Below are 461373 nucleotides of genomic sequence, written 5' to 3' on the forward strand. Positions count from 1 at the left end.
TCCACGTGTAAACAGACCGGAACCGTGTGTACGCGGTAACAGACTTGTATCACATTCAATCGGACGGATTTCATCAAGTTTACGTCCATCTGGACGAACCTTATCATGTGTGATTAGACGTCTTACTTCATCCTTCACGATATCATGTAGGACTTCTTTAACATCTTTCAGAAGCTCCGGTGCTTCTATGTACTTCTCTACGAAATACGCAACCGCTTCATCATTAACGACATCAATCGCTTCCTGACGCGCATGTTTTTCAGCTATTTTAACGGCTTCCACCAGACGAGCCTCAGCAAATGCACGGACCTCAGTATTCACGTCAGCATTCACTGTATGCAGCTTCACAGCCATTTTTTCTTTACCAGCCACTTTAACCAGTTCTTCAATGGTTGCAACGATCTTGCGGATTTCATCATGACCGAACATAATCGCTTCGAGCATCACATCTTCCGTCACTTCGTTCGCTTCTGCTTCAACCATCATGATTGCATCCTTCGTTCCAGCAACCACCACATAAACATCACTGATTGCTTGCTGAGACATATCCGGATTGATCACGAACTCTCCATTAATCCGACCTACAGCAACGCCGCCGATGGGTCCATCAAAAGGCACATCGGAAATACTAAGTGCAGCTGAAGTACCGATCATAGCAGCAATATCTGGTGCGCAGTCCTGATCCACACTCATTACCATGTTCAATACCTGAACATCGTTACGGAATCCTTCAGGGAATAGTGGTCTGATTGGACGGTCTGTCAAACGGCTTGACAGAATCGCTTTCTCACTCGGTCTACCTTCACGTTTAATAAATCCGCCAGGAATTTTACCTACCGCATATAATCTTTCCTCATAGTTAACTGTAAGCGGGAAAAAATCCAGATCCTTAGGTTCTTTTGAAGCCGTAACGGTACATAATACCGAAGTATCCCCGTAACGCACCATAACGGCTGCGTTTGCTTGTTTAGCCAGGCGGCCCGTTTCCAGCACAAGGCGTCTTCCACCCAGCTGCATTTCTACACGTTTTTCCATAAATACCTCCTTGAATAGTAGTAGACCCGCAGTCTAAAATAGCAGGTTCACATATCGATCTAAATGAATTGGAAAGGCTTGTCCCAAAGGAGGCTGCCTATTCTGTATGCATATAAGAAGAAACGGCTGGGCCTTACTGAAAAGTAAAGTCGCCGTTTTTGCGAATAATCTCATCGATCCTAATATTAAGTTTTCCCTAAATTTTCAAAAAGCAACCCAGCTGTCCCGCTGTCGCTCCGAGAAGGACATACGGTATACAACCAGGCTGCTTTAAGAGTAATCTTATGGAAAATTAACGACGCAATCCCAGTCTTTCGATCAGGGCACTGTAACGTCTGATGTCTTTGTTTTTCAAATACGCCAGAAGTTTACGACGTTGTCCAACCATTTTCAACAATCCACGACGGGAGTGATGATCTTTCTTGTGCGTACGCAAGTGGTCAGTCAAATTAACGATGTTCTCCGTTAGGATAGCAACTTGCACCTCAGGGGATCCAGTATCGGATTCGTGAGTTTTGTGCTCGTCGATCAATTGATGTTTACGTTCTTGAGTTAATGCCATCCTGTTCACCTCCTTCAATATAATCGCCACTAGCCTCGTCACCGTCGGTGAGAACGTGCAACCAAGCTAAGGTTATGATGCTGTAAGCCAGCAACGTTACTTAGTATAGCATCTCCATTAACAAAAGTAAACGGCTTGTCCGGGATGACTATAAATTATACTCCAGAATCTTCTTCGCGGTTTCTGCATCCTCGCCAATCTGAGTAATCAATGCTCCAATGGAGTCAAACTTCCGTTCTGGACGAATGTAAGCTACCAATTCTACCTTAAGCTCTTGATCATACAGGTCACCCTCGAAGTCAAAAAGATGAACCTCAAAGCTCGGAGTTAACACACCCTCATGAAAGGTTGGTTTAACACCCACATTCATAACCCCGTACAGAACTTTATCCTTATAAAAGACTCGGACCGCATATACACCTTTGGTCGGAATGACAAAATGATCACTGAGCTTCAAATTGGCAGTTGGAAAACCAATTGTGCGGCCTCTCTTCTCACCATGCCCCACTTCACCACGCAGATGATAGCAACGTCCGAACCAGGAGTTTGCCAGCCCCAGATCTCCATTTTGGAGACTTTTACGAATGCCGGAGCTGCTAACCTTTTCACCTTCAAGCAGAAAAGGAGGAGCAACTTCCACATTCATAACACCTTCACCCAGTTTGCGAAGCATCTCAACATCGCCTTCACCTTGGTAGCCAAAGCGAAAGTCAAAGCCAACAACTGCTGTTACAATATGTAGCGGTAAAAGCATAACAGAGACAAAATTCTGTGGACTAACCCGGGAAAGCTGCTCATTAAATTCAACAACATACAGGATATCGACACCCATGCTGGCAAGAATCTCTTGCTTTTCAAAGGGTGGCGTCAAGTACCCTTCATAATCTCCCTTACCCATAACATCTTTGGGATGAGGATGAAATGTAAGGACTGCAGCCGGCACACCTTGTTTACGGGCTAAGGCTACAGCGGATGTAATGACGCTGGCATGTCCACGATGCAGGCCGTCAAACTGCCCTAGAGCAGCCACTTGAGGTTGTGCCCATTCGGCAGCAGTCTCCGGCGACATCGGATAGGTTAACGTTACGGTTCTCACGCTGTTTCTCACCTACAATTCACTTGGTAAAATTGATTTAAGCTTGTGCAAACACCTTTACTGGGGCAATAGCACCTGTCTCTTCCAGCTCATAAATGCCAAGAAACAATCCCTGAAGATCGTATAGCCGAATTTGACCTGTTGTCTTCACTTCTGGAGCAATGAACCGCGAAGACAAACGTTGCCCTTGCAGTGCTGCCTTCTTCTTCTCATCCATAACGGTATGCTTAGGCAAATGCGAAATTGCCTCATCAGCAGCGATTAAATGATCTTCCAATGTTCCGGCTTCCTTGTGCGCGGCAATATCCTCAAGGGATAAACAATGGCTGGCAGAAATTCCTGCCGACATTGTTCTCTCCAGCTTCACCATTACACCCGGCAGTCCAAGCGCACGACCGATATCTACACAAAGTGTACGAATATACGTGCCTTTGGAGCATAATACCCGGAAAGTGATGTCGGGATGATTACCTTCCCAAGTCATATCCGTCATTTCGATTTCATAAATCTCTACTTCGCGACTTTTCCGTTCAACGGTTTTGCCTTCTCTAGCCAATTCATAAAGACGTTTGCCGTCGACTTTCACCGCAGAGTACATGGGAGGAACCTGAGAAATTACGCCTTTGAAAGAGGCAAGCACTGCAAGAATCTCTTCCTCAGTTACATGAACCTCATCAACAGTTTCCGTAATGGTTCCAGTTAAGTCTTCAGTATCACTGGACATCCCCAGTCTCAGTGTTGCCACATATTCTTTGGGCAGCTCCTGAATATACTCCACAACGCGAGTCGCACGTCCCAGACAAAGCGGCAATACACCAGTCACTTGGGGATCTAGTGTCCCCGTATGACCAATTCGTTTCATGCCGAGAATCCGACGTGCCTTGGCTACAACATCATGTGAAGTGAAGCCTGCCGGTTTATAAACCGCCAGAACACCTTCTAATTCACTCATAAATGACGTCTTACCTCCTCAAGCACCTGAGCTATTGCCTCCTCAAGCGTAGCTTCTATACGCGCACCTGCAGCACGGGTATGACCGCCGCCTCCAAACGTTTGCGCCAATGCAGCCACGTCAACTTTACCGGCAGAACGCAGGCTAACCTTGACCGCATGTTCGTGAATAACTTTAAAAAGAATGCCTACTTCCACGCCCCGAATATTACGAGGGTAGTTTACGATTCCTTCCAAATCTTCATTAGCAGCAGCACATTCGATCATATGCTCGGGTGTAACATATAGCCAGGCAATATCTCCTTCAGGAGATAATTCCAGCGTATTTAAGGCTTTATTTAATATTTTAACCTGTGGCAGCGTCATTTCTTCAAGCAATGTCTCAGCGAGTTCAGGACCGTTAACCCCAAGGGATAATAGCTCAGATACAGCTGCCATTACTTTTGGTGATGTGTTGGTATAACGAAAACCACCGGTATCTGTTAACAGACCCGTATATATAGCTGTGGCGATATCAATATCCCATTCGATCTCGAATGTCTTCAGCAGGTCGAACAAAATTTCCGCTGTCGCAGCTGCATCCGGTTTGATTAAATTAACGAATCCATAACCGTTATTTGTTGGATGGTGATCAATGTTCAGGATAAAAGCCTCATTCGCAAAATAGCGATTTGTCAGCCCTACTCGCTGAAAATCCGCACAATCCACACAGATGACGTTGCTGTATTGACGGGGCGGTTCACTAGAGGCCATATTGATGATTTCATCCGAATGCCATAGGTATTCCATTCGCTTCGGGATCGGTCCTTCATTCAGCATAGTATATTTTTTGCCCAGACATGAGAGAAGCCAGCCCACCGCAAGGGTGGAGCTGACTGCATCTCCGTCCGGCTGAACATGCGACACTACAAGGTAATCGTCGTGTTCCAGCAGAAACTCACGGGTCTGCTGGAGACTTTGTTCATAGCTCTGCATTCGCCGTCTCCTTTTTAAAGGTTGTTCAAAATAGCATAACGCTATTTTGAACCCCACTTTAATCACTTATTTCTAATCGTTCTTATGAAGCTCTCCAAGAAGCTTCTCAATATGACTGCCATAAGCGACAGATTCGTCGAACTTGAAGATCAGCTCCGGTGTATGCCGAAGGCGAATGGCCTTGCCAAGCTCTGAGCGAAGAAAACCATTGGCTTTCTCAATCGCTTTAAGCGAGTCTGACTTCTGCTCTTCATCCCCGAACACGCTTAGGTATACCTTGGCTTGCGATAGATCGTTAGTCACGTCTACGCCAGTTACAGTTACAAAACCGATTCGAGGGTCTTTCAGACCGCTTTGGATAAGTTGACTAAGCTCTTTCTTGATCTGCTCGCCCACTCGTCCTGCTCTAATTTTAGACATCTATATTCACCTCTTCGCTTAGCGCTCTACAGTTTCCATAAGAAACGCTTCGATAATGTCGCCCTCTTGGACGTCATTATAGCGTTCCAAAGTTATGCCACATTCATAACCTTGCGCCACTTCTTTGGCATCATCTTTGAAACGTTTCAAAGTATCAACCTTACCTGTGAACACTACGATTCCGCTACGGATCAAGCGCATTTCAGCATTACGGGTAATTTTACCGGAAGTAACCATACATCCTGCAATGGTTCCCACTTTGCTGATTTTGAACACGCTGCGAACTTCGGCGTGACCGATAACATTCTCTTTATAGATAGGATCGAGCATACCTTTCATGGCACTTTCGATTTCTTCAATTACGTTGTAGATAATGTTGTGCAGACGAACATCTACTTTTTCTTGCTCAGCAGCTGCTTTGGTCTGTGCGTCTGGACGAACGTTAAAGCCGATAACGATAGCATTCGATGCTGCTGCAAGCGTAATATCGGATTCAGTAATCGCACCAGCACCGCTGTGAATGATCTTCACGCGCACGCCTTCCACTTCGATCTTAGCCAAGGATCCTTTAAGCGCCTCGACTGAACCTTGTACGTCAGCTTTGATAATCACGTTAAGGTCTTTGATCTCGCCATCTTTAATGTGCTGGAACAGATCATCCAAAGTTACACGGGTGTTCGTATTCAGCTCAGATTGACGTTGGGAAGTAGAACGTCTATCAGCAATCGCACGCGCTTTACGCTCGTCTTCAAAAGCCATAAACGGATCGCCAGCTTGTGGCACCTCAGTCAAACCAGTAATTTCTACTGGAGTAGATGGTCCAGCTTCTTTGATCTTACGACCTTTATCATTGACCATCGCACGTACACGTCCGAAGCAGTTACCTGCTACAAAGGCATCGCCGACTTTCAACGTACCGTTCTGAACGAGTATACGAGCAACTGGCCCACGGGATTTATCAAGCTCAGCTTCTATAACAGTACCGCGTGCCCGTTTGTCAGGGTTCGCTTTGTACTCATTAACTTCAGCTACGAGCAGGATCATTTCCAGCAGTTCTTCCAAGTTAATACGTTGTTTCGCAGAGAGGTTAACGAAGATGGTATCTCCACCCCACTCTTCAGGAACAAGTTCATAACTTGTAAGCTCTTGCTTCACCTTATCAGGATCTGCACCCGGTTTGTCGATTTTATTAACAGCGACAATAATCGGAAGTCCAGCAGCCTTAGCGTGTGCAATAGCTTCAACGGTCTGAGGCATAACACCGTCATCAGCAGCTACTACGATAATTGTCATATCCGTAACCTGTGCACCACGAGCACGCATAGCAGTAAATGCTTCGTGACCAGGTGTATCAAGGAACGTGATTTTCTTTTGGTTGATTTCGACTTGATAAGCACCGATGTGCTGAGTGATTCCGCCGGCTTCGCCTAGCGTCACATTGGTCGAACGAATAGCATCAAGTAGTGTAGTTTTACCATGGTCAACGTGACCCATAATAGTAACTACTGGAGGACGAGTCTGAAGATCCTCTTCATTGTCATTCTCTTCCACTGTTTCGAAGCTGTCCTCGTCAACAGGAATCTTCACTTCTACTTCTACGCCAAATTCAGCAGCGAGTAGCAAAATGGTGTCGATATCAAGTTCTTGGTTGATGGTAGCCATAACACCCATCGAAATCAGCTTTTTGATTACTTCAGAAGCATCCTTGTGAAGCAATTTCGCTGTTTCACCAACGGTCATGCTGCCACGAACGATGATTTTCTTAGGTGTGTTATCGATCTTCTCGCGGTGTACCATTGGCTGGTTCTTGCCACGGCCATTCTTACCACCACGACCGCGGTAGTTACCACCTTTACCATCATCGAAACGTCTTTGATTATTATTCGGTCTGCCACCAGTTGTGTTCTTTTTAGGACCTCTGTCATCACCGCGTGTGAAACCTCCGCCTGTGCCAGATTGACCTTGTGGACGGCTGTCAGTGCGTGGTGCACTGCTTTGTCCTTGCGGACGGCTGCCACTTGTGTTGCTGCCTTGTGGACGGCTGCCACCAGTGTTGCTGCCTTGTGGGCGGCTACCACCAGTATTGCTGCCTTGCGGACGGCTGCCACCAGTATTGCTACCTTGTGGACGGTTGCCGCCAGTATTACTGCTTTGCGGACGGCTGCCACCGGTATTGCTACCTTGTGGGCGATTGCCGCCAGTAGTGCTGCCTTGCGGGCGGCTGCTGCTAGTACTGCTAGTACTGTTAGTACGTGGAGCACCGCTTTGTTGCGGACGTGCATTCTGCGTTGAACCTGTTTGTGTTCTGCGGGAATCTTGTCCGCTTTGGGGCCTTGGGGACGTCGTCGATTGGTTGTTGTTTTGGTTACTGTTCATACCTACCTGCTTTTCCTGTTGATTTTTGTTGGCATTCTGAGCACTTTGAGGTTCGGCTGTTACCGCACCGGTTGTTACCGGCCGGCTGCTGGTGCCGGTATCCCGCTTGGCTGCAGCGTTTGATTTGATATCCTTAAAGAACTGTTCAACTTTGTTCACGGATCCATTCTCCATGACACTCATATGATTATTCACAGGGACATTCAAACGCTTCAGAATAGTAATAATTTCTTTACTGCTCATGTTTAGTGACTTGGCGTATTCGTACACGCGCAATTTATCTTTGTTCTCTTCTTTAGTCAATAAATCCACCTCCGACAGTATCTCCGAGTTGCTTGGAGATCATTTCCGCGAATCCTTTATCCGTAATGGCCAGTACTACACGCTGGTCTTTACCAATACTTGCACCGAGTTCATCCCGGTGAAATGCGATTACTAGTGGAATATCGTAAGTTCCGCATTTATCACGGAACTTTTTTTGGGTATTATCTGAAGCGTCACCTGCCAGAACGACCAGCTTCGCCTCTGAAGACCGTACAGCTTTGAGTACAGCCTCGTCACCGGTGACTATCTTGCCTGCTCTCATGGCAAGCCCTAAATAAGAAAGCGCCTTACTCATTATCCTCACTATCCTTTGCTGCTAGAAACTGCTCTTCCACGGAAGTAAACTCCCGGGCTAGCTGGGCGTAGATTTCAGGACTCACTTGACATTTCAATGCACGGTCAAGTGCTTTGTTCTTTTGTGCCAGCTGAAAGCATTCAAGCTTGCCGCATATGTAAGCACCACGGCCTGACTTCTTGCCCGTCAGATCAATCAGCACTTCACCTTCAGGCGTTCTTACCACACGAATCAGCTCTTTTTTAGGCATCATCTCTTGGGTAGCAACGCATTTACGCAGCGGCACCTTTTTTTGTTTCATAACAAACGCCTCCCGTCAAGCAGGTTAATTAATCTATGGAGACGGAATCCTGATGCATTTCATCAATAGAAGATTTCGGTCTGCCGTATTCCTGCTCCGCTTGAGTTTCACTCTTGATATCAATCTTCCAGCCGGTAAGTTTAGCGGCAAGACGTGCATTTTGCCCTTTAATACCGATAGCCAGTGACAATTGATAATCAGGAACGATAACTCTCGCCATCTTCTCCGCTTCAAAGACTTGAACTTCAAGAACCTTTGAAGGGCTAAGTGCATTCGCAACATATTCCTGCACCAGATCAGAATAACGGACGATATCGATCTTCTCACCGCGAAGCTCAGTAACGATGGTCTGAACGCGTGTGCCTCTTGGACCTACGCAAGAACCAACGGGATCTACTTCTGGATTGCGGGAATACACAGCAATCTTCGAGCGGAAGCCAGCTTCACGGGCTACAGAACGAATCTCAACTACACCGTCAAATATTTCAGGAACTTCAAGCTCGAACAGACGCTTCAGTAATCCAGGATGACTGCGGGAGAGCATAATCTGCGGACCTTTTGTTGTATTCTCAACTTTTGTGATATAAGCCTTGATGCGTTCGCTTTGTTTGAACTTTTCACCTGGCATCAATTCGCTAAGCGGAAGAACCGCTTCGATTTTGCCAAGATCAATGTAAATGTTCCGCATATCTTGACGTTGAACTAGTCCAGTAACGATATCATCTTCTTTGTCGATAAAAGCATTATAGATAAGTCCACGCTCTGCCTCGCGAATTCGTTGAGTTACAACCTGCTTAGCAGTCTGTGCGGCAATACGTCCAAAATCACGCGGTGTCACTTCAAGCTCAGCGATATCTTCCAGCTGGAAATGCGGGTTAATTTCTCTGGCTGCCGGCAATGAGATTTCAGTCCTTGTATCCAGGACCTCCTCAACAATTAACTTGCGGGCAAACACTTTAATGACACCTGTATTGCGATTCATGTCAACACGCACGTTCTGTGCTGCATTGAAATTACGTTTATAACTAGAGATCAGCGCCGCTTCAATCGCTTCAAACAGCACATCTTTACTGATGCCTCTCTCCCTCTCCAGCTCATTCATTGCTTCAATAAACTCCATACTCATGAATTTCCGGCCCCCCTTTCAAGACGTTAAAAAATAATGGCCAATCTCGCACTTGCGACCTTGGCGTACGGTACTACTACATGTTCTTTTTTGCCCGCGGAGATGAGCAGTTCCTCGTTCTCGAACGAGAGCAAACGACCTTCAAATTCTTTGAGTCCTTGAATCGGCTCATAAACAGTCACATACACGTCCTTACCTACCGCTTTAGCTACATCCGCAGCTTTTTTGAGAGGACGCTCTGCTCCCGGCGAGGAAACCTCAAGGAAATATGCCTCAGGAATAGGATCATTCTCATCTAACTTCTGACTGAAATATTCGCTAATGATCCCGCAGTCATCAATATCAATGCCGCCTTCTTTATCTACGAATATACGCAGAAACCAATTGGAGCCTTCCTTCACGTATTCAACGTCCACCAGTTCGAAACCATTGTCGTCGAGATAGGGCCCGAGCATCTGCTCTACCGTTTGTTTAATTTTAGATTTGGGTGTGCTCAAAAGAAAATTACCTCCACGAACTTGTCTTTTGCTATATACCAAAGATAAAGAGTGGGTTTCCCCACTCTTTACACAACGGACTTATCTCATTATTACCAAAGAAATTATACCATAGGGAAACTGGACTGACAAGTGCTAGCCCTTGACTCCCCCTTTGGAGCACTCTTTTCTAGCCATGAAATAAGTGTTGATAAAGCCTTTAAAATAGGGAAAGTTGATTACTTTCCGGTAAGCCGCGGAAGCAGCCCATGCCGGTCAGCAGCTCTATAACCGTCTTACTTGCCTTTGATTTCTGCTGGAAATCTTCAATTGACAGGAACTCGCCAGCATCTTTCGCAGCAGCTATGTTGATAGCAGCATTCTCACCAATTCCCGCTAAAGCAGAAAACGGAGGAATCAAACTCTTGTCATCAACAATAAACTTATTCGCTTCTGAGCGGTAAAGATCAATGTTTTTGAATGTAAACCCACGTGCCGTCATCTCCAAAGCCATCTCAAGGACAGGCAACATAGCCTTTTCCTTAGGCAAAGCTTGAAATCCTTTTTGCTCAATCTCTACGATCTGACGGCTGATGGCTTCATACCCCTTACAGCACAATTCAATATCAAAATCTGCTGCACGTACAGAGAAATAAGTCGCATAATATTCAATAGGATGATACAGCTTGAAGTAGGCGGTACGTACTGCAGAAATTACGTATGCAGCAGCATGCGCCTTCGGGAACATGTATTGAATCTTTAGACAAGAATCAATATACCATTGTGGGACCTTGCACTTTTTCATTTCCTCGATCCATTCGTCAGACAAACCTTTACCTTTACGAACACTCTCGGTAATTTTAAAGGCCAAGCTCGCATCCATTCCCGCTTTATAAATTAAGAAGAGCATGATGTCATCACGACAACCGATAACGGTCTTAATGTTACAAGTGTTATTCTTTATAAGCTCTTGAGCGTTACCAAGCCAAACACCAGTACCATGAGACAAACCTGATATTTGCAGTAAGTCAGCAAAGCTGGACGGCTTCGACTCAATAAGCATTTGACGTACGAACTTGGTACCCATTTCGGGCACACCATAGGTCGCAACCGGTGATCTGATTTCGTCAGGTCTTACTCCAAGTGCATCTGTAGAGTTAAACATGCTCATTACTTTCGGATCATTCATCGGGATAGAAGTTGGATCAACACCTGTCAAATCCTGAAGCATCCGCATCATCGTCGGATCATCATGACCCAGAATATCAAGCTTCAGCAAATTCGCGTCAAAAGCGTGATAATCAAAGTGTGTGGTCTTCCATTCAGCATTGACATCATCCGCCGGGAATTGTACTGGCGTAATATCTTCTACCTCCATATAGTCTGGAACAACGACTATACCACCCGGATGCTGTCCCGTACTACGTTTAACGCCTGTACAGCCAGCCGCCAGACGGCCAACTTCAGCTCCACGCCAACGTTTCTGGTGAAGTTCTTCGTATTTTTTTGCAAATCCGAAGGCTGTCTTCTCAGCTACGGTACCAATCGTTCCGGCACGGAATACATTTTTCTCACCAAACATTTCTTTGGTAAAGTTATGTGCATTCGGCTGATATTCCCCTGAGAAGTTCAAGTCGATATCGGGGACTTTATCCCCTTTAAATCCAAGGAAGGTCTCGAACGGAATATCCTGGCCTTCACCTTTGAGCTTCTGACCGCAATCCGGGCAGACTTTATCTGGTAAATCGAATCCGCTCCGCACACTACCGTCCAGGAACCATTCATTATGGCGACACTCGGGGTTTAGGCAAATATAATGCGCAGGCAAAGGATTAACTTCTGAAATTCCTAGAAATGTAGCTACTACAGAAGAACCTACGGAACCCCGCGAGCCTACGAGATACCCATCCTGATTTGACTTTTTAACGAGACGTTCAGAAATCAAATAGTTGGCAGAGAACCCGTATTTAATAATCGGTGCAAGCTCTTTCTCCAAACGGGCAATAACTACCTCAGGCAGCTCTTCACCGTAAATGGATTTGGCAGTATTGTAGCAGGTCTCGCGAATTTCTTCGTCCGCCCCGTCAATAATTGGTGTAAATAGCTTATCTGGAAATAGCTCCAGTTCTTCAAAACGCTCCGCCAGCTCAACTGTATTTGTGACAACGACTTCCATCGCTTTTTCAGCACCAAGAAATTCGAATTCAGACAGCATTTCATCTGTTGTGCGGAAGTGTGCATCCGGTTTGCGTTGGTCTTTAAGCGGACTAAAGCCCGTGATCCCATTAATCGTAATATCACGATACAGCTTGTCCCGGGGTTCAAGATAATGTACATTCCCCGTTGCGATAACAGGTTTATTCAACTGTTCGCCTATTTCGCAAACCTTCCGGACTACATCGCGAAGCTCATCAGGGCCTGCTACAAAACCCTTGTCCACCAAGTGCATGTACATGGTCAATGGCTGAATCTCCAGCACATCATAAAAATGAGCAACCTCCATGGCTTCCTCAGTCGTTTTGTTGAGTACTGCTTCAAAAAACTCTCCACGTTCACAACCGGAAATCACGAGCAGTCCATCTCTATGCTCTTCCAGCTTGGATTTCGGAATACAAGGTACACGTTTGAAATATTCCGTATGTGACATGGAAATGAGCTTATAGAGATTTTTTTTCCCTATTTGATTTAGTGCATAAATATTACAGTGGAACGGTCGTGTGTTCGAAAGATCATTACCCACATAATCGTTTAGTCGATCAAGGCGGGTCATGCCCTTCATCTTTTCAGCATCTGCGAGCAATCCTGTTAATATACCGCCGAGTGCTATGGTATCATCAATCGCACGGTGATGGCTTTCCAGAAGAACTTTATATTTATCGGCTAATGTGTTCAGCCTGTGATTCTTCATGCTTGGATATAGTAACCGCGCGAGCTCAAGCGTATCAAGAGATGGATTCGGAAGTACAGGTTCACCTATTTTACGTAACGAGGCCTGAATAAAACCCATATCAAATCTGGCGTTATGAGCTACAAGGATACTATCACCCACAAATTCAACAAACTTACGCAGTACTGGCTCAAGATCAGGAGCATCCTTAACCATTTCATCCGTAATATTGGTCAATTGCTGAATATGATAAGGGATTTTCTCATGCGGATTAACAAAAGTAGAATAACGGTCTACTTCTTTGCCTTCGCACATTTTAATGGCCGCCAGCTCCGTAATATTATTGCGGGTAATCGATAAACCCGTGGTTTCTATATCAAACACTACATAGGTAGCTGTCTTCAAGTCCAAAGGCTGAGCGTTCTCGACAATATTCACAGAGTCATTCACAACATTAGCTTCCACACCATAAATCATTTTTATCTTATGCTTATGAGCTGCATGGTTTGCATCAGGGAAAGCCTGAACGCCGCCATGATCAGAAATAGCAATCGCAGGATGCCCCCACTGGGCAGCTGTTTTGACATAGGTAGTGATCGGAGTGACCGCATCCATCGTACTCATCGTAGTGTGAAGGTGGAATTCCACCCGTTTCTTAGGAGCTGTATCTTTACGCGCAGGCGGTGCCTTAACTTCCGTTAAATCCGAAGGGATCATCACGAGCTCAGGAATCTGCATAAAACGGTCATATTCTACTTTCCCGCGTGCTCTTACCCATTTGCCATTGGCTAGCTGACTCATAACCTTCAGATCATCTTTAGTCTTCGCGAACATCTTCATTTGTAGAGAATCTGTAAAATCGGTCAGACTGAAAGTGAACAAGGTACTGCCATTGCGAAGCTCCTTACGATCCAGACCAAAAATGGTACCCTGAATTGTAATTTTCTTCTCTTCATCTTGAATTTCAAGAATCGGCACGGCCTGTTCCTTAATTTCATACCCCACTTGAAGCTTAATTACTTCATTAGGATCGCTATCATCAGCAGGAGCTTCTGTTTCCACAGCAGTCATCATCTGCTCAACGATCTCGCGTTGTTCTTGCTGAAGCTTTTGCTGAAATTCTTCGAATGCTTCAACATTATTATTTTCGTTCTCCGCCATTAGTAATTTAACCTTTAAGGAGAGACCGAAATACTTATCATAAAATTTAATAATTGCTCCATCGATGCTTTTTTTGCGAGCTAACTCCATCGAAGTGGAATCACTCATCGTTAACATTAAAGTATCCTCTTTAAGCTCCTGTGAGGAGCGGGTCAGCCAGCCGTTTACCGATGGAATCTCCCGATGTACCCACTCCAGAAACAGTCCCCAATATTCCTGGACAAGCTCCGCTCTGCTAACCTTCTCATCATATAGGAACAAAAAGCTTACTTTAGCTATATGCTGTAGCTTCTCCCGCATTCTAAGGCAAAATGTCCGATATACCTGTGCTGGAACCAGACTATCTTTCGCTATAACGATTTGCCAGTCCCGGTTGCCACGACTGATCTCAACACGTTCTATATACCCATCCAAAAAGTAGGGGTCCATGATTGCAGGTGGAATTTCACCCTGCTTCATCAAGAGCTCGAACCTTTTTCTTCTCTCCTGGTTTTGTTCCATGCTTTCCTCCCACCTTTAATAACCCAGTTAAAACTATCCATGATATACAGTGAAAGTACAATATGATAAGAAGAAACGATGTAGTCGACTTTTAAAGACGACAACTGTTTCTCGTAAAAATATAAGAATTTATAGTGAAAACCTATAAATTCTTATATTTTAAAAAGCTTCTGGGTTCAAAAAGCATTGGGTTCTTACGGCCCGCCGACTCCTCTCGCCAGAAGCTAAATTAAAATACTACAAGACTGTTGATCGGTGCCTAAAGATTAATATGCCTTTGCAAAAACCACAGTATGCTTGGCTGGTTGGCCACAGCATATGCAGACTTGCTTAGTCTCCGCTGGATCAAAAGGAATATTGCGGCTACCCGCACCTGTCTCTTCCTTAACTTTGGACTCGCATTCTTCGGAACCACACCATCCCGCTAGAGCAAATCCACGTTTTTCGTCCATCGAAGCTTTCATTTCCTCCAAGGAATCTACAGAATAGAAATGGTCCTCACGGAATTTCAGCGCACGTTCGAACATTTCATTGTGAACCTGTTCAAGCATTGTTTGAACCTCTTCTACGAGGTTTTCCTGTTGAATAACCTTCTTCTCACCAGTGACACGTGAGACGAGAACGCAGACGCCATTCTCCATATCGCGTGGTCCAAGCTCCAAACGTACTGGCACTCCACGCATTTCATATTCATTAAACTTCCAGCCTGGGGTAACATCTGAACGATCATCTACACGTACACGAACGCCAGCATTCTTCAATTCCTTAAACAGCTCGTCCGTCCGCCCAATCACAGCTTCGCGGGTCTTAGGAGGTCCGATAGGAATCATAATAACTTGCGTTGGAGCTACCTTAGGCGGCAGAACAAGACCGCGGTCATCTCCATGTACCATAATCAAGGAGCCAATCAAGCGAGTGGTTGAGCCCCATGAAGTAGTGTGTACATACTCCAAATTATTGTCACGGCTTAAATATTGAATCTCAAAAGCTGTGGCAAACTTGGTGCCAAGGTAATGTGAAGTAGCAGCCTGAACAGCGCGTCCATCCTTCATCATCGCTTCAATAGAATACGTATCTACCGCACCGGCAAAACGCTCGGAAGGTGTCTTTTGTCCGGTAATAACCGGAATGGCAAGATAGGTCTCGACAAAATCACGGTAGTTATCCAGCATCCGCATAGTTTCTTCACGAGCTTCCGCTTCATTCTCATGCGCGGTATGCCCTTCTTGCCAAAGAAACTCAGTAGTGCGGATAAATGGCAATGTACGTTTCTCCCAACGAACCACGTTCGCCCATTGATTGATAAGTACAGGAAGGTCACGATAAGATTGAATCCATTTGGAGTACATGTGGCCGAACATGGTCTCTGAAGTAGGACGAACTGCGAGACGTTCCTCAAGTACGTCACCACCCGCTTCTGTTACCCATGGCAGCTCTGGATTAAAGCCTTCAATGTGATCCTTTTCCTTCTGAAAGAAACTCTCTGGAATGAACACTGGAAAATAAGCGTTTCGATGCCCAGTTTCCTTGAGTCGACGGTTCATTTCCTCCTGAATATGCTCCCATATTTCATAGCCTTCTGGCTTAAATACAATACAGCCACGAACAGGAGAGTAATCCATCAAGTCTCCTTTTTTAATAACATCAATATACCAGCGTGAGAAATCCTCGCTTTGCGGCGTGATTTCCGTAACGAATTGTTTATCTTTTGCCATGTAATGGAATGCCTCCCGAAGAAAATTAGCCGCTGATCAAACGTAAAATATCATTATACGTAACAGCAATCATTAATAAAAATAGCAGTGCAAAACCTACAAAGTGAACCATGCCTTCATGACCCGGATCCACAGGTTTGCCACGCAGTGCCTCTACACCTAGGAATGCCAGACGGCTTCCATCGAGTGCCGGAATCGGCAAGAGGTTAAATATCCCCAGATATAGACTCAAAATAGCGGCCCAGTATGTAAGATACTGAATACCTTGTTGAGCAATTTGACCGGTTACTTCAAACGTACGAACCGGACCTCCAATATCATCCATATTGAATTTATTGATCAATTGTTTAAAGCCCAAAAAGATAGCTTCTGTCGTATCGACCATAGCTTTTCCTGAACCTGTTATCGTCTCGCCAAAACCAGCTTTACGAGTAGGCAGCTCAGGAGTGATGCCTATTTTACCGCCTTCTTGCCCTTCCATACTACGAGGAACTAGCGTAACGTTAAGGGTTTCCTCTCCCCGCTGCAGCGTCCAGTTCATTTCTTTCCCTTTGGACTCCGAGGTCAAGCTAATCATTTTTTGGTAATCAGCACCGATCTTCTCACCATTGATGGAGACAATGATGTCGCCCTTTTGGAGTCCTGCTTCTTGCGCAGGCATTCCTTCGGAGACGTCGCCAATCTTAACAAAAGTAGGATTTTCAACTTGAATACCGACCATTTGCAAATGGATGGCGAAGAGTACAAAGGCTAACAGAAAGTTCATCACAGGACCCGCAACAATAGCCAACGCACGCTGACCCACGGTCTTGCTGCCGAATTGACGATCTTTAGGTGCAATTTGTGTCTGTTGCGTTCCTTTAATCATCATCGCTTGCGGATGAACATCATAAGTAGTAACTTCTCCGTCCACATCTAAGGTAATCTGCAATTTATCCTCGAGATCGGTATTCAACGCCTCACCACGGATAACATTTCTACGGGTGTCTAGTGCATCCAGATAAATGTTTTTAACTTTATTGTCTTGTCCGAGCCTTACCGCAATGGTCTGTCCAGAACCAATCTCGACAATCTCAGGATCTTCACCAGCCATACGGGCATAACCGCCAAAAGGCAGTAAGCGAAGAGTGAACTGAGTCTCATTCCGTTTATAAGAAAACAGTTTCGGACCGAAACCGATAGCAAATTCCCTCACGAGAATACCGGCGCGTTTGGCAAAATAATAGTGACCCCATTCGTGTACAGTCACAAGTACAAAAAACATGAGCACCGTTAAAAAAACGACCTGAACCATTTCCAAACGTATCATCCCCCTTTAGGTGTAAGACCGAAGTATGTCCTCTTAATTTATCATTATTCTCCGATCAGGCACAAGAGAATCAACTGTCCCAACCTATTTTTAGGGCAAAGTAAGTATTTCCAGTCAAGCAATAACACCATCGGTGTCCCTTAAGGAGTCGGTACGCGTTTACGCGAGAAATATAAGGATACTGTATAAAGTGAAACTTATACTTTCTTATATTTCTAAAAGGAGATCTTTCAACGTTCTACAGCGTAGCTGCCAGTTCTCGAACACGTCTATCACAGGATTCAATTTGTTCCAGATTCGGATTATGCTCGTTATTATGACGATCTAGCACTTCTCCGATAATCTCCTCAATACGCAGGAACGAGATCTCATGACTCAAGAATCGAGCAACAGCTATTTCGTTCGCAGCATTAAAAGCCGTAGTCGCTGTTCCACCAGCTTTTCCACAATCTATCGCTAGCTTCAGTGCAGGGTAACGTTCAAAGTCCATTTCACGGAAGGTCAAACGTCCTATCTCTGCTAACGACAAACGCTGTGCCGGAGATTCCCAACGAGCTGGATAAGTAAGTGCATATTGAATCGGGACACGCATATCGGGATTGCCAAGCTGGGCAATAATACTGCTATCACGGAATTCAACATAAGAGTGAATGATGCTCTCCGGGTGCAGCAGCACATTCACTTGTTCATACGGAAGACCGAATAACCAATGCGCTTCAATAACCTCTAGGCCCTTGTTCACCATTGTAGCAGAATCTATCGTTATTTTCGCGCCCATGCTCCAATTCGGATGACGAAGCGCATCTTCTACCGTCACATCCTTAAGCTGATCACGCGTAAAGTCACGGAATGAGCCGCCGGATGCTGTTAAAGTAATATAGGCAATATCTGAGATGTTCTCGCCATTGAGACATTGATAAATAGCTGAATGCTCACTATCAATCGGCAACAGCTTAACTCCCTTACGATTAGCAAGATCAGTGACCAAATGTCCGGCCGTTACTAATGTCTCCTTATTGGCGAGTCCAATATGTTTGCCAGCTTCAATTGCCGCTAGTGTTGATTGAAGCCCTACGCTTCCCATAACAGCCGTTACGACCATTTCGGCATCGCCGCCAGCCGCCACTTCAACAAGCCCTTCATTCCCGCTGTAAAGCTCTATACCAGAAGGTAGGCTGGATCTAATCTCATCTGCCAGCTCTTTCGTTGCCACAGAGACTCTACGCGGGTTAAAACGACGAACTTGCTCCAGTAATAATGTTGTATTTGTTCCGGCCGCCAAGCCATCTACTTCAAAAGAGTCTGGGTGCATTGCGATGACATCTAGAGTCTGAGTGCCGATCGAACCCGTCGAACCTAGAACACTTATTTTTTTCATAGTTATACTCTCTCTCCCTTCGTTTAATAGTAAGGCATAAGCATTACAATATGTACGAATGGAAATACGATAATCCAGCTGTCACATCGATCAAGAATACCGCCATGCCCTGGCAAAAGTGTACCTGAGTCTTTAATGCCATACGCACGTTTATAAGCTGACTGCACAAGATCTCCAAGCTGTCCTAATATCGCACAAGAAAGCCCAATAAGCAATGCTCGTCCTATCGTCAAGTGTTCAGGAGCAAGCAGCGCAAACACGATAGAAATAAGCATCGAGATCAGTACCCCGCCAACAGCACCTTCCACCGTTTTGTTAGGACTGATGGCCGGCCAGAGCTTATTCTTGCCAAAGCTTCTGCCTACAAAATATGCCCCCGCATCACTGCCCCAAATGCAGAACAGGAGCAAAAAAGTCCAGAACAAACCATGTCCGTCATCCGATGCACGAGCCACGGCCATATAAGAGAAGCCCATTCCAATGTATACAATGCCAGTAAACAGCAAGGCTGTTACTCGAATATCTAATTTATTTTTAGTAAAAACGGTGACCAGAAGGAACAATAACAGCAGAATCCAAATCCCTTGCTCCCAGGACAACGGCTCATTAACACCAAGCAAATTCCATGGGATCATGAAGCTTAGAATAGCTGCGTAACCCAGAACAGTAGTACCGGAAAGCGTAGGAATACCTATCATTTTGACAAATTCATAAAAACCTATAAGAGCCATAGCAATAAGCAGAACCTGATACGGCCAGTTTCCCAGTACACATAACCCTAAAAATAATACTCCGGCAACAATTCCGGTAATCAATCGCTGCTTCAAAGGTTCCATCTCCTAACAAGCTACTTCAGTCCACCATAACGGCGTGTTCGTCGTTGATATTCAGCAACGGCCTGATGCAAATGCTCTTTGTCGAACTCAGGCCAGTACACATCAGTAAACCACAGTTCACTATAGGCAACCTGCCATAACATAAAATTGCTAAGCCGAATTTCTCCGCTTGTACGTATCAGCAAATCAGGATCGGGTAAACCAGCAGTTAATAGTCTGTTGTTAATCAACTCTGATGTAATTTCTTCTGGCGACAATATACCAGCTTGGATATCTTTCCCTAAGCTGCGCATACAGCCTTCTATTTCATTGCGTCCACCATAGTTAAGAGCAAAATTTAAGATCAATCCAGTATTCTCTTTTGTTCGAGCTACCGCCTCTTCCATAGCCTTACGGGTATATGAAGGTAAAGCGTCAGCGTCACCCATCATGCGTACTTGAACATTCTTCTCGATTAGCTCATCAAGCTCAATCGCCAGAAACTCCCCAGGCAAACGCATCAAGTAATCGACTTCTTCTTTCGGGCGTATCCAGTTTTCTGTCGAGAACGCATACATCGTTAAGTATTTAATACCTAATTCGTCTGCAGCGATCGTAGCACGTTTGACAGCCTTCATGCCGTTCTGATGACCCATAACGCGCGGTAAGCCGCGCCGTTTAGCCCAGCGTCCATTACCATCCATTATCACAGCCACATGCCGGGGAATGTTATCCGGTGAAATCTCGACTGACTGTTGCCTGTCTTTACGGCTCAGCCACGCTTGAATCCGTTTGATCATTTCCGTTTCCTCCAAGCTCTTATCAGAAAGAGACAAACCCCACCATTAACGGAGGGGCCTTAAGTCTCTTGAATATCATTAAACTTCCATAATCTCTTTTTCTTTGGAAACAAGCACTTTGTCAACTTCGGCTATGAACTTATCCGTTGTTTTTTGAATGTCTTCCTGATGGCCACGGGACTCATCTTCAGAGATACCGTTTTTCTCCATCTTTTTAATATCATCGTTGGCATCACGGCGAATGTTGCGGATCGCTACTTTCGCTTCTTCACCAAATTTCTTAGTCAGCTTAACCAAGTCCGTCCGACGCTCTTCAGTCAGCGGAGGGATAGAAAGACGAATAATGGTGCCGTCATTGGCAGGTGTCAATCCGATATCGGATTTCATGATCGCCCGTTCAATATCAGACATCGATGTTTTGTCCCACGGCTGAATCAACAGTGTCCGGGAATCCGGAGTACTAATGTTGGCCAGCTGATTAATTGGAGTAGGTGCCCCGTAATATTCAACTTGAATACGATCGAGAAGCGATGTTGTTGCACGTCCTGCACGTAATGTCGCCAAGTCACGTTTCAGCGATGAAATCGCTTTTTCCATACGCTCTTCAGCATTTTTTTTGACCGATTGTGGCATTAATCTACACTCCCTTTAACAATCGTTCCGATCTTCTCACCGAGAACGACACGTTTGATATTGCCTTGTTCTGTAATGGCAAATACAATGAGCGGTATATTGTTATCCATGCATAAAGATGAAGCTGTTGAATCCATAACACCGAGGTTTTTGTTCAGAACATCCATATAAGTAAGCTGTTCGAATTTCTCAGCGGTACTATCTTTGAACGGATCAGCAGAATATACTCCATCAACCTTATTTTTCGCCATCAGAATAACTTCTGCTTCGATCTCTGCCGCTCTAAGCGCTGCAGTAGTATCTGTTGAGAAGAATGGGTTACCTGTGCCTGCTGCAAAAATAACAACACGGCCCTTCTCCAAGTGGCGAATCGCACGACGACGAATGTATGGTTCAGCAATTTGCTGCATCGAGATCGAAGTCTGTACTCTTGTTGGCACATCGATTTGCTCCAATGCATCCTGCAGTGCAAGTGAGTTCATTACTGTTGCCAGCATGCCCATATAATCTGCAGTAGCGCGATCTATGCCGCTTGCGCTGCCCGCGATCCCGCGCCAAATGTTCCCCCCGCCACAAACAATCGCAACCTGAACGCCAAGTTCTACAACTTCCTTGATCTGTTCAGCGATGGAAATAATCATGTCGGCATCAATACCATATCCGTTTTGTCCTGCCAAAGACTCTCCACTTACCTTAAGGACTACTCTCTTAAATACCGGCTGTTCCAAATGTATACCCTCACTTTCTGCAAAAGACGGAACACTACGTGTACGTGTTCCGCTCTTCTGATGCTTGCCTTTATTCAATTCTTCACATTTATGATGAAACTATTATTGATTAACTTGTGCCATAACTTCTTCAACAAAGTTATCCACTTTCTTTTCCAAACCTTCGCCAAGTTCAAAACGAGCAAAACGACGGATCGAGATGTTTTCTCCGATGGTGCTGATTTTTTCATTCAACAATTGGGAGATTGTTTTGTCAGGGTCTTTAACGAAAGTTTGCTCAAGCAAGCAATATTCTTCGTAATATTTACCAATACGTCCTTCAACCATTTTTTCAATGATTTTCTCAGGCTTACCTTCGTTCAAAGCTTGAGCTTTCAGGATTTCTTTTTCTTTCTCAACATCTTCTTGTGGAACTTCTTCACGACGAACATAACGCGGGTTTGCTGCAGCGATTTGCATAGCGATATCGCGAGCAAATTCCTTGAAGGAATCTGTTTTACCAACAAAGTCAGTTTCGCAGTTGATTTCTACAAGTACACCAATACGGCCGCCAGCGTGGATGTAAGATTCTACAACGCCTTCAGTAGCAATACGTCCTGCTTTGTTCGCTGCTGCGGACAGACCTTTTTCACGAAGCAATTCTGCTGCTTTAGTGATATCGTTATTAGCTTCTTCAAGCGCTTTTTTACAATCAAGCATACCAGCGCCTGTTCTTTCACGAAGTTCTTTTACTGCTTTTGCATCAACTGCCATTGTTTATTCCCTCCAGGTAATTGTCGTTTTCTTACATTATTCAAGGCCTTTATCCTAAAAAAAGGGCAGTGAGAGGTTATCCACCTGCCAACCACCCTTTTCATTTAAGTTCTTGTATGTGTTAGTCGCTACTTAAGCAGTAGTTGTGTCTTCGCCTTGGTGAGCTTCAACAACAGCGTCTGCCATTTTACCAGTCAACAATTTAACAGCGCGGATAGCGTCGTCGTTACCTGGAATTACGTAGTCGATTTCGTCTGGATCACAGTTAGTATCAACGATAGCTACGATTGGAATACCCAATTTGCGAGCTTCTGCAACTGCAATACGCTCTTTACGCGGATCAATGATGAACAGCGCGCTTGGAAGACCTTTCATGTTCTTGATACCGCCCAAGAATTTTTCAAGACGATCTTTCTCTTTGCGAAGAAGGATAACTTCTTTCTTAGGTAGCACTTCAAAAGTACCGTCTTCTTCCCAAGATTCCAATTTCTTCAAGCGATCAATACGCTTTTGGATAGTTTGGAAGTTAGTAAGAGTTCCGCCCAACCAACGTTGGTTAATGAAGAACATACCGGAACGTTCTGCTTCTTCTTTTACGGAATCTTGAGCTTGTTTCTTTGTTCCTACGAATAGGATTGTGCCGTTGTCACCAGCGACGCTTTTTACAAAGTTGTAAGCTTCCTCTACCTTTTTGACTGTTTTTTGCAAGTCAATAATGTAAATTCCGTTTCTTTCAGTGAAGATATAACGATCCATCTTTGGGTTCCAACGACGAGTCTGGTGACCGAAGTGTACCCCAGCTTCTAGAAGCTGTTTCATGGAGATTACTGCCATCTTCACACACCTCCTAAGTTTGGTTTATTGTGTGTCTCCTCCGCCATGCGTCATCTTTCAGCAAGACTTTCTTCAGAAGAAAGCACCCCTTGTCGAAATCAACCGGCGTGTGTTTTAACACCGTCAATTACTATACCATATTATCTCAGTGTATGCAACGATCACTTTAAAGTTATTAATTTCTCTATTATCGAGTCAATACTTTCTCCCTTATTAAAGCTATAAGAACCGGATTGAATTTTGGTATTAATCTTACGTTTGTTTGCAGCCTCTAGAAAAGTAGACTTATCTTTAATGACACCAGCCTTCGCTAAAATATCTGTTGTTGCGGTCAATGTGCTGCCAGATGGAATTCGAACAGAAACACTAGCATTTGCTGTGACTTTAGGCGTTACAGGAGCTACAGCGGTTGGAGCGGCACTGGCCTTTGGAGTGACCTTTGGTTGCTCAACCTTCCCGTCAGTAGGCGTAGATGGCTTGTTCGGGGCAATGGCTTTATCAGAGCTCTCAGGCGTTGTAGGTGACACTGCCGGCGTGGGGGAGGCTGCAGCAGCCGGCGCAGAGGGGCTGACGTTCTCCTTGCTTTCTGCTGTCGGCCCCCCGGTCTCTGTGACTTCCTCTTTATTATCATTCTCAGTTTCCCCTGAGGAAGGTACTGCAGCTTCATCGATGACTTTCATATTCAGTTTCTCCGCACCCTGTAGAACTTGTTCTTTGGTAAGTGGAGCCGCTCCACCGGAGATCATTAATTGAAGTAATAAAGCGCCAGTAATTAGTCCTGTGCCTAGCCCGAACAAGAATGAACGGTTCTTAATCATACCGATTCCTCCTGTTTGGCAAGTTGCAGAATCAGTTGCACTTCCCCTCGCTGAAGTCCAGCTGTCTTGGCAATGGAATCTATCGATTTGCCCTGCTCATGCAGTTCAAACAATCTTGGGTAACGTAATTTTATCGAACTAATAGGTTTCGCTTTCACATCTGGCGACACTGAACTCATCTCTGCTGGGAGAGACGGATCTTCGTTTACACCAACTTTAACCTTCGAACCTTGTTCAACCGACACTGCAAGTTCTTTCAAACTCTTTTCTTCCTCGGCCACTCGTGCTTCTAGCTTTAAAGAGCTGTTCTGCAACTCTACCACTTGACTCTGTAATTCATTAACCTGTCCCTGCAGTACATTATGATTAGTTTGCGATTGTTGTTTAATACTACTAACTAATTGTACCAGTTCCTCATTCTCGCGCTCTATGTCTGCCATATATAGCTCAAGCGCAGCCTCTGTATCTTTGAGGCTTTGCTGATTAGCTTTTCCTTCCTTTACACGTGCGGGAAGTAAAAGGGCATAAAGAATAGCGGCGACACCTACTAGCACAATATAAACCCATGGTTGCAAGTGCCTTATCTCCTTTTACATATCAGATGTAGATTCATGTAGATTCTTATTAAAGACTTAGATCAATGCGTTGGCCTTTGTAAGGATGCTCAGCATCACGGGTTGCAGGCGGGTTCGAATGTTTATCTGACGAAGAATTGCCACCTGAATGCTGATTGCCTTTTCCACCGCCATCCCGTAAAGCTGATTCAGAAGACTCATCCACTTCAGTGCTCCGCATGGCCAATTCCTGACTTTGTTTTACATTTTGCCCAGCCAATTGATGTTGGTCGATAGCAGGACGTTGCTGAGATTCATTCTGAAGCTTGCCCGCCTCCGTGGTGCGAGGCAAAGCAATTTGCAGTTCCACCGGTTTTAGGCTCATCTTAACCCTTCTCTCACAAGTAATGGCCGGCCGCAAATGCTGCCCGCCCGATTAATTGTACGGCGTTAAAGATATATCCCCATCACTGTAAATAAACACAACCCGCTCCGTAGCATCCTTAACAAATCGGGTATATCTGCCGATCATGATCTTTGAACCGCCATAAATGGTTTTGATAACCTCAACTCTCGCTCTACCTGTATCTTCTAACATTCTTTCTATCTCTAGCACTCGTTCTTTAATTCTTTTTTCTTCACGTTGATGGGATTGTTTAGTAGCATTTAATTTGACGCGAAGCGCCACTTTATCCGCAGGGAGCTGACCGTTAGTAGCCAATTGATTTAATAGATACAAAGCTTTAGAGGTTTTATCCTCGTTCTCCAGCAGCTGCCGCAGCTCTTGACGAAGTTCGTTAATCTCATTTCTAAGCTCTGGAACCACGCCTACCTCAATCACAGTCGCAGTGGACATGGTGTTACCTATAGTTCTTGCTACAACTCTTTCTCCAGACTGAACGATTCCACCCACAATTAAACCTTTAGAGCCGTTACAGATAACATCTCTACCAGCACGTATATTGGAGTGCATAATACTCTGAGAGACAATTACATCTTCCCCAGCGGTTACGTTTCCATCTTGAATGAAAGAAACCTTCACACTTTTTCCAGCGGTAACTTGGCCTTTGTTATATCCGATAATTCCACCAGTAATTTCAATGGAGCCGCCAGAGATTAACTCTGCACCTTCAACGCCGCCTACAACCCGAATATCACCGGCAGACTTCACCGTAAAGCCTGAAAGGACATTCCCACGTATGACGACTGTACCTACAAAATCAATATTTCCAGTGCCGTAATCGACATCACCATTCACTTCATATACAGGAAACACATTGATTTTCCCGTTATCAGTTAACGTGACCAGTCCATCAATCGCTGCGTACATCGAAGTGCCATCGTTATCAATGAGTACATTTTTCCCGATTTTAAAATGAGCTTCCTTTCCAGCCTTGAAAGCAAGCTCATCACCAGTTACAGTCATCCCTAACTTTCCAGGCTGGGCAGGGATAATTTTAGCTATTAACTTTCCTTTAAGCACATTACGAAGCCGGACCAAGTCCTTGTAGTCGACCTTACCATCCGCTTTCTCAAGCGGTTTGCGGTCCTCTTCCAGATCAACTGTAAGCATAACTCGTCCATCTGTGCCATGCACAGCAGGATAACCTGCAGCAATCGGAACTTTACTCCAAAAAAACTCCTCAGGATGACTACTAATACGTTCGACAACATCACTCTTGATACCGTAGCGAATATTGTGACTGTGCAGGAAGGCTTCCAGTTCTGTAGATGAGCAGGAAAAATTCTCATCCTTTTTGGAGAACTGCAAATACGCGATTCCTTTGTCCTCCGAAAAAGTTATACTCAAGTACTGATTCAAAGCATATTGACCGATCAAATTTTGCTCCCCCTTGTCACCGCTAACGGTTAATCGTTCTGCATAAGGAGATCACGGTTCTTCTCGAGCGTTCCCCTCAGCCGCAAAATAGCTTTGGAATGCAACTGCGAAATTCTTGAAGGAGATAACGACATGACCTCAGCAATCTCACTTAAAGATAAATCTTCATAATATAAAAGGGACACAACGGTCCTTTCTTTCACCGTTAATTTCTCAATACCTTTGGTGAGCGCTTCGCGCAAGTAGAATTCATTTACCTTGCTATCCGGATTCTTAGCTTTATCGTCCACCAGTATGGACATTCGGGTCTCTGATTCCTCTTCACGAATCGGGTCTTCCAGTGAACAAAGTGACATCACAGCCACATCCTGCAACATATTTTGAAATTCCAGTTCACTAATATTAAGGTATTGGCTCATTTCCTCGTCACTAACTGACCTTAAGTGCTTCTGCTCCAGCTGCTGATAAGCGTCCTCAATTTTTTTAGCTTTTTCCCTAACGGATCTAGGTACCCAATCACTTTGGCGTAATGAATCTAATATCGCACCACGCACACGCCAGGACGCATAGGTCTGAAACTGCAATCCTCGTTTGTAGTCGAATTTCTCAATCGCATCAATTAGTCCCATAACCCCATTACTGGCTAAATCATCTTTGGATACATTTTTGGGTAATCCCACAGCCAAACGACTGGATACATAATCAACAATATGGAGATAACTCTCTATCAGCTTCTTTTTGGCATCAGGGTCTCTGTGTTCTTTCCACTGTTCCCATAGCTCGTCAGTTTCCAATTGAGAAGCTTTACGCTCGTTCAATAGCTTTCACCCTTCCCAAAGTTTAGTCAGCGAGCATTCGCGGCGAAATGTACCTTCCAATAAGATCACCGATTCCGCCTCAGCCCTCACTTATTCTTCTTTCAGGTGACGAACGGCCTTGGCCAATTCTTCAGGATCCTTCATCGAAACTAGCTTAGGAGGTGTAAGAGGCTTAAATCCCTCGCTATTTTCGTTTCCTTGTCCTGGCTTCGGTTTTAGTAGATTGATTAATTCTTCATCCTCATTAGGCGTGCTGATATCCAGCTTCGCCCCAAGTTCTTCACCACCAGTATCCACTTCATCCGGAGGCGATGTTTGAATCATAATAAAACCCAATACCCATCTTACGAGGAAAGCAAGCAGAAACCAGATGATAAATGCAATTAGGCTTCTTAATAAACTAGTACCCAATACATTGTTACTGTAGGTTACAAAAAAGGTAAATATGAAACCTACCAAACCCGACACCAAGTTTATCAAAATGTTTCCAATCATATTCATAATTATAGTTCCTTAGCGCCTTTTTGCACACTGCGAATAAACAATATACCAGTGTTGCAGGCTATTTCTATCGTACGGCCATAATTGCCGCCTGTGTCTTCTGCGATTAACGGAATTTTTAAATTTTCAAGTGCTAGTTTACAAGATTCAACATTACGAGGCCCGATCCTCATGGTGTCGCTCCCCCCGGCAAAGGCAAACATTTGTGAACCTCCGGCCATCTTGGCTACGATCCGGCTCCGAACCGCCCCAAGCTCTAGCAGACGGGATAAGAGCTCCGGCACTGCAGTATCTGCAAACTTAGCGATGTTTAACTGCCCTTCCCTAGCAATCTCAGATGATGGGAGCATTACATGCGCCATCCCTGCAAGCTTTTTTCCAGGGTCAAACAATGTTAATCCCACGCAGGAGCCAAGACCTGTGGTACGAATTAAACTGTCTTGGCTACCCACGTTAAGATCCGCCATCCCTACTTTAATAATGCTTTGTTCTTCAATCATTTTCAAAAGGAACTCCTAGCGATTTGAAGATTTTCGGGAATGATTCCGGATCGGGAATAAGGAAAAATTGCCCTTCAATTTCGTTTTTCCCTTCGAAGAAGGTAGTGTCGATCAACAATGCATCGTCCCCCATCTGCCCGAATTGCAGCAGACCGTAGCTAAGGATAGCGCCAGCCATGTCCATAGCAAGGGCCGGCACCGTTGGATACATAGAAAGTGCGGTGAAATCTGCTAGAGAAGAAAGATACGATCCTGCCAAAATATTGCCAATTTCGCTTAGTGCAGAGAGCTCCATTTCTCCAAGCTCTTCATTACTCGATAGCTCAATGCCCGCAATACGACTAAGCAAGTTCATAGCCGCTTCTGGTGACAGAATGAAAAACAGGTTACCTGGAGCTTCACCCTCCACACGTAGAAACACCGCATATACAAGTTCTTCGGCTCCGCCAACTTTATCTGTTATTTCTTCAAAGTTAAGGAGCTGTACCTTAGGAACAGCCATATCTATCGGCTTATTCAAGAGCTGTGATAATGCGGTGGCTGCATTTCCAGCTCCAATGTTCCCAACTTCCTTAAGCACATCCATTTTGAAATCCTTATAGTGCTTAAATAGTTCCACAGGTTAGCCCTCTAGGCTTTCTAATTGAACGATTTCGCTTTTGTTAAGCACTTCTGACAAGTTAAGCATAATCAGTAAGCGCTCGTCTCCAATCTTGGCCACCCCATCCAAATACTTTGCCTTGATGCCGCCAACAACATCAGGAGGTGTATCAATAGAATCTCTGTTCAAATCTATAACATCATTTGCAGAGTCTACAATGAAGCCTACTTCCATTTCATTAACAGACACGATGATGATTCTTGTCTGATCGGTGTGTTCAGCCTCTTCGATGCCGAAACGGCCCCGTAGATCAATTACAGGAATAACAACCCCACGTAAATTAATTACACCTTTGATAAATGAATAGGTCTTAGGTACACGAGTAATGGGCATCATGCGCTCAATAGTTTGTACCTTTTCAACTTCAATTCCATATTCCTCTACGCCTAATTTAAACACTATCACTTTAATATCTTCAGCCATGGAATGAACCTCCCTGTTCTATCCTAGTTATTTAATAAAAGCGTTCGGATCAATAATAAGTGCTACTTGACCATCACCAAGAATGGTTGCGCCAGATATTCCTTGTACATCAGGCAAATATTTACCCAGATTCTTAATCACAACCTCGTTCTGGCCAATAAAATCCTGTACTGCTAAGGCAACTAATCTTTCTCCCTTGCGCACCACTACGATTTCTGTTTCTTCTTCGGTACTCTCATCATAATCTGGTACTGAAAAGAGACGACTTAGCGAAACCAGAGGAATATGCGAATCACGGAATTCTACCATTTTATTGCCATGGATTGTACGGATCTGAGATTGCTTCACGATTCCGGTTTCCACTATAGAGGTCAAAGGAATGGCATACTTCTCGGAACCTAATCGGATAAGCATTGCAGCAATGATTGATAGAGTTAAAGGCAGCTGCACTGAGAAATTTGTTCCTTTACCTGGAGCAGAATAAATCGTTACATTGCCGCCTAAAGAAGAAATCTTAGATTTCACTACATCCAGCCCTACCCCGCGGCCTGAAACATCAGAAATGACCTCTGCTGTACTGAAGCCTGGGGCAAATAACAACTGAAAAGCTTCATCGTCCGACATACTGGCTGCCTGCTCTTGTGTTATAACACCCTTCTTCACAGCAGATTTCAGAACCTTCTCCGGATAAATCCCTGTTCCATCTTCTTCGATCTCAATGAAGACGTGATTACCACTGTGGAAAGCCCGCAAATAGACCGTTCCGGTCTCAGGCTTACCAGCAGCAACACGATCCGCAATGGATTCGATACCATGGTCAACTGCATTACGCAATAAATGCACCAGCGGATCCCCGATTTCGTCAATGACCGTTCGGTCTAGCTCAGTTTCTGCTCCTGTGATGATAAGATCTACTTTTTTGTCTAGTGACTTGGCTAGATCACGAATCATACGTGGGAATCGGTTAAATACTGTATCTACTGGAACCATCCGCAGCTTCATTACAATATTCTGGAGATCTCCGCTTACCCGGCCCATATGCTCAACCGTTTCTGTAAGATCACCATTTTGAACCTCAGAAGCCAGCTGTTCCAATCGGACACGGTCGATAAGAAGTTCACTGAATAAATTCATCAACACGTCCAAACGTTCAATATCTACACGAATGGTACGTGATGGTGCCCCACCTGTTTTGTGAGCTGCCGGTTTGTTCCCTTCTTCTTTGGTTGGCAGGGGTTTAGCGGCAGAAGCCGCAGGTGTAGCTGCTGGAGCCTCAGTAGTCGTGGCAGCCACTTCAGAGGCTGCTGCTGTTTCTTGACCCAGCTGTTGCAGAGAGTCTTGATCCAATGCTACTGCCGATACCTTATCAATCTCAGACAGATTTAGTATCATAGCCTGAATTTGATCAGCACTTTTTTGAGTTATGTAATAGAGAGAGAAGCTTTGATCAAATTTCTCTTGTTCAATATCCTGAACGGATGGGAAGGATTTAACCACTTCACCTGAACGCTCCAAAAGATCAAACACCATATATGCACGTACTGCCTTAAGCTGACAATCCTTGCGAATGGTTACGTCCACATATAATACTTGATGTCCTTCTTGAATCGACTGTTCTAGAACAGAAAATTGAAACTCATCTAAATGAATCGGGGTTTCAACCGCTTGTGCAGCAGGTCCTGAGACAGAAGCTGCCTCACCACCCGCAACAGGAATCTCTCCCCGGACTATAGCCTGTAAGGAGGAGACGATAGACGAAACATCCGCTTTACCCTCGCCTCCTCCCGTAATATCCTCAACCATAGACTCCAAGGCATCCAAACTTTTGAACAACGTATCAAAAATGAAATCCTGCATGCGCAGTTTGTTGTTGCGTACCAAATCAAGAACATTTTCCATTTGGTGTGTGAGTGAAGCCAAATCTTCAAAGCCCATAGTTGCTGCCATACCTTTTAAGGTATGCGCAGAGCGGAATATTACCTGTACAATACTAATGTCCTCAGGATTCGCTTCCAGCCCCATCATGCTCTCGTTCAATGACTGCAGATGATCGTTCGACTCATCAATAAACATGGATAAATATTGGTTCATGTCCATCAGTGAGCACCTCCCCTTTGAGTTCGCTTTTCTGTTATTTAACAGCTTGCACCAGCCTTGGAGCAATTTCTTGCAAAGGCAGTACGTGCTGGACGCACTGTAATTCCACCGCAGATCGCGGCATTCCATATACGACACAAGTTTCTTCGCTTTCAGCAAAGGTTGAGTTTACCCCAGAGTCGTATAAGGATTTCATCATTCTTGCCCCATCACTACCCATCCCTGTCATTAGTAACAAATGACGTTCTAACGATGTGAGCGGCAGCAATGATTCAAATAAAACATCCACAGAAGGTCGATGGCCATTACGTGCCTCCTCCTTTGTGAGTACAACCGCATATTGCCCTCTAGAGGATGGGACAACTTGTAAATGATAGCCTCCAGGTGCTATATAAGCAGTTCCTTTTTGCAATATCATCCCCTGCTCAGCTTCAATCACTTCTAGCGGGCTGAAGGTATTCAGTCGCTGGGCTAGTGATTTGGTAAAGTTAGGCGGCATATGCTGCACAATAACAATAGGCGCTGGAAAATCCGCAGGAATCTTCTCCAGAAATACCTTTAGAGCACGTGGTCCACCTGTAGAGCACCCCACGGCAACCAACTTTTGCAGATCATTACTCCCATACTTCCGGACCTGAGGATTTGCAGAAGCGTCAGAAGACACTTCCACTTTAGGTTTAGGCAACGGTTTTGGTGGGGTAGCGTTATTCTCTACTCTTGACCTTGCATTACTCTTTTCTGATAAAGGTGGTGGAGTAGAGATTAATGGTTTTGCTGCTCTTTTAGGAACAGTATGATCTAACGGCTGCTTCACCCGCGGTTTTTTGGTCACTTCATTTTTGAGTGAAGCTTTAGGTTCTACCTTGGGTTTGCCGGGCATCACTCTCGGTACAGTTGGCGGTGCGACTTCTACTGGCGGTATGTCTGGCAACTTAAATGCAGAAGCACGTGCTTCGCGCTGCTCCCGGGCCATCATAGCCTCTTTCATTTGTTCCCTTAAGGATTCTCCCACTCCCATGATATCCTGAGAGTTGGTAATCGAAGGTTTACGAATAAAGTCAAAAGCGCCCCATTCCAGTGCAAGAATGGTTTCCTTCATGCCCTCTTCATTGATCCCTGACAGCATAATCACTGGCAGAGGGTCTGAGGCCATTATTATTTTCAGCGCTTCCAGGCCGTTCATTTCTGGCATTTCTACATCCATAGTAACCAGATCTGGACGAAGCTCATTGATTTTTTCGATAGCCTCACGACCGTTTTTTGCTGTTGCCGTCACCTGAAAGTCAGCGTCATTTTCAATTAAATCGGAAATGATCTTGCGCATAAATGCCGAATCATCAACAACCAATACTTTATATGGCTTCATATCATTTCCACCTCTGTCCCAAATTCAGAACAACTATTTACTTCGCTTTAACCATTTATGGATAAAGCCTTTAATCCCTTGGACTTTTGTGGTCTTTTTAGAATCAATGGTCAAATAACTTAGGGCAAGCCGATGTATATCCTTTGCAGCAATACAGTTTGGAAAAGCCAATGTGAAAGGCGTTTGCCTTTTGACAGCCTGCACTACATGGGCATCTGAGCTTATATGACCAAGATAAGAAATATCTAATTGCAAAAAACGACTGGCGGCCATTCGGATCTTGTCGCTTGTCGCTATGGCTTCCCTTTCATCACCTGCCTGGTTCACAATCAATTTAAAGGAAGTCTCAGGATAGGAACGATTCACAACCTTCATTAATGCGTATGCATCTGTGATAGCTGTTGGTTCTGGTGTAGTAACGACTAAGCAATCGTCGGCAGAAGTTATAAACTTCATCGTTTCCTTAGATAATCCAGCACCTGTATCGAATAAAATATAATCCATGCTGTCCGCGATAAGTGCTATCTGATTTGTGAAATAATCAAGATCAGACTCTGAAAGAGTAAATAGCTCATCCATTCCAGAGCCACCAGCTATAAAAGGGAGCGAATTCGGACCGTATTGAATAATCTGCTCGATATCCGCTTCTCTTTTTAACAAATGATAAAGATTATATCTCGCCGATACGCCCATCAACACATCTATATTAGCCATGCCGATATCTGCATCGAACAGTAAAACCCGTTTGCCCATAGCCTTTAAAGTTAGAGCGAAGTTAAGTGTAAAATTCGACTTACCAACGCCCCCTTTACCACTACACACCGTAATGATCCTGGCGGATGATCCCCCTCTTACAGCTACTTTAGAATCCTGACTGGATACAAGCTGTCTTAAGGATTGTGCCTGATCCATCATGTTTCACCTGTTCCAAGAAGCAACTCACTAAGCTGTCCTTTGGTAGCCATAAGCAGATCATCAGGTACATTTTGACCATCAGTCATATAAGACAAGGTAAGTGGGAAGTCATTCAGGACATTAAAGAGCGGGCCGTAACTCCCCGTCTCATCCAGCTTTGTGAAAATAACCTTATCCAGTCTATATCTGCCGAAATGCTCTGCAATAAGTTTCATATCACGGCTTTTGGAGGTCAGGCTAAGCACAAGATAGGTTTCACTTCTCAATTCCTTCGCAAGCAAGCTTTGCAGTTCTGCTACTAGCATATCATTGCGATAATTTCGGCCAGCTGTATCCATTAATACTAGATCACAACTCTCCAAGCGAAAGAGTGCTCTTTGCAAATCTCCTGGCGATTGGACAACCTCCAGTGGAACATTGAGGATAGCAGCATAGGTTCGCAACTGTTCAACAGCTGAGATTCTATACGTATCGGAGGTGATAAAACCTACCTTGCGTCCGTGCTTAAATAGCTGTTCTGCCGCAAGCTTAGCTATGGTTGTGGTCTTTCCAACTCCAGTGGGTCCGGCAATATATACAATTTGAGTATCCCGGGCAATTCCATCAGCAATTCGTCCCGTCAGGAAACCATCAATCTGTTCTTTAAGAGATCCCATAAATTTCTCTGGTCCCCAAGTACGCCCTTCATCTACCCAACGTTCCGAGATGTTACTGATCCATTCCTCAACAAGCACAGCATCCATTTCTTGCTCTAATAAAAGATCCCGTAGCTCCTGCAGACTGTCTGGCAGTTCTCTTCCACCTGAGGATTGTCTGGCAATTCGCTCCATCCAGAGCTTCATATCTCTAATCTCACGTAGAACATCATTTTCGAGAGCAGTGGCAACCTCTGGCGATTGTTCTAATCCTAATGATTCATACAACGCTGATACAGAAGGTGCATCATCCAGATTTAATTCAGGAAGTTTTTGCTCAGGTACTGGCTCCGGATGCCTGGCTATCGATTCTTGTACATTGATAGCTTCCGATAAGGCTGCGGCAATCTCAGCAAACGTCCGTGACTCTTCTGGCTTTTCTAATGAAACAGAAGGTACGGAAGGTATAGAAGATGTAGTTGAAGCAGATGACGCTTTTTGATAAGCCTGTGGTACTGCACTCCGTGGAATGTTAATCGCTGGCGCAGCCGGCTTTTTTGGAACATTATTCTTCTCTGCCTTTTCTACTGCTGCTACAACTTCTATTTTTTTCTTCTTAAATAACCCTAAAAATCCGCCGATTTTGATTTCCTTTGTACTTAAAATGACGGCCTCGCTCCCAAGCTCGTTGCGAATGGAAAGCATGGCGTCAGGCATCGAATCGACCACGTAACGCTTCACTCTCATAAATTCACCACTCCGACGCTTTGTATTTCAATGTTAGGCTCTAGCTCGCTATAAGACAGTACAGGAATGTCCTGCATCGTTCGTTCAATCACCTGCCGCAAATACATACGAATGGTTGGTGATGTGAGCACTATTGGCTGTTGCCCTGTCTGCAGCAATCGATTGATCTGTTCACTTAACCGCTGATAGATCGTTTGTGTCGAAGTTGGATCAAGGGCCAAATAACTTCCCTGTTCAGATTGCTGCACACTCTCGGAAATTTTCTTTTCAAGATTAGGTCCAACTGTGATGACTTTCAGTGTCTCTCCTACTTGTGAGAATTGCTGAGTAATCTGTCTGGATAAGGACTGACGAACATATTCAGTGAGAATATCCGGATCCTTGGTGTATGTCCCATAATCCGCCAATGTCTCAAAAATCGTAACCAAATCTCTGATCGATATCTTTTCACGAAGCAGCTTAGCAAGAACCTTCTGCACATCCCCAATCGCCAATACGGAAGGAATAAGATCGTCGACGAGCACTGGATAATTATCCCTAAGGTTGTCCACCAGCATCTTAGTTTCTTGTCTTCCTATCAGCTCATGTCCATGACGTTTGATTAACTCCGTCAGATGTGTTGCGACAACAGATGGAGGGTCTACTACAGTATAGCCGGACAATTCAGCCCGCTCTTTAACCGATTCATCAATCCATAATGCTGGAAGCCCAAAGGATGGTTCGATGGTCTCAATACCGTTTATAGATTCATCATCATATCCTGGACTCATTGCAAGGTAATGATTAAGTAATAATTCACCACCGCCGACTGTATTTCCTTTAATTTTTATGACATATTCATTCGGTTTTAGTTGAATATTGTCGCGAATGCGAATAACAGGTACTACAAGACCCATTTCTAGGGCACATTGCCGTCGAATCATGATGATACGATCTAACAGATCGCCTCCCTGACCTGTATCCGCCAAAGGAATAAGACCATAACCAAACTCGAATTCAATGGGATCAACTGACAGCAAATTAATGACACTTTCCGGACTTCGTACCTCTTCAATCTGCTTCTCTTCAACAAGTTGCTCTTCGGCAATCTGTTTCTTATTTAAATTTTGTCCCATACGGTAGGCTGCAAAAGCCAGCAATCCGGCCAATGGGAGCGTTGTAATCATATGTATGGGTGTAAAGAGTCCAAGAAAAGCTACCGTAACTGCGACAATATACAACAATTTCGGATAGGACAATAACTGTCCTGTCAGCTCTTCTGCAAGATTACCTTCCGAAGAAGCTCTAGTAACAATCAGGCCGGCTGCTGTCGAAATCAGCAAAGCTGGAATTTGACTGACGAGACCGTCCCCGATGGTCAATACAGAATAAGTGGATAACGCAGTAGCAAAGTCCATCCCGTGAACCATCATACCGATGATAAATCCACCGATGAGATTGATCAGCAAGATGATAATACTCGCAATCGCGTCTCCTTTAACGAATTTACTCGCACCGTCCATGGCTCCGAAAAAATCCGCTTCGCGTTCTACGTTACGACGACGCTCACGTGCCTGGGTTTCGTTAATCATGCCTGCGTTAAGATCGGCATCAATACTCATTTGCTTACCGGGCATCGCATCCAAGGTAAATCTAGCGCCTACCTCAGCTACGCGCTCTGAACCTTTGGTGATAACAATAAACTGAACTACTACCAAGATCAGAAACACGATAAATCCAACAGCAATTTGTCCGCCAGCGATCCAGCTACCGAAAGTAGATACCACTGAACCGGCATCTCCATAAGTCAGGATCAGTTTTGTAGTCGAGATGTTAAGTGACAGACGAAACAGTGTGGTTACTAGGAGCAATGAAGGGAAAATTGAAAATTCGAGTGCATTTTTCGTATTCATAGCAACCAGAATGATAATTAATGCGATTGAGATGTTAATAACAAGCAAAACGTCCAATAGCCAGGACGGGATAGGCAGAATCATCATAAGCACGATCCCGATGATGCCTAGCAAAACTGTTAAATCTTTAGCTTTCAATGTCCTAACCCCCCCGCCTTATCTCCTCTTACCTTTAAGCTTATATACATATGCCAGCACTTCAGCCACAGCCTGGAACAGATCATTTGGAACGACATCTCCAATCTCTGCCCTTTGGAATAATGCCCGTGCCAGCGGTTTGTTTTCCATAGTCACGACGCCGTGCTCTTTAGCCAGCTCCCGGATGCGAAGTGCTACATAATCCTGCCCTTTTGCTATAATCTGCGGCGCTTCCATCTTGGTACCGTCATATTTAAGCGCAACAGCAAAGTGCGTAGGATTCGTAATGATTACATCCGCATTTGGAACTTCCTGCATCATACGCTGCATGGCCATTCTACGTTGGCGTTCCCTGATCTTACCTTTGATTAGAGGGTCACCCTCCATTTTTTTGTATTCATCCTTGATATCCTGCTTGGACATTTTCAGGCTCTTTTCATGCTCGTACTTCTGATACATGTAGTCCAGAAAAGCCATAGCCAATAGGGCAGCCCCGATTTTCAAACCAAGACTCATCGTCAGCTTGGCCGCAAATTTAAAAATCCCCTCCGCACTGATATGCGACAGGGATGCAAAGTTCTTCTTTTCTCCCCATAAAGTGCTATATACCAGATAAGCGATAATTAGAAGCTTAAATATGGATTTCAGGAACTCGACAAACGAACGCATGGAGAAAATATTTTTGAACCCTTTTATCGGATTAAGCTTGCTGAATTTAGGGGTGATCCCCTCTCCAGTGGTCATAAAGCCCACCTGCGCCAGATTGCTTACCAGCGCCATAACAAAAACTATTCCAAGTAATGGAGCTAGCAAAATCAGTATTTGTAGTCCATATTGATTAAATAGCAGCGTTATATTCTCAGGAGTAACCTCCAGTGTCATTTGATTCTGAAATACATCCATATATAGCTTCATGAAGCGTTCTTTCATAAAACCACCAAACATCATCAAGCTAACTACTGCTGATAACAATACAACTGCACCGGATAGCTCAGCACTTTTGGCTACTTGACCCTTTTTACGAGCATCTTGCCGTTTCTTCGGGGTTGCTTTTTCCGTCTTTTCACCGGCGAATTGTTGAAGATCCAGTCTATACCGCTTCGTCTTAGGCATAATACGCTCCCCTTACGGTCACCTACGGACTCTTCCCCATGAGATTCAATAAATTCTCCATGGATTCGAACATGATATCGAAGAGATTCTGAAACAGCACAGCCAGACCAGGCATCAGCACTAAAAGCAGTGCAAGACCTATAATGATTTTGAGCGGAACCCCAATAACAAATACATTATATTGCGGAGCCGTTCTCGCCAAGAAAGCAAGGCCAACATCAGTCAGAAACAGCGCAGTTACTAAAGGAGCCGACATTTGAAAAGCGAGTACAAAGGACTGAGCAAATGTTCGAACCAGAAACTCTGACAAACTACCGTCAATCATGCCTAGAAATAAATCATTATTCATAGGAACCCATTTATAACTGTACACAATAGCATCTAGCAGATGGTGATGACCATTCATGCTTAGAAACATTAGCAGGGCTATCATATATTTGAAATTACCAAGAATTGGTGCAGACGTTCCAGTCATAGGATCGATAACATTAGCAATACCGAAGCCAATCTGAATATCAATAAATGAACCTGCTGTCTGAATCGCCATAAACATCAAATATCCAACGAAACCTAGCAATAATCCTATTAATACCTCTCTGGCAATCAGCAAAATATAACTGAAATCCTGCGGGATCGTAAGCCCTGTTCCGTTAGCACTAAAGACAACCAATGCTACAAAAAAAGAAATGCCAATCTTAAAGGTTGTCGGGACCCCTTGTGAAGAAAATACAGGAACGACAACAAAAAAAGCGGTTATTCGACAAAAAATAAGCAAAAAGACGGGTAAACTTTGCAGTATGGTCTCCATGTTCATTGATTAACCAATATACATATAGAGATTACCCAAAATTTGGCTTGTAAAGTCAATCAGCTTCGTGACGATCCACGGACCAAATAGCAATAAAGCCAGTAGCACTGCGACGATTTTGGGAACAAACGCTAGCGTCTGTTCCTGAATCTGTGTCGTAGCCTGAAAAATACTGATTATTAGTCCTACCACCAGACCAAGAATCAGCATGGGTGCGCTGACTTCCAGCACTAAATATACGGCTTGGCTTGCTAGCCCGATTATAAACTCCGTACTCATCCCTCATGCCTCCTCTTTAGGTCAGGTGTTAAAACTAAGAAGTAATGATTTAATGACTAAGTACCAGCCGTCTACCAGTACAAAGAGCATTATTTTAAAAGGTAATGAAATCATAACCGGGGGAAGCATCATCATCCCCATGGCCATTAGCGTGCTCGCCACAACAATATCAATAATCAGGAATGGTATGAAAATTAAGAAGCCCATTGTAAAAGCTTTTTTCAATTCACCAATTGCGAAAGCTGGCACCATCACCGTCAGTGGAATATCACTGTATGTAGCCGGTTTAGTAGATCCGGTATAACCGGTGTATTTCATAAATAACAGAAGATCTTTGGTGTTCGTCTGTTTAAACATAAATTCTTTCATCGGATCAGCAGCTTTATCAAAAGCCTCGGTCTGGGTGATTGTCCCCTTCATATACGGCTGCAACGCGTTTTCATTCACTGTGGCCAGCGTTGGTGACATAATGAACAGGGTCAGAAACAGAGCAAGCCCTACCAGCACCTGGTTCGGAGGCATATTCTGAGTACCCAGCGAGGTTCTCACAAAACCTAATACGATTACAATTCTAGTAAAGCTAGTCATAAGAACCAGAAACGCCGGAGCAATACTCAGAACCGTAACAAGAAGAAGAATTGATATGGAACTGGTACCACTGCTTGAACCTTCATTACCGACCTGAATATTAACATTAGGTATAGGATCAGCATGTATCGGCGTCATCATAACCACACTGATAATACCGAACAGCAGAATAGCAAGAATTAGCTTCTTTTTCATATATTCCTCGACTCATCCTTAGTAACATCATCCCGAAGCAGCTCTTCCATTTTCTCTTTACGCTCTGGTGCAGAACGAAGCTTGGATTGCAAAGTCTCGTAAAAAGATGATGTTTCACTAAGTTCAATTTCCTGAGATGGAACCTCCCCACGCAGCTTTACCTTAACCTTGGCAATAAGCGGTGCGAGGAAATTATTCTGGTTAGAGGACTGATCCTCAAATGCCGCAATGATCAATGCTACCTCATCCGGATCGGTGACTTTATCCAAAATGGATATATTCTCACCAATCCCGATTAAGTAAAGACTGCTTCCCAGTTCGATAACCTGCATCGACTTATTAGGTCCAAGCCCAATTGCACCAAGCGTTCTTATGGAACGGTTGCTCATAAAGGTCTGATTACGTCGTCCAAGAAAACGAATTAGTACCACTATAAGTACAATGATTATCGCCAGGACAATAATAACTTTAAACAAATTCAGCAGGGTGTTACTGCTTCCGAACGCTTCGGAATATAACATGACTTTATCCTACGCGCCCAACGTTTTGTTAATAGCTTCGATAACCCGGTCAGCTTGGAAAGGCTTCACAATAAAGTCTTTAGCTCCTGCTTGGATTGCATCGATAACCATAGCCTGCTGGCCCATGGCTGAACACATAATAACCTTTGCAGCCGGATCTACTTTTTTGATTTCTTTCAGGGCGGCGATTCCGTCCATCTCAGGCATAGTAATATCCATCGTGATGAGGTCCGGACGCAGTTCCTTGAATTTTTCTATCGCTTGAGAACCGTCCTGAGCTTCGCCCACTACTTCAAATCCGTTTTTCGACAAAATGTCACGGATCATCATTCTCATAAATGCTGCATCGTCCACGATTAGAATTCGGTTAGCCATTTTTACAAAATCCTCCCTAAGTATGCTTATTGTAATTTCTGAATTCGGTCCCACTGGCTGACGATATCCGTAACGCGTACGCCAAAGTTTTCGTCGATAACAACGACTTCACCTTTGGCAATAAGCTTGTTGTTAACCAAAATATCTACAGGCTCACCTGCGAGCTTGTCCAGCTCAATAATTGAGCCTTGTGACATTTCTAAAATATCTTTGATCTGCTTCTGGGTCCTTCCTAATTCTACGGTTACTCTAAGCGGTATGTCCATCAATAAATTTAAATTATTTTCATCAATATGACCAAAGGCCCCACCATTCAGATTTGCAAATTGCACAGGCTGTACATTTACATTGCGATTTGCCTCAGAATTAAGCGGTGGTGTCTGTCCATATGGCATCCCTTGCGGTGGCATACCGTATGGTGGCATCCCAGGCATTCCGTATGCTGGCATACCCGCTGGAGGATAATAATACCCGCCTTCTGGCATCCCTGGATACGGTGGCATACCCTGCGGTGGATATGGTGGTTGCGTTCCTCCTGCGGGCTGTGAGGGCGCCTGTTGCACCGGAGGTGCTGGAGGTGGTGTCTCAGCAGAATTAGTCACGGCAGGTGTTTCAGCCATTGTGACCGCTGCCTCCTCCTCTGCAGGACTAACATCACCAAGAAGCATGGATACCATATCTTTTGCGAACTGAACAGGCAAGAGCTGCATAATAGTAGAATCTATCAAATCACCAATTTTAAGCCGGAACGAAATACGAATTAGGGTCTCATCGTCTGGCAGACTGCCTACTCCTTCTCCGCTGGACATATTTAAAATGTCTATACCCGGAGGTGAGATATTAACAAACCGATTAAAAATCGTAGACATCGATGTAGCAGAAGAACCCATCATTTGATTCATAGCTTCTTGCACAGCGCTAATATGAATTTCATTCAACTCTTCATCCTTAGGTTCGCCAGCACCGCCAAGCATCAGATCGGCAATAACCTGCGCATCCCTAATCTTAATAACAAGTGAGTTAATCCCTTGAAACCCATCCACATATTGAACGTGAACAGCTACATGCGGTTTAGGAAAAGCGATTTCAAACTCCCCGCGTGTAATGATCGAAACTTGAGGGGTTGTAATATCTACTTTTTTCCCTAGTAAAGTGGAAAGTGCTGTTGCTGCACTGCCAAACGTTATATTACCAATTTCGCCCAAAGCATCCTGTTCAAACGGTGTTAGATAGTCATCTACCGTTTTCTCCGTAGGAGCTAATGAGCCCTCCGCAGATTGTCTCAGAAGGGCGTCGATTTCTTCTTGGGATAAATAATCTTTACTCGTCAAATTCTTCAACTCCTTCATTGACAATTTCGTCTATTTGCACGGCTACCCGATCTTTAACCATTCCGGGACTTCCGATGAACTTAAGCTTCTCCCCTACCTTAATCGACAGTCCAGAATCTACGTTTCTGTTGAGAGAAATCACGTCACCGACGCTAAGCCCTAGGAATTCAGATATGGATAAGCTCGATTCTCCAAGTTCAGCAACAATCGGCAGCTTCGCTTTATGAACTCTAGCTCTAATGGCCAGAAGCTCATCTTCATCCCGCGTCTTCTTCTCTGTCACAAACCATTGGTGAACAGAAAGTCTGGACATGATAGGCTCTAGAACGACATGCGGTATACAAAGATTGATCATGCCTGTTGTGTCTCCAATTTTGGTACTTAGAGAGATTAATGCAATGGTCTCATTGGGCGATACAATCTGCATGAACTGCGGGTTCGTCTCAAGAGCTTCCATCCGCGGATGAATATCCAGCACCGTTTTCCAAGCCTCCTGCAGACTCTCAAAACATCTACTAAAGATGCGCTCCATAATTGTTGTTTCGATCTCAGTAAGAGCATTAATCTTAGAAGGTGCAGTTCCAAAGCCTCCAAGCAACCTGTCCAGCATAGCAAAAGCAATGTTAGGATGAACTTCCATTACCATGCGGCCCTCTAAAGGTTCTGCTTCAAAAATGTTCAATATCGTCATTTTCGGTATGGAGCGAATAAATTCATCATAAGGGAGCTGCTCTACTTGAACGACATTAATCTGAACGAAGGTGCGCAATTGGGCTGAAAAATACGTTGTAAGATAACGGGCGAAATTGTCATGTATCCGTGTAAGACTGCGGATATGATCTTTGGAAAAGCGGACAGCCCGTTTAAAGTCATAAGAGCGGATTTTCTTCTGAGTTTCTTCCTTTTTAAGTTCATCGGCGTCCATCTCACCTGAAGAAAGTGCAGCAAGTAGAGCATCAATTTCGTTTTGTGATAGTACATCAACCAATTCAATCACCCCCCCATCAAAGAATTATCAGGAATAAAGCTACACAGAAGCCAAAAGGAATTTGGTGATTTCGATCTGAGTAATTTGGCCCTCAGTCAATGTCTTATTGATCAGATTAATAAGCTTACTGCTAAGCTGATCTTTTCCATTCGCTCCATTAAGGTCCTCAGGTTTGGTATCTGCAAGCGTCTTGATAATTATTGGTTTGATTTTGATCTCTTTTATTTTTTCGAATTCTTCCTTTGATTTCGCAGAACTCAGTTGGAAGGCGAAATCTACTTGAAGGATAAAATCGGGATCAGCAAGATTTGTTTTGATATCAATGATCTCTGCCGTCAATTCGACGATTTCATCTGCAGTTAAATGTTTTGTCTCCACATTTTGAACAGCAGCACTTACCTCGTTCGTATCTTTCGGAAAGATCCTGTCCATTAGTAAAAATGCGGCGACCACTATCAGAGTAATCGCTAGTAATATCGTGATGAGCCACGGCATCATCTTTTTCATGTTAGCTCCTCCATTGACTGGATTTTAATGGTGGCAGCATATGTGCCTATGTCCCTGTTATAATCCCGGATCTTCGTAATAACCTCATCGGCTTTTTCGAGAACGATCAGTCTTTTTCCGGTTACGAGCGTAATATATGTATCCGGGCTTTCTTCTACCATTTCGACCAGTAGGGCATTGATCCACATCGGTGTTCCATTTAATCTTGTTACCGATATCATAACAGGCCTCCTAACAAAATAGGGGGAGGAGTAACTCCCCCACGACTCCGCATGAACCATTTAAGAAAATATAGAATTTATTGATTAAATTAACGCTTCAGGTTTACTACTTCCTGCAGCACTTCATCAGAAGTTGTGATGATACGGGAATTCGCCTGGAATCCACGCTGTGATACGATCATTTCTGTAAATTCATTGGTAAGATCCACATTGGACATTTCCAGCTGTCCAGAGATGATTGCCCCGGTGCCATCTTCTGTATTGTTCGCTGTAGTCGGAACTAGTTCGCCTTCTGCATTCGCATTAAGTGTCATACGATACAGATTGCCTCCGATTTTCTCCAGACCAGATGGGTTAGTAACCTTGGCTACACCAATCTTCACCCCAGCTCCAGTCGTTCCATCTTCCATGGTCTGAACAATTGTTCCATCATTAGAGATAGAAAACGCCGTTACATCGTCACCTAATTGAATGATCCCACCGTCGGAATCTAAAACATGAAGTCCGTCAGCGGTAACCAGATTACGCGCAGCGTCAATGTGGAAATCTCCGGCGCGGGTCAAAAATGCAGTATCTTGATCCTCAGTAAGCTTAACCAGGAAAAAACCATCTCCATCGATACGTAAATCTGTTGGGTTGTTGGTGGTTTGAGCACTACCAGCCAAATGTAGGGTATCTATAGAAGCAATACTAACACCTAGTCCAACTTGTTTCGCATTTACCCCACCTTGACCATCCTCACCCGGTGCAGTAACACCAGAAACGGTTTGGCTCATAATATCCTTGAACATAACACGTCCGGATTTAAACCCGATAGTGTTTACGTTAGCAATATTATTACCGATTACATCAAGCTTAGTTTGAAAGCCTCTCATTCCTGAAACCCCTGAATACATTGATCTTAACATGTTTAATGTCCTCCCAGATTATAGAGTCCTAATAACTTTCCAAGTGAATTGGGACCGCGTCAGTCGGTCAGCGGCCGCCTCGGCTTTCCGTTAGGACCAGCCTATTATGAAATCACTATTGCACTATCGATTTGTGTAAATACATTATCTTTGATCGAGTTACCATCCATAGCAGTAACTACTGTGCGATTAGGAACGCTAACGATAAACGCCAAATCCTTCATTAATATCAAGGATTCTTTACTTCCCTTAGCAGCAGCTTTGTCCACAGCAGATGAAATTTGATCCAACTGACCGCTTCCAAGCTCTATCCCTCTTTGTTCTAGGCGCTTAGCAGCATGATTGCTGAATTTTAATAGTTTCTGTTGCAGTAAACTCTCAAAAGAAGCTTCCCCCGCCACAGACTGCTTAGGCAGCGAAGATCGTTGTAACGTTGTAGAATGCAGGGACGCAGGATACAGTTGGCCTATAGTTAGCCTGTCACTCATATGCTCGCCCCGCTTCCTCCGCTATTCTCCGGAGTATTACTATCTGTACCAGAACCGCTTTCTGGTGTTGCTGCGGCATTCTGAATTTGTGTAATATCGGTTAAAGCAATTCTGTCTTTTCCCACAACCGCATATTGAATACCATTGCTAACAACGATAGATTCAACATTACCTGTCTTAGGCAGCTTTGTGGCGGTGTCTGTCCAAGTAATATCTTTACCAATCAACCCGGATACAGATCCAAGGGACTGATTCATAGCATTAAGCTGAGTAGAGATATTCATCAATTGCTCCACGGATGTAAACTGGGCCATTTGCGCAATAAATTCTTTATCTTCCATCGGTTGCATCGGATCTTGATTTTGCAGCTGAGTAATCAAAATCTTCAAAAACTGATCCTTACCTAAAGTAGAATTACCCGTTGTCCGTGCACTAGAGTCGGGAGTTGTATAATTCCACTGATCTTTAGTAGAGACCGGAACTGTTGTCGCCATAACCACTCACCTCTCTTTCCTTTGTTATTAAAGTTAAGCCTTAGCAGAAAAAGATCCACCTTGGGACTGATCTTCTTGTCCCGCATTTGAAACCCAGTCCTTCCATTCACCATTCAGCTCTGCGGCTAGAACAGCATCACTGGCTTCCTCTCTGCTTTCTTTGGAACGTCTACCCTGCTGTCCACTTCCGGAATTAGGTTGGCGTCCTTCCTGCCCCCATTGCGAATTGAGTGGGGTATTATTTTGCGTAACTTCCAGCTTCTCCACTTGAAGACCTTGAGATTGCAATGCAGCGCGAAGCTGGTTCATTTGTTGTTCCAGCATATCTTTAGCGCCGGTATGTTCAGTCATGAACTGGGCAACTAAATGACCATTTTGCATGGTGATCTTAACATCAACTTGTCCGAGATTTTCTGGAAAAAGGGATATAGTCGCTTCAGCGATCCCACCTTTTTGCACAATCTCTAATTTGCCTGTAATGAAACCTGTCATTTCTTGAGCAAATTGCTGAACCGGAACAGGCGCTGCTGGCACTTCAGCCTTCAGCGGTGCTGTAATTCCTCCGCGCAGAGATAACTGCCCCGCAGTAACAACCTCATGATCCCCTTCGTTAGCTGTAATTCCTAGCGGGGAATCTTGAGCAGATTCTGTTGTCTTCGTTTCCCCGGTTACGCCTGTCTTGATTAACGGTGTGTTCGCAGTCTCTGCTTCAGCTTCTTGCACAGTTCCTGATGTCACAGGCGAGCTTACAACCGTATCATTTTTCACTACAACAGCTTCTCCGGAACGACTGCTCACATTCTGAATTGTTTTATCCGTTTGGTTATTTTTGCTTTCAGTAATAACGGGCTGTTGTAAGGAAGAATCAGAATTAATACTCACATTGCTGGTCTTTCCCTTCCCCTTATTAGTGTTAGAGGAGGACTCTTCTAAAAGCGCTGTGAAATTATTCAATAAACTGATTCCCTTAGTTGCAACTTCCTCATTGCCACTTACTGCAGCTTCTTGAATCATAGAAACTAAACTTTGCAAGTCATCTTGAACTGCAAATCTTAATGTATCAGCATTCTGTGCCAATGGTGACAAGCTTCCAGCCACTTCTGCTTCCGTTGTAGTAGTACCATTCTCTGCAGCATGGCTTCCAGATAGAAGTGCAGATACCTGAAGAATCCAAGCTTGCAAGGCTACCAACAGAGCTGGATCACTACTGATACTTTCATCCAGCTTCTCAACATCAGCAGCAAGTTTTTCAAGGAGCTCACCCTTCTGAGTGTCTTGCCCTGCTTGCTCTTCTCCAGTCGGCTGCACTTCCTTTAACAGGCCTTGCAGCAAAGAAGCTAGATTTCCCAATAGGGGTTCAGCTGGAGTCGACGGGGTGTTGGTATTGCCTCCCATGGTTTGTACCAGGGTTTGAGCAAATGGTGCAGCCGTCGTTGTTGTGCCCGTTGTAGTCGATGAACTCCCGTTTACTGCAGTTGCGTTTGCACTGACAAGCGATTGAACGACTAAACTCATTTATTTTTCACCTCCTTTCCCTATCTATTTAGCACCCATCAGACGATTAACAATTTTCGCAGTTTGCGCGCTATCATTTTTAGTCATTTCTCCCAAAATAGATGAACGAACACTATCACTTACGGTATTCATAATCGTCACGACCTTATCAGGGCTAATCTTGTACATTTCTCCTAGTAACGATGCTGCATTAGCAGGAGTCATTGAGCTGAAGGTCTGATTCAACTTTTCCTTATCCAAATTCTTACTGGTTGTTGCTGTTGCTGTTGTGCCGACATCTTTCTTCAATCTAGATTGAAGGGCTGCGATCGCCATGTCACTCGAAGATGTGGTTTCTTTTAACTTAATCGTTACATCTGCAGCCTTTTGCGGATCCATTTTTTCCAAAATCGCAGTTTTACTCGCTTTATTCATGACACTGAAGATCTGTACCATTTCTTCTGTAGTTAAATTCTCCATGATCGGTGCAGCCTTCGAAGCTTTCATGCCCGCATACAGCTTAGCCAAATCAGAAACCTGTTTCTGATAAGGATCTTCAGTTTCTTCTGTGCTTGCCTCTGCGGTTTCAGCTTCCTTCTTCATACCCTCAATCTGTGACTCTAGCGCCTGAACCTTGGTATCCTGGGCTGTTTTTTCATCTGTAACCTTCTTCAGGTTTTCTTCCTGCTGGGCGAGCTGAGCTTTAAGCTCCTTAATCGTTGTCGCTGAGCTCACTTCCTGCTTTTTGCTTTCTTCCTTCGGTTTAGAAGGATCTGCAGGCGGATCAGGAACCCATTTTTCCAGGATAGGAATTTTATTCGCAACTTCAAGCACATTATTACGAATGTCCATATTAAAAAGCGTCAACAGTACTCCAAGCAGTACTAGCGTGAAGATAATCGGTATCATTAAGAATAAGAACCGCTCAAATTTCCCCGCTGACCCTTCATTTTCAAGTTCCATATCATTATCAATATTAGCCACTAGCGGAAACCTCCCGGGTTAGAGGGATTTCATCGCGAAGCGGACGGTTGCCATCTCATCCAGTTCGTTTTGTTCCCGTAAAATCATACTTTGCTGAAACAGTGTCTCAGCCTTGTCTTTTGCCTTCAACCATACTTTTTCATCTAAAACCTTAGTGCTTAACTGATCTTGTTTCTTCTGGACTTCTTGATGTGCACGGCTAATGTCCGTATGCTTACGGGCAATGCATTTATCCAGATATTCCACATACTCCTGCATTTCACAAATCTTAATCATAGGTGTCTTTTGCTCTGCGGCATTTTGTAAGGATAGCATGATAGCACTCCGCTGAAAGATGAGTTCATCCAGGCTTCTTTCCTGTGCCTGCAATTCTCCAAGCGCGCTTGAGAGCATCCATTCTGCCTGTGTCTTCTCATTGCCCTTCAAGTCAACGACTTTTTGAAAAGTATAATGAAACCTCATAATACCGAATCAACTCCTTGAGAACTGTGAAATTAAAGACTGTTGAACTTCAGCCAGCGTAACTTTTTCATTCACCTTTTGTTTGGTGAAATCCCATATACTGTCGATAAATTCCATCGACTCGTCAATTTGAGCATTAGAGCCTCTTTGATAAGCTCCAATATTAATCAAATCCTCTGAATCCTTATAAACGGCCATAAGGCGTTTCACATTCTCCGCTGCTGCAATCTGTTCTTCTGGAGCAATGTCCTTCATTACTCGACTTATGCTGGAAAGAACATCTATTGCTGGAAAGTGTCCTTTGTTGGCAATATTTCGATTGAGTACGATATGTCCGTCAAGTATCCCTCGGACTGCATCTGCGATTGGCTCGTTCATGTCATCACCATCAACCAGTACCGTGTAAAAGGCTGTTATAGAGCCTGTAGGACCTGTACCGGCACGTTCCAGCAGTTTGGGTAAGCTGGCAAACACCGAAGGTGTATATCCCCGCATGGCTGGCGGTTCTCCAACTGCAAGTCCAACTTCACGTTGGGCCATGGCATAACGGGTGACCGAATCCATCATCAGCATTACATTAAGGCCACGATCGCGGAAATACTCGGCAATCGTTGTAGCGATAAGCGCACCTTTTATGCGAATCAATGCAGGTTGGTCTGAGGTAGCAACAATTACTACGGATCGCTGCAATCCCTCTGGTCCCAAATCCCGTTCAATGAAATCCAATACTTCTCTGCCACGCTCACCAATCAGAGCAATAACATTTACGTCAGCCGATGTATTCCGGGCAATCATCCCCATCAAAGTACTCTTGCCGACCCCCGAGCCAGCAAAAATACCGACCCGCTGTCCCTTGCCAATCGTTAGCAAACCGTCAATCGCTCTCACACCAATACTGATGGGTTCCTGCACCCGCGGTCTATTAAGTGGATTGGAAGGAATATTAAAGGTAGAGCTATGTGGCATTCGTGCTGGAATGAGAGAGCCATCAAGCGGCTGCCCCAGACCATCCAGTACTTTTCCTAACAATTCAGAACCTACTTGCACGCTAAGCGGCTTACCAGTGCCCACTACATCACAACCAGGTCCAATCGCCTGCAGTTCACCAAGTGGCATCAATAGTACCTTGTTATCACGGAAACCAACGACCTCAGCTTGCAGCGGTTTGTTTCCTTTAGAAGGGTAGATGTAGCATACATCACCTATACTTGCGTCAGGACCTTCCGATTCAACCATTAGACCGATTACCTGCGTCACTTTCCCATTGATCCTCACCGGATCGAGATTACGAAGTTGCTCCTTATAACGGTTGCTATTAAGCATCGTCTTCCCCATTTCTCTGCTCATCGGTGTCCAGCGCAATTCTTACCAGCTCTTTCTTGATCTCTGCGAGCTGAGTGTCGATTCGAGCATCAATGCTGCCAAAGGAAGAGCGGATAACACATCCTTGGTCTTTTACCGTTGAGTCGGGCAAGATTTGCAGTTCAGCCTGTGAATCAACAGCTAGTGATAATTCTTCCCGAGCAGCATTCACAAAAGCGAACTGCGCTGGGGATACACAAAGTGAGATCAAACCTTGTTCTCGCTTACGAGCCAGATTTTTGCGAATTAAGTCCATTGCGAATTGTGGTTCTACCGTTAACTGCTTGTCCACAATTTTCTCTGCAATATCACAGCTTAACTCTACTAAAAAAGGCTCCGCTTCCTGAATAATCACTTCTCTTGCTTTATACGCCTCAGTCAAAACAGCACGCGCTTCTTCCATCATCTCTGCGATCTTATGCTTCATCTCTTCCTCAGCCTGAGAAACACCTTCCTCATAACCTTGCTGATGAGCTTCAGCTTTGATAGCTTCGATCAGATGTTCATCCTGCTCACGCCGTTGTTTCCACCACTCTTCAGCCTCCGCTTTCGAGGACTCTACAATCTGTTCCGCTTCAAGAGATGCATTCCGAACCTGCTCTTCAGCAAAATCCTGAGCGTCCTTAAGCATTTGCTTACGCGTCTCTTCTGCCTCTTCACGTGCGGGATCATGATAGTCAGTCTCGCTTAAAGTCTCCTCGGGAACGGGCTCCTCAGTTAGGCCCGCATATTGCCGGGCCTGTTCCAGTCTCTTAAAGACATCAACCGGAACATACTGGGAGTGTTTGATCAGCTTAGACAATGATGTCATCTCCTCCGCCACGAGCGATGATAATTTCACCAGACTCTTCGAGTCTGCGGATCGTGCCTACAATACGAGTCTGTGCTTCTTCAACATCACGCAGCCGCACAGGACCCATGTATTCCATTTCTTCTCGGAACGTTTCTGCCATACGCTTGGACATATTTCTGAAAATAACATCCCGTACTTCTTCGCTGGCAACCTTGAGTGCAAGCTGTAAATCCGCATTATCGATATCACGAACAATGCGCTGTATTGAACGATTGTCCACATTAACAATATCTTCGAATACGAACATCCGTTTTTTGATCTCTTCGGCAAGCTCTGGATCTTGAATTTCGAGAGAATCCAGAATCGTACGTTCTGTCCCCCGGTCAACCCCATTCAAGATTTGTACAATTGATTCGATACCACCAGCATTTGTATAATCCTGGGTTACTGTAGCGGAAAGTTTCTGCTCCAGCACACGTTCAATTTGCGTAATTACCTCTGGAGAGGTACTGTCCATCACAGCAATTCTTCTCGCCACCTCTGCCTGCTTCTCTTGAGGAAGTGAGGAAAGGATTGCAGCAGCTTGTTCAAATTGCAGATAAGACAATACAAGTGCAATAGTCTGTACATTTTCATTCTGGATAAAGTTGAGAATCTGATTAGGATCCGCTTTTCGTGCAAAATCGAAAGGTCTTACTTGCAATGTTGCAGTCAGACGATTAATGACCTCCATTGCTTTTGTTGACCCAAGCGCTTTCTCCAGAATTTCTTTAGCGTAGTTAATACCGCCTTGTGATATATATTCCTGGGCGAGGCATATCTGATGGAATTCAGACATGATCGACTCTTTTTCACCGCTGTCCACTTTGCGAACATTAGCAATTTCAAGAGTCAGCTGTTCAATCTCCTCGTCTCTTAAATGTTTGAAAATTTGCGCCGATACCTCGGGCCCTAGTGTGATAAGCAGGATCGCAGCTTTTTGACGGCCACTAAGTCCCTGCTGGCTAGCCTTTGCCATTAGTTCACCTCTGTTCGTCTGCAAGCCATGTACGCAGCAGATTTACGAATTCGTCTGGCTTCTTCTTGGCCAAACTTTCCAATTGCTTACGAACTTGACTTTCATTCGTCACGCTCTCCAAGTTAATAGAAGGAAATTCAGTAGGAACCTGCAATGGAATGTCTTCATCTTCCTCTTCCACAGTCTGTTTACGACTCCGGTAGATTAGATATCCTCCACCTGCTCCAACCAGCAATGCTGCTGCTCCGATAGCCCATATCATCCAAGAAGCGAGACCACCTTTAACGGTGTTGGCATCGGTGCCACCAAATTGTTGCGAGTAGACCGAAACCTTTTTGGTCAAATCAGCGTCTGTATATGTAGTACCTGAATCTGCAAGAGAAGCGCGAACAATATTCACCAAAATATTTTGAATTGCAGCTGATGTTGCATCATCTAAACTTTTTTCTCCTGAAGGTGGTTCAACTGCAACATTTATGGTTAAGTCTTTAACAGTATACGGACTAGCAATAACATCTTTAGTAATTCGGTTAACTTCGAAGTTCCTCGTTTCCGAAGATTCCTCCGAGGTAGAAGTATCCGCACCCGCATTAGAAGGATAGCCCGTAACATCTTGAGAACCAGTGCCAGCCACTCCGCCAGTCGTGTTACCTTGACCCGAATACGAATTACTAATTATTTGTGAACTGATCTCAATCCCCTTCATGTTCTCTGTATCCACAGGGGTAACAAGATCTTCCTTCCGGTTTTCCTTGTCAAAGTTCAACTTTGAGAACACAAGAACATCCACTTTATCAGGACCGGTAAGAGTGCTAAGGAATTGTTTCACATTTTTCTTTACTTCTTCTTCGAATTTTTTCTGAAGAGCGAAGTTTTCTTCAACTTGGTTTGTGACACCAGCCTGTCCACCTTTAGCTGTTGGCATTAATTCAATTTCATTATTTGCAATAGTAATGTTGTCAATTGGTAAATTAGGCACAGCAGTTTTCACAAGATTGAAATACCCGTCAATATTGTCTTGGGTAGGTCTAAATCCTGGATCAAATGAAAGCACAACGGATGCAGACGCCTGCTCCTGATCAGCCTGTGAGGCAAAAACTGTCTCTTTAGGCAAATTAATCAGCACTTTTGCATCTTTAATCCCTTGCATACGTCTCATTAACTGTTCAACTTCACCGTTTAATGCATTATTGTATTTCACGTTAAACTCGCTATCTGTTGTACCTATCATTGACGAATTTTCGTCAAAGACTTTATATCCGATAGAGCCACCTTGAACAATCCCCTGAGAACCGATATCCACCTTGACCCGAGCTGCTTCTGTACTTGGTACAGAAATACTCTTTCCATCTTGACTTAATCGGTATGAAACACCTGCTGAATCTAAGGCTTTCATTACTCCAGCCGAATCCGTACTGTCCAAATCTTGAAATGCTACTTCATATTCTGTTTTTGAAAGCTGCATGGTCATAACTACGATTATTATTAGAATGATAAACAATGTTGAAAAGAATAAAATCTTCTGTTTACCACTAAATCTGTTCCAATACAAGAGAACCTTCTCCCGATATTGGGCAAATCTTTCATTCACAGTGTCACCCCATCCGAAACTAAGCTAGGATTTATTATATTTGAGTTCTCATAATTTCTTGATAGGCTTCAATCACTTTGTTCCGGACTTGTGTAGTCAACTGTAAACTCAGTAGAGCCTGTTGGGAAGAAATCATCACTTCGTCAATGTTCACTTCTCCCAATACAAATTTATTACTCATATCCTTAGCTTGTTGTTCCTGATCAGCCACTTTATTGAGCGCATCCTCAAGATAAGAGCCAAAGCTCTCCATCGAATTAGCAGGAGTGGATGAAACTTCGGAAGATGTCGGTTTCATTGCAAGCTGCTGTACAGCCTGAACCCCATTAGATATATTCTGTATCAACTGTTTCCCCCCCTTAAGTTAATTAACATTCATTTATCTACCAATTTCGAGTGCCTTGCTTACCATAGCTTTGGATGCATTAAGCATCGTAACATTGGCATCATAAGAGCGAGATGCAGATAACATATCAACCATTTCTTTGGTAATGTCTACGTTTGGCATATAGACATATCCTTCAGCATCCGCATCGGGATGGCTTGGATTGTACACCGGCTTCAATGGTGAAGAGTCTTCTATGATCGACTGCACCTTAACCCCTTCATTGCTATTATTCATTTTCGAATTTAGTATATTCGAGAATTTATTACTTTCGTTCGTTTCCAAAACAACCAACTTACGTCGGTAAGGAACAGCCTTGCCATCCACCACGGATGCTCTTGTAGTTTCAGCATTGGCTACGTTGGAAGAAATTACATCCATCCGCAACCGTTGAGCCGTTAATGCAGATGCGCTGATCCCAAAACTACTTCCAAAGTTCATACTCTCTTATCCTCCTTGAATTACGGCTCGCATCATCGAAATCTGACTGTTAATCTGTTCAACATAAGAACTATACCTAAGCTGATTCTCTGCGCTTAACGCCATTTCGCGATCTACATCCACATTGTTGTCGTTATTGTTCATAGAGGTAGTTTCATCAGTATTTTCAACAGCAGCGGGAACAATTGTGTTGCTGCCAAATTGATAATGCCGGGTATCCGAAACTTTCGCTCTAAGTGTAGATTGGATTCCACTTTCCTGTTGTTGCAGGATACTTTCGAATGAAACATCAGAACGTTTGAAATTGGGCGTATCTTGATTAGCCACATTATTTGCTAGAGCATTTTGTCGTTTATAGGCAGCATCAATGCCTCCCTGCAATCGTTGAAAACTGACACTATTCAGCAATCCCAAGACAATTCCTCCTTTCAAAGCTATCATAATGAAAAGAATTCCACAACTTCCATCAAAAAACCTGCTTGCTTTCGACAAATAAAGAAAAAAATACTCTAAATTTACGGTATTCCGTCGAACGCTGTCGCAATGAATAACACTTAGCATTTTCACATACATTGATTTTCATTTAATTTGTATATTATTACAATAAGAAATAAGCCCTATCTTTTTAGAAAAGACAGGGCTTTTAGCACTTTATTACTATTTATTTACATTTTCAACTCATTTTTTTCTTTTTAATTGCATGTTTTGACATAATTTTACGTTTTCACGACACCAATTTGTAATTTATCTAATCCGTTATGCCCAAATTCAAAATACATAGATTTTTTGTTTTTTTGTCGCTTTAAAGAATATACTGACTTAAATCACGATCCTGAGCTATACTTGCCAATTTCTCGCGCACATACTCCGGGGTAATAACCATTTTTTCTAAAGTCAGCTCAGGTGCTTCAAAAGAAAGATCCTCTAACAGCTTCTCCAAAATAGTATGAAGACGCCGGGCACCTATGTTCTCCATATTTTGATTCACTGAAGCCGCTATTTTGGCGATCTCATGTATAGCATCCTTCTGGAATTCCACTTCTAAATTTTCTGTTTTAAGCAGATTCACATATTGTTTAGTTAAAGCATTCTCTGGTTCCGTCAAAATAGAAACGAAATCCTCTAACGTTAGACTACTCAGCTCTACGCGAATCGGAAAACGACCTTGAAGTTCTGGAATCAAATCTGAAGGCTTAGCAATATGGAAAGCTCCGGCAGCCATAAAGAGTACATAGTCTGTCTTCACAGGACCGTATTTCGTCATAATGGTCGAGCCTTCTACAATCGGCAAAATATCCCGTTGCACGCCTTCACGCGACACATCCGGTCCAGACCCTTTTCCTTGACTCGCTACTTTATCGATTTCATCGATAAAAATAATGCCTGATTGTTCAGCCCGAGTCACGGATTCCTGGATCACATCATCCATATCAATCAGCTTGGCCGCCTCATCCTGAATGAGTACCTTGCGCGCTTCGCGAATAGGAAGCTTACGTTTCTTCGTCCGCTTAGGCAGCAAACTGCCGAACATCTCTTGCATATTCATACCCATCTGGTCATTTCCTTGACCTGCAAACATATCCATCATAGTTGGCGCTGTATCCTCAACATCAATTTCAATGATGTCATCTTCCAGCTGACCAGCTAACAGCTTAAATCTAACCCCACGGCGGCGTTCACTTAGGCTTCCATCCTGCTCAGCGTCTTCTTTAGAGTCCTCTTGGGCAGAATTCCCTCCAAAAATCATCTCGAAAGGATTCTTTTGTGATTTATTTTTGGAAGACGAAGGGACCAATATAGAAACAATCCGCTCATTAGCCAGTTCTTCCGCACGATCCTTAACCTTCTCCGTACGCTCAAGCTTCACCATACGAATAGAAGTCTCTACCAGATCACGAACCATAGATTCCACATCTCGACCTACATAACCGACTTCAGTAAATTTAGTGGCCTCCACTTTGATGAACGGTGCATTAACAAGCTTTGCTAGACGCCGGGCGATTTCTGTCTTTCCCACACCTGTAGGTCCGATCATCAAAATGTTCTTAGGAACAACTTCATCACGCAGTTCCTCTGCTAGCAGACTGCGCCGATACCGGTTACGAAGCGCAACGGCTACCGATTTCTTGGCTTGCTTCTGACCTACGATATATTTATCCAATTCGGCTACAATTTGACGGGGTGTAAGCGATTGATTCACCATCGTGAATTCCTCCTTGTCTCTATGGCACTGAGTCTATAATTGTTCAACAATAATGTTGGAATTAGTGTACACACAAATTTCAGATGCTACCTGAAGCGATTCTCTAGCAATATCCGCAGCGGAGAGATTGGGTGCATGACGTTTGAGTGCTCGACCTGAAGCCAGCGCAAAATTACCACCGGAACCAATCGCAAGAACGTCATCATCCGGTTCGATAATTTCACCATTTCCGGAGATCAGGAGCATTCCTTCCTTATCCATAACAATCATCAAAGCTTCAAGCTTCCGAAGAATACGATCTTGACGCCAATCCTTCGCTAATTCAACTGCAGCCCGCTGCAGGTTCCCATGATGCTCCTCCAGCTTGCCCTCGAATTTTTCGAATAGGGTAATAGCATCCGCAACGGATCCCGCAAAGCCTGCTATTACTTGTCCTCTGTACAGGCGACGGACTTTTCTGGCCGTCGTCTTCATAATAACACTCTCTCCGAATGTAACCTGTCCATCACCTGCTATAGCTGCCTGTCCGTTATGTCTTACAGCACAAATTGTAGTCGCATGAAAGCTGGGTACCATGATTGTAAGTTACCTCCTTAAGATGGGCTTTGTTCGCTATCGACAACCTCCGGCTCCGAATAAGCGAGTCCTGTACGGTTGGCATACTCGGCAAGACTGTCCAGAGCGCGATGAGCTAACATTTCATTCTTTTCCTTCTTATTGCGGATCTTCTTCTCTACCTTCGGCAACAGACCGAAATTGGCATTCATAGGCTGAAAATGCTCTGGATCGGCAGAAGTAATATAAGCTGGCATGCTGCCTAGAACAGTATCCTGCGGGAAGATCAGTCCTTCCTGACCGAGTGCTGCCCGTGCAGCATTAATACCAGCTATGAGCCCGGAAGCAGCTGATTCCACATAACCTTCTACACCTGTCATCTGTCCAGCAAAAAAGAGTCTTTCCTTGCCTTTCATCTGATAGGTAGGGTGCAGAAGCTTAGGAGAATTAATAAATGTATTTCTGTGCATTACACCATAACGAACATATTCAGCATTCTCAAGACCTGGGATCAGCGAGAATACACGCTTTTGCTCGCCCCATTTCAAATGGGTCTGAAAACCAACAAGATTGTAAAGTGTGCCGGCAGCGTTATCCTGACGGAGTTGCACAACCGCGTAAGGAAGTTTACCTGTATGCGGATTGATAAGTCCTACTGGCTTCATTGGGCCAAATAACGCTGTTTGCTTGCCGCGTTTCATCATGATTTCGATAGGCATACAGCCCTCAAAGTATATTTCTTTCTCAAAATCCTTGAGTGCTGCTGTCTCAGCAGAAATCAACGCATCATAAAACACGTCGAACTCCTCTTCTGTCATCGGACAGTTCAGATAAGCCGCTTCACCTTTATCATAACGGGAAGCCAAATACACCTTGTTCATATCAATGGTGTCTTTCTCAACAATCGGTGCTGCTGCATCATAGAAGTAGAAATACTCTTCACCCAGCAGCCCTTTTATTTCAGCAGATAATGCCGGTGAAGTTAGTGGGCCCGTTGCAATAACAACAATCCCTTCCTCCGGTATATGCGTAAGTTCTTCATTTATGACTTCAACGAGCGGATGATTATGCAAAGTATGGGTGATCTCACCTGAGAATCCGTCACGATCTACGGCAAGTGCTCCTCCTGCGGGTACCGCGTGTCGGTCAGCAGCACCTAATACAAGAGAGTTCAAACGCCGCATTTCTTCCTTCAATACACCTACAGCATTTCCTAATCCATTCGCACGCAAGGAGTTGCTGCATACCAGTTCAGCAAATTGATTCGTGTGATGGGCTGGTGTCTTTACTACGGGTCTCATCTCATATAATCTTACCGGTACTCCTAGTGATGCTATTTGCCAAGCGGCTTCGCTTCCTGCGAGACCCGCTCCAATTACTGTTACTTTTGCTGTATCTGACACTGTCTTTTTTCCTCCCATAGAGACTATTAATCTGCTAATTCTTCTTCGTTGTCTAGAACCGCCTCTGTATGATCACAAGATGTACATTGTAGCTTGGTTCCTTGCTTATTACGTTTCTCAATCATCCAAGATCCACATGATGGACATGGTTTTATAGAAGGTCTATCCCATGAAACGAAATCACAACCAGGGTACTGGTCGCAGCCATAGAAAACTCGCCCTTTTTTGCTGCGTCGCTCCACAACCTTACCTTCATGACATTTAGGGCAAGTTACGCCAATATCCTTGATAATCGGTTTCGTGTTTCGGCAATCCGGAAAGCCAGAGCATGCTAGGAATTTCCCAAAGCGACCCAGCTTATACACGAGAGGTTTGCCGCATTTCTCACAGATCTCATCAGAGACTTCATCTTCAATCTCAATTTCTTTCATCTCTTCTTCCGCGAATACCAAACGCTTCTCAAACGATTCGTAAAACTCTGCAAGAACCTTTACCCAGTCTTCTGAGCCCTCTTCCACATGGTCAAGATCCCCTTCCATGTTCGCGGTGAATTCAACGTTTAGGATTTCCGGGAAAAATTGCTCCATCTGCTCTATAACAAGCTCGCCAAGTTCGGTTGGCATGAATTTTTTCTCTTCAATAGCCACATAACCACGCTTCTGGATGGTTTCCAGCGTTGGGGCATATGTACTTGGACGACCTATACCCAGCTCCTCAAGCGTCTTTACAAGTCTTGCTTCCGTATATCGTGGAGGCGGTTGTGTAAAGTGTTGCTTAGGCTCGATCTCCTGCTTATTTAAAGCATCTCCCGCTTGAAGCGGCGGCAAATACTTGTCTTCATCTGTAGTTCCGTCATCGTTGCCTTCTACGTAAACCTTCATGAACCCGGGGAATGAAACCTTCGAACCAACAGCTCTGAATGTAGCAGTACCTGCAGCAATATCGACCGAAAGCGTATCCAGCAGGGCAGAAGACATCTGACTTGATACGAACCGCTCCCACACTAGCTTGTAGAGACGGAATTGATCACGGCTCAAGAACTCTTTGACCATTTCAGGTTCGCGTAATGCCGAAGTAGGACGAATCGCTTCATGCGCTTCCTGTGCTCCAGCTGCCTTTTTAGAATACTGCCGTGGGGATTCTGGCAAGAACTTCTCACCATACTTAGCTGTTATAAGCTCTTTAGCTTCATCCTGAGCGGTGACAGAGAGACGCGTGGAGTCAGTACGCATATAAGTGATCAAACCTACGGTACCTTCTTTACCGAGTTCCACACCTTCGTATAGCTGCTGTGCAACAGACATTGTCTTAGCGGCACGGAATCCAAGCTTACGGGCTGCTTCCTGTTGTAGGGAGCTGGTGGTAAAAGGAGCCGAAGGATGACGTTGTCTTTCCTTCTCCTTCACATCACTCACCTTAAAAGATGCGTTCTTAATGGCTTCAAGAACTTCCTGAACATCACTTTTCTGGTTCAGTTCTTTTTTCACACCATTCAGCTTATGAAACTTAGCTTCAAAGACGGAATCCCGGATTCCAAGCTTCGCTGTTATGCTCCAATATTCGGTGGGTACAAAAGCGGAGATTTCATTCTCACGATCCATAATGATCTTCACGGCAACGGATTGTACACGTCCAGCAGATAAACCTTTTTTGACTTTCTTCCATAATAGAGGGCTAATCTTGTACCCTACCAGTCGATCCAGAATACGTCTAGCCTGCTGTGCATTCACGAGATCCATATTAATCTTACGCGGTGTCTTAAAAGCATCTTTTACCGCTTGTTTGGTGATCTCATTAAAAACAACTCTGCATTCTTGTGTATTATCTAAATCCAGCGCATGCGCCAAATGCCAAGCAATTGCTTCCCCTTCGCGGTCGGGGTCAGCTGCGAGATAAACTTTTTTAACTTTTTTACTAGCGTCTTTCAATTCCTTCAATATAGATCCCTTACCGCGGATAGTAATATATTTGGGACTGAAATCATTCTCCACCTCAACACCAATTTGACTCTTCGGTAGATCTCTAATATGTCCCATTGATGCCTTTACAATATATTTACTACCTAGATATTTGCCAATTGTCTTCGCTTTTGCAGGCGACTCGACAATAACTAATGCATCTGCCATAGACTCTTCCTCCTCGTTAACACTCGCACCTCTATATTAAATTACCTTATAAATAGCTCCTGGTAATTGTGTTACCGCTTTTTTTATGATTAAAGATAACAGAACTGAATGCAAATGTCCAAAATCCCATCCTGTTCTTACAAGCAGATCGTCCAATATAAAAGGGCCTTGATGCAGTATATGGTATAGGTGAGACTCCTCATTTGTCAATTTCTTTTCAATCATAAAGTCGTCTGCTGTCTGTTCGGTAGTGCTATTATTCCCTGTTTTTATTACGTTTGTCGGCAAATAAGAAGTATATTCTTCTATAATATCTAATCCACTGGTTACCAGCTTTGCCCCCTGCTTGATAAGCTCTAACGCCCCTCTGCTCTTAGGTGATGTAATAGGTCCGGGAACTGCGAAGACATCCCTCCCAGCTTCCAAGGCAGCATCGGCTGTAATAAGTGATCCACTGCGACTGTCAGCCTCCACGACCACTGTCCCCCGTGATAAACCTGCTATGATCCGATTACGCTGTGGAAATAATCCAGGATGACTTTTAGTTCCAAGAGGATACTCTGTAATGACAAGCCCATCCTGAGAGATACGCCGCTCCAGTTCAATATTCTCAGTTGGATAGACTTTGTCCAACCCTGTTGCCACTACCGCTATGGTCCCTCCACCGCTTCTTAGCGCCGCTTCATGACAAATGCTATCGATCCCCCTCGCAAGTCCGCTAACCACCGTTAGACCTGCTGCACTAAGCTCCTCCGCGAGAATCTCCCCTACCTTTCGTCCATAAGCTGTTGGCACACGAGTGCCAACCATCGCCACACTAGGGGTTGATAACAGTTCCAAACGCCCTCGATAATAAAGGATCCACGGTGGCTGTGCCGTCTCCTTCAACAAAACAGGATAAGCCGCATCAAACACAGTTACCATCTTCACTGCACATTCTTCCATTAATAAGCGCCTTTTGGCGATCCATTCTAATGTATATATGGAAGCAAGATAATTCGACAGCTTTCCGTTCAATCCGATCGTTTCCCAATCTTTTGCACTACAGGAAAATGCTCGTTCTGACATTAAACCGGCTCTGCGAATCTTGTCGATACTCTTCCAGCCAATCCCCTCCACTTCATTAAAACCAAACAGCAGATCTTTTTCTTCCATATAAGCTTACTCTCCTTTAATGGAAGGGTTAGCCTTCCCTATTTTGTAACATGAATTAGAGGAATGCAATATTTTCTTGTAATTCAATATTTTTCTATGTTAAAAAACAAAAAAAGCAACCTTTTATCCCTTGGATAGGAACAAAAGGTTGCTTACCTCTGAAATAATTATACACGAAAGAAGCCCACTCGCGTAGAGTGAATTCCTTCAAGTAAATAAAATAATTAATGCGTTGTAAAAGCGCTAAGAATACCGCGTTCTTCAAGCACACTTACTAGCGTTGAGCCCATTTCGGCAGGTGTAGGAGCAACCTTGATTCCGCACGATTCAAGTACGGCAATTTTCTCACTCGCTGTGCCTTTGCCTCCGGAAATAATAGCACCCGCATGCCCCATACGTTTGCCAGGAGGTGCAGTAGCGCCGCCAATAAACCCTACTACCGGCTTAGTCATATGCTCACGAATCCACTCTGCTGCTTCTTCCTCTGCGGTTCCGCCAATTTCACCAATCATGATGACTGCCTTTGTACCCGGATCCTCATTAAAAAGCTTCAGAATATCAATAAACTCTGAGCCTTTAACAGGGTCTCCGCCAATACCTACAGCTGAAGATTGCCCGATTCCACGCGTGGTCAGCTGATGAACAGCCTCATAGGTTAGAGTTCCGCTGCGCGAGACAACACCTACGTACCCCGGCATATGAATATAACCCGGCATAATTCCTATTTTGCACTCACCAGGAGTGATAACTCCCGGACAGTTGGGTCCGATCAATACAGTAGAGCGCCCCTCCATATAACGGGACACTTTTACCATATCAAGCACTGGAATCCCTTCGGTAATACAGATCACCAAATCGAGTTCTGCGTCCACGGCTTCCATTATGGAGTCTGCTGCAAATGCTGGCGGTACATAGATTACACTAGCGGTTGCGCCTGTAGCCGCCTTAGCAGCTACAACAGTATCGAATACCGGAAGGCTAACCTCACTGCCATTTTCAAGCGTGATGTTGACAGATGTTCCACCTTTACCCGGTGTTACCCCTCCAACCATCTGTGTTCCATAATCCAGCGCACCTTTAGTATGGAACAAACCCGTTGATCCTGTAATTCCCTGCGTGATAACTTTCGTATTTTTATCTACAAGAATGCTCATGCCTTAAGTCACATCCCTACTTATATTGTCAAATACGATAACTGGCTTTCTAAATCAGGCCATTATTGCACAAGAGACACAATCTTACGGGCACCGTCCGCCATAGAATCAGCAGCAACAATATTAAGTCCCGATCCGGCCAAAATCTGCTTGCCCAATCCAACATTTGTTCCCTCAAGACGCACAACCAGCGGTTTGGTCAAACCCAGTTGACTAGCCGCTTCTACAACACCGTTAGCGATAACATCACAGCGCATAATACCACCGAAAATGTTAACAAAAATTCCGTTCACCTTTTCATCGGATAAAATGATTTTAAAGGCTTCTGTTACTTTCTCGGTCGTTGCACCGCCCCCTACATCCAGGAAGTTGGCGGGTTCGCCCCCATAATACTTAATAATATCCATAGTCGCCATCGCGAGACCTGCACCGTTTACCATGCACCCAATATTGCCATCAAGTGCAATGTAACTAAGGTCATACTTCGAGGCTTCGATTTCCTTTAAATCCTCTTCATCCAAATCCCGCAGCTCTAGAATATCCTTATGACGGAACAAGGCGTTGGAATCAAAATTCAGTTTGGCATCCAGTGCCATCACATTCCCATCCGCAGTCACTACCAATGGGTTAATTTCGGCAATAGAGCAATCTTTATCCACGAAAGCTAAATATAGCGCTTGCATGAATTTCACAGTTTTGCCTACCAGCTCATTAGGAATAGAGATACTGTAAGCCAGCTTACGCGCCTGGAAAGTCTGCAAACCCACTGCCGGATCAATGATCTCTTTAAAAATTTTCTCCGGATGTGTTGCAGCTACTTCTTCAATCTCAGTACCGCCTTCTTCAGAAGCCATCATGACCACTCGGCCAGTACCTCTGTCAACTACGACACCAATGTAATACTCCTTAACAATTTGACAACCCTCTTCAATGAGCAGTCTTTTTACTACCTTACCCTCCGGTCCAGTCTGGTGAGTTACTAGAGTCTTGCCCAGAATCTCAGTTGCGTAACTACGCACCTCATCGATATTCTTAGCAACCTTTACTCCTCCAGCTTTACCGCGTCCACCTGCGTGAATCTGAGCTTTAACTACAACAACCGGTGTGCTCAGTGACTCTGCGGCTTCTACCGCTTCCTCCACTGTATAAGCTACTTTTCCATTCGGTACGGCTACACCGTACTTCTTAAGCACTTCTTTTCCCTGATACTCGTGGATATTCATAGCGGTAGCCTCCTAAAGTAGCGTGGTGACTAAACAGGCAGCCTGTTGTCATCTCGCTTTCCGTTTTGATTGCCGCGGGGTTAGGGATAGGCTGATGTTATACATGCAGCACTATTCCGGAACCAGCAGAAACTGATCTACCACTCGTAAAAAGAATGGCATTGTTTCTGCAAGAGACATTGTGTAAATCTATAAGACTAAGCTTATATTTACCTATATGCCATACAAAGGAACCCAGAATAGTGTAACATGTTTTTAAAACGCTTACCTTAAATATATTCATGATTTGTACACATTTTTTCGCTTGATTTCATGCCGGAATGCGAACGATCGCATTGACTCCTTACTACGCTTACTTTTTACTATCTTGGATATTAGCTTCGTGAACACGATTCAGTAAGTCTTTAAACTGATCAAGTAGCTCTATGGATTCATTATTTGTCAGTGTCGTTTCTTCCATCATTTTGCCGGGAATACACACGGCATCACTTTGGAGTGCCCAGCCTTGTTTCGTTAGTGAGATTAATACCTTTCGCTCATCCTGCATCGAGCGTTCACGTATAATTAGGCCTGCAGCTTGCAAGCGTTTCAATAGCGGAGTCAGCGTGCCTGAATCCAAAAATAACGCCTCACCAATCTCTTTCACTGTACATTGCTGCCGTTCCCATAACACAAGCATTACTAAGTATTGGGAGTAAGTTAAACCGATCTTATCCAAATACGGTTGGTACAGCTTTGTAATCTCACGCGAGCAAGCATAAATGGTAAAACAGAGCTGATTCTCGATCAGCAGCTCTGGGGTTGTAGTCATTTTCTGCATATCTTCTTCACTCATTTTCATATTTATTCACCCGCCTTATCTCTTTATTTTATCATAATTCCCTCATATATCATAATAATAGCAAAAAATTAATTTGACTTTTATATTAATTGTGATAAATTAGATTGTACACAAACTAATTTATGAATAGGAGAGATTTATTATGATGACAATTCAACAAAAGATGTATGAAACCACAGTTAAAGCCGTTGGGGGAAGAAACGGTTATATAGAATCAGAAAGCCCTAAACTCAACCTTACGATCAGTACACCACGTGAAATGGGGGGTGCCGGAGGTGAAGGCACTAATCCTGAACAATTATTCGCAGCTGGTTACTCCGCTTGTTTTGACAGTGCTCTGAACATGGTTGCTCGTCTTGGAAAAGTGAAGATTGAAGGCAGTGAAGTTACGGCTACTGTAAGCTTTGGTAAAGTTGAAGATGGCGGATTCGGCATTGCGGTTAAGCTTGACGTGCTGGTTAAAGGCGTTGACAGAGAAACCGCAGCATCTTTGGTAGAAGCTGCCCATGGCGCATGTCCTTACTCCCGTGCCACTCGTGGCAATATCGAAGTAGAACTGAATGTACTGTAAGAAATTATAGAGAAAAATGTATGTGAAATTTGCTAAACGATCTAACCTTCGTTTGAATACGTGGCATTTCACATTCGAAGTCGCTAACGGACACAGTTGATCTTAAACGCAACTTAATCCCATATTTGGGATGTTATCGGACCTCATAGCAGCTATTGGAAGGAAAACCACCCAATATAACCTTCTTCCGAAGGAATAGCGTCTCCAGCGTCCGAATCTACGCTCCAAGGGCTAAAAACTTGCAAACAACGTCCTCTAGGTCCGTTCCATAAGCATCAGAGCATAATAATGGTTCGGCGGTGCTCGTCACTACCGGTCCATAGTATAGAGCAGCGATTCTCATTAACGGGAATCGCTGCTCTTTTATCTTTATTCCTCCGCTAATACCTGTCGATCCAGATTACGGTATTGCACAGCTTCCGCGAGATGTGCAGAAGAAATATCCTGTGCACCCTCCAGATCAGCTATGGTACGGGATAGCTTAATAATCCGATCATGCGCTCGCATGCTTAGACCTAAATTCTCCAAAATATCATACAGCATTTGAGCACTCTCTCGGTTTAGGCTTGCATATTTCCGAAGGGAAGCACCGGAAAGTTCACTGTTCCATGAAATCGCCAGTCGTTTGTAACGTTTAGCTTGGATGGCCTGAGCAGCCAACACCTCCGCACGCATATCTGCTGACGATAAAACATGCCCCTGCCGATTCCATTCCTTCGGGCGGGGAACATCAACCTGTAAGTCGATCCGATCCAATAATGGACCGGATATTTTGGCTCGATATTGGGCAATCCTTGATGGACTACAGGTACAATTTTGCTGGGAGATACCGCTTCCAAAAAAGCCGCAGCTGCACGGATTCATCGATGCAGCGAGCATGAATTTGGCAGGAAAAGTAAAGGAAGCCCGGGCACGACTTATAGTAACCACCCCATCTTCGAGTGGCTGTCGCAGCACTTCAAGCACATTCCGGGAGAATTCAGGCAATTCATCCAGAAACAGAATACCTCGATGCGCAAGACTTACCTCACCTGGCTTGGGAATACCGCCCCCTCCAATTAATCCGGCAGAAGATATCGTGTGGTGTGGAGAACGAAATGGACGACTTCGCAGCAAACCGTTGTGTGCATCCTTCAAATTTCCAGCCGCACTAAAAATTTTGGTTACCTCAAGTGCCTCACTGTCCGACAATTGTGGAAGGATACTGGGAAGGCGTTTGATCAGCATCGTTTTGCCTGTGCCAGGTGGGCCGATGAGCATAATATTATGCATCCCTGCAGCCGCGATAGTTAGTGCTCTTTTCACATGTTGCTGTCCAAGCACATCACTGTAATCATCCATTATTTCATTCGCTTCGGAAGAAGCAGCCTCAGAATCAGAATATTTAGGGTTATATTTGAGATGCTCTACAGAAAGAACAAGCACCGGAGGTTGTTCTTTTGCCCCCGTCCCCATACTCACGGATACAGGAAAAGGAAGTGGTGATCCTTCAGATTCTACTAGAGGAACTAGCTTATCTATAATCGGACCAAAGCTAGCCACAGATTCAGCAGCATTCGCTAACGCTTGCAAATGGTCGATGGTATAAACATTCATGCCACTGATTAAAGCGGCTTCTGCCGCATTGCCTTGCGGGAGCAGAACGGCTTTAAACCCGCTTTTACGCGCTGCTTCAACCATCGGCAGCACACCCGAAACCGGACGCAGACTGCCGTCGAGCGCAAGCTCTCCAATCAAAAGCATCTCTTGAGCTGAAGGCATAATCAACTGGCCACTAGTTATCAGTATCCCTAAAGCAATCGCTAGATCAAAAGCGGAACCTTCTTTACGCAGGTCAGCTGGAGCAAGATTGATCGTAATACGCTGCTGTGGATAGCGGTAACCGCAATTTTTAACGGCAGCCCTAACTCGTTCAACAGCCTCGCGAATCGCTGAATCTGGTAAGCCAATGATATTCGTCTGCGGCAGTCCATTTGCAAGATCGATTTCCACACCGATCATTACCCCTTCAATCCCATACAGACACGCGCTAAACATTTTCCCATACATAATAAAAACACCTCATCTCCTGAATTACACCCTAATTTGGGGTGTCATAGCTTCAAGAAAAAAGGTGCTTCCTTATTTTCCAAATATATATATTAGCTGTTAAGTACATTATAGAAGTTGTGTCCTAACGCAATCTGTGAGCAATTTATCTTTAGAATAAGAAATTCAAGTTTTACATAAAAGCGAAAGCACATCTCTAAAGACCTACATCAATCCCCTTCTTTAACTACGACCGAGTCCCTAATCTGCTCAAAAGTCAACGGTTTATAGTTCCAATGCTCTACACAAATGTTAAAATGATTGTTTCCCTCATATTTTTGCCCATGAATATGGCCGTGCACATTTACGTAAGGCATATGTTTATTCATGTACATAGGCTCATGTGAGAGGAAAAAGAAATCCTTATAAATCAAAGGATATTCACTAACCTCATCAAAACCTGCCTCAAGCCACCAACTTCGGCTGCGGCCGCGATCATGATTGCCAAGGATCAGGATTTTGTATCCATGCAGTCTGGCCACAATCGCACGAGTTGCCTCCTTATTCAGAAAAGAAAAGTCTCCCAAATGAAATACTTTGTCGTCCGGATTCACTACCGAATTCCAACTTTCAATCATAACTTCATTCATTTGCTCTACATCGTTGAAGGGTCTGGATTCAAAATCAATGATCAACTTATGCCCAAAATGATGATCTGATGTGAAAAAAACCTTAGCCATGTGCACCCTCCTTTTGTTCCTATTCTAATGACAGTATGTATGAAAAAAGCTCCGACTACCCATAAACCCTAGGAAATTCGGAGCCCCGAGGACTTTTCCGCCTAATTTCTCACGAAATTATACGTATCATTCTATGTCATGAGGCGATGACGGAATACCTCTTTATTGTTAATGTTACTTTTCCCAGTCGCGCCGCTTACTCGAACGTTTATTAACATCACTCTGAATCAGTTCAGCTAAAGGAGGCGCCTCCTCATTGTCAATGAGCCAGCCACGCATCTCCTTGATCGCTTCCACCTGTCCATTGCCTTTGTCACGCCATGTAAGCAGTTCAATAACTCTAATTACAAGCGCTAAGAGACTGCTATTGCTGTTTTGCGACTTTTCAGCCCGGATTTTTTGAAATAACGCTTCATTTTCCCAATCTATTAATATTTCCTCCGCTATAGTGGGCCGCATTACCGTGAAGGTCTTATTGCAATTATCGCAACAGACGACAGATATTGGCTCTGCTTTAAATTTCACTTCAATCTTCTGCTGGCAATATTGGCATGTAAAACTAACCTGCATTTCAGAAGGTTTATTCTTCACTAGACAGCCCTCCTCATGATGACATTAAAAAGTTACTCCTAATGTTTACCCATTTCTTTTGAGAAATGACCCACAGTGCGGAAGGTATGTAAAGACTTTTTTATCAGAACAGCAGCAAATTCATAAAGAATCGCATGAGGAAATAGAGTTACTCTTAAAACGCCTCGCGAATATGACTAAGTGAAGCTAGGCTAAGATCGTCATTTAACAAGACGCTAATTACATCAAAAGAAACCCGCCGTTCCTCATAACCCTTCATATGCAAATAAACCTGTGTTGTACTCCGAACCTGGTTTATTTTGCGAGCATTCACCGATTCTTCTGGAGTTCCCTGAAGCAGCTCTCCACTGCGGCTACGAACTTCGACAACAACAATACAGTCTTCACGCTCCGCAATGATATCAAGCTCTCCAGTACGACAACGCCAATTCCGTTCCAATATCATATACCCGCTAGAAGATAGGTACTGCACAGCTCCGTTCTCTGCAGCAGCTCCTTTCTCTTTGCGGTTATAGTATTTTCTTGCATATGGCTCTTTCATTCTTGTCCCCGTTCACCAGCGGAACGATCGCTCTGATACACAAAGCTGAGGATTTCCGCCACCAGCTGATAGAGCTCAGACGGAATCTGTTGGTCCAGATCAAGCTTTGAAAGCACCTCCACGAGGGCTGCATCTTCCTGAACAGCAACCCCGCTCTCCTTAGCCTTTTGCAGAATAAGGTCTGCTATCGCGCCTTGTCCCTTGGCTACTACGACAGGAGCCTCGTTTTGTCCGGGACTATATTTGAGAGCGACCGCTTTTTTGAGCCCTTGTGAAATTGGCTGTACAGGCTCATTCATATACGGTAATCCACTCCTTTGTAAGCCTCAGGAACATAATCAACAAACTTATTAGTATTGGAGCCAGCAAGCTCTTTAGGCAAATTCAATTCTGGCAAGGGTTCGGTTCTTAAACCTGATAATTGATAACCGATGGATTCTACCGCAGTTTTTATATCTTCACGCCGCGTCTCCAGCAGCTCAAGCACCCACGGATGATCATTATGAAGCTTAAGACTAACGATTCGATCTACAACCTGCACATCTACCAATGTCTGCCCTAGCTGCTTCATGTCCAAATCGAACCACAATCGACAGTTAGCTGCATCCAACTCCCCTTTGCGGCCCCGCCTGGACTGGATATGAACCGATGCAGTTTCCTGCCCATCTGGACCTTGCAGCGGCAAGAACAATGTAACCTGCGCGAAGGGAGCAGTCCGATCTGTATTCAGCAGCAGCTGTTGGCCTGTCAGCTGCTGCACTAGCCCGCTCGCGGCATCTTTTACCGCGGGCGGCACCTCGCTGCTGCTCATAAGCTGCAGCAGCACGCCCTTCAACGTGTCCGCAGCTTGCTCCCCGCCGACACTGCCTAGCGCGGCTGCAGCTGTCCCCGCTGCCGCTCGCGCCGTCTCCGCGGCCGGCAAAGCGCCGCCGCGCACGGCCTGCTGCTCGTGCTCCGCACCGAGCAGCTTCAACACCCGCCCCACCCACGACTCCGCATCCGCGGGTGGGGCGGTGTCTGGCTGCACCGGCGAAGCCGCAGCAGCCGTGGTCTCCCCGCGCGGCGCTGCCGGCGCGGGGGCAGGTTCTTGTCCCGCCGCCTCAGCGGGCGGGACGTTCGCGAGCTGCGGCATGCTGCCGCGCAACTCGGTGAGCACGCCCTGCAGCTTCGCGAGCAGGGCAGCCCCGCTAGGCGCAGCAGCTTGGCTTGCTGCACCAGCTTGGCTTCCCGCAGCAGCTTGGCTATCTGCACCAGCTGATCCAGTGGCGCTTGTATTCGCGCCACTGATACTACCCTGCGCTCTATCTTTATTTAGACTCATTTCATTGCCATGAGTTTCGCTCTGATTAGAACTATTTTGATTGCTTACAATTCCGTCCCCTTGCGTGTTAGCAGCACTACTCTGAGTTCCTGAAGCAAGCGTAGAAGTTATTTTCCCAGTCAAAGGTTCACCAGTATTTCCACTCTTCGAGAGCTGAACTACCTCACCAGCCTCTTCGGGGACCACTGGCTTGGCAGTTACAATACCGGTTTCATTCTCAGGAGTTTCAGCTGTACTTGCAGCTGCACTTCCTGATATTTCTGATTTCACTAAATTCAAAGGAATTATTGGTTCATCAGAAATAACTCCGGCTCCCGTTGCCCCTCCTGTTGCAGCAGCACTTCCGCTTGTAGTAGTAACACCAGCACTACCTTCAGCAGGTTTACTTACAGGTTGTCCAGTTCCTTTAATCGATACCTGGTCCATTTCCGCATCAGCATCACCTGCTGATACCACTTCCCCGTTAATCACAGCGCCCGTACCTGTCGTTACAGGAGCATTCAGCTTTCCGGTCGGGGTACCCATTCCAGGTTTAGCTTCGGCTGTTGTTGTTTCTTCACCGGCGACTTGACCTGCCCAAATCGTAATCTGTTCTTCGAGCGCTGACAAAAGCTGATGAAGCTGCGGACCAAAAACCGCCTGCTGCAATCCTTTCACACTTTCAGGGGTAACCGGCAAGCCCCGCTTTACAGAAATGACAGCTGCATCAAGCCATTCTGAGGTCGGCACGCCCGCAGGTTTCGCACTCATTACAGCATCCAGAATCGCCGCTGTCTCTTTGGTAAGCGGAATACCACCCGACTGCATCGCCAACACAATTTCCCGACCCGCTTTGGAGTCAGTAAGCCCAAGCGATTCCAATGCCTCGCCCATGTTTTGCGGGGTGGCTAATACCGTTTCGCCGAGGGAGACCGGCTTCAATACGGGCAATCCGCCTTCTCCGGGTGCTCCAACCTGTAAGTTCAGGGTCTCTCCTGGCAGTAGTGGTGTTTCCAACTCCGCACGAACAGGTGTACCTTGAATCTGCACAACGGCTTCTTTTCCCGAATCCGATACAGACAATACAACACCACGTACAACCTGCCCTTCCTTCAATTCCAAAGACTTGGCTGCTCCCGGTTTATTATCCCCGAGCAATCCACGGATCAATGTTCCGATATTCATACCGTTTCTCCTCCCTCCATTTACTCTCTTCTTACTATATCGGTATTAATCCGACTTTTTTGAGCGGTGAATTTATCCAAGCTTAAACGCCTTTGGCGTCTTTTATATTCTGATATTTCTAAAAAAGGGTTTGCTGTTCAGCAAGAATCTTCCCAATAAAGCTGCGCCGATGCATAGGTGTCGGACCTAACGCCGTAATTTGTTCCCTGTGAAGCTTGGTCGCATAACCTTTATGTATCGCAATCCCATAATCAGGGTATAATTCCTCCCACACCCCTTCACACAGTCTATCTCTTGTTACTTTAGCTATAATCGAAGCTGCCGCAATAGACTGGCTGTTAGCATCCCCTTTTATGATCGCCTGCTGCGGCAACGGAAGATCAACTTTTTCAGCATCGATTAACATATAGTCCGGAGTATGACTAAGACCTTCTACCGCTTTTTTCATCGCCAGACGAGAAGCCTGTTTAATATTAATTTCATCAATCATGTGGGAATCCACATAACCTACACCAATAGCTATCGCCTGCTCCATAATAATCTCGAATAAGGCATCTCTTTTTTTCGCTGTAAGCTTTTTAGAGTCGTTGACGCCATCAATAATAAGCCCTTCCGGCAAAATCACCGCTGCTGCAACAACATCCCCAAACAAACAACCTCTGCCTACTTCATCTACGCCGGCTATACGGCGATAAGACTGTTCCCAGCCCTCTTTTTCATAACTCAACATATCTATCGTACTCACGAATCTGTCACCGCCAATTATAAATTATTCTATAAACTACATAAGTCAGCTTACCATAGTAAAGCCCACATGGTCATGTACAAATAACCACTCCAATTTGATCCAAATCGGCAAAAAAAAAGAGCCCCCGAAAATTTCCGGATGGCTCTTCCATACCCATTCATTTAAACGCCTTTAAGGTGTTTCCAGCGTAAAACGACCAAGCTTACCTGCCCGCAGCTCATGCAGCAAAGCACGTGAAGCTTTTTCCAGATCAACACGTCCACCGCTAATCAGACAACCGCGTTTGCGGCCCACGGCTTCCATAACTGCAACGATCTCATCAGGGTTCTCAAGATCCTCAGGAAGCTTCTCAATACCAAAGCGTTCTTGAAATCTGGAACCATAATCCTTGACCAAATACTTCACTGCATAAAAAGCAATGTCCTCAATGTTCAGGATTTCTTCTTTGATCGCACCCGTCACGGCCAAGCGGTAACCCACGTCTTGATCCTCAAACTTCGGCCATAAGATACCAGGAGTATCCAGAAGCTCCAGATTACCTCCTGTTTTAATCCACTGCTGGCCCTTAGTAACCCCCGGGCGATCACCCGTAGCAGCGATACTCTTACCAGCCATTCGATTAATCAGCGTTGATTTACCGACGTTAGGAATACCGACGATCAATGCGCGCATAGCTCGTGGGTTCATTCCCCTTGCGATCTGCCGATCAATCTTTTCCTTCAACAGCAGCTTGACCTGCTCCGGAATCTCCTTAACGCCTGTTCCAGTAGATGCGTCCACAGGATGGGCAACATGCCCTTGTTCCTTAAAGTACGCCAGCCACTTCCGAGTAATATCCGGATCCGCCAGATCCGCTTTGTTCAAAATAATTAATCTCGGCTTGTCCCGCAAAATATCGTCAATCATCGGATTGCGGCTGGAAAGCGGCAGACGGGAATCGAGCAACTCTATAACAACATCAATCAGCTTCAGCTTATCCTCGATTTGCCGCCTAGCCTTCGTCATATGACCAGGAAACCAATGAATGGCCATTGCCGTCACCTCCTTTGACTTCTGTCAACTTAATGGTTAATCAGTGTAATATCTTTTATCGGCCAGAAGATTAAATCTGCACGACCCACAATATCACCCAGCGGCACATAGCCAATCATCCGGCTGTCTGTACTATCCGAGCGATTATCCCCCATAACGAAAATATGTCCTTCTGGTACAGTACCATCCGTGAATTTTTCATTTGGGAAATCTTTATTATTATACAGAGCGTTGTTACTATGCGCAGCATCAATAGCGCCTTGGATGTAAGTCTCGTTAACAACCTCACCGTTAACTGTAACTACATCTCCTTCTACTTTCACAGTATCTCCAGCCACACCAATTACACGTTTAATAAAATCTCTGCCTTCAGATGGCACGTGGAATACAATAACCTCACCCCGCTGCGGAGATCTTATATCGTATAAAATTTCATTAACGATAACACGTTCTCCCGTATGGAAATTAGGCTGCATGGAAGGTCCATCTACAATAAAAGGCTTGAATAAAAGCCAGCGAATCAGTATAACCAGAACTAAAGCAATCGCAATGGCCTTGACCCATTCCAGCACTTCATTTTTCTGTTTACGTGGGTTCTGCTCGCTTGATTCCAAAGATTCGCTTTGTTCCTGCTGCATAGTTCACCGTCCTCTCTTAATACTACTCTTACTATACAACACAAAAAAACTCCTGCCAAAAACCCCTCCACAGATACTCCTTCAGGAGGCCTTTTCGGAGAAGCTTATCCCCAAGCGTATATGTCACACGCATTGTATACCAAGCTAAAACGCCCTCAGCGTCCTTTTAAGGACGGTATGCGTTTATGCGAGAAATATAAGAATAATGTATAACGTAAAACTTATGCTTTTCTTATATTTTCAAAAAAAAATAAAGCGAAAGGGGCTTGAACTCAAGCCCCTCTCCTCTGTCACTATTCTAGCGACGAATTTCTTTAATTCTCGCTGCTTTACCACGTAGTTCACGAAGGTAATAAAGCTTAGCACGACGCACTTTACCACGACGAGCCACTTCGATTTTTTCGAGTTTAGGCGAGTTGATTGGGAATGTTCTTTCCACACCAACACCGTAAGAAATTTTACGAACCGTAAAAGTCTCACTGATTCCACCGCCACGACGTTTGATTACAACGCCTTCGAACAACTGGATACGCTCACGAGTTCCCTCGATAACTTTTACATGCACCTTCAAAGTGTCACCCGGACGAAAACTAGGGATATCTTTACGAAGTTGCTCTTGCGTAATAGCTTGTAGGATATTCATTAAGGACTTCCTCCTTCCGTACAGGTGTTCTTGCCTCTTCCGGAGAGATCTGAGCTCTCCCTCATTATCCGCAGCGGACCACCGTATTCCACACAACAGAGTTAATAATATCATAAAGGACGGGCTAATACAACTTATTTTTCTATTTTATAACGGTAACATATCTCTTTTTTTTGCCTTAGACTGGCAGTCTTTACACAAGCCGACCACGGTTCCATTGTCTTGAGCATAGAAGATCAACTTCCCATTCTTCTTCTTGCAAGAAGAGCAAGGTTGCTCCCCTGGACTCTGTTTGGCTTTGCGATGACTATCCATTGAGATCACATTACTGCTAGTCGTGCGCAAAGGATCGCTTGAGCTGCTTGTTTTCTTTTTCTGAACGATATAATACCCAACACCCAGCGCTAGCAAGACAAGCAAAATAACTACATATTTCATCTGGCTCCCTCCGCTCTTCATGATTTACTTGAGGTAAGAAAATAAAAAGACCGCCCTGTGATGCAAGTAAGGCAACGGTCTATATCGTATTCGCAAACTAGCCTTAGCACATCTCACTATAAAAAGCGCTTTTCAGTAGCTGCTGAAGATTATATATGAGAGCATCTTCGCTCTTTTTATATGTACTCTTACCCATTTTAATGTGAGCGTAAGATCTATATTTCATTTTAGCACAATTGAAATTTGAAGTGTAGTGAACACTTTTTAAATACCTAGTCTTTGGTCCAGTATATTAACCCGCCTACAGCCGTTTTTACAATAAATCCCCATAGGCTATACTTACAGAAGTACGTACATAACGTAGCACTTAGGGAAGAACACATATACCCAAAAATAAGGAGGATTTTATTCAATGAAAAAGAGTAATACAACTAGCGTAATGGCAGCTGTAGCCGTCTTGTCCGTCGTACTTCTGGCAGGATGCACAGAGTTACCGGGTAGGCAATCCGCTAATAATGAACTAGGAAAGAATATTACTGAAGATGTGCAGCAAAATATTGGTGAGGCTGTGAAGCAAGAGCTGGGTAAAGCCGCTGCAAGCGTGGAGCAGGCCGTTCAGGATACAGCTACCAAGGTGGTCGACGAAGTTAAAGCAAACAGCATTAGCAAAGAACTATCCTTATCTAAAGAGATCGGCTCTGCTTCAGTGCTTAGCATGAACAATGCAGTGGGAGAAATAGAGGTTAAATCAACTACGGGTGATCAAATTAATGTGAGTGCGACAATCTTAGCCCATAACGGCTCCGCTCATAAAGCTGACCGCCAGAAAATCTTGGATGACGCTGAGATTTCAATAGACGTTAGTGGCGATACTCTGAAGGTATCTACAAATTCCAAATCAAATCCGAAGAAGGATTTATGGACTTGGGCTCAAGACAAATACGGTTATTCAGATTTTAGCATTAACTATACCATTGAGATCCCCACCCGTATGGATGAATATCAAATCACCAATAATGTCGGGCAAATTCGTCTCCGCAATCTGGACGGAAATTACCGCGTCGTCAGCAACGTTGGAGCTATTGATATCGAAGGAGCTAACATCACCGGTAAGTCCACTCTAGAGTCTAATACAGGAAGCATACGCATGGATATAGCCGGAATGAAGAGTGATAGCCGTCTTAAAGCGACAACAAATGTAGGTAGCCTCAATGCTGTTCTAGCCGATGGCGTGAAATGTAGCTTGGTGGCTAAAAGTGATCTAGGCCAGATCACCGGGGTTGAGGGTGGCAAACGTGATGTTAACGGAGGAGGTCCTTTGTTGTCCTTAAGCTCTGATATAGGTGCAATTACAGTAGAGTAACCAACCACTAAAAACAGACCGTCCGGATTAGCGGACGGTCTGTTTTTGCATCATCATATCAGATTAATGCAATAGCCAACAGTGTGAACAAGCTGAGAGTTAAAATATTGTCAGCAGCATAAGGGTAACCAAAAAATGCAGAAGTCTGCACAGGTCCATTGGATCCTGTTCTTAAGTAAACATTATATCTGTCCACATCTGTAATCACACCTTCATGCTGTCTGCCATCAGTAGTCAGGATACGTACCCTTCTATTCTTACAACGTAAGCAATTATAATAAGCCTCCACTAGTGTACTCCTCCTCATTCGTAATGATATACTCTATGGTGAGGAGTACAGGTCGGTAACGGCTAAGTTACATAGGTCATTTGTTTGGATCGATATTTACTTTCCGTTCTCTGCATTTTTTGTATTCCCAAAGGTTATATATAAGGAAAGACATATTCTCGGCTTGTTATCCGTACCATCCTATCCATTCAAGGAGGCCAATCGAATGAATGTAGCACGTAAACAGTTTATTAAGGAAGGCGTACTGCGTATTACCATCTTTATTATTTTATCATCGCTTACCTATACCGTTCGCAACTATGCATGGGCAGTTACTGTTCTCGTATGTTTTGCGCTTTACGCTCTACTTACAGGAGTATATCGCCTCTTTCGCAAAGAGTAGAATGCGCCTCCACGAATTTTTATAGTTAACCAAACGCCCCCTTTCCAAAGAGTTTTTAATTCTCCTTGAAGAGTGGGCGTTTACATTCTGATCAGAATCACAGGGTTTGACCTCTTAGTAGAGCACAATAAAACCATTAGATGTAGTGAACTTTCGTTCGCTATACTCTAATGGTTTTATTGGACTTGCTTATTCATACTTAATTATTAATCTTATATGTTCAAGCTTTAAAGGGCGAATGGGAATTACGATTTGCGATTTGTATAATAATCGATAATATCATTCACGGTGCGGAGCGGCTCCGCATCTTTGTGGATCGTGTCCACGCTAGGCTTGAATTCTTCACGCGTCTTCGTAGTCACTTCAGTTCATTCCTTTCAATAGTTAAGCTTGCTGCATCGTAAGCTGCATATAGTATTACGCCACCTCTATCTATTACCCCAAATAGAAGAGTTCAACGCACCTATGCTCATTTGTTTTGGAAATTACGCAAAAAAAATACGAGATTATAGCCCTTCTTATACTTAAGTAAACATAACAAAAACGCCTCCTTAACGTAAGATACGTTAAAAAGACGTAAAATATGCCTGTTTTATTAAAATTTTACTCCGGCTTGATTTCATTTTTCAGACGTTCCAGTGTTTTCTTGTCTTTCAATGTTAGTTCTGCACTTTCGAGCAAATCAGGTCTACGTTCAAGTGTACGCTGTAACGCTTGCTCTCTCCGCCATACTTCGATGTTGGCGTGATGGCCACTCAGCAACATATCTGGTACCTTCCAGCCGCGAAATTCAGCGGGTCGAGTGTAGTGAGGATATTCCAACAGCCCTGTACTGAACGAATCGGTGATCGCAGAGGTTTCGTTTCCAAGCGCCCCTGGCTGTAGCCGAACTACTGAATCAATAACCGTCAGTGCTGGTAGTTCTCCACCCGTTAACACGTAATCGCCAATCGACAGTTCATCTGTAACCAGATGCTCCCGTATCCGCTCATCGTAGCCCTCATAATGACCACATATAAAGATTAGATGCTGCTCTTGTGCCAGTTCCTCAGCAATCTTCTGATTATAGGTCTTTCCTTGTGGGCACATAAGAATGATGCGCGGCTTCACAGAGGAAGGCGACGGGACTGCAGATTCAGAACCATTCTCCAAAGGACTAGCCTCGATCCCCAATACATGTTCTACCGCTGCAAAGATCGGGTCAGGCTTTAGTACCATACCCCCGCCCCCGCCATACGGTGTATCATCCACACTGTTGTGCTTATTTCCTGAGAAATCACGAAAGTTCACAGCATTCAAAGATACAATCCCTTTTTCGCGTGCCTTACCAAGAATACTTGTGCTAAATACGCCTTCGCACATCTCCGGAAAGAGCGTTAGCACATCAATTCTGATCATGGCAATAGTCCTTCCATTAAGTGAACCGTAATTCGTTTGGCCTCAATGTCCACGTTCAGCACTACATCGTTAATTACAGGGATAAGGATGTCTTGACCTTTAGCAGGCTTAACAACCCACACGTCATTTGCACCTGGCTGTAAAATTTCCGTAATTGTGCCAAGCGGTTCACTTCCAGCATCATCCGTATAAACTTCACAGCCAACGATTTGGTGGAAGTAATATTCGTTCTCTGGCAGTTCAACCAGATCATTACTTGGCACCTTAAGCAAACTTCCCTTATACTTTTCCACTTCGTTAATATTGGTATATCCTTTAAGCTTAACGATAAACATACCCTTATGCTCTCGAGCGGATTCTACAGTCACTTCAAATTTTGCACTGCCATCCGCAGGGATGACGAACAGCTTCTTATCTTTAGCGAAACGAACCTCAGGAAAATCGGTATGGGATAATACTTTAATCTCCCCGCGAATTCCATGTGTATTCACAAGCCGGCCTACGGTTAATTCTTCCGTCATATAACCCTCTCCTCTACAAGCTTCATCTATATATTTGAACAAAAAGGAGCCGGGATATACTATCCCTAGCCCCTCATTGTACGCATTATTTAAGATAAAATATCTACAGTTACGCGTTTATCGCTCTTGACTGCTGCAGATGTGACTACTGTACGGAGCGCCTTGGCGATCCTGCCTTGCTTGCCGATGACCTTTCCTACATCATCTGGATGTACGGACAGCTCATAGACAATCAAATGCTCTTTCTCCACAGCCCGTACCGTCACATCTTCTGGATGATCCACTAAAGCCTTAGCAATTACTCCAACTAATTCTTCCATAGAGGACCCTCGCAATCAGTCATTATTTCTGTTGCTTAAGCTCATGAAACTTCTTCATCACGCCTGCTTTGGAAAGCAAGTTGCGGACGGTATCAGATGCTTGCGCACCTGTTTGAAGCCATTTAAGAGCTTTTTCCTCATCGATCTTAACTACTGCCGGTTGTTCAATCGGATTATAATAACCGATTTCCTCGATAAAACGACCGTCACGAGGGGACCGGGAATCGGAAACCACTACACGATAGAAAGGCGCTTTATGCGCTCCCATTCTTTTTAGACGAATACGTACTGCCACGAAAAATCACCTCCTTATAATAGTTTCCAACATTAGTTGGTCAGACATTCAAGATCATTTAAAAGGGAATTTCAGCCCTTTTCCACCACCAAGACCTTTAAGCTGCTTCATGGCATTTTTCTTGGAGGCTTTGCCGCCTCCGCCCATCATGCCGGAGAATTGCTTCATCATCTTACGCATCTCATCAAATTGTTTGATGAGGCGGTTGACCTCAGCGACTGAGGTTCCGCTGCCGGTTGCAATACGCTTGCGGCGGTTATGGTTAATGATCTCAGGCTGTTGCTTCTCCGCCTTAGTCATAGAATGAACTATGGCTTCAACGCGTCCCATTTGCTTATCGTCGACCTTTAAATCTTTAATGCCCTTGGCTTTGTTCATACCCGGAAGCATATCAAGAATTTGATCGATAGGGCCTAGCTTCTTCACCTGATCCATTTGCTCTAGGAAATCGTCGAACGTAAACTCTGCATTACGCATCTTACGTTCCATTTCTTTAGCCTTGTCAGTATCAATGTTCGCCTGGGCTTTCTCAATCAGCGACAGCATGTCGCCCATACCCAGAATCCGCGAAGCCATACGTTCCGGATGGAACGGCTCCAGCGCGTCGATCTTCTCCCCTAAAGCGGCGAATTTAATCGGGCAACCGGTAACAGCTTTTACTGACAGTGCAGCACCACCACGGCTATCGCCGTCGAGTTTCGTCAATACGACCCCTGTAAGCTCAAGCTGCTTATTAAAGCTCTCGGCTACATTCACGGCGTCTTGACCCGTCATAGCATCTACTACAAGAAGTACTTCATCAGGATTTACAACATTGTGAATCTGCTTGAGTTCTTCCATTAGTTCTTCATCAATATGCAGGCGGCCTGCAGTATCGATAATAACATAATCAAGTCCGTTATCCTTCGCATGTTGTACAGCTTGTCTGGCAATTTCTACCGGACTAGTCTGATCACCAAGTGAGAATACAGGAACCTTAATCTGTTCTCCCAGCACTTGCAGCTGCTTGATAGCAGCAGGCCGGTAAATATCTCCCGCAACCAGGAGCGGACGATGATTGCCCTTCTGTAACAGCTTAGCCAGCTTACCCGAAGTGGTTGTCTTACCAGCCCCTTGTAGACCCGCCATCATAATGACGGTCGGTGGCTTGTTCGACTTGGCCAGCTTCGCTTGGCTTCCGCCCATCAGCTCGGTTAGTTCCTTGTTGACGATGTCGATAATTACCATGCCAGGCGTAAAGCTGTCCATGACTTCCTTGCCGATGGACTTTTCTTTCACCTTAGCCACGAATTCTTTAACTACCTTGAAGTTAACATCGGCTTCCAGAAGGGCTAACCGCACTTCACGCATAGCTTCGTTTACGTCTTCTTCGGATACTTTACCTTTACCGCGTAGCTTGCTGAACACATTCTGCAATCTTCCGGTTAAACCTTCAAACGCCATATGCAGATTTCTCCCTTCATGCTACTCTAACCTCTGCAAGCGATCCACGATCTCCGCGAACCGAAGTTTATATTGCTCAGGCAGCATCCCATTCTCCGGCAGTCTGCGCAGCTCTTCTAAATATTTAGTACGACTCTCATGTTTCACTAATAGTCCAAGTTTTTCTTCATAATTCTCAAGGACTTGCTCAGCCCGCTTAATATGCTCATAAACAGCTTGGCGGCTGATTTCAAATTCAGCGGCAATCTCTCCCAAGGAAAAATCATCGTGAAAATAATATTTAAGAAACGTTTGCTGCTTATCTGTAAGCAGTCGTTCATAGAAGGCAAAAAGCAAATTGATACGATTCGTTTTCTCGAGCCTATTCTCCTGACTCATTAAGGACAACCCCTTCGTCAAGGAAAAACACTTTACACCTTCACAACGTCCCTTATGATACCTAAAAGAAAGAGAGATGTCAAGCACTTTTGCTTGTCATCTCTTTCTTTATTAAAAATCCATATTTCCCGCGATAAATCCGCTTGAAATTATTGGATTGGCAGTACATAAATCAATATGGCGAAGAAATGTGTGACACTGCCCGCAAGAACAAAAACATGCCAGATCGCGTGATGGAACGGAAACCCTCTCCATACATAAAAAACTGTACCTAGAGTATAAAGCACTCCTCCAGCCATCAACAGAATCATGCCACCATCCGCTACCACTGCTGAAAGAGGATTCCAGGCGATAACAATCAGCCAACCCATAGCAATGTAGAACACCGTAGACATGAACAAGAACTTTTTAACAAAAAACGCTTTGAAGAAAACGCCAAATACTGCGATTCCCCATATAACACCAAATAAACTCCAGCCAAGTGTTCCCCGAATAGCTACTAGCAAAAAGGGTGTATACGTGCCTGCGATAAACAGATAAATAGAGGAGTGATCGAAAAATTCGAACAAATCCTTCGCCTTGCCCTCTTTGAGACTATGCACAAGTGTTGAATTGAGATACAGAAGCAGCATTGTCGTTCCATAAATGGAGAAGCTGACTACATGCCATGCCGTTCCTTTCAGACTTGCAAAAACAACAAGCAGTACAAGTGCAGCGACGCTTAATACAGCTCCGATCCCGTGCGTAATCGCATTCGCGACTTCTTCTCTCCGGGTGTAGGTGTGAGTATTTGCCATATCCATATCCTTCCGTCTAAGCTTTCTTTCTATTATACCACGCGGACCTCACTGGATTACAGTTTGTAAATCTCCGTGTATTTCTCCTCCAAATAATCAGCCAGATAATCTGGACTGAGCGGCTCACCTGTTACTTGTTCGATAATTTGCGAAGGGGTCAAGCTTTTTCCGAAACGGTAGATTTTTTCTGTTAACCATTCTTTAATCGGCAAAAGATTTCCCGCAGCAATCCATTCATCGTAGTTCGGCAGCTCCTTGCGGAGTGTATTCAAGATTTGGGCAGCATACATATTTCCCAGAGAGTAGGATGCAAAATATCCGAAGTCTCCACCGGACCAGTGCACGTCCTGCAATACACCAAGCGCATCATTAGGCGGTGTAATGCCTAAATATTCTTGATATTTAGCATTCCATACCTGAGGCAGATCTTTGACAGATAGTCCTTCATTAAAAATAAGCTTTTCGATCTCGTAACGCACAATAATGTGCAGATTGTATGTAAGCTCATCTGCTTCAATTCGGATGAATGAATTTTCCACACTGTTAATAGCTCGGTAGAAATCCTCTACATCTACATTAGCAAGCTGCTCTGGGAAATGCTGCTGCAGATCACCATAATAACGTTGCCAGAACGCACGGCTACGGCCGATCATATTCTCCCATAGTCTCGACTGAGATTCATGAATCCCCATCGAAGCGCCTTGAGCCAGCGGTGTTCCCACTAAATCTTGGCTGATATTTTGTTCGTAAAGCGCATGTCCACCTTCATGCAGTGAGCTGAAGACGGCGCTAGTCACGTTATCAAGTAAATAAGCGGTCGTAATACGAACGTCACCTGGATTCAGCCCTGTAGCAAAAGGATGCACACTCTCATCCAAGCGGCCTGCGTCGAAGTCATAGCCCATTTGCTTCAGAATAAAGTTACCAAACTTTTGTTGCTGCTCTTTAGGGAAAATCTGCTGCAAGAAGCTGGTATCAGGTTTATTAGGTGAAGCAGCGATAGCTTCCACTAACGGAACCAAGCGGCTGCGGAGGCGACTGAACACTTCATCCACCTTTTCTACCGTGAGATCAGGCTCATACATATCTAGTAGCGTATCGTAACGTGTGCCATTTACACCCCAATAATCGATGAACTCTTGTTTCAGAGCTACGATTTTACTCAAATAAGGTTCAAATGTAGCAAAGTCATTGTTCTCCTTAGCTTCTTCCCAGATTGTTTGGGAATGCGCAGACAGGACAGCGTACTCTTCAAATCTTTTGGAAGGAATACTCTTACTGCGCTCATACTCTTTGCGGCAATCGTTGACGATCTTTTGTTGATTAGCTGTAAGCTGGCTCAACACTTCTGGACGGCTGAAAAATGCTGTGAAGTCACCCATCTCCTGTGAAATCTCAAGTCTGAACAATTCTCCACTCAGCATCCCAATCGTACCGGAACGTACTTCTACTCCCTTACGCGGTGCACCTGTGCGCAAATCCCAGTGCATTAATTCTATGGCCTCTGAATATCCACTAATTTTTGCTAATAACTCGCTGAATTGTTCCCATCGTTCCTTTACTTGTTGTTCCATTCTACTCCACCTGCTTTCTCTGTTTTACAGACTCCTCTTGATGATACTTTTTTGAATGAGTATAATCAACTTCAGAGATTACATCTCTAATTTTAAATATTTAATGAGTTACATAAGAAGCAGAACATGCTTCGAACAAAAATCAAGGAGCGTGAACAGGGCTATGATGATTCAAGTTACACCTCTCGCAGAAAGGAAGTTGAAGGAAAGGCTTGGAGATCAGCCAGGATTTTTCAAGCTCTTTTATGATACGGTAGGCTGCGGGTGTGACGGAATTAATGTGTTACTGATTGTTTCAGAAGTGGAGCAAGGCGATTCTAGGATAGAGACGAATTCTCTTCCCTTTATCGTAAGCCGGCAACAGGAAATCTTTTATGAAGACAAGATGCGACTCGATGCAGAGGAACGTTTCTCTTCCTATAAGCTGGTCAGTGATTCTCAGATTTATGGCAACAATATCATGGTAAGAGATATGCGCAACGTAAGTACAATTCAAGGAATTTAAGGGAGGAAGCTAATATGAGCCACGTATCAGAAATTATTAACTTTAATAAAAGTTTTGTAGAGAATAAGGACTATGAAGCTTATTTAACCAGTCGTTATCCTGACAAAAAAATGCTGATCATCACCTGTATGGACACTAGACTCGTTGAATTATTGCCGAAAGCCATGAATTTCAAAAATGGTGATGTCAAAATCATCAAAAATGCTGGTGCGGTTATTTCTCAACCTTTTGGTAGTGTTATGCGTAGTGTAATGGTAGCTCTTTATGAACTAGATGCTGAAGAAGTAATCGTGGTTGGACACTATGAATGCGGTATGGCCTCCCTCAATGCGGACCATATGATCAATTCCATTAAAGAACGTGGAGTATCTGAAGAAGTGCTGTCTACACTGGAGAATTCCGGAATCAAACTTACAAAATGGCTGCGTGGGTTTGACAATGTCGAAGAAGGGGTAATTCAGACTGTGGACCTGATTAAACGTCATCCACTGCTTCCCCCTAATGTACCTATCCATGGCATGATCATCGATCCGGCAACCGGAGCGCTTGAGCTTGTCGCTGATGGGTATAAGTAACGAATGACGACTCTCTAACTGCTGTTTGCGTGGATCCTGGATCCACGCTTTTTTTGTGCATAAAAGTATAAATTATGATAAATAAAATTGAAACCTTGTGGGGCATGTCTGCGTATTACCGACCATACACAAAAATTCATGCTCACAGGAGGGTTTTCGTACTAAATGAAACCAATGAAACGCGTAATGATGATTCTAATGGCCTTCACTCTGTTTTTTGCAGTGGTTGCTCCAGACTTTGCCGATGCACGTCGAGGTGGCGGCGGATTCAAATCCGGCACTCGCAGCTATTCAACAACCCCAAAAAAATCAACAACAACAAATAACATCAAAAAAAGTGACAGCACTAAAAGTTCCACAGCAGGATCTGCTGCAAATACAAAACGTGGCTTCTTCAGCGGCGGCAGCTTAATGAAAGGCATGATGATCGGTGGTTTGGCCGGATTATTATTCGGTGGAATGTTTGGTGGAATGGGAGCTTTTGGTGACTTCCTAGGCTTTGCCGTTAATATGCTAGCTATCTATGTATTGGTTATGCTCGTGATGTCCTTCTTCCGTCGTAGAAAAGAACGTCGCCGCTTAGAAGAACAGGATGGTCGTTACTAATGTCTACAATTGTTCTAAGCATGGATGAGATCATCAATGCCCTCTGTCTGCACATGGCGGAACGAAAGGCTGTTCGCCCAGAGGATGTTCAGGTAGAACTGAGCTGGGAAGAAGATACCGGTTACTCTGCAGAGGTTTGGGTACAGGGCCGCAGTCAATTTCTAGTGGAGTCCAATATGATTGAAGCGATCTTGCGTTACATGCTCAGCGAATATGGTGTTCGCGCCTATCGTGAAGATGTAAGACTGGACCTGGATGAGGAAATCACAGCGATTGTAAATACAGGGAACTAATGATAGTAAAAGGGACAACCCGAGGGGTTGTCCTTTTTTGATATAACGCTATTCATAGAAATATTGCTTTACCGTCCCTACTCCGTCTGCCACTTCAATTTCTACATAAGCTCCATTAATAAAAGTAACCTGCGGCGGGACATGACCACAATCGATATCATAAACGATCGGTACCTTAAGCTCTTCAAATAGTTCAGCATAGATATCCTCGGCAGTATAGTTATCCACAGGCCGATTAGCTGGACTTCTGCCAAACATAATCCCCGAACAATTCTCAAACCACCCTGCCAGCTTCATCTGCACTAAAGATCTGCGTAAATCCGCTGTGTTCAATTCACAATTTTCCAAATACCAAACTATAGGTTCGTCATGAATCATTTCTTGCTGAAAATGCTGGAGCTTTCCATAAGGTGTGCCGATCAAATGCCTAATTACATCTATACAACCACCCAACAGACGTCCTTTCATCGTTACAGCATCTGTAGTTAGAGACTTCCAATAAGTCTCCTCTGTCAAATGAAAAACGCATGGCGAGGGCACATCATGTTGCCATTCCCGCTGATATTTAAGAGATGAATGCTGCACAATGGACCCACCCACTGGTGTCTCTAGAACCGCCTGCCAGAGGGTTGTAGTATCATCCGAATACTCTCCCCGTAAATCAATGAGATTCGCTCCGTGGGCAGTAGCCAACCCGGTTGTCAGCGTGACCGCAAGCAGCAAGACGCTTATATCTGAATATCCCACGATCCATTTGTCCTGCAAAGCATCAAAATCAATAAATTCCAGAGCTTCAATTAACAATTCCCCGCCCCAAGGCGGAATAAGGACATCGATTCCATCATCTTTGATCATCTCATTAAACTCATGACCACGAACATTGGCTGGTGCAGATTTAGCCTTATCTTGCTTCCATGCCGTTTCGCCGATAATGACATTAAATCCTTGCGACTTCAACCGGCTGGAGGCCAGTGTTAGTAGTTCTGCATTTTGAATGCCTACTCCAGATGAAGGTGCTGTAACGCCTATCGTCGCATTCTTTTTCAAAAAAGGGTATCTAATCATATGCCACCTCCCAGAGTTTGTACCCATTATATCCCTAAAGTGATAATGAGAACACCTTCTTCTAACACATACTTTACGCCTACAAAAAAAGGACCTGGCGGGATGCGTCAACGTATGACCGCAAATCCTGCACATGTCCTTCTTCAATTAAACCCAAACACTAGATTAAAGAGATAGCAAGCAGTTCAAACAACACAAGCGGTAAAATCACATTATTATTGTATGGGGGACCTGGATAAGGTCCTGGATATGGGCCAGGTCCCGGGCCCGGATGAGGATGATAAGGCTGATGAGGGTTGTAAAACCCTCGGGGCATTTGCCCATTAGCTGCAACGTTCAGATACAAGTGTTTATTATCTACTCCGGCTATAACGCCTTCATGTACAAAGCCATCTATTGTCTGTACGTTCACCTTATGGTTAAGGTATGGCTTGCAAGATTGATGTAGGGAATCGCGGACACCGTGCAGGTGCCGGATCACAGCAGGATCAGCCTGATAAATCACATTCTGTTGCTGCCCAGTGTTAAATGTCGACATGGATGTTCTGACCTCCGTAAATGGATTTGCTCCATTCTATGCAGAAGCCTAGATTACGGTGCCTATTAAATGGGCTATTCTTAGAATGGCAGAGCGACCTTCTCAACCTTAACATTTACAGAAACTAGAGACAGTCCCATCATATTTTCAACAGCATTTCTTACATTTTGCTGCAGTATATAGCAGACCTCTTGAATCACACATCCGTAATTAACTATGACCTGAAGATCGATGGCAACATCCACTTCTTTTACTTCAACGGACATTCCTTTTTTTACATTTTTACCGCTTAGACGTTTAGCCCAGTTGTCCGAGATACTGCTTCCTGACATGCCGGCAATACCCGGTGTGTCCAGAACCACTTGCCCGACGATCGAAGTCACCACATCATCTGAAATATGAATTAGTCCTTGCTCCGTTCCTTCATTCATAGAAATCCCTCCATAATGTTTTATTAACTTAAGAGATATCAGGACTCTCCTCTACCTCTATCTCTACCCGGCGTTGCTTGACAAACAAATAATAGGCCTTGGTCAAGACGATTTTAACAATCATATACAGCGGAATAATCAGCAATATCGCAATGATCCCGCCTAAATCACCGCCAACTAATACCAGGATAATCGTTGTCAGTGGATGAATATCGAGCTTTTTCCCAAAGATGTAGGGAGCGATTAAATTATCCTGTATCTGCTGCGCTACCAGAACAATGATGATGGACCAGACGGCGATAGACGGCGATTGAATGAATCCGATGATGAAAATAGGGATACTAGACAGTATCGCACCAATAAAAGGCACGAAGTTCATCACAACTGCGATTACAGTCAACAGCAATGCATATTGCAGGCCGATAATAAGGAAACCAATATACATCAGAACGCCTAAGGCTAAATTAACAAGCACCCGGCCCACGATAAAGCCACTAAGCGCACTGTCGATTTCAGTCATCATTGTAGTTCCTTCTTCACGATACTTCTTTGGAAAGAAACTTACAATCTTACGTCCGAATTTCCCACCTTCCTTAAGCATGTAGAATAACATAATCGGAAAGGTGAATAAAATGATCGCGAAATTCGAAACAAAAGAGAACAATCCTGATACGTAATTCGTTAACAGCGTAAACCCTTTATTCAAATAATCCGTCAATGTGGAGGCTGGATTCGCATCAGCAGGGATCAACGCAGACAGAAATTCATTATCTTCTAGTTTCAATAGCTGTTGATTCAAGGAGGCAATGAGATTCGGCATATTATCGACGAAATTAACTAATTGTGTGCGAAGTGAAGGCCAAACGCCGATAATAAAAGCAAACAGAAGCACTAAAATAACTACATATACGATGATAATCGCCAAAGAACGATTCAGCTTATATTTCTCCAAGGTATCGATCAGTGGCCGCAGCAAGTAATAAAAGAAACCCGCCAGCATTAAAGGCACTATAATGACACTGAACAAAGACAGGATCGGTGTGAATAAAAAATCTACGCGTGAGCCTAAAAATACAATGCCTAACACTAAAAGAATCGCTAGACAAACTTTGATGAAATTGTTCAGTTTAGCCATACTTTCTCTCCCGTCTTCTGATTTGGATGTCTTCCAGCTCGTTATTTCGGAATCCGGATGGTGAATACCGTAGGTTCCTTCTTTCGGCGACTGAGATGAAGCGTACCCCCCATTTTCTCTGTATTTTTCATAGCTATCGAGAGACCTAGCCCTGTCCCTCCCGAAGCTGTCCGCGCTTTATCTCCCCGAACAAACGGATCAAACATTGTGGACCACAGCTCTTCTGGAATACCCACTCCAGTATCAGCGATTTCAATCGTGACTTCTTTCTCCAAAGGAATCACCTCCACACGCAAATGTGTACCTGGAGGATTATAGATCAGTGCATTGGAGATCAAATTATGAACCACACTCGAGAGCAGCTCCGCATCAAAGTTCAAGAACACATCCTCTTCGGGAACATTTAGATGCAAAACAAAGTTCTTTTGTTCAATCTCTCCGTAGGTATCTGCAATGATTTCACGAATAAATTCGCCCAGTTCTTGATGTTCCATTCGTAGCAAGAAATCCGGTGAATCTATTTTTAACAGCTCCAGCATGTTCTGAATCAGCTTAGTAACCTGTGAGGATTTATTATAAATATAGCTTAAATATCTTTTTTGGCGTTCTTCATCCTCGCCTCTACCCTCTACAAGCGCCTGGGCAAAGCCTTGTATACTCGTTATCGGCGTCTTCAGATCATGGGACAGATCAACCATCATCCGTTTCTTACTTTCCTCTGCCTGGCGTTTTTCTTTGGTCGTCTTTTCAATTACGTCTGCCATATAATTAAAAGTCTCTCCAATTTGCGAAAATTCCTTCTCTGCATATAAAGCGATTCGAGTATCATAATTCCCCTGAATCATCTGCTTCAATCCAAGCGTGATGATACGCAGTGGTTTCCTGATTCGCCGCGCCACCCAATAGCTGTACACGATAATTAGCAAAAGAATCATTCCCACACCCAAAAAGACGTAGTATGAAAGCGAATGATTAAAGTAGGCCACGAAGGGATCACTATTAATGGTGATGGTGATAGCTTCCCGCGGCAGCTTCAGCAGCAGCCACTCCGATTCGCTCTGAGCATTTAGCGTGGTCAACGAATAAAAGTAAGCTTGATCTTCTCCATTTTCCAAACTTTTTAAAAGCTGGTTACTGGTATATTGGGTTACACCGTCTTTTTTTTCTCCAACAACCTTGGTGACCTTCATGTCTTGATCCAAGACCTCGATCCATCCCCCGCTACGCAGAAGACGTTTGGTTTCTATCCCATGCTCCAGATTATCTCGATAAGCACTAGCTTCCACCTTCAAATCAGGATCAGCGATTTTATTTTTTTCAAAAATATGGGTCACATCAAGATTAATAAACAAATAATATACAATCACGAGAAAAAACAAAATACAGATAAACAACAAAAAATCCAGCGTCAGCGATGATTGTAAAGGTCGTTGATCTCTATTGCTCCATAGGCGCTTCAATTTTGTATCCCAGCCCTCTAATAGTCTTTAAATATACTGGCTTTTTGGAGTCTTCCTCAATTTTTTCCCGGATATTGCTGATATGTACCATGATACTATTATCTTCGTACACATAGAAATCTTCCCACACGGCCTCATATATTTTTTTGCGTGTGAAGACTCGTCCAGGCTGCTTCATCATTAGTTCCAAAATTTTATACTCGGTAGAAGTAAGCACCACAGGTTCACCTGAACGATAAAGCAGACACTGGCTTTGATCCAGCATTAATTCACCTAATACAATCTGTTCAGCTTCTTTTTCCTCAACGACTTGCGCATCGAAATGATGTACACGCCGCAGCAGTGCTCCAACACGGGCTACTATTTCTAATGGATTAAACGGTTTGGAAATATAATCGTCGGCTCCTAGTTCAAGACCCAGAATTTTGTCATGATGTTCGCTTTTGGCGGATAAAAATAACACTGGAAAATGATGCACCTCACGGATCTTTTTCAATAATTGCAGTCCATCCAGACCCGGCATCATAATATCCAGAATTGCCAAATCAACTTTATGGTTCTGTACCTGCGTTAAGGCTTCAGTACCACTGTTTGCTTCCAAAATGTTGTACTCTTTCTCTAAATATAATCTTAGCAATTCCACAATTTCTGCTTCATCATCAGCGATCAATATTGTATACATGATAATCCCCCCATCTAACTATATTCTGTGATTATAAACAGAGCCTAAACACAATCTAAAGAATAGCTAAATTATCACATAGTAATAAAATAAAAATCGCACACGGGAAACCGTCCCATGTACGATCGTAATTTGTCTGGATTGTGAGGATCACTACTTTAAAAAGCTACGCCAATTCCGCCTTCCCCAGCATAGGTTCCCATAACCGGCCCCATGCTAGAGAGCAAGACTTCTTTGAAGGGATGCTTTAGTAAAATGCGTTCTTTAATCTCGAGTGCCAGCTTCTCACAATTACTGTGTACAATAGCGATAACCGCTTTCTCGTAATCATGCTGCTTCTCATCCAAATGCGCTAGCAGACGATTCAGTGCTTTTGGAAGACCCCGGGTCTTCTCCACTACTTCGACAGTGCCTTCTTCGCTGATTTTGAGCAGCAACTTTATATTGAGTACAGACGCTACGGCTCCCGAGAGCCGACTTAGACGTCCGCCTTTCATTACATTCTCCAGAGTGTCCAGCGTAAAATAAGCGTTAACTTCCTCTATCTGCTGAAGTACCTTTTCCTTGAGCTCTTGCAAGCTTGAACAAGTTAAGGACCACTGCGCCGCCAGGCCGACAATCAATGACAGCCCGCCTGAGAAGTTTTTGGAATCTATAACCTCTATTGCATTGGTATGTCCTTCATCCTTATACATTTCCATAGCAATCATAGCTGTCTGATAAGTGCTACTAATATTAGAGGACATACAAATGACCATAATGTCAGTTCCCTCCTCCACTTGCTTGAACTTCTCAAGGAATTCGTTGGGACTTGGACTAGCTGTGGTAGGCAGCTCCTTGGATTCGCGCATTTGAGCATAAAAGCTTTTCGTGTCCGTATCTGCCGGCATTAACTCATGCCCAAAATGAACCGGTAGGTGGATCACGGAAACATTATACTTCTCCATGTAGTCAAGGGGTAGGTCTGAACCGCTGTCTGTTATGATCTTGATTGCCATAATATAAGTACTCTCCTTTCAATATCAGTACTATTATAGCCACCATAAAATGAAATCTCCAGTAACCTTTATAACTTGAAAAATTCTTCGATCTGTGTTATGTCTTTCTTCCTTAACTTATCCTTATATGATATGGTTTATGAATAAGCGTATAGAAATGGAGTGTATGTATGAGTAAGGGTAGAGTATGGAACAGAGGCAAACATGATGGTACAGGACTATCGAGGAAAAAAACTGTAGATCAAGAGGGTGCAGATTCTACTGAAACTGAATCTACAGAACCTTCGAATGAACCTTCCAATTCAAGAATTGATACCGTAAAACCGATGAATCGCACGAATTGGGTGACCAGACCCACCCGAGTCAGCAATAAAGATTCGAAAGACAAACGATAATTCATACATTCTGAGATTTGAGGACCCAGATGACGTTATTGGCAAATTTCCAGCCTTTTGAGCAGAGTTTCGGACTCCAGAGCCGTTATTCCGTAGAATGAGGTTCATATATGGTGTTTTCCGTGCCATTAGTGGCTATGGAGTCCGTTAGCATCCCAAATGCGGAATAAAACTGCGTTTAAGGTCATCTGTGTCCGATAGTTATCTTTGTACATGCAAAAGTAATGAAATCCAGCGAACAACAAAAAGGGTTGTCCCAGTAGCCATTTCATCATTTCATGGCTTATGGAACAACCCTCTTCTATTTTCTACGCCATATATCCTAACTCCGCTTCATCTCTGGAGGGGGCTTCGCCAATTAACTGCTTCAATAGTTTTTTCATCATTACCGAAGCCTTTACTTTGGTATGAAGACACGGAGAAACCTCTATTTCATAGTTCCCTTGTTTGATAGCTTCCTTCAATTCTTCCACAGTTGAGCAGGAGTCTTGCAGACGATTCACAACACTGCCATATTGCAAACACTGATGACTGTCACTGCCAGCAATCACAGGCACACCCAACTTCTCAGCAAAGGGCGTGATCAGGTTCTTATAAGTCTCCACCCCCTGCATGTAAATATCCTTAGCGTTGAAATCAAAAGCGTCTAATCGCTGAAGCAATGCCGGATCCAGTTGATGTAAAGGCGTAGAAGTTCGGAAGGGGTGGGCTCCGATTTTCCAAAGATTATGTTCATCGGCCATATCAAGCAACTGCTTAAACGGTATGAAATTCCCCTCCTGCGTATGCTCATCTAGTAAAGCGCGGACAGCTAGAACATTCTCCTTCAGTCCGATCAACAGGATATGACCTGTCTCCGCGATATCCACTTCCATGCCTGGAAACAGTTTAAGTCCGTTCACATCGTAATAATGCCCGTTATAGGGATAAGTCTGATCCAGCGCATCATACATCGCAAAGAAATTAGAAGTATTAAAATGCTCGGTCAATGCTACAGCCTGTAATCCATTTGCCTTGGCTTCGAACATCATCTCCGCAAAATATTCGGGGGAAAACGTAGATTTCTTAGATAATTTACCATGGGTATGCAGATCAATATTCATCATGTCTAATTCGTCTCCTTTGAGCTTGTAAGTTATGTTAATACACCAGTTCTGGGTAGAGATAACCAATACAGAATATCAAGATGACATAAGCAGTGGATCCGGATAAAAAGTACCAGTCGGACCGCTTCATTTTCAAATAAGATAACTTGATCTTCTTCACTTTCTTATTATTAAGCCCGTAGCTAAATCCCCGAGTCTCAAGTGCTTCAATCGTAGTTCGAGAACGTTTAGCTGTGTTCAACATGAGCGGGTAAAATGCCAGAATGACGATTCGGAAATAATACGTTATTGTTCGCCAATAGAAAATTCCATGTTGAAGCGGTCGTTGCCCTCTCAATCTAAAGGAAAGTAGGATCTGATGGAATTCCTCTAGTAAAGTAGGCAAAATACGATAGCCATAAGATAAGCTGAATGCAAAGGTATCAGGGATTCCTAAAGACAGTAAGCCGTCACTAAGTCGTTCCGGATCAAGACTAGAGAAAACCGTTATACTCGCCAGCGAAATCACCGAAAGCTTAAGCGTCAGTGTCAGCATAGGCAGCAAGGATTCAATCCCCCCACCGAAAAAGAGCGACAATATAAACATCCAGCCAATCTGGCTGATTAAGCCGAGACATAATATAAAAATAATATAGGGGCTGACCCGGGAGAGGACGGTCGTTAAAACCATAAGCACGAACATCCCTAACAGGATTGTCCGGTTATGTACAAACCAAGGCACGATGGCAAAAAAGAGATACCAGAGCAGCAGGGTTCGCGGATCCAGCCTGCCCAGAAAAGTGCTGCTGCTGTTATATGCGGTCCCGAGTAACTCCAATTTGATTTGTTCTACAGATATACGGTCAAGTGCCCGTTTAACGGCTTCCATGGATTGCAGCTACCTCCTTCTTTTCCACTAAACTCACAAACTCTTCTAAGCTACTGCAAATTCTTGGGAGACCGAGCATACGACTTAGCTCCATCAATTGAGTCTGGGCCAGACCCGCACGCCGTAAAAGAAGGCCGTCAGCGAAAATTTCATCCTTCGTCCCATCCGCAATTATCCGCCCTTGATGCATTACAATTATTCTGCTGGCCCATTCAGAGACAAGCTGCATATCATGTGTTGCGATGACGACCGTCTTCACATGATTACGAAGCGTCTCCAGCACATGTACCATTTCTTGTTTGGTCGAAATGTCCAGATTAGCTGTCGGTTCATCAAGCAACATGATAGCAGGCCTAACCGCGGCACCAATCGCCAAGGATACCCGGCGCTGCTGCCCTCCACTTAGCAGTCGGGCATCCCGTTCAGCCAGCTCGCTTAAGCGAAATGCCTTTAGCATCTCATCCACTCTTCCATCCGTATCTGGTAGTTTCCGCGCCTTCAGATAATAAGCAATTTCCTTACGCACAGAATCCTCGATAAACATTTCCTCCGGATTCTGGAATACGTAAGCTACCGTACCGGAGAGACGTTCAGGCGGCAGTCCGTTCACCGTCATATCTTTAACCTTTACGGTTCCAGCTGTAGGTCTGACAATACCAGCAATCAGCTTCATTAATGAAGATTTACCTGCTCCGTTGTTGCCAATAAGAGCAATGGACTCTCCCCGCCCCAGTTCTAGCTGAATTCCATTCAGTACAGGATGCAGCACCTTATGAATCGTACGGTAAGAGAGGTGAACATTCTCCAGCTGAACGATAGAATTTTCTTCTTTTGCAGCTGTGGGGAGCTGCTCTTGCATACGTCCGATTGGAAGTGTCTCCTTGGCAACCTGACGAAGCGTCATGCGGGTACTGCCTTCCTCAGCATTTAAGGGAAGCCGCCTTGTCTTCTGATCATCGGGCTGTAGCAGCCAAGCCGCCCGGGTCACATCCGGTGGGTATATGCCCAGCTCTAGCAATTCTTGTACAGATGACAAAGCTTCACGCACAGGCTTCTGCCAGCGCATTTTACCTTGATCCATCAGGACAACATTTTTGCAATAATCCGCAATAAATTCCGCATGATGCTCAATCACTACAATGGTCTTTCCATGCTCCTCATTCAAACGCTGCAAAATATCATAGATATGACGGGCATGCTGCGGATCCAGCTGGGCTACGGGTTCGTCGATCACCAGAATTTCCGGATCCATAGCTAGTGCTCCGGCCAGAGCGAGCAGATGTTTTTGCCCACCACTTAACTGCCAAATAAATTCGTGCCTCAAGTCACTAAGTCCGGTTAACGCCAGCGCACGCTCTCCCCGTTCCTTGTAATCCGTAAATCCATAATTCAGAGGTGTAAAAGACACATCATCAAGCAACGTCGGCCGTACCAATTGATTCTCGAAATCCTGATAAACATAACCGATACGCTTGGACAGCTCTGCTACACTTTTTCCATCCGCAGATTGGCCGCAAACTGTCACCTCTCCACTGAAATCACCAGTGTAATAATGTGGAATTAAGCCGTTAAAGCATTTGCAGAGAGTAGATTTCCCGGAGCCATTACTGCCGATGATCGCAATAAAATCCCCTTCTCCCAGTCGTAAGTCTACGTCTTGCAGTACTGGTTGTTCAGCTCCCGGATACGTAAAGTTAATTTTGTTCAATTCAAGAATTGTATTACGCATCTGCTTGACCCGCTTCCTGTCTTTTTCGTGCCGAACGCCGAAGCAGTGCAATAATCGCCGTTGCCGCTACAACAGCCGCTACCAACATACTGAGCCAAATCAAGGTCTTTTCATTCGATTCCGCGCCTGCAAGCTCAAAATCACCGAAGTTCCAGCCCGATTCCGATAACAATTCCGAACCCACCGCTACCATCACTAGAAAGGTTCCGGCAATGACCAACTTAGGAGATAGCCATGCTCCTGTTGCATATTTCATATTCCGCTCACGTGGCTTCATGCCGAGCAATGGTTCAATTTTTCCATATAAACGCGGAACCAGATACATAGTAGGAATTAGCGCGAACAAAATACCGGAGAAGAGGACATCATTCAAGAACCCTACTCCCTCAATTACAACGATACTTTCTGCCAGTCCTTTAACAGCCTCTAGCTCTTCTACCCCTACCCATACCTTCACAATATCTATAACGGAGCTAAAAAACTGGTGAATCGCCACGCCGGTAATCGCAGCCACTCCAACCTGTCTACGATTCTTCGGATCAGACACCATGCGGCCTGCGGTATACATCGCCAGTGAGAAGGTAATGAATTTCTCCAGCTCCCCTAAACCTCCAAATTGGCCTAACATCAATTCCCCGAAGATTACCTCACCAACAGCTGCTCCGACCGCCGCATATAAGGGGTGAAACAACATACATAATGTCAAAGGAATGAAGGCGAAATATTCAATGGATAATTCAATCGGGCCCAGTTTGATCCCAGGCACTAGCTCGGTAAACATATTGGACAACCCGTAAAGCGACATCGACAGTACAAAAATCATCATTTTTTGTGACTGAGTCAGTGTGTAACGCGTTTTTATCGTGCTCATGAAATATTTGGCCTCCCAATAAGAATTTATCTTCATTATAAGAAGGCCATGTCATCACAGCTTTTTTCATTTGTTAAATGAGAGTAATATTTTTTTCAATATTTTTAACGTTGTAAAAATATTTACAACATATTCACACGTTATATTCTATCTATCGCATCATCATAGGAGGATTGAGAGATTGTATAAAGATTGGAACCACCGCGCTTTTTCGCCTAATCAACGGATAATTGCCGACTTTATTCAAAAAAATGAGCAACGTGTGGTCTATATGACCGAACAAGAAATGGCAGACGAGCTGCATTTGAGCATCGCCTCCGTTTCACGGTTCTGGAAAGCTGCGGGATACAAACATGCCAAAGATTTTAAAAACCGGCTCCGTTTCCGCTTTGAATCCACACCTTCTGTAAAAATGCGTGATGCCATGCAGCGATCAGACGATACCTCACTCCCTCAACTGCTGCTGGACAATTGTTCACATCATTTGCAAGAAACACGCCGCTATTTAAGCGACGATGTACTAAAGCGTGCAGTAGATGCGATATCTACAGCTCGGATTATTTATGTATACAGCCCTGGCCCTTGCGCCGGATTAGCAGAGCTAATGATCTATCGAATGGCGCGTTTTGGTCTTCAAATGAAAAAAATGGCCCCCAGCGGCCATGAGCTGCTAGAGACCTTAATGCATGCTGACAAACAAGATGTCTTGCTTGTCTTTGGATTTGTGCAAATACTGCCTGAGATTGAAGTCATACTGAACCATGCACGTGAAGCAAATTACCAGGTCATCCTGATCACAGATAGACTTGTCTACCCGCGATCCCAAGATGCAGATATCGTGCTTTATGCGGGGAGAGGTGAGGTTTGGGAGTTCCATTCCATGGTAGGCCCCACTTATATTATTGAGAATTTGATCCTTGGAGTGGGATTAGCGAATAGGGACAGTAGTCTAAGCAAGCTGGATAAATTGCAGCAATTGCGCGCGCAGTATGGGGGGAAGCTCCCACGGAGTTAGGTTGACTGCAAGGATAAGGGGAATTTAATTCATTCCTAAAGCTTCTTTAATTTGTGGGATAGATAAACCGTTTGCTTTCATTTCTTTGATCCAAAGAATGCGCGCGACGGTTTCTTCTCTTTTATATCTGCGTGTTAAATTCTCCTCTGCCTGTTCAAAGGGCAGCATGCCTTCTTCTGTATAATGTTTGAGTGTACTATAACGAGCATTTGTGATTCTTACTAATTCCCCTATCGATACATATTCTGACGCCATAATATTCTCCATGGATCGTTGTCTAGACATTGATAACCAACTCCTTTACAGCGGGCGCTTCGGAATAAGACGCACACCTTGAATTGGCACTTTCATCATTACAAAATGTGGGATCGCATCGTAGAGCAAATTATCAATTTTAAGAGTCGCAATCGATCCTCTCTCCAGCACCTTAACTTCATGTCCATAGGACATTAATCTTGTAATAACTGCGTCTAACCTTTGATTAGAATTATCAAACCAGGACTCTGTTTCTATAAAGACAGCTCGTGATCGCTCTAGGGCAGGGAAGATAAGATTGATACTACTGCCGATAAAGGTCTTCGCAAACTTTGTCTTCAATGCTAAAAAACGTTTGATACCTAACTCAACTCCCTGGCGAATTTGTATAGGAAACAGCGCCTTTGCCCATAAGTTACTTTGGTATAGATCATGTAATTTGATATTCACCTCTTCTAATTCGTTCAGCGAGAAGAAATCATGCATACATCCACATTCACGAAGTAGCCATAGCATACAAATGACCTCATCTGTTACTGGGCCCTCTTCCAAAATCTCTGCCCGCATATTCTCTGTAATGCTCGTGTACGCCTCCATATTACTGCGATAGGCTCTAATTTCAACTTCAGCAGAATCAAAATACATGTCGCTCCCTATCAGGCTTGGTATATCTTCAAGCAAATTCATTGCTTGAAGATAATCTGAAATCGCGGTTTCGAACTTTTTTAATTGATGGTTAGACTTCCTCGAAGCCTTCTTTAACCACCAATTTAGATCACCCTTCACCTCAGCACTATTATGAAGTAAGGATTGTAGAACAGTTTCTCTATAGAGTGTTGAATGAGATTGATCAAGTGCTTCCTTGTGCAAAGTTAACTTGTTCTCAGATTGTGTAAAACATCCCTCTAAGTAAAGCTCCAATATAACCGCTGCTGCCATGCAGCGCAAAGACACTTTCTTGACAGTAGTCATCTGAAGACTTCTCTGTGCATTAAGCGCGATCAATGAAAAACTTGGTGCTAATTTAAGATCCATCATAACCATCCACCCCTATCCATTAATTCGTATTTACAGGATGATATTTATTCCGTATGGTGAGCGTTTAATTTACTCACTACTTACTACTTACTACTTATCACTTACAATACACCATCTTTACAATAATTGTCAATGGTCTGGAATAACGTAAAGAAAGCCCTGCCCTTAATGGTCAAGCCCCGATTTTACAGGCACCAAAAAAAAGACCCTAGGCTATAAGCTGCTTCCGGTAATCAACCAGGGTATCTTAGAAACAGGAGGATCAGTTCTAACGGGAATTTATGCAGCCAATGAAGCAATTGGAGCATCCGGCTGGTCACAAAAAAGAAGTCGCCTTGTAAAGCTAAATAAAGAAGGCTGGCCATGTGAGCCTGCCTTCTTTATTCACTCAGATCAATAAGTAATTTGGTTAACTCTAGATTTTCAACCTTGTCTTCTTTGACGACAAAGGCAAGGGAAGGATGATAGAATCCTTCGTCAAGCTTGGTAACGTTCACCCAATAGTTAACAACACCATCTACTTTCTTTTCGCTGCGGGATGCCTCAGGGATAGCTGCAATGATATCCTTTTCACTGCTTCCGATACCGATATTTTTATCCGTCCTAAGCGAAGAAAGAGAGCTAATCGGTATATCAACTACGCCTCCGACTGGCTTAGTTTCTCACTACGGTAAAACTGATCGTCAAATTATCTTTTTCATATAACCAGCGGATGTTAAGAGGTTCCCCCCACTTCCGTCATCCGTTTCGAATGAATTCCCGCTCCGCTTTTTTCAAATGCTTTAATGAATTTTCGAAAGAATATGGAAACTTAGTCCTAAGTTTAGAGAGTTTTTCAACCTCTCCCATAGCGATAGCTTCCTTAATAGCAGGAACCAACTTCGCTTGAATAATGCCCCAACTTTCTGCCTGAAGAAGTTCGTCTATCAACATATGCGGTTTGGAATGATATTGTTCAATTTTTGTTCTCCTCTTCTCGATTTCTACCCTCTAATAGCTCTATCTTTATTTTTTCAAGACATAGCTTCTCCCTTAGAGTGTATAAGTTCATCCTTATGTTCTAATACTTCTATTATCATAGCAGCCCCCGTTCTGAATCCGAGAGTATAGGCGGAAGCGGATGAGATAGAGTTCTGCATGCCACTCAGATCCAAGGCTTGTTCAATCATAGTAAAGTCTTCTATAGATAACTTTGCTTTTAGGATGTCCATAAACTCTGAGATTAGCTTGGAGTTCTGTATATACTCGGGATCGCGTAAACACAAAAGTTCACTTGGACAGATTTTCCCGTAATATAAATCCTCCAAAAGACTCACCAGTCATCCCTCCCAAATCATCTCTTCAATCATCTTAGCGAATTTATCGCTAAAAATTAATAGCGAATAATTCGCTAAGATATGCTTGCCTTGGAGGTGTTTAGTATGTATCAACGTATCCGAGATTTGCGTGAAGATAAAGATTTAACTCAAACCCAAATGGCAGAGTGTTTGCAATGCAGCCAGAGGATTTATAGTAATTATGAACGCGGTGATGTTGATATTCCCACGGCCATTCTGATTAAGCTAGCAGATTATCATAAGACGAGTACTGACTATTTACTAAACAGAACGAACCAAAAAACTCCTTACTCTAAAAGTTAAATTTAAAGAATGAGTAGATATCGCAGTTTTCAAAGGATTTCATTCTTATGCTGATGAGCATTGTACACAGGAATCCGTGATTTACGCGAAGACAAAGATCTGACACAGCAACAAATAGAGGAGCTTTTACATATTACACAAGCCACCTACTCCCGCTATGAAAATGGAAATTTGGATGTTCCGAGCGCCGTTTTAATCACGCTAGCTAATTTCTATAAAGTAAGCATCGACTATATTTTAGGTCAGACAGATAATTCTAAATGCTATCCCAACAAAAAATAATCCGCAGCACAAACAAGCTCCTGTGATAATCACAGGAGCTGTTCACGTTTAGGCTAAAAATAGCCTGAAATTAGGGGATTCTCTTAGATACGCTCAGGCCAGCAAGGTACGGGCTACCTGATCCACAATGTAATTGATACCTGTCGGTCCGTAGCAGCCGATCCATGTAGCGGCATCTACCGGGTATATATACGGCCGCTCATCGGAATCCAACATCCCTCGGACGCGTTGCTCTGTCGCAGATACCCCCTCCTGCATCATCTCGTTACTAAGTAAAAAATAATGGCTGGCATGCACAGCCGGCAGTCTATCAACTGTAATATGATAAGCCGTGTCGGAAGTGTCTGCGACAAATAGAGGAGCTGGCAGACCAAGATCCCGGTACAGCACGGCACCTGTGCGATGGGAGGCAGTATGCACCCGTACCAGCGACTCACGCGGACGGATCAAGGCCACGCTCTGACCCGCCAGCGCCGTTGCAAGCTGCTCAGACAGCAATGCTGTTCGGCGCAGGTAATCCGCAATAATACGCTCCACCTCTGTCCGCTTGTCCGTCAATTCACCGAACAGGCCCAGAATCGTCTGCCAGCTCTCATTCCGTTGAAACATTAGGGTTGGCGCAATCCGGCTTAACCGTTCATAATGCTGAGCATGCACCTCAGTACAGACAATCAAATCCGGCCGCAGCCGTTCAACAGCTTGCAGGTCCGGGTACTCATAAGTTCCGAGCATTTCCGTTGTCTTAAGCCTTTCCCTGATATATTGGGGGAATTTTAACGCTGCACTACCCGTTCCTACACTCCCTGCCGGAGATATCCCAAGCGCAAGCAAATGGTCTGCATATTGAACGTCGAGTACGGCGATACGCCTCGGAGAAGCGGTGACGCAATATTCGCCTCGCATATGACAAATTACCGGGCCTTGCAGCGACTGGTACGATGAGGCCAGGCGATCCGGCAGCCCAGAATATGCTGAGAGAGCACCGATCCCTGAAGCAGCAGTGCGCCTGTAGATCTGCGGGGGAACTCCGTGATATTTCTTAAATGCCCTGCTAAAGTAATACATGTCGCGATAGCCCGTTTTTTCTGCAATTTCGCCGATGGGAGCATCCGTATGACGCAACATCCGCTCGGCACTCTCCATCCGCAGCTGGATTACATATTCCATCGGTCCTAGTAACTTCTCCTGTTTGAATCGCCGCTGTAACTGTCTTGTACTGCATCCGGCAAGCGCTGCCAGCTCCTTAAGCTCCAGCTCCTGACGATAATGCCCCGCTATATAGGCAGCGACAACATCCACCATATCCGCCTCTGTGCCTTTCTGACCACATTCATACTCCATAATAAGCTCGTAAAGCATTCCTTGCAGTAGCGCATTCGCATGGAAACGCTCCAGCCCTTCGCCCCGGCTCCATTTGGCTTCGATTTGTTCCGCAGTCTGATGCAGTTCAGCCAGGAGCACAGGACGGTGAACAAATGAAGTTCGTAATGGGTGATTGCGCTGCGGAAACAGAACATGGGCAGCCCCCAACATTGGAAAAGCCTTGTATATAATAACAGTATAATGAATGGTTTCTGATCCAGCAGTCAAAGTAAATGCTGATCCCTTGACTGCGTGACAAGCGAAATAGGCCTGGATATGGCAAATTTCGCCATTCATCACAAGCCTACCTTCCCCGCCGCCTGCCAGCAGCAACACATTGGCTGTTAATCCGGTTTCGCTCATAACGCCGCCGGGTGGCAAAGTACCGCTGCGCACATCAAGCATCTTGATCGTTGTATCACTCCATAAACTTGCCTGTTCTTTCAGCGGCATTTCTCTCATCTCCTGACAATAGCATCCTCTGTTAAACGGGCGCACTCGAATAGGATTACATGCTTTAGTGAAAGCGCGTCCGCAACATAAGTGAGTGCGTTGCTGTTGTCATTTTAATTGAGATTCATTCTCATTGTCAATTTTCGGACATTTCCCGCAATATTCCGCCGACATCCTGTAATAAAAACAGCAGGTGATACGTTTCTTTTTTGCAACCGGAGCTAGGTCATTGTTCTCTGTGAACCGGGTAAATGGATTGCGTCTTGCGCCGAACAATTGTCCGGGAGCTATCCGGGTCAGGAAGGCAAAATCTGCTTGTATTCGTTGCCTTTCTTGCCCTAATTCACCTGTTCTAGGAGAATACAGCGGAGCAATACGTACCATAATATTCTCCCAAAGTACTGCCATGGAGACGGGACCAATTGCAGCAAGCGTATGCAGCAGCGGCGCAAGACGTACCGCGAAAATTTCCTCTACGATCTCTTCTCGCCACGCTTCCCTGTCTTCCGGTGCCGCCGTCGCTCGAAGCCCGTTCAGCGCAAGGAAAGGAAAACGCGTATCCCCTTTAAAAGCTGGGGAAGCCGGATGATAGAGGAAGCTGTTCTCCAGCGGGATGGAGACTTCCCGGTTATGAAGGGTCATAGCGGTCAGCATCGGCGCGATCCACAGATAACCGATCCGCTTGGCCAGCATGGAAGCGGCAACCTGCATATCAGGCGCACCGATATAACCCTTAAGCCAGCTTACATACTCGCGGCATGCAGCTTCTTCGTGCAACTGGCTAAGGGCAATTGTCCGAACGTTGCCTTCAGGCGGTTCACCTACCCACAGACGGTATTCCTCCGCCATTTGCTTCCAGGTGACAGACGACAGATAGTTGTCCATTTTAATGCGATCCCAACAGCGCTTCCGCGGTTTGATCTACAATAATGTTGAGGGCAATTGGCCCATAATAAGCGATCCATAGCGTTGAATTCACATTGTATACACGGTTATTTTTAACGGCATCATGAGATTTCCAGACCGGACTGTTCGCCATTGCCTCTGCCTCTTTGGCAAACAATTCATCCGATAACAGGAAATAGTGATCTGCTCCGATATCAGCGATGGTCTCCATCGAAATTTCAACGGAGGTATCATCTTTGATCTCCTGAACGAATGTAGGGATATTCAATCCCAAATCCTCATAAAGAATGCTTCCGGTCCGATGTTCGGGACCGTGTACGCGAATACCTTCCGGTCTTGGGCGAATCAGAGCTACTGTTTCGTCGCCCAGCTTCGCCGACAGCTGCTCCCGCAGTCCGACGATTTTGTCCTCGTAGGCTTGACGCACTACCTTCGCTTCCGCCTGCTTTCCCGTTATCATACCGATGGTAGCCGATGTATCCCGCCAATCTTCATAGAAGTCGAGTACTATTGTGGGCGCTATTTTACTGACGCTGTCATACACCTGCTCCTGAAAGTCGGTCATCAATATAAGATCCGGATTCATCGCTACAATAGCTTCAAGATTGGGCTCATCGCGTGTGCCCAGGACCTTAACATCACCCAATTGTTCACTTAAATATTCTGGAAACTTTGCATCCTTCGCTCCAGCTACAACGCTGCCTGCCGGATGCTCGCCTATCGCTAACAATTGATCGACAAATTTCACATCAAGCGCGGCAATGACCTTCGGCTTCTCAGTCAGCGTATATTCGCCCTTCATATGCGAGATGGTAACCGGGAAGGCTGCAGTCTGAGCCTGTGTCTCAGATGTAGGTGACGGCTCGGCTGAAGCAGATGGCAGTGCGGCAGTGCCCGTATTTGCGCCTCCTCCAGTACCGCAAGCCGTTAGCACAAGTATCAGTGCCATCATCCATATCATTAATAGTCCTGCTTTTTGGGCAGCATCTACCTTTCTACCGGTTGCTTGCCTCTTCTTTGTTCTTTTCATGCTGACTCCCCCTTATGTATGATAATGATTTTCATTATCAGATCAATAAAGCGAGTATAATCTATCTTCATACTCTATTTCCATGTACTTTTGCGACATTGCAGCCGGATTAATGCGACATTGCACACCATAGGAACGACTCAGGAGAATCGCGGCTGGCTACAAAAATTCCACAGAAGCACCTAAATCCCTAATTTTAACAAAAATTTCTTTGCTCCTGTTCTGAAAATAGCCAACACAGTCGATGGTAATCTCGCTCAATTCAAGCTTTTCCTTCTCCAGAAACTGATCATCGAGCAATCTGGCTACTTCAGAAATGGTTCTTCCATTGCACTCCCTGCTTCTTCCCAAAATGAAAGAAGGTATCTTTGTATTACACAAAGATACCTTTTTTCATTAAAAGCTTACGGCTCAATCCCCCACACAAGCTGACCATTCATATACCCGGTGACCTGTTCATTGTTGATGAACTGACTGCTGGATGCCTTGAACGAATAATCATTAACCTGGTTGAAATTGGACCAGTCGGTTTTGGAGAAACGGGTTTGAATTTCTGCGCTCTGACCTGGATTAAGTGTTCCAGCCGAACTCGTGAAACCAATTTCCAAAACATAATCTGCACTGGCAACAGGAGTCGCCAGCTTAACGAAATTGCCGGTTACATTCGCATTTCCGATGCTGGCCCAGTCGATCCAGAAACTCTGATCTTTCTCGCCATCAATCGTATAGTAATACCGGACCTTCACATCACTTAGTTGAATCGCTGAATCACCGGTATTGACTACTTTGATTTTGGGTGAAATCCCGTTGGTGGAGGCACTTGTGTTGCCATTAAAAGCTTGGACCGTCAAATCTCCAGTGGGTACTGGAACACTGCTATCCGCTACGTTCACTGTAAGAACAGCATTATTTCCTCCATTAAAATGAAAGGTTAGGGTATTCTGTCCCAGCGGCAGCGTGGAAAGATAGGATTTTTTCAGAACAACAGCAGCGCTTGATGCCGTATAATCCTGACTCGCTAAAAGTGTGGAATTTCCATTTGTGATACTTGCAAGCTGGTGTCCATTTAAGGTAAGGGCTACGGAAATATCCTGGGCTAGATTCGCCGCTTTATCAAATGCAGCGCTCACGGGCGCAATGGATGCGCTCGGTGTGGAATCGACAATTTTCACTTTTAATACGGGATCTTGTCCTTTATTAAAATCAAAGATGATCGAATGCTCGCCAACCGGCAGTGTCGCCAGAAATGCTTTTTTGAGCAGCAGCGTATTTCCACTCAAGGTATAATCCTGAGTCTCTATTAATGTATTTGCGCCTGCCCGGAGAGCGGTTAACGTATTGCCGTTTGAATTCACGGTGATGGCTTTGTCATTCTGATTGGAGGCATTTTTATCAAATTCGACGTTTGCAGGTGTAATAGACGCACTTGGAATTGGATTGTTAACCTTCAAATCAGGCAGCTCATCGAGCGTGATTACATAATTGCTTTGGTACAGCGTTGTTAAGGTAGCCGGATAATTAAAGGCGGAACTCATGAGATGCTCACCATACCACGGTAAGAAATAGAGCCAGCCCGATTTTTCCTCTGTCAGATTCTGAACGCTTGGAACGGTGTCGTTCTCCGTCATGGCTACCATTTTCGTACCGCCGGTTAAATCAACAAGCTGATAGAAAATCGAGGTAATCGCGTCCTCATTAGGCACACCAGACAAACCGTCATAGCGGTTATAGATCGTGTTGTATTTATCATAGCCTACAATATCCACCTGATCATCGCCGGGATACCATGCGGGAGAAGTGCTGTACACATAGCTGTTGTAGGTCCAGATCAAATTGTGCAGACCGTACGTTTCTGTAAGTTCAGTATAGAGCAGGTCCCACAACTGCTTGTACACCTCCGAGCCTGCCGAAGCCCACCAGAACCATGCACCTTCTCCATTCAATCCACCGTTGCCCTCCGCCTCATGGAAGGGTCTGAAGATAACCGGCACATTGTTATTTTGCAGAATCTGCAGTTGCTCCGCCAAATCCCCAATGGCCAGTTGTACATATTGGTATTCTTTCGTACCTGGAACTACCGCATTGGCTGTATTAAAATTGGTTTCTGTCGGCTTGTAGGTGGCTTTCTTCCAATCTACAAATTCCCCGAGCTGATAGGCGGTGAAATCTCGGGGTACAGTGATATGCCAGCTGTTTGTCGCGATCCCGCCCCGGTTATTCACCCAATCGATCATCCGGGCGGTCGTACCATCCTCCCAGCCGTAAAGCGGATTGTAGTTCATCAGATCAAATCCGCGGATGGCCGGATACTTTCCCGTTAAATTGTGAATCCAATCAAACTCCAGCTCGGAATTGCCGTCATTTCCGCCTCCGTAAATCTCCTGCTGACCAGAGATCATATGATTGCCGTAAACGTCTGTTAAATAATCCATCAGAAGCTGAGTTTCCGGAGTGGCTTGAGTATCGCTGAGGACAGGTTGCACATCCAGGGGATCAAGATCGGCATAATCCACCGTGAAGGTATCAAAATAAGCGAAACCCCAGCCAGCCTTCAGTTGAATAGTGTTGCTGCCTTGATTCAGCTTGTGATAGCCAAAATCGAAATTCGACCATGTGGTCGTATAGGGCAGCATATACGACCCCTTCGTAACGCCGTTAACGGCTAAAGATTGAAGCCTGCCGTCAGCACTGAGCTCCTGCATATAACGTGTGGAGATCGTATACATGCCAGTTTCCGGAACAGTCACTGTGAAGGAAATTGTACCGGAATTCTGCATCCAGACAAATCCGCTTCCAGAGTATCCGGGTTTGGGCTGTCCGTAAATTTGGGTCGTCACTTGAAGATCGGAGGTGAGCTGAGCGTTTTCGCTTTCAATTGTGAAAAGTGCGTTGTCTGCATGAACGGGCGGCGCTGTCATAAATCCAAGTAGCAGAGTAAATGCCAGCATCATTGTGATTGCCTTCTTGAGCAAATTTTTCATTTCCACCTTTCCTCCCTATGTTAAATATGGTAAATAAAAGTTCAATATACCATCTATTGGATGCGCTTTCATAGATAAGATAGCATATATTCCATATTTTGTAAATCTATCAAATCGAGAAAATTTCCACATGCAAAAAAACTCCCACCAATTCCTTTGGCAGAAGCTTCTTACTATTGATTCACCCAAACATCCCATCAATGACAGGTACGTGTGGGTCAATAAGTAGTTATACCCAAAAAAGAAGACAGTTTTGTTGTCGCTCTTCACGATAACAAAACTGTCTTCAGATCAAGATCGATTCACCAGATTATGTGTGTTTTGCAGCCAACGCATGACTTTTCTTGAGCTACTCTGTGGTTACGGCTCCTTCTCCTAGGATATTTTCCCATTGAAGAATAAACTATCCACAATCAACAGAGTTATAAACTTCTAAAAAGGCATTTATAATATGTGCAACAAAAATATCATCTAAATCTTGACTCTTAAAATCTTCAATTTCATCAATAATATCAAATATATGATTAAAGTAAGAATTATGCTCCAACTCAGCCTTATTAGCGAATATTGTATACAATGAAATTTTCTCATCAGTAGTGTCTACTTCTTCAATACTCATCGCCATTTTACGAACACTTATTCTTGTAACCGAATTAAACCTTGCACCTCCTGTTTGACGAAAAAACTCAAATACCTCTGGACCTGCCCCTATCTCTTCACAATCTTCCGGTAGGTTTTTCCCGAAATACTCATCCAACAAGTGTTGATTTTTCATTACGTAAATGTACTCAATAGTTTGTTCACACATATTTCGAATTAACGCGTCTACATATCTTTTGGGATAATCCAGCTTCTTAAATTTTATCACATATTTTATATCTTCAACTAGACATTCAGATACTAGTATAGACAATGTTTCTATGGACACCATTACAGGGTTACTAGCATTGAACATCACGTTCGAAGTACGAATATTTTCAGCAAAAATTTCATACAATTCAGTTAGATATTTGTAGTAACTCATCGGAATTCTCCTTAATAATTTTAAAAACACTATTGAAAAAACGAAATATAATTTACAACTCAAAAGATGGCTCAAAGCCATAATCAGTGCTTAACGAAGTAAACAAAGGTTAAACACAGAAAAATATCTGCTAATCCTATAGTGTTGTAAGTCCTACCAAACAACCCACAAAGAATAGAGCAGATGCAAAACCGTTAAACGTCATCGTAAAAGGAATATCAGCATTCTGAGATTAAGAAATTTGCCAATGTTTGAGAAAAAAACCTTTCTGCATGTGCCTTCTATTCGATTGTTTTGCAAAACGTGTGAAGTCGGATTTAGATGGGCCTACTAATTTGTTAAGCCCAGGCAACACTACAGCTGGCTTTTCGTTTTCATACCGTTGAACTAGCACTGGGGCTGATAAATATGTAGATATACTTACTTACCATGACCTAGAAAATCATCTAGCAAATAACTTCCAGTATTATACTGATGGAATATAGATTCTATTCTTCTTAAAAGATTCATCAAATAAATTCATTGTTTTTCTTCATATCGATATCTTAGAGTAGCATTTAACAAAGATGCATTGATCCACTGTACTTCAACTTAATAATCCCATTCAATTTCATTTAATTGTTCCAAAAATTTTTCTCCTAATTCTAGCTCAACCATTTTAATAAAAAATGCTATGCCGTATAAATGTTCTTTATAATTGGATTTTTGTATATTTATCTTTCTCAAATGACTATTAACGCCATATTTCTTACAATAAAATATTTGTTGTCGAAGATATTTTTTCGTTTCTTTTGGAACTGATATCTTATCATTCACTATTAGGCCAGTGACCTCTTGACGATTATTCGGATATTGTATGCGGGTTTTACTTTCATTTATCTGAAATCCTTCTTCAACGATGATGTCACTAAAAAGATTCAAGTAACCAACAATATATCGTGGGCCTGAGATAGTTAAGTCATCAGCGTACCTACTATAGTCAGCTCCAATTTTATTGCAAAGTTTAATAAAACGAATATCTAGCTTATAGCACACAATGTTAGAGATAAAAGGACTTGTTGGAGCACCTTGTGGTAATACATCACGGAAAGTGCATAACTTTGACAAGATGAATGCTATTTCATTAGTATAACCATAATATTTAAGAAGGCGAAATACAGAATCATATGTAATAGTTGGAAAAAAATCTTTTAAATCCATATTTATTACACATTCTTTTCTCACATGTTTTTTTGCATTATCAACGATAGATTTACCTTTTACAAAGCCAGTTGTAGCTTCTGACACCCTTATATTATATAGAACATTATCGAGTATCCATCTTTGAACGTATTTTAATACCTCAGTTGGAACTGAAATGTTTCTAAATTGACCTAATTTCTTTTTGGGTATTTGAACTTCCTTATAAAAGCCATCAGCCATCATAAACAATTGAAAAAAATATCTCTCTTCTAAACCAAGTAACCGAGAAAGATGTTCTTTATCGAAAATAACAGGTAAAGAGTTTTCAAGTAGTCTATAGCTATAATCATTACACAATTTGATATAATCATCATCATAATTCTCTTGAATTAGCGCTGCTTTTAAACGACTGATATACTCATATTCCTTCATATCATTACCTCATATTTTGGGGATAATAACTCGTTACTTTATTATCTTTAATTGAAAATATCATCGTGATTTCCGATGATGCCTTTTTGTCTTTTTAAAAAGGCATCCATAAATAGCGCACTTTGCTATTTATGGATATCTATTTAGTAACTTTGCTAAATGAACCACGACTCGCAGTTCCGTTTCTAACGAGTTATATCCTCCAATTTTATATTAATAGCCCTTAAACTTTTCGTCAAAGTTTTTAGGAATATAAATATCATTTATCTCTAATTGTTTAGATATTTTTCCATTAACTAACTCTTTTCCATCGTATAAATCAAATATATTGATATCCAAAAATCTTTTTTCAGAAAGTATTTCTATACCTTTCCGCCCTACTTCAATAATCTTTCTTTCATTGACAATCAAGTACTCCTGTTCAATGAGATAATCAATTTTGTCAATAACATAAGTGTAAGTAAGTCCTAGCAACTCAACTAAATCAGCATAAATGTAATCTTCCTTTACTGAGTTCATGTAAAATATGATCAATATATCTCTATAGTCCATTTAACTCACTCTTCTTTACAAGGATCTTGCAATATAATTTGATTTTTTTTGAAGATCTTGTTTTTCAGACAACTTTTTCCTTTTTGAAAAGGGATTATCGTGTCTTGATCTTGGAAATAGCGGTTGCCACCCTATCGATTCATTTTCTTGCCAGAAAGAACTAAGCGTGTTGTTTGGTATATTGTGATAGAAAGACATCAATGCCTCAGACTCTTCATATCCTAAAACATTCCGAGGATTATTATTATTTATTTTCATTTCTAATTCATAAACAATTTTTCTTGAGGTCTCAAGTTCTTCGGCCACAAATAGGTGATTTTCTGAGAAGGCTTTTTTATGTAATTTTGAGTAAACTAAAGACAAATTAATGCCTGTCTCATTCTTGTAATTCTCTATTGTATCAACACCATGGGAGCATGCCTCAAGTACAATCAGAAAAAACTTTTTAGAGAGAAGATCAAACTTGTCTCCATATAGACGTAAGATACTCTTTAGGAATTTCACCATAGAGTTTCCAGTTCCAACCATGTCATCAATAAAAACTATATTATCTATCTGATCAAAAGGAAAGTCTTTATCTTCTAATATCAATGATAATTCCGTTTTAAAGCAATGTTTAGAAAGATTGTTTGAATGTCGGTAACTTCCATGCATATCGAATGAACTTGTTCTGGTCCCATCTCTTTTATATACGGGAAAAAAGAGAGTATTGGAGTACCCATTGGTTTGATATCGATGGAGAACATCTTCATACTGTTCGGATAGGGAAGTATGAAGTTCAACAAAAACCGCATTGACTCTTTTTAAGGTATAGTACTCAAAATTCTTCAATAGATTTAGAAGAATTATCTGTTCTCTTTCCTCCGCTTGATTTATCCAATTGAGAACTTTACCTTCCAAGTCTTTTAAACTGTCATCAATTCCCCACTTTAATTCACAATGTTTAATAACTTCTTTCAGATCAAACTCCATAATTCCCACATCCATTAATAGCAATACTTTCTTCTCAGATTATATCATATACTGTAATAATATATAACTTCTCTTAATAGAGGTTTCTCATATATGCTATCACTCCTACTCACATTACCAACTACAACTTATCTCACATAATTTAAGCAGAATAAATCCCATTCACATATAACGTAGATGGGTTATGACACCGAATACCTTTTACCTTATCTTTCTCACAAGGAGAAACACTCTTAATACTTAGTACATCTATATACGATTCTTAAGCTCTACTGTCACATCTCAATTATTACGAACCATCGCTTTGAACTCAGAAGAAATTTTTGGACAAGTATTAAAATCCATTCGTAAAGAAAAAAAGCTGAATCAGGAAGAACTGGCCTTTCGAAGCAACCTTGATTGGACATACATATCCATGCTAGAACGTGGTATTCATCAGCCTACATTGAATTCATTGCTTGCTATTGCCGCGGCGCTGGATATGAAGGCTGCTAAGTTAGTTCAATTTGTTGAAGAACAACTAAATAAACAAAATCTATACAACATTTTCTGATTCAAACACGGGTTAGTCTACAAATGTAACTCCCTCATTAGTAGACCAATGGGTGTTAGGCTCGCCACCGTAATCACTGCATATGTAAAGGTGCATACATTTATGAGTAATCTTACAATTTATTATTATTAAAAATATTTAAATTCCCAAAATATCCTATTCTCGGTTTTTCTCCCCCCATAGTGCTTTCTAAAATATCAATATACATCTTTTGAATGTTAGAAGGAATTTTCGCCCACTTTTCGGGAGAAATAAAAAAATTTTCAACATTCATAGCAAGTAAATTAGATATTAACATTTGTTGTTCAAATGTTTCAGTATTGACTATTTGTTGCTTTAAAAATTTATATCGATTCTTATCTTTTGTTAAATAACTCATTAAAACAAAAGTCTTATTCTCTTGCGGGATAATTGTAAAGAAAAAAGGAGAGATATAATATTGGGGGTCATTTATTATCCTTCCAAATTTATCTTTATTTACAAAAAACATCGAAGTTGCCGCTATCCCATAATTATGAGGCCAAACTATAATTTCTGTACTAATTCTATCGAATCTCTTGTTATCCAGATTATTATTCATACTATTTTTTAACTGCTCAATAAATGTTAAATGCTTTTTATAGAAATTAACTTTTTGCTCATATTCTTTAGTGTTTTCTCCTTTTTTTTTCTTAATTTCAAGATGCTCCTTCATAAATCCAAATGAACTGTGCCTTTCATAATAGGCTAAAGCAAATGCTCTATAAGCAAATAAATAATTTTGTTCAGTGTCATTTAATTTATAATCGTATTTTTCAATTGGCAAGAATATCTCTTTATCATGATGATTACAGAATCCAGTAAAAATAGAAGCTTTACCTCTTCCAACAGATTCTAAACTAAGTTTTTTCCTCAAACCCAACTTACCGAAATCAATACATAAGACTTCGCCATTGTCTGAAAGTTTATTCAAGTATCTATTATTTTGTATTGAATGTGCTTTTGACGTTATTCCGTTACAGTAATTATCTTTATGTATACAACCCTTAAACATTGTGGAATTTCTTATCCTATTAGCTTCATTGTTAAGCGAAATATTCATTATTTATCAACCACTTTCTTAAAAGAATTCATCCTTACTTTCACATAACGTAATATTTAAAAAGCACATTAAATAACAGAACACAAATAAACACTATGAATTAATTTTATTGTGATATTCAAAATATTTTGACCCTAATCATACCATAAAATGGGGCCCAATTATGAAAACAAACGCTATGATTTCAACAAAAAAACTCCCACCAACATCGGTGAAAGCTTACTAATAATTGATTCACTTGACAGGTACGTGTGGGTCAATAAATAACTATATTCAATAGAAACGGAGATATGTTTGTTGTCACCCTTGGCGATTTCATAAACCTCGTCCGACCAAGGAACCAGTTCACTGGGTTGTGTGCGTGTTGCAGCAGGTACGTCGACTTTTCCTTGGCTAATCTATTGGGTACTTTTGGAGTTGTCATGGGACATCGCCGCTTTTCAGTGGATTTGGGTAAAGTATTGCTTAGGGTTAGTTTACCCAAATTAGTGAGGGAAGGCGTACATAGAGCTACAAAAAAGTAATTTAGCAAGTCTTAATTATAATTTTACTATTTATGAGCCAAAATGAATTTATTATGATAGTTATATAAATTCGGCATAGAATTCAGATAAATCCTCTTCAAACTCTGATACCGTTTGATAACGACTCTTCCTTATATCCATAGCCTTTGTTATTACTTTTTGGCATTTTACTCTGACGTACTTTCTCTTTTTAGGAGGCTTATTACTTAGCAAGTTATATAGTAATGCCCCAAGTGAATAAATATCTGATAAATTTGAAGAATCAGCCAGGCTATTTAATTGTTCAGGATCAGTATAATCTTCATGTCCATAATCACGCTTTGATTTACCAGTGAAAAGTGAAAGAGATTCGGGATCTTTTGCTAATCCGAAATCAGCGATCCTCACATTTAAATTGTTCTCTGTCTGATAAAGCAAAATATTTTTCGGAGCTAAATCTCGATGGAATTTCCCTTTTCCATGTAGATATTTTACTCCTGACATTATTTGTTTGAATATTTCAATCCTTTCTTCCTCTGATGCATCACGGTTGTTTTTCAACCAATCATGCAATGAACATGTAGCTAATGGCATAGTGAACCAGAAAGGTGAACTCTCCATATGAATTGTATCTACATTAACGATATTGTTGTGCTTCAATTCTTTAGTTAGCAATCGAACTTCTCTTTTAAACCGTTGTATGTATTCGTCTCCATCGTTACCATACACCTGTATAAAATAGCTTCTTGGAAAAAGCACTTTACAAGCTAGAAATTCATTTACTTGGGGATCAAATACTTTAAAAACTCGTGAAAATGCTCCTCCACCTATTATTTCCAAAACAATCAACTCAAATTTAAATTTTATACTATCTATCCTTAGTAAGTAATTTTTTATGGTGCTAAGTGTTTGTTTAATTTCCTTTATGGTTATTAGCTTTAAATTTAAAAATTCTCCTCCTTCAAGTTCTTTTTTCAGAGAGTTATATAATACTAAAAATTCTTGAAGCAATGTAGAATCATCAAATAAACTTCCTATTTGTTCCATGAGAGAGTCTTTACATCTTTCTATCTCTTCTAAGCTACTTAATACTAAACTCTCTTTTTTTTCAAAATCTATAAACTTTGATAATTGAATAAATTCTTGGTTTAATTCTTCTATCGATGAAATAGCTATTAAAGAATAATTCAAACTATAGTTGATGTCTGGAAGAAGAATCAAATCCAACTCTTCCAATGTAATAGATGATAAAAGTGCGATTTCATTTTTATATTTAGCTAATACTTTAGGCTGATGCCAAATTTGAATTGATATATAGCGTAATGGAACTGTTTCTCCTTTCTCTTTAAAACTAAAATAATATGAAACACCCAGAATAATTGATTTGAATTTTTCTAATGATGTAAGATCAGCAATAAGTGTGCCTAAATCATCTGTAATAGCTCCATTATCAAGAAAACCAATAATGGTTGATCTTATAGGAGCAGATGAATTAGATAATAACTGGTTCACTAAACTCCTTATCAAATCAAGCTCAAATGTAATATCAGGCTTGTTCTTTGAAAGGAAATCAATTGCTCTGGGGTCAAGATGAACATAAGATGGCAACCACTCGTTACCTTTTCTCGGACGTTGGTTTCTAAAAGTAACTTGTATGATTCCATCCACTAAAAGAATTTCTAAAGCATCGCTTATTTCAGGCCACGTGAATTTTTTCAAAATATTATTACTAAAAGATTTATATTGTTTCTGGCCTTTAGAAAGAATATTCACTATATTTTCCATCAATTTTTTTTTACCATGCGGCTTGTTGAGAGTCTCCTCTATTCCATAAAAAAAACGACCAAATGCCATCATTTTCACAGGAAAAGGATATTCCTTAAAAGTTTTTTCTATTTGTATGCCCGGATGACTTTCATCAATTTTGAAAAAAAGATTCAATTCACTTTTGTCCATCCTTAATTCTCCCTTCTTGATTCGAAAATAGGATTATCAGCAAATTTCTGTCCAGACCTCAGTTTTGAAGTAACAAATGCATGGTTAATCCAGTCAATTGACTTTAAGCTCTCAGATACTTGATGTGTAATAAAATATTGAATATTTGATTTTTGTAGTATAGTGCCGATTTCATTTGCTCGGGCATCATCTACGCGTGAAGTAGGCTCATCCAGAAACATAAGACTATTTTGGGTTCCTTCTTTTTGATTACTAACTGCGGCAAGAAGTAACATAATACTAATTGCTGCTCGTTGACCTGAAGAAAACTCAGGGTCATCATAATCTACTAACTCTTTCCCATCAAACCCTATCTTCATTTGGATTTTCCAGTTCAAATAACTTGGCCCTTCTTGTTGGAACTTCCCTTCGCCTTTTGCACCTAATAATTCAGCCATTGACTTAAACTCATCTATATACTGAGACATTGTTTCTTGAACGTGATTTTTCAAAGCTATCTCTGCTAATGCTAATTGTGTCTCCCACTTTTCGCGATCTTCTTTAGCTAAATCATAAGTTTTAATTAAAGAATCCACTCTCCTTTTTTGTGGTTCAACCATCGCAATAATTCCCGGATCGATTTTATTATTTTTTTCAAAATGTTCTATATCTTCAGTAATAATCTTTACCGTTTTCTCTAATTCTTCAAAATTCCATTCAGTCCCATCATCTCTTAAAAAAATATTTTCTTGAATTATCTCGACATCAATGAAAGATATTGCATGATCATCTAAACCTAAATCTTGCAAATCAATAATCGACTTAATTAAAATATTTTTACAAACTCCAATACTTCCTCTATATCCATTGATTGATCCACTTGCATCAATAATCTCTTTTTTAAGAGCTACATTTTCCGACTCTTTTTGAACGAGTTCTTTTTCTAATTCAGTAATCAAATTTAATATTTTGTCTCTAAGTTCATTTGCATCTTGAAAATTTTTACTGGCTGCTTCTAATTCTATTTTAATTTTAGCAAGATTTTCTTCTATAACTTCATATTCATTTTTCAATTGAGGCAACTTACGTAAAAGCACTTGATCTTCTATCCGCTTGGAATATTCTTTTTTCTGTTGCTCTAGTCTTATTTTTTCATTATGTATAGAAGTTAACTGAGTAGATAAACTCTCGATTTCTTCTTCAATCAACTTTCTATATTTTTCCCTAGCAAAATGTCCACAAACCATTTCTCTAGCTTTTAAAAACAACCCACCATCTTGGTCTTGAAGCAACCCTTTTTGAGTCAGGCTTTTATATCCGTCTTGTGAGAGTTGATGTCCTTCTTCCACACTTTCAACCAAGTAAATATCATTTAAATAATCTAAATATCCGCCAATCTCATCCTCATTTGTTATTTCAATTGCATTTCTTAGAGCAATAAAATTCCCGTGCGGTTTTCGGTTTTTTATTGACTGCTTGCTAGACCGGTGTTTAGAGACACGAGCCCCATATTCACTTTTCTCTTGAATTTTTTTAGCTTGAAGATGGAATTCCTCTGAAGTCACTATTCTGTATCTTTCACGCCCTAAATATGCCTCAATTGCAGAAATCCATTTTTTAAACTCAGGTTTTATTGAAATATTATCTGCTAAAATTAAATAGGGTACTTTTTTATCTTCTAATGCATGTTTAAATTGTGTGACCCATGTAGGAAATGCACTATCACCTTTTTTTAGTGGTTCAAGCTCGTTTACTAATTCCTTTATATTTTTCTCAAGCGTCCTACAATTGAAATTCACACTCTGCAAACTAACTTCAACCACATCAAGCTTGTCTTTTAATAACCCCATATCCTCCCATGCTATACATTCTGTGTGCTTAATTTCAGTAGAAAGTTTTTTGAGAGAATGCTCTAAACTTCCATTCTCGCTTTCTTTAATCCTAACATTTTCATATGCGAAATTTATTATATCTTTTATTTTCAGTTCCTCTTGTTTCTCTTGTAATAGTTTGTTTTGCAGAGATACTATTCTTTCATTTAAATCAACTTTACTAGTCTCTAAATTTTTTAGTTTCAACTCTTCTTCAATCATTAGTTTTTGTTGTCGCTCAAGCTCATTTTTATTATTCCAATACTTTTTTTTCGAAAATAACAATTTCATTTTTTCAAAATTAAGTTTACGAGTTTCATTTTCTTCAAATTTATTCTTTTGACTTTCATATTCATCAAGCGTTTTTTTTGCATTAGATAAGTCCTCAAAACTTTGAAGTTCTAAGTTTTTTACTTCTTTTAATTTTTCTGAAGTAAGATCATGATCTGCCTGTATACTCTTTTGTCCTTTAATATCAAATATAAGTTGAAATAAACGATTAGAATCCATCCCAACAACATTTTGTACATCTTCAGGCTTCATTAACATTAATTTTCTAAACGAATATGTTAATCCTATAGTATCTAATTTTTGTAAATATTCTCCATACTTAACTTTATTCAATAGATACGCTTTAGGATTTTGTCCTAAGTTAGTAATATCATAAAAGGAACCATCGAACATATAATACTCACGTTTACAGTCCCCTGAAGAACGATCTAGTCTAACACAAACAGTAACTACAGGTTCAGTAAATCCTAAAGCTAGAAATGGTCTTCCTTGAACCTCACTATTCCAAAATGAAACTTGAACAACAGACCAATTTGAATTTTTATTTATATAATGGTCCATTGCACGATTATATTCAAATTTGGCATCTCCTAGCGCAATTCGAAGCGCATCCATCAAAGTAGTTTTTCCGCTTCCAGAAGCACCAACAAAAGCATTTACTTTATTATGAAATTGATAAGGAGTAGCAACTGTTCCAATGCGCCCCCAATAAGCTGTATTAAATTCTTTTATCGTTATCAAGGCAGTGCCCCCAATAATTTATTTTATAGTTTTATCTTTATTTTCATTAAATCCGAATAATGTTTCTAAACTAGCCTTGGCTAAATCCGATAATAAATCATCATGTAACATAAACATTGATGGCCCAGCCAAGTAAACATTTTCAGCCCGCTTTTTAATCAAATACCCTTGATTAACTAGTACACTAAGAATATTTTCCATTCTTTGTTTAGAAGTTGGTATTTTGAGCGAACGAGCAAATTTATACCCAAACTTTTCATATATTTCTTCAAATGAGATATCAAGCGTTTGACTTAGATTCACCTGCCCTACTCTTTTTGGGAGAAGCAATTTAGCATACAATATAAGAATTAAAGCTAAATGAGAGCCCTTTAATGATTGGTTTCGTTTCCTGAATTGTGTAAAACTATCATATTCCTGTTTAACTCTTATTACATACCATGGACATTCTGGTCGATCGATAAGATCAAAACCTATCCAAGCAAGTTTATCCTGAACTGTTCTATACAATAAAGAATCGTTTGCCAAACTCGGTAGTTCTTGCTTATCCACCCAACCGTAATATAAACGCGTACAGATTGCTTTAGCTTCATCTTCTATATCAATAATAGTCATTCAAATTTCTCCTCTCTGAACTTAAAGTTTATTTTTAAGTCTAATATCCCCTTCCGTTATATTTCTTATAAATCCTTCATTAATTTCAAGTATGTAATCTTTCAAATTTATATCAAATAAGTCCTCACTGGTGCCACTTAAATCATTTTTCAAAGTAGTTAATAAACCAGTGCGAAATACAGTTTCACCGTAGTTATTTTTTATTACGACATCATGTAATGGAATTACGGAATCCGACATTAATTTAGACATTATTTCTTTATGAAACAAATTACTAGCACCTTCAAAGTTTGTTTCTTCATAACGTCTTTCTACAATCTCAGTTATAGGAGGTGGTGGAGATAGTTCCTGTTTCTCAGATTTGTTCTCTAAGTAGTTCACAGCTTTTCTGTTTAATTCTTCACGGCTTAAGAAACTTGGTTTACGCGGGGAAGAATAGTTCTTTTGAATTAATCCTGCTAACAAATCTAAAGGAGCTTCATGAAGAAATTCTTCTACCTGTTCTGGAGTTAAATATTGTCCAAAAGAACGAGCATTAGCCTGTATATCTTGCTGGATGAATTCGTGTAACTCTTGGCTTAATCTCATTATCTCTGCCAAAAGTCCTCTTACTTCTGTGGTTTGAGTATAATGATACGAGTTCTTATTTATTTTTTTTAATCTATCCTCTATCTTCCCTATAGTTTCATGAAAGTCTTTTCCTTTGATAAGTAAATTTCTCCCTTCCACTGGTGAGCGTTGCTCCAGACAATTAATAAATTCAGTTTTAATTCTTCTCAATGTACCAAAAGCTATTTGTAAGCTTTCTGCGGATGTTTCTTCGTCAACTCCTACAATCTCATCCAAGTCGTTTACTGCTAAAGAAAGAGCAATTTCACGATTAAAGCTGTCTACTTCTCCAACAAATACCGTAAATAAAAACATTAACATATAACGTGTTCTTTCAGGAAATTGATATCTTACTCCATTGCTAATGATCCAACCATATTTAACAATTGTTTTTATGACTTGGTTGCGAGTATCAGTATTCAGATAACCTAATACTTGATCCATTTCTTCTTTAGAGAATATTCCATCTGTTTCTCTAGCTAAAGTCCGCACTGCTGCTAAGCACAATGTTATTTTTTCTTTATCACGAGTTATAAATAGTCGAAATAATTCATGATATTTTTCTATTTCTTTTGCTTTAATAATATCTGTATGAGGTAGATTGTAGTCCTTCTCTGAATTTGAAGTAATTAATTCGTTCATACTAATTCTCCCTACTTAATGGTCTATATGAGTTATATTTGAGAATAATCTTTAAAAGTAATAATTCGACAAGGTTTTCCACTCCCCTGCGAAAAGAACTAAATTTCTCCATATAAAAACCCTCTGATTTTTTCAGAGGGTTAATTGCTTTCTTATATTTGCTTCAATAGATTTCTACCTATAACAAACCGTCAACTCCACCCGATTCCCTTCCCGATCATACACAATCCGCTCCACCAGCTTCTTCAAAGCTCGATTCTTCTCTTCACTCGTCACTGAAGTGCTCCACAACTCCCTAAACTCACCTATCCGCTCATATATCTGCTCCACAGTCGGATAATTACCTTCATCTACTACTACCTTCCGCAAATCCTTCAACTCTTCCTCCAGCTTCTGTATCTGCCTTGACCGGATAGCTTTACGCTCCAAAAAAACTTGCTTCGTTATCATGTCCTCTTCATACGATTCATGCAGCTTGTCCAACGCTCGTTTCTGCTTCTTCAATTCCTGCGCTTTGACCTCGATGATCACTTGAGTATCATTATACCGACTGCCATGCATTTCAATTTCCCGCAAAATGTTTGGATCAACATGGATAATCCGATCATACAGAGCATTGAAAAAATCAGCATCCATTACCTTGCCACGCTGTTCACATTTGCTGCCATCTTTGTACTGGTGATAGCACAATGCACTCCAATGTTGCCCCTGCTTCTTGTTCTCTCCCACCCGGAACCTCATCCGCGAACCGCATTTCTCACAATAAAGCAAGCCTGACAAAGGAAAAATATTACGTCTTGAATTGGGATTCAACATACGATTTTTAAGCAGCCGCTCCATAATCGCTTCATGTTCTTCCGGCGTTTTCATCTTTTCATGTGTTCCCATGACTTTAATCCGCTCTTCTACGGGTACAAGTTCCACCTGACCACGCTTGGAACGGGTTTTGCCATAAGTGATATAACCCAAATGGATCTCGCTTGCTAGCAATCTTTGAACCGTAATATTTGACCATCCCTTGTTCTTTCCATCGGGCTTAATGTTGTATGGCATAGGTATCTTGTTATCCGTCAATCAAATGGCGATATGACCAAGGTTTGTTCCATTCAAATACTTTTCAACAATCGCTCGATAAATCGGACGCTTGGTTTCATCCACCAATACCGACCTTATGTTCTTATCGTAGTAGTAAGGAAACGGTGGCTTTCCGTTTGTTCACATGCCTTTCTTCGCTCCGGCCTCCTTGCCCTGCTTCATTCTTCACTTAATCGTTTTGTATTCTATTCGGGCAAAAATAGACATGAAATCAAAGGATACATCGTCATTGTCTATTTCTAGATCGTATATCTTGTTTGGTGTGATAATGACCGTTTCTGAGTTTAAGAATGTATCTTTAATGAGTGCCCAATCCTTGTTTTCTCCACGCCCTAAACGGTCAATATCCATGACTACTACCCCATCATAGAGCTGGTCTTCAACATGTCGAAGAAACTTCTGCATTTCCTTACGGGACTCGATCTTTTCACCTGAGGCCACTTTTTCATATAGCCTATAAGTCCAATTTCGATTATCGACCAAGGTCAGAAGGGTATCCCTATGCTTCGAGAGAACGTCTTCAAACTCACCATCATCCCGTGATTTTCTTAAATAAACGGCTACGTGTTTAATTGTTTTACTTTCCATAATAGTTTCTACTCCAAACCTGTTAAATTTTTGCTGCCTTTCAAGTAGAATGTTGAGCATTTTTGATGACAAATCATCGAATATGACAACTGTAAAATTTCGGAGGCGTAGTTCATGAAGAAATGTGAATATGTAATCAAGGAAAGTAATCAGCCATCCGACAAAGCGTTGCGGCAATTTCATGAACATGTGGCCCGGATATTGAGCCAAACTGTCCAAGCCGAGGCCGAGATAGACATACCTCTCCCCAAGTGCATCATTCTACGCAAGACAGTCAGAAAAATTAACAAAATAAAAACAAGCCAGAGCACATGACAAATCCATGCTCCGACTTGTTCTATTTCAGGCTATTTTGAATGAATTCCCGTTTCGACTTTTTCAGATACCTTAGCGAATTCTCGAAGGAATACAGGTACATAGAGCAAAGCATCTTCAGCTTTTCGACTGAGCCATCCGCAATCACTTGCATAATGGCCGGGTGCAGAATCTTACTAAACATAATGTTTTATTTTTATAATCTAGGTCTTATAAACCACAGTCCCATTGTACTGTAACATGGTAGAAGATGTAGCGCGATATTTCCATGATTCAACGCAAAAAACTTCTAATCAACACTGAGCCGCAAAAGCTTCTTTGAAAAATTGATTCACCCAAACATCCCATCAATGACAAGTCAAATATCCCATACGGAGGGAAATTCGCTTATTTATTTATTTGTTTGTTTACTTAAATGCCCATAACTTCAAGCGTACCAAGGCTTCTTACAACTTAAAGTTTCGGAGCGGCTTTCCGTACCATACCAAAACATGCCATAAGAGTTTTAATTCTTGAAGTACTTCTTTTTCGGTTCCTCGGTCCCGCCATGCTGAAGGATCATGCTTTAAGTGCATAGCAGCAGATCCAATCATGCTCGCATCAATATAACCGTGATGAGCAATACGCTTAGCCAAGGAAGGCATCGTAGGCCCTCTAAAATCTGAAGGCACTTCGTCTACCCACATCGCGAATCCCATGTGCCAATAGAGTTGGATGGCATACTGTAAACATATTTGCTCCAGGACTTGCCCTGTTGGAGTACCCTTGAATGAAGGATCGGCTACTAAGATTTCCACATCTTCCTTTAGACGGATGTTTCCATGAACTTGCGCTTCAATATAGTGGTTAAGATTACGTTTAGCTTCACCCTTTGAAGGGTCTGTAAACGGCATTGTGAGGTTGACCCGAAGATGGTCGACTAATTTTTGTGATTGAAGATCTTTTTTCCCTAGAGCGGAATCTCTTAAGAAAATCTCCTCTAATAATGCCGCCATCATATCATCAAATTCTGCATATGTCCCTTTCTGTACAGGGTTTTGATGCGAATCCATATAGGTGTATGTACTGCGATAAGAAACCTCAGGGGATAGGAGGAAGTAGCAGGAGCCAAAGCGCGGAGCTGGCCCATCCGAATGACGCATCAAATCAAGAGCGCCATATTTAGGGCGTTCGCTATTCGAAGCACCCTCTTGTTGGTATGCCCCTCCAAATAGTCTTTCCTCCCACAAATCACGTGGACCGCCAGAATAGGCTGATACACTACCACTGGATAACAAGGTCTCAAATTGGCTCTTGTACACACCTTGCTCCAATAGCGCCTCTGCAACACTTTTCTTTACCGGATCTAGTCGATCTGGATGGAAATGTAGAGCAATCTTCGCATGTGACTTTATTTTGACCACAGCATCTTTAAACTCTTCCCGATCCACATTAGACATTTGAAGAATTTCATGGATGGTCTGAACTGCTTCACTTTTTCGAGTTCGCGCGTAATTCGTAACATATTCTAAAGCCGATAATTGTGACTCCGATAGTTCCTCAGTGAACTGAGACTCTCTTTTTTTATTGGCATTTGCATCGCCTTTCCACTCCATTGCTTATTCACTCCTTTCTAGACCCCGTATATAAGAAAAGAGACTTGATTTCTCCTCTCAGTGTATCAAACGCTTCTTCACTTGAAAATTCATATCCTTACCATCGCAGATTCCGATAACTTTACATGGATCTCGAATGATATAAATTCAAGATCGAATGCTGATGACTTCAACATCGTATGCGCGTTATGCGTAATCTTCCTTTTTCGCAGGAGTAATCAACTCGATTTGCTCGTAAGGCGCTGTCAAATAGGGACTCAAAACAAATACCATTCAGTTAACCGTCAGTGTCACAACCACTCAACCATAATTAGAGCGTCTCAGCCAATTTCTGAATCTTTGAGTGGGAAATTAAATATACATTGCCTATAATGTCGATTTTGCTGCCCTTCACACGTACAGCACCATCTTTGTCTGCCGCCACATAAATATCCATTTTATTTGATAAAGGGAAACGCTCCTCAATCATTGCGGTGTTATCATGATCAAAATGAGCTTCAAAAGAAAAGTGATTAAGAGCCATACCTTCACAAACAGTGCATTCATCCACATATTCATCAGACATGTTCATCCCACCAGCACTTGTTCCCATTACAACAGCATTGCTTTTTTTAATCAAATCCGATAATTCATATTCCGTCAAAAGGTGCTTTTGGTCCCGAGCGGTTCCACCACATAAAAAAACGACAGAGGCGTTTTGAATTAATCGCTGGGCATCTTCCTTCTGCGTGCGGTCATCAATGAAATGATATTCATCAAAATAAATGTTAGCCTGATTAAACCATGTCCTTTCAAAAACACTATCAATATTAACTTGTTCATCACTAAAATCAGACGATTCAGCGCTAATCATAACAAGCGATTTTCTGTCTGTTATATCCTCATGCAACACATTGACTAGCTTCTCAGAAAAGCCCTTATCATAAAACCAATCTAAGTAATAGTGAGTTTTCATCCGTAATTACCTCCATATGTAATATCTAAATTTATCCATTATGTTTATCAAAATTCATAGCGCCAGGCAAGTGAAAAATGTCTATAGTAATATAAATTTAGAGGCATAATCAAAGTTTTTTATCTGCGCTAGATCCACATTAAGCTTATCCGGCGAGGAAATGGGCCACGTATTTTTGTTCTGCACCGATTATCTTCACCTCCTTTTATATCATGGACATCGTACCATATAATGAAATTCAATAAATCTTACAAATTAATTAAAACAAAAAAATCCAAGCATCATTAGTTCCTTCGGTGAACAGCAAAAAGACTTACTCGAGGTATCGATCCCTTCAAGTAAGTCTTTATTTCTAAAATTATAAAGATACTAGTCCCTTAAACGAAAACATACTCCCCATCACCAATCGAAATCTTCTTCCCTTTCAGGTCTAACGAATCCGTTTCAAAAACCACCTGCTTGAATTGGTTCTCGTCTCCTTGCACGAAAGCAAATGATCTATCGCCAATCTTAAGGCTGAAGGTATCATCCTCTGACTTCGTAACTGGCAGTCCGAATATCGTTCCCCAATGGTTGGCTGCAGCTTCAGGATCGGAGACATGGAATACAGCACGCACGATTTCGACTTCTCCCGCAGGATGAGGCTTAATGACTCCAGATGATGTTAATCTTTCCACTCGCTCTGTATCCGTTCCGCTCCATTGAATGATGAACGGATAGACCAGTCCCCCAAAGTCACCATCAATGGTCATCATCCGCCACTCTATTAATCTTCCCTCGTTATCTAGACGCTTACCATCGATAATTGGAGATAATGATAAGCCTGCTGCTTTCAGGGAAGCCGCTACTTCTTCAATATCATCCGTCCGGATGACTACTCTACTTAGAACTTCATGTTCTGGTAGAAGTTTTACTGCATCTTTCACCACTAAATTATGTTCAGTTGCCTTTGCCAGCTCAAGATTCTCAATGCCCAGAAACTCGAGATAGGTTAGCCCAAAGTAACTTAAGGCATTATAGGTTCCCCAATCTTTATGAGAGCCTCCCTTAAAAGCAACCAATCCATGAGCTCCAAAGAGCTCAACCGGTTTGGCCAAATCATTGACATAGTGAACTAAATGATCCCATTTCATCGTTGCCATGCTTACTTCACTCCCAGCTCAGTAGTACGTTTTACGGCTGCCAGAACACTTCTTTGCAGACCCGCTGCGAAATCACTATTGTTTAATTCGTACAAGCCATGCATGCCGACACCGCCAGGTGAATTATTAATATCCAGCAGCTGTCGTGGATGCAGCCCTGTCTGTTGCAGCATTGCTACCGAGCCCATCATATTCTCCAGTGCAACCTTCCAGGCTTGCTCACGCGGCAGTCCGGCAAGTACACCTGCATCCACGAGAGATTCAATGAAATAATAGATATAGTTAGGACCCGCCACACCAAATCCAGTGAAAACATCCATTAACGCCTCATCCAGATATTGTACTTTTCCAAAGCCGAGTAGGAAATGCTCCACTTGATCACGAGTAGCATAAGCATTTAACGCTACACCACTATAGCCATATCCTGTATCAGTCAAAGTATTGGGGATAACCCGGATAATGGGCCGTTCAGCTCCAAAATAACCAGCTAACTGATCATTCGTCACACCCGCCACAATCGATACGATTGCGGCAGAAGCTGTAGCGAATTGTTGTACGTTTTGACCAAGGGTAGTTAAATCATCCTGTGGGCGAACTGCCACTACAATCACATCTGCTGTAGACAGGTTATGCTCTTGCGAACTCTTCGTATCTACACCGTATTTCGTATTTAAAAACTGCAGACGCGCTTCATTAATATCCGATACACTAATTTGATTTACAGACAAGGTGTTATTCGCTATACATGCGCGGATGATCGCTTCCGCCATCTGTCCGCCACCAATAAAATGAATCTTTTCTTTGGTCACTCCGTTCACTTCCTTAATTAATTGTTGTCCCAAGCTTCAGGTAGAATGAAACCATCATATTTTTCTAATCCAAGAATATATTCTTCAAACTCTTTGGATTCATAAGCAGCTTTCAAATCTTTAGCCCACTGAGAATTTTCATCCTTTTTATTAACCGATACGATAATTCTGTGTTCCATAGGTGTGTTTTCTATTTTTAAAGCATCCGTAATCTTTCTGTCCGAATTAGCAATATAATTACCATTTACAACGCCATAATCAACATCTTGAAGGGAGACAAGGATTTGAGCGGGGTCCAATATTTTAATATCAATATTATATTTATCCGGTTCCATACTATTAATATTAAAATCCGCTACGCCTGCCCCTTCTTTAATTTTGACCCAACCCAATTCTTCCAGAATACGCAGTGCACGCTCTTGGTTTACCGGATCGTTCGGAACAGCTACGGTTGTACCGTCTTTAACATCGTCTAGCGTGGTATGATTTACAGAATAAAGGCCTTGTGGAGCACCTGGAACATAAGCAATTCCGACCATATCTGCATTGATTTCTTCGTTAATGGCCTCCATATAAGCTGTACTTTGGAATATGCTTGCGTCAATGGAGCCTTCCTTCATTGCTGGATTGACCTGCATGTTTTGCGAGAAGGTTTTAATGTCAACGGAATACCCTTGTTTCTCTAGAATCGGTAGAATCGATTGGCGGAATTGTTCCTCATAGGTTCCGACACCAAATCCAACGGTAAGCTTTTTCTTATCTCCAGAATCCCCCGCCTCTTTATTGCCACAAGCCGTCAACACTGCAAGAACACCTATCATCATCACTAACATTAACTTTTTCATGCTTACTTCCCCTATTCCAATATAGATTTTTTAAATTGTGCCAACGCCTCATCCGTCACATTGAGTGGGATTGCGCAATTTGGAGATAGAATAAACGGCTGGTCTTTCATTAACTTTAATGCATCTTCAGCTTGCTGCTTGATTTGGGCAATATCGTTTACCGCAAACAACCCATGATCGACTCCACCCACTTTAGTAGCTTTGAGATTTGCCTCTAACCCTGGATTCCCCTCGGCTATCGTATCCCAACTGATCCCGTCAATCCGATAATCGTTAAACTTCTCAGGCTGGGCGTAGGCTCCACAAGTATGAAGAATGTTTTTTCCATAGCTCGCTGCTTCTAAAACAATAGAATCATAAGGTCTGGACAGTTCGTCAAACATAGCTTCATCAAATAATCCTGGGTGAGCTGTGCCCGTCACTGCGTAGAACAAACCGTCAGAACCCGCTTGCTGTAACTCTTGTACATAATCGGCTAAGGTTAAGGAAATCGCATGTAGCGCATGATGTGCTGCCGCTCGATGTTCTTTAAACAAGGATTCCAAAGTTACCGGGTGCTCAATACCAAACACCGTTTTAGTAACGTAAGCAGAACGCCCTACAATAAATAGCAATACTGTTAATGGTGAAAATACAGTTTGGATTAGCGGGGTGTCTGGTAACCCTTGACGAATTTTTCTAACCGCATCTAAATGCTCTGCCAAAGGGGCTGACTGGACTGCCTTTTTGACGTCGATATCCCACAGACTAGCCGCTGTTGGAATAGCCGTCGTTTGCTGTCTCGGAAATACGGTCTGATAATCCGTAAAATCGTATTGATTCCCCCAAGCTTCCGCCAGATAAGTCGCTCTTGGATTAATCTTGACCCAATCCCAATCATATTTTTTCGTAAAAGAAATCGTAGTTTCTGCTAAATCATCTGCAGTTTGTTCTTTGTCGATAAAATGGCGCCAACCACTTCCGATTGGACGATCCGCCCGTTCTCCAGATAATAATGCTTTAAAACGATCTTGCTTACTCCATTCACTCATCTGTCGAGTCCCTCCCAGAATATGTAGTAACTAGTAACGGCGAATTTTTCTTGCTAGCGTGTTGCCTAAAGATTGAATACCTTGCACTAAAATAATCAGGATAATCACGGTGGCTACTACGACAACAGTGTCAAAGCGTTGGTATCCATATACGATCGCCAAGTCTCCCACGCCGCCTCCCCCTACCGTTCCAGCCATTGCAGTTGCACCTATCAAACCAATCGTCGCTGTAGTAAGAGACAGGATTAAGGATCCAACCGCCTCTGGCAATAAAAAGTACCAAATGACTTGAAAAGGAGTGGCTCCCATCGCCTCAGCGGCTTCAAGGATTCCCGGATTCACTTCAAGCAGTGAGTTCTCTACCAACCGTCCTATATAAGGTGCGATATAGATAATCAAGGGTACGATCGCTGCGCTTGTCCCAATTGAAGTATGAACAATCAATCGTGTGAAAGGCACAATCGCAACCAGTAAAATAATAAAAGGCAATGAGCGAATGATGTTGATAATTGGATTTAGTACGGCGTAAAGCGCTTTGTTCTCCAAAACCCCACCCGGACGAGTGATGACAAGCAATATCCCAAATGGGATCCCAATCAGGGAACCAACAAACAAGGAGAACCCTACCATTTGAATTGTTTCTATAATCGCCTGCAGAAATTGATCACCTGTTACTGTGGTCGAAAACATTAGATTCTACCTCCTCTACACCGACTCCATTTCTTGTTAAGAAAGATAATGCATTGTTAATCTCTGCTGCCTCACCATCGAATTGAATGATCACTGTTCCCAGTGTTGTTTCTTGAATCTCCGTCGTATTCGCAAATAAAATATTGACCTTTATATCGCAGGAGCGAATCATTTCAAACAGGATAGGCTCAGAGGCACTTGCTCCCACAAAATTAAGCTTGTACAGCTGACTTCCGGGTTCTGTTTTGATAGATTTCCGCACGCTAGAGGTCATGCTATTTTGAATAACCGTCTTCACGAAATTTTGCGTGGTCAGATGTTTTGGACTTCCGAATACATCTAGAACACTTCCTTGCTCAATAATCCGGCCTTCTTCCATGACCGCTACCTTGTTACAAATTTCTTGAATCACGGACATTTCATGTGTAATGATCATCACGGTAATGTTGTATTCAGCATTGATTTTTTTTAATAGCTGTAAGATAGAATGTGTGGTCTGTGGATCTAAGGCAGAGGTCGCTTCGTCACATAAAAGGATAGACGGATTCGAGGCAAGCGCTCTGGCAATCCCGACACGTTGCTTCTGACCACCTGATAGCTCACTCGGGTAACTCCCCGCTTTGTCACTTAATCCAACAAACTCTAGCAGCTCCATTACCCGCTGGCGGATTTCATTTTTATTCTTTTTTAGGAGAACTAGAGGGATCGCCACATTATCAAATACTTTTTTTGATTCTAATAGATTAAAATGTTGAAAAATCATTCCGATATTTTTCTTAGCGGTACGCAACTCTTTATCGTTGTATGTTCCCAAATCACGTCCAGCGACCATAACTTGTCCTTTGGTGGGTCTTTCCAAATAATTGACTAAACGAATTAATGTACTTTTCCCAGCACCGCTATAGCCGATAACCCCGAATATATCGCCTTTCTCGACCTTTAAATCGATTCCTTTAAGAGCATCAATAGTTGTCCCTTTCCGAGTGAACGATTTGTAAACATTCTTTAATTCAATCATTTCCATTCCCCTCAATCATCTTTAGGATTAAGCTTCCTCTTGCAGCTTCACCAGCGCTTGTTCTGCCAATAAAGCGAAGTACTTAGCAGCTGGCAATATCGCAGCTTCATCAACATCGAAACGAGGGTGATGTAAGGGATAGGCTGGACCCGATCCTATATTCACAAAAGCACCCGGTATCTGTTGTAAATAAAAAGAGAAATCTTCTCCACCCATCTGTGGAGGAATATCATGTACTTCATAGCCGAAATCTGAGGCGATCTCTTTGGTAAAGTCCGCCCATTCCCCATGATTTATCGTTGCGGGTGGACCTGGATGCCAGTGTAACTGGGCCTCTGCCCCAGCTCCCGCAGCAATCCCTTCGATAAGACGAGTCATTTGTATTGGAATATTGCGGCGAATCTCTTCATTGTAAGTTCTTACTGTACCTTCTAATTCGACTTTTTCCGGCAATACATTCCATGTGAAGCCTCCATTAATTCGGGTAACACTTAACACTACTGGTTCCGTGGTGCTGTTTTGGCGACTTACGATGGTTTGTAGTGCGGTAATGATCTGAGCTGCAGTTACAATCGTATCCACACCTTTTTCAGGATAAGCAGCATGAGCGCCGACACCTTTTATTGTAATTTCAAACCGGTCAACACCGGCTGTTAAAGCTCCTGTTCTTGTTCCAAAAGCTCCCGTAGGCAAGTCAGGTGAATTATGGAGACCAAATATAGCCGCCACATCCTGGAGTCCTCCCGAGGCTAAGACGCTTTCCGCCCCATGCCCTGTTTCTTCCGCGGGTTGAAACAATACTCTAACCTTTCCAGGTAGTTCATTTTCACGAGCCTTTAATAATAATGCAGCACCTAAAATAGTAGCCGTGTGAAAATCGTGACCACAGGCATGCATCTTTCCTGGGATCTCTGAGGCAAAGGACAATTCAGTTTGTTCCTCTATGGGAAGTGCATCAATATCACAACGAATGGCCACTATGGGTCCGTGACCCTGCCCGATCTCTGCGATGAGTCCGGTTTGTAAAGGCAAGTCAAGGATGTGAATATTGGCTTGGGTCAGCCATTCCCGTAATTTTGTTGTGGTTTTAAACTCTTCATACGCTAATTCAGGCTCACGATGCAGGTTTCTGCGAACCTCTATTAATTGATTAGCTAAAGATTGCTCAACCTCATTTAGTGGTTTCATAGGTGATGTCTCCCCTTTCGTTATGCTTCCAGCTTTTCTTCAATCCCTTTGATGCGATCAAGCGCAGTCGATAGACTGCTTAAAATATGATCTTGCATGGCTTTTTCAGCACCATCTTCATTTTTAGCAGCGATCATTTGTAAAATAAGATCATGTTCTTCATCCGCTTGTGTGTTCCAATCCCCATGCATAGAGACGAATCGACAATAACGAAGCGAATGATCTCTTAATTGATTCAGAACCTTCTCGAAGGTTTTTAGTTCGCTGATTTCTGATAAATAATCATGGAACTCAAATCCATATGTAACAAAATTCTGATTATCACCAAGCTGGAACGAGTGTTTCATTTTTGTAATCATCGTCGTTAAATTCACAATATCTTTCTCTGTGGCATGCTTAGCTGCACTTCTTGCAATATAGCCTTCAAGCATGCTGCGAATAAGAAATATTTCTTCAACCTCTTTAAGGGTTACTGAAGCTACCCGCAGTCTTCCATTTGGCTGTCGAACCAGAAAATCCTCGTTCTCCAGTCTCTGTATCGCCTCTCTAAGAGGTGTGCGGCTGACCCCGAGCAAGGCCGCCAAATTTTCTTCATTTACAGGTTGATTCGGTTCGAACTCGCTATCAATAATTTTTTGTTTTAATTCGTAGTAGGTATTATCCTTTGATAACCTTCGTGATCGTATCGCCATTTCTATACTGCTCCTCATCGATAATCTGTGGGGTCCGAATCCCAATAATATATTTGTATAATTGTATACAATTATTAGTTAAGAATGGATTGGTTAGTTACATTCCCTTCCATACCGTTCAAGCTTTTTTATACTATATTCCAATTATTCCACCTAGTCAAGTAGGAATTAAAAATCAATTTAATCCCCTCTTTTCAACACAAAAAACCCTACAACCCTCAGGGGTTGTAGAGCTATTTTTGGATAAATAAATTTCAGAATTAGAAGGAAATAATCCCCGAGGTATGGAGCAGCACTAGGAACACTAGGATCGGCGCCACATAACGGAGCATAAACAGCCAAACACGGAACCAGCGCGCCTGTAGTCCAGCGGCTTCCGCTGCACCTTTCCAGAAATAACCGGCGAAGATGGTAATCAGCAGACCTCCAAGCGGCAGCATAATGTTAGAGGTGATAAAATCCAGCCCATCAAATAGAGATTTGCCACCAATCGTTAGTTCCGGGAACATCCCCAGTGACATCGCTAAAGGAATACTAAGAAGGAAACAGATCAGCGTCAAAATCCAAACCGAACGTTTCCGGCTCCAATTCCAGCGCTCCATTGTGAAGGATACAGGCACTTCAAGCAGCGATACAGCTGAGGTTAGAGCAGCAATCGCCAGCAAGATAAAGAACAAACCGCCGAAAAGCGCACCAAAAGGCATAGCCGAGAAAGCGGCTGGCAAAGCGATAAAAATCAGCGAAGGCCCCTGATCAGGAGCAATACCAAATGAGAACGTCGTCGGAAAAATAATCAAGCCTGCGATAAACGCGTATAACAAATCTCCTGCACCGATTGCGATTGCAGCGGTACCCAGCGATTGTTTTTTATCAACATAAGATCCGTAAGTCAGGAGAATCCCCATCCCGAGCGATAATGAAAAGAAGGCATGTCCCAATGCAACTAGCGCAGATTCCGCTGTCAACACTGAAAAGTCCGGTTTTAGGAAAAAAGATACCCCTGCGGATGCACCCGGTAAGGTTACTGCGCGAATCATTAACACTACAAGGAGTACGACCATACCAGGAATTAATACTTTGTTAAATTTCTCAATCCCGCCTGATACGCCAAGGATGACTACACCCGCCGTAATCAGAATGGCTATCCCCTGCCAAACGATTGGCATATATCCGGAGACAAACGAATTGAATTCGCCTGCATAATCAGTAGTGCTGAATAGTTGTCCATTAAAAGCAATCATCGAATAGTTCAGCGTCCAGCCAGCAACAATAATATAAAAAGAGAGAATTAGAAACGGCGCAAGTACCTGCAACATTCCAGCTGCAAACCAACTTTTCCCGCCTCCAGCCCGCATAAAAGAGGTCGCCGCGCTACCACGCCCGCTGCGTCCGATAGCCAGTTCTGCCAACAGCACCGGTAACCCTATCAGCACTAAACAGACGATGAAAAGCAGGAAAAAAGCTGCCCCCCCATTTTCTCCTGTAATATAAGGAAACTTCCACATATTCCCTAGCCCAACCGAGCTGCCGATGGCGGCAAAAATAAAGCCCGCGGAAGAGAAGCGTTCCTCCTTCTCCGAGAGAAGATTTTTGTTACCCTTCATTTGATTCATTATAACGCCCCGTTTTCTTTTTTAGACCTCATTATAGCTTAAGTAACAAAGCACGTCATATGGAAATTTTCTGACTATTTTTATAACCACTCGAATTTTCTGTTTGTAAACGCTTATATTATTCATTCGGCCCTTGAATCTCATTATATCCACTAATGTCGTGCCCCATTGCTTCAATGAAACGAATTGTCTATATCCTGACAATATTTTTAACAAAAAAGGCTCCCACTAAGGGAGCCTTTTCTAAACATTATTTGCGGACAGAGAGAATGAACCTCTCAAGCTTAGCTGTATCGGTTATGCTCCGATTACATTCCAGATTATCCAGACATACGTATTGACCCACAGCAGAAATATTATCCGGCGAAACGTTCACATTCTTGGTCTTAACATAAAAGAATGCAAGCTCTTGATGCCGATTGCAGAACATGCAGTACCCCTTTTTGTGCGTTGGTGTGATTCTACCCTCAATACCAATGAACTGTCCTTCGTACGGATAGATAATGAATAATTTATTACTGGCAATATCTATCCAACTCAAATACGTTATGTTGCGATAGTCGATGAGTTGTAGATCAGGTACTTTCAGTTTCTTATTCTTAGGGAATAGCTTCTGAATCTGCTTCAGCGTAATCGTCGGATATGACTCTAGGTATGGTTCTAATTCACTAAGATATCTCTGGAAATCTTCTGCAGTTTCGAAGGTCGATATTTGTTCCAGCATCTGCTTGTGATTCTCCGTAAGAGAAGGAAATGCCTCAATAATGTTCGTAGCAGCACTATATCTTACAGTCTCCAAGACTCTACGATCCGCAACGGTTCGCAGGGTATGCAGAACAAATTTCGTTCGTTTCTTAATTAAGTTATATTGATGGTTTCTAATAAATGGTGTACACATCGCTTTTCAGCCCCTTATTTATATTAAAAGTTCATAAGGTGCAAAGCCCATTTATAGAAACGATAAAATTAAGTTGGGCGATATAGTCCATCCATCGCACCTCACGCAAAGTATCGCCCTATATTAGGCTTTGCGTGAGGAACTTCTAGCTAATGGGCATTTCAACATTAGCACTGTACCACCTCCGAGCATATTTCATGCCAAAAGTATAGCACCGTATTTTAGAAGGCGCAATTCATCTGGGAATGCTTATTTGCATGCCATACCTACAAAAAAAAGGGAGCTACATGGACTAGTCCAGTAACTCCCTCTTTTTTGACTATTCTTTTACAGCGCCGACTACGATCCCTGTCACAAAATAACGTTGCAGGAATGGATAAACTAACAATATCGGTAGCGCACTTATGAAAATCTGTGAAGCCCGTATGGTCCGTTGAGACAAGTTAGCTACGGCTGACGGATCAAGCTTGGACATATCTGCCTGAACGATAATGGTCTGCATAAACGTCGCCAGCGGCAGCTTATCCGAATCTCTGATATAGATTATACCGTCAAAGTAAGAGTTCCAATGGCCCACCATCATGAATAGGGAAACTGTTGCAATGACTGGTAAGGAGACTGGTAAATATATTTTCAAAAAGGTCTTAAAATGTCCTGCTCCATCAATAAAGGCTGCTTCCTCAAGGTCCTTAGGTACACCACGGAAGAAGTTCAGCAGCAAAATGATGTTAAATACGGCTACCAATCCAGGTAAGATAAGTGCCATCAAAGAATTCATCAGCCCGAGCTTTAGAATCAGGATATATCCCGGAATCAGACCCCCACTGAACAACATGGTTACGACAAAATACCAAAGATAGATATTACGCGCCCGGAAAACTCTAGTTTCCTTAGAAAGAGCATAGGCTGCAACCGTATTTACTACCAGTGCAAGTGCTGTTCCTAGTATTGTCCGCTCTACCGACACCCACAGGGATGTAAGAAAATTAGTGTTGTTAAAAGTTTTTGCATAGGCCTCCAAAGTGAAGCCAATTGGCCAAAAGGTGACCAACCCAGCATTGGCTGGGGCGGACGCACTAAGAGATACCATGAGTAAGTGATACAATGGCAGCAAGCAGAGCACCGAAAGGATAGTTAGGAGCACATTATTGAATATGCTAAATATTCGATATGGAAGGGTTTTATGGTACATTTGTTGTCATCCTTTCTAGAAAATTCTGTACCCTGCAAATCTATAGGCAAGTCGGTATGAAATAACGATTAGAATTAAACTAATTGCTGATTTAAAAAGATTAACTGCGGTCGCAAAGCTGAATTGTCCGCTGAGAAGACCTTCTCTATACACAAAGGTATCAATGATATCCCCTTGTTGATAGATCAAAGGACTATATAGGTTAAATACCTGGTCAAAGTTGGCGTTCAATACATTGCCCAGTGCCAAGGTCGCAATTACAATAGCAATTGGAATAAGTGCTGGTATGGTAATATACATCGTTTGCTTCCAGCGACCTGCCCCATCCACTTCAGCAGCTTCATAAAGTGATGGATTAATGCCGGATAGCGCAGCTAGGAAAATGATCGTGTTGAAACCAAATTCTTTCCAAACATCACTGGCTATGATGGTAAATCGGAACCAGTTGCCGTCCCCTAGAAAAAAGATCGGTTTTATGCCGAAAACGGACGAAATAAACTGATTCACAATCCCTGTTTGAGCTAGGATATCGATCAGAATTCCTGAAAGGGTAACCCATGACAAGAAATGCGGTAGATAGACGAGTGTTTGAATCGATCTTTTAAGGCCCATATTCCTTACCTCATTAAGCAACAAGGCGAATATAAAAGGAATAATCAGGTTCAAAACAATTTTGGAGCAAGCAAAAAACAGTGTGTTCCAGGTAATTTGCAGGAAATAATCGTTCTCCCACATGTACCTAAAATGCTTAAGTCCGACCCATTCGGAATCAAAAAATCCTAATGCAGGCTTATAATCCTGAAATGCCATGAGTATTCCTGACATGGGGATATAAGAAAAAATAAAAACCATAATTGCCGCCGGTAATACCATGAAGTGGAGCACCCATGGTTGTTTATAGCCTTTTTTTCTTTTTCTTTTTATACTTGGTTTATTTTCCAGGCCTACCTGCTGTATTGAATTAGCCTCCATAGCTCTCTCCTGTTCCCAAAAAAAATATTTTGTGTGTGATGGGGATCTCTGCTATAAATAGTATCAGGCGTTTCTCAGGTTTGACTATATAACATTGTTAGGCTTGATATGGTTTTATTAGGACATCATCTGGAGGGTACATTTATGAATATTTGGAAGCGCTTTACATCCCTGAGAGAATTAACACAATCCCGGTTTAGTTTGTTTGCCAAAATAAACTGCCTGATCATACTCTTGTTCATCCCCATCATTATCATGTATACCTTTTCAAATAACGTCACATACGATGTTGTAAGCAAAGAGCTGCAGGTGTCCAATACGAAGCAGCTCACTTTTCTGTCCAGTCAAATTGATTCGCGTATTAATCAGATGATGGACTTCACCCTTATCCTTTCTAGAGATCCCAATGTCAGAGCCTTCAACGGATTAAACATTTGGGCGGATCGATATGATCAGATGCAGACCCGGTATGTCATTCAGGAAAAGATGGTGCTTCAATCCGGGGTTGCAGATATTTGGCCTGCCAGATATGCCGTACATTCACAGCAAAATAAAGATGTCCTCTCCAACTACAATCGAGCATTTGGGTATGATGAGGATTACTTAAAAAGAAATATGAGTGGAAAATGGACGTATGGCGATCACAGCTTGGAATCTAAAGACGAGTTAAAATCCTTCTACTGGTTCTATACAGATTCCTTAGCTCAGCCGGGGATGTTGACGGGAAGCAACTTGGTGATTGAGGCCAGCTTCAGTTATGAGAATATTCAGAACATGCTGGATACGTACAAGGAAGGTGGACAAGGTGATCCTTTTCTCTATCATAAAGGGAACTCGCCAATTCTGAATCGCAGTGCGGACAAGCAGCTATCTGAAGAACTCATTCGTTACCTGGATAAACACTCACCTGAGAATACTACCCAGGATGTAGTCAAACTCAATGGCAAGAACTACTTGGTCAGCTCTGTGAAGTCCTCCTATTTGGATTGGAATTTAATAGATGTTGTCCCTCTATATCAAATTCTAAAACCCATTTCGCTCAGTCAGGATTTGTTCTATATCTCGATGATTTTGCTGTTTGTTATGGGAATTTCCGCTTCCATATTACTATACAGAAATGTTCAATATCCTATCAAAAAGCTAATTAAAGGCTTACGGCGCGTGCAGCGTGGAGATTATTCTGTACGTCTTCATAATGAAGGCCGGAACGAGTTTTCGTTTCTATTCCATCGCTTTAATGATATGTCCCATCAAATTCAAGACCTGATAGAGAATGTGTTCAATGAGAAAATCCGTGCCCGCGAAGCTACACTTAAGCAACTGCAGGCGCAAATCAATCCGCATTTTCTCTATAACTGCCTTGGTTATATTATCAATATGGCCCAAATGAAGGATGAGGACGCTGTCGTCTCCATGGCTTATAATTTAAGTGCTTACTACCGTTATACTACCCGAATGGAACGGGAAACTGCGTCACTGGATGAAGAAATCAAGCTGCTCGTCAACTATTTGGATATTCAAAAGCTGCGCAATGCCAGAATTGATTATCATATCGAAATCCCTGAGAACATGTTAAGCCAGTCTGTGCCACGTCTAATGCTACAACCTATTGTGGAAAATTCAGTCATTCACGGAGTGGCAAAATCGTATTCTTCGGGTGAGATCAGCATTAGTGGTGAGATTTCGAACGGCTTCTGCAAGATCTACATTGATGACGACGGACCTGGCTTGAATCCGGAGCAGCTGGAAGCTTTGAATCGTAAAATGCAGGAGCCATTGCAGGAAGAAATGGGCTGCGGGCTCTGGAATACGAATCAGCGGATCATGCACCTGTTCGGTAATCAATCCTGCCTAACCTTTAAACCATCCCCTCTTGGAGGTTTCCGAACAGAGATTATCTGGGAAATCCCTACGGAGGATGAATATTCTAAATTTAAGAATCATCAAGGAGAATAACAACATGCAAATGATTATAGTAGACGATGAAGCACACTGGGTAGATAATCTTGCCATGACTAAACCCTGGCATACGCTAGGCATTGAACAGGTGCATAAAGCGTATTCAGCACGTGAAGCGCTACAAATTATCGATACCAACCCTATTGATATTGTGATCTCGGATATCCAAATGCCCGAAATGACGGGAATTGAATTAATAGAGCGGATAAGAAAACGTGATAAAAAGATCAAATGTATTATTTTATCAGGCCATTCGGAGTTCGATTACGCCAAAAAAGCACTTCAGCATAATGCCGTCGATTACTTGCTTAAGCCACCTACCGATGATGAAATTATCGGTGCAGTCAAAACTGCCATCGAGCAATTGAACACAGAATGGGAACTTATCAGTTCGCTTAAACGAACCCAGTTTACCCTTCGTGAGAATCTGCCGCTTTTACGTGGTCAACTGCTGCTTGATGCCTTGCAAGGTCATCAATTTCAAGCTGGCGAATGGGAACGGAAGCTCGTAACTTATGATTTGCCCTTCCATTCTGGCGATTGCGCTTTGATGCTTGTACGCATGGAAGAAGAATTTAGCCATTATAACAATAATGATCAAACCTTAATTGAATATGCCATCATCAATATGGCTGAAGAGATTATGGGTGAGTTTATGCAGGTCTGGGGCGTTAAAGAGGAACATGGATATCTTGTGTTTCTGCTTCAGCTTAAAGAGAAAGGATCCGACATCGGCAAAGAAACCATCCTAGAAAAGCTTTCTTTACAGCTTCAGTATAAGGTTAAGCAATTTCTGAAAGGTTCCCTGTCCATAGTAATCACCGAGTGGTTCCAGTTTCCCGAGAAGGTGTCGAGCCGTTTCCGTCAGGCCACAGCTTATTTCCGGCAGATCGTGGGAGACGAGCGCGAATTCGTAATGCGGGTCAGCGAATTTGAACCTTCCACTACCCAAGGACCTTTGGATGCCCTTTACACCCCGCCGACACTAATACACCTGCTTGAAAGTGGGCATTGGGATGCTGCGCAAGAGAAACTACTCGCTGTCTGCGCGGAGCTGGATGAGAAATGGTCTGAATCGTGGGAGCATTGCATGGAGGCCGGTTTTTTAATCACTGCATCCTTCACGAATCTCGCACACCGAAATGGGCATACTCTAGCTAACTTAGCGGGAGACGATCTCGGTTGGTTGCAAAGCGGTGAAGCGTTCTCGACCATCGGTAAACTTAGAAAATGGTCCCTGAGCATTCTGAGCAAATTGAAAGAGGGAACGTCTAACGAAATTAAAGACATCAGGTCTGAATATGTGAAAAAGATTCAAGATTTCACAGACAAAAACCTGCATTTAGATGTTTCATTACGGGTTCTGGCTGACCATGTAAACCTCCATCCGACTCATTTATCAAAAATTTATAAGATTGAAACGGGTGAAGGAATAAGCGATTATATCTCGCGCCTGCGCATGGATCGCGCCTGCCATAAGCTGAAGACTACCTCTAAAAAAGTCTATGAAATCAGCATGGAGATTGGCTATATGGACCCTGCTTATTTTATAAAAGTGTTCAAACGACAGTTCGGAGTAACGCCGCAGGAATATCGAGACAATAATAAATAGCATGATAGAGTCCTATCGAAACTAAAAATCTCATATAGATGCCATCCCCGACTAGTTGTTAAAGTTACACTTGTAAAGATCATACACAGTAGGGGGAATTAAAGAATGATCAAGTTCAAAAAAATGTGGTCGTTGTTAACGGTCACAGCACTTATCACACTCACAGCCTGTGGCAGTGGCGGCGGAAATAATGAAAACGCCAAACAAAACAATACCACATCGTCTGAGACTAGTTTATCTGAAGCAGATGCTGCTTTTGAAAAAGGTAAATACGATCCACCCATCGAGTTCAGTTCGGTATTGATGCCGAAGAAATATGTTCAAGGTGATACCAAAGAAAACAATGTTCACGATCGCTGGATGCTGGAAACACTGGGCATGAAGCATAAAGATACTTGGTATCCTGCCAATGACGATCAATACAGACAAAAGCTTCAGCTTGCCATTGCTTCTGGCGAAAAGCTGCCTGACTTCGTTTCTGTACCAACCAATGCAGTATTGACCAATCAACTGATTGATTCCGGTCAGTTCATTGCTATCGATGAGTTGTTCGACAAATATGCTAATAAAATTCTAAAAGATCATGCTGCAGCACACCCAGAACTTTGGTATCCATTCACAAAAGACGGTAAGAAATACAATATGCCGATCCTTGAATATACTGATAATGACGATACTCTTCTCTGGTTACGTGAAGATTGGATGGAAAAGCTGAACCTTCAGGCTCCAAAAACAATCGCCGATCTTGAGAATATCATGGACAAATTTAAGAACGAAAACCCTGACGGTCTAGCACCTAAAGATGTTTTCCCACTTGCGATTTCTTTGAAAAATAATACAAACACCTGGATGGGCCAACTCGACTGGTTATTCGGTGCTTACGGTACGATTGAGGAACAATGGAATAAAGATGCCGACGGCAATCTAGAATACGGTTCCATTAACCCTGGTGCTAAACAAGCCCTTGCTAAGCTTAGTGAGTGGATGGACAAAGGTTATATTCACACAGACTCAGCACTTTGGGATGAAGGTAAATCTGCTGAAAGCTGGACAAAAGGCGCCGCAGGTATTCTACCAGGGGCAAACTGGGTTCCAGACTGGCCGGCTCCCGATCTTATGAAAAATGTACCTGGAGCGAAGATCAAAGCTTATCCGGTTCCAGCAGGTCCAGACGGACTCATCGGTACCAAATGGCAGAACTCTGGGGTAAACGCTAGTATCATGATTAACAAAGATGCTAAGCACCCTGAAGCAATTTTCTTATACTACAACTACTTGCTTGATAACCTAGCTAATCCAGCAGCTGGTAGTGAATTTGAATACGGCTTTGCTAAAGGCTACGATTGGGACATGATTGATGGAAAGCCTACTAGTGATAAAGAGAAGATTAAAGACTTCTCCAATGAGTTTCCTTTCTTAACTGGACCGGCTCGTATTCCTGATCTGTTCATGAAGACATTGGTTAAACTTGCTGATGGTGAAACCCCTGTAACTCCTTATGAAAAACAAATGGCTGAGTTCCGTAAACCGGAAAACTGGGCCGCTGCAAAAGTTGTTATGTCACAAATAGACATTCGTAGACAGAACTATTTCACTGGCGCTGCGACACCAACGATGGTATCCAAATGGAATCTGCTTCGTCAATCCGAAATGGAAACCTTCAACAAAATCATTTACGGTAAGCTACCTGTAGATGCCTTTGACTCCTTTGTTTCCAACTGGAAAGCAAATGGTGGTGATCAAATCACCAAAGAAGTTAACGAATGGTTCAAGTCTGTATCCACCAAATAGACTAAAGTAAATAAAAACAAGCCAGAGCGTGATCCTTTCGCTCAGGCTTGTTTTTTTATGAATTCCTCATTAACTTTCGCTCGCTAGAATCCCTTTCAAATACCCCGTCAACTCTTTTGCCGCTTGTTCATGAGCTAATGCTCCCGGATGACTTCTTGCCCCTATGGTCTCATCCGTCATATTTGGAAGCTGCAATACAGAAACCTGCTTGTCCCCTGTTTTCTTGCTATAAACATCGACCGCCCGGTAGATCGCTGGCATCATCGGGATACCAAGCATCCCATATGCCCATACGAGATGTGCATGTTGATTATTTTTTCTAAGCTTCATCAGAAATTTCTCAGCGGCATCGACAAAAGCTTGTATATCATCCTCATGATAGGTCCCGTCTTCATTTAAGCGTTGTTTATGGCTCTCCCCTGTTACCTCATCTTTCCATTCTGGCGATTGAAAAGCGCCCCCATCATTTGTTCCTAGATTAACTACCACAACATCTGGCTGCCAGGTTTCAAAAGAATGTTCTTGAAAAGCTCCTAAAGCTTCGTTTTTTGCTCCAGTTAGAAGACCACAAACCTGCTCATAACAATCAGGGATATTACCGTGCGGATTATTATCCCAGCTAGTAAGGACTCCCCAGCCACTTTGAGAAATAACTCTATATTCTGCATTTAAAGCATCTGCTGTCATTCTGGTATAGTTGTTGATGGCGCTAAACCACATTGGAATCCAATCTTCTTCAGCCTTGGCACCTATACTTCCTTCTCCGGATGTGATGCTGTCACCTATGAACTCTATCTTGTGGGGTTTGTCCGCAACCGGCAGGAATTTTCCATCCATCTTCACCGCATGTATCTGCAAAGAGCAGCCAGGGTCTCCACTCATTGCCTGCACATCTTTTACAATACGAATATTGTTGACAACACGATCATTCATGCCTCTAAATACACAAATCCAATACCTGCCTGCTACTAACATTTGTCTGCTAACAGGAACGGAATTGATCAGGATGCTAATCCAGGGTTCATAAACATCATAATCTGCTTCTACTTCAAGCCATAGCTCAGAACTTTTAACATTTAATTCGACCGCACTGCCTGTCCAAAATAACGTTAGTGGAGAAAGTGACCCTGTTGTTCTGCCGTGAATTTTCAGATGTTCGATATCAGCTAATGTATGTACCTTTAAGTTTGTATTCTGCTTCATAAAATCCCTCCTAATTTACCGCTAGAATCCTAATCTATACTTCTACTTCACTACTTCTTCAATACTATCTTCTAATCCTTTTCCAAATAGCATATACTCTTCCTCTGGTACAATAGAATTAAATGAGGTCATGAACAAAGGTGGGATTGAGTTGAAAGTTATACCTAACTGTATTACACTTGGCAGAATTATTTTGGCAATAATGCTGTTATTCTTCGAGCCGCTAAGTTCGGCCTTTCTTGCAATTTATATCCTTTGCGGAGTCACCGATCTGATAGATGGTCCAATTGCCCGAAAATCAGGCACAACAAGTCATCTCGGAGCAAAGCTGGATTCTGCTGCCGACACGATACTAATCGGGATCTGCTTATTTACTTTGTATCCGTATCTGGGTCTTACCCTCGAATTCATCCTATGGATCTTCTTGATCGCGGCCATCCGCATAACATCGACAGGGATTGCCCTCCGCAGATTCAAAACTTACGCAAGTATCCATACCTACGGCAATAAACTCACCGGGCTTCTCTTATTTGTAACTCCTATATGGCTTTCCCATAGTAACCCCACCATTTGGACAACCATTGTCTGTATAGTTGCAACCTTATCCGCCGTGGAAGAATTGATCATCCAAATCACATCCACTCAATTACAGCTGGACAGAAAAGGATGGTTTTATAACCCTCCTAATCAGGAATAATGAAAGATACCGTAGTTCCCACCCCAGAAATACTTTGAATCTTCAAGCCTTGTCCATATAATTGTGTTAATCTCCGATCTGTATTAAGGAGCCCAATTCCTTGATCCTTAAGACTTTTTGGTTGCAATAACTTACTGACTTGAGCTTCATCCATTCCAATCCCCGTATCAGCAATGATAAAATGAACAGCCTCCGCATGTGTCTCGATGTGAATACGCAAGGTTCCACCTTTTGCCCGACTTAAGATCCCATGCCGGACGGCGTTCTCGACCAGTGGCTGAATGGTCAGCGGAGGAATTAGAAGCTGTAGATTCGCGTCTACCTCCCATTCAACCTGCAGCCTCTCCTCAAAACGCTGCTGCTGGATATATACATAATTCTCGACCAGCTCCAGCTCTTGCGACAGCGAAACAAGTTTGCCTGCATTTAAGAAGTCAAAGCTGATCCGCAGATAAGTAGTGAATGCATCTGAAAGATCTTTCATTTTGACAGTGTCAAAATCACTCAAGGACATAATCGAATTTAATGTATTAAAGAGAAAATGTGGATGGATCTGCGCTTGTAAATAAGCAGCCTCCATTCTCAAACGATCATTGACTGCTTGCTTCATAGAAGTGAGCGACGAAGCACGATACTTCAATTCCATGGCATCTACTGGCTTGGTTACATAGTCATTAGCGCCAGCCAAGAAACCTGCGTAAACATCCTCCTGCTCACTGCGAGCGGTCAATAGAATAATAGGAAGTTCATACATCGTGAACCGCTCGCGTATCAATCTTGTCAATTCATATCCAGACATGCCCGGCATCATCACATCAGCGATAACCAAATCGAACTGCTCATGATGCAACATATCCAGCGCCTCACGGGCTGAAGTCGTTGTATCAATCCGATAAGCTCCATCTGATAAAATATTTTGCAGAACTTTTAAATTGACCGAATCATCATCAACCGCTAGCACATGTATGATGTCAGCGTCTGTATCGAGCTTCGAGAGTGCCTCTACTTCCTTTGTGTTATAGGCGGCAGCCACCATAGCTGATTTCTCAGCAGTTATCCACGTGTTGAATGGTGACAATGGATCCGAATCTTTTTCTGTATGAAAATCTGGAATAGATGACTGCAGGCTCGCTTTGGCTACAGGTAATTTGAAGCTGAACTTACTTCCCTGACCCGGCTGCGATTGCAGCAATAATTCACTGCCATGCAGTTCGACCAGCTCCTTACAGATGCTAAGTCCCAGCCCAATGCCGCCTTGACCGTAAGCCCCTTGTTCATAGCGCATAAAAACACGCTTTTTCAAAGCTTCATCCATACCTACTCCTGTATCCGTAACATGTATCCATACATCCCCACCCACTTGTTCTGCGGCCAGTTCAACACTTCCCTGTTCGGTGTACTTTAGTGCGTTATGAACTAAATTAATCAGAATCTGCACCAATCGCTCCTCATCAGCATAAACACGAGGCAGATTCTCATCTATAGACATTCGAAGCTCCACCTTCGTCCCACCGGTTAAGAAGCGTAACATATCCAGTACACCTTCAGCCAATGACCTCACTTGCAACGCCTTTATATTCATCACAATCCGCTTATCCTGCAATCGCACAACATCAAGCAAGTCATTCAGCATAAGCGACATCCGGCGACTGACCATAATTAGCAATTCCATGTCACGCTGGCTCTCTTCATCCAGCACATGTTTTTTTCTTGTTAACACACTTTGGGCAATATTCATAATCCCATGCAGTGGAGTGCGCAGCTCATGTGACGTATTGGCTAGAAAACGGTCCTTTAATTTATTGGATTCCGCCAATTGAGCGTTCAGTAACACATTTTGATGGGATTGATGAAAATATCTCCTAAACCAATAGGCGGAAAATGCGGCAAGGGCAGCAATTAAATCTACGGGATAAAACATAAATTGTGAGCTACCGGCATAGTAGACAGCCCCCCACAACATATTATTTAGTACTGCTAACACTGAAAACAATAAAAATAGAGCACCTTCAGCTCGTAAGGATACCATCTTCCAAAAATAATATACCGTCCAACACACTGGAACGTAATACAGGATCATGTAATACCCTTTTCCGATGATATATAACACTGCCTCTTCAGGACCTACAATAATAAATAAAGTAAAAATGAGAACTGACAGGATGTAACTATAAAACGCCTTGCCTTTCCGTCGATTCCCCAATAGTTCCCTTCCCATCAATAAAAGGAATAAACAAAACCCTATATACGAAAGAACCTTTAACCTCAACATCCAGGCAAAATCAACATGAAGAAACCGGAACATCAGTCCATTATGTTCAACCCCAATGGATACAGCCGCAGCGACCATCATTAGAAAAAAAATAATCAGCTCTGTTTTTCGTACATCCATCAGATAGATAATCAATAAATACAACCCATGTAGAAGAAGCATGACTCCTACGACTAGCTGCAAGCCAATGGAATTCCAGTATATAGTGTCTACCTCATGTTGAATGCCAAACTCCACGGACCGAATTATGCCTCCTTTTAGTGGAGACTCATAATTTGACGTCCGAACAAACAGATCCAGATGCTTCTGATCTGTAGGTGTATAACTAATTAAGAATGCTTTCGTCACATAAACATGCTCTTCCTTCTCGTCAGATAACACTCCAAACCGTGAGAGAATTGTTCCATTAATCTCCACTTCAGAAGAAGTATAGATGGATTGGAACCAAAAGCTAAGTGGTTCAGACAAGGGGCGTTCTAGCAGAATCCGCAAATGATAAGTTCCGTATCCATACGCCTTCTTTTGCTCAGCAGAATTGAATACAGAATTCCAGTTACCCGGCACCTGAAGCATTTGGCCTTTTAAAACGCTATCCACATTGGCGGCATTCACCCATTGTTGAGGATAAAACTCCCATTCTCCATCCAATGGAAAGGAGCTTAGTGATTCAAGGTCTACTCCCCGCAAATCGAGCACACCTTGCTCCACAACAGGAGGATTAGACAGATTAAAATGATTGTACCAGCTCCAGCGTATTGCAATCAGCAGGCAGATAAATACTACTATGTACAACATATGACTTAACTTAATTTTATTCTCCGAAGTTCTCATAGACTCCTCATTCGTCAATAGTATTTAATAGTGCTATATCCCTATCTCCAACTTTGAGCAATACAGTATGATTATACTATATTAAGAGGCCTATAGACGTATGTAATCCTATGTTCAGAGGAAAAAAATCAACCATCCCATAGAGCAGATGGTCGATTCTTTTATTGCGATTTATTGATTAGAGCAGATCGCATCGCGGCGAACTTACTAGGCATTACTCCCACATTTGTTTTGAACGTCCGACTGAACAGACTCATCCTTAACGCTCCTTCCAATGTGGGATTCGATGGGGTTAGATTTCCAGTGATGAGAATACTTTATCGAAGCCTGTTTTGGAACGAGAAAATAGTTCAGATGAACTTTGTGATGAAGCTGGCGCTAGCACTTCTTGAGCGATAACGCCCTTGTACCCGATCTTTTTCAAGCTTCCCAAGAATCCGGTAAGATCAATGGATCCTTCCCCTGGATACAATCGATCGGAATCTAGCAATTCCTCTATCGGCAGAGGTTTAGCATCATTAATATGGACATACGCAATTTGATGCGGTTGTAATTTCAGCAGGTCCTCCCTCGTTAATCCATTCGTATGCCAATGATAGGAATCCAGTAACAAACCGATATTTCTCACTTGAATTGAATCCATCCAGTCCAACGTATCTTGCATCGTCCAGATTAGCGGATTTGCCCATTGTGTACGTAAGTGATGAGGACCAACGAACTCTAAGGCTAGTGAAATACCATAGGCGCCTAATATTTCTGCACATAGTCTTAAACGTCTAGTGGCTGCAATCATGAACGGTGCGACCGGAAGATCTGTCGAAGGCAAAATATAGGTACAGCATGTGGTGCAATTTAATGCAGCAGCGGCCTCAGCCATCAGCGTAAGCGATTTCAGACTTTCCCTAAAGCTTTCCTCTGTCGTGCGCCAATCTACCTCTAAACCAAATGATCCTAGCATGATGCCATGACTTTCCAGTAATTGGATGGCCCCATCCTTGCCATACTGCTGTACCAACTCTAATGGATTGACGTCTATGGCCTGAAACCCGAATTGGCTCGCAAGTCTGATATATTCTTCATTAGAAGCAATTTCTCCCAAACCCGCTGTTGTTAATCCTCTTATCATCGTCGTTCTCCCCCTTTATGACCAATCAAACAGTACGCCATTATACTGATCTTTGTTGGTTCTTAATCCCTCATAGGCTTCGCTAGCTTGCTCCGGCTTGATGACATGGCTAATCAAAGGTTCGATGTGCAGCTTCTGTTGTTGCATAAGCTCGAAGACAATGCCAGAATTACGCACCAAGGAATGTTTCACAAACGAATTAGGCTCTGTTGGATAACGCCATTCGTGAGCACCTTTAAATGTAATGCATCCCCGGTTATACAGATGACAGTAATTAAGCACATCCGTAATATCTGTATTGTATTCTCCACGCGGGCTGCCCAAAAAGATGATTTCTCCCTGTGAGCCGATGTATTGAAGACTATCAACTCCAACTTTGGAAACACCGGTTGCCTCAATATGACTGGAAACACCCTTGCCCTTAGTTAACGTCATAATCTGCTCTTTCATCAATCCTTCGCCACTGTCCAGTGTGTAATCCACACCGCATTGACGCGCGGTCCGCAGCCGTTCTTTGGACAAATCCATACCAATTACCGTAGCCCCCTGCAAACGCGCCAATTGAGCTGCAAGATTGCCTACCAATCCAAGACCTGTCACACTCACTTTGTCTCCAAGTTCGATATCCGACACACGTATCGATGTAAAAGCTACCGTAGCCATCCGGGTAAACGGTACCCATTTCAAGTCTAGCGCATCCGGCACTCGAATGAAAACATCCCTAGCTTCAACCACTTGATATTCGCAATGAGTTCCGTAATGAAAAACCACATCGCCCGCTTGAAATTCCTGAACACCTTTACCACATTCTACGATACGACTGACGCTTGCATAACCTGGACACAGCGGGAGTTTTGCCCAATCCTCTTTGCCAGATAACATTGCCATCTCCGTTCCCGGACTAATCAGCGAATAAATCAATTTTACGAGTACCTCATGGTCACCTAAAGCCTTAAGTACAAGCTCCTCTTCAACCGTTTCCACATGGTGTGGGCTCATAAACATTATCTTTCTATTTTTCATCCTCATTACCTCCCATGATCCTCAAACTTTCTATTTAAATGTATGCGTTTTTAGACATCATGTCTTTGACTGCAAAAATGTTTTTTTGTCTAAAAGTAAGATGGGAGGTAGAGTTTAAGTGAGGAGACGACATGTCATTCCTTTCATTTTCGTTCAAAGATCCTTATACTTGCTTGGAGAAGCATTTCAAGGGAGAATGAAAAATATGGACATAAAAAAATTACAATACTTTATCGCAGTAGCAGAGGAACTGCATTTTAACCGTGCAGCTGAGAAGCTAAATATGACGCAGCCTCCCTTAAGCCAGCAAATTCAAGCTCTGGAGAATGAGATTGGTGTGAAACTATTAGAACGGAATAAAAGACAAGTTCGTCTCACGTCAGCGGGGGCGGTATTTCTAGAGGAGGCTAAATCCATTTTATCTCAACTGGAACGCTCTATTAAAACAACACAATTAGTCGATCAAGGAATTATCGGACATTTGAACATTGGATTTATAGATTCTGCAGCTGGTGGAGTATTGGTTGATATGTTAAAAATGTTTCGGGAACGTTATCCACAAGTACAACTCACATTACATGAGATGACGTCTGCTCAGCAGTGGCAGGCTTTACATGAAGGAACGATTCACATTGGATTTGTACGTTATACAGAGTCGGGCAAACATATCGAGCATCGTCCCTTAGTCAATGAATCGCTTATTGCCGTTTTGCCAGAGCAGCATCACCTAGCTCATTTACCGGTGTTATCCATTCGCTCTTTAGCTTTAGAGCCATTTATATCGTTCCCACGTCATTTAGGAGCTCCTTTTCATGACCTCATTATGAGCTTCTGCGCCCAACACGACATGTATCCGAATGTTGTACAGGAAGCCATTCAGATGTACACCATTGTAAACTTGGTAGCTGCTAATCTTGGAGTTTCCATTGTGCCCTCATCAGTTGCTATTTTTCAGCGTGAAGGTGTCGCATTTCGTCCCTTTGAAGAAAGCACACCATCGATTCCCCTTTATGCCGCTTGGAGAACCGATTGCGATCGTGCCTCCTTATCCGCGTTACTAGAGATCATAGGACAAATGAGTTCAGAAGCTATTAATGGTGAATAATATAATATTCAGCCCGTTTTTCTAGGATCACGTTCAACGAGTCCTTCTAGCACCCTATCGATTTCCAACATCACTTCCCTATCCAGACGAACTCCCGCAGCTTTGGCATTTTCTATAACCTGCTCAGGTTTGGATGCCCCAATAATTGCAGATGAAACTTGTGGATTTTGCAACACCCATGCTATAGCCAACTGCGGAAGCGTCAACCCAACTTCGCTGGCGATGGAAGAGAGATTCGAGACCGCCTCAAGCACCTCAGTCCGAAGCCACTGACCCGCCAATTTATTCATAAATGGTGAGCCCGCAGCTGTTGAAGCACGAGAACCCTCTGGCAATGGTTGACCTGGCATATATTTGCCTGAAAGAATCCCTTGAGCAAGCGGCGACCAGACCACCTGTCCAATCCCTTCCCGCTCACAAGCTTGAACTACCTCCGTCTCCATCACGCGCCATAACATCGAATATTGAGGTTGACTAGCCACTAATGGCACCTTTAATTCTCTCGCCAAAGCAGCACCTTCTGCTATCTGATCCGCCGTCCACTCACTTATCCCGACATAGAGAACCTTACCTTGACGTACCAGATCCGAAAAAGCCAAGAAGGTCTCTTCAAGGGATACTGTTGCGTCAAAGCGATGCGCATAATAGATATCAATGTAATCGGTCTGTAATCTGTTCAGTGAAGCATGGCACGCCTCCATAATATGCTTGCGGGACAGACCTCTTGCGTTACGTCCCGTCCCTGTGGGATGGCACACCTTGGTACACAATTCGATATCAGCTCTGTGCACTCCTTTTAATGCTTGGCCCAGCACCATCTCAGCTTTCGTATCGGAATATACATCTGCAGTATCAAATGTTGTGATCCCTACATCCAATGCAGCGCGAACACAAGCATGGGCAGTATCATTGTCCACTTGAGCACCATGTGTAATCCAATTACCATAAGCAATCTCACTTAGATGTAAGCCACTCGTTCCTAATTTACGATAGTTCATTTTATACCCTCCTTTAGATAACAATCTGATTGTAACAAAGAGATATTAATACGAGAAATACTCTTTAAGATGCGATTTAATTCAAAAAAGATATTACTGAGATCCTTAAAGATAATAAAAAACGCCCTTTAGGCGTTTTTTTCGGTACATATTCTGTTTCGAAACTCTAACTTCGCCTATACTCCGGTGAGTATTAACCTCCAAGCCTTGTTACCGCACCACAACTAACAGTACAATAATTCCGAGCCAAAACAGCCAGCTTACTGGGTGACCGAAATTTAATCCCCAGCCGACTCCGAGCCTTTTCTTGACGATTAGGTTTGGATCTTTGCGATTGAAATAAATCATACCTAATCGCCATTTATCATCGTCATGGACAGGTCTGACATTGGAGCTATCGGCAGATCGCTCCAAGCGGCTTTCGCCCTGACCAGCCCAGAACGTTAAGGCCAAGGCGTATAGGATGACAAGGGCTATTATGATTAGGATAATAGGGATAGCGAAACTCATGTTAAGCAGAGATATCATGTTTAGTTGCACGACGGAAAACAGGATAACTATTAAGAAGCTTGCTGTAAGCATAAAATATGACCAAGTACGGCGGTAAGCTGCGTCTTGTCTGATGGAACGGTTAGGATCATTGGGTTGAACCTGCTGCTTTACTCTGCGAATACTCCAATTCTCAAATATGAACAAAAGTGTTATGAACACTTGCATGATCGTAGGCATAAACACAGAACTAAAAGATTTAGCTGCATAGCGGTCTACGTTCCAACTGCTGTTGTAATGGATCGGAATCTGATCAGGAATCAGATCGTAGTTGCGCAGCACAGTTACAATACTAACAACAGTAATTAAAACATGAATGAGGAACCAATTATTAGACAAGCCAATGTTTCTTTTCCGAAATCCAGTGTCCACTGCCATGATCGATGGTTCCAGAGCAATAGGCAGCATAGGTAGTAAACTTTTCATTTTGAAATGATAGCTAATGTTTATGACTAGGGAGATTCCGACCATGGCGAGTGAATAAGTGACAATGATCCAACTTTGTTGCTTGGAATGTTCATCACCGTATATTAGACAGAGGATACAAACAATGAATAGGATGGTATGCAAGGTAGCACTAATCCTAGCATATGACTTCCGCATCTGGCGCAGAGGCTCACTATGGAATTGTACAGGGCTGACGGTGACCCCAAAACTAATCGTCTCTCTTGTTAAATAAGGCATGCTTACCATGAGTACAATGGCAGGTACAAATACAAAGATCATTACTATAACAGGCATTATCGTCATATCATTCGCCTCCTCTTATACATAAGTGTGTATTTAAAAACTCTATAACCCTTATAGCATAGGCGATTCAGCACTATGCCTTTTTGCGTATGATGATCCTATTAACTTAGGATAGGTGATCGACATGAACATAAATTTTATTATAATCGATTTTAGTGACTATAGGGGTGAAATTAACAATTTATCCAGTTTTTTTGCTGCGCAAAGCTACTCATCTGACAACTCAATTATGGCAATTACATCTGTTTGAAATTCTGTGTTGGTAAAGGACTCGCCTCTTATCTGCAATGGTGCGGATTACTGCGTCAGAGTATAAATAAGTCCGTCCATGCAGGAATCATTGGTATGAAAATATTTCCGATTTTTCGCAAAAAGTTCTTGAACGGTTTATCATTCTTCTTTTTAAGCTGCGCCTTCATTTGTGCGCTTTGTGCTTGTAATTGCTCAGCCGAAGTCGCTATTTTCCTAATACTCATTTGACTATATTGAGCAATCTAAATTTTGTATCACTTCTATGATTCCACACGTTCCATTATTGACGAAATTTTTTTTCAACATTAAACTATAAGTTAAGAAATTAAATTTCAAAAAAACCGTTTTTTTCATTTATTAAATTTATCCCAACATTACGGCGCAGGAGGAAATGAAAGATGACGACGACACCAAACATCATCGTAATGAACCATCCAACTAGAGAGCAGCTTGAAAAGATTTACGATATTTTAGATGAATGCTTTTCCGTAGGCCGAGCTTATTTCCAAGAAAGATTAGACCTAGACACCACATATGATCCAGATACAACATGGTTTGCGATGGTTGACGATAAGATTGCATCTAATGTACAAATTTTTCCGTTTCATATTAGAGTCGGTCAAGCGATCTTGAAAACGGGTGCAATGGGGAGTGTCGGTACAGATCTAAATTACCGCGGGCTGGGGCTTGCACACAAAATTCTTCATGCGCAGACCAACTATATGAAAGAAACCGATTATGATATAAGCTTACTTTTGGCTAGTAAGCATGCGTTTTATGAAAAAGCTGGCTGGAGACTTATTCCCGAGACTGCTTTCGCAATTGAAAAACCAGCAAGTTTGGAGCAGCAGCAAAGCAGTGATGAAATCATTCCTTTTGAAGCCTGTTATCTCGATGATATCCGTTTCATCTATGAACAATTTAATAAGAATCGTACCTACACCGTGATCCGAAGTAAAACGTATTGGAATGATTTATTGACCTGGCCGGAATGGAAGAAAGTTGACTGCTTGCTCCTTCGCAGAAATGGGAAAATCGTCGCTTATGGCATCATTGAAAAGAAAGATACTGAACAAGTATTTATTAATGAATTATTGTATTTGAACGAAGCCGAAAACGGTGTTGAAGCTTTGTTTCATGCCTTATGTCAGCTGCGCCAAAATGCAAAGCAAATATTAGCGATGCTCCCAGAGGACCATAAGCTATATTCCTATTACCAACAGCATCAAGCAAATTCAATTCAAATCAATATGGCGATGTGGAAAATGATCAATCTCAGTTCAACTTTCCATAAGCTTCAGCCTGAATTAGAAGATCGCCTAAACCGTAGCAACATAATTGCAGGCCAGGAGCTGCATATTGCACTTCGCAGCAATGAGGACTGTATCTACTTGGATTATAAGCAAAAGCAGCTTTCTGTTTCGGATGCTAGTAATCATACCAATCCCTATACTTCAATAGAAGTAGATGAACGCGAGCTAATGACTTATATCATGTTCGGCTATAATGAAGCAGGCGCAGCAAAGGACAGTACGGAGGACGCTAACATCCTTCAAGCTCTATTTCCGAAACAACAAGCCGTGTTTTATTTGACCGATAAATTTTAAGCCATTTTTGATTCCTACCATTTTAAAATAAGGGTGTGTCGCAAGTCCAACTGCTCGGACTTATGACACACCCTTATTTTTCCATAGCGATAAAAACTAGTCGTTGTTCATTTTTGATCTTCCTAACAGGACAGCACCGTAGGCTGCATCCTTAATCGGCAAAATCAGCTTTGTTTGCGGGTAGCTCTGTGCGAGCTTTCGCTCCAAGGCTTCTTTCACAAAGCGAGACTTTTGCAGCACACTTCCTGCAATCGCAATCGGACTTTCATATAGCTTAAGCCGTTCAATAACAGGCACAACAAGCTCATATAGATTGGCTGCACATTTCTCCGCTAACACTAGTGCATGTGCATCGCCCTTCTCGCATGCGGTCGTCATAATCGGTGCGAGCTGCGCAATATCTTTTTTCGTCGTATTTTTATCATAAACAAAGCCAATAATCTCTTTCACAGTACTTAAGCCAAGCTGATCATATACCATCGCTGGGATGACCGTATCGGTTATTCTTCCGTCCTCCACTTGAACTAATACAGATAATAGATCGCGCCCAATGCTATAACCGCTTCCCTCGTCATCAATCAGATGACCAAAGCCTCCTGTGCGATGCTGCTCTCCTTTTTCATTGACCCCGAAGCAAATCGATCCTGTACCGGCAATGAGAATGATGCCTTGCATCGCATTTTGTGCCCCGTATAATGCAGTTTCTTGATCGCCTGTAATCGTTAATGGCCCGATATAACCGTTATTTCTCACATGCTGCTCCAAAAAATTGATGACCAGCGGATTACTTATTCCTGCCGCACCTATACATATATGAGCAACTTCTTGTAAATTACCGCAGTAGAGCTTCGTTTGACTAAAAATTTCCTCAAAGGAGGCGGCAATAGCATCAGCATCACCACCGTTATAATTAATAGGCCCTACAGTAAAGGTGAATAAAGAGTCTTCCTGGTCATGCGTAATGGTGACAGCTGTTTTCGTGCCACCCCCATCAATTCCAACGATAAATGCCATACCTATGTCCCCTTGTTGTACTTTTTTCAAAGATAAGAATTTATATGTTTCACGCGATATATTATCCTTATATTTCTCGCAGAAACGCTTGCCGTCCTTGAAAGGACGCCGAAGGCGTTTATGCTTGTCTACATCTGTATCGTAATATTGGCGGTGGGTACAACCTCACCATTTAGGATTGGAAGGAGTGATTTGAATGCATCAAGTGTATACTCAAATGCCGCAATTCCGCAGAACTCGCCTTCGATTAACGGTAAATCATACGGGCGACCTAATGTAATGGCCGTTACTTTGCAGCCTGCTGCCAGCAGCTTCTGAACAAGCGCAAGCTGACCTTTGTTTTCACGCGCATTGAACAAGCCGATAACAATATGCTTGTAGCCTTGTACCTTTGGCAGCGCAGCGTTGATTTGCTCCTCGCTCGGGTCAATGTCGATAATCTCATAAGCTGTATTAAAATGCTCCCCTATATATTGCGGAAAGCTAAGAGCTTGATTCAAGCTGCTGGACGCAAGATCGGTGCGGTATGAATAGGAACCCATAAATAACACTTGCTCGTCACCGGTATGAATGGGCTGGAGCTCACCTTTCATGAGGCAGATCGTTTCCGTACGCATTAGCTCATTTGCTCGGCGATGTACATCGCAGCCAACTAGTTCATAATCTAGCTCCTCAATCGTCGCATATTGTGCTTTATAAGCTAAAATTTTTGTAACAGCTGCATCAATCAGCGCTTCATCCAAATCACCGGTGGCTACAGCTTCTTCGATCAAATGAATCGCTTCCTTCACTGTCTCAGGAGTATGACTAATGAATACCAAATCAATACCTGCTTTAACAGCTCCTAACGCTCCTTTTGCCGTACCATAGTATCGTTTGATCGCGTCCATTTCTAAACAATCCGATACAACTAACCCTTTATATCCTAATTTTCCTTTTAATATCTCTGTAATAATGGTATGAGACATAGTTCCGGGCACACCGGATTTTTCAATTTTCGGAAATAAAATATGTGCACTCATAATCGCTTGAGCGCCTTGCTCAATTGCGGCCTTAAACGGCAGCAGCTCAAGCTGCTCTAATTCCTCAAGTGTTTTTTCAATGGTAGGCAAGCCAATATGTGAATCGACATTTGTATCACCATGACCTGGAAAATGCTTAAGTGAGGACATGACGCCTCCATCGAGCAATCCCTTCATCATTTGAATTCCATACTGGGATACTGTTGCAACAGAATCACCATAGGAACGAACATTTATGACTGGATTCAATGCATTATTGTTAACGTCCATAACTGGAGCTAGATTAAAATTAATACCTAATGCTTTCAATTCTCTGGCAGTCATTCTGCCTGCTGCATACGCATTTTCAGGTCGTCCTGAAGAAGCAATTGCCATGGCTCCAGCAACATTGGTCGCGTCTTTAGGCATACGAGTGACTCGACCGCCTTCTTGGTCGATCGTAATAAAGCCCGGGATACCAGTATGTGTCGTGTACCATTGCTGCAGCTCAGTAACAAGCTCGCCTAATTGATATTTATTGTCGATATTATGTGAGAATAAAATAATATTGCCGACTTTATAATGCTCAATAACTTCCTTCAGCTCAGGAGTGATCTCGGTTGAAGGGAAGCCTGTTACGAACATTTGTCCAATCTTTTCGCGCAGGCTCATATGTTCTATTGTTCTCATCAATTATTCACCTTCCTCTAGCGATATAAATGATACTGCTGTGTTATTTCTGCAAATTGCTTGCTTTCCGCTGCAAACTGTTCAAGCAGCTGCTTGGCTTGCATATTGTCCGTACGATACATGTTGTCTCCCCCCAGCAAATCGATAAATGGACGAGAGCCCTCCTTCACAGGAGGCAGGAATGAAAATTGCTCGTACAAATCTCTTATCGTAAATAATAAGGTTACCCCAACTTCTAAAGGCCTCAGCACTTGGAGATCTGTAATGTAAATTTGTACCCCGCCGCATAGCTCGCCACAATGTTTAGATGACGTTGGCTTGAAATGAACTGGACGAAAAAGCACACCCGGGATACCTTTTGCATTCATCTCATCTGCCAATTGCTGCGCTTGAATGAACGGAGCACCAATCATTTCAAAAGGGAACGTTGTTCCACGTCCTTCGGAGCAGTTTGTGCCTTCAAATAAACATGTTCCTGTATATAATAACGCCGTTTCATATCGTGGTATTCCAAGTGAAGGATGAACCCAAGTTAATCCTGTATCCGGGAAGGACATGCTCCGTTCCCAGCCTTCCAAACGAACGACATGCAGCGATGCATTCCAATTCATTTGATCATTTGCCATCGTTGCTACCTCACCTGCTGTTAAGCCGTATCGCACGGCTAGCTCGTAATTTCCAACAAATGATTTGAAGCCGGGCTTCAAGACATTCCCTTCTACCGTTACCCCGTTAAGCGGATTAACACGATCAAGAACAACAAATTCCACACCTGCATTTGCACAATCTTCAAGTGCATACAGCATCGTATAAATAAATGTGTAATAGCGTACACCAACATCTTGAATATCGTATACAATGATGTCTACTTCATTCAGCATTTCTTTTGTTAAACGCTTGGAGTCTTTACGGTACAAGCTATAGACTGGAACATTCGTAAAAGGATCCATGTAAGTGTCTACTACTGCCCCTGCATCCAAATCTCCGCGAACGCCATGCTCAGGTGAAAACATCGCAGCAAGATTAAAATTTTCATGTAAAATAGTAATCGTTGATGCAAAATCCTTCGTAAGACCTGTCGGCGCTGTAATCAATCCTACGCGCTTACCTTCGAACAAATAACGATAATTCGTTATAGAATCAATCCCATTTAACACCATATGAAGCTGCCTCCTAGCTGCTTTTTCGCATAAATGGATAGAACAAGGGAATGTTTCCTGCAATACATAGAAACACTCCCTCTTAGCTAGTTGAATAGTTACCAAAGACTAGACTGCCTAACCTTCACCGTTTCAGCTGGCACCATAAATGCTTCTGCATATGTCTTTCTTGCTTCACAGCCGCGAACAACTGCTAGTGCTTTATAGTAATCCATGTATTTGAAAGATTTGCTATTCGTCACAAACCAATGCTTGCTTAAAGCATCTATCCATAGATCAAATGCCGCTTGATCGAAATCCACATATACGTAAGGGACATAATCAACCGCATCCTCCCAGTTTTCGGAGTAATATAATCTTGCTGCAAAGTGCGCGGGGAGCGCTCGTTCAAAGGATGATAGACTTGCGAAGAAACGGGCATCATTTACGATATGATGCGTTAGCGCATGGTCCTTATGCATACTGTTTTTCCAGTGTGTAATAATAATGTTAGGCTTCACGCGACGAATTACATCACAAACCTCCATACGAATTTCTTGATTGTCAGGCAACTCTCCGTCACAATAATCATCGAATACAATGGCTTCACCACCTAGCATATCCGCAAAAACCTGTGCCTCTTTCACTTTTTGCTGACGATATTCCTTCATATCCTGTCCTGCCGGGACCCCTCGTTCACCCGCAGTTAACGCTAATGTCACAATGCGATCTCCCTTTAAACTATGACTAGCGAGCACACCACCAGAAGCTAGCTCCACATCACCAACATGCGCTCCAATTGCTAATACTGTGAATTTTTCGCTCATCTTTAAAGTTCCCTCCGCAATATAGAAAATTGTTTTTCAATAGTAAAGCCCGCTTTTTGATAGATTCGAAGAGCCGGATTATTATTTCCAGTGAATAGAGAGATATATTGACAGCCCACATTTTGAAAAGCTTCAACCATTCGGAAAAATAATACACTGCCAAGACCATGACCCTCATGCTCTGGGTGCACTCCGATACCGCAAAAAAATGCTCTTCCATCAGGCTGCGAAATAATTGGACCTGCAAAGCCCACAACCTCGTTGCCGTACACAGCTACTACAAGTGGTGCGCCAACCTTCACATAAGTAACAATATCCTTCTTCCACTGCGGATTTTGCAGGGCAGCAAGCGTTGCTTCAAGCCCTGTATGTAAATCAGGGACATAGGACGTAATGTAATAGTCCTTGCTATTTGCATTGGTTTCCTTATCTAAAATATCTTCGGGAACTATAAAGCTTCCGAGTTTTAAATACATGCCGCATTGCGTCGCTCGATCTTCGTAGCCTCTAGCCATTAAAGCTTCATATAATGGCTGATCCTTACTGATGCCCGGGGCATTATTATGCTCATGCTGAGGTGCACTTGGTATACTCCACTTCAGCTTAACAGGGTTGAAAAACAATACATCCGCTTGTCTTTTCCCAAGTTCTTGGAATCTTTTTTCTAAACGCAATAGAAAAGCATCGTAAAGCTCCAGAGAAGCCACATGGGAATCTATAATAACACTCGTAATATAACCGGCCACATCTCCAAGAGGGAGATCAGAGCCGCAGCAGCCAGCTGCAAAACCAACAATCCCTTTTTCGTCACAGCCTACCCATATACAGTCAGCGTCAAAATAAGGATGGTCGATGAATGTATCTTGAAACTCTCGCTCTGTAAATGGCTTATAATCATATTTTGTAGCCTCACGATTCCAAAGCTCTACAACTGCAGAGTGATCTTCAATTGAAAAGGGTCTGATTTGCAACATTTAAGCCTCCTGTGAACGTCCAATATAGGGCCAGGAAATTTTGCCCATTACTACTGGCTGTGAAGCTCCAGTTACTAGCGGGATATTGTTGGGTAAGCGCTCCATCGTGTAATACGCTAGCAGAGCAAAAGCAATTGCTTCCTTAGCATCACTATTACCACCGATATCCTCCTGCGTCAGCACCTGCACGTTATGCGGTGCAAATAAGTGCTGCAAATCACGCAAAAGCGTCTTGTTATAGCTTCCACCGCCGCCAATTAACAATTGCTCAGCCTGGTGCTGCGGTGCAATATACCGTTCATAGCTATCGACGATGCTCCAGGCAGTTAAGTACGTAGCTGTTGTAACAACATCTTCTGCTTTCCAGTGATTAACCTTCATCATTTCAATAATTTGTGCCACGTATTGTTGGCCAAACCGTTCTCTGCCTGTCGATTTTGGTAACGGCATCGTATAATATTTATCCTGCTGCATCCATTTCAATAGCTCATCAATCACTTGACCGCCCGCACCAATTTCGCCATTAACATCCATTGTCATTGGTATAAATAATTGCGATACAAGGCCATCGATAATCATATTTCCAGGACCCGTATCAAAAGCAAATACCTCATCCGGTGAGGCATTTACAGGCAAAACAGTCACATTGCCTATTCCGCCAATATTTTGCATCAGAAGTGTTTTCTCTGGATTGTTAAACAATAAGTATTCGGTAAATGGTACTAACGGAGCTCCTTGTCCACCCATTGCCATGTCAGCAACTCGAAAGTCTGATACGCAAGGAATCCCTGTGCGATTGGCGATAACTGCACCATCCCCAATCTGAACGGTACAATGCAGATTATAGCCGCCCATAACATTCTCTTCCGGAGCATGATAGATTGTTTGACCATGCGATCCTACTGCGAATATTTGCGAAGGCGAAAGGCCGCATTTCCCTATAACGGATAATGTGGCTTGGGCGTATAATTCGCCAAGCCACATATTCATTGCACCAACCTTATCAATCGTAGCGCTAGCGGGATCAAAAAGCTCAAATATGGAGTTTCTAACTTGCACCTCAAAAGGTGTGTTTTCAAAAGCCAGTAATTCAATCTCTACTCCATGCTCTTTTTCGGCTGAAGGGAAAAGCTTAACTACTGCTGCATCAATACCATCTACTGATGTACCTGACATCAAGCCAACTAAGTATGTTGCATCCACTTTTGATTGTTTGTCCATTAACCTTTCACCGCTCCAACTGTTACCCCTTCAAGGAAGTATTTTTGTAAACTGAAGAATAAAATAAACATTGGAACTGCTGAAATGGTTGCCCCCGCCATCATCGGTGCAAAGTAAGTTGTATTCGCAAAGCGAAAGTTTTTCAAGCCGACCTGAATGGTTTGCATATCCATCGTATTCGTTACTAGGAACGGCCAGAAAAAGTCATTCCATGCCGCCATGAACGTTAGGATTGCTAGTACTGCCATAATTGTTTTAGATAGAGGCATAATGATATACCAGAAGATTTTAGGCTGGGAACAACCTTCGATTTTAGCAGATTCAATAATTTCACCTGGAATGGAGGACATGAACTGCTTAACCAAGAAGATATTGTATACCGTTACTATGCTCGGCATAATCAACGCAGTGTACGTATTTTGTAATTCAAAAATATTTACGATCAAAATATATAGTGGAACCTGAGTAACTTGAACAGGAATCATCATAGATCCCAGCAAAATAGCGAACAAAATGTTTTTCCCTTTAAATTTCATTTTTGCAAAAGCATATCCAGCAAGAGTAGCAAAAAATACGTTAGATACCGTGATACACGCTGCCACTATAAAAGAGTTCAATAACCAGTCCCATGTATGTGGGCTAAAGTTAAAAAAGAATTTATAAGATTCAAATGAAATCTTCTTTGGTAGGATAGAATAGCTCATTGCACCAGCTTCTACCGGATCACCGAACGAGGAAATGACCATAAAGTATATCGGGAATATGGTAGCTGCGGCGAATAGGATAAGGAACGTAATGTTTGCACCATTACGTATAAACAGATACCCTTTGCTTCTTAAGCTATTGTTGTACAAACCCATAGTATTCTGCTCCTTTTCCTAGTATTCTACATCTTTACCTATAAACTTGAATTGAAGGAATGAGATAAATCCGATAATCGCTGCTAGAACTAATGATTGTGCCGCTGCCTCACCAAACTCAAAATATGTGAACGCATTGTTAAAGATTAACAAACCTACCATTGTTGTTGCATGGTCTGGTCCACCGCCTGTCATAAGATAAGCGTTTTGGAATACTTGGAAGGAACCGATAACACCCGTAACAAGTAGGAATAGCGTTGTTGGCTTAAGGAAAGGGACAACGATAAACCAAAGCTTTTGCAGGAAAGACGCGCCATCAATTTCAGCTGCTTCATAATAGCTGTTATCAATAGCGAGTAATGCGGCTATATAAATAATAATTGCTGTACCATGACTTGATAACCATGACATTAACACAAGTGAGAACATTGCAGTTGCACTGGAACCAAGCCAGTTTTGATTTTCAATACCTAAAAAACTCACGAGCTTATTGGCAATACCTGATTTTAAAGGATCGAAGATCCACAGCCACACAACAGAAAGCGCTACACCAGATGCTACGGCTGGCAAGTAATATAGTGCTTTAAAGATCGTTTGTGTTTTTTTCTTGAAAGGAATAATCAAAATTGAAATTAAAAATGACAGAAGAATATTAAACGGAACAGTTAATAGCGTATATACTAACGTGTTTTTCAGCGCTTTCCAGAAAAGTTCATCTGAAAACGAGTTAACGAAGTTATCCATGCCGACAAAAGTGGATCCTAATGGACCATATTTTTGTAAGCTGATAATAAAAGCATTGATGACTGGATATGCGGTAAATAAAGAAAACGCAATAAGTGCTACTGCGATAAACGCGTATCCCCAACCTGAGTCACTTTCGAGCTTCAATTTTTTTCTTTTAGTCAACGTTTGATTCATTGGGTCGCACCTCTCTTCTAAAAACAGTACAAGCTCTAGCTAATTTAGAAGGAAAGCTGTACGTTCTAGCTACGCACAGCTTTCACATGTCAGCCTACGACAGACTAGTCAACTACAATACCATCTTTACCGAAAGATTTAATTGCAGCCGCTTTAACTGCATCATACATTTCTTGTGGAGCAATCTCATTTGCAAGTAAGGCTTGTAGTTTAGGAATAATAACTTCTGTTTCAATTTTTAATGCTTCAGCAGCCAGATCAGTAGGAATATCTGTACGAGCCGGAAGCGCTTTTGCCATCATAGCTTTACCTGCAGCAACGTTATCTTCGTTACGAGGGAATTTTTCAAGTACTTCTGCATTACGTGCAGATTCAGTAATTGGTGATAAGAACAGCTCATTACTGTAGTTAGCAGCAATTGAACCAGAAGACAAGAAATTCGTTGCTAGGGCAATATTTTTGATGTGCTCTTCAGATGGAGCTTTTTTACCACGAAGTGCGATATAACCATCAACGATTGAAGTAGGGACATAATCGGCACCGTTGAATGTTGGGACTGGAAGTGAAATATAATCAACTTCAATAGAATCTGCAACAGCTGAACCATCGTTCGCTTTAATCTTCTCATTGTTTAGACGAGCAGAGTTTTCAAATGCAGATAAACCTTTACCTGTGATCATCGTTTGGCCCGTTAGGAACATGTTCCACCGTTTGCCAGCATCGATAGAGCTTAGCTCTTTAGGCATAGAACCATCGTTGATCATTTCGCGAATAGATGTAAGTAGCCCCAAGAAGTTTTTGCTTGTATACGTATATTTAAGATCTTTATCGAAGTAATCTGGTAAACCTGCAGTTTTAGCAAGAATAGCTAGATAGTCTTTAGATGCTACACCAGATGTTGCAAACACGAAACCATAACGAGTAGTTTCACCTTTATCATTTTTCACTACGCCTTTAGAAATTGCATTACGGAACTCTTCATAAGTCCAACCGTTTTGTTGAATGCTTTTCCAATCAATTCCGGCTTCTTCAAGGAATTGTTTGTTACCACCGATAGTGTGGATTTCCATATATGCTGGTAGGCCGTATTGAGCGTCACCTAGTTGGAAATATTTCAATGGAACTTCGTCATAATCGGCCTTGGCTTCATCAGAAAGGGCACCGTTAAGGTCGATTAGTACATTAAGTGCTGCATATTTCGAAATTCCTGAAGCACCGATAAAAGCAATATCTGGAGGAGAACCTGCATTTACTTGAGTATCAAGTTTTTGCGTCATATCTTCCCAGCTCGCTGGTTCGATTTTCAAAGTCAAGTTAGGATGTAGTGTATTAAATTCTTTTTCCATATCAGCAAAACGTGTTTGATAGTTCGCTGATATCGGAGGTAAAAGTGCTGTAATCGTATCCTTTTTAGGCTCAGAACCACCGTTACTAGTTCCTGTATTACCGGAATCTGTAGAAGTTGTAGCGTTATTTCCGTTTCCACCGCAAGCCGATAAGAGTGATACCATCATGATTCCTGACAAAAACAGAGTTAATCCACGTGATCTTTTTTTCATCGAAAACAGCCCCCTCAATTATTAATAGCATCCATCCTGTTATTCCACTTTTCACACCTAAACCAATGATGCGATTGCCTGTTTCAAGCGTCCTCCGTTTGCGTTAAGTACTTGTTCTGCTTCTTTTGCATCTAACCCCGATTTAATCATCATAATTGCCAGCTTACAGTTCATAGATGCTTTTTCAAGTGTTTCTGCGGCGGTTGATGTATCTACACCAGTCGTGTTCATGATGATACGAATCGAGCGATCTACGAGCTTAAAATTACTAGCCTTCAGATCAACCATCAAGTTGTTGTACGTTTTTCCTAACTTGACCATTGTGCATGTTGTCAGCATATTAAGCACCAACTTCTGAGCAGTTCCTGCCTTTAATCGAGTCGAACCGCTAATGACCTCAGGTCCTACAACAGGTGTTATACAAACATCTACAATGGGTTCGAACTTTGAGCCTCTGTTGTTACAAACACCGATAGTAGCTGCTCCAAGTTCCTTTGCTTTCGCTAAAGCTGCAATAACGTAGTTTGCACTACCGCTTGCCGAAATCCCAATTAGTACATCTTTGTTTGTTACACCAATGCTTTCGATTAATGCGATCCCTTCATCCATATCGTCTTCACAGCCTTCAACCGCAGTACGCAAAGCAATATCACCACCAGCGATATAGCCCTGCACCAAGGAAGGATCTGTACCAAAGGTAGGAGGACATTCGGAAGCATCCAGAACACCTAATCTTCCTGATGAGCCAGCTCCTATGTAAAACATTCTTCCACCATTAGACAACCTATGATGTAGAATATCTACCGCCTTTGCAATCTGCGGAATCTCCTCAGTTATAGCTCTGGGGACCAGTGCATCTTGTTGATTCATTAACTGGATCATTTCTTCCGTAGTACATTCATCAATCATTAATGTGTCTGGATTCACAGCCTCTGTTGTCAATCCCGCAAGGTAGTCATTCATAGCCATCCTCCTTCTTCCCAGTCTCAATCTGTCACCTAGTTAACAAAACGTGTTATATTAACTTACAATTATTATGCTCTTATACTAATACAACACCATCGCTTCGTCAATAGATTTTGAAATATAATTTCATAAAGAAATTAAATTCTGATGTTTTATTTCATTTCTTACATACTATGTTATACCACATTTATAAAGCGCTTACAAGATACAATTTAAATTTTTACCAATTGCTTTGATCGCTATGGCTCTAAGGTTAAAGCGATTTAAAAAAATGTATTATTTGCTGATTATCGCTCTAAACGAAACATAAAGTTACATCATCCGCGTTCAACCGGATGATGTTTCGTCTTCGATTCCATTCATTTTCTTCCTCATTATTGTGTGCCAAGCTATTAATTATTGAATTAAACTACTTATTATATTCATTAGATCGACGTATTCATCATGTAGATAATCTAACATGGATTGATATGTAGTACATTTTAGTACACGAATAAGCGAATGGAATACAAAAAAAGGAAAGCATTGATCCATGATCAATGCTTTCCTTCACATTCATTCTATCAGAACCTAATTTCTAAGTTTTTTCTTTAATATATTATGCGTTTTTGTTAAGTAGGTTTTTACTTCTTCATATTCTGCACTTGCGACACCAGCAAATAATATGTCGATGATCGTAAGCATCGCAATACGCGAGCCCATAGCCCCACTGCGGATTGTTATTTCAGGTGTGGATATGCTCAGTACAATATCCGCCCGCTCCGCAAGCTCACTTTTATTGTACTTCGTAATCGCAATACATTTCGCTCTATTCTTTTGGGCAATTTCCAGTGCATCAATAATATCACTAGTTGCTCCAGAGTTAGAAATGAAAATGGCAACATCATCTTTCTCAAGTAAAGTTGCTGCCGTGAGCTGACTATGACCATCTGTATAGGCATGACACATCTTATTAATTCGCGAGAACTTCTGTTCCCCGTCCATACAAACGAGTCCCGAAGCACCTATTCCAAAGAAAACAATTCGCTTACTATGACATAGTAATTCTACAGCTCTTGTAATTTCTTTTCGATCAATAACACTAAGCGTATCCTCAATGGACTTGCAATTATTCAATGAAATATTTGATATAATTGTCGAGAGATCATCACCTGGCTGAATATCTGTATATTGAGCCTTTGAATCCTCATCACGAGAACCCAAAGATGCCGATATACTCACAATAAAATTGCGGTATCCGCTGTAACCCATCGTCTTACAGAAACGAAGGACAGATGCATCGCTTGTCTTACTCGATTGAGCCAATTCCTTAATCGACAAATGAGGGATCTCTTCCGTATTTTCTAAAATGTAATCTCCGACCAATCGTTCAACTGGTGTAAAACTCTCTCGCATATCACGAATTTTAATTAATACGTTGTCATTTAGACTCATAATCTACCTACTCTAGATTTAATTAACACCTTTATTAATATCATAAACAATATAAACAACCTATTTCAATAACAAAATACGTTTCGGCATATCAAAGCTAATATTAATTAATCTATTAAAATCATCCTACTCTTAGGACATCTGGTGACTTTACGTTGATTATAGCGTAATAAAGTTGTAAGGTATAGTCGATAATTATATACTTTCTGATATGGTGAAACAAGGGACCACAAAGGTCCCCGAAGATTCTTTCTATTGTTCTCAGCATACGTAATACGCATGTATTTTTAAATTTCACTGCCGTCTAAATATGACTCAATTTGTCAACTACATCCTGTGATGTAGCACCGTACTTGAACCATTTAATTTGCTAGCAAGCTGCTTTAATGTAGTCAAGAACACCGGCATGGCCGCTACACTTAGTAATAATAGTGCAATGATTAATACGAATGCTACCTGTATAAGTGTCGTTACCCGAAGGAATCAACGCGGCGCAGGTGATCCAACATCCCCTTCAAGCTCGTTATACCGCATCATCAGGAATATGCTGTAATCAACGCCCAGGGCTGCAATCAAGCCATCTAATGGCATTCCAAAAGCTGTCTGCAAGTTCTTCTTCGAGCTCAAGCGAATACAGTAACTCACCTTCTTCCATCATTTTAGCGAACATCTTCAAAGGGCCATATACAGTGCAGATCAATGCCATGGAAGGCAGGGGGCGTAACAAGTTCTCCTCCTTACCGGATTTGACTATATCTAGAATGAATTTTAATAAATGACCGAATATTGCTTTGCTATGTTCGTCTAAGTAATATCCATCTTCATGCAAGTCTTTCTTTTGCGATTTTTTTGCGCAAGAAATAAAGAGTTCTTTATAATGTAATAATGTACATAAAGACGGATTTGGAGGGAAATAAATGGCAAGTCGTAAATGGGTATTAATCATAGACGATGAAGATGATTTAGCGCGTCTGATGAAGGCTGTTTTACATAAAGAAGGTGTTCCAGACGTTGTAACTGCCGGGACCGTTGCAGAGGGTTGGGACAAGTTCCAGGAGTATAATCCTGAGCTTATATTGCTTGATATTATGCTCCCAGATGGAGAAGGATATGACTTATGCAGAAAAATTCGGGAAACATCAAATGCACCCATCTTATTTATGTCTGCAAAAGACGAGGAAATTAATAAGCTGTTAGGACTGGCGATAGGTGGCGATGATTATATTACTAAACCGTTCAGTCCGAAAGAAGTCGCTTATCGGGTAAAGGCACAACTGAGAAGAGCTGGCTTTACAGAAGAAAAAAAAGCTCCGAAAAGCTTACAAGCTGGCCCCTTTGAGCTTAGTGCCAATGAGACAGAATTAAAAAAGAATGGCGAGGTCCTCGTGCTAACCGCCAAAGAAGTCGGTTTAATGAGCTGTTTTATGCATCATCCCAATCAGATTCTAAGCAAAGAAACCTTGTTTGGACAGGCGTGGGGTGAGGACTTTTTTGGTTCCGATAATACAGTGATGGTACATATTCGGCGCTTACGCGAAAAAATTGAGGCCGACCCTTCAAATCCTTCCTTTATTTTGACGGTTAAAGGGTTAGGTTATAAATTAAATACCAAGGAGTGAGACTAGTTGAAATGGAAATTGACACTCCGCTTTTTAAGATCGGTTATGACTATTGTTGTGATCGTTGGTATTGTAAACGCGATTTTGTTCCTTTCCTTATTCGTTATAAAGGTAAATAATAATAACTTTGGCACTGAAGAAGCATCTGCAGAAACCTTTAGCCGGACCTTTTCACAATACGTAGAATTACAGGCCGGCAAACCTGTTGTGAATGAAGAAGGTCTCAAAAAACTACAAGAAATGAGTGCCTGGGTACAATTCTTGAATGACCAAGGGGAGCAAGCAGCTGCCTTTTATACCCCTGAAGAATTGAAAACAGAGTATTCTCCTATTGAAATTGTACAAATGTATAAATATAAAGAATTAGATGCACGCACGACGGTTTTTGTCAGCGAAGCCCAAAATTTCAGTTACTTTTTAGGGATTAATAATCCAAAAATAGGCCGGTACGTAATGACCTATGACTACGCTAAAATTTTCAAAGATGTTAATGTTTTTCTTTTCATTTTTTTAATCGTTGATGTGCTTATTGTAATCCTCATTGGATTTCTATTTGGGAAAAAGTTAACTGCACCCCTTCATACATTAATAGAGGGTATTCAACAGCTCAGGGAACGACGTTTTAAGAAAATGCCTACTCCCAAAGGTGTTTATGAAGATGTTTTTCGTAATATGAATGAACTATCTGAAAAGCTCGATCGACATGAAGAGGAACGTAAACGTCTCGATCAAATGCGTGAGGAATGGATTAGCAATGTTTCACATGACATGAAGACACCACTTGCTTCTATTCAAGGTTATGCAGAATTTATTAACGACAGTGCCACAGATTTAACAGCCCAAGAATTACAGGAATACACGTCAATTATCAAGAGTAAATCGATGTATATGAAAGATCTGTTAGATGACCTCAATTTAACGACACGTTTGCGTAATCACCAGCTATCCCTGCAATTTGAAGAGGTGAATCTCGTTCAGTTTCTACGAGAAATGACGATTGAACTTTTAAATGACCCGACCTTTGGTGAACGGAAGATAGAGTTTGAGGCAAATGTGGTTAAAGCTGTACATAAAGTAGATAAAAAATTACTAAAACGAGCGATCCTTAACTTGATCTACAACGCGCTGGTGCATAACGATGAAAATGTTGTGGTGAAGATTCGAGTGGAAACCATTAGTCCGCATACCCAAATTACAATTTCTGATAATGGCCAGGGTATTCCAGCTAAAGATCTGGAACAGGTTTTCGAACGCTACTATCGGGGTACAAACACAACGAGCAAGCATGGAACTGGGTTAGGAATGGCCATCGCCAGAGATATTATTTGGGCTCATGAGGGGAAACTCGATTTGACGAGCGATGAAAATACCGGTACCACCATTACTATACTTTTATAATACAAATGACTTACCTACTCATTAGCAGAGAAAAGGGCTGTGCTCCATTACCTTTATTGGAGACAGCCCTTCTTCAATTTATTAGTTTTTTATTGCTTTTAGCGGAATATCCTCTACCTTCACTTCATCATATGAGGAGACTTGATCACCTTTTTTTACATACATTTTTAAGTAGGCGCCTTTACGAAGATTTTTTTGTGCATTAAATTCCAGTGGAATTGTATTACCTTTGGCATTTGTAGCTTCTAGTGTATAGGAATAGGAAGTCATCACTGTACCATCACTCAGTTTATATTCATGGGGTTCCCCATCCTCTGTAATTTGTAAATAGTAATTTTCGGCATTCATGCGATTGAAATCAATCTTTGCTAGAGCAAAGACACCTACAACCCCAATAACAAACAAAATACCCATAGTAATTAGAAATTTTTTCATCTCAATCATCCTTCTGTTCTATTATTTAGTGTGATAATACGATTGTATGAAGCTATGGTTAAGAAATAATACAACCCATAAATTATGGTATAAGCAATCATCCAGAGCAACACTGGCTTTGCTAAATCTATCATCAGTAGACTAGAGAATGCTTTTAAAGCCACTACACTATGCAATAACCCTACTATAAGCGGTACAACAAAGATAACGAATACCTGTGACGCAATGGATTTCCGCATTTCTTTTGCACTGACACCCATTTTATGCAGCATATTGTACTGTGCTTTATCTTCTTCTGCCTCAGTTAAAACTTTAAAGTAAATGATACTGCCTGTTGCAGCCAGAAATACGAGTCCAAGGAAACTTCCTATAAAAAGTAGAGAACCCACACTTTCCAAGCTTGTTTGGAAATCTTGAGGCCTGCTTGAAAATAGCGCTTCTTCAGGTAATTGGTTTGCAATTTTTGCAGATAAATCCACAGAGGCATCCTCTACCCCAAGAACACGATAGCGTAGCACTTCCCCATCATTTTGCAACACTTTATACTGGTCATCCGAGACTACCACGGTTATACCTGCTGTACCTACATTCAATACGCTTTGCGTTTTAAAGCTTTGGAATGTGAGAGGATGGCCGTTTCCTGTTGTTATAGTTTTTCCTGTATATATAGGTGAGAACCTTTTGTCATATCCGATATCTAAAATAACCGCGTAGCCGTCCTTTACATCTAATTTTTCTTTATGTTGTAAACTTGCTAATTGGTTGTATGTTTTTTCATCGATAACTGTATATCCTCTTTTATCAGAGCTATCGAATGTTGATGGCGAGTTTAACTCTTTCGTATGAAACGTAATGGATAGTGCTTCAATATTTTTATCGTATTTTGTATCTGATACTACAGCACTCACTTGCTTGTCCATTTCTGCATCTGTGGATTGATACATAAAGGTATTCGGATTAATCGTTTTCGCCGAGTCATTCGTATTGTAATAAAGGCCATAGACCGCTCCACCGGCAGTTACTGTCGTAGCACTCAACACGGCAATCACAGTTAATGTACGTGCGTTCCCACGAATACGATAGAGCAGCTGCGAAATAGTAATGACATGAAGGCCTTTCCAAAGCCACCTTTCATTTTTCTTAATCATTGCTAACACAAAGCCAGTCACACTGTGGAACAATAAAAATGTACCCAAAATAACCGTTGTTAAAATAATTAATACAGTCAAGGGCAATCCAATTTTTTCCCATACCTTAGAAGTGAAAAGGTCCTGCATTGCAAGCCAATAGCCCAAGACAATGAGTAACACTCCAAGAACAGCTACTATCATAGATGGTTTAGGCGCCACTTCTCCCTTTTTGGAAGCATGAAATAAATCAATCAACTTAAATTGATAAATCAAGCGATAGCCTTGAAACGATGTTACTAAGAATATAACTAGAAATACGATAACCGTGTTCATCGCTGCCGCCGCTGAAAATGTAAAGGGTGCTACAACGTCATAACCCATTAAATGAATTAAAATCGTCATAAATCCTTTTGAACATAGGAACCCAAGTACAATTCCTACTACTAAAGAGAATAATCCTAACAATAAATTTTCGAAAAAGAGCATAAAGCCTATTTGACGATTACGTACCCCCAGCAACGCATACAGTGCGACTTCTTTTTTACGTTTTTTCATAAAAAATGAATTGGAATAAGCTATAAATATGAACACGAAAAAGATAAGAATGACTGCCGCTCCACTCATTAGGGAACCCAGTTTTTGGGATGAAGCCGTCTGTTCAGCTATCGTATCACTATATTTTAAGGTCACAAATGTAAAGTAAATGATGATACTAAACACCATCGATGCGATGTATAAAAAATATTGCGAGAAGTTTCTGGCTATATTTTTTCTTGCTAGACTAAATAACGTCATCTACCTCACCCCCAATGGCCGCATGAACATCTAAGATCTCTTGGAAGAAGGCTTTGCGTGTCTGATCACGACGATAGATTTCTGTTGAAAATGAACCATCCTTGATGAAAATGATCCGGCGGCAGAAGCTTGCGGCAAAGGCATCATGGGTCACCATCATAATGGTCGAATTGTTATTTTCATTTAAAGTACTTAAGCTTTCCAATAAATCTGTTGCTGATTTGGAGTCAAGTGCACCTGTTGGTTCATCAGCCAAAATCAGTGCTGGCTCTGTCACGAGCGCTCTAGCCGCAGCGGTTCTTTGCTTTTGACCCCCAGAGATTTGGTAAGGATATTTCCCCAGTAAATCTTCAATCCCAAATACTTTAGAGATCTGAGTCACAAGGTGATTAATTTTCTTCGCTGGAATTTTAGCAATCGCCAGGGGAAGCAATATGTTCTCCTTTACCGTCAAGGAATCGAGTAAATTGTAATCTTGAAAGATGAACCCGAGATGTTCACGCCGGAAGTCTGACAAAGCTGCTTCCTTCAGATCATGAATACTCTTGTTCTTCATATATATCTTTCCTTCTGTTGGAGAATCTATGGTTGCTAACAAATTTAGCAAGGTTGATTTTCCCGCTCCGGAAGGTCCCATAATCCCTACAAACTCACCTTCATGAATGTCAAAAGACACGTTTTCCAACGCTGTGTAAGCAGCACTTAACTTCCCGTACACTTTTTTTACGTTTTCTACTTTTAATAATGGTTCCATTCATTTCACCTCATAATTTGCTGATACTTATACTATAGGCACCGAACCTTACAGCAAATTCATGCCAACCTTACAACAAGCTTAAATCTACAAAAAAAAGATACCCTGTAGCCATTTAAGACTACGGAGTATCCCTTTGCTATTGAATAGCATTCATTTTTTTCTGGTTGTATATAAATCAGAAGCTTCATCAAAGTAAAAGCGGCGTTTTTGTTTGCCAAACACGACTAATATAACATGAACGAACAATACGATCGTTAAAATGAGAGAGGTCAATCCAGCACCTAGCGTTAAGAATATAGATGCCTTATAAAATGGAGAATCCATTGATATTTCCACATTATTCAACGTTTTCGCAATGACTGTTATGAAGTACATCGCGTAAATGGCACCAAAGCGTTTAAATAATCGCTTGTTCGTTTCCACTCGACTTATTTTACTGTCATAGCGATAACGCATTATTTTCGTACCGATTGTCGATCCATTCCAAATCATCGGAATAATAAAAAAGGTTACAGAAAGTGTAATGGTGCTTGCAATAAATTCACTAACCATATTAACGTTGGTCATACTCAACACAACTTTAACTACTAGGTTGCTGATAAATAGATCAATAATAACAGCCAGTAACACAGACATCCCTCTTACTTCATCAAGCGCTAATAATCTTTCCGCTTTCTCCTTAATTTTCTTTTTTGACGGGAATAACGCCAACACAGCTGGAGCAATAAAGAACCCCAGTACACCGCCAGTAGTATTTAACAATAAATCATCCACATCAAAAATACGATAAGGGCAATTATAAATCCCGTAAATGCCGGTTACCTGTGTTATCTCATAAAATAAAGTTAATAAGAACGTGAAGCCTAGAGCTTTCTTCCAATATTTCTTATCATGAAAAAAGTATCGCAGATAAACACCAAAAGGTAATAATAGCAAGAAATTAAAAAACGCTTGATAGAATGAGGGTTGGCTAAATAATAGCCTATAAGTTGCAGGCTGTGATAACACGATGCCACTATTCCCAAAGGTGCCCACTATAAATTGAAATGGCATAAGTGAATAATGTTGTGTACCCGGTTTTTGAAGAGAACAAGTGTTACGTATTTCCGGCAACGGCAACAATACTAAAAATAACGCTGCTAGAAAGTAAAAGATAAACGAAAACGAAATTAACGTGGTAGAAAAGGGAAGGTAATTATATTTTCTATAGGTATAAATGAGCCATGGGATAAAAAAGGCAAATGCTAAAACGACAAAAAAGATCGCTGCCACAAAGATCGGTTGAGTATATGCTGACATTTCTAGTTCACACCCCAAAATGATTTAGTATTCATATTAACCATAAAACTGATTCTAATTCAACTGGAGTTGGAACATTTTATCAAATTTAAGGATCCTGTAATGTTGGCATCAATTTAATGTAAGGTTCGCAACTTATACTGACTCCTAGGCAAATAAAAATATTTTCAAAGGAGCACTATTAATGAATCCCTCCATTTCGCAAAAAGAAAGAATCATTTCACTCGACATCATTCGCGGACTTGCTCTTTTTGGCATTCTGCTTATAAATGTTGGAGCCTTTAAAGTTATTATGGAAGGAGATCCCTTACCAGACTATAGTGGCATTAATGGAATCATCCATAGCTTGATAATCATCTTCGTACAAAAAAAGTTCTTTTCTATTTTTTCATTCCTATTTGGTGTAGGTCTATACATTTTCGCCTCAAGAGCCGAAAGCCGGGGAGATAAACCCAGATGGCGTATGGCTAGACGTTTACTAATCCTTTTGCTGCTGGGAATCATTCATGTATTTATCTTTTGGGGAACCATTCTGCCCGCATATGCCATTATCGGATTGTTTCTGATCCCTTTTTATCACACAACGGTTTCTACACTTAAAAAGTGGCTTATGGGTATGACATCCATTTACATCATTTCCTTAGTGGTAAAAATATTCCTGCCTTCTCAAGGGGCAGTCTCATCTATTCTTGATATTTTTTCTAATGACGCTATACAAATCTTTATTATGTTTTTAGCTGGTTTTTTAACCGCAAAGTCAGGTTGGCTGACACACATACAAGAATTAACAAGACCCATTAGATGGATTCAAATGGTATCATTTCTGTTGTTCATTGGTTTTTCACTATGGATTTGGAACGCTTCTCAAAATGGGAACAGCAATGTAGATTCAGTTACGGGCTTAGGATCTCTCCCAACCACTTTGTTCTACTTAACAACATTATTTCTACTATTAGAAAATAAACAAATGGTGAAATTCCTGAAACCCATATCACGGGTGGGTCAAATGGCGTTTACAAATTATGTAGCACAAAGCATTATAGGGACGGCAATCATTTCAATGATAGGTCTCGAAGTCGTTTCACCAAAAGATATTCTCTACATCGCAGTTCTGATTTATATGATTCAAATCATTTTTAGCACCATTTGGTTCAAGTTTTTTTCCATGGGCCCTTTAGAAAAGGTTTGGCGCTTGATGACCTATGGAACAAAGCCTGCAATAAAACGATAAAAGCTTCGCTTTCCTCGCCTCAATTCAAGTCGGAATTTCTTATCTAAACCCAAAAACCCCTTTTAAAAAGGGGTTTTTGGGTTTAAGCGCTTTAACTTTTAGGCGACAGATCACAACATGAACTTTAAGAATTAGAGAATTAAGTCCAAAGCATCCTGCGAAATCCACACTTTATCTTTAATCATTACTGTCAGCACATTTAGTTTCGTTGTTTTGCCATCCTGAATGGCGATATTTTTATCTATAGGCAGCTTGAGAACTTGGCCTGCTTTTTTCACTACAACCACCGGATTAGTCTTATCGGTCTTATCTAGGGTAATCGTAGCTCCTTTGGCCTTGAATTTATCACTGGATACGTACAGTGTATCCTGAAGCTGCGCCAGATTGAGTCCGGTTACTTCTTGAATATACTTATTCACATCCGTATTCTGGATTACACCGCTGTTCATGAAATCGGTCGGTTTAAAATTAGCCGGATGGTAGGCGAACAATCCAACTTCTTCCGATGTGTGATCATCCGTAGAGAAGGTTACTCCTATTTTATCCCCCAAAATTTTACCGATGACTGGCGAAAGGTTGTCCTGCATTCCCAATCTGACTTGATCCGCTTCTTCTTTGGTTAGATCACTAAGTCCATAATTATCCGCAAGGACCTTTTTGAAATTGCTCTCATTAATACTGCCTTCAATGTAATAACTGGTGTGCTTCGCTTTCTTCAGCACGGAGATTAGGTCTTTGGTAGAATCATAGTTCGTCATATTGAGCCCGCCGGTAGCATGATCCGAAACCGATAAGACTGCTGTATTCCCGTCTTTTTCTGCAAAATCAACAGCGGCTTTGAAGGCTTTATCAAACGCTAAGGTCTCACTCATAATCCCCACTGGATCGTTATCATGACCATACCAGTCAATCTGGCTTGCTTCGACCATCAGAATAAAACCATTCTCGTTCTGTGACAACTTCTCTATCGCTACATTGGTCATTTCGGCAAGGCTCGGTTGCTTTTGCGGGTTCAGGTCAAAATCAGCATCCAGTGCTTCGGGGTTGAATAGTCCCCAGATTTTATTCGTTTTAGAATTCATTAAACCTGCTTTATCCGTTACGTATTCATACCCATTTGATTTCAGGATTTTGGTTAAATCTTCTCCGTCCTTGCGGTTAATGTCTTCTTTGCCGGGTACCAAATACCCGGAACCGCCCCCAAGTAGTACATCTACACCACTATAGACCATCTGTTCTGCAATAGACTGCGCATTGTCACGCGTGTATGCATGACTTAAAAATGTAGCTGGTGTCGCATCCGTTAATTCACAAGTGAATACTGTTCCTGTACTTTTCCCTGCCATTCTCGCTGCATCCATAAGGGTAGGCAGAGGTTTGTTCATGTCCTCTGGTTTAACTGCGCTTACGAAAGGCATCGTTATTCGGTCTGGAAGTATGGATACCGTCTCGCTCTTAACCTTATGGCCTGTGGCATAAGCCGTAGCTCCCGCAGCGGAATCTGTGGTCAGTGAATCCGTGGAATAGGTTCTCACCAGCCCGCTGAAATACTTATCCATCGCAAGCGCCTGACCTCCCTGATACCATCTGGCCAAGTTCACATCGGATAAGCTCATCCCATCCGTAATAAACAGGATTACGTTTTTGACCGATTTGTTGGTAGGAGCATCAGAGTTATTGGCGTAGGATGTTCCATTGCCTGCTGCAAGCAGACTGCAAACCATAACTGTACTGCAAATTGTCCCGATAACCTTTTTGCGCATTTGAATCCTCCTCTAGCAGATTTTGTTAAGTACGTTACTAGTTTAAAGGAGGATTGTTTGCGGGAGCAGCACCTATTCTCTTATTTTATATTAAATTCTATGCATATTTTGTCTTGACCTGTGCTACTGATATTTGTAAAAAAGGGGCGCCCTAGGGGCACCCTTTGCATTATTATTGTCTTATTACGAGGACATCTCGAGGCGCTCTACCCGTGCTTTGAATTTGGGAAATTTCGGAGCTTGTAAGGATACGGTCTACCAATATCAACGAAGATGTGACATTGTTAAAGTTAAAATTATTCAAGTTCGCTACGTTTTGGCTGCCACGGAATACACGGAACGATCCCTGAAAGTTAATTCGCGAAAATAGTACAAGCGTTACTTGAGAGCTCTGCACAACATTTCTGAGACGGAAACTCGAGAGAACGTTGTTAAACCGAAACGCTCCAAGATCACGAACCGCAACTCCTCCACGTCTGAATCGAATCCGGCGATTGGTAAAATTAGTACCCGACCAAAGAGTAAGACGTATATCACTGTTAGCCAACTAAATCAACTCCTTCTCTGAGATTGATATAGTCTATTACTAACTTCAAAGAACGGTACAAGACAAATACAGTTGTACAAATGATTGTTTTTCAGATTTCCCTACGGTGGTATTATCCAAATCACCGGGTCTAGCCTCGGATAGGTTAGCAGTCGAAGTGATTTTCCAGTTATATTCATCTAACTATTAGACACTTTCTTATACGTTAGGAGCGAATATGAAAAAAATAACTCAAACATTCGGGTATTTAGGTAGTACAATGTTGGCTGCAGCTTTACTGTCATGGATCTGCGTATTTTTGATTCACGGCTTACCTGGGGTCTATATATGGATGGCACTTAAATTTATCATCCCAATTCTAGGTTTCGTATGACCCACCCCAAACCCTCTTGCCGATTCTGCTCATGATCTGGTAAAAAGTTAAGCTATCTTTTGGAGGAGTTACCCTAGGAGGAATGGACAGCTTCAACAACTATGAAAAAAAGACGTTAACGGATGCCTAAGCCCCGTCAACGCCTCCTCTATCCATTCATTGCATTCCTGCCTCTGCTGGAAGCGAATTATTTCTTGTCCCCACTGCTTTAATCACGAAATTGTAGGCTTTAGCAGAATCTATGCCGTTTAATGTATAACTGTAACTCGTCTGACCGCTTACCGTCGGCACATACACGCTCCAATTTGTGCTGACTTTATCATTTTTCTCGTAAATCCGGTAACCTCGCACAGGCTCAGAGCTATTTGCTGGCGCTTTCCACGAAAGAACTGCACGGTTCCCTGACTGTCTTACTGCACTTGGATTTTCTACAATGCCGGGTTTGACGTCAGTCCGTTTAATACTGTAAGCATCATAGACGGCAAGAGGTTTATCTTTAACAGCTGTGTAGGATGTGAATTTCAGCACGTCGCTTGTAATGGAAACATCCACGAACATTTTCTTATTGGGCTGGTCGTTTTTTGCTGCAAAAAAAGTGTCTGCATCTGGATTAATGGCATAAAATTTCGAAGCGGCCGAGTTGCCCATCAGATACACGGTCCCTTTGGGATTCAGCACATTTCCTTGCTCATCGGTAATAACATTCTTAATCGGAACGTTGTTCAGCATTTGAAAAGACCTCATATACATATGGTCATGTCCCTCAAACACCATATCCACACCCAGCTCATCAAATACAGGAATTAGATATTTCCGGTAAAATTCTACCCGGTCGCTTTCTGCCGAAGCATTATCCCCTGAAGAATACGCTCCCTTATGCATCGAGACGAATTTCCACTTCTTGTCGGTCTTTGCCACTTGATTCCGCATCCATTCCAATTGCTTCGTGAATTGAATATCCGCTTTATACGGCTTAACCTCCCCTTCGTACTGGGAATTGATCTGCATAAACAGGGCATCGCCGTATTCGAAAGCATATACCGACCCGTCATGAGCGCCCGTCCCGACATCTTTTGGAAGATTAAAATGGTTATAGAAGTTGTTATTCGGATAATCCTCTATCTCATGGTTGCCGATAATCGGTGCAAATGGCACATTGGCAAATTCTTTTTTCGGCACACCTAAGAACCACTGCCACAACTGCTCCAGATCACCGTCATCCGTTAGATCCCCTGTAAGAAGAACAAACTTGGGATCTACCGTTTTCTCAATAGCTCTCTTAAAAGTATCCTGCCACAGATCGAAATTCGATTTACTTGAGCCTTGGGTGTCGGTTACATAGAGGAAATGGAATTCCTGATTATCCGCCTTGTCCGTGGTAAAAGAACCCGCCTCGCTCCAGCCGTCCGCATCACCGTTACCGGCCCGGTAGATATACTTAGTTCCAGGCTTAAGACCGCTTGCAATAACCTTGTGGCTAGCGAACTTTTTATACTTTTTGGAGCTTCTGTCTCCTGATGTCATTAAGGTTTCAATAACTGTTACGCTGCCCTCATAAGAAGCTGCCAGTTGTTCCGGGAACTCGCTTCCTCCCGCATTGGCGGCCTCCACTACTTGCACTACTGTACCTCTGACGGTTTCGGCTGTATACCAGTCAAAGGCAATACTTGTCTTCGGGTCTCCATTAAAAGTCATGTTCAGAAGCGTTGGTGTTTTGATGCCGGTATCTGGAGACTTCGTCTTAAAGCTCCAGGTAATATCGTTCTCAGGTGTCCGGCCATCCGTAGTCCCCTTAACAAGCTCTTTAGGGACGGTCACGTTGTAAGTTTTGCCGGCAGTGAAAGTAGGGTGGCTGACTTTGACTGTGTCTTGACCGAGGAGTGAAGCAGAAATGTTGGTAAGAGGAAGATTGTTTTCTGTGATTACAACTTGATAACTACTGTCGAGACTGATGGCTTTGTTAAACTTCACGGTGATCTCTGCGTTAAGGGGAACATCTGCAGCCCCTGAAGCGGGAGTTTTGCTTACCTCAAGTGTGGGAGTGTTCCCAGGTTCGCCGCTGCTGCGTGTTCCTTTAATTATCACATCTTTGATTCTGCTTGAGCCTGAGCTGGACACCGTTCCCCCGCTTACGCTTTTCGCAGAGTTTACCACCCAGCGGATATAGAGTACATCTTGATTGTTTGTTCCGGCAGGTAAAGCGAGGTTAGTTAATTTGCAGGAATTATTGGAACAATTAAAATTGTTCTGGGCTAGAACAAGGTTGCCGCCCGTAACATCTATCCATTCCTGTTGATCTATACTGTATTGCACCTTAAAATCCCTGGGTCCTGTACTTGAAGAGGTTTGCTGGGAAGAGAGGAAGATACCTTCGAAGCCTTGGGTAGAAAGCGTGGCAAGCCAGTATTTTAGGCCCGTTCCTTCATGCCAGCCCTGGTTGCGTACGCTGTTCTCACTTGACTCATAGGTGTACGCATCCGTATTAGTTCCTACATCACGAATGGATGAAGACGTCTGATATACCCCGCCGGTAGCCGGAAATACACCGTTTTCGCCTTTGTCTTTAAAAATCCACTGGGCAATCGTTTCCTGAACTGCAGTTGCTTCACTTACAAGGTCTTCCTCAATTTCTTCCCTTCCTGCTGAGACAAAACCGGTCAATTCCACGGCAAGCAGCAAACCTATAACCATTAGACTGATTACCTTGTAAAATCTATTTTTGAGATAAGATTGGTTGTTATCCATTCAGCCCATCTCCCTCTTCCTTAATCTCACTTATCATCGAACCGCCGTCTCCGAGAAGAACGGCGGTTCTGCCCTTACCTTCCGGTTATTGGAGTTCCCAGTCAGTGACTTGAAGGATTGCCGAATCTGCACCCTTCAGGTCTGTCTCTCCCATGTTCAGCAAATTGCTCCACTGCTTCACACGGTTCTTGCCGTTAGGCGGAGAGTTGTACTCATTAGTATCCACAATCTTGGTCCGTTCTTTATAAAATTTGGTCATAAAAGTCTTCTCATCCGTGCTGCTTCCGGATTTACCCAAAAGCCCTTGAAGGGTCTCGGAGCCGCCGGTAGCTCCATGGTTCAGCGCTGCATCCACGAAGGAACCAATAGTTAATGCCGAGTTAAAGCCGCGTTTGCGGGCCTGCTCCACACTGTATTTAATATAGATATTGTAGAACGTTTTCCACATAGCCTCTCTCCACTCGGGATCATTTTGCAAATTGCCGATTTTTCTGCAGAAGCTCTCTTCGCTTTCATTGATCTCGAGGATCTTCCCTTTCATCGAACCCTTAACACCGATCCGGGCCAATGCGCCTTTAACCGAAGGATTACTCGCGCCTTTGGCAGCGTCATATGCCTTGAACAGATCCGGACCGTCGGGACCGGTATCATTTGAGCCGCCTGTAGTCGCACCGAATATTCCAATCGTATACCCGCGGTCATCATCAATATCTTCACAATATCCGTAAAAATTGATCCAGTTCAGATCGTCCTGCTCCGGTTTGTTGACAAGCATCATAATATTGTTCCACTGCTCACCATCCAGACCTGTGTTGTCACGCAAGAATTGAAGTGTTGCCGGTGAGAAATTAGAATCAGGGTTCCCTGCCGCATAACTTTTCTGTTGAGATGTTTTGGACAGACAGCCATAAGAAAAAATCATTGAAAAACTGAGCAGAATCATCAATGAAAATTTCATCTTCTTGGAAACCTTACTCTTCGTTGAATTTAGCACCGCAATCTCTCCTTTAATTGAATAGTTTAAGCGCTTTAACTTTTAGTGGCAGTGAACCTTATCCCTAACCTATCTGAGCATGACAGCCCTCCTTTTTCCAACACTTGGTAATTCAATTTAAGCTTATCTCAAAAACTTTGTCCAAACAGCACGTATTTTCTTGTAAATATTAATTTTTATACATATGTTGCTACAAACCATAGATTAAGTCTACAATCCTCTTAGGAGGTGCTGAATGAAACCGGTATTTTATGAGTCTACTCTTTTTGACATCAGCCGCAAGAAACAGGTATACACCAGCATGCCTTCAAGACACTATCATGATGCATATGAGATTCTGTATTTAATATCCGGGGATTTTTATTATTTTATAGGGGACAGAACTTACCAGGTTGCGGGCGGAACACTGCTATTTATGGATATTCACGAAATGCACAAACTGGTCAATTCCGGCTGCAATATGTATGAACGGGTTACACTCCTGTTTAAAAAAGAATTCCTGCAGCATTTCTGCACCGGCAGTCAATGTGAGGAACTGCTCGAATTGTTCAAAAGTGATTACCGCGCTTTGAAGATGACCGGGATGGATCAATATTTCATCGAACAGCTTTTTCAGAAAATGATCCAGGAGGGGAAGAAGCAAGCCCGCGGATATGAACAGTACCAACAAATATTATTGGTGGAGCTGCTTCTCTATCTTAATCGTAAACTATTTGACAGCCGCGTAGCTTCATTTGTAGAATCCAATCGTACACATAAGAAAGTCCTGGACATCGTTAATTATGTAAATCAACATTATATGGAACCGCTTAAGCTCTGTGAGATTTCACGGCAATTCGAAATAAGCTCTTCCTACCTTTGCCGTACTTTTAAAGAATCCACCGGGTTCAGCTTCATTGAATATATCAATAACATCCGCATTAAAAAAGCGCGTGATTTGCTGGTTGGCTCTTCTTTTAATGTTACTGAAATTGCGGGAATGGTTGGGTTCGATAACACTTCCCACTTTGGACGAACCTTCAAATTAATAATGGGCATCTCGCCGCTCTGCTTCCGCAAACAATTTAAGTCTTAATAACAAATCACTGGAATACGTCAAGACATTTCATCAAGCCTAACAAATTGCAAGTTTCTTGCCTGTAGTTGGTTTAGCACTTCTTCTAAAGCTTGCAGCATAAAATAAGGAGCATGCCGGTCCGCGCCCGCAGTCTCTCCGCTGTCGTGAAGTAAAACAACGGAGCCATCGGTGATTCCACCTAATAAAATGGCCTGCATCCGGGTTTGACAGGCCCGGATGTTCCAGTCACTCGCCTTCAGCGACCATAGAACAATTCGATACTGCTTGTGCCGAAAGAAATCAAATAGATTGATTAATCCCCAGGGTGGACGGTAATGATTGGGTCTGATTCCGACAATAGACTCTATAATATCAGCGGAGCGTTCCAGATGTTCTCGCCTAATTGTACTGGGCAGCATCAGCCAATTAGAGGTATGGCAGTAATTATGGATGCCAATCTGATGGCCTTCCCGATCCATCCTTCTGATCAGATCTGGATACTGCTCCGCTCGCGATCCAAGCACGAAAAAAGTAGCCTTCACTTGATGTAACTTCAATAAATCCAGCAATTCCGGCGTATATTTCGGATGTGGCCCATCATCAAAAGTGAATGCCACCTGTTTTTCTACCGTTCCTTTGCGAAAAACACCAAAGCCGCTCACTCGCGTAATCAAACTTGGAATAAACATGTAAAGAGTAGCGGCACATAGTATTCCTCCTATCAGATATGTAAGTATGATTACACCTCCTTATAACAAGCATAAGACCTATCCAGAGTAGTTCTGTCCGGGTGAAAATCGATTTTTCAGTGAGGCGCGTGAATGGATCAGTAACATCGGGACCAGTTGCTCTGTTCGCCGATTGATTCTTTGTCTCCCTTCAGGATGCATGGCAGACAGCAGCAATCGAAGATAGATGGTGGTGATGCGTTCGAAAACGCCGGACTTTATATTTTGTTGTTCAAAACCAAGACCGTGCGTTAATCCCCGATGGAGCAGTGTAATCCCCAATAAAGCCTTGACCTGCCTGAACTCCGACTGCGATTCGAACGCTTCATTGATTTGCTGCATTGATTTGCGCAGCATGCGAGCCGTTTGCAGTGCGGCACGATCCGATCCTTCGGACCGGATCAACTTCAGGATTCTTTCATTGTCGAGGTGGAGTTCTCCCACCCACTCTCCCTGGTTGATGACCGTGGCGTCTTGGCATACAATAGGCTGTCCCCGGTGCTTTTTTAGCATCACGGTACATATACCAAAGCGTGACTTATGTGATCCGCGAAAATGTGAAAGCAACGCAAAAGCTTTTTCCCACATCATCCAGACGGACTGCACCGTGTTTTTACGTATTTTGAAACCCAACTTTTTCACCATCCTTAAAACGGTTATTGTCTCTCATTTCATCCATTGTACCTAACGAAACTTTCTTTTTTCCTAACGTCTACTTCTATTTGACGCTATTCACCGGAATTTCTCTGCGTGTAAATCTAAATTTTTGGCATCTAGTTAAAAAAACTTTCTGACCTAAAAAAAGGACAAAATTTAGTAGGTCTTAAATTAGACAACTTCTGCAAGAAAATCCAACTACATAAAGAAAAACCCATGTCTCTTGGACATGAGTTTCGGATGTTATCTTTTTGACTAAATCAATCTGGTTTCACTATCATTCCAAACTACCCCACTCTACCACATCTCCGCTGGTGGCCTTCACGGCATAATCACAATCCAGCTTTCCGCACAGCACATACCTCTTCTGCCCAGGATCATACACATATACGGGTGTTAATTCGAACCATCCCTTGAGCTTGTCATAAGCTTCGTCATGGCTCACAGCAATTTTCCCTTCACTCTTGAATTCATCAAACGTATCGAGCATTAGCTTGTTATCCATATAATTTATAACCTTATAATTGTTCGTATCGATGAACAGAAGGAGCTTACGCTGAAACATACGATTACTTGACACATTCTTCCTCAATGTCGCTTGAATATGTCCTCTTTCCCGATGTAAAGTCTTCAATATCCATTGTCCGGATTCTTCCGGATAGAGCTGGCTTAAACCAATTTCGACTGCGGTTATACATTGGGCTTGTTCTATGTCTGTGATTGAAAATGAATCTGGATGCGGCTCACGTGCTATTGCCTGTTCGATTGTAACCACTTCTTGCAGACGGATCTCCGTCCTTGCGAACTGTTTCGTGTCCGCTTGCTCCCACTGCATTACTTGATCAATATTCATTCGTGCTCTCGTTCCTGATATCATCTCAAATAGAATTGTGGTTGTTCCATCATTTGTAATGTAGATTTCTTCTATCCCATAGATCGGCAGGAGATGCTTCATCTCGTACACTGGATATTCTATAAGCTGTAGTTGGTTTTTAGCCAGTGGCTCTACCGCTTGAAGCGTGAGAAAATAATCCTCTTTTTGCACAAGGGAGCTGGAAGGAAACTGGCCATAGACACTATAAAAAATAATTCTACCTTCCGCATCGAAGCGTAACTCCATTCGCCCGCCGGGAGAGATGGGTATACCGTCTATACATTCAGCAAAATGATATTCTCCTCTTTCTTCCTTCACTAAGTAGAATTGTTTACCATATTCAAGCCCTACTTCAGCTTCCATCCACTGAATAACGCCGTTTAATTCAATGTTTTGGAACGGTGTTCGATTTGCATAAGATTTCCCTCCAACAAAAATAACACTTTTATAGTTATTGGATAGCAAGTCAAGCGTAATGACTGCAGTTCCTTCCGGATTATAATCTTCCTTCCATTCCTTAATGTGAGAAGGAAACCATTCCATACTAAGCAAATAGCCGGTTTCTCCCAGCATCGTAACTTCACGATAAATTTCATTTGTATGTAAATAGTAGTTGTCCAGTCCATAGGTTTGCTGTGTAGCATTAACTAGTTCTTTGATTCGGAAATCCATATCAGTGCACCCCACAAAATTGATACCTATATCATATCATTACTTAGCAATGATTATGAAGCGCAGCGAATCATATCTCCTACATATTCTACGATCTTATGTAACGGGTTTTGCTGGTGTTCAGAAAATGATCAGTAGCTTGGGGTTTAATAATGCAGAGTGTATCAATCGATTGGACAAGTCAGGAAAATTCACCCTGCTGACTCAGACCTTGCCAGAATACTAAACGTGTATAGTGAACACATATTTTAATGGAGGTATATCATCATGATTGACATCATCGACGGAAATGCGGCATTAATACATTTTTTTCCACTTCCGGCGCATCTTTATTCTAAGAATATTGCTTGTATTGTTGCTGTGGCGCATGCAGAAGAACGGGGTCCAAATTTAACAGGCCTCATAAATGCTCTATACTCGAAGGGATATACAGATCTTGAACATCTATTAGATTCCACATGGAAAAAACTATACCAAGTTCCGAGGTTGGGCCAGCAAAGACTGGTGCTTCTACTTAGTTTACTAGAACGAATTTCTGCAGATCCCAAGACTATAGAAACCTATACAACTGTCCCTCATGTTACCATCCACAGTAAAAAGGAAATGAAAGAATTAACTTTAAAGAGGATCATTAAGAAGTATAACGAAACATCTGTAGAGGTATTAACTGAAGACACCGAAAAAGAAGCTCGTTTAAAGAAAATTAAAGATAGACTCCGAGAAATGGGGATGATCGTATAACAAAACCCCGTCAGTATAGTGAAGTGCACCCCTTAGAATAGACATTGGACAAACCTCTGGGTCATTCCGATTTCTATTCTAGGGGTGTGACTTTCAATTCATTTAGTAATCGCGTGCTGCATCGAACCAGTGTTGAGCCATCTCCTCTGTGATAGGCTGGCCAATCAGGTGGTCAGACTGGCTAAGTTGCCATACTGCTTCACCAAGGTCTTCTCGTTCGGTGGTTTCGATGCCCTTAAGATTGTTGAAGCGTACGGTGAAAGCGGTAATGGCGGCCTCGGCTTCAGCAAAGCTACGGGCTTCGGACAAGGTTACCTGTGCAACGTTGTAAGCTTCATTAGCCAGCTTGGCTAGACGTTTAGCCCAGGAGGAGAATGGGCGGCCAAACTCGGTCGTCCACCACTCTGGCTTTCGTAATTGGCTCACTGAAGCATGGTCGGTCCAAGGACGGGTTTCAGCGCGAGTTTTCATTTGCTTTTTTAGACGCTTGCCAGCGCTTTCTTCGACATTGTAGGCGATGAATCTGTCAAGCAACGGCCACGCGTTCAAGGTCGGCAAGTCCCCCAGATCAGGCATGAAGCGCAGCTCCAGATTCGTTAACTGGGTATGATGAGCTAATAAATTCAGGTCGCAGAAGTTTCCCCACAAACTCAGTGAGTTAAGGTTTGGGTACCGGTTTAGACACTCTAGCGAGATGGGCTGTCCCAGCGGTGCGTTATGTAGCGTCAAGCTCGTTACCTGGTGCAGCTCCCCCATATCGGGCAGCAAAAAAGGGGGATCATTCTTACGTCGGCCGGTGCGCGGTGCTAGTGTAAGAGAAGATGGCATATCACCTGTGGCCGAGAAGCGTGATAGATCGCCGGACACACTCAGGCGGAAAGGCTGCTTCGGAAGTATTAGGCTAAGGGACCTCCCGGATGCTTCCAACTCGACATGCAAGCCATGCAAATTGGACTGACTGGCGTCCGCCACCGTGTCCGCAGATAGGATCGGAGTCCATGTCATCTCTTCAATGGGACGTTTCTGTGCCCAGTCAAAGAAGCCTGAATCACTGCCTGTATAATGCAGAAATCGCGGCCAGGGAGAGCCAGCCGGTGTGGCAAAGACATCGAATACGGTCCAATCGATAGGCGCATCAGACGCGACATGAAGGTCAACCTTTTTCCCCAATTGCGACGGACCCATGGATAGACTGCCCACACCGGGCTTAAGGACAAGAGTATGACTACGTGGACCTGTCAGGTTGATAGGATAACTACCAACTTCTCTAACAGAACCAGCTGAAGGACCAGCTTGGCTATCATTTGGCATTTCTATCATCCTTTCCTCTAATGCATATCAAGATCTAACTATTCACACCTGACTCTATCTTCTCTGTAATAAATTGTTTGAATCTTGTAAAATACCGCTCTGATGCTTCCCAGCGCCTAAGATCCAAATAGGACATGTCCTGCTTGCCATATTGATCGGGCGGCTGATAATGCCGGGAAACATAAGTTCCATTGTCCACTGTATAAAAATAATACGCTTCATCTGGAGTCCTGATTTCAATCCGACCATGTAGAAGGTCTCCGTCCTCGTCTGTATGCGTTTGACGGAAGCTGTAACATTTAGAGCCGTCCCAGAACCCGCCATTCTCCTCCACTTCCGAATATAATTCCTGAATTACAGTGTGTTGCAAAATGTCTTGCACATACTGTACCTCAATGTTTCGTAAATAAAGCTCAGCCATATTAACGCAGGTCAGCAACATCGTCCAGCAATCGCTAATCTCTGCTAGTTGTTCCTGAGACTCTTCTGTAATGTCCTCCCACTCAGACCCTTCTTCTATGGTTCTCTTCAACAAACCGACAGAATGATCTTGCTCCAGCCAAATATAATAGTGATGCCGGTTATCATTCATATAAACGCTAAGATCCCGCTCATCCCCGTCAGCATCAATATGCTCCAGTTGAACTTTGAAAAAAACGTCTTGCTCCCGAAAATTAAAAGAAGGCTTGTCACTTGGCATTAAAATACACTGCGTCAACTTCAATATATTTTCTTCATTGATTGTGTTATGGGTGAAATATAAATGAACAGCTTTCTTGCTAGCGGGGGATTCCTTTATTTTTTTTAGAGCAGAACGGCCTTCTTTAATTACGTTCACCAGTGTGCCAAAGGAAAAGTCCTCCTCATCCTCTTCCATATCCAAAAAAACTTCATCAATCAACACTTCATGAATGTCTACCGGAAGCTCCTGAAATACGCCGTCCCCCTCCCACACATTTACTAAGCAGGCGATCGATTTATGTCCGTCCACTTTGAAACTGTACTCGTCATCCTGAACCAAAACCGCAGCGCTGAGATCACCTTTAACAATCGTTTCCCCATGATTGTAGGAGCCGCATAATATTTCCTCAATCATCAGGTTGCCCGAAACATAAATTTCCTGACCGCCTACAGCTATATTTTTCGCACTCATATTACCGGTCACCAAAAGCCCTATGGCACCATCCGTTTCTTTATTATAAAGATTGTCTACAGTAAAATTTCCTTCTATAAAAATGATGATTACCTCTTTTTGTTGCGGGAAAGGTTGCTCCCAATCTAGATTAAGAGAAGGCAGCGTCAAATCCCCTTCATAGTAAGCGGCAAGTTGCTCGTCACTAAAATCTTGGTAAAACTTCGCCCACCAAGATCCTTCGGGAAATTTATCTGCTAGTTGGCTAATAGGAATGAATCTGAAAAGATTGCTCATAAATTATTTTCCTCTCATTTTAAATCCGAATATAGTAGACGATTTCCGAAAGCGGAGGCTTCTACTCCGCCGCTTCCGCCAACCATACTTGCATAGCTGGAGATTCTGCCCGATTCAAACGGAGGGCGATTTCAGTATTGATCTCATCCGGAGGCATGACTTCGACAAGGACGCATACTGACTCTCGCAGTTGATTCAAGGCAAACACACCTTCATCATCGAGTATTTTCATCGCCAGCTCCATGGCCTTCAGCCTCAAATCAAACTCGCGATTCACTTCGTCATTCTCAAGATCAGCTATGAAAGAACGCTCGGTAAATCGCTGTTTAACATTATCAAAGTTCTCATCGCCGAAACAACAATAGGGCGAATCCGCATAAGACCATTTGATAAGTTCCGCAATCGTCGATGCCGGTGTGTCACTTTCGACGCCTTGCCTGGCTGCTTCTACCTCCAAAGCTTCCCACGACCAGGCGGAGATACTTGGCGCATGTCCCTCACCAGTAGTGTAAAGGGTACAGTAATAGTAACATTCGCCATTTTCAAAAAGAGCGCGAAAAGACGTTCTAGCAGCATCGGCGATCTCTATCGCCAGCCTCTCTATTTCTTGCATCGGCTTCCTCCTTTCCGTTAGTGGATCCGTTCAGGCAGGATGTCTTCTATTTGCTCCAGCCTTCTAGAAATGATATGGCGGTGCTTTTTCTACTACAAGGTTATCAGGATGAACATCAGTTGGCTCATAGTCATTCATACGGAGAAGGATATACTCAATCTCTTCTAATGGCATCTGCAATTTCTGGCTGACTTCATAAAGATCCATGTCTTGCGAAAGTAGGTCCCGTGCTTGATTTAACTTTCCATTTAGCCAATTGTTTTCGAGCATCCATTTTTTCACTAGGTCCAGTAGTTGATTTTGGTTTTCCTTAACTGCATGCTTATTATATTTAGCAACTGACTCTGACAAATAGTTAAAAAGGTGAATACCTAATCCCTCACGTTGCTCATGCTTGGACATCCGTTGGTACTGTTCATAACTTATGCTGATATCTAATTCGAGGGTATGATCCCTGCTATCAAACCGTCTGGATGTTTTTCGACCATAACCTTCAGGTAAAACACGCAACACAAAAAAGATATCATAGGGAAACTCCCATGTATTTGCTAATTCCTCTAAGGGCAGCAGTTCATCTCTCAATTGACCCACACACGTTCCATGTGTATCCAAAGTAAAAACTAGTTTCATGCATACCTCCCTCTCCCAGACTTATGGAGCCCCCAGATTAGCTGTTATTTTCTGAAATCGCTTCGCAGCCTTTCGACAAGAGCCACTGCTCCATTACGGCAAACGCCTGCCCCATATCCTGTTCATAGAAGATGGCCACCTCTTGCTGGTAGGCATAATTCAACCGTACATAGCCTCCCAGCTGCCGGTAGAACAGGAAACAAACATAGGCATTCTCAATAAACAAATCCGGCGGAAATTCATGTTGGCACAATCCAGCCAGTTCGGGTAGCGTAAGCTGGTCCTGCCCTTGTGGCAAACGCAAAAAGCGATGGCTGCGAGTGCCCGTCCACGGTTCATAATAGACGCTCTCCCCTTGACTGATTCCATACACCTGACGATAAATTTCGTCCAGCACCAAGGCGTACAACCCTTCGTCTTCCTGCTCCCCTGCTTGCAGGGAAATCGCCTTTACGTGCTCCGCATGCCGAGGTAGCCAAAGCAGCCCAGCTGTCTGGGGATGTATTGCCAGAAAATCTCCGTCCACCGTTGTACCTATAACGATACACTCACCGATCTGTTGCTCAGTAATGGGGCTATTCTCGTCATGCTCCCATAATCCGTACTCTGCAAAAGGTTTAAGCACCTCCGCATCCGGAAACTGAACATTCAGCCACCCTCTGTAAGTCCCTTCGCCGAATCGCCGCAAAAAACGGAGGTAGCCCGGTGGATAAACAGTGGCGTCTTCCTTTGCAAGTGCTTGGTTTTGACCATCAGACAGCGGTTTTGGCCGAGATACGATGTACATAAATACTCCTCCTGCTGCCCCCAACATGCAACTCTTCCAGATAGAGAATTCTTTAAAATATTGCAGGTTGAGCAGCTTTTTTATCCAAGATAATACTGAAATTTTAGAGAGTGCAACATATCAATCCCCAATTTTTGAATTCTCCAGCTTGGCCAATGCCTCGGTGTAATTTGCCCTGGACTATTTGCCACCCATCACAAGCCCATATTTATTGAAAATCCACGATTTGCTCAAATCGTGAATCGCACCATGGCTTATACGCACAGAAGGCTTTTGCTCCTTCATAGCATCTGCATCATGCGCCGAGAAGCGAAGCGGCTTTGTCATTTTTTTAATAGCACCCGTTATTTCATCGAAAAACGTATATGTTAACGGCTTATGATCCCGAATATCCTCATAGATATAATACTTCCCTTTTTCATCTTCCAAATCTATTTGAAAGCCTTTAGGAAATGATAGCAAGATACACGGCAGTTCATCCTCTGCCCATTGTCCGTAATATGGAAAATAGACACTCTCATTTCTCGCGAAAAATCCGGAGCTTTCATTATCAGACGTAACAGAAATGGAATAAACAAAGAAAGGGGGACCCTCATTCCTTTTTTTCTCTGCCGTAAAATAATGATAAAAGGTCTGATATGCTTCATACACCTGTTTCAGATCATGCTCTGTCTGGGCATAATTGGTTAGATGAAATTGCGCTTGCTTATGTTCAAAACGCTTCAAAACGCCTTCAAACTCTTCCGGCCTGATGAAGAATCTAAGTTTATAAAATCCGCTGTTCTTTAATTTATCCATTTCTTTTCGCTCACCGCCATGTATTAAAATGTCATCTCAGAGGTCCTTAGCCATTTACTCGTGTATTTTCAAAATTCATATTTCACAAATCGATTTTTGAGAGCTTCTTCGTACGGGATCCACTCCCAGTCACTCCATAAAGACATGCTTACGATTTCTGACAGCTTATCTACGGCTTGTCCCGGACTCGTAATGCCAATGAAGCCGTCAAAATCCTCATTACGGATATCCAACGCTTTTCGCAAGTAATCATCATTGAGACGCTCTTCCCGGAGTAGTTCATATTCATCCCTCGTCCACTGCTCACAAAAGATCTTTTCGGCTTGAATGTCTCCATTCTCGAACAACGACAACTCGAATATCTCCTCATTCATATATCCGGCGGTCATCACTGGCTCCCCGGTAAGCTGGGACAACGTTTTACCGGCCTTCTTCACCGTACCCCATACAAAATAATCGTGGAGCACGCTGATCCAGTTTTCGTTGCTTTTGCTTACATACATTACAACCTTGTTCTCTGGAGCTTCATGATTTTTCTTGCCTAATACTTTGGCATGCCCTTCGCTTAGCTCTCTTAATGCTTCGACAGTCTTCTCAAGGTTGTTCGACTTGATATGCAAATTTGCGAATGATCTTCCCACGAAATGGCCTCCTCTAATCGCTTTTTTAATCAGCCGGATTCTTATTTATATCCTATTGATCGGGTCTATGAATGTCTCATATTTCCATTATAGTGATCGCTTGTCCTGAGTCTACCTACTTTTCACCTGGATTTTAGAAATAACCTTTGCACAAAAAGAATTATAAACTTGACCGTTCAGCACAATCTCTAGTCCCTTCCCCACTCCGCTCTTAAAAAAAGGAGGGTATCCCTCTGCCATTTTATGACGTTTAGGACACCCTCTGTCGAGCTATTCCGCACCCCCACAACACTCTTCATCTTTCCAAAACAAAATTTTTTCGTCGTCACTTATGGTAAGGATCAGCGCGCTGGCTGTAACGGCAAGTTCTGATTTTATATTACCGTTCGATCAATCCTTACTCTAGGCAGTTACCGACTCGCTGCCTCGATGATCCAGTCGGTCAAATCGTTGATTTGTCTTTTCACGGCGATTGGGTCGCGGTACCAGGATTGGTTCTCCGTCCATAAAAATACCCGATTGTTGCGAATCGGCTCTAGCGACCCCCAGATTGGATCAGCCTGCAGCGATTCCAAGCTGGCTTCCGTCGTCAGAATCAAATAATCACCCATGTACTCCGAAAGTTTCTCCAGCGAAAATTCATAGTAGGATTCCTTCAGCATAAATTCTGGAACCGTCGTCGGCGGCTTCAGCCCCATTATTTCATACATCAGCCGGCCGCCTCGTCCCGATTTCGGACCAAAAAGGCTCACGTTTCCATCGTACTCTTGCATAATCGAAAGCGTCTCTCCTTCGGGAACGGCTTGTTGGACTTTCTCCCGAATGTCTGCAATGTCCTTCTCGAATTGTTCGTTCCATTTCTCCGCTTCCTCACGTCTATCCAGCAACTCGCCAAAATACAGCATTTCTTCCTGAATGGATACAAACTGATTGTAAGGAACCGATACCGTAGGTGCGATCATCTGATATTTCTCGACTACCTCAGGCTGTGGATTATGCGTTATGATTAAATCCGGATTGAGTTCCAGCAGCTTCTCTAACGAGTCGCCTACATCCGTCACGACGTCCAGCATTCCCTCGAGATAAGGACTCGACATCAAGAACGATTCGGCTGCGATCGGCTGGACTTCCAGAGCAAGTACGGTGCCGAGATAAGAAATTGCCGCTACGCGCTGAGGGTGTGCAGGAACTGCGACATCGCCGAAAGCGGTCTTGACTACCTTGATCTCAGAAGATGCCAAAACCTCTGACTCTTGAGTGATCATGGTTGGAGAAGCGCTGACGGCAACCTGGCTGTTCGTTGCACCTCCGTTGTTCACCGACCCACCACAAGCTGTTAACATCACGGTCAAACATAACAGCATCACTGCATAAAAACTTCGGGTTGCTCTAGTCATTTTATTCGCCCCATCCTGTTGAAATTGATAATCAATATCACTCACATAAAAAGGATAGCTTAATGACCGGCTTAGAACAACGGACGATTGTGACCTATTCCTTGCATGATCTGAAACGAACTGGCCGTATCGTTTACGATATTGACCTGGCGTCATGCCGGCATGCTTTTTGAACATGCGGCTGAAATAAATGAGGTCCGGATAACCGACATGTGATGCTATTTCCTGTTGTGTTGCTATCGTACCGGCCAGCAGAGCCTTCGCATCTTCCATTCGGAAACGAATGACGTAGTCCAGCGGACTGAGCCCTGTCTGTTCTTTAAATTTTCGCGATATATATTGTTGGCTGTAATTCAATTGCCGAGCAAGCTCCTCAAACGAGATCGGCTGGCGATAATTCCTGGACAAATGTCGAATAACTTGCTCCGATAAAGATGGCTCGCCGGCTCCGAACAGACGCTCCCTCAGGACAGCGTGAACGAAGCGGATAAAGTCTCCCTTGGCCGACAGCCGGGTTAATCCGTCGTCAGATTTAAGCCAACCGTCGCGTATCGTTTGAAGCAGCTCAAGCATGGCCAGCGGTTCGCCAGGCGGGAACCCCCAGCTTTCCAGAAACGGGTCGGATTCCTCCATCATCATATGAAATTCGCGCGAGGCCGAAGCGGGGAGAAACGCTTTGTAGAGTACGATATATACATTCAGCGCTTCTCGGCTCCGAACCGTCACCAGAGAGCCTTTGCCGGCGTGCAGTACATGGAAACGATCGCACAGCCATACCTCATCGTCAACCCACAACTCGCCTTGTCCTTGAAAAGCGAATAAAAATGCGCTTGCCGGCAAACGGTATTGATTCAAATCGTTGTCGATTCCGGCCTGCTTTAGCCGTACGTCCAGTACACTCATAATCACCTGGTTCCATATTTGTATAAGTTTCAGAACATCCATAACTGATTCGCAAACTCCCTTTAAATTCTCAAGAGATAATCATTCTCAATTGAATCATGTTTCTAAACACAATAACGAATACGTCTAGCGCTGTCAATAAAGTGTTGCCGAATGAGACGAGGATGCGAATAGCGAGGCATACGGCTATTTTGCCGGAGTCTAGCCCAAAAGCAAAAGACGCTGATCCGCAAACATACGTGCGGAACTAGCGTCTATCAATGAATCGTGAGGGCCCTTTTTTTGATCTCACAATTATCGTAATCATTGGCATACTTTTATGTCGCCTGCTTAGTAAATGCCTGTCTCTTTCGCAAGGGAATTTTTGTAGGCTGCAATTTTGTCTTTCAACATCTTCTCTGTGGCTGTTAAGTTTCTGATTTGGCTCTGTATAGAGTTACTATGATTCTCAAGAAGGTTCAAGCGGGCTTGGGCCGTATGCTCTCCTTCTAAATATAACTGCGCATATTCTCTAATTTGTGAGATCGGCATTTGGGTTTGTTTCAACCTCATCACAAATCGCAGCCAAGCAAGATTGGAGTCATCATATAATCTTTCTCCATTCGCATTCCGCATCGGAGCAATAATTTTTTCCTTTTCATAATATCTCAGTGTATATGCGGTAATCCCTAGTAATTTGGCTACATCGCTGATCGTATACATACAAGCCCCCGAATCTATGTTGATTTTAAGAGTCCCCATAATTATAAAAAATATTTGACTTAGAGTAAACTCTAAGCTTTATGATTACATCGTTGTTGAAATACTAAATATTCTTGTAAAAACGGAGGAATTCACATGAAATATACTGTAATTACAGGCGCCAGTTCAGGTATAGGTTATGAAACCGCTCTAGCCTTTGCGGCTCGCGGTAAAAACTTAATTGTTACAGCCCGCAGAAGGGAGCAACTGGAGGAGCTAAAATCTGAAATCAATCATAACTCCCCCGATGTAGATGTCGTTATTCGAGTAACTGACTTATCCGTTTCTAGTAATGCTTATAAGCTTTATGAGGATCTACAAGGGTTCGAAATCGAAACTTGGATCAATAATGCGGGGTTTGGAAATTTCGCTTCAGTGGCCAAGCAAGATTTAGATAAAATTTCTGCAATGCTGCATCTGAACATTGAATCGTTGACGATCCTTTCCTCTCTATTCGTTCGTGATTATTCCAATGTTGAAGGAACACAATTAATCAACGTTTCATCTGGTGGCGGCTATACGATTGTGGGAAATGCCATTACGTACTGTGCGACTAAGTTCTATGTGAGTGCCTTTACTGAAGGACTCTCTCATGAGTTGAAGAGTCAAGGTGCACTTATGCAGGCTAAAGTGCTAGCACCTGCCGCAACAGAAACAGAATTCGCGAAGCTTTCTTTCGATATCCCCGAATTCGAATATCATGGGACTGTGCCGAAATATCATACCGCGAAGGAAATGGCTGGATTCATGCTTGACCTGTATGATAACGATCATGTTGTGGGGATTGTTAATGGTTTGACGTACGAGTTCGAGTTGAGAGATACCCTCTATAATTATGTGGCGAGCACGCGATAAGCTCATCTTGTAATGGCAAGTTAAGAAGCATTACCATCCATTACGGATCGCTATGCTTCGACAATGATGTATCACCTAAATCCCCTATCAAAAAAAGGCTGCCAATCCCTTATGGGCGGCAACCTTTGATTTTTACTCTACGACAACGCCAACATCGCGTTCATATCTTCTTCAGCAGTAGTAATTAGCTTCAATCCAAAAAGCTCTACCAGAACATCCAGTACACCTGGTGAAATGAACTCGGGTGGCTTTGGTCCGATGCGAATGTCCTGAATGCCGAGACTGAACAAGCCTAGCAGAATGGCTACTGCTTTTTGCTCAAACCAAGACAGCACGATGCTGACAGGCAGCTCGTTCACCGTACACTCAAATGCCTCAGCCAGAGCCATGGCAATCTTCACTGTAGAACCGGAATTATTACATTGCCCAAGGTCAATGTAACGCGGAATACCGGTGTCTCCAACGGTGCCATAATCTACGTCATTAAAGCGGAACTTTCCGCAAGAAGTCGTTAAAATGACAGTATCGTTCGGTAAGGAAGTCGCCAACTCACGGTAGTAATTCCCGCCAGTACCTGGCGCATCACAGCCAGCAATGACGAAAAACCGGCGGATATGCCCGTCTTTGACAGCTTGAATGATCTCTGGTGCTAACCCGATTACAGTTTCATGATGATATCCGGTCGTAAGTACCAGATCTGACTCTACATCAGCCGCAGGTAGGGACAACGCACGATTAATTAATGGGGAGAAATCGTCGCCCGTTATTTTCTCTACACCTTCCAGCCCCGCTACTTCATATGAGAAAAAGCGGTCTGCATACGTGCCTTTAATCGGCATTACACAGTTTGTGGTAGCAAGAATTGCACCGGGAAACTGCTCGAACAATCTACGCTGATCATACCATGCTTTGCCGATGTTGCCTTTCAGATGCTTATACTTTTTGAGTGCAGGATATCCATGCGCAGGCAGCATTTCTGAGTGGGTATAAATGTTGATGCCTTTCCCCTCTGTCTGCCGCAGTAATTCCTCCAGCGCATATAAATTATGTCCTGTTACAACAATACATTGACCTTCAATTTTGTTCTGACTGACTGTGATCGGTTGCGGAATGCCAAAGCGGTCCGTATGCGCACGATCCAGTACATCCATGATGCGAACCGCCGCATCCCCGACCTTCATCGCCATCTCCAAATGTTCCTGTGTATTAAAGTTGGAATTGGTCAACGTCATATACAAAGCTTCGTGGGTGATACGATCCACCTCGGGATCGCTATATCCTAGCTGCCGGGCATGTGTCGCATACGCTGCAATTCCTTTTAATGCAAAAATCATCGTATCCTGCAAACTCGCAATGGTTTCATTTTTGCCACATACCCCTACAACGGTGCATCCGCCATTCGGTGTCTGTTCACATTGGTAACAAAACATATCGTTATCCTCCATATCTAGATAATCATTCGTTACTTCCAACGTAACAGAACACCAAAGCTTGAGTTGTGATTACACACACATTTTTTTAGATCAAGCAGATTTAAATATCCTTCTATTTATAACAACCATTAATACAATAACGCTTAAACAAATGAAAATATTAATCTCAAAAACCAATTTGAACGCCTGCAACTGACTCCCTTGTCCTGTCTCTCCACTCATCACACCAAGTCCAAGTGCTGAGCCAAAGACCATACCCGCATTTCTTGTTAAAGCAATTAATCCGCCAATCGAACCCACGTGTTCCCGAGGTGTCTGCTGCATAATGAAGCTATTATTAGGAGAGGCAATGAGCCCCATACCAAGGCCAATAAGAGATAGAATCGCCGCGATTCCATAAATCGGTATATGATCTAAATACACCAGTAACAAGATAAACCCGCTTCCCATGCAGCTCAGTCCCATAAGCATCAGACGATTAGAGCCATAACGGTCGGAGCAGTAGCCTGCGAGAGGGCCTGCAAACGCCAAGGCAATGGGATAAGCCGCCATAATATATCCTGTCGTAGATGACGAGAACGGAGCCGACACCCCCATCAAATAAAATGGAATGAGGACAAGCAATGTGTTAGATAAAATAAAAGAGGCACAGCTAACGATCAAGCCTCCCGCTACAGTTGGAATTTTCAATGCTTGTAAGGGTAGAAAAGGAGTCTTTTGCTTCCGCTCCCAGAATAGAAAAGTAATCAACAACAAGGAAACCCCCACCAAACTTGTCATTGTCCACACGGACACCCAGCCCCATTTGCTCCCATTTGTTATTACGAGAAGGACCAAGGTGATGAATGCCATAAACAAGCTGGCCCCCACGAAGCTGATAGCACCCGGCTTGCGCTCTTGCACACGGTTCGGGATGTACCGATATGCCATAATTGTAGCCACAATCGCCACAGGAACATGGATTAAAAATAACCATTTCCAGCTCAGCCACTCTGCAATCAAACCTCCCGCTATAGGTCCCGTCATCCCGCCCAGCGCGACAGCTGTACTTAAAATTCCGAGTGCACGACCTCTTTGCTCTTTCGGCATATGAATGGTGATGAGTGCAATATTAGTTGCTTGGAACATCGCAGCTCCTACTCCCTGTACAACTCTGAGCGTTAGCAATATTGGCAGATTAGGTGAAAAAGCGACCAGGATAGAACCCACAGTAAAAATCACAAATCCAAGATTGTGAATCCGGCGAAAACCATAACGGTCTCCCAGTTTCCCCATAATAGGAAGAAGAGCCGTAATCACTAGCAGATAACCTGTTGTGATCCATAATCCCTTCCCAAGCTCTGTCTGAAAATAATTCACAATAAAAGGAAGCGACACATTCACAATTCCAGCCGTAAAATGGGAAATAAACGCCCCCATACAAATAGCCGCCATCATTCCCAGCCGCTGCCCGTGTGTGCTTTTAAACTCTATATCTTTTGCTGCCATCATGTTGATCCCGTCCCTACTCATATTGTTTAAGAATTACTAACAATTATAAGTAGATCCCTTGCAAGAACAATCCCATAAAGATGGGATGGGAATGGTTTAGGCGAATATGTCTATCAGTATAGGTGACGAAAATCAGAGATAATGCAAAACAGCAAAAAGCGGCACATTTAAGTGCCGCCACTGAATTATTATCTATAAGAGTCATGCGTTGGGCGAAACAAATCTTCTTCGGAACTTCTGACCATAGAAAAATGTTCGACATTGTAGTGCCCATGTAATGTTTTATTGTGATGCTTGATGATTTGTTCTGCACTTAAAACATCATTGTCCGTTGTAGAATGACCATCTCCGACCAATGTAACATCCATGCCGCTAACCGTAGCCGTCCGAACCGCAGTATCGATGCAGTGTTGAGTTTTACATCCCATAATCACCACATGCTCAATTTGCTGATCTTTCAGATATTGTAGCAGCTCAGTTCCGTGAAAAGAATTCGTTGCCAGCTTATCAAAGATTTTGGCATTTGCAGACCTGTTGATTTCATTGTGAACTTGAAAGCCTGTACCTGTTCCTTCAGCGACATCTAGATCCCTAACGAACACAACTTCGACATCGGCTTCTTTTGCTTGTTCAATCACTTTATTAATATTCCGGATAAGCTGCTCTTTATTGAATACTGCACTTTCCTTTTCGTTTCCATCCATTAATTCTTGTTGTGCATCGATGATTAATAATACCTGATTCAAATGATTTTCCCCTTTCGAATGGTGGGGAAACGTCAACAAGCTTGATCAGTTAAACGTTATCCCCATATCATTTTGCAAGCTGACATTGTTTTTCATAATATCTACCTCCCAATAAAAATGGTATATAAACTTTAATCTTATAATTTAAGACTTTTTTAGTTTACCATATTTTTAAAATGTACTCTCTAAAAACTTTGATTGCTACATCCATTGATACATCATAAAAATGGTGGAAATCAGATTAGTCAGCCCGTGCAGAACCCAACCTGGAAAGATCGAACCGCCGGATAATTTCTCATCCAACATTCCGATGCTCCAACCCACAAAACCTGTAAGAATCATTACAACAGCAGAATTCAATAATCCGGAACTGCTGTATAACAGCACAGCATGTACGACACCAAATAATAAAGCTTGAGCACAGTTTCCAATTCCGAATCCGAATTTCGAACTTAACCGTTTACCAATGAAGCCGCGGAACAGAATCTCTTCGGACAAGCTAGTCTGCAACCAAGAATAAATCAATGCCGGAATCAAACCTTTAAGACCTGTACCATAAAACTGTGAGCTGGCCAAAGTATTCTTATCCAGCATATAGATTGCTGTAAGCATTCCCAGGCTGGTGAATATAGTCATGGTAAGTATAAACCATAGTATGAACTGCTTCCTAGAAAGCAATTGGGGTTTCTTCCAGCCAATCCACATGGCAAAGGATGAAGTTGTTCTGCTTGTAAAAAACCAGTATGTATAGGGAATGATGCTGAATAAGATGAGCTGAAGGACTGCACTGATGAGCAATGACAATGTCAACGGAATACCCTCCCTTTAATAAGAACAGCCTCAATATATCATGGACCGCTGCTTACCAGCGGAAAGAGACCGTAACTTGCAGGTTAGGTGGAGTAGTTGGTTGCGGATTGCTACTCAGGCAGTGGTAATACCGCCAACATCATGAACTGCCCATTCTCATATCTGAAACTGACGCTTCCTTGAAGCTGTTGAACCGCATACTCAATGCTTTCGATTCCGAACCCTCTACGCCCAAAGTTCCGCTTGCTGGACAAAAAAGAGCCCTGCCCGTCCTCTATAAGCAGAGATGCAGGATTCTTTAAAGAAATCACCAATAACCCGTCGCAATAAATCACTTCCAGCTCAATAACATTCTGCTCTGACTCTGGTAATCTCTGAACCCCTTCGATTGCATTATCTAATGCATTGCCTAAAATAATTGCAATTTCAACCTCTTTGCCTGCAAGTGACAGGTCCTGCGGGATGCGAAAATGAGATTTCATTGTAACTTGATGTAGCTCGGCTTTGGCGAACTTCTCATTATAGATGGCATCAATAGCTATATTTCCAGAAGAAATATACTTTTCTCCTGCCTCCTGTGTCGAAGCAAGCTCCGCAATATATCGCTTGGCTTCTTGTACAGCTCCTTCATCCAGCAGAGAATGAATAAGGATCAACACATGGTTCAGATCATGCCGCAAACGCTGTGCTTCCTGATTATCTTTCAGTTTACTCGTGTAATCCTTCACTTGCTGCTGAAGCACATGATTATGCAATTCTATTTGCATCCGTTTCATTAACTTTTGATATATAAACATTACAGCCACATTAATTACAAGAATCCCAAGCAGGATGAATACAAAATCAAACGGAATATCAAAAGGTTTATCACTGGAATTTCTCAGATTCACAATAATAATAAGCAAAGAACCCGCAGAAACAAGATTCAGCACAGCCCAATCCTGATTCGACAGTAACGTTGTGGTATCCACTTTGAACAACCGCAGCAATAGCAGACATAACATGATGCTTAGCAAAACAACAAATAGGAAAGCAAAAGATAACCACCAGAAATTAACTGTATCTATTCCCTCGGCATTGAGTGGGATATGCTGAATCCCATACCATACCAGCATCTCAATAACCACCGTAAACACTGTATAGAAACTGCTAAAGAACAGCTTTTGTAGCACACTGCCGCGGAAATAAATTATGGTAATCAGACTATACACGAGCAGGTGAAGGATGACCGAATCAACTAGAGGCAAGCTAGCAGCGGTAAGCGATTTAATTATATAAAAGATAATAAGACAGCCTATAAATGACTGTTTGCTCCTGCTCAGGATCAGGAATTTCTTGAGAAAAATATAAAATGTGACCCCTTGCGGGACATATATAAGGACGAGCATAAATACACCAAAAAAATAAGGACTAATCTCCCGGATGAAAGACATTTATCTTAAGAGCCTCTTTTCTATAAAGGCATGGTAGGACCGTAAAGAATCAGAGCTTCTACTGCGGCTGACGGGAAGCTCCACCCCGTTCTTCAGCTGAATAAGTTCTTTGCTTAAAGAACGAACATACAGCCAATTTACTAGGAATCCCGTATGTACGCGACAAAAATCGTGTGATTCCAGCTGTCCTTCCAACTCTCTCAGTTTGCCATAATACGAGTAAGTCCCTTGTTCAGTACAAAGGACCAATTTTTTACCTCGTTCTACCGTGATATACATAATATCATCTACCCTTAAATTATAGCTCATATGATGGATTGAGAATGACAGCACGTTGTTTCTTTGCATGCATTGCTGAATGGCTTTGACTGTGGCGGTCTGCAGTTCATGTTCATCAATGGGTTTCAGCAGATAGCGAAAGGGATGAACCGCAAAGCTTCTTCTCATATAACTTGTATGGCTGGTGACATAGATAATTAATACCCTGGCATCTTTGAGCCGGATCTTCTCTGCGACTTCTATACCGTTATACTCGGGCATCTCCATATCCAGATAAACTATATCGTATGCGGTATTCGTCATTGCCTGAAGCAGGGTTTGGCCTGATTCAAAAATCTCAATAGAGGCAGTCATCCCTTGCAGGCTGGTTATCTGCTTCATGAGTAATTCTTCCAACCGCGAGGCATCTTGCCTCTGATCGTCACAGATAGCAATGTGAAGATTCATATTATGTATCCCTCCAAGTGAACGTAATTCTATCATATTATAATTTGAAAAAATATGAAGAACCGCCAAAAAGCCGATCCTCTCGGACCGGCCTATAAACTCTTTTTTACAGGGAAGTTTTTACCCCAGTCAATTCATCGGAATCGCGGACGCCAGCCGCCGAAACTGGATGAAAATAAACAGAGCGGTCAGCATCACCACAATTCCTGAACCGAGGAACCATAGCTGCACACCGTATCGATCCACCACAGGTCCTGCCAACAGCAGCCCTATTGGCGAAGACAACATCATAATACTGGTCACGAGTGAAATGACACGCCCAAGCATCTCGGGTTCAAAAGAACGTTGGATCATTGCCATGAAGGGACCATTGAAGAAGGGTGCCGCACTGCCCATCAAGAACGAGAGAATGGCAAAAATCACAAATGCATTCGGTCCAATCAAACCACTGATCACACAGGTAAGACCGATGACTAGCAGACCTACGCTCATATAGCTAATGTCGCTCCATTTAGATGAGAACATCGACAATAGCAGACCGCCTAAAATCATCCCGATGCTGAACACCGCTTCCACCAGGCTGGCACTGTATCCTCCACGGCCAAAATGAGACAATGTCATATAAGGAAACAGTGTCGCCAATGGCATAAATGCGATACTAAACACCGCAGTAGCCCCCGTAATCAACACAATGGGTTTCGCTTGAATGAGTGCGTTCCAACCCAAACGGAATTCTTGAACGAAAGACGGCGCAGCTGTAGACTGCACTTTAGGCTGATGGATCTTCACCATGAACAGCATCAGATTCGCAATCAAAGCCCCGGCCACATCGAGTAGCAATACTGCTCCAAGCGAAGTTGCCGAGTAAACCGCTATCCCAAGTGCAGGACCCATTACATTCGAGAAAGAGAACACCATCTGCTGCCAGCCCGCGACTCTTGTCAATTCTTCTTCAGGCGCAATCAACGGAACAGCCGCCTGAAAAGCCGGAGCATGAAAGGCTGATGCCGCCGAACGCAGGCTCAGAATGACATACACAAAGCCAAGTCCCGGTTCCCCCCACATGAAATAAATACCTAATATCAGACTGAAGAGCGCAATTGCGCTATCAGCAATAATCATCGTTATTTTACGATTCCAACGGTCCAGCCAGACCCCTACAAAAGGACCCAAGACCGCTTGCGGCAAAAACGCTGCCAACCCAGCAATCATCAAAACTGCCGCTGACCCTGTCGATTCCGTCAAGTGCCAGATCACCGCGAATTGAACCATCGAACTCGTGAGAATCGAGAAAATCTGTCCGCTAAAAATAAGGGCGAAGGCTTTTTTCCATTGTATTTGCATAAGGTCATCTCCTTTGATTAAAAACTTAAATAAACTCATTCCATGAGCATAGGCACACTGAAACAGGCACATCACAAATAAACTCATTTCCATATCTCAAAAAAATGAATGAGTCCACTTGTCTTGCACCACTGATTACCATAAACGAATGGAATGGGTCACAAGGAGCACCTCCTGGAAAAAATTATGTTCATTATAACATCGCATCTCTTCCCTGAGCCAGTTCCAATTGTTCTTTTTACGAAAAATTTGATCTATCCCCACCTTCCGAATAAATTCCTAAATAAGGGAGAAGATAAAAATCACTTAACATCTCATTTATTTAAGGAGAATTGCATGCGGAAATTTTTTAACGCCAAGACACCTCCGTCTAATCCTAAGGTGCACCCTCAATTCGAAGCCGAAAATGAGCTTTCAATGAAGGATCTTTTTTCCCATGCTATCTCTGCGTCTCTCGAAGACAACTTACAGATTATTAATAATTGTTTTGCGAATTGTTCGGACCTAAAGGTTATTCCATGGCATTATGGCCCGGATCTTAAGTATGAAGCCTCATCCGTCTATTTCAATACACTTACTAAGTCTGACCCTACAAATTATTTTAAAGATGTCTTGCAGAATTTAGTTCCGCATGAGCTGGGTCCCACCTTGGACGTGACCGTTGAAGATGTCATCTCCTATTTTGAAAAAAATGGTGTTTCATCACCGCTGCTTGAATTAATGGACAATATCGGTCAAGCCATTAAGGGGATTCTTGATGGGAAAGTTGTCCTTTTCTTTACAGGTTGGCAAAAAGCCGTTGCCTATTATGCCTTTGATGTAGAACAGCGCCAAACCTCTGAGCCCATTTCAGAGCCTACTGTTCAAGGTCCCCACGTCAGCTTTATAGAAAGCTTAGAGCGTAATGTAGGTGTTATTCGTAGTTTGCTGAAATCTACTAATCTTAAGTTCGAGTTCTTTACCTCTGGTAAGCAGGTTCAAAGAACGTTGTCCTATGGTTATCTGGATGGAGTAGTCAAACCAGAAACATTAAATCAATTCAAACAACGGATAGCAAGTATTGATCAGGAAGAAATTCTTGACGTTTCCTATCTCGAAGAGTGGATCGGTGATTCGCTCTACTCACCATTTCCACAAGTCCGCTATACAGAACGACCGGATACAGCTATAACAGCTCTGCTAGACGGAAAGATTATTGCCATGGTTAACGGAAGTCCTTCCATTCTGATCTGTCCCGGGAATTTCATGGAGTTTTTTACGAATAGTGAAGATTATTACTACCGGACCATTTTTTCATCATTGATAAGAATGATTAGGGTCGCTGCCTTCATCATCGCCCTGCTGTTACCCAGTACCTATATTGCCTTATCCAACTTCCATTCCGAACTAATTCCCACAGTTCTGCTGCTTGCCATTCTAAACACACGCGAAGGAATCCCCTTTCCGGCTATGGTTGAAGCTTTGATCATGGAGTTTTTCTTTGAGCTATTGAGAGAGGCGGGCATACGCTTACCCAGACCGATTGGGTCGGCCGTCAGTATCGTTGGGGCATTGGTCATTGGACAAGCTGCTATTCAATCGCAGATTGCCTCTCCGGTCATGGTCATTGTCGTCGCTTTGACAGGCATTGCCTCATTTGCGCTACCTCAATACAATATGGCAATTGCGCTGCGGATTTTACGGTTTCCCTTAATGATTCTCGCGGCAACATTCGGAGGACTTGGCATCATGGTCGGTTTTATTCTAATTTATCTCCATCTGGCTACCTTGCGCTCTTTAGGAGAACCGTATTTAGACTCGTTAGCTCCGCTAGATCTTAAAAGAGTACGTGATTCTATTTTTCTACTTCCGAGAAGACTGCTGCTTCATTCACCACGAAATCGACACCTATATAAAAAGACTTCAGGAAGGAAGTAGATATAGTGAAGCGGCTTACTACCATACTAATTTCCCTTCTTGTACTCACTCTAACTAGCGGATGCTGGGATAATAAAGAATTGGACGAGTATGGGTATGTGCAGGCGGTCGCCATTGACCAAAGCGAAGACAATCGGATTGTGATTACGACACATTTCTATAATCCTTCCACCAAAATAGAAATGGGACAAGCAGGGGATCCAGCGTCCAAGGGAATTAATATTGTTACGAGTGGAGAAACCTTTTTTGAAGCAATAAGGGAGATCCCGGCAAAATTTGGTCGAAAAGCCAAATGGGATCATATGCGTGTCATATTAATCGGGGAGCAACTAGCCAGAACCTCGAACATCCGGGAGGTACTTGATTTTTTCTCCAGGGATCAAGAACCGCGTGGTACCGTTCTTCCTCTCATCGCTGAGCAATCTGCGGCACCATTTTTAGATATCAACCCGTTTATCGAGCAGACCATTGGTCAACAGTATAAGAGAATGGAGACGAGCGGTGCTCTATATGCCGCAAAAACTTCCAAGATTCCTCTCTATGAGCTGGCTATACAAATGTGTAGCCCCTCCAATACTTCCATCATCCCTTACCTGCATAAGACCAGTTTGGATCATAAACCCTTGATATCTGGGCTGGCTGTAATTCATGACGGTAAAATGATTGACATTCTAAAGGAGAAGGATACAGAAGCATTCATGATGCTGACGGATAGATATATCTATGGAGTACTAGAATTTCCTTGCCCGGATGAGACCGAAGTACCGTTGCGAAAAAAAGAAACGCTTGAAGTGCTTACCTTCAACAGTACGCTTACTCCAATCGTAAAAAACGGTTCTGTGTCCGTCGGTGTAAACATTGCTATTGAAGGGATGATCGGAGAATTACGTTGCTCACATTTAAAAAACAATAAGGACATGAAGCTTTTTGAGCAGCGTATCATAACTCAGGTTGAACAACAGGTTGAGCACGCAACCAAGTTTTTGAAAACAAAAAAGATCGACGCACTCGGAATTGGCAATCAGATTTACCGGAAAAATCCGCAGCTGTGGAAACAACTAGAGCCTCAATGGAAGGATACATTCGCCCAGACTCAGTTCGATATCAACGTTGATGTCAAAGTGTTAAGTACTGGAATGAACTCAGGCACAATATTTGGAACAAAGGAGAAGTAGCTATGGTGGGAAAAATAATCTGCGTTCTCTTATTAGCTTCCGCTATGCTAGCCCATGACATCCCAAGGTTTAGACAAGCCTCCATCCGCGATCGAGTAGTTTATGGAGTATTATTACTACCCGTACTTTATCTCGGATTTATCTTTATTGCAGCTAAGCCATGGCCCAATTTAGATTCCATCTTCAATTTATTCACGGCTCCAGCTGAGCACATCGTCCATTGGATCAACCCTGCCATTTCATAAGCTTAAAGAATGAGGAGGAACGTATGAATAAGCAAGAACGTGTTAGTTCGATCCAAATGTCCATGCTGTTTCTCTTCTTTATGACCGGTTCCTCAATCGTTATCGTCCCTGCGTCACTAACTAACTTTGCCGGCAACGGAGCCTGGATATCCCTCTTAATCGCCTCGGCCATAGGAATGGCTCTGCTTTCCGGTATTCTATATTTGAACCGACGAGCGCCAGATCTTTCGCTTGTGGAACAAAGCCGCTCCGTACTTGGAAACGGACTGACCCTAGTCCTCCTGATTCCTTTCACTTGTGTACTGTTTTGGAATGTCGCTGGAATTGTAATTGAGATCGGAACCTTTTTCAAAAGCACGATGTTAAAAGAAACGCCCACTTACGCAGTAAATACCATGTTTTTTATTACGATTGCGATGACAGCTCTAGCTGGAATTGAAGTGATTGCCCGCATGGCAGCCGTCCTAATGTCACTAATGTTCGGATTTATCATCTTAGTCTGGATACTCGTAGCAGGGTTGTATCATCCCGAGTACCTACTGCCCATCATGCCTGATGGATTTAGGCCTATCCTAAGCGCTGCATATGTAGTCTATGGCTTCCCCTATTCCGAGCTTATCGTTTTTTCGATGATTTTACCGTTCGTGCGTAAAGAAGACAATTCTAAACTGGGAAAACAGATGTATCTTGCACTCATCATCAATGCCCTGACGTTAATTGCTTCTGTCATTAGCAGTATTATGGTATTGGGACCACTGTCCGGCAGCTTGAAATATTCATTATATCAGTTGGCGAGACTCATTTATTTTCAGGAAACCATTGAAAGAATCGAATCCGTGATTGGTTTTTCACTCATTATCGGCTTCTATTTCAAGGCTTCTATCCTGCTGCTTATTCTTATTAAAGTACTAAAGGAGCTTCTGAGATTGAATGATGAACGTTTAATTGTTTTCCCACTTGCTTTTGTCTGCCTGCTGTTATCTGTAACGACTTACACACAGGAGTCTGAGCTTGAGAAAATCGTGAATACTACATGGCCCTTGCTCACTAACCTAGCTTACATCCTGCCGTTTCTTCTGATTCTATTGGTCACTTTTATTCGTTATCATATAAATCAACACAAAAAATAACCCGTTCTAAACGGATTCAATTCCCCTATCTCATTTCGCAGACTTCGGCTTCTTCTTTTCTTGAATCCAGCCCGCCAGCAAAAGTATTGCTCTACATAATTGCTTGCCATCGCGATTGAAGATTCTGAGATTTCCTGACCCAGAGGACGTTATTCCCAATTTTTTGGCCTTTGGAGCAGAGTTTCGGACTCCACTGACGCTATCTCATATAAAAAGACTCATATTGAGTGTTTTTTGTGGGAATAGCTGCTATACAGTCCGCTAGGATGCAAAATATGGACCAATGACGCGTTTAAGGTCAGCTGTGTCCGATGGGCTTGGTCTGTGCAATTGTTATTGGATCAAACGAAGCAAAGTAGGGATGCCCAACAGCCACCTTTAGCTTATTAGGACACCCCTGTTAAGTTTATTACGTTACTCGCTCTAACCAATAAATTCTTGAACCCACTCGCTGTTATAGTAACCTATTCCAATTTCTGTGAAGCTGCTATTCAGGATGTTGGCACGATGACCAGGACTGTTCATCCATTGGTTCATTACTTCTTCTGCGCTCGACTGACCTTTGGCGATATTTTCCCCTGCTGAATTGTATGAGATCCCGAATGCTTTCATCATATCAAACGGAGATCCATACGTAGGAGACTGATGGTCAAAATAGTTATTGTCATACATATCCTGCGCTTTAGCCAAAGCCATTTTCGAAAGTTCGCTATTTAAGCTAAGAGGCTTCAAGCCTGCATTCGTTCTTTCTTTATTCACCAGATCCAATACTTGCTGTACCGATTGGGATGTATTGGTGGATGGTTGTGGATTTGCAGACTTCTGTGGGACAGCAGAATGTTGCGGATTTGCAGAATATTGTGGTTTGGCCGATTGCTGCGGATACGTTGTTTGATCTGTTGTGCTTCCTGTAGGTGGATTGGTACGGATGAACCCATCCAGCCATTTCGTTACATCGCCAGGAACTTGTTTAGTCTTAATTGTTGAATTCCCTGCATTCTCCGTGGAAATGGAAGATGCTTGCGTTAAAGTTGAACTTGAGGCAGTTTTACGAGCATGATTGTCAACCTTCGTTTGTTGAGTTGTCATTTGGTTGTTGGCCGAGTTATTACCCGAACAAGCAGTAACGAGTAATAGCGCTACTATTACGATAAATGGTTTAATAAGAACCCCTCCTGATTTGGCAAAGTAGTGACTTAATCGAATAAAGTTTTTGTAAAGTACCCCTGATTTATTCATCCCTAATTCAAAAATATAAAAAGCAAAAAAGTCCACTCGCAACATGGTTGCTGTGGACTTAATCTTAGTGGATATTTTAGATGCGTCGATATAGTTACATTTATAGTAATTTATAGAATTTTTTACTAATTAATGTTATGCTTTGTTAAGATCATAAAGTATAACATCAAATAAGATTTGGACAAACAAGCTTATAGAAATAAGCAGGCGTTGTTAGGTTAATAGATACTTTTAGATTACTTAATGTAATGTGATTGCAAAATTATTACAAGGAGTGATCATGCTATGTTAGAAGGTATCTCGATAAAACAAGTCTCCATTTATTGTCCTGAAAGAGTGATTAACAACCAATATTTTATTGACCATTTTCAAAAGCAAGGTATAGATATTAAGCGGATTCTTAAAAAGACAGGCAGAAAAAACCGCCATGTTATTGAAGGAACGAAGGAGAACTCGTTGACGATGGCGATTAATGCCGCTCAACAGGCAATTGATGCTGCATCATTGAAATCTGCAGATATAGACCTGATTCTTTTTTCCAGCTCAACTCCGGAATATTTATCACCTACGAATTCATTGCTTATTCACAAAGCTATCAAAGGTAAAGATGATACGCTTTGCTATGACTTGAATGGTAATTGTATAGGAATGTTTATTGCGGTTGAACAGGCTGCTCGTACTTTATACGATGATCCTGATAGAGATAGAGCGTTGGTTATCGGTTCGGATTTTTTAAATTTATGGGCTGATCCTTCACATCCAATAACATATTCAATTTTTGGCGATGCCGCCGTAGCCCTCATTTTAGAAAAAGATCATTCAGAGAGTGGATTAATTGACGTAAGGTATCTTTCGGACAGCCGTTTTACAGAAGAAATTGTGTACCCCGCTCAAGGATTGGCTAAGTCTTTGCGTGATGGGGCTGAACACCGCTACTTACACTGGGGGAGATTCAGCGGAATAGACAGTGTACGATTTGCGGAAGCATCTATTGTTGAATTATTGAACAAACATCACCTAACATTCGAGGATATACAAGTTTTTTGTTTTTCACAATTTACATTGGCTAATATTAAATTACTTCAAGCTAAGCTGAACCTGGATCAACATAAAATTATTTATGTAGCCGACGAATATGGCTATACAGGCACAAGCAGTCCCTTTCTGGCCTTATATTGTGCTATTGAACATGGTTTGATCAAACGTGGCGACAACTTATTATTTTGGACATTGGGGTCAGGTTATCAAGCCGGTTCAATGTTATGGCGTTATTGACATGGGGCTCCATTCATTCATTCATTCATTCATTCATCCTATCACTATCGAAACTCCACAATACACTAACAACAATCCCATCAGTATATTAAATTGACTTCTATATTTAGATATCATTTTTTTGAAAAGAGAACCACATAAACACCAACTAAAAGTGCCCATAAAACCGATGAATGCTAAGACTATAGAGTAAATCAATAAGCTAAAATAGGAAGAATGAGAGGTAAGAATAAATGTAGATGTAACTGTGATTCCATATAATATCCCTTTAGGATTAATAAATTGTAAAAGCATACCCGCAATAAAACTGTTGTGTTTATCGCCACTTCCATCACTTTCTTGATGTTTACTTGTAATAATTTTAAATGCTAAATAAAACATGTAGACTCCGCCTATCACAGCCATAATAGATTCAATCTTAGGGATAAAATTGATCAGAAGTATATTAAAATAGCAACATAACAATATAATCACGAAAAAACCTGTGCCCACTCCTAAACAAAATCTCATTGTTTTTTGTAAACCAAACTGGTTTGCAAAAGTCATTGCCATAATGTTATTGGGTCCCGGAGTAAAGCTAGCCACAAATGCATATAAAAACAAAGAAACAATCACTGAATTCCACCTCGTTGTATGTTATAATGTATTTATCAGACGCTATAACGTCCTTATGTGCGTTTTATTGTATATCCTGGTCGTTATAAAGTAAATAGGAATAGGAGAATTACCGTGGAAGAGATAAATCAAATCATTGCGGAGAATATAAAAAAGATTAGAAGAAGTAAAGATTTAAGCCTGGAAAAGGTGGCTGAATTAACAGGAGTAAGCAAAACAATGATTGGTCAAATCGAAAGAGGCGAATCGGCACCTACCATTACAACCATTTGGAAGATCGCCAATGGATTAAAAACTTCATTTTCTGCGCTGATAGATTACCCAAAGCCTGACACAAGAGTCGTATTAAGAAATGAAATTCAACCACTGCTTGAAGACAACGGAAAATATCGGGTGTACCCATCTTTCCCATTTGATGAAAGCAAACGATTTGAGGGTTATACAGTTGAGATAGACAAAGGTGGATACCTTGATGCCAATCCACATATGGAAGGAACTGAAGAATTAATCACTGTATTTGATGGTGAATTGTCTTTGCGTGTCAATGATAATGAATATCTATTAAAATCTGGTGATTCTATCACGTTTAACGCAGACAAACCCCATGTATATTATAATCCAGGACAATTATTGACCCGTTTAAGCATGATCTTATATTATTCTAGTTAGCAAAAAAACCAAGGTTCTTAAACCTTGGGATCAAATCTTACTATGATAACCTGCGGAGATAACGCTCAGCCTCCCCATTATGAACCGTCCAGCATTAACTTATAAACCTTACCGTCTTTTGCATATTCATTATTAAAAAGCAGGGCATCCCCTTCTCTTTTCAGGAATTTCAGATTGTCTCCAAAAAAAGGAAGGTCGTTTGTTTCGGCATATTTTTGCTGCTCTACGTCAAGAAGTGCCTTGTACAACAATGTTTTGGCACCTGTTTTACGATCTATCATCATGAGGAAACCTTGCTGATTGGACCGAATCAGCAGAAAATCTTGGTTCTCCGTAAACATCTGTTACGGTCAGATAGATTAGGCCTTTCGGCGTCTTCTGAAAATCGAACTGAACAGCATCGAATAACTGCGAACCAAGGTTCGTTAGCAAACGAGTTTGTCCTGCGGAATCTGTTAGATATAAACCCCCTGTTTTTTTATCCACTGTATAAGTAGATCCAGCAAATTGTGCGCTGGCACTAGCATAGTTCAATAGCCCAGTTGCTGTATATATCCTCTTCGTCGCATCCCAGCTGACCGTTGTTCCTCCTAATGAATTTACAAGAAAACGGGCAGGTACATAGAGTTGACCATTAATTTCAAAAGGAACACCTTCTACACTTACCAATTTACCATCAAGGGCCCCCTGTTTACTTCCAATACGAACGGCTATCTTTTTTCCCCATCCAGTAAACTCCGCTCTTTGATGCGATTTATCCCATACAACCTTAAGTCCTGCCGCTTCCCAGTGACTGGCTGAAACATAAGTAATCCCATCCTTTACTAGTGCAGCGCTCGTACCTTTCCCGCCTCCATCCATAATGAAAGTGAAGTAAGCGGGCAATGCCGCATTCGCAACTGGAGCAGCAAGCAATGATGCAACAAGTATTGGAGCTAGCAACCATCTTTTATCCATATCTTGATCAACCTCCATGTTAGAAAATCATAAATTCTTCATAGGGTATAGACGCAGTTTAATTCCAAAGGTTCCTATAAGTTAACAATAATAGTAAATTCTAAGTTCAAAGTCTCTCCTTCTATTATTCCTCTCAATCTGCCTCTTTTTCTCTCATTTCGTTGTTCCCCCAAGAATCTGTGAAAATTTTCTCATATATTGATAGGGAGGTTGGCGCCAATCCTTAAACAAAATAATTGAAAGAAGGCAATTACAATGGCTTTAGGTTGTGATACAGCTACAAATGTAACAGCAGCAAGATTAACTACACTTAAAAATAATAAATTCACATTCGTTTGCCGATATTTGAATCGCGTCGAAGGATACCAGGATGGTCTCACCTCAGCTGAGATTACACGGATTTCAGATGGGGGATTATATATCATATCCCTTTATCAAATCAGCAAATCGCTCGATCATTTTACGAAAGCCAATGGGGTTAAAGATGCTGAAACGGCTGTAGGATTAGCAAGTGATTTGGGACAAACCAGCAGCACTCCGATTTATTTTGCGATAGACCGCGATATGACCTCTACCGAAATCACAAACAATATAGTACCTTATTTTCAAGGCATAAAATCAGTGCTAGACAGCAGTACTAAAAATTCCAAAGGTTATAAAATGGGTATCTACGGATCACGAGCAGTCTGCTCTCATATTCGAGGCACTAATTCCGCCACAACACGTTACACCTTCATCGTAGATAATGACTGGCAGGGAACCTTCGAGGATTGGAACCTGCGACAATATAATTTCAACACTGAGGTAGGAACAAGCACTGGCAAAATCAACGTAGACTATGTAGAGTCCTCCTCACATAGCGGTGGAGGCTGGAAAAAGTAATTTATTCCACTTTTATCGGTGACGAGGCGTCGTACGAAAGCAGATTATGATAGATTCAAATAAAGTCTCGTTATTATAAAAATAGTAAAAAGACAACCAGGCATGGATTATCCGATTAATGGAGAAGCTCTGCCTGGTGTTTTTGGTTTGTAGCGGTTTGTTTAAGCAGATAATCATAAATCGTAGCTATCCGATTTTAATGTCTTCTTTGGGCAACCCTCGGAGAAAAATACGCAGAATTTTCCAATTCCCAGCCGAATTACGATCGAGCATCCATTTCGCACTGATAGCAGCTTGCTTTCCTCACTGACAGCCGCTTGCTTTCTTCACTGACAGCAGCTTGCTTCCGCTATCCTCTCCCCGTATATTTTATCGCTGTAACTTTATGCAACCTATGAGATAACTGCACTTTATACACTTATTTCGTCTGTAAAAGGCTAACTTCTCACTTTAACTGTATTCTATACAATTAAAAATCACAGTTATCAGCTTTAGCGGCAAATAACTAAAAAATAGGTGTACAAAATACAACTATCTTCATGAGCGAGTTTTTCGAGCGAAAATAGCTGTACAAAATACAATTAAAAGCCGCTACATATTATATTCGTCCGCTCTCCGTATAAAAAAGGGGCGAGATCTTTGTAGATCACCCCCTGCTCCACTTGCTTCTATTTAGAATCGCCTATTTGATCATATGCTGGATCATACGTCCACTTCAGGCCGTTGTCCATACTCGACAGATAGATGGTACCTACAGTGTTGCCCTCTTTGCTGAGCAGAATAGGATACAATCCTTCTTTTCCATTAAAAATAGGTGAAAGCGGCGTTTTTTGATATTCATTAAAGGTTTCCGGAAGGGATACCACGAGCTTTTCCCATGACTGCCCCTTATCTTTGGTCCAATAAATAACAGGCCCATTATCTTCATAATATCTGAACCCTAAGAATCCGATATCCTTGTTAGAAAACCCTGCCCCGGCTAAACTTTCCGCGTATAAATCGTTAGGATTTCCAAGCTCCGTCCATGTCTTCCCGCCGTCAGAGGTCTGGTATACATAATTTAATGAGCGTCCCACACCTGCAGAACCTCCGGAGACGATCCATCCATTTTGTTTGTCAGTAAACCCGATGAACTTGGCGTCATAACCCTTGGCACCTGCAATGTTGTAGTTATTCCACGATTTCCCCATGTCATCACTGATTAATACATGTAGAGGGGATTCTTTACCATCCGCAAATCCATATACAATTGCAGTTTTGTCCTCGGAGATATAAAATCCGGTATCCGCTCTCCCCATCCCCATTTCTGTTCCAGTCGTATCAAGTTTTAAAGGCGTTGGCGCTTGGATCTCCCCTTTCCGATAGGAGACAGAGACCTTACCATCCTCGTCCATGGAATACGCATTCCCAGCGTCATGCACAACCACTTGTTCTCCACTAGAGCTGTAGGAATAAATAGTACCTGGTTTGAACTCGGTATCTGAAGATTGGCCGTTTAGGTTCGTACAGGCTGCTAGCACTGCTGTTACACCAACCACCATTAAGACCGCAAGAAATGCGCCTACTCCATTTCGTTTTTCTTTCATATTTAAAATACTGCCAAATCGCTGCTTCATCGAGTGTTTTCCTCCTGCAAAATTCGTTGATAAAGCTACATGCCGAGTAGCATTACTTTGCATAACCGATAAAATGGCTTCGCAGTATTTCTTTCGATATGCCGCATTTTGCTTACGTACAACGGTGTCATCACAATAAATTTCAATTTCGCGGACAGCTTCGCGTGCCATGAACCAGACCAATGGATTAAACCAATGCAGTGCCTGCACAATCAGTAGCAGTAGCTTATATATGATGTCATGCCTTTTGTAATGGACCAGCTCATGTTTTAAGATAAACTCCAGTTCTTCGTCACTATATTGATCATGCGGCAAGAATAGTGTTGGCTTGTAAAAACCCATTAGCATCGGATTCGGAACTTTACTGCTTATCAGAACCGCAATGGCGGTTGTTACATGCATTTCTTTAGCGACTTGTTTGAGCTTGGCGAACATATCCTCTCTCTGAAGAGGGCTGCTCCAACGTAACACCTGTTTCCTGAAAAAGAAATAACTCAGCAAATGATACCCTATAAAAAGCACAGCGCCAGTAACCCAGATGTAAGCTAAAATATTAATTATAGAAGTGATATGGCTTACATCCCCTGTCTGGACCGGCTGAGAGATTACTGGCGTATCCGCCTGCAAATTCTGGGACACTGAGCTTTGAAAGACAGTTGCTATGGCCTGACCTTCGGGTAGCTGAATCGCCACAGGAGGATTGGTAAAGGAAAAGTTGAATGGCAACAATAATCGCAAGGTTAGGATCAACCATATCCAATAGCTCAACTTAGCCGAATAATGTTTTCTTAACAAGGGAGTTAATGTGATTAAGCCGATAATAACTAAACTAAGGGTCACAGAAATAACCAGAAAATCTGTAAAAAGACCTGTTATCATCAGGATTCCTCCTTATCTACTCTATCGAGCAGTTCCCGCAACTCAGCAAGATCGCTTTTATCAATCGCCTTCCCGTTGTATAAGGACATCACCATATCCTGCACAGAGTTGCCAAACAGCTTTTCAAGTGTAGACTTCCCTTCGCTCTCTTTATAATCTGTCTCAGAAATTGCAGCGAGATAACGGTTGCTCCGCCCTTCTTTTTCGCAAGATAGAAAGCCCTTTTCAACCAGCCGTGACAGCACTGTCATCAAAGTAGCAAGCGCCCACTTACGTTTATCCCCCAGTTGATTCAAAATATAAGAGGAGCTAACCCAACTCTCGGCTCTCCAAATCACCAGCATAATTTCCAGTTCAGCATCTGGCAAGCGTTTGATTTTGTTATTCATCCATATTTCTCCTTGTTATACATTTGTGTAATACATTCATTATACAAACGTGTAATTAAAAAGCAAGCACATTATTTCTAAAATATGTATACATTCTTAGACGTTTATTATTTTAATAAAGGTTTCACAAGTCCAGTAGCAAATAATAAATAGAACCCTAGGAATTTTTATAAGATTCCAACAATGATAACCAACGCACACTCAGCTGAAATTTATAACTATTTTGGAAACTAAGTGATTGGTCTGCATTATTCTTAAGTAAGGAGGTAGGTTATGAAAAAATTTAGTATTCTATCATTTTCACTGATAATTTTACTAATTTTATTATTTGTATTAGTCAGACCCACGCAAAAGATCGTAAGTGTCAATCTTGCATCCGAAACAACAGAAATTACTTATACTGACCGTGAAAGCCTTCAAATCTTCGAAGATGCTATAAGAACTGTAAAAAAAGTACGCGGGTCTGTTGATGTGGGTGAACCGACTTATCGAATGACTGTTACTTACGCTAATTCAAAGGTGGCCGGATTCAGCCTTTATATGGATTTTAAAACGAAAGATGGTTTCCTGATTAAAGCTAGCAATAGCGAAAAGATGCTGGATTTAAGAAATAAGAATTCGGTTGAGCTAGCTGATCTGTTAAGTAAAGAAAAGGAAGATTAAAATTTGGAAACTCAATCTAAAAATAGGCATGGTCATCATACAAATGTAAAAACAAGCCATCCTTTAGTACTAACTAAGGATGGCTTGTTCGTAATTATATTATTTTCCTGCGCTTCAGATATACTGTCCCGCTCCGCTCAGAGCGCTGCAATTCTCTGCTGGATGCGTGGGAATAATGCAAAGGCATTCTCATAAAATACTTTCTCGTGGTGCTGCTCAGGCACAAGCCGGCGGACGAACTCCGCATACAGGTCAATAGGCGCGAGTGGCCAATCGGTACCGAACAACATTTTTTCATAGTGATCAGAGTACACCAACGCCCGGCGAAAATGATCCATAAACAGGGGTTCATTCATGAACCGCTCAAAATGAGGCCGATCACCAACAACGAGACCAGACAAATCGGCATAGACGTTCGGATTCTTGGCGACCACTTCGGCAGCATCCATCACCCAGGGATCGCCTAGATGGCAGATCATAAAGTTCACGTCGCGCCGTTGGAACGCCAGTTCGTCCACGGTAAGCGGATGCGCATACTTAAGCAATCCATTCATCGAATACGTATCACCGGTATGAATAACCACAGGCGTGCCGTACTTGGCTGCCAGCTCATAGATCGGCGAGTAGATTTTGTCATAAACGTAATGATGATAGTACCCGGCATAGAGCTTAATACCAGCTACCTCAGGAGCTTGCAGCCGTGCCTCAATTCGGTCCAGCTCATCCAAAGCATCCTTTCCTCCGAGCATATTTGGATTAATACCCACGCATTCCATTAAGAATGGCGGTACACTGGCTTCCAAGTCGAGACCCATCGGATTGGGAGAGGCAGAGTCAGGAAAGGCTCCCTTCGTCTGCTCCGTGACCCCCATTCCAATGCCGAGAACAACGTCGTTCTTGTCAAACTCCGCTTTGAGCCCAGCAGCTGTGTAATCAACTTTGGAGAGGTCCAGTGCTGTCTGATGAAAGCTATCGATGTCCGACAGATGAATGTGAATATCAATGATTGGCATTTATAGTCTCCTTTTTGTCAGAAGCACTAGCAAAGGTCACCTTCATAAGATTACGAACTACCTCTGGATCCAGAGTGAGCTCTCCCATGATCATGAAGGTCGGCTGTGTCCAAGCGGTTTCTCCGTTCAGTAGTAGTAGATGGTGATTCACACCATATGTGAATACCTTATTGTTCACGTAAGACATAGCTCTCTGATTAGGATAACTATGCACCACATGCAGCATGTCTTTACGCGAAGTTGCACCGATTCGGATAAGCCCCTTGGATTCCAGATGGGCTTCGACCTTCCCGATAGGGAAGTTGCCTTCCTCTGGGAGCTCCATCCAGCCTTCCGAATAGATTGGTGAAGGCTTAAAGTAACTATCCTCGGATAGCGAATAATGCGGCAGCGTCATTCCACTTTCATTGGTTACTGAAATCAACACACAGAGCACAGGAACTCCGGGCAGCATGAGGTAATGCTGATTGATCGTGATCCCCCGGTTTGCTTCCTGCTTCTCCATCGAAGTGGTCAGTCTCAATCCCTTCCAGACGTTGCCGTGATCATCCATCTGCTCCGTCCAAGCTGCGCTTCTTGGCTCCTGCAACCGGCTAAATCCGCCTATGCCAGAAATACCCACACCGAGTCCACCATGCCAAGGATTCCACCAGGAACGTGGTTCAGCTTTCGGAAAGGTGCTGTCCAGCCACTCTTCTCCTTGGTGCTTCAAGGAATGCACAACGCTGCCGAAATCAGGAGCAGCTGCAATAGATAGAACTCCGTTGCTCACTGTGTAAATGGGACCCTCAGGTCCTTCTTCTATCCCACAAACAACGCTTGTTTCCGTTTGTGGAAACCAGAGGCCTGTTCGCTCTTGAATGCGATCCTCACCACGATAGACGACCCGGACCTTACGGCCAGATTCGTTGTGTTCTGGTGATTCTGTATCCTCAGTAGAGAGTTCAAAACCAGCGGAGTGCAAATTTTGTCCTCTTTGCAACTCCATCTCAGCGACACTTTGCTCCTCTTCTCCATCAGCCTCTACATACAATTCAAGGCTTCCATCAAGCGGTGTCATCTTTCGTTCGATTAGCTCGGCATGAAGTGCCCCTGCCGCAAAAGGATTTCCACCGCCGAGCGTTAGCTCAAGATGGTCATCCAACACCGGTATGACCGAATTCTGCTGTTTTAGGGCAAAGGCGCGGAATTCCGACCACTTAAGGAAGGTGTTAAGAGCAAACACCATAGTTTTTGTCCGTACGACATCTCCAGCGGAGATTCGGCCAAGATTATGCTCCAGCCCAAGCGGGTATTCCGGACGAAGCAATTTTAGCGAAGGATCCCAGCAGATTCCGCATGTGACGTTCTCTTCCTTGCAGAACAACCAGTTCTCCGTAATTTGTGCACTGTCCCAAAGACTTGGATCGCCTGAGTAAGCGTCGCCCATGTCCACGTATTGGCCCTGATATGGTAAGATGAGCTGTTTACCGAAAAAGCCGAAATTCGTCAACAGATACATGTCTTCTTCCAGGATATCACTATTGGTATTGCAGACCTCGCTATAAAACTCAGCGATTCCGTTGGCAAATAGCTTAGCCACTCTTTTTATCTCAAGACCCGGAAATTCTTCCGACTCGTAAAGAGCTTCGAGAACCTGACTCTCCCCTTCAGAATAGATCTTTACCTCTTTGGCCTGTTTCTTAGAGAATTCTTCTGCGAATGGCTTGCCTAACTTCGGATGGGTCAACCAGAAATTATGGCTCGAGCCGGGATATTCAATCCACATTCCATTGTCGGTATTATTAAGATGAATAGAGTAGGCGCCATTCACCGCCACCCACTGATCCCCGTTTTCCCCACCAAAGCGGCCATTCGTTCCCTTCATTAGAACGGATAGCTTGCTGATAAAGGTGACTGCCTTCTCTCCAACCGGAACGGCCGTTACCTCAATAGCCTGTGAATAAAGACCGTATGAATTTAGGGCAAAGGGTACTTGAATAGAAGCCTTACTCTTAGCTGGAACAGTAAAGCTTACTGTACGATCCGCCCACATCAGGAATTCGTCTTCGGGCAAATCAAAAGAAAATTCTGCTTCTGCAGCAAAATTATTCTCCACATTAAGGTACAGTTCCGAAGGAAGACCCAGATACAGTTCCCGGTGTGGCAGCGCTATCTTCATTTTGAGTGGAAATTTAGGAGCAACGCCAATGCGGAATTCCGCACGCTTGCCACCGATGATCCACTTGCTCATAACAACGGGGTGTGTCTTCTTATCGTTCTGCTCTTCCCGAACTGAATCAAGCTCAAAATCACCTTCCACGATAACCGTTTCACCTGGAGCGAGTATTCGCGCAGCAGATAGAGCAAAACGGATATTTTTATCGTTCTGGCCTTCGATCTCAATGGCCAGCTCAGACGTCGAACGATTCTTGATGCGATAGCGAATCTTGTAGGTCGAACCAAACACAAGATCATGATCATCAATTTCCGTAGAGATTTCATAGTCTGGTGTATCAAGAGCGGTCAGACCGCGGCCAGTCTTCTCGAATTCCGCCCGCAAGGAGAGTTCTCCCTTTTGCCAAGTGTAATCAAAGAAATCAAAGCCACGCTCCTGCCGGCCATCTGGCTGAATGGGAAGTTCACGGGTACTGTCTGCATACCAATCCAGTTCTTCAAAATAAGGAGCAAGTGCTTCCGTTTGCAGTACTGTTGGAATGAAATTCATCAGATGGACGTAATCTTCATTTTTCTCCCAAAAAAATCCGCATTTCTTATACATCGGTACGGCTTTCGTATTACCTGCCCAAGTGAACAGATCAAGACGTGGCCAGCCCGCTTCTATTGTTTGGCGAACAGCGTTCAGAATCAGATTGCGGCCAACCTTGTATCCGTGATAATCGGGGCGTACATTCAATAGCGGGACATACAAAGCCCCTTCATCTTGACGGTAGTGGGCGAAGCTGCAGAAGCCGACTACCTCTTTGCCATCAACGGCAAGAAAGGCATTAAGATTGGACGAGATCTCCATCTCACGGCGCACACTGTCCTCAGTTCTTTGATTGGTGCCTCCGCCCCAGCTTTCGTTGCTGCGGTTCCACATTTCTGCGACTGCCCCAGCATAAGAAGAATCGTATTCGATAATGCGGATTTGTTCCGCTGTAGTATTTACAGTCATGCTTTCATCTCCTTATTCCTCAAAAAAATATGAGTATGTATTCGTATAAAGTTATTGTGGATAACCTCTCTACAACATATTGAAATAACTCCTACGAGTTCTTATTATACTATTAACTGGAAGCTCAATACGAGGTAAAAAACTCTTTCTCCTTATTTTCTACATAAACTCACTGCCAGCAGAAAGCTACAAAAAAAGCTGTCGAGTCACCCTCGACAGCCTGAAGCTGCTCCTAAGAGGAGCCTTTCTTCTTTAACAATTCTCCACACGATCCGCCGCTCTTTTCTTCATATTAGCGAGACCTACAATACATATCAGCAGTACGCAGATAGAATAAGGAAGCGCCATATTAACGGTGTATAAGGCCGTACCTATAACTGGCCCTATGAATGACCCGCCACCTTGCAGGGCCGCAATAAAGGAAGCAACGCTTCTTTGCTCATGGTCTTGAACCGCCATTGAAGCACCCGCACTGTAGCCGAGCAGTGTAAAGCCGATGCCAATACCCAAGAATGTAAAGTCCACATACGCAAATCTGATGAACAATAACAATCCCAGCAAGCCTAAGGCAACAAATAAGAGTCCTACGAGCAGCACTTTTTTAGGATGCCATTTGAGATACTTACTGATTACAATTTGCGAGAGCACTACCATTATTCCCGAGATCGCCAGCCCCATTCCAATTAACTGAGTGGCTTGCTGAGTACTGTAACCCAAGCTATCCTGCACAAAAAATCCGATAGTAACCTGCACGATATTCAGAGCAAACGAAAGCAAAAGTCCAATCCATAAATAGAGGCGTATCCGTCGATCATTGGGGGAAAGTGAAATCGCCTGCCGCTCAATCTCAATATTCTTTTCTTTAGGAATAAACACCAGAAACAATATAGCCAAGGTGAACAATAAAATAGCGGCCGCGTACATTGGTGAGGTCAGGCCCAGTGAAGCCATTCCTCCACTCATTGCGGGTCCCACTACGAAACCAAGACCGTTGGCCGCACCAAATAATGCCATTCCTTGTGTACGGGTTTCTTTTGTACTCCAGCCCATAACATAAGCTTGTGCTAATGCCGGAATTCCTCCAAAGAAAAAGCCAGCGATTGCGCGAAGTAAAAAGAAACTCCAAAACAGACTCTCTTTACTCTGTGCATTTACTGCATAATCAGCCAATAGTGCAAAAATGATAAGTGTGGCCATATAGACGAACATAATCGAAGCAAGCAGCCACTTTCGGCTCATAAACGTTTGTTTTTCCCAGAAATATCCTCCGAGCAGCCAACATAACCCCGCCACCGATACTAAACATCCTGATTGAAAATCACTCAGCCCCAAATTTCGCGCAAGCGGACCAATAATCGGATTAAAAGCAGCTATTGAGATCATTCCTGTAAGTACGATTAGAAACATAATACCCCGTCTGTATTTCATAAAATTCCCTTCTCCTCTCAAGTAAACCAGAAACAATATACGATTCATCATTATCGCTGTGTTTATGGTACTATGCATGGAAGTCAGGCCTCTACCTCTTGGCGGATTACTTTACTGGTTAGCGGGATTTATAGTAGAACTAACAAAAAAAACCCTGCTCTTAAGAGCAGGGTTATAGATGTTAATCCACCGTTCCAACATTCTCCAAGTGTAATGAGCTTTCGGAGCTGACGCCTGCTTCCGTACTCAGAGTAGTAAGTGCTTGTTTTAGATCCTCTTTATTCACATAGACATACGGGCTCTTCCAAAGAGATTCTACATGTAAGGAATTAATATGCTCTGGTTTAAGTTTAGGGAAGTTGAATAACCACTGCTGCAGATCTGCTTGAGGAATATCCGTCTTCACATTTTCACCAATGATATCCAATACATTTCCCCATTGGGACACACCTTGGAAGTTTCCTAGCTTATCCAGGATCTGCTTGATTACTTGCTGCTGTCGATCATTACGCTGGAAATCGGAGGATTCAGCCGTTCCTTGATTCGATTTACGGTACCGCACAAAATCAAGAACTTGTTGGCCATCCAGCTTCTGCAAGCCTTTCTTTAAATCGATGTGTGTACCATCTGCCGTATCGGTATATTTCATATCCATATCGACATCTATAGTCAGTCCGCCAAGCAAATCCACGGTCTCCTGCAACACATCAAAATTCACCACAACCATGTGATCAATCGGCAGACCAAGCAAATTGCTGAAAAACTCTTTTGTATTCGGAATTGCCTCTGTTTTGTCTTTTATGTAATGATAAGCATAATAATAATTGGCTTTACGGGAAGGTAACGATTTAGGTTTTAGCAACAAATCCCTGGGTAAAGATAAGAAACTCGTCGATTTCGTGTCCGGATTGAAGCTGACAAGCATCAGAACATCAGTATTCATTACCCCACCGCCACCGTCCCGGCTATCTACCCCGGCAAGCAGAAAAATCATAGGTTCAACCGATACCGCCTCCTTTTTTTCCTCTGGAGCAGCAGTGGGTTGTACGGTGACTGGAGCTGCCATACGCTGTATCGCATCATCCGTCTTTTTGTATAAATACCCTGCATATACTCCAATCCCTATAATAGTTGCGCCTAAGACAAGACCAATGCTCGTCAGAATTTTACGGGTTGTTGTCCACTTGCGTTTGTTAGACATAATTTCCTCCACTCAGTTCCAATAGCTTATTCAATCAGCGCTTTCATCCTTATGAACTTTAACACTTAGCACTATGCCAATCGCTATCATATTAGTTAGCAACGAGCTGCCTCCATAACTAATAAAAGGTAATGAAATCCCCGTTAGGGGCAGTAACCCAATATGCATCCCAAGATTAACGGAAACTTGAAAGATGAACATAGCGATAAACCCGGTGACAATATAGGTACCCGCACGGTCCCTACTATCCAGCGCAATAAAGATCATTCGGTACACGAGCAGCAAATAAAGCATCAGCAGCACGGATGAACCTATAAAACCGTATTTCCCCCCGATGACTACATAGATCGAATCGGAATACGCATATGGAATATATCCTTTTCGCAAAAAAATACCTTCACTGCCCGATAATCCCCCGGAGCCAATGGCTATCATTGCGTTTTTTACATGCCAAGACTTATCTGGATCGCTCTGCGGGTCCAAAAAAGCTTGGATTCGTGACAGTTGATGGGGCTCGACAATCTTGGATAACAGGTCGAAGTTAGCATAATACAGCCATAGTATCGTGCCGATCGAAATAATCACAACACCAAGGATCAGAATCATATATAGAGCACGGATGTTACCAATCCACAGCATACTAAGTAATATGCCAGCAAATACGAGTGCTGAACCCAAATCGGGCTGATCCATTATTAAAATGAAAGGAATTAAAAAAACAAAACCGACCGGCACTAAATCTTGAAAAAACCGCAGCCGCTGGCCCTCTCGTGTACCTAATAGATGAGCAATGAGCAGCACCGTACATATTTTAGCCAGCTCGGAGGGCTGAAGCTGAAAGCTCCCAATACTTAACCAACGCACGGCACCATTGAGGTTTTCTCCAACCAGCTTGACTAGTACTAGCAAACCTATGCCCACGCCATAAAAGAGATAGGCTAACCTGCCTAATAGAATCTTATAATCTACCAAAGCAATGAATAACATGGGTAAGCAAAATAAAGCAAATAAATACAAATAACTTATGTAAAGACCGTCTAACCGCGTATCCGTAGTCGCTTCATAAATAGCAACAGTACCCATGCCAACTAAGCAGGTGGTGAGAAAAAGTACGGATCTGTCCAGCTTTGCAATTTTGGTAGAGATAAGCATTTACAACCTCTATTTAATTTCTGTAGTTTTCTTGTTGTGTAGGGGATATATACATGAAAATGGGCATTATAAATAATCCGCTGAGCACTTTTACTTCTTTTTTCTCAATGAAGCGCTGCGGATGATTAGGTTAAATGATTACCTCAAATCAAATTTGCCCTGATACGCCTTCTTCGATAACAGCTTAAGTTTATCTTCACTTAGCGTATAAATATCCATACCATTACCTGCCTCACCCAATGACCAGCCCAGTGCAAGCTCGTTATGGCCATCTTCATCAACATCAAAGAATCCGGCATAATCTAGACCATACCCAAACCCCTCAACCTCGGAAATCTTCTGCCAAGCTTCATTTTCCTGCCTCAACAACATTGCTTTTATAGTGTATCCTTTGTTTTTACTGTACTCATACACAACTACAGCTTCGTCGATTCCGTCTCCATCCATATCGCCAAAGGAGATGGCATTATCTTCTTGTCCCTTCATCGGAGTTATCAATTGAGCTTTGTCTGGAAGCCACTTAATAAATTCCTGGCTCGTTTTGTCTCGCTGCAGATTTGCTTCTGATGATGGAGGTTTAATCAGCTCTCCGGGTGTCGCCGGGACTCCGCATCCTCCGAGCAAAAATAAAGTTGTCAACAGGGTACCTATTTTTATGAATTTGCTCGGCATTTGGATCATCGACTCCTCGCTTGTCCGCATATATAGCATTTTATCTGTGAAAGAGATGAAAGTGGTTATGAAATAGTTAAATTTGAATTCTTATTCTATCGGTAAGTCAAATTGGACAATCGTTCCTTTGCCTAAAGTGCTGCTTATTCGCAGCTCTCCATGATGCAATTTAATGATCTGTTCCGAGATGGATAATCCCAAGCCGCTGCCCGAAGCCTGTTGATCCCCTTTGTAGAATTTTTGCCGCACATTCTCTAAATCCGTCTCAGCGATGCCTGAGCCTGTATCCTCTACAGAAATCACGACTTTCCCTGGAACCGTATGAGCGGTGATAAAGATTCGACCTGATGAACCAGTAAATTTGAGTGAATTATCAATGAGATTAATCATGACTTGCTTCACACGATTCTCGTCAGCTTGAATCACTGGCAGATGTTCTTCTATTTTTACATCTAGTGAGATGCCTTGTCGGGTCGCTCTAGGGGTAAGTTGTCTGCCGATATGCTGCAGTAGTTCTGTTAGATCCACAGATGTGAAGTGAACGGCGATTCTTCCGTTATCCAACTTGGAGAAATCCAACAATTCATCCACCATATTAGTTAACCTGTCACTTTCGGATTCAATAATATCAAGCCCATCATAAAACAGAGGTTGATTACTCACCTCACTCGCCTTTAAGGTAATTGCCCAACCTTTGATCGAGGTCAAGGGTGTTCGCAGTTCATGGGATACGGAAGCGATAAAATCATTCTTAAGCTGTTCACTCTTGGAGATTCGGCTTGCCATCATATTTAACGTATCCGCCAATGAACCCAGCTCATCTTGATAGCGCTTATGCACTCTGATGCTGAAATCACCTTCGGTCATCTGGTCTGCTGCCTGCTTCAAATCTTTAATGGATCTGGTTATGGTCCAAGACAGTAATAATCCAAGTAAGGTGACAATGCCAATGACGATGATCCCCACCCCGATCAGTAAAACCGTAATCTGTTTAACTGTATGTATAGTTTCCGTTAAGGACGTGATAAATCTGACTCCCCCCACGATGTTTCCATTCGCTTGTAAAGGATAGGATACCGCGTAAATCGCTTCCTCTGTGTTAGGGTCCGCACCTTTCCAACTGCCGGGCTGCCCTTTTATTGCTGCTTGCACATCTATGTACTCAGTCATAGTAAGATCGCCTTGAAGTCCATTTGAATCCTGCAACAGCCGGCCTTCAACATTAATAATCTGTACCTGTGCATCGGAATGACTCGCAAAACCCTTCAGTAACCTATCCGATTGTTCCTCCAGATCCTGGTCCCCAAAGTATTGCTGAAAAAAAGAAGCCGATAGCTCTGCTTGATTCATCAGGGTTTCCTCAATGTTATGAAAATAATAATATCGCACAGATACATTAAGAATGATTTCAAGAATGAGCACAGTAAGACAGATGACTACAAAATAGCTTCCTACTAATCTTTTCTGAATCCCCATTCTTCAACCATCCTTTCTAAAGCGGTATCCGAGCCCCCATACCGTCTCAATCCAAAGCGGATTAGAAGGATCAACCTCAATTTTCTCTCTTAACTTACGCACATGAACATCTACCGTCTTAGGATCTCCAATATAATCCTCTCCCCAGACAAGATTCATTAATTCATTCCTAGAGAGTGCTGTATCCGGATGCTCCAGAAAGGTCTTCATCATCTGAAATTCCTTCGGAGTTAATTCAATGCTGTCATCCTGCTTAAACATCTTGTTTGCATTCAGATCCAGCCGAATCGGTCCAGCTTGAAGTATCGTTTTTTGCGGCTTGAGAGCTGATTCTGTACGGCGCAAAATCGCTTTAATACGTGCTACCAATTCTAATGGATTAAAAGGTTTAACAATGTAATCGTCAGCACCCATTTCAAGGCCATTGATTTTGTCCATATCCTGTCCACGAGCGGTTAAGAAAATGATGATGACCCCAGCGTCTTTCTCTCTTAGCTTTCGGCATATTTCGAACCCATTAGAATCAGGCAACATGATATCCAGAACCAGAACATCTGGACGGCTCACCTCAAAGCTCTGCAAGGCTTCTTCTCCACAAGCAGCTTCACTAACCACAAACCCGTTATTCGTTAAATTTATAGATATAAAACGTCTAATATTATCGTCATCTTCCACAATAAGCACATGATTGCGATCAATAGTATCCACGATTTCCACCCCTATTACCCAGAGTCTAAACAAGTAAAAAACAAAAAAACTCTCCCGGTAAAGAGAGAGTCTTGTCTCAGATCCCTATAATTAAATCACAAGTGGATATTACTCTAAATCGCTATAGTTGTCAAAATCTAATCCAGATACACAGCCTTGCCGGTCTGCGCCGATTCATAAATAGCTTCCAATATTTGCGAAACAACAAAAGCCTGTTCAGGAGTTACAACCGGGTCCTTATCCTGTTCAATCGCTTCAATCCACTTTCTTAATTCTATATCCGGAGCACTTTCAGCTTTTCCTTCATAATAGGCAACGCCGCCTGCCCCAAGTTCAATTTTATTAGTGTACAGCTTGCTGAATTTCTCACCGTTAATTCTAAGTCCGTCCTTCATATCTGCGCCTGCTTCCGTCCCACTTAAGCTGCATTTCGCTTCATGTACGTCTAGTGAATTCAGAGCCCAGCTCGCTTCCAGCATGATTGTTGCGCCATTCTCCATTACGACCATTCCAAAGGCTGAGTCCTCCACGGTGAACTTTTTAGGGTCCCACGGTCCCCATGCGTTGGCGGCTTCTTCTTTTTGTGAAAGTTCATGATATTTAGTGCCCAGCACGACTTTAGGTTTATAGTTATCCATCATCCAAAGGGTTAGGTCCAGCGCATGAGTTCCGATATCGATAAGCGGACCGCCGCCTTGTTTCTCTTCATCAAGAAATACTCCCCAGGTCGGTACGGCTCTCCGTCTGATGGCATGTGCTTTTGCAAAATAGATATGACCAAGCTCTCCGGACTCACAGGCTTTTTTCAAATATAAGCTGTCTTCTCTATATCGGTTGTCATATCCAATGGTCAGCTTCTTGCCTGTACGTTTCGCTGCTTCAACCATTCGTTTGGCATCTGCCGCTGTCTTAGCCATTGGTTTTTCGCACATCACATGTTTTCCGGCTTCTAGTGCAGCGATTGATATTTCCGCATGGACATCATTAGGCGTAAGCACATGAATAATATCAATGGATTGATCTTTTAATAGTTCAGTGTAATCCGTATAGACAGTAGCTTTATTATTTCCGTATTTCTCCGCTGCTTCTTCAGCACGTTCTTTAATAATGTCACAAAAAGCCACGATCTCAACCTTACTTTGTCTGCTCAAGCTTGGAAGATGTTTGCCATTCGCAATACCACCACATCCAATAATCCCTACACGAAAAACCTTACTCATATCCTTCACCCTCACCTCTAATGGATTTGTTTGCTGTTTCGATAAGTTGCCGGTGTCATGCCTAACCGCTTGCGGAAGACAATATGCAAATAGGTAGCATTGGTAAACCCTTCCGACTGTGCGATTTGTTCTATCGGATAATTGCTTTCTTCAAGCTTGCGGCAGACCGCTTGCAATCGGATGTCCTCAAGCGCCCTACTGAATGATTGTTCTGCATTTACTTGCTTAAACACCCGCTGCAGCTGCCTTGAACTAATATTCAGCTTTTCCGCAACATTTTCTAAGGTAACCGTTCCTGAATAATTCGCTTCCATATATTGCATTGCGTATTGATACCGGTAAGTCAGCATATCTCTAACCGGCGCCTCCGTGCGGATCCCGCCTGAATCATACGCTCTAACGGCCTTTAATAAAATACTAATCACGAGATGCTTAATTGAAGTATAATATCCGGTCAACTTCCCATCGCATGCTTCGTACGCTTCTCGAAAACACTTCATAGCCCCGTGATAATCTTGTGCGGGGACTAAGGGTAAACACTTCAGCTTCTCCACACAGGTCTCAGCTTCCGCAACCTCCCAAAGATCAGCATCATCCCGGATCCTCTTCTTGATGTCAACATGCAGGCATAGCTCTTCCATGGATTCATCTGCGGCTGCCTCTTGACGATGCATGACACCTGGTCCGGTTAGATAGAACATTCCCTCTGACAGAGGATACTTTTGATCCCCAAGAATGACTTCTCCCTTCCCGCGCGGAATGAAATGAAACTCAAATTCAGAATGATTATGGAACTCGACTACTCTGCCCGGTGGAAAAGATGTCAAATGAAATCTAAACACTGTAATCTCGTAATGTCCCCATAGAATCGTGATATCCAATCTTTCAAGCATGTCCTGCTTCTCAAACATCATCTCATAGGGAAAGCTGCTCAACGTTAAGTCCTCCCAATCGGAATTACACAGCCTTCTTTAGCCGAGCGGTTCGCCGCCTCCATTAATCTGGTAAGCTCAACTGCCATTTCAACATTTTGAGTGGCGAGTGTATTATTTTGAATATGATCAACCCATTGATGGAAGGCGCTTTCACGATTGCTTTGCAGGGCTACTTCTTTCCAGCCTTCTTCTTTATCCGTGGATTTGTTCGTTCTAAGAAGAAGCTTATTCTCTGGTGTTCCGTAAAGCAGCGTTCCTTCAGTTCCATGCACCTCGATAGTAAACGGCGAATGACTATTCACGAAACCAGCCTCCACCACACCAATTGCTCCTGAATCCGTAAATAATGTCACTACAGCATTATCTTCCACTTCTTTACCGGTTACATACCCAAAATTAGCACTAACCCCAGTCACATCTTGATCTAAGAAAAGCTTCGCCAAATACATGGGATGACAGCCAAGATCAATCAAAGCTCCGCCTCCACATTGCTCCAAGCTAAAGAAATGATTAGGAAGCCAGCTTTCCGTTGCTCCGTTATGGGATAAGCGAACTCTAACGTAAGTAATCTTGCCGAGCAGCTCCTGACTTAGAATCTCTTGAATAGTTAATGTATAGCCGTCATTTAAACGAGGCAAGGAGACCGTTAGCTTCACTTTGTTCTCGTTAACTTCTGCGATAATTGCGTTAACTTCTTTTAACGTTGGGGCAATAACTTTTTCTGTGAAAATATGTTTGCCCGCCTTGGCCGCAGCCACGATTACGTCTCTATGCATATTCGTTGGTGCATCCACGATAACGGCATCTATATCCTCTTGCGCAAGCAGATCATCCAGTGATTCAAAAAAAGGAATATTCAAGCTTTCCGCAGCTTTGTTCCCACGCTCTACATTTTCGTCCCAAACTGCAGCTAATACGGTATCTTCATGCTCCTGAGCTTGCTTGGTATAATCCCATGCATGCACATGCCAATAGCTGAGCTTACCAATTCTAATGGTCATTTACTTGTGCCTCCCGTATATATGTTATTCTGACATCTGCTATAAAAATAACACATAATAAACAGCTTTTTTAGTAGGAAAATGCGACAAAACATATATAATATTACGACACATAAAATCCGGAGTGAAATACGATCCCTAAAAAAAGAAACCCTTGCTATAAAAGCTAAAGGTTTCTTTATACTTGGCTTAATGGGTTAGTGGCTTATTATATCCTTTGTCATCAAAGGGCTGCAGTTTCTCGAACCACTTCTTTTTCAATAGTTTAAGCTCCCAGCGCACGTCGGTTACGTCTTCTGACTCCTTCTGCTCTAACACCTCATAGCCGAAGGCTTCTGCTCCAAGTTCCTTCCAGTCCTTTTGCAGCTCTGCATTCGCAAATCTGCCCATATCTAATTGCATCTGTATAGTCATCCATTTATTCTTCAGGTTGGGATAGCTGTCAACGAATATTTTCCCGCTTCTTTTGTTTGTAATTTGAATAGCACCCATGTACGTCTTGAGCTGCTTATATTGCTCCTGAAGTTCTTTACGTTTACTTTTGTCCATTATAATTTATGATTCTCCTTTCACAGGCCATTCTGCTAAATTTCAGTACCCCATTTCTTTTAATAAACGGGACAATACCGAAAGTCGTTCTCCGATCATTTCACCATCATCACTAAGCGCCTGAGCGAACAGCTTAATATCATTATCAATCATGGGATTATCTGCACATACAGATACACTCATTGCATCTCCCTGCAGTCCAATACGATCAATCATAGGGCTCTCGGGATCATACATTTTCGGAAAACGATAGGCCTCTTGAAAATACAAACTACTTCTGCAAATCAAAATTGCCAGGTCAAGCACACGGTGCATTGGCAGCTCTTCGGACTGTCTCGACCATTTGTCCCCTGTATGTCTCCATACCTTTGCTGAGATGTCGACCTTTCCTCTATCGTTCCATTGTGCTAATCCAAGGGACAGACCTTTTGCATCTGTGTCCCCGGCGTAGCGGCCATCAACCTGCTCGTAATTTTCTGACACGACTACAGGTTTATGTTTTAGAGTTGTTGGAATTTTCATGTTAGTCACTCTCCATTTTATGATTTACTAATTTACTCATTTACTAAATTACTAATTTACTAAATCTAAGATTCATATTACCCGGCAAAAGATCATCTGTCAAACGACATTACACCCGTTTTATCCAACAAAACAAAAAATCCCTCTGCGCGCAGCAAAGGGACTGTTATTTTCATGTAAAATATATCTCTAGCTTAAATGATCATTCACATTACAAAACCAAACCATATGGACAGAATCAGGTCCCCAATAGTCTTCTACTACTTTAAAAGGCTGCCCAAATTTACGTTGCCACCTGACCTGTGCACGTTTATAACCGCTGTCCAGACAAAACTGCTCTACCCCTTGCTTTTTTAGAAATATCATCATTTCCTTAATTAAGGCTGAACCCACACCTTGGCCCTGATAACTTGGCATAATGTATAGACTGCCCAATTCCCCTATTTCATCTAACTGATGATCCGTGCAGGTTTGAATATCTTCGCCACAAGGTCCAAAGGAAATCGTACCGACAACCTGCTCTTCTATTTTTGCAAGAAGGAAGTAAGGCTCTCCGGTCGTAGTATCCAGTGAAGTCATCACCATTTGCTTTTTATGATCTATTTCACTTTGGATATCGTCTTGTAAATGATCAAGCCCTTCTTTTTCAAAGGCATCTTGGATTGAAGTTTCAAAAACAGAGCATGTGGATTCAAAATCAGCTGGAGAAAGCGTGCTTATGGTCATTGGATTACTCTTATTCATTGATTCGGACACCTCTTCTATTCCCGGCCGGAATTCTTAAAAATCCTGCAATAATATACTATCAGCATTCAGACTGAAAGGTTTATATTCATAGAACTACTTTACTGGAGGTCATCATGAATATATTGTCCTTTCTGATCTATTGCGTTGTCGCTACATTTACACCCGGTCCTACCAATATTGTTATTCTTTCTTCCGTGCAGCATTCCGGGGCTAAAAAATCAATGGGGTATGTATACGGATCCACGCTGGCTTTTGGCTTATTACTTATCCTTTCTACTCTGCTGAACCGTATTCTAGTAGAAATCATCCCAAATATCCTGATCATTATGCAAATCATTGGGAGTTTATATATGCTCTACCTTGCTTATAAAATCTTTAAAATGGGTTCAATGGAAGACCAGCCTGACCCCAATGCCAATTTCCGCTCAGGCGTGCTTATGCAGCTTGTGAATCCTAAAGTGCTAGTATTTACACTAACGGTTATTCCCAACTACGTAATGCCATTCTATACCTCTTCGCTTGCCTTGTTTATATTTGTTATAATTATAACTGTGATCGGATTTTTTGCATTTACGACATGGGTTGTATTTGGGACAATCTTCAGAACATTTATGAAAAATCATCAAAAAGTTCTAAATACCGTGATGGCACTGTTTTTAGTATACTCGGCCATTATGATATCGGGAATCCTATAAAGTCGCGGAGGTTAAGAACGTGGAGAAATTTAACTATAAAAAGTCAGCAGAGATCCTGTCCTTATCCGCCAGCCTTACTGATTTCACCTATAAAAAACATTGCCATGAGGAATATGCACTCGGTGTGACCCTTCGTGGCATTCAGCAATATAATCTTGACGGTAGTTTGCAATCCTCTCATAAAAATGGCGTAATGTTGTTTAATCCAGAACAAACGCATGATGGCAATGCGTATGATAAAGGTGGCATTGATTATGTCATGCTTTATATTAAGCCAACCCTAATGTTAGAGATATTAAGAAAAAAAGAACTCCGCTTCGCCACTCCTATCTTATACGATGACAAATTGGCGCAGTGCATATTAGCCCTAAACCATGCCATTCAGAATGGCAAAGAGGAGTCTTTGTGCAGTGAACTGCTATTCACTCTGGTTCATTTAGTCTCTAATACTGAAATAGTTACCGATCGTAGAACGAATAATAAATTTCTCAAAAAAGCAAAGGAAATGATGTACTGCAGTTTAGACCATGTGCTGAAGCTGGACGATCTCTGCACAGAGTTTGGTCTATCCAAATATCAGTTTATTCGCGAGTTTAAGACACATACAGGAATATCACCCTATCAATTTTTCTTAAATTGCAAGGTAGAGCGTGCCAAGCAGTCCATAGAGAGAACCAAGGATATCTATGCAGCTGTTGTAGATTGCGGATTTGTGGATCTAACTCATCTGAACAGGCATTTTAAAAGCGTGTTCGGAATAACCGCACATGAATACCGGTCACAGCTGTAAGATCTGCCCTCCTACCATTGTCCAGAGCACTTTGAATTCATTATCCAAGAGAACCAGGTCAGCATCCAAGCCAGAGGTGATCGTCCCCTTTTGTTGAAGTTCAAGAATATTGGCCGGTGTAGTTGAAGCCATTTGTACCGCATCTGTGAGCGAAATTCCAGTTTCGACAGTATAACGTAAGGCTTCATTCATGGTAACTGTACTGGAGGCCAGCGTGCCATCTTCCAATCGCGCTATGCCACCAGATACCTTAACCTGATGTCCTCCAAATATATAATTTCCATCCCCTAACCCCATTGCCTGTAAGGCATCTGTGATCAAGACCATTCCTTCCGGTCCTTTCATGGTATGCATCAAGCGGATAATTGCAGGATGCAGATGGACATTATCCACAATAGCTTGCAGGCTCACATGCTTCTCTTCGAAAGCGGCAACCACAATCCCCGGATCTCGATGATGGATCGGCCGCATGCCATTAAAACAATGCGTAACATGACTTGCCCCAGCGGCAAAAGCTTGTTTGGCTTCCTCATATGTGGCATCCGAATGAGCAATCGCTATCACCACTCCCTGTTCTTTCAAAAAGGAAAGAAGCTCCATGCCTCCCGGCAGCTCAGGAGCAATCGTAACCATTTTTATGAGTGATCCAGCTTCTTGGAAAATGAGCTTCATTTCCTCTAAGTTAGGATGCCGCAGATACTTTTCATTTTGCATTCCTTTTCTCTTGGGGTTTAGATAAGGTCCCTCTAAGTGAATGCCTGCGATCTTTGCTCCCACTTCATACCCAATGACACGTTTGACACTACGAATCATCTCTAAAAGATCCTCCATCGTAGAACTCACAGAGGTAGCCAGAAATGAGGTGCAACCAGAAGCTGCACAAGCCTTCGATACTTCTTGAATACTCTCTTCAGTACCGTCCATCATATCAAACCCGTTAGCGCCATGAATATGCACATCTATCATTCCGGGCACTAACAAATGCCCTCCGCCATCAATCCGTTCATACTCACCCTCTGGGATAGAAATATCTCCTGAGTCTATCCTCATCACCTTTCCTTCAGAAATCCATACATTGGCCGCTGAAACTATACTATTCTGAAGCACTACTTGTACATTTTGCAAAATATAAGTCATAAACATTCTCCTCCAGTCGTTATCACTCTTGATTTCGAACCTCTTCAACTTCATCTAAGCACTCAATAACTGTGATGTTCTTCTGATCTAGAACTTCTCTGATCTCGATTGGAAGCTCTCGATTTGTAACTAAAATATCAACGAAATCAAAGTCTAGCCGATAAAAGGATTTAGCATTAAATTTGGTGTGATCCGCTACTAAAATCACTTGATCAGATCTTCGAGCCATTTCTCTTTTTACCCGCGCATCTTCTTCATAAGGATAATAGAGTCCATCAGCACAGATCGCCGATGCTCCAATAAAGGCTTTATCCGCACGAATTTCACTAAGTTTATCGATAATGGAAGAACCATATAACAAGCGGTTTTTCACATTCAAGTAACCACCAAGTACATAAATTAGCAGATCCTCGCGATGGGATAAAATCCCTACATTATCTATCGAGTGCGTGACAACCGTAATATCCTGCGCACTAATTTGTTCTGCAACAAACTGTACAGTGGTCGATACATCTAAAATCACAGTCTCACGATCTTGGATAAGCCCGGCCGCGATCTTCCCTATTCTCTGCTTACTCTCGGATTCATCGATCAAACGATCTTGATAAGATAATAATTCTTTTTGCAATTCAGGTAACGCTAGACCGCCATGCGTCCGAACAACGACGCCCTCTTGTACTAACCTAACAATATCCCGTCGGGCAGTATCTCTTGAGACTTCAAATTGCGTACAGATATCTTGAACACTCATCGATTGGTGTTGTTTCAAATATTCGAGTATTTTTAATAATCGTTCCTCTTGATACATAATGAAATTCACCTCCTAAAGTCATCATAAGTCATTTTATAAGTATTTACAAGCATTTATAAGTTAATAATTAAGTATATATAAGTATTAATGCGTAAAAAAAGACGAAAGCCAGATGCATGTGCATCCGCTAACGCCTTTAAAATGTCTATTCTTTAGGATTCACTTCACAATGTCACTTCACATCGCGGTTCCAGCTCTTCTGTATCTTTCGAATATAAACAATTTGGCCCACATGATAAGCATTATGTGTTGTTACATTTCCGAGAACTTCCCACCATTTACTGTCTGGAAATCCTTGAACATCAGCTTCCAATTGTTCTTTCTTAATCAATTCCTGCCAGTGTAAAAGAACCTCTAAAAGTTGTTTTTGCAGCGCTTCGAACGTTTTCCCTTCTGCAACGACAAAGGTATTATTATTACTATCCACTGGAGGAACCGCCTGAACACTGGCTTCTTTATACCTTGTTTGCCAAGTTTCATTCCAGTAAAGCAGATGCTGCACAATCTCAGCAATACTATTGCTTTCTTCCGTTACCTTCCAAAAAGCTTCTTCTTCACTTAAGTCTTTAACCGCCACTTCAAAGGGCACATACCAACTCGGATCATTCGCATTGGCCAGCAACTGGTTGGCTAGAACATCATAAGCATGAAACATTCTTCCTTCCCCCATTTTCCAGATAAATTATATGCAAATCAAGTACCGCAGAATGTACGATATGGACATGCGGATTCCTCAGGAAGTGCCGAGTATTCCTCTTGTTCAGAGGAGTAGGCGTATGGGTTAGTCAAAGCTTGAAGTAACCTCTCCATCACATCGTAATCTTCCCGCTCTACCGCAGCCTCAAGCGCTTCTTCTACACGATGGTTCCGCGGAATAATCGCAGGATTGCTGCTATGCATCAGCTTCTGTGAAGAGGATTGTGATTCCTGCTGCCTGCTAAGCCGCGCCTGCCATAGCTCATTCCATTGCTTAAATTCAGGGGTGCCAAACAGATCAGCATCTTCCGTTACGCCTAAAGTTAAGGACCGAAATGTATTAGTGTAGTCAGCCCGATATTTTTGCATCAGTTCAAGGAGGGTATCAATCAGAGCAACATCCTCTAACTCTTCGTTAAAGATTCCCAGCTTCGCTCTCATTCCCGTTAGCCAATATTGATAGGACCGCTCCGAAAAATCTGAAATTGCCTCCTCAGCCAGCTTAATCGCCTGTGCCTGATCGTCAGCCAGCAATGGCAAGAGAGTCTCGGCAAATCTGGCGAGATTCCATGCGCCAATCCCGGGCTGATTGTGGTAAGCATAACGACCCTGCTGGTCTATGGAACTAAATACTGTCTCAGGATTATACACATCCATGAAGGCACATGGACCATAATCAATCGTTTCTCCGCTAAGGGCCATATTATCAGTATTCATCACTCCGTGAATAAAACCTACAAGCTGCCATTTAGCAATTAGCGCTGCTTGACGTTCCATTACTTCCCGAAGCAGAACAAGATATGGATTATCTTCCACAGGAGCTTCTGGATAATGTCTTTGCAACGTGTAATCAGCCAGAATACGCAGATCCTCCACAGTCCCCCATGCAGCAACATATTGGAAGGTTCCAACACGCAAATGACTGGCAGCAATCCGGGTCAGAACCGCCCCCGGCTGTTCCGTTTCCCGAATTAGCGACTCCCCTGTAGCTACCACCGCCAAGCTGCGAGTCGTAGGAATCCCAAGTCCATGCATAGCTTCACTAATGATATATTCGCGTAACATCGGTCCAAGCGCTGCCCGGCCATCGCCACCACGAGAGTATGGGGTTCTTCCCGCACCCTTCAATTGAATATCCACACGATCACCTTGAGGGGTGATCTGTTCGCCCAGCAGCACTGCTCGACCGTCTCCCAACATGGTAAAATGTCCGAATTGATGTCCAGCATAAGCTTGCGCAAGCGACAGGGTACCTTCAGGAACTTCGTTGCCGGCAAGAATCCCAAGACCCTCCTTACTCTGTAGTGCGGTGCTATTCAGCCCAAGAGTAGCAGCCAATGGTTCATTAAAAATAATCAGTTCCGGTTTACCCACAGGCGTTGGCTTAATCCTTGTAAACATTGATTCCGGCAGTTGAGTATAACTGTTCGCAAAATTCCAGCCTATATCTATTTTCTCTGTCATATTATCTCCTTTTTATACCCTCAGTCTCTATGCCTTTATTAACTCAGAATAAGTTATGTTAAAATTTAATGCAAATCTTCTCGCAGACCTATGTTTTTGCCGAAGTGTTACAAAGACCGCCCGGCTTCCTGCCATTTTATGCAGGGAACCGGGCGGTCTTAATTATGATGTTCTATCTTGTTTTCAACTTATTTGGAAGCTAATTCGCTCCGCCTTTGGAGAGCATAATATTGAGAATGGTCTTGTCAGTATCCGCCAGCCCTTCCTGAACCAAACGCTCCATGTTGCGGATGGTATCTTCCACCTCTTCGAAAATCACACCATCCTTGGTTGTAGGAGCAATGTTGTTCATAGCCAGAGTGGCTGCCTGGATCGCCGTATTGGTGGAGGTGGAAATCTTCAGCGCACAGGTAGAATTCGCACCGTCACAGATCATGCCTGACAAAGAAGCTATCGTATTCTGTATCCCATGCTTGATCTGCTCAAGACTGCCGCCCATGAGATAAATGATCCCGCTATTTGCTCCTACTCCCCCTGCAATCCCTGAACCACATAATGGGGACAAACGCCCGATATAATGTTTGATGTGCACAGTGACCAGATTGCTCAGTGCAAGCGCCCGAGCTAGCATTTCTTCATCTTTGTCCAGCAATTCCGCCAGAGCTATAACGGGAAGCGTACAGGCGATGCCTTGATTGCCACTGCCCGCAGTTGTCATCACAGGCATTGCACTGCCATCCATTCGAGCATCTGAAGCCGCTGCGGTAGCCGCGATAATTCTGTTCGCTACATCATTGCCGAACAGATTCACCGCAGATTGCTGATTCATTTTCTTACCTACTTGCAAGCCATAATCGCCTCGCAATCCCTCATCAGAGATCGCTTTGTTCATCCGCGCCCCTTCCAAGAGAAAGCTAAGGTCTGAAAAAGGAGCGGTACAGATAAACTCGAATATCTGGTCAACTGAGCCCGCATACTCTTCCGTGTCGGAAAGACCAGGCTTGCCACAGTCGGCTTTTGAATTCCGGGGTGTTATTTTCTCCCCGTCCAGAGCCAAATATTCTATATGGGTGTGCTCTCTGGCAATAATGGCAGTCGCCGTATGGTTCTGCGTAAACAATTGGGCTTCAATATATAATTTCTCAGGAGTGTCCTTTATCTCCACTTTTAGCAGCTTTCTATCCAGCAGGTCATTTGCCATCTTCAACTCAGCCTGCGTCAGACCTGACAGAATTTCCAGCTCCTTGTGAGAACGGCCGACCACCGCTCCAAGGGCTGCTGCGATGGGCAGGCCTGTCTGGCCTGTCCCGGGAATGCCCACTCCCATTGCATTTTTGATAATATTACCGCTGAGATGCAGCTGAATCCCCGTAATTTCTTCCTCGAGAAGCTCTGCCGCCAAGGAGACGGCATACGCAACTGCAATCGGCTCCGTACAGCCTTCTGCCGGCACGACTTCCTTGTGTAAAATTTCCAATAAGTTGCCCATGTATGCATTTCCCCCTTTTCTCTCGCTGTTGGACTTATTTATATATAGTAACTCAGAGAGAAGTTTCAGGGAATCCTTTTTCTTAGGAATCACTCCTTCATCCCCCTAATATAGTGTAGGAAAGAAAGGCGGGATGTACGTGAGTAAGAGGGATGAGCAAGAGCAAAGGGCGATCTTTCTAGCTGCAGTCTGCGGGCAAACCTATACACAATTTTCAAATATAGATGGAGTTTTCGTCATTCCATTCGATTATCAGCTATGTCATCCCATTGAAGCACAATCCTTCAATAATGTATGGGAACGTTTTGGCTTTATTTTGGAGTCTCCACAAGAGATTATTATCGCCTTTCGGGGAACCAGTACGACGACCAATTGGATATCCAACGTCCTCGCTTCACAGGAACGGTTCAAATATCTTAAAGAAGACTCTCTCACCCATCGTGGCTTCACCAACATTTATTCTTCAGCTCGGGACGTCATCTTCTCTGCGCTCTCCAAGCTATCTCCTGACAAGACCTTATACATTACGGGCCACAGCCTCGGTGGAGCGCTCGCCACCTTATGTACCTTAGATATTGCGGCAAATACCTCTTACACCTCACCTAACCTATATACTTATGGTTCCCCACGGGTAGGTGATCCGGACTTCGTTAATATTTTTAAACAATATGTGCAGAAGAGTTACCGGTATGCCAATCTTTTTGATGTTGTAACCTACGCACCTCCACATGTCTATAAGCTCCCCAAACGGGAAAAAAAGTATTATTACAATCATGTCCATACTTTTAACTCACTGTCTTTCCAGAATGGATCTACAAGTGGTAATCACGTAATCAGCAGCTATTTCGCCGAGCTCTCCAAGCTCCAACCGGAATTCGCTCAAGAATTATGTATAACGAACCCTGGATTCTGTCCACTCGTGGCTACGAAAGCAGAAGTATAATGTGAACACAAAAAGGAGGTGCCCAACAAGCCATATGCTGGCTGCCGGAACACCTCTTTTCTTCGTATGATTCGATGCCATCAGCAGTTACAAAGCCACTAACGGACTCCATTGACACTAACAGCAGTATATTTCCACTTTAAGAATTCCATCGGACCCCATGGCCACTATTGGCATAAAAAACACCTAATATAAGTCACTTTCTAACGAATAGCTGCACTGGAGTCCGAAACGCTGCCCAAAAGGCGATTATTTAGCAATTAACATCATCTGGGTCCGATACCGGTACGAATGAAACTAGATCAGAATATAAAATAAACTAATACCACACCCAGGACTAACAGAATAAGTGAAACTATGTGCTGTTTCGTATGTTTTAGAAATTTCCAGTCGATAAACGACTGAAATCCTATTGCTACTATTATAACTACAATCCAAAACCACTTCATAACCGTACCCTCTGGGCCATCGGCAATTATTATCACAATCCCCGTAATTAATCCCACAAGTGCAAGTATAAGCTTCCCTTTTATATTAAGCTCATAACCGTCTTCAGGAAGTTTTTCTTTATCCGGGCCAACAATCCATATCCTTAGAAATAGGTTAGAAAAAGCAAGGATTATAAGTATAAGTCCAATTTTCACTTTCGTTCACCTCCACTCTTATATAGAATTCATTCGTATTTATTTCTGATCATTAGTTCTTTGATTTCTTTTAACTCATTTAATATTTCTTTTGATAGTTGCGTACTTCTAGAGTTATCGATGCCTACTTTAATCACGAATATTCCAAGCAACAAATAGATGATTAGCATTACGATGATCCCCAATTTACGTTCACTCCTCTTATTTTTGTATATTTCATTAAAGATATAGTTAGCATTAGATTAATATTATTCCCATGATACCATAATAAGGATATCTAATTAACACTCAGGAGCTTGCCGTTGGCTTGACAAATGATCAGTATATTCGATAAAATATACTATATCTTGATAATCAAGATAATTGGTATGCGAGAGTTTTTTCAATGCGGGAACACGATTAATCTTAACTGAAAAGAGGGAACACAATGGCAGTACTTATTCTATACGCTACAAAATCTGGAGCAACAGAACAATGTGCAAAAGTATTATCAGAAGAGCTACCTCAGAGCAAAATTTGCAATATAGAATTAGAGAAGCCGAATATCGAGGCATTTGATAGCATTATTTTAGGAGCAGGAGTAAGAGATGAAAAAATATATAAAGCCATTCGTGACTTTATCAAAAAAAATAAAGATGAGTTACTGACTAAGAAGATGGGCTACTACATTTGCAACGAGAAACCTAAGAAAACCGAAGAATTAATAGAGAAAAATTTCCCTGATGATCTGAAAGAAGCTGCGATTTGTATTGAATCTTTTGGAGGTTATAAGGCCTATAAGGCTCCAAAGGAAGGTACTGATCAGCTAAAAGGGATTTTGGTAGATAAAATAAGAGAATTCTCACAAAATTTCAAATAAAAAATCCTGTTACCAAGACGAAAATCTTGATAACAGGATTCTTTTTTTATATACGTTTATTGCGCCTTGAGGGTCACTTCAAACTTCGCACCGACATCACCTACAAATACAATTTTGCCGTTGCTAGGAAGTTTGACTTGTTTAAGACCGCTTATGGTGAAGTAATTCACACATACACCATTCTCATCATAGACGGCAAAAGAACTCTTGGTTGGCAGCTCTACTGTCATTATCTTACCTGTTGCCGTTTCAGGAACTCCATACCATCTAGCATATCCATCTGATTGGATAGTTACCATAGATTGCGGGCCTGCATAAATAGGTTTAACCGCATCTTGATGTATAAACAATTGATTGCCAATCTTTAAATACTCCACACCATTTTTCTCTTCAAAAATAAGATCCGCAAGATCGCGTCCAGCGATGGTTGGGATTTGCACGGTCATTTCTGCTTTATTAGGCCCAGTTATTTTATTCGAGCCCATATAACCAGGTGCGTCAGGGAACATAGCGATTCCAGCTACCGGCATACTCATGTAATATTGGGAGCTGTACTTCTCGCTGACATCAAAATACAATTTCCCTTGGCGCTGCTGCCATGCAGTAGTGACCTCTTGAGATAGGGCATTAGGTTCAAGCTTCTCAGCTGCATATTGGGTAACGGCAGTTTCACCAAGTCCTGGAATCACCCCATACCCTTGACTCCAAAGATAGATACGGCCATTGCTCTCCTTCACAAAGCTAACTTTACTTGTACCCTCTGCATCTAAGAATTCACCGTTCGAATTATAGGAAAATTTCTGCGCAGGCATTGTAGGAGCTATAATTGAAGATATACTCAATTCCCCAGCTTTACTAACCTCTATCTTCATTAGTTGCGTAGAATCACCATAGACACCCGCATAGTTTAACAATTCTTGCGGCATATCTTCTTTGTTCGAAGTTTTAAATGTTGGTGTAGCTTTCAGTTCCTTAATAACTCCCTTTTCCTGTAAAGCGCTGAGTAAAATTTCGTTGGCAAGCATCTGGTCCGTTGTACTTGATCCGCCAGAAGATATTACTGCTGCTGCCATCCGCTGCTCGGGCAGTACAACTAATGAGGTATGATACAGACCTGTATCTCCACCCTTTGTCAAAGCCTTGATTTCGTACTGATTAAATGGATATAAGTTCACACTGTCCCAGCCTAATCCATAAGCTAACGAATTATCGGCTCCTTTAGGCCATATTCCACGCTTATATTCCTCTTGTTCCATCGCTTTTACAGACTTTTCTGACAAAATGCCAGTCGATTGGCCTGTAAAAATAGTTGCAAAACGCACCAAATCCTCAGCAGTGGAATAGATACCACCTGTTCCAATCACGTTAATGGTTTCTTTGGGTAAAGCTGCTGAGTAGGTAGCATTATAGACACTAGCCAGCTGAGAAGAAGCTACAGAATCTACAGGCGTTTTCGTATGTTCAAGCCCTAGAGGTTCTGTGAAATTTTGATGAATGAATGTGGTAAAGTCCGTGCCACTGACCTTTTCAACAATCAACTCAGCCAACGTAAATCCATCATTACAATATACTGAGTAGGCGCCTGGATCGGCCTTCAGACGTTGTGTTGACAAAGTCTCTAGCAAACTATCTTTTGCAATAGGATCGGAATCATTAAATAAGAAAGAATTGGATAAGTTCGAGCCAGCAAGACCTGATGAATGATTCAACAGCATCCGTACAGTGATTTGCTTATAACGAGAATCTTCCATCGTAAAATTATTCAAATAAGATACGACTGAACCGTCCAAATCTACTTTTCCTTGCTCAACAAGCTTCATAATAGAAGCTGTTGTATACATTTTACTCGTCGAGCCAATACCATACATCGTTGTGACGCTTGGTGCTGTCTTACTCTCCACATGGCTAAATCCAGATTGACCGCTCACAACGATATTATCGCCATCAATAAGAGCATATTGGAGACTAGTCGTCCCCAGCTTCTCCGTTAAGAACGCCGCCTTCTCTGCTGCCACCTTCTGAGTGTTCACATACGTTTGCCCTTTGCTGCTATCCGCTGCTAAAACACTAGTAGGGACATACACCAATAGAAGCAATGCAACTAATAAGGATGCCAAATTTTTCTTCATACATAACCTCCCGATATGAAATCGTCATCCTTTAAAGGATAATTTATCCATGGAGTAATGTAAAGGAAGTTTATACTATTGGGATTATATATCTAATCTACTATTTCTACTTTATCTCCGATTCGAATTTCCCCTGTTTTGATTACAGAGGCATAGACTCCGAAATGCAAATCAAACTCTTTATGTAATTTTTTCAAAAGCACTGGGTCCTTCTGGAGACTATCCGGGTCCATCGTAATCACAACACATCTCTCACAAAAACTATCTACCTGTAGCTGTACATCCCCAATGTTGAGCCGGCGTCCAATCCAATCTCCTTCAAAAAGAGAATCATCATTCAGCGCGATAACAAAATTCCCGCGAAAACGACGTTGATCCAAGGAATGCCCCCAGGTTGCCTCCAGTTTTTTTAAGCTGGCATCCGTAATGAGTAGAATACTAGCGCCATCCACGGATAGGAGCTGCGGATGTTCTGGCTGTGGATGTGCAGCTTTTAGACCAGACATAGTGATTGGAGTTTTGGTTTGGCTTTGGATTTCTTCCAATAGATTATCATCCCATCCAAAGGTTCGCCCGTCTGATGCCGTTACATGGATTTGTCCATCTATAAATTGCGCTTGATAGGTAAGCATATTCGGTATATTTCTAGCGGTGATATATCTTCGCCAGCCCTCTTTTGACTCATCGTAAAAGGAGCAAAAACGGTCACCAAGCATTCCATACGGTTCAATCATACAGCTTTCTAATTTTTCACCCGCAAATGACTTGACCGGATAACGATTAATTCCTTGAATTTCACCAACAACTGATAACATAATACAACGCCTCCACTTGTCTTAAAATGCAACGTATCTTCCCATTCTACCTGATTTTATTTAACTGTTGTATGAATATCTAATAACCCAGAAATTTTATATGTTTTATTGAGTTATATGTTTTATACTATGACTGTTAGACATATTGCATTTCGAAATAACACTCACTCCCCCATAAAGAAGAGAGGTAACCTGTTGTGCGGACAAATGATTTTCAAGGTTTTGACTTTGTTTTTACCCAAGCCGTGATGGGTATGGCCCTTATTTCGCTTGATGGAACGTTCCTAAAACTGAATTCAGCATTATGCGACCTCTTGGGGTATGATGAAAACGAGTTAACGACACCCTCTCCAACCGTCCGTACCCTTCTAGATCAGATTCATAAATTCATTTCATTAGGAAGCTCTCTTCCATCTACGAGTACTGATCCGCAGAGACTCGAAGTAGATTATTTCCATCCAACCGGACACCGGTTATCTTTAAAGGTCTCCATATCTATCCTTTCGGATGACATTGGTAAACCCATACTTTATTTTACTCAATTCGAGAATAAGACCCTGATCAGGGAAATGGAGACTCAGCTTCAGGTTGTGAAGACCCATCTACTTGAAAAAGAGAGCTCTTTTCTACAGCTGCTGGAGGAACTGCCTCAGCCCGTGCTTATCACTAGGGGAGGGATTGTTCTGTATGCAAATTCGGCAGGTTTACAATTAATCCATGCGGAAAGCCTAGATCAAGTGCTTGGTCTATCGACTATGGATATTGTAGACTACTCTAATTATGAAATTCTCTCAGAACGAAGAAAGAAATTCAACACTGATAGAACAACAGGTTCTGTCTGCTACCTGATTAATTGTTTAAATAACCAGCAGAAATATGTAGATGGGATTACATTGCCGATCATTTATGAGGGAAACGAAGCCTACATTGGCATATTCAAAGATATATCCGAGCAAGTATTGGAAGATGAACGACTGATACAGTCCGAGAAATTATCCACAGCAGGACAGTTAGCAGCTGGAATCGCTCATGAAATACGGAATCCTCTTACAGCCATTAATGGCTTTATGAAGCTACTGCGCTCTTCCGAGCGGATGAATGATAAATATATTTCCATTATTGAGTCAGAGTTGAAACGCATCGAGTTCATCGTCAACGAACTGCTTGTCTTATCTAAACCCCAAACCACTCATATTAGTAAACCAGTGGATTTATTGTCTTTGCTGGAACAAGTCACCACACTAATGAATGGACAAGCTGCCCTAAAAAATCTCAAGATCCTCCCTGTCTGTACTGATCAATCCATTTGGATCAATGGTGAGGCTTATCAGATGAAGCAGGTATTTATTAACTTACTTAAAAATGCGATGGAAGCAATGAATCATGGGGGAAACATCTATATTCATGTGCAAACCTATGACAGAGAAGCCCGAATCAGTGTGCAGGATGAAGGCTGTGGGATGACAGAGGAACAGATCAATGCCCTCGGCAAACCATTTTATACGACCAAAGAAACAGGAACAGGCTTAGGTTATATGATCACACAAAATATTATACATAATCATGGCGGAGCGATCTCTATAGAAAGTATTCTGGAGCAAGGAACAACTTTTACTGTGAGTATTCCAACGATCATTACACCTGAGGAACCTATCATGTAGAAGATGAGGTATCGCAACATCATGCAAGAATGCCCCTAATTTTCACATTATAATGGTTATACATAATTGGAAAAGAAGGTGCAGCAATGACTCGTGAAGTTCGAACAGTTGTTTTCGATCGTGACTTAAAATTTGAGGCCTATCGATTCGAAGGTATTATGCAGAAGTTTCCCAACCATTTTCATGACTATTATGTCATAGATTTTATTGAACAAGGAAAAAGACATCTGCTATGTAACCAAGAAGAGCATATTCTTAACAGCGGAGATGTGGTCATCTTTAATCCGGCGGATCCCCATGCCTGTGAACAGATAGACGGGAGAACGCTTGACTATCGCTGCATCAATATTCAGCCGGAAGTCATGCGTGAGTATGTGCTAGAAATTACCGGCATAGACTACTTACCGCGGTTCACACACAATGTCCTCTACCAAAGTGAACTGTCGAGCCCTTTACACGATCTGCACCAAATGATATTAGAGGATCAATCCGATTTTCAAAAAGAAGAGTTGTTTCTATTTCTCCTTGAGCAGCTTCTGAGAGAATACACGGAGACAGAAACCCTCTGTCCCGCTCAAGAGCCTACTTCTGAAATTAAAATCATTTGCGAATACATAGAGTTACATTATGCGCAGAACATTACGCTGAACCAGCTAAGTGAATTGAGCGGCTTAAGTAAATATTACTTGCTGCGTTTATTTACCAGACAGAAAGGAATATCACCTTACCGTTACTTGGAAACTATTCGCATCAACCACGCCAAAAGGCTTTTAGAACAAGGAATATTGCCAATAGAAGTGGCCTCTCTAACCGGATTCAGTGATCAGAGCCATTTCACAAATTTTTTAAAAAGACTCATAGGCTTAACCCCTAAGCAATATATGCGTATATTTGTTCAACAAACGGGAGTAAAGTCATCAATGGAACTTACGAAATGATAAATCAACGCAAGATTAACACAGGACATCTGCTGGCATTGCTTACGATTTTAATCTGGGGAACCACCTTTATCTCCACAAAAATACTGTTAAAAGACTTTACGCCTGTGGAAATTCTGTTCTTCCGTTTTCTTATTGGGTACTTTGTACTGTTACTGATCTATTCACGTCCAATCCGAACTACATCCTTTAAAGAGGAATTACTCTTTATCTCAGCAGGTCTTTGTGGAGTCACGTTATATTTTCTTATAGAAAATATTGCCCTAGTCTATACCCTTGCATCCAATGTAGGTGTGATTGTCTCCATCGCTCCATTTTTCACGGCGGTTATCGCTCACTTCTTTTTAGAAGAAGAGAAATTTCATAGGCAGTTTTTTATAGGATTTTTGATAGCCTTGGCAGGAATTATATTAATTGGGCTGAACGGGAGTTGTCTTCTGCCACTGAACCCCATCGGCGACTTGCTGGCATTGCTGGCACCTGTGGTTTGGGCAATATATTCAGTGTTGATGCGAAAAATAAGCCTACTAAAGGTTCATACTATAGGGGCTACCCGCAGAGTATTTTTCTATGGTCTGCTGTTTATGCTGCCTACTCTGTTTCTGTTTGATTTCCAGCTGGGTCTGAGTAGATTCAAAGAGATTTCAAATGTAGCTCACCTGCTTTTCTTAGGTCTGGGTGCCTCGGCACTGTGTTTTTTGACTTGGAATAAAGCTGTAGGGATTCTGGGGGCTGTAAAAACAAGTGTATACATCTATATTGTGCCTGTAATTACAGTGGCAGCTTCTGCCCTTGTTCTGAATGAAAAGATCACCTGGGCAATCCTGACGGGAACTTTTTTAACGCTCACCGGTTCATATATTTCCGAACGCAAACCTAAATAACCACACCATCTTTAACATTTAATAAAAAGAAGCCCCAGCAGCGTGATGCATACTGGAGCTTCTTTAAGTTTCATTCCATACTCAGAACAACGAGACAGGAATAAGCTTTCTTCCTCCCTTGATCAGGGTCGATTCTAGCATGTCCCCTTTGACGCCTCCAAAATAAAGCTGCCAATACACGCCAAAACGCACGCTGACATCATTCTTCACCAGCTCCGGCGGCGTAACAATCAGCCATTGGAATTTGAGCGCCTTGGAAATTTCGAAGACGGGGTCAAGCACGTTATTGGAGACCATTTCTCCGAAAGGATTGTCATATAAAAAGACCGTCCAGCCTTTATTCTCACGATTCACCCGTTTATGCGTCATGATCATCATTGCGACCAGCAGCTGTACAGATTGACGTTGCCCACCACTGCCGACTGCTTCATCCAGTGCGCCGCGATTAATAATCTCCCAGTCCGAATAATGATAATCTTCCGGTGCGGCGTAGAGGAAATAATTCTCCGTTACCGGTTTATACACTTGAAGTATCGGAAAGCGGTTCTGCAGCGCCGCATAGACAATTCGTCCGTCATTAATAACCTCTTTGATTACCAGCGCCGGCACTTGTTCTATCTTGGGATACTTTTTGAGCAATTCATTGATGCATTGATTGAAGTAGTCACTCACCATCGGCTCTACCTCATCGCTTGTTCTTGGCACATTGATATTCTTGTAGTTCAGACGTACCAGCGGGAAGGCATAATTATTCTCGTTATGAATAATCATCCGGCGTTCCATTCGCTTCATAATATCAATGATTTGAACCACTCGTAGAGATGCCCGGCCAACCCACATCTTGCGGGAGAGATCCATGCCTTCCTTATCGCTTTGAATGCTCTCGATCTGATCGCGCGAACTGCGTAGCATGGAATCTAGGACTTGCAGTGCAATGGCGAAATTATCCCAATGGACCGTATTCAATCGATCTAGAATCTTGGTCTCCAGTTCGGAATTCCGTTCATTTTTCGCAAGTTTTTCGGTTAAGGAATTTTTCTCTTCCTTCACCTTTTTGGAGATCTCATCCTGTCTAATCCGGCTATCCTTAATGCGGAGAAGCCAGTCGGCTACTAGAGGCTCGCAGCTTTCTCTAACCCTCAGCGTTATTTCTTCTGGCACACTCCGTAGGTTGACGCGATCCTCAATATGCGCGTTCATTATTTTGATTTGATTGGATAAAGTCTGAAGGAGGACATCGATTCGGTCCAAGGATCTTTTACACTGATTAAGCATAAGCTCATTCGCTTGGCAGCGCTCCTGAATTTCTGTCTCCTTATCCCCTAGCGCCTCATTCCAAAGCTCCACGGCACGTTCATGTTTCTCTTTGATCCCCTTCTCTACTTTGCGCAACTCTTTCTGCAAGTTCTCCAATTCAGTCTGGCAGCGGATATAACCGTCGTGAACAATCTGATAGTCTTCCTCCAACGAAGTAGTATCCGTCTTTTGGCGATTTCTTGCAGCCATAATGGTCTCGGACGTTTCCGTAGGTTCGGTCGCCTTCCGCCAATTCACATCCACTTGATTCAGGCTGGATTCAAGCTCAGCCAGATTCTCGCTTGCTGCTTTAATCTGTGCAGCTCTTGTCCGAACTTCCAGTTCATTTTCAGTTAATGATTGCTGTAGACTTTCCACGGTACTAAGCTGCTGCAATAGAAGATTCTGCTCTACAGGATCTACAGGTATGACTTCTCCTTCATCAGAAAGCTGGGGATCTGTTGGGAAAACAATCTCAGGAAACCATCGTTGCAGTCTAGGGAACATCGCATATTCGGTTTCTCTCGTCCATTTATTGCGTTGTCCACTCAAGCTTTCTATTTGCACCTTTAGGTGTTCAAGCTGCTGATCTTTACCTGCTAACTCTTTGCTCACCAGATTCTTTCGTTCGATTATTTTTTGTTTTTCCTTATAATCTTGTTCCTGTTTCTTCGTCCGTTCAATCCAAGCTTGCAGAACCCCCGCTCTCTGCTCATGCTCCACACTTAGAACTTTGTTCTCAGCGAGCTCCCGTCCGATCCGGGTAAGCGTCCCTTCGTTCTCATCCATCTCATTGCTCAGATTGTTAATGCTCTGCTGAAGTTCAGCCTGCAGTTTAATAAGGGCATCATGCTTGGCTGTAAGCGTCATGGTATTCTCAGTTTGGAATAAACGTTCATATTCTTGACGCACCGATTTTAACTTAGATAAATAAGCTTCAGAGTCCTGAAGGATCTGCTCCTGTTCTTTGAGCTTCCCCTGAATACTGCTCTTCCAATCCTGGAAACGATCCGGCTGCAAGACCATTTGCGGCCCTTGATTCGCAAAAAGCATGAAGGATGCTTGATGCGGAGCTGCCATCTCTTCACGGATAAAGATCGGCACCGCTGATTTAAGCAAGGTGTCCTTCATCAGTTCCGGCTGAATTTTATCAGCTTCGCGCCGGGTCATAATCAAACTATATGGAAGTAACGGATATTGCTCCAGTTCTTCCTCACGTTCAAGATACGGACGGTCATTTAAGTAGGAACTACCTAGTGTTGATTGAATCTTTAACGAATCGAGTGTATCTTTGACCGTCAGAATATCTGAATTGGGTAGCCAGTAGGATTGGTTCTGAAGTTCCACATCCATGAGCTGATTATAGTAATCCCTTCTGGAACGTTTAGTCTGTTGCTCTACTTCATCTATTTTTCGGATAAAACGTGCCGGGATAACATCTTGTTCTTCAAAAAGGCCGGTAGCTCCTAAACGATTATGCTCTTCATACATTTCCAGCAGTACAACGAGCTGTGACCATAATTGGGATTCTTTCTGAGTCTGTGACTCAAGCAGAACCCCAAGCTCGTCCGCTTCACGCTCATAAGAACGCCGTTTCTCACTCAGCTCAGCATGACTCTTATGCAGTGCCAGCTTCCGAATCTCTTCCTGCTTGTGCTGTTCTTCCAAGTCTCCAATGTCTTCAAGAATCGTTTTGGCCGCTGAGATCGTACGCTGCAGGGTAGCTGCCGGAGAATGGGCGGCATCCTGCCCATATTGGGCTGCGAATGCTCCGAGTTCTTCCGTGTATTGCCGAATAGATAAGGTCAAATCATTGATCTGATTATCCAGCCCGGCCAGCTCTACCAAGAAACTTTCCCTTTCCTTGCGCAATCTTCTCTCTTCCGCCGTTAGGTCTTGCTGTGCTGTCCCAAACTCTCTGATCGTTTGCTGCCAGAGATTAAATACCACATTCCACTGTTTCCGCAGCTGTTCCTTGGCTGCCTGAATGACCTCTTGCCGTTCTTTCATCTCCAGAGAACCTTCGATAGCTTGAATTTCTTTTTGCCACTGCTCAATTTGCCGGGTATGGAGCAACCGTTTAGCCAGAAAATAAGCTACTTCAAGCTTCTTCTCTTGCGCTTTGGAATCCTCCAGCCGACCACGCGCACGGCTCTGATCATCACTGAGCTTCTTAAACTCTTCTTGCTTCAGTTCCGTTTCTTCCTTACTGCGTAAGTATTTAAGATTGTCTGTCTCAAAGCGCAATTGCTTCGCATCCTGATAACGTCCAGCCAGTTCATCAGCAATCTTACTTCGCTCAGCTTCTGCATTTCTCTGCTCTTCATAGATAACCGTATAGATTTGGCGTCCACGTAATTCAGTTTCTTGAACTACGTTTTCTGCTTCCACGCCTAGTTTTACCAGCTCATAAAGTGGTGCAGCCATACTAAGAAACTCTGTATAGACCTGCTCCCGCTGTTCAAGCATCGGCAAGCGCTGAGCCACTGTTGCTGTATCGATAAACATCCGCTGCAGCGTATTGTCGTCTTCCTTTAATCCTTCATTCAGACTAGATCCGATTTCAGGAATAATCAGCTTTTCGAACAAGTTATGATTGGTGAAGGCATCATTTTTTTTAAAATAACCTTTGATACCGCCCTCTTCACCATTGATCCGCCGCATATTACGCCACTCGGCGATATGGATATCCCGGGTAGCCAGGTAGTCATAATATCTTTTCAAATCCGAGCTATGGCTGCCAAAAGGTACAATCTCTCCCCGCCGATCGCGCACAAATTGCTGGATCGTTTCAAAACTCGTAGGTTCAGCAGTCACCTCGTCAAATAACGGCAACGTTGATAGCGTAAGTTCAGCCGCTTCACCGTAATCTGTAAGTGCGTACAGCAAGTAATCCACTTTGATATCCTGCTGATCAAGCGAATTATGTGCCGTCATAGCGATTCCCGTGGTCATATACTCATTGCGCTCATTGTTGTCGAGATGCCATTCGATAGCTACGTGAAAAGTGTACGGTTTAAGTTGTTTTTTATGATTATGAAAGAATGCCTCAACCTGGTTCTCACTGTCTTTGCCCCATGGTGTTTTGGGCATCAATAGCTGGAAAATGGATTGCAGCAGTACGCCCTTTCCACCGCCATTCATGAGCGTAATAAGCGTATTAGCGGGTCCCTCTTCGTTACAGAGGTCCAGAATCATGTCGTCGTATTTCTTGAGCATCTTCTCGTATTTAAGTCCTGTAATTCGTATGCGTTCAATCCGCGGCATAGGTAGCACCGTCTTTCTCAGCTAAAGTTCTTCCAATGAGGCTCTTTAATTCCTGGTATCGATCGACATCATGATATAAATAACGCATTCTCTCATAAAGCTCTTCCCGAGGAAAGATACGCTTCTCTGTCTCAGAGATGAATACGAGCTTCTCCTCTTCCAGAAGTTTCATGCCTTCATGAATCAGCCCAATTCGTGAGCCTGCGCCTCTGGTCAGAAGATCGCTTTCTTCCTGACTTTTAGTCTGCATATAGAGACTGGTCCATACCTTAAACATCGCTTGGATATCAAGCTGCCACTGCTGGCTAAATCGCCCATCCTCATCCATCTGAATCCACGCCTGAAAGAGCGAGGACACCTGATCAGCAATTTGAATATAGGACATACTGTCCTGCCCCGACTTAAAATGAGTCTCATCCTGATCCATTTCGGCCAGAAAAACCAGGATAATAATATTGATAATATGTAAGTGTGTTTTACGCTCAACACGTGAATATTTGTTCTTCAACTGGGTGAAGTTGGTTGCAAACACTGATCCCAGCGGATTAACTAGCAGATGGAGACGGTGCCCGGAATTCATCACCCGACAGCCCCCTTCTTTAGCAACGTACTGAAGTGCATCATAAGTTCCTGCATCCTGAAGGCATTCAGCCGCTGCAGGGTCATCGAGAGGAATTACTTTTTTACGGAGCAATTCAAAAAATAGCCGCGAAGCTTGCTGTACCTGTTCTAATGTATAACTCATGTTAGTAACTTCTCACCTCTCCACGATCGTAATCATATATGGACTCATATCCAGACCAGGACACCGTACCCTTGAGGCTGGTTCTGGAGCAATGCTCGTCCGCAGCGTTTTGCCGCGTAAACTCTCCAACAGAAGATCTTCCGCAAGCACATATTGGATTAGCTGTTGGCATTCATCAGAAACGCCGCTACCACCTTCTGGTGCCTGTTCCTGCACTAAAATATCTGTATGAAAAAACTGCACCCACAGATCAACAGCATCCGGTGTGTTAGCCCACCCTGTTAGTTCTTCGGCGGAAAAAGCGTCTGCAGTAAAGGTAAAGCTTCCATGCTCAGCCAAGGCAGCAAAAACCGGCTTCCACAGCTCCACTACTCTTGCCCATGGAATACCTTTAGGAATATATTGAACAGGCTCTGTGTCCACCTCATCTTCGAAATCATCCATCACTAAGTCGGGGATAAACCCTACCTCTTGTTCCTCCCAAGCCCAAGGAAGCGGATAAACGAAGTCCTGATTCGGAGCGAATAATCCGCTGAGCAGCAGTTCAAGACTGTCACCGCTTGGCAGACCCTCTTCTTTCACCCATTCCTCCCATACATGTGTACGGAAGTTAAACCCGGCTGCTCCCCAGAATAATTCAGGGAAGTTCAACCTTAAATTGGTCTCCATCTCAAAAATATTCAATACTACCTCAGCCAGCTCATCGTGTACACGCCTAGAAAGCTCGACTCGTTCAGAGAGAATACGGATCTCATTGAAGTCGATCACGTCTTTCTCATCATTGGCCAGCCGGGCCAGAGAACGGTGAATACTGTCAAAATGTTTGCGTTCCTCCTCGAACTGATGATGAATCTCTTCGAGTCGCTGATGCCGAGCCACTCCGAATTCACTAAAAATATGCTTCGGATTGCGGCGTAACGCATTGCGGTATTCTTGCTGTTGCTGAGTCATCTTACGGACACGGGAGATCAGTTCATTAACATCCTGAAGAGCCCGAGTTACGCGCCCATGCTTAATATGCATTTGAATCTCGAGCAGTTTGATGCTGATCTGAAATTCATCAATAATCTCATGGCTCATAAAAATGAGCTCCATTGCATATTCAGAGAGACGATAGATGGTTCTGCCGTTCTCTTCCCAACTGCTGCGAGTCGCATCCTCGTCCACTGTGAAATACTTATATTTCTGCACGGACATTTGCCGGGTCACATCATCATAGAAAAAGGATTCGAAATCCCCACCATTCCCGCTCCACAATAAACCGTCCACGAGACGCTCTACGGATTCGGTAGTCCCAAGATTGGCGATATTAAAACGTTCCAGCGCAGTCCAAGTAAGCTCAATAATATCCTCTTTGGATCTTCTCTCATTCGATTCTAGCTCCAGATAATAGACTTGCAGCAGAACGCTTAAAGATACCATTTCTTTGTAAGGTTGGATTTCGCCAAGGTTCATGCCAGCCCCCAAATTCCACAGGGGATTCAATCGTTTGTTTCGTTCGCCAAAATCCGACCAATTCATCTTTCTGCTAACCTCGCCATCACTTCATAATTTAAAATTTCCTGCGGAACTCTCCGATCCTCTTCCAGCAATCGTTCCATATATGACTTTAGTTCGGGATAATTAGAGAATTCTTGAAGTACATTGTGTAGATGATCTGGGTTACAACTCTGGGGAACATTATACATATACGGTTCCTCAGTCAGTTTCATCATCTGCTCATAAATAGGGAGCGCCAGTCCAAGGTTTAAATCCGGATAACTAACCTTTAGTTTACCGTATATGTCCAAACCTGCTTTATCCATATCCCCGACATATAACAAGGTGGTTTGAAGGGGGTCAATATCCAATTCTTCAAGAAAGAGTAGGCTACTATCAATCTTCCAACCTTCACCGTAAATTAGCATGTCTGGAAACAGACCACAGATCTTCTTTTCACTAAGCATTAATCGTTTGGCTGAATGGAAAAATGACTTATTCTCCACAATAAGAATATTCCGAACGGGAACTAATGAACTGAAGTAAATAAATGGCTCCCTTGCGTTTACACTTTTTAAACTTTCCAGCGTAAGTTTAAGTCTAGTAAGAAATTGTTTACCTTCAGTTTCGGAAAGCCACTTCTCCTTACCAAACAGTTCCAGTGACCTTTCTTCTATTGTAATGATTTCGCGATCCTTCGCCGTACGCAAAAAATTAGATACCTGCACAATCTGATCCCAAACCTCTTGTGTCTGAGTTTCAGGACGAATCAAGTAATAATGAAGATCCAGTAGATTCTGTACGCTTAACACGGCTGAAGGATCCCACCCCACTTGAGTTGAAACACTCTTATTTAACCAAAAATATGTATACATATAAGGCTGTTTAGAACTCATCGGACTGGACTTCACCGGTTCTAAGAAACCTTCAGCAACAAGCTCGTTTATACTATCCGCCAAAACACGAAATCCTCCGGCCCATAGATATTCTTCCTGTGTTTTATAAGCAGAACTAATGACTTCTTGTTCAATGCTGTCAAGATTTATTTTTCTTCTCCCTGTACGCACAGTTCCGTACTTATTCTCCAACAAATTAATTATAATTACTCTCAATTCATCACCCTCACTAAAAGAAATAAAACCCCTATACATCCTGTATAGGGTTCTGAAGCACGGGAATATATGTTTCTATTATAACAATCCTTCAAAGGTTATGCTATTTTTGTTAAACAAAATAATAGATTCTATTGTTTACACTTTCCTATCAAAAAAGAGGTTATACTACGGATTTTCACTTTAACACATAGACTATTTACAGTGTTAGGTATCGCTAGAACATAATTAGGGAAAAACTCCCTGAAAACAGTCGATATTCGCTCTAAATGATCTGAATTAGGGAATTGCTCCCTAAAAATCAGGGAAATCTCTTCATTTTCCACCAAATCAGCTAAATAATAGGGAGGTTTTCCCTAATTATTAGCCGGATGACAAAAGATCGCAGAATTACAGGGAGAAATTCCCTGATTTTTCTGTTGAAGCTTCATTAACCCTTATAGACTCCGCAAAAAAAGACTGCCCCAAAAACCATGAAATGGCTGAATGGGACCGCCCTTTTTTATTAACTACTCGGCAACTCCTGGCATAAACGCCATACAATACTGCTCAAGTCTGCTATTAGGTAGAGGAATGACCTTAACCGTCCGGAACTGATAATGCTCATAAATGGGCAAATTGCTCGGTGTCTGTGTCTCTAATGTACATAACGTATTGCTCATACGACATTCCGCGAGTAGCGGTGTCATGATTTTTGATACATATCCTTGACCTCGATATTGATCCTGCACTGCAAGCATATCCAAATGTTTATACTTCTGATCCCCAAACATTGATAACCACAAGGAACTCATACTACACAAAATAGATAAACCACGTATAAATCCTCGCACCCCAATGATTCGGCAAATCGGCAATGACTTAATTATCGCAAGGACTATCTGTTTCATATACCTGACATTCGAAATCACTGTCCCTGTCTGACGCTCCGAATGGAACACTAAAGCCACTGCTTCAAAGTTAGTAGAAGTCGTTAGTAAATCCGAATATGGATACAACATCTCAATGTAACGATGAGAAAAAATATTCAACACGCGTAATCGGGTTGATTCATCAGGCAAGATATGCTGATATAACGGATCATTTTTGGCAAATGCTTCGGCCAGAACACTGGCTGCTCTTGGAATATCATGCTGCTGAATTTTTAGTAATGTACTACAAATAGTTCCACCTCATTTAATAGTCTTATGAATTAGTATAACTCGTCCAATTGAATATGGCACGATGGTTCTATTGTCATTTCTTTATTGAATACGATATGATTGAAAAGATTACAAAAATACTGGGAGGTAAAATGGAAGATATTATACTGTGGCTTAAATACTTGTTTCTAGGGTTTGTTCAAGGGGCAACTGAGCCAATCCCCGTCTCTTCGAGCGGCCATTTGATCATCGCACAGAAATTGCTAGGCTTAAAACAAAATGGGCTATCATTTGAAATCTTAACAAATACGGCTTCACTAATTGCGATTTGTTTTATTTTCCGCAAAGATATCGGAAGATTGATCACTGGATTCGTTCAATTTATTCTGACCCGCAAAGAGGAATATAAGTCGGATTTCCTCTTCTCTTTGTACATCATCATCGGTACCTTGCCTGCGGTAATTGTTGCCTTACTCTTCAAGGATCAGATTGAGGATATCTTCTCGTCGGTTCATACCGTATCCATCGCCTTGCTTGTTACAGGGGTAGCTTTATGGTTGATCCGTAACCTTCGCGGACGTAAACAAGATGGTGACTTAAAAGCGAAGGATGCAGTTATAGTCGGACTTGCCCAAGCAGTCGCCCTTATTCCTGGGATAAGCCGTTCTGGTGCAACTGTCATCTCTTCCATCGCTGTGGGAATGAAGCAAGAAACTGCTTTACGCTTTTCTTTTATGCTTTATATTCCTGTCAGTTTGGGCGGACTCGTTATGGGCGCATCTGATATTGCCCACGATCCTAACCGCTCGCAGCTAGCCATTCCATACTTGATTGCATTTATTACTACACTTATCGTCACTTATTTCTCCATGCGTTGGTTTATGGGGATTATGGCTAAAGGTAATTTGAAGTATTTCTCTTATTACTGCTTCTTAGCTGGGATACTTCTCCTCATCTTTATGTAAGACATAACTTCAATTAAAAAACCTCATGACAATCTCTGAGATCACAGAGAGAGCATGAGGTTTTTTTGTACTATTTCAACATGGATATTACTTCATCGCTCGACCGGATCTTACCTATGCGAGGGAAGATAGTTTTGCATACATAATCATGTTCTTCTTTAGCCATCGCGGTCATAGCATCTTCTACAAAAACTTGATGATAACCAAGCTGATAAGCTTCTCTAGCAGTAGTATCCACACCAATCGAGGTAGAAATACCACATAATACGATCGTGTCTATTCCGCGGCGTCGTAACTGCAAATCAAGATCAGTACCGAAAAATGCCCCCCACTGCCGTTTGGTAATCAGATGTGCATTTTTGATATTCGCTAATTCTGGTACGATGTTGTCCCAACCTTCTGGATAGGTCACGGAATTCATTTTCAAATCAGTTTTAGGTTTAAGCATATCTTGCCCATCTAGCCATGACACCCTCACCAAAACAACAAATCCTCCTTTCTCCGTAAAGGATTGGGCTAATTTGCTGGCATTCTCAACCACCTGAGCACTTGTATGCGGCCCCTGCTTTGGACTGTGGACAATTCCCTGCTGCAAGTCGATCACGACTAGCACCGTTTTACTTGCCTCAATACTTTCAGATGCTAAGCTTGTTAATTCTTCCATTGTCTTCTCTCCGATTACTATCAATTTTTGTATACTACAATTACCCTATATTACCCAATAGGTGTCCCATTAGGTAATTTAATATCTGGCTTCAAGAGAACCACATCCCCTTTATCCGGTATTCCTCCAAGAACTAATACTTCTGATTGGAAACCCGCAATATTTCGAGCAGGAAAGTTAACTACCCCAATGATTTGTTGCCCTACAATCTCTTCGGCCTTATATCGTTTAGTAATCTGTGCACTTGATGTTTTGCTTCCGATATCTGGTCCAAAATCAATTTGGAGTTTAATCGCAGGTATTTTTGCTTTTGCAAAAAACTCCGCATTAATAATTGTTCCAACACGAACATCAAGTTTTAAAAAATCATCAATAGTTACCATTTGCCATCCCCCTATTTAGCTAAAACATTTTCCGACTACTTATTTACTTATTTTGAATGTTGTACTTTAAAGATTTCGCCCAAAAATACATTCCCATACCGAATAAGGTTATTATGCCACCTAAAAACTGGAATAACGATATAGTTTCCCCTAATAATAGATATGCAAGGACAATGGCAAGAACAGGCTCACCAATAATCCCAACCGAGACAGTAGTTGCTCCAATCGACTTTAACAAAAGGTTAAAGATGTATTGACCAAAAATAGTTGGAATTATTGCAAGAAGCAAAAAATAAATCCAATCTGATGAAGCATAATTAATTAATGAGACATTATTTATCAAATTGTACACGAGCATAACAGTACCACCAATAAAAAAGACGAAAATGCTGTATTTATTTGCATTGATTTTGCCGCTTACTTTTTGCCCGGCCAACAGATAGACTGAAGCAAAGAATGTGCCAATTAACGATAAACCATCGCCGATTAGTGCATCTTTCGAAACCCATATGTCTCCCCATGCAATAACAATCGAACCTAAAAGAGCAACAATCAGGCAAAAAACGGTTAGCAGGTTAACATGTTCTTTGAATAAAAAGTAAGACCCCATCATAACAAATAGCGGCTGTAACGATAAGATCACCATGGAGCTTGCAACTGAAGTATAGACCAATGATTCCATCCAGAATAAAAAGTGTAACCCTAGAAATAGGCCGGATAAAATAACGATGGCCCAATCTTTTTTATTCATCTCAGTAGAACGAGCCATTTTCCCAGATGTAAAACAGAGCATGATGATTACAGAAATAAACAATCTATACATCCCGGCCACTGAAGTAGGTGTATCTGAAAGTTTAATCATGATTGAAGAGATAGAAACGGACAAAATACTGATAAATAACAGAATAAACGGATGAAATAGTATAGACGGTTTATTTGAACTAACCATAGTTCCTCCAAAATGTGTGACAATCCCTGTGCACAGAATTGTATGATAAGTCTAGGCTGGATATAATAATATCACCGTCAGGGTCTATATTGTGCAACTATATCTTTAATTTATATAGAAATATCGTCAAATAAGGAGAATAAGCACTTTGAAAAAGCAATTGCACGAATCCATTCAATTTCCTGATGATGCATTTCCATACATCATGTACACTCATACCAATTATGAATCTATTCCTAATGGCAGAGGGGTTAACGATCTACATTGGCACCAAGAACTACAAATTACTTTAGTGACCAAAGGGAAACTAACCATACAAGTCAACGGAATCAATTATGCTTTAGAAGCAGGTCAGGCCATCTTTATTAATAAGAGCGTACTTCATATTGTTACATACCTTAACCAAGAGGGTGAATATGTTAGTTTTAACTTCCCAGAGAAGTTACTTGCTTTTTATTCTGATAGTGCAATGGAAAAAAAGTATGTACTTCCGTATACCAATTCATTCTTGTTAAGTTTAGAAATCAAAGGAGATAAGGACTGGCATAATCAAATCCTACAAATTCTTTGGGATATGAAAAAAGAATTTGAATCGAAAAAAAAATGGGGATGGGAGTACGAAGTTTCTATCAAAACAGTCCAGTTATGGTTAATCCTTATATCAAATTTTTCTCTATCCTCTGAGGAATCGTCTAAATATAACAGACTCCAGCAAGAGAGACTACAATTAATGCTTAGTTTTATTCACAAAAACTATTCTAATAATTTGACATTGAAGGAAATAGCAGATACAGCACATCTAAGTGTATCGGAGTGCACTCGAGGTTTTAAGAAAAGTATCCATATGACTCCGTATTTCTACTTAATTAAATATCGCATTAATAAAAGCTGTGATTTGTTAATAGCAACTGACTACACGATAACTGAAATCGCACAGCGAGTTGGTTTCAATAACGCAAATCACTTTATCCAGTCTTTTAAAAAACACTTAAACATAACTCCTAAGGAATTCAGAAAAATTAGAAATGAACGAACTTAAAAAATCAAAAAAGGCAGAGTCGATCACTTTGTCTGATTGCCTTGTGTTAGCGTAATTTCGATGTCCTTCGTAAATCTCGAATATATTTCCAAGACACAAGCTTAATGTTATCATTTTCTAATAGTCTATGATTTCGGGATCGCCATATAAACCATATCCCACTATTTTCCAATAAAATTACATTTATATCTTCAACCTTTTCGTCCTGCATGAATTAGTGTTCAATTCTACTATATGATAAACTTGCAAGAAGTTATCTGCTATTTATCTATTAATAAAGGAGCGGAAAAATGAGATGGGCAAAAAGAAAAAAACATTACCCGCCAATTTTGCCGAGCTGGTTAAAACGAATGATATATCTGCCTTAAAAGAGGTATTTGAGCTATGCGAATGGGATGCCCGTGGGGGTTACAGCAAAGGTACCGCCCTCAGCTTCCGGCAAATACCGGATGAGATGGTTTCCTGGCTTGTGGAGCAGGGTGCTGACATCAACGCTGCCGACAACTATAAGCGTACCCCTCTTCATGCTCAGGCTGCAACCTGGTCCGGAAATGTCCCCTTACTCCTTGAACTAGGTGCAGATATGGAAGCTCTGGATTACCAGAATGAGACACCGCTGCACTCAGCAGCTGCTTCTTACAAAACAAATGTAGTGCGTGATCTGGTGGTACGCGGCGCAAATGTCCATGCAGAAAATAACCAAAAAAACACACCTCTCGCCAAAGGATTATTACAATGCCGGAATATCGATATAGTTCACATGGCAGAAATCTCGCGAATTATGCTGGATGCAGGAGCAGTAATCACGCCGGAGATGAAGGAATCCGTGCGGCGTATCGGCAAGGATTTTGAATTCGTCAGAACAAATTACAATAAAGATCGACTGGATGAAACTGCAAATGCTCTCCTGGAGCTGTACCGGCAATTTGATGTCGAGCCTATAGCGAAACTGCAGAGACATGATGGAATCTCTCCTATCGAGGTAACGGAAGCCGCATGGCCCGCACAGCACCAAGAGCTGTGGGATTTTCTCGTCCCTGCTTCAGGACACGCGACAACGGTGCAGGGTGAGGTTATCCGCATCACAGGGCGGGTGTCTCATGAAATCCTTAATAATGGCGGAGGAAACTGGGATGCCGGTTACCGTAAAATGCTGGATGCACTGATACGGCATTTTAACACGGGAACGCCTTTAGAGCCCGTCCTTCTTCAAGAAGCAACATCACTCGCCAAACGGTTCCACAACATCGCTGGCAATGAGCAACCGGCCAGATTATGCGAGCTGGCGGTGCAATGGGTACTTGCCAATCCCCAGCCTATTTCTATGACACAACCCGATTATTCCCGTTAGAATCCTTAACGTTGTCTATTAGTTAACTACAGAAAACAAAGAAACGCCCCGAAGAAAAAACTTTGGGGCGTCAATTTGCATATATTCTAGATCCAACAAGTTTTAAGGATAATGACGAGAAGAATGTAAAGCACAAGAATTGTACCCGTTGATGTCCAAGGATTAATACAAACTGGAGCCTTTTTTTGTTCTTGAACGCCCCCAACACAATTATATCCCATTTTAATCCCTCCCTAATTACTTTTTTAAATTTCAATTTCACAACAGCATATGACTATGTAGCATCAAGTGATTGGGCATTAAATAACTTTGTCGCTTGTATCTAAGCCTATGACTCTATTCATTTTCTTTACCTTGACAAGCATCTGTTACTTTATGCTAATATAGACAAATCAATAACGTTGATATATCATCTATTCTTCTATTAGGAGAGATCATATGGATTCCAAAGACCCGCTAGGTTTAGTTATTCGCGATTTACATTTGGAAATAGCAAATTATTTAACAAAGTTACTTGCTCCTTTTCGACTTGCACCTGAACAGCATCTACTTATGGCTCTGATGCTTGAGAAAGAAGGTCTATCTCAGAACGAGATTGCTGCTAATCTTGGTAAGGACAAAGCCAGTGTTGCCCGAATGATCGCCAGCTTAGAGAGCAAAGGTTACATACACAAAGTAACAAGTGCGCAAGATCGCCGAGCGGTAAATGTATATGTAACAGAAGAAGGACGGAAATTAGAGAATACTATAAATGAGGTGACGGTCAATTTAAACGAAATTATCGAGTCAGGATTATCTGCTTCAGATTACTCAACGTTAAAGACTTTGCTAACACATGTGCTGAATAATGTAAGAAGTGCTTAAAGCATTTCTCTCCCCCTTATAGTTGATATATCATCTATCATGCAAAAATAATCCGAATCAAAATTCTGAAAAGAGGTTCATCATTATCATGGAATCAACATCAACTGTTCAAGTTAAACGTCCCGCTCTTATGGCCTTCTCGCTTATGCTAGGTGCATTCGTCGGGCTATTCAGTGAAACCGCCTTAAACATGGCTTTTACAAATTTAATGGATGAATTTTCAATCAACGCCTCAACGGTTCAGTGGCTAACCACAGGATATTTACTTGTATTAGGAATCCTCGTTCCAATATCCGCCCTATTAATGCAATGGTTTACCACTAGACAATTATTCACAGCTTCTTTACTATTATCTATCGTCGGCACATTAATTGCTGCCCTCTCGCCTAATTTCACCTCATTATTAATTGCACGATTAGTGCAAGCCTTAGGGACAGGCTTATTGCTTCCATTAATGACCAATATTATTCTTATTATTTTCCCTGCACATAAACGCGGAACTGTCATGGGAATGATGGGACTCGTTATTATGTGTGCACCGGCCCTTGGACCTACTCTATCTGGTTTAATTGTAGATCATTTTGGGTGGGAGTATATCTTTTGGATAAGCTTACCTTTATTGTTATTTACATTAGGTTTCGGATTAACATTCATCAAAAATGTAGCCAACATCACAAAACCTAAAATAGATGTTTTATCCATCTTGCTTTCTACTCTTGGATTTGGTGGAATCGTCTTTGGTTTTAGTAACTTTGCTGATCATTCTTTGAGTGAAATCATTGTTTTGCTGCCTCTTATTATTGGTTTCATCAGCTTGATTTTGTTTGTATTACGGCAATTTAAATTGGAAACCCCAATGCTGAATTTACGGGTATTTAAATATCCTATGTTTACGATAGGTCTTATAATGCTCTTTTTAGGGATGATGATCATTTTATCTTCTGCAATTTTATTACCTTTATATTTAAAAGGAGGTTTATTGTTATCGGCCACAATGGCTGGTACTCTACTTCTTCCAGGCAGTGTTATTAACGGGGCTATGGCTCCAGTTACGGGTAGAGTATTCGATAAATACGGTCCGAAATTATTGCTGCCGCTTGGATTTTTTATCGCAACTATTGCTGGTTTTCTATTTACAAGAAACTCTACTGAAACCAGTAGCCTAACCTTTATTTTAATACACTGCGGAATGTTTATCGGATTAGCTATGGTCATTATGCCCGCTCAAACCAATGGGTTAAATCAATTACCCGTGAAATACTATCCGGATGGGGCTGCTGTTATGAGTACACTTCAGCAAATTGCAGGTGCTCTTGGTACAACGTTCGCTGTTACGCTAATGTCTAGCGGACAAACACGATTCGCAAACACACATCCAACCGCTGCACAGCCTGAAATATTAACCGCTGGAATTACACATGCTTACTTATTTATCGCAGCAATTGCAGCTATAGGATTGATTTTATCGTTATTTGTGAAGCGAATTCGAGTGTATTGATTTGTCTGTTAAAAAGACAGTGGACATGAACTGCCCGCTGTCTTTTTTTCAAGTATAATTCTACGATTTTAACTCATATGTTTTTCATAAAAAACTAATGTTAAGTTATCATTTATTTTTTTGGTTTCCCCCGTGCTTCTATACCCTAACTTCTCATATAAGTAGCAATTCCTTTGCTCCTGTATAATACTATCCAGCTCCCATTTCTTTGCATCTTTATATCTCTGTTCAATGATTGCAAAAACCTGTTGGGCAATCCCCTTTCCATGGTGTTCTGGCAATATAAAGATGATGCTGACCCGATAAGTTTTATTATCTTTTTTAACGATGCGGACACCGCCCACAGCAATATCAAAATACTTAATCATATAATAATCTGCAAAAGTCTGATTAATTCGATCCCTGATTTGTTCCACAGATTCATTGGCTGGGCTGGTTTCATAATCTTTATATTTCTCCAGCAATGGCATAAAAGCTTTGACTTGCATTTCATGAATAAACGCTGCGTCGCTCGCGTCTGCTTTACATAAAGAAATCTCCATAAAGTTATACCCCTCCGAAAGTTAGTAAATATATAAGCTGTCAGATATTCTTTTTATCCACCAGTTTAGAGGAATCTCTAAAAGAGCCCAAGATCCCCGTAAACAGTCCAATTAATCCAACAAAAACGCCTATCCCGCGACCACCCTCATAGGCCAATATCACAACTACTCCAAACAATGTAATGTGAAGACCAAAAATTTGAGTTTGTAGGACACTAGGCCGGATAAAATCTAATAATGCTCCTGCGTGAAACATTACAACAACTAGCACAATTAGAGCGGTTAAGATCCATAATCCTAAACTAATCATCCATACCTCCATTAAAATTTATTATTCACTAGGCACTCCTGATTTCAAATAAAGACACTTGAGCCACTCGGCTCCAGCGTCTTATCATGTTGATTTATGGTTTGTTTTTGGGAAGGATATAGAGCGTTCCGTCTTCTTTATATTCAGCATAGGCAATATCCTCAATGCAATTATAACCCTGCTCTCTGACGCGTTCCTGAATCTGCTCCTTGTTCATCGATCTGCCCCGCATGGACTCTTCCAGTACCCTGCCTTTATCAATAACTGTTATGGAAAAAGCAGAAGACTGCTCAGCTTCAGACTTGCGCATAACCGATAGAGAGCCGTTCGTTTCAAGCAGAGCATACCGCACTTCACTTAGGGAAAAGATATTTTGTTGCCTCAGCATGAACAGCAGTTGGGTATACTCAATATCGTATTTCTCCAACAAATCCTGATTCACTTTGCCATCGTCAATTAGCAGCACTGTCCGGCCTTCCGCCATGTTCCCGAATTTCACAAAATGGGTGGTCACCTTTTCGAACAGATAAGATAATGCGGTCCAAATAAAAAGAGCAAACAGCAGATGCCAGATCTTCACCTCATCATCATATATCGTATTGCCGACAATTTCACTTAAAATCAATGAAGACAGAAAATCGAGTGGTGTCAATTGACTAAGCGTCTTGCGGCCGGTAATAAAGGTAATGATCCACAAACCAAAAAAGCTGATGACCAATTTGACGCCTATAGATACAAATATCTCCATTGCTGCACCTCCAGATGGGACTCGCACAGGCTCGTTACCCTTTTTACACGAAATCCATTCATGAGAGGTATTACACACTCCTAGTGGGGTATAAACAGCAAAAGATACTCTCTGCAACTTGCCTATGTTGGGATAGTTATAAGGAACGTTGTCCCTTTGCCTTTTTCACTATCGACTTCAATAGTTCCTTTCACTTTATCGACGGTACTGTAGACCATAAGCATACCCAGCCCCGTTCCTTCTGCTTTAGTCGAATAATACGGCTTACCGAGTCGCGATATTTCATCTTTAGTCATGCCGACTCCGTTATCTTTGATACTGATCATAATATTTTGTTTTTTTTCAAATATATCGATAAATAGCGTACCGCCATCGGTTTCCTTCATCGCTTCTATACCGTTTTTATATAAATTAATTAGACACTGCTGAATCTGGTTTCGGTCATAGTTTTTATTTAACGAATTATTAAAACTAAATTGGACATCTACTTTGTGCATAGTGGCATAAGGCATTATGATATTTTTAGTATATTCTGATTCTGCCTTCATATTGGAGTAAACCATGTTTTCAGATTGTGGCTTGGCAAAGGAGAGATAATCACTTACAATTTTTTCTGCTCGCTGTAGCTCTTGTAGAGATAACTCTACAAAGCCCTTTTCCTCTGGCGTCATCGTTTTAGATTTATTTAATAGCTGCAAAAAACCACTAGTCACTGTAAGTGGATTTCTGATTTCATGGGATACACTTGCCGCTAGCTCGCTGACGACATTTAATCTTTCCGATTGAACAATCCGTTCCCGATTTTTAATATTGGAGATAATCTTCTCAATCAAAATCATAATGACACTCATCACCCCAACATGAGTTGTCAACGCATTTAATGAAAGAATCCAAAATTGCCTGTCTAAGGAATCCTGAACAAAACCTAAAATTAACAGATAAACCCCCATAATTAGCAAAGCAATCAGACTTGCCGCAATCACACGGCCCTTCGATGGTAATTTTAAAAATCTATTTTTATATAACGGCACCAAAATCAGAATCGCTGTCGCAAATAGAAACGAATAAAATACTCCACCTCCACCCACATAGAATCTGTAAGCATTCAAAATAATATATAGAGGAAGAACGTTCCTATATCCTCCAAACAGTGCCACAATAATAAACGGAATGTACCTCAAATCAAAAATATAGCCAATTTCAAGTCTGATAGGTTTTGCAATACAGAGACTCATGGTCACTGCAGACATAAAAACGAGAATCAATCTATTGTAGGAATAGGCCCGATTCTCAAAGAATATTAGAAATGTTAATACTGGAAAAAGCAAAAACAAAAAATTTAAAAGTAGGGTTTCAAACAAGAGATGACTTCCTTTCAGCCTTTTACTGCGTAAATGAATATATTCAAGGTTATATTAAGAGTTTTAGATCATTACCTAAGCTAACATTATAAGTCACAGTATTGACTATACACTATGTATTTCTCAACCATTTTTCAAATAATCCCAAAAAATCATACTATAGAACCACAATTAGCAAAAAAATACAGACATCTGAAGTCTGTGTGGGGTCATCAATTTTCGTATTCCTGAATATCTAAATTGTAAACTGTACCTTCGTAGTTTTTAAGGGCTCATAAATCTAGAGCTGCCACCTTTCTGTATCTGAGAGAAGGAGAGGATTTCATTGCATCCCATAACCGTAATCGAAATTGTAACGTCGGTTGGGTTTGTCCTTGTCATTTTTGTTATAGTATTAGTTTCACCTACGAGGATTAGAAAACTCGGTTTAATCGTAGCCTCTATATTAACATTACTTTTGCTTTTATCCTTTGCGATTCGTCCCGTTTGGATTGAGTTTCAAGTTTCTAAAAAAACAGAACAACTTAATCAATATCTGGAGAAAAAATACCCTTATCAAGAGTGGGAGATTAGCCGGCCAGAAGGTAGACAATATAATCCTTATCATTTAACGGTTAGATTTAAAAATGAAGCGGGCTGGGCTTATACCTATTTAGTAGCAGACAATAATATTCATCAAATCGTTTGGATCCCACCAGAAGGCAAATCTCCTGAGGAAGGAACGCATTCGGAAATGAATCATTAAGTTGTCTTTCACAGAAAACAGCCATCCCCTCAGGATGGCCAGTTTTTATTTCACTAAAAATCCGTTAACTGTGATATAGAGCGGAGTCAAACTAACTTCGCTCGGATCTCCACTTTTGATAATAGCAATGGAGACAGCTATAAGCAATATTTTCCGGAGAAGAAATAAGTACTACAGCCTAAAAACAATTTGATTTCCTGTCTCATTGTTCTTGAAGGGTTTACCATGTTCCCTGAACTCTAATATAACACCTGAAGGATCGTCAGAAAGCGGTGGAGAAATTACGTAATTATAAGAAGCTTGTCCGGTTGAACTTCCGCCATTTATCATTCGACTATCATATTCTTCTCCTATAAACAGCTCGAAAAAGCTATGGTTATGAGAATTTGTTGGAAGCTCAGTTGTCATGTCCCAATCTATATTAAGGGTGACCACACTAGCATTACTATATTGGCGTATAGAGGTCAGTGTATAAAAAAATCCATCTTTCTCAATTGATTTAAGAACTGCAATATGTTTTCTAAAATCAATTGGCTCAACCATCGGTTTAAAATGATCTTCACTTAGCAACATCCCAAATACCGCTTTCAAAAAATCCTCATAGAGCTCATAATTTTCTGCCCATTTAGAGATAGATTCAAACGGTGGGAATCCTGGATTATTATTCGAGATTTCCTTTCGTTGCTTGATCAATGCACATATTTGCTCGTCAATATCCTTAATTTGCAGATCGTAATGTTCGGTTGGTCGTACAAACGGCATCCTTTTCATTTTGAACCTCCTTTTTGCACAAATGCAAAAGAAATCTCAGCTTCACATACAAGCTCACTATTTACTGTTGCGGTGCCTTTGCCTTTTACAATTTCACCTTTCATCCGATTGACTTCGAATTCGAGAAGAAGCTGATCCCCAGGCGTTACTTGGCGCTTAAAACGGGCATTATCAATGCCAACTAATAACCCTATCTTGCCCATCAGCTTCTCGTTTTTGCACATTGTGATTCCGCCTACCTGGGCTAATGCCTCCACAATTAAAACACCCGGCATAACAGGATGCTCAGGAAAATGGCCGCTAAAAAACGGTTCATTAATGGATACATTTTTAATACCTACTGCTCTTTTGTTCTCCTCCAACTCTATAATTCTGTCCACTAAAATAAACGGATACCGATGAGGAATAAGTTCTACAATCTGCTGTATATTTAGCATAATTCCCGTCTTAGCCTCCTAAAATACTTTTTGGGTAATTTTAACATTAGAAGTGATTTTGTACTACTCAAAAATACCCGGACAACTGGCCTATAACATCACTTCTGGAGATCCTAAAAAAACAACGGCAACCCTGGACTAGAAAATAAAGTCCTCGACTGCCGCTTTTTATTGATCTATTGTACCCTAGCTTAAGATTCAACTCGATTAACAAACACCTGTGTCTTTCTCCCTGCTTCAATTCGTTCAGTGAATTTTCCGCCAGTGTATTCCTCTATCACCTTTTTCCAAAAGCGTTGTGCGGGCTCGTTATTATCTATTTGGTAAACTTCCCATTGCCCCTTATGTATATTAAAAATATCTTTTGCAACTAGTCTACCTAATCCTACTCTCCGATACTTTTTTATAATAAAAAACTCTGCAATGGAAAAGTATAAATCATCATCTCTATTTTTTATTTTGACTAAAACGAATCCAGCATTTTTCCCATTCAGAGTTAACAGATATGGGAAATTCGATTCTTCTGTCCAGTAATCGTTGAGAGGATAATCATTAAATTTTCCGTTTTCTTCAAGGTGCAAATCCATATACTCGGAGAAATCATACATATAAAATTGCATTAGGTTGTTGAGGATTTCTTTTTCTTCAAGGGTCGCCCTTTTAATTTGATAGTTCATCTAAAAACCATCCCATATCTATATTTTATCTAATTAGTAACGGACTCTTCTATTTTCTCGGATAAGTTTCTTCGCATCCTTTTGAAATAAAATGATTGTTGTTGTACGCTTCAATGGATTGTTTCCCAATTACTTTGCAGTAATATTTTACCACTCAAGAATACTCTCTTTCAACTTTACAAATTTTCACTTTGTAATTTTGGTACCATTCTTTCTTACCTTTCTCCTGAGCAACTTTGTGAGATTGATGCTGTTTCCAGTTCCTAATCGCGTCCAAGCTCTCCCAATAAGAAATCGTAATACCTGCTCCTGAAGAATCCCTGACACTTTCCACTCCTAAAAACCCAGGTTGCCCGGACGCAAGCTGCTCCATTTTTTCAGCCATAATGTTATACCCGTTATCCCCCTCCGTACGTTGACTTGAAAATATGACTGCATAATAAGATCCGTTTGATTCATGAACCATTCCGCTCAAACTCCCCTTTAATCGTAGATGTTTTTATATAAAACAGATTATACTATTATAATTAAGATAAAAATAATGAATATTAATTATTAGTTTAATGAATTTTTTTCATACATTATTGAGGAGAGAAATCATTATGAATCTTTTAAAATATCAAATTTTCAGTAAGGTAGTTGAGATCGGCAGCATTACCAAAACAGGAGAGATATTAAATTTGACACAATCAGCCATCAGTCATGCGCTTTCTAGCTTAGAAGCTGAATTCGGACTGTGTCTTCTCATAAGAAACAGATCGGGTATCCGGTTAACCAACGATGGCGAACGTTTAATCCCACATATCAGAGAAATCCTCCAACTTAATGAAAAACTCAATCAAGAAGTAGCTGCATTAAAGGGTGTCGAAATCGGAACTGTGAAAATAGGTACTTTCTCTAGTGTATCGATCCAATGGATGCCTCAAATCATTAAACAATTTCAAAATCAGTTTCCACATATTGAAATAAAACTACTTGATGGTAACTACTCTGAAATAGAAGAATGGATTGCCGATGGAACCGCTGACTTGGGATTTGTTAATCTGCCTACTCGAGATGCTTTTCATGTGCTCCCTCTTCAAAAAGATAGGATGGTCTGCATTATGTGGCAGAATCATCCTCTCGAGCGCCAATCAACCATCCGCCTTGAGCAATTGATTGATGAACCTTTTATCATGCCCATTGCGGGTTGTGACACCGATGTAAAGCGAATTTTCTCGCAAAATAAACTCACACCCACGATCAAATATGAATTAGAAGATGATCATGCCATAATAGCCATGGTACAAAATGGTTTAGGGTTAAGTATTCTCCCCGAAATGATTTTGTCACATCTCCCCGACAATGTATGTTATCGCCCATTGGAAGGCGAGTATTATCGTTCTATTGGTATTGCAGCCGCCTCCATTAAAAATGCCTCTCCAGCGGCAAAAAAACTAATTGAATTCATAACACAATGGATCACCAACGTGCCCATTCCTCCGCATTACCGTGATTTATGAGATGGCTCAACGCGCTGTCTGTAACGGCAAGCTTTAAGGCTATCCTTCGCAGAGTAGTCCTTTTTTTTCCAGCATTAACGTTAGCGTCAGGGGAAACGATTCTTCACTATGTATCTTTTGCGTAATTCAAAACTCCGGGGACACGATAATTTGCACAACATAGAGAACAGCCTGCTGGCTGTTCTCTATCGCTGTCTACCTTAGAAGCACGTGAACGAGCTAATCCGATTCAAATCAATGCCGAAGTACGACCAGAAAAAACCATTCCATCTGAACCCTGCAATAGAATTACGTCCGACGAATACCGGAAAGAACCAGAATTGCTCGCCGTTGTTCAGCCAAATGTATGTGTTGCGGAACAGGCAGCGTCTGATCCCGCCGGGATCAATGGCAAATGTGGTAGACGACATTTGTGGCACGAATTGCGGTGGAGGAGCCGTCGGCGCTTGAACGCCTCCCGGTGCACCCCCCGGAAATTGTCCGGGGGTTCCACCCGGAAACCCTGGTCCCCCTGGTCCTCCAGGTCCTCCTGGTCCTCCTGGCACGCCAGGTCCGCCAGGTCCGCCTGGGAATCCTGGAAATCCCCCGCCGGCTCCCGGTGTTGGAAAAAATCCCATATGTGATCGCTCCTTTCAATGAGTAGGCATAATCATCATATGCATTCGCGGAGAGAGCGTTTGGGCGCAATAGGCGTTTTTTCAAAAAATGAAAATCAACAATAAGATCTAACATAGGCACTATCAGAAACCTAACTTGCCTCTACTTATGGTACGTTCAGCGCATCATAGATAAACTGACCAATTACACTCAGCTTTACCTGCTGAATTTATTCCGTCCACATCACCTTGCTAAGTTATTAACTTTAATATTGAATCTTCACTGATGTGATGTAGATGCCTGGTCAGCCTTCACACAATCAATAGCGACAACGAACGCAATCATGAGCGTTTCCATCTCATCATTCAATATTTGAACCTTATAGCTATCACCCCAAGTGAACCACTCTTTGTTCACTTTACTGATGACTACACCACGCTGTAAAACCTGAAAATCCATGTCCCACCAGTTACCATGTACCTCAATGTCAGCCGCATCAATCGTATAACGTGCTTTAAAGAAAGAAAACTCCTTCTTAATCGTCAATACCTCTCGACCATCTACTTCTACAAAAAACTTTGGTAAAAAACTGAACACTTTTTTCGTAATAAGTGCGACTTCATCTCTTGTTGTATTCATGATGGAGAATGTCTTGGGAATTTGCATAAAACTGCCCTCTACGTAATAGACATCTTGCTCCTGCTGATTCTTTACCGTGAATTTACCACTTAGACTGAATACCTTTTGTTTTATATAAAGTTGCTTCATTCTAAGCCTCCTATCGATCCTCTTAGTTAACATCATTTTAGACAAATGTTATAGTTGTTTTGTCATAATAAAATCTATTTGTTCTTCTTCACCCATATAAAAAGAATGAGTTCCTGTATGAACAAACTTCATTTTTTCATAAAAGCTAATAGCGTTCTTATTCTTTTCCCAAACCCCTAACCAAATCTTCTCTTTATTACATTGTACCGCTATTTCTATAGCTTTATTTATTAGATATTTCCCAAGCCCCTGTTTATGAAATTTTTTTCTAATATAGATCCTCTCGACTTCAAGTGAATCATTACCCATTACTTCAGATTGAGCATCCTCGGTGTTTACCTTTAAATACCCAGCGATTTCTTCATTAAAATAAATAAAATAGAATTCTGATGAGCTATCCGACAATTCTTTTTCTAATTGTTTTAAGTTAAATGCTCTATCCAGGTAGGCCTTCATATTTTCAGGTGAATTTTGATTACTAAATGTCTCATTAAATGTTTCAACACTAATTCCTTGAAGTGAACCTAGATCTTCGAACGTGCACTTTTTTATATTGATAGCCATATCGTTTTCTCCTTTTAAAATATCAATTTACAAATAAACTCTTATTTCGAGCTCTAATTATATGGTGTTATGCAGATGTGACAGGAAAATAGTATAACATAATTGTTGTATTTGCAACAAAAAAATTAAGGATTTACCATTCATTCTACCTATTCGCGTATTGGCGTAATCAGTCTCTATGCGGCAGTCAGAACTCCAAAAGGGGAAGCGAACGAGGTTTTGGGGATTCGATGATGGATGACGGTTACTTTCGGACCCAGATGACGTTATTTGCGAATATTTCGGCTTTGGAGCAAGGTTTCGGACTCCAGTGCAGTTATTCCTTCGAAACGTCATCTTTCGGGGTGTTTTTCAGGCTAATAACGGCTATACGGTCCGTTAGGATTCCAAAAGTGGGATATGGCGCGTCTAAGGGTCATCTGAGTCCGTTAGATGCTTCCGGGCGCGCAAATTTGATCCAAGAATGCGTGGTTTGGGAATTCGATGATGGAAGATGGTTACTTTCGGACCCAGATGACGTTATTTGCGAATATTTCGGCTTTGGAGCAAGGTTTCGGACTTCAGTGCAGTTATTCCCCTGAAAAGGCTGCTTTCGGGGTGTTTTTCAGGCCAATAGCGACTATGCGGTCCGTTAGAATTCCAAAAGTGGGATATGACGCGTCTAAGGGTCATCTGAGTCCGATAGATGCTTACGGGTGTGCAAATGTGATCGAAGAAAGTGTAGTTTTTTTTGGGGGATAGCGGAGGTGACAAAAGTAGAGGGTTCTTGATGATGGAGGAAGCAAACGAAGTTTCAGGATTCGCGGATGGAGGAAACGAGCGACGTTTGGGGGACGATGATGGAGCAAAAAAAATGAGGTGCCCCAGCAGCCATTTTTGGCTTTTGGGACACCCATCCTTTCCGCTGTGCGCATAAAGCGCGGTATGGTGGACTGGTAAGAGCCCGGTTAAAGCCATCTCATAAATCTTTTTTTAGATAGTTTAATCTGATTACTTTCGGCCCATGCGGTTAGTTCTTTCATTCCCTTGTATTCGTCGTCAAGAAAACTAAAACATAATTTATAGGGAGGAAATTTGTGATCTACAGGTTTAATGCCTATTACGGGTATGAAATAGCCCTTTACATAAATATTCTCAATTTGATTCGCTTGAATTTCTTTGTTTTCTACTATTATAGAGTCCGGAAGAATCCGAACCTCAATGAACTTTCTAATCGTAATGATCCTATAGAGCAATATGATTACAACAATCAGACAGAAGGTCGACCATATATAACCAAAATAAAGTAATACTTTATACTCCATATTATTTCTGGTATTTAACAATAGTATGGCACTTGAAAAAATCATAGAAAACAGAAGCGAGATTAACGACGGACGACTCACCTTATATGCTCCTATATTTTCCATAACCCCCTCACTTTCTCAGACTATTATAGCTTACTATATTTCATAAATTATGGATATGGCACTCCTTTTTAATCCACAGGAATCTCAATCACCTTGTTATATTCCTTCATATAATGTATTCCTTCTATCAGAATACTTTCAGGTTTCGTTTGTGTATCAAATAATAAGGTGCGTTCCTTCATTAGTTTACCGTTCGTTTGTTCTGACTCTTTTTGATTAATTGTTGTTTTTAAAGCCGTGTTTTCGTCAGCATTTTCTATAGACACACCATCCAGCATTACATCCTCATCTGTAGCAATAGTTACTTCAATCCCTTGAGCGGTCTTGGTCACATCTTTAATCCATAATTCTTTATCCCCTAGTAGAATCGGCTCATTACTATCAGCATTTAGAGGATACTTCTCTTCCAGCTTCTGATATCCAACAAACTCTTTAACAACCAGCTGCAATGAATGCAGTTCTTTTGGCAAGGTGTCATAACGAATATCAAATGATCTCCCACCCAGCGAGGTTTTATTGCTACTACCTAATATTTCTACAGGCTTTCCATTGGCAATTAATTGAATGCCTTCTAACCCTAATCTTATTCGATCGAAATTCTCGACATTCATACTCCCTTTAATCACAGTCATGGTGGGTGTGGCCGTGATCGACTTGAAGGTAATTGATCCTTTGTCGGCTTTGACCTTTTTATTAATCGACTGTTTGATCTGAGTCACCATCGCTTGATTTGGATTATAAGAAAACGTTATGCTCCCTTCACTCATCTGCCCTTTCTGTGGAGGTCCCCAGTAATGAAGTGTCAGTTTTTTCGAGAATGGGCTTACGCTATCAAATGTCATCGTGCCTTTTATTTCTGTATGTTCGTCGTTGATTAAAGATACGCCACTTCTTATGTTGGAATTCGTGAGAAACCCTTCTATTTTTGAAGGACTAAAATGATCTCCCGTCTCCTCTAGTCCCTTAGGATTGTTTAACGTGTAATATACAATAAATTGATTGGCATCTGCCATAATTCCGTTAATCGTAAGTTCTGTTCCATCTGCTAACGTCGTCTTTTTGTCTATGCTTTGTCCCATTCCTTGTTCATTGAGTTGTTGTAAAGTTCCCTCTAACACCTCATCAAAACCAAATAACTTTTTTCCATAATAAGCGAAGGCATTATAGCTGTTTCCAGAAACTACTATCACTAATATAATGACGGCTGCAATCTTCCAGAGGGGCGAGCTTTTTCTTTTTATTCTTTTTGGAGGTGCCGAGTCTAAAGCATTTCTTAATCTCATTTCTAAACCCTCAGGTGCAGTTATGGACTCTAAGTTCCTCTTCTCATCCACTAATCGTTGTTCGACGTTATTGTTCATCAACATCACCTCTGTAATGATTTTTCAGCGTTTGTAATCCATTGTAGATCCTTGATTTAACAGTTCCGATCGAGACCTGTGTGATCTCAGCTATCGTTTGATAATCGAGATCATGAAAATACTTCAATTGAATTGCTTCTCTTTGCTGCTCGTTCACATGTAACAATAACGCCTGCATATCCATTTGCTGTTCACTTTTATGATAAGGATCGCCTGATGTAACATCGGCTTTTTCCTTCTCGTCAGTGATGTTCCAGTCCTCTAATAACACCAGCTTGCTTCGCTTATGAAGTTGCCTTTTACAGCCATTTACCAAAATCGTCTTACTCCAGCTGTAAAAAGACTCCTCTTTCTTAAGTTGATCAATCTTCTCGTATAACGTAACTATCATTTCCTCCATGGCATCCATAGCATCATGCGCATTTCCCATATAGCTGTACGCAAGCCTATAAAAAATATCTTTTTCATACATGATTAATTGCAGCAAAACTTCTTTATTTCCCTTTTTAGCTTTTTTCACCAATCGAACAACATCCATGCCTTCACCTCTCTCCCCTATATGAGTCAGGAGCACTGTAAAAAGTTCATCTTCATAAAAAATTTTTATATATCGTGAACTATTCAATCCACCTAAACTGTAATATTCAGGAAAATTTCACTCAGACATACCCAAATCTAGTTGATTTTAAACGCTTCAATGTAATAGAATGAACTAATCTAAAAAGAAAAGGATGGGCATAAGCAATGCCGTTTAAAGAACCTCGTACACTTAGTAAAAGATCCCTGCTATTCTTCTCTCTCATTATGCTTGTAAAAAGCTATTTTGCCTGGTATTTTCTATTTGAAGATGGCCCTACTTGGACCACTTGGCTTAAAGAAATCCCTTTTGTACTTCTAGTCTTTTGCTTGATTGAATGGTTCGCTACGAAACGAAAAATTGCAATTTACATGCTTGTCAATGTATTGATTACTACTCTATTTTTCTCATTAATTGTATATCATAATCATTTTGGCATCATTGCTACTTCGCAAGTATTAGATCAGGTCAAACAAGTGGGAGCCGTAAAGAAAAGTATATTTTCGGTCCTTCGTCCTCAATATATGCTTATCTTTGTGGATATCATTGTCATCAGCTTGGTTATGTTTAGAAAACAGAAAGCGCTGGATTGGAAAAAAGCCATGTCGCGCAAAAGTAACCGTAAAGCGGTGGCAGTCCTGTTCTGTATTTCCATCATCATTTGTGCAATGAATATTTTTCCAAACCGTGCCAGTATGAACGAAACGATTAAAGCGGAACAAATGGGCATTCTTAATTATGAAGCCTACTCTCTCCTAGCTGATCAAGAGGAAGAACAAATTGACGTTTCTGAGATTACGCAATCCACTATTGATGAAACCAAAGGAATTCAAGCTATCTCTAATCCGGTTTTATTTGGAGCCGCCAAAGGAAAAAATCTAATCATTCTGCAAATGGAGTCTTTCCAGAACTTCTTAATCAATCTAAAGATTGATGGACAAGAAATCACACCAAATATGAACAAGCTTGCCGCCAGCAGCTTCTACTTCCCGCGTTTCTACCAGCAGGTTGGACAAGGCAACACTTCAGATGCAGAGTTTATTGTGAACACTTCTTTTTATGTACCCCCTGATGGTCCAGCTACCCAAATGTACGCTCCTAAAGAGCTTCCAAGCTTACCCAAGCTGCTGCAAGCACAAGGTTACGATACGGCAACATTCCATACGAACGAAGTCGACTTTTGGAACCGTGGTGAGCTTTATAGTGCTTTGGGATTCAATCGTTATTATGATAAAACTTACTTCGGAGAAGAAGACACAGTATTCTATGGCGCTTCTGATGAAGTTTTGTATGAAAAAACAGCTACAGAGCTGGCAAGAATGGATCAGAATGAGCAACCTTTCTACTCCCATGTAATTTCGATGTCATCTCATAATCCGTTCTCCATCCCAGAGGATAAATACAAAATGACACTTCCAGAGCGATTCGAAGGAACGCTTGTTGGCGATTATATTCGGGCTCAGAATTATGCTGATTATGCGCTGGGACTTTTTATCGATGAGCTCAAACAAAACGGTGTGTGGGATAACAGCTTGATCGTATTGTACGGGGATCATCGTGGACTGCCTATCTTCTCTTTAAAAGAGGATGATCATCTCCTACTGGAAGAGATTCTCGGCCATGAATATTCGGAACGTGAATTGATTAATATTCCGTTGATCATGTCAGCGACAGGGATTACAACTCCTAGTGTAAAAGAACAACTAGGCGGGCAAGTGGATATTTTACCTACCGTATCTAATTTATTGGGTGTCTCTCTTGCAGATCATATTCATTTCGGACAAGATCTCTTGAATCAATCAACTTATAACTTACTACCACAACGGTATTACTTGCCTACAGGATCTTTCGTAAATAACGAAGAGCTCTTCTTATCCGGCAGTGGCTTCGAGGATGGCCAGCATTATACTTTATCTGGTAACGGCAACCAACCTCTGCAATCCACAGAAGACGAATTCGAGCGTGCCTTACAGCTGCTCCATTTGTCAGACAGCTATGTTACACAGCTACCGGATAGAGTTATTGAAGAATAAGCTGCAATGTATAGCAAAAAAGACTGTGCTCACCAAATCGGTGAGCGCAGTCTTTTTCTATAATGATTATTATTTTGACTCTTTAACAACTAGTTTAAGCGGTGCCGCAATCAGCTTCTCTACGGTTTTGCCTTCTAATACATCCTTAGCGGCTTGAATGGCTAGTTGGCCAATTAATTCAGGCTGCTGCGCAACGGTTCCTGTTAATTTACCGGCTTCGATGGATTTAAGTGCATCTTCATTTCCATCAAAACCAATCACAGGGATATTCTTGCCTGAACTTTGAATGGCTTCAATAGCACCTAGCGCCATTTCATCATTATGAGCGAAAACTGCTTGTACGCCAGGATTTCCTTGTAGAAGGTTCTCCATAACGGTCAGCCCTTTCGTACGGTCGAAATCAGCCGTTTGCTTAGCAATGACCTCTAGCTGGCTGTCCGCAATCTCATGGAATCCCTTACCGCGTTCCCGAGTCGCTGACGCTCCTGGGGATCCTTCTAACTCGATGACCTTTGCACCTTTCCCAAGCTGCTCTACAATATATTCTGCTGCCATAGAGCCACCCTTTACATTGTCAGAGGCAACAAGAGCTTTGATATCCCCTTGATCTGCGGAACGGTCCAACGTAACGACGGGAATATTTAAACTGTTAGCTGTTTGCACTACCGTCGAGATCGCTGATGAATCCACTGGATTGATCAATAACGCATTCACACCTTTTTGCATCAAATCTTCGACGTCATTACTTTGTTTAGCAGAATCATTTTGGGCATCAATGACAAGGACTTCCAAGCCTTGCTTCTTAGCCTCGGCCAAAACACCATCTTTAACGGATACAAAGAAGGGGTTATTCAATGTAGATATGGATAATCCAATCTTCATGTTCTCCATGCTTCCACCACTGCTAGGCTTAGCCCACTCTGGAGGCTCCAAGGAACAACCTGTCATGAGAATTAATAGTAAGGAAGTAAGAATCAAAGTTAACTTTTTCATGTTGGAATCCCCCTTATACGGCTTTCTTACGGTCTATGAGTACGGCAATGGCAATAACGATCCCTTTGACCACCATTTGGTAAAAAGAAGATACGCCGAGCAAGTTCAATCCATTGTTCAAAATCCCGATAATCAGTGCACCAATCAATGTGCCCACGATACGTCCACGACCACCAGTTAAGCTCGTACCGCCTAATACTACAGCTGCGATAGCATCCAACTCATAAGATGTGCCTGCTGTGGGTTGCGCGGAGTTCAATCTGGAAGTCAGGATCGCTCCTGCCAATGCGGACAACATACCGGTCAATGAATAGATCATTATTTTAATGCGGTCGACTTTAATCCCTGAAATAATAGATGCTTTTTCATTACCACCAATGGCATAGGTTTTACGGCCAAATGGAGTTTTGTGCAATACAACCCATAAGACTGCGAAGACGATGATCATTGTTATAGCAGGTACAGGTATTCCTAGTAAATATCCACGGCCAAACAATTGGAAGGTCATGCTGTCTCCGAGACCTGTGATCGGATTTCCGTCTGTGTATACAAGTGTTAATCCCCGGAAAATCGTCATGGTCGCCAACGTAGCGATAAATGGCGCCATTTTACCTTTTGTAATCATCAGTCCGTTGACCATCCCCATCACGCCACCCGCTAAACAACCTACAATAATGGCTAAGACAGGATCCCAACCAGACAACATCAGGTTAGCGGTGAAGGCACTGGATAGGGCTAGAATAGAACCCACCGATAAATCGATACCACCCGTTAGAATAACAAAGGTCATCCCAAAAGCGATAAGCGCATTTATGGCAACTTGTCTAAGCAAGTTCAGGATATTAAGGGGCTCCATAAAGCTTGGGTTCAACACCGTAACGATAACAATTAGAATAATCAGCCCTAGTAATGGACCTAGCTTCTGTGTAATTTGCCCGATTTGAAAACCTTTATTTTCTCTCTCACCTTTGATAGTTGTCATTACTATTGCCCCCCTGTAGCTAACGTCATGATTTTTTCTTGCGTAGCTTCTTGTTGTGATAGCTCTCCACTAATTTCCCCTTCATGAACCACTACGATCCGGTCGCTCATTCCTAAGACTTCAGGAAGCTCTGACGATACCATGATTATGGCGACTCCACGTTCCGTTAATTCGTTCATGAGCTGATAGATCTCCCGTTTAGCTCCTACGTCCACTCCACGGGTAGGTTCATCGAGGATAAGCACACTTAAGCCGATCCCAATCCATTTGGCGATGACCACCTTTTGTTGATTCCCCCCGGATAAATTCCGGACTAAAGTGGAGGAAGACTGTGTCTTGATGTGTAGCCGTTTGATAAGTATGTCTACAAATTCTTGTTCTTTTTTATCAATGATTACACCCTTAGGAGCGAAGCTATATAAATTTGTAAGCACCATATTGTCTCGAATAGAGAAATCAAGCACTAACCCTTCATCTTTACGGTCCTCCGTAACGAATCCTATCCCCGCCTTCATCGCATCATTGGGATTTCGAATCGTGACCTTTTCTCCCCGCACCATAATTTCTCCACGGTCTAACGATTCCAAACCGAATAAGGTTCTCATCATTTCTGTTCGTCCAGATCCCATTAATCCCGAGAAACCTAAGATCTCACCCGAACGAACGGAGAAATTAACATCTTTAAATTGCCCTTTTTTCGTGGCATTTTTAACTTCAAGAACAACCTCTCCGGGTTTGGAGGTACGCTCAGGAAACCGGTCGGTTAATTCACGCCCTACCATCTTCCGAACTACATCATCGAAGTTAGTCTCTGGAATGGGCTTCGTGTCTACTGTTTTCCCATCTCGCATGACCGTTATTCGGTCACATATCGTAAAAATCTCTTCCATCCGGTGCGAAATATACACGATGGAGACGCCTTCCTTTTTAAGGGAAGTTATGACTTCGAACAATTTCTGGATTTCCCGTTCGGTTAATGCCGCTGTCGGTTCGTCCATGACGATAACTTTTGCATGAGTCATAAGCGCTTTTGCAATCTCAATCATCTGTTTCTCCCCTACCGAACATTCCCCCGCCTCTTGATTTAAGGGAATCGTTACGGAGAGCTTACGAAACTGTTCATTTGCTAACGCTTTCATTTCTTTCATATTTAAGATCCCTAGTTTGGAGGTTCGTTCCTTACCAATAAACAGATTATCTAGAACTGTCATATCCGGCCACACATTCAACTCCTGATGGATAAAAGCGATCCCATAACGTTCAGCCTCTTTGGGATTGTTAAAGTATGTTTCCTGACCATCTATACTAATGGTTCCTTGATCACGCTGATGCAGTCCAATCAAAATGTTCATCAGAGTAGACTTTCCTGCACCATTCTCTCCCATTAGGGCATGAACTTCACCATCCTTCAGCTCAAAATCCACACCCGTCAACACACGGTTAGCCCCAAAAGATTTATAAATATCTTTCATCGTAATGTGCATACGCTTTGAACCCCCTTTTTATCAAAAATAGACCCCGGCTTGTAAAATACAATTTGCATACGGCTTAGCTTCCCCCGTACGAATGATGACCTTCGCATGCTGGGTTAACAATTTAAATTGTTCATGTGAAATCGCCTCTATAGGTATTTCCTTAAATTTGTCATTCAAGTATTCAGAAGTGCCTTTATTTTTTGCTGCTAATTCCTCTGCCACGATAACTTTCTCTATGACCATATCCTCTGAAATGATTTCGACAATCTCTTGAAAGCTGGGAACTCCCAATTTAAGCGCTAAATCAATCTTTGGAACACCAGATGGAACGGGTAATCCAATATCAGCAATGACAATCGTATCGGTGTGGCCTAAATCAGTAAGTACTTTGGAAATATGACTGTTTAAGATTCCTTGTTTTTTCATAATTAAAGACTCACCTCCACCTCTACTCTTGTTGGCATGCCACCTTGAGCACCAAATTTTGTGACGGATAAAGAAGCCGCGCGATTGGCAAACTTTACACTAGTACGAATAGACTTGCCTTCAGCTAGAGCAACAGCAAATGCCGCATTAAAAGTATCTCCTGCTCCAGTGGTATCTATAGCATTCACTTTATAGGTGGGAACTAAAACTTCCTGTTTACCATCGTAATAACGTACACCATTGCTGCCCTCGGTTATAAATAACTTATTGGGATATTTGCGTAAAGCTTCAGCAGTACTCATCTCAGGAAATAATATTGCACATTCATGTTCATTGGGAGTTAAATAGGTGGCATTGTTTATAATCGTTTCACTGATAGGCCGAGCAGGTGCTGGGTTAAGCAACATAGGCACATTGAATTTATAGCAAATCTCACTTACATAAGACACCGTTTCTTCCGGAATTTCTTGTTGGATTAATACCATGTCAGAGCCTTTAATATTCTCAAGTGCCCGTTCAACCAATGCAGGAGTAACTAAATCATTGGCTCCTTTTACAACGATAATGCTGTTATCGCCTTCCGCTAAAATGATGTGAGCTGTTCCACTTTCGACATGTGTAACCGGTTCCACATTGGCGGTAAAAACGCGATTCTTTTTCAGATTATCCATGATAGCGGTACCATAGAAATCATCACCTACACAACCAACCATCGTAACTTCTGCTCCTAGACGGGCAGCAGCGACGGCTTGGTTCGCACCCTTACCGCCCGGAACGGTGGAGAATTGTTCTCCAAGCACAGTCTCACCCGCGTGAGGCCGCTTATTCGAAGTCACTACTAAATCCATTGAACAGCTGCCAATTACACATATCTTAGCCATATTCATCAACCTTTCTCATGTTGTCATCTATTCTTTACTTCTTGTAGTTTCCCGCTCCACAAAGCTAACGGGTAGTTGAATAATCTTCTCTTCCACCTTATCTTGCTCAATTAGCTTAATAAGTAAACCCGCTGCTTCTCTACCCATATCATGTGCCGGCTGGCGAATGGTGGATAAAGCAGGTGACAACAAGCTGCTGAGCGGGATATCATCAAATCCGATGATTTGCAGATCCTGCGGCACTCTTTTACCTAAACGATGCGCTTCATGAATGACTGCCGTCGCCACAATATCATTACTGGCAATTACGCCATCCGTATCTATATATTTATCAAATAACTCCACTGCCCATTGTTCTGCTACTGTATGGGAGAAGGATGAAGTTTCGATCACATTATAGCTGATTCCCATTTCATTAAGGACTTCAATCGCCCCAAGAAATCGATCTTGTGCAGGTTTGATATGCGCCGGTCCTTGTATCACTGTAATTTTTTTGCTTCCCCGTGCGATAATCTCCTGTGCTGCAAGACGTCCGCCCTTTTTGCCATCTGCGTATACGGAAGGGCTATCATTAGAAGTACGGTCCAGAAATACAACCGGAATCTTCAAGTTAGAATAAACGTCACTCTCAGGGAAATTGGTTGACGATATCATGCCAATGACATTGTTTTGGATAAAGGTTTGAATATAATCCATCTCTTTGTCCTCGTTCTCATCACTATTGCCAAAGATGATCCGATAACCTTGCTCCTGCATCCGATCCTCTATCCCCCGCGCTAACTGCGGGAAGAACGGGTTGGTAATATCAGGCAAGAGCAGCCCGATTAATTTAGATTTCCGCTTGTATAATGATCTTGCAACCTCATTAGGGGTATAATTCATTTCTTTGATCGCTGCCTCAACCTTTTTGCGAGTATCGATATTCACATATCCAGATTCATTTATAACCCGTGAGACTGTTGCTACCGAAACTCCAGCTATTTTTGCGACATCTTTGATCGTCATCATTCTTTCATTCATCCCCCAATGTGTAACCGGTTACATGTATTACATAAATTAGATTATCACATAACCTTTTCATTTACAAATCTTTTTTTCGATCATAAAGCTAACAAAAGATACCAACTATATATCGATATCTTTTGTTATTTGAATTTATTTATCTGCAAAGCGATTTAATAATTTTATTGTATTGAAATGCATACCTTCATGGTAAAGTGTGAAATTTATGAATTCACCGATTGAATTTAAGGTTAATCCACTTCCTGTTGTAAGAGGGGTTACTTGCTCACTTAAGCGATTGTGAAAAGCTTCCTGGATCCGTTTGGGTTGCTCCGTAAGCATCTCAAGTAAAACTTCAAGCGTTGGCGGTTCCTCATTCCACTCGGCTGGTTTAGTCCCTTTCGCAAATAAGCGTTCAAAGCTTGCCGGCAATTGCATAAGCTCCCGAGCAGAATGAAAGGCAAACTTCTCTTGCAACAAATAAATATGTCCCAAATTCCATCGGATATTGTTATTAAACCCTTCTGGAATGCTATTCAAAGTTCCCTCAGATAGTCCCTCGACAGCACGCACAGTAACACTTCGCACAAACTTAATTTGTTTGAATACAATTTGATCCATTATGACCCCTCCTAATATTTTTATCCATAGTTTACCATGAGATTATCTTTAATTTCCTAAAATTATTTTATACTTAATTGTTTCATAACGAGCGTAATAAACGACTGCATATAACTTTCTTGAAGTTCCTTCTTTCTGTAGCCCATCCATATCGAATGCTTGGAGACTACATTTTCTACTGCTATTTTAGCTAATGTTCCCTGATCAAGATAAGGTTTCGCCAACAAAGCGGATACATAACTAATTCCATAACCGGCAATGACAGCTTGAATAACTTCATTCACTCCATTAAATTGAAGCCCAATCGTTGGCTGCTGTACACTTCTTTCTTCACACAACCGGACAAGCCGCTCTCTGGCTGCACTGCCCTCTTCCCTCATAATAAATGCTTCAGACATTACTTCTTCAAAGCTAGCCTGCTGATTGGCAATAGGGTGATGGGAAGAAACCACGAATACATACTCGTCCCTATATAACTCCCGATGTTCGAACACTCCTGTATTATGCGAAGGAAACTCCATATCACTGTAAATCGCCACGTCTGCTTCAAAATTATTTAATTTTTCCATGACACCATGAGAATTAGTAGTAGTGATCTGAATGTTAACTTCCGGAAAAGATTGTTTGAATAATGACGCCCACCGGGGAATGAGGATGCTTGTCGCTAAATAATTACCTGCAATCCGCAGATTCCCCTCAGGAAATTTGTGATAGTCTTCAATGATTTGCTGGACTTGATCACCCATGGCAAAAAACTTTTCAAGAGGTTCGATTAACCTTTTTCCTAAAGGGGTGAGCACCATCCTCTTTCCTTTAATTTCAAATAATAAAATATGATTCTCCCGTTCAAACTTACGGATTTGCGCTGATATAGCGGGTTGACTGATATGCAAACGTTCAGAGGCTTTGGTCACACTACCTGTGATCGCAACGTAATAAAACAATTTTAATACATGATAGTTCATCGTCAACTCTTCCTCACTTTATAAAATAATATCTGTATTCGCCGCTTATCCTCAGCCATTTTATTATAACTATACATTATGGATGTTAACTATTATATATTGTTTATTTATATTTATTTATCTTATACTTACAACTATTCATAAGGGAGGTCACGTTAATGACAAAAACAGTATTCTACTTAACCCGCCACGGGCAAACAGAATGGAATTTACAAAAACGAATGCAAGGGCATCAAAATTCTGCGCTTACAGCCTTGGGCGAACAGCAGGCGGAATGGTTAAGAGATCGTTTGGAAGTAGAAAACTTAGGCGCAATTTATTCTAGTACTAGTCCAAGAGCATTGCATACTGCGCAGATTTTACGGGGAAAGCGGAGTTTACCTATTCATCAGCAAGTTTCTTTAATGGAAATTAACATGGGGAGCTGGGAAGGAATGAATACGGATCAGATACAACTAGAATCCCCTTTACAATATTCCCATTTTTTCACCAGACCCGATCTATATATTCCTCTAACCTCAGGTGAAACTTACAAGCAGCTTGAACAAAGAGTAGTGCCGACAATGGAGCGCATCATAAACGATAACGTAGGGCTAGAAGTGCTCATCGTCACGCATCGGATGACTTTAAAAGTCATTATGGCTTATTTTCTCAATAAATCATTGCAGGAAATTGGAGAGTTACCGGATATTCTCTCTACAGCATTATGTAAAGTAACCCTAACTAATAACAATACAACCATCGATCTGTATGGAGATACTTCACATTATCAATGACTATGGGTCAAAAAATAAAAAGGTAACTCCGATTAACGGGGCTACCTTTATAGGGTTCAACATTAAATATCCACACTTTTGATTATAAAACTGCGGACCTTCATCCATTTGCCTGAAATGAATTCATCAATCGTTTTCGTCTTTGGTCTAACGCAAAAGCGATGTTTTGCCCCTTTATCAAAGCCCACAGCTTCAAAAATTAGGCTATCCCCTATTTGCTCCTTGAAGAACACCTGCTTTAATCCCAACCTATTTAACATTTCAAGCTTTACGCTCTCAATATATGTGCGCGAATACTCCTTAGACATATGTGTTCCTCCTAGTAGTGGTAGTAATATTATAAGTCAATATGAAGAAAATCAACAATAGTTCATATATTCATCCACAAAAAACAACCAGGCAGCGATTCTCCGTTGGAGGTTCACTGCCTGGTGTTTTGGGTCTGCGGTGGTTTGCTTGAGTAGGTTACGAGCTAAGCTTAATCATTTGTAGCTTTCGGATACCCACTCCGTTGTAACGCACTATCTTGGTGAAATTTGTAAGATAACTGCATTCTATACACTTATTCCATATCCACAAGGGCTAATTCTAACTTTAAGTGTATTCTATACAATTAAAAACTAGAGAAGTAGCCTGTAGAGTATTAAATCAAGAAAAATTGATGTACTAAATACAGCTATTTTTATTGGCTGGGCGTTTTGAGCATTTTAGTTGTACAAAATACAGTTAAAACCATCTACTGTACACTTCAATACTCCATTACTTGTTACTTCAAAGCTTCCGTCGGCTCTCATATGGTAACTAGATGGGGTGTAGTCCATTATGAGTTTGCCCATTCATACTGATTCCTTTTTCCTGAACCTATCCGGATAATTCTATCTATTTAGTCCTTCAACTTCTACATCTAACTAATCGAAAACATCACTAACTTATTTAACTTCAGTTGCCCCAGTTACTTTACCTTCAATCCCTGCAGTTGCTTTCACATCTTCGTTTGCGAAGTAAAGATTTCCATCAATAGTCGAGGTTTCATGCAGATTAAATCCGTTCGCTTCTACATAAACATCACCTTTAATGGTTCCGCCTTGAACTCGTAAATTTTCACTTTGTACAGTTAACTTAGGTACAGTGAGTGTGTAATTGGCAGTAACTTTGTGATCAGCGTCTTGGGCATAAAGAGCAATCTTACGGTAGATGTCGCCGTCTGCGGCCCCTTTATCATGGAATTCGCCTTCAACAACAACATCTTGGGCAATCGTCACATCATTTAGAATGGCAATAATCCAATTTCCATCTTTACTTACAGCCTTGGTAAACGCATCTGCTTGATTTACGATTGAAGCTGTAGTAACTGCATCCGTTTGCTCTGTAGTTGGAGCCGTAGTAGCCGCCGAATTAGTCGCATTATTATTATTCGCACCACAACCAGACAAGACTGCAACCGAGACGCCTGCTACTAACATCATTTTAAATAACTTCATTTGAAATCCCCCTTGTTTTTGATTATAAATTAATTATATATTAAAATTTTTAATAAACAGGTGAAAATTTTCACAATATTGTGTCGTTATCTGAAGCGGTTTCACAAAGATCACTCCTTTCCATCCGGAATCGTATCCATAAGTAACACCTCATCTCGCTGCCCGTTTTAAGTTCATAGATCTTAATACTTATTTACCCAAATTTTAAGAAAGGTCACAAAGGTGATTAATTCCACACAAAAAGGACACTCCCAACAACTGCGGAAGTATCCTCATAATCTTTATTACTATAAATCTTTAGATTAGATATCCTCTTGAAAAAGATATGGAACCATCATACTCTACACTTACTTTTTTAATGTTAGGTTTATGCAAAACTCCAGCATTAAAATAATACAGCGGAAGGATGACCATTGGGTCAATAAACATTTTTTCAGCTTTTGCATAAAGCTTGTTTCGTATAATTTAGCTTAAGACGATTATCAAGCAGATCTTCCCAGAGTTGAATCTCAAGGGCTACATTCTTCCATTTCTAGCTACTTAACAGGGTCATCTGACTGCTCTCTCACCCCCCATTGACGCTTTAGAATCAGAATGTTAATCTTTAGAAAATATCACAAGGATAAGGGAGCTATTTACTGGTGAAAAAGACAACCATGAAGGACATCGCACTTCGTGCCAATGTCTCCGTCGCAACAGTGAGCTATGTTCTGAATCGTGTCGGCAACCAAACCATTCCTGAGAAAACGCGCCAGCAGATTCTTCAGCTTGCCGAGGAACTGCATTACATACCGAATCTGGCAGCACGTTCACTTGCGAATCAGAAAACAAGATTGGTCGGTGTGCTTGTTAACACAGCAGCCCATACCCCACACTGGAAGCTCCATGCCCAGTTCTCATTTATACATGCCTTGGAACAACGGTTAACAAATGCTGGTTACCATACGCTGCTATATTCACTTGATGTTGACCAGCCTTCTTTGGATATTATCGTAGAAAGAAAGCTGGAGGCTGTATTTCTGATCGATGTGCGCGAGGAAGCCTTTTATTCGATCTCCAAGCATTTTGTAGAAGGAATTCCTTTGATTCTGATCGACAGCATGATAGAAGATAAACTCTTTAAGCAAGTCTTTTTCAACTATCGAGCAGCTCTGCAAAAGGTAAAACCACAGGACCTTTCACAGGTATGTTTAATTATGGAGAGCTTCAATAACTCTTTCCTCACCCGCTTTATTCAGGACAGTCTTCCATTACCTGAAGAAGCGATATTCACCGTTGTCAATTTGGAGGAATTAAATACATTCTTACAGGAGGGGGGCTATAAAGAGGCCATTGTCATTAATGAGTTTATTGGAAGTTACGTTGAAAAAAACGGGAGGTTCGAACAACTCTCTGTTCTTTGCACCTGCAATTGTCCGGAAATATTAGGAGATGACGTTCATAAATTCATTTTCACAGGGGATAAAGCGGCTACTGCATTTGAACTCATGAACAAATTATTGCATCATTCTGACTACTCCGCACAAGAAAATAATTGTTATTTTGTAGAATAATTTTTTTGGCTATTCACTTAAGCGTTTAAGTTGAAAGGAGCATAACTATGCCTGGTCCTGTATTAGTGAAACAAGTTCCCTCTGCTGTTCAAGCTCATCCCTCACTTTGGGGAAATCGGAGATTCCTGCTGCTACTCAGTTCGTACTCCATTTCCTTGTTCGGTAACACTTTTCATAGTATTGCTTTAAGTTTATGGGTACTGCAAACGACCGGCAGCGCCAAAATGATTGCCACCATCACGATAATCAATTTATTGCTTAGTTCTTTGCTCGGATCGATAGGGGGAACTTTTGCGGATAGGGTCAATCGTCGAACCCTCATGCTGATCACAGATCTGATAAGTTGCGGACTCGTAGTGACACTAGCTTTAGCCATTTCCCTGCCCTCTACTTCGTTCATTATCGTCGCCATACTGACGGGTCTTACGACCATTTCAGCTTTATTCCAGTCCCCGGCATACCAAGCTTCTATCACTACTGTTGTTGGTAAAGAACATCTACAAAAAGCGGTAGGACTGTTGAACTTGTCTGAAAACATCTGCCGGACTATTGGTTATTCCGCCGGTGGGATTTTCGTAGCGAGTTTTGGAGCAGCCGACGCTATTTTATTTGATGGAGCTACATTCTTCCTCTCCTTTCTGCTCGTGTTAGCGGTCCGTTCCCTTCCTTTGCCAACTCAATTAAACAACGTGCCCAAGAAGGAACGGAAATTCACACAGGATTTGATCGATGGAATTCGCTATATTTGGAGATACCCTTTTGCAAGAGCCGTTATGATTATGCTTCCTACCTTAACCTTATTTTTTGTCCCCTCCCTGATGTTGACCCAGGTTATGGCCGTCAACGTGTGGGATTCCACTCCCTTTCAGTTTGGACTTATTGAAGCCTGTATTCCACTTGGTTATATGATCGGATCCGGTCTGATCTTACTGCTCGGCTCCAAATTGAAGAATAGAGGATTTCTTATTATGACTGGACTGCTATGTCTCGGTCCCCTGTACCTCCTGTTATCATTCGTCACTTCCGCTGCGATTGCCATTCCTATCATTCTTGTAATTGGCTTCATGTTCTCATTCTGCACGTTGCTGATTAATACAATCCTTAGGCTGGAAGTTTCAGAAGACCTCCAAGGTAGGGTGTTCGGTGTATTAGGTTCTATCATGAGTGTAGCCCCATCCATTGGTCTTACTGCTGTCTCATCCTTGTCTGATCTCTTCAGCCCTGGTCCTGTCATGGGTTCAATCGGAGTCTTACTGCTGCTGTTTGCCTTATCAACTATCACTAAATTAAAGGTAATTCGAAACTACAAGTAATTTCAGAACGTATCCTGTGTTCTTTATCGCCCTCTTTTTCTAATAACGCGTCTAAGATGAAGCTCAAACAGTAATAAAACAACCAGAAAAATCAATAACAGGAGACCCGCTATTCCAGTTAGAAACGGAAATAGGAGTGGGAAGAAAATACTAGGATAGACCTTAGTAACATCTGAATAATAGCCCATACCCATAAGGGAGGTACCGGAGAACTCGATTAGCTTGACGCCTAAATGATTGTTGCTTCTTTGCGCATAGCTGAGAACCTCTTCGTCTACTTCTCCGTCTTCTGCAATCGTGATGATTTTCCATTTTCTTGTTTCCATGGGTTGACTATCGTCGGTCAGTCTTTGGACTATATTTATTTGATTCTCACCAGTCTTTCGGTCCTTTACTGTGAGAATATCTATCCACGAAAAATACCTGCTGCCTCTGTCCCGATTGGATAGCCATATTTCATCAGGGGTGGAGATTTTTTGATCATTTAATAAGAACTGAACTTTGACAATATCACCAGGCGGGACCTTCTCCTCTTCATCCCATGGGGTCAACTCTGCTTTCCTGCCTGTTTTTTCTTCCCTGATTTTAATATTCTTATCATCAACCGTTATCTCTTGTACGTTTATTGGGTTATATTCTTTTTCAGCATGCTTTATCTCATAACGCTGATTAATTTGATCAGAGATTATGTACTCACGTATATAGTTGAACAATGGGTTAAAAGAAATCGCCAGCAAAAATAGCGAGACGCCAGATATAACTATAAACTTCTTCATAAGTCCTCCTTTTTAACGTACAGTCAGTTTAAACTTTTGGCGTGAACCCCCTTCCGGTCCATCGGAACACACTCATCCATTTATATCTTCCATCGTAGCGTTAATAACATTCATAAATAAGTTCTCCTTTAATAGATTAGGCACTACCTTCCTCTAAATCTCCCAACCATAATAAACATTGTGGAATAAAATCAGCGTAGTCGTGTAATGCATTAATCGTACGGATTACCTCACGAGTACCCAGCTCCCGTTCTGCATCATCTGAGCTCTCCAGTCCTAGCGAACGTCTGATATTGTAAGCTAACCATTCTAATTTTCCCAAAAAGCCATAGTTGAGCACAACCTGCCAATCCGCATAAATCTCTCCGCCATGCTCCAGATAGCTGTTAATCAAATTTGAGAATGCCTTTTTGCTTAAATCTCCCGATTCAGAACCTGACCAATATAAAGCTACATCTATCAGCTCTAACGTAGGATGAATAGGTCCTGCTGCTTCCCAATCGATTATTATCGGAACTTTCTGCTCATCCCACAAGACATTTTTGGGGTCTAAATCCCGATGGCTGATAACATAATGATTCGTCAATAGACTCGCTGAAGAATGAATCAATGACTCCCAATTCTCTATCTTATGCAGGTGATCTGCCAGCAAGCTTGACCATTCTGCACCCTGCTGCTCTCCTTTGAGAGCAAGCTCCTTCCAATTTTCAACTGCAGCCTTAGACGCTATAAGCGTTTCAAAGTGATGATCATCCGTTCCCTGTGAGAAATCGATGATGTGGAGCTGCGCAAGAATTGCCCCAATCTTTTTACAACAATCTAAATCTATTTCATCTAAAGGTAATGCCTTCCCCTGAACCCATGGAAACAATAAATAAAATTGCCCTTCAACCTCGTGCATACTACTGCCATTAGATACGATTGCCGGAACAGCATGGATTCCCTTTTGATAAGCCAGATTCGCAACCATTTCAGAAAAAATATAATTGGACATTGCTGTATCTCGTTGCATAATTTGAGGATTTAAGGCCTTTACTGCGTATTGCGCTTTATCCGTTTGCAGGCGATACATTCTGTGCAAGAGTCCGCCTGTTATCGGTTCAGGTTCATTCATCAACAGACCCAGATTATATTTGGCACAAAGTGTAGCGAATTTTAAATTATAGCTTATATTTTCCATGTTATGTATTCCTTTCTGTGTGAGTAAAGTCGTACTCATTTAAAATGGTTCAAGTAAATTTAAAACATATTTTTATCTTTATGAAATATTATGTACTGTTCACTATGACATCCTGTGTAACCCTCGTGAACCAAAAATGAAAAGGAGGCTTCGTTAATGAGTAAGCGGTTACATCAATCAGGGTATCTTGTAATCATTTGGTTTTTAGTCTTTACCTTAGGGACGGCAGCTTTTGGCTCTCTTTCCTCTGTGTCGGCAGCATCTGCCCGGCAAGCGGAAAAGCTAAATCGGGGACTAGTAGCAGTGAAGGTATCCAGCGGTGTATTTGTGAGCTGGCGGCTACTCGGAACAGAAGAACTGTCGGTTTCTTTTAATTTATACCGCAATGGTACAAAAGTAAACGTTACCCCAATCACGGACAGCACGAATTATCAGGATAACGCTGGCATAACTTCGTCTAGCTATACAGTTCGAGCAATCGTCGGCGGTATTGAGCAATCAGATTCCCCAGCAGCAAATGTATGGGCCAACAATTATTTGGACGTTCCGATTCAGATTCCGGCAGGCGGCACTACGCCAGATGGCGTAAGTTATACCTATAGTGCCAATGATGCCAGCGTGGGCGACTTAGACGGTGACGGAGAATATGAAATCGTGTTGAAGTGGGATCCTTCCAATTCCAAAGACAACTCGCAAAGTGGCTATACAGGCAACGTCTATCTGGATGCCTATAAGCTGAATGGAACTCGGCTATGGCGAATTGATCTGGGTAAAAATATTCGGGCTGGCGCACATTATACTCAATTTCTAGTCTATGATTTCAATGGTGATGGTAAAGCCGAAGTAGTCTGCAAAACAGCAGACGGTACAGTTGACGGAGTTGGCGTAACCCTTGGAAACACAAGTGCAGATTATCGCAACTCCAGTGGATATATCCTGACCGGGCCTGAATATCTGAGTGTATTTTCCGGACAAACGGGCAAAACCTTAACCACGATTGATTATGTTCCTGCCAGAGGAACCGTATCCAGTTGGGGTGACAATTACGGCAATCGAGTAGACCGCTTTTTAGCAGGTGTAGCCTATCTGGATGGAGTACATCCAAGCATCATTATGGCACGTGGTTATTATACACGCACAGTCGTTGTAGCTTTTGACTGGAATGGCAGTGCTTTGACCCGTAAATGGACCTTTGATAGCAATAGCTCCACCAATGCTGGAACCGCCGGTCAAGGTAATCATAGCTTAAGTGTAGCCGATGTGGATAACGATGGTAAGGATGAGATCATTTATGGTGCCTTAACCATTGATAATAACGGTGCGACCTTATACAATACAGGGCTGGGTCATGGAGACGCGCTGCATGTAGGTGATTTAAATCCGAACCGCCCCGGTCTCGAAGTTTTTAAAGTCATGGAAAATACTAGTTCTCCCTATGGCGCTGCGGTATGGGATGCTGCAAACGGGACGGTCTTATGGGGTGTATACACGGGAAAAGATACCGGCCGGGGGATGGCTGCCGATATTGATCCCAATTATCCCGGGGAAGAGGTATGGGCTCACGGCGTTGGCCTATACTCCATTACAGGCACCAAAATAAGCAGCTCAATGCCTTCTGTGAATTTTGGAATCTGGTGGGATGGCGACTTGTCCCGCGAACTGCTGGATGGTGTCAAGATTGATAAATGGAACCCTGCAAGCAACTCCGTTACCAATTTATTAACCGGAGCGAGCGTAGCATCCAACAATAGTACCAAAGCAACGCCAAGCCTACAGGCCGACCTGCTTGGAGACTGGCGCGAAGAGGCTATCTGGAGAAAGTCCGATAACTCGGCTCTACGAATCTATACAACTACGAACATCACCACTAATAAAATATATACCTTAATGCATGATCCAGTATATCGGTTAAGCATTGCCTGGCAGAATACAGCTTACAATCAACCTCCGCACACAGGATTTTTCCTAGGCAACGGTATGGCCACTGTGTCTAAACCCAATATCTACGTAGTGCCGTAAGCTTTCTAAAGAATCAGTAAGTGAACAAAAAAGCAATTGCTGTTATCCGGATGTGCCGGGGCAACTGCTTTTTTGTTCGGTTTATACCAGCATCAGCAATGATCGAGGTGCGTTAATAGTTTTTTTAATTGTTTAATGCCTTCGCATTGAGTGGTTATTATTGCATATAGGATAGGTTTTAGTGCTGGGCAGATATTAAACTGCAAAACGTTGTTTGACATTCGTACAGCGCCCTCATGATGGGGTATCATCTCTCGTACAAAATTAGCATTTACTCCGTTGGTTACAGTTGCCGATCCCATTTCTGAGAACATCGTTTGCGTTACTTGCTCGAATTTCTTCATGTATTGAGATCGTTCAAAATCTGTATTCGTCAGCATTCTGCATTTGCACTGGATAGCTTGCATATTGGAGATACTTTTAGTTTGTGCTGAAATGATATTTGTAGCAATACGCTGTAGTTCAAGATTGGTCGTGTATTTAAGAATATTACGAGACATCTCAATAGCTGCGATATGATGTGGTATCATCTGTTGAATAAAGGTGTCTGATATACTACACGATAGCGGAACACATGTCATTCTTCTAATCATGGTATTTAGAATATTATAATAAGCATTCAGATAAGCTTGTGTCACATTGCTTAGTTTGCAGTTTCTATCCATAAGGTTCATAACTCCTTTCTGGATAGTGTATGAGAAACGTTATGGGTATGATCCTAGATCCCCAATTAGAACCCCAGCTTTAATAGCCAAGCTGCAAGCTTCTCCTCCCGCCTTTTCAATTCCCCATCTACGCGATTATATTTTCCAAGCCGTTGCTCAGCTGCAATGCTGCCATCTAGCATATACAAGACACGCTCAGCTTGAGCAGCGACTTTAGCATCATGTGTGGCGATTATAAGCGTTGTTCCTGATTGATTAATATCTGCTAATATGTCCATGATTTCACTAGCTGCTTTTGAGTTAAGCGCCCCGGTTGGCTCATCGCCAAATAATATATCTGGCTGATTAATGAGTGCTCTGCAGATTGCTGCTCTTTGTAATTGTCCTCCTGACACCTGTGTAATATCACGTTCAGCCAGCGCAGATATTCCTGTTTTGTTCATTAACTCAGCTGCTCTTTTATTGATAGTTCTACGGCTGCTGGTTCTCGCCCGATAAGCAGACAGGATGATATTGTCGCGGATATTCAAGTTTTTTAACAGATGCATTTGCTGAAAAATAAAGCCCATATGCTTTAAGCGCAGACCGGCTAATTCGTTCTCTGAAACTCCGCTGATCTCCTGCCCTTTAAAAATAACACTTCCCTCTGTCAACTTATCCATCCCGCTGATCGTATACAGCAATGTTGATTTTCCTGAACCAGAAGGTCCCATGACAGCTATGAATTCCCCCTGAGACACCTGAAGCTGAACATCCTTTAATATCGACTGCGGAGTTCCTTGCCCTGTTGAATAACTTTTTTTTAACCCTTTCGTCTCTAATATGAACATTCTGCCACCTCCTATCATTCGGCAATTAGTTTGGCTATACTGGATTTTCTCATTGAGATCGTGCTTGTTACGGTGGTGAGCGCTACAATAAGCATGAAAAGTAGAGGAAGAATAAGATAGGCTACCGCCGGATTGACTACAAACTGTATCTTAGAAGCCCCCATGAAAGAGCCTAGCATTTGAGCAATTTTTTGCCCGAGAGTGTTAGCCGCAAAAGTACCAAGAATGACGCCCAGCCCTGATATTATCAGCATCCTTACCAGGTATTGCCTACGAATATCTCCTAACGTAAAGCCAACACTTCTCAAAATAGCGTTTTGCGAAGAATCCTTGGCAAGCAGCATTTTCAGAAATAAAGAGGTAATCAATATCGAAATCGAAAATGCGATAACGATGGATAAGCCTGTAACCAGCTTCAATTGGCGAATTGTATTTCCTAATGTCTGAGCTAAATAGCTTTGCAGATGAGTGATTTTTGCTGGATAAAATAATTTGGTGTACTGATCCATTTTTGCCTGGACGGAAATTCCCGGATTCACATCCAAAGCTACTACATACCAGAGAACCGTCTTCGAATCATATGGCAATTGCGCTTTTGCGGTTCGGCCACCATTAGTTATATCCTGATAGATCCCGCTAACGGTCAATTTTCTTGCCACCCCAGCAACCTCTAAATGAACGATATCCCCCACCTTTTTATTCAGTTCCTTGGCGTTCAGGTCAGAAAGAGCGATCTCATTTGCACTTCTAGGAGTTCCTCCATGAACATACGAGAGCGGAAAAATAGTAAAGTCACCGGTTTCAACATTTAGCGATTCCCATACACCATCACTACCTAATACCTTAAATCTAGAAGTAATCAGTGGAGAAAATTTAGAGATGTCCGGGTCATTTTCAAGCTTGGTTATCATCTCATTAAAACGCTTCTCTATTTGGTTCGATTGCTGCAAATCAATGCGAATATCGCTCTGACCGACGCCCATATAAGAAACAAACCGGGGAGACTGAAGGGTATTCAATATATTCACTGGCACTAGAACGATAAACAAACTGATCACAAATACGAAGAACAATAATCCGTACATGGTGAAGCGCCCGTAAACATCTTTTACCCCGAGAAAAGCATTCACGTTAACAAATTTACGCTTGCTAAGTGAAAATCTGCTTGTGTTCATCCTTGCTTCACCCCTCGTACCTGACCGTAAAGCTTCTACAACCGTGATGCGATTAAAGCGTCTAAGAATCATCCGGCAAAAGAATACAACAACTCCAAAGATCAAACCTACCGCCAGGACAGGAACAAAATATTGAAGGATACTGGCAGGAGCAACGCCCAAATACAAAGTAATATTGGCTGTAAACAAACGCACCACACCTAAAGACAGTAAATATCCACATACAGAGGCGACGGCTGCCATCACGATATATTTTGCTAAATAAATGCTGCGAATATCTTGCTGCGTGATCCCAATCGCTTTCATGACACCTATCTCTCTGTAATCCTCTTCCAAGGTAGCGATCATCGTAAATCTGAGACATAAAATAGCAATCAGCATCAGCAGAACACTTACCAAAATAATAACAACTGCGATAATCCCGTCCGTCAGTGCATTCAGCGTTTTAAATAAAGGATAGTCAATGGAGGGGCCTTTATTGGGCAGATTTGAGGATTGATACTCATTGCGGAAATCATTGAGCTTAGATAGATCTGTAAGCTGAAATTCAATCAGGTATTCAGGTTCGCCGAGCTGTTGTTTAAGCGCTGTAAAGTCAGCAGCATTTACGACAAAACGTTTGGAGCTGACCATGGCTGGATTCATTTGGACATCCCTTACAAAATCAGTAATCACAAACTTTTTATCGAACTGTTCACCTAGAACGCTAACTATGTCGCCGATTTTCAGATTCTTTTGCTTCATATAATAAATGGGGACAGCGATTTCTCCTGCCGATACCTCAATCACCTTGTTCTCTAAATTCAGCAGCAAATCAAACGAAGGGTTCTGCTCTACAAAGCCGATATCCATCACGCTGTTTGCTTCCGAGCCTTGGTTACTGCCTAGATAAACGTTAGATCCATCCAAGTTAAGCATCTCTACGGTTTGTTGATCTTTCACCAGTGGATTAGCGGCTGTAAAGCTCTCGATTGCTGAGCTGTCGATTTGTCCTGCGTGCATCTGCACGAAATGAGGGGCTTTAGATTTAATCAATAGCTGATTCAAGGACCCCGACAATTCTATAATCACTTGCGACGCTGAAGCAACAAGCAAAGCCGATAACATGATAAACACAAATAATCCGAAGGTAATGATTTTATTGCGTTGAAGGTCTCTTTTTACAATTCGTAGCAGCATTGACGGGCCTTCTCCTCTCTAATACGGAATTCAATTATTCACGTTCAAGGCAGCGAATTGATTTCATTCGGGGGATCACAAATGCCATAATAATGATGAGCAAACCAGAGATGATAAATAATAAGCCGATTCCCCGTCCTTCCCCTGTGCCTATCACCTTACCTACTGATGAAGCAAGCAGACCTCCCTCTCGTAAAAGAGGATTAAACACTTGATCAGCCAATATGCCAGCAAAAGCATACGCAGCCACATAACCAAGTTGTGATAAAATGCCAATGATCCCCCATGCCCGCCCCTGTGTGTCATTTGGGATATGGTTGCGAATCATAACGTCAGCACTGGTATTAACAAAAGGCAACGTTGCAAAAAATAAAAAGCCAGCAGCTGTAATAAAAGCAACATTCGTGGTGAGACCCACCAAAGAAAAAAACAGTCCGGCGAATCCTAGGCCGAGCGCTAATACTTTGATATATTTACGATCGATGCTAAAAACTCCAATAATCAGACTGCCGAGCAACATCCCTATAGCACTTACAGATAATACCGTGCCTAGAGTTTTCGTATCCGTAAAGGGTAAAAGCATAGGCGTATATAAGGTTTGGAGAAAACCCACATAAAAAGTAACGACAGACAAAATGATCGTAAGCTGCAGTACACCTTTCGTGTAAATAAGAGCATCCCAGCCCTCCTTCAAATCTTTTACAAACGACTGATTCGTTGGAACTCTGTGTTCAGTCTGTAGATTCCTGCGAACAGCCATCACTGCAAGAACTGTAACTAGAAAGGTTGAGATATCTATAAGCAGGATAGTTTTTATATCCATAAAGCTAAGCAAAATCCCGGCAAGGATAGGGGAAAGAAGATATTTTGAGGACGCAGCAAGCTGAACTAAACCACTAGCCTTGGCAAATTGCTCCTCTGTTAATAAATCTGTAATGGTAGCCTTGTAGGCAGGTTCAAGCAAGGATACAAAAATCGAACTAAACGTCACGCCCAGACAAATCTGCCATAAATGAGGTTCACCCAGCAGCATGATGATGAGAACATATACAAGTCCAAAAGCAGACAACAAATCCCCTGCTATCATCATCAATCGCCGATCAAACCGATCCGCTAACACGCCGCCAAAAGGACTGAGCACAATGGAAGGGAGAAAAGCACATAAGGTTAAAAGTGCCACGCTAGAGGCAGTCTGTGTCATCTGGAACACATAAACCCCTAAGGTGAAAGCTGTCAACCCGCTGCCAACACTGGATATCCACTCCCCCATCCAAATGATCATAAAATTTCCGAAGGATTTGTTGTTCAGAATATTCCCTCTCCCCTACTCAAACATTTGAAACACATAGTCGAAGCTGCCCTTCTCCGCCCCCAGCGTAATTTCCATCGTATAGATAAAAGCTCTTATCTTCTGGATGATTTCCTCAGGCTGCCACTTGAATATCCCTTCATCAAAAAGAAATTGAGAGGTAATCAATAGAAATTCCATCGTCTCCCGGGGATACGGATTGTGAAACAGTCCCTCCTCTATGCCCTGCTCAATGACCTCCGTCAAAACAGGAGTTAGCCGCAAAATGGTTTCCACCAGGCTTTTCTGGTGCAGCTGTGCATTATCAGCCTGATGGAACTGCTCAATCATTTGGCTTTTTCTGTCCGTATCCGGCTTTTGCGCCATAATGATTTGCAGCAGCTTTTCATGAACAGTCAGCTTAGGATCTGCAGCAATTTGCTTAGCAGCTGCTACACCAGCATCAATAAATCGCAGCACAACAGCATCCATGACCTCTTCCTTCGATTTAAAATAATAGTAAAAGGTTCCCTTCGCGATACCTATAGCCTGCAAGACATCATTCACTGTCGTTTTGGTATACCCTTTCGTAAAAAACAGCATTTCTGCTGTATCCAATATTTCATTTCTACGTTCTTCCGCTTCTTTGGAAATTCTCATCTGCAACGTCCTCCATTCTATCGACCGACCGTCGGTCTATCCCAATTATATACAAATATTAGATCGTGTCAAGATTAACCCGGCATCACAAAAAAGAGAGAATTCCAAAAGCTACGTTATAGCATCTGGAACTCCCTCGTTTTGGGATATACTGTTGGGTTTAACTGTTGAGTTTTAGTCTTACTGTTTACTGTTTGGTCTTATTGTTTACTGTTTGGTTTTACTGTTTGGTCTTATTGTTTACTGTTTGGTCTTACTGCTGCGTTTTACTTTTAGCTTGCTCTTTGATCTGATCCGTTGAGCGAAACCTTTGCTCGCGTTGTAACACTAAACTACTAAACTTCGTTTGCTTGGATCACATTTGCACTTACGACGCAGCTTATCGGACACAGCTGACCTTATACGCTGCATTATCCCCCATTTGGATTCCTAACGGACCGCATAGCACCTATTGGCATCAAAAACACCACAAAAGACCGCTTCCTCAAGGAATAGCTGCACTGGAGTCCGAAAACCGGCTCAAAGGGCTATAAATTTGCAAATAGCGTCCTCTGGGTCCTTAAGCAACACGGGATAGGGATTCAATAGGTAATCAATAGGTATTCAATAGGTATTAATTACCTAAGTTCGGACTAAGTGGCTTCCGGCTGCAGATTTTGCCCCCAAACGGCTTCCCTGTATAGAATGCTGCTATTTCGCATGAGCTTCTGCAATCCCGTCTCAAATAGATTATCTAATCCGCCGGATTGTACTAATGAAAATTTGCTGCCCAAGGAATAGGCTATATAATAATCCGCCCAACTGCTATAGCGTTCTTGTAGCTGCCTTGCGGCTTCTATTTTGTATTCCCAGGCTTCTTCCTTCTTCAAATAATCCTCAACATAACCAATCCGGCTCAGATAAATTACCCAAGCTAACCCAAAAGCAGAAATGTCACCAGAAGGCAACTGATGTATACCTTGTGCAACAACCTTCAGATTAACAAAATCCTCATGATCCTTATGTGCCTCAAGATATTTACTGCGTGAGGTTTCGGAAAGTGTGGCTAATCGAGCATGTAAAGATCTATATTCTGCACGGTTGCCATCTTCTAGAAGCCAGCGAATCTGGCGATGAAAGGAGTTAGCATCCTCGATATTCCATCTTTCACAAGCATTTTTGATTAATCCTCTTTTGAAGAAGACATTACTGAAATCAAACTCATAAACCACATAGTATCTCCCTAAGAGACCACGTATGCAGGTAGAGGAAAGACAGCGGAAATACATTTCCAATCGTTTTCTTTGCTTAACATTGTATTCCTTCAGCATGTAGAGCCTCCTGATATTAGTTCGAGAATAGGTATGCTGTTTTGCAAATCTTCCTGATTTTCCATAGAAAAATAAGAATGAACACCGCATTGACAAGCGGGGGAAGCTCAGATACTGAAAAATAACATATGGTATATACCAAAATATAGAACCAGCTTAATTTCAGGAAAACCAATAGATAGAATAATATAGGCCCCATAATGTTCTTTCCAATGGTTACGAGCGAAGAGATACGAAGACGTTGTGGATACAGTTTTTTGTTCTTCAACATGGACTTATTCGCAAGGTAACGAAAATGAATGAACTCGTCCTTTTTAGACTCATTAGTCTCCGTTTGTGTAAGAGCTTCCTCAATATGAGAACATGCAATCTTACATTCCAGAATTAAACATTGCACATCTCTATTTCCAGCATCCTCTTGCAACAAATATTCACAATCCTTCATCGCTTCCTCATAACGCTGCAAATAGTAAAGAAGCCGGCCTCTTAATAAGTAACCGTCTCTTTCGTTAGGCCACATAGTGGTTACTTGGTCCAAACACACCAGCGCTTCCATATAATCAGCAGTATCCAGACAATACTTAGCTCGCAATAATTGCAGATCAGGATCATACTGAAACAGCTTATTTGCTTCGTCGAGCAGTTGACCCGCTTCAGTATGTTTATCCTCCATCAGCATGAATTGAGCGGATTGCCTCAGATTTAGATAGTGTTCTATGTCAAACTCAAGAGACTCCTGCAAAAGGAAACACTCATAACGCATCTCCATGCTTCCGTCGACCTGCCCTAGTATGTACTCGACTAACTTATTATCATAACGATGAAGAAATATTTCCTTGTCCTCACGAAAATGAAAAAATGAATCCAACGCCTCCCATACGGCATGAGGCAAATTCCGATGCTGATCAAGGAACAACATAAGCTTATCCCTTAGCCGATCGCGATGCTCTATACTCCACATGAAATCTTCATTCAAAAGTGAATGCCACGAAGCTTGTTGAATCCGGCGCGAGAAGTCCGCATACAGTTCCCTAATTTGTCTGTCAAAAATAGCTGCTGGCTGTTCTTGAAGATCAGCATCAAGTTGAATGGGAAGTGGGCGAAACAGCGCCCACTCGTTTTCATGCGGTATAGTAGTAGCCCCTTCTACTTCTTCCTCGGTGTCTTCCTCCGCAACTTCTTGTTCTTCCTCCTCGCTTTCTTCCTCCTCAGCTTCATCTACTCGTATTACTGTTTCTGCTTGTATCACCATTTTTTCTATTTCTTTTGATATTGCTTCTGCTATTTCTTTCTTATCCTCACCTATAAATGAAGGGACAGTACTTGCTATACGCTGCCCGGAGCGGGCCCATATCACAGCTGTATCATAAGCTTCTCTAAGCTGTTGGTATCCTTCAGGGTCATCTTCGGGGTGATGCGATTTCAGTTTTTTGGCATAGGCTTTCTTGATGATAGCTAGTTCATCTGTGGGTTCAATCTCCAACATACTCCAGATTGTCATGTGAAGTATGACCACCCTTCAATTTCCGCCAATTGCTCATTGAAAGCTTGTGCCGCTTTTTCAATCACTTTCTCGTTCTGAGTATATAAAGCATCTTCGAATACTTTCAGACACTGTGCGATAAATTTCCGTTGGTTCCCAAGCACCTCTTCATATAAACGCTCACCTCTAGCAAGCAGAAGCCTGTTCTCGGTACGCTCACGCGGATGAATTTTGATACTCCGCAGTTCCAGTAAACGAGCTTCAATTTGCTTTTTCGTCATTGCACCAGCATTTTGCTCAATGATCATCTGATGCTTCTGACCTGTTGAAACGGTTGTAACCTCCACCTCAAGAATCCCATTCACATCATATGTATATCTGACATCTATACTTTCTTCTCCCCGAGGTGCTTGCGGAATCTGAAACTCCATTTCTCCCAGGAAAAGATTATTTTCAACGCGAGGACTCTCCCCCTGATACACATCCACACTTATGATCTTTTGATTATCTGCGGCTGTATATAGACGTTCTACCCGGCTAACAGGAATCGGAGTGTTACGTTCAATGATCGGAAAGTAATGTCCAGATGACGTTTGTCCGCTTGAACCTCTTCGCAGAACACTGGTTCCTAATGTATAGGGGCAAACGTCCGTCAAAATCATTTCATCCAGCGCTTGATCACGCTGCTTCAGCGCCACCTGAACCGCAGCTCCCAGTGCGACGGTCTCATCTGGGCTGATATTCGCATAAGGCATTTTCCCGAACATACGGCTGATAATTTGCTTAATCAGAGGCATTTTAGTCGCACCCCCAATCATCACAATCCCATCCAGATCGGAAGGCTGCAGAGAAGCATCCCGCAATGCTCTTTCTATCGGCTGTCTTAGACGTATTAGTAATGGTTGTACCAATTGCTCAAGCTCTGAGCGTTCTATAGTCAGCACGTATTCTTCCTCTTTAATAACTATCCGCATAGTCGCAGCAGACTCTGTACCAAGAATTCGTTTACTCTGCTCAGCCTGCTTATACAACATCGACCTCGTTATTGGTGTTAACGATTCAGCGTCCAGCTTATTCTTTTGGATAAAATAGGCCACTAGTATCTCTGTGAAATCTTCCCCACCAAGATAGTTATCTCCGGCAATCGACTTAACATCCATTACCCCTTCGAAAAGCTCCAGGATTGACACATCAAAGGTTCCTCCACCCAAATCAAAAACAAGAAATGAAGTCTCCTGATTCTGATGCAGGCCATAAGCGAGTGCTGCCGCCGTAGGTTCACTAATAAGCCGCTCTACTTGTAAGCCAGCCAGCTCAGCCGCTTTCTTAGTTGCTTTCCGCTGAACATCATTGAAATAAGCCGGAACACTGATTATAGCGTTCGTTACGGACTCACCTAGATGATTTTCCGCATCCTCTTTCAGTGACCGCAGAACAAAAGAAGATAACTCTTCAGGAGTAAAAGTCATCGTACCTAGCGTGTATTTCTTTGCTGATCCCATAAAGCGCTTAAAAGTCGAGGCGGTTAGCTGTGGATGTGTAATCAGTCGTTCCTGTGCGATTCTTCCAACCAATACTTCTCCCCCTGCATCTACACTAACAATCGAGGGTGTTACATGCTCCCCGAGTACATTGGGAATAATTACAGCCTGACTGCCGTCCCAATAAGCAGCAAGACTATAGGTCGTTCCTAAATCAATTCCGATTGTTCTCACTACTATCTCCACTCCTTTTATATACAATAATATACAAAGAAAAGAGTCCAAGAATCGAAATGTCACTAATTCAACATATTTACATCCAGAGCATAATAATGAAATTGCACTTCTGCAATAGACATAAAAAAGGTATCTCAAAAGCCACAATGGCTAATGGGATACCTTCATTTTTTGGCGGAGGATATTTTTCTGTACATCATCTATAAAAAAACAGTCTCATTCGTTCTCTGGACGTCCTAACATCTGATCTATCTTCTCTTTTGCACCTTCCCATGAGGTCAATAATGGAAAAGCATATTGTTCACGGGCCCGCAAATTCCATGGATGCGGAATACAAAGCACTTTTCTTCCCTCCTGCAATGCCGGAACCAGGTTATGCACCCCGTCATCGATCAATAGATCGTAGTTAATAAGATTTTTTCGCTTACAGGTAAAGAAATTTTCAATCGGAATAAACGGCATATGCTTCTGCAGCCAGTTCCATTTTTCCACCACCGACTGGGGTTGGGCTGCCGTAACAATAATTACATCATAAGCGTTATGCAGTTTCTCCATTTCTCCTACGACATGTTCGTCAAACAGTTCAAGCTCTTCATACAGACCGGGCCGCCCATAGAAAATCTCTTGTGTACAATCCGGATGACGTAAATGATCCGTATTCCAATCAAGCATTTCCTCATACCGCAGCAGATGCGTGGGAAAATCATTATTATTATGGTATATGGCTCGCTTCACTAGATGGCAAATTGTATCATCCATATCTACTGCAATTATTGGCTTCCTCATCTGCGCCTCCATTATTTTTTTAGATTACACTTTAATTATATACAATGAAATTACGGTTTTCGTCGAGAGTTAATTAAAATCCCGGTTAATGTTTATTAAATGCTTCTACGCATTTTTGGCAGATACAAGCTTTCCCTCTCAGTTCTTCCGGGATCTGTTCTTGCAATTCGAGTGGAATTTCTGTATGGAAACACCAACAGTCACCGCCTTCAGCGCCACAACGATTCAATTCTTTACATAAAGGACAATGGCGTTCTTCAACCAGTATGTTCATCATATCCAAAATTTCTACTCCCCCAAAAATCACAAACTATTTTTCTTTGGAAAACCATATCAATAAAATAAATCCAACTTCAATTTCTCTATTATTCCTACACTTGTGAACTCGGTTCACTTGCATTAAGATAGTGAACATTACGAACTCAAATGGGAGAATAACAGATGAATGATAAGAAGCTGAGCTTTTTAGATACCCTACATAGTGACTTACTTGCTACCATGGAAGAAGTATATAATCCTTGCAGGTTTGATTGCTCCGAACCAATTCTTGAACCGCAAAATGCGGAATACGGAGCATATATCTTTACCTTAAATGTGCTGGCCATTAGATTCCGGGTGGCTAAAATCACACCCACTAAAGTCGGGCAATTTGTGACACTATGGGAGCGAATTGGAGATCATCCCATCCAACCCTATGACATCTCAGATCCTGCTGATCTCTTCGTTATAAGTACACGAAATGGGAATCACTTTGGCCAATTTATTTTTCCAAAAGCTGTCCTAAGAGAACAAGATATTCTATCTGATAAAGGTGAAGGTGGAAAAAGAGCTTTTCGAGTCTACCCGCCTTGGGATATTCCCACGAGTCGCCAAGCTCAAAAAACGCAAACATGGCAGTCGGAATATTTCTTGGATATCCCTGCAAATAAACCCATAGACTACCTTCGTGCGCAAGCACTCTACGGTTTACCCGTAAATCTTACGGTCTGACCTATCTCCTCCACATGTCCCTTATCACCCTGCAAAATAAAATAATAGTATACATCATCTCCTATTTTCACCGCTTCGGGATATTTAATTATAAGCGCCGCTTGATGATTCCATTCCTCCCCTTGGTCAGCAGAAGGCATAATCAACTTTGCCTTCTCTTCCTCTTTCAACCTCTCTAATGTCAGTTCAGTAATTTGCGGATTGGACCCATAAGGCTTCAGCTGATGGGAGGCAACGATTTCAGCAACTTCATCTATTGATTGTCCCTCTCCAGACATAGCGGATAATTGAAAAAAACCATCCTCCCCCTGACCCTTCTTATCATCTGCTGAATCTACGACCCATTCCGTTGGATACTTCAAAGAGACTCCATAAGCATTGGAAGTAAAGGTTGCAAGCCCAGTTTGCGTAACCAGCATACCGATTACAGTACCTGCAAGTACAATAACCGCGATAACCAACACCCATAGCCACCGTTTTTTGTATACTCTTATTTTCACGATATCCCCCTAAATCAATAATTAGTTGACATGTACAATATTAGGAAATAAGATATAAACAAACATATGAGCAATCATTCATATGTATTAGTGAGGAGGAAATTAAAATGAGCGATCTTAAAAATATCCTATCTCTACTTCTTTTCTGCATCTTCCTAATTTCTTATCTATTAAAGCTCCTTATACTTTACAAGAAAAACCACATTAAAGGAAACGTTCTGGCTAAAGGCGCTAAACTATCTAAGATCCATTATACCGAGCTATTGGTAAAAACCTCTACTTTTTTATGGGGCGCAGTATGGTTTGTTTTTTCCGTAGCAGAGTCCTTTATGGTTACACTTGTAGACAAAACGTTTGATATTCCTGTAATTCACTTTAGCGGTGTGGGTGTAGCTGCCCTCGGGTGTTCCATTTTCATTCAAGCTATGATTGCTATGCGCACTTCATGGAGAGTTGGGATTGATAAGACTACTGTAACCAAACTCATCACACACGGTATTTATAAATATAGTAGAAACGCTGCATTTGTCGGGTTTGATCTCATGTTTTTGGGATTGTATCTGATGTACCCCAATCTGTTAACACTCCTAATATTCATTCTTAACATTGCCGCGATTCATTTACTAATTCTTCAAGAAGAGCAACATTTAATGTCCGTATTCGGAGATGAATATATCCAATATGCCAATAATACACCCAGATATTTTTTATTTTAAAATCTTTTATCAAGCTCCGATAATTTATATTCACTATATCATTTTACATTTTTTACAAGTCCAGAAAACATTCTCTTAATGTAACTACTATAATATGAGACTGTAAACATACATTAGGAGGGAAATTATGAAATCACCGAAAAAGTATGGCGTCAGAACAGCAATTGTAGCGACAGCGGCAACTGCTCTTTTTGTATCCAGCATAGTCACTACAAATGCACCTAATCAAGCAGACGCAGCATCTTCGAACACAAGAAATGTAATTCTGTTTATTGGAGACGGAATGGGTGCTGCTCAGCGTGATGCCATCCGGCTTGCCACCGTAGGTGAAAAAGGAAATCTAGCAATGGATTCCATGCCATACGTTGGATTAATTCATACAAGCTCCACTATCCCTGTTACAGATTCGGCTGCTTCTGCTTCTGCTTATGCCAGCGGTGTGAAGACTTATAATGGTGCTATCGGAATGGATGCCGATAAAAAAAGTGTTAAGACCATTATGGAATATGCTAAAGATGCCGGGAAATCAACAGGTGTAGTTACTACTAGTCAGATTACAGACGCGACTGGCGCCGCATTTGGTGCTCACGTTGAAGACCGCTCAAAGCAAAGTGATATCGCTCTTCAGCTTCTGACAAAGAGCAAGGTTGATGTTCTGCTCGGTGGGGGTGAGGATTTCTGGTACCCGGCAGGCAATCCCGGCAAATTCCCAGATGAACCCGCTGAAGATCCTTCAGAAAAAAGCAAAGGAACGCAAGGTAACCTTGTGGATAAAGCTAAACAGTTGGGCTACACCTATGTAACGAACAAAGCGGATATGCAAAAAGCAAAAGACGGCAAGCTGCTGGGAATATTCGCAAACGAGGAAATGTTCCAGCAAAAGCCTGAGGGTGAAGGAGATATTTATAATCCGGTGGTATCGCTGCCCGAGATGACTAAGAAAGCTATAGATACGCTAGCAACAAATAAAAAAGGATTTTTCCTTATGGTGGAAGAAGAAGGCACTGACGAATTTGCACATCAAAACAACGCTAAAATGACGATTAAATCAGGTCAAGAACTGGACAAATCCGTGCAAGTAGCCAAAGACTTCGCCAAAAAGAATCCAGATACACTGGTTCTAGTGCTTGCCGACCATGAGACCGGCGGATTTTCTATTGAAGCAGTTGACGCAGATGATGAGTCCGGTGACGGCATATCCAAAGAAGACGGTCCATTCGCCATCGCCAATTCCAAACACAATTTTGTAGTGGACTGGACGACCTCAGGCCATACTGCGGTTGATATTCCAATTACAGCTATGGGCAAAAATGCACAATTATTTACTGGAATCTACGAAAACACCGAAGTATTCACCAAGCTTATGCAAGCATCAGGTTTTAAAGCCAATAAATAAAAGCGAGTAAAAAAAGACTAGCCAGATTTTTTTCTGGGTAGTCTTTTTTATTTTAAAATACAGTATTTACTTAGCATCTGTTCGCACAACAAAAATGATATTCTTAGTCTGATCCGCCCATTTACCTGTCAGATGAAATCCTCTGATCGTTGCTCCAGGCTCATAATCTTTACTATTTGAACTCAAAAAGGCTGCCAGATTGACTCAAGTTTAAACGTTGCTTTTCGATCTGCGAATTAGTGGATGGTTTCACCAAGCTTTACATAAGGAATAGAAGCCGCAGAATCCTTCATTTGTGCTTGAAAAAGCGCACTCTCATCATCCAGTTCTATGCCCACCTCTCTGGAGAGGGGTTCAACTAATCTGATGTGAAATATTCGATTCCCAATATGATCAAACCCAAAATAAAGATGATGATATCAATCACAAGCGGAAAACCTAAAGCTAAACTATGAATCGATTTTACAAATATACCGTTAATTAACGATTACAGCGAGGTGTGTTTATAAAATTCTATTTTTATAGCTAATCCAACGGTTTCCTTATGCTTCTAATTTACGTGACAGCTCCTTAATTAACTCGATCTCTCGTAAAACCATACTTCTGGTGTAAAAATAGAGCTCCTCAGAGTAATCCATATCCTCACTATTGCCAACTACTTTGGATAACTGCTGTAAATGGTCCAGCTTTTCGTTCATATAAGTCTCTCTGTAATCAAGCAATCTTCTACGTGTCTCCTGATCCAAAAGCTCATAATAAGCAAGACGAATAGACCATTCATTATCAATTCGAATAGTCTCCAGCGTAAATTCTGTTAAGCAGGTGTTAAACCGCTCCTCACCCTCAGTAGTTATAGAATATACATAACGTTTAGGCCGGCGTTCCTGAATTTCCGTTTTTTTGATTACCCATTTTCGCTTTTCAAATAATTTCAGCTTTGGATAAAGCGAGTTATTGTTTACGATTTTATCATTGCCCATTACAAAAATAATGTTTTTTTTAATTTCATAACCATGTTTGGCCCCTTTCATTAATTGGGCCAGAATCAAAACTTCAATATCCATAATCATCCTCCGGGCTTCCGGAATACGTATCCGGTTCATCATTTTCTTATATTACCTCAATTACTACATTCCTGCCAAATCACTCGTGATTTTTTGCACATACTTCCACCCTGTTCTTTCGCTAATATAGGTTAAAATAACCTATTTATTTTCAACCTATATGTAGAGAGGAAGTTATCATATGGAATTCACACATTTATTTAGCAAGGGCACAATCGGAAATATGGAGCTTAAGAACCGGGTCATTTTACCAGCGATGGGCACGAAAATGAATGCGCCGGGTGGATACGTCAGTGATCGTCTGATTGATTACCATGTAGCACGAGCTATAGGCGGCAACGGCTTAAATACTGTAGAAGTAACAACTATTCACCCAACGGCGGCCTCCGATGATGCTCCTGCCCTTTATGATGATAAATTCATTCCAGGTATGGCTCAATTAGCATTAGCTATTCGAGAGGCAGGAGGCAAAAGCTGTCTACAGTTATGGCATGGAGGTAAAGTAACTCCCAACCTAATTCAGGTCTCCTCTTCACCTGTTCCGTTTGAAGGCGTGACTCATATACCACGTGAACTTGCGCATCATGAAGTCGGCGAGATGGTTCAAGCTTACGCAGATACAGCATTACGTGCGAAGAAAGCCGGATTTGACAGTGTGGAATTCCATGCCGGCCATGGTTATTTGCCCCAACAATTTCTAAGTCCTGCAATGAATTTTCGTCAGGATGAGTACGGCGGTTCTTGGGAGAATCGCTGCCGCTTCCCGCTGGCTTGTATCCGGGCTATCCGGAAAGCGGTTGGACCTGGGTTCCCTATCTTGATGAGAATCTCTGCGATTGAGGATCTACCGGGCGGACTTACGCTGGAAGATATGAAGCTCTTCTCAAAGCTCGCTGAAGAAGCTGGAATTGATGCTATTAATGTATCTCGTGGGGTCCCTGCTGGCGCTGCGATTAAATATGAAGTTCCGCCGATCGATTTACCTGTAGGCTTCAATGTAGATAACGCAGCACAAATTAAATCTGTGGTTAACATCCCTGTTATTGCCGTAGGCCGTATTAATGATCCAGCAATTGCAGACCGGATTATTGCGGAGGGTTTGGCTGATTTTGTAGCCATTGGGCGTGCGCAGCTGGCAGATCCGGAATTCTGCAATAAAGCTTTAGCCGGACGTGCAGACACGATCGTTAAATGTGTGGGTTGCGACCAAGGCTGCTTCGATGGATTCGTGAATCCTAATGTTCCATTTATCAGCTGTGTGTTTAATCCTGCAACCGGTCGTGAAAGTGAATATGAATTGCAGCAAACGGGTATCCCCAAAAAAGTACTTATTGCTGGTGGTGGCCCTGGCGGATTAGAAGCAGCTGTCACCCTGAAACGACGTGGGCATCATCCAATATTATGCGAAAAAAATGACATTCTGGGCGGACAGCTTTATATTGCCGGTGCCGCACCACGTAAAGAGGAAATGGCTGCAGCCGCTCTGAATATGGGAGAAACCGCTAAACGTGAAGGTATAGACATTCGAATGAATACAGAGGTTACACCTGAATTAATCCAAGAAATTGCTCCAGATGAGGTCATTCTTGCAATCGGATCTTCTCCTATTATTCCGCCTGTGGAAGGCATCGACAGTTCACATGTGGTCAATTCACATGATGTGTTATGGGGAACGGTTCATCCAGAAGGAAGAGTCGTTATTATCGGCGGTGGTTTAGTGGGGCTTGAGGTCGCAGAACTGCTTGTAGAGCGCGGACATCAAATCACTGTAGTTGAAATGCAAGCTGATGTTGCTAATGATCTAGGGCTTCTGCGGAAAATCTGTGTCATGGAAAGTCTATATGGACATGGCGTTGAATTAATGACCAACAGCAAATGTATGGCGATTCAAGGGGATAGCGTAATTGTTGAAAAAGACGGCGAACGTCACAGCCTACCTGCTGATTATGTAGTAATTGCTGTAGGTTCACGCGCCCTCAACAAACAAATCCTTCAGGATTTCTTGGAGGAAAGCTCCATCCCTTATCATGTAATTGGCGATGCGGTGCAAGCGCGTAGAGCGCTGAATGCGATTTGGGAAGGCGCTGAATTAGCTAGACGAATCTAATTAAGCTAACTATATGCTTCATGAAAATAACCCGGCAGATCCGCCCTGCCGGGTTATTTTTTACTCAGAGTGCATTCGTGAGCGGCTATTCGGTAATCGGTATCCATTTAATCCTTCACCCTTCACCCTTCACCCTTCACCCTTCACCCTTCACCCTTCACCCTTCACCCTTCACCCATTATGCCGTTCGGACTCAGGAGACGCTATTGAGCTAAAAATAGCCTTTTTACGAATCTATCGGACCCAGATGCCGCTATTCCGCAAAAATAGGGGTCAAAAGAGGTGCTGCGACGGGAATAACTGCATTGGAGTCCGAAAAGCTCAGCAAATCAGCATTTAGGTGCTAATAAGTGCAACGGTGTCCGTTAGCGAGAGAGATGCGCACAAAAGTATGGTGAGAAAGATGAAAATGGTGAGAATGTCAAGAATGATGAGATTGGTGAGAATGTCAAGAATGATGAGATTGGTGAGAATAGTGAAATACTCATCTCAATGAACCACTCACATTCATTTTGAGTATTGGCAGCCCAATAAATGCGGCATATCGCTCAGCTTCTTTAAGTACCAACTTTTCCGTATCGCCCAGCTCGGCAAAAGGATGGATCATAATCTCAATCCCCTTGGTCTTTAGGGTTCTTTTCCATGTACCCACCACCTGACCCTCCACAACAATCGTCGGAAGAAAAACACCATTATTCCCCGGAACTATTAAAGGAGCAACGTCAGGCTCTAGAACGGCACTTCGGTCTTTATAACCCAGAATGTACTCATCAAAACCCGGAAGCAGATGAACGCCGGAGTCCTCAGCAGCTGGCTCTAGCCGATCAGCAGACATCCAATACTCACTGCCATCAATAACCTCTGATTGCAGTTGACTTTTGGCCGCTTCCAGACCTCTTCTAGCATCGGTAAGGGTGATGCCTGCCCACCAAGCAAAATCCTGAACAGTTGCTAAACCATGTCCGGTGAAATATCTCCAAGCGAGTTCATACAATGATTCATCGTAAGAAAGTTCTCGAAACTGTGGCACCCATTCCTCTAACAAAACAATCGTTTGCTGCTTACCATTCATCGGTCCGAAACAAATCAACCCTTGGTACGCAACATTCCACAACATATGATAACCACGCTGGTTCCCCGTGTGAATACCTTCTTCTTCTATTAGCTGAAGTAAAAGAGCACGATCTAGCTGCATTCCACCTTGTAAAGCATTAACTATAATATGTCTACAACGTTCTAGTGTCTGATCATCTAGCCCAAGCTCTGCATTCCGCCGCTTTGTTTGTCCTGCTAAACGCGGCACAGATAGCTGATGCATCCACTTTACATCTTCCGGGGGGACAAAATGAAGCGTACCTCGCAGCGTCCAATTCAGAATCATCTTGCGATCAGCGATAGCACGCTCTATATCAGCTAAACTCGAAGATGGAGTACGTAACCCGATCGCCCACATCGCCTGCATGTAATCCTGCGCCTGTACTGCCCCTAATTCTTTAACGACCTGTTCGGGCTTGATTAGCTTGGAATCAACGATCTTCTGGTTATATAAACGTTGCGCAGCTAACATTTTATTCGTCACACTTTGCCTCCTTAAGTGATCCTTCTCAAACCATCTTATTGGAATAATTTTAATATAATTTTTTCCAATCTCATAGTTTTTCTTATTTCTTAGCTGTGGCCCGTCTTACGGCTGGTGCGACTACCGATCCCAACAAATCAATGATTTGCTCAACCTGAGCATAAGGTAAACCACCAATATCAATCTGAGCCAGAAAACGATTGTGTCCGTACAGCTCATGTTGATAAAGGATTTTTTCAATAACCTGTTGTGGGCTGCCTACGAGCAGCGCATTTCTCACACTCATGGCTTCAGCAAATTGGTCTTTAGGGTACGCTGATCCACGAAGCTCTTTCATCATGTGATTTAAATAAGGGTAATAGTTACGGAACGCTTGCTGTGAATCTTTATCGATATATAAAAGGGTGGTTGTACCCACCGGCAGCTCAGCCGGATTAAAACCTGATTGTGCGGCAACTTGACGATACATATTCACAGAGGTCTTGAACGCTGAAGCAGGTCCACCTAAAACAGCCAGCATCATCGGGATGCCCATTCTTCCTGCCTTAACTGCACTTGCCGGAGGTCCTCCAACCGCTCTCCAGATGGGCAGTTTACCACTCAGTGGCTTCGGAAAAATCTCCATATCATTTAGAGCAGGACGGAATTGCCCTTCCCAAGTAATTCTTTTTTCGTTATTTATTTTCATAAGCAATTCAATCTTCTCTTCGAACAATTCTTCATAATCCCTCACGTCATATCCGAACAGTTCATAAGCTCCTAATCGTGATCCACGTCCAGCAACAATCTCTGCTCTGCCTCCGGATAACAAATCCAATGTCGAAAATTCTTCATGTACACGTATAGGATCCGCTGTGCTCAATACAGTCGCTGAACTGATGAGTTTGATTCGTTCCGTTGCGTTTGCTATAGCTCCAAGTACGACCGATGCTGCTGAAGTAATAAATTTCGGCTGATGACTCTCCCCCACTCCAAACACATCTAATCCAGCATCCTCTGCTAATTTGGCGGCAGCAATGATCTCTTGAATCCGTTGTCGTTCACTGATTGATTTACCTGTTAAGGCATCTGCAACATGATCACCTAATGTGTATAAACCTATTTCTAAACCCTTATTCTCGTCGATTCTATATTGTTCCATCATGATGATGTCCTACTTTCTTCGCTGTATTATTGGATAGGATGAAGCTTCGATGCAATCTCTTCCCGGCGTTCTTCCAGAAAAGAAGGCAAGGTCAAATTCTCGCCCAATGTGTCAAAAGATTCATCAATCTCAAACCCTGGACCATCTGTAGCAAGCTCGAAAAGAATATGGTTCGGATCACGGAAATACAAGGAATGGAAGTAATAACGATCAATGACCCCTGTGTTCTTGAACCCTGCAGCTGTGATTTTAGCAGCCCATGCGGTTAATTCTTCCAGATCCTTCACTCTTATAGCCACATGATGGATACTCCCTCTTCCCGGTCTTTCCCGGTCTTGATCATTAACTTCTTTGAGCTGAAGTTCAGTGTACAAGCCGCCTTTAGCTGTTTCATAAATATCCACCATTACCTTCGGGTCACCCATGGATGGCACTCTACGAACTTGTGTATAGCCTAAAATATCCTCCAAAACAGCCTTTGTACGGCTAGCCTCACGAACAGTCAATTCAACGGGACCCAATCCAACAATGGCATATTGTGGTGGAATATCATCAGTAATCCAAGGTTCTACCAGCTGAGTCACATTATCTTTTTCTGCGGACACCAGATGAACCGTTAATTCATCACTATCCTGAAAAGTAAGCGAATTGCGCTCCTCTATACTTACGATAGCTTCATGAGCGACTTCAAATGTATCTAATCTGCTAGCCCAATATACTAAAGCCTCATCGCTAGGAACGAGAAGAGAGATTGCAGAAATACTGTTCGTTCCTTTCCGGGTCTGGCCTGCATTTGGCATTTCAAAAAAGGATACCTCGGTGCCTGGAGCGCCATTAGAGTTGCCATAGAATAAATGGTACATGGTTGGATCGTCCTGATTTACGGTTTTTTTGACAAGTCTTAGTCCCAGTACTTCTGTATAAAACCATAGGTTTTGTTTAGCGTCTTTAGTAATCATTGATACATGATGTTGTCCGGTTATTTGTGGTTGGCTCATTTTAATTTCCTCCTAATATAATTATGGTTTACTAGTAAACTGATGCTGAAAAAAGGAAGCTTTATTCAGAATAAAGCTTTTACAATACTACTGAACTCCTCGTGGAATCCGATTCTCATTCAGGCTATGACGGTGAATCTTCTTAAGCATGCTGTAAAATACTTTCTTCTCGTCGTCCGTCAGTGGATCGAATAACGAAGCTTGGAAATCCGATTGCAAAGGAAGCACCTTCTCGATAAGCGCCTGGCCCTTTTCAGTTAAAGAAATATACTTCACCTTCCAATCCTGCTTGCGTTCAATCCATCCTTCTTTTTCTAATCTGCCAAGCATATGTGATACTCCACCTTTAGTAATGGTTAAATGCTCGGCCATTTCCATCTGTGTCACAGGCTGATGTAATAGTATTTGTACTAACGCATCAAACTGGCTAACCGTTAAATCAAACTGCTTCAAGAACTCATTGGAAAGATCGTTACTATTGTCATAAACTCTTACCAGCCGCAGCCAGATCAATAAGCTTAGTTTGTTGTCTTCAGTGAATCCATTGTCTCGCATTATACCACATCCATTGCTTTGGAATTGGATCTATTTGATTATCAGTTTACTAGTAATCTGATGTGAAGTCAAATTTCGTATTAACTTAAGAAATAGAGAAGCACAGATAAACCATTACTAAACATGTGCGCGCCTATAGGCACTAATATATTTTTTCTCTTCTCATATAGGTAGGCAAAGATTAATCCAGCAGCCATATAGGAGAAGATATTCCACATTTCATTATAGTTGCTCTGGAACACCACGGCTCTATAGACATGCTGGAAGCCAAATAAAAAGGAGGATATCAGATAAGCCAGAAGACGACTCTTCCTGCGGATCGTTCTAAAAATGGTAACCCGATATACTAATTCTTCAATCACGGGGCCAATCCATACCACGTTCACTGTAAAAATAAATGGATACGAGGACAACATTGCCCGTAAATCCACCTCATTAACAGACTTTGTAATAGGATGAAAAATGGAAATTAGTGTGGGAATCAACATACTTCCGATGATAATAATCAAACAAAGTCCCCAAACCATCCATAACATATTACGGACCCAGTATTGTCTGAAATCATGAATAGCTTGTTTATAGAATCCCCTAAAACCTATAATCACTCCTATGTAGATCAGACTATTCAACATTAAGGCCATTCGATTTTGTTGTTCTGGCTGCCAAATAAAAACATGGTTAAGAATCCCCATAACCGGCCTGATCAAGAGATTGGAGAACAATCCTAAAAAGTACATTACTGCTAATATAACGCCGAAGATCAATTGCCTTTTACTTGATTTTTCATCAATCATTATAATCTATTCCCCCAAGTAAAATTGTTAATAGACTGAATATCAACCATTTTAGCATTGGGAAATTTCATACGACTTAATGTAATCTTACATAGACCTTAAATTTGCCGGTTCAGCTCAATTATAATTTCAAACTGGTTATCTTGCGTATTCAGCTGAACAGTCCCTCCATGAGCAGCTATTATTTTTTGAACAATGAGTAGCCCTAATCCAGAACCTGCCGGGTTCAATGCTGATGGTTGGCCGTAATTAATAAAAGTAAGCTTGGCTCCATCATTCACCTTTTCCAGCACAACTTGAAACGTAGAACCTTGCTCCTGATAAGCGATGGCATTATAAAGCAGGTTTGAGAATACTCGATTCATTCTTTTTTTATCAAACTGTAGATTTATTTCTTCTGGCTCGATTACAAAATCAGGGATCAGACCCGCAGCCTCAAGCTCGGGCAACATATGTATCATTTCTTCTCTCAAGTATTCTGAGAAATCATCTGTTGTAACATCCAAGCGGAATTCGGGACTTTCCATTCTCGATAATTCGAACAAATCCTGAATCAATACATTGGCACGGATACTATTTTCGTATATTATTTTGGCAAATTCCAAATGTTCTATCCGACCGCTCACCTGTTCTTTTAGTTCAAGCTCTGCGTAACCCATAATACTTGTTAATGGATTTTTTAAATCATGGGATATATCCAATATTAGATTTTTTCGATTGTTTTCACTCTGTTCTTTTAACGAGGTCTGGATCTGAATCACTTCTGCCATATGATTAAAAGCCTGCTCCAGTTGACTAAACTCCCGATTCCCGCCTACCTGCACTCTTGCTGAATAATCCCCATTCTTAACCTTTTTAACAGCAGCGGACAACTGGTCTAAGGGTTTAATGAAACTAACCGCCGTAATTCTCGCATAAATCATCGTGCTTAGAATCAGAATCAACAAATAACCTAACCCAATAAACCCAAGCATTTGAAGGGTATGATCCTGCATAGGTGAATCTGAATTCCAATGGAAACTGCCTGTCATTTTCACTTGTATAGGTAAAGAGACGATCAGCCAAAATTGTTCCTGCTCATTATATTCAACAGTGATCATATCTTTGTTAGCGCCAGTATTCATTAGAAAATCCGTAAATTCTTTGACACTAATCTGCTTGGACGTAAATGGATTGTTGCCAATGGAGTGTATGACTTCGTAATTGGAATTCACAACCTGTAAACTGCCCCCGACATCATTAACAACACTAGTGTCAATTCTTTGATAGTCATTTTGCATAAGCTTAGCAGCCGTTAACTGATTATAAATAATGTCCTTAGATCCCAGCCTGTTCATGCAAAACAAAGCAACAATCACCAATATCGTTATAACCGTTGTTATAAGAAAGATCGCGATATAGTTTTTTAACAATTGATAGGATATATTTTGTTTTCTCATCTTATTTACCTGGGTTGTAGAATTTGTAACCTAGTCCACGCACTGTAACGATATATTCGGGATGGTGTGGGTCCCGTTCGATCTTATTCCTTAGACGGCTGATGGTAACCATAATCGTATTATTATCACTATAGAAATCTTCTTCCCACGCCGCTGCATATAACTTTTTGGGCGTAAAAATTTGATTAGGACTCTGCATCAGACATTGTAATACCTTATATTCCTTGGCATTTAGAAGAACTGGACTTTCATTTATGTACAACATACATTCCTTTAAATTCAGCTTCAATTCTCTATGTTGGATTGTTTCTTCAGTTATCGATTGGCTAAGATCGTATACATTTCTTCGTCTCAGCTGCGCCTCAACCCTAGCCACAAGCTCTGAAGCACTAAATGGCTTCACCATATAATCGTCTGCTCCAAGGCCTAAGCCCACTATCTTATCAATTTCTTCACCGCGGGCAGTTAACAAGATAACCGGAATATGGCTTTTCTCTCTTATCTGTCGCAGCAGATTAAGCCCATCAAGCTTGGGCATTACAATATCCAGAATGGCAAGATTTATTTCATGTTGATTAACAACCTCTAAAGCCTCAATGCCATCCTTGGCTTCGAATACTCGATAGGATCGATCTTCTAAATGTATTTTCACTAGTTTTCTTATATCAGTTTCATCTTCAGCAATCAGTATATTCATCGCTTAATTCCCCTAACTATTCTCAAATAGCTGAGTCTTTTCACTCAGTATAACTTGCCAATACCACTTCGGTATATAAAGCCTAAAGAATACATCTGGAACATCATGATTAAAATACCCATGGATTCAACCTGATGCGAACTCTGGACTCGTTAGTGCACACCAAGGAATGCGATTAAATTCCTCCCAAGGATCACCATAATCAAATCTATCCTTTGACCAGCCCTTATGAACCGGTTCAACTACCTCCCATGTAGAAGCATTCGGAATGTCACTAAAAAATGGAATCATTTCACGACCTCCTTTTAATCAAACTGCTTCACAAAATAGAAAAATTTTCTTATTTATTTCTCAGAAGATTATTTTATTCAATTGATGTTGGAACAACAATAGTGTATGATGCATAGTATAGATCGAATACTGTATGACACATAGTAAGTATAAACGACTTCGACGTCCTCTTAAGGACAGCAAGCGTTTAAACCAAAAATATAAGAACAATTTACAATTTATAAGAGATTATAAATCCTTATATTTTAAATAATGAGGTGGGTGAATGAGTACTTTATTAAATTCTTTAATCACAGAGCTTAGAAGAGGTACGTTAACGCTAGCCGTTTTAAGTCAATTACGAACACCCCAGTATGGATATTCGCTCGTTCAATTGTTGGAGGAATCCAGCATCATCATCGATCAAAGCACCCTATATCCATTACTTCGCCGACTAGAGAAACAGGAATTAGTGACGAGCAGCTGGGACACATCCGAGAGCAGACCCCGTAAGTATTATGTTCTAAGTGACTATGGCGTAGAGATTTTTTTACAGCTAAAGGAAGAATGGCTTAAGAATTCGAAAGAACTCTATGGCCTATTACAAGGGGAGGATGACCATGAAGCTGATTGAGATTTACATTCATGAAGTTACTCGGAGGTTACCAGAACAAAATCGGGAAGACATCGCATTAGAATTACGATCAACCATCGAGGATATGTTACCGGATGATTATGACGAAAAAGAGGTAAAAGCCGTCCTTGCAAAATTGGGCAATCCAGCTATTTTAGCTAGTGAGTACCGCGATCAGCCCATGTATCTCATCGGCCCACGCTATTTCGATTTATATGTTACGTTATTAAAAATGATTATACCCATCGCTGTAGTTGTTTCTTTAATCGCTCTGGTTGCTGATTACTTGATTGGCTACAGCGGCGATAAAACAGTTGCGGATATTGTTACTGCAGTTATAAGTACAGGAATTGGAACCTTTCTTGAAGTAGGCATCCAAGTCTTTTTTTGGATAACTGTTGTGTTCGCTATTATCGAACGGGCAGATAAAGGAAAGGAAGGTCATCCTCTTACTACAAAATTAAGGAAATGGACTCCTGATGATTTGAAGGATATCGCGCTTGTCCATAAGAAAAAAGCAATTACAAGCTTCGAAGTGTTCGGAAGTTTACTGTGGACTGCCATTTGGGCTACTGTTTATTTTAATGCTGAACACCTGATCAGAGTCTATAGAGGCGGTGAAGGCGCACTTAACTTCGTAGCCCCAGCTTTTAATCAGCATGTGTTACTTGATTATTGGCCTATTATTCTTATTGTGATCGGATTAGAAGTCGCATTAACTATATATAAATTAATCAAGAGACAATGGACTAGAGAATTAGCATTATGTAATACGGTCCTTGAGCTCATTGTACTTATTGTATTCGCTGTTATCCTTATAAATCCGAGTGTATTTAACCAAGAATTTATTAATTACATGTCTAATTTATTAAACACTACAGCTAACCAATTTGAAACGGGACTAGTAGGTGGAGGAATAGCAATCTTGATTTTAGTCGCGGTCCTCAATATATATGAGGGCTTCCGCAAGGCTCGCCTTTAGTATTCACAGAACGGCGATTCTCCTGTTATTTGGAGAATCGCCGCTTTGTATTCTGATTCGTTGAATGCCTGCTTCAAATGCAACAACTTCAACATTGTCAGCCTCCTCTGAGAGTTGCGGACCCAGATGACGTTATTTGCACATTTTCTGCCTTTGGAACAGGGCTTCGGACTCCAATGACGCTATTCCCTAGAATCAGCTCCATATCGGGGGTGTTTCAAGGCAATAGCGGCTATGCGGTCCGTTGGCATCCCAAAAGTGCGATATTTCTGGGTTTAGAGTCATCTGTGTCCGATAGGTGTTTCGTATGTGCAAATGTTGGCGAAGAATACGAAAAAAAGGAGTTGTCTCAGCAGCCATTCAGGGCATATGGGACAACTCCTTCTGATTTAATTAAATAGTTCAAGCTCGATAACCGTATCCATCTCATCAGGTAACATCGCGCCTTTTAATGTAATAAAAGCTCCACCGTCAACATCCGAATATTCCTCAGCCATCCACGGCGCCTCCACCTTTAGCTCGGTACCATCACGTAGTAATCTTGCCTTTTTAATCTTCCCTTTCAGACCTTGGAAATAGATCGGGCCAATTCCACGGTCGTAGACATGCGCATACAATTTATTGCCCTTTTGCGTATAACGTCCCCACTCTGGCTTAGGTAGCAAAGACTTCCCGCATCCATAAATACTATCTCCATTAAGGCGCATCCAATCCCCAACTTCGTCAAGGATAACCAGTGATTCCCGCGTCATTTCACCTTTGGCATCTGGTCCAACATTGAGGAGCAGGTTACCATTCTTACTGATACATTCGACCATCGTACGGATGACTTGCTTGGTCGATTTATAATTCTTATCCTCGGAATGATAACCCCAGTTGTCATTCAGGGTAATGCAGGCTTCCCAAGGGATGGATTGGCCGTTTACGTCAACAATGCCGCCAGGCGGAATGATCTGCTCGGGGGAGAAGAAATCTCCAGCATACTCCTCAGGTTCTGCCGCACGAATATTGCCACCTAATCGATTGTCGATAATAATATCAGGTTGTATGGAACGAATCATCCGGATAAGCTCCGTCGCCTTCCACTTCTCCCCTGTCATATTATCGTAGGAGAAGTCAAACCACATAATGTCGATTTTACCGTAATTGGTGAGCAGTTCCTTTACTTGCCCATGCATATACTCCAAGTATCTATCGAAATCAATCGGCTTATCTTTGACCGCTTCGTTATCCCGATCAGGATGTGCCTTATCTCCATAACCGGGATAATCCTCATGGTGCCAGTCTATGATAGAGTAATATAGACCAACTGCAATACCTTCAGCACGGAAAGCGTCTACATATTCCCGCACTAGATCACGCCCAGCGGGCGTATTAGTCGCTTTGAAATCAGTCAGCTTACTATCGAACAGACAGAACCCGTCATGATGTTTGGTCGTAAGCACAGCATATTTCTGACCCGCAGCTTTGGCTGCACTTGCCCATTTCTTCGGGTCATATCGAGAGGCGTCAAATTCATCGAAATACGTCATGTAATGCTCTCTACTCATCCTCTCGTTGCCGCGTATCCATTCCCCTCTAGCAGGAATTGAATATAATCCCCAATGGATAAACATCCCGAACCTATCCTGTAAGAACCATTTCGTTCTTTCTTCTCTTGTACCCATCTCTCCAACTCCTCCGTTAATGAAAGCTGTGATCAATCATTCACTCCACCTAAGCGGTATGAAATAATGCAGCTGCTCCAATTAGGCCTACATCGTCTTTGAGCGCGGCAGGTTCAATTGTAAAAGTACCCTTATAAGGATCCATGACAAATAGCTCCGTCTTCTCCACCAGTGCAGGGAATAACAAATCTCCAGCCTTACTCACGCCTCCACCGATCACGATCCGATCAGGATTGAACGTATGTACTGCATTGGCTAGACCTAGTGCCATATAATGAATACTCCGGTCAATAACCTCGACGGCCACGGGATCGTTAAGTGCCATGGCTTCAAATACGTGCCGCGAAGTAATTTTTTCTCCATTTATATTAGCCAGTTCCGTAATCATCGACGGTCTGCTCTCCATACTTCGCAGCGCCATATCCCGAATCGCTGTGCCCGAAGCGAAAACTTCCCAGCAGCCGAATCTTCCACAGCTGCATTCCGTTCCGTTCGGGTCAATAATATTATGACCTAGTTCACCAGCAAATGAATTTTTGCCAAGAAGCAGCTTGCCGTCAATGACGATACCTGCTCCAATCCCTGTGCTAAAGGTAACATAAACCATGTTGTCTGCACCTTTGCCAGCACCTCGGACATACTCGCCCCAAGCCGCAGCGTTCGCATCATTCACTACCTTTACTTCAACGCCTAGCTCCAACTCCATCCAGTACTTCAGTGGAACATTATCCCACTCCGGAAGATTGGTGCCGTGAATAACGATCCCGTCCTGGCTATTTACAGCTCCGGGAGAAGCCAGACCCACTCCTGTGAGTGGTCGCCCTTCGGATACGGAGCGGATCATATCGATCATTCGCTGCACCACTTCTTTAGCGGTACGTGCCCCAGCCGTTTCCATCAATTCCCGTTTCAACACGGTCCCCTTTGAATCAAACAATGCTGCGGCAATTTTTGTGCCTCCTAAATCGATTCCAACTACGTAGCTCTCAACCTTCTGCATAACCCATTCACCTTTTCACTATCTATTATTAGCCGTTAGAATGAATACTCTCCGCTAACGCCCGTAAGGCTGCTGGATCGATTGGCGACAAAGCGTCTTTGTCATAACGTACAGCCGACCCAAAATGTACTTCTGTTACTCCAGTCTGATGTATAAATGATGTAATACCTTCCGGCTTCAGACCGCTTCCAGCCAGTATACTTACCGATTTACCCTTTGATTCCTCGACTAGCTTCCGCATAGCAGGAATAGCTTCAGGTGCCGGACCTGGCCCGGCAGAAGTGAGCACACGCGTAATTTGCGGATACTTACAAAGCGTTCGATAACCTTCTATTTGATCCTCCAACTCATCAAAAGCACGGTGGAAGGTTACTTGCAATCCCTCGGTCAACGGCAATAATGTTTCAAGCGCTCGCTCGTCGATAGTCCCTTCCGGAGTTAACGCACCAAGCACAATCCCCGCCGCACCGCTGGCTGCAATTTGCTTTATCTCTGCTGCCATGGTCAAAATGTCATACTTTGAATAGCAAAAAGAACGGCTGTGCGGGCGAACCATAACAAACGCAGGAATGTTAACCGATTTGGCAACTTGTTGCACCAATCCTATCCCTGGTGTTAATCCGCCTTCCGTAATCGCAGTAATGAGCTCCAGGCGGTCAGCCCCATTCGCTTCGGCTGTAAGAGCATCGTCCATACAAGTAGCGATGACTTCCAATCTCATAACTTTCCTCCACTCTTCCGGTTGTTATTGTTGTGCCTGTTTCATAACATAATCAGCGAGCAGTCGAGCACCATAGCCCGTTGCTCCAGCTTCTGAATACCCCACATCCTGTTTGTACTGAACCGTCCCAGCCATATCAATATGGACCCAGCTCAGCGATTCCGCTACAAAGCGCCGTATAAAAAGCGCTGCTGTAATCGCACCTGCAAAAGGTGAAGTACTAACGTTGCGCAGATCAGCGTAATTGCTTCGAAGATCGACTTCGTATTCATCCATAAGCGGCATGGGCCACAGTCGTTCTCCATTGCGCTCACCGATTTCGACGAGGCTCTGCGTCATCTCTCCATCACCCCATATGCCGGCGATACCTAATCCTAACGCTGCGCCAACATTTCCAGTAAGTGTTGCAATATCAATGACCTTAGTTGCCCCGATATTTGCTGCATGAATAAGAGCATCCGCGATAATAAGCCGCCCCTCGCCATCCGTATTTGCAACCTGAACCGTCAGCCCATTAGGATAGCGTATAACAGACGATGGCAGCATTGCTTCAGCATCTGGTACGTTATCAACAACTGGGATCAACGCGGTCAAATTTACATGAGCTTGATTCCGTACTAAAATATCCAGCGCCCCAAGAACAGCTGCTGCGCCACCCATGTCCATACGTGCATCGCTAATATCACTTGCGGTCTTAACATTCATCCCACCCAAATCGAAGGTAACACCTTTACCCACCAATGCCAGCATTGGCAATTCAGGGTTACTCTCATAGCGAATTTCAACGAGGGCTGGGGAGTGTTTACTGCCAGCTCCAACCGCCAGCAACCCATTCATCTGTAGGTCAACCAGCTCCTGCCCCCGGTAGACATGAACTTTCACTGCTGCGTTATCACGCTCGAAATATTCGACCATCCATTCTGCGAACCGATCCGGATTTAGAGTCCCGGGCACCTCATTCACCAGATCGCGAGCAACCACTGCTCCTTCAGCGCGCATGCGGCCAGTACTTAGTACAACTTCCAGTTCAAGCTTAGTCAGTTCAGGCCAATCAGCTGTCTGGAGCAGCAAATCAACTGAAATGTCTATTTTAGTAACACCACGATAGGTTTGAAAACGATATAATCCGAGAAGCCAGCCTTCAATCCATGCTTGCAGCTCATCCGCAGCGGAAATATTACTTTCTGCTGTCCTACGAACAAATGAAGCTGAATTTCTTCCTTCTCTTAGGGCTGTACGGGCGGCAGATCCCGCTGCTCGGCGAACTTTCTCAAGCGTAAGAGCCCGGCGTTTTCCCATTCCAATAGCTATCACATCGGACTCTTCCTCAGAGCGAGCATATAACCATGTCACACTGCCACTCTGTTTGTGAGCTTCTCCCAGCCGAAGAGGAAAAGCCTCCTCTTCATAGGCTAAGTAGATAAGCGTATCCGCCCCATTAGCGGAATCGAACAAGATATTCATAGCTGTCCCTTCTTTTCCGTAAAGTGTACTCACATTTTAAATTATCGTTCTAGTTTCAACATTTCTTCATCAAAGAGATGACAAGCGAGCTCATGACCTGGTTCAACTTCCCGGAATACAGGCACATGTTGCTTACAGATTTCCATACAGGAAGGGCATCTTGTATGAAAACGACAGCCCGTCGGCGGATCAACTGGACTTGGAAGATCCCCTTTTAGAATAATGCGTTCCTTCTTCAAGCTTGGATCGGGCACGGGAACTGAAGATAGCAGCGCTTGGGTGTAAGGATGCAAGGGACGGTCATACAATGTATCCTTATCAGCCGTCTCCACAAGAGAACCCAGATACATAACCCCAATTCGATCACTAATATGCTCGACCACACTGAGATCATGAGAGATGAATAAGTACGTCAGGCCATATTCCTCCTGCAAGTCCTGTAACAGATTCAACACTTGGGACTGAATCGATACATCCAGCGCTGACACGGGTTCATCCGCCACAATTAGACTTGGGCGAACGGACAGAGCCCGGGCAATCCCAATCCGTTGCCGCTGTCCACCGCTGAACTCAAACGCGAATCGCTCGGCGTGGAAACTGTTCAATCCAACGGTCTCTAGCAGTTCGCAAGCTAGTTTATCCCGTTCTTTAGAGGACAGCTTTGTATGAATAAGCAGGGGTTCGGCGACAAGATCCTTCACCTTCATGCGGGGATTAAGTGAAGCATAAGGGTCTTGAAACACCATCTGCATATCTTTGCGCAGAGGCCGCATTTGGTTGTCTGAGATATGGCTAATATTTTGTCCCTTAAACCATACTTCTCCATGATTGGGTTCCAGTAAGCGAGTCACCAGCCTGCCCGTAGTCGATTTCCCACAGCCACTTTCACCTACAAGGCTGAACGTTTCTCCCTTACGAATGGCGAATGAAATCCCATCAACGGCGTGTAAATATTTAGTCGTTCCGAAGAAGCCCTTCTTCACAGAAAACAACTTCTTCAAACCCTTAACCTCAATTAATGGAGTCTCTTTCATAAACATCCCGCTCCTTCCGTGTCCTCCTGCTGTGTAAGCCAACAACGGCTTTTGCGCTCTAGCCCCTCAATCGGAAGTAGCTCAGGTTCTTGCGACAGACAACGCTCCATGGCAAATTCGCAGCGTGGCGCAAACTTACAGCCGGCAGGCATTTGTGAAAGGTCTGGCACATTCCCTTTTATAGACTCCAAGCGATGTACATTCTGGCGCAGCTTAGGTACCGATTGAATCAATCCCTTGGTATACGGATGTTGCGGTCTGGCGAACAGCTCCTGAACAGAGGCTTCTTCCACCACACGACCTGCATACATAACAACTACCCGGTCACATAATTCGGCAACTACTCCAAGATCATGGGTAATGAGCAGCATTCCCATATCCTGTTCATCTTTCAACTGCTTCATCAGATCAAGAATTTGCGCTTGAATCGTTACATCGAGTGCGGTCGTGGGTTCATCGGCAATCAACAGCTTTGGATGACAAGACATGGCCATTGCAATCATAACCCGCTGTCTCATCCCCCCGGATAGTTGATGCGGATATTCATCGATTAATTCCTCTGCGCGAGGGATACCTACAAGCCGCAACATATGAATGGCATGCTCACGAGCCTTCTTACGCCCATAACCCAAATGCAGCCTAATCGGCTCTGTTAATTGCAGCCCAATCCGCAGCACTGGATTAAGAGAGGTCATCGGCTCCTGAAAAATCATTGCCAGATCATTTCCCCGGATTTGGCGCATCTCCTTCTCAGAAATCTTCGTCAAATCCTTTCCTTCAAAACGCACAGAACCTTCAGAAATTCTGCCCGGCGTATCTTTAAGCAACCGCATGATCGATAATGAGGTTACACTTTTGCCACAACCAGATTCACCAACCAGGCCTAGCACTTCACCTTTTTTAATAGCAAAGTCTACCCCCGCAACCGCAGTTATACTTCCATCGCCGCGTTTGAACTCCGTTTTCAGCCCTTGTACATCCAACAAATGTTGAGTCATGTCTTGTCCCTCCTTAGTTTTTCATTTTGGGATCAAGAGCATCACGCAGTCCGTCCCCGACCAGGTTAAATGCAAGTACTGTTAAAAAGATGGCTATCCCCGGAAAATAAACGATATGTGGAGCAATACTTAAATAATCACGTCCCATACTTAACATTGCGCCCCAATCGGGCTCTGTTGTTTTTGCACCCATTCCGAGAAAGCTCAATGATGCAGCGGCCAAAATCGCTCCGCCAATCTTCATGGATAGATTAACGATAATGCTGGGCACGGTCTCAGGAAAAATATGACGCCAAATAATCCGGCGATGCTTCGCTCCCATGGAACGAGCCGCTTCCACAAACAATGTTTCTTTCGCAGACAGCGTTACGCTCCGAATAATTCGGGCGAACGATGGAGTACCAAAGACTGCAACTGCGATAACAACGTTGGATAGACCCGGACCGAGAATGGCGACGATCCCAATGGCAAGCAGCAAGTCAGGAAAAGAAAATAGTACATCACTGCCACGCATAATTATCCGATCTAGCCAACCGCCATAATATCCGCTTAACAGACCTAGGATAGTTCCAAGTACACCTGCGATTAAGACGGAACTGAGACTGACCGCTAAGGTTAAGCGAGTACCATCAATCAGACGGCTTAGAATATCACGGCCATATTCGTCTGTCCCGGCCCAATGCGCAGCAGAAGGACCTGCCATAAGAGCATCGTAGTTTGGTTCATCAGGATTATACGGGGTCAAAAATGGCCCGAAAATTGCAATTAGGAATAGCAATATAATAAAAAATGCGGCCACAAGGGGCATCTTTTGTTTACTGAACTTACGTAAAAAAACACCCATACGGCCTTTTGTTTTCTCCGGGGCCAGTACCTCTCCGGGTAATGGAGATTTTGCTCCCATCACCGCCGAATTGTCACTCATGATATCCCTCCTGATCCTAAATTCACCCTATAAATCTATTGAAATTCTGCTTCTTAGTCGCATTAGCTACTGAGAAAACCTTATTTTCGGATTAAGTACGCCATACAATAAATCTACTAATAGATTGATAAGAATAAATTGTGTAGCAAACAGAAGCAGTAAGGCTTGAATGACTGTATAATCCCGGAACAAAATGGAGTCTACTAGCAGCCTGCCAAGACCCGGAATACTGAATACCGTCTCAACCATTACAGAGCCGCCGAGCAGGAACCCAAACTGAAGTCCAGCTACGGTAACCACCTGAATCAAAGAGTTACGCAGCGCATGCCTGCCGATAACAACATACTCGCGTAAGCCTTTTGCACGTCCTGTACGGATATAATCCTCCCGAAGGGTCTCCAGCATAGATGACCTAGAATAACGGGCCAACATAGACATAATTCCCATCCCGAGTGTAATGGAAGGAAGAATATAGGACTTCCATGAATCAACACCACCCGTTGGAAACCAACCAAGCTCTACCGAGAAAATTTGAATGAGTACCAAGCCTAACCAAAATCCAGGAATAGACATCCCTGAAATGGCTGTCAACGTCCCTAAATGATCCGGCCACCGATTGCGATAAACGGCTGAAACCACGCCAATTAGAAGACCAATAATTAGAGCCCAGGCCATACTAAGAAAAGTCAGCCACAACGTAGGCATTACTCTGCTTTCCAGCATGTCAGTAACCGGGATCCCTGAACGGATCGAATTGCCCAGATTCCCACTTAGCAGATCACCCATGTAGTTTATGTATTGCTTCCACAAAGGCAGATTGAGACCCAGCTGCTCCTGAATTCCACGAATCTCTTCAAGCGTGGCATCTTTACCGGCAATAAGTCGGGCTGGATCGCCTGGGATTAAGTGAATAAACAAAAAGACAAGCACCGATACAATGAACAACAGCGGAATAACCCCGAGGAGTCTTTGTAAAGCATATCTACCCAACTCATAAGCCCCCTTCAGTATCGACAAATGATTTAGTGAGGCCGCTTCCCACCATACTACAGAAGCGGCCTCGTTCATTTCTTGGGATATTAAACCTAACGTTTGTTTAGCATTATTTCACTTCTGCATTCAGGACATTAATGGAACCATCCGGGAAGACCTTAACTCCTTCCAGATACGATCTTTTGCCTGAGATGATTTGGTCGACGCCCATGAATGCCCATGGAGCATCTTCCCAAATTGTTTTTTGAATATTGCCATAGATGGATTTAGCCGCTTCTGGATCAACAGATTTATTCGCCTCAGCGATCCATTTGTCTACATTTTCATTTTTGTAATAGGCTGTATTTGAGCCAGCAGGCGGGAACATCTCACTACTGAACAACCCTCTGGTTGCACCATCTGCATCACCAGAAGATGGAGACCAGCTGACATACCACATTTGAATTTTCGCTTCTTCTGGTGTCTTAGCAGAGTTAATTTGGTCGGACAATGTGCCGCCTTCCATGGATTTCACGTCTACCTTAATCCCTACAAGTGCTAGCTGTTGCTGAATAAATTGCATCCCCTTCATAGTTTCGGATTCATTTTCACCCCAAATTTCGGTTTCGAATCCATCAGGATAACCTGCTTCAGCAAGCAATTGTTTAGCTTTTTCAATGTCATAGTCATAACCTGTTTGCGGGGAATAGTATTGTGTTTTGGAAGACATCGTGGAATCAAGCTTAGCACCAAGACCCGATTTCACAACTTTGATATAAGCTTCTTTATTGATAGCATAGTTAATGGCTTGACGTACCTTCACATCATCGAAAGGTTTTTTCATCGTATTCAACGTTACATAACGGACGATTGTCGAATCGATGGTATCTACAGTAATTCCTTCAAGACCTTCAACCTCAGATACTTGCTCCGTTGGCATTGGATAAATAAAATCTGCCTCGCCGGTTTTTAGCATGGCTATCCGTGATCCATTCTCTGGCACAGGTCTAAAGGTCACACTATCCACTTTTGGTAAGCCCGCTTGCCAGTAATCAGGGTTCTTAACGACAACCAAGCGGTCGCCTTGCACCCATTCTTTGAACTTAAATGGACCCGTCCCTACAGGATTTTTTGAAATATCGGTGCCATTTTCTTCTAAAGCTTTCGGACTAATAATAGGTGCCATAGCTACTTTATTTAAAAATGCGTTGTACGGCTCGCTGAGTGTAATAACCACGGTTTTAGCATCAGGAGTCTCCACTTTCGCTACCTTTGCGAAGCTTTTGCGCAGTCTCAGATTGTTCTTCTCATCTTGAATACGGGCGATGTTTACTTTAACCGCTTCAGCATTAAAGTCAGTACCGTCTTGGAATTTAACATTCTCTTGCAGCGTGAACGTGTAGACCAACCCGTCTTCACTTATGGAATGGCTTGCGGCAAGAACAGGAACCACGTTCATATTCTCGTCAAAACCCATCAGACCTTCGTACATCGTTCTGGCAGCGCTGATTGAATGCGTATCGCTTGCGTTATGAGGGTCCAGCGTAATAAAGTTAGAATTGATGGCAATTACAATGTCTTTATCATTCTTTGTAGTTGGGGTGCTAGTTTCAGTTCCACCAGCAGTATTGCCTTTTTGTCCCTCGTTGCTCGCTTTGTTGCCGCACCCTGCAGTCACTACTACTGTAATAAGCAGCAGCATGAACATTGACCATACTTTTCCTTTTGCTTTCATTTTTTACACTCCCCTATTCAAACGATGTATTAGAAAAGCTTCTAGTCCGATTAATCACCAAACTTGAAGATTATTCTTGACCTTATGCTCTAGATCTCCCATTGAAATACAGCACGGCGTTCGCCGACTACAGTACCGCCATCATTAACAATCGTGTTAGGCACGAGTGCATATAGGCGATCAATTGTGTCTTGATTGCTGTAACCAATACGTTCTAGAATCGATGCGATAATACATGGCCAGACTTGTTCTGATCCGTCGGATACTTTCAGTGATATACCCATTCGTTCCTTACGGAGTCCGATACCGTATACCCCTTTTGCTCCACCCTTAGCCGTCAGATTGTCATCCTTCAGGAGCTCTGAGCATACAAATTTCGTGTCAGCAATCATAACCGGGTTATCATTCATAAGTTTTGCAATGGCAGCGGCTGCGTTACGTATATCCGTATCCTCAATTAAATCGGGACACGCTAGCTTTAGATAGGAATAAGCGATTTTATGAAGCGGAAGTGCGAAGATAGGAAGTCCACAGCCATCAATACCTTGCGGGATGGACGCTTTGGGAACTTCAGCGATATAAGCCATCATCTCAAGAATCTCCTGTTGTACAGGATGGTTAGGATCGTAATAAGTGTTTATATCCCAACCCATATATTTGCTAAGGCCCATTAATCCTGCATGTTTGCCTGAGCAGTTATGAAAGATTTTACGAGTGGGCTCATTTGCCCGGTGACGTTCTGCTTTGGCTTCATCATTCAGCGGGTATGTAGAGCAGCAATGAAGTGACTCTTCTTTTAATCCCATTTTCTGAAAAAGAGCTTCAAGCGCTTCAATATGGAAGGCTTCTCCCCGGTGTGAAGCGGTAAACAGCGAAGCTTCTTTACTTGTCAAACCATATACTTCATCGATCCGGCGTTTCATTACCGGCAAAGCTTGGAATGGCTTAGCAGCAGAGCGAAGATAAGTCATATGCTCCGGATCGCCTGCTTTGTACAAAATGTTGCCCTTCTCATCAACTACACTAACTGCACCATAATGCACATTCTCCAACAGGCCCCCACGATATTCTTCTACCAATGTTGTAAATCCCATCTGTACAACCTCCCCAGCAGTAGTTAATTTAATCTAAGGCAAAAAATCGATTCTGCGATAAAAGTCCCGATCCGATAATTACACCCTTCTCATTCAGCAAAGAGCGATGAATCGTAAAGGAACCACGAAGCGGCTCCCATGTAAAGCGCGAGAGGTACAGCTGCTCAACTTCTTCGTATATATCCGGGAATTTGTCCACGAGTTCTCCACTTAAAATCACGCTGTCGGGGTTATACATGCATACGACATTATTAATGGTGATGGCCATATACATGAGTGCACGGTCGATCAAGTGAATCGCCCATTGTTCTCCTGCATGTTTTGCTGCGAATAACTCCTCAATCGTACGGATCGGGCGAATCCGATTAGCTTCAGATAATAAAGAACTGATATTTATATAGGTCTGTAAACAGCCCGCTTTGCCGCACTCACACATCATTCCGTTAGGATCTACTGTCGTATGCCCAATTTCACCCGCACTGTTCATCACCCCTCGATAAATCTCTCCCTCGAGAATCATCGCAGAGCCCACGCCTTGACCGAAACCCAATAATGCCGTACGGCTGGAGCCGACTGCAGCTCCTTTAAGATGTTCAGCAAGAGCCCTTACTTTCAGCTCATTGTCCACAGCGATTTCAAAACCTGTCAGCTCTTTCAAGCGTTTGGCTAACGGCACATTTTTCCATCCTAGCTGAACAGAGAAGACAACAATTCCTTCTTCGTTATTCACAATGCCGGGAAGTCCAACGCCAATCCCCACGATACGTGTTCTGTCAATCACATGCTGCTGGAACAATTGCTCAATGGCTTCATGAATCCGTTCCAGCGTTCGTTCCGGGCTTTCGTCTGGTGTACGGGGAAATTGACTACTGCAGATAAGCTGTCCTTGTAAGTCCACAATTCCTATAGACATAAGACTGCGATCCAGTTCAACGCCAACCGATAATACAGAAGCGTCCATCATACCTATTAACGTTGATTTCCGACCTAATCCTGATGATACCTGCTCTGAATCGAGTAAATATCCTTCCTCCGTCAACTCTCCGACAATTCGACTTACAGTCGTAGGACTCATACCAGTCTGTTTAGCAATAGAAGCGCGAGAAATCGGTTGTTGATTTTTTATAATTTCGAAAACCGTTAAACGATTTTGTCGCTTCATAAAATCCTGATCGTGCTTTTTCACGGGCATTCTCCTAATTATTTTCTCCAGTGCATTAATTGGATTAATAAACCACAAAAACAAGAAATTATTTGCAAATAAAGCGCTGATAATGTATTCTTTGATTTAAATTTTAATTTAGTTTCTCCAGTGATGGGATTAATAATAAAGGGTCATGGTTTATGTGTCAATATAAATGACATATTTTTTATTTAAAAATAAATGTAAGCGGTTAACGAAAGATAACCAACACAAAAACCACTCAATATATGACACAGACATAACATATAAGCCCATGAATTAGCATTTAATTTGAATCTTGAACCTATTAATTGGAATAGAAAGACTGAAAGTGGTATTTTGCTTGGATTAATGTGAGGGTGTGTGAATCGATGGTAAATTGAAGGTAACACTCGCATCAAAAGGAAACTCTCAAAAAGGAGGTAGCTTTTGATGCGAAGTAAGTTAGTTACATCGAAGGTGCTAAAAAATCATTGAAACTCAACGGTCTTAACCGCTGCGTTCTCTTGGATCATCGATAACAATTGTACTGGATTAAATGATTCAGGCAATCTTACAACGATTTCTACGTTTAATTCGGATTCTACACTGTTATTTTCAGCATGAAAACTTAGAACAGCGATTTTGTGTTCTTTAAGCAACTCTTGAATTCGGCCCATAGCGCCTTCTGTGTTAGCTAGACTTATAACGAGCTGTTGGGTTTTTGGTGCGGCCAGCCAGCTGTTACGACTGTGTAAGATCTTTTGCCCAAGTAAAATGATTATCGTTGCTCCTACGCCAAGAATATAAAGACCAGACCCTATAGCCATGCCCACTCCGGCTGTTGCCCAAATCCCTGCAGCAGTAGTGAGCCCTTTGACTGTGTGTCTTTGCATAAAAATCATTCCTGCGCCCAAAAAACCTACTCCGCTTACTACCTGAGCAGCTATCCGAGCGGGATCAAGAGAAAGATTAGGCCAATCCGCTTGGTCCTGAAACCCATATTTGGAGATGACCATCATGAGTGCAGCACCTAAGGCCACAACAAAATGTGTTCTAACTCCAGCTTCTTTCATCCGGCTTTTGCGTTCATATCCAACTAATACGCCACAAATTCCCGCGCCAATTACACGAAGCAAATACTCAAACTCCATACCTTCACCTTCTTTCATCATGATATGTATGTTGGATTAGTACCACGTAGGATAAAGTCGATAATCTATTTATTGTATCACAAACAAAAAACCATAATACGTCCTCTCGCATTATGGTTAACTCGCTTTTTTATAATTTTATACTTCTTAGTTCGTATCGGAAGCTAACAAAGAGCAAATCTCCGCATCTACAAATCTACCTTTTTCAAAAAAAGATTCGCGCAACAATCCCTCATACTTAAAGCCCGCTTTCAAAAGAGACTTCTTGGAGGCAATATTAGCCGGATCATAAAACGCCTCAATTCGATGGAGCTTCATATGCTCAAAGCCATACGCAATAATAGCTGTCAGGACTTCCGTCATCACACCCTGCCGCCAATAAAGTGGAGATAATTCATACCCAATCTCTGCTTTGAAATTTCTGTGCGCCCAGTTATGATATCCGCATGAACCCATCATTATATTATCCTCACGCCTGGCTATTCCCCAGCGAATACTTTGTTTGCCTTTGAAACGTTCATCCCATCTTTCGATAAGGTTGATCGCTTGCTGTATATCGGTAAAGCTATCCAGATCATAATACTGGGTCACTTCATCTTTTGAAAAATAATTATATATTTCTTTAGCATCATCCAGTGTAATTCTTCTCAAAATAAAGCGGTCTGTTTCGAGCACAGGAAATCCTTCAACGTTATCGATCATATTTTCCTTAAGTCTCCTCTCATTTCTCTAGTAGTACAGTTCGTCGTGGAAAGTGAAACTTCCTTTAGGATATAATGTATTTTATAAACTAGTGATTTTTTTCACCTTGTAATCATTTGTTCATATTGCGTTCTTAATTGCTTGATACACTTCAATCATAACGATAACTACAAAGGAGATATTCTTATGAAAAAATTGTATTACACGTCTTTTTTCTATGCAATTCTTGGTTTGATAGCCGGAGTGGCCTATCGCGAAATTACTAAAATGAATGATTTCACAGGAGATACTATATTAGTTGCGCTTCACACTCATATTCTAGTCTTAGGATTCTTTTTCTTTATTATTGCTATGATCTTAGACAAGTTATTTAATATCCATGAGGCTAAATCTTTTGGTGCATGGTACATTGTCTATAACATCGGTCTTCTAATCACGATTGGTGCAATGGCTACACGTGGAATGCTGCAAATTAACGGCAGTGATATTAGCTTCCTGCCCCATATTGCGGGGCTTGGTCACGCCATTGTTGGGGCTGGAATCATCTGGCTGCTTGTGCTACTCGGTAAACGAATTAAATAATACAGAAAGAGCCGCCAGGATCACTCCAGCGGCTCTTTTAATTATCCCCTGCTTTCCGTTACGGAGCAATCCCCCATACGAGAGCATCACTTTGATAAAGCGTCACTTTATCCCAGTTAGTATAAGCAGTTTTAGTAGCATCAAAGGAGTAGTCATTGGCTTCGTTAAAATTAGTCCAATCTGATTTATATATTCTGAGTTGAATATCTCCGGACTGGCCTCCAGCTGGAATGGAACCAGCCGAAGAAGCAAACGAAAGTTCAACGTAAGTGTCTGCATTCGTGCCAGTGTAGTCTGCAAAGGCGACTTGAACATTATTATTGCCGATCTGTGCCCAATCAATTGTGCCATTTAACGTCTGATTACTATCTTTAGTGAAATAATAACGGATTTTAAGATCGCTTAAGTTCACTGCGGTTGTGCCGTTATTTTTAATATTAAAATAAGGTTTGATCTGATTGTCTGTCGCATTAGTATCTCCCGCCCGATACTGCAACGTCAGACTAGTTGCTGCCGGAACTTGTGGAACAGCACTCGCTTGTGCCGAATTCACACTCTCTCCTGTACTATTGGTTGCGCTTACAACATAGTAATAGGTTGTTCCGTTCGTTAAGCCCGTGTTGATGTAGCTCGTTGCCGTTAGCCCTGTTGCTACAGTGGTATACGGCCCTCCGCTTGTGGTTGCACTTTTCACAGTGTAACTAGTCGCACCACTGGATGCACTCCAGCTCAGGTTTACTTTTGCATCTCCTGCTGTCGCTACCAAATTGGTTGGCGCCGCGGGAACAGTCGCAACTGCTGCTGGAGCCGCACTCGCTTGTGTAGAATCCGCACTCTCACCCACACTATTGGTTGCGCTTACAACATAGTAATAAGTTGTTCCGTTCGTTAGGGCGGTGTTAGTGTAGCTCGTGGTCGTTAGCCCTGCTGCTACAGTAGTGTACGGGCCTCCGCTTGTGGTTGCACTTTTCACAGTGTAGCTAGTCGCACCATTGGATGCGCTCCAGCTCAGGCTTACTTTTGCATCTCCCGCTGTCGCTACCAAGTTAGTGGGTGCCGTCGGAACAGTCGCCACTGCTGCTGGGGTCGCACTCGCTTGTCCCGAATTCACACTCTCTCCTACACTATTGGTTGCGCTTACAACATAGTGATAGGTTGTTCCGTTCGTTAGGGCGGTGTTGGTGTAGCTCGTTGACGTTAGCCCGGTTGCTACAGTGGTGTACGGCCCTCCGCTTGTGGTCGCTCGTTTTACGGTGTAACTAGTCGCACTGCTGGATGCCGTCCAGCTCAGGCTTACTTTTGCATCTCCCGCTGTCGCTACCAAGTTAGTGGGTGCAGCTGGAACTACAGTGCCCCCTCCGTTACTCAGAGGAATTACAGGGTAAGCATTCTGTACCAGCTGAACAAATTGATCATGGAACCAGTGGCCTGATACAGGCGCATTAGGTAATGCACCGGTCAGTGTGCCGCTTGAGCTGGTATAAGTTGGATCACACATTCTGTCAAAGCCCTTGCCCTCATTATTTGGAATGGCACTGCTGGAGCCGTCAGATTCTCCTGGAGGTTTCACCCAGACGAATGCATCCAAATGTGAGGCTGCATAACCTGCGGGTGCTGCTTGTGGAACTTCTCCAATTCCGGCACCGCTGGCATTACACCAATTGCCGCGATGGAGACGTTTATCAATCCGACCGGAATCCGCATAAGCGTTAACGGTTGTTCCGCTTGCACTAGTCGGACGATTAGGTCCTCCCCACCCGTTACGGGAAGTATCAATAAGGAAGCCGATCGTGGAAGGCCAACCTTTTGCTACAAAACCTGAATACAAAGCTGCTGTGAAATCAGCTTCATCAAAATACGGATTCCATTCATAATAACTTGCAGAACGAAGCTGCTGGCTGCCTATCGTAAGATTCGGATCTGGAAGATTAGGTTCTACTAGTGGAGTGGTATTGGCTGTATTCGTAATGAATCCATCGACACTAGCAAGTCCAGCTGTAGTGCCTGACACAACCGAAGTAAAGAGGTCGATAGCGGGGCCACGGTTAGTATCCCATCCGAGCCAGCCGGAGTGACCAATATCCATGTAAGTATACACATTTGGAATGGCATGGAGAGCATTTAAAGTGTAACGTGTAGCATCACGGTAAATATTCGTGGAGTTAGCTTGAGCACACTGTGGTGTGCTGAGATTGGTAACAAGATTCGGAAGCGAATCCGGCTCTACGATAGTCACTATCCGAATGTCACTATATTTGGGCTTTGCAAAAATACTGGCGATTACGTCAACATAATCTGATTTGTAGGTTGTCAAACCCGCTGCTGTCAGTGGCAGCTCGCCATTGGAGGCCAAAGCGTGGCAATCCCGCCCAGGCATATCATAAATTACGAATGTGGCTGTAATCGGCGTGTTTGGTTGCTTTTGCGCGAGTACGGAATCTAATGTTTCCTCAAGACTTTTTCTGCCTCCGTTTTCTGTCCCGCCATAAATTGCAGCAATTCGATCCAGCCATACGGCTGTCGGATATTTTTTAATGGTCTCCATCTTGGAAGCTAAAGTACTATCGGTAACCTGAGCAATAGAGGTATCAATCAGTGCGGCATAATCAGGATTAACATATGCTGTAGCTCCTACAAACGGATTGTCAACATGTGCCTCACTGGCATACGTGGTAGAAGGAGCATATCCGGTGATAACTAAAGCCATGATCGTAAGCAATAACAACATTTGCTTCCTTAGTGCTTTTGTCATTTATTATTCTCCTTTCGACAATTAAATAAATTCGTAAATAATTTATTAATAGCCACGCGATGCTACAATTGCAGTATTCACTCCTTTAAAGAATGGTCACCTCCTCTATGCCTTACCCGCACTCATCATCACCTCCTCTCCGTTTTAAAGATCTAACAAGAGCCTAAATACCCTAACTATTTAACATAAATATAATTTTATTTAATTTATAGAAAATTATCCCTTTTCTTGAATACTACCATATCCTATTTTTAATTAGAAGATAGTAGATGAAATAAAAGTTTAATAATGAGACTATAAGAATATTTGTTTATAAACTGGTAAATGATACAATGTGGAAGTGACAAGGTATTTTGAATTTTAAGTATTTTCGAAGTAACGCTAACAAACCTTTAAGGAGTGAAAAAAATGTCCATCGATGTTTATCTTAATTTCAATGGGAATTGTCGTGACGCAGCAGAGTTTTACGCAGAGGTGTTTGGCACTGAACGTCCACAAATCATGACCTTTGGTGAAACACCACCCGATCCCAATTTCACTCTTCCTGAGGAAGCTAAAGATTTGGTTATGCACACCCGCTTGAATATCGAAGGCAGTAATGTAATGTTTTCTGATGTTTTTCCAGGCATGCCTTTTATCGAAGGAAACAATATTAGTCTTTCCGTAGTTAGTAAGGATTTAGATAACATAAAGAAATATTTCGATAAGCTTCAAGAGGGCGGTAAAGTAGTTATGGAACTGCAAGAAACCTTCTGGAGCTCTTGTTATGGTAGTCTAAAAGATAAATTCGGCATCGACTGGCAATTCAATTATGATGACGGACGAATAAATATGTAATAAAAAAACAACGGGCATGGAGTAACTAACCTCCTGCTCGTTGTTTTTTTGTTTTTCGCTTAAATTAGTCCATAATCAAATCGTACACACTAACCTTCCGAATTCGCCGGGCAACAAGCATAGACACCGCATAAGCGACTACTAGAATGGCTGCACACAATAGCAATACTTGAGGCAAACTAACCGCCAGTTGGACATTATAAATCCCTAAACTCGAGAGCAATAGTACAAACGCTGAGTCTGAGAAAAAATACCCCCCTATGCTCCCCAAAGCTACTCCCACCACAATCACCGGAAACAGACTAAAGGTAATCTGCGTCATCAGATTAAAAGTGGTGTAACCCATTCCTTTAAGAATGCCGAACTCACGTTTCCGCTTCAGAATCAAAGTCTTAATCACTAAATACAAAATCAGACTGACTACTATAATCGTCACCACAGTGATGACTGCTGTCATAGAAGATACTGCGGCAGTGAATGTACTGAGCGTACTATCAACCGTTTCTCGAATGTTAGTAATGTTCCATTGCTTAGGGAAGCGTGCTTCCAGATCCTTCACAAAAGCTTGCGCATCTCCCCCCTCTTTCAGATACACATTGATGGACAGAGGGGTGTACTCCGGTTGAAGTCTTCTCATTCCATCACCGGTCATACTCGCCACCATTCCAAGTTGGCTAATCTGCTGGCTTAAGCCAGTAACCAAATAATTCTCCGTCACACCATTAAAAGTGATCGGGACCTCGTCCCCTATTTCTGAATTTTCCAACTTTGCAATAACACCGGAAATCACAATTTCATTATCATAAATTGGCTCTCGCCCTTTGTATATGGTTTGTGTCTCCAGCTTGCTATAATTGTCAGATACCCGGAGCATAAAGCTGGTGTTTTTAATCGAAGCGACCATGCTATCCAATACAGTCAACTTTTCAACCCCTGGCATGGCTTCTAATTCTGTAAACTTCCCCTGCTGTAGGTCACCGTTTTTCGGCAATAACAAAAAGTCGCTGCGTTCTATACCTACCAGTTCTATAACGGCGGAGGTATCTCCCTTAAAGTTGAAATTCAATATAGAGCAAAAAATACTAGAAAAGGTTAATCCGGCAACGATCAATACGATCATCATATTCTGTTTTGCCTGCCTTACTAAAGCTTTAAGGCTTAAGCTAAATTGCAGATTCATCCGGGATGTTTCGAGTGGAATTGGGTTCCGCTTGAAATTGTGAGTGAGGATTCCGCTCTGCAGAGCTGTAATCGGAGTAATGTTCCGAATTCGCCGGCTCGACAGATAGGTAACAAGTAGCACTAGTCCAGAGACAATAACCAAACTAAGCACTGCACTGACCCCTTCAAAGGATATTGGCCACAGAAGTCCGATTGAAGACGAAATCATATTCCCTACCAACGGCATAACCAGCCCAGATAACCCGCCTCCCGGTATAGCTGCAATGATGGAAACTGAGGTGAACTGTAGCAGAAGCGCATTTTTAATCTGCCATGAAGTATAACCGTTAGCTTTTAAAATACCGATGTTCGTTAAATTGTCTTCAATATGCCCCAATATTTGAAACCTGATGACAATAAGCGAGATTAGAACCATAATCAGTGCAAATACGATTAAAATGGCTGCTAAAAGATTAACAAAAACACGGTTTCCTTCGAGCCCAACCTCTGCCCGCATGACTTGAAATTGATCCGTACTTCCTGAGGCAAAAATCCGCTCACTAAGCATTTGCTCCAGCTTTACATCCTTTGAAGGATCGGTTAAATCTGCTGATAGAAAGCTGTACTGAGCTTCAGTTCCAAGACGTTCCCCCAACTGTTTATAACCTTCATCATTCAAAAATACTTTTAAAGCTCCATTAGTTAACGTCCCTAGCAACGGCTCCTCAATAAAGCCACCTATGGTATAAGAAAATGAGTTATTATCGTATACAAAAGTAAAAGTATCCCCAAGGTTATACCCCGATCCAACATGGAACAAATAAGGCAGATAGATCATATTCGCATCCTTAGATCCTAGTGGAGTCGTTGTCTTGAACAGTCCCTTGGTCCGCGGTGTATCCATGTTAAGAATTATAAAAGCTACCGTAGTGTCCGTTTGTCCGTACTTCATTTTAGCATCTGCTAACAGAATTGCTGCTTCATTCTCCCAGGATTCTGTATATGAATAACTATCCACAAGCTCCTCATACTCTTCTAGATAATCATCTTTTGGAAAATATGCACTTATTTCTGGAGTCCTTAATTCAGTCATTTTTTCTTGCTGGAAGGAATTGAGCTTCAAAATGACCGTAAGACCAATGTTCAGCAGCAGCACAGCTATCATGATAAGAATGAAGAGCGTAACCGTAGCACTTTTTCTTTTACGAATATTGGACCAAGCTAATTTTCCTATTAGGCTGCTCATCCCTACCACCCCAATTCGGTTAGAAAGGACTGTAATTGCTGCTGCCGTTCAGGTCCGTTATCTTCGCTATAAGGGGTAAGACGCAAATCTCCCACGATGACTCCATCCCGCAAATACAATATCCGATTTCCACGCAACGCGGTTTTAAGATCATGAGTAACCATAATTATACTTTGCCCTTGTCTATTCACCTCAGTAAGGACGCGCAGTACACCTATTCCTGCTGAACTATTTAACGCACCCGTCGGCTCATCGGCGAAAACCGCTTTTGGACTGTTGATCAATGCCCGGATAATCCCCGCCCGCTGAGCTTCGCCACCTGAGATTTGCGCCGGAAACTTGCCCCAGACAGAGTCATCCAGACCTACATCAGAGAGTAGCTTTTTGGCTTTTTTTACAGCACCTGCTCTATCCTTTTGTACAAGAAAAGCACTTGATAATACATTGTCGAGGACACTCATCGTATCCAGTAGATGAATCTGCTGAAACACGAACCCACAATTCTTCCGCCGGAATATCGCAAGCTGATCATTACTCATGGCTGTAATATCCTGACCTTCAAATAGAACCTCTCCAAGTGTTGGCTTATCCATACCCGAAATGGCATACAGCAGTGTTGATTTACCAGAACCAGAGCTGCCCATGATAATCGTAAAATCACCATGATATAAGGTCAGATCCAGATTTTTCAAAACATGCTGCTGAGTTCCTCCATGGGAGAAGGTTTTTCCAAGCTTATTAGTCTGCATCAGCACTTTATTATTCACTTCGCTCATGTTGAACACTCCATTTACATTCATGCTCATTAATTGCGCTAAGAAAAATCATAGTTCTACGCGAAATATAATGGCTGCAATCACAAGCTCATTCGTAATTGCAACCTTATCGTACGTTAAATGTTCTTAACATGTCTTTGTGCAATCCTTAGCTAATTCTTAATTCTGTCCTGCTAAAGGAATTAGCAGTTTGACTGTAAATCCGTCCTCCCGATTGGAGCACAGAATATCGCCTTGCATTTTTTGCATCATATAACGGGAAATGTACAGGCCTAGACCTGCACCATTCTGGCTCACGGCCAGACTGCCCCGAAAAAATTTATTGAATACTAAAGGCAGCTCCTCTTCAGGAACCCCGGGACCATAGTCCAGAATATCTACCTCCAGATAATGATCCGTGATCTCGAACTTAATATCTATGGGTGTGTCTGTGTAGGCATATTTGTAGGAATTATTCACAACATTATCGATCACCTGCTGCAACCGCAAGGGGTCCACCGTAATGAGACAGTCAGGCACAGATGCTGCTGAAATCCGTTCATAGAAATTCACATTATTTATAATTTGGATCAGCAGGTGGCTTTGCTCTTCCGTTAAGCTGACTTTAAGTTCATTTAGTTCCTCCAAGGTCGAATGGAACATATCAGTCACCAGACGATCAATCTGATCTGCTTTGGAGTACAAAGTGTTAAGCTGTCTGCCGGTCTTCTCATCCCTTGCGCTTAATAACATCAGTTCCGTGATCGCCTTTAACGAAGCAACGGGTGTTTTAATGTCATGACTGAGACTAGCAACCAGTTCCTTTTTACTTTTATTCGCCAAATATTCGCTGTGTCTAGCCGCTGCAAGCTCTTCCCGCATCATATCAAAGCTTTCGGTAAAAGCACCAAACAGATGATTACGATCCATCTCCAGCGGCACTTCCAGATCACCTCTCGCGATATGCTTCGCGAATTGCTGCATTTTGCGGAACGGACGGAGAACCGATCGATTCAGGAACCAAATATAGAGAACGCCTAGAACCGTAAGCAGAAGCAGCATCACAATAGAAACTTGTATAAATTGTTTTTTCATATGTATAAAGATCGCACGGTAATCATTATTAATAATCACCTTCCCCACCATCTTATCCTGAACAAAAACGTCCACTAGAGTATCCCGATTATTGATGGCTTCGTTAACAGTAACGGAAATCGCATTTCCCGTCTGATATTTAAGTACTCCCGTGGTATCTATAATAGCAAATTCATAAGGACTTTCCTTGTACAGCTTCGGATCAAGCTTGTCCCAGTTCTGTTCCGTGAGCTTCACAATGGTATTGATCGCCACTCTATCTGTTCCTGTCTCCACCTGCAAATTAAGAATTAGGAAGGTGAGCGCTAAACTTGCGGCAAATATAGTAAGCAGAAGGGCCAACAGCAGTTTTTTTGTCATAACTATTTGTCCTCAAAAGCATAACCGATGCCCCATACTGTACGGATGTACTGAGGATCATTAGGATTCTGCTCAATCTTCTCACGTAGATGACGGATATGTACATTTAAGGTGCCATCCCCCGCAAAAACATCTCCCCATACCTCAGTAAATAACTCCTCTTTGGGGATTACCCTATTTTTCTGCTGAATCAAATAGCTGAGCAATTTATATTCCATCGTTTTCAGCTTGAGAGCTACGCCATTAAGGCTTGCCCTCCTAAGTTCGGGGTCTATCTGGATAGGGCCGGCTTGGAGGATAGCTGCCTCAGCTATAACTTCATTATTGTGGCGTTTAAGCACCGCCTTCACTTTTGCGAGCAGCACTCGCAGGGTATACGGCTTATGAATATAGTCATCTCCTCCGATATCAAGAGCAATCAATACATCATCTTCACTGGAGCGGGCACTAATAAACAAGATGGGAATCCCCATCGTCTGACGCAGCTCTTTGCATAACTGGAAGCCGGATTCACCGCCTAAATTAATATCTAGCAGTAACATTGAGACCTGATGCTCACGTAAAAAGCTTCGACAGGCATCAGCGCTTGTAACAAACGCGGTTTGAACATCGAACAAATTAAAATATTCGCAGGTGGTCTCCGCAAGTTCAGTTTCATCATCAATAATTAAACAATCATATCTCATGGATTTCTCTCCGCTTCAACAGAATTTAGTATTATGTTAGAATATGCCTTTAAGGAGGGGTTACCTGTGGATAAACAATCCCAGCGTCTGGAGCAATTTTTAGATAAATACGAACAAAGCTGGCCATTGAGCGGCACAGTCTTGATAGCTCAGCATGGAGAAATCAAGCTACAAAAGGCATATGGGTATGCGAATCTTGAACATCAGGTCCCGAACGCTATAGATACCAAATTCCGGATCTGGTCGCTAACCAAGTCATTCACTGGCATGGCAATTCTGATGCTAAAAGAACAAAAACGTCTGCGACTGGAAGATCCGATCTTAAAATATCTTCCTGAACAGCATGCATTCGAGGGGATGACCATCCTTCATCTGCTGGGACATACCTCGGGTATAGCCAACTACACTTCTCTACCCGAATATAATCAAAAATTAAATAAACTGAAGCTGACTCCCTTGGAGATGTTACAGCTATTTGTGAGTCAACCGCCTGCATTTATGCCCGGCACATCGTTTTCCTATAATAATTCGGGTTATTATTTATTAGGAATGATCATTGAAAAGATTACTGGCATGACATTTGAAGATTATATCACTACTTTTATATTACAGCCTCTTGGCATGGTAAATACAGGAGTTTATAACAATCAGCAAATCATTTCAAAATTAGCCTCACCTTATCATTCCTCATGGGGAGAGTATACTCAGGGTGAATACATACATATGAGCTCTATCCTGTCAGCGGGTGCCATGTATTCGACGGCTGCTGATCTTTTCCTGTGGGATCAAGCGTTATACTCCGATCAATTAGTGTCTCACGATACTCTGGAGATGGCTTTTCATTCAAGTAATCTCAAGTATCGATTTGGTTGGTTTTTGGACGAACGTTATGATCGCAAAAGAATGTATCATGGTGGTGCTTATCGCGGCTTCCGAAGTGAAATGCACAGATATCCAGAAGAGCAGACAACCGTCATCATGTTGACCAATTATGATTGTGTCCCCATTACCAAGTTAACGGAATCTCTATCTGGATTAGTATTCGGTGAGCCTGCTGAAATGCCGATATTCCCGCGAGCCTTTCCACTTGATGATAGCATGTATGCTGAATATATGGGGACCTATGAGGGATTTGGCTGCAAAGCGAGCGTGGAGCGTAGGGGCCAGGACTATTATTTTGTCTGGAATGATGAAGAGGTTACACCGTTCTATCCTATCTCAGAAACAAGATTCCATCATACCAAGCATGACAGTGAATTTGAATTTAAACGAAATGAACAGGGTGAGCTTTCATTTCTGGGGATGAAAAAAAACAAACGAGTGCCGCAATAGCCATAAAATAGCTACTGGGCACCCGCCTTTTTTCAGCTAAGGCCTAAGCCTTGGCCAAAATTATAAATTGCGTGAGCATCACGATTACCGCTGAAGACACCCCCAGCGAATTAATGATTGTTAAAGCATTTGGATAACTTTCTTTCCGAAATTGTGAGAACAAAGACACCGTCCATAACACGCTGAAAAATAACGACGACAACCCAGATACAGCTTCACTATCAATTCGTCTGCTCCGGAGAAACAATCCGGCAAGGGTGGCGACAGTATAAACAATATATATTACTAGCTCTATCGATGTGATAACGATCGCCTCGCCGGTAGAGAACAAACGCATTAACAAGTATTGAAAACCTAAACAGATAAACACAAGCTGGTTAAAAGATAGTCTCTTCACTCTCATAGCTTAGCTCCTTTAGGATATATTTTCACAAAAGACAACGCTTACATTGTACTAGTGATTGAATATATCTTCTGTGACTTTCCATACCCTGCCAAATATTAGTCGGATAATATCCTCACATACAAAAAAGGAAGTACACTTTGCGAAAAAAATCCGCAAGGCATACTTCCTTTTTTTTACGATTCGATTGTAGATTTAGACGGAATGGGACATCTTAGTTCCAAAATAGAATGAACAGTGGATTTATAAGATGTTTTCTTAAAATTAGGAGGTCATTGCTGTGAGAAACAAACAATCCATTGTCTTCGTGACCATTCCATTATCCGAGATCAAGAAGTTCATCCTTATTGATATTGTTGCTGGATGGGTCTTTTATTTTGCTATAAAATTCCCCTTCCATTCCTTAATTGCCGCCTCTGCCGGAAGCATGTTTGGTCCTATCCTCATACGCCAATCCATGAAGTTAGTTCAAAATCGCGCCAAGTTTTAAGGTTTTAAGAACTGCTCAATCTGTTTTTTATGATGCTTATCATGTGGGATAAAACTTCTCAAGTACTTGCGAACGCTGAATTTTTTGCGATCTCCATCCTTATATTCCTGATTGAATTCCTCTTCCGTTAAGCCTACAGCTGCATCTATGATTTTAGTTCTATAACGTACAAATTGTTCAATTAATGTTTGTTCAGATAATAATTTAGCATATTCTACAGCGTTAGCATTAAACTCGTTAAAATCCAACTGCTTGGTTGTGATCGGTTCCCGGAGAATTATTTTCTTAATCGCACCTTCATAAAAATATTTATCCCATAACATGAGATGACAGATGATATCCTTTAAAGTCCATTTACCAGCTGCAATAGGCTGATTCCAATGTTTGGCTGATACTTCACCTAAAGATTCTACGAACGGGATGAGGGACTTAAATTCGAGTAACATTTGCTCATTTGTTTTTGCAGCCAGAGAGATCAACCTCCACATGAAAAATAAAATAATTCAGTCACAACATCTATGCTGCGTCATCCGCAGAAGCTGCGGACAGATCCGTATCGGTAGAGTCAGGATTCAGCCAAATCTCAATCAACTCATGGGTACGCTTCACATCATTTTCGTCAAGCATGTAATACCATTGATCCTTCCGTCTGCCCTCACCCTGCAACATATGGCTTGTGATCTCAGGAGTACCCCCTTCAAGAATTACTCTTTTCGCCAAATCAAGAATAAAGTCTGACTTCATATTGGTTTGGAAATTACTGCCTGCTATTTCGATGATTTTCTGTATATTAAGGATATTATCTACTCTCTTCATCCGTTCAAGCGCAGATTTCAAAAAGATCCGCTGCCGCTCCGTTCGTTTAAAATCAGAATCCTCGCGGTATCTTACATACATTAACGCTTCAGCGCCAGAATAAATCGGTTTGTTCGGTTCAATTCTTAATTTCTCATGATCCGGGCTCTTGTTCTCAATCACCTTGGTAATCGGAAGTTCAACACCCCCTAGAGCATCTGTAACGCCCACAAGACCGTTAAAATTAATAGTAGCGTAATATTCGATAGGCGCGTTTAATAAATTTTTAACGGTGTCTACACTCATCTGAGGACCGCCATAGGAATGAGCTGCATTAATCTTGGTTTCTTTCCTAGCTCCTTTAACCTTTTCCGCTCCGATAATTTCTGCATAGGAATCACGAGGGATCGACACGAACAATACTTTATGATCAACTGGCCGGATCACAGTATATATAATCGAATCAGAAAGCCCGTTCTCTTTTCCCCGCTGATCAGTACCCAGTAGGAGGATAGAAAATGGACGATGCTTGTTATCCGCCGTTGGTTGTAATCCAGGAGCTTCAGCGTTTTCATTATTTTCTAAAGGAACGTATGATCCATCAAGCGTGTGTTCAATAGTCGGAGCCACAACATTATTAAATCCGAAAATCAGCAGTTCTTTACGAAAAACATAAGATCCTAGCCCAGCAATAAGTACGATAGCAAGCGTAAATAACCAGATCTTTTTTTTCTTGCTGGTCTTAGTTTTCTTCTTCACCTTTTTTTTCTCAATTCTACTTAAAGAAAATGAAGAAGCTGAATGGGTAGTCTGTTTATTTTTCATTCGGATCCTTAACCCTTCCTGATGACGGATTCTACCAGCCGATAATAGGGAATCATGTAGGTTGTCTCAAAGCCTAATCTATGCGCTAAGTTGAAAGAACCCTCGTTATCCAGACGACACGCCCACACCGGCTCAAGCTGATGTTCTAGACAGTATTCTATTAAGGCTGAACAGACCGCGTAGGCATAGCCCTTCCCCCGATATGCTTCTGAAGTTTCTATGCCAATTTCCAGTTGATGCTCATTAACAAAACCCGAAAATGCCGTAGAGGCAATTTCCCCAGCGTCAAGAATATTGAAGCCCAGCCCCTCAGCAAGAAATTGCTCTTCATTCCTCCAAAACGCCTTAGGATTGACACCTCCTGTTGCCGCCAAAAACCGTTCTTTGTTCATTCGCACCACTTCAAGGTCTTGGTTAAGATAAGAAGCTTTCTGTTTCAGATATTTCTCGCAATTAAAGCTGAAGTTGACCCTTGTATTTCTATGGAGCATTTCCTGTTCACTCCAATGAGCGATAACTTCCGTCCAGCCTCCCGCTGGATCAGCCTGCAGCAACTCTTGATGATGCCGAATCATATTTTTATTGGTTATGTAATCAAAAAGATCGCGCTTAAACTCTTCATTATCCGACTCTCCAATTAATAAAGACATTCCACAAGGGTGTGCAATGTAAAAAGCACGCGGGTTAACGATATCGTCAACATATACGCTGCCAGGTATGACTTGTTTAACCACGGACTCAGCAAACATCGTATTTATTTTCACTTTTCCTAAAGGCTCAATAGCTTTGTAATAATCGTTACGCTCTAGTCGTTTCATAATTTTCTCCTTAGATCTCACGTAATGTTTTGATAGATAACCACCAGTATGTGAGGATATTTTTTTGCTGGATGACACTGTTACCTAAAATATCCCATTATTATAGACGATCTTAGGGTCGATAAGTTTCTATTTATAAGAAATTTGTGAGACAAAAAAAGACCATATCCTATCAAGGATTGGTCTACCCTATTTATTAATGATGATCTTAGGTTTTTTTCACAATCATATCGATCTCACTCTTGAGTAAAAGATATCTGACGACACTTCTCATGATCGGAACTTTAGTCAACTTATGCTGATCTACATAACTTTTCATTTGGTCTTTAGACAGCCCGAGCAAGCTTCCCGCTTCAGACACCGTCAATACTTCTTTGTTACTTGTAGCGTTAAAGGTTTTCTTAACTTTTAAATTCCAGTCTTCAAACACCTGCATTTACATCCGCCACCTTTCTATAAAAAAATCCCCAAACGATACGTTTGGGGATTCATTTCACTACTTACAGTTTTACAACATTCTCAGCTTGTTGACCACGATTACCTTGAACTACGTTAAATTCTACACGTTGTCCTTCATCCAGGGACTTGAATCCGTCACCAGTAATTGCGCTGAAATGTACGAATACATCTTCTCCACCTTCAACCTCGATAAAACCAAAACCTTTGTCTGCGTTAAACCATTTCACTGTTCCTGTTTGCATAATATAATTACCACCTTATTTTTATTTACATGTTATTCTTATCCTCAAAAAATCTCTTGCAAAATCTCTAAAAAAATAAAAATTCACATATGGTACAAGGTTATTAACGTCTAAAGAATAACCCTCTACGCTATGTGAATTCGCCAGGTAAATACTTTCGATAGATTGATTATAACACAGCTAACACCAAATAGATACTCTTCTGCATTATGAAGAAAATGGGAGGTAAGAAGGAGCTGTGCCATAAGTGATTCTACGAGCGGAGACTGACCTCCTCACTTTCAAAATCCTAAAATCAACAAAACAGCGATTCTTCTGTTATCGAAGAATCGCTGTTCAGCGTTTTTTGGTCATTCGCGGCCTGCTACGACTACACATTCATTATCCTACGGGGCTTTCGGACTCGGTAGACGTTATTACATGTTTTAATTCTTTACCGCTAGATTTCGGACTCCAGTGACGCTATTCCTTGGAAAGAGGCTCATAATAAGCATTTTTTAGGCCAATAGCTGCACTGGAGTCCGATAACATTCCAAATATCGGATAATCGTACGTTTAAGGACCACTGTGTCCGTTAGCAGATTACTAAGCGTATTTTCCAGTGACTAAGCATGTGCTTTCGACACAGCAGTCATTTTCATAGTTTTAGGTGCCAGCCCTTCTCTATATTTGAAAAGGCAATCTAAATTTTAAAGTAAGATAATTTATCCAACAGGTCTTGCACCATTGAGCTGAGTGACTCCGACGAGGCTGAGATCTCTTCCATAGAAGCAAGCTGCTCCTCAGAGGCTGCTGCCACACTTTGGGAGTCAGAGGAAGCTTCCGAAGCAAGATCGGCTAATTGTTTAACGGTAACTGAAATTTGCTCCGTTCCCGCGGTCATCTGCTGTGCAGCTGCTGAGACCTCTTGGATCTGATCGGTTACCTGTGTCATCTCTGTCAGAATCGACGTAAATAAAAGATCACTATCAGATACACTCTGCACACCAAGAATTACTTTTTCATTGCCGACAGCCATCGCTTGTGAAGCTTGATTAGTATCTTGCACCACATCTTCAACCAAAGCAGTAACTTGTTCGGCAGCTTTTTTAGTCTGATCTGCCAGCATGCGAATTTCTGAGGCCACCACCGCAAAACCTCGGCCATGTTCACCCACTCTGGACGCCTCAATAGCCGCATTTAGTGCCAACAGATTGGTCTGTTTACTTATGTTCGAAATCAAGCCGATAATCCCGCTGATCTGAGCAGATCGTTCGCCTAAACGTTCAATCGCCAGACTCGTCTCATCTACAGACAGCTTTAACTCCGACATTTGATTCACTGCCATTTGCAGCTGGGCACTGCCCTTTTTCGTCTGATCGGTAACTTCATCTGCAGATGCAGATACCGATGACGAAGAGTCAGCAATCCGTTGCACTCCAACATTCAGCTCGCTCATCGCCATTGAAGAATCACCCGCATAATCACTCTGCAGCTGCGCTCCTTCGGCTACTCGTCCAATTGCCACAGCAATTTGTTCAGCAGCTTTCCCAGTCTGCTCAGCGTTAGCTGTCAGCTCTTCAGAGGTAGCTCCCACGGACATTGATAGATCAGCGACAAGTCCAAACATTTCTCGAAGCTTATGGGTCATATGATTAAAATGTGTAGCCATTTTGCCGAATTCATCATCATTTCGAACCTGCAGGGTTTGAGTCAAATCCCCCTGAGACATCAGCTGCAATTTCTCAGATAACAAACGAAGCGGTTTAACTACCATTAACCATAGTTGAAGACCAACAATAACAGCTAAAATCAAAATCCCAATAATCATAATGATAAAAAATTCTGTTTTAGCTTGTTCATAATCAGCCATGATAACATCCTTAGAGATCGCTGTCTGTGTGTACCAGACCTGGTCACTTCCAGGCATTGGTATCGGAACAAAAGTCCGCAGCACGTCTTCTCCCTTGGAATTTATCGTGTATCCCAGTTTGGCCTCCCCATTCTTCACACGCTTCCACAGTACTGTTTTATCTTCTGTATCACCAAATTCTTTGAGTACACTTTGAGGATCATTTGGGTTGGCTGCATATTTGCCATTACCAGTGATTAAAGAAACATAACCTCCCAGAGGTTTATAGTTAACGGCTTCTTCCTGCAATTGGGTTAACGAAACATCGAACCCTACAGTCCCCAGAAATGCACCCGTTTTATCCAAAATTGGTAGCATGACCGAAATCATCTCTATAGCTCCACCAGTCGTCTCATAGGAGTAGGGTTCAATATATACCGGTTTTTTCTCTTTTTTTGGTAAAAGGTAATAATCACCCGCACCTTCTACATCATAATTCTTTAAGGGTTCAACCTTTATTGCACCTTGATTTCTAAAGACATAAGGAATAAAACGCCCCGTACCATCATCATATGGCATCTTATTTATATTAGCCTGATCGTTCTGATCAAAAGCATTGGGTTCCCATAATATGCTCATCCCAAAAATTTCTGGTCTGTGCTCAAGCATAGTTTTCATTGTAGAAACAACATCTTCACGGTCCAAGGTTTGACGTTCTCTTGATTCAAGGAGTACTTCAGCGAGCGCTTCACCCGTCGACTGAATGTCTATCATTCTATTCTGAATGGTCTCCGCATAACTTTTTCCTGCGACCTCTGCCTGAAGTTCACCGTTGGATATGCTCACACTACGCAGATTAGCCAGGTTTGCGACTAAACTAAAGAAAAAGATCACAATAATTACTAAACTTACCACCATAACAAATTTAAACGTTAATGAAAGCCTTCGATACAATGCCATCTGAACAACTCCACTCTAGGATAATATATCTTTAATCGACAAAATACGACCTCTATTCAATAGGACTTATTACCTATAATTCAAGGGGTGAAAATTTAAAATTCTATCCATTCCAAAAGTATGTTTAAATAAAAGTAGCCTAATCAAAAAATAACATAATACAAAGGAGTTCATGCCGATGGAAATATCCTCTTTTTTGTTGCCAAAAGATCAAGTCGCCTATATCACTAACTCACTATCCATGCTGGAAGCCTTAGAACAATTAGAACAGCACCATTACACGGCTATCCCTATTATTGATAATGAAGGAAAATATGTAGGAACACTTTCGGAGGGTGATCTATTGTGGAAGCTGAAAAACACAGCAGATTTAACCTTTGACAATATAGGGGAAGTTCCAGTAAGCGACATCCAAAAGCATGTTCATAACGAAAGTGTTCTCATTAATGCAGAAATGGAGGATATGCTGACGCTTGCTGCGGATCAGAATTTCGTTCCTGTGATTGATAATGAGGGTGTATTTGTTGGAATTATTAGGAGAAAAGATATCATTGAATATTACACTCGCAACATTACAGATTAATAAAAAATGACCAATCTCCATTACGGAGACTGGTCATTTTATTTTTCATCAAAATTACAGTTCAGTCAGGATAATCGTTCCTTGTGGGGTAATCGCTAAAGTATGCTCATATTGTGCTGACAATCCGCCGTCAATGGTACGCGCAGTCCAACCATCCGCATCAATTTTTGTTCTGTAACTGCCTGTGTTCAGCATGGGCTCAATGGTAAATACCATCCCCTCTTTAAGACGAGGCCCTCTCCCTGCTGGACCATAGTGAGGTACTTCCGGAGCTTCATGCATTTCTGAACCGATCCCGTGGCCAATAAAATCACGCACTACAGAAAACCCGTTAGACTCTGCATAAACTTGGATGGCATGCGCAACATCGCCAATACGGTTGCCTGCAACCGCCTGCTCGATTCCACGGAATAAAGATTCCTTAGTAGTGTCTAGAAGTTTGGTCGCCTGTTCACTAATATTGCCAATCCCGTAAGACCAGGCCGAATCTGCCAACCAGCCGTTTAAGTTAACAACCATGTCAATGGTTACGATATCCCCGTCTTTTAGCGGCTCTTTTTTCGGGAATCCGTGGCATATTACATCATTTACAGATGCACAGGTTGCGTACGGGTACCCATTATATCCTTTTTGCTCAGGAGTAGCTCCTTGAGACAATATAAATTTTTCTGCAAATTCATCAATTTCCCAGGTCGTAATACCAGGCTGCAAAATTTGCGCAATTTGACGATGACATTCAGCGAGAATTTTTCCCGCCGCACGCATTTTTTCGATCTCTTCCATCGTTTTCATGATAATCATAATATCGCCTCTTCTGTACAGAACACATCGCTCTCGGGCAACGGTTCTTCTTTTGTATTTAGTTTACCCTTTATATTATGAAAGAAAATCGCGAGAAATCCAAATCATTAGGCAAAAAAAATTATATTTTCCTTCCTGAATCTAAAAATAACATCATTTCTTATGAGAATGTTAGATGAAAGACGAGTGCCTTATCAGCAATTTCTCTTATCTTTCTAATAAAACATAAAGTTATTGTTATCGTTAAATTATTTATTATTCCTAAAAATTCCTTTATATGTTATATTCAAAATAACTGAGGAGGTGATACATGCCTGTAATTGAGTGCATTTACTGCAACCACCTGGAGGATACGCATAATCAAAGAAGCAACCCTATTTGATTAAGGAGGAAATGTTGATGAAATTCAGAAAGCATTTTTCGTTCCGGAAAATCAGTTTGTTAGTATTAATTAGTATCCTTACTCTTTCTATTTCTTTACCTCAACAGCAGGCAGCGGCAGCAAACACTTCTGTTAAAGGTTTTTATGTAAGCGGTACCAATTTATACGATGCCACCGGCAGTCCTTTTGTAATGCGCGGGGTGAATCATGCACACACTTGGTACAAAAACGATCTGGCTACTGCAATACCGGCCATCGCAGCGACTGGCTCCAATACCGTCAGAATTGTACTTTCTAATGGCAGCAAGTGGTCTCTCGATACTTTAGCTGATGTCCAAAATATTCTAAAGCTTTGTGATCAGTATAAAATGATTGCCATGCTGGAAGTGCATGATGCTACGGGCTCAGACAACACCTCTGACCTTAACGCTGCAGTAAACTATTGGATCAGCATCAAGGATGCTTTGATCGGTAAAGAAGATCGTGTCATTGTGAATATTGCTAATGAATGGTACGGTTCTTGGAACACTGCAACATGGGCCAGTGGATACCAAGCGGCAATTCCTGCGTTAAGAAATGCGGGCATTAAGAACACTTTAGTTGTAGATGCAGCGGGATGGGGTCAATACCCACAATCTATTTTCACTAGTGGTCAGGCTGTATTTAATTCAGACACCTTAAAAAACACTATTTTCTCAATTCATATGTACGAATATGCTGGAGGTAATGCTGCTACAGTCAAGAGTAATATCGATAGTGCCTTGGCTATTGGAGCCCCTGTGATTATCGGCGAATTCGGTGACAAGCACACGGGTGGAGATGTCGATGAAGCCACCATTATGAGCTACACGAAGGAAAAAAAGGTGGGCTGGCTCGCCTGGTCCTGGTATGGTAATGGCGGAGGCGTTGAATATCTGGATCTAGCCAGCGGTCCAGCAGGAACACTCAGCAACTGGGGAAATACAGTCGTTAATGGAGCAAACGGAACCTTAGCAACCTCCGTGCTTAATAAAATTTACACAACACCTGGTTACCAACCTGTGCCGGATGGTGGCACTACACCAACACCAACACCAACAGCTACACCTACGCCAACACCAACAGCTACACCAACACCAACACCAACACCAACACCAACACCAACAGCTACACCAACAGCTACACCTACACCTACACCTACACCTACACCTACACCTACACCTACACCTACACCTACACCTACACCTACACCTACACCTACACCTACACCTACACCTACACCTACACCTACACCTACACCTACGCCAACACCTACACCTACGCCAACAGCTACACCTACACCTACACCTACACCTACAGTAACACCTACAGCCACTCCTACCGGCTCGCCATCCAGTAATAATCTGGCACTTTACTACCGTGCAGCAGATACCAATGCTACTGATAACTCAATCAAGCCCTACTTCAACATCTATAACAACGGAACAACGGCAGTCAATTTAAATGGACTGAAAATTCGTTATTACTTTACTAAAGATGGAAGCGCATCTCTCAATGGAGTAATCGATTGGGCGCAGGTCGGTGCTTCTAATATATCGGTTGCCCTCGGGTCCACAAGTGGGACGAACGCCGACTCTTACGTTGAGCTTACTTTCAATGCTAGCGCGGGCTCCATACCTGCCGGTGGGCAGTCAGGAGAAATCCAATTACGCGTGCACAAAAGCGACTGGTCTAACTTCAATGAAGCAAATGACTATTCGTTCGATCCAACCAAAGTTTCCTTCAGCACTTGGAACAAAGTAACCCTGTATCAAAACGATGTACTGATCTCCGGTATCGCTCCTTAAACACATAAACCAGCGAGCCTCCCGGAATTGGAGACTTGCTGGTTTTTAAATTGAATCTGTTGTAGCGCAGATGTTGGGATCTTACTAGATTATTGTAGATCAAATGAAGGCTGTTGCTAGATTTGTCAGTCAACGGTGATCTACTGCTGTTAGCCTGCTCCCGGAATGTTACTACTCTGATGTTAGTTTACTGCCGGACTGTTACTACTTTGATGATAGTTTACTGCTGCTCGTCTATTGTTCCGCTAGTCGGTTGCTTCTCTTTTATTTGGCTGTTCTGCGTTACTTCACTATTGCTCCTGCTGTTCTGCGTATTACTCTATAATTGCTCCTACTGAGCTAATTTCACTCTGTCCACTATCTAATTCAATCCTTTCACTACTCTGATATTAGTCTACTGTCGCTCGTCTGCGCTCATCTGCCGTTCTTTACCTTTGGAGCGCTTTTGTCGTGATTTTCGGACTCAGATGACGCTATTTGTGCGATTTGAGCCGTTTTGAGCAACTTTCGGACTGGAGAGGCGCTATTCCTCTGAAAAAGGCCTGTTCCTGTCTCTTTTCATCCCCATAACGGCGCTGGTGTCCGAATACTCGTCAAATTGGCAAGATTTCAGGAAATAAGGGCTCCTGAGTCCGTCACCTTGTTAGTCTACTGCCGCTCGTCGCGCTCCTCTACTGCTCATCTGCTGCTCATCTCGCTCGTCTGCGCTCATCTGCCGTTCTTTACCTTTTGAGCGCTTTGTCGTGATTTTCGGACTCAGATGACGCTATTTGTGCGAGTTAAGCCGTTTTGAGCAACTTTCGGACTGGAGAGGCGCTATTCCTCTGAAAAAAGCCTATTTTGGCCTCTTTTCATCCCCATAACGGCGCTGGTGTCCGAATACTCGGCAAATTGGCAAGATTTCAGGAAATAAGGGCTCCTGAGTCCGTCACCTTGTTAGTCTACTGCCGCTCGTCAGCGCTCATCTACTACTCATCTGCTGCTCATCTACTACTCATCTGCCCCTCATCTGCTGCTCATCTACTACTCATCTACTACTCATCTGCCCCTCATCTACTACTCATCTTCTATTCGTCTGCGCTCGTCTGCGCTCACCTACCGTTCTTTACCTCTGGAGCATTATGTGTACGACACGACACCTCGCGCATCTAACTACGACCAAACCACAAAAATCCCGGCAGCCATCAACTGGCCCCGGGACATTTTTAAATCTACTTTCATTTAGTCATGGAAATTAAGTCCAGAGGTAACGGCTTTAACATAATCTGCACGGATCACGAAATCTCCAAAATGCTCGCCTTGTTGACGTTCTTTGGCATATCGGTGAAGAATAGGTTCAAGCGTCTCTAGGATCTCCTTCTCATCTATGTTTTCTTTATACATTTTATTGAGGCGATCACCCGTAAAGCCTGCTCCTAAATACATATTGTATCTGCCAGGAGCCTTGCCGATAAACGAGATTTCACCCAGCGCCGGTCTAGCACAGCCATTAGGGCAGCCGGTCATTCGGATCACAATTTCCTCGTCACGCAAACCAGCTTTATCTATAACAAGCTCCAGCTTATCTATCAACGAAGGCAGATAGCGTTCCGCTTCAGCCATCGCAAGTCCGCAGGTTGGCAGTGCTACACAGGACATGGAGCTGCGTCGCAATGCAGAAAGATGTGCTCCATCTGTTAGTCCATGCTGTTTAGCCAGCTCAGCTACTTTGCGTTTTTTGGCAGTAGTGACGTTGGCAATCGTTAGATTCTGATTCGGCGTTAGCCGGAAATCTCCAGTATGAATCTTAGCAATCTCCCGCAAGCCACTCATCAAGGTGTATCCTTCTTGGTCATGAATCCGTCCGCTTTGGATATAAAGTGTCAGATTCCATTTTCCGTTGGTCCCCTTCACCCAGCCGTAACGGTCTCCGTTGTGATCAAAATGATAATCACGTGCTGCTTCAAGCTGCCATCCGAGTCTTTCATGCAGTTCGTCTACGAACCAATCCAGACCATGGCGGTCAATTGTATATTTGAACCGTGCATTTTTGCGGACAGAACGATTACCATAATCCCGCTGGATCGTTACGGTCTTTTCTGCCACATCAATCAACTGTTCCGGACGGCAAAAACCAATTATACGTCCCAACTGAGGATAAGTACTGGTATCGCCATGAGTCATCCCCATACCGCCGCCTACAGAAACGTTGAAGCCGACTAGTTTCTCATTTTCCAGAATAGCGATAAAACCCAGATCTTGCGAGAATACATCCACATCATTAGAAGGAGGCACCGCTAGACCAATCTTGAATTTACGCGGTAAATATACCGGTCCATAGATCGGTTCTACTTCCGCACGTTCGCCTAAGCTATCTACTACCTTCTCACCGTCCAACCAGATTTCATGGTAAGCAGGCGTACGTGGTGATAAGTGATCACTTACTTTGCGCGCCCATTCGTAGACCTCTGCATGCACCTCTGACTGGTAAGGATTCGGATTACTCATTACGTTACGGTTAACATCGCCGCAAGCTGCCAGCGTCGTCATCAGCGTATCATTAATGCTGCGAATGGTTTTCTTAAGATTCCATTTGAGTACCCCATGCATTTGAAACGCCTGTCTGGTAGTCAGACGTAAGGTTCCATTGCCGTATTTTTGTGCCAGATCATCCATCACTAGCCACTGCTCTGGTGTCGCTACCCCGCCTGGGGCAACTACACGAAGCATGAACTGGAATGCAGGCTCCAGCTTTTGCCGTTCGCGCTCGTTGCGTAAATCCCGATCGTCCTGCATATAGCTTCCGTGAAATTTCAGCAGCCGATTATCATCTTCCGGCAAGCCTCCGGTAATCGGATTGCTTAATGTCTCAACAAGCGCGCCCCGCAGATAGTTACTCTCTTGCTTAATGTGCTCAACATCGCTTGGAGGCCCGCCGATCGGCTTAACCTTTTCATTGTTTGCCATTGTTGTTATCTCCCCCCGAAGTCATTCGATAACTTTCCTCTATCCATTAGTAAACATCACGTTGGTAGCGCTGCGCCTGCTGCATATTATCCAAATAAGCTGCCGCTTCTTCAGGACTCAGACCACCCTCATGCTGGATGACAGTAAGCAGAGCAGAATGAACATCATGTGCCATATGCTTTTCGTCTCCGCAAATGTAAATATGAGCTCCCGCTTGCAGCCATTCGTAGACCTCGCGGCTCTTTTCCAGAATGCGATGCTGAACATATACTTTCTCTTCGGTATCACGGGAGAAAGCAACATCCAGCTTAGTTAACAAGCCGTCTTTAAGCATTCTCTGCCAGTCCGTCTGATAGAGGAAGTCCGTCACAAAATGCCGATCTCCGTAGAACAGCCATGATTTACCTTCCGCCCCAAGCTCGCCACGTTCCTCCAGGAAAGAGCGGAAGGGTGCAACACCTGTGCCCGGTCCAATCATAATGATCGGTGCATCAGGATTCGTCGGAAGCTTAAAGTTCGGATTATGTTGAATGTAGATGGGCAACGTATCTCCCGGCTGGACTCTTTCAGCACAATGTACCGAGCAGACCCCATAACGCTCACGGCCATGTGCCTCATAACGTACAGCTCTAACCGTTAAATGAACCTCATCTGGATTAGCTTTATAGCTGCTGGCAATTGAATAGAGTCGTGCCGGAAGCTTGCGCAAAATAGTCACAAAGCTACTGGCCGAACCCTCCCATGGAGAGAAGTCCTGAACCAAATCGAGCAGATCGCGGCCTTGAATATATTCCTTAAGCTGTTGCGCACGTTCTGGCGACAATAGATCACTTAATTGGTTAGAAGAAGATAACTTCGCCGCTTGTTCAAGTAACGGTTTGGTCAATACAGTGATTTCATAGTGGTGAAGAAGGGCCTCACGTAAGGTGCCGTCTTCCCCTTTTTTATTAAATGGAACAATATCATTAGGATTCCAGCCCATAGTATGAATAATAGCGTCTACCAATTCAGGATGATTCTCCGGATAGACACCCAGCGCATCCCCTGGCTCAAATTGTATGTTAGAACCTTCTAGGGATAGCTCCAAATGGCGGGTCTCACGGTCAGAACCACGTCCGTTCAGATTTAGATTCTCCAATACTTCCGCTTTAAAAGGATGGTTGCGGGTATACAAAGGCTCCTGAGAATCTGCGTCTTCCGCAGCTTGAACCGCTTTTGCCGCAATGGCCGGAGCATTTAAATGTGCATTTAAGGCACTAATCACGCCTTCAAACCACTCGGTAACCGAATCATCATAATCAAGATCACAATCCACACGCGGACTTAACCGCTTGCCGCCAAGTTCCTCAAGCCGCTGATCGAAGTCCTTGCCGGTCTGACAAAAGAATTCATAGGAGGTATCCCCCAGTGCCAGCACTGAGAACTTCAGATTCTCTAATTGAGGAGCTCTTTTGCTATAGAGAAATTCATGGAACATCCGTGCATTATCTGGCGGCTCGCCTTCACCGTGTGTACTGACCAGCAATAGGAGGTTCTCAACCTTCTTAAGCGCATTGGGCTTAAAGCTGTTCATCGCAGTGAGTGTGACCTGAAATCCTTGCTCCTCCAGCTTGCGGGACAAGCTCCCAGCCAGCCGTTGGCAGTTCCCTGTCTGGGACCCAAACAACACGGTCACTTCACGTGAAGCTGCTGGTTGACTAACGGCACTACCTTCCACATTTCCTATCGTATTTGATTGTACTAATTGAACCTCGGCACCTGCCGATAGTGCAGTAGTAAGGCCCATGGCTGACAAATAACCGCTAAGCCATATTTGCTGTGTCTCCGTTAAGGATGGTAGAAGACGATTGAGTAGCTCGACTTGGCTCTCGTTAAAAGGACTGTTCGTTACCTGTAGTTGCAACAATATCCACCTCTCCTAAACATGAAATCTTCTGATGATCCGTACCTCATGAAATCAGGCTATCACAATAATTGTAAACGATCAATGATGTCGATTTACCCTAATAATTGTAATTTATTGAAAAAGTATCTATAAAGTACGTAAAAACCGATCAAAACAGTATGATTTAACCTGTTTTGATCGGTTTAATTATAAAAAGTGATACTATTTATAAAATATTGTGATAAATAAAAGCTATAATTTTTGCTGACTTTCGGGAAATAACACCTCGCCGATCCCCGTCTTAATCTTCACTATCTCCTCAAGCGTATTCGACAGCTCGCCGGGCGGATAAGGTTTAGTTAAATATTTTTGAATTACATCGTTTAGTTGGTTCTTATCCGATTGATCCAGAGCAGAAGAAATAACGATAGGTATATTTTCAGTTCTTGGATCTTCTTTAAGCATTCGGATCAAATCCCAGCCATCCAGTTCTTCACCCAACATCAAATCTACCACAATCGCCACAAATGGTGTTTTCAAGGCCTGATCAAAAGCTTGCTGTGGATGGTAATGATGGGTAACACGGAAGCCCTTCCCTTTAAGCTCTTCTGATAAAAGCAACGAAAGACTGTAATCATCTTCAACGATCATTACATTAGGCTTGAGCTCTTTATCGGTGCTCCATTTATTAAGCTCATCCTGTTGCCGGCTCGCTTCCGCATGGAGGATAGGGAGGCTAAACCAGACGGTAGTGCCCTCTCCTTCTACGGAATCTATACCGATATTTCCCTTTTGTTTCTCAATGATCTCCTTACAGATAGCAAGTCCGAGTCCTGTTCCTCCAATTCTTTTAGAGGCGCTATTATCCACTCTTCTGAATTTTTGGAATAGCTGTCCTATTTGATCCTTAGGAATGCCAAGACCATTATCCTGGATACGTATAATAATTCTATCCGACTCGTTATGCAGCAGTACTTTAACTTCATTGTTATCAGGCGAGAATTTAATCGCATTACTTAACAGATTCGTCAGAACTTGGACAATCTTGTCCTTGTCCACATCAACATCCGCATTTAAAGCCTCATCCACTAGGAGCACATGATGGGTACTGCTCAGTTTATATTGATCAATTACACCTAATACAATTTCACTGAGATTCAAATGCTCCGTGATATATTGCTGCTTACCTGACTCCATTCTCTGCAAATCAAGAAAATCATTAATGAGCTCCGTCAGTCGTTTAGCTTCCTTATGAATCGTCTCCAGATATTTAAGCTGCTTCTCAGGCTTCATGGTCTTAGACAATAACAGTTCTGTGAAACCAAGTACACTCGATAGCGGTGTTCTTAGCTCATGACTTACCGTACTGACAAGATCAGATTTCATAAGGTCCAGCTCATATTCTCTAGTGATATCTCTGTAGACAAACAATGTACCAATACGCAGCTCGCGACGGAATACAGGGATCGCATACACGTCAATATGCTTCTTCGATTCAGTTCCAATGGAGTATTGCATGCTGCTGGATTCCAGAGCATCCTCAGCAATCGCTTTTTCAAAAAACATCCGAAGTTCATGATTCTCATTCGAGTGCTCAATGAAATAATCCATCCATTTCTGACGGGGAATCAAAGTTCCTTCTGTCCACTCATAATTAAAAATGTTGCTCAACGCTTTATTCATCTGCAGGAGCATACCTTCTGTATTCACAAATTGTATGCCCTCGTTCACATTATTTACGATGTCCCGATTCAGCTTTCGTCCATGTTCAATCTCTTCATACATGAATAAACGTTCAATCGCCAGCGCTACGCGGTTCATCATCCCCTGAACCTCATTAATCTCTTCTTTGCTGAAGGAATGACCAATCCGGCTGCCACAGAACACTGCAAGAATCTCATCCTCTGCGTTCACAACAGTAGTGTAGAAGTCGTAAACATAGACCTCACTCGCAGAAATCCCTTGCTCTGATTGTGTGGCCAGGCGCTTGATTAGGTACGTTTTTTCCGCTTGCAAGCGATATAACATCTCATTATTCTCATGATCAAGATAACGCTCCACATTCTCCTGGGGAATGCCTTTCACAGCCGCGATATTATCTTTCACAAGCAGGAAGAAACTCGAATCAAAGGCATACAGTCGATGCATAAACTCAATAAACTTATCCGCAAATTCATGTTTATCCAAAGTATAAGTAATATCATGATTGAGCTGATTATTAAGTTCAAGCATCATCTTGGTCTGTTCTGTGTTTTTTAACGTTTCGGCTAGCTCCTGCTGCACGCTTTTCATTGAGGTGATATCGTTCGCAATAAGGATGTATTGATAAATCACACCCTCTTCATTCAGGTAAGGCACAATCGTCAGATGCAGCCAGATGGGCAATCCGTCTTTGGCTAGAATCTGCAGCTCATTGTTCCACACTCCGCCTGTATTTAATTTGTTAAAGATTTTCTGATAACCCTCATCAGAGAGATTATAAAGTTCAAATAACTTATAGGTGTAACCGATAATCTCAGACTTTTTATAGCGGGTATATCCACTTAAATTATCATTCGCGTAGGTAAAGACACCTTTAGCAGTAAGGATCCCCACCGCAGACGATTGATCCAAGGCTTTCATCATACTCTCAATTTCACTAAGCGAGCGCTGCAGCCTATATTGCTGATCCTGAAGTTCATCCTGCTGCGCATGCAGCTCTTCATTCTGCATCATCAATTCTTCTTCTTTATCTTGAATACTTCTAGCCATATTTAGAAAAGCATCATAAAGTCGGCCAATTTCATCTTGATTCTTAAGCTTGCCCAGAAGAATTTCTTCTCCTGCAGCCAGGGAATGGGTTGCCCCTTCCAGCTTCAGAATAGGATCTATTAGGTTCTTCAGAATCCGCCAGATCATAAAGGTGAAGATTAGCAGAATAATCGTGCTGAAAAAGAATGCGATAAAGGTAAACTCATTGGCACGTTTGATGTAATCCATAGCCATAGTATTTAATGCGGCATCGGATCGTTGCTTGTACTCTTTTGTATACATTAAAAAATCATTTACTGATTTCGTGTTGCCATCTGCGGATAGAGCTCTCAAAGACACATAATCGTCTGCCTCGACAAACCGAATCGCTTCCGGCAAAACTTTAGTTTTGTACTGAACATAAAATGCTTTCAAACCATCTCTAAACAAGGCTTCTTCCGGAGATAAATTGAGATTAGAATAGGTATCCAGAATCTTATCAAAGTTAACAAGTCCTAAGTTTAAGAGCTCTAATTCATTGTCACTCTTAAGTGCGCTGAATCCCCTCGCTCGGAAAAAAACCTCATTTAACGCAGTCGCCAATTCGTTAATCGTGTCCGCCTTATTTTGCAGAACTTCACGGTCTCTACTTAATTTGTTCTGCTCATTGTTTATGAAAAACAAAAATACAGATCCCATAAGAATGATTAACGAAAAAACCAAGGCAATGATACGAAAATATCTATTTTTAATACTGTGATTAGAGCTGCTACCCTTTGTCACTTAGGATCCCCTCCACAATCTGCAAGAGTTCCATCGGACTAAAAGGTTTTGGCATAAAATAACGTGCGCCTGCATCTACCGCTCGAAGACGATCTACATCTTGGGCTTTGGCTGTTAACATTAAAATAGCTGTAGCCTTCTTTTTCTCATCATCCAGTTGACCTAGGACTTCAATCCCTGTCATTTCAGGCATCATATAATCCAATATCACCAAATCATAATGATCCTGTGACAATTTTGAAAGCGCCTCTAATCCGTTCTCGGCAGTGTGGATCTCCACGTCTTCCAAATCTTCTAAGGTGTCTACGATTAACATTCGTAATACTTCTTCATCATCCACTACCATTACCTTTTGCATAGCTGCCTAGTTCCCTCCGCTTTAGATCTCTCCTGGTGCTCACAACATATTCAGAACCCAATTAGAACAAAAATCTATGAGCCAACCGCTCTATCCTCGACAATAACTCAGGCATATGGACCGGTTTGACTACATAATCATCGGCACCCATCTGCAGGGCATGTACAATATCCGCCTGATTATTCCTTCCCGTCAACATGATCACTAATATATTTACTTCCGGATACGTTTTGCGGATTCTTTCCAGAACTTCTACTCCATCCAGATCAGGCATCACACCATCCAGCAAAATAATATACTTCTCATCCACGGCATACCAATCCGATTGCAGGAAATCAAGCCCATTCACATAGCTGCTAACCTTCACCTCAGCAATATTCTCCGGCTCCCAAATGGCGAACTGACTGGTCACAATTCTCCGAATTAGCGTATCGTCATCCACAACAATCACATTCAGAACCGAATGCTTTTTAGTAGTGGATAAATGGTCCGAATAAAGCGTTGTCTGATTCCTTCCAGCATGCTTACTGGCATAAAGAGCCTGATCTGCTTCCTCAATCAATTTATCGGCTATATTCTCGGCATCTGTTACCTCAGAAATCCCGCTAGAGATAGTCACATGAAAGATTTCATTTTTCGCAAAAAAGTCAGTCGCCGCAAACCGCTCTTGAATACGTTGTATAACCAACATTGCAGATTCCGCATCCGTGTGAGGTAAAAATACTGCAAACTCTTCTCCCCCATAACGGCAAAAGGTATCCTCCAGACGGATGGAATTCTTCACAAGCTCGGAAAAGCCCTGCAGCACTTCGTCTCCGATTAGGTGACCATATGTATCATTAACGTTTTTAAAATAATCCAAATCAATCAGCGCTAACGAAAATACGCGGTTGGTCCGCTTAAAATCACCAATCAGCTGCTTCATGACTTGATTGAAGTGTTTGCGATTGAATGCGCCGGTCAAATCATCGACGATGATGGACTCCTGCCATTCTCTTTTGAGCTGAAAGCGATTTTTGATCAATACCAGAAATAAATCAATATCTACAGGCTTCGGCAAAAAATCCATCACCCCCAGCGAATACGCCTGCATTTGGGTAGCTTTGGAGTACTCCCCACTTATAATGATAATGGGAATTCGTTCTTTTTTAGCCTTGCCGATAATTTGGTTCAACACCTCAATCCCGCTTTTATCCGGTAAAAGAATATCCAGCAGAATGAGATCTGGTTTCGTTTCATAAAAGATTTTGAGTCCCCGTTCAGCAGATAAGGCAATGCTTACATAGTAATTCTGCCTCTCCAACGACTCTTTCAGATAAGCAACTAACTCTACATCATCGTCGATAAGAAGAATATCATTCTGCGTGAGCGTCTCAGCAGGTCCCTTTTTATCCAATGCTTTGACAGAGCTTGAAGCTGCCAATGAATGGACATTAAACAATGGAATCAGTGGATATAAATAATCCCCCCATTCCTCGACTGACCAACTCTTAAGACTGCTTTCCATGAAATAGGGCAGCGTATCCTCGGCAAATTGTTCGACATCTGGTAATCCGACAGTTCCAGCAGTGCCTTTTAAATTATGCAAAAAACGATAAATGTCCTTTTCCTTCACTTCCGCCTGTTCCGTCCATTCCTGGAGGGTCATCTTCGTTCTTTGCTCAACCATGTCTTTATATTTTTGTGTAGTCATATTTACTCCTTCAGACTATCATATCAAACTCTCAGTTCATCACATTTTTTATAGGCTGTCAAATGAATTTTCTATAATTTCAGCTGCCAAAACAAATATTTAATCAAACTGACAAAAAACCTTTGGTTGAAGCTTGTTTCATCATTTGCAATAATAGTTGGAATGGTTCATTCCGTATACACGGTGAAATCAACAAATACAAAGGGAGGCTGTATTCATGAAGGGGATTATTACTGTATTAGGAAAAGATAAAGTAGGGATTATCGCTAAAGTATGTACATATCTAGCCGAACACAATTTGAACATTCTGGATATTTCGCAGACGATTGTTCAAGATTATTTTAACATGATGATGATTGTAGACATTTCTAGCTCAACTAAAGCTTTTGAGAATATTGTAGAGGAATTACATTTGCTTGGCGAATCGATTGGCGTGGAAATCAAGCTTCAGCATGAGGATATTTTTAATATTATGCACCGAATCTAGGAGGATGGCTGACCATGATATCACTAGTGGAAGTACAAGAAACGAATAAGATGATTCGTGAAATGAATCTGGATGTGCGTACCATAACGATGGGGATCAGCCTCATGGATTGTGCCCACACGGATATGCGCACCTTTAATCAAAATGTATATGACAAAATCACCAGATCCGCTGAAAAGCTCGTAAAGACGGGTGAAGATCTGGAAAGACAATTTGGGGTTCCTATCGTTAACAAACGGATTTCTGTCACACCCATCGCTATTGCCGCTGGTGCGGTGAAGACAGATACCTATGTACCTGTTGCTGAAATCCTGGACAAGGCTGCAAAAGAGGTAGGCGTTAACTTTATCGGCGGCTTCTCTGCACTTGTACAAAAAGGCTGCACCAAAGGCGATCGTATTCTGATCGACAGTATTCCAGAAGCATTGGCAGTCACTGAAAGAGTCTGCTCCTCGGTCAATGTCGGTTCCTCCAGAAGTGGAATCAACATGGATGCTGTGAAATTAATGGGTGATATCATTATCCAAACTGCGGAACGCACCAAGGATCGGGATTCCATCGGCTGCGCCAAGCTGGTAGTCTTCTGTAATGCCGTTGAGGACAACCCTTTTATGGCCGGAGCATTTCACGGGGTTGGAGAGCGGGAATGTGTCATCAACGTTGGCGTCAGCGGTCCTGGTGTCATCAAACGTGCGCTTGAAGAGGTTCGAGGACAGGATTTTGAAACCTTATGTGAAACCATTAAACGGACAGCCTTCAAAGTCACACGTGTCGGTCAGCTAGTTGCTCAAGAGGCTTCCAAACGGATGAATGTTCCTTTTGGGATTATCGATCTATCCTTAGCTCCTACTCCAGAAATCGGAGATTCCATTGCCGAAATCTTTCAAGTCATGGGTCTGGAGGAAGCTGGGGCTCCGGGAACAACCGCTGCTCTGGCGATCCTAAATGACAATGTTAAAAAAGGTGGCGTGATGGCCTCCTCCTATGTAGGTGGACTTAGTGGAGCCTTTATTCCAGTCAGTGAAGATCACGGCATGATTCAAGCGGTTCAGCGGGGTGCCCTTACACTAGAGAAGCTGGAAGCTATGACCTGTGTGTGTTCCGTGGGACTGGATATGATCGCTATCCCCGGAAGCACCACCAAGGAGACCATTTCCGGCATCATCGCGGATGAAGCTGCAATCGGCATGGTGAATAACAAAACCACTGCGGTTCGCGTGATTCCAGTAATCGGCAAGGACGTTGGTGAAATGGTCGAATTTGGCGGCCTGCTCGGATATGCACCAGTTATGGCAGTGAATGGCTTCAACTGCGCGAATTTCGTTAATCGTGGCGGACGAATCCCTGCACCAATTCATAGCTTTAAGAATTAATAGAAACCTCTAACAGCAAGTCCCTATTTGTACTTAGGAGACTTGCTGTTTTTTTATATTCTAAAGCTGAGAATATTAGTTTATCTTGATTAAGCCCGTTGAATGCCGATATTAGGCGTTCCGCCAGTCAAATCGATAAATAATACATAATCATTTCCATCTGTGCCCTTCAGCACGAGACCCGTCTGACCTACAGCACCTACAGAAAAGTATCGAACCTGTTGCAGGCTGGTAGGAGCGCCTGGTGGCAATGTTGCTTGGTTCGTAGCGATCAACCGGGTTGCAGCTCTGATGGTGCCTGCCCCGCTAATTTCACCGGTAACCCCCAGATGACCGAGTATGGATTCACTGCCGTTCACATTTAGGCTTCCCATTATAGTCTGACTACCATTCAAATGCAGATTCGAATCGATAGTCTCATTTCCATTAACGTGCAGATCATTTTGAATGGTCTGACTTCCTGTAACTAGAACGCTATCGAAGGTTGGCAAGGCGATCATCCCTTTCAGGTTTTATAGTATATCTTATGTTAAACAAGCCAGCCCTGTCATAGATAGATATACAGCTTTCACTAAATCCGCTTTTTATCTTCGAGACTCTGATTAATGGTCTTATACCTAAAGTCAAAATAACCCCCTACACATATAATGATTAGCAAGACTCGGTGCTAGAGCGGACGACTGGCTCCACAGAACACAGGAGGAATTATGAAGAAGACAGCTAATAGGCTCACTCCTGAAAGGCCTTCAAGTCACGAAGTCACCATCAGCCAAGTTAATCCATCGCAACACCATAACCTCATCCTAGAGATGAACTCTTATAGAGCAGAGCCTTTGCAACGGGAACTCAAACAATTAAGAATATTGCTGCTGGTTCCTACAGAGGCAAGCGGTAAAATGCCTAATGTACGACTTTTTAAAGATCAACTAAGGCATCTGGTCAAAGAAGTACTTGCTATTAAATTCCAGCATAATCTGGAGGAATATTTAGCCCATTTTCAACCTGATCTAATATTAGCTCTAGGATCGGAGACCGTATTTCCGGAGGAGAACCTCCCTGCTCTGAAAGCTTCCAATGTTCCCAAAGCGGTATGGATGGCAGATGCCGCTTGTCTTACTCCAACAGAACGTAATCTGGCATTGTTATTCGATTATATTTTCACACAGAACATAGCTAATCTGATCTATTACCAGGGTTTATGGGGCAAACACTCCAGCTATCTCCCATATGCTGCGGATACGGATCTCTATTATCCAAGACGTGTGGAGGACTGTTATCAGAGTGATGTACTCATTCTGGGCGATTTTCAAATCGATAGTGTGCTTTACACGTTGGCGTATTCAGACCTACTTCAAGGCCTTAAGGTAAGGATTGACGGGCGTGGTTGGGAACCCCCCAGAAATTTCATTGATATCACCCATAGTAAAGATATGTCCAGCTATTATAATGGAGCAAAAATCGTCATCAATTGCACTGGTTCTGTGCAGCAGATTATGGAGGTCACCGCTTGCGGTGTATTTCAGTTAGTGGAGGATCATCCCCATCTTCATAATTACCGAATTGCAGAAGAAGATCTCATTCGTTTCCAGAACTTCAAAGAGCTCTCCGATAGCTTTAAGCACTATTTTTCACATAGTGAAGAAAGAAGAATTTCTGCCTCTCGTGCCCTAAAGGAACTTAAATATAACCATTCTTATATCCAGCAAGGAAAGTTACTGCTGAGAAAAATATTCAAGGAACCATAGGGGGTGACCTGACTTGAAATGCATTGCTTTTGTATTGCCTCAGTTTCATCAGATCTCAGAGAACGATTCCTGGTGGGGTGAGGGTTTTACAGAATGGACGAATGTCAGGAAGGCTGCAGCCCTTTATCCTGAACATGATCAGCCCAAGAAGCCATTAAATAATAACTACTATGATTTAACGGATCCTAAAGTGAAACAATGGCAGGCAGAGACCGCAAAGGCTCATGGCATTTACGGTTTTTGTTATTATCACTATTGGTTTAATGGCAGGCGACTGCTGGAACAACCGGTTCAGCAGATTCTTGCGAGCAAAGAGCCTGACTTCCCCTTTTGCCTTTCTTGGGCTAACGAACCCTGGACACGTAGCTGGGATGGCACCGAAGAGGATGTCCTGATGCCACAGGAATACGGAGAAGAACGGGATTGGCGAATGCACTTTTATGCTTTACTGGAAGCCTTCAAAGATGATCGTTATATCCGGGTGGAGGATAAGCCTGTCTTTATCATTTATCGGTCTGCTAGTATCCCGCACTGTGAAGAAATGCTTCAATATTGGCGCGAATTGGCTCTGCAGAACGGACTTAAAGGACTTCATCTGGTCCGGACACTGGGCGGTTTCCCCCTAAAGAAAGAGCAAGGATTCGATGCCAGTCTGGAATTTGAGCCGCATTACACATTCGCACATGGCGGGGTTAAGCATTTATGGAGCTCAAAGCAGGTGGAGGATCAGAGGCATATCGTAATTGATTATGATGAGTTATGGGAATCTATGTTGGAGCGGACACCCCATAGAGACGGAGAAATCATATATCCGGGAGCCTTTGTCAACTGGGATAACACACCACGTAAAGGCCCTGCCGGACAAAGCACCTTAGGCGCTAATCCTCAAAAATTCGGCCAATACCTTTCACGACAAATTGAGCGCGCCAAAAAAATGTTCAAAAGTGAATATATTTATATCAACGCCTGGAATGAATGGGCTGAAGGGGCCTACCTAGAACCGGATGTACGTTATCAATATCAATACTTGCAAGCCGTTAAGGAAGCCTTACAGTTTCATCACAAAGAAGATCCTTCTTAGCCGTAGCGCCAGAAGGATCTTTTTCATGGTATGTTATCTTTCCGATGACTGCACTCTGGCGCTTCTTGCACTCACCAATCTCCAGCCAGTTAATAAAGCAGCCACTAGACATATCGATGCCGAGGTTACAAACACTACATGCATGCCCTCGATAAATAACTCTGGCCGACCAGGAACTAGCCCTGTCACCCTATAGCCGGCTTTACTGCTCATCACTTGAAAAAGAATTGTAGTAGCAATTGTTATGCCGACAACCATACCCACATTACGAACTAACGAATTGACACTACCCGCAGAACCAAGCTGTGTTCTTGGTACCTTAGACATGACAAGCGAATTGTTCGGCGATTGAAATAGACCACTTCCTATCCCCAGCATAGCGATCCACACACCTACCAGCACAACAGAGCTTCCTACATGAAGCTGTGCTAATCCGAACTGCGCAATAACCATGACCACCAGCCCTGCAAAAGTCAAAAATTCCGAGCCTATTTTATCCGATAGCGCTCCACTCATTGGAGCCACGACTACCATACATATCGGCAACAGCATTAACAAAAAGCCTGCATAGAATGGCGATAAATTAAGCATGTTCTGTGCATAAAACGGCGCGATAATATTGAAGCAGAAATTCGCTGTAAATACGAGAAAACCACATAAGATACTTAAAGAAAACAACGGATTCTTAAATAATGACAGCTGCAACAGCGGTTCTTTTCTGCGAAGCTCCATCCATATGAAAGCAACGAAGCTGACTACAGCAACAATTATTGATGTAACAATTAAGCTGTTACCATATCCAAGCTGTTGACCTAGTAATAATCCTGCGAACAAAGTAATGATAAAGACAGCGAACAGTAAACTGCCCGGCACATCAATCGAAGATTTCACTCTCGTTAAATCCTTAGGCAATACCTTCCATCCAAAAAATATAGCGATCAGGCCAATAGGGACGTTTACCCAAAAGATATACTCCCAGCCTAAGGTGGAAACCATAATCCCGCCTAGACTTGGACCGGCTATACTTCCCAGAGACACGAATGTACCAATGAAACCAAGGGCTTTACCACGCTCCGTGGCAGGAAAGATATCCGTAACAATTCCCTGACTGTTCGCCATGGTCATCGAAGCACCTAAGGCTTGAATTACGCGCGAAGCAATTAAGGCTGGTAAGCTTACACTAAGCCCACACAGCATAGATCCAATAACAAATACAATCGTGCCAATCTTAAAAATTCGAATCTTTCCTACGATATCTCCAAGCTTGCCGAAGAAAAGGATCGCCGCACAGATCGCCATTAAATATCCTGTTGTTACCCATTCGATTTGCGCCATGGGCAGCTTCAGTTGTTTGGATAGCTCAGGCAGAGCAATATTGACAATACTACCATCAAGGGTGGACATAAACGTAAAAATATTCAGAACAATTAAGATCATCCAGCGCTTCTTCTGAATTTCTTTATCCTCCTGATAGGTTGCACTTACAGAACTCATAACTAACACCTCATTAAATATTAATAATCACTGTTTAGTTGCGCACGCAACCAAACTCGCCATACCCAGTGTACAACAATTTAGTTGCGTGCGCAACGACTTTATTGTACACTTTATTTCAAAGCAACAAATGAGCGAACATATAACCCAAAGAGGTGTCTATATTGGCAAGAGAGCCTATCGGGAAGCTAATTTCCCATCTTCACCGTCAAAATCAAAAGAAACTGGTTAAGCAATTTGTCCCCTATGGAATCGGTAGTGGTGGACAGCATAGCTTTCTTAAATTGATTCTTTCTCGACCAGGCATTACTCAGGATCAGTTAACTGCCGAATTGAAGTTCGATAAAGCAACTACAGCACGTTCTGTGAAGCAATTAGAGAATTCGGGATATATCGAGCGCAAAGACGATCCTAATGATCGACGCTCTCACCTTCTATATCCTACCCCAAAAGCCATCAATTTCTTCCCAGTTTTACAGTCCATCTTAGATGAATTTAATAAAAGCCTTGTGGGCCATTTAACCGATGAAGAAGTAGAGCAACTACATTTCCTGCTGCAAAAAATCAGCAAAAACGAAGAATAGAACACAAGAAAAAGGATGTCCCACAGCCATTAGGCTGTTGAGGCATCCCACGTTTACTTTTGCTTTACAAGCTCAGTAACTTCTTCCGTAATCTCTTCTCCGCCCATACTCTTCCATTTAGCTACAAACGCATCAAAATCACTAAGCGGTGAATCACCCACAATGATATTTAAGAACGTCTCATTCTCCAGATTCTGCAGTTCCGGCCATTTAGTCTTCATAAGTCGGGTGTTCCCATAAAAGACCCCACGCACTCCCTCTATAGCAGTTGAGGTTAACACAGCTACTCCATATTTATACGCATTCGCTGCTTTCCAGCCTTCTAGATCTTTTTTGGGCTGCTCTGTTTCCGCTACCCATTGATCATAAATGAGCCGGGTATCAGAATTTAATGTATCCGGGTCTATCTTTCCGTGCAAAGCCTGCTGGATATCAGCATAATGTTTCTCAATCGCATCCCTATAATCTATCAGAAGATCGAACGGATAATAAGCACGCAGCTGAATGCCTGTCTGCGCAGAGAAATCACCCAGCTTTTTTACCTCCTCTTGATTAGGATCCTGTCTTCTTTCGAGTCTTGTAAACACGTTTAATTGCTTGATTACAGCCTCAGGATGTTCAAACCCTTTACGCACAACAAGATATCGATCTGTTACCGGCGCTAAATGAGCGACAAACTTACCGGAATCGTCAACTGGAGCTGCATATGCTCTCCATTCTGCCTTCGTATCCAAAGCCACTGCCTCTGATAAAGGATAATAAGGCATCCACCAAGGACCAAAAAACATCCCGGATTTACCTGTAATAATAGGCTCCTGAGTTTCCTTATATAGTGCAAAGTCCGGATCCAGCAACCCGCGTTTATACCAATCAGCAAGTTTAGCAAGCGCTTGTTTGGTCTCTGGTGTAATGGAGCCATACACGATATTGCCGTTGTTATCCTTAATCCAATTCGTGGGGAAAGCGTGAAATGCACTAAACACAGCATCCAGACCATTAACTAATGGTTTAGTTCCATATACGATATTTTTGTAGCCGCTTAGACCGACGGTATCTCTTTTTCCATTTCCATCAGGGTCTTTTTCAATAAAAGCTTTGGCAATTTTCTCGATGTCTTCAAAAGTTTGAGGAGGCCGCAGCTCCAGCTTCTCCAGCCAATCCTGACGTACCCAGAGCAGCACGGGAGAGTCAGCATCAATAGCTACATTCGGTAATCCATATAGTTTACCATCGCGGGAAGCGTCCTCTAATGCCTCACCCTTTGTAGAATTGTACATATCCTTGATAAGTTCAGATCCATATATTTTATAAGTCTCTGTCAAATCTTCAATCATATCATTATCAATTAATTTCTTCAGTTGATCACGATCCACAACCATGGCATCAGGCAAATCGTTGCTATCAATGGCAAGCTGTACCTTTTGCGTAAAAGCATCCTCACCCTTCGCTTCCCAGGAGTGAACCACTTTTATATTCGTAATGCTCTCTAAATAACGGGTGATTGGATTGTTATCGTTGCTGTCACCTGTATTAAGTCGCGAGTCGGGAACCTTAAACCCTACTCGGATCACAATCGGATCCTCATATTTGCTATAAGCAATAGAAGTATCTTCATCCCCTGCCTGAGGGCTTGCAACCGAATCTACAGTACCGATATTGTCACGACATGATGTCATTCCAATAACCATAAACACTAGGAGGATAGATTTCCAAAATTTCATATTTGGTTTTTCCCCTCCGCACGGAATTCACTTGGTAATTTACCAATACGTTCTCTGAATAATCTGCTGAAATAACGATCATCCTCAAAACCGGACCGCGAAGCAATCTCACAGACGGGAAGAGTAGTCTCCAGCAGCAGTGATTTGGCAAGCTCCAGCCGCATTCCCCGTAAACATTCACCAAATGTCTCTCCGGCAAAACGAGCGAAACATTGGCTGAAATAACCACGGCTCATATTAATGACGGCTGCTACGTCGCTCTGATTGATTTTGTCACCTGCATGGCTCTGCATATAACGAACTGCGCGAATAAGACAAGACATAACCTCTTTAGTTAATCCAAGCTCCAGCATTCTTCGTCCCACATGATCAGAAAATCGCCGCAGCCAGTTCTTCCAATAGCACCAGTTCAGATTATGGGAGATGTCCCTTTCCAGTTGAGCAGCATCTTCAGGCTTTAATAGTAAAGAGCTCCAGCTTTGTATTAGAGAGTGTGCAAACGCCAGAAACTGATCAGAACGGGGTTTCTGCTGAAGTATGTTTGCTACAAATTTCTCCCACTCATTTCCATCAATTGTCCACTTTAGATTCTGTGCTTGCTCCAGCAGATTATCCGCCTCTTGTTTTGAATAGGGAGCCGCTGGTTCCTTCTTTATGTCTTCATATTTCAATGAGGTCAAATCCTCAGGTTCAGGATGATAAAATAGAATACGGCGTAATTTCGCAGTGAGCTGTTCCTCCAGTTCCTGCAAGGGTTGATCTCTCAATCCACTGATCAGCGCGGTCTGCCATCGTCCGGATAGCTGGATCTTAAGCTCACGTTTGCTCTCATCTATTGAGAAACGATGTAATAAGGGCGACATCCACATCTCATGAAAAGTAATGAGCGGATTATTTTTCACGCTGGACAGCTGAAATAATTCTTCTTCATTGCATTGATGATTTAGGGGCAAATACAGCAGAGCCTTATCAGCAGCCATACGTTTACTTTCCCCACGAACCAGAGCATCCCGTGTATTGTCCTCCCATTTAATACGATCGACAAGACGTCTGATGGTTTCATCCGCATTTTCCATCTCAAGCAGTGTTTTTACAATATAGTCAACGGCTCCTAAACGCATAGCCTCCTGAACATAGTCAAATTCATGATGACAAGTAAGGACAACACAGCGAATGCCTGCGAACCGTTGTCTAACCATTTTAATAAGCTCGAAGCCTGAAATGCCTGGCATGGTCAAATCCACAAATAATAAATCTACTTCCTGCTGTTGAAGCAGCTCCAAAGCAGATTTACCATCACCTGCCTCCCCAACTATAACAATCCCTAAGGATGACCAGTCGATCAGGGAAATGAAGCCTTTTCGTACGAGTCTCTCGTCATCGACAACTACAGCCTTAATCATCGAAGTCCTCCTTACCTTTCCTCGGAATCACAATGGATACAACCGTACCTTCTCCTGGCTTACTGAACATCTCTAGCTTCATTTGTTCTCCATAATAGGTTCTAAGCATCCGGTTCACATATGAAAAACCAATTCCAAGTCCCCGTTTTTTCGCTCCATCATCAGACAACAGCTGATCTAATGTATCTGCATCCATCCCAGCGCCATTGTCTCTCACACATAGCTGAACCTCTCCTTCACCATGTTTCGTTATCTCAACATCTACCTTGCCATTATCGCTTAATCCATGATAAATCGAGTTCTCCACCAGAGGCTGAAGCAGAAATCTCGGGACTGCCACAGACAATACATCCTCATCAGCTTCAACGTTAAATTCAAATTCATAATCATAACGAATACGCTGCAGCTCCATATAATTTCGAATCGCTTCAATTTCCTCGCCAATGGTAACAATGATGCTTTGCTTTCCCAGATTATAATGCAGCACCTTTACAAGAAGAGTGACCAGCTTGTCGATCTCCTTCTGGCCGTTTAGCCGGGCCATCCACTGTACCGTATTTAAGGTATTATGCAAAAAATGAGGATTGATCTGGCTGAGCAACTTCTCAATCTCAAATTGGCTTTTCTGTTTCTCATTATGGGCAACCGCAACAATCAGCTCATTCACCTGTTTTTTCATCTGCTGAAAGTTGGTAAGCACGAAATCAAATTCTTCCACATTCGTATAAGCTACCGGAGCGGTGACATTTTCCGCCATTCGGTTGATTTCAAGGTTGACCTTACGCAACGGACCATAAATTTTCCTCCAGATGATCCAAGCCAGAAATCCGGCAAAAAGAAGGGTAGAGAAGGCAAGTAAGATCATTTTATAAAACCAAGAATAAATTTCACTGTTGAATTCTGATTTTTTCACAACGGCAATAAGCTTCCAGCCCTGAGGACTCGCGTAACGAAAAAGATGATATCCGCTTAGCGTTTCATGGGTGAGATTGGAGTTGCTTCCCGCAGCTTTAATAATACTTAGCGGAAGTTTGCCATCGATCACTTTCGTACTATTACCTTGCTGATTGACCAGCAGATGATTTACTTTCATCCCGTAGGACTCCTGATTGAAGATTTTGCGAAACAAACTATAATTCGTCTCCAAATAAATATAAAGCTTATGCTGGCCCGGCACACGGACAATCCGCTGCTCCGAGAATACGAGATTATCACCAACAGCGTACATAGTGGGATGTGGTCCATAATAGTCAGCCCCGTTATATCGCATAAAAGACGGCAATGTACTGATATCAAAATTTCTGCGTGCGCTCATGTTGGTGAACAGAACGGGATCATCGCTGTCCGGCATAATGTAGGCTGTAAGTCCAATATAAGGGTTCGTAAAATTGACTAGATTGATCTTCTGGTTGATGGAATTCATCATTTGCGATTTGCGAAAAATTTGTTTTTCCTGAATAAATGAGGACATCTCCTGCACAATCTGACCGTCCAGAGCAAACTGTTTGGAGGCAAAATCCATATTGTCGATGGCATTCTCCAGGCTTGAGGCTTCCTGTCTCAGACTAGCGCTGATCCCGTTGCCAATTTTACCTGAAAGGATGGAGTAAATAGAGGTGTAGGTTACGAATCCTACTAAGAGAAGCGGAAGTAGTGTTCCGATTACTAGATAGATAAATAAGGTATTGCGTAAGGATTTGACAGCTGGAGTATGACTCCGCAGGGGTACTCTTACCATCTGGATTATCCTCTTCTTTCTATCTGAAAGCGTTTTATATTAATGTGAGAATACCACATTTATCCTTAATTGAATAGAATAAGGCAGAACAGCCTCCACGCCGCCCCGCCTTATTTTATAGTTACTAGCCGTGTTTATTTAACGCTTTTACGGGCCTCGAACAATTCCTCAGCCTTTTTAATCGAGAAATCCATAACTTCAGAATACCCAAGACCATTTACCTTATCATGCATTTCTTTATTCAATTTATCGTATTCCGCTTGATCTTTAGCAAAGACCATTTTCCAGGAAATCTGTTGAATAACCGTACCGATTTGTTTATTCTTTTGTTCCACTGTTTTATCCATGGTTAATGGCTCTTTGCCAGTGAAGCCTTGTGGTGCTACAGCCAATAGATTGTTTTTCTCAAAATACTCCTTAGGAGTCAGAACACCCATTTTCGCTCTCCAGTCACTATCAAGCTTGGAAGGGTTACGCTCTAGGGTTGTTGTCCACAGATTATGATCGAATGGCTCACTATTCTCTGGATTCACCATCGCCGGAACTACAAACGAGAAGTTCATTTGATTGGAGCCATAGTAGTAGTCACCCCCGCCGTATTCAGCAGGAACTTGAGTATTCTGTTGATCAGTATAAGCTTTCCAACCAAAATCAGTCACTGCAGGTTTGCCGTTTGCATCAATATCCCAAGTCAGACCTTGAGGTCCGTTAGGTACTGCTGTACCACTTCCTGCAGAGATCATTGCACCTTCCGGTGTGTACATCCAGTTAATGAATTCCATAATTCTAGCAGGTTCCTTAGCTTTTGCGCCGATTGCAATAATACCGTTACCACCGTAAACATTGAACCCTGTGGAATACATCAATTCATCTTTGAACGGAACCAGCGCAAAACCTTTACCTTCGGCTGTTCTTTCTGGTGTATTGTAGTTAGCAGCTCCAAGCCAAGGGAACCAAGAGAACAATAGACGACCATCTTTGTATTTCGCAACAACATCGTCAAATTTTTGCGTCATAGAGTCCGGATCAACCAGCCCCATCTGGTTAGCTTCAAAATACAGTTTGAGCGATTTCATGTACCAGCTATCTTCGGATAAGAAGTCATAATACTTTTCTTCATCTGCCTTAACATACACAGCAGTATCAGGAATTTCGTCATAGCCCATCATGTTTGCGAACTGTTTAGCCAATGTCATTTTATAGTTGCCATCCCAATCAGACCACATCGAGAAAGCATAGGTTTTTTTGCCTTGTTCATTCTTAGGCTCGAGCTCTTGCATTTTTTTCAGCACAGGCAGATAATCTTCAATCTTTGTAATTTCTGGCGCTCCAATTTGTTGGTAAAGATCAAAGCGCAGGTCTGGACCCCAAGTCATATCTTTTCCTTCAGAGGGTCCGGATGGATTAGAAGCTACGCTGTTCCCCATACCAAAGACTGATGATCCACCGCCAAAAGCTACCTTTGCTTTCTCAATAGCTTTTGGAAAAGTGCTAGAAATGTCTTTTCCGTATTTGTCCAAAAGACCGTCCTGTGTCCAGTCCAAGAGCAGCTTTCCTTTGATGGCGTTTGGATAGTGGTTCTTGTCGTCACCGAAAATGATGATATCTCCAAGATCTCCGGAAGCCATCATTGCAGAGATTTTGGTATCTCCACCAGTCAGGTTTGAAGCCACAATGTCCATTTCGATGTTGAACTTATCCTTGATAATTTTTGCAAACCATCCGGTCTGTGGACCGGCATAGTTAGCTGTTGTTGAGAATACAGTCAGCTTCAGCGGCTTGGAATGATCAAGCGCTCCGTCATCCGGTGCTGCTGTCTCTTCCGCCGGGGCATTCGTGGCAGCCGACGTAGGTTTCTCTGTGCTCGTGTTTTTGCCCGAGTTAGCCGTATTATTCCCCCCGCCACATGCTGCAAGAACGAAGACCAGGATTACGGATAGCATGACAAGCGATGCTCTTCTTATTCTCATTGCTTTATACCCTCCCTTTCATCTCTTCACTTATAGTTCAACTCTGCTTATAGCAGAGGAAAACCCAGTTCTAGTCCAGAGCGGCTACCCATCAGCCTTTAACCGCACCGATCATAATTCCTTTGACGAAAAAGCGTTGGAAGAACGGATACACGATCAAAATCGGCAATACGACGATCATCGTTACAGTCATCCGCACAGAGGTTGGAGTCTGCATATTCGCTGCACTAGCGGCCATATCTGGCGAATTACGAATTAAGGCTGCGAGCGAGCTGGATTCGTTCAAATAACGCCATAATAAGAACTGGAGCGTAAAGTATTTCGTATCTGTCATCAGAAACGCCGTATCAATAAAGGCATTCCACTGATTCACCGCTGAGAAAATCGTAATCGTAGCCAAGATAGGTGTCGTAAGAGGAACAATGATACTCCAGAACACCCGGAAGTAACCTGCTCCATCCATTGACGCCGACTCCTCAAGTGAGGGCGGAATTGCCTCGACGAAGGTTTTGACCAAAATGATATTAAAAGGAGTAATAATGGTTGGCAAAATATAAGCCAGATAATTATTAGTCAGATGCAAGTTATGCATGGTGATATACCATGGGATCAGCCCTGCGCTGAAATACATCGTAACTACAACACTGCGGTACCAAATACTCCGGCCCCACATTTCCTTTTTGGTGAACAAGTACCCAAGAAATGCCGAAGATCCAACGGTGAGCAAAGTACCAACAACTGTTCTATAAATAGAGACTGTCGCCGCATGGCCTAAACCACTGATTCTTAGAACCTTACTATAGTTATCAAAATGGATCTGCCTTGGATAAAATTTGATATACCCTGCTGCGCTAAGATCATTCGAACTGATCGTATTAATGAACAAATAGTAGAATGGATAAATGCATGACAGGGTGAACAATCCAAAGAGTGTGTAGATAATAATTTGAAAGATTAATTCTCCAGAAGTTAGTTTTTTCTTTCTCAAATGGGATCACCCCTGCCTTAAATGATAGATTCGTCACGCACCATCTTGGATAATGTGTTTGCCGAGAACAGTAGAATTACACTAACAACCGACTTCAGCATACTGACAGCTGTGGCAAACGGAAAGTTGTTAGCGAACGCAATATTGTATACATAAAGATCCAGCACTTCTATGGAATCTTTATTCATCGCATTTTGAAAGGCAAAGTACTGCTCCATCCCGTTATTGACCAGGTTACCTATGGAGAGCAGCAGTAGGACAAAGAAGGTTGGGATAAGACCCGGAATGGTAATATGCCAGATTTTACGGAACCGGCTTGCGCCATCCACCTCTACGGCTTCATACAACTCCTGATCAATGCCTGCGATTGCAGCAAGATAGAGAATGGCACCCCAGCCTAACGATTTCCACCAATACCAAATGATCATCGTGACCCAAATATTCGAGCTGGAGGCTAAAAAGTTATAACCCTCATCAACGATTCCAAGCTGCACTAAAATGTGTGTGATGACCCCGTTATCAACGGAAAACAACGAGAAGGCCAATGCATATACCAGAATCCAGCTGATAAAGTTCGGAATCGTGGTTAGCGTCTGCACCATCTTGCGATACCAGCCTGACTTAATCTCGGTCAGAAAAATCGCAAAGATCACTGGAAATATTGAGGTAATTAGTCCAAGTGAACTCATGGCAAGAGTGTTCTTCAGCACGCGCACAACCTCTGCGGTCTGTGTTGGATTGGATACAATCGTCTTGAACCATTTCAACCCGACATATGGCGTGTCAGACAACGGTATTCCGGGAATGAAATCATAAAATGCATAAATCCATCCGCTGATCGGCAGATAATAGAAAATAAAGGTGACAACAAGAAACGGAAAAGCCATGAAGAACAACTTATGTTTGTTCTTCATCTTCCAGCGGGATCGATGAACCGGATCGACGCTGGGAAGTAATTCACCAGAAGGTACCCCCATGTCGGAATCTCCTATACCCAGATTTTGATTACGTTTTCATAGTATCAGAACCTTTACGTATGACGAGATAGATCACAGAACGGCCTCACTGGAGAACCGTCTGATGCTTGTGAACCAAATTCGCATCTATTTCGACCATTTTCTACCTAATCGCTGTAGGTCTAGTGATGGAGAGCCTACATGCCTTTTGGCTTATAAAAAGCGGCAGGATGACGGAAATTCCCGTCATCCTGCCGCTGAAAGAGATGGTTTACTAAGGAGCGCTTGGGAGCTATGGGCAACTAGACTCTCCTCGTTCACTACATCAACTATGGTGCGCTTTGTCCTCTTCGTCCGTTATATCAACTATGGTGTTTGTCCTCTTCGTCTGCTACATCAACTATGGTGCGTTTTGTCCTCTTCATTTGTTATGGTTTTTCACACTTCATAGTTTTGGCATCGGACCCAGATGCACTTATTTCCGGAATTCAACGCTTTTCCTCGTGCTATCGGACTCAGGTGCAGCTATTCACACAAATATAGTCCAAATATGAGCAAATTCATGCCGATAAGAGCTATACAGTCCGAAACTACGGCAAAGTAGCTCAAAAATCAGCAATAGCGACTATACGGTCCGCAACACACTTCATGCAGCTAAATCAGGCACTCTTCTCTCGAGAATTCATCGCATTTGCTAATACTGTCTGACTCATTCTTGGATTCATCGCATTTGCTCATGCTATCGGACTCATTCTTGGGTTCATCGCATTTGCTCATGATAGAGGACTCAGTTGCACTTATTTCCGGATTCATCGCATTTACTCAACCTTCGAACTCAGCTCCTTAACTTCGAGGGTTCATGCTCATTTGTACTCCCAACCACACATAAAAAGCAGCCTCTCAAATGAGAAGCTGCTCCATCACTTTACAACCCTAGTTTGTTTACAACCTATTCACTGCATTCCGCATAATACGCACTACATTCCGCTCGTCATTCGAATGCCCGCGCCTTCCGCCACTGCCTAATGCCCGGGCGTCTGAACTTTCCCCTCCGCGGAGGCATCCATTTTCTGGCGCCCCATAAAAAAGGAGGCCAGCAAAGCTAACGCAGCAGGAATAACCGCCCAAGCGAAGGTGTTCGCAATGGAAGAGGAAAGTCCCTCTGTAATTTTGCTCAAAATTTCCGGTGGAATCAGTGCTCTAGTCTCAGGCGACAGCAGGGAATGCGGATCTTTAAAATCCATAACCCCAGCAGCCCCCGCAGAAGCAGCTCCTCCTCCATTTGCTGTGAGCAACTTAGTTAGACTGCCCGAGAAATAATGGCTTTGAATAATGCCAAATGTGGTTATTCCGATGGTCATGCCAAGCGAACGAATGAAATTCAGTGTTGCGCTGGCAGAGCCGCGTTGCTGCGCAGTCAGACCATGAATAGCTGCTGTGCTTAACACAGAGAAGGAAGCGCCAATGCCCAATCCGATTAAAATCATATACAAGGTAACCAAGAGACGTGAAGCTTCCGGAGTAAGCGTTGCTACCAGCCCTGTGCCGATCACCAAAAGTACAAACGTAGGAATCAGCAGATTGCGGTAACTGGTTTTTGCCATCAGGAACCCTCCCGTTGTGGCGGTAATTACTGAGCCGACCATCATCGGCAGCAGGACAAGTCCTGAATTGGTAGCCGAACCCCCTAATACACCTTGGATAAAGATCGGGATATATACGGAAGCCACGATAAATGCAGCACCACTAAATAGCGCGCACAGAATGCTGACGGCGTACAGTCTTTTTTTGAATAACGCAAAGGAAATGATCGGCTCTTTCGCTCTCGTCTCTACAAAAAGGAACACTGCCGCCAATATAGCAAAAGCTGCAAATAAGCCGAGGATCATCGATGAGCCCCAAGCGTATTCTTTTCCACCCAGCTCCAACGCAAACATTAAGCAGATGACAGAGCCCAGCAATGTGCCCGCACCCAGCCAATCAATAGGTTGTTTGGAATGCTCATGTGACTCTTTATAAAAGAAAACGATCATCACAAAAGCCAACAGTCCAAGCGGTAAGTTAATATAAAATATCCACTGCCAAGCAATATGATCGGTGATATACGCGCCTAGCAATGGACCAAAAATACTCGATAATCCAAATACCGCACCAAATGCACCGCCCAGCTTGCCCCGTGTCTCCAGCGGTACGGCGTCGAACATTATGGCAAAAGCAATCGGCACTAGCGCGCCGCCTCCAATTCCCTGAATCGCCCGATAAGCAGCCAGCTGAGTAATCGTATCTGCCGTCCCGCAAAGCGCTGAACCCGCCATAAATACAATAATCCCAAAAACAAAAAACTTTTTACGCCCATACATATCAGACAGCTTGCCAAAGATAGGCATCCCCGCCATCTCAGCTACGAGATAAGCTGATGTTACCCAGACAAATTTGTCCATACCGCCTAGTTCCCCAACAATATTGCCCATTGCTGTAGCAACGATGGTGCTGTCCATGGAGGCCATCAGTATTCCTAACAGCAGACCTGCGATTACAATGCCCAGATTGGGCGCTTTGGCAGCACTCATTTATTCCACTCCCCATTGTCAAAAGATCTATAACTATCTGTTACAGCTTCACTTGATGCCTCACTATTGCATTCTTGTGAATCTCCAAAGCACTACGGTATTCCACAGTATCAATCTCACAGTCCACACCGATGATTACCCGATCTCCTCTGACAATATTTGCTTTTGTATTATTCAGCTCTATCGTATCGCCTTCAATGAGCCCAGCCTCAAAAAGCACTTTAGGATTCTGCTTCATCAAATGCAGGAATTTTCCGGTCTTGCTTTTTTTGATCGTTAAAGCACTGCCTCCAACCTCTTTCGCTCTACTTAGACCATATAAATTGATCTCCAGTTGCTCCGCACTTAGCAGTCCTGCCACATTGAGAGCGCCCGAAATACGCAGATGTTCACCTTCACAATCACCATTAACCTCCAAATTACCGTTAAGATGAATATCGTCGATTTTTACGGAGGCTGCTTTAATTTCACCCTGACCCCGCAAGGCATCCCCTTCAAGATTACCCATAAGTGTCATTTCGCCAGTTATTTTCATTTTGGTCATTAGCAGGTTTCCATCTACCCTGGCATTTCCAGTCAGGCTCAGCTTCTCACAATCTACATCCCCTGCAAAATGACCTTCCCCAGTAACCTTAATATCCCGAAAAAAGCCTCCCGCTGAGGTCGTTGTGCCCATTATTTTCAAATTACTCCGAATTGTTTCTTCAGTCACCGATCTTCTCCACCTTTCCAACCTTTGCTTCAGGATGTACTGTGATCTGATCACGATACTCTATCCGCTCAACAGTACAGCCTGGACCTACAATCACAATATTGCCCCTGATAACATCAGCCGTTGTATATTCCAAATCAATAAAATCTCCTTCAATAGTCCGAGCCCGCAGCTCCGATCTTAATTTAGGGATGATTCCACTTAACATTTTGCTCCAGACTCCACTATTCGTTTGCCGGATCACTAGACTCTCCACACCAATTTCATGTGCCTTTCCCTGCCCTTGCAGTTTGAAGTCTACATGTCCTGCACTAAGTAAACCTCCGACACTAAAGCTTCCTTCCCCCGTAAAATCCTCAAGCTCACAATCACCCTTGATATTCAGCATTCCATGAAGAGTGCAGCTTTCTCCCCGAATGCTCTCTCCGACAGTAATCATTCCGTCCACTTTTAGGGAGTTAAAACGCAAATGGCCCAGCACTTTCATCGTTCCATTGCATTCCGCTTCTTCCGCCGAGAGATCATTCTTCAAATTCATATGCCCGTTTCCTTTAAAAATTCGTGTCACGATGGGTCCCGTTACTTTGCCTACACCATCGATTCGCACGCTGTTATAAGTACCTCCTGCCCCCCCGCTGACTCCGTTTATAATCAGATCCGGCAGCTCTCGTTTGTCCATTACACTAACCCCCTATTCAACAAGCTTAAAAGCAAGCTTACCTTTCAATTGTTCTATTACATCTGCACTTAGTATTTTACTGACCAGCTTTACCCCTTCATCGAACCATAACTCCGCTGGTGCCTGAGCCAGAATAAAGGATGACACCCCCATTTTGCGGATAAAAAATAACTCCCAGCTGCCACTCTCAAGATTGGAGGCTTTATCCATTAAGGTTCGAAACAGCAGCTCTGCTTCCTCCATACTCATCTCCCCTGCACTAAGCAGGCGATCTACAGCCAATAAATAAGTGAGTTGATCGAAGCTATATCCATTCTTGACACCGAGCCTCTCTCCAAATTTCGCCAGCGTCATCGACGAAACAATGTTACGTTCTATAATTTCCGCAGCAGATACACTTACTCTGTCAAAAGAAGCCTTATCTGATAGCTTATCAGCCATTTCATCCAAAGAAAGTCCATCTTTCATATTCACAATATTATCGATACGGGACAAAATCATGTCTTTTGGAAAAAAAGTCTCCTGTCCAGTAAACGTAGATTTACGGATAAACCATTCCTCTGGAATCAACTGCTTCCGCTTCCAGCGGTACAATTGCCCATAAGATATACCGGTTAAATCCAATAGCTGCTTCTTTGAGATCAAATCCTCTTCCATGCTTATCACTCCTTGAAGCCATCGTAACATAACACTGTTACGTTGTAAAACCAATAAATTAAACTCACCTCATACCTACCTACGCTAGCAACCATCGTGTCCTAACGTCTCCCCCAAAGATTTTAAAGCATACCTTAAGAGCAGACCTCCGTCTTGAGAAGGATTTAACGGTCATTCACTATTTTCCCACCCAAAAAAAGACTGCCCCCGCCGCTATAAATGGCAGCATGGAACAGCCTTCTCTTAGAATGATTTTTACGATCTGCTAATCTTACTGAACAAAAGTATAATGTGCTGAATCATATTGCGGACCGGATTTCTCATAAGTGAACCAGTACTCAATACTGCTGCCAGCGCTTAATCCACTCACCGTCTGCTTCCATGTTCCTGAATTATTAGTCATCCTGTAATTAAGCTGGGAACCCCCGTTAATCTTGTAATGCACATCTACATAAAGGGCACTGGTTACAGGTGTGATATAGATACTCGCCTCTGTAGCAGAAAGTCTCGTTACCCCTGCTGTAAAGTCAGCCGTCACATGATCACCGCCTCCGCTGCCTCCAGTGGGATTAGTAGTAACTGTTGCGGTATTACTAGCGGAGGATAAATTACCTGCTGCATCTGTAGCTTTTACTGTAAACGTATAGGCTGTGCTTGGAGTAAGTCCACTAACAGTAGCTGTAGTTCCCCCCACAGTGGACACCTGCTGTGTTCCGCGATAAACAATATAACTTGTAACGCCAACATTATCGGTAGAAGCGGACCAGCTTAAGCTAACTCCTGTATCCGTCTTACTGGTTACCGCTAGATTAGCGGGAGCGGTTGGCGCGGTTGTATCCCCAGTATTACCACCACCCGTCAAATATTGACCTGTGAATGGATTAAACCGGTGCAGGGACATTATTAACCAACCTGTGCTGGAAACACAGTTTTGCTGCGCCATCACCCAATAACTGTTGCTGGACCCTTTCAGCGAGTAGGGAATACCCCCAAGCGAAGCACCGCTTGTGCCTTGTTTTTTAATAATCTCTGTATTAATAGCGTCTGCCTTTGAGGCATTGCCTTGCAGATAATAAGCGAGCGACATGAATGCGCTTCCTTCAAACCATACGTCAGCACCCGTATTGCCAATTTGATTTCCGTTATCGTCATACGCTGGCAATACTTCATCTGTCCAGTCAAAATCATATCCGGTGAGCGTATTCCCAGCATCATTGTAAGTAAGCGTCTGCTTGTAACGCGGATTCGCAAGTGTTCCCGGGGTGCCGGAGGCATTTTCCACATAGGTTAAGCTTGCGCCGTAGTTATGTGTTCCGGATACGCCTAAAGCTAATACTCCCCAAGGATTCACGTCTAAAGGTATTTTGGGGTCGATCAGATTTGTATCGTTTTTCCAGCCCCCCTTGAAACGTTTGACTGTGTCATCCCACACATAATTATCCAGGAAGATTTTGACTCCAGAAGCCGCACTGTTATAAGTGGCTGCCTTTGAGGAATCCACCGAAGCATAATACTGCAATACCCGGTAAATATCGATATTGTGCTCGGTTGAGCTCCAAGGCTCATCGGAATTACTCCAACCACTCCATCCCCCTGCGATACTGCCATTAGCCTTTTTATACTGTAAACTCCAATCTAGTGCTTTGAGCGCCATTGGACGATACCGTGAATCATTATATTGCTTCTCATAAGCCATAGCAGCCATTGCCATCCATACAACGGGTCCCACATGTTTACGGATTTCTTCTCCGAAGCCGTTGTTATACCAATAAGAATTCAGCCAGAAGCCTGATGGATCTTGAATGTCCCGCATTTTGTTCAAAACCTGCTCTGCCCGCGTCCGTTCACCCTTTACAATAAAGGCGATAGCTGCAACCGCTTGATCATATGTGTATACAATCTGTTTGGGGTTGTTTGGTCCCCAGAAATCTTCAAAGCTATCTACCAGTCCCTCAAAAGCATACCCCGCTGTTGCATCCTGCTGGGCCTTCAGCCAGATTAAAGCACGATTTGAAGCGTCACTTGCAGCATCTGCATTCGCTTTTCCACCAAAGGGTAGAGCTACCCCAAGCACCAGCAAACTTGTCATTAAGATCGAAAACAGCTTCCTCATCTTCATAACTTTCCTCCTCTTAATCATGATGAACTAGGCAATAAGAGTTCTTTGAAGCATAAAAACTAAAGCGTTTTCAAACAGCAACAACAGGGACTTTTGAATATTTTACCATGGTAATTGTCCTCATTTTCAGGCTTAGAAACCTGTTCGTCAACGATTTTATGTAAATTTTTAACTAAATGAGGCGAAACAACCAAAATTGCCATTTGAGAAATCATACGAAAGACCAGCATCATTTTTATGAATTCATATTTATGAAGACAAAACAAAAAGAGCAGACAGCTCCTTTATAAGGATTCTATCTGCTCTTTACTATTTATCTCTATACTATTCTGCTTTATCTTCGCCAGCAGTTTCAGCTACAGCGGGTTCAGCAGTATCTTCTTCTGTTGGCTCTTGCGCTGCTGGAGGTGAAATACGGACAATCAATGTGTCCTCAGGCGTCAATACTTCCCAGCCTTCATGCTTCGGCAAATCAGATACCAGCAATTGATCACCAATATCTAGTCCACTGATATCCACTTCAAAGGATGCAGCTATTTTATCTGGAAGTGTGCGAATATCCAGCTCATGCAATTCAATTTGTTGCACGCCGCCGCTCTTCACACCTACTGGTTCACCTGTAAAGTGGAACGCTACTTTTGTATCCAATTTGGCCTTCATATCAATCTGCTGAAAATCAATGTGCAGCAGTTGTTTGGAAATTGGCTGACGTTGGATTTCTTGAATAACCACGTTCTTTTTGCCCGAGTCTGGCAATTCCAAAGTAAGAACAGCCCGTGGGTTGCTGGCTAAAATACCTGAAATTGTCTTAGCATCCGCTGTAAAGGACTGGCTATCTGAACCTGCACCGTACACGACTACCGGTACAAAGCCTTTTCTGCGCTGTGAAGAAGTCGAGCCGGATCTTTCTGTCAAACGTACTGTTGTATTCACGATGATTCCTCCTAAGTAGGGATTTTATACTAGACCGATTAGATATGTACGCCTAACCTAACCACTCTCTAATTACCCCATTGACCTGGCTTTGAAACCTCTCACGACTTTTGAGCCCAGGCAAAAATAAGGTCAAATTGTATTATTATACAATTCAACATTAATTATTCATGTCTTAGGAGTAAATCATTGCTATATTTGTGACAACTATTAAACTAAATGACAAGCTACAAAATGGTTACTGCCAACATCACGAAATACCGGGATTTCAGATCTGCAAACCTCTTGCGCAAAGGGACAACGGGTATGGAATTTACAGCCAGAAGGCGGGTTTACCGGACTCGGAATATCTCCCTTAAGTACAATTCTTTCCCTTTTCAGCTTTGGAATAGGAATCGGAACAGCCGACAGCAGCGCTTTGGTATACGGGTGGAGCGGATTCTTAAACAGTTCATCTCTTGAAGCCGTCTCCATCATAGAGCCCAGGTACATGACACCGATTCTTGAACACAAATGCTCCACAACACTCAAGTCATGGGAGATAAACAAATACGTTAACCCTCGACTCTGCTGGAGCTTACTGAATAAATTAATAATCTGTGCTTGGATGGAAACATCCAGTGCTGAAACTGGTTCGTCTGCAATGATCAGCTCAGGATTCAAAACAAGCGCACGGGCGATCCCAATCCGCTGCCGCTGCCCCCCGGAGAATTCATGCGGAAAGCGATCAATATGATAAGAAGATAACCCGCAAGCCGCTAGCGCTTCAAGCACCAGATCTCGCACCTCGGACCTTGAGCATAAACCATGATCCAGTAAAGCTTCACCAATGGCATCACCTATACGAACCCGTGGGTTAAGTGAGCTATAAGGATCTTGGAAGATCAACTGCATTTGGGGTCTAATATTGCGCAATTCAGCGGGCGACAGGGAGTGAATGTCTATCCCTTTGAACTTGATCTCACCTGCCGTTTTATCCGTTAGCCGTAAAATCGTCCGTCCGACTGTACTTTTGCCGCTCCCAGATTCCCCTACAAGCCCAAACGTTTCCCCAGGTTGAAGTGTGATGCTAATATCGTCAACAGCCTTTACATGCCCAACGGTTCGGTTAAGCAGCCCCTTAGTAACAGGAAAATATTTCTTTAAATGATTGACCTCAAGCAGTGCTTCAGGCATGAACAACCGCCTCCTCATACAACCAGCAAGCTACCTTTTGTCTGCTGGCCACCTCTTTAAGCTGGGGCTGCTGGCTGACACATACAGGCATGCAATGCTCACAGCGGTCATGAAAATAACAAGAGGGCACCAGCTCAAGCGGATTTGGCACTTGACCTGGTATGGAATACAGCTCATCCTGTCGCTGATTGATTACCGGCTTCGATTTGAGCAGCCCTTTTGTATAGGGATGTTTGGGATTGTTGAACAATTCAACAACTTCACCCTCCTCCACAATCTTTCCGGAATACATAACAATCACATAATCGGCCATCTCTGCCACTACGCCAAGATCATGGGTGATTAGTAGAATGGACATGCCCGAGCTATCTTTAATTTCACGCAGCATATCCAGAATTTGCGCTTGAATCGTTACATCCAGCGCCGTAGTCGGTTCATCAGCAATCAATAGCTTTGGACTGCAGGCAATGGCAATAGCAATCATAATCCGCTGCAGCATACCTCCACTTAATTCATGCGGGTAACTATCAGCAATTTGCTCTGGTCGTGATATGCCTACCTGCTTAATCAGTTCAATCGCCCGGATGCGCGCCTGTTTCTTGTTCATCTTCAAATGTACAATCAGCGGCTCCATGATTTGCTCACCGATCTTGATTACAGGATTAAGGGAGGACATGGGCTCCTGAAAGATCATCGCGATCTCATTCCCGCGGATGGTCCGCAGTGTGTTTTTGTCCATTTTCAACAAATCTTCACTCTGAAAATCAATTTTCCCTTGGGCTACCTTGCCCCCGGGTTCCTCAACAAGCCCCATGATGGACATCGCGGTCACGCTTTTGCCGCAGCCCGATTCTCCAACGATACATACCGTCTCTCCCTCGCGAACACGGAAGCTTACATCATCAACGGCTTTCACTTTTCCTTCTTCCGTGAAGAAGTATGTACTTAGACCGTCTATATTCATTAAATCACTCATCTGAGGGTCACCTACCTCTTCTGTTTAGGATCAAGCACGTCCCGGAGTCCGTCCCCAAAGATATTGATCGCGATCACTGTCGCAAAGATCGATAACCCTGGTGGAATCCACAACCACGGCCGATCCTGAAAGTCGATCATATTATTCGCAGCATCAATCATATTGCCCCAGGTTGGAGTTGGCGGCATAACACCTAGTCCAAAAAAGCTAAGAACCGATTCACTCAATATAGCACCACCGATGTTAAGGGTAGCCATAACAATCAGCAACGGAACGATATTCGGCAGCAAATGATTAAACAATTTACGCCGGTCACGGAGGCCTAATACTACCGCCGCCTGCATAAACTCACGTTCACGCAGACTAAGCATTTGCCCCCGTACCATACGTGCCATACCCGGCCAGCTAACAATACTAAGCATCAGCATAACGATATACATCCGATAATCCGTTGGGATCTTCCACTCCGATAATAACGCACCAAAAATAAAGAGCAGTGGCAGACTCGGAACCGTCAACAGAAGATCCGCAATCCGCATTATGATTTGATCGGCAATACCGCGGTAATACCCAGCAATAGCCCCCAAAAGAGCACCGATAAACACCGAAAGAACCATTGACGCTAGTCCCACGGTCAGTGAAATGCGCCCCGCCTGCATTACCCGGGTCAGAATATCTCTGCCCAATGCATCAGTGCCCAGCCAATGCTTCATATTGGGCGCCTTGTTCATCATAGCCATATTAATTTTGTTATCCGTATAGGGTGAGAACAGCGGACCAATAAAACAAAGCGCAAACATAAAGATCACCACCACAAATCCGGATACCGCCAGCTTGTTCTTCAGCAACCTCCGCATGGATTGCCGGAATAAAGAGGATTTTCCTTTGGTGGTCTGCGGCTTCGCAATCCCAGCTACATTACTTTGAACTGCCACGTCAGCTTCCTCCTCTCTATAGCCGAACTCTAGGATCGGCAATCCGGTACAAAACATCCGAAAGCAACGTTCCTATGACGGTAAGTATGGCAATAAACATCGTAAAGCCCATCAGCAAAGGATAGTCCCTTAGTCCGAAGGACTGCATATACAGTTGGCCAATCCCAGGCCAATTGAATATTTTCTCAATAATAAGTGATCCGCCAAATAGTGCCGGAAGCTCAAAACCAACCAGTGTAATTGCGGGCAGCAAGGCATTACGTAAGGCGTGTGTAAAGAGCACCTTGCGTTCTTTCAGGCCTTTGGCGCGTGCCGTACGGATATAATCCTGTTTTAAGACATCGATCATATTGCTGCGGAAATAACGAGTGAGCGAACCTAATCCCAGAAGGGTCATAACCACAACCGGAAGGGTCATGTGCGTTACGATCTCCTTAAAGTAAGCCAAACCCGTAGCATTACTACCCGTGGTGATTATTCCACCTGGAGGCAGCCACTTGAGATCGACGGCCAGGATTTTGATCAGGAATAAGCCTATAAAAAATGACGGTAGCGACATGGCTGCGAATATAGCGATCATCACGAGTGTATCGAACCAGGAATATTGCTTATAGGCCGAGATGACGCCAATAATGACCGCAATCACCCACGTCAGAAACGTAGATACGGCAGCCAGCAGAAAGGAATTCCAAATATAATCATTAAAAAGCTGCAGCACAGGCTTTTGTTGGGCTAAGGAATACCCGAAATCACCATGCAGCGCATTCTTCATCCAGATCCCATACCGTTCAAGCACAGGCTTATTTAAGCCGTAGATTTCACGCAGCTCAGCTTTGCGTTCAGCGGTCAATTTAATATTTCCGGTTATGAAGTCACCGGGAGTTGAAGCATACAGACAGAAGATCAATAATGATGCCGCAAATAAGATGATGACCATGTACAACAGTCTTTTCGATAAATAAGCGCTCATGACAGACTCCTTATGATTCGTCCCCTGCCCTTGAATCCAGTCAGGGCAGGGGACACTGGTTTATTTATTTCAGGCTCCAAGTTGGCAGACTGCCAGCAAGACCGATGAACGGGCTGACCGATAGATTCTCAATACGTCCGTTATAGGCGTATACTGTCTTTTTATAACTTGTAAAAATAATAGGCAGTTCATCATTGAAAAGCTGATACAGCTCTTTATATACCGCTTTGCGCGCCTCAATATCAGTAGTGGCCAAGGCTTTGTTGTACAGCTCCAGGAATTTCGGATTTTCATAATCTGTGATTTCTCCATCGAAGAATTGCATGAACCCGTCAGACGGATCAGTCAACATGCTTGTGGAGAAGGATACGAGATCGTAGTCCCCACCTTCTACTTTCGATACCAGTGAGTTAAAGTCTGCGAAAACCTCAGGCTGGAATTCGATACCCAGCGCTTCAAAATTCTCTTTAGCTACAGCGATGAAAATATCTGTGTTTTTACTCTTCGAACCGAGGTAATGGATGGACAGCGGTTTGCCATCTTTTTCACGGATTCCCCCCGCGCCTACCGTCCACCCAGCTTCATCGAGTAATTGTTTTGCTTTTTCCGGATCATATTTGTAAGGATTAATACCTTCCTCAGTGTAAGACCAGGAAATCGGCGATGCCGGGATGTTGGCAATAGACCCTGCACCTTGTGCTGCATCCACATAAATACTCTGACGATCCAAACCGTACACAATAGCTTGACGTACAAGCTTATCCTTGAGCTGCTCATGCTTCAGGTTAACTTGCAAGTAACCATAGGTGCTTGGAGTGTAAGGAATAATATTCACAAAACCGAGTGCTTTCAGCTTCTCGATATTCTCGTCTGTCGCACTAAAGGAAGCGTAGTCCACTTCACCAGTTTCTACGAACTGCCATACGTCGCCTTCCGTAGTTTTGTAGATGAAATGCTCCGTCTTTGGTTTACCTTTGAAATAATTCTCATTTGCTACAAAACGCACTTCTTGACCTGGAATAAATTTTTCCAGCTTGTAAGGTCCATCGCCAAGTGGCTTCTCATGCAGCTTTTTAATGTATTCAAGATTTCCAATTTTATAGTCCTTGCCATAGTAAGCTTTCGACAGTACATTCGAGCCGAGCTGTACCAGCGCCGTTGCGTTTGGTTGCTCAAGGGTTGCTGAGATCGTCTGTGGATCAATTACTTTAATGCCCTCAACTGTAGGGGATGTACCTTCCTTATAGGCTTTGCCGCCTTTAACATTTAGCGATGGAAGCTGGGAGCTACCATCATACGATTTGTCGTATTGGATCGTCCATGTAAATGCCACATCATCCGCTGTTAACGGTGAACCGTCGCTGAATTTCAAATCTTTTCTCAAGTGGAAAGTGTATGTAAGCTGATCATCCGAAACATCCCAGCTCTCCGCAAGTTCCGGCGTTGGAACGCCTTTGTCATCAACAGTTACGAGAGAAGCGTATAGCAGTGAAGAGACATTGCCATCATAACCACTTTGTTGAAAATAAGGAGTGAACGCTCCGCTTGGGTCCGTAAGCCCGACGATAATGGTATCTGTACGTTTCTGGGCCACCGCTGGAAGTTTGGATAAATCCGTGGCAGTAAAAGGTTCGCTTAGAGCACCCGCAGGAACGATCTCTGGTGCAGTGGTTGCTTCCACATTGGTTGAATTGGAGACTGCAGCCGCATTGTTTGCGGATGAGGATTCGTTATTACTGTTGTTAGCGCAAGCAGAAAGTAACAGTGACCCCGTAAGCAGTAATGAAGTGATTACAATCGCATTTTTTCTCATGTACCTATCTCCCTTTTCTCTCTGAATAGAATAATAACTATAATTCCTACCCGTTAAGTATGAATAACATCTGATGTTCATTATAGAAAGGTTTTTTAGTTCTGTAAAGAGAGAACTTCAAAAAAATTCTCCATAAACAGAATTAGGCGATAATTAAAACAAATAAAAAAAGCCAAAACCCTCTCTGCATAAGAGAAGTCCTGGCTTTCAGGCGGTTATATTTTTAAAAAATCATTATTTCAAATACTCGAATAGCTGCTCATTCATCCGATGAATGCCTTCAAGACGCAGACTGTATCCGGTGACATTCTCCCCTTCAATATAGGCATGAAGTAAACCTGCACAACGAAGATTAAAAATATGATCATGCACAATCCCCTTCGAGATCCCCGCATGCTTAACAATTTCGGTAAACGTCTTACGGCCACCACTCAGGGCTTGGAGGATTTTTAGCCGGCTTTTTTCACTCAGACTACGGATCGCTCTGTACATAAAAGGGGAGATTTCCTCATTCTCCATCGATATCCACGCCGCATAATGGCAGATCGTTAATTCACCGTAGCAATAGATAATATTAGCAGGCTGAAAATGATACTGTGGAATCAGTACGAGCTTCTTAAGCCCATCCGTAGGCATGAAGTAAAATCCGTTGGTCGTCTTGTTCACGAAATCCGCAGTGTCCAGTCCATTAAGCTCCATGTTCTTGGCATCCGCATGCTGCTGCAGTTTTCTCAAAATCGCAGGATTGCATTGGCTAAAGTACTGGCGGTTCCACTCGGAGAGTAAAAATACTACGCGGTTACGGTAATCCTCCATATGGCTTGGAAATACCTTTACATACTTTGATAAGGTCTCATATAACTCACCAACCGATAACCCTTCAATCCAGTTCAACACACTGTCTACTTCATCTTTAAATGGACAACAGTAAATGAGCAGATTCAACATTTTCCACTCATTGTTTAGTTCGGTTTCTTTCAGACGGGATAACAGCTCTTCACTGAGCGTGCTTTCAATTTCATTAGCCCACGCTACCCCTAAATCAATCTTCTTATAGGATTTTTTGCAGAGATAAGTATGTAAGCTGTTCAACAATTCATAAATCGATCCAAATTCAACCTCAACCTTGTATTCCACAATGATTCCTCCTGCTAGCGGTTCTTTTCAGTAGTGAGATATTCTCTTAATCTTATTGTATTATCCTGAGAATACGCAAGCTACTCTATAAACGGGAGTGCATAAAAATTCATTAGCTGTTATTTCAGCGCCAAATTTTTTTTATTGCACGGTGGTTTAGCTGTTATTTCCGTTAGCGTGGACGCTATCGGACTCTGTAGAGCTTGTGCTAATAGCGTCTGCCGTAGGCTTCAGCGGGAGATCAGGACTCTGCGCTATCGGACACAATTGACCTTGTGCTAATAGCGTCTGCTGGGTCCGCAATCTCCAGCGGGAGATCAAGACTGCACTATCGGACACAACTGAGCTTGTGCTAATGGCGTCTGCTGGGTCCGTAATCTCCAGCGGGAGATCAAAACTCTGCACTATCGGACTCCATAGGCGCTATTGACACTATAAATGCCTATTTCGTGCCTATTCCAAAGGAATAGCTGCACTGGGGTCCGAAACTTTGCTCAAAAGGCTAAATATGTGCAAATAGCGTCTGCTGGGTCCGTAAACATCAGTGGGGAAATCAGGACTCTGGTCCATAAGCATCAGTGAGGAATTAGGATTCTGGTCCGTAAGCTTCTGCTGCGGATTAGGATCCTACGCTATCGGACTCAGTTGACCTTATTCGCAGGATTATCCCGTTTTTTGTTTGCGATCGGACTCCATAGGCGCTATGGGCATTAAAAATGCCTATTTCGCGACTATTCCAAAGGAATAGCTGCACTGGGGTCCGAAACTTTGCTCAAAAGGCTAAATATGTGCGAATAGCGTCTGCTGGGTCCCTAAGCATCAGTGGGGAATTAAGACTCTGGACCGTAAGCTTCTGCGACGGATCGGGATCCTACGATATTGGACACCTATCGGACACAGTTGACCTTATTCGCAGTATTATCCTCTTTTCAGCATGCTATCGGACTCCATAGGCGTTACGGGCATTAAAAATGCCTATTTCGCGACTATTCCAAAGGAATAGCTGCACTGGGGTCCGAAACTTTGCTCAAATGACTAAAAATGTGCAAATAGCGTCAATTGGGTCCGTTAGATTCCGCAGAGGATTAGGACAAGCGAGAGTTCGGGGTTCGGGGTTCGGGTTCGGGTTCGGGGTTCGGGGTTCGGGTTCGGGTTCGGGTTCGGGTTCGGGTTCGGGTTCGGGTTCGGGTTCGGGTTCGAGTTCGGGGTTCGGGGTTCCATGGATCCAGCGTTCTGAGGTTCCGAGGTTCCGGGGTTCCGGGGTTCCGGGGTTCCAGCGTTCCCAGCGTTCCCAGCGTTCCCAGCGTTCCCAGCATTCCCAGCATTCCCAGTGTTCCCAGCGTTCCCAGTTTTCAGCTTACCAAAACAAATACTCGAGGTTAGTTAACTCTCACTTGCTCATATTCTGCTATAGCCATGTTGCCCACATGAACAAAAATGCAGTGCAGCGATCCTCGGGTAACAAGGAAAACAACAATCAGCCCGAAGAACAATCAATCTGGTTCGCTCCTCGCTTTTTGCAATTCATGGTAGTAAAATATAGGCAATAACTAATTAGGAGTGAAGCCATAAGATGCAAATTCAAAATGAAAACGGACGTTTTTTTGTTGCTAATGACGGTAAGGACCTTGCCGAAATCACATACAGTTTGGATAAAGGAACCGGGGAATTGGTCATTGACCACACTCGTGTCTCCGAAGAACTGCGCGGGCAAGGTACTGGACAAGAGCTTGTACGTGCTGTTGTGGACAAGGCTCGGAATGAGAATTTAAAAATTGTACCCGTATGCTCCTATGCTGCGCATCAATTCGAGAAGCACCCGGAGTACAAAGACGTGCTGAGCGGGAATACTGGCGGGAGAGCTTAAACCTGCTCCCGTTTCCGCGAAGCTTTTTTAGTAACTATGCGAACTTATAATAGTTCAAATACACTTTAGGGGGAAACGGGTTTGACGACTGCCGACACTTTTAAGAATATTGAGGAATTACAACAACGCTGTGAGCAATATGAAGGAATTTCATTAAAACTGAATTGGGATATGCTCCGCCAGCCATCAAGCGCAGGTGATACGGAATGGCTCGTGACTTATGAGGACGAATTACTGGTCGGTTTCTTGGGACTCTATGGTTTTGGAAGCGATATGGAGGTCTGTGGCATGGTTCGGCCAGGCTACCGTCGACGCGGAATCTTCACCTCTCTGTGGAACCGAGCACAAACCATAATCAAGCGCAATAAAGTCTCTACTCTTCTTCTAAATGCACCCGCCGCTTCTTCATCTGGAACTGCTTTCCTGCAAACCTTGCCTCTGCAGTTCAATCACGCTGAATATCAAATGAAATGGGATGGCAATTCCATGGTGTCATCTGATGTCAGCTCAGCAACAGGGACTGTCGTCTTACGGCCAGCTCGTGAAGAAGAGGCACACATTCTGGTCGAACTGGATTGTGGAGGTTTTGATATGAAGACAGAAGATGCTGCAGAGCAGTATGAGTTGCACAAACAGGAAGGTATGCAAGAGAATATTATGATCGAGATGGACGGCAGGCCTGTTGGGAAAATGCGAGTGTGGACTGAAGATAATGAATCCTGGATCTATGGATTTACAGTCGACAAAAGGCTACGTGGGCTTGGCATTGGCCGCAGCGCCCTTCTTCAGACCATCGAACGAGAGCGCAAAAATTATAATGGTGTAAATCTGGAGGTCGCACTGGATAATCCCAATGCACTTAAGCTGTATGAGAGCTGCGGCTTTGTCATTCAGAATAAACAGGATTATTACCGATATATCGACTAATCCCCAGACCTACTCTTGAGATTTTAATAAAGCAGTCACAATAAGACCTCCTTACTTGCTGGTGTTCTAACCTGCAGATAAGGAGGTCTATTTATTATAGTAAATAATTCGCTTCGCCTCTCTCATTTCTACGATCGCTGCAGCTTAAGGAACCGTCAGCTAACACTTCCCGCTCAAGATATACGGATAACAGACGCACATAATCCAGTGACTCCATAATCGAGATTGCCTCTCCATCAAAGCAGTATTTACGTCCATCCAGCAGCGAGAAAACTTCCACGGTCTCCGCTGGCTCACCATAAGCATGATGGCAAAAAACATTGGCCATATGCATAAATCCAGTGATGATATCCTCATTGCCATTAACCATAAATTTCTGAATGTTCACGCTTCGGCCACTTTTTGAAGAGTTCCAAGCCAGCTGCGTAATCATCGATAACTCCAATTTCAGCGCTGGAACTGGGACATGCCACTGTTCATATAACATCACTGGAATCTCCTGTAGATGATTGCTTGAAACGATACGCATAAGCTCATCAGCTACACTCGTTTTGATATCCCAATATTGCAAAAGGGAGGGAAAAGCATCTCCCCTAGGAGGCCATCGGCGTTCTAACAGAAATTGTATAGGTGTCTCTCTTCGCACTTCCGGCAACAGACTATAGAAGTCATTAAGTGTATGCCCCACAGCATATTGAACCTGCTGACGCCAGCGTGGGAGCCCCGTCGCTGGAGCTCCGCTAGCTAAATTCTCAGTCCCGCCCAGCATAATATGCTCCATGCGATAATCGTGCAGCCGTTTATACGGAGGGATATGTACATCCCTTGGTTTGTTAAACCAACTTCCCACTGGCCCACCCATCTTAGGTTACCGCCATACAGGCTTCAATGAATTGACGTCCGAATTGACGGCAGGCTTCTTTTTCGGCAGCATTAGGGCCATACTCAATCTTTAGGCTATCTTGCAAAATGACTGCTCCACGCTCCTTTAGCTTCTCCTCGATAACATCCACTGCCCCACAATAAATGGCGTAGCCTGTATCTCCACTACCAAAAACTGCTGACTTCATAGCAGTCAAATCAAGTTCATCCATCTCCTCATAGAAATCAAGAGATTCATCCGGCAACTCTCCGTCTCCCCAAGTGTATGCCCCTAGCAGAACGCCTTCATATGATTTTATCTCAATCGCATTACATTCAGTGACCGACTTCAAAACAGCCTCACCGCCTGCTTGGCGTATTCCTTCTACAATCAATTCAGCCATTTCCTCAGTGTTGCCAGTTAAACTAGCATATGCCACAAGCACTTTAGCCATAAACTCCTGTTCCTCCCCTACTAACACCTTAAATTTAAATCATATACGCTTCACCTCATTCTATTTGATAATGATTATCATTGTCAATAAATAAAGTTAAAAAAACGCAAACTCCCCGTTATTACACACGGTTGAGGTTTGCGCTCCGTCTCATTTTTCTTAAAAAGAAGCTTAATAAGCACCTTCCAGCAAGGTTATGTGATTCCCATCAGGATCACGAAAATTCATTTCTTTACCGCCATATTCCATCGTAACAGGTGGCTGACAATCCAGTCCCTTAGCTTTCAACTGCTCGTATGTCTCATCCAGATTATCACAGCCGAATACTAAATTAACAAAACCTGTCGTAAGATTTTCCCACTTTGCAGCATCCCAAATAATAATTCCCGGCTGTTTCTTGTCAAAACCAAGCTTTGCCCCGTCGAAATTACCGTAACCTTCGAAAGGCATAGGAATTCCTAGTACCTCCGTATAAAATTTAGCTGACACCGCAGTATCTTTAGTGTAAATGTTAGTCCCTTCAAAAGACGAAATCATAACTTGTCCCCTCTCATTCTCATAATATGTCTCATTTCTTACTTGGGTTTAGTCTAACAAGGTTGACACGCTTTGTATTGCAAAATTACGACATTCTTCGGTCTGCATAGACCAAGGCTTCAAGTGGGGTTCTTCCTGCATATTTTTTGAAATTATTGATAAAATGGGACTGGTGACTGTAACCATACGCGAAAATAAGATCCTGCATATTCTTCGTCTGCCCAGGTAAATGACACATCTCCCGCCATACATTCTGAAACCGCACGAGATCTGCTGTTTTTTTGGGCGATACACCTATATATTCTTGAAAAAGCCGTTCAAGTTGTCGTCTGCTTAAATTAGAACTGGTCTCCAAATCCTCTGCGGTCACAATCCCTTTTTGTTTAACCATAGTATAGACTGCGTTCATCATCCGATCGTTAGTCCGCCCTCTACGCTCAAGACGACGAAGCAGATAGGCTTCAGCGGCTGCAATCCTTTCGTCCATCGAGTTTACTTTCTCCAATAGATGACCAAGCTCTTTTTTAAAAGTGCCAAAATATTGTTCTACATCGACATGTACGTTCAAGACATTCCGCAGATGATCATCTGCAAAAAAATGAACCGCCCAGAAATGAAATCGGATACCAAAGGTTGAACTCCCCCCTGACTTTCTGTCTGAAGAGACTTCAAATGGAGTGTCATTAATGCCGGAGAAAAAAGTGTTTGTATTGCCTGATTCTCTATCCAAATCCCAAATAATATCCATACAGGTGTCCGGAATTATTGTCTCCGTCTCAGGTTGTTGTATAGACTCCACATCTACAGAACCCCAAAAACAGCGAATAAACGGCTGCAAGGCATGGCTGGGCAGAAACTCACTAGTGTGGTTGGGTTTTGCAGTTATAGGGAAATACAGCGGTGAGAGATTAAACATAGCTTTAGTTCTCCGATCGTAAATAGGGTAAGAACTCTACTATCTGATCATACACAATCAAGTCATGAAGCACCAGTTGAAAAGCCGCATAAGTATGGGAATATTATACACCTCATTAGCATTGGACAAAATAATTGGTGAAGCTGGCTGAGGCGTAATTTGTTTGTAGCAATCAGGTGAAATGTTGTACAATAAAGGCTAAATGAATTTTTTTGAAGGATGGATTAAATCATGTATATAGCGAGCGATTGGAAAGACTATGAAGTAATTGATACAGGCGGTGGAGAGAAGCTCGAACGCTGGGGCGATATTATCTTGCGTCGTCCTGATCCACAGATTATTTGGCCTCTAAATAATGAGACCGCTAAATGGCGTGATGTGCACGGACATTATCACCGTTCCTCCGCTGGTGGCGGACAATGGGAAATGAAAAAAACCATTCCGGACGATTGGAAGATTAGCTATGGTAAATTAAAATTCCACTTACGTCCTACAAACTTCAAGCATACAGGACTATTCCCGGAACAAGCAGCCAACTGGAGCTGGATGATGGACAAGATTGCAGCGGCTAACCGTCCAATCTCAGTGCTGAATCTTTTTGCTTACACAGGTGGAGCTACTGTGGCAGCGGCGAGTGCCGGTGCGTCTGTCGTTCACGTGGATGCAGCCAAAGGTATGGTGCAGTGGGCGAAAGAAAACGTTCAGCTGTCTGGTCTTGGAGAACGTCCAGTCCGCTTTATCACGGATGATGTATTCAAGTTCGTACAACGTGAACAACGCCGCGGCAGTAAATATGACGCGATTATTATGGACCCTCCTTCTTACGGAAGAGGACCTGGTGGAGAAATGTGGAAGCTTGAATCAAGCTTGTATCCTTTCCTTGAGAGCTGTATGGAGATTATGAGCGACAACCCTTTGTTCATGCTCATTAATTCCTACACCACAGGAATTTCTCCAACTGTACTGCGCAACATGTTGTCTATGACCATGGGCAAACGTTATGGCGGAAAACTTACCTCCGGCGAAATCGGTCTTCCGATCACCGCCTCCGGCATGAATCTGCCATGTGGTATCCTGGGTCGCTGGGAGGCGTAAGCCATGACACAGCATAGTTCCGGCAACAATGAGGCTGTAAGCGGCGGATCGCAACGCTTTGAAGTCTTGTACGAAGACAACCATCTTCTGGGGATTGTAAAACCCGTGAATATTCCTGTTCAGGAGGATGCAACAGGAGATCCTGACCTGCTGAACCTGCTGAAAGAAGATGTGAAGGAACGTTTCAACAAACCCGGCAACGTCTATATCGGTCTGGTCCACCGTTTGGATCGACCGGTTGGGGGAGCAATGATTTTTGCCAAGACTTCCAAAGCGGCTTCAAGACTATCCGAGAGTGTCCGTACTCACGGCTTTCATAAGGTGTATTTAACAGTCGTGCATGGTAAACCGCCAGCCACTCGTGGCCGTCTTACAGATACGCTGCTTAAAGACGCAAAGAGTAACACCGTCACTGTGGTTCGAAAAGGAACTCCCGGCGGCAAGGAAGCAATTCTGGATTACACAGTGCTTGACAGTGCAGAAGGATACAGCCTGCTTAAGATTGATTTACTTACAGGGCGTTCCCACCAAATTCGGGTGCAGCTGAGTTCGATCGGCTGTCCATTATACGGTGATCAGAAGTACGGGGCTTCAGTGAACAGACCGGGGCAACAAATTGCGTTATGGTCAGCACTTGTAGGATTCCCTCACCCTGTTACTAAAGAAGAAGTGGAACTCATCTCTCTGCCCCCACAAACCCATCCTTGGGATCTGTGGCCGCGTGAAACACTACAAAAAGGGCTGTCCTGAAGCAGCCCTTTTTAGGCAATGAAACGATAAAAACGAGGCAGTGACTCTCCGGTTAGTGGAGAATCACTGCCTTTTTTTTGTTTCTGCGTCTGCTACATGAACAGAAAATGGGAAGAGGGTCCACGTTGGAGTGTTCTTCCTAGCTCCGCACGAATGCTTAGTCCGATTATTCCAGCCGGGCATTGAATATCCCTTTGAGATTAAAAATCCCTTCGAGATTAAACATTCCTTCCACCTTCCAGCCTGAACTTAGCTAACGATCCACCGCTCTGTTTAGCGATGGATCAGCAGTGGTACAGTAGTGGATCAGTAGTGGATCAGCAGTGGATCCTAGATGGAATCTGAAATGAAAAGTAAGATAACTGCATTCTATACACTTATTCCAAATAAAAAAGCAATAGATCGGATTTTAAGTGTACTCTTTACAATTAAAAATCAGGGAAACTGCAAAAAGAGAAGTAAATCAAGAAAATAGTTGTATAAAATACAGTTATATTTCATCACTCGAGTAAATAGCAAACAATAGCTGTACAAAATACAACTAAATACATCTAGATGCCTCTAATTGCTCTAAAACACTCTAAACGCTTCTACATACTCTAAACGCTTCTACATACTCTAAATGCTTCTACATACTCTAAATGCTTCTACATAATCTAATGCTTCTACATACTCTAATGCTTCTACATACTCTAAATGCTTCTACATACTCTAAATGCTTCTACATACTCTAAATGCACTAGTGATACAGCCAAGCTATTTGCTTCAAGGTGTAGAACCCTCCGGTGTAGTTGTAACAACCATTTTGCCCATTAAGTAGAGCAGTAACTGTTGGTTATGAGAGGAGATCGGATCAAGCGCTTCCGCAAAAAAATCACTGCGGATCTTTAGACCCCGTGCAGTTTCTTCCATTCCAGTCTCCGTTATGCTTACCCATACAATCCGCCGGTCCGAAGCATCTCTTTCCCGCACAATAAGCTCATGCTTCTCCATCCGATCAAGTAACATCGTAACCGCTGCAGGACTGGTCGCCAAATGTGGAGCCAGATCAGAAGGCTTCATGGCGTCGCGTTCCTGAAGCAGTTCAAGTACAGTAAGTTGGGCATCCGTCAGCGTTGGAGCAAGATTACTGTCCATATGTAATTTATAATCTTTTAAAATCTTATGCCAAATTTTACTGAATTCAGAAGCATGCACACTTATTCCTTCCTTTCCTCGCGGTTCTATCCGGTATATCTACATTTTCGCGAAACAACTTCCATTTCCTGCAAACGAAGAAAAAATAAATCTGCCGGACCTTCAGCATAAAAAAATAAAAAACGACGCTTAGTCAACCCTCCAAAAGAGCGGACTAAACGCCGTTATAAAATCACTTGTTAATCGCTAGTTTTAATGAACTGATGGGAAAAGATTTATGATCTCATCCTTTTTCTCCACAGCTACAATCTGTTTGCCTGTAGAACGACGCTCGCCCAGCGGCGCTGATTCAGAGGAGAACGTATGGTGGGCATTCTCACGGGTAACGGCATTCAGTTCCAACGGCTCCTTGCAATAGAAAGCCCCTGCTAACCTGCTGCCATTTGGACGTATTCGTTTGCCTTCCTTGAATTCGAAGGTTGGCATTCCTTTGCCACCACGGCTTTGTGATGGATAATCCACAAGTAATGAACGTTTCGCATAACCAATATCAGAAATAGCAAGGATTTCGCCTTCATCTTCGCTGACCCAGAAGCAGGAAATCACCTCGTCGCCCTCGCGCAGCTGAATTCCTCTTACACCGGATGCAACGCGACCCATAGGGTTAACCTCATTCTCATGGAATCGGATACTCATTCCCTCACGGGTGACCAGCACAATGTCCTTGTCATTCGTACTAGAAGCCACTGTAATGATCTCATCACCCTCGGCTACCTTACAGGCCGCTACAGCTCCAGAACGGCTTGTAGAGTATTCCTTGAGCTCTGTACGCTTCACCTGACCCCGACGGGTGACAAACACAAGGCTCTGCTGCGGATCATCTAGATTATTCACCGGAATCACACTAACGATTCCATCTCCTTTAGACAATCCAATAACATTCACAATCGCTGTACCAGGCTCTTTCCATTTAAACTCCGGAATCTGGTGCACAGGAAGCAAGAAGTATTGCCCCTTGCGGGTAAATACCAGCAGACTGTCACGGGTATTTACATCCAGCAGCCTGACGATATGATCGCCTTCTTTGACGCCTGAGGTATGACGCTCCCCACCAGAACGGGTGAAGGAAAGCATACTAGTCCGCTTAATATATCCATCTGCTGAAAGAGCAACGAGCACCTCCTCCGCGTTGACCAGCGCTTCAAGGCTAACCTTGAGCTCCTCGACTTCGCCTTGGATCAGAGAACGGCGATCAATGCCGTATTTGTCGCGAATCTCCAGCAGTTCCTTACGAATTACAGCAACTAGCTTTTTGTCGCTATCCAAAATGCCGCGCAGATGTGTAATCTTTGCCATCATTTCATCTAACTCTTTCTGGAGTGAAGTGATCTCCAGATTGGTCAGACGATACAATTGCAAAGTAAGGATCGAATCGGCTTGGCGTTCACTGAAGCCGAACATCCATACGAGATTGTTCTGAGCATCCTGACGATTTTTCGAAGCTTTGATCGCAGCGATAACCTCATCCAGGATGTTTAGTGCTTTAACTAAGCCCTCTAAGACATGAGCACGGTCTTCAGCGCGTTCCAGATCGAACTGGGTGCGATGAGTCACAACTTCACGCTGATGTGCGATATAAGCTTCCAGGATGGCTTTTAGACCAAGCTGCTGAGGTGCTTTGTTAACAATAGCAACCATATTGAAGTTATAGGTGATTTGAAGATCGGTTTTTTTGAGCAGATACGCCAACACGCCTTGAGCATCAGCCTCTTTTTTGAGTTCGACTACAATCCGCAGTCCCTCACGGCCGCTCTCATCACGAACCTCGGCAATGCCATCGATCTTTTTCTCCAGCCGAATATTCTCCATGGAAGTAACCAGCCGTGATTTTACAATCTGGAATGGTACTTCCGTGATCACGATTTGCTGCTTGCCGCCCCGCATATTCTCAATCTCTGTTTTGGAGCGCAGGTAAATACGGCCTTTACCTGTGCGGTAAGCATCCATGATGCCGTCTCCGCCCATGATCGTGCCGCCTGTAGGGAAATCCGGACCTTTCATGAAGGTCATAATTTCTTCCAGCTCAATATTTGGTTTCTGCATCACTGCGATACAAGCGTCAATTACTTCACGCAGATTATGTGGCGGAATTTCAGTGGCAAAACCAGCAGAAATCCCACTCGTGCCATTTACGAGCAGATTCGGATACCGGGAAGGAACCACAACAGGCTCTTTGGCGGTATTGTCAAAGTTATCTTTAAACAAGACCGTCCGCTTCTCGATATCACGCATCATCTCCATTGCAATGGGAGACAGCCGTGCTTCTGTATAACGCATTGCCGCTGCTGGGTCATCGTCCATAGAGCCCCAGTTGCCGTGACCGTCAACTAGCACATGCCCCATCTTCCAAGGCTGTGCCATACGTACCATACCATCGTAAATAGAGGAGTCACCATGTGGATGGTAATTACCCATTACATCTCCGACAGTTTTGGCTGACTTGCGGTATGGCTTGTCAGGGGTGTTGCCGGAGTCGTACATCGCATAAAGAATCCGGCGCTGCACGGGTTTAAGTCCATCACGGACATCGGGGATTGCCCGGTCCTGAATAATATATTTGGAATACCGACCAAAGCGGTCACCGACGACCTCTTCCAGAAATGCCGGCAAAAATTGTTCTGATAAACTACTCACTTTGCTCACCTTCTGTTCCTCAAACTGCCCGTTTTAAAATAGTGTGGTGATTCTCAGGTACTTCAGAGCTTTTTGGAATTCCGGGCACTATCGCTCCTACTGTTCCAAAATTCCCCTAGGTCCCATAAACACCAAGCTCTTAGAAAATCGGGATTATCGTCACTTGCAGCACTGACATTACTCTACAATTTCGGTGAAATCGACATTTTCAACAATCCAGCGTTTACGTGGATCGACTTTGTCACCCATAAGTGTTGAAACACGGCGCTCCGCCTTAGCAGCATCCTCAATCTGTACCTGAAGCAGCGTACGCGACTCTGGATTCATCGTGGTCTCCCACAGCTGATCGGGGTTCATCTCGCCCAATCCTTTATAACGCTGAAGCTCGAAGTTTTTGCCGAATTCCTTTAAGTAATTTTGCAGCTCTTCATCACTCCATGCATACCTTACGGTCTCCAGCTTACCCGTTTTGCGGGTCAACTTATAAAGTGGAGGCTGAGCGATAAAGACCTTGCCTGCATCTAATAAAGGCTTCATATAACGATAGAAAAATGTCAGCAGCAGCACCTGAATATGCGCTCCATCGGTATCGGCATCGGTCATAATGATAATTTTAGAATAATTGCTGTCTTCGACGGTGAAATCCGGACCAATTCCAGCACCTATTGTAGAAATAATTGCTTTATACTCGTCGTTCTTCAGGATGTCCAGCAGCTTAGCTTTCTCCGGATTCATCGGTTTACCTTTTAGCGGCAATATCGCTTGAATCTTAGAGTCACGGCCTTGCTTAGCTGAACCACCGGCGGAATCACCTTCCACGATAAACAGCTCCGTACGTGTAACGTCCTTTGATTGTGCAGGAGACAGCTTACCGCCAAGATTCGAGCTTTCGCTGCGTTTCTTGCCTGTGCGGATCTCATCGCGGGCTTTACGTGCCGCTTCCCGCGCTTTCGACGCTTGAATCGATTTCTTCAGCAGGCTCTGCGCAACTTGTGGATTTTCTTCCAAGAAACGCGCCATATTTTCAGAAACGATATAATCTACTGCACTACGGGCGGAAGCACTGCCAAGCTGATCCTTCGTCTGTCCAACAAATTCAACCTCGGACATTTTTACACTGATGACAGCCATCATGCCTTCCCGCAGATCATTACCTTCCAGGTTTTTATCTTTTTCTTTAAGCAATTGCGTGCGGCGGGCATATTCATTTAATACACGAGTGTACGCAGTTTTAAAGCCGGTCTCATGTGTGCCTCCGCTGCGAGTTGGAATGGAGTTTACGAAGGAAGCCAAGGTTTCTGTGTAGCCTCCGTTGTATTGCAGAGCTACTTCTACCTCGATATCATCCTTTTCTGCACTGAAATGAATAACATCATGGAGAACATCCTTACCTTCGTTGAGGAACTGCACAAATTGACTGGCTCCACCTTCATAAAAGAACTCATCCTGACGGTTGCTCCGCTCATCTTGCAGTGTAATACGCAGACCGGAATTCAGAAAAGCAATCTCCTGAACCCGCTCTGCCAGCGTGTCATAATTCAGAGCAATTCCATTTGGGAAGACACGAATATCTGGCTTGAAAGTAATTTTCGAACCCGTTTTATTGGTGTTACCCAGAACTTCAAGACCAGTTACAGGTTCGCCAACATGCTCCTTGCCCTTCTTGTCCACCCAGTACTCAAACCGCTGCCGATGGATTTTGCCCTCACGATAAATCTCTACTTCGAGCCATTCAGACAAAGCGTTTGTGACAGAAGCCCCTACGCCATGCAAACCGCCTGATTTTTTATAACCCGATCCACCGAACTTACCGCCCGCATGCAAAATTGTAAATACAACTTGCGGGGTAGGTACCCCTGTCTTATGCATTCCAGTTGGGATCCCCCGTCCATTATCGCTAACGGTTACCGAGCCATCCTTGCGAAGCAGTATGTCAATCTTTGTACAATACTTGGCTAAATGCTCATCTACGGCATTATCTACGATTTCCCATACTAAATGATGTAGTCCTGAAGAACTCGTACTGCCGATATACATGCCAGGTCGTTTGCGTACTGCAACCAGACCTTCGAGCACTTGAATGTCGTCAGCATCGTATCCAGTACGGCCATTCTCGCCGTTATTAGAAACTTCAGCAAACATATCGATCTGTTCGAGCATTCATGCTCCTCCTTCTTTTCTCTATACTAAGAAGAAACGGCTTGGCCGTCCTTTTTGTTAAGAACGGTATCCGTTACTGCCAAAAACCTAAGGATAGAATATAACGTGAAATTATACTCTCCTATATTTCTAAGAAATGCAAACAAACGTTTTGGTCACTTTGTTCATTCTAATTCAAAATATCCCTTTTCGTAAAGACGGCGAATGAAATGATCACCGAAGCGGCCCCCCATACAGCCAGCACAGCCATGGAAAATGACAAGGACATCCCTTCAATGGGGGCGGGAGTACCAGACAAATAGCTGGTCAGTCCAAGATTTACCATAAATAAATATTTTGCTGTTGTCCAGGCAGAGGCCATATTGGTCAGTATACTACCTGCAATCAGCGCTGCCATCATAACTACTATACTCGCCGCAGTACTGCGAACAAGCACCGAGATCATGAACGCGAGCAGTGCAACCACTACGCTGACGAACCAAATCAAACCACCTTGCATAAGCATATATTTCCACTGGGGCACTGCATGTACAGTAGACATATCTAGCGAATCACCACTGATTTTAAAGCCTGTAAAAACAGGAATATTAAAACCTTTAAAACCAAAGGCGAGACCAGAGATAAAGTAACTGATTGCAAATGTGGAAAGTACGATAAGCGAGACAAACATTAGCAGTGCTGTCATTTTGCTAAAAAGCACCTTCCAACGCTTGACCGGCCTAGTCAACAGCATTTTGATAGTTCCGGTTGTCCTTTCGGCCGAGACCAAATCTGAGGCCACCGCCATAATGAGCAATGGAATAAATAATGTAACCGAATTATCCATAAATTCTCGGGTAAAGGTAACCCCGCTAGGTTCATTCGGATTAACGTCATGGTGAAGATAATACTGAAGCTGTTGTACAAATATTCGCCGATAAGTCTTCCATTCCTCTGGAATCCGGTCACTGCCCAGTGAATTTTGATTATCGATAATCTGCTGCTGGATCTCAAGCCGCCAATCGGAATTAAATTTCTCCCGACTCCGTTCGGCTGAACGCATCTGTGCATAGGTGAACATAGGCACCAGTACAATCAGAATCAGCAGTATAACATAAAACCGTTTCTTTTTTATAATCTTCAAGCACTCATTACGGATTAGCGGAAGCAAGTTACTCAACATTCTCACCCTCCGTTAGTTTCAAGAATAGCTGTTCCAGTGTCGGATTAATTTTATGCACAGCTCTCACCTCAATTTCAGCAGTAACCATTACGGCCACAATCTCGGGGATCAGATCCTGATCCATGATCGTTATTAAAGAATTGGGGCCCATCCCGGCAATAATTGAGTCATCTAATGTGACGTCTTCCAGTTTCTGAATTTGAATATCTGAACGATCAGCCAGCATTTCCCGGGCCTCAGCAAAAGGCTCCAGCTCCCAAAGTACATACGGCGAATTACGAGCGATCAGCTCATCTACCGCACCTACTGCCAATACACGCCCTTTACTAATAATCGCTACACGGTCGCAAAGAAGCTGAATTTCACTAAGCAGATGGCTCGATACGAACACCGCCAGCCCTTCATCCGCCAGCTTGCGAATGAATTCTCGCAGCTCTTTAATGCCTTTAGGGTCAAGTCCATTCGTCGGCTCGTCCAAAATAAGCAGCCGTGGACGTCCCAACAGCGCCTGCGCAATGCCTAATCGTTGTCTCATCCCAAGCGAGTATGTACTTACCTTATCATGTATCCGCTGATCTAATCGAACAATATCTACCACTTCGCTAATACGTTCATTGTCTACGCCAGGCTGCATCCGGGCAAAATGCTGCAAATTCTCCCACCCGGTCAAATAGGTATATACCTCAGGATTCTCAACGATAGAGCCTACATATTGCAATGCTTTTTCCGGATTTCGGTTCACATTGTACCCACATACTGTAATCTTGCCCTCAGTAGGTCGAATCAAATCCACAAGCATGCGGATCGTGGTCGTCTTCCCAGCCCCATTAGGCCCGAGAAAGCCGAAAATCTCCCCTTTTCTCACATCGAAAGTGACATCATCTATAATCCATTTTCGTCCTATTTTTTTACGTACCCCGTCCACAGACAAGACGACTGTGCCGGAGTCTTCACTATTCGCTTTTGTCATATTTAATTTAGCTCCTTGTGACTGTCATTTTCTCGGTTTGTACTTGCTCAAAGGGCATTTACCTACATGATCTTACTGCAAAATTTAACACTCACCTATATACTACTGCACAGCCTGTATGAACCGTTCTCCGATTCGCTGATAGCCATCACCATTAGGATGAAAATGATCGGTGGATAGATACTTGTCCAAATGTCTGTTAAACAAGTCAAACGTAGGAACCAAGGTCATGTTGCTATGCTCATTAATAATATCCATTGCCGTATGATTCCACTTCGTTACCGCTTGATTGCCTGGTGCCAGTAATTCTGGAATATCGCCAAAGGGATTATACAGCCCCATATAGTAAACTTGCGCATTCGGATTGATCTGTGAGATTTTATCGAGAATCTTCTCCAGTCTAGCTGCTGCTTCTGGCAGAGCGGCTAATAAAGACTCTGGAGTCAGCTCCTGCCCAGAGGTTGATGAAGTTGTGTTGCCCTGTTGCGCCCCATTATTCTCAAGAATATCCGAATCCTTAAACAGATCATTTCCTCCGACGGATAACAAAACAACATTCGACATGCGCAAGGCATACTCCACACCATCTTCGTTCAGTTTGCTTAACAGCCCCGCAGTAGTCAACCCGTTAATCCCCATATTGCCTAAAAAGTCTACTGTGACACCTTTTGCAGATAAACCAGTAACCGTACGCTTAACAAACCCTTCTCCGGTGTTATCACCGGTCCCCTTGGTAAGCGAATCCCCGAGCGCAACAATTTTGAGGAGCTTGACAGTCTCCGTCACCGGTGCGGCTGTTTGCTGAGGCAAGCTGCTCTCGGTAACCTCTCCGACCGGATAGATAATATCTTTAACCGCATAAACTAAACCAACCATCAAAACTATAGTTGTTACTATGGAAATCAAGCTGACGCTGCGCCATGTCCATTTCGAATCCTTCAAAGCTATCCCTCCGTATGCCGTTCTATTATGTATTGTTCCACAATTTACAAAGATCTTAACTATGTTACATAAACATAATTCTTCCATACAAGTTTTGCAAATGTCTAGCAAAGAAAAAAATCCCGCTGCTACAGTGTTTTTGCCGAAGAACGAGTGTGGACTTTTTTGAAAATAAAAAAATACTGGCTTTTTAATTAATGCCATTATATAATATTTACCGTTGACTCTTTAGACATTACGGGTTATTAGCTTAGCTGGTAGAGCAGCCGACTCTTAATCGGCAGGTCGCAGGTTCGACCCCTGCATAACCCATAGAGCTAGACAGAAGAAGTAAGGACAAGTTCCTTGCTTCTTTTTTTGTTGCATTTTTAATCTTCACCACACAAAAAAAACCGCTCCCCGACTTACATCGGAGAACGATTTCTTCCTGAAGCATCTACTCGTATTATTTACCAATAAACTCTTGAACCCAGTAATTATTATCATAGCCTACACCGATATAATTGAAGTTAGCATTCAAAATATTAGCGCGGTGACCTGGACTATTCATCCATGCCTTCATTACTTCCTCTGGTGTTTTTTGTCCCATTGCGATATTCTCACCTGCGGCTTTATAAGTGATGCCAAAGGATTTCATCATATCAAAAGGTGAACCATACGTAGGTGAAGTATGTGAGAAATAGTTATTCGAACGCATATCTGTAGCTTTTGTAGCGGCAACTTTGTGCAGGCTGTCCAATCCAGCTACAGGTGACAAACCAGCTGCTGCACGTTCTTTGTTTACCAGCGTTACGATTTGCTGAACATAGGTTCCTTTATTACTCACAGCACCTGTTGTAGTTGTATTATCTGTTGGCTTAGTTACAGTAGTTGTGTCTGCTGGCTTTGTAACCGGTTTTGTAGTTGTAGTTGTGGTCGTGTTGTCTTTGTTTGGTACTGTTCCAGTTTGCGGCTTAGTCACCACGATTGTGCTATTCGAAAAAGGGAATCCCTCAAGATTAGCTTGTTTAAAATATTGTAATATTTGCTCATAACTTGTGCCTTTTATTGTTACTGTCGATTCATTCGATGCCGCATTTGCTTCCAATGGAAGAGAAATACTAAGTGCCATAACAGCTGCCACGCTACCACCGATGATTGCTTTTAATGTCTTGTTCTTCAATCTGCCATCTCCTTTTTTCTTGCGTGTAATATATGCTTCTGCCTAGAGTGACCATCTACAAATGTTACAAAGTTGTAATTTGTTCCTCAGTCATTGTAGCATAAATCTCTCAAATGTGCGCTTCTAATTTTTTACATATAATAGTCTTGACTGTAAGATTTCCGATTCCTAGATACATTCGCTTTCTTCCGCTGTTTTCCTGCCTAAAAATACCATTTTACCTGTTATTCGCGAAAAAAAGCGAGAAAAAGCAAAAAAAGTCGCCCTCCCCGAAAGGACGGCAACTTCAGCAAACCTATGGATACCTGACGATTAATGGAACGATTGCCAGAACTCGCCCTCCGTAGAGATCAATCCCATGATTTCCGCATAAGGAATCCGGAAGGTTGGAAAACCTGCAGAATACGGAGCGATCTCATAAGGTGCGAAATATAGATACAACGCTTCATTATCTACAAAGAAGGGCTGATCCGAGGTAATTCCTTTATACGTATCCGGAAAAACATATGAATATTGTGGATCGTTCTCGATCTGTTTGCCCACAATTTTACTGAGCTTCTCCACATATCTGCTGCCTGGCTTGAACAAGTCCCCCAGCTTATAGAACCTGCCGCTGCGCAAATTAATATGCGGATAGATTTTGGTAGGCATTCCATGTGCTGCTCCAAAAGGAAAACGATACCCGGTCAGCTCCAGCACCAGCAGGTTTTTACGGAAGAAAGAGACTGAAAAATCACCATTATAACTAAAGTCCTGGGAAACCCCTCCACTCCCAACGTCTTCAGCAAGGGATAGCTTGCGCAGCTTATCGTTAACCTCTCGCGAAACTTCCGCACTTGCAATCCCCTCAACGACCGGATAATACACCAGATAATCCCTGTTCGGTTTGTATTTCTTCTCCACTACGGAATAGGGAGGTCTCAGCGGAATGACTCCATTTTGGCGCCAAACCTGTTTTCCCTGCCGATCATAATAAGATGTGCGTTGATCTACATCTGCTCTTATCAAACGTCCGCTAAGGGTGAGTGTTCCTGCCCCTGGAATAACTGGGGGCTGGGCTGCCTTTTTTCCACTTCTATCGATAAAATAGGTATCTTTAGCATCAAATACAGACGCCAATCCCTCCTGGTAATTGTTCACGCCAAGCAGGGTGTGATTGCTCAGGACCGCTCCCGTTTTCGCATCTGCAATTACGTAACGTGATCCGCGATAAGGCTGGCTGGGGAATACAGGCGTTCCTATGGCTACTCTGCCTTCACCTAGCTGCAATACTTCATAATATTTTGCCGGGATGATCATTTTTCCTTGTTTATCAATCAGCCCGTAGGCGTTGCCATAATTTTCAGCGGTATTCACCACCGCACGTCCCTCTGAAAAAGGTAAAGCAGAGGTGAATTGCGGCTGAATAGCTACAGAACCATCCGTATTTAAATAGCCATATTTACCGTTTTCAGTCGCTTGATAGGCTAGCAAACCTTCTCCCGGACTTCCAACGAAAGGATGGTTATACGTATGCAGAATGTTCCCATCCGGATCGATGAGCGCATACTCTCCTTCTTTGATTTTAACCAAAGCCACGCCGTTCATAAAATCATTGGCATCTACATAAATCGCGGGCAGCACCTCTTTGCCTTGCGCGTCCACATATCCATATAGCGATTGGCCGCCGGTCGTATTTTGTTTTGAAAATAGTGCTCGCCCCTCATGTAATGAGTTCAAATAATCATACCGGGCGGACGTCACTTCTTTGCCTTTTTCATCAATAAAAGTGTAGCCCTTGGCATCCGACACGACCGCGCGCTCTTCCGAAAAAGGCGCAATAAAAGAATAGATCGGCTTCACTCGTTCTCTTCCAGTGCTGTCAATCAGCCCGCTGTTATTTTTTCGCTGAACTACGGCAAGACCGTTCTTTTGAAAATCCTCAGCATATTCGTACCGGGGTTCAATCTGAACACGGCCCTCGTCATTAATATATCCCCAAAGTGTGCCCTCTTTGAGATTAAACGGCGCCGGATGCAGACCCGTGGTCCGCAGATCGTCCCCCACCCACTCCGGCAATAAGTATGGCGCCTCAAAAGGTTTATTAGAGTAATCTACACGATATAATCCCGCTTCTGCCGGAATCGTGACGAACAACTCCTCTTCCGTGCGTATGAAATCCTCATCCTGCTGAGTAATATATTCGTTCCAGCCAATGCCATCCCATTTCCATACATCCGCCTGTATCAGACCATTGTCATTCCCTTTCCCCAGCTCATTCAACCTAATCCTTAACATCCAGTCGCTCCCCTTTAACAAAGGCATTTGCCTATAGAATATGGGAGAACATTGGTTTATGTGCTTTTTGATCTTTGGGGTTAGGGGGAGAGGAGCATTCTAGGATAAAAATACCGTGTTTCCTCCATAGTTGCTCGTTTCGGCGAATTCTAGGGCATTTTTGCCTCTCTTTCCTCCACTGTAGCTCGTTTTGGCGTACTTTAGAGCATTAATGCCTCTCTTTCCTCCTCCGTAGCTCGTTTCGGCGTATTCTAGGGCATTAATGACTCTCTTTCCTCCACTGTAGCTCGTTTCGGCGTACTTTAGGGCATTAATGCCTCTCTTTCCTCCTCCGTCGCTCGGTTCGGCGTATTCTAAGGCATTTTTGCCTCTCATTCTTTCACGTTAGCTCATTTCAGCTAATTCTGCGGGATTTATACCGTTCTTTCTCCTCACATAGCTCAGGTCGCTAGTTCTACGGGATTTATACTGTTCTTTCGCCACACATAGCTCGTTTCAGCCAATTCTACGGGATTTATACCGTTCTTTCGCCCCACGTAGCTCGTTTCAGCCAATTCTACGGGATTTATACCGTTCATTCGGCCCACGTGGCTCATTTCAACTAATTCTGCGGGATTTATACCGTTCTTTCGCCCCACGTAGCTCGTTTCAGCCAATTCTACGGGATTTATACCGTTCTTTCACCTCACATAGCTCAGGTCGGCTAGTTCTACGGGATTTATACCGTTCTTTCGCCCCACGTAGCTCGTTTCAGCCAATTCTACGGGATTTATACCGTTCTTTCACTCATGGTGCTTCTGTTCTGTTACTAATATTAGTTTGTTGATATTGTTGGTGAGCTATGATGAATATGATGTGTTTTCGTGGTGCTCCTGATGGCGATGGTAGTGTTATTGCTGCTGATATTGATTTGTGGCGGTGATAGCGGTGTTGATCCTGATGATGTTGAGTGGAGTTTAATAGCCGTGTTTGTATTGATGATATTAATTGGTGATGGTAATGATGCTGTAGTAGTACCGTGGCGGTTATGGTGCAACTATTGGGTGGAGTAAGTCCTATTGGTGGAATATTAGATTTGATGGAGCAGGGGTGGCAATGTTGATTGAAGTTGGTGGTGGTAAGTAATGTTGATGTTAGTGTTGCTGGCGCTGTTTAGTCGTGGTGGCATTTTGGCGGGTAGTTTTAGTGGTATGTTTGTTTCATGTTGGTAGTAGCCATTGATGATCTGTGTGTTAGTGGTGGTGACACTATTTGGTCGTGGTGGCATTTTAGTGGGTAGTTTTCGTGCTCGTGCGTAGTTTTCCTATGCGAGGAGCAAGGGGGCGACGTTCAGTACTTATGAATTGGTACTTATGAACTGATTCTTACGAGTTGCTTATATCCGCAAGCGAAAATGGACAAACCAAAAAGCGTTTGCCATAAATAGCAAACGCTATAATCACCATACATTCCCCACACAACTACTTCTTCGAAGAATACTTCCGCATATCAAACGCGACCGCGGCGATGATGATCAGACCTTTGATAATCAACTGATAGTAAGGGCTGATGCCGATAAAGGTCAGGCCGTAGTTGATTAAGGTAAAGATAATAACACCGACCAGAACACCTGGCACTGTTCCGATACCACCGGTTGTGGACACCCCGCCCACGACGCAAGCAGCAATCGCATCGAGCTCATACATGTTACCATAGTTATTGGTTGCGCCACCTGTTCTGGCAGCCTCCAGCACACCCGCCAAACCATAAAGGGCTCCAGCAATCGCATAGATGTAGATCAAGTTCTTGGAAACATCGATGCCAGATACTTTAGCTGCCTGCATGTTACCGCCGATAGCGTACATGTTCTTGCCCAGCTTAGTTTTATTGAACACCACCCATACGATGGCGGCGACACCCAAGGCTATCAGCACGATATACGGGATTGAATATTGCCCCTTGCCGATAAACCCAGAACCGATTGTAGTGAAATCTGGACGCAGACCGCCAATCGGCTGTGATTGGTTGGGGTCCATGTCAAAGTACAAGGAATTCAAGCCGTAGACGATAACCATCGTACCCAGTGTTGCGATAAACGGCGGGACGTTCAGCTTGGAGACGACAATACCATTGACGAGTCCGCAGAGAAGGCCAGCGATAATAGCTATAAGGATCGGAAGCCACACTTGCACCTGCGGCAGATCAGGAAAAAAGCGCCGGGAATAATCCGGAATTTGCAGCATCGAAGCAGAGATTACCGCTGTAAAACCAACCACACGTCCAGCAGACAAGTCCGTCCCAGCTGTGATAAGGATGAAGGCAACACCAAGCGCGATGATAATCCGTGTTGACGACTGAATTAGAATGTCCCGTAAAGTATTTACAGAGATAAAGGCCGGCTCATATAAGGCAATACCCATAATTAGAATTACCAAGACAATATAAATAGCATTTTGAGTAATAAAAGATTGGGCTCTTTTAGCGTTCATTAGTAGTGTTCCTCCTTAAAGTTACGCGAAGAGTACTTCTCTTCGTAAACCAAATCTAGTTTCGCCCAGCAAAACTATCATTGAAATCCTATCCTAATGCTGTGCAGCGAGCCGCATAACTTCGGTTTCCGTAGCTTGCTCGCCTTCTAGTATTCCGGTAAGCCTACCCTCCGACATGACCATCACACGGTCAGACATTCCGAGCAGCTCCGGCATTTCTGAGGAGATCATAATGATGCTTTTCCCTTGCTGCGCCAAGTCGGCAATAATCGAATAAATCTCGAATTTAGCCCCTACGTCGATACCGCGAGTCGGCTCGTCCAGAAGCAGGATTTCGGGCTCGGTTAGAAGCCATCTGGCGAGCAGCACTTTTTGCTGATTACCACCAGAAAGATTCATGATCAGCGTTTTGGTTGTTGGAGTTTTGGTCCGTAATTTTTCAATCATTTTATCGACTTCTTCTTTTTTCTTTTTTCCATCTAGTAGAAGTAGTAGTTTCTGGTATCGATGCAGATTAGCGATTGCGCCATTTTCATGAACAGACAAGACTGGAAAAATACCAGTGACACGCCGTTCCTCCGTAAGCAAAGCCATTCCGTGTTTCTTAGCATCCTTGGGAGATTGGATATGAATGCGCTTACCATCGATAGAAATCGTCCCCGATTTGATAGCCCTCAGGCCGAATAATGCCTCAATAACCTCTGTTCTCTGAGCGCCTACCAGACCACCAATCCCTAAAACCTCACCTCGTCTTAATTCAAAAGAAACATCTTTAAACGATCTTTCTTCAGGGGAGGTTAATCCTTCCACCTTCATATATACTTCGCCAGGCACGTTAAAGCGTTCTGGGAATCGATTGGTCAAGTCACGGCCGACCATTTTGGAAATAATAAGATCTGTAGTCAATTCCACCGCTGGCCAGGTTCCGATTTTTTTACCATCCCGCATAATGGTAACCTCGTCAGAAATTTCGAGAATCTCTTCCATTTTGTGAGATATATAAATAATAGCTACGCCTCTACTCCTAAGGTCCCGTATGATTCGAAATAAATGCTCCACCTCCACACTGGTCAGGGAGGAAGTAGGTTCATCCATTACAATAACGCGGGAGTGAAAAGAGACAGCCTTCGCAATTTCAATGGATTGGATTTTGGATACAGACAGCTTACCCACTAATGTCTCGGGATTCAGATCGATATCCAGATCTTTAAACAAATTCTCCGTGTCAGTGTACATTTTCTTATGGTCAATAAACTGGAAAGGTCCAATCCCTTTGGTTGGGAAACGTCCTAACCAGATATTCTCCATCACACTTCGGAACGGCACGGGATGCAGCTCTTGGTGAATCATGGAGATCCCATTTTTCAAAGCGTCATTTGAGCTTCCGATAGAGGTCTTCTCACCCTCCAAAAAAATCTCACCGGCATCCGGTGAATAAATACCAAAGAGACATTTCATTAAAGTGGACTTACCCGCACCATTCTCGCCCATAAGGGCATGCACCGAACCTGGTCTGACCTTTAAACTAACTGCATCCAGCGCTTTGACGCCGGGGAATTCTTTAGTAATGTCATTCATTTCTAGCAAAAACTCAGCTTTTTCCATGTTGTTACGCCCCCTACGCTTTTTTCTTTTTTCATGAGAGGCACAGCGGTTCATCCTGTTCCCTGCCTGAAAGAAATCCGAGGAGCGAATATCCGCTCCCCGTTGCTGCCATATGATCATGAATTCCATCTAGATTAGAGCGTTATTATTTGGCGTCATCGATATTGTCTTTGGTGATCTTTTTATAGGAAATCCACACGTATTGGTTGTCTGTGATATCAAAGCCTACGTTATCTTTTGTAGGTGTTTCTCCTTTAGCAAGCAGAGCAGCAACTGTGATCGCAGCTTTACCTTGGTTGTTCGCATCATTCAGCACGGTACCAAGCATCGTTCCATCTTGTAGCGCTTGAATCGCAGGAGCAGTAGCATCTACACCTACTACAGGCATGAATTTATCACCCGTGAAGTAACCTGAAGCTTTCAGTGCTTCGATTGCACCGAGAGCCATATCGTCGTTGTTCGCAAGCACAGCTTCAATTTTGTCGCCATGGGAGCCAAGGAACGCTGCCATTTTTTCTTGCCCTTTTACGCGGTCCCACATCGCAGTATCTTCAGCCAGCTTTTCTACCTTGATGCCGGCATCTTCAATTGCTTGGATGGAGTAAGTAGTACGAAGCTCAGCGTCTTGGTGCCCCGGTTCGCCTTTTAGCATTACGTATTGAAGGACACCGTCGCCGTTTTTATCCGCTTCAGGATGTGCCTTCCAGTAGTCCACGATCAGTTGACCGGACATAGTTCCGGATTCTTCCGCTTTAGCGCCTACATAATAAACCTTATCCCATTTCTTCATATCTTCTGGCAGCGGCTCGCGGTTCAGGAAAACCACCGGAATATTTGCCGCTTTTGCTTTTTCGATAATAACGCCAGCCGCAGTACGGTCAACCGGATTGATCAGCATGCCTTTATATTTTTTGGTGATGAACAAGTCAACTTTGTCATTTTGTGTGGGTTGAGAATTTTGGCTATCTACGATATCTACAGTAGCAATGCCTTTGGCAGCAGTGTCGATTGCGTTACGAACACCTGTCATGAAGGTATCGTCAAATTTGTAAATGGCTACCCCTACTTTTGGCGTTTCAGTGGAAGAGCCCGCATTTTCAGTTTTTGGAGCGTTGGTAGCTTTACCACTGTCTGCATTATTGTTGCTATTGCCACAGCCTGCCAGGGCGGCACCCAGTATTGCGCTTGCTAAAAGAACGGAAGTGATTTTTTTCATTATTCATTGACCTCCTGTTTATACTTCTTTTTTTTGGTTTAACCCTGAATTCTCTCGGGCACATCCATATTATGCCTTAGGTGAAAACGGTTTCGAATATAAAATCCTACTCACTTTTATAAAAATTCTACTGAACCCAAAAAACGAATACCTCCCATTTTAAGGATGGCATTCGTCTTTTCAAAAATAAACCGTCCACTATCTGACGAAGGGAAATAACAATTTCTGATTCTCAGGCCACAGCATATTGTCCAAATCAATGAGTTTAGTGCCCGTATCGACACGTTCAGGAACATCCATTCCTTCGATTACCTCAACGGCATGTTTTACGGCTAAATACCCGTTACTAAAAGGATTTTGGATTACGGTCGCTTGAACCGTACCCTCCTGCAGCAACTCCATCATTGACGGGGAGCTGTCGAACGCAACCATTTTAATATTATGCAGCCCTCGGCTCTGGATAGCTTTTGCCGCCCCCTGTGAAGCTGTCTCATTCAAGCTGGCGATCCCGCGAAGATTTGGATGTTTCAGCAGCATTAACCGTGTCAGCTCTTCAGCATCACTAATACTCGAAGTGGTATAAGAAATCTCTACTACCTGTATGTTCGGATATCGGGCAGCGTAATTTAAAAATCCCTTTTCCCGCTCCTCCGCGTCCCTAGCACCATATTCAATGCCGTTTGAAGACTCCTGCTCCGCCCCCAAAGATGAATTTGTGAAGTTAATGATGCCGACCTCCCCGTATCCATTTAGCAGCTGAATGAGTCTTTCTGCAGACTTTTGTCCCGCTTCATAACCGTTTGAACCCACATAGGCTCTTACTCTGGCCGAACCGACTTCTGCATCCACAGACAATACGGGAATCTTGGAATATGCCGCCCGATCAACCACTTGTGCAAGTCCCATATAGCTACTGGCAGCTAAAATAATAACGTCCGCTTTTTCTTTAATGGAGTCCTCAACCATTCTGACCTGTTCCGCAATATCACTCTCAGCATTCGGAGCTTTGAACGTTAGTTTCACATTAAATTCCTGTGCCGCGGCTTCTGCACCCAATCTAACTGTATTCCAATAGTCACCTTTGTTCATTTTTACAATAAGATGAATATTGCGGGTTTTGTTCGTGTTGATATAATTAGGTGCCGAATTAAAACAAGAGGTGATAGTTGTCCATAACACCACACATACCAGCAGGGTTAGCCAAAAACGAACGATTCTCATACCGATGTCTCATCCTCCTCATGTCCAGGATTGCCCTCGCCTGCTGCGAGTGCCGGGAAGATAAGAGTAACCGTAGTGCCTTCTTCAATTTCACTTTCAAAAGAAAGACCATAATCACGCCCATAATACAGCTCAATACGCTCGTTTACATTTCTAACGCCTACCCCGGAGCCATGCATACTCTTACTGCTACCAGTCAAAAGAACCTTCATAGTCTCCTCGGACATTCCCAGTCCATTATCACGAATGCGGATGATGACAAGATCATCCTTCAGCTCCGCTTGGATCGAAATAAAACCTTCATCAGGCATCATTTCAATCCCGTGATACAGGGCATTCTCCACAATAGGTTGTAAAATTAGCTTAATCGTCTGACACTGCAGCACTTCATCCTGAGCCTCGATCTCGTAGCGGAACTTATTTTTGAACCGAAAACTCTGAATCACAAGGTAATGACGAACATGATCAAGCTCTTCCTGCACGGTAATCATATTATTCCCTTTACTAAGACTAATCCGGAAAAACTTCGATAAGGACTGAATCATCGTGACTACCTCCTCAGTCTTGCCGCGTTCAGCGAGCCGGATCACAGAATTCAGGGTATTGTACAGAAAGTGCGGATTGATCTGGGATTGCAGTACTTCAAGCTCACCTTTACGTTTGGTTTCCTGTTCATAAATAATCTGATCCATCAGTTGGCGGATACGTTGCAGCATAAGGTTAAACCGTTTGGACAGCTGTTCCACCTCATACGCCCCACTGACATCTATTCGGGTGTTGAGATCCCCTTCGCCCACCTGCTGAAGCGTCCGTTCCAGCTTGCGGATAGGGCGGGCAATACGTGCAGACAAAAAGACAGATACAATAATTACACATAAAATGACTACCGCTAAAAACCAGGATAAAAAAGTGTTTAGATCACGTTTGGTGGTTACAATCTCATCATAATAAGCCACGCCCACGATCTTCCAGCCTGTCTGTTCCAGTGTTCTTACGGTGATAAACCGTTTTTCACCCGTAGACTCATCCAAATAGCTACGAAAAGCATATTCCAGTACTGGCTCCACATTCTCATATTTTAAGCCAGCGTAAATCAGCTGCTGCTGGGGATGGTACACAATATTTCCTAGCTGATCGAGGATGTAAGCGTATCCTCTTTTGCCAAGCTTAACCTGCTTGCTCAGCTCATCAATGGTTCGAAAGTTAAAATCCATCAGCAGGATGCCGGTTTTTAAGACTCCGTTCTCCTTATATTGAATTAATTTGCTGATAGACACGACCCAGATATATTGACCTTTGAACAAATTCTGAATATGAGGTGCGGAATAGGAGAGCTCTGATGTTCTTTGCGCCGTCGTAAACCAGCTCTGAGTCTCCAGCTGTGTGTTGCTGCGCAGCTTCTGACCGGGTGTACCCACGACATATTTCCCCTGTGGTGTAAAAACAGCCGCCGAGACCAGATCCTCTCTGCTCCCCATTAGCATAGCCATTCTTTCCGTCAATAAAGCGGAATCCACGGAAGGGCTATTCGTAATCTGCTCCTCCGCTGTCTCAAAAATATTGCGCATTCCCTTAACATAAAGACCCAGATTGTAATTCACTTGCTCAATGATCTGCTGCATATTCATATTGGCATTCTCTTCTGCGGTCTTGGCAAACTTGTTGTACAGCATAAGGCTGACAACGACAGCTACCAGCACGGCAACAGATGTAAAAGTGAGTGTAATCGTAACTTGAATGCTTCGGAGCTTGGAGGACAACCGACGTTTTCCGCCTTTGGGATGCTGCGGTCTTAGATGAAAGGAATAAGGTTTATCCTTCAGCATCTTTACCCTCCTCTGGAGCTGTTTTTATACTCTTTAGGAGATTGGCCATATTTTTTGCGGAAACAAAAGCTGAAATAGTTAGGATCGGCAAAACCTATTTTTTCTGCGATTTCAAAAGCCTTCAGCTCCGTGGACCGCAAAAGTTCCTTGGCTGCCTCTAACCTAATTTGCAAAAGATAACTAACGAACGTCATTTTCATTTCCTTCTTAAAAATACTGCTAAAATAGCCGGTACTTATATGTAAATGCTGACAAACCTTGCCGATAGAAATATCAGATTCAACATAGTGGCTGCGTATATATTCTTTAGCTTCATCAATAAGCAGCTTATAGGAAGATTGACGTTCTAATGCAATCGTATCCATTAAACCGCTACAGACTGCAATAATCCATTGCTTGGCTTCGGCCATACTATTAAATTTATTGATGGCAGTTAGCGACGAAATACCAGAACCAATATACTTTGCAGCCTCACTGCCGGATTCTTTAGCCACTCGCAGGATAGATGTAAAAATCTCCAGCAAAAAAATCTGATAATCCTGTGTAGACACCTGCTCTGCGTCAAGACCGGCAAATAAATCCTCAACAACCTCTTTGAGTTCTTGCACCGTACCTAGTTTAATCGTCCGGATTAAGGATTGCTGGGTTAGTTCATCATAGGTTAGCAGTGTGCTGGAACGTGACTCAACGTCCTCAATCCAGATCACCCGGTTATTGCCGAGAATAAGCCGATAATCTAATGCCTGCAAGGCATCCCCAAAAGAATTAAATAACAAAGCAGGCGATGAACAGACCGTTCCGGAGCCTGCCGTGACCGTCAGCTTCAGAAAACGCTGTACGTTCTGGCGGATTTCTTCAAGAAGCTCAAAAGTCTTTCCAGTGATATCAGTTTCTTCCCCTTCTTCATGGATTGTGAGCAATACGACCTCATCACGATGAATAAACACCCTTCCAAAACCATGCTTCGAGCATATTTCTTCAGCAATATTCAGCACAGCGAATAGCTGTAAATTCTTTTCACCAGTGTCTCGTAAAGAAATTTGTCCGCCTGTTGCACCCCCAGCAGATTCCCGCTCAGGACGAATATAATCCACACTAATTACCGAAGCCTGAAACCACCGTCCCGTTAATTTTATACCATATTCAGTGCTTTTCTCAGCAATTTCATCCGTACGCAATCTACGCGAAATAAGGGACGATAAAAATTGCTCCCTTAACACAGGCAGACTTTTCCGGTAATGCTCACTGAGTACAAATACATTTTCTTTTTCTGCAATTTCAGCCTCGATAGTGGCTCTAACCTTAAGCAATACTTCAATTAATTCCTGTGAAGAGAACGGTTTCAAAATATACTCATCAATTTGCAATTTTATCGCCTTCTGAGCATATTCAAATTCATCATACCCAGTCAAAATGATAATCTTAGTGTTAGGATGATGACTACGAATCCATTCAGCCAGCTGAAGTCCATTCATAAAAGGCATTTGGATATCGGTAACTACCACATCCGGCAGCAAACGGTCTATGGCATCCGCAGCTTCCCGTCCATTCTCCGCCTGCTCGACAATCTCAAATCCGTAACGCTCCCAGTCAATCTGCCCGATAACGCCTTCCCTAACGTCTTCTTCATCTTCAGCAAGAACTAGCTTATACATGTCTCATCCCTCTTTGGAAACGTTTTAGATGTCATAAGTTTTATTGTATATGATTCAAACCAATCCATCTATGGTTAAGTTATTTAAATAGTTTTAGGTATTAATATATTAAATACATATAAAAAAAGAGTTCCAGAGCAAAAAAAAACCATCCCGCCGTAGCTGGGATGGGGATGATCGGTAACCTATAAGTATTATAGCAACGCTTTGTTAAAGCGATAGCCTGCTGTCTTTTCGAAACCGATATGACGATAAAAAGCATGTGCCGGTGCGCGTTCTACGCGGTTGCCACTTCTAAGGAAAAGCTGACAGCAACCTTGCTCACGTGCCCATTCTTCTGCTGCGGCCACAAGTCTTTTACCGAGTCCGTTTCCTCTGAGTTCTTCTGATACGATAAGTGCAGTAATCTCAGTGATACAATCTGTCTGTTTGTAATACGAGCTTACCTGTCTAAGGCCGATCATACCCACAACTTCATTGTTCAGCTCTGCTACAAGTGTGCATTGGAGATTGCTGTTCTCCATGCTTTCCAGTCTCTCTTTCATCACGCTTAGCGTTGTTGGATAGCCGAATTCCCGCAGAAGCGCCGTAACTCTCTCCAGATCATTCAAGCCGCATTTGCGAATTTCCAGTACAGGTGCCATGGTACTACTGTTCATCCTCATATACCTCCACTTTTAGCATAGACGCCGCCTGCTTGGCTATCGTCCGCGCGATTTCCACATCTTCCGCCGCACTTAACGCTACTGCCATCCGCCGACCAGGACGAACTTCCGGTTTACCAAATACGCGAACCTGGGTCCTAGGCAGTTCCAAAGCTTCACCAATTCCGGTCACAGCAAAGGCTCGTCCTTCTCCATCAGCCTTCAGCGTAGCTGAGGCACCAGGTGTCAGCAATTGTACTGACTGGACAGGAAAACCAAGAATAGCTCTGACATGCACTGCAAATTGAGATAAATCCTGCGTCGCCATCGTGACCATCCCCGTATCATGGGGTCTAGGTGACACTTCACTGAACAATACGCCTCGATCTGTCAAAAAAAGTTCCACTCCAAAAATACCGAAACCTCCGAGCTGATCCGTTACTGCTTTTGCAATAGATTGCGCTTCTTCAAGCAGCTCTGGCTTCATAAAGTGAGGCTGCCAGGATTCCACGTAATCTCCATCCTTCTGAATATGTCCAATAGGTGGACAAAATACCGTACCAGACACAGATCGCACCGTCAAAAGAGTAATCTCGCTCTCAAAAGTAACAAAAGCCTCCACGATAACCCGTGTTCCTTTAGCTCTCGCTCCAACCAAAGCAGTGTTCCAGCAGTTTTCTGCATCCTCAGGGCTTTTGCATACGCTCTGACCCTTGCCAGAAGAACTCATAATCGGCTTAATGACACAAGGAGTGCCTAGCTCGGCTATAGCTTGTTGCAGCTCTTCCAGACTATCCGCAAAACGGTAATCAGCAGTTGGCAGTCCAAGGTCTTCAGCCGCAAGACGACGAATCCCTTCTCTGTCCATGGTCAGCCGAGCCGCCCGCGCCGTCGGAACAACGAAAAAGCCTTCTTCTTCAAGCTCTTGAAGAGCATGAGTGGCAATTGCCTCAATCTCCGGAACAATGACATCCGGTTTCTCAGAGCGAATCAGCGCTTTCAGCGCCTCTGCATCCAGCATATCAATTACATGTGAACGATGAGCTACACCCATCGCCGGTGCATCGGTATAACGGTCTACAGCTACGGTCTCTACGCCAAGGCGTTGAGCTTCAATTATGACTTCCTTACCCAGTTCCCCGCTGCCCAGCAGCAACAGCTTGCGGCTTTGAGCTGAAAAAGGAGCTCCCCACATTGTCGATTCCAACCTCTTTCGGCAAATTGACTGTCTCGTTTTTATGAATTTCAGAAAACGTAACAGTTTCATTGTATATTTTCAGGCTTCTTTATTTTCATCCATCATACGCCAGATTGCAAGTGTTCTTCGACATTTTCCTACAAACTTCACAGAACTTTGTCGACTTTATCAACGAAAGTTTGTTCTAGACGTGATAATTGGTGGCTTATTTGGCCCCAATGATCTGCAGTCTCACCCCCTTTAAGGAGATCTAACATCGCTTTCTCTTGCTCCGCAAGCCCTTCTTGCAGGCTTTCGGCAGCAGATTTTAATTCTCTGCTGATATTCTCGACGTAATGAGCGATTAATTTTTCCTTCTGCTCTGCCGCTGCAAGATTAACCGCTTCTTTCAAAAGCGGCTCTGCCGCACCTTTGACCAACTCCCGCCCAGTTCCCTCAAAGAAATAACGCGGGGATTTGAAATGGCCCCATAAAGCGGACCACTGCACAGGCTGAAGCTGGCATTCCAGATCCTTAGGAGATGGCCAAGCCTGCTCCTCATTCTCCATAAGATGAAATTCCTCCGTGGAAAAGAGTAGCTCTGTAGCTGCCGCTTCAGCAGCTTCATGTACAAGCCTGCGTCCCGTGCTCTCTAGCCGCAGCGTTGTTGCCCATAGCTCTTGCTCAAGCTCGCGCTGAGTAGTACGTATTAGTTCGGCACCACAGGCAGAGAAAATGGCTTTTAAATTCCCTGCATCCTCACGCAGTAAGGAGGGATGAAAAGATTCCTGAAAATTTCTGTTGAAGGAGAAGCTAATCCGCTGGCACACATGATAGATCAGTTCTTCACTTTCATGAATAAGATCTCTGCTAGGACGTTCCTCAGTCTCCAAAAGAGATAACCGCTTCATGGCGAACTGCCGCCTTTCCTGCAGTTCTTTTAACCCGGCTTCACGCTCGTTCGCCGCCTTGGAAGCCAGATTCTGCCATTCCTCAGCCCGGCGCCGAACCGATGCGATGCTCTCAGCAGCTGCGTTAAGTGAAAGCTGTGGAAGCTCATCACCAGCAAAGCTGGATAATGCTTGCTCAAATTCATTGAAGCGGGAGGTTTCATAAAGATCGTGATTATGTTGAGTTTTAGCTTCTAGAGCAAGCAAGCTGGACAAAGCATAGATTCTCGGAGACCGCAAACCTCCGGCACGCAGATTTTGAACGACATGTGCTTTAACCTCATCTAGTTCTTCTTCGCTTGAAGCGAGATCGGAGGCATTAATAATAAAGAACATTTTATCGAGAGAAAAGCTATCTTTAATGCGGCCCAGCTGGGCCAAGAGGCCGCGATCCGCCTTCGAAAAGGCGTGGTTATAATAGGTCACAAAACAGATCGCATCCGCATTTTTCATGTAACTAAAGGTTACGCCAGTGTGGCGTGCATGCAGTGAATCTGCTCCTGGTGTATCTACGAGCACAATCCCGCTCTCCGTCAAAGGACAGGCATAATATAGGTCAATCCCTTGCACGAAGCAAGCCCGGGTCTCTTCCGCAACTAGGTTTCGATATTCATCCAAATCAACCGTCCGCACCGTTCCTAATAGCGGCTCAGCTTCAGCCCAACCGGATGCTGCGGCTCTTAGAAATCCTGCATGCGGCAGCGCAGAGGGGTGAATTCCCCGTGTTGGCAGGCTCGCAAGTACTGCTGTCCACGTATCCTGTTGCGGCTCTCCAAGCTGCAGCACGCTGAAGGAATGGCAGATGTCATCCCAGAAATCCGCCATGCTCTTCATCGTTACAACCGCGCTGGCATGGCGGAAGTCTCCTTCCGGAGCCAATATGCGGTTAACTGCGGCCGTGGCAGGGTGTGGCGACACGGGCAGCACTTCTTCGCCGAGCAAAGCGTTGGCGAAGGAAGATTTGCCTGCGCTGAACGCACCGAACAGCGCAAGGGTAAAGCGGCCGCCGGCGAGATCCTCCGCCCGTGCGGCCAGACTGCGCGCCGCCGATGCCATCGCTGGCTCGCGGCGCAGCAGCTCTGCCGCAGCCGCCAGCGCGTCAGCGGCTGCCGAGAGCCGGCGGCGTCCGCCCGCCGGCGAAGCCGTTCCCGCCGCCCAGCTTGCGGCGGCGGCACTTCCAGCCGCGGCGCGTTCGCGCGGCTGGGTCGCCCGCGGTGCGGCGCTCTGCGCAGCCGCACGCGGGGTGACCCTCACCTCCGGCAGGATGCCGGGGGTGAGGGTCCGGCGCGGCGGCAGCAGCGCCGCTAGCTCGTGCGCGCGGGCGTCAGCCGCGCGGTCCAGGCGGCGCGCGGGCAGCGCTCGCCTGCCGCGTAAGGGCCTGATCGCGGCGCTGGAGTTCCGCGCGCTGCTCCTCGATAAGCGATGGCAGCTTCGCCAGCAGCTCATCGCCAACTAACAGCGCAGCGCGGCGGAATTGGCTCTTCAGATCTGCCGCAAGTGTGCGGCAGAAATTGAGCAGCGCCTCGCCGCTATTCCCCGTTCCCGGCTTAACTGCAGCCGCCAGCCATTCCTGGCTCACAGCCGGGAACCCTTGCTTCAGAGTCGTCTCTGCCTCCTCTGCCCACAGTCCGAGATTCTCCGCCCATTGACGTACCAGCTGAATCAGATGCCATTCCAGCTGAGCGGAAACCTCTCGGACCAGTAATCCTTGCCAGGCATCCAGTCGTTTGCCTTGCTCCTTCTCCCGCCGTCCGGCTGTAGAGAACAAACCTAAGCGGAAGCCTGGGCTGACACTCTCCACATAGCTCCCTGCCGCCTCTCTAACATCCGCAGGCATTAAGTTAGCATTATTGAGTAAGGCATCAAGATCACTTCGCAGGCTAGCTCGTGATTGCTGAGGCAGCTCCTCAAGCAGTGCCTTCTCTTCTTCCAGCGATTTCAGCTCTTCCATCACAACTGTAACCTCTGCACCCTCTAGCTCAGCTAAAAAAGTTTCCCGTTCCTCCTGCTGGTCTTCACGGAACGCGGTTAGCGAAGAATCTGCTGTATGATGAAGGGAACGTGACAAGCTATATTGAAGCAATTGTTCCCTGTGCTCCAACAGCTCTGTTATAAGGTTCAGCAGATTATCCCAATGATTCAGTGGATGCTCTTTCATTTTGAGTGAGGTAAACAGAATCCCCGCACAATGAATCCCCCACTGCTCAAAAGCATTTTCAAGCTGGCGTTTATATTCTTCAATGGAAATTTCTTGTTCTCTGTGCTTGTCTATCTGATTAACAATAAGATAGAGCGGTTTGCCCCAGTCACTGAGATTTTTGGCAAAAGCCAAATTATTCTCTGACTGAACATGGTTATAATCCATAACATAAAAGACGACATCAGCTAAATGCAGCGCGGAACGAGTGGCCGCCTGGTGGCCATCATCCGTCGAATCAACGCCAGGCGTATCCAATAGAACACCATGCTTCCCTAGAAGAGGAATCTCATTCCAGACTTCAATCGCGGAATATTCTCCGCCATTTCGACAATATTCCTGTAATCTTTCTGGTGTTGTCTCTACAGGGGTAGATTCATTTCCACTTCCCTCAACCCTTGGATAGATAAGCACTCGTGGAGCCCCGCTGCGAATAGAAACAATATTGGCACTAGTCGGCACAGGTCCGGAAGGCAACACTGAGCTGCCGAATAAAAGATTAATCATGCTGGATTTCCCTGCCGAGAAATGCCCACAAAAAGCAAGGGTCAGTTCATTCCCACCCTCTTTATTTTGTAAATCTTCATATATTCGTTCAGCACTCTCATCGCCCCAGTGGCGCATTAAATCTTTCAGCCGGGAAAGCTGCGATGCTGTTTCACTTAATGTTTCTCTCTGAATTCTAACCTGTTCCGCTCCCACAGACATTCCACCTCCACAGTTACCTTCTAATCATGCACTGATCTTAATCCATTCATGAATACTGATTTAAGCTCTTTTTTATGCAAAACTTATATAGGTGCAATTTCTGAACTTTAGCGCGGAACATTTTTTATAAATAATAATTACAGTTTATCACCAGTTTGACACAAATTAAATACACACTACTTACAAAATAACCTATCATCTCCTACGAAATGATACCAAAAAAGAAGCGAGGTTGTCGTCCTGTAAAGCCAACAGTCGTTTCTCGTAGAAATATAAGGATATTCAATAAAAAAGGAGCCAGCCCCAAGGGCCGACTCCATTTCAGGTCACTTCTCAATTATGCAGTTTCCAAAACAGGCAACAGAATTTCAAAAACTTTTCCGTGCTGCAGAATAGTCAATCCACGAGATTTGTCTCTCATTACGACAACCTCTGGTTTTACAGACATACGCTCCAGATAGTGCTCAGGCACATCACCGGAATGACTGATCGTAATGCCCTCTACTTCTTGCTCTTCATTTTCTTCCAGCGGGCTTTCCACTACGCGGTCAAAAATATCCGAGAATACCTCAAAATTATCTGTGTATACAGAAATGCATTTCATCTCTATCCCATCCTCTTCTTCAACTCTAACTTTTAACTTTTTGGCGTATGATCTTTAGCTTTCCTGACGACAGCCGTTTTCATACGTTTTTTGCCCTCTCGACATACATCAAGGAGCGGACAAACCTGACATTTTGGATTCTGAGCCTTACAGTGATATCGTCCGAAAAAGATTAGCCGGTGATGCGTGAGCGTCCATTCATCACGTGGCACAGCCTTCATCAGCTTTTTCTCCACTTCAAGCACAGAATCTTTCCAGCCTGCCAATGCAAGTCGTTTAGCAACCCGCTCCACATGAGTGTCCACAGCAATGGCAGGAACTCCAAATGCGTTGGATACTACTACGTTAGCGGTTTTACGACCTACTCCTGGCAACGTTACAAGTAAGTCATGTGCCTCAGGCACTTCTCCGCCATACTGTTCTATGAGTATAGAGCACAGGCTTTGGATATGCTTAGCTTTGTTACGATATAAGCCGATGCGCCGGATATCCCCCTCCAATTCCTCCAGCGGCACAGAAATATAATCGATGGGGGCTTTGTACTTTTGGAACAGGTCCTCGGTCACTTTGTTCACCGTTGCATCCGTACATTGGGCTGACAGCAGCACCGCTATTGTCAATTCAAAAGCGTTACTGTGATTCAGCTCACAATGTGCATCCGGAAACAAATCTCCAATCGTATCCAAAATGTGGCGGACGTCTGCAGCTTTCATAGTGTCCCCTCCACGGAGCAAAAACGCTCAGAAAATTCTACGAGCGTCTCACCTCAAATGTTAGAAATATAAGCAAAGTATGTATTATAACGTATGGATTCATACATTTCAACACATACGATACTGGCATTATATTTCAAGTATTAACGCCTGGATTGTCCTAATAAGAACAGTAAGCGTTTAAGCGAGAAATATAAGACATACAGTATAGGAGCAATACTTATACTTTCTTATATTTCAAAAAAAACGTCTTGACGCAGGTAAAGCCCCCTGTGTCAAGACGGTGATTCACTCAGAAATCCACCATTGCAACTATTGTTTCACAATTTCAACCAAAATATCATTATTGAAATACATTATAATATTATCATTTTCTTTCAAAGATTGCACGGATAAAGTCGAATCTCCCTGATGAATATAAACATTAGCAGGAACAAAAAATTGATATTTATCGTTCAAATTAGGTCTCTTCGTCACCAATGAGTTTGTTGCACTCTCATAACGTGAGAATGTTCTACTGAGCTGAGACATAATACGAATCGTTGTAGATCCATCCGGATCCTTGCGAATCTCTACTCTGTCCCCTGCCGTCAAGTTGCTAAGAGCAGTCGTTGTCGAGCCGTCACGAATGATTTTGACTCCTCCACTTACCGCTAAGGTCTGTGCAGCTCCAGCATAATCCTTCACGACTACGCTATTCCCAGCGGCATCTACAGAACTTACCTGACCTGTTGTGAGCTTAACTGCTTGAATAGCCAGCGGTGAGCTACCATCAAAGGTCACATTAAGATAATCTCCCGCTTTTAAATCCGTTAGCTTAATGCTCTCACCAGCTTCATTGGTCAACGGGATTGCCAAAGTATTAATATCACTGGTTCCCCCATTCCATTTGATGCCCAAACGGTTGGTTCCAGAATTCACGGTTGCCGCTTCAACTTGCAGCACAGTCTTCACTTTCAATACCGCTATCAGATCCTGACCTGTAGTCAGTGAAGCCGTTACATTGCTTCCAATAGGAATATCACTTAGGGAAGGACTAGTCTTACCAAAGAGATCAACAAGTTGCGGATAAGGCATCGTTAAACTTTGTCCATCATTAAGCTTCAAAACAAGAGTTTTCGACGTAGAATTAACAGCTGTTAAAGTTCCTTCGTACTTTGTGACAATTTCCAAAGACAAAGCCCGCTGTCCTATTGCCTTCAGATTAACTTTGCGGTTCTCGATAAGTTTCGCACCCATATTAGTTAAGTTAGGCAATGCACCTTCATAAATCAGCTTTGTTTTCTCATCCAACTGAACCACATGGGCTTTTTTGCTGCTGTCCATAACTGTAAGGAGCTGTGTTTTGCTATTATAATCCACAATTGTTGCTCCACTATACTGCTCAATTTGGCGGCTTAACACTTCAATTTTGGTAACTTGATCGCTGCTGTTTAAGGTAACCTGAATCTTGTCCCCACCTACTGCATCAGCAATAAGATCATCAGCTACTGCTCCACTCATGTTCGGAATAACAATCGTCGGTTTAGTGCCAAGCAGTTTAACCTCACGATTTCCGTCTGCTTTTTTGTAAACAACTGTGGAACTAGTCAGCTCGGTAAGTACCCCCTCAACTGTCCGTTCAACACCTTCCGTCACTTCTACAGTGCGGATCACATTATCTTGAATCGTATATTTCACCGCATTACCTGTCTTCAAATCTGCAGGTTTCAGCACTGATGCTTGGGAGCTGAATAATGAAGTCTCATCTTCCCATTTAAAAGTTTCTACTGTACCCGCGGTATTTTTGAAAGTAATGCTTTTGCCAGTAAGATCTACACTTTGAATGGTGCCTGTTGTTGTTTTGTTAATGACCCCTGAAGTCACCTGAACCTTCACTACTTTATGCGAACCACTGTACGTTTCACGTTGCAGTGAAACTACACTGTCTGTTACCAGCGAAGCAGGTTCAATTCCAGCTCCATTTACATCCACAAAGGAAGTAGTCTCATCGTAGTAGTATTCAGTGAACCCTGTTGGTGACTTTAACCAAAGCTTATTACCTGGAGCTACCATGGCAAAGTTTCCTGACAGAGTCTCTACTTGTTGTGTAGGGTCAGTCACTTCAACATAAGCCGCGTTATATGTCGCGCCAATTACAGTAACCTTAGTGTAGGGTTGGACATCACTTAGATTGATTCTGCTTTCAGAAGCACTTGTGTAATAAGCAGTGCTTGCTCCCAGGGTATATGTAGAAGTCTTTCCGTTGTTATAAACGGATAGTTTCCCATCTGCTAATTGACTGATCGTTCCTGATACCGTGTTGTCGTATTCAACCGTATTGTGAGCTTCAGCACGACTGAAAAAAGTCGCCAATTGCGCACGTGTTACAGCACCTTGCGGATCAAAACGATTGCCGTCAAGTCCGTTTGCTAGGCCTAAATCAACGGCAACGTTGATGTAACCACGTTTGTTGGCAGACACTTTGGTATCATCCGCAAAGCCTGTTGGCTCACTAGCGGCCCCTGCTGCATCTGCGCTTTTTCCAAGGGAGCGGATTAACAGCTCCGCAATCCATTCCCGGGATGCTTTACGCTCTCCCCAAGAAGTCTTCAGATTATCTGGAGCCATTTCGGTTGCTTTATCGAGTAATCCTTGTTGAAAAGCTAACACAACATAATCCTTGTAATAATTCGTAACCTTAAAATCTGTAGGCAATGCTACCGCAGAAGAAGCATCCACTTTATCCTGCAGCTTCATAAACCGCAGGGCCATAAGCACTGCTTCCTGCTGAGTTACAGAATCACCCGGACGGAACAATCCATTATTCCCAACCACAATTCCTTGTGAAGCGAGTTTATAAATATGTTTTTCAGCCCAGAAGCCTGTCTTCACATCGCTAAAAATCCCTACAGATTGTGTAGTGGTTGATGTCGGTGTAGTGGCAGCTGTGTCTGCAAACACTGCACTTGCACCACCAAAAACCATAACACCAGCCATAACAGCCGACACTGCTTTATTAGAATAAGCCTTCAATGGACGTTTTGACCTTTTTTGCGCGGACAATAGATTATTCCCCTCTCTATGACTCAAATAAATAGTATGTTTAAAAATTCGTCAGCTAGATGCCTAATTCCTTTGTTGCATAACCAATTAAGAATTATCTCTAGTCATAGGATGCAATAGATCCACATGGCCCATTAGACTTTCTACCTTTTCACCATCAACTAAAACTTCGATACTCTTTACTTCCGCAAATTGAAAATAAGTTTTGGCAAGTGAAGTAATGGCAAAGGATTCTCCACCCGCACCAAGCTGAGCTTCATCTGGTTTGTGAATATCCATTACGATTTGACCCTCTACAAATTTTAATGATTTCAGTTCAATTTTTCCCCATAAAGGTATAAGATCTGTATTTTCACTACTTTGCAGTGCTTTGAACGTTTCTGTATATTTCTCAACATCGTCAGAGTAGTTAATCGTAGTCTTAGCAGGCACTAAATCCATAATTTGCGAATCAGTGTAATAAACTTCAATACTCTGGCTTTGCTTTTGTGTCTCATTTTCTACCGGCTTCGAAGACGGCTGAGTTTCTGCATTAGTATTATCTGCTGTCGGTTGCGGAGTGCTAGCCACTTCGGTTTCCTGATCATCAGATGGAGCTGGGGTACTTTCTCCCGCACCACTTACAACGTTTGTAGTATCTTGCTCCACTCCATTAGCAGGAGCTGCAGTAGGCTTATCTCCACAGCCAGCTATCACTAGTAGAAGCAGCGCAGCAACCCCAACCATAGTCCATTTTTGTTTAAACATTAATAAACGCCTCCTCTAGATGAATACGGGCAGACAGGTACCGCAAAACCACTTCTTGCCTTTTTATTGATAAAAGCAGAAAGCTGACTTTGCGGCGCTCGTCTGCCACTGGTCTGTTATTTTATACCCAAATATTCCTTGATCCCACTCACTATTGAAGCAGCAACTTTATTTTGTAATGCTTCCGTAAAGAGCAATGTCTCATCCTTCTTATTGCTAAGGTATCCTACTTCAAGTAGAACAGCAGGCATTTTCGTTTCACGAATGACATGGAAATTCCCGTATCGTACACCGCGATCACTAAGCCCTGTAGCCTCAACAAGATACTTATGCATTACTTTCGCTAAGGCCTTACTGGCTTCCCGCTGATAATACGTTTCTGTCCCGCTTGCCGCAGAAGATGCGGAACTGTTAGCATGTACAGAAATGAATAGATCTGCTTTTAAATTATTAGCCATAGCCGCTCTATCCTTGAGCTCCAAGAATGTATCGTCACTGCGTGTCAGTACGACATCGATATTACTTTCTTTTTTCAGCAATGCTGCTGTCTTAAGTACTATAGCTAAATTAAAATTCTTTTCGTATTTTCCTGTTACTCCTACTGCACCAGAATCTTTGGCTCCGTGCCCCGCATCCAGTACTACGAGCTTCTTGCCATCATTACCTGGCTGTGTTGAAGTATCATCCGTACTTTCTGCATTCAGGTCAATGATAACCAACTTAGAATCCGTCCCAGATACGCTGATGTTATAATTCTTAGGATAATTCAAATCAATTACAAAACGTACAGTATAAGGATTGGAGCTATAAAGCGAATACCGGACACCTGATACATCAGGATAATCCTTCACTTCCAGTTTACCATTCAGATCAGGATCAAGAACTTGTCCCGTACCAAACAGATCTGAGAAAGTGGCATTAGGAAAATCAATAACTAACCGATCCGGCCCTGTCATTACACTTACTTTTGGCTCGGAATTACCTTCCATCGCAACGCTTAAACGATTCTCACTAAAGCTCAAACCATTTATCATGGTTAAATTTTTAGTAGGATCTACCGGCGGAACAACAACTTCAGATCCACCATTTCCAGAGTTCCCATCAGAACTGCCGTTTTCATTTGAGGATCCTGGGGTAATAAGATACACGATCTTCTTCGCATTATCCCAAGTGACGGTGAGACCAAACTGCTCACTTATGAACCGTATAGGTACAAGTGTCGTATCACTCCGCAGGACAGGCGCAGTGGTAAGCTGTACTGTTTTGTCATCAACCGAAGCTGTCTTTTGATTAACAATAAGTTTGATGACCTTCCCTTGCTGTTCAATCGTCACCGTTTTGCTTTTTTGATCCCAGCCCACGGTATAACCAAGACTCTCGGAGATCAATCTCAACGGTACCATGATAGTATCATTCACATTTTCAACCGGTACTTTTTGCCCTGCAGTAATCTCTTTGCCGTCCAGATAAATCTTGCTATTCGCGGCAGCAGCATGTCCATGCTCAGGCAAAACCAACACAAAGAGCAACAATAACAACATCAAACTGAATTTCTTCATTCTTCACCTCTAAGAATCTAGTATTCGCCTGTGAATGGCGATCGTGGTGCCCCTGTCTCCGTCAACCTCAGACCTCTATTAGACGCTGGTAATCTATAAAGGTTGCGAATATATTCCATAAAAATTGAGAAATCTCACCAACCGCAAGTGTTAAAGCCCCAGATATTCCTTAATTCCGGCAACAATTTCTCTCGCTAATTTCTCTTGAAGCTGCTCACTATACATCGCCGATTCATTTCCTGAATTTGTAAGATATCCTACCTCTAGCAAGACTGCTGGCATTGTGGTTTCCCGTGTAACATGAAGGCTTTTCGTACGAATCCCGTTGTCTTTAAAACCAGTAGCGGCTAATAAATGCTTATGCATAATCTGAGCAAGAGGCAGACTATCACTGCGAGAATAATAGGTTTCACTGCCATTTATTTTATCTCTATTTGGATATCCAACCTCTAGCGAATTCGCGTGCACTGAAATAAAGAGACTCGCTTTAGCAGCCTCCGCAATTTTCACGCGATCCTGAAGCCCCAATGTAGCATCGTCAGTTCGAGTAAACACCACGTCAACTAATGCTTCCTGCGTTAACAGCGTTTGTACTTTGCGGATGACGGCCAGATTGAAGTCTTTTTCCAGCTTACCTGTGAGACTGACAGCTCCTGATTGAGTTCCGCCATGACCCGCATCTAGAACTACAATTGGCTTACCTAACGTTCCATTAGCCCTTGTGGTGTTGCCTCCGTTGTTAGTTACATTCAAATCAATCGTAACCAGCTCGGTGCTTTCATCCGTACTAAGCTGGTACGGTTGATTTCCAACCGTTTGAATTACGAATCTGACAGTGGAAGGACTCACACTGAACAGTGCATAACGGATCTCAGAAACGAGCGGGTAGCCGGCAACGTCCAGCTTACCTTGTGGACCGCCAGTGGTGGTAACACCCGTAAGACTTCCAATGAAATTCGGATCGAACGCAGCACCCGGAAAATCTACGACGATTCGATCAGGGTTGCTCATTTTTGTAACGTTTGGCTTAGTAGCCCCCGACACAGCGATAATAAGTCGGTTCTCAGTGAATACTGCCCCGTTTACTAGAGGGCCTGTTGGAATTCCTGCTGTGCTTCCCGGTGCCGTAGTTGTTTGTGGAACTGGTGTCGGGCTGGGTGAAGTTACTACACTGCCAGCAGTTGTCCCGTTGTCACTTCCCGGCGTAGCACTTGGAGTTGGAGCAGGTGTATTAGTTGCTGTTGGATTGGTAGTATTCCCCTCAGGTGTCATTGCAGGATTGCTAACTTGTCCACCTGTCAAATAGACGGTTTTATCAACATTATCCCAGCCCACCTTTAAGCCGAACTGCTCGCTTACGAAACGAATTGGAACAAGTACTGTGCCGCCACTCTGCTTAGGAGCTGCATTTAAATCAAATGTCACCCCATCTGCATCAGCTGTTTTCCGTCCTACCGCCAGCTCAATGCTTTTACCATCCTGGTGAACGGTTACTTTCCGGGTCTGCTGCTCCCATAACACCTCGAATCCAAGATTCTCTACTACCACTCTGACCGGAATCATAACGCTACCATTTACATTTTCGAGTTTAATTCCTTTTGGCAAAGCAAGTTCCTGATTGTCCATAATAATTCTGCCTGTGCTGCTACCAGCTGCGGCAGCTTCTTGTCCGGTGGATGTTAAAAATAATAAAGGCAGTAACAAAAGCAGCAATACACGAAGCCCAGCTCTTCTCATTCTCATTTTCCGCTCCTTCTGCAAGTAATAGATCCTAGATAAGTATTTAGACGACAGAAATCACCAAATGTTTCCTTAATGACCAATGAATATATCGATTATAGCAAAAAAACTTCTATTTCCGACACCCGGAAATAGAAGTTTTGCGTATTTTTTGTAAAGTTTAAGAATCAGACCAGTTATATCCTCTTTTTAAGAGAATAGCTTTGCAGCATGACGCTCTTCATAAGCAGCAATTTCATCCGCATGTTGAAGGGTCAAACCGATATCATCCAAGCCTTGCAGCAGGAATTGACGACGGTGCTCATCCAGATCAAAGCTGATGCTCAGTCCGATTTCATCTTGTAAAGCGTTGTTCTCAAGATCAACTGTCAGCTTGTAGTCCTCATGCTCAGCTGTCCGTTTGAACAATTCATCCACTTGCTCTTCCGAAAGCTTAATCGGCAGAATGCCGTTCTTAAAGCAGTTATTGTAGAAGATATCCGCATAAGAAGGTGCAATTACAACTCTGAACCCGTAATCCATAATCGCCCATGGTGCATGCTCCCGAGAGGATCCACAACCAAAGTTAGCACGTGAGATCAGAACAGAAGCCCCTTGATAACGTGGTTTATTCATTTCGAAGGCTGGATTATCATTACCTTCTTCATCAAAACGCCATTCATAGAACAAAAACTGTCCAAATCCCGTCCGTTCAATCCGTTTCAAAAACTGTTTTGGAATAATCGCATCCGTATCTACATTTACCCGGTCAACCGGTGCAACAATTCCTGTTAATTTTTTAAAAGCATCCATAGTTTTATCCTCCCGTGTTCTCTCTAGTTCTATGAGCTGACGGCTTCCGTCTTATAATTCCAATCACGTACATCAGTGAAACGACCTTTGATCGCAGCTGCGGCTGCCATAGCTGGAGATACAAGATGTGTACGTCCTCCGCGTCCTTGGCGTCCTTCAAAGTTACGGTTCGAGGTAGATGCACAGCGTTGTCCAGGCTGCAGAACATCCGGGTTCATGGCCAAGCACATGCTGCATCCCGCTTCACGCCATTCAAAGCCAGCGTCAGTAAAGACTTTATCAAGTCCTTCTTTCTCAGCCTGCATCTTAACACGGCCCGAGCCAGGAACAACAATGGCAGTAACCTTTTCAGACACCTTATGACCTTTAGCTACCACTGCTGCAGCTCTCAAATCTTCGATCCGTCCGTTAGTGCAGGAACCGATAAATACATAATCGATCGGAATTTCAGAAATAGGTGTTCCAGGAGTCAAATCCATATATTCAAGCGCTTTTTCAGCAGCTTTACGTTCATTTTCAGTGGTGAAGTCCGCCGGATTCGGTACGCTGGAGTTGATGTCAGTTCCCATGCCCGGGCTAGTCCCCCAGGTCACTTGTGGAATCAATGTTTCCACATCAAATTCAACAACCGTATCGTACTGGGCGCCCTCGTCACTTACAAGACTCTTCCATGCTTCTACAGCAGCATCATAAGCTTCGCCTTGCGGTACGTATTGACGTCCACGCAGATAATTAAAAGTAGTTTCATCAGGGGCAATCAAGCCAGCTCTTGCTCCGCCTTCGATCGACATATTGCAGACAGTCATACGTTCTTCCATCGACAATTCACGAATAGCTTCGCCTGTATACTCAATTACATAACCTGTGGCAAAATCAGTACCGTATTTAGCAATAACACCAAGGATCATATCTTTTGCTGTTACGCCAGGGTTGCGTTTGCCTGTAAAGCGTACTTCCATAGTCTTAGCTTTGGATTGCTGCAAACATTGGGTAGCCATTACATGTTCAACTTCACTAGTTCCGATACCGAATGCCAGCGCGCCGAATGCACCATGCGTGGAGGTATGGCTGTCGCCGCAAACGATAGTTTTTCCAGGATGTGTCAAGCCGATTTCAGGACCCATTACGTGTACGACGCCTTGATCAATATCATTCAGATCGAACAGTCTTACACCAAAATCAGCACAGTTCTTAGAAAGGGTATCAATTTGTTGCTTAGAGATTGGATCTTTAATGTTAAAACGATCTTTAGTTGGTACGTTATGATCCATCGTTGCGAAGGTCAGCTCAGGACGGCGAACCTTCCGGTTGCTGAGGCGAAGCCCTTCAAAAGCCTGCGGAGAAGTAACTTCATGAACCAAATGCAGATCAATATAAATAATGCTAGGTTTACCTTCCTCTTGATGAATAACGTGATTCTCCCAAATCTTCTCAAACATTGTCTTGTTGCTCATAATTTCACCTCATTAATAGAATCGTTCATTGGAAGAGAGCGTGGAGTCTCTCTTGAATGATCTAAATATAACACCCCTGTCTTTATAATTCCAAGATATGATATCTATAAAAGTGATAGTCTGAACCTATAAGCTGAGTTAGGGTATATTGAGGCACAATATGTAGGTGCAATGCGCAAGCTTGAATATGTAGGAGCGTTGCGTAACCGGGATGTGTAGGAGCATTTAGTTGTATTTTGTACAGCTATATTCCTGTGAATCATTCGTTAATAGATATAACTGTATTTTGTGCAGCTATTTTCTTGAATTATCACCCTATAGCTGGGAACTCTGGTTTTTAGTTGTATAGAATACACTTAAAACCAAAATCATCCCTTTTGCATACGAAATAGCTGCACAGAATGCAGTTATCTCATAGATACTCTCAAGATCCGGCGCAATAAATATATTGTGAGAGGATATCGGATACTTCGATCAGTGTAGTAGGGATAATTCTTGAAAACAGGCCCGGCAAATTCTGGGGAGTGAAGAAGTGAATGCTCTTTCGGGTTGCCTATACAAAACTATAATCCAATAGGATATACTTATAAGTAAATCATTTCCCTAAGGAGTCCATATATGGAACTGAGACAACTGCAGTATGTGCTGCAAATCGCAGCCGAAAAAAACTTCTCACGTGCAGCGGACAAGCTGCATATTGCCCAGCCCTCGCTCAGCCAGCAGCTTTCCAAACTGGAAAAAGAGCTCGGCGTAATGCTTTTTCAGCGTAATACCAGCTCAGTTGAGCTGACCTACGCAGGTTCTAAATTCGTTGAACAAGCCCAGATTATCATTGACGCAGTGGAGCTGCTGCGACAAGAGATGTCCGACATATCAGAACTGCGCACTGGACGTGTAGTTGTGGGCAGTATGCCGATTACAGGAGCACATCTTCTGCCGCATGTGCTTCCAGTTTTCAAACAAAATTATCCTGAGGTAGAAATTACGCTGCTAGAAGACTCGTCGATGAACCTAGAGAAGCTCACGGCAAGTGGTCAGACCGATTTAAGCCTGCTCTCCTTACCCCTCGAAATTCCTGCTCTAGCTTATGAAGAGCTTGGAGAGGAAAGAATTGATCTTGCCGTCCCTCCTGAACATCCGCTCGCTAAACGAATCTTAGATGGAACACGGACCTCACTTGAAGAGCTTAAGGACGAACCTTTCATCGTACTTAAGGAAGGTCAGGGCTTCCGCAAAATGACTGTGGAGCTGTGCCGGAAAGCCGGATTCGAGCCACGAATCGTTTTCGAGAGCAATAATATGGAAACCGTTCAATCCCTAGTGGCAACAGGTATGGGCGTGACTCTTGTTCCTCGTTTTATCGCTCGTGCACCGCGGAGTGAATTTGTTCCAGTCTACTTACCGCTCGCTGATCCGGTGCCTAGTCGTACGCTAGTTGTAGCATATCGACGCGGACGATATTTATCCAAGGCCGCAAAGGCTTTTGTAGAAACATTCAAATCAACCGTGTCTGAATTAACGGAAGAATAGAATATATACAAATAAAGTGCCCCAGTAACCATTCGCGTGGTTGCCGGGGCACTTTTTCAGGTAAACCTCTTTTAACAGTACTAGATTATTTACGCAAATTACGCTGTGTAATCAGGCGGTTCTGATCATCCGACACACGTGCTTTACTTGAATCAGCCAATCCCTTATCAATTGGAGCCCCGGTGTGCTCTTCCACAAATTCACGAGTCACACTATTCTGAAGCTCTGCTACTTCGTTTGAATCTTGATTCTGTCCCTGCTCGGCATTGTTGTCTTTAGTCAATTTAATCCACCTCCTGGTAACAGATTATAAGTTCTTTACCCCTTCTCTTTGAGGTTAAACATAATATATAGAGCTTTCTGCATGAAGAAATATATCCTACGTTTTCCCTTTGCAATGCAACCAGCTCCATGGTATTCTATTGAAAATAAGTGAAACGTGCAGACGGGACCAGTAAGAATGAGTCTAACCGCGCCTAGAGAGTAGATTCCGACAGGCTGAAAGAATTTACCGCGGTTTTCGTTCCGAATCCTACCCCCGAGCGGCCTGTGTCTAACAGGACGGATCCTCCCGTTATGAGAATGAAGTCGGATGATCCCTCATCAATGAAGGTGGTACCGCGGAAGTTTATAAGCTTTCGTCCTTTGCTAAGTCTAAGGATGGGGGCTTTTTGTTGTTTTCAGGACTTAATAAACGAAGAGGATGTGGATAGAAATGATGACGCGAATCGTGGTCAAAATAGGCAGCAGCTCGCTGACCGGACCCGAGGGCGGCTTGAATCGTGAAGCAGTCTCCTTTTTTGCCTCAGAGATTGCCGAGTTGAAGAAAAACGGCTGTGAGGTGTTGTTAGTAACCTCTGGTGCGGTAGCCGCCGGCTTCCGCAGTATCGGTTATCCAGCACGTCCGAAGCTGCTGCATGAGAAGCAGGCCGCTGCGGCTGTGGGTCAGGTACTGCTGATGCAGGCTTATCAGGAAGCTTTTGCCCAGCATGGAATTACTACCGCGCAAATATTGCTGACTCGCACCGATTTCTGCAGCCGCAGAGCCATGAATAACGCTATGATGACTGTAGAAGAGCTACTTCGCCAAGGAGCGGTGCCCGTATTTAACGAGAATGACACTGTCTCCGTAGATGAACTGAAATTTGGCGATAATGATACCCTCTCTGCGCTCGTAGCTAACCTGTTAAAAGCCTCTAGACTGCTTGTTTTAACCGACATGGATGGTTTATACAGTGGAGATCCCCGCAAGCATCCGGATGCTGTCCGTTATCAGTTCGTAGATGACATTACACCAGAGATATATGCTATTGCTGGTGGAGCTGGCTCTAGTGTTGGAACAGGCGGTATGCGATCCAAAATCGATGCGGCCAAAATTGCTACTCGGGGTGGTGTTCCTGTCTTTGTCGGAAGAGCCACCGAACCTGGTGATTTACAGCTTGCTGCAACGGGAGAAGGCAGGGGCACTTATTTTGCAACAAAGCTATCCTCTCTTCCCGTCAAAAAACAATGGCTAGGCTTTATGTCTACCCCTCTCGGCTCCCTATACGTGGACGAAGGGGCTGTAGAAGCTTTGCTACATGGCGGACACAGCCTGTTGCCTGTAGGCGTCAAACAGACAGAAGGTAGTTTTCACGCAGGAGATGTTGTAGAAGTCCTTGGACCCGACTCCAAATTGCTTGGACGTGGGATTGTAAATTACGATGATGCTCAGCTGCGCAGCATTCAAGGTCTGCCAAGCCGTGAAATTGTACCGAAGCTGGGAGAAGTACACCGGCTTGAGGTCATTCACCGTGACGAATGGATTACACTGAGATAAGCATTTTTTTCAATTCAAATATAGGGAGGAACCGTCATGAGTGAAGTTATTAATAAGAGTAAATTAGCCAAGGAGACAACAGGAGTTCTAGCAAGCTTAACAACTGGCCAGAAGAATGAAGCACTGCTGGGCATGGCCGATGCACTTCGCCGCGAAGCTCCCGCCATTATCACCGCCAATGCGGAGGATTTGGAACGAGGAAGACTTAATGGAACTCCGGAATCCATGCTCGACCGGCTGGCATTAGATGTTGACCGGATTAACAGCATTGCCGAAGGTTTGCAACAAATCGCTGTATTACCGGACCCTATCGGTGACACGCTAGAAAGCATTGAACGTCCTAACGGCCTCAACATCCAGAAGCTGCGTGTTCCGCTTGGTGTGATCGGCATCATCTACGAAGCACGTCCCAATGTGACTGTTGATGCTGCGGGTCTATGTCTTAAAACCGGCAACGCTGTTGTGCTGCGCGGGGGCTCCTCTGCCCTGTCCTCCAACCGTAAAATTGTCGAGGTTCTGCACAATGCTCTTGCTGAAACCTCAATGCCGCCTAACGCGCTTCAGCTGATTGAAGACCCAAATCGTTCTTCAGTAGATGAAATGCTAAAGCTGAACGGACTTTTAGATGTGATTATCCCGCGCGGAGGCAGCTCTCTTATTCAAAATGTAGTCCTTAACGCAACCGTTCCCGTAATTGAAACTGGAGCAGGCATCTGCCATACTTATCTCGACGCAACTGCCTTGCCAGAAATGGCACAGGACATTAGTTTAAATGCCAAAGCTCAGCGCCCTTCGGTATGTAACTCTATGGAAACACTACTCGTTCATCAGGATTACGCGAGCAAATATCTGTTATCCTTAGCCGAAGCATTCCGTGAGGTTCATGTAGAACTTCGTGGCTGTCAACAAACCATCTCTCTTGTCCCATGGGTATTACCTGCAACCGTAGAAGACTATGCTACAGAATACAATGATTATATCCTTAATATTAGAATCGTCAGTGATATGGAAGAAGCTATGCAGCATATCGCCCAGTATGGCACGAAACATTCGGAATGTATCGTAACGGAAGATCAGGAGAACGCCACACGCTTTTTACAAGAAGTGGATGCTGCCGCTGTTTATCACAATGCCTCAACCCGCTTCACGGATGGCTTTGAATTTGGATTCGGTGCAGAGATTGGTATTAGTACCCAGAAACTCCACGCTCGTGGCCCGATGGGTCTGCCTGCACTAACTTCAACCAAATATAAGATCTACGGAACGGGACAAATTCGGGGTTAGTATACACGTTTAAGTATTCTATCACACAACTTTTAGGAGGATTTTAGCCATGTGTCAGCAACCTTCAGTTCCACTCATGAATCATAATATTGTTTTTTATGGCGCAGGCTCCATGGCAGAAGCCATCGTTCGCGGGATGATTAGCCGCAATATCGTAAAGCCCGATAATGTCATCATGCTCAATCGCAGCAGCAGTGAACGTCTGGCAGAATTAAAAAGCCGTTATGGTGTAATAGGCACAAATGATCCCGAACAAAAAGTAGAATACCTACGTAACGCACCAGTAATAGTACTGGCAATGAAACCTAAAGATGCTGCAGAATCCTTACGCGGACTAGGCCCGCTTCTTTCTCTGGATCAGATTGTAGTTTCTGTCATTGCAGGTCTATCTATTCGAACCATGCAAGGTCTACTTGGCAAAGCACAGCCTATTGTTCGCACAATGCCTAACACCTCCAGTTCCATCGGTCTGGGTGCCACTGGTCTAGCCTTCTCCAAAGAAGTAGACGAAAGAGGCCGTCGCCTTGCTCTTAATATCTTTGAGGCTGTCGGGCTTACAACAGTCATTGATGAGGAACGTATGGAAACCTTGACCGGAATTTCAGGCAGCGGGCCTGCGTATATCTATTACATGATGGAAGCCATGATCGCCGCTGGTATCCGTGGTGGGCTGCCACTTGATCAAAGCACCGAATTAACTGTTCAAACTGTGCTGGGAGCTGCCCGAATGGTACAACAGACGGGAGAAGAACCCGCAGCACTTCGTAAGAAGGTTACTTCCCCTAACGGTTCAACACAAGCAGCTATAGAAGTGCTTGAACGAGGGGAATTCTTTGAAACTGTGATTGCTGCCGTTAACCGATGTGCCGAGCGCTCACGTGAAATGGGTGCTGCCCTAGAGAAAGAGCTTCGTTCTTAATCAAAAAAAGATCGCAGCCCATCCCCTCATCGGGTGGGAAGCGATCTTTTTTTTACCTTGTTACAACATTTCCATAATTATCTCTTACGATTACCTTTAGATTTACAGGAGCCGCAACGGTCACGTTCAACGCATTCCTGGAGTTATCGAATACTAGATGTCTAGGTATGTCTCCTAAGATAACGTAAAATGTGTCTCCGACTTGCTTAGTTTGCAACAGCCGCTTCTCTTGCTCTTGCTTGAGTTGCCCTTCTGCCGTGGAATAACTCCCAAATACATTCAACTCGTTCCCAGCCGTTCGATCAACCATAATTCCATAAGGTTCGGCAGCCTGGATTATAAGTGTGCCTACACCCTGTGGAACATTCCCCTTCCATTCCGGCAAGGAATAATTCTCCTCCGTAGAGGAGATCACATGTCGAAGTTCTTGTGTTAATCCTAAAGAGCTGACTCCTGCGAATACTAAACAGCACACTGCCAGAAATCCGACGAACAGAACACTTAGCACATCATAGTACATTTTCCCTTTACCACGGAACCATAAGGTGTAAATTACAATTTCTAAACCAAGTAAGATAAAAATGAGCGGCCACCAAGCAAGTGTTGTCTCGAACACATCCGCTCCTTTCCACTGCGAGACCATTATTAATGCCCCGAGAAATAAAAGGCTCAGTCCCATCGACAACGTACCTACACGCCAACTTCTAGATTTCCCTTCGTTCACTGGAAACTCGCTAGTTACCATGACTCCCGGCTCTACTTCTACTGGATTATTCAAGATTGACCCCCCGCCCCTTTTCTGCCTTTATTATTCTTACTTCCAGTCATCAGCTTCACCCCACCACCAATCAATAACACGGAGACGACAATGGTCTTAAAATATTCATTTACGCGATATTCCAGCCGCCATTCTGGAAATCTGATATCGATGGCAGGAACTGCGACATTCACAACAATAAAGTATAATCCGAGACACATCAGGACTGCTCCGAGCCAGCCTTGATGATTTAAGAAACCTTCGATAACCGGCTTATCCTGCAAAGGTTCACGTCCATATCGGCTAACTAACTGTAAGCCATCGAATAAGCTATAGAACCAAATGACCGGGATAAGGAAAAAGAGCAATGTTAACCGCAATAGATCCATGACATAGATACTTCCTAAGAAAAGAAGCATGAGCTGGAGCCCTCTTTTTTGCAGTCCCAGATACATCTGTCCAGCGCCAGGAAATGCGGATAGTAATGTCGCTAATACTTTGCTGCGTCGTCCTTCCTCACGTCCAGCCTCCATCTCTTCGAATAATGTGCGGTCAACAAGCATTTCTCCTGCTTGTTTACGATGGATCAACTGAACTGCATCAAACATGCAATACAGCCAAATTACTGGCAATACTCCAAACAGCAGCAAAAATGCATCACTCGAAGTAATTCCGGCCAAGAACAACATAACGGTCATGAATCCGAAAAAAGAAATCAGAAAGGATAGTCCACGCTGCATCAGCCCCATATGAAAATGACCCAATCCAGGAATGAAAGACAATAAGATGACATGCACACGTTCATTATCCTCCGTCTTTACGGGCATAGTAGAACTAAAATCCAGCATTGATCCATCAGGCGCTACAATTGGAGTGGGCATTTGCAGTAATTTAATCACCAGATGAATCATCGAAAGAATCCATAGAAGTAAGAATCCGATCACTCCCAATGCCAGAATTCCCTCATCCCCTTCAGCCATAGCAATTAAGAATGACATAAATAACACACCAAAGCTTAGCAAAAAATAAACAATCCCTTGTGGGCGTCTTCCCATATAATAATGACCTGCTCCAGGAATCATATTAAGAAAAAGACCCTTAATTTTATTACGCTGCTGTTGCATTGTTCATTTCTCCTCTCATTTCTGTCTTCCGTCCATAATCCGGCTCAACCATCCGCTGGTGGCTTGCATGAATTGTTCGCTATAAGATGGCGAATTATCTTTCTTAGGGACAATAAGCTCCATTTCACCCGTGAGTAACTTATCAAACATCCCGGAAGACATAATCAACAGCGTTAACGAAGCAGCAACGGCATAATGAAAGATTGTTTTATCATACCAGCGATAACGCCGTGATCCTTCTTCTTGCCCCGCTACTTCTTCTATGACTACTGAAGTTCTCACTGTAGCCACCCAATCTCCCATAACTCTCTCTGTAAAAGCAGACGAATTCTCCAATGAAGGCAGATCCTCCTTTAGCTCATCTAGCATCTCCATGTATGAAACAAATGTGTCTTCATCCTTGAGCAGCATTAGTTCCCATTCTTCTCGCTCTAAACTATTTTCTTGCCCTTCAAGATAAGCTTTTGCCTGCTCGCGGCGAATTAGGTTTTCTCCACTCTTCATCATAGCCATTCGTCCTCCTTCCAATGTTTTCGCATCCATTGTCTCGCCCTATATAGTCTGGACTCCACCGTCTTCAGAGTAATTTCATTTTCAGCAGCAATTTGCTCATATTTTTTATTTTCCAGATAATAAGCCACCATAATTTCCCGATGACCCTCCGGTAAATTGTTGATCTCACCCGACAGACGATTCATCCGGTCACGACGGACAACAGTGGCTAGTACATCCTCCTCATTTGAAGGTGTCTGGCTCAGCACAAGCTCATAGTCACCAGGTAACTCTCGTAGCCGATCACGTTTACGTTTGGCATCAATAGCCTTATTTAAGGCGATCCGCGTAATCCATGATTTTAAGCCTTGATAACGGTAGTCAGGGAGAGATCTATACATCTGAAGAAAAGCTTCCTGAGCAGCGTCTTCAGCCCCTTTGACTTCACGTAATACAGAATAGGTGATTTTGTATATGTGCTGACTGTATGTATTTACAAACTGGCGAAATGCATCTTCGTCTCCTTGGCAAATCCGCTTGATTAATAGCTCTTCCTCAATGACTCTCCCCTCCTTCCCACAGCAATAGACGCTGAGATCCTCGCCTACCCCTGCACTTATCTAAAAAAATAAAAAAAGAACCGTACAGACTCTAGCAATAGCTAAAGCAATACGGTTCTCTCCTAAACGATCTATCTTCCACCATTGCGGAATTTTTGTGTATACGTCTTAACATCCTGAGCGTTCTTGACCCGGTTACGGGCCCATTCCAGCAATATCCGGTCGATATAACGAAAATGAACCTTCCCCGCAAATACGGATTCCTTGAGTGCCAACAGAATCAGCTCCTCAGGATATCGGTCTTGATCCACCCAGCTGGAAATCGTCTCACATTCCATTGGAGACAGCGGGCGCCCGAATTCCTTCTCGAAAATACTGAATAGATTCCGGCTCTCCTCTTTATCTCCAAGTGAAGAAGGAGATGTGGGGGGAGTTCCGAATCCTCCACCTGACGCAGCAGCCCGGGGAGCTGATGTTGCATATGCCCCTTTGTCCTTATCTTGCTCATTTTCTTGTACAGCTGTCGCAAGATAAACACCTAGCTTTCCATATAGCCCTGAGAAATTGTAGCGTTCATAATGGATATCTCTTAGCTCATCGTTGTCTCCATCGATGCTAATGAAACCTTCCTTCATGAGCTTCTGCAATTCTCCGGCGAGAACGGAAATGCTACGACCAGTTACGACCTGAAGCTCCTCCAGAGAAGGGAACTCAATCCCTTCCACTTGCCTGAAGGAGAGCAGATGAATCAGCAGCATCGCTTCACTTCCGCTTAAATTCAGCTTCCGGTAATACTTCAGTAAAGCGTAAGGTATGACGGCCATTCCGTTCTCCAGACCGAAGGAGACGCCTTCGCTCCAGGTACTCCATGTCTTGCCGTCCATGTGCTTCCCCCTTTGTTCAAATCCTAAGAACTTATGGGTAGAGGCGGTACAGTGTACGTGGGAATGGAATAGTCTCACGTACATGGTCAAGACCACAGATCCAAGCTACAGTACGCTCAAGCCCAAGTCCAAAACCGGAGTGAGGTACAGATCCGTAAGTACGCAGATCCATGTACCATTTATAAGAGTCCATCGAAAGATTGTGCTCTTTATAACGCTCTTCAAGCAGCGCAGGATCATCGATCCGCTGTGAACCCCCAATAATCTCTCCATAACCTTCAGGAGCGATCATATCAGCACACAGTACGACTTCAGGACGATTTGGATCCGGCTTCATGTAGAACGCTTTGAATGAAGCAGGATAATGAGTAATAAATACAGGTTTATCGTATGCTTCAGCGATTGCTGTTTCATGAGGTGCACCAAAATCATCACCCCAAGCAATATCTTCAAAGCCTTTATCATTCAAGAACTTGATCGCATCGTCATAAGTAATGCGTGGGAATGGTGCTTTGATATTCTCCAGCTTGGAAATATCGCGGCCTACCGCTTCCAACTCCGCACGGCAATTCTTCAATACGGATTGCACTACGAAGCTAATAAACTCTTCCTGAACCTTCAAGCTTTCTTCATGATCTGTGAAGGCCATTTCCGGCTCGATCATCCAGAACTCGATCAAGTGGCGACGAGTCTTAGATTTCTCCGCACGGAAGGTTGGTCCAAAGGAATATACACGGCCCAGTGCCATAGCTGCAGCTTCCATGTACAATTGTCCACTTTGGGTCAGGTAAGCATCCTCATCGAAGTATTTCGTGTGGAACAAGTTAGTAGTTCCCTCTGCTGACGTTGGCGTCAGAATCGGAGGATCCACCTTTGTAAATCCGCTCTCGTTGAAGAACTGTTGGATTGCCCGGATAATCTCCGCACGAATAACCAGAACAGCCCGCTGCTTCGAGGCACGGAGCCAGAGGTGACGGTGATCCATCAAGAAATCAACGCCATGCTCTTTCGGAGTAATTGGATAATTCTCTGTAAGGTGCAGAACTTCAATTCCGGTAACAGTCATTTCAAAACCGGATTGACTGCGAGGCTCCTCACGAATAATACCGGTCACATACAATGAGCTTTCCTGTGTGAGGCTCTTAGCTGCATCCCATACCTCTTCAGGCACTTCTGATTTCACTACAACTCCCTGAATATAACCTGTACCATCGCGAAGCTGCAGGAACTGAATTTTACCACTGGAGCGCTTGTTGTTTACCCAACAACCGATAACAACACTTTCTCCAACATGTTCATTCACGTTCTTGATTACACTCTTGTTAGCCATGCCTTCAATCTCTCCTCTAATTTAGCCGTTAATTCCTTGCACAATACGGTTTGTATCACGTGCGATGACAAGTTCTTCGTTAGTCGGAACTACAAGCACCTGCACTTTGGAATCTACCGTAGAGATACGACGCGGGTCGCCGGAGCGAACTTTATTAGCTTCAACATCCAACTCAATACCCAGGAACGTAAGGTTATTTAGCAGTTTCTCACGTAGCAATGAAGCATTTTCACCAACACCAGCAGTGAATACGATAGCATCTACACCGTTCATAGCAGCCGCATAAGAACCGATATACTTGCGCAAGCGGTACTCATACATTTCAAAAGCTAGCGTGGAATTAGGCTCACCTTTTTCCATACCCTCAATAATATCACGCATATCACTGCTTACGCCCGAAATTGCTAGAAGTCCACTATGTTTGTTCAACATGGAGTTAACTTCGCCTACGGACAATTCTTCCTTGTTCATCACGTAAGGTACAATTGCTGGATCAAGATCACCACTGCGAGTACCCATCATCAAACCTTCCAGAGGAGTCATACCCATGGAAGTATCCACAGACACTCCATCTTGAACTGCAGTTACACTACCTCCGTTACCGATATGACAAGTAATGATCTTCAGATCTTCCAACGGACGCTCCAAGTACTCCGCAGCAGCTTTGCTTACGAAGTCGTGTGATGTACCGTGTGCGCCATAACGACGAACTTTATATTTATTGTACAGTACTCTAGGAATCGCGTACATATAAGCTTTTTCAGGCATTGTTTGATGGAATGCAGTATCGAATACAACAACCTGCGGTACACCCGGCATATTTACTTCAGAAGCCGTAATCCCCATCATTGCTGCTGGGTTATGCAGGGGTGCAAGGTCAAACAATTGACGAATTTTAGTCTTGGCATCAGCGTCCACAAGTGCGGAAGCTTTGAAGAATTCACCACCATGTACTACACGGTGACCCACAGCATTGATTTCTTTAATGGATTCAATAACGCCATGCTCTTTATCCGTTAGGCAAGCTAGAACTTTACGAATCGCTGTGTTATGCTCCAAAATTTCACTTACTTCTGTTACTTCAGCTTTACCAGTAGGTTTATGGTTCAGAATGGAGGAATCCATCCCGATACGTTCCACCAAACCTTTAGCCAAAACGGATTCATCAGCCATATTGTACAATTGATATTTTAAAGAAGAACTACCGGAGTTAATTACTAGAATATTCATATACGGTCACCATCCTTGTCGTACTGGAAGAAGCCTTCGCCTGATTTCATACCTAATTGTCCTGCACGCACCATCTTCTTAAGG

At 42.9% G+C, this 461373-nt stretch carries 423 protein-coding genes, 1 tRNA gene and 1 pseudogene (2 of these 425 running past the window's edge); 77 read left to right on the top strand and 348 right to left on the bottom strand.

Annotated elements, in window-relative coordinates; all coding sequences use genetic code 11:
- From pnp to MHI32_RS18795, 66 genes are all read right to left on the bottom strand, one after another.
- Positions 1-1035, bottom strand: partial view of a polyribonucleotide nucleotidyltransferase gene (gene pnp / locus MHI32_RS18470; RefSeq protein WP_076127850.1) — the 5' portion only. The gene continues 1068 nt to the left of window position 1, outside the view; the window shows 1035 of its 2103 coding nt (coding positions 1-1035); the start codon lies at positions 1033-1035; the stop codon falls past the left edge of the window.
- A 292-nt stretch (positions 1036-1327) separates the two neighbouring features.
- The gene (gene rpsO, locus MHI32_RS18475) at positions 1328-1597 is read right to left on the bottom strand and encodes a 30S ribosomal protein S15 (RefSeq protein ID WP_036656390.1); all 270 of its coding nucleotides are present in this window, start codon (positions 1595-1597) and stop codon (positions 1328-1330) included.
- A gap of 148 nt (positions 1598-1745) precedes the next feature.
- Positions 1746-2693 carry a bifunctional riboflavin kinase/FAD synthetase gene (locus MHI32_RS18480; protein ID WP_076127848.1) on the bottom strand — a complete coding sequence of 316 codons (948 nt, stop codon included), beginning with the start codon at positions 2691-2693 and terminating at the stop codon, positions 1746-1748.
- A gap of 37 nt (positions 2694-2730) precedes the next feature.
- A complete protein-coding gene (gene truB / locus MHI32_RS18485) occupies positions 2731-3645 on the bottom strand; it encodes a tRNA pseudouridine(55) synthase TruB (RefSeq protein WP_076127847.1) in 915 nt (304 codons plus the stop codon).
- Positions 3642-4619 (bottom strand): bifunctional oligoribonuclease/PAP phosphatase NrnA, encoded by a 978-nt coding sequence (locus MHI32_RS18490; RefSeq protein WP_340010502.1) that lies wholly within the window; start codon positions 4617-4619, stop codon positions 3642-3644. Before MHI32_RS18490 ends, truB begins: the two co-directional genes overlap by 4 nt.
- A 72-nt stretch (positions 4620-4691) precedes the next feature.
- Complete coding sequence (rbfA, locus tag MHI32_RS18495) at positions 4692-5039, bottom strand: 30S ribosome-binding factor RbfA (RefSeq protein ID WP_076127845.1); 348 nt, start codon at positions 5037-5039, stop codon at positions 4692-4694.
- 18 nt (positions 5040-5057) lie between these two features.
- Positions 5058-7718 (bottom strand): translation initiation factor IF-2, encoded by a 2661-nt coding sequence (gene infB, locus MHI32_RS18500; RefSeq protein WP_076127844.1) that lies wholly within the window; start codon positions 7716-7718, stop codon positions 5058-5060.
- Complete coding sequence (locus MHI32_RS18505) at positions 7711-8034, bottom strand: YlxQ family RNA-binding protein (RefSeq protein ID WP_036688466.1); 324 nt, start codon at positions 8032-8034, stop codon at positions 7711-7713. Before MHI32_RS18505 ends, infB begins: the two co-directional genes overlap by 8 nt.
- Positions 8027-8335, bottom strand: coding sequence for a YlxR family protein (locus MHI32_RS18510; RefSeq protein WP_036688467.1), 309 nt, complete (start codon positions 8333-8335; stop codon positions 8027-8029). Before MHI32_RS18510 ends, MHI32_RS18505 begins: the two co-directional genes overlap by 8 nt.
- Before the next feature lie 28 nt (positions 8336-8363).
- The gene (gene nusA / locus MHI32_RS18515) at positions 8364-9461 is read right to left on the bottom strand and encodes a transcription termination factor NusA (RefSeq protein WP_036688470.1); all 1098 of its coding nucleotides are present in this window, start codon (positions 9459-9461) and stop codon (positions 8364-8366) included.
- Positions 9462-9487: 26 nt separating this feature from the next.
- Entirely contained in the window at positions 9488-9958 is a 471-nt protein-coding gene (gene rimP / locus MHI32_RS18520) for a ribosome maturation factor RimP (RefSeq protein WP_340010505.1), read from the bottom strand.
- Between the two features lie 199 nt (positions 9959-10157).
- Positions 10158-14486, bottom strand: coding sequence for a PolC-type DNA polymerase III (locus MHI32_RS18525; RefSeq protein ID WP_076127841.1), 4329 nt, complete (start codon positions 14484-14486; stop codon positions 10158-10160).
- Between the two features lie 266 nt (positions 14487-14752).
- Entirely contained in the window at positions 14753-16201 is a 1449-nt protein-coding gene (proS, locus tag MHI32_RS18530; protein WP_036688477.1) for a proline--tRNA ligase, read from the bottom strand.
- Positions 16202-16226: 25 nt separating this feature from the next.
- Positions 16227-17501, bottom strand: a complete 1275-nt coding sequence (gene rseP / locus MHI32_RS18535) for an RIP metalloprotease RseP (protein ID WP_076127839.1) — start codon at positions 17499-17501, stop codon at positions 16227-16229.
- A 247-nt stretch (positions 17502-17748) separates the two neighbouring features.
- Positions 17749-18888: a 1-deoxy-D-xylulose-5-phosphate reductoisomerase gene (locus MHI32_RS18540; protein ID WP_076190901.1), complete on the bottom strand. Its 1140-nt coding sequence runs from the start codon at positions 18886-18888 to the stop codon at positions 17749-17751.
- A gap of 23 nt (positions 18889-18911) precedes the next feature.
- Entirely contained in the window at positions 18912-19715 is an 804-nt protein-coding gene (locus tag MHI32_RS18545; RefSeq protein WP_076127836.1) for a phosphatidate cytidylyltransferase, read from the bottom strand.
- A 20-nt stretch (positions 19716-19735) separates the two neighbouring features.
- Positions 19736-20503 (bottom strand): isoprenyl transferase, encoded by a 768-nt coding sequence (locus MHI32_RS18550; protein ID WP_076127834.1) that lies wholly within the window; start codon positions 20501-20503, stop codon positions 19736-19738.
- Between the two features lie 78 nt (positions 20504-20581).
- On the bottom strand, positions 20582-21136 hold the full coding sequence (frr, locus tag MHI32_RS18555; RefSeq protein WP_076127832.1) for a ribosome recycling factor: 555 nt from the start codon (positions 21134-21136) through the stop codon (positions 20582-20584).
- Complete coding sequence (gene pyrH, locus MHI32_RS18560; protein ID WP_036688491.1) at positions 21136-21864, bottom strand: UMP kinase; 729 nt, start codon at positions 21862-21864, stop codon at positions 21136-21138. The genes frr and pyrH overlap by 1 nt, the downstream gene beginning before the upstream one ends.
- A 102-nt stretch (positions 21865-21966) precedes the next feature.
- Complete coding sequence (gene tsf, locus MHI32_RS18565; protein WP_036688492.1) at positions 21967-22617, bottom strand: translation elongation factor Ts; 651 nt, start codon at positions 22615-22617, stop codon at positions 21967-21969.
- Positions 22618-22749: 132 nt separating this feature from the next.
- Positions 22750-23451: a 30S ribosomal protein S2 gene (rpsB, locus tag MHI32_RS18570; protein ID WP_036688493.1), complete on the bottom strand. Its 702-nt coding sequence runs from the start codon at positions 23449-23451 to the stop codon at positions 22750-22752.
- A 161-nt stretch (positions 23452-23612) separates the two neighbouring features.
- On the bottom strand, positions 23613-24269 hold the full coding sequence (locus MHI32_RS18575; RefSeq protein ID WP_076307724.1) for an endolytic transglycosylase MltG: 657 nt from the start codon (positions 24267-24269) through the stop codon (positions 23613-23615).
- Positions 24266-24844, bottom strand: a complete 579-nt coding sequence (locus tag MHI32_RS18580) for a hypothetical protein (protein WP_076127828.1) — start codon at positions 24842-24844, stop codon at positions 24266-24268. Before MHI32_RS18580 ends, MHI32_RS18575 begins: the two co-directional genes overlap by 4 nt.
- A gap of 49 nt (positions 24845-24893) precedes the next feature.
- Positions 24894-25208 (bottom strand): hypothetical protein, encoded by a 315-nt coding sequence (locus MHI32_RS18585; RefSeq protein WP_076127826.1) that lies wholly within the window; start codon positions 25206-25208, stop codon positions 24894-24896.
- Between the two features lie 51 nt (positions 25209-25259).
- On the bottom strand, positions 25260-26663 hold the full coding sequence (locus tag MHI32_RS18590; protein ID WP_036688497.1) for a FapA family protein: 1404 nt from the start codon (positions 26661-26663) through the stop codon (positions 25260-25262).
- Positions 26664-26692: 29 nt separating this feature from the next.
- Positions 26693-27481: a FliA/WhiG family RNA polymerase sigma factor gene (locus tag MHI32_RS18595; protein ID WP_076127824.1), complete on the bottom strand. Its 789-nt coding sequence runs from the start codon at positions 27479-27481 to the stop codon at positions 26693-26695.
- 90 nt (positions 27482-27571) lie between these two features.
- A complete protein-coding gene (locus MHI32_RS18600) occupies positions 27572-27976 on the bottom strand; it encodes a hypothetical protein (protein ID WP_076127910.1) in 405 nt (134 codons plus the stop codon).
- Positions 27977-27984: 8 nt separating this feature from the next.
- Entirely contained in the window at positions 27985-28482 is a 498-nt protein-coding gene (locus tag MHI32_RS18605; RefSeq protein WP_036688499.1) for a chemotaxis protein CheD, read from the bottom strand.
- Positions 28475-29101, bottom strand: a complete 627-nt coding sequence (locus tag MHI32_RS18610; protein WP_076182646.1) for a chemotaxis protein CheC — start codon at positions 29099-29101, stop codon at positions 28475-28477. Before MHI32_RS18610 ends, MHI32_RS18605 begins: the two co-directional genes overlap by 8 nt.
- Positions 29102-29104: 3 nt before the next feature.
- Positions 29105-29566, bottom strand: coding sequence for a chemotaxis protein CheW (locus MHI32_RS18615; protein ID WP_036688501.1), 462 nt, complete (start codon positions 29564-29566; stop codon positions 29105-29107).
- A 27-nt stretch (positions 29567-29593) separates the two neighbouring features.
- The gene (locus tag MHI32_RS18620; protein WP_340010509.1) at positions 29594-31663 is read right to left on the bottom strand and encodes a chemotaxis protein CheA; all 2070 of its coding nucleotides are present in this window, start codon (positions 31661-31663) and stop codon (positions 29594-29596) included.
- Positions 31664-31697: 34 nt separating this feature from the next.
- The gene (locus tag MHI32_RS18625; RefSeq protein ID WP_340010511.1) at positions 31698-33029 is read right to left on the bottom strand and encodes a chemotaxis response regulator protein-glutamate methylesterase; all 1332 of its coding nucleotides are present in this window, start codon (positions 33027-33029) and stop codon (positions 31698-31700) included.
- Positions 33030-33062: 33 nt separating this feature from the next.
- Entirely contained in the window at positions 33063-33944 is an 882-nt protein-coding gene (locus MHI32_RS18630; RefSeq protein ID WP_340010513.1) for a MinD/ParA family protein, read from the bottom strand.
- Positions 33941-35326 carry a flagellar biosynthesis protein FlhF gene (gene flhF / locus MHI32_RS18635; protein WP_340010515.1) on the bottom strand — a complete coding sequence of 462 codons (1386 nt, stop codon included), beginning with the start codon at positions 35324-35326 and terminating at the stop codon, positions 33941-33943. The genes MHI32_RS18630 and flhF overlap by 4 nt, the downstream gene beginning before the upstream one ends.
- Positions 35323-37356 carry a flagellar biosynthesis protein FlhA gene (flhA, locus tag MHI32_RS18640; protein ID WP_036688509.1) on the bottom strand — a complete coding sequence of 678 codons (2034 nt, stop codon included), beginning with the start codon at positions 37354-37356 and terminating at the stop codon, positions 35323-35325. The genes flhF and flhA overlap by 4 nt, the downstream gene beginning before the upstream one ends.
- Positions 37357-37374: 18 nt before the next feature.
- Entirely contained in the window at positions 37375-38469 is a 1095-nt protein-coding gene (flhB, locus tag MHI32_RS18645; RefSeq protein ID WP_036688512.1) for a flagellar biosynthesis protein FlhB, read from the bottom strand.
- Positions 38470-38491: 22 nt separating this feature from the next.
- The gene (gene fliR / locus MHI32_RS18650; RefSeq protein WP_036688514.1) at positions 38492-39277 is read right to left on the bottom strand and encodes a flagellar biosynthetic protein FliR; all 786 of its coding nucleotides are present in this window, start codon (positions 39275-39277) and stop codon (positions 38492-38494) included.
- Between the two features lie 9 nt (positions 39278-39286).
- Positions 39287-39556 carry a flagellar biosynthesis protein FliQ gene (fliQ, locus tag MHI32_RS18655; RefSeq protein WP_076220246.1) on the bottom strand — a complete coding sequence of 90 codons (270 nt, stop codon included), beginning with the start codon at positions 39554-39556 and terminating at the stop codon, positions 39287-39289.
- A gap of 21 nt (positions 39557-39577) precedes the next feature.
- Complete coding sequence (gene fliP / locus MHI32_RS18660; RefSeq protein ID WP_076220247.1) at positions 39578-40339, bottom strand: flagellar type III secretion system pore protein FliP; 762 nt, start codon at positions 40337-40339, stop codon at positions 39578-39580.
- Positions 40336-40860, bottom strand: coding sequence for a flagellar biosynthetic protein FliO (locus MHI32_RS18665; RefSeq protein WP_076127813.1), 525 nt, complete (start codon positions 40858-40860; stop codon positions 40336-40338). Before MHI32_RS18665 ends, fliP begins: the two co-directional genes overlap by 4 nt.
- A 9-nt stretch (positions 40861-40869) precedes the next feature.
- On the bottom strand, positions 40870-41235 hold the full coding sequence (locus tag MHI32_RS18670; protein WP_076127811.1) for a response regulator: 366 nt from the start codon (positions 41233-41235) through the stop codon (positions 40870-40872).
- A 26-nt stretch (positions 41236-41261) separates the two neighbouring features.
- On the bottom strand, positions 41262-42566 hold the full coding sequence (gene fliY / locus MHI32_RS18675) for a flagellar motor switch phosphatase FliY (protein ID WP_076182668.1): 1305 nt from the start codon (positions 42564-42566) through the stop codon (positions 41262-41264).
- A complete protein-coding gene (fliM, locus tag MHI32_RS18680) occupies positions 42556-43554 on the bottom strand; it encodes a flagellar motor switch protein FliM (protein WP_036688529.1) in 999 nt (332 codons plus the stop codon). The genes fliY and fliM overlap by 11 nt, the downstream gene beginning before the upstream one ends.
- 39 nt (positions 43555-43593) lie before the next feature.
- On the bottom strand, positions 43594-44061 hold the full coding sequence (locus tag MHI32_RS18685; protein ID WP_076100380.1) for a flagellar basal body-associated FliL family protein: 468 nt from the start codon (positions 44059-44061) through the stop codon (positions 43594-43596).
- Positions 44058-44282 carry a flagellar FlbD family protein gene (locus tag MHI32_RS18690; RefSeq protein WP_036688535.1) on the bottom strand — a complete coding sequence of 75 codons (225 nt, stop codon included), beginning with the start codon at positions 44280-44282 and terminating at the stop codon, positions 44058-44060. Before MHI32_RS18690 ends, MHI32_RS18685 begins: the two co-directional genes overlap by 4 nt.
- An 89-nt stretch (positions 44283-44371) precedes the next feature.
- A complete protein-coding gene (gene flgG, locus MHI32_RS18695) occupies positions 44372-45190 on the bottom strand; it encodes a flagellar basal body rod protein FlgG (RefSeq protein ID WP_036688538.1) in 819 nt (272 codons plus the stop codon).
- A 104-nt stretch (positions 45191-45294) separates the two neighbouring features.
- A complete protein-coding gene (locus tag MHI32_RS18700) occupies positions 45295-45678 on the bottom strand; it encodes a TIGR02530 family flagellar biosynthesis protein (protein WP_036688541.1) in 384 nt (127 codons plus the stop codon).
- Positions 45675-46172 carry a flagellar hook capping FlgD N-terminal domain-containing protein gene (locus MHI32_RS18705; RefSeq protein ID WP_036688543.1) on the bottom strand — a complete coding sequence of 166 codons (498 nt, stop codon included), beginning with the start codon at positions 46170-46172 and terminating at the stop codon, positions 45675-45677. The genes MHI32_RS18700 and MHI32_RS18705 overlap by 4 nt, the downstream gene beginning before the upstream one ends.
- Before the next feature lie 33 nt (positions 46173-46205).
- A complete protein-coding gene (locus tag MHI32_RS18710) occupies positions 46206-47687 on the bottom strand; it encodes a flagellar hook-length control protein FliK (RefSeq protein WP_076182673.1) in 1482 nt (493 codons plus the stop codon).
- 24 nt (positions 47688-47711) lie between these two features.
- A complete protein-coding gene (locus MHI32_RS18715) occupies positions 47712-48629 on the bottom strand; it encodes a kinesin (protein WP_340012750.1) in 918 nt (305 codons plus the stop codon).
- A 39-nt stretch (positions 48630-48668) separates the two neighbouring features.
- Positions 48669-49112: a flagellar export protein FliJ gene (gene fliJ, locus MHI32_RS18720; protein WP_340010521.1), complete on the bottom strand. Its 444-nt coding sequence runs from the start codon at positions 49110-49112 to the stop codon at positions 48669-48671.
- A 9-nt stretch (positions 49113-49121) separates the two neighbouring features.
- Positions 49122-50447 (bottom strand): flagellar protein export ATPase FliI, encoded by a 1326-nt coding sequence (gene fliI / locus MHI32_RS18725; protein WP_235219563.1) that lies wholly within the window; start codon positions 50445-50447, stop codon positions 49122-49124.
- Complete coding sequence (locus MHI32_RS18730) at positions 50428-51276, bottom strand: FliH/SctL family protein (protein WP_036688548.1); 849 nt, start codon at positions 51274-51276, stop codon at positions 50428-50430. Before MHI32_RS18730 ends, fliI begins: the two co-directional genes overlap by 20 nt.
- Positions 51269-52285 carry a flagellar motor switch protein FliG gene (gene fliG, locus MHI32_RS18735; RefSeq protein WP_036688550.1) on the bottom strand — a complete coding sequence of 339 codons (1017 nt, stop codon included), beginning with the start codon at positions 52283-52285 and terminating at the stop codon, positions 51269-51271. The genes MHI32_RS18730 and fliG overlap by 8 nt, the downstream gene beginning before the upstream one ends.
- 4 nt (positions 52286-52289) lie before the next feature.
- The gene (gene fliF, locus MHI32_RS18740; protein ID WP_076127802.1) at positions 52290-53876 is read right to left on the bottom strand and encodes a flagellar basal-body MS-ring/collar protein FliF; all 1587 of its coding nucleotides are present in this window, start codon (positions 53874-53876) and stop codon (positions 52290-52292) included.
- A 34-nt stretch (positions 53877-53910) separates the two neighbouring features.
- Complete coding sequence (fliE, locus tag MHI32_RS18745) at positions 53911-54222, bottom strand: flagellar hook-basal body complex protein FliE (protein WP_036688553.1); 312 nt, start codon at positions 54220-54222, stop codon at positions 53911-53913.
- A 33-nt stretch (positions 54223-54255) separates the two neighbouring features.
- On the bottom strand, positions 54256-54702 hold the full coding sequence (flgC, locus tag MHI32_RS18750; RefSeq protein WP_076127801.1) for a flagellar basal body rod protein FlgC: 447 nt from the start codon (positions 54700-54702) through the stop codon (positions 54256-54258).
- A 6-nt stretch (positions 54703-54708) separates the two neighbouring features.
- Entirely contained in the window at positions 54709-55116 is a 408-nt protein-coding gene (gene flgB, locus MHI32_RS18755) for a flagellar basal body rod protein FlgB (RefSeq protein ID WP_036688558.1), read from the bottom strand.
- 388 nt (positions 55117-55504) lie between these two features.
- Positions 55505-56905, bottom strand: coding sequence for an ATP-dependent protease ATPase subunit HslU (gene hslU, locus MHI32_RS18760; protein ID WP_036688559.1), 1401 nt, complete (start codon positions 56903-56905; stop codon positions 55505-55507).
- A 33-nt stretch (positions 56906-56938) separates the two neighbouring features.
- Positions 56939-57481 (bottom strand): ATP-dependent protease subunit HslV, encoded by a 543-nt coding sequence (gene hslV / locus MHI32_RS18765; RefSeq protein WP_036688562.1) that lies wholly within the window; start codon positions 57479-57481, stop codon positions 56939-56941.
- Positions 57482-57498: 17 nt separating this feature from the next.
- A complete protein-coding gene (trmFO, locus tag MHI32_RS18770; RefSeq protein WP_076100371.1) occupies positions 57499-58881 on the bottom strand; it encodes an FADH(2)-oxidizing methylenetetrahydrofolate--tRNA-(uracil(54)-C(5))-methyltransferase TrmFO in 1383 nt (460 codons plus the stop codon).
- Positions 58882-58889: 8 nt separating this feature from the next.
- Positions 58890-60989, bottom strand: a complete 2100-nt coding sequence (gene topA, locus MHI32_RS18775) for a type I DNA topoisomerase (protein ID WP_340010528.1) — start codon at positions 60987-60989, stop codon at positions 58890-58892.
- Between the two features lie 36 nt (positions 60990-61025).
- Positions 61026-62144, bottom strand: coding sequence for a DNA-processing protein DprA (dprA, locus tag MHI32_RS18780; protein ID WP_076309713.1), 1119 nt, complete (start codon positions 62142-62144; stop codon positions 61026-61028).
- A 224-nt stretch (positions 62145-62368) separates the two neighbouring features.
- Positions 62369-63298: a succinate--CoA ligase subunit alpha gene (gene sucD / locus MHI32_RS18785; protein ID WP_036688571.1), complete on the bottom strand. Its 930-nt coding sequence runs from the start codon at positions 63296-63298 to the stop codon at positions 62369-62371.
- Positions 63299-63360: 62 nt separating this feature from the next.
- The gene (sucC, locus tag MHI32_RS18790) at positions 63361-64521 is read right to left on the bottom strand and encodes an ADP-forming succinate--CoA ligase subunit beta (RefSeq protein ID WP_340010530.1); all 1161 of its coding nucleotides are present in this window, start codon (positions 64519-64521) and stop codon (positions 63361-63363) included.
- A gap of 352 nt (positions 64522-64873) precedes the next feature.
- Positions 64874-65362, bottom strand: coding sequence for a MarR family transcriptional regulator (locus MHI32_RS18795; RefSeq protein ID WP_235219564.1), 489 nt, complete (start codon positions 65360-65362; stop codon positions 64874-64876).
- Positions 65363-65504: 142 nt separating this feature from the next.
- Here MHI32_RS18795 and MHI32_RS18800 point away from each other — a divergent pair, with 142 nt between their 5' ends.
- Positions 65505-65933 (top strand): organic hydroperoxide resistance protein, encoded by a 429-nt coding sequence (locus MHI32_RS18800; RefSeq protein ID WP_036688575.1) that lies wholly within the window; start codon positions 65505-65507, stop codon positions 65931-65933.
- A gap of 369 nt (positions 65934-66302) precedes the next feature.
- Here MHI32_RS18800 and MHI32_RS18805 read toward each other — a convergent pair whose 3' ends face one another.
- From MHI32_RS18805 to MHI32_RS18855, 11 genes are all read right to left on the bottom strand, one after another.
- Positions 66303-67982 (bottom strand): YifB family Mg chelatase-like AAA ATPase, encoded by a 1680-nt coding sequence (locus tag MHI32_RS18805; RefSeq protein ID WP_036688578.1) that lies wholly within the window; start codon positions 67980-67982, stop codon positions 66303-66305.
- A gap of 209 nt (positions 67983-68191) precedes the next feature.
- Positions 68192-68701 (bottom strand): metallophosphoesterase, encoded by a 510-nt coding sequence (locus MHI32_RS18810; RefSeq protein ID WP_036688580.1) that lies wholly within the window; start codon positions 68699-68701, stop codon positions 68192-68194.
- Positions 68702-68875: 174 nt separating this feature from the next.
- Complete coding sequence (locus tag MHI32_RS18815) at positions 68876-69292, bottom strand: hypothetical protein (protein ID WP_051491578.1); 417 nt, start codon at positions 69290-69292, stop codon at positions 68876-68878.
- A gap of 154 nt (positions 69293-69446) precedes the next feature.
- Positions 69447-69833 carry a YraN family protein gene (locus tag MHI32_RS18820; protein ID WP_036688582.1) on the bottom strand — a complete coding sequence of 129 codons (387 nt, stop codon included), beginning with the start codon at positions 69831-69833 and terminating at the stop codon, positions 69447-69449.
- Positions 69830-70132, bottom strand: coding sequence for an EscU/YscU/HrcU family type III secretion system export apparatus switch protein (locus MHI32_RS18825; RefSeq protein WP_038571992.1), 303 nt, complete (start codon positions 70130-70132; stop codon positions 69830-69832). Before MHI32_RS18825 ends, MHI32_RS18820 begins: the two co-directional genes overlap by 4 nt.
- The gene (locus MHI32_RS18830; RefSeq protein WP_036688585.1) at positions 70129-72318 is read right to left on the bottom strand and encodes a flagellar hook-length control protein FliK; all 2190 of its coding nucleotides are present in this window, start codon (positions 72316-72318) and stop codon (positions 70129-70131) included. Before MHI32_RS18830 ends, MHI32_RS18825 begins: the two co-directional genes overlap by 4 nt.
- 118 nt (positions 72319-72436) lie before the next feature.
- Complete coding sequence (locus MHI32_RS18835; protein ID WP_076179938.1) at positions 72437-73048, bottom strand: ribonuclease HII; 612 nt, start codon at positions 73046-73048, stop codon at positions 72437-72439.
- A gap of 189 nt (positions 73049-73237) precedes the next feature.
- A complete protein-coding gene (ylqF, locus tag MHI32_RS18840) occupies positions 73238-74098 on the bottom strand; it encodes a ribosome biogenesis GTPase YlqF (protein ID WP_340010534.1) in 861 nt (286 codons plus the stop codon).
- A 29-nt stretch (positions 74099-74127) separates the two neighbouring features.
- Positions 74128-74736 carry a signal peptidase I gene (gene lepB, locus MHI32_RS18845; RefSeq protein ID WP_340010535.1) on the bottom strand — a complete coding sequence of 203 codons (609 nt, stop codon included), beginning with the start codon at positions 74734-74736 and terminating at the stop codon, positions 74128-74130.
- 298 nt (positions 74737-75034) lie between these two features.
- Entirely contained in the window at positions 75035-75379 is a 345-nt protein-coding gene (rplS, locus tag MHI32_RS18850; RefSeq protein WP_036688590.1) for a 50S ribosomal protein L19, read from the bottom strand.
- Between the two features lie 147 nt (positions 75380-75526).
- Positions 75527-75817: a hypothetical protein gene (locus tag MHI32_RS18855; RefSeq protein ID WP_051491579.1), complete on the bottom strand. Its 291-nt coding sequence runs from the start codon at positions 75815-75817 to the stop codon at positions 75527-75529.
- Between the two features lie 412 nt (positions 75818-76229).
- Here MHI32_RS18855 and MHI32_RS18860 point away from each other — a divergent pair, with 412 nt between their 5' ends.
- Positions 76230-77180 (top strand): hypothetical protein, encoded by a 951-nt coding sequence (locus tag MHI32_RS18860; RefSeq protein WP_340010536.1) that lies wholly within the window; start codon positions 76230-76232, stop codon positions 77178-77180.
- A gap of 58 nt (positions 77181-77238) precedes the next feature.
- On the opposite strand, the gene MHI32_RS18865 is transcribed toward MHI32_RS18860, so the two are convergent.
- On the bottom strand, positions 77239-77469 hold the full coding sequence (locus MHI32_RS18865; RefSeq protein WP_036688596.1) for a hypothetical protein: 231 nt from the start codon (positions 77467-77469) through the stop codon (positions 77239-77241).
- Positions 77470-77674: 205 nt separating this feature from the next.
- On the opposite strand from MHI32_RS18865, the gene MHI32_RS18870 reads away from it, so the two are divergent.
- Positions 77675-77851: a hypothetical protein gene (locus tag MHI32_RS18870; RefSeq protein ID WP_155288145.1), complete on the top strand. Its 177-nt coding sequence runs from the start codon at positions 77675-77677 to the stop codon at positions 77849-77851.
- Positions 77852-78454: 603 nt separating this feature from the next.
- Here the strand turns inward: MHI32_RS18870 and trmD are convergent.
- The 8 genes from trmD to MHI32_RS18910 form a co-directional block, all read right to left on the bottom strand.
- On the bottom strand, positions 78455-79246 hold the full coding sequence (gene trmD / locus MHI32_RS18875) for a tRNA (guanosine(37)-N1)-methyltransferase TrmD (protein WP_036689109.1): 792 nt from the start codon (positions 79244-79246) through the stop codon (positions 78455-78457).
- Positions 79246-79770 (bottom strand): ribosome maturation factor RimM, encoded by a 525-nt coding sequence (gene rimM / locus MHI32_RS18880; RefSeq protein ID WP_076190860.1) that lies wholly within the window; start codon positions 79768-79770, stop codon positions 79246-79248. Before rimM ends, trmD begins: the two co-directional genes overlap by 1 nt.
- An 89-nt stretch (positions 79771-79859) precedes the next feature.
- Entirely contained in the window at positions 79860-80090 is a 231-nt protein-coding gene (locus tag MHI32_RS18885) for a KH domain-containing protein (RefSeq protein WP_036688600.1), read from the bottom strand.
- Between the two features lie 22 nt (positions 80091-80112).
- Positions 80113-80385 carry a 30S ribosomal protein S16 gene (gene rpsP / locus MHI32_RS18890; protein WP_036688604.1) on the bottom strand — a complete coding sequence of 91 codons (273 nt, stop codon included), beginning with the start codon at positions 80383-80385 and terminating at the stop codon, positions 80113-80115.
- 54 nt (positions 80386-80439) lie between these two features.
- Positions 80440-81828: a signal recognition particle protein gene (gene ffh, locus MHI32_RS18895; RefSeq protein WP_036688607.1), complete on the bottom strand. Its 1389-nt coding sequence runs from the start codon at positions 81826-81828 to the stop codon at positions 80440-80442.
- A gap of 21 nt (positions 81829-81849) precedes the next feature.
- Positions 81850-82206 carry a YlxM family DNA-binding protein gene (gene ylxM / locus MHI32_RS18900; RefSeq protein WP_036688609.1) on the bottom strand — a complete coding sequence of 119 codons (357 nt, stop codon included), beginning with the start codon at positions 82204-82206 and terminating at the stop codon, positions 81850-81852.
- A 149-nt stretch (positions 82207-82355) separates the two neighbouring features.
- Entirely contained in the window at positions 82356-83003 is a 648-nt protein-coding gene (locus tag MHI32_RS18905) for a hemolysin III family protein (RefSeq protein WP_036688612.1), read from the bottom strand.
- A gap of 56 nt (positions 83004-83059) precedes the next feature.
- Complete coding sequence (locus tag MHI32_RS18910) at positions 83060-84577, bottom strand: carboxypeptidase M32 (protein ID WP_076127097.1); 1518 nt, start codon at positions 84575-84577, stop codon at positions 83060-83062.
- 163 nt (positions 84578-84740) lie between these two features.
- Between MHI32_RS18910 and MHI32_RS18915 the strand changes: the two genes are divergently transcribed.
- From MHI32_RS18915 to MHI32_RS18930, 4 genes are all read left to right on the top strand, one after another.
- Positions 84741-85082: an iron-sulfur cluster biosynthesis family protein gene (locus tag MHI32_RS18915; protein ID WP_076127099.1), complete on the top strand. Its 342-nt coding sequence runs from the start codon at positions 84741-84743 to the stop codon at positions 85080-85082.
- A 14-nt stretch (positions 85083-85096) separates the two neighbouring features.
- Positions 85097-85657 carry a carbonic anhydrase gene (locus MHI32_RS18920; protein WP_036688619.1) on the top strand — a complete coding sequence of 187 codons (561 nt, stop codon included), beginning with the start codon at positions 85097-85099 and terminating at the stop codon, positions 85655-85657.
- 165 nt (positions 85658-85822) lie between these two features.
- Positions 85823-86263, top strand: coding sequence for a hypothetical protein (locus MHI32_RS18925; protein WP_076127101.1), 441 nt, complete (start codon positions 85823-85825; stop codon positions 86261-86263).
- Between the two features lie 8 nt (positions 86264-86271).
- On the top strand, positions 86272-86556 hold the full coding sequence (locus tag MHI32_RS18930; RefSeq protein WP_036689115.1) for a YxcD family protein: 285 nt from the start codon (positions 86272-86274) through the stop codon (positions 86554-86556).
- 48 nt (positions 86557-86604) lie between these two features.
- On the opposite strand, the gene MHI32_RS18935 is transcribed toward MHI32_RS18930, so the two are convergent.
- The 7 genes from MHI32_RS18935 to MHI32_RS18965 all read right to left on the bottom strand — a co-directional run bounded on the left by MHI32_RS18935 (position 86605) and on the right by MHI32_RS18965 (position 92865).
- Entirely contained in the window at positions 86605-87621 is a 1017-nt protein-coding gene (locus MHI32_RS18935) for a S66 peptidase family protein (protein WP_076304591.1), read from the bottom strand.
- Between the two features lie 160 nt (positions 87622-87781).
- Positions 87782-88159 carry a hypothetical protein gene (locus MHI32_RS18940; RefSeq protein ID WP_036688624.1) on the bottom strand — a complete coding sequence of 126 codons (378 nt, stop codon included), beginning with the start codon at positions 88157-88159 and terminating at the stop codon, positions 87782-87784.
- 80 nt (positions 88160-88239) lie between these two features.
- Complete coding sequence (locus tag MHI32_RS18945) at positions 88240-88590, bottom strand: Asp23/Gls24 family envelope stress response protein (RefSeq protein WP_076127105.1); 351 nt, start codon at positions 88588-88590, stop codon at positions 88240-88242.
- A 28-nt stretch (positions 88591-88618) separates the two neighbouring features.
- A complete protein-coding gene (locus MHI32_RS18950) occupies positions 88619-89725 on the bottom strand; it encodes an AI-2E family transporter (RefSeq protein WP_076306638.1) in 1107 nt (368 codons plus the stop codon).
- A 41-nt stretch (positions 89726-89766) separates the two neighbouring features.
- The gene (locus MHI32_RS18955; RefSeq protein WP_076182735.1) at positions 89767-91185 is read right to left on the bottom strand and encodes a HAMP domain-containing sensor histidine kinase; all 1419 of its coding nucleotides are present in this window, start codon (positions 91183-91185) and stop codon (positions 89767-89769) included.
- Entirely contained in the window at positions 91163-91870 is a 708-nt protein-coding gene (locus tag MHI32_RS18960; protein WP_170914177.1) for a response regulator transcription factor, read from the bottom strand. Before MHI32_RS18960 ends, MHI32_RS18955 begins: the two co-directional genes overlap by 23 nt.
- A gap of 155 nt (positions 91871-92025) precedes the next feature.
- Positions 92026-92865: a DegV family protein gene (locus tag MHI32_RS18965; protein ID WP_036688632.1), complete on the bottom strand. Its 840-nt coding sequence runs from the start codon at positions 92863-92865 to the stop codon at positions 92026-92028.
- Between the two features lie 170 nt (positions 92866-93035).
- Here MHI32_RS18965 and MHI32_RS18970 point away from each other — a divergent pair, with 170 nt between their 5' ends.
- Positions 93036-93260 carry a hypothetical protein gene (locus MHI32_RS18970; protein ID WP_340010538.1) on the top strand — a complete coding sequence of 75 codons (225 nt, stop codon included), beginning with the start codon at positions 93036-93038 and terminating at the stop codon, positions 93258-93260.
- Positions 93261-93568: 308 nt separating this feature from the next.
- Here the strand turns inward: MHI32_RS18970 and MHI32_RS18975 are convergent, their stop codons facing one another.
- The 4 genes from MHI32_RS18975 to MHI32_RS18990 are packed head-to-tail and all read right to left on the bottom strand — an operon-like array spanning position 93569 to position 97834.
- Entirely contained in the window at positions 93569-94366 is a 798-nt protein-coding gene (locus MHI32_RS18975) for a PHP domain-containing protein (RefSeq protein WP_305953529.1), read from the bottom strand.
- 34 nt (positions 94367-94400) lie between these two features.
- Positions 94401-95234 (bottom strand): energy-coupling factor transporter transmembrane component T, encoded by an 834-nt coding sequence (locus MHI32_RS18980; protein WP_340010539.1) that lies wholly within the window; start codon positions 95232-95234, stop codon positions 94401-94403.
- Positions 95221-96963, bottom strand: coding sequence for an energy-coupling factor transporter ATPase (locus MHI32_RS18985; protein ID WP_340010540.1), 1743 nt, complete (start codon positions 96961-96963; stop codon positions 95221-95223). Before MHI32_RS18985 ends, MHI32_RS18980 begins: the two co-directional genes overlap by 14 nt.
- On the bottom strand, positions 96956-97834 hold the full coding sequence (locus MHI32_RS18990) for a cell division protein FtsQ (RefSeq protein ID WP_076127114.1): 879 nt from the start codon (positions 97832-97834) through the stop codon (positions 96956-96958). The genes MHI32_RS18985 and MHI32_RS18990 overlap by 8 nt, the downstream gene beginning before the upstream one ends.
- Positions 97835-98015: 181 nt before the next feature.
- On the opposite strand from MHI32_RS18990, the gene MHI32_RS18995 reads away from it, so the two are divergent.
- Positions 98016-98849 (top strand): MurR/RpiR family transcriptional regulator, encoded by an 834-nt coding sequence (locus MHI32_RS18995; RefSeq protein WP_076127116.1) that lies wholly within the window; start codon positions 98016-98018, stop codon positions 98847-98849.
- Between the two features lie 24 nt (positions 98850-98873).
- Here MHI32_RS18995 and MHI32_RS19000 read toward each other — a convergent pair whose 3' ends face one another.
- The 3 genes from MHI32_RS19000 to MHI32_RS19010 all read right to left on the bottom strand — a co-directional run bounded on the left by MHI32_RS19000 (position 98874) and on the right by MHI32_RS19010 (position 101458).
- Entirely contained in the window at positions 98874-99134 is a 261-nt protein-coding gene (locus MHI32_RS19000; protein ID WP_036688642.1) for a helix-turn-helix domain-containing protein, read from the bottom strand.
- Positions 99135-99149: 15 nt separating this feature from the next.
- The gene (locus MHI32_RS19005; protein ID WP_076316296.1) at positions 99150-100142 is read right to left on the bottom strand and encodes a hypothetical protein; all 993 of its coding nucleotides are present in this window, start codon (positions 100140-100142) and stop codon (positions 99150-99152) included.
- A 1013-nt stretch (positions 100143-101155) separates the two neighbouring features.
- A complete protein-coding gene (locus MHI32_RS19010; protein ID WP_076100341.1) occupies positions 101156-101458 on the bottom strand; it encodes a DUF6809 family protein in 303 nt (100 codons plus the stop codon).
- 105 nt (positions 101459-101563) lie between these two features.
- Here MHI32_RS19010 and MHI32_RS19015 point away from each other — a divergent pair, with 105 nt between their 5' ends.
- Positions 101564-101782 (top strand): helix-turn-helix transcriptional regulator, encoded by a 219-nt coding sequence (locus MHI32_RS19015; protein WP_340010541.1) that lies wholly within the window; start codon positions 101564-101566, stop codon positions 101780-101782.
- A gap of 60 nt (positions 101783-101842) precedes the next feature.
- Positions 101843-102064 carry a helix-turn-helix transcriptional regulator gene (locus MHI32_RS19020; RefSeq protein ID WP_076127127.1) on the top strand — a complete coding sequence of 74 codons (222 nt, stop codon included), beginning with the start codon at positions 101843-101845 and terminating at the stop codon, positions 102062-102064.
- A gap of 93 nt (positions 102065-102157) precedes the next feature.
- Here the strand turns inward: MHI32_RS19020 and MHI32_RS19025 are convergent, their stop codons facing one another.
- The 8 genes from MHI32_RS19025 to MHI32_RS19060 all read right to left on the bottom strand — a co-directional run bounded on the left by MHI32_RS19025 (position 102158) and on the right by MHI32_RS19060 (position 112958).
- A complete protein-coding gene (locus MHI32_RS19025; RefSeq protein WP_340010544.1) occupies positions 102158-103879 on the bottom strand; it encodes a helix-turn-helix domain-containing protein in 1722 nt (573 codons plus the stop codon).
- A 108-nt stretch (positions 103880-103987) separates the two neighbouring features.
- The gene (locus tag MHI32_RS19030) at positions 103988-104764 is read right to left on the bottom strand and encodes an IucA/IucC family C-terminal-domain containing protein (protein ID WP_076307712.1); all 777 of its coding nucleotides are present in this window, start codon (positions 104762-104764) and stop codon (positions 103988-103990) included.
- A gap of 1 nt (position 104765) precedes the next feature.
- Entirely contained in the window at positions 104766-105815 is a 1050-nt protein-coding gene (locus MHI32_RS19035) for an iron-siderophore ABC transporter substrate-binding protein (RefSeq protein WP_340010546.1), read from the bottom strand.
- Positions 105816-106219: 404 nt separating this feature from the next.
- The gene (locus MHI32_RS19040; RefSeq protein WP_340010547.1) at positions 106220-108796 is read right to left on the bottom strand and encodes a glycosyl hydrolase; all 2577 of its coding nucleotides are present in this window, start codon (positions 108794-108796) and stop codon (positions 106220-106222) included.
- Positions 108797-109199: 403 nt separating this feature from the next.
- On the bottom strand, positions 109200-109820 hold the full coding sequence (locus MHI32_RS19045) for a hypothetical protein (protein ID WP_076301644.1): 621 nt from the start codon (positions 109818-109820) through the stop codon (positions 109200-109202).
- Between the two features lie 591 nt (positions 109821-110411).
- On the bottom strand, positions 110412-111434 hold the full coding sequence (locus tag MHI32_RS19050; RefSeq protein WP_081383208.1) for a retron St85 family RNA-directed DNA polymerase: 1023 nt from the start codon (positions 111432-111434) through the stop codon (positions 110412-110414).
- A 213-nt stretch (positions 111435-111647) separates the two neighbouring features.
- Positions 111648-111986 (bottom strand): hypothetical protein, encoded by a 339-nt coding sequence (locus MHI32_RS19055; protein ID WP_340010549.1) that lies wholly within the window; start codon positions 111984-111986, stop codon positions 111648-111650.
- A 15-nt stretch (positions 111987-112001) separates the two neighbouring features.
- Positions 112002-112958, bottom strand: a complete 957-nt coding sequence (locus MHI32_RS19060; RefSeq protein ID WP_143766405.1) for a hypothetical protein — start codon at positions 112956-112958, stop codon at positions 112002-112004.
- Between the two features lie 304 nt (positions 112959-113262).
- Between MHI32_RS19060 and MHI32_RS19065 the strand changes: the two genes are divergently transcribed.
- Entirely contained in the window at positions 113263-113511 is a 249-nt protein-coding gene (locus MHI32_RS19065; protein ID WP_076301647.1) for a helix-turn-helix transcriptional regulator, read from the top strand.
- 112 nt (positions 113512-113623) lie between these two features.
- On the opposite strand, the gene MHI32_RS19070 is transcribed toward MHI32_RS19065, so the two are convergent.
- The 21 genes from MHI32_RS19070 to MHI32_RS19170 all read right to left on the bottom strand — a co-directional run bounded on the left by MHI32_RS19070 (position 113624) and on the right by MHI32_RS19170 (position 138437).
- Positions 113624-114592, bottom strand: coding sequence for a hypothetical protein (locus tag MHI32_RS19070; protein ID WP_076301648.1), 969 nt, complete (start codon positions 114590-114592; stop codon positions 113624-113626).
- 584 nt (positions 114593-115176) lie between these two features.
- Positions 115177-117051 carry a serine/threonine-protein kinase gene (locus MHI32_RS19075; RefSeq protein WP_340010550.1) on the bottom strand — a complete coding sequence of 625 codons (1875 nt, stop codon included), beginning with the start codon at positions 117049-117051 and terminating at the stop codon, positions 115177-115179.
- A 2-nt stretch (positions 117052-117053) separates the two neighbouring features.
- The gene (locus tag MHI32_RS19080) at positions 117054-119933 is read right to left on the bottom strand and encodes an ATP-binding protein (RefSeq protein ID WP_076301650.1); all 2880 of its coding nucleotides are present in this window, start codon (positions 119931-119933) and stop codon (positions 117054-117056) included.
- 18 nt (positions 119934-119951) lie between these two features.
- On the bottom strand, positions 119952-120548 hold the full coding sequence (locus MHI32_RS19085) for a hypothetical protein (protein ID WP_280753075.1): 597 nt from the start codon (positions 120546-120548) through the stop codon (positions 119952-119954).
- Positions 120549-120569: 21 nt separating this feature from the next.
- Positions 120570-121799: a hypothetical protein gene (locus MHI32_RS19090; protein WP_076301652.1), complete on the bottom strand. Its 1230-nt coding sequence runs from the start codon at positions 121797-121799 to the stop codon at positions 120570-120572.
- A gap of 174 nt (positions 121800-121973) precedes the next feature.
- Positions 121974-122852, bottom strand: a complete 879-nt coding sequence (locus MHI32_RS19095) for a recombinase family protein (protein ID WP_340010553.1) — start codon at positions 122850-122852, stop codon at positions 121974-121976.
- Positions 122853-123059: 207 nt separating this feature from the next.
- Complete coding sequence (locus MHI32_RS19100; RefSeq protein ID WP_340010554.1) at positions 123060-123482, bottom strand: recombinase family protein; 423 nt, start codon at positions 123480-123482, stop codon at positions 123060-123062.
- Positions 123483-124243: 761 nt separating this feature from the next.
- A complete protein-coding gene (locus tag MHI32_RS19105; RefSeq protein ID WP_340010555.1) occupies positions 124244-125392 on the bottom strand; it encodes a DUF3626 domain-containing protein in 1149 nt (382 codons plus the stop codon).
- A 310-nt stretch (positions 125393-125702) separates the two neighbouring features.
- Entirely contained in the window at positions 125703-126347 is a 645-nt protein-coding gene (locus MHI32_RS19110) for a Type 1 glutamine amidotransferase-like domain-containing protein (protein WP_076127138.1), read from the bottom strand.
- A 377-nt stretch (positions 126348-126724) separates the two neighbouring features.
- A complete protein-coding gene (locus tag MHI32_RS19115) occupies positions 126725-127489 on the bottom strand; it encodes a VOC family protein (RefSeq protein ID WP_340010557.1) in 765 nt (254 codons plus the stop codon).
- Positions 127490-127491: 2 nt separating this feature from the next.
- Positions 127492-128298 carry a pyrroline-5-carboxylate reductase gene (proC, locus tag MHI32_RS19120; protein WP_340010558.1) on the bottom strand — a complete coding sequence of 269 codons (807 nt, stop codon included), beginning with the start codon at positions 128296-128298 and terminating at the stop codon, positions 127492-127494.
- A 17-nt stretch (positions 128299-128315) separates the two neighbouring features.
- A complete protein-coding gene (locus MHI32_RS19125) occupies positions 128316-129143 on the bottom strand; it encodes a MetQ/NlpA family ABC transporter substrate-binding protein (RefSeq protein WP_076141012.1) in 828 nt (275 codons plus the stop codon).
- Positions 129144-129154: 11 nt separating this feature from the next.
- Positions 129155-130174, bottom strand: a complete 1020-nt coding sequence (locus MHI32_RS19130; RefSeq protein ID WP_076127146.1) for a uroporphyrinogen decarboxylase family protein — start codon at positions 130172-130174, stop codon at positions 129155-129157.
- Positions 130175-130204: 30 nt separating this feature from the next.
- On the bottom strand, positions 130205-130864 hold the full coding sequence (locus MHI32_RS19135; RefSeq protein WP_036688669.1) for a methionine ABC transporter permease: 660 nt from the start codon (positions 130862-130864) through the stop codon (positions 130205-130207).
- A complete protein-coding gene (locus MHI32_RS19140; RefSeq protein WP_036688670.1) occupies positions 130839-131882 on the bottom strand; it encodes a methionine ABC transporter ATP-binding protein in 1044 nt (347 codons plus the stop codon). The genes MHI32_RS19135 and MHI32_RS19140 overlap by 26 nt, the downstream gene beginning before the upstream one ends.
- Before the next feature lie 27 nt (positions 131883-131909).
- The gene (locus MHI32_RS19145; RefSeq protein ID WP_340010560.1) at positions 131910-133070 is read right to left on the bottom strand and encodes an amidohydrolase; all 1161 of its coding nucleotides are present in this window, start codon (positions 133068-133070) and stop codon (positions 131910-131912) included.
- Between the two features lie 20 nt (positions 133071-133090).
- Positions 133091-133762 carry a GntR family transcriptional regulator gene (locus MHI32_RS19150; RefSeq protein WP_052097124.1) on the bottom strand — a complete coding sequence of 224 codons (672 nt, stop codon included), beginning with the start codon at positions 133760-133762 and terminating at the stop codon, positions 133091-133093.
- A gap of 260 nt (positions 133763-134022) precedes the next feature.
- Entirely contained in the window at positions 134023-135375 is a 1353-nt protein-coding gene (locus tag MHI32_RS19155; protein WP_076127152.1) for a sodium-dependent transporter, read from the bottom strand.
- Positions 135376-135625: 250 nt separating this feature from the next.
- Positions 135626-136273: a FusB/FusC family EF-G-binding protein gene (locus MHI32_RS19160; protein ID WP_340010561.1), complete on the bottom strand. Its 648-nt coding sequence runs from the start codon at positions 136271-136273 to the stop codon at positions 135626-135628.
- 319 nt (positions 136274-136592) lie between these two features.
- Complete coding sequence (locus tag MHI32_RS19165) at positions 136593-137465, bottom strand: carbohydrate ABC transporter permease (RefSeq protein WP_036688680.1); 873 nt, start codon at positions 137463-137465, stop codon at positions 136593-136595.
- Between the two features lie 15 nt (positions 137466-137480).
- The gene (locus tag MHI32_RS19170; protein WP_036688682.1) at positions 137481-138437 is read right to left on the bottom strand and encodes an ABC transporter permease subunit; all 957 of its coding nucleotides are present in this window, start codon (positions 138435-138437) and stop codon (positions 137481-137483) included.
- Between the two features lie 144 nt (positions 138438-138581).
- Between MHI32_RS19170 and MHI32_RS19175 the strand changes: the two genes are divergently transcribed.
- The 3 genes from MHI32_RS19175 (at position 138582) to MHI32_RS19185 (ending at position 143799) form a co-directional block, all read left to right on the top strand.
- Complete coding sequence (locus tag MHI32_RS19175; protein WP_340010562.1) at positions 138582-140393, top strand: histidine kinase; 1812 nt, start codon at positions 138582-138584, stop codon at positions 140391-140393.
- Positions 140394-140397: 4 nt separating this feature from the next.
- Positions 140398-142008: a response regulator gene (locus tag MHI32_RS19180; RefSeq protein ID WP_076182774.1), complete on the top strand. Its 1611-nt coding sequence runs from the start codon at positions 140398-140400 to the stop codon at positions 142006-142008.
- 105 nt (positions 142009-142113) lie between these two features.
- Positions 142114-143799 (top strand): ABC transporter substrate-binding protein, encoded by a 1686-nt coding sequence (locus MHI32_RS19185; protein WP_076127158.1) that lies wholly within the window; start codon positions 142114-142116, stop codon positions 143797-143799.
- Between the two features lie 69 nt (positions 143800-143868).
- Here MHI32_RS19185 and MHI32_RS19190 read toward each other — a convergent pair whose 3' ends face one another.
- Positions 143869-145002: an SGNH/GDSL hydrolase family protein gene (locus MHI32_RS19190; RefSeq protein ID WP_076182776.1), complete on the bottom strand. Its 1134-nt coding sequence runs from the start codon at positions 145000-145002 to the stop codon at positions 143869-143871.
- A gap of 151 nt (positions 145003-145153) precedes the next feature.
- Here MHI32_RS19190 and MHI32_RS19195 point away from each other — a divergent pair, with 151 nt between their 5' ends.
- The gene (locus MHI32_RS19195; RefSeq protein ID WP_076190798.1) at positions 145154-145699 is read left to right on the top strand and encodes a CDP-alcohol phosphatidyltransferase family protein; all 546 of its coding nucleotides are present in this window, start codon (positions 145154-145156) and stop codon (positions 145697-145699) included.
- On the opposite strand, the gene MHI32_RS19200 is transcribed toward MHI32_RS19195, so the two are convergent.
- The 3 genes from MHI32_RS19200 to MHI32_RS19210 all read right to left on the bottom strand — a co-directional run bounded on the left by MHI32_RS19200 (position 145686) and on the right by MHI32_RS19210 (position 150951).
- Complete coding sequence (locus MHI32_RS19200) at positions 145686-148802, bottom strand: ATP-binding protein (RefSeq protein ID WP_340010563.1); 3117 nt, start codon at positions 148800-148802, stop codon at positions 145686-145688. The two genes, MHI32_RS19195 and MHI32_RS19200, sit on opposite strands and share 14 nt — an antisense overlap.
- A 292-nt stretch (positions 148803-149094) precedes the next feature.
- On the bottom strand, positions 149095-149928 hold the full coding sequence (locus MHI32_RS19205; RefSeq protein WP_076190791.1) for a sugar phosphate isomerase/epimerase: 834 nt from the start codon (positions 149926-149928) through the stop codon (positions 149095-149097).
- A 15-nt stretch (positions 149929-149943) separates the two neighbouring features.
- Positions 149944-150951 (bottom strand): zinc-binding alcohol dehydrogenase, encoded by a 1008-nt coding sequence (locus MHI32_RS19210; protein ID WP_076190789.1) that lies wholly within the window; start codon positions 150949-150951, stop codon positions 149944-149946.
- Positions 150952-151156: 205 nt separating this feature from the next.
- Here MHI32_RS19210 and MHI32_RS19215 point away from each other — a divergent pair, with 205 nt between their 5' ends.
- Positions 151157-152056 (top strand): LysR family transcriptional regulator, encoded by a 900-nt coding sequence (locus MHI32_RS19215; RefSeq protein WP_076127169.1) that lies wholly within the window; start codon positions 151157-151159, stop codon positions 152054-152056.
- A gap of 8 nt (positions 152057-152064) precedes the next feature.
- On the opposite strand, the gene MHI32_RS19220 is transcribed toward MHI32_RS19215, so the two are convergent.
- Both MHI32_RS19220 and MHI32_RS19225 read right to left on the bottom strand, forming a co-directional pair.
- A complete protein-coding gene (locus MHI32_RS19220) occupies positions 152065-153054 on the bottom strand; it encodes an aldo/keto reductase family protein (protein WP_339168509.1) in 990 nt (329 codons plus the stop codon).
- A 210-nt stretch (positions 153055-153264) separates the two neighbouring features.
- Positions 153265-154353 (bottom strand): DUF1648 domain-containing protein, encoded by a 1089-nt coding sequence (locus MHI32_RS19225; protein ID WP_339281148.1) that lies wholly within the window; start codon positions 154351-154353, stop codon positions 153265-153267.
- A gap of 650 nt (positions 154354-155003) precedes the next feature.
- Here MHI32_RS19225 and MHI32_RS19230 point away from each other — a divergent pair.
- Positions 155004-156212 (top strand): GNAT family N-acetyltransferase, encoded by a 1209-nt coding sequence (locus MHI32_RS19230; protein ID WP_340010565.1) that lies wholly within the window; start codon positions 155004-155006, stop codon positions 156210-156212.
- Positions 156213-156308: 96 nt separating this feature from the next.
- Here MHI32_RS19230 and MHI32_RS19235 read toward each other — a convergent pair whose 3' ends face one another.
- From MHI32_RS19235 to MHI32_RS19295, 13 genes and pseudogenes are all read right to left on the bottom strand, one after another.
- On the bottom strand, positions 156309-157226 hold the full coding sequence (locus MHI32_RS19235) for a BadF/BadG/BcrA/BcrD ATPase family protein (RefSeq protein WP_340010566.1): 918 nt from the start codon (positions 157224-157226) through the stop codon (positions 156309-156311).
- A gap of 128 nt (positions 157227-157354) precedes the next feature.
- On the bottom strand, positions 157355-158917 hold the full coding sequence (locus MHI32_RS19240) for a glycoside hydrolase family 3 protein (protein ID WP_340010568.1): 1563 nt from the start codon (positions 158915-158917) through the stop codon (positions 157355-157357).
- A 17-nt stretch (positions 158918-158934) separates the two neighbouring features.
- Positions 158935-160077, bottom strand: a complete 1143-nt coding sequence (locus MHI32_RS19245) for a DUF1343 domain-containing protein (protein ID WP_076182821.1) — start codon at positions 160075-160077, stop codon at positions 158935-158937.
- Between the two features lie 98 nt (positions 160078-160175).
- On the bottom strand, positions 160176-160883 hold the full coding sequence (locus MHI32_RS19250; RefSeq protein WP_076106428.1) for a PIG-L family deacetylase: 708 nt from the start codon (positions 160881-160883) through the stop codon (positions 160176-160178).
- A 2-nt stretch (positions 160884-160885) separates the two neighbouring features.
- Positions 160886-161857 carry a GNAT family N-acetyltransferase gene (locus tag MHI32_RS19255; RefSeq protein WP_340010570.1) on the bottom strand — a complete coding sequence of 324 codons (972 nt, stop codon included), beginning with the start codon at positions 161855-161857 and terminating at the stop codon, positions 160886-160888.
- On the bottom strand, positions 161858-163078 hold the full coding sequence (locus MHI32_RS19260; protein ID WP_076307688.1) for an anhydro-N-acetylmuramic acid kinase: 1221 nt from the start codon (positions 163076-163078) through the stop codon (positions 161858-161860).
- Positions 163078-163938 carry a carbohydrate ABC transporter permease gene (locus tag MHI32_RS19265; RefSeq protein ID WP_076127188.1) on the bottom strand — a complete coding sequence of 287 codons (861 nt, stop codon included), beginning with the start codon at positions 163936-163938 and terminating at the stop codon, positions 163078-163080. The genes MHI32_RS19260 and MHI32_RS19265 overlap by 1 nt, the downstream gene beginning before the upstream one ends.
- A gap of 18 nt (positions 163939-163956) precedes the next feature.
- Positions 163957-164859: a sugar ABC transporter permease gene (locus tag MHI32_RS19270; protein WP_060622964.1), complete on the bottom strand. Its 903-nt coding sequence runs from the start codon at positions 164857-164859 to the stop codon at positions 163957-163959.
- Positions 164860-164963: 104 nt separating this feature from the next.
- Positions 164964-166418, bottom strand: coding sequence for an extracellular solute-binding protein (locus MHI32_RS19275; RefSeq protein ID WP_076190768.1), 1455 nt, complete (start codon positions 166416-166418; stop codon positions 164964-164966).
- Positions 166419-166475: 57 nt separating this feature from the next.
- Positions 166476-167381: an N-acetylmuramic acid 6-phosphate etherase gene (gene murQ, locus MHI32_RS19280; RefSeq protein WP_076182833.1), complete on the bottom strand. Its 906-nt coding sequence runs from the start codon at positions 167379-167381 to the stop codon at positions 166476-166478.
- Positions 167382-167954: 573 nt separating this feature from the next.
- Entirely contained in the window at positions 167955-168818 is an 864-nt protein-coding gene (locus MHI32_RS19285) for a MurR/RpiR family transcriptional regulator (RefSeq protein WP_042129113.1), read from the bottom strand.
- A gap of 327 nt (positions 168819-169145) precedes the next feature.
- Positions 169146-169394 (bottom strand): annotated as a pseudogene (locus tag MHI32_RS19290) (hypothetical protein); the annotation flags it as partial.
- Positions 169372-169764 carry a hypothetical protein gene (locus MHI32_RS19295; RefSeq protein WP_081387783.1) on the bottom strand — a complete coding sequence of 131 codons (393 nt, stop codon included), beginning with the start codon at positions 169762-169764 and terminating at the stop codon, positions 169372-169374. The pseudogene MHI32_RS19290 and the gene MHI32_RS19295, both read right to left, overlap by 23 nt.
- Between MHI32_RS19295 and MHI32_RS19300 the strand changes: the two genes are divergently transcribed.
- A complete protein-coding gene (locus MHI32_RS19300) occupies positions 169736-170437 on the top strand; it encodes a response regulator transcription factor (RefSeq protein WP_076127196.1) in 702 nt (233 codons plus the stop codon). The two genes, MHI32_RS19295 and MHI32_RS19300, sit on opposite strands and share 29 nt — an antisense overlap.
- A 6-nt stretch (positions 170438-170443) precedes the next feature.
- A complete protein-coding gene (locus tag MHI32_RS19305; RefSeq protein ID WP_076190765.1) occupies positions 170444-171835 on the top strand; it encodes a HAMP domain-containing sensor histidine kinase in 1392 nt (463 codons plus the stop codon).
- An 81-nt stretch (positions 171836-171916) separates the two neighbouring features.
- Here MHI32_RS19305 and MHI32_RS19310 read toward each other — a convergent pair whose 3' ends face one another.
- The 4 genes from MHI32_RS19310 to MHI32_RS19325 form a co-directional block, all read right to left on the bottom strand.
- Positions 171917-172270: a YxeA family protein gene (locus tag MHI32_RS19310; protein WP_036688737.1), complete on the bottom strand. Its 354-nt coding sequence runs from the start codon at positions 172268-172270 to the stop codon at positions 171917-171919.
- 5 nt (positions 172271-172275) lie between these two features.
- Positions 172276-174195: an ABC transporter permease gene (locus MHI32_RS19315; RefSeq protein WP_076190763.1), complete on the bottom strand. Its 1920-nt coding sequence runs from the start codon at positions 174193-174195 to the stop codon at positions 172276-172278.
- Positions 174182-174949 carry an ABC transporter ATP-binding protein gene (locus MHI32_RS19320; RefSeq protein WP_038572078.1) on the bottom strand — a complete coding sequence of 256 codons (768 nt, stop codon included), beginning with the start codon at positions 174947-174949 and terminating at the stop codon, positions 174182-174184. The genes MHI32_RS19315 and MHI32_RS19320 overlap by 14 nt, the downstream gene beginning before the upstream one ends.
- Before the next feature lie 153 nt (positions 174950-175102).
- Positions 175103-176251 (bottom strand): VanZ family protein, encoded by a 1149-nt coding sequence (locus tag MHI32_RS19325; protein ID WP_076190757.1) that lies wholly within the window; start codon positions 176249-176251, stop codon positions 175103-175105.
- A gap of 184 nt (positions 176252-176435) precedes the next feature.
- Here MHI32_RS19325 and MHI32_RS19330 point away from each other — a divergent pair, with 184 nt between their 5' ends.
- The gene (locus MHI32_RS19330; RefSeq protein WP_312148234.1) at positions 176436-177482 is read left to right on the top strand and encodes a DUF418 domain-containing protein; all 1047 of its coding nucleotides are present in this window, start codon (positions 176436-176438) and stop codon (positions 177480-177482) included.
- A gap of 131 nt (positions 177483-177613) precedes the next feature.
- On the opposite strand, the gene MHI32_RS19335 is transcribed toward MHI32_RS19330, so the two are convergent.
- From MHI32_RS19335 to MHI32_RS19345, 3 genes are all read right to left on the bottom strand, one after another.
- The gene (locus tag MHI32_RS19335; protein ID WP_076127207.1) at positions 177614-179245 is read right to left on the bottom strand and encodes an alkaline phosphatase; all 1632 of its coding nucleotides are present in this window, start codon (positions 179243-179245) and stop codon (positions 177614-177616) included.
- Between the two features lie 1076 nt (positions 179246-180321).
- Complete coding sequence (locus MHI32_RS19340; RefSeq protein ID WP_340010575.1) at positions 180322-182910, bottom strand: metallophosphoesterase; 2589 nt, start codon at positions 182908-182910, stop codon at positions 180322-180324.
- A gap of 85 nt (positions 182911-182995) precedes the next feature.
- Positions 182996-183904 (bottom strand): chitosanase, encoded by a 909-nt coding sequence (locus MHI32_RS19345; protein ID WP_248548588.1) that lies wholly within the window; start codon positions 183902-183904, stop codon positions 182996-182998.
- Positions 183905-184139: 235 nt separating this feature from the next.
- On the opposite strand from MHI32_RS19345, the gene MHI32_RS19350 reads away from it, so the two are divergent.
- Complete coding sequence (locus MHI32_RS19350; protein ID WP_076190747.1) at positions 184140-184979, top strand: AraC family transcriptional regulator; 840 nt, start codon at positions 184140-184142, stop codon at positions 184977-184979.
- Between the two features lie 20 nt (positions 184980-184999).
- Here the strand turns inward: MHI32_RS19350 and MHI32_RS19355 are convergent, their stop codons facing one another.
- The 3 genes from MHI32_RS19355 to MHI32_RS19365 all read right to left on the bottom strand — a co-directional run bounded on the left by MHI32_RS19355 (position 185000) and on the right by MHI32_RS19365 (position 187892).
- Positions 185000-185650: a polysaccharide deacetylase family protein gene (locus MHI32_RS19355; RefSeq protein WP_175618995.1), complete on the bottom strand. Its 651-nt coding sequence runs from the start codon at positions 185648-185650 to the stop codon at positions 185000-185002.
- A gap of 78 nt (positions 185651-185728) precedes the next feature.
- Complete coding sequence (locus MHI32_RS19360; protein ID WP_060623267.1) at positions 185729-186280, bottom strand: hypothetical protein; 552 nt, start codon at positions 186278-186280, stop codon at positions 185729-185731.
- Positions 186281-186623: 343 nt separating this feature from the next.
- Positions 186624-187892 (bottom strand): hypothetical protein, encoded by a 1269-nt coding sequence (locus MHI32_RS19365; protein ID WP_076190744.1) that lies wholly within the window; start codon positions 187890-187892, stop codon positions 186624-186626.
- A 267-nt stretch (positions 187893-188159) separates the two neighbouring features.
- Between MHI32_RS19365 and MHI32_RS19370 the strand changes: the two genes are divergently transcribed.
- Positions 188160-188633: a hypothetical protein gene (locus tag MHI32_RS19370; protein ID WP_076190742.1), complete on the top strand. Its 474-nt coding sequence runs from the start codon at positions 188160-188162 to the stop codon at positions 188631-188633.
- Between the two features lie 102 nt (positions 188634-188735).
- Here MHI32_RS19370 and MHI32_RS19375 read toward each other — a convergent pair whose 3' ends face one another.
- The 9 genes from MHI32_RS19375 to MHI32_RS19415 form a co-directional block, all read right to left on the bottom strand.
- Positions 188736-189944, bottom strand: a complete 1209-nt coding sequence (locus tag MHI32_RS19375; protein WP_340010578.1) for a hypothetical protein — start codon at positions 189942-189944, stop codon at positions 188736-188738.
- 34 nt (positions 189945-189978) lie between these two features.
- On the bottom strand, positions 189979-191373 hold the full coding sequence (locus tag MHI32_RS19380) for a hypothetical protein (protein ID WP_076190738.1): 1395 nt from the start codon (positions 191371-191373) through the stop codon (positions 189979-189981).
- 61 nt (positions 191374-191434) lie between these two features.
- The gene (locus tag MHI32_RS19385; protein WP_076190736.1) at positions 191435-191986 is read right to left on the bottom strand and encodes a DUF4303 domain-containing protein; all 552 of its coding nucleotides are present in this window, start codon (positions 191984-191986) and stop codon (positions 191435-191437) included.
- A 63-nt stretch (positions 191987-192049) separates the two neighbouring features.
- Positions 192050-192616: a hypothetical protein gene (locus MHI32_RS19390; RefSeq protein ID WP_076127226.1), complete on the bottom strand. Its 567-nt coding sequence runs from the start codon at positions 192614-192616 to the stop codon at positions 192050-192052.
- Between the two features lie 37 nt (positions 192617-192653).
- A complete protein-coding gene (locus tag MHI32_RS19395) occupies positions 192654-193403 on the bottom strand; it encodes a hypothetical protein (protein WP_076190734.1) in 750 nt (249 codons plus the stop codon).
- A gap of 180 nt (positions 193404-193583) precedes the next feature.
- Positions 193584-194201 carry a hypothetical protein gene (locus MHI32_RS19400; protein WP_076190732.1) on the bottom strand — a complete coding sequence of 206 codons (618 nt, stop codon included), beginning with the start codon at positions 194199-194201 and terminating at the stop codon, positions 193584-193586.
- Positions 194202-194269: 68 nt separating this feature from the next.
- Positions 194270-194842 carry a hypothetical protein gene (locus MHI32_RS19405; RefSeq protein WP_076190730.1) on the bottom strand — a complete coding sequence of 191 codons (573 nt, stop codon included), beginning with the start codon at positions 194840-194842 and terminating at the stop codon, positions 194270-194272.
- 410 nt (positions 194843-195252) lie between these two features.
- Positions 195253-197184: an AraC family transcriptional regulator gene (locus MHI32_RS19410; protein WP_076190728.1), complete on the bottom strand. Its 1932-nt coding sequence runs from the start codon at positions 197182-197184 to the stop codon at positions 195253-195255.
- Between the two features lie 288 nt (positions 197185-197472).
- Positions 197473-197844: a MerR family transcriptional regulator gene (locus MHI32_RS19415; protein ID WP_076190725.1), complete on the bottom strand. Its 372-nt coding sequence runs from the start codon at positions 197842-197844 to the stop codon at positions 197473-197475.
- A gap of 135 nt (positions 197845-197979) precedes the next feature.
- Here MHI32_RS19415 and MHI32_RS19420 point away from each other — a divergent pair, with 135 nt between their 5' ends.
- A complete protein-coding gene (locus MHI32_RS19420; protein ID WP_076306915.1) occupies positions 197980-198738 on the top strand; it encodes an SDR family NAD(P)-dependent oxidoreductase in 759 nt (252 codons plus the stop codon).
- Between the two features lie 137 nt (positions 198739-198875).
- Here the strand turns inward: MHI32_RS19420 and hcp are convergent, their stop codons facing one another.
- The 7 genes from hcp to MHI32_RS19455 all read right to left on the bottom strand — a co-directional run bounded on the left by hcp (position 198876) and on the right by MHI32_RS19455 (position 206721).
- Positions 198876-200168 carry a hydroxylamine reductase gene (hcp, locus tag MHI32_RS19425; protein WP_036688774.1) on the bottom strand — a complete coding sequence of 431 codons (1293 nt, stop codon included), beginning with the start codon at positions 200166-200168 and terminating at the stop codon, positions 198876-198878.
- Between the two features lie 93 nt (positions 200169-200261).
- Positions 200262-201662 (bottom strand): MFS transporter, encoded by a 1401-nt coding sequence (locus tag MHI32_RS19430; RefSeq protein WP_340010582.1) that lies wholly within the window; start codon positions 201660-201662, stop codon positions 200262-200264.
- 188 nt (positions 201663-201850) lie between these two features.
- Positions 201851-202408, bottom strand: coding sequence for a cysteine hydrolase family protein (locus tag MHI32_RS19435; protein WP_076127240.1), 558 nt, complete (start codon positions 202406-202408; stop codon positions 201851-201853).
- A 201-nt stretch (positions 202409-202609) separates the two neighbouring features.
- Positions 202610-203218 carry a CPBP family intramembrane glutamic endopeptidase gene (locus MHI32_RS19440; RefSeq protein WP_340010584.1) on the bottom strand — a complete coding sequence of 203 codons (609 nt, stop codon included), beginning with the start codon at positions 203216-203218 and terminating at the stop codon, positions 202610-202612.
- A 110-nt stretch (positions 203219-203328) separates the two neighbouring features.
- Positions 203329-204651 (bottom strand): GHKL domain-containing protein, encoded by a 1323-nt coding sequence (locus MHI32_RS19445; RefSeq protein ID WP_340010585.1) that lies wholly within the window; start codon positions 204649-204651, stop codon positions 203329-203331.
- Complete coding sequence (locus MHI32_RS19450) at positions 204652-205377, bottom strand: LytTR family DNA-binding domain-containing protein (protein ID WP_076307676.1); 726 nt, start codon at positions 205375-205377, stop codon at positions 204652-204654. It abuts the gene before it with no gap.
- 129 nt (positions 205378-205506) lie between these two features.
- Positions 205507-206721 (bottom strand): MFS transporter, encoded by a 1215-nt coding sequence (locus tag MHI32_RS19455; RefSeq protein WP_076309688.1) that lies wholly within the window; start codon positions 206719-206721, stop codon positions 205507-205509.
- Between the two features lie 336 nt (positions 206722-207057).
- Here MHI32_RS19455 and MHI32_RS19460 point away from each other — a divergent pair, with 336 nt between their 5' ends.
- From MHI32_RS19460 to MHI32_RS19470, 3 genes are all read left to right on the top strand, one after another.
- Positions 207058-208638, top strand: a complete 1581-nt coding sequence (locus MHI32_RS19460) for a spore germination protein (protein ID WP_256717474.1) — start codon at positions 207058-207060, stop codon at positions 208636-208638.
- Positions 208639-208643: 5 nt separating this feature from the next.
- Entirely contained in the window at positions 208644-209813 is a 1170-nt protein-coding gene (locus MHI32_RS19465) for a Ger(x)C family spore germination protein (RefSeq protein ID WP_175623572.1), read from the top strand.
- 268 nt (positions 209814-210081) lie between these two features.
- Entirely contained in the window at positions 210082-211188 is a 1107-nt protein-coding gene (locus tag MHI32_RS19470) for an endospore germination permease (protein ID WP_076190710.1), read from the top strand.
- A gap of 423 nt (positions 211189-211611) precedes the next feature.
- On the opposite strand, the gene MHI32_RS19475 is transcribed toward MHI32_RS19470, so the two are convergent.
- The gene (locus MHI32_RS19475) at positions 211612-212277 is read right to left on the bottom strand and encodes a CAP domain-containing protein (protein ID WP_081387123.1); all 666 of its coding nucleotides are present in this window, start codon (positions 212275-212277) and stop codon (positions 211612-211614) included.
- Positions 212278-212712: 435 nt separating this feature from the next.
- On the opposite strand from MHI32_RS19475, the gene MHI32_RS19480 reads away from it, so the two are divergent.
- Complete coding sequence (locus MHI32_RS19480) at positions 212713-213702, top strand: ketoacyl-ACP synthase III (RefSeq protein ID WP_076127253.1); 990 nt, start codon at positions 212713-212715, stop codon at positions 213700-213702.
- 33 nt (positions 213703-213735) lie between these two features.
- Here MHI32_RS19480 and MHI32_RS19485 read toward each other — a convergent pair whose 3' ends face one another.
- Positions 213736-214317, bottom strand: a complete 582-nt coding sequence (locus tag MHI32_RS19485) for a LysE family transporter (RefSeq protein ID WP_076190707.1) — start codon at positions 214315-214317, stop codon at positions 213736-213738.
- A gap of 114 nt (positions 214318-214431) precedes the next feature.
- Here MHI32_RS19485 and MHI32_RS19490 point away from each other — a divergent pair, with 114 nt between their 5' ends.
- A complete protein-coding gene (locus tag MHI32_RS19490) occupies positions 214432-214986 on the top strand; it encodes an XRE family transcriptional regulator (RefSeq protein ID WP_340010590.1) in 555 nt (184 codons plus the stop codon).
- 77 nt (positions 214987-215063) lie between these two features.
- Here MHI32_RS19490 and MHI32_RS19495 read toward each other — a convergent pair whose 3' ends face one another.
- Both MHI32_RS19495 and MHI32_RS19500 read right to left on the bottom strand, forming a co-directional pair.
- Positions 215064-215270: a hypothetical protein gene (locus tag MHI32_RS19495; RefSeq protein WP_076190702.1), complete on the bottom strand. Its 207-nt coding sequence runs from the start codon at positions 215268-215270 to the stop codon at positions 215064-215066.
- The gene (locus MHI32_RS19500) at positions 215254-215943 is read right to left on the bottom strand and encodes a copper amine oxidase N-terminal domain-containing protein (protein ID WP_076304547.1); all 690 of its coding nucleotides are present in this window, start codon (positions 215941-215943) and stop codon (positions 215254-215256) included. Before MHI32_RS19500 ends, MHI32_RS19495 begins: the two co-directional genes overlap by 17 nt.
- A gap of 255 nt (positions 215944-216198) precedes the next feature.
- On the opposite strand from MHI32_RS19500, the gene MHI32_RS19505 reads away from it, so the two are divergent.
- The gene (locus MHI32_RS19505; RefSeq protein ID WP_076190697.1) at positions 216199-216825 is read left to right on the top strand and encodes a glycoside hydrolase domain-containing protein; all 627 of its coding nucleotides are present in this window, start codon (positions 216199-216201) and stop codon (positions 216823-216825) included.
- A gap of 668 nt (positions 216826-217493) precedes the next feature.
- Here the strand turns inward: MHI32_RS19505 and MHI32_RS19510 are convergent.
- Positions 217494-219320, bottom strand: coding sequence for a M56 family metallopeptidase (locus MHI32_RS19510; protein WP_076190695.1), 1827 nt, complete (start codon positions 219318-219320; stop codon positions 217494-217496).
- Positions 219320-219709, bottom strand: coding sequence for a BlaI/MecI/CopY family transcriptional regulator (locus MHI32_RS19515; protein WP_076143756.1), 390 nt, complete (start codon positions 219707-219709; stop codon positions 219320-219322). The genes MHI32_RS19510 and MHI32_RS19515 overlap by 1 nt, the downstream gene beginning before the upstream one ends.
- A gap of 273 nt (positions 219710-219982) precedes the next feature.
- On the opposite strand from MHI32_RS19515, the gene MHI32_RS19520 reads away from it, so the two are divergent.
- Positions 219983-220372, top strand: a complete 390-nt coding sequence (locus tag MHI32_RS19520; protein ID WP_076127262.1) for a hypothetical protein — start codon at positions 219983-219985, stop codon at positions 220370-220372.
- A 137-nt stretch (positions 220373-220509) separates the two neighbouring features.
- On the opposite strand, the gene MHI32_RS19525 is transcribed toward MHI32_RS19520, so the two are convergent.
- The 14 genes from MHI32_RS19525 to MHI32_RS19590 form a co-directional block, all read right to left on the bottom strand.
- On the bottom strand, positions 220510-221385 hold the full coding sequence (locus tag MHI32_RS19525) for an amidohydrolase family protein (RefSeq protein WP_076104960.1): 876 nt from the start codon (positions 221383-221385) through the stop codon (positions 220510-220512).
- Positions 221372-224542, bottom strand: a complete 3171-nt coding sequence (locus MHI32_RS19530) for a GNAT family N-acetyltransferase (RefSeq protein WP_076190693.1) — start codon at positions 224540-224542, stop codon at positions 221372-221374. Before MHI32_RS19530 ends, MHI32_RS19525 begins: the two co-directional genes overlap by 14 nt.
- A gap of 252 nt (positions 224543-224794) precedes the next feature.
- Positions 224795-225970 carry an MFS transporter gene (locus tag MHI32_RS19535; protein WP_076190691.1) on the bottom strand — a complete coding sequence of 392 codons (1176 nt, stop codon included), beginning with the start codon at positions 225968-225970 and terminating at the stop codon, positions 224795-224797.
- 181 nt (positions 225971-226151) lie between these two features.
- Complete coding sequence (locus tag MHI32_RS19540; RefSeq protein ID WP_076127268.1) at positions 226152-227171, bottom strand: LCP family protein; 1020 nt, start codon at positions 227169-227171, stop codon at positions 226152-226154.
- A gap of 30 nt (positions 227172-227201) precedes the next feature.
- Entirely contained in the window at positions 227202-228323 is a 1122-nt protein-coding gene (locus tag MHI32_RS19545) for an FtsW/RodA/SpoVE family cell cycle protein (RefSeq protein ID WP_076306926.1), read from the bottom strand.
- A gap of 138 nt (positions 228324-228461) precedes the next feature.
- Entirely contained in the window at positions 228462-228995 is a 534-nt protein-coding gene (locus MHI32_RS19550; protein WP_340010596.1) for a hypothetical protein, read from the bottom strand.
- Positions 228996-229085: 90 nt separating this feature from the next.
- A complete protein-coding gene (locus MHI32_RS19555) occupies positions 229086-230471 on the bottom strand; it encodes a HAMP domain-containing sensor histidine kinase (protein WP_076281550.1) in 1386 nt (461 codons plus the stop codon).
- Between the two features lie 3 nt (positions 230472-230474).
- The gene (locus tag MHI32_RS19560; protein WP_076127275.1) at positions 230475-231179 is read right to left on the bottom strand and encodes a response regulator transcription factor; all 705 of its coding nucleotides are present in this window, start codon (positions 231177-231179) and stop codon (positions 230475-230477) included.
- 137 nt (positions 231180-231316) lie between these two features.
- Complete coding sequence (locus MHI32_RS19565; protein ID WP_076190679.1) at positions 231317-232399, bottom strand: Gfo/Idh/MocA family oxidoreductase; 1083 nt, start codon at positions 232397-232399, stop codon at positions 231317-231319.
- Positions 232400-232416: 17 nt separating this feature from the next.
- Positions 232417-233334 (bottom strand): AraC family transcriptional regulator, encoded by a 918-nt coding sequence (locus tag MHI32_RS19570; RefSeq protein ID WP_248548564.1) that lies wholly within the window; start codon positions 233332-233334, stop codon positions 232417-232419.
- 2 nt (positions 233335-233336) lie between these two features.
- Positions 233337-234335: a Gfo/Idh/MocA family oxidoreductase gene (locus tag MHI32_RS19575; protein ID WP_076190676.1), complete on the bottom strand. Its 999-nt coding sequence runs from the start codon at positions 234333-234335 to the stop codon at positions 233337-233339.
- 189 nt (positions 234336-234524) lie between these two features.
- Positions 234525-234884 (bottom strand): GIY-YIG nuclease family protein, encoded by a 360-nt coding sequence (locus MHI32_RS19580; protein ID WP_340010599.1) that lies wholly within the window; start codon positions 234882-234884, stop codon positions 234525-234527.
- Between the two features lie 42 nt (positions 234885-234926).
- Positions 234927-235406, bottom strand: coding sequence for a DUF6530 family protein (locus MHI32_RS19585; protein ID WP_038572158.1), 480 nt, complete (start codon positions 235404-235406; stop codon positions 234927-234929).
- Positions 235407-235595: 189 nt separating this feature from the next.
- Positions 235596-236150 (bottom strand): GNAT family N-acetyltransferase, encoded by a 555-nt coding sequence (locus tag MHI32_RS19590; RefSeq protein WP_340010602.1) that lies wholly within the window; start codon positions 236148-236150, stop codon positions 235596-235598.
- A 116-nt stretch (positions 236151-236266) separates the two neighbouring features.
- On the opposite strand from MHI32_RS19590, the gene MHI32_RS19595 reads away from it, so the two are divergent.
- Positions 236267-236848 (top strand): LysE family transporter, encoded by a 582-nt coding sequence (locus MHI32_RS19595; RefSeq protein WP_076278710.1) that lies wholly within the window; start codon positions 236267-236269, stop codon positions 236846-236848.
- A 19-nt stretch (positions 236849-236867) separates the two neighbouring features.
- Positions 236868-237638: an AraC family transcriptional regulator gene (locus MHI32_RS19600; RefSeq protein WP_076127284.1), complete on the top strand. Its 771-nt coding sequence runs from the start codon at positions 236868-236870 to the stop codon at positions 237636-237638.
- Here the strand turns inward: MHI32_RS19600 and nagA are convergent.
- The 5 genes from nagA to MHI32_RS19625 form a co-directional block, all read right to left on the bottom strand.
- On the bottom strand, positions 237627-238775 hold the full coding sequence (gene nagA, locus MHI32_RS19605) for an N-acetylglucosamine-6-phosphate deacetylase (protein WP_076304892.1): 1149 nt from the start codon (positions 238773-238775) through the stop codon (positions 237627-237629). The two genes, MHI32_RS19600 and nagA, sit on opposite strands and share 12 nt — an antisense overlap.
- Before the next feature lie 22 nt (positions 238776-238797).
- Positions 238798-239583 carry a DeoR/GlpR family DNA-binding transcription regulator gene (locus MHI32_RS19610; RefSeq protein WP_076218423.1) on the bottom strand — a complete coding sequence of 262 codons (786 nt, stop codon included), beginning with the start codon at positions 239581-239583 and terminating at the stop codon, positions 238798-238800.
- A gap of 175 nt (positions 239584-239758) precedes the next feature.
- Positions 239759-240241, bottom strand: coding sequence for a DinB family protein (locus MHI32_RS19615; protein WP_076190662.1), 483 nt, complete (start codon positions 240239-240241; stop codon positions 239759-239761).
- Between the two features lie 38 nt (positions 240242-240279).
- Entirely contained in the window at positions 240280-241746 is a 1467-nt protein-coding gene (locus MHI32_RS19620; RefSeq protein WP_076190660.1) for a YdiU family protein, read from the bottom strand.
- Positions 241747-241945: 199 nt separating this feature from the next.
- Positions 241946-243235, bottom strand: coding sequence for an L-serine ammonia-lyase, iron-sulfur-dependent, subunit alpha (locus MHI32_RS19625; protein ID WP_076191029.1), 1290 nt, complete (start codon positions 243233-243235; stop codon positions 241946-241948).
- Positions 243236-243368: 133 nt separating this feature from the next.
- On the opposite strand from MHI32_RS19625, the gene MHI32_RS19630 reads away from it, so the two are divergent.
- Complete coding sequence (locus tag MHI32_RS19630; RefSeq protein WP_340010605.1) at positions 243369-244178, top strand: lipase family protein; 810 nt, start codon at positions 243369-243371, stop codon at positions 244176-244178.
- Between the two features lie 302 nt (positions 244179-244480).
- Here MHI32_RS19630 and MHI32_RS19635 read toward each other — a convergent pair whose 3' ends face one another.
- Positions 244481-244822, bottom strand: a complete 342-nt coding sequence (locus tag MHI32_RS19635; protein ID WP_076127294.1) for a DUF4181 domain-containing protein — start codon at positions 244820-244822, stop codon at positions 244481-244483.
- A 427-nt stretch (positions 244823-245249) separates the two neighbouring features.
- Between MHI32_RS19635 and MHI32_RS19640 the strand changes: the two genes are divergently transcribed.
- Positions 245250-245681, top strand: a complete 432-nt coding sequence (locus tag MHI32_RS19640; protein ID WP_076190655.1) for a flavodoxin domain-containing protein — start codon at positions 245250-245252, stop codon at positions 245679-245681.
- Between the two features lie 56 nt (positions 245682-245737).
- Here the strand turns inward: MHI32_RS19640 and MHI32_RS19645 are convergent, their stop codons facing one another.
- Together MHI32_RS19645 and MHI32_RS19650 are read right to left on the bottom strand one after the other, a co-directional pair.
- Positions 245738-247810: a serine hydrolase domain-containing protein gene (locus MHI32_RS19645; protein ID WP_076276122.1), complete on the bottom strand. Its 2073-nt coding sequence runs from the start codon at positions 247808-247810 to the stop codon at positions 245738-245740.
- Between the two features lie 92 nt (positions 247811-247902).
- Positions 247903-248625 carry an MOSC domain-containing protein gene (locus tag MHI32_RS19650; RefSeq protein WP_076276121.1) on the bottom strand — a complete coding sequence of 241 codons (723 nt, stop codon included), beginning with the start codon at positions 248623-248625 and terminating at the stop codon, positions 247903-247905.
- Positions 248626-248822: 197 nt separating this feature from the next.
- Here MHI32_RS19650 and MHI32_RS19655 point away from each other — a divergent pair, with 197 nt between their 5' ends.
- The 3 genes from MHI32_RS19655 (at position 248823) to MHI32_RS19665 (ending at position 252108) form a co-directional block, all read left to right on the top strand.
- Positions 248823-250286, top strand: a complete 1464-nt coding sequence (locus MHI32_RS19655; protein WP_340010608.1) for an ATP-binding protein — start codon at positions 248823-248825, stop codon at positions 250284-250286.
- Positions 250287-250372: 86 nt separating this feature from the next.
- The gene (locus MHI32_RS19660; RefSeq protein ID WP_340010610.1) at positions 250373-251224 is read left to right on the top strand and encodes an AraC family transcriptional regulator; all 852 of its coding nucleotides are present in this window, start codon (positions 250373-250375) and stop codon (positions 251222-251224) included.
- Positions 251224-252108: a DMT family transporter gene (locus MHI32_RS19665; protein ID WP_340012753.1), complete on the top strand. Its 885-nt coding sequence runs from the start codon at positions 251224-251226 to the stop codon at positions 252106-252108. Before MHI32_RS19660 ends, MHI32_RS19665 begins: the two co-directional genes overlap by 1 nt.
- A gap of 81 nt (positions 252109-252189) precedes the next feature.
- On the opposite strand, the gene MHI32_RS19670 is transcribed toward MHI32_RS19665, so the two are convergent.
- The 5 genes from MHI32_RS19670 to MHI32_RS19690 all read right to left on the bottom strand — a co-directional run bounded on the left by MHI32_RS19670 (position 252190) and on the right by MHI32_RS19690 (position 260897).
- Positions 252190-256671, bottom strand: coding sequence for a hypothetical protein (locus MHI32_RS19670; RefSeq protein ID WP_340010612.1), 4482 nt, complete (start codon positions 256669-256671; stop codon positions 252190-252192).
- Positions 256658-257416, bottom strand: a complete 759-nt coding sequence (locus MHI32_RS19675; protein WP_076182984.1) for a DUF6063 family protein — start codon at positions 257414-257416, stop codon at positions 256658-256660. The genes MHI32_RS19670 and MHI32_RS19675 overlap by 14 nt, the downstream gene beginning before the upstream one ends.
- 12 nt (positions 257417-257428) lie before the next feature.
- Positions 257429-258937, bottom strand: coding sequence for a hypothetical protein (locus MHI32_RS19680; protein ID WP_340010614.1), 1509 nt, complete (start codon positions 258935-258937; stop codon positions 257429-257431).
- The gene (locus tag MHI32_RS19685) at positions 258934-260007 is read right to left on the bottom strand and encodes a Wadjet anti-phage system protein JetD domain-containing protein (protein WP_340010615.1); all 1074 of its coding nucleotides are present in this window, start codon (positions 260005-260007) and stop codon (positions 258934-258936) included. Before MHI32_RS19685 ends, MHI32_RS19680 begins: the two co-directional genes overlap by 4 nt.
- 509 nt (positions 260008-260516) lie before the next feature.
- The gene (locus tag MHI32_RS19690) at positions 260517-260897 is read right to left on the bottom strand and encodes a GNAT family N-acetyltransferase (RefSeq protein WP_340010616.1); all 381 of its coding nucleotides are present in this window, start codon (positions 260895-260897) and stop codon (positions 260517-260519) included.
- 404 nt (positions 260898-261301) lie between these two features.
- Between MHI32_RS19690 and MHI32_RS19695 the strand changes: the two genes are divergently transcribed.
- The gene (locus tag MHI32_RS19695) at positions 261302-262114 is read left to right on the top strand and encodes an undecaprenyl-diphosphate phosphatase (RefSeq protein WP_036688882.1); all 813 of its coding nucleotides are present in this window, start codon (positions 261302-261304) and stop codon (positions 262112-262114) included.
- Positions 262115-262184: 70 nt separating this feature from the next.
- On the opposite strand, the gene MHI32_RS19700 is transcribed toward MHI32_RS19695, so the two are convergent.
- Genes MHI32_RS19700 through MHI32_RS19710 form a run of 3 tightly spaced genes read right to left on the bottom strand, consistent with a single transcriptional unit; the run spans position 262185 to position 264110 of the window.
- Positions 262185-262778, bottom strand: a complete 594-nt coding sequence (locus tag MHI32_RS19700) for a hydrolase (RefSeq protein WP_076182991.1) — start codon at positions 262776-262778, stop codon at positions 262185-262187.
- Between the two features lie 50 nt (positions 262779-262828).
- Positions 262829-263161, bottom strand: a complete 333-nt coding sequence (gene csaA / locus MHI32_RS19705; RefSeq protein ID WP_076182994.1) for a chaperone CsaA — start codon at positions 263159-263161, stop codon at positions 262829-262831.
- A 43-nt stretch (positions 263162-263204) separates the two neighbouring features.
- Positions 263205-264110: a DMT family transporter gene (locus tag MHI32_RS19710; protein ID WP_076182997.1), complete on the bottom strand. Its 906-nt coding sequence runs from the start codon at positions 264108-264110 to the stop codon at positions 263205-263207.
- 148 nt (positions 264111-264258) lie between these two features.
- Between MHI32_RS19710 and MHI32_RS19715 the strand changes: the two genes are divergently transcribed.
- Both MHI32_RS19715 and MHI32_RS19720 read left to right on the top strand, forming a co-directional pair.
- The gene (locus tag MHI32_RS19715; RefSeq protein WP_076306935.1) at positions 264259-265149 is read left to right on the top strand and encodes an AraC family transcriptional regulator; all 891 of its coding nucleotides are present in this window, start codon (positions 264259-264261) and stop codon (positions 265147-265149) included.
- Between the two features lie 295 nt (positions 265150-265444).
- On the top strand, positions 265445-266500 hold the full coding sequence (locus MHI32_RS19720) for an ankyrin repeat domain-containing protein (protein WP_340010617.1): 1056 nt from the start codon (positions 265445-265447) through the stop codon (positions 266498-266500).
- A gap of 86 nt (positions 266501-266586) precedes the next feature.
- Here the strand turns inward: MHI32_RS19720 and MHI32_RS19725 are convergent, their stop codons facing one another.
- Complete coding sequence (locus MHI32_RS19725; protein WP_232061537.1) at positions 266587-266667, bottom strand: YjcZ family sporulation protein; 81 nt, start codon at positions 266665-266667, stop codon at positions 266587-266589.
- A 271-nt stretch (positions 266668-266938) separates the two neighbouring features.
- Between MHI32_RS19725 and MHI32_RS19730 the strand changes: the two genes are divergently transcribed.
- Positions 266939-267364: a MarR family transcriptional regulator gene (locus MHI32_RS19730; RefSeq protein WP_340010618.1), complete on the top strand. Its 426-nt coding sequence runs from the start codon at positions 266939-266941 to the stop codon at positions 267362-267364.
- Between the two features lie 82 nt (positions 267365-267446).
- Entirely contained in the window at positions 267447-268862 is a 1416-nt protein-coding gene (locus tag MHI32_RS19735; RefSeq protein ID WP_340012754.1) for an MDR family MFS transporter, read from the top strand.
- Between the two features lie 68 nt (positions 268863-268930).
- Here MHI32_RS19735 and MHI32_RS19740 read toward each other — a convergent pair whose 3' ends face one another.
- The 4 genes from MHI32_RS19740 to MHI32_RS19755 form a co-directional block, all read right to left on the bottom strand.
- Positions 268931-269404: a GNAT family N-acetyltransferase gene (locus MHI32_RS19740; RefSeq protein ID WP_340010620.1), complete on the bottom strand. Its 474-nt coding sequence runs from the start codon at positions 269402-269404 to the stop codon at positions 268931-268933.
- Positions 269405-269444: 40 nt separating this feature from the next.
- Positions 269445-269714, bottom strand: a complete 270-nt coding sequence (locus tag MHI32_RS19745) for a hypothetical protein (protein WP_340010621.1) — start codon at positions 269712-269714, stop codon at positions 269445-269447.
- Between the two features lie 94 nt (positions 269715-269808).
- A complete protein-coding gene (locus MHI32_RS19750; protein ID WP_076304880.1) occupies positions 269809-270462 on the bottom strand; it encodes a DUF421 domain-containing protein in 654 nt (217 codons plus the stop codon).
- Between the two features lie 122 nt (positions 270463-270584).
- On the bottom strand, positions 270585-271823 hold the full coding sequence (locus MHI32_RS19755) for an ATP-binding protein (RefSeq protein ID WP_076127331.1): 1239 nt from the start codon (positions 271821-271823) through the stop codon (positions 270585-270587).
- Positions 271824-272148: 325 nt separating this feature from the next.
- Here MHI32_RS19755 and MHI32_RS19760 point away from each other — a divergent pair, with 325 nt between their 5' ends.
- Entirely contained in the window at positions 272149-272568 is a 420-nt protein-coding gene (locus MHI32_RS19760; protein WP_076127333.1) for a hypothetical protein, read from the top strand.
- A gap of 171 nt (positions 272569-272739) precedes the next feature.
- On the opposite strand, the gene MHI32_RS19765 is transcribed toward MHI32_RS19760, so the two are convergent.
- The 4 genes from MHI32_RS19765 to MHI32_RS19780 all read right to left on the bottom strand — a co-directional run bounded on the left by MHI32_RS19765 (position 272740) and on the right by MHI32_RS19780 (position 274919).
- Positions 272740-273339: a hypothetical protein gene (locus tag MHI32_RS19765; protein WP_340010622.1), complete on the bottom strand. Its 600-nt coding sequence runs from the start codon at positions 273337-273339 to the stop codon at positions 272740-272742.
- Positions 273336-273776: a 3-hydroxyacyl-ACP dehydratase FabZ gene (fabZ, locus tag MHI32_RS19770; protein ID WP_076127337.1), complete on the bottom strand. Its 441-nt coding sequence runs from the start codon at positions 273774-273776 to the stop codon at positions 273336-273338. Before fabZ ends, MHI32_RS19765 begins: the two co-directional genes overlap by 4 nt.
- Before the next feature lie 191 nt (positions 273777-273967).
- Positions 273968-274453 (bottom strand): GNAT family N-acetyltransferase, encoded by a 486-nt coding sequence (locus MHI32_RS19775; protein ID WP_076127339.1) that lies wholly within the window; start codon positions 274451-274453, stop codon positions 273968-273970.
- Positions 274454-274607: 154 nt separating this feature from the next.
- Positions 274608-274919, bottom strand: coding sequence for an antibiotic biosynthesis monooxygenase (locus MHI32_RS19780; RefSeq protein WP_340010623.1), 312 nt, complete (start codon positions 274917-274919; stop codon positions 274608-274610).
- Positions 274920-275055: 136 nt separating this feature from the next.
- Here MHI32_RS19780 and MHI32_RS19785 point away from each other — a divergent pair, with 136 nt between their 5' ends.
- The gene (locus MHI32_RS19785; RefSeq protein WP_340010624.1) at positions 275056-275955 is read left to right on the top strand and encodes a LysR substrate-binding domain-containing protein; all 900 of its coding nucleotides are present in this window, start codon (positions 275056-275058) and stop codon (positions 275953-275955) included.
- A 200-nt stretch (positions 275956-276155) separates the two neighbouring features.
- Here MHI32_RS19785 and MHI32_RS19790 read toward each other — a convergent pair whose 3' ends face one another.
- From MHI32_RS19790 to MHI32_RS19810, 5 genes are all read right to left on the bottom strand, one after another.
- Positions 276156-276572: a transporter gene (locus MHI32_RS19790; RefSeq protein ID WP_076218170.1), complete on the bottom strand. Its 417-nt coding sequence runs from the start codon at positions 276570-276572 to the stop codon at positions 276156-276158.
- 259 nt (positions 276573-276831) lie between these two features.
- Complete coding sequence (locus MHI32_RS19795) at positions 276832-277320, bottom strand: LURP-one-related family protein (RefSeq protein WP_340010625.1); 489 nt, start codon at positions 277318-277320, stop codon at positions 276832-276834.
- 48 nt (positions 277321-277368) lie between these two features.
- A complete protein-coding gene (locus tag MHI32_RS19800; RefSeq protein WP_076183033.1) occupies positions 277369-277884 on the bottom strand; it encodes a GNAT family N-acetyltransferase in 516 nt (171 codons plus the stop codon).
- Between the two features lie 1477 nt (positions 277885-279361).
- On the bottom strand, positions 279362-280654 hold the full coding sequence (locus MHI32_RS19805) for a DUF4179 domain-containing protein (RefSeq protein WP_076218175.1): 1293 nt from the start codon (positions 280652-280654) through the stop codon (positions 279362-279364).
- Positions 280644-281192, bottom strand: a complete 549-nt coding sequence (locus MHI32_RS19810; protein ID WP_076127357.1) for a sigma-70 family RNA polymerase sigma factor — start codon at positions 281190-281192, stop codon at positions 280644-280646. Before MHI32_RS19810 ends, MHI32_RS19805 begins: the two co-directional genes overlap by 11 nt.
- Positions 281193-281398: 206 nt before the next feature.
- Between MHI32_RS19810 and MHI32_RS19815 the strand changes: the two genes are divergently transcribed.
- Entirely contained in the window at positions 281399-283264 is a 1866-nt protein-coding gene (locus tag MHI32_RS19815; protein ID WP_076127359.1) for an LTA synthase family protein, read from the top strand.
- A 69-nt stretch (positions 283265-283333) separates the two neighbouring features.
- On the opposite strand, the gene rbsB is transcribed toward MHI32_RS19815, so the two are convergent.
- The 8 genes from rbsB to MHI32_RS19855 form a co-directional block, all read right to left on the bottom strand.
- Positions 283334-284257 carry a ribose ABC transporter substrate-binding protein RbsB gene (rbsB, locus tag MHI32_RS19820; protein WP_076127360.1) on the bottom strand — a complete coding sequence of 308 codons (924 nt, stop codon included), beginning with the start codon at positions 284255-284257 and terminating at the stop codon, positions 283334-283336.
- Positions 284258-284270: 13 nt separating this feature from the next.
- The gene (gene rbsC / locus MHI32_RS19825; protein WP_076127362.1) at positions 284271-285239 is read right to left on the bottom strand and encodes a ribose ABC transporter permease; all 969 of its coding nucleotides are present in this window, start codon (positions 285237-285239) and stop codon (positions 284271-284273) included.
- A 2-nt stretch (positions 285240-285241) separates the two neighbouring features.
- Entirely contained in the window at positions 285242-286723 is a 1482-nt protein-coding gene (locus MHI32_RS19830; protein WP_076218180.1) for a sugar ABC transporter ATP-binding protein, read from the bottom strand.
- Positions 286724-286744: 21 nt separating this feature from the next.
- Positions 286745-287140, bottom strand: a complete 396-nt coding sequence (gene rbsD / locus MHI32_RS19835) for a D-ribose pyranase (protein ID WP_076127366.1) — start codon at positions 287138-287140, stop codon at positions 286745-286747.
- A gap of 2 nt (positions 287141-287142) precedes the next feature.
- Positions 287143-288021 (bottom strand): ribokinase, encoded by an 879-nt coding sequence (gene rbsK / locus MHI32_RS19840; protein ID WP_076201458.1) that lies wholly within the window; start codon positions 288019-288021, stop codon positions 287143-287145.
- Between the two features lie 27 nt (positions 288022-288048).
- Positions 288049-289029 (bottom strand): LacI family DNA-binding transcriptional regulator, encoded by a 981-nt coding sequence (locus MHI32_RS19845; protein ID WP_076127368.1) that lies wholly within the window; start codon positions 289027-289029, stop codon positions 288049-288051.
- A gap of 147 nt (positions 289030-289176) precedes the next feature.
- A complete protein-coding gene (locus MHI32_RS19850; RefSeq protein ID WP_340010627.1) occupies positions 289177-289644 on the bottom strand; it encodes a DinB family protein in 468 nt (155 codons plus the stop codon).
- Between the two features lie 62 nt (positions 289645-289706).
- On the bottom strand, positions 289707-290609 hold the full coding sequence (locus tag MHI32_RS19855) for a LysR family transcriptional regulator (protein WP_312148331.1): 903 nt from the start codon (positions 290607-290609) through the stop codon (positions 289707-289709).
- Positions 290610-290767: 158 nt separating this feature from the next.
- Between MHI32_RS19855 and MHI32_RS19860 the strand changes: the two genes are divergently transcribed.
- Positions 290768-291385: a histidine phosphatase family protein gene (locus MHI32_RS19860; protein ID WP_340010630.1), complete on the top strand. Its 618-nt coding sequence runs from the start codon at positions 290768-290770 to the stop codon at positions 291383-291385.
- Positions 291386-291447: 62 nt separating this feature from the next.
- Here MHI32_RS19860 and MHI32_RS19865 read toward each other — a convergent pair whose 3' ends face one another.
- Both MHI32_RS19865 and MHI32_RS19870 read right to left on the bottom strand, forming a co-directional pair.
- Positions 291448-291693, bottom strand: a complete 246-nt coding sequence (locus tag MHI32_RS19865; RefSeq protein ID WP_036688955.1) for a hypothetical protein — start codon at positions 291691-291693, stop codon at positions 291448-291450.
- A 621-nt stretch (positions 291694-292314) separates the two neighbouring features.
- Positions 292315-292866 carry a polymer-forming cytoskeletal protein gene (locus tag MHI32_RS19870; protein WP_076183054.1) on the bottom strand — a complete coding sequence of 184 codons (552 nt, stop codon included), beginning with the start codon at positions 292864-292866 and terminating at the stop codon, positions 292315-292317.
- A 641-nt stretch (positions 292867-293507) separates the two neighbouring features.
- Between MHI32_RS19870 and MHI32_RS19875 the strand changes: the two genes are divergently transcribed.
- Both MHI32_RS19875 and MHI32_RS19880 read left to right on the top strand, forming a co-directional pair.
- A complete protein-coding gene (locus tag MHI32_RS19875) occupies positions 293508-294419 on the top strand; it encodes a LacI family DNA-binding transcriptional regulator (RefSeq protein WP_340010631.1) in 912 nt (303 codons plus the stop codon).
- A gap of 47 nt (positions 294420-294466) precedes the next feature.
- Complete coding sequence (locus tag MHI32_RS19880) at positions 294467-295732, top strand: MFS transporter (protein WP_340010632.1); 1266 nt, start codon at positions 294467-294469, stop codon at positions 295730-295732.
- Between the two features lie 23 nt (positions 295733-295755).
- Here the strand turns inward: MHI32_RS19880 and MHI32_RS19885 are convergent, their stop codons facing one another.
- Both MHI32_RS19885 and MHI32_RS19890 read right to left on the bottom strand, forming a co-directional pair.
- On the bottom strand, positions 295756-296508 hold the full coding sequence (locus tag MHI32_RS19885; RefSeq protein WP_340010633.1) for a hypothetical protein: 753 nt from the start codon (positions 296506-296508) through the stop codon (positions 295756-295758).
- A 136-nt stretch (positions 296509-296644) separates the two neighbouring features.
- The gene (locus MHI32_RS19890; RefSeq protein WP_076278733.1) at positions 296645-297688 is read right to left on the bottom strand and encodes a phosphotransferase; all 1044 of its coding nucleotides are present in this window, start codon (positions 297686-297688) and stop codon (positions 296645-296647) included.
- A 156-nt stretch (positions 297689-297844) separates the two neighbouring features.
- Here MHI32_RS19890 and MHI32_RS19895 point away from each other — a divergent pair, with 156 nt between their 5' ends.
- Positions 297845-299707 carry a rhamnogalacturonan lyase gene (locus MHI32_RS19895; protein ID WP_175617283.1) on the top strand — a complete coding sequence of 621 codons (1863 nt, stop codon included), beginning with the start codon at positions 297845-297847 and terminating at the stop codon, positions 299705-299707.
- 92 nt (positions 299708-299799) lie between these two features.
- Here the strand turns inward: MHI32_RS19895 and MHI32_RS19900 are convergent, their stop codons facing one another.
- From MHI32_RS19900 to MHI32_RS19945, 10 genes are all read right to left on the bottom strand, one after another.
- Positions 299800-300372, bottom strand: coding sequence for a DUF305 domain-containing protein (locus tag MHI32_RS19900; RefSeq protein WP_340010636.1), 573 nt, complete (start codon positions 300370-300372; stop codon positions 299800-299802).
- A 65-nt stretch (positions 300373-300437) separates the two neighbouring features.
- Positions 300438-301202, bottom strand: coding sequence for an ABC transporter ATP-binding protein (locus MHI32_RS19905; protein WP_076129868.1), 765 nt, complete (start codon positions 301200-301202; stop codon positions 300438-300440).
- Between the two features lie 14 nt (positions 301203-301216).
- The gene (locus tag MHI32_RS19910; protein WP_340010639.1) at positions 301217-303556 is read right to left on the bottom strand and encodes an ABC transporter permease; all 2340 of its coding nucleotides are present in this window, start codon (positions 303554-303556) and stop codon (positions 301217-301219) included.
- Positions 303557-303590: 34 nt separating this feature from the next.
- Positions 303591-304838 (bottom strand): MFS transporter, encoded by a 1248-nt coding sequence (locus tag MHI32_RS19915; protein WP_179086768.1) that lies wholly within the window; start codon positions 304836-304838, stop codon positions 303591-303593.
- Between the two features lie 42 nt (positions 304839-304880).
- A complete protein-coding gene (locus MHI32_RS19920; RefSeq protein ID WP_076129871.1) occupies positions 304881-305504 on the bottom strand; it encodes a TetR/AcrR family transcriptional regulator in 624 nt (207 codons plus the stop codon).
- Between the two features lie 632 nt (positions 305505-306136).
- Positions 306137-306814: a DUF1266 domain-containing protein gene (locus MHI32_RS19925; RefSeq protein WP_051491590.1), complete on the bottom strand. Its 678-nt coding sequence runs from the start codon at positions 306812-306814 to the stop codon at positions 306137-306139.
- A 16-nt stretch (positions 306815-306830) separates the two neighbouring features.
- A complete protein-coding gene (locus MHI32_RS19930; RefSeq protein WP_340010641.1) occupies positions 306831-308315 on the bottom strand; it encodes a J domain-containing protein in 1485 nt (494 codons plus the stop codon).
- Positions 308312-310012, bottom strand: a complete 1701-nt coding sequence (locus MHI32_RS19935; RefSeq protein WP_340010643.1) for a molecular chaperone HscC — start codon at positions 310010-310012, stop codon at positions 308312-308314. Before MHI32_RS19935 ends, MHI32_RS19930 begins: the two co-directional genes overlap by 4 nt.
- Positions 310013-310231: 219 nt before the next feature.
- The gene (locus tag MHI32_RS19940; protein WP_076129874.1) at positions 310232-310801 is read right to left on the bottom strand and encodes a hypothetical protein; all 570 of its coding nucleotides are present in this window, start codon (positions 310799-310801) and stop codon (positions 310232-310234) included.
- A gap of 85 nt (positions 310802-310886) precedes the next feature.
- A complete protein-coding gene (locus MHI32_RS19945) occupies positions 310887-311078 on the bottom strand; it encodes a cysteine-rich CWC family protein (RefSeq protein WP_076129911.1) in 192 nt (63 codons plus the stop codon).
- A 164-nt stretch (positions 311079-311242) separates the two neighbouring features.
- Between MHI32_RS19945 and MHI32_RS19950 the strand changes: the two genes are divergently transcribed.
- Positions 311243-311791, top strand: a complete 549-nt coding sequence (locus MHI32_RS19950; RefSeq protein WP_076281482.1) for a MepB family protein — start codon at positions 311243-311245, stop codon at positions 311789-311791.
- Here the strand turns inward: MHI32_RS19950 and MHI32_RS19955 are convergent.
- Positions 311761-312291, bottom strand: a complete 531-nt coding sequence (locus tag MHI32_RS19955) for a hypothetical protein (protein ID WP_312148312.1) — start codon at positions 312289-312291, stop codon at positions 311761-311763. The two genes, MHI32_RS19950 and MHI32_RS19955, sit on opposite strands and share 31 nt — an antisense overlap.
- Before the next feature lie 107 nt (positions 312292-312398).
- Between MHI32_RS19955 and MHI32_RS19960 the strand changes: the two genes are divergently transcribed.
- A complete protein-coding gene (locus MHI32_RS19960) occupies positions 312399-313007 on the top strand; it encodes an isoprenylcysteine carboxylmethyltransferase family protein (protein WP_076281480.1) in 609 nt (202 codons plus the stop codon).
- Between the two features lie 127 nt (positions 313008-313134).
- Positions 313135-314403, top strand: a complete 1269-nt coding sequence (locus MHI32_RS19965; protein ID WP_340010647.1) for an alkaline phosphatase — start codon at positions 313135-313137, stop codon at positions 314401-314403.
- Positions 314404-314945: 542 nt separating this feature from the next.
- Here MHI32_RS19965 and MHI32_RS19970 read toward each other — a convergent pair.
- Positions 314946-315467, bottom strand: coding sequence for a PadR family transcriptional regulator (locus MHI32_RS19970; protein WP_036688994.1), 522 nt, complete (start codon positions 315465-315467; stop codon positions 314946-314948).
- Between the two features lie 181 nt (positions 315468-315648).
- Between MHI32_RS19970 and MHI32_RS19975 the strand changes: the two genes are divergently transcribed.
- Positions 315649-317574: an FAD-dependent oxidoreductase gene (locus MHI32_RS19975; protein ID WP_339187729.1), complete on the top strand. Its 1926-nt coding sequence runs from the start codon at positions 315649-315651 to the stop codon at positions 317572-317574.
- A 484-nt stretch (positions 317575-318058) separates the two neighbouring features.
- Here MHI32_RS19975 and MHI32_RS19980 read toward each other — a convergent pair whose 3' ends face one another.
- The 8 genes from MHI32_RS19980 to MHI32_RS20015 all read right to left on the bottom strand — a co-directional run bounded on the left by MHI32_RS19980 (position 318059) and on the right by MHI32_RS20015 (position 325071).
- Positions 318059-319153, bottom strand: a complete 1095-nt coding sequence (locus MHI32_RS19980) for a winged helix DNA-binding domain-containing protein (protein WP_340010650.1) — start codon at positions 319151-319153, stop codon at positions 318059-318061.
- Positions 319154-319235: 82 nt separating this feature from the next.
- Positions 319236-320297 carry an LLM class flavin-dependent oxidoreductase gene (locus MHI32_RS19985; RefSeq protein ID WP_340010652.1) on the bottom strand — a complete coding sequence of 354 codons (1062 nt, stop codon included), beginning with the start codon at positions 320295-320297 and terminating at the stop codon, positions 319236-319238.
- Positions 320298-320323: 26 nt separating this feature from the next.
- Positions 320324-321295: a ring-cleaving dioxygenase gene (locus tag MHI32_RS19990; protein WP_076190569.1), complete on the bottom strand. Its 972-nt coding sequence runs from the start codon at positions 321293-321295 to the stop codon at positions 320324-320326.
- Between the two features lie 87 nt (positions 321296-321382).
- Entirely contained in the window at positions 321383-321850 is a 468-nt protein-coding gene (locus tag MHI32_RS19995) for a MarR family transcriptional regulator (protein ID WP_076190567.1), read from the bottom strand.
- An 80-nt stretch (positions 321851-321930) separates the two neighbouring features.
- Positions 321931-322644 (bottom strand): type II CAAX endopeptidase family protein, encoded by a 714-nt coding sequence (locus tag MHI32_RS20000; RefSeq protein WP_340010654.1) that lies wholly within the window; start codon positions 322642-322644, stop codon positions 321931-321933.
- 98 nt (positions 322645-322742) lie between these two features.
- The gene (locus tag MHI32_RS20005) at positions 322743-324083 is read right to left on the bottom strand and encodes a HAMP domain-containing sensor histidine kinase (protein WP_340010656.1); all 1341 of its coding nucleotides are present in this window, start codon (positions 324081-324083) and stop codon (positions 322743-322745) included.
- Position 324084: 1 nt separating this feature from the next.
- Positions 324085-324780, bottom strand: a complete 696-nt coding sequence (locus tag MHI32_RS20010) for a response regulator transcription factor (protein ID WP_076105240.1) — start codon at positions 324778-324780, stop codon at positions 324085-324087.
- Positions 324781-324906: 126 nt separating this feature from the next.
- A complete protein-coding gene (locus MHI32_RS20015) occupies positions 324907-325071 on the bottom strand; it encodes a hypothetical protein (RefSeq protein ID WP_175617275.1) in 165 nt (54 codons plus the stop codon).
- Positions 325072-325336: 265 nt separating this feature from the next.
- Here MHI32_RS20015 and MHI32_RS20020 point away from each other — a divergent pair, with 265 nt between their 5' ends.
- Positions 325337-325684, top strand: coding sequence for a PadR family transcriptional regulator (locus tag MHI32_RS20020; protein WP_076129886.1), 348 nt, complete (start codon positions 325337-325339; stop codon positions 325682-325684).
- On the top strand, positions 325671-326666 hold the full coding sequence (locus MHI32_RS20025; RefSeq protein ID WP_076129887.1) for a hypothetical protein: 996 nt from the start codon (positions 325671-325673) through the stop codon (positions 326664-326666). The genes MHI32_RS20020 and MHI32_RS20025 overlap by 14 nt, the downstream gene beginning before the upstream one ends.
- Before the next feature lie 389 nt (positions 326667-327055).
- On the opposite strand, the gene MHI32_RS20030 is transcribed toward MHI32_RS20025, so the two are convergent.
- From MHI32_RS20030 to MHI32_RS20090, 13 genes are all read right to left on the bottom strand, one after another.
- Positions 327056-328333: an alpha-L-fucosidase gene (locus tag MHI32_RS20030; RefSeq protein WP_076190556.1), complete on the bottom strand. Its 1278-nt coding sequence runs from the start codon at positions 328331-328333 to the stop codon at positions 327056-327058.
- Between the two features lie 49 nt (positions 328334-328382).
- The gene (locus MHI32_RS20035; protein WP_076304850.1) at positions 328383-329333 is read right to left on the bottom strand and encodes an ROK family protein; all 951 of its coding nucleotides are present in this window, start codon (positions 329331-329333) and stop codon (positions 328383-328385) included.
- A 28-nt stretch (positions 329334-329361) separates the two neighbouring features.
- Complete coding sequence (locus tag MHI32_RS20040; protein WP_340010659.1) at positions 329362-330054, bottom strand: copper homeostasis protein CutC; 693 nt, start codon at positions 330052-330054, stop codon at positions 329362-329364.
- 24 nt (positions 330055-330078) lie between these two features.
- Positions 330079-331518 (bottom strand): leucyl aminopeptidase family protein, encoded by a 1440-nt coding sequence (locus MHI32_RS20045; RefSeq protein ID WP_076129891.1) that lies wholly within the window; start codon positions 331516-331518, stop codon positions 330079-330081.
- Between the two features lie 41 nt (positions 331519-331559).
- On the bottom strand, positions 331560-332552 hold the full coding sequence (locus MHI32_RS20050) for a dipeptide ABC transporter ATP-binding protein (protein WP_139332068.1): 993 nt from the start codon (positions 332550-332552) through the stop codon (positions 331560-331562).
- On the bottom strand, positions 332549-333550 hold the full coding sequence (locus MHI32_RS20055; RefSeq protein WP_076129893.1) for an ABC transporter ATP-binding protein: 1002 nt from the start codon (positions 333548-333550) through the stop codon (positions 332549-332551). The genes MHI32_RS20050 and MHI32_RS20055 overlap by 4 nt, the downstream gene beginning before the upstream one ends.
- A gap of 13 nt (positions 333551-333563) precedes the next feature.
- Positions 333564-334475, bottom strand: coding sequence for an ABC transporter permease subunit (locus MHI32_RS20060; protein WP_038572342.1), 912 nt, complete (start codon positions 334473-334475; stop codon positions 333564-333566).
- 66 nt (positions 334476-334541) lie between these two features.
- Complete coding sequence (locus MHI32_RS20065; protein WP_036689023.1) at positions 334542-335465, bottom strand: ABC transporter permease subunit; 924 nt, start codon at positions 335463-335465, stop codon at positions 334542-334544.
- 112 nt (positions 335466-335577) lie between these two features.
- Entirely contained in the window at positions 335578-337182 is a 1605-nt protein-coding gene (locus MHI32_RS20070) for a glutathione ABC transporter substrate-binding protein (RefSeq protein WP_076129894.1), read from the bottom strand.
- An 89-nt stretch (positions 337183-337271) separates the two neighbouring features.
- Positions 337272-338276 (bottom strand): asparaginase, encoded by a 1005-nt coding sequence (locus MHI32_RS20075; protein ID WP_339187756.1) that lies wholly within the window; start codon positions 338274-338276, stop codon positions 337272-337274.
- A gap of 28 nt (positions 338277-338304) precedes the next feature.
- Entirely contained in the window at positions 338305-339462 is a 1158-nt protein-coding gene (locus tag MHI32_RS20080) for an ROK family transcriptional regulator (RefSeq protein ID WP_076183118.1), read from the bottom strand.
- Positions 339463-339929: 467 nt separating this feature from the next.
- The gene (locus tag MHI32_RS20085; protein ID WP_340010662.1) at positions 339930-340592 is read right to left on the bottom strand and encodes an MgtC/SapB family protein; all 663 of its coding nucleotides are present in this window, start codon (positions 340590-340592) and stop codon (positions 339930-339932) included.
- A 147-nt stretch (positions 340593-340739) separates the two neighbouring features.
- A complete protein-coding gene (locus MHI32_RS20090) occupies positions 340740-341294 on the bottom strand; it encodes a GNAT family protein (protein WP_081387118.1) in 555 nt (184 codons plus the stop codon).
- Positions 341295-341480: 186 nt separating this feature from the next.
- Between MHI32_RS20090 and MHI32_RS20095 the strand changes: the two genes are divergently transcribed.
- Positions 341481-341876: a DUF2871 domain-containing protein gene (locus MHI32_RS20095; protein WP_076129897.1), complete on the top strand. Its 396-nt coding sequence runs from the start codon at positions 341481-341483 to the stop codon at positions 341874-341876.
- A 58-nt stretch (positions 341877-341934) separates the two neighbouring features.
- Here MHI32_RS20095 and MHI32_RS20100 read toward each other — a convergent pair whose 3' ends face one another.
- A complete protein-coding gene (locus tag MHI32_RS20100) occupies positions 341935-344583 on the bottom strand; it encodes a glycoside hydrolase family 6 protein (protein ID WP_339191242.1) in 2649 nt (882 codons plus the stop codon).
- Positions 344584-345036: 453 nt separating this feature from the next.
- Here MHI32_RS20100 and MHI32_RS20105 point away from each other — a divergent pair, with 453 nt between their 5' ends.
- On the top strand, positions 345037-345465 hold the full coding sequence (locus tag MHI32_RS20105) for a VOC family protein (protein WP_076183122.1): 429 nt from the start codon (positions 345037-345039) through the stop codon (positions 345463-345465).
- A gap of 64 nt (positions 345466-345529) precedes the next feature.
- On the opposite strand, the gene MHI32_RS20110 is transcribed toward MHI32_RS20105, so the two are convergent.
- From MHI32_RS20110 to MHI32_RS20125, 4 genes are all read right to left on the bottom strand, one after another.
- Positions 345530-347872, bottom strand: a complete 2343-nt coding sequence (locus MHI32_RS20110) for an ABC transporter permease (RefSeq protein WP_076281466.1) — start codon at positions 347870-347872, stop codon at positions 345530-345532.
- 2 nt (positions 347873-347874) lie between these two features.
- On the bottom strand, positions 347875-348648 hold the full coding sequence (locus MHI32_RS20115; RefSeq protein WP_076183127.1) for an ABC transporter ATP-binding protein: 774 nt from the start codon (positions 348646-348648) through the stop codon (positions 347875-347877).
- Between the two features lie 159 nt (positions 348649-348807).
- Positions 348808-350082 carry a HAMP domain-containing sensor histidine kinase gene (locus MHI32_RS20120; protein ID WP_076190536.1) on the bottom strand — a complete coding sequence of 425 codons (1275 nt, stop codon included), beginning with the start codon at positions 350080-350082 and terminating at the stop codon, positions 348808-348810.
- 2 nt (positions 350083-350084) lie between these two features.
- Positions 350085-350768, bottom strand: coding sequence for a response regulator transcription factor (locus MHI32_RS20125; protein WP_076129903.1), 684 nt, complete (start codon positions 350766-350768; stop codon positions 350085-350087).
- A gap of 66 nt (positions 350769-350834) precedes the next feature.
- Between MHI32_RS20125 and MHI32_RS20130 the strand changes: the two genes are divergently transcribed.
- The gene (locus tag MHI32_RS20130) at positions 350835-352100 is read left to right on the top strand and encodes a serine hydrolase domain-containing protein (RefSeq protein WP_076276075.1); all 1266 of its coding nucleotides are present in this window, start codon (positions 350835-350837) and stop codon (positions 352098-352100) included.
- A 43-nt stretch (positions 352101-352143) separates the two neighbouring features.
- On the opposite strand, the gene MHI32_RS20135 is transcribed toward MHI32_RS20130, so the two are convergent.
- Positions 352144-352503 carry a hypothetical protein gene (locus MHI32_RS20135; RefSeq protein ID WP_340010665.1) on the bottom strand — a complete coding sequence of 120 codons (360 nt, stop codon included), beginning with the start codon at positions 352501-352503 and terminating at the stop codon, positions 352144-352146.
- Positions 352504-352783: 280 nt separating this feature from the next.
- Between MHI32_RS20135 and MHI32_RS20140 the strand changes: the two genes are divergently transcribed.
- A complete protein-coding gene (locus MHI32_RS20140; protein ID WP_076100132.1) occupies positions 352784-352993 on the top strand; it encodes a hypothetical protein in 210 nt (69 codons plus the stop codon).
- On the opposite strand, the gene MHI32_RS20145 is transcribed toward MHI32_RS20140, so the two are convergent.
- From MHI32_RS20145 to MHI32_RS20170, 6 genes are all read right to left on the bottom strand, one after another.
- Complete coding sequence (locus tag MHI32_RS20145; RefSeq protein ID WP_179086268.1) at positions 352990-353472, bottom strand: DinB family protein; 483 nt, start codon at positions 353470-353472, stop codon at positions 352990-352992. The two genes, MHI32_RS20140 and MHI32_RS20145, sit on opposite strands and share 4 nt — an antisense overlap.
- Before the next feature lie 37 nt (positions 353473-353509).
- Positions 353510-354613, bottom strand: coding sequence for an LCP family protein (locus MHI32_RS20150; protein WP_081388211.1), 1104 nt, complete (start codon positions 354611-354613; stop codon positions 353510-353512).
- An 8-nt stretch (positions 354614-354621) separates the two neighbouring features.
- Positions 354622-355431 (bottom strand): GNAT family N-acetyltransferase, encoded by an 810-nt coding sequence (locus MHI32_RS20155; RefSeq protein ID WP_076307623.1) that lies wholly within the window; start codon positions 355429-355431, stop codon positions 354622-354624.
- 208 nt (positions 355432-355639) lie between these two features.
- Positions 355640-355867 carry a hypothetical protein gene (locus tag MHI32_RS20160; protein WP_038572358.1) on the bottom strand — a complete coding sequence of 76 codons (228 nt, stop codon included), beginning with the start codon at positions 355865-355867 and terminating at the stop codon, positions 355640-355642.
- 64 nt (positions 355868-355931) lie between these two features.
- Positions 355932-356132, bottom strand: coding sequence for a cold-shock protein (locus MHI32_RS20165; protein ID WP_036685790.1), 201 nt, complete (start codon positions 356130-356132; stop codon positions 355932-355934).
- Between the two features lie 682 nt (positions 356133-356814).
- Positions 356815-358923: a methyl-accepting chemotaxis protein gene (locus MHI32_RS20170; protein ID WP_076218469.1), complete on the bottom strand. Its 2109-nt coding sequence runs from the start codon at positions 358921-358923 to the stop codon at positions 356815-356817.
- A gap of 178 nt (positions 358924-359101) precedes the next feature.
- On the opposite strand from MHI32_RS20170, the gene MHI32_RS20175 reads away from it, so the two are divergent.
- On the top strand, positions 359102-359506 hold the full coding sequence (locus MHI32_RS20175) for a CBS domain-containing protein (RefSeq protein ID WP_038572361.1): 405 nt from the start codon (positions 359102-359104) through the stop codon (positions 359504-359506).
- Between the two features lie 54 nt (positions 359507-359560).
- Here the strand turns inward: MHI32_RS20175 and map are convergent, their stop codons facing one another.
- Complete coding sequence (gene map / locus MHI32_RS20180) at positions 359561-360307, bottom strand: type I methionyl aminopeptidase (RefSeq protein WP_036685786.1); 747 nt, start codon at positions 360305-360307, stop codon at positions 359561-359563.
- Positions 360308-360706: 399 nt separating this feature from the next.
- Between map and MHI32_RS20185 the strand changes: the two genes are divergently transcribed.
- Positions 360707-362515, top strand: coding sequence for a cellulase family glycosylhydrolase (locus MHI32_RS20185; protein ID WP_340010667.1), 1809 nt, complete (start codon positions 360707-360709; stop codon positions 362513-362515).
- A 1221-nt stretch (positions 362516-363736) separates the two neighbouring features.
- Here the strand turns inward: MHI32_RS20185 and cysI are convergent.
- From cysI to MHI32_RS20210, 5 genes are all read right to left on the bottom strand, one after another.
- Positions 363737-365461, bottom strand: a complete 1725-nt coding sequence (gene cysI / locus MHI32_RS20190) for an assimilatory sulfite reductase (NADPH) hemoprotein subunit (protein WP_076281461.1) — start codon at positions 365459-365461, stop codon at positions 363737-363739.
- 46 nt (positions 365462-365507) lie between these two features.
- On the bottom strand, positions 365508-367364 hold the full coding sequence (locus tag MHI32_RS20195; protein ID WP_340012755.1) for an assimilatory sulfite reductase (NADPH) flavoprotein subunit: 1857 nt from the start codon (positions 367362-367364) through the stop codon (positions 365508-365510).
- Between the two features lie 234 nt (positions 367365-367598).
- The gene (locus tag MHI32_RS20200) at positions 367599-370859 is read right to left on the bottom strand and encodes an ATP-binding protein (RefSeq protein WP_340010669.1); all 3261 of its coding nucleotides are present in this window, start codon (positions 370857-370859) and stop codon (positions 367599-367601) included.
- The gene (locus MHI32_RS20205; protein ID WP_076130763.1) at positions 370846-371217 is read right to left on the bottom strand and encodes a response regulator; all 372 of its coding nucleotides are present in this window, start codon (positions 371215-371217) and stop codon (positions 370846-370848) included. Before MHI32_RS20205 ends, MHI32_RS20200 begins: the two co-directional genes overlap by 14 nt.
- A gap of 61 nt (positions 371218-371278) precedes the next feature.
- Positions 371279-372910 carry a diguanylate cyclase gene (locus tag MHI32_RS20210; protein ID WP_340010671.1) on the bottom strand — a complete coding sequence of 544 codons (1632 nt, stop codon included), beginning with the start codon at positions 372908-372910 and terminating at the stop codon, positions 371279-371281.
- A gap of 217 nt (positions 372911-373127) precedes the next feature.
- Here MHI32_RS20210 and MHI32_RS20215 point away from each other — a divergent pair, with 217 nt between their 5' ends.
- Positions 373128-373397 (top strand): ACT domain-containing protein, encoded by a 270-nt coding sequence (locus MHI32_RS20215; protein WP_036685776.1) that lies wholly within the window; start codon positions 373128-373130, stop codon positions 373395-373397.
- Positions 373398-373414: 17 nt separating this feature from the next.
- Complete coding sequence (locus MHI32_RS20220) at positions 373415-374770, top strand: PFL family protein (RefSeq protein ID WP_248548616.1); 1356 nt, start codon at positions 373415-373417, stop codon at positions 374768-374770.
- A gap of 89 nt (positions 374771-374859) precedes the next feature.
- Here the strand turns inward: MHI32_RS20220 and MHI32_RS20225 are convergent, their stop codons facing one another.
- Positions 374860-375270, bottom strand: coding sequence for a hypothetical protein (locus tag MHI32_RS20225; protein WP_248548519.1), 411 nt, complete (start codon positions 375268-375270; stop codon positions 374860-374862).
- A 207-nt stretch (positions 375271-375477) separates the two neighbouring features.
- On the opposite strand from MHI32_RS20225, the gene MHI32_RS20230 reads away from it, so the two are divergent.
- The gene (locus tag MHI32_RS20230; RefSeq protein ID WP_340010673.1) at positions 375478-376515 is read left to right on the top strand and encodes a glycosyltransferase; all 1038 of its coding nucleotides are present in this window, start codon (positions 375478-375480) and stop codon (positions 376513-376515) included.
- A 13-nt stretch (positions 376516-376528) separates the two neighbouring features.
- Complete coding sequence (locus MHI32_RS20235; RefSeq protein ID WP_076130767.1) at positions 376529-377596, top strand: glycoside hydrolase family 99-like domain-containing protein; 1068 nt, start codon at positions 376529-376531, stop codon at positions 377594-377596.
- Positions 377597-377629: 33 nt separating this feature from the next.
- On the opposite strand, the gene MHI32_RS20240 is transcribed toward MHI32_RS20235, so the two are convergent.
- Positions 377630-379090, bottom strand: coding sequence for an MFS transporter (locus MHI32_RS20240; protein ID WP_076278765.1), 1461 nt, complete (start codon positions 379088-379090; stop codon positions 377630-377632).
- Positions 379091-379254: 164 nt separating this feature from the next.
- Here MHI32_RS20240 and MHI32_RS20245 point away from each other — a divergent pair, with 164 nt between their 5' ends.
- Positions 379255-379674 carry a MarR family winged helix-turn-helix transcriptional regulator gene (locus tag MHI32_RS20245; protein ID WP_076309285.1) on the top strand — a complete coding sequence of 140 codons (420 nt, stop codon included), beginning with the start codon at positions 379255-379257 and terminating at the stop codon, positions 379672-379674.
- Positions 379675-379727: 53 nt separating this feature from the next.
- Here MHI32_RS20245 and MHI32_RS20250 read toward each other — a convergent pair whose 3' ends face one another.
- From MHI32_RS20250 to MHI32_RS20340, 19 genes are all read right to left on the bottom strand, one after another.
- On the bottom strand, positions 379728-381395 hold the full coding sequence (locus tag MHI32_RS20250) for an extracellular solute-binding protein (RefSeq protein ID WP_340010676.1): 1668 nt from the start codon (positions 381393-381395) through the stop codon (positions 379728-379730).
- On the bottom strand, positions 381392-382798 hold the full coding sequence (locus tag MHI32_RS20255) for a response regulator (RefSeq protein WP_339187779.1): 1407 nt from the start codon (positions 382796-382798) through the stop codon (positions 381392-381394). Before MHI32_RS20255 ends, MHI32_RS20250 begins: the two co-directional genes overlap by 4 nt.
- A complete protein-coding gene (locus MHI32_RS20260) occupies positions 382791-384536 on the bottom strand; it encodes a sensor histidine kinase (protein WP_076130772.1) in 1746 nt (581 codons plus the stop codon). The genes MHI32_RS20255 and MHI32_RS20260 overlap by 8 nt, the downstream gene beginning before the upstream one ends.
- A 134-nt stretch (positions 384537-384670) precedes the next feature.
- Positions 384671-386506, bottom strand: a complete 1836-nt coding sequence (locus MHI32_RS20265; protein WP_076301774.1) for an ABC transporter substrate-binding protein — start codon at positions 386504-386506, stop codon at positions 384671-384673.
- Between the two features lie 91 nt (positions 386507-386597).
- Positions 386598-387494 (bottom strand): carbohydrate ABC transporter permease, encoded by an 897-nt coding sequence (locus MHI32_RS20270; RefSeq protein WP_036685756.1) that lies wholly within the window; start codon positions 387492-387494, stop codon positions 386598-386600.
- A 17-nt stretch (positions 387495-387511) separates the two neighbouring features.
- Positions 387512-388471, bottom strand: coding sequence for an ABC transporter permease subunit (locus tag MHI32_RS20275; RefSeq protein ID WP_340010680.1), 960 nt, complete (start codon positions 388469-388471; stop codon positions 387512-387514).
- Between the two features lie 1001 nt (positions 388472-389472).
- Positions 389473-391020: an MDR family MFS transporter gene (locus tag MHI32_RS20280; protein ID WP_339187780.1), complete on the bottom strand. Its 1548-nt coding sequence runs from the start codon at positions 391018-391020 to the stop codon at positions 389473-389475.
- A gap of 40 nt (positions 391021-391060) precedes the next feature.
- Entirely contained in the window at positions 391061-391732 is a 672-nt protein-coding gene (locus tag MHI32_RS20285) for a hypothetical protein (RefSeq protein ID WP_076187581.1), read from the bottom strand.
- On the bottom strand, positions 391725-392411 hold the full coding sequence (locus tag MHI32_RS20290) for a hypothetical protein (protein ID WP_076305540.1): 687 nt from the start codon (positions 392409-392411) through the stop codon (positions 391725-391727). The genes MHI32_RS20285 and MHI32_RS20290 overlap by 8 nt, the downstream gene beginning before the upstream one ends.
- 12 nt (positions 392412-392423) lie before the next feature.
- Positions 392424-393068 carry a YhbD family protein gene (locus MHI32_RS20295; protein ID WP_076301777.1) on the bottom strand — a complete coding sequence of 215 codons (645 nt, stop codon included), beginning with the start codon at positions 393066-393068 and terminating at the stop codon, positions 392424-392426.
- Positions 393069-393339: 271 nt separating this feature from the next.
- Positions 393340-395187, bottom strand: coding sequence for a fibronectin type III domain-containing protein (locus MHI32_RS20300; RefSeq protein ID WP_340010682.1), 1848 nt, complete (start codon positions 395185-395187; stop codon positions 393340-393342).
- A 324-nt stretch (positions 395188-395511) separates the two neighbouring features.
- Complete coding sequence (locus MHI32_RS20305) at positions 395512-396120, bottom strand: 50S ribosomal protein L25 (protein WP_076130800.1); 609 nt, start codon at positions 396118-396120, stop codon at positions 395512-395514.
- 210 nt (positions 396121-396330) lie between these two features.
- The gene (locus tag MHI32_RS20310; RefSeq protein WP_036685744.1) at positions 396331-397296 is read right to left on the bottom strand and encodes an oligopeptide/dipeptide ABC transporter ATP-binding protein; all 966 of its coding nucleotides are present in this window, start codon (positions 397294-397296) and stop codon (positions 396331-396333) included.
- Positions 397289-398272: an ABC transporter ATP-binding protein gene (locus tag MHI32_RS20315; protein ID WP_076281452.1), complete on the bottom strand. Its 984-nt coding sequence runs from the start codon at positions 398270-398272 to the stop codon at positions 397289-397291. The genes MHI32_RS20310 and MHI32_RS20315 overlap by 8 nt, the downstream gene beginning before the upstream one ends.
- An 11-nt stretch (positions 398273-398283) precedes the next feature.
- Positions 398284-399207 (bottom strand): oligopeptide ABC transporter permease, encoded by a 924-nt coding sequence (gene opp4C / locus MHI32_RS20320; protein WP_036685740.1) that lies wholly within the window; start codon positions 399205-399207, stop codon positions 398284-398286.
- 16 nt (positions 399208-399223) lie between these two features.
- Positions 399224-400177, bottom strand: coding sequence for an ABC transporter permease (locus tag MHI32_RS20325; protein WP_076130810.1), 954 nt, complete (start codon positions 400175-400177; stop codon positions 399224-399226).
- A 64-nt stretch (positions 400178-400241) separates the two neighbouring features.
- Positions 400242-401990, bottom strand: coding sequence for an ABC transporter substrate-binding protein (locus MHI32_RS20330; protein ID WP_076281451.1), 1749 nt, complete (start codon positions 401988-401990; stop codon positions 400242-400244).
- 234 nt (positions 401991-402224) lie between these two features.
- On the bottom strand, positions 402225-403127 hold the full coding sequence (locus tag MHI32_RS20335) for a winged helix-turn-helix domain-containing protein (RefSeq protein ID WP_076281450.1): 903 nt from the start codon (positions 403125-403127) through the stop codon (positions 402225-402227).
- A 156-nt stretch (positions 403128-403283) separates the two neighbouring features.
- On the bottom strand, positions 403284-403532 hold the full coding sequence (locus MHI32_RS20340; protein WP_340010687.1) for a hypothetical protein: 249 nt from the start codon (positions 403530-403532) through the stop codon (positions 403284-403286).
- 1168 nt (positions 403533-404700) lie between these two features.
- On the opposite strand from MHI32_RS20340, the gene MHI32_RS20345 reads away from it, so the two are divergent.
- On the top strand, positions 404701-404994 hold the full coding sequence (locus tag MHI32_RS20345; protein ID WP_076308376.1) for a GNAT family N-acetyltransferase: 294 nt from the start codon (positions 404701-404703) through the stop codon (positions 404992-404994).
- 81 nt (positions 404995-405075) lie between these two features.
- Positions 405076-405921, top strand: a complete 846-nt coding sequence (locus MHI32_RS20350) for a GNAT family N-acetyltransferase (RefSeq protein WP_340010689.1) — start codon at positions 405076-405078, stop codon at positions 405919-405921.
- A 94-nt stretch (positions 405922-406015) separates the two neighbouring features.
- Here MHI32_RS20350 and MHI32_RS20355 read toward each other — a convergent pair whose 3' ends face one another.
- From MHI32_RS20355 to MHI32_RS20370, 4 genes are all read right to left on the bottom strand, one after another.
- Positions 406016-406783 (bottom strand): hypothetical protein, encoded by a 768-nt coding sequence (locus tag MHI32_RS20355; RefSeq protein WP_340010690.1) that lies wholly within the window; start codon positions 406781-406783, stop codon positions 406016-406018.
- A gap of 1 nt (position 406784) precedes the next feature.
- A complete protein-coding gene (locus MHI32_RS20360; RefSeq protein WP_076127609.1) occupies positions 406785-407237 on the bottom strand; it encodes a flavodoxin in 453 nt (150 codons plus the stop codon).
- Between the two features lie 171 nt (positions 407238-407408).
- Entirely contained in the window at positions 407409-407774 is a 366-nt protein-coding gene (locus MHI32_RS20365; RefSeq protein ID WP_036685723.1) for a VOC family protein, read from the bottom strand.
- Between the two features lie 85 nt (positions 407775-407859).
- Positions 407860-408690: a helix-turn-helix domain-containing protein gene (locus MHI32_RS20370; RefSeq protein WP_340010693.1), complete on the bottom strand. Its 831-nt coding sequence runs from the start codon at positions 408688-408690 to the stop codon at positions 407860-407862.
- Positions 408691-408921: 231 nt separating this feature from the next.
- Here MHI32_RS20370 and MHI32_RS20375 point away from each other — a divergent pair, with 231 nt between their 5' ends.
- A complete protein-coding gene (locus MHI32_RS20375; protein WP_340010694.1) occupies positions 408922-409785 on the top strand; it encodes a class I SAM-dependent methyltransferase in 864 nt (287 codons plus the stop codon).
- 3 nt (positions 409786-409788) lie between these two features.
- The gene (locus MHI32_RS20380; protein ID WP_076127603.1) at positions 409789-410535 is read left to right on the top strand and encodes an RluA family pseudouridine synthase; all 747 of its coding nucleotides are present in this window, start codon (positions 409789-409791) and stop codon (positions 410533-410535) included.
- Between the two features lie 765 nt (positions 410536-411300).
- On the opposite strand, the gene MHI32_RS20385 is transcribed toward MHI32_RS20380, so the two are convergent.
- The 6 genes from MHI32_RS20385 to MHI32_RS20410 all read right to left on the bottom strand — a co-directional run bounded on the left by MHI32_RS20385 (position 411301) and on the right by MHI32_RS20410 (position 419600).
- On the bottom strand, positions 411301-411732 hold the full coding sequence (locus tag MHI32_RS20385; RefSeq protein ID WP_076127601.1) for a MarR family transcriptional regulator: 432 nt from the start codon (positions 411730-411732) through the stop codon (positions 411301-411303).
- A gap of 192 nt (positions 411733-411924) precedes the next feature.
- Positions 411925-414366, bottom strand: a complete 2442-nt coding sequence (gene gyrA, locus MHI32_RS20390; protein WP_340010696.1) for a DNA gyrase subunit A — start codon at positions 414364-414366, stop codon at positions 411925-411927.
- Between the two features lie 177 nt (positions 414367-414543).
- Positions 414544-416526 (bottom strand): DNA topoisomerase IV subunit B, encoded by a 1983-nt coding sequence (gene parE, locus MHI32_RS20395; RefSeq protein WP_076127597.1) that lies wholly within the window; start codon positions 416524-416526, stop codon positions 414544-414546.
- Positions 416527-416695: 169 nt separating this feature from the next.
- Positions 416696-417685, bottom strand: coding sequence for an ABC transporter permease (locus MHI32_RS20400; protein ID WP_036685819.1), 990 nt, complete (start codon positions 417683-417685; stop codon positions 416696-416698).
- Positions 417678-418658 carry an ABC transporter ATP-binding protein gene (locus MHI32_RS20405; protein WP_036685707.1) on the bottom strand — a complete coding sequence of 327 codons (981 nt, stop codon included), beginning with the start codon at positions 418656-418658 and terminating at the stop codon, positions 417678-417680. Before MHI32_RS20405 ends, MHI32_RS20400 begins: the two co-directional genes overlap by 8 nt.
- A gap of 102 nt (positions 418659-418760) precedes the next feature.
- Entirely contained in the window at positions 418761-419600 is an 840-nt protein-coding gene (locus MHI32_RS20410; protein WP_076281445.1) for a GDSL-type esterase/lipase family protein, read from the bottom strand.
- Between the two features lie 239 nt (positions 419601-419839).
- Between MHI32_RS20410 and MHI32_RS20415 the strand changes: the two genes are divergently transcribed.
- Positions 419840-419912, top strand: a tRNA-Lys gene (locus tag MHI32_RS20415).
- A 133-nt stretch (positions 419913-420045) separates the two neighbouring features.
- Here MHI32_RS20415 and MHI32_RS20420 read toward each other — a convergent pair.
- From MHI32_RS20420 to MHI32_RS20430, 3 genes are all read right to left on the bottom strand, one after another.
- Positions 420046-420762 (bottom strand): CAP domain-containing protein, encoded by a 717-nt coding sequence (locus MHI32_RS20420; protein ID WP_036685704.1) that lies wholly within the window; start codon positions 420760-420762, stop codon positions 420046-420048.
- A 312-nt stretch (positions 420763-421074) separates the two neighbouring features.
- Positions 421075-423039: a WG repeat-containing protein gene (locus MHI32_RS20425; RefSeq protein WP_340010697.1), complete on the bottom strand. Its 1965-nt coding sequence runs from the start codon at positions 423037-423039 to the stop codon at positions 421075-421077.
- A gap of 99 nt (positions 423040-423138) precedes the next feature.
- Positions 423139-423414 (bottom strand): hypothetical protein, encoded by a 276-nt coding sequence (locus tag MHI32_RS20430; RefSeq protein WP_340010698.1) that lies wholly within the window; start codon positions 423412-423414, stop codon positions 423139-423141.
- 500 nt (positions 423415-423914) lie between these two features.
- Between MHI32_RS20430 and MHI32_RS20435 the strand changes: the two genes are divergently transcribed.
- Positions 423915-424091, top strand: coding sequence for a hypothetical protein (locus tag MHI32_RS20435; RefSeq protein ID WP_340010700.1), 177 nt, complete (start codon positions 423915-423917; stop codon positions 424089-424091).
- A gap of 408 nt (positions 424092-424499) precedes the next feature.
- Here the strand turns inward: MHI32_RS20435 and mglC are convergent, their stop codons facing one another.
- The 18 genes from mglC to leuC all read right to left on the bottom strand — a co-directional run bounded on the left by mglC (position 424500) and on the right by leuC (position 449360).
- A complete protein-coding gene (gene mglC, locus MHI32_RS20440; protein WP_076127586.1) occupies positions 424500-425507 on the bottom strand; it encodes a galactose/methyl galactoside ABC transporter permease MglC in 1008 nt (335 codons plus the stop codon).
- 93 nt (positions 425508-425600) lie between these two features.
- Positions 425601-427112, bottom strand: coding sequence for a sugar ABC transporter ATP-binding protein (locus MHI32_RS20445; RefSeq protein ID WP_076302735.1), 1512 nt, complete (start codon positions 427110-427112; stop codon positions 425601-425603).
- 145 nt (positions 427113-427257) lie between these two features.
- Positions 427258-428328: a galactose ABC transporter substrate-binding protein gene (locus MHI32_RS20450; protein WP_094903385.1), complete on the bottom strand. Its 1071-nt coding sequence runs from the start codon at positions 428326-428328 to the stop codon at positions 427258-427260.
- 198 nt (positions 428329-428526) lie between these two features.
- The gene (locus MHI32_RS20455) at positions 428527-429549 is read right to left on the bottom strand and encodes a substrate-binding domain-containing protein (protein WP_036685687.1); all 1023 of its coding nucleotides are present in this window, start codon (positions 429547-429549) and stop codon (positions 428527-428529) included.
- A complete protein-coding gene (locus MHI32_RS20460; protein WP_081393952.1) occupies positions 429546-431375 on the bottom strand; it encodes a sensor histidine kinase in 1830 nt (609 codons plus the stop codon). The genes MHI32_RS20455 and MHI32_RS20460 overlap by 4 nt, the downstream gene beginning before the upstream one ends.
- Before the next feature lie 2 nt (positions 431376-431377).
- A complete protein-coding gene (locus tag MHI32_RS20465) occupies positions 431378-433030 on the bottom strand; it encodes a response regulator (RefSeq protein ID WP_076183962.1) in 1653 nt (550 codons plus the stop codon).
- Positions 433031-433224: 194 nt separating this feature from the next.
- On the bottom strand, positions 433225-433689 hold the full coding sequence (locus MHI32_RS20470) for a GNAT family N-acetyltransferase (protein WP_232061416.1): 465 nt from the start codon (positions 433687-433689) through the stop codon (positions 433225-433227).
- Complete coding sequence (gene purT / locus MHI32_RS20475; RefSeq protein WP_076183965.1) at positions 433679-434869, bottom strand: formate-dependent phosphoribosylglycinamide formyltransferase; 1191 nt, start codon at positions 434867-434869, stop codon at positions 433679-433681. Before purT ends, MHI32_RS20470 begins: the two co-directional genes overlap by 11 nt.
- A 149-nt stretch (positions 434870-435018) precedes the next feature.
- Positions 435019-437055, bottom strand: coding sequence for a dynamin family protein (locus MHI32_RS20480; protein ID WP_340010704.1), 2037 nt, complete (start codon positions 437053-437055; stop codon positions 435019-435021).
- 70 nt (positions 437056-437125) lie between these two features.
- A complete protein-coding gene (locus MHI32_RS20485; protein WP_340010706.1) occupies positions 437126-438700 on the bottom strand; it encodes a dynamin family protein in 1575 nt (524 codons plus the stop codon).
- Positions 438701-439043: 343 nt separating this feature from the next.
- Positions 439044-439310, bottom strand: a complete 267-nt coding sequence (locus MHI32_RS20490) for a hypothetical protein (protein WP_036676334.1) — start codon at positions 439308-439310, stop codon at positions 439044-439046.
- A 32-nt stretch (positions 439311-439342) separates the two neighbouring features.
- The gene (nth, locus tag MHI32_RS20495; protein ID WP_036676333.1) at positions 439343-440023 is read right to left on the bottom strand and encodes an endonuclease III; all 681 of its coding nucleotides are present in this window, start codon (positions 440021-440023) and stop codon (positions 439343-439345) included.
- A gap of 312 nt (positions 440024-440335) precedes the next feature.
- Positions 440336-443068, bottom strand: a complete 2733-nt coding sequence (locus MHI32_RS20500) for an S-layer homology domain-containing protein (protein ID WP_081387837.1) — start codon at positions 443066-443068, stop codon at positions 440336-440338.
- Between the two features lie 87 nt (positions 443069-443155).
- Positions 443156-443815, bottom strand: a complete 660-nt coding sequence (locus MHI32_RS20505) for a GerMN domain-containing protein (RefSeq protein ID WP_340010707.1) — start codon at positions 443813-443815, stop codon at positions 443156-443158.
- A gap of 116 nt (positions 443816-443931) precedes the next feature.
- The gene (locus MHI32_RS20510; RefSeq protein ID WP_340010709.1) at positions 443932-445374 is read right to left on the bottom strand and encodes an N-acetylmuramoyl-L-alanine amidase family protein; all 1443 of its coding nucleotides are present in this window, start codon (positions 445372-445374) and stop codon (positions 443932-443934) included.
- A 150-nt stretch (positions 445375-445524) separates the two neighbouring features.
- Positions 445525-447117 carry an N-acetylmuramoyl-L-alanine amidase family protein gene (locus MHI32_RS20515; protein WP_340010710.1) on the bottom strand — a complete coding sequence of 531 codons (1593 nt, stop codon included), beginning with the start codon at positions 447115-447117 and terminating at the stop codon, positions 445525-445527.
- A gap of 186 nt (positions 447118-447303) precedes the next feature.
- Positions 447304-447906 (bottom strand): 3-isopropylmalate dehydratase small subunit, encoded by a 603-nt coding sequence (gene leuD / locus MHI32_RS20520; protein WP_340010712.1) that lies wholly within the window; start codon positions 447904-447906, stop codon positions 447304-447306.
- Between the two features lie 29 nt (positions 447907-447935).
- Positions 447936-449360 (bottom strand): 3-isopropylmalate dehydratase large subunit, encoded by a 1425-nt coding sequence (gene leuC, locus MHI32_RS20525; RefSeq protein WP_076127568.1) that lies wholly within the window; start codon positions 449358-449360, stop codon positions 447936-447938.
- A 618-nt stretch (positions 449361-449978) separates the two neighbouring features.
- Here leuC and MHI32_RS20530 point away from each other — a divergent pair.
- A complete protein-coding gene (locus tag MHI32_RS20530; RefSeq protein ID WP_076101451.1) occupies positions 449979-450890 on the top strand; it encodes a LysR family transcriptional regulator in 912 nt (303 codons plus the stop codon).
- An 85-nt stretch (positions 450891-450975) separates the two neighbouring features.
- Here MHI32_RS20530 and MHI32_RS20535 read toward each other — a convergent pair whose 3' ends face one another.
- A complete protein-coding gene (locus MHI32_RS20535; RefSeq protein ID WP_076308386.1) occupies positions 450976-451173 on the bottom strand; it encodes a hypothetical protein in 198 nt (65 codons plus the stop codon).
- Between the two features lie 432 nt (positions 451174-451605).
- On the opposite strand from MHI32_RS20535, the gene proB reads away from it, so the two are divergent.
- From proB to proC (MHI32_RS20550), 3 genes are read left to right on the top strand one after another with little or no spacing between them, the layout of a single operon-like run.
- Positions 451606-452709: a glutamate 5-kinase gene (gene proB / locus MHI32_RS20540; RefSeq protein ID WP_076308387.1), complete on the top strand. Its 1104-nt coding sequence runs from the start codon at positions 451606-451608 to the stop codon at positions 452707-452709.
- 36 nt (positions 452710-452745) lie between these two features.
- Complete coding sequence (locus MHI32_RS20545; RefSeq protein WP_340010713.1) at positions 452746-453993, top strand: glutamate-5-semialdehyde dehydrogenase; 1248 nt, start codon at positions 452746-452748, stop codon at positions 453991-453993.
- Between the two features lie 49 nt (positions 453994-454042).
- The gene (gene proC / locus MHI32_RS20550; RefSeq protein ID WP_340010715.1) at positions 454043-454912 is read left to right on the top strand and encodes a pyrroline-5-carboxylate reductase; all 870 of its coding nucleotides are present in this window, start codon (positions 454043-454045) and stop codon (positions 454910-454912) included.
- 52 nt (positions 454913-454964) lie between these two features.
- Here proC (MHI32_RS20550) and MHI32_RS20555 read toward each other — a convergent pair whose 3' ends face one another.
- The 8 genes from MHI32_RS20555 to MHI32_RS20590 form a co-directional block, all read right to left on the bottom strand.
- Positions 454965-455690 (bottom strand): hypothetical protein, encoded by a 726-nt coding sequence (locus tag MHI32_RS20555; RefSeq protein ID WP_081388300.1) that lies wholly within the window; start codon positions 455688-455690, stop codon positions 454965-454967.
- Positions 455687-456793 (bottom strand): hypothetical protein, encoded by a 1107-nt coding sequence (locus MHI32_RS20560; RefSeq protein ID WP_076127557.1) that lies wholly within the window; start codon positions 456791-456793, stop codon positions 455687-455689. Before MHI32_RS20560 ends, MHI32_RS20555 begins: the two co-directional genes overlap by 4 nt.
- 15 nt (positions 456794-456808) lie before the next feature.
- Positions 456809-457306: a hypothetical protein gene (locus tag MHI32_RS20565; RefSeq protein WP_339168831.1), complete on the bottom strand. Its 498-nt coding sequence runs from the start codon at positions 457304-457306 to the stop codon at positions 456809-456811.
- Positions 457297-457905 (bottom strand): sigma-70 family RNA polymerase sigma factor, encoded by a 609-nt coding sequence (locus MHI32_RS20570; protein WP_339174566.1) that lies wholly within the window; start codon positions 457903-457905, stop codon positions 457297-457299. The genes MHI32_RS20565 and MHI32_RS20570 overlap by 10 nt, the downstream gene beginning before the upstream one ends.
- A gap of 71 nt (positions 457906-457976) precedes the next feature.
- On the bottom strand, positions 457977-458729 hold the full coding sequence (locus MHI32_RS20575) for a DnaD domain-containing protein (protein ID WP_340010717.1): 753 nt from the start codon (positions 458727-458729) through the stop codon (positions 457977-457979).
- Between the two features lie 31 nt (positions 458730-458760).
- Positions 458761-460059 carry an asparagine--tRNA ligase gene (gene asnS / locus MHI32_RS20580; protein WP_036676308.1) on the bottom strand — a complete coding sequence of 433 codons (1299 nt, stop codon included), beginning with the start codon at positions 460057-460059 and terminating at the stop codon, positions 458761-458763.
- A gap of 21 nt (positions 460060-460080) precedes the next feature.
- Entirely contained in the window at positions 460081-461289 is a 1209-nt protein-coding gene (locus MHI32_RS20585; RefSeq protein WP_036676305.1) for an acetate kinase, read from the bottom strand.
- Positions 461286-461373, bottom strand: the 3' portion of a protein-coding gene (locus MHI32_RS20590; protein ID WP_036676304.1) for a 3-hydroxyacyl-CoA dehydrogenase NAD-binding domain-containing protein. It continues 785 nt past the right edge of the window; only the last 88 of its 873 coding nucleotides appear in the window; its start codon lies beyond the right edge, outside the window; it ends in the stop codon at positions 461286-461288. The genes MHI32_RS20585 and MHI32_RS20590 overlap by 4 nt, the downstream gene beginning before the upstream one ends.

This window comes from Paenibacillus sp. FSL H7-0690 (assembly GCF_037980415.1).
In the GTDB taxonomy this organism is placed as follows: domain Bacteria; phylum Bacillota; class Bacilli; order Paenibacillales; family Paenibacillaceae; genus Paenibacillus_AQ; species Paenibacillus_AQ odorifer.

Excerpts from the sequence above, each read along its gene's own strand:
- rpsO (WP_036656390.1), bottom strand. The coding sequence starts at position 1,597 with ATGGCATTAACTCAAGAACGTAAACATCAATTGATCGACGAGCACAAA.
- truB (WP_076127847.1), bottom strand. The coding sequence starts at position 3,645 with ATGAGTGAATTAGAAGGTGTTCTGGCGGTTTATAAACCGGCAGGCTTC.
- MHI32_RS18490 (WP_340010502.1), bottom strand. The coding sequence starts at position 4,619 with ATGCAGAGCTATGAACAAAGTCTCCAGCAGACCCGTGAGTTTCTGCTG.
- rbfA (WP_076127845.1), bottom strand. The coding sequence starts at position 5,039 with ATGTCTAAAATTAGAGCAGGACGAGTGGGCGAGCAGATCAAGAAAGAG.
- MHI32_RS18505 (WP_036688466.1), bottom strand. The coding sequence starts at position 8,034 with ATGAGTAAGGCGCTTTCTTATTTAGGGCTTGCCATGAGAGCAGGCAAG.
- MHI32_RS18510 (WP_036688467.1), bottom strand. The coding sequence starts at position 8,335 with ATGAAACAAAAAAAGGTGCCGCTGCGTAAATGCGTTGCTACCCAAGAG.
- nusA (WP_036688470.1), bottom strand. The coding sequence starts at position 9,461 with ATGAGTATGGAGTTTATTGAAGCAATGAATGAGCTGGAGAGGGAGAGA.
- MHI32_RS18525 (WP_076127841.1), bottom strand. The coding sequence starts at position 14,486 with ATGGAACAAAACCAGGAGAGAAGAAAAAGGTTCGAGCTCTTGATGAAG.
- proS (WP_036688477.1), bottom strand. The coding sequence starts at position 16,201 with ATGGCAAAAGATAAACAATTCGTTACGGAAATCACGCCGCAAAGCGAG.
- MHI32_RS18540 (WP_076190901.1), bottom strand. The coding sequence starts at position 18,888 with ATGAAAAAAATAAGTGTTCTAGGTTCGACGGGTTCGATCGGCACTCAG.
- MHI32_RS18550 (WP_076127834.1), bottom strand. The coding sequence starts at position 20,503 with ATGATCAAACGGATTCAAGCGTGGCTGAGCCGTAAAGACAGGCAACAG.
- frr (WP_076127832.1), bottom strand. The coding sequence starts at position 21,136 with ATGCCACAATCGGTCAAAAAAAATGCTGAAGAGCGTATGGAAAAAGCG.
- tsf (WP_036688492.1), bottom strand. The coding sequence starts at position 22,617 with ATGGCAGTTGATGCAAAAGCAGTAAAAGAACTTCGTGAAAGAACAGGC.
- rpsB (WP_036688493.1), bottom strand. The coding sequence starts at position 23,451 with ATGGCAGTAATCTCCATGAAACAGCTTCTAGAAGCTGGGGTACACTTC.
- MHI32_RS18575 (WP_076307724.1), bottom strand. The coding sequence starts at position 24,269 with ATGATTAAGAACCGTTCATTCTTGTTCGGGCTAGGCACAGGACTAATT.
- MHI32_RS18585 (WP_076127826.1), bottom strand. The coding sequence starts at position 25,208 with ATGAGCCTAAAACCGGTGGAACTGCAAATTGCTTTGCCTCGCACCACG.
- MHI32_RS18600 (WP_076127910.1), bottom strand. The coding sequence starts at position 27,976 with ATGATTGGAAACATTTTGATAAACTTGGTGTCGGGTTTGGTAGGTTTC.
- MHI32_RS18605 (WP_036688499.1), bottom strand. The coding sequence starts at position 28,482 with ATGATTGAAGAACAAAGCATTATTAAAGTAGGGATGGCGGATCTTAAC.
- MHI32_RS18615 (WP_036688501.1), bottom strand. The coding sequence starts at position 29,566 with ATGGCTGAAGATATTAAAGTGATAGTGTTTAAATTAGGCGTAGAGGAA.
- MHI32_RS18620 (WP_340010509.1), bottom strand. The coding sequence starts at position 31,663 with ATGGACATGAACCAATATTTATCCATGTTTATTGATGAGTCGAACGAT.
- MHI32_RS18625 (WP_340010511.1), bottom strand. The coding sequence starts at position 33,029 with ATGAAGCCATATAAAGTATTGGTTGTTGATGATTCGGCATTTATGCGC.
- MHI32_RS18630 (WP_340010513.1), bottom strand. The coding sequence starts at position 33,944 with ATGATGGATCAGGCACAATCCTTAAGACAGCTTGTATCCAGTCAGGAT.
- flhF (WP_340010515.1), bottom strand. The coding sequence starts at position 35,326 with ATGAGAGTGAAGCGTTACGTGGTCGATTCGATGCCTGACGCCATGCTT.
- flhB (WP_036688512.1), bottom strand. The coding sequence starts at position 38,469 with ATGCCTAAGACGAAGCGGTATAGACTGGATCTTCAACAATTCGCCGGT.
- fliR (WP_036688514.1), bottom strand. The coding sequence starts at position 39,277 with ATGGAGACCATACTGCAAAGTTTACCCGTCTTTTTGCTTATTTTTTGT.
- fliQ (WP_076220246.1), bottom strand. The coding sequence starts at position 39,556 with ATGAGTACGGAGTTTATAATCGGGCTAGCAAGCCAAGCCGTATATTTA.
- fliP (WP_076220247.1), bottom strand. The coding sequence starts at position 40,339 with ATGAAAAAGAAGCTAATTCTTGCTATTCTGCTGTTCGGTATTATCAGT.
- MHI32_RS18665 (WP_076127813.1), bottom strand. The coding sequence starts at position 40,860 with ATGTTATATTCCGAAGCGTTCGGAAGCAGTAACACCCTGCTGAATTTG.
- MHI32_RS18670 (WP_076127811.1), bottom strand. The coding sequence starts at position 41,235 with ATGGCTAACCGAATTCTAATCGTGGACGATGCAGCATTTATGAGAATG.
- MHI32_RS18685 (WP_076100380.1), bottom strand. The coding sequence starts at position 44,061 with ATGAAAAAGATGATGCCGTGGCTCATCACGATATTACTAGCGATTACT.
- MHI32_RS18690 (WP_036688535.1), bottom strand. The coding sequence starts at position 44,282 with ATGATATCGGTAACAAGATTAAATGGAACACCGATGTGGATCAATGCC.
- flgG (WP_036688538.1), bottom strand. The coding sequence starts at position 45,190 with ATGTTAAGATCAATGTATTCAGGGGTTTCAGGAATGAGAGGCTTTCAA.
- MHI32_RS18700 (WP_036688541.1), bottom strand. The coding sequence starts at position 45,678 with ATGAGTGACAGGCTAACTATAGGCCAACTGTATCCTGCGTCCCTGCAT.
- MHI32_RS18705 (WP_036688543.1), bottom strand. The coding sequence starts at position 46,172 with ATGGCGACAACAGTTCCGGTCTCTACTAAAGATCAGTGGAATTATACA.
- MHI32_RS18710 (WP_076182673.1), bottom strand. The coding sequence starts at position 47,687 with ATGAGTTTAGTCGTTCAATCGCTTGTCAGTGCAAACGCAACTGCAGTA.
- MHI32_RS18715 (WP_340012750.1), bottom strand. The coding sequence starts at position 48,629 with ATGGAACTTGAAAATGAAGGGTCAGCGGGGAAATTTGAGCGGTTCTTA.
- fliJ (WP_340010521.1), bottom strand. The coding sequence starts at position 49,112 with ATGAGGTTTCATTATACTTTTCAAAAAGTCGTTGACTTGAAGGGCAAT.
- fliI (WP_235219563.1), bottom strand. The coding sequence starts at position 50,447 with ATGGGGAAGACGATGCTTAATAGCAACCGTTATAAGGAGCAACTTCGT.
- fliG (WP_036688550.1), bottom strand. The coding sequence starts at position 52,285 with ATGGCAAAGGCTAGCCAGCAGGGACTTAGTGGCCGTCAAAAAGCTGCG.
- flgC (WP_076127801.1), bottom strand. The coding sequence starts at position 54,702 with ATGAACTTTGGAAGTAGTTTTGGGATCAGCGCATCTGCATTAACGGCT.
- hslU (WP_036688559.1), bottom strand. The coding sequence starts at position 56,905 with ATGGTGAATCAATCGCTTACACCCCGTCAAATTGTAGCCGAATTGGAT.
- hslV (WP_036688562.1), bottom strand. The coding sequence starts at position 57,481 with ATGGTACCCAGCTTTCATGCGACTACAATTTGTGCTGTAAGACATAAC.
- trmFO (WP_076100371.1), bottom strand. The coding sequence starts at position 58,881 with ATGGGAGGAAAAAAGACAGTGTCAGATACAGCAAAAGTAACAGTAATT.
- topA (WP_340010528.1), bottom strand. The coding sequence starts at position 60,989 with ATGGCAGATGCATTAGTTATTGTCGAGTCGCCTGCAAAAGCGAAGACA.
- dprA (WP_076309713.1), bottom strand. The coding sequence starts at position 62,144 with ATGGAAGAAAAAGATCTGCTGTTTGGTTTTAATGAAGTGGAGGGGATT.
- sucD (WP_036688571.1), bottom strand. The coding sequence starts at position 63,298 with ATGAGCATTCTTGTAGATAAAAATACGAAAGTTATCACGCAGGGAATT.
- sucC (WP_340010530.1), bottom strand. The coding sequence starts at position 64,521 with ATGAATATCCACGAGTATCAGGGAAAAGAAGTGCTTAAGAAGTACGGT.
- MHI32_RS18795 (WP_235219564.1), bottom strand. The coding sequence starts at position 65,362 with ATGAAAATGAGTGAAGAAGATATGCAGAAAATGACTACAACCCCAGAG.
- MHI32_RS18800 (WP_036688575.1), top strand. The coding sequence starts at position 65,505 with ATGATGACAATTCAACAAAAGATGTATGAAACCACAGTTAAAGCCGTT.
- MHI32_RS18805 (WP_036688578.1), bottom strand. The coding sequence starts at position 67,982 with ATGTATGGGAAAATGTTTAGCGCGTGTCTGTATGGGATTGAAGGGGTA.
- MHI32_RS18810 (WP_036688580.1), bottom strand. The coding sequence starts at position 68,701 with ATGGCTAAGGTTTTTTTCACATCAGATCATCATTTTGGGCATAAGTTG.
- MHI32_RS18820 (WP_036688582.1), bottom strand. The coding sequence starts at position 69,833 with ATGAAAGAGCCATATGCAAGAAAATACTATAACCGCAAAGAGAAAGGA.
- MHI32_RS18825 (WP_038571992.1), bottom strand. The coding sequence starts at position 70,132 with ATGAATGAGCCTGTACAGCCAATTTCACAAGGGCTCAAAAAAGCGGTC.
- MHI32_RS18830 (WP_036688585.1), bottom strand. The coding sequence starts at position 72,318 with ATGAATATCGGAACATTGATCCGTGGATTGCTCGGGGATAATAAACCG.
- MHI32_RS18835 (WP_076179938.1), bottom strand. The coding sequence starts at position 73,048 with ATGTTGAGTTATGAAAAAGAGGGCTGGGAACAGTCTTATCGCCGTATA.
- ylqF (WP_340010534.1), bottom strand. The coding sequence starts at position 74,098 with ATGGCCATTCATTGGTTTCCTGGTCATATGACGAAGGCTAGGCGGCAA.
- lepB (WP_340010535.1), bottom strand. The coding sequence starts at position 74,736 with ATGCAGCAGGAACAAAGCGAATCTTTGGAATCAAGCGAGCAGAACCCA.
- rplS (WP_036688590.1), bottom strand. The coding sequence starts at position 75,379 with ATGAATATCCTACAAGCTATTACGCAAGAGCAACTTCGTAAAGATATC.
- MHI32_RS18855 (WP_051491579.1), bottom strand. The coding sequence starts at position 75,817 with ATGAAATATGTAGTTATTTTGCTTGTCTTGCTAGCGCTGGGTGTTGGG.
- MHI32_RS18860 (WP_340010536.1), top strand. The coding sequence starts at position 76,230 with ATGAAAAAGAGTAATACAACTAGCGTAATGGCAGCTGTAGCCGTCTTG.
- MHI32_RS18870 (WP_155288145.1), top strand. The coding sequence starts at position 77,675 with ATGAATGTAGCACGTAAACAGTTTATTAAGGAAGGCGTACTGCGTATT.
- rimM (WP_076190860.1), bottom strand. The coding sequence starts at position 79,770 with ATGACGGAAGAATTAACCGTAGGCCGGCTTGTGAATACACATGGAATT.
- MHI32_RS18885 (WP_036688600.1), bottom strand. The coding sequence starts at position 80,090 with ATGGAAGAATTAGTTGGAGTAATTGCTAAGGCTTTAGTGGATCATCCA.
- ffh (WP_036688607.1), bottom strand. The coding sequence starts at position 81,828 with ATGGCGTTTGAAGGTTTAACCGGAAGATTGCAGAATGTGTTCAGCAAG.
- ylxM (WP_036688609.1), bottom strand. The coding sequence starts at position 82,206 with ATGAGTCAGGAGAATAGGCTCGAGAAAACGAATCGTATCAATTTGCTT.
- MHI32_RS18905 (WP_036688612.1), bottom strand. The coding sequence starts at position 83,003 with ATGGCAAATACTCACACCTACACCCGGAGAGAAGAAGTCGCGAATGCG.
- MHI32_RS18910 (WP_076127097.1), bottom strand. The coding sequence starts at position 84,577 with ATGGAACAACAAGTAAAGGAACGATGGGAACAATTCAGCGAGTTATTA.
- MHI32_RS18915 (WP_076127099.1), top strand. The coding sequence starts at position 84,741 with ATGATGATTCAAGTTACACCTCTCGCAGAAAGGAAGTTGAAGGAAAGG.
- MHI32_RS18920 (WP_036688619.1), top strand. The coding sequence starts at position 85,097 with ATGAGCCACGTATCAGAAATTATTAACTTTAATAAAAGTTTTGTAGAG.
- MHI32_RS18925 (WP_076127101.1), top strand. The coding sequence starts at position 85,823 with ATGAAACCAATGAAACGCGTAATGATGATTCTAATGGCCTTCACTCTG.
- MHI32_RS18935 (WP_076304591.1), bottom strand. The coding sequence starts at position 87,621 with ATGATTAGATACCCTTTTTTGAAAAAGAATGCGACGATAGGCGTTACA.
- MHI32_RS18940 (WP_036688624.1), bottom strand. The coding sequence starts at position 88,159 with ATGTCGACATTTAACACTGGGCAGCAACAGAATGTGATTTATCAGGCT.
- MHI32_RS18945 (WP_076127105.1), bottom strand. The coding sequence starts at position 88,590 with ATGAATGAAGGAACGGAGCAAGGACTAATTCATATTTCAGATGATGTG.
- MHI32_RS18950 (WP_076306638.1), bottom strand. The coding sequence starts at position 89,725 with ATGGCTAAACTGAACAATTTCATCAAAGTTTGTCTAGCGATTCTTTTA.
- MHI32_RS18965 (WP_036688632.1), bottom strand. The coding sequence starts at position 92,865 with ATGGCAATCAAGATCATAACAGACAGCGGTTCAGACCTACCCCTTGAC.
- MHI32_RS18970 (WP_340010538.1), top strand. The coding sequence starts at position 93,036 with ATGAGTAAGGGTAGAGTATGGAACAGAGGCAAACATGATGGTACAGGA.
- MHI32_RS18975 (WP_305953529.1), bottom strand. The coding sequence starts at position 94,366 with ATGATGAATATTGATCTGCATACCCATGGTAAATTATCTAAGAAATCT.
- MHI32_RS18980 (WP_340010539.1), bottom strand. The coding sequence starts at position 95,234 with ATGGAAGCCGTTAAACGGGCACTTGACCGTATATCTGTAGAACAAATC.
- MHI32_RS18985 (WP_340010540.1), bottom strand. The coding sequence starts at position 96,963 with ATGCGTAATACAATTCTTGAATTGAACAAAATTAACTTTACGTATCCG.
- MHI32_RS18990 (WP_076127114.1), bottom strand. The coding sequence starts at position 97,834 with ATGAGCACGATAAAAACGCGTTACACACTGACTCAGTCACAAAAAATG.
- MHI32_RS19000 (WP_036688642.1), bottom strand. The coding sequence starts at position 99,134 with ATGTCTAGACAACGATCCATGGAGAATATTATGGCGTCAGAATATGTA.
- MHI32_RS19005 (WP_076316296.1), bottom strand. The coding sequence starts at position 100,142 with ATGATGGATCTTAAATTAGCACCAAGTTTTTCATTGATCGCGCTTAAT.
- MHI32_RS19015 (WP_340010541.1), top strand. The coding sequence starts at position 101,564 with ATGTATCAACGTATCCGAGATTTGCGTGAAGATAAAGATTTAACTCAA.
- MHI32_RS19025 (WP_340010544.1), bottom strand. The coding sequence starts at position 103,879 with ATGCCGCTGAAAGAACAGGCAAGTTTATGGAGTGATACAACGATCAAG.
- MHI32_RS19030 (WP_076307712.1), bottom strand. The coding sequence starts at position 104,764 with ATGGACAACTATCTGTCGTCTGTCACCTGGAAGCAAATGGCGGAGGAA.
- MHI32_RS19035 (WP_340010546.1), bottom strand. The coding sequence starts at position 105,815 with ATGAAAAGAACAAAGAAGAGGCAAGCAACCGGTAGAAAGGTAGATGCT.
- MHI32_RS19040 (WP_340010547.1), bottom strand. The coding sequence starts at position 108,796 with ATGAAAAATTTGCTCAAGAAGGCAATCACAATGATGCTGGCATTTACT.
- MHI32_RS19045 (WP_076301644.1), bottom strand. The coding sequence starts at position 109,820 with ATGAGTTACTACAAATATCTAACTGAATTGTATGAAATTTTTGCTGAA.
- MHI32_RS19050 (WP_081383208.1), bottom strand. The coding sequence starts at position 111,434 with ATGAAGGAATATGAGTATATCAGTCGTTTAAAAGCAGCGCTAATTCAA.
- MHI32_RS19055 (WP_340010549.1), bottom strand. The coding sequence starts at position 111,986 with ATGGACTATAGAGATATATTGATCATATTTTACATGAACTCAGTAAAG.
- MHI32_RS19060 (WP_143766405.1), bottom strand. The coding sequence starts at position 112,958 with ATGGAGTTTGATCTGAAAGAAGTTATTAAACATTGTGAATTAAAGTGG.
- MHI32_RS19070 (WP_076301648.1), bottom strand. The coding sequence starts at position 114,592 with ATGAATATTTCGCTTAACAATGAAGCTAATAGGATAAGAAATTCCACA.
- MHI32_RS19075 (WP_340010550.1), bottom strand. The coding sequence starts at position 117,051 with ATGGACAAAAGTGAATTGAATCTTTTTTTCAAAATTGATGAAAGTCAT.
- MHI32_RS19085 (WP_280753075.1), bottom strand. The coding sequence starts at position 120,548 with ATGACTATTATTGATATAGAAGATGAAGCTAAAGCAATCTGTACGCGT.
- MHI32_RS19090 (WP_076301652.1), bottom strand. The coding sequence starts at position 121,799 with ATGAACGAATTAATTACTTCAAATTCAGAGAAGGACTACAATCTACCT.
- MHI32_RS19095 (WP_340010553.1), bottom strand. The coding sequence starts at position 122,852 with ATGCCATACAACATTAAGCCCGATGGAAAGAACAAGGGATGGTCAAAT.
- MHI32_RS19100 (WP_340010554.1), bottom strand. The coding sequence starts at position 123,482 with ATGGAAAGTAAAACAATTAAACACGTAGCCGTTTATTTAAGAAAATCA.
- MHI32_RS19105 (WP_340010555.1), bottom strand. The coding sequence starts at position 125,392 with ATGGAGTGGAAAGGCGATGCAAATGCCAATAAAAAAAGAGAGTCTCAG.
- MHI32_RS19110 (WP_076127138.1), bottom strand. The coding sequence starts at position 126,347 with ATGAAAACTCACTATTACTTAGATTGGTTTTATGATAAGGGCTTTTCT.
- MHI32_RS19115 (WP_340010557.1), bottom strand. The coding sequence starts at position 127,489 with ATGGCAACGATGAAATGGGATCATTTAGTTCACTATGTCAATGATTTG.
- MHI32_RS19125 (WP_076141012.1), bottom strand. The coding sequence starts at position 129,143 with ATGAAAAAGTTAATGTTAGTGATGATGATAGGTGTTCTTGCAGTGTTG.
- MHI32_RS19130 (WP_076127146.1), bottom strand. The coding sequence starts at position 130,174 with ATGAGTGAATGGAGTAAGCAAGATCGTTTTAAAGCATTATTATCTGGA.
- MHI32_RS19135 (WP_036688669.1), bottom strand. The coding sequence starts at position 130,864 with ATGTTTTCGACCACAGTAACAGGTGATCAATTTCTGCAGGCGATTATA.
- MHI32_RS19140 (WP_036688670.1), bottom strand. The coding sequence starts at position 131,882 with ATGATTGAATTAAAGAATGTTTACAAATCGTTCACTCGGAAAGGGACA.
- MHI32_RS19145 (WP_340010560.1), bottom strand. The coding sequence starts at position 133,070 with ATGAAACCACTAAATGAGGTTGAGCAATCTTTAGCTAATCAATTAATA.
- MHI32_RS19150 (WP_052097124.1), bottom strand. The coding sequence starts at position 133,762 with ATGGCGATACGATCACGAAGGTTATCAAAGGATAATACCTACTACGAA.
- MHI32_RS19155 (WP_076127152.1), bottom strand. The coding sequence starts at position 135,375 with ATGAATCAAATGAAGGGTAACAAAAATCTTCTCTCGGAGAAGGAGGAA.
- MHI32_RS19160 (WP_340010561.1), bottom strand. The coding sequence starts at position 136,273 with ATGTGTACACCATTTATTAGAAACCATCAATATAACTTAATTAAGAAA.
- MHI32_RS19165 (WP_036688680.1), bottom strand. The coding sequence starts at position 137,465 with ATGTACCATAAAACCCTTCCATATCGAATATTTAGCATATTCAATAAT.
- MHI32_RS19170 (WP_036688682.1), bottom strand. The coding sequence starts at position 138,437 with ATGGAGGCTAATTCAATACAGCAGGTAGGCCTGGAAAATAAACCAAGT.
- MHI32_RS19175 (WP_340010562.1), top strand. The coding sequence starts at position 138,582 with ATGAATATTTGGAAGCGCTTTACATCCCTGAGAGAATTAACACAATCC.
- MHI32_RS19180 (WP_076182774.1), top strand. The coding sequence starts at position 140,398 with ATGCAAATGATTATAGTAGACGATGAAGCACACTGGGTAGATAATCTT.
- MHI32_RS19185 (WP_076127158.1), top strand. The coding sequence starts at position 142,114 with ATGATCAAGTTCAAAAAAATGTGGTCGTTGTTAACGGTCACAGCACTT.
- MHI32_RS19190 (WP_076182776.1), bottom strand. The coding sequence starts at position 145,002 with ATGAAGCAGAATACAAACTTAAAGGTACATACATTAGCTGATATCGAA.
- MHI32_RS19200 (WP_340010563.1), bottom strand. The coding sequence starts at position 148,802 with ATGAGAACTTCGGAGAATAAAATTAAGTTAAGTCATATGTTGTACATA.
- MHI32_RS19205 (WP_076190791.1), bottom strand. The coding sequence starts at position 149,928 with ATGATAAGAGGATTAACAACAGCGGGTTTGGGAGAAATTGCTTCTAAT.
- MHI32_RS19210 (WP_076190789.1), bottom strand. The coding sequence starts at position 150,951 with ATGAAAAATAGAAAGATAATGTTTATGAGCCCACACCATGTGGAAACG.
- MHI32_RS19215 (WP_076127169.1), top strand. The coding sequence starts at position 151,157 with ATGGACATAAAAAAATTACAATACTTTATCGCAGTAGCAGAGGAACTG.
- MHI32_RS19220 (WP_339168509.1), bottom strand. The coding sequence starts at position 153,054 with ATGAACTATCGTAAATTAGGAACGAGTGGCTTACATCTAAGTGAGATT.
- MHI32_RS19225 (WP_339281148.1), bottom strand. The coding sequence starts at position 154,353 with ATGACGATAATGCCTGTTATAGTAATGATCTTTGTATTTGTACCTGCC.
- MHI32_RS19230 (WP_340010565.1), top strand. The coding sequence starts at position 155,004 with ATGACGACGACACCAAACATCATCGTAATGAACCATCCAACTAGAGAG.
- MHI32_RS19235 (WP_340010566.1), bottom strand. The coding sequence starts at position 157,226 with ATGGCATTTATCGTTGGAATTGATGGGGGTGGCACGAAAACAGCTGTC.
- MHI32_RS19240 (WP_340010568.1), bottom strand. The coding sequence starts at position 158,917 with ATGAGAACAATAGAACATATGAGCCTGCGCGAAAAGATTGGACAAATG.
- MHI32_RS19245 (WP_076182821.1), bottom strand. The coding sequence starts at position 160,077 with ATGGTGTTAAATGGGATTGATTCTATAACGAATTATCGTTATTTGTTC.
- MHI32_RS19250 (WP_076106428.1), bottom strand. The coding sequence starts at position 160,883 with ATGAGCGAAAAATTCACAGTATTAGCAATTGGAGCGCATGTTGGTGAT.
- MHI32_RS19255 (WP_340010570.1), bottom strand. The coding sequence starts at position 161,857 with ATGTTGCAAATCAGACCCTTTTCAATTGAAGATCACTCTGCAGTTGTA.
- MHI32_RS19260 (WP_076307688.1), bottom strand. The coding sequence starts at position 163,078 with ATGGACAAACAATCAAAAGTGGATGCAACATACTTAGTTGGCTTGATG.
- MHI32_RS19265 (WP_076127188.1), bottom strand. The coding sequence starts at position 163,938 with ATGGGTTTGTACAACAATAGCTTAAGAAGCAAAGGGTATCTGTTTATA.
- MHI32_RS19270 (WP_060622964.1), bottom strand. The coding sequence starts at position 164,859 with ATGAATCAAACGTTGACTAAAAGAAAAAAATTGAAGCTCGAAAGTGAC.
- MHI32_RS19275 (WP_076190768.1), bottom strand. The coding sequence starts at position 166,418 with ATGAAAAAAAGATCACGTGGATTAACTCTGTTTTTGTCAGGAATCATG.
- murQ (WP_076182833.1), bottom strand. The coding sequence starts at position 167,381 with ATGAATGACTACCTTGCGGGATTGACAACAGAGGCTGTGAATCCAGAC.
- MHI32_RS19285 (WP_042129113.1), bottom strand. The coding sequence starts at position 168,818 with ATGAGTCTAAATGACAACGTATTAATTAAAATTCGTGATATGCGAGAG.
- MHI32_RS19300 (WP_076127196.1), top strand. The coding sequence starts at position 169,736 with ATGGCAAGTCGTAAATGGGTATTAATCATAGACGATGAAGATGATTTA.
- MHI32_RS19295 (WP_081387783.1), bottom strand. The coding sequence starts at position 169,764 with ATGATTAATACCCATTTACGACTTGCCATTTATTTCCCTCCAAATCCG.
- MHI32_RS19310 (WP_036688737.1), bottom strand. The coding sequence starts at position 172,270 with ATGAAAAAATTTCTAATTACTATGGGTATTTTGTTTGTTATTGGGGTT.
- MHI32_RS19315 (WP_076190763.1), bottom strand. The coding sequence starts at position 174,195 with ATGACGTTATTTAGTCTAGCAAGAAAAAATATAGCCAGAAACTTCTCG.
- MHI32_RS19320 (WP_038572078.1), bottom strand. The coding sequence starts at position 174,949 with ATGGAACCATTATTAAAAGTAGAAAACGTAAAAAAAGTGTACGGGAAG.
- MHI32_RS19325 (WP_076190757.1), bottom strand. The coding sequence starts at position 176,251 with ATGTCAGCATATACTCAACCGATCTTTGTGGCAGCGATCTTTTTTGTC.
- MHI32_RS19330 (WP_312148234.1), top strand. The coding sequence starts at position 176,436 with ATGAATCCCTCCATTTCGCAAAAAGAAAGAATCATTTCACTCGACATC.
- MHI32_RS19335 (WP_076127207.1), bottom strand. The coding sequence starts at position 179,245 with ATGCGCAAAAAGGTTATCGGGACAATTTGCAGTACAGTTATGGTTTGC.
- MHI32_RS19340 (WP_340010575.1), bottom strand. The coding sequence starts at position 182,910 with ATGGATAACAACCAATCTTATCTCAAAAATAGATTTTACAAGGTAATC.
- MHI32_RS19350 (WP_076190747.1), top strand. The coding sequence starts at position 184,140 with ATGAAACCGGTATTTTATGAGTCTACTCTTTTTGACATCAGCCGCAAG.
- MHI32_RS19355 (WP_175618995.1), bottom strand. The coding sequence starts at position 185,650 with ATGTTTATTCCAAGTTTGATTACGCGAGTGAGCGGCTTTGGTGTTTTT.
- MHI32_RS19360 (WP_060623267.1), bottom strand. The coding sequence starts at position 186,280 with ATGATGTGGGAAAAAGCTTTTGCGTTGCTTTCACATTTTCGCGGATCA.
- MHI32_RS19365 (WP_076190744.1), bottom strand. The coding sequence starts at position 187,892 with ATGGATTTCCGAATCAAAGAACTAGTTAATGCTACACAGCAAACCTAT.
- MHI32_RS19370 (WP_076190742.1), top strand. The coding sequence starts at position 188,160 with ATGATTGACATCATCGACGGAAATGCGGCATTAATACATTTTTTTCCA.
- MHI32_RS19375 (WP_340010578.1), bottom strand. The coding sequence starts at position 189,944 with ATGCCAAATGATAGCCAAGCTGGTCCTTCAGCTGGTTCTGTTAGAGAA.
- MHI32_RS19380 (WP_076190738.1), bottom strand. The coding sequence starts at position 191,373 with ATGAGCAATCTTTTCAGATTCATTCCTATTAGCCAACTAGCAGATAAA.
- MHI32_RS19385 (WP_076190736.1), bottom strand. The coding sequence starts at position 191,986 with ATGCAAGAAATAGAGAGGCTGGCGATAGAGATCGCCGATGCTGCTAGA.
- MHI32_RS19390 (WP_076127226.1), bottom strand. The coding sequence starts at position 192,616 with ATGAAACTAGTTTTTACTTTGGATACACATGGAACGTGTGTGGGTCAA.
- MHI32_RS19395 (WP_076190734.1), bottom strand. The coding sequence starts at position 193,403 with ATGTACATCGTATCTCGGCCAAAACCGCTGTCTGATGGTCAAAACCAA.
- MHI32_RS19400 (WP_076190732.1), bottom strand. The coding sequence starts at position 194,201 with ATGGATAAATTAAAGAACAGCGGATTTTATAAACTTAGATTCTTCATC.
- MHI32_RS19410 (WP_076190728.1), bottom strand. The coding sequence starts at position 197,184 with ATGGATGTTCTGAAACTTATACAAATATGGAACCAGGTGATTATGAGT.
- MHI32_RS19415 (WP_076190725.1), bottom strand. The coding sequence starts at position 197,844 with ATGTATACGATCAGCGATGTAGCCAAATTACTAGGGATTACCGCATAT.
- MHI32_RS19420 (WP_076306915.1), top strand. The coding sequence starts at position 197,980 with ATGAAATATACTGTAATTACAGGCGCCAGTTCAGGTATAGGTTATGAA.
- hcp (WP_036688774.1), bottom strand. The coding sequence starts at position 200,168 with ATGTTTTGTTACCAATGTGAACAGACACCGAATGGCGGATGCACCGTT.
- MHI32_RS19430 (WP_340010582.1), bottom strand. The coding sequence starts at position 201,662 with ATGATGGCAGCAAAAGATATAGAGTTTAAAAGCACACACGGGCAGCGG.
- MHI32_RS19445 (WP_340010585.1), bottom strand. The coding sequence starts at position 204,651 with ATGTCTTTCATCCGGGAGATTAGTCCTTATTTTTTTGGTGTATTTATG.
- MHI32_RS19450 (WP_076307676.1), bottom strand. The coding sequence starts at position 205,377 with ATGAATCTTCACATTGCTATCTGTGACGATCAGAGGCAAGATGCCTCG.
- MHI32_RS19455 (WP_076309688.1), bottom strand. The coding sequence starts at position 206,721 with ATGCAAATACAATGGAAAAAAGCCTTCGCCCTTATTTTTAGCGGACAG.
- MHI32_RS19460 (WP_256717474.1), top strand. The coding sequence starts at position 207,058 with ATGCGGAAATTTTTTAACGCCAAGACACCTCCGTCTAATCCTAAGGTG.
- MHI32_RS19470 (WP_076190710.1), top strand. The coding sequence starts at position 210,082 with ATGAATAAGCAAGAACGTGTTAGTTCGATCCAAATGTCCATGCTGTTT.
- MHI32_RS19475 (WP_081387123.1), bottom strand. The coding sequence starts at position 212,277 with ATGACAACTCAACAAACGAAGGTTGACAATCATGCTCGTAAAACTGCC.
- MHI32_RS19480 (WP_076127253.1), top strand. The coding sequence starts at position 212,713 with ATGTTAGAAGGTATCTCGATAAAACAAGTCTCCATTTATTGTCCTGAA.
- MHI32_RS19495 (WP_076190702.1), bottom strand. The coding sequence starts at position 215,270 with ATGATGATAGATCGTAAAACAGGTGCCAAAACATTGTTGTACAAGGCA.
- MHI32_RS19500 (WP_076304547.1), bottom strand. The coding sequence starts at position 215,943 with ATGGATAAAAGATGGTTGCTAGCTCCAATACTTGTTGCATCATTGCTT.
- MHI32_RS19505 (WP_076190697.1), top strand. The coding sequence starts at position 216,199 with ATGGCTTTAGGTTGTGATACAGCTACAAATGTAACAGCAGCAAGATTA.
- MHI32_RS19510 (WP_076190695.1), bottom strand. The coding sequence starts at position 219,320 with ATGATAACAGGTCTTTTTACAGATTTTCTGGTTATTTCTGTGACCCTT.
- MHI32_RS19515 (WP_076143756.1), bottom strand. The coding sequence starts at position 219,709 with ATGAATAACAAAATCAAACGCTTGCCAGATGCTGAACTGGAAATTATG.
- MHI32_RS19520 (WP_076127262.1), top strand. The coding sequence starts at position 219,983 with ATGAAAAAATTTAGTATTCTATCATTTTCACTGATAATTTTACTAATT.
- MHI32_RS19525 (WP_076104960.1), bottom strand. The coding sequence starts at position 221,385 with ATGCCAATCATTGATATTCACATTCATCTGTCGGACATCGATAGCTTT.
- MHI32_RS19530 (WP_076190693.1), bottom strand. The coding sequence starts at position 224,542 with ATGACTGTAAATACTACAGCGGAACAAATCCGCATTATCGAATACGAT.
- MHI32_RS19535 (WP_076190691.1), bottom strand. The coding sequence starts at position 225,970 with ATGAAATACAGACGGGGTATTATGTTTCTAATCGTACTTACAGGAATG.
- MHI32_RS19540 (WP_076127268.1), bottom strand. The coding sequence starts at position 227,171 with ATGTCTAACAAACGCAAGTGGACAACAACCCGTAAAATTCTGACGAGC.
- MHI32_RS19545 (WP_076306926.1), bottom strand. The coding sequence starts at position 228,323 with ATGCTTATCTCTACCAAAATTGCAAAGCTGGACAGATCCGTACTTTTT.
- MHI32_RS19550 (WP_340010596.1), bottom strand. The coding sequence starts at position 228,995 with ATGCCGAGCAAATTCATAAAAATAGGTACCCTGTTGACAACTTTATTT.
- MHI32_RS19555 (WP_076281550.1), bottom strand. The coding sequence starts at position 230,471 with ATGGGGATTCAGAAAAGATTAGTAGGAAGCTATTTTGTAGTCATCTGT.
- MHI32_RS19565 (WP_076190679.1), bottom strand. The coding sequence starts at position 232,399 with ATGAGTAAGGTTTTTCGTGTAGGGATTATTGGATGTGGTGGTATTGCG.
- MHI32_RS19575 (WP_076190676.1), bottom strand. The coding sequence starts at position 234,335 with ATGACCATTAGAATTGGTAAGCTCAGCTATTGGCATGTGCATGCATGG.
- MHI32_RS19580 (WP_340010599.1), bottom strand. The coding sequence starts at position 234,884 with ATGGACAAAAGTAAACGTAAAGAACTTCAGGAGCAATATAAGCAGCTC.
- MHI32_RS19585 (WP_038572158.1), bottom strand. The coding sequence starts at position 235,406 with ATGAAAATTCCAACAACTCTAAAACATAAACCTGTAGTCGTGTCAGAA.
- MHI32_RS19590 (WP_340010602.1), bottom strand. The coding sequence starts at position 236,150 with ATGAATAAGAGTAATCCAATGACCATAAGCACGCTTTCTCCAGCTGAT.
- MHI32_RS19595 (WP_076278710.1), top strand. The coding sequence starts at position 236,267 with ATGAATATATTGTCCTTTCTGATCTATTGCGTTGTCGCTACATTTACA.
- nagA (WP_076304892.1), bottom strand. The coding sequence starts at position 238,775 with ATGACTTATATTTTGCAAAATGTACAAGTAGTGCTTCAGAATAGTATA.
- MHI32_RS19610 (WP_076218423.1), bottom strand. The coding sequence starts at position 239,583 with ATGTATCAAGAGGAACGATTATTAAAAATACTCGAATATTTGAAACAA.
- MHI32_RS19615 (WP_076190662.1), bottom strand. The coding sequence starts at position 240,241 with ATGTTTCATGCTTATGATGTTCTAGCCAACCAGTTGCTGGCCAATGCG.
- MHI32_RS19620 (WP_076190660.1), bottom strand. The coding sequence starts at position 241,746 with ATGACAGAGAAAATAGATATAGGCTGGAATTTTGCGAACAGTTATACT.
- MHI32_RS19625 (WP_076191029.1), bottom strand. The coding sequence starts at position 243,235 with ATGGGCAACTTATTGGAAATTTTACACAAGGAAGTCGTGCCGGCAGAA.
- MHI32_RS19630 (WP_340010605.1), top strand. The coding sequence starts at position 243,369 with ATGTACGTGAGTAAGAGGGATGAGCAAGAGCAAAGGGCGATCTTTCTA.
- MHI32_RS19640 (WP_076190655.1), top strand. The coding sequence starts at position 245,250 with ATGGCAGTACTTATTCTATACGCTACAAAATCTGGAGCAACAGAACAA.
- MHI32_RS19645 (WP_076276122.1), bottom strand. The coding sequence starts at position 247,810 with ATGAAGAAAAATTTGGCATCCTTATTAGTTGCATTGCTTCTATTGGTG.
- MHI32_RS19650 (WP_076276121.1), bottom strand. The coding sequence starts at position 248,625 with ATGTTATCAGTTGTTGGTGAAATTCAAGGAATTAATCGTTATCCGGTC.
- MHI32_RS19660 (WP_340010610.1), top strand. The coding sequence starts at position 250,373 with ATGACTCGTGAAGTTCGAACAGTTGTTTTCGATCGTGACTTAAAATTT.
- MHI32_RS19670 (WP_340010612.1), bottom strand. The coding sequence starts at position 256,671 with ATGCCGCGGATTGAACGCATACGAATTACAGGACTTAAATACGAGAAG.
- MHI32_RS19675 (WP_076182984.1), bottom strand. The coding sequence starts at position 257,416 with ATGAGTTATACATTAGAACAGGTACAGCAAGCTTCGCGGCTATTTTTT.
- MHI32_RS19680 (WP_340010614.1), bottom strand. The coding sequence starts at position 258,937 with ATGAATTGGTCGGATTTTGGCGAACGAAACAAACGATTGAATCCCCTG.
- MHI32_RS19690 (WP_340010616.1), bottom strand. The coding sequence starts at position 260,897 with ATGAAACAGATAGTCCTTGCGATAATTAAGTCATTGCCGATTTGCCGA.
- MHI32_RS19695 (WP_036688882.1), top strand. The coding sequence starts at position 261,302 with ATGGAAGATATTATACTGTGGCTTAAATACTTGTTTCTAGGGTTTGTT.
- MHI32_RS19700 (WP_076182991.1), bottom strand. The coding sequence starts at position 262,778 with ATGGAAGAATTAACAAGCTTAGCATCTGAAAGTATTGAGGCAAGTAAA.
- csaA (WP_076182994.1), bottom strand. The coding sequence starts at position 263,161 with ATGGTAACTATTGATGATTTTTTAAAACTTGATGTTCGTGTTGGAACA.
- MHI32_RS19710 (WP_076182997.1), bottom strand. The coding sequence starts at position 264,110 with ATGGTTAGTTCAAATAAACCGTCTATACTATTTCATCCGTTTATTCTG.
- MHI32_RS19720 (WP_340010617.1), top strand. The coding sequence starts at position 265,445 with ATGGGCAAAAAGAAAAAAACATTACCCGCCAATTTTGCCGAGCTGGTT.
- MHI32_RS19730 (WP_340010618.1), top strand. The coding sequence starts at position 266,939 with ATGGATTCCAAAGACCCGCTAGGTTTAGTTATTCGCGATTTACATTTG.
- MHI32_RS19740 (WP_340010620.1), bottom strand. The coding sequence starts at position 269,404 with ATGGAGATTTCTTTATGTAAAGCAGACGCGAGCGACGCAGCGTTTATT.
- MHI32_RS19745 (WP_340010621.1), bottom strand. The coding sequence starts at position 269,714 with ATGATTAGTTTAGGATTATGGATCTTAACCGCTCTAATTGTGCTAGTT.
- MHI32_RS19750 (WP_076304880.1), bottom strand. The coding sequence starts at position 270,462 with ATGGAGATATTTGTATCTATAGGCGTCAAATTGGTCATCAGCTTTTTT.
- MHI32_RS19765 (WP_340010622.1), bottom strand. The coding sequence starts at position 273,339 with ATGAAAAGGATGCCGTTTGTACGACCAACCGAACATTACGATCTGCAA.
- fabZ (WP_076127337.1), bottom strand. The coding sequence starts at position 273,776 with ATGCTAAATATACAGCAGATTGTAGAACTTATTCCTCATCGGTATCCG.
- MHI32_RS19775 (WP_076127339.1), bottom strand. The coding sequence starts at position 274,453 with ATGAACTATCAAATTAAAAGGGCGACCCTTGAAGAAAAAGAAATCCTC.
- MHI32_RS19780 (WP_340010623.1), bottom strand. The coding sequence starts at position 274,919 with ATGGTTCATGAATCAAACGGATCTTATTATGCAGTCATATTTTCAAGT.
- MHI32_RS19785 (WP_340010624.1), top strand. The coding sequence starts at position 275,056 with ATGAATCTTTTAAAATATCAAATTTTCAGTAAGGTAGTTGAGATCGGC.
- MHI32_RS19790 (WP_076218170.1), bottom strand. The coding sequence starts at position 276,572 with ATGGGATTTTTTCCAACACCGGGAGCCGGCGGGGGATTTCCAGGATTC.
- MHI32_RS19795 (WP_340010625.1), bottom strand. The coding sequence starts at position 277,320 with ATGAAGCAACTTTATATAAAACAAAAGGTATTCAGTCTAAGTGGTAAA.
- MHI32_RS19800 (WP_076183033.1), bottom strand. The coding sequence starts at position 277,884 with ATGGCTATCAATATAAAAAAGTGCACGTTCGAAGATCTAGGTTCACTT.
- MHI32_RS19805 (WP_076218175.1), bottom strand. The coding sequence starts at position 280,654 with ATGAACAATAACGTCGAACAACGATTAGTGGATGAGAAGAGGAACTTA.
- MHI32_RS19810 (WP_076127357.1), bottom strand. The coding sequence starts at position 281,192 with ATGGATGTTGTTCGATTGGTGAAAAAAGCTAAAAAGGGAAATAAAGAA.
- MHI32_RS19815 (WP_076127359.1), top strand. The coding sequence starts at position 281,399 with ATGCCGTTTAAAGAACCTCGTACACTTAGTAAAAGATCCCTGCTATTC.
- rbsB (WP_076127360.1), bottom strand. The coding sequence starts at position 284,257 with ATGAAAAAGTTAACTTTGATTCTTACTTCCTTACTATTAATTCTCATG.
- rbsC (WP_076127362.1), bottom strand. The coding sequence starts at position 285,239 with ATGACAACTATCAAAGGTGAGAGAGAAAATAAAGGTTTTCAAATCGGG.
- MHI32_RS19830 (WP_076218180.1), bottom strand. The coding sequence starts at position 286,723 with ATGCACATTACGATGAAAGATATTTATAAATCTTTTGGGGCTAACCGT.
- rbsD (WP_076127366.1), bottom strand. The coding sequence starts at position 287,140 with ATGAAAAAACAAGGAATCTTAAACAGTCATATTTCCAAAGTACTTACT.
- rbsK (WP_076201458.1), bottom strand. The coding sequence starts at position 288,021 with ATGGCTAAGATATGTGTAATTGGCAGCTGTTCAATGGATTTAGTAGTG.
- MHI32_RS19845 (WP_076127368.1), bottom strand. The coding sequence starts at position 289,029 with ATGATGACGATCAAAGATGTCGCAAAAATAGCTGGAGTTTCGGTAGCA.
- MHI32_RS19850 (WP_340010627.1), bottom strand. The coding sequence starts at position 289,644 with ATGGATCAAATTGTATTCAAACAAATTAAGTTTGTGCGAAGTGTTACT.
- MHI32_RS19855 (WP_312148331.1), bottom strand. The coding sequence starts at position 290,609 with ATGAACTATCATGTATTAAAATTGTTTTATTACGTTGCGATCACAGGT.
- MHI32_RS19860 (WP_340010630.1), top strand. The coding sequence starts at position 290,768 with ATGACAAAAACAGTATTCTACTTAACCCGCCACGGGCAAACAGAATGG.
- MHI32_RS19865 (WP_036688955.1), bottom strand. The coding sequence starts at position 291,693 with ATGTCTAAGGAGTATTCGCGCACATATATTGAGAGCGTAAAGCTTGAA.
- MHI32_RS19870 (WP_076183054.1), bottom strand. The coding sequence starts at position 292,866 with ATGAAGTTATTTAAAATGATGTTAGTAGCAGGCGTCTCGGTTGCAGTC.
- MHI32_RS19880 (WP_340010632.1), top strand. The coding sequence starts at position 294,467 with ATGCCTGGTCCTGTATTAGTGAAACAAGTTCCCTCTGCTGTTCAAGCT.
- MHI32_RS19885 (WP_340010633.1), bottom strand. The coding sequence starts at position 296,508 with ATGAAGAAGTTTATAGTTATATCTGGCGTCTCGCTATTTTTGCTGGCG.
- MHI32_RS19890 (WP_076278733.1), bottom strand. The coding sequence starts at position 297,688 with ATGGAAAATATAAGCTATAATTTAAAATTCGCTACACTTTGTGCCAAA.
- MHI32_RS19895 (WP_175617283.1), top strand. The coding sequence starts at position 297,845 with ATGAGTAAGCGGTTACATCAATCAGGGTATCTTGTAATCATTTGGTTT.
- MHI32_RS19900 (WP_340010636.1), bottom strand. The coding sequence starts at position 300,372 with ATGGATAGAAACTGCAAACTAAGCAATGTGACACAAGCTTATCTGAAT.
- MHI32_RS19905 (WP_076129868.1), bottom strand. The coding sequence starts at position 301,202 with ATGTTCATATTAGAGACGAAAGGGTTAAAAAAAAGTTATTCAACAGGG.
- MHI32_RS19910 (WP_340010639.1), bottom strand. The coding sequence starts at position 303,556 with ATGCTGCTACGAATTGTAAAAAGAGACCTTCAACGCAATAAAATCATT.
- MHI32_RS19915 (WP_179086768.1), bottom strand. The coding sequence starts at position 304,838 with ATGATCATTTGGATGGGGGAGTGGATATCCAGTGTTGGCAGCGGGTTG.
- MHI32_RS19920 (WP_076129871.1), bottom strand. The coding sequence starts at position 305,504 with ATGAGAATTTCCAAAGAAGCGGAAGAACGTAGAAATGAAATATTGGAT.
- MHI32_RS19925 (WP_051491590.1), bottom strand. The coding sequence starts at position 306,814 with ATGCTGAAGGAATACAATGTTAAGCAAAGAAAACGATTGGAAATGTAT.
- MHI32_RS19930 (WP_340010641.1), bottom strand. The coding sequence starts at position 308,315 with ATGACAATCTGGAGTATGTTGGAGATTGAACCCACAGATGAACTAGCT.
- MHI32_RS19940 (WP_076129874.1), bottom strand. The coding sequence starts at position 310,801 with ATGAGGAAGCCAATAATTGCAGTAGATATGGATGATACAATTTGCCAT.
- MHI32_RS19945 (WP_076129911.1), bottom strand. The coding sequence starts at position 311,078 with ATGATGAACATACTGGTTGAAGAACGCCATTGTCCTTTATGTAAAGAA.
- MHI32_RS19950 (WP_076281482.1), top strand. The coding sequence starts at position 311,243 with ATGAATGATAAGAAGCTGAGCTTTTTAGATACCCTACATAGTGACTTA.
- MHI32_RS19960 (WP_076281480.1), top strand. The coding sequence starts at position 312,399 with ATGAGCGATCTTAAAAATATCCTATCTCTACTTCTTTTCTGCATCTTC.
- MHI32_RS19965 (WP_340010647.1), top strand. The coding sequence starts at position 313,135 with ATGAAATCACCGAAAAAGTATGGCGTCAGAACAGCAATTGTAGCGACA.
- MHI32_RS19970 (WP_036688994.1), bottom strand. The coding sequence starts at position 315,467 with ATGGATATTGAAGTTTTGATTCTGGCCCAATTAATGAAAGGGGCCAAA.
- MHI32_RS19975 (WP_339187729.1), top strand. The coding sequence starts at position 315,649 with ATGGAATTCACACATTTATTTAGCAAGGGCACAATCGGAAATATGGAG.
- MHI32_RS19985 (WP_340010652.1), bottom strand. The coding sequence starts at position 320,297 with ATGATGGAACAATATAGAATCGACGAGAATAAGGGTTTAGAAATAGGT.
- MHI32_RS19990 (WP_076190569.1), bottom strand. The coding sequence starts at position 321,295 with ATGAGCCAACCACAAATAACCGGACAACATCATGTATCAATGATTACT.
- MHI32_RS19995 (WP_076190567.1), bottom strand. The coding sequence starts at position 321,850 with ATGCGAGACAATGGATTCACTGAAGACAACAAACTAAGCTTATTGATC.
- MHI32_RS20000 (WP_340010654.1), bottom strand. The coding sequence starts at position 322,644 with ATGATTGATGAAAAATCAAGTAAAAGGCAATTGATCTTCGGCGTTATA.
- MHI32_RS20005 (WP_340010656.1), bottom strand. The coding sequence starts at position 324,083 with ATGAGAAAACAAAATATATCCTATCAATTGTTAAAAAACTATATCGCG.
- MHI32_RS20010 (WP_076105240.1), bottom strand. The coding sequence starts at position 324,780 with ATGAATATACTGATTGCTGAAGATGAAACTGATATAAGAAAACTAGTG.
- MHI32_RS20015 (WP_175617275.1), bottom strand. The coding sequence starts at position 325,071 with ATGATTCCATTTTTTAGTGACATTCCGAATGCTTCTACATGGGAGGTA.
- MHI32_RS20020 (WP_076129886.1), top strand. The coding sequence starts at position 325,337 with ATGAGTACTTTATTAAATTCTTTAATCACAGAGCTTAGAAGAGGTACG.
- MHI32_RS20025 (WP_076129887.1), top strand. The coding sequence starts at position 325,671 with ATGAAGCTGATTGAGATTTACATTCATGAAGTTACTCGGAGGTTACCA.
- MHI32_RS20030 (WP_076190556.1), bottom strand. The coding sequence starts at position 328,333 with ATGGGTACAAGAGAAGAAAGAACGAAATGGTTCTTACAGGATAGGTTC.
- MHI32_RS20035 (WP_076304850.1), bottom strand. The coding sequence starts at position 329,333 with ATGCAGAAGGTTGAGAGCTACGTAGTTGGAATCGATTTAGGAGGCACA.
- MHI32_RS20040 (WP_340010659.1), bottom strand. The coding sequence starts at position 330,054 with ATGAGATTGGAAGTCATCGCTACTTGTATGGACGATGCTCTTACAGCC.
- MHI32_RS20045 (WP_076129891.1), bottom strand. The coding sequence starts at position 331,518 with ATGAATATCTTGTTCGATTCCGCTAATGGGGCGGATACGCTTATCTAC.
- MHI32_RS20050 (WP_139332068.1), bottom strand. The coding sequence starts at position 332,552 with ATGAAAGAGACTCCATTAATTGAGGTTAAGGGTTTGAAGAAGTTGTTT.
- MHI32_RS20055 (WP_076129893.1), bottom strand. The coding sequence starts at position 333,550 with ATGACTCAACATTTGTTGGATGTACAAGGGCTGAAAACGGAGTTCAAA.
- MHI32_RS20060 (WP_038572342.1), bottom strand. The coding sequence starts at position 334,475 with ATGAGTGACAATTCGGCGGTGATGGGAGCAAAATCTCCATTACCCGGA.
- MHI32_RS20070 (WP_076129894.1), bottom strand. The coding sequence starts at position 337,182 with ATGAAAGCAAAAGGAAAAGTATGGTCAATGTTCATGCTGCTGCTTATT.
- MHI32_RS20075 (WP_339187756.1), bottom strand. The coding sequence starts at position 338,276 with ATGGGATTTACAACATTGGTAGAAGAATATCGTGGGGGCCTGTTGGAG.
- MHI32_RS20085 (WP_340010662.1), bottom strand. The coding sequence starts at position 340,592 with ATGGAGTTTGAGTATTTGCTTCGTGTAATTGGCGCGGGAATTTGTGGC.
- MHI32_RS20090 (WP_081387118.1), bottom strand. The coding sequence starts at position 341,294 with ATGATCGATAACGTTGAAGGATTTCCTGTGCTCGAAACAGACCGCTTT.
- MHI32_RS20095 (WP_076129897.1), top strand. The coding sequence starts at position 341,481 with ATGAAAAAATTGTATTACACGTCTTTTTTCTATGCAATTCTTGGTTTG.
- MHI32_RS20100 (WP_339191242.1), bottom strand. The coding sequence starts at position 344,583 with ATGGCTTTAGTTATCACCGGATATGCTCCTTCTACCACGTATGCCAGT.
- MHI32_RS20105 (WP_076183122.1), top strand. The coding sequence starts at position 345,037 with ATGTCCATCGATGTTTATCTTAATTTCAATGGGAATTGTCGTGACGCA.
- MHI32_RS20110 (WP_076281466.1), bottom strand. The coding sequence starts at position 347,872 with ATGAGCAGCCTAATAGGAAAATTAGCTTGGTCCAATATTCGTAAAAGA.
- MHI32_RS20115 (WP_076183127.1), bottom strand. The coding sequence starts at position 348,648 with ATGAGCGAAGTGAATAATAAAGTGCTGATGCAGACTAATAAGCTTGGA.
- MHI32_RS20120 (WP_076190536.1), bottom strand. The coding sequence starts at position 350,082 with ATGACAAAAAAACTGCTGTTGGCCCTTCTGCTTACTATATTTGCCGCA.
- MHI32_RS20125 (WP_076129903.1), bottom strand. The coding sequence starts at position 350,768 with ATGAGATATGATTGTTTAATTATTGATGATGAAACTGAACTTGCGGAG.
- MHI32_RS20135 (WP_340010665.1), bottom strand. The coding sequence starts at position 352,503 with ATGAGAGTGAAGAGACTATCTTTTAACCAGCTTGTGTTTATCTGTTTA.
- MHI32_RS20150 (WP_081388211.1), bottom strand. The coding sequence starts at position 354,613 with ATGAAAAATAAACAGACTACCCATTCAGCTTCTTCATTTTCTTTAAGT.
- MHI32_RS20155 (WP_076307623.1), bottom strand. The coding sequence starts at position 355,431 with ATGAAACGACTAGAGCGTAACGATTATTACAAAGCTATTGAGCCTTTA.
- MHI32_RS20160 (WP_038572358.1), bottom strand. The coding sequence starts at position 355,867 with ATGCAGGTGTTTGAAGACTGGAATTTAAAAGTTAAGAAAACCTTTAAC.
- MHI32_RS20165 (WP_036685790.1), bottom strand. The coding sequence starts at position 356,132 with ATGCAAACAGGAACAGTGAAATGGTTTAACGCAGACAAAGGTTTTGGT.
- MHI32_RS20170 (WP_076218469.1), bottom strand. The coding sequence starts at position 358,923 with ATGGCATTGTATCGAAGGCTTTCATTAACGTTTAAATTTGTTATGGTG.
- MHI32_RS20175 (WP_038572361.1), top strand. The coding sequence starts at position 359,102 with ATGGAAATATCCTCTTTTTTGTTGCCAAAAGATCAAGTCGCCTATATC.
- map (WP_036685786.1), bottom strand. The coding sequence starts at position 360,307 with ATGATTATCATGAAAACGATGGAAGAGATCGAAAAAATGCGTGCGGCG.
- MHI32_RS20185 (WP_340010667.1), top strand. The coding sequence starts at position 360,707 with ATGAAATTCAGAAAGCATTTTTCGTTCCGGAAAATCAGTTTGTTAGTA.
- cysI (WP_076281461.1), bottom strand. The coding sequence starts at position 365,461 with ATGGCAAACAATGAAAAGGTTAAGCCGATCGGCGGGCCTCCAAGCGAT.
- MHI32_RS20205 (WP_076130763.1), bottom strand. The coding sequence starts at position 371,217 with ATGCAAAAGGTAATGGTAGTGGATGATGAAGAAGTATTACGAATGTTA.
- MHI32_RS20210 (WP_340010671.1), bottom strand. The coding sequence starts at position 372,910 with ATGACTACACAAAAATATAAAGACATGGTTGAGCAAAGAACGAAGATG.
- MHI32_RS20215 (WP_036685776.1), top strand. The coding sequence starts at position 373,128 with ATGAAGGGGATTATTACTGTATTAGGAAAAGATAAAGTAGGGATTATC.
- MHI32_RS20225 (WP_248548519.1), bottom strand. The coding sequence starts at position 375,270 with ATGATCGCCTTGCCAACCTTCGATAGCGTTCTAGTTACAGGAAGTCAG.
- MHI32_RS20230 (WP_340010673.1), top strand. The coding sequence starts at position 375,478 with ATGAAGAAGACAGCTAATAGGCTCACTCCTGAAAGGCCTTCAAGTCAC.
- MHI32_RS20240 (WP_076278765.1), bottom strand. The coding sequence starts at position 379,090 with ATGAGTTCTGTAAGTGCAACCTATCAGGAGGATAAAGAAATTCAGAAG.
- MHI32_RS20250 (WP_340010676.1), bottom strand. The coding sequence starts at position 381,395 with ATGAAATTTTGGAAATCTATCCTCCTAGTGTTTATGGTTATTGGAATG.
- MHI32_RS20255 (WP_339187779.1), bottom strand. The coding sequence starts at position 382,798 with ATGATTAAGGCTGTAGTTGTCGATGACGAGAGACTCGTACGAAAAGGC.
- MHI32_RS20260 (WP_076130772.1), bottom strand. The coding sequence starts at position 384,536 with ATGGTAAGAGTACCCCTGCGGAGTCATACTCCAGCTGTCAAATCCTTA.
- MHI32_RS20265 (WP_076301774.1), bottom strand. The coding sequence starts at position 386,506 with ATGAGAATAAGAAGAGCATCGCTTGTCATGCTATCCGTAATCCTGGTC.
- MHI32_RS20275 (WP_340010680.1), bottom strand. The coding sequence starts at position 388,471 with ATGGGGGTACCTTCTGGTGAATTACTTCCCAGCGTCGATCCGGTTCAT.
- MHI32_RS20280 (WP_339187780.1), bottom strand. The coding sequence starts at position 391,020 with ATGAGTGCTGCCAAAGCGCCCAATCTGGGCATTGTAATCGCAGGTCTG.
- MHI32_RS20290 (WP_076305540.1), bottom strand. The coding sequence starts at position 392,411 with ATGGACAAACGAGAGCTGCCGGATCTGATTATAAACGGAGTCAGCGGG.
- MHI32_RS20295 (WP_076301777.1), bottom strand. The coding sequence starts at position 393,068 with ATGGAAGAGGATTTGATCTCAAAGAAGCAGCTATTGGATTTAACCGGT.
- MHI32_RS20300 (WP_340010682.1), bottom strand. The coding sequence starts at position 395,187 with ATGAAGATGAGGAAGCTGTTTTCGATCTTAATGACAAGTTTGCTGGTG.
- MHI32_RS20310 (WP_036685744.1), bottom strand. The coding sequence starts at position 397,296 with ATGCCTGAAGCACTGCTTGAGGTCAATCATTTAAAGAAATATTTTCCT.
- MHI32_RS20315 (WP_076281452.1), bottom strand. The coding sequence starts at position 398,272 with ATGAGTGATTTAATGAATATAGACGGTCTAAGTACATACTTCTTCACG.
- MHI32_RS20325 (WP_076130810.1), bottom strand. The coding sequence starts at position 400,177 with ATGAGCGCTTATTTATCGAAAAGACTGTTGTACATGGTCATCATCTTA.
- MHI32_RS20330 (WP_076281451.1), bottom strand. The coding sequence starts at position 401,990 with ATGAGAAAAAATGCGATTGTAATCACTTCATTACTGCTTACGGGGTCA.
- MHI32_RS20345 (WP_076308376.1), top strand. The coding sequence starts at position 404,701 with ATGCAAATTCAAAATGAAAACGGACGTTTTTTTGTTGCTAATGACGGT.
- MHI32_RS20355 (WP_340010690.1), bottom strand. The coding sequence starts at position 406,783 with ATGGGTGGGCCAGTGGGAAGTTGGTTTAACAAACCAAGGGATGTACAT.
- MHI32_RS20360 (WP_076127609.1), bottom strand. The coding sequence starts at position 407,237 with ATGGCTAAAGTGCTTGTGGCATATGCTAGTTTAACTGGCAACACTGAG.
- MHI32_RS20365 (WP_036685723.1), bottom strand. The coding sequence starts at position 407,774 with ATGATTTCGTCTTTTGAAGGGACTAACATTTACACTAAAGATACTGCG.
- MHI32_RS20370 (WP_340010693.1), bottom strand. The coding sequence starts at position 408,690 with ATGTTTAATCTCTCACCGCTGTATTTCCCTATAACTGCAAAACCCAAC.
- MHI32_RS20375 (WP_340010694.1), top strand. The coding sequence starts at position 408,922 with ATGTATATAGCGAGCGATTGGAAAGACTATGAAGTAATTGATACAGGC.
- MHI32_RS20380 (WP_076127603.1), top strand. The coding sequence starts at position 409,789 with ATGACACAGCATAGTTCCGGCAACAATGAGGCTGTAAGCGGCGGATCG.
- parE (WP_076127597.1), bottom strand. The coding sequence starts at position 416,526 with ATGCTCGAACAGATCGATATGTTTGCTGAAGTTTCTAATAACGGCGAG.
- MHI32_RS20405 (WP_036685707.1), bottom strand. The coding sequence starts at position 418,658 with ATGACAAAAGCGAATAGTGAAGACTCCGGCACAGTCGTCTTGTCTGTG.
- MHI32_RS20425 (WP_340010697.1), bottom strand. The coding sequence starts at position 423,039 with ATGTTAAGGATTAGGTTGAATGAGCTGGGGAAAGGGAATGACAATGGT.
- MHI32_RS20430 (WP_340010698.1), bottom strand. The coding sequence starts at position 423,414 with ATGAGAGGCAAAAATGCCTTAGAATACGCCGAACCGAGCGACGGAGGA.
- MHI32_RS20435 (WP_340010700.1), top strand. The coding sequence starts at position 423,915 with ATGGCGATGGTAGTGTTATTGCTGCTGATATTGATTTGTGGCGGTGAT.
- mglC (WP_076127586.1), bottom strand. The coding sequence starts at position 425,507 with ATGAACGCTAAAAGAGCCCAATCTTTTATTACTCAAAATGCTATTTAT.
- MHI32_RS20445 (WP_076302735.1), bottom strand. The coding sequence starts at position 427,112 with ATGGAAAAAGCTGAGTTTTTGCTAGAAATGAATGACATTACTAAAGAA.
- MHI32_RS20450 (WP_094903385.1), bottom strand. The coding sequence starts at position 428,328 with ATGAAAAAAATCACTTCCGTTCTTTTAGCAAGCGCAATACTGGGTGCC.
- MHI32_RS20455 (WP_036685687.1), bottom strand. The coding sequence starts at position 429,549 with ATGAGAATCGTTCGTTTTTGGCTAACCCTGCTGGTATGTGTGGTGTTA.
- MHI32_RS20460 (WP_081393952.1), bottom strand. The coding sequence starts at position 431,375 with ATGCTGAAGGATAAACCTTATTCCTTTCATCTAAGACCGCAGCATCCC.
- MHI32_RS20465 (WP_076183962.1), bottom strand. The coding sequence starts at position 433,030 with ATGTATAAGCTAGTTCTTGCTGAAGATGAAGAAGACGTTAGGGAAGGC.
- MHI32_RS20470 (WP_232061416.1), bottom strand. The coding sequence starts at position 433,689 with ATGAACAGTAGTACCATGGCACCTGTACTGGAAATTCGCAAATGCGGC.
- purT (WP_076183965.1), bottom strand. The coding sequence starts at position 434,869 with ATGTGGGGAGCTCCTTTTTCAGCTCAAAGCCGCAAGCTGTTGCTGCTG.
- MHI32_RS20490 (WP_036676334.1), bottom strand. The coding sequence starts at position 439,310 with ATGAAATGCATTTCTGTATACACAGATAATTTTGAGGTATTCTCGGAT.
- nth (WP_036676333.1), bottom strand. The coding sequence starts at position 440,023 with ATGAAAGCTGCAGACGTCCGCCACATTTTGGATACGATTGGAGATTTG.
- MHI32_RS20505 (WP_340010707.1), bottom strand. The coding sequence starts at position 443,815 with ATGTTTAAACAAAAATGGACTATGGTTGGGGTTGCTGCGCTGCTTCTA.
- MHI32_RS20510 (WP_340010709.1), bottom strand. The coding sequence starts at position 445,374 with ATGAAGAAATTCAGTTTGATGTTGTTATTGTTGCTCTTTGTGTTGGTT.
- MHI32_RS20515 (WP_340010710.1), bottom strand. The coding sequence starts at position 447,117 with ATGAGAATGAGAAGAGCTGGGCTTCGTGTATTGCTGCTTTTGTTACTG.
- leuD (WP_340010712.1), bottom strand. The coding sequence starts at position 447,906 with ATGGATGCTTTTAAAAAATTAACAGGAATTGTTGCACCGGTTGACCGG.
- leuC (WP_076127568.1), bottom strand. The coding sequence starts at position 449,360 with ATGAGCAACAAGACAATGTTTGAGAAGATTTGGGAGAATCACGTTATT.
- MHI32_RS20530 (WP_076101451.1), top strand. The coding sequence starts at position 449,979 with ATGGAACTGAGACAACTGCAGTATGTGCTGCAAATCGCAGCCGAAAAA.
- proB (WP_076308387.1), top strand. The coding sequence starts at position 451,606 with ATGATGACGCGAATCGTGGTCAAAATAGGCAGCAGCTCGCTGACCGGA.
- MHI32_RS20545 (WP_340010713.1), top strand. The coding sequence starts at position 452,746 with ATGAGTGAAGTTATTAATAAGAGTAAATTAGCCAAGGAGACAACAGGA.
- proC (WP_340010715.1), top strand. The coding sequence starts at position 454,043 with ATGTGTCAGCAACCTTCAGTTCCACTCATGAATCATAATATTGTTTTT.
- MHI32_RS20560 (WP_076127557.1), bottom strand. The coding sequence starts at position 456,793 with ATGCAACAGCAGCGTAATAAAATTAAGGGTCTTTTTCTTAATATGATT.
- MHI32_RS20565 (WP_339168831.1), bottom strand. The coding sequence starts at position 457,306 with ATGGCTATGATGAAGAGTGGAGAAAACCTAATTCGCCGCGAGCAGGCA.
- MHI32_RS20575 (WP_340010717.1), bottom strand. The coding sequence starts at position 458,729 with ATGGACGGCAAGACATGGAGTACCTGGAGCGAAGGCGTCTCCTTCGGT.
- asnS (WP_036676308.1), bottom strand. The coding sequence starts at position 460,059 with ATGGCTAACAAGAGTGTAATCAAGAACGTGAATGAACATGTTGGAGAA.
- MHI32_RS20585 (WP_036676305.1), bottom strand. The coding sequence starts at position 461,289 with ATGAATATTCTAGTAATTAACTCCGGTAGTTCTTCTTTAAAATATCAA.